The sequence below is a fragment of the Pseudomonas sp. CIP-10 genome, from assembly GCF_020911845.1.
Classification (GTDB): Bacteria; Pseudomonadota; Gammaproteobacteria; order Pseudomonadales; family Pseudomonadaceae; genus Aquipseudomonas; species Aquipseudomonas alloputida.
Map to the genome: position 1 here is coordinate 4,627,054 of NZ_CP087160.1, position 453,649 is coordinate 5,080,702.

The window sequence follows — 453,649 nt, forward strand, 5'->3', positions numbered from 1 at the left end:
CGCGGTCATACGCGCGTTGGCGCTCTTCGCCAAATACCCGCACCTCGAAGCGCTGCAGGGCGCCGCGACTGACCAGTTGTTCGACGCAATGGTGGCCGACCATGCCGTTGCCGACGATGACCAGTCGCTCTCGTTGCCCGCTGCTCGCTGTTGCCTTCATAAGCCGATCCTCGATCAAAAAAAAAGCGCCTGGAGCCGAAGCTCCAGGCGCCTTTGCCTGCATCACGGTAGGGGGCCCGGTTGATCGCCGTTGATCAGTGGGCTTTGTTGTATCCAAGGTTAAGCAGGGAGCGTGCCAATTGGGTTGCGTGGGTTGCCTGGGTTGCCTGGGTCGGCCTCTTCGCGGGTAAACCCGCTCCTACACTTGCGCTGGGCACGCCCAGCCAATGCACATTCAAGGTGCACAACACCCCATCTTGGCGCACTTCAGTACACATCGCGCCGATAACGCCTGGCCTTGCTCAAGCCTTCGACATAAGCCGCCGCCGCCGCCGCATCCATCCGGCCATGCTCGGCGACGATTACCCGCAACGCCGCATCCACATCCCTGGCCATACGCTGCGCATCGCCACACACATAGAAATACGCCCCCGCCTCCAGCCACTGCCACAACAGCGCACCCTGCTCAAGCATGCGCTGCTGCACATAGATCTTCTCGGCCTGGTCCCGCGAGAACGCCGTGTTCAGCCGCAGGTGCCCCGCCGCCTGCCAGGCCTGCAACTGCTCCTGGTAATAGAAATCGGTCGCTGCGTACTGCTCACCGAAGAACAGCCAATTGTCGCCTTTTGCCCCCCGTGCCTCTCGCTCCTCGAGGAACGCACGGAACGGTGCAATGCCAGTACCAGGGCCCACCATGATCACCGGCACGCTGTCGTCCTCGGGCAAGCGGAAGTGCTTCGACACCTGCGGGAAGATCGCCACTTTCTGTACCTGCGCACGGTCGGCAAGGAAGCTTGAGCACACGCCTTTACGTTCGCCATAACGCACCGTCGACACCGTCAGATGCACCTGGCCTGGGTGCGCCAGTGGGCTGGAGCTGATCGAATAGAGCCGCGGTTGCAATGGCTTGAGCAGTTCCAGCCAGCTGGCCAGCGGCAACTGCTGGGGGAAGGCGCGCAGCACATCGACCAACTGCCGGCCCCACAGCCAATCTTGCAGCTCGGCCTTGCATTCAGGCTGCAGCAACCGCTGCAGGTCAGGCGCATTGCTGGCAAATGCCTGCAGTTGTTGCGCAGTGACCTTGGCAATTTCCAGATGTGCTTGCAGGGCTTCGGCCAATGGCATGGCGCCATGACCTTTAAGCTCGACCATCGCCTGGCCGTCGAGCTGCATCAGCGTCAGCAGCTCTTCTACCAGGGCCGGGCAGTTGCGCGGCCATACGCCCAGGGCATCGCCGGCAGCGTAACTGAAGCCGCTGCCGCTCAGGTCGAAGACCAGCTGGCGGGTTTCCTTGCTGGCGCCGGGGCCATTGAGCAGGCGGTTTTCCAGTACGGTGGCCATCCAAGGTTGCTGCTTGCTGAAGGCCGATACGGGTGCAGGTTCACTCGCCGGAGGTGGCGCCGCGGCAGTGCCCAGTGCAGGTAATAACGCTTCGAGCCAACTGGCAAAGGCTTCGTCGAAGTCTGGCTCGCAGTCCACCCGTTGCAGCAGGCGCTGCCCTCCCAGCTCGGCCAGGCGCTGGTCGAGCTTGCGGCCAAAACCGCAGAACTGGTCGTAACTGGAGTCGCCCAAGGCCAGTACGGCATAGGGCAGCCCGGCGCAGTGGGCGCCCTCCTCGCCCTGCAAGGCCTGCCAGAATGCCGCGCCGCTGTCGGGCGCGTCGCCATCGCCAAAAGTGCTGGCGATCAACACCACACTGGCAACACCCTGCAGCTGGCTTGGGCTGACCGCCTCCAGGCAGCTGAGTTGCACGCTCAGACCAGCATCGCGCAGGCGCGCGGCACAGCGTTCGGCCAGTTGCTCACCATTGCCGGTCTGCGAGGCCCACAGCACCTGATGCCATGGCGCGGCCTGTGCCGCGATGGGCGCAGTTGCAGGCTGGGCGAACAGCCCGGCCAGCAAACCGTCGACAAACAAACGACGGCTGGCAGCCAGCGGCGCACTGGCCGGCAGGCGGGGTACGCCCTCGGCGCGGGCCTGGTCCAGGCCCAGCAGGAAACCTTGCAGGTAATGACGCTCTTCTTCGGCCAGCACCGGAACCGGCAGGGTGTGCAGGCCAAGCAGACGGGACAGGGTGGCGGTCGGCATGCGGACAGGCTCTACAGTGGCAGTGTTCAGATCAAGGGCGTCGATGCGCTCGCCTGCGACCCGCTCCAGGGCTACGGCGCAGTGTTTGAAGGCAGGCTGCAGCGACAGCGGGTCGACCGCATCGCAGGTCGCGGCATTGATCGCCAATTGCTCGCCGATCAGGTCATTCCAGTGAAACGGCGCAAAGCAGTTGCCCGGCATGACCCGGTCACGGATGCGCGCCGGCAACACGGCGTGCCCCCGGCGTGAGCGAACGGCCACCTGGTCCTTTTCAGCGACACCCAGCCGGGCGGCATCCTCGGGGTGAATCTCAAGGTAGGGGCCGGGCTCCAGCTTGTTCAGTGCCGGCACCTTGCCGGTCTTGGTCAACGTGTGCCACTGGTGCTGCACACGGCCAGTGTTAAGCACCATGGGGTAGTCATCGTCCGGCAATTCCGCTGCCGGCAACCAGGGCCGCGCAAAGAAGCGCGCCTTGCCGCTGGCGGTGGGAAAGGCCAGTGCCGGCCGCCTACCCCGGGCATCGAGCAGGAGCGACTGGCTGCTGCCGTCGTTGAGGTAGCGCAGCGGGCTACGATGCTGCTCGCTGCCCGGTGGACAAGGCCACTGGCGCGGCTGTGTCCGCAATTCGGCATAGCCGATACCGCGCAGGTCATAACCGGTTGAGGGGTTGTGGAAGCGGCGTATTTCCTCATACACCGCTTCGGCATTGGGGTAGTCGAAGGCGTCGGCATAGCCCATGGCACACGCCACGCGGGCAATGATCTGCCAGTCCGGCAAGCTTTGCCCGGGGGGCTCGACAGCGCGTGGCATCAGGGTCAGGTTGCGCTCGCTGTTGATCATCACACCCTCACCTTCGGCCCACAGCGCGGCCGGCAGCAGGATGTCGGCGTAGCGGTTGGTTTCGGTGTCGAGGAAGGCGTCCTGGGTAATGACCAGTTCGGCCTTGCGCAGGCCGTCGATCACTTGCTGGCGGTTGGCGACACTGGCTACCGGGTTGCTGCAGATGACCCAGCAGGCTTTCACTTCACCGGTTTTCATCTGCCCGAACAGCGCCACCGTACCCTCGCCACCTTCGCTGCGCAGGCTGCCGGGTGGCAGTTGCCACTGTCGTTCGACGAACGCGCGGTCGTCGTCCACCAACGCTGAGCGCTGGCCTGGCAAGCCGGGGCCCATGTAGCCCATGTCGCGGCCGCCCATGGCATTGGGCTGGCCGGTCAGCGAGAACGGGCCGCTACCGGGGCGGCAGATGGCACCCGTGGCCAAATGCAGGTTACAGATGGCGTTGCTGTGCCAGGTACCGTGAATGCTCTGGTTCAAGCCCATGGTCCAGCAGCTCATCCAGTTGTTGGCGCTGCCGATCCATTCGGCGGCCTTGATGATATCGGCCTCGGCCAGCCCGGTGATGGCGGCGACGCGCTCGGGGGGGTAGTCGTCGAGGAAGGCCGGCAGTTCGTCCCAGCCTTCGGTGTGGCGGGCGATGAAGTCGGGGTGGGTGCGGCCATTGCGATGCAGCAGGTGCAAAAGGCCATTGAGCAAGGCCATGTCGCTGCCGGGGCGCACCTGCAGAAACAGGTCGGCCTTGTCGGCGGTGGCGCTGCGACGTGGGTCGACGACGATCAGCTTCGCACCGGCCTTGACCCGATCAAGCAGGCGCAGGAACAGGATCGGGTGGCAGTCGGCCATGTTGGCGCCGATCACCAAAAATACGTCGGCGTGCTCGAAGTCCTGGTAACTGCCAGGTGGGCCATCGGCGCCAAGCGACAGCTTGTAGCCACTGCTGGCGCTGGCCATGCACAGGCGCGAGTTGGACTCGATGTGGCGCGTACGGATAAAGCCCTTGGCCAACTTGTTGGCCAGGTACTGGGCCTCCAGCGACATTTGCCCGGACACGTAAAGCGCCACGGCATCCGGGCCGTGCTGGTCGATGATGCTGCGCAGACGCTCGGCGGTGGCAGCGATGGCCTGGTCCATGCTGGTGCGCACTGGCGGCTGGCTGCGTTGCTGGCGCACATAGGCGTCGGCCATGCGCCCGCTGGCACTCAGTGGCAGGTGTGCGGTGAGGCCTTTGGTGCATAGGCGGCCAAAGTTGCTCGGGTGCAGCTTGTCGCCGCTGATCTTGCCGACCTTGCCATCGGCAACGCTCATGACGATGCCGCAGCCCACGCCGCAGTAGGGGCAGACGCTGCGTACTTCGCTGTTGGCCATGGGCGGGCTCCTGAGGAAAACGCAAAAAGGCGCCGGCTGCCCCGGCATGCTGATGCAAGCGGGGCAACACGGCGCCTTTGTCGTGAGGTTTTGCGGGCTGTCGACGTTGATAGCCCTGGTGAGGAGGCTTCAGCAAATAGTGGGCCAGGTGCACTGAACGGCTTTTGTGGGAGCGGCCTTGTGTCGCGAAAGGGCCGCAAGGCGGCCCCCGAATTTCAGCTTTTATCCCTGTATTGCCGGGGCTGCTTTGCAGCCCTTTCGCGACACAAGGCCGCTCCCACAGGGATCGCGCCCGCTTTTAGAAATTGAGCAAGACAGTTGCTCCCACAAAGACAGTGCTGCGGCGAGCCTTGCGCACCATGCGGTGGCAACCTCACGCTCCCAGGCGCTATGCTGGGGCAATTTCCAGCATGAGCAACTGCCCTCCTCCCATGTCCCAGGTGATCCTCAAGACCCCCGCCCAACTCGACCTGATGCGCCGCGCCGGCCAGCTACTGGCCCAGGTGTTCACCGAACTCGACAGCTTCATCCGCCCCGGCGTGACCACGATGCAGATCAACGACCGCGCCGAGGCGTTCATCGTCGATACGCTCAAGGCACGGCCAGCAAGCAAAGGCCAGTACGGTTTCCCTTACTCGCTCAATACGTCGGTGGACCACGTGGTATGCCACGGCATCCCCAAGGTCGATGAGGTGCTCAAGGAAGGCTCGATCATCAACGTCGACATCACGCTGGAACAGGGCGGCTACATTGCCGATTCGTCGAAGATGTATTGCATCGGCAAGATCAGCGAAGAAGCCCGGCGCCTGGTCGACACCACCTATGACGCGTTGTGGAAAGGCATCGAGCAGGTGCGCCCTGGGGCAACGCTGGGCGATATCGGCCATGCCGTGCAGGCCCATGCCGAGGCGGCGGGTTACAGCGTGGTGCGCGAGTATTGCGGCCACGGTATTGGCCAGCAGATGCATGAAGGGCCAGAGGTGCTGCACATTGGCCAGCGCGGCATGGGCATGAAGCTGAAACCGGGGATGGTGTTTACCATCGAGCCGATGATCAACCAGGGTGGCCGCGGCACGCGCGAGTTGAAGGATGGCTGGACGGTGATCACCCGGGACCACAGCTTGTCGGCGCAGTGGGAGCATACCGTGGCGGTGACTGAAGGTGGGTATGAGGTGCTGACATTGCGGGAGGAGGAACGGCGTGGCTGAAGCTGCGGCAAACGCGTGCAGGTAGGGGTACAAAATTCAGGCACAAAAAAAAGCGACCCTAGGGTCGCTTTCTTTGTTACTTCCGGGTGTTCAGTGGGCCCTGGAAGTGGAATATGGCGCAGCGGACGGGACTCGAACCCGCGACCCCCGGCGTGACAGGCCGGTATTCTAACCGACTGAACTACCGCTGCGCTATACATCGAGTGGTGGGTGATGACGGGATCGAACCGCCGACCCTCTGCTTGTAAGGCAGATGCTCTCCCGGCTGAGCTAATCACCCATGTCTCTCGGTGTGGCGCGCATTCTACGGGCGACTTGGCGCTCTGGCAAGCACTTATCGAAGTTTTTTCACACTTCGGTCAAACACCAAAAATCAGGCACAAAAAAAGCGACCCTAAGGTCGCTTTCTTTGTTACTTCCGGGTGTTCAGTGGGCCCTGGAAGTGGAATATGGCGCAGCGGACGGGACTCGAACCCGCGACCCCCGGCGTGACAGGCCGGTATTCTAACCGACTGAACTACCGCTGCGCTATACATCGAGTGGTGGGTGATGACGGGATCGAACCGCCGACCCTCTGCTTGTAAGGCAGATGCTCTCCCGGCTGAGCTAATCACCCTTCGTCTCGGTGTGGCGCGCATTCTACGGAGCGCCCCGCACCCTGGCAAGCACTTTTTAAACTTTTTGCAAAAAAAACCTCAGGCCTTTCAAAGACCTAGCGTTGTCGGGCGATTCTTTCGTGCATAAGGCACTGCTGGCCCTCTGACAGGGCTGGCCTCAATTCACCGCTCGGAGAATAATGCCCGCCTTATGCATTAAGGAGAGATTGCCCCTCATGTGGTTCAAGAACCTGCTGACCTACCGCCTGACCCAGGAAGTTCCGTTCGAGCCTGAAGCGCTGGAAGCCGCCCTGGCCAGCAAGCCGGCCCGCCCCTGCGCCAGCCAGGAGCTGACCACTTATGGTTTCGTCGCGCCGTTCGGCAAAGGCGAAGACGCTCCCCTGGTGCATGTCAGCGGCGAGTACCTGCTGATTGCCGCGCGCAAGGAAGAACGCATCCTGCCGAGCAGCGTGGTCAACGACGCGGTCAAGGAAAAGGTCGAAGAGATCGAGACCGAGCAAATGCGCAAGGTCTATAAAAAGGAACGCGACCAGATCAAGGACGAAATCATCCAGGCGTTCCTGCCGCGTGCGTTCATCCGCCGCTCGATGATCTTCGCTGCCATTGCCCCGCGCCTGGGCGTGATCCTGGTCAACTCGGCCAGCGCCAAGCGCGCCGAAGACCTGCTGTCGACCCTGCGTGAAGTGATGGGTTCGCTGCCCGTGCGCCCGGCCACGGTGAAGATTGCGCCGGTGGCCACCATGACCGACTGGGTCAAGTCGCAGCAAGCCGCCGAAGGCTTCTATGTGCTGGACGAGTGCGAACTGCGCGACACCGCCGAAGATGGCGGTATCGTGCGCTGCAAGCGCCAGGACCTGACTGGCGAAGAGATCCAGCTGCACCTGAGCACTGGCAAAGTGGTGACCCAGCTGGCCCTGGCCTGGCAAGACAAGCTGTCGTTCATTCTCGACGACAAGATGGTCATCAAGCGCCTGAAGTTCGAAGAGCTGCTGCAGGAGCAGGCCGAGCAGGACGGTGGCGATGAGGCTGCGCAACAGTTCGACGCCAGCTTCCAGCTGATGATGATGACCTTTGCCGAATTCCTGCCGGTGCTGTTCGAGGCGCTGGGTGGTGAAGAGATTCCGCAAGGGGTCTGACGGGTATGAGAGGCGGTGCTGGCCTGTTTTCTGCCAGCACCGGCCTCTTCGCGGGTAAACCCGCGCCTACGACGGCCTGCGCCCAATCACCAATGTGTGCCCACCACCAATTGTGTAGGAGCGGGTTTACCCGCGAATACGGTAGCGGCCGCAACGGTGAACGACGGGTGGAAATTGGCCAGCAGGCCCGGCCTTGCCCGGAAGGCCGCAGACAGGCACCATGATGCCCACTGTGAGGACGACCTCACGACGCACCGCGTGACCATTCCGGGGACGGCCCCATCATTCAAACGATGGAGACACACTCATGTCCTGGATCATCCTGTTTTTCGCCGGCCTGTTCGAGGTTGGCTGGGCCGTCGGCCTCAAATACACCGACGGTTTCACTCGACCACTACCCACTGTCCTTACCGTCGGCGCCATGGTCATCAGCCTGGGCCTGCTGGGCCTGGCCATGAAGGAGTTGCCGCTGGGCACCGCCTATGCCATCTGGACCGGCGTAGGCGCAGTCGGTACGGTCATCGCCGGGATCATGCTGTTCGGCGAATCCATGGCCCTGGTGCGGCTGGTCAGTGTGGCGCTGATCGTCTGCGGCCTCGTCGGCCTGAAAGTCAGCGCCAGCTAACCCTCTATCGCAGATGGCCACGCAGGCGGCTGACCTGTTCGCGCAACACTTCAGGCTGCGCCGCCTCCACCGGGACGGCGGCGCCTGCCACGATGGTCACCCGCGACCACAGGCGCTTGAAGAAGCCCTTGGCCGGGTCGCGGCTGAAGAAACTACCCCACAACCCCTGCAGGGCCAGCGGAATCACCGGTACCGGCGTTTCTTCGAGGATGCGGCTGACCCCACCCTTGAAGACATCGATTTCGCCATCGCCCGTCAGCTTGCCTTCTGGGAAGATGCAAACCAATTCGCCATCAGCCAGGTACTCGGCAATCCGCGCGAAGGCCCGCTCGTACGTCGCCTGGTCTTCGTTACGCCCGGCAATCGGGATGGCACCGGCAGTGCGAAACACAAAATTGAGCACCGGCAGGTTGTAGATCTTGTAGTACATGACAAAGCGGATCGGCCGGCGTATAGCCCCGCCCAGCAGCAACGCATCGACGAACGACACGTGGTTGCACACCAGCAACGCTGCACCTTCGTCGGGGATGCGCTCGAGGTCTCGGTGCTGCACGCGGTACATCGAATGGCTGAGCAGCCAGATCAGGAAGCGCATGGTGAACTCGGGCACGATCCTGAAGATATAGGTGTTGACCGCGATATTGAGCAGCGACACCACCAGGAAAAGCTGCGGGATGCTCAGCTTGGCCACGCCTAGCAGGATGATGGTGAGCACCGCCGACACCACCATGAACAAAGCATTGAGGATGTTGTTGGCCGCGATCACCCTGGCGCGCTCGTCCTCGGCCGTGCGGGCCTGGATCAACGCATATAACGGCACGATGTAGAAGCCGCCGAACACACCCAGGCCAATGATCGACAGCAAGATCCACCAGGCCTGGCTCATGCCCAGCAGTGCCAGCCAGTCGTGCGGCGCTGCTGCAGCCGGTACATCACCGGAGTGCCACCACCACAGCAGGCCGAACAGGGTCAGGCCGAACGAACCGAACGGCACCAGGCCGATTTCCACCTTGCGTCCACTGAGCCGCTCACACAGCAGCGAGCCCAGGGCAATGCCCACCGAGAACAGGGTCAGTACCAGGGTCACCACGGTGCCGTCACCGTGCAGCCAATCCTTGGCATAGGCCGGGATCTGCGTGAGGTAGATAGCGCCAACAAACCAGAACCACGAGTTGCCGACGATCGAGCGCGACACCGCCGGCGGCTGGCCCAGGCCCATGCGCAAGATCACCCACGACTGCTTGAAGATGTTCCAGTCCAGCGGCATTTGCGGCGAGGCGGCAGCCGCCCGAGGGATCCAGCGGCTGGCGAGGTAGCCGAGTACCGCCGTGCCGACCACGCCACCGGCCACCACTGTTGCGTAGCTGTCGGCCGACATCATCACCCCCGCGCCGATGGTGCCGGCGAGGATGGCGAGGAAGGTGCCGGTTTCCACCAGCCCGTTACCGCCCACCAACTCTTCCTCGCGCAGGGCCTGCGGCAGGATCGAATACTTCACCGGGCCGAACAGCGCCGAGTGCGTCCCCATACCGAACAGCGCCACCAGCATCAGCCACAGATGGTTGGTGACAAAGCCCAGCGCACCAATCGCCATGATCACGATTTCGGCCAGTTTGATTGCACGGATCAGCGCATCCTTGGCGAACTTCTCGCCAAACTGCCCGCCCAGCGCCGAAAACAGGAAAAACGGCAGGATGAACAGCAAGGCACACAAGTTGACCCAGATCGATCGGTCACCATCGCCCAGGCTGAGCTTGAACAAAATCGCCAGGATCAGCGACTGCTTGAACAGGTTGTCGTTGAAGGCACCCAGCGACTGAGTGATGAAAAACGGCAGGAAACGCCGCTTGCCGAGCAAGGTGAATTGCGAAGATTGACTCATCGTCCTTGGTCCTGAGGGCTTTTCAATTGGAGGCTCGCCAAGCGCGCCGGGCCACAAATCTGCATGGGAAATGCGCTGACTGGCAAGCACCGGCTCAGGCATGACCAAGCGAGATTGCGTTCAAGGACCTGCCAGCAGTTGCAGCACTGGCGCTACGTCACTCGAAGCCAAACAACGCCCGCGCGGTATCCACCATCAGTGCCTGGCGCAGCTGCGCTGAACACCCTAAGGCCTCGAACTGTTCGACAGCGGTACCGAAACTGACCTCCGACTCATGCTGGGTATGCGGCCAGTCACTGCCCCACATCAACCGCTCTGCGCCGTAATGGGCTTCCAGCGCGCACAGCGCCTGACGGGCGAATGCCAGGTTCTCTTCCGGCGAGCCCTGCAGCCTGTAGATGCCGGACACCTTCACCCACACCTTGCCCCGACCGCTCAGGGTCAGCAGTTCGGCAAACCCCGGCTGGCCCAGGCCAAGGCGGGCATCCGGGCGGCCGAAATGGTCAATCACGATGTCCAGCCCATAGGGCTGCAATGCCCGCACCAGCACTGGGATGTCCGCCACCTGACGGTGCAGTTCCACGTGCCAACCCTGCTCGCCGATGCGCTCCAGCAGGGGCCGCCACTGCGCGCCGGTCAGGTCAGGCATGTCTTGCCCCATGAGGTTGAGGCGTACCCCCCTGACTCCCAACCGGGCCATTTCCGCCAAGGTCGCCCGCTCGACCTCCCGCTCCAGCATCACCACCCCGCGCAGTTGCCCTGGCGCGGTCTGCAAGGCGCTGAGCAGGTAGCGGTTGTCAGTACCCAGGAAGCTGGGCTGGACCAGTACGCCATGGCTGCAACCATGGGCCCGCAGTTGGCCCAGGTAGTCGCCCAGCGGCGCATCGTAACTGGGCGCATAACGCCGCTGGCGGGCCAGGTTCAGCCCACGGCTGAACACGTGGGCGTGGCTGTCGATGGCAGTCAGGTGCAAAGCGGGTGCGTCGGGCATGGTTCTCATACAAACAGGTTCAGGTTACTTGGCGACGGCACCGGCCGTTTCCGGCGCAGGTGCAGATTCAAGGTTGCGGCCACGGGTTTCGGGCAGGCACAGGGCTGCGATCACCGCAACGCCATAGGCGATGCCGGCATCGATGCCGATGGCACTGCCCAGCGACATCGACTCGCTCATGTGCCCGACCAGGAACGGGAACACGGCCGACAGCACGCGACCGAAGTTGTAGCAAAAGCCCACCCCGGCGCCGCGCACGTCAGCCGGGTACAGTTCATTGAAAAACGCACCCAGGCTGGCCGGGATGCCGGCGGCGAAAAAGCCCAGCGGGAAGCCGAGGAACAGCATCTGGGTATTGGTCAGCGGGAAGAACACGTAGGCCTGCACGGTCAGTACACAGCACAGGGCGAACAGCAGGATGTTCTTGCGCCTGCCAATACGGTCGATCAGCAGGCCACTGACCACGCAGCCGCACCAGAAGGCCAGGATGATCACCGCCAGGTAACCGCCCGAGTTCAGCACCGAAAGGTTGCGCTCTGTCTTGAGGAAGGTCGGCAACCAGGTCATCACCGCGTGGTAGCCACCGTGGGCACCCAGGCCGAGCAAGCCGCCCAGCAGGGTCACACGCAGCAGTTCCGGGCGGAAGATGCCAGCCATCGACTGCAAGAAGCTGGAAGGGATGGCCTTTTCCTTTTGCAGGCGCTGGAAGCTGTCCGGCTCAGGCACGTTGCGGCGTACCCAAATGATCAGCAGCGATGGCAGCAGACCGACGAAGAACATCACCCGCCAGGCAAACTCCTGCGGTACCAGTGAGTAAATCAGCGTAAACAGTGCCACCGCCAGCCCCCACCCCACAGCCCAGGCACTCTGCACCGTGCCCATGACCTTGCCGCGATACTTGGGGTTGATGGTTTCGGCCATCAGCACAGCGCCGGCTGCCCATTCGCCACCGATGCCAAAGCCTTGCATGGCCTTGACGAACAGCAACGGGTAGAAGCCGGTGACGAACGCCGAAAGAAAGGTGAAGAACGAGAACCAGAGAATCATCCATTGCAGGGTACGCACGCGACCATAGCGGTCGGACAGTGTGCCACCCAGCCAGCCGCCGACTGCCGAGGTCACCAGGGTCAGGCCACTGATCAGGCCGGCATCGCCCTTGGTCAGGGAGAATGCGGCGATCAGCGCGGGGATGGCCAGGCCGAACATCTGCACTTCCAGCGCATCGAGCGACCAGCCGCCGAAACAGGCCCAGAATGTCTTGCGTTCCCGTGAGGTGATCTCGCGATACCAGCTGAACATGATTGTTATCCTTCTAGTCGTGGTGTGACGGGCAGGCGAAGCCACTGCGCCATGGCAGCACGGCGCAGACAGGTAAAAGGGTGAAGCGACCGGTTTAGCGAATGTCGATGCGGTAGCGGAAGTGCTGCGCATGGCCGCGCGAGCGGCGCCATTCCAGAGGTTTGCCGGCATAGTCGCGGGCCAGGCGCTCGATCACGACCACCGGGCTGTCGGCCGGCAGTTGCAGCAAGCGGCCATGCACCGCGTCGACCGCTTCGGCGGTCAGGGTTTCTTCGGCGTAGGCGACCACCTGACCGCACAGCGCTTCGTAGATGGGGTACAGCAGTGGGCCCTTGCTGTTTAAATCCACGTCCAGCAGCGGCTGGAAGGTTTGGCGCGGCAGCCAGATGTCTTCGGCCAGCACCGGCTGGGCGCCAAGCAGACGTGTGCGAACGATGCGGATCACTTCTGCCTCCCCTGCCAGGCCCAATGCCTCGGCCACTGCCGAAGGCGCCGGAAGCGACTCGATGGAAAGAATGCGGCTTTCCGGCACTATGCGCTCGCCATTGGCGGCCTCGAAACGGAAGAAGCGGAACAGCGACGACTGGAACTGTGGGCGGCGAATGAAGGTGCCTCGGCCCTGCTGGCGCTCCAGCACGCCTTCGGCCACCAGGACATCGACGGCCTTGCGCACGGTACCGATCGACAGGTCGAACTCGGTGGCCAAGGCTGCTTCGGTCGGGATCGCTTCCCCCGGGCGCCAGCGGTTGTTGGCAATTTGCGTGACCATGTGATCGCGCAGTTGTTGATAGCGGGGCAGTCGAGCATCACCGGTCAATGGGTGCATGGGTCTCGCTCTCGTCTTGTTATATAAACATATATATGAATTTTTCGAGAGTATTCCCCGAGCCTGACAGACTGTCAATCCTCCGCCTGTCGCCCTTTGTCCGTGAAGCGGCCTTGTGTCGCGACGGGCTGTGAGCCAGCCGGAGCATTGCCATCTTCTCTTGAACGTTGCCGGTGCTGCTGCAAGGACCGCATGTGGCTTATGCTTGTGCTCGGCAAACCCGCACAACAAGGACGTGGCAATGCTCGCCGCCATAAAACGCTACCCGCACACCGTTCGCCTGCTGCTCACCACCACCTTCGCGCTTACCGTCGCCCGCGCCCTCACCCTGCCCTACCTGGTGGTTTACCTGGCCGACAATTTCCAGCTGCCGATCAGCCAGATCGGCCTGCTGATCGGTGGCGCGCTGATCGTCGCCTCGCTATTGAGTCTGTACGGTGGCCATCTGGTCGACACCTTGAGCAACCACACGCTGGTCAGCGCCAGTACCCTGCTGTTCGCCCTGGCCTTCGTCGGCGCGGTCGCCAGCCGTTCGGCACTGCCGTTCTTCTTTTGTCTGGTGTTGATCAACCTGGCCCTGGCAGTGGTCGACATTGCTGCCAAGGCGGGCTTCTGCGCGTTACTGCCGGTGGATGAGCGGGCCGAGGTATTCGCCATCAAGTACACCCTCAGCAACGTCGGCTACGCCACCGGCCCGTTGCTGGGCGTGGCCATGCTTGAACTGAACGACCATGTGCCGTTCCTCGCCTCTGCCCTGCTTGGCCTGGCCATGTGCCTGGCTTACTGGCGCCTGGGTGATCGCAGCCTGCAGGCCAGCGCGCCGGACAAACCTGTGGCCGGCTTCGGCCAGGTGGCGCTGGGGCTGGCGCGGGATCGTCGGCTGGTGTGCTTTACCGTGGGTGGGGTGCTGAGCGCGGTGGTGTTCGGCCAGTTCACCGCCTACCTGTCCCAGTACCTGGTGGTCACCAGCAACCCGGCCGAAGCGGCACGGCTGATCGGCTATCTGGTCACCACCAACGCCGTGACGGTCATTGCCTTGCAGTACCTGATTGGCCGGCGCATCAGCCGCCAGCGCCTGATGCCGTGGCTATTGGCCGGCATGGGCCTGTTCATCGCCGGCTTGCTGGGTTTTGCGCTGGCGGGCTCGGTACTGGCCTGGTGCCTGGCGATGCTGGTGTTCACGCTGGGCGAAATCATCGTGATCCCGGCCGAGTACATGTTTATCGACCTGATCGCACCGGAGCACTTGCGCGGGGTGTATTACGGCGCGCAGAACCTGTCCAACCTGGGGGCGGCGCTGGGGCCGGTGATGGTGGGGTTTGCACTGGTACACCTGTGGCCGGGGGCAGTCTTCTACCTGCTGGTGTTGTCGGTGATACTGGCAGGGGTGTTCTATGGGTTGGGTACCCGCAGGGGTTGATGTTGCCTGTTCCGGCCTCTTCGCGGGTGAACCCGCTCCTACAACCATCGTCTGCGCTGACGAAGCGGCACTTGCGTGCCAGACTGATTGATCGGGACCGCGTTACCTTTTTGCTTCGGAGTCTTCATGTCGTTGTCCAGCGGGCTGATCGCCGTGGTCGCCCTGGCCTATATGGCCATCATGTTCGCCATCGCCTTCTATGGCGACCGCCGCAGCACGCCATTGCCGCCAAAGCTGCGTGCCTGGGTGTACAGCCTGTCGCTGGCCGTGTACTGCACCAGCTGGACCTTTTTCGGCGCGGTCGGCCAGGCCGCCGAACAGCTTTGGGCATTCCTGCCCATCTACCTGGGCCCGGTACTGCTGCTGATCTTCGCGCCGTGGGTGCTGCAGAAGATGGTGTTGATCAGCAAGCAGCAGAACATCACCTCGATCGCCGACTTCATTGCCGCACGCTACGGCAAGTCGCAGACCCTGGCAGTGGTGGTGGCGCTGATCTGCCTGGTCGGCGTGCTGCCGTATATCGCCCTGCAGCTCAAGGGCATCGTACTGGGCGTGAACCTGTTGATCGGCGCCAACGCCGACGCCACCGGCACCCGCGTGCAGGACACCGCGCTGGTGATATCGCTGGTACTGGCGCTGTTCGCCATCGTCTTCGGTACCCGCAGCCTGGATGTGACCGAGCACCACCGCGGCATGGTCCTGGCGATCGCCTTCGAATCGCTGATCAAGCTGCTGGCGTTTCTTGCCGTGGGCATCTTCATCGTTTTCAACCTGTATGACGGCTTCGACGACCTGTTCAGCCAGGCCCGCCAGTCGATCCACTTGCAGGACTATTGGAAAGAAACCATCAATTGGCCGTCCATGGTGGTGCAAACCGCCGTGGCGATGATGGCAATCATCTGCCTGCCCCGGCAGTTCCACGTTACCGTGGTCGAGAACATCGAACCGCAGGACTTGCGCCTGGCGCGCTGGGTATTCCCCATGTACCTGGCACTGGCCGCGCTGTTCGTGGTGCCGATTGCCCTGGCCGGGCAGATGATGCTGCCCGGCACGGTGATCTCCGACTCGTTTGTCATCAGCCTGCCGCTGGCCGAGGCGCACCCGAGCCTTGCCCTGCTGGCGTTCATCGGCGGCGCCTCGGCGGCTACCGGCATGGTGATCGTCGAGGCCGTGGCGCTGTCGACCATGGTGTCCAACGACATGCTGCTGCCCTGGCTGCTGCGCCGCAATAACGCCGAGCGGCCTTTCGAAGCGTTCCGCCACTGGATGCTTTCGGTACGCCGGGTAACCATCGTGGTGATCCTGCTGCTGGCCTATGTCAGCTACCGCCTGCTGGGTTCCACCGCCAGCCTGGCGACCATCGGCCAGATCGCCTTTGCCGCTGTGACCCAGCTCACCCCGGCCATGCTTGGCGCGCTGTACTGGAAGCAGGCAAACCGTCGCGGCGTGTTCGCCGGCCTGGCCGCTGGCATTTTCCTGTGGTTCTACACCTTGGTGCTGCCGATTGCCGCGCACAGCCTGGGCTGGTCGTTGCAGTTGTTCCCTGGCCTGGCGTGGCTGCACGGCAACCCGCTGAACCTGCCGATCAGTCCACTGACCCAAGGTGTGGTGCTGTCACTGGCGGGCAACTTCACCCTGTTCGCCTGGGTTTCGGTGCTGTCGCGCACACGGGTTTCCGAGCACTGGCAGGCCGGCCGGTTCATTGGCCAGCAGACCAGCGCGCGGCCCAGCAGCAAGCCGCTGCTGGCGGTGCAGATCGACGACCTATTGACCCTGGCCTCGCGCTTTGTCGGGGAAGAGCGCGCACGGCAGAGCTTCATCCGTTTTGCCTACCGCCAGGGCAAGGGCTTCAACCCTAACCAGAACGCCGATGGCGACTGGATCGAGCACACCGAGCGCCTGCTGGCCGGGGTACTCGGCACCTCGTCGACCCGCGCCGTGGTCAAAGCGGCCATCGAAGGCCGCGACATGCAGCTGGAAGACGTGGTGCGCATCGCTGACGAAGCCAGTGAGGTGCTGCAGTTCAACCGCGCCCTGCTGCAAGGCGCCATCGAGAACATCAACCAGGGCATCAGCGTGGTCGACCAGAACTTGCACCTGGTGGCCTGGAACCGCCGCTACCTGGAGCTGTTCAACTACCCGGACGGGCTGATCAGCGTAGGGCGACCGATTGCCGACATCATCCGCTACAACGCCGAGCGCGGCCTGTGCGGCCCCGGCGAAGCGCAAGTGCATGTGGCGCGGCGGCTGCACTGGATGCGTCAGGGCCGCGCGCACTCCTCCGAGCGGCTGTTCCCCAATGGCCGGGTGATCGAGCTGATCGGCAACCCGATGCCGGGCGGCGGCTTTGTCATGAGCTTCACCGACATCACCCCGTTCCGCGAGGCCGAGCAGGCCCTGCGCGATGCCAACGAACGCCTTGAACAACGCGTGGCGGAGCGCACCCACGAACTGTCGCAGTTGAACCAGGCGCTGTCCGAAGCCAAGAGCCAGGCCGAAGCGGTGAGCAAGTCCAAGACCCGCTTCCTGGCCGCCGTCAGCCATGACCTGATGCAACCGTTGAACGCCGCACGGCTTTTCTCTGCCGCCTTGTCGCAACAGGCCGAGGGCATGAACGAAGAGGCCCAGCAGTTGGTACAGCACATGGACAGCTCGCTGCGCTCGGCTGAAGAGCTGATCAGCGACCTGCTGGACATCTCGCGCCTGGAAAACGGCAAGATCACCCCGGATGCCAAACCCTTCGCCCTCAACGAGCTGTTCGACACCCTGGGCGCCGAGTTCAAGCTGCTGGCGGCCGAGAAAGGCCTGGAGTTCCGCCTGCGCGGCAGCCGCCTGCGGGTGGACAGCGACATGAAACTGCTACGCCGGGTGCTGCAGAACTTCCTCACCAATGCCCTGCGCTACGGCAAGAGCCCGATCCTGCTAGGCGCGCGCCGACAGGGCGAGCGCCTGTGGCTGGAGGTCTGGGACCGTGGCCCGGGCATTGCTGACGACAAGCTGCAAGTGATCTTTCAGGAGTTCAAGCGCCTGGACAGCCACCAGACCCGTGCCGAGAAGGGGCTAGGCTTGGGCCTGGCCATCGCAGACGGTCTGTGTCGGGTGCTGGGGCATCCGCTGGAGGTACGCTCATGGCCAGGCAAGGGCACGGTGTTCCGCGTCAGCGTACCGATTGCACGCCAGGCCGCCGCGGCGCCAAGCGCGCCCGTGGAACAACAGGGCGGCCAGCCACTGGCCGGGTTGCACGTGCTATGCGTGGACAACGAAGACAGCATCCTGATCGGCATGAACAGCCTGCTGAGCCGCTGGGGTTGCCAGGTATGGACCGCGCGCAACCAGGCCGAATGCGAAACCCTGCTGGCCAAAGGCATGCGCCCGCACCTGGCATTGGTGGACTATCACCTGGACGACGGCGAGACCGGCACCGGACTGATGGGCTGGCTTCGAGCACGGCTGGGTGAGCCGGTACCCGGTGTAGTGATCAGCGCCGACGGCAGCAAGGAAACCATCGCCCTGGTACATGCATCAGGGCTGGACTACCTGGCCAAACCGGTCAAGCCCGCGGCCTTGCGCGCCCTGCTCAATCGCCATCTGAGCCTGGCTCAGTAACCGCTACGTCGGGCAGCGCCTCGTCGGACAGCGCCCGCTCCAGCAGGTCTGCCGGCAAGCTCTTGCTGGCACGGGCGCCCAGTAGCTTAAGCTGCTCGCTGCGGCTGACCAGGTTGCCACGCCCTTCGCACAGCTTGTTGCGCGCGGCGGCATAAGCCTTGTCTACCTGCTGCAAGCGGCTGCCCAGCTCGTCCAGGTCCTGGATGAACAGCACGAACTTGTCGTAGAGCCAGCCGGCACGCTCGGCAATTTCGCGGGCGTTCTGCCCTTGACGCTCCTGCTTCCACAGGCTGTCGATCACCCGCAAGGTCGCCAGCAACGTGGTAGGGCTGACAATCACGATCTGCCGGTCGAAGGCCTCCTGGAACAGGTTCGGCTCGGCCTGCAGGGCCGCCGAAAAGGCCGCCTCGATGGGCACGAACAACAACACGAAATCCAGGCTGTGCAGGCCTTCAAGGCGGCTGTAGTCCTTGCTCGACAGGCCTTTGACGTGGCTGCGCAGCGACTGCACATGCTGCTTGAGCGCAGCTTCGTCGTTGCCGGCAACGAACTGCTGGTACGCAGTGAGGCTGACCTTGGCGTCCACCACCACCTGCTTGTCGCCGGGCAGCATGATCAGCACATCCGGCTGGAAACGCTCGCCATCGGCGCTTTTCAGGCTGACCTGGGTCTGGTATTCGCGGCCCTTTTCCAGGCCGGCATGCTCCAGCACGCGTTCGAGGATAAGCTCACCCCAGTTACCCTGGGTTTTCTGGCCCTTCAAGGCCTGGGTAAGGTTGGTGGCTTCGTCGGACAGGCGCAGGTTGAGCTGTTGCAGGCGCTCCAGCTCCTTGCCCAGCGAGAAGCGCTCGCGGGCCTCTTGTTGATAGCTTTCCTCCACGCGTTTTTCGAAGGCCTGGATGCGCTCCTTGAGCGGGTCGAGCAACTGGCCAAGGTGCTGCTGGCTGGTCTGGGCGAAGCGCTGCTCGCGCTCGTCGAAGATCTTGGTGGCCATGTCGGCGAACTGGGCGCGCAAAGTGTCACGGGCCTCCTGCAGGTCTTCCAGGCGTTGCTGGTGGCTTTCCTGCTGTTCACGCAGTTCTGCGTCCAGGCGCGCGGTTTGCGCTTCCAGGCGGCGCAGTTCGGCTTCGCGGTTGGCGCGCTCAAGGCTCCAGGCGTGGGCCGCATCACGGGCATTGTCGCGGTCGATCTGCAGCAGCTCCAGCTCACGGCCTTGGGCGGCCAGCTGGGCCTGTTTGACGGCGTTGGCCTCACTGAGGTCGCTGACCTCGTCGCGGCTGGCGTCCAGTTGCGCCTGCAGGCCAGCCTGGGCAAGTTGGGCAGCGTTGAGGCGCTCTTCGAGCAAGGCCTGCTCACCTTGCCGTGCGCCCTGGCGGCGCTGCACCTGCATGACCCACACCAGGCAGGGTATTACGCCTGCCACCAAGCCCAGCAGAATGCTGGCCAGATCCACTGTCATGCTTACCCCGAACGCTCTGATGCAAATTGAGTGCAGCTTATCAGCCTGACTGGCGTGTTGCCTGCATCGGCCTCATCGCGGGCCTGCCCGCTGCGCAAGCCTGAAGGCAAAGGTAATGCCTGCACGGTCGCCCGTAGGAGCGGGTTCACCCGCGAAGAGGCCGGCCCTGCTGGCCAATCTCCAACCCGCCGTTCACCGTTGCCGCCGCCACCGTATTCGCGGGTAAACCCGCTCCTACCACGGCGGTGGACACACATCGGTGATTGCTCGCGAAAGGGCCCGCGCAGGCAAAAAAGCTCAGACAGAAAACCACTGTCGCAACAAGCGCCGCGCTTCCTGCGACCCCTGCCCTGCCGCAAGCTCAAGCCAATAGCGCGCCTGCTCCGGCTCGTTGTGCTGACACAGCCGAGCGTACTCCAGCTGCGCCCGCCGATCCCCTGCGCGGGCAGCCTGACGCAGCAGCTCATGGCCTATACGCCGGTCACGGGCGTTGCCACAATCGCGGCACAGCATCTGCCCCAGGCGGCTCTGCGCCACAACCACACCTTGGCGCGCAGGCTGCTTCAGCAAGCGCCCGGCCAGGTGCTTGACCTGAGGGTTGTCGCCCAGGCGCGGGCTGTCGAGCAACCACAAGGCCACTTTCAGGGAAAAGCGTTTGGCAGGAGGTGCAGGTGTCGATGCAGAGGGGCTGGAAAGGTGTTTACCGCGAAACTTCATGAGCAACAGGTTTGGTAACTCGAAAGGCGCGCCACTCTACTCTTTTTTTCTCGCCCTGGCCTGTCGATTTCTGGAGGATTGAAAAAAATTTCAATGATCTTTTCTTGACGTTTCCAGGTGGATGACCAACCGGTCTGTTGGAGCATGGCGATTGTCGGACAGTTCATCCCATTGCTGGCACGCCCGTGCTAGAGCAAGCGCTCGGGACAATCCACAGTTCCTGTGGATAACTCGGTGGACAACCCCCTCTCACACCCCTCAAACCCCCGTGAATTGGGGGCTTTGGTCAAACTGACGATTTTTTCACCAGCTAAAAATAGTGTTTTTTTTCATTGACTTAACCACGCAGTCAAGGCATTGGCGAGGCTGCTGGGTGGTGTTGCCAAGCCGTTACAAGCGCTGCCCCGAATGTGAACAAGTGCACCATAAACCTCCATTTGGGTGCACGAAAAGGGCACATCGGACGGCATTCGGGCCATTTACCCCCTCTTCCCAGCAGCGAAAATTCGCGCCATACTGCGCGGCTCACCTGAACAAACGTAGTGCTTGCCAAACATCTTCGCTTCCGGTAAGGTGCCCCTTGTTAGTACCAAGCTGAAAGTCAATTCTGGCCGCAAGCGTCCTTGCAGACTCGCTCCCCCCAAGAGCGTCCCTGCTGAAACAAGGACCGGCCCATTCAATGATTCCCTCGCCAGCCTTACGCTGCGCAAGCACGAATCACATGACAGATTGATCAGGATCCCACCTCGACGGCCTAGAACCTTGGCCCCGGCGTGCTGCCTGCCTTCCGAAGTACCTACCAGTCAGCCCAAGCGCCCACATTTGATTGCGCCCCCTCTGGCTGCCCTGTTCCAGTCAGGTTCGTTCGTCCCTTAATAAAGGCGTCACTGGAACGTTTCTATCATGCACGGATCATATCTCCCGTGTTTAAAGCAGGAACCTCCAACAATATGCAAACTCATCATCAGATTCAGGCTGCCATTGGCACCCTCTCCCAGGCCTTCTCGCCGTTGAAGTGCCTTATCGTTGCCCCACGCAAGGGCAGCTTCAGCTTTACCTTGGTAGACGAACACGGCGTTGCCTGCCACACCGAACGCCTGTACCACGACCAGTACAGCCGCCATGAACCGCTGCAGGCGGTGATCGCCCGGACGCGTCAGTCGCTCACCGCGTGACCGGCGAATACCGGGGTATTCAAGCGCTGAATCATCCAATCGCAAGACTGCCTGAACGCTTTTGGCGTAATTGCCTTAGGGCATATAGCCCGGAGCATCAGGCAGTAATCGATTTAAAAACAGCTCTTTACACCACGATTATCACACTACACTTCAACTCGAGCGGTGCTTTCCGCTCCCGGCGGGCCTGATCATTCACCAGCTGCCAAGCTCCAGCGCCCGTCCGGCCCTTACCTGCTCGAGGGCATCATGGGTATTGCGGCGAATGAATTGTGTCAGTATGTGATCCGACCCACCCTGGTCTACCTGAACCGTCACTGTGCCAGCGCCGAAGCCTTGCTACTGGGGATCGCCGCCAGCCAGTCAGCACTCGGCTCAGCCCTGCACGACCGACGTGGGCACGGCCTTTACCGCATCGGCGAACATCGTCACCAGGCGCTCTGGGACGAATACCTGGCCCGTGACCCCGACCTGGCCAGCCTGGTCCGCGGCCTGGCCAGCCAGCACGCCTTCCTGGGTGGCCCGCACCTGGAGCTCACCGTCAACCTGCGCTATTCCACTGCCATTGCCTGGATGCTCATCGAAGAGCAGGCCACCCCATTGCCTGCGGCGGACGATCTACTGGCACTGGCGCGAATCTGGCGGCAGATTTTCAACCCCCAGGGTCGTCTGCGCGACTTCACCCACGCCTGGCATGCCTGCATAGATCAGAAATTGCCACAGGCATCTTGAGACGCGTCCTACAAGTAAACCGGAAAAAAGGGAATTTTGGTCGGATTGTCCTACAAAACCGCACTAACTCCTGCGATTGAGCCTATAGCGCGGCGCGTGATTTGTTGGTAGCTTTTCGCCCCGGAGACCCAAGGAGTTTTCTAATAATGAAAAAAGTAATGCTCAAAACCTCCCTCGGCGTAGCTGTTGCGCTTGCTTCCAGCCAACTGCTCGCCGCCGGGTTCGCGCTGAACGAACAAAGTATCAGCGGCATGGGAACCGGTTTTGCGGGGCGCTCGTCCTCTGCCGAAGATGCCAGCACTGTGTATGGCAACCCGGCCGGCATGTCCCGCCTCAAGCGCGAACAATTCACCGTGGGCGGCGCTGCCGTCATCGCCAAGACCGACATATCGGGCCCAGGCAGCAACTTCGGGGGGGAAACCGATGGTGACATGGTGCCTCTCGTTGGCGTACCCATGGGCTATTACGTCAAGCCGATTGATGATCACTGGAGCGTTGGCTTCGGCGTTTACGTGCCATATGGCCTGATCACCGACTACGGCAGCGATGACGCTGCACGCTACTGGGGCAAGAAGAGCAAGGTCGAGGTTGTCACCTTCCAGCCAACCGTCAGCTACGCCTTCAACGACAAAGTGTCGATCGGTTTTGGCCCGACTATCAACCGTATCAAGGGTGAACTGGGTTCGAACCTGAGCAGCAAGGCCCTCCTGGGGCCCAATGGCCCTGATGGCGAGACCAAGATCAAGGGCGACGACACTGCGATCGGTTACAACATCGGCGTTATGGTACAAGCTACGGACCGTACCCGTCTGGGCCTGACCTATCACTCGATGGTCGACTACAAGCTTGAAGGCAATACCCGCGTTTCCTACCCGATTCCACAGCTTGGCCTGAACGGCAAGTTCGACGCCAGCCTGAAAATCAAGACACCAGAGTCAGTGGACTTCTCGGTCACTCATGAACTGGATGACCATTGGACACTGTATGCGGGTAGCACCTGGACGCGCTGGAGCCGCCTGGAAAGCATCGTCGTCGAGAACGAAGCGCCGGCAGGCTACCCGTTGAAGACCATCACCGAAGAGCAGAACTGGCACGACACCTGGGCCCACGCCATTGGTGCGTCCTACAAGGTGAACAAGGAGTGGACCCTGCGCGCAGGCTTCTCCGTCGACCAGTCGCCCACCAACAACCATGATCGCTCGCCACGCATTCCGACTGGCGATCGTAAAGCGGTCAGCTTTGGTGCCGGCTGGAGCCCGAACGATGACATGACCATCGACGTTGCCTATTCGTATCTGTGGGAAGAGGATACCAAGGTCAACAACCTGCCAAGCTCGCAACAACAAGGGCTGTTGAAAGGCAGCTACCAGGCCAAGTACGAGAACAGCGCTCACGGTATCGGTGCATCCCTTACCTACCGCTTCTGATTCCTGTGCGTTACATGAAAACCGCCCTCGTGGCGGTTTTTTTCATGCCTGCACTTGCCAGCTGTCGCCCAGGCATTCGCGCAGATAGTCCATGAATGCGCGCACCTTGGTGGTCATGGCAAAGCGATCGGCCAGGCACAGGTAGATGTCCATGGGCTCGGTCTGGGCGTAAGCCTGGCTGCTGTCGCAGTATTCGAACAGCGGCACCAAGGCCCCCGAGGCCAGGTGCGGCCGCACGATGAACTCGGCCAGACGGGTGATGCCACCATCGTGCAAGGCCATCTGGGTCAGGGCATCGATATCGTCGCTGATCAATACAGTGCCGAATTCCGCTTCGAAGCGCAGGCCGTCCCGCATGAAGCCCCAGCGCAAGAAGCGGCCATCCACCGGATAGCGAAACACCAGGCAACGGTGCCCGCGCAAGGCCTCGGGCGTGGCAGGTACGCCAGCACTTTGCAGGTATCCGGGTGAGGCACAACAAATGAACGGGATGCGGGCGATGCGCCGGGCCAACAGCTGGTCTTCGAGCTGCGGGGCAATGCGCAGGCTCACGTCAACGTCTTCACGGGCATGGTTGACCCGACGATCAGTCGTTACCAACTCTATCGAAAGTAAAGGGTAGCGGGCACTGAAAGCAGGAATCAATGGCGCCAGCACATGGCGGCCGAAGGCAGAGGTCGAGGCAATGCACAGCCGCCCCTGAGGCTCGCTGTCGGGTGTTGTAACCGCCTGTTCGGCCAGGGCCAAATCACGCTCGATATGCTTTACACGCTCGTAATACTGGGCGCCAGAGGGCGTCACGGCCATGCTGCGGGTGGTTCGACTGAGCAGGCGAACTTGCAGGTGGCTTTCCAGCCGCGCCAGGTTCTGGCTGACGGCTGCCGGACTAAGGCCGAGGATACGGGCACCAGCGGCGATGCTACCGGCTTCGACCACTTTGATGAAGCAGCGAATGGCGTTGAGCAGGTCCATGGGGAGCGCCTGGATTCGTAAGAATTTCTTTATAAAGAACTCAATGCCGCGGGTCTACAGCTGCAGACGTGCAGGTTGCTAATCTGCGCTTCCACTCAGTTTTCAGGAGTTCGCATGAGCAACCTGCCCCGATCGCGCAGTCGACGTAAATTGCACCCGGTCGCTACCCCCTACGTTTTCGCGTTCTACATGTCGTCGATCATGGCGCTGTTGATGTGCTTCGTGATCACGGCGGCCAATGCCGGGTTTACCCCGGAGTATCTGGGCAATGTGCTCAAGGCCTATCAGCTGGCGATGCCGGTGGCATTTGTGTGTGTGCTGGTGGTCCGGCCGGTGGTGGTGCGGTTGGTGGCGATTACCGTGCATGCCCGGTGAAGTCACCCGCAGCCAGCCACTTCCTGTTTTTGATCTTGATCTTCGCGACTTCACGAGGCCTGCGCTCGGCCTCCTGAAGTCGCAATCTGCGTCGCCTGAACTACCGCGCGCTTAGACGCAAAAGCCGCAGCAAGCACAGCCTGGTTACTGCTGTGAGGCGATGGCCTTTTCGATAGCGGCGCGGAACGCAGGATCATCCGGTTTGGTCAGGCTGGAGAAGTTACCGATCACCTTGCCCTTGCGATCGACAACATACTTGTAGAAATTCCACTTCGGCGCACTGCTCTGGCTGGCCAGCTCCGCAAACAGCGGTATCGCATCCTTGCCCCGCACCGCCTGCGTCTTGGTCATGGTGAAGGTGACACCGTAGTTGGCATAGCAAACCTTGGCAGTCTTCTCACTGTCGGCGTCTTCCTGCTTGAAGTCATTGGACGGCACGCCGAGCATTTCCAGGCCTTGCTCGTGATATTCCTTGTACGTCGCCTCAAGCCCCTCGAACTGCGGGGCAAAACCGCAATAACTGGCAGTATTCACCACCACGAGCGGCTTGCCGGCAAAGCGCTCGCAGAGGTCGACCTGCCCCTTACCGCGCAATTCCGGCAGGCTGCCCTGCAACAACGCCGGGCAATCTGCAGCCCAGCTTGATGTACTGGCAAGCAGGGCCAGCACCGGCACCGTCAACCAATGTGCACGCATGACTCGTCTCTCCTGCATCGCTACCTTTGAACTTGCAGGGTAGCGCCTAACAAACACCCATGCCCAGTTGCATCAACGCCATCCCTCCCTGATGCCAGCCCCACCACACCAGTGCCAGCACCAGCAGCACGGCAATAGCCAACAGCCCGCGGACCAGGTAACGGTTCATGCAGCCTGTGCCTGCAGGCGTGAAACCGGGCGTTCGCGCACCGGCCAGTTAAGGGCAGCGGCCAACAAGCTGAGCAGGATGGAAATCTGCCAGACCACGTCGTAGCTACCGGTGCGGTCATACACCACCCCACCCAGCCAGCCCCCCAGGAACGCACCCAACTGATGGAACAGGAACACGATACCGCCCAGCATGGACAGGTTGCGCACCCCGAACACCGTGGCCACGGTGCCATTGGTCAACGGAACCGTGGACAACCACAGCAGCCCCATGGCAATGCCGAACAGGTAAGCACTGAACTCGCTCACCGGCGCCCACAGGAACAGCACGATCACCACCGCACGCAGCAGGTACAACCCGGTCAGCAGGCGCGGCTTGGACATGCGCCCGCCCAACCAGCCAGCAGTGAAGGTACCGACGATGTTGAACAGGCCGACCAGCGCCAGCACTGTCGTACCGGTGGCCGCAGCCAGGTGCTGGTCAACCAGGTAGGCCGGCAGGTGAACGCCAATGAATACGACCTGGAAGCCACAGACAAAAAAGCCCAGCGCCAGCAACCAGAAGCCAGAGTGCGTGCACGCCTCGCGCAGCGCCTGGCCCAGGGTCTGCTCGGCACCGTGACTGGGTAACGGGCGATCGCGCAGCAGGCCGACGAAAGGCACGATGAACGCCACCAAAAGGCCCAGTACCAGCAACGCTGCCGACCAGCCCAGCCACTGAATCAGGCCTTGGGTGCCCGGCAACATGGCGAACTGGCCGAATGACCCGGCGGCGCTGGCGATCCCCATGGCCATGCTGCGCTTTTCGGCCGGCACGGCACGCCCGACCACACCGAGAATGACCGAGAACGACGTGCCGGACAGGCCGATGCCGATCAGCAAGCCCGCACTCAGCGACAACGACCAGGGCGAATCAGCCAAGCCCATCAAGATCAAACCGACGGCATAGAGAATACCGCCGATGATGACCACCCGCGCCGCGCCAAGCCGGTCGGCCAAGGCGCCGGCGAACGGCTGCGCCAGGCCCCAGATCAGGTTCTGCAGGGCAATGGCGAAGGCAAACACCCCACGGCCCCAGCCGAAATCAGCACTCATCGGCCCCAGAAACAGGCCAAAGCCGTGCCGTACGCCCAGAGACAGCGCCAGTATCAAGGCCGCCCCCACCAACACCCATCCGCTGGTTCGCCACACCGAAGTCATTGTCGTTATCTCCAGCACATCGCAAGGTTTTGCGGGTATATACCCGCTTATAGTCGTTTCACTTCAGGCCAGTTGTTCCAGCAGTCGCACCAGTTCATCCCGCTGCCCCACCCCAAGCCGTTCAACCAGTTCTTTCTGGGCCTGCTCCCAGGCTGGGTGGGCAACGTGCAGCAGTTGCTTGCCCGCCTCGGTCAACAGCACCACGCGGTTACGCTGGTCGTCGCCCTCGCCCAGTGCTACCAGCCCATCCGCCTCCAGCACACGCAGGTTGCGGCCCAGGGTACTGCGCTCGAGCCCCATGGCTTCGGCCAGGGCTGTGATGCTGGGTCGGTCGAGCCGCTGCAGGTGCCGCAGCAGGGAAAACTGGGCGACATTGACCCCGAAGCCGGCAAGGGCTTCGTCGTAATGCCGGCTCACGCCGCGGGCGGCGCGACGCAGGTGGGTACAGATGCATTCACTGGTCAGCATGGATACGTGTATATACCCGCGTACTGAGTGTTGCAAGAAGTTTCACGAAAGAGTGAGAAGCGTCAGTCCGGGTTCAAGCGCCTGCGGATCGGTTCGAACTCAACCGTGGCCTTGCGCGCCAAGGGGTCTGGCGCGCCCTGCTCGACCGCCTGCCAGTAGCGCCACGGCACCTTCGCCGTGCCCAGCTCGTAGTCCATGCCATCCCAGTTGTCTTCACGAAAGCTATAGAACGCCCAGTGCAACCGGTTACGATCCAGCACGACGAGTACATCTTCAAGGTACTGCCGGCAACCCGGCAGCCTGCGCATGCAGCCAAACTCACCCACCACCAGGCGAGAAAGCGGCAGCCCCATGGCCTCGGCCCATGCCAGCGGCTGGCGCAAGTAGCCTTCAACTCGCCGCCCATCCCACAGCTGTGTCTGCCCGGCAAAAGATACGGGGCCTGGATAGGCGATGGGCTGTTTGCGCGCCATATTCGGCGCACTGGTTGCGGCATAGGGCTCGTACATGTGCACGCTGTACAGCACTCGCGGGTCCTCCAGCGGCGCCGGCCAGTAGCCGAACGCGTCTGCGCCTGCATACCAGCCGGCATCGACCATGATCGGCGTGTCAGTGTCTTCTTCGCGTATGGCCGCTATCAGTTGCCGGTACAGCAAGGGCAGATCGCGCGCACCGTCCTGCGCTTGCGCATACCACTGCTGCATCTGCCCGAGTTCGGCATGTTCAGCAAGGCCGCCCTGTTTCTCCGGTGCTGGCTCATTGATCAGGTTGTAGGCCGCGATGGCCGGATGACTTTTCAGTTCGCGCGCCATATCTCGCCAGAACGCCGCAGCCTGGGACCAGTAGCGTTTGTCTTGCCACAGACGATCATCGAACTGGCCCTGGTTGTTTTGCGACCAGCGCATACCCGGTAGCGAGAGTGGCGCGATGACCACCTTGAGCCCCGCCTGGTGCGCCCGGTCGAGGGTGGCACGCAGCACAGCCAGGTCGGCGTCGGGCAGGCCTTCATAGGTATCGGCGCTGCCGAGGAGGAAATCACGTTTCACGGGTTGCCATTTGTCGTACGACAGCCGCACCCATGTGGCGCCGTACCCCCTCAGGGCATCGAAGTAGGCTTGATCGGGTGGCAGCCGGTTGAAGCTGTTGCCGCCGTGGCGTGGGGTGTCCCAGAACGCCATGAGGTCTGCAGCAGAGGCTGGGAGGGTGGACAGGACCAATAGACTGGCAAAGATCCAGTGACGCACGGGAAGCCTACCTGGTTGCTTGGGGGGAGGCTGAAGATACGCCGACAAGGAAGAGGCAGGCGCTTCCGGACCGTTTCTGGAAGTTACTGCCCCTCCACACCTATGGCGTGCTGCGAAAGCACCGCAAAGCAGCCGCTAAAGGGCCGTCCAGATCAAGCGCTCAAAGCCCCAGCGCCAACCCGAGCACGACGGCCAGCTCCAGCAGCTCCAGCAACGCACCGGCGGTATCACCGGTGGTCCCGCCCAGGCGCCGGCACATCAGATGCCGCAACCAGGCAAACACCGCCAGCGCCAGCAGCACGCTCCATCCGCCCAAGAAGAGGCAGAACAGCACACAAACCAGCAACACCCACCCCGCCGCGCGCCGGGGCAAATGTTCGGCCAACGCCTGGCCCAACCCGCCAGGTCGCACATAAGGTGTGCCAAGGAACAGGCCCAACATCGCCGCCCGCCCGATCAACGGCGCCAGCAGTAATTGCGCGCCGATGCCCTGCCCGACCAGCACCCACAATGCGCAAAACTTCAGCAACAACACCAAGACCAGGGTGACCACGGCAATCGGCCCACTGCGCGGGTCTTTCATGATCCGCAAGGTGCGCTCACGGTCGCCGAAACCACCTAGCCAGGCGTCGGCACTGTCCGCCAGGCCATCCAGGTGCAAGGCACCACTGAGCAGTACCCACAGTGTCAGCAGCAAAGCCGCGTGCAGCGGCGACGGCGTGCCCTGAAGCAGATGACTGGCCAACCACAGCAGCAAGCCGAACAGCAACCCGACCAGCGGGTAGTACAGCAGCGAACGCCCTACCTCACGCGGTGCCGGCATGCCCGGCAGGCTCACCGGCAGGCTGCTGAGAAATTGCAGGGCGATCCAGAACGGCAACATCTCAAGGCGCCTCGACCAGTTGCCCATCGCCACCTGGCACCAGCCGCATCAACGCGCCATGGCCCACCTCGACCTGCAGCAACTGCTCCCTGGGCAAGCCACGAGCACGGGCCAGTAACAGCCGCATGACGCCGCCATGGGTGACCAGCAGCACGCGCTTGCCGGCATGTTGAAGGCGCAAACGCTCGACAGCCGCCAGCACCCGTTCGGCAAACGCCTCGACCGGCTCGCCATTGGGCGGTGTGAAGGCGTAAGGGTCGGCCCAGAAACGGCCCAGTGCATCAGCCTGGTGCTCCATGATCTGCGCGGCACTTTGGCCCTCCCAATCACCGAAGTGCAGTTCCTGCAGGGCGGGCTCACGCTGCACAGGCAGGTTCAACTGCGCACCCAGCTCATCGGCAAAACGCCCACAACGTTGCAGCGGCGAGCTGACCAGCACCTGCCATGAGCCGCCGTCGGCCACCGCGCGGCGCATCTGTGCCCAGCCCTTGTCGGTCAAGGCATCATCAAGGCTGCCACGCAGGCCGCCTTGTTCCGTTTCACCATGGCGCAGCAAGTCGAGGATCATGCCGGGCGGTCCGCCACCGCGGCCTCGGCAAAGGTCGCCATCTGCCCATGCAGCGCACAGGCCAGGCGCAACAGCGGCACCGCCAAGGCAGCGCCACTGCCCTCACCCAGGCGCAAGCCCAAGGCCAGCAGGGGCTCGGCCTGCAGTGCAGCAAGCAAGGCCTTGTGCCCGGGCTCAGCGCCCTGATGAGCGAACAACAGCCAGGCCCGACACTGCGGGTTGAGGCGCACTGCCACGAGCGCAGCGACACTGCAGATAAAGCCATCCACCAGCACCGCGACCCCCGCCTGCGCACAACCTATGTAGGCACCGACCAACGCCGCGATCTCGAAACCGCCAACACAGCCCAGTACCTGCAACGGGTCTTCAGCACGCAGGCCATGCAGGCGCAGCGCCCTCTCGATGACTTCAGCCTTGTGCTGTACCCCGGCGTTGTCCAGGCCAGTGCCAGGGCCGCTCAGCTCCGACGCCGGACACCCCAGCAGAACACTGGCCAAGGCTGCGGCGGCTGTGGTGTTACCAATGCCCATCTCGCCACCGATGAACAGCTGTGCGCCCTGTTCGGCGCCGCGCTGGGCACTGTCGCGACCGGCCTGCAAGGCCGCTTGCAGCTGGTTTTCGGTCATCGCGGGTTGACGGGCAAAGTTGGCAGTACCAGTGCCCAGGCGCAGATGGCGCACGCCGGGCAGTTCCAGCTGCGCGTCAATGGTGCCCAGGTCGACCACGTCCAGGCTGGCCTGCAGTTGCCGCGCCAGCACACTGATCGCCGCGCCCCCACCGACGAAGTTACATAGCATCTGCCCGGTTACCGCCTGCGGATAGGCCGAGATGCCCTCTTCGACCACGCCGTGGTCGCCGGCAAAAATGGTGATGGCAACCTGATCCAGCGTAGGTCGTTCAAGCCCCTGAAGGCCAGCCAGCTGAATCGCCAGCGCTTCAAGTTGGCCGAGCGAGCCTGCAGGTTTGGTCAGTTGCTGCTGACGGGCGCGGGCCTGGTCCATGGCGGCGTTGTCGAGGGGTTGGCAGGCGTCACGCCACCAGGCTTGGGTCATAGTGCAGGTCCTTTGAGGATTAAGGGCAGGCCGGCCACGGTCAGCACGACACGCTGACAGCGTTCGGCCACCGCCTGGTGCAGCCAGCCGGCCAGGTCGACATAGCGCCGGGTCAGCTCGCCCATGGGCACGACGCCCAGGCCGGTTTCGTTACTGACCAGGATAAGGGTGCCAGGTAACTGTTCCAGGCACGCCAGCAGGGCATCACGCTCCTCGGCCAGGCGCTGGTCATCTTCCAGCATCAACAAATTGGTCAGCCACAGGGTCAGGCAATCCACCAGCAGGCAGCGCCCTTCGGCCGCTTCGGCGCGCAGTACTGCGGCCAGGGCCAAGGGCTCTTCGATCAACCCCCAGTCATCCGGCCGGCGCTGACGATGCAGCAACACGCGTTCGTTCATTTCGCCATCCAGCGGCTGGCTGGTGGCGATGTAGGTCACCGGCAAGCCGCTGGCACTGGCCAGTTGTTCGGCCAGGCGGCTTTTGCCAGACCGGGCGCCACCGAGAATCAGGTTACGCATGTCAGGCTACCCCACACAGCTGGCGCAACTGCGCGGTGTCTAGGTGCTTCTCCACCAGATCAGCCAGGCGCTCGATGTCGTGTTCGCGCAACGCTTCGTAGTCGATAACCTGCACATCCTCCAGCCCGGCCCAGCGCAATAGCGCGGCACACGACTGGCTGCCTTCGAACAGGCCATGCAGGTAGGTGGCGAGGATCTGGCCATCGGCACTGACAGCGCCATCATGGCGGCCATCAGCCAGTTGGACCGCGGGTTGCGCCAGCGCAGGCCCCGTCGTAACGCCAGCATGAATTTCATAACCGGTTACCGTTGCCGCTTCAAGGCTCAGCGTGCCGGCCACATTGCGCAGTTGCTTCTCGGCTTCGAGCACCGTGGCATAGTCGAGCAGGCCGAGCCCCTGGCTTGAGCCTGCGGCCCCCTCCAGCCCCAGCGGGTCATGCACTTCCCGCCCCAGCATCTGCAGGCCACCGCAGATACCAATCAGCTTGCCGCCATAGCGCAGGTGCCGCTCGATGGCCGTGTCCCAACCGCGCTCGCGCAGTTGTGCCAGGTCGCCCCGCACGCTCTTGGAGCCTGGCAGGATGATGAGGTCGGCAGCCGGAATCGGCTGGCCCGGGCCAATGAACTGCAAGTCCACCTGCGGGTGCAGGCGCAGCGGGTCGAAGTCGGTGTGGTTACTGATGCGCGGCAGCACTGGCACGATCACCTTTAGCACTCGCTCGTGCTTGACGCCTTGACGCACATCGATACCGTCTTCGGCTTCCAAGTGCAGGTCGGTAACGTAAGGCAGGACGCCCAGTACCGGTTTGCCGGTGCGTTGTTCCAGCCAGTCCAGCCCTGGCTGCAGCAGGGCAATGTCGCCACGGAAGCGGTTGATGACAAAACCTTTGACCCGCGCCTGCTCACTGGTCGACAGCAATTCCAGCGTGCCCACCAAGTGGGCGAACACACCACCGCGGTTGATGTCGGCCACCAGGATCACCGGGCAGTCCACCGCTTCGGCAAAGCCCATGTTGGCGATATCGCCGGCACGCAGGTTGATCTCTGCCGGCGACCCCGCACCCTCGACCATGACCACCGGGTACGCGGCACTCAGGCGTTGGTGAGACGCCAGCACCGCTTGCATGGCCGTGGTTTTATAGTCGTGGTAGGCCACTGCATTCATGCTGGTGACCGCCCGACCGTGGATGATGACCTGGGCGCCGGTATCGCTGTTGGGCTTGAGCAGCACCGGGTTCATGTCGGTGTGCGGTTGTAGCCGGCAGGCCTGGGCCTGCACCGCCTGGGCACGGCCGATTTCCCCGCCATCAGCCGTCACCGCGCTGTTCAGCGCCATGTTCTGTGGCTTGAAGGGCACCACAGCGACGCCCTGGCGCAACAGCCAGCGGCACAATGCGGTCACCAGTGTGCTCTTGCCTGCGTCGGAGGTGGTGCCTTGCACCATGAGGGTCGTCATGCCGTTTCCTTCTGATAAGCCGCCAGGGCCTGGGCCAGGCGCTGTTCGTCCGCCGTGCAGGCAGGCAACCCCAGGCGCACGGCTGCTGGCTGTTCGAACAGCCGTACCAGGATGCCGCGCCGGGCGAGAAATTCATGCAGGCGTGCAGCGTGCTCGCTACGCACGTACTGGAACAGGTCGCAGCCACCACTGGGCGCCAGGCCGGCACTGCGCAACACATGCGCAAGCCGCTGGCCGGCAGCAGCACAGCGTTCGGCCTGCGCGCGCTGGGCAGTTTGATCGGTCAGGCTGGCCTGGGCCAGCACCCGGGTCGGGCCGTTGACGGTCCAGGGGCCGAGCAGCTCGGCCAGGCGCAGCAGCAAGCTGTGTTCGGCGGCAACGAAGCCCAGGCGCACGCCAGCCAAGCCGAAGAACTTGCCAAACGAGCGCAGCACGATCAGCCCCGGGCGTTCGGCGCAGTCCACCACGCTGTCCGCCGGGGTGTTGTCCATGAATGCTTCGTCGACCAGCAGCCAGCCACCGCGGGCCGCCAGGCGAGCATGCCAAGCCAGCAGACGTTCGCGCGACACCCGTTGGCCGGTCGGGTTGTTGGGGTTCACCAGCACCAGCACATCGAGGCCGTCGAGCGCAACCTCAACTTGCGCCTCATCCAGCGCCAGCAGTTGGTGCCCCGCCCGTTGCCAGGCATAAGGGTGTTCGGCATAGCACGGCGTCAGCACGCCAACCCGGGCCGTTGTACGCAGCAGCGGCAAGGCCTGGATAGCGGCCTGGGAGCCGGCTACCGGCAGCAACTGGCGGGCGCCGTAATACGCGCGCGCGGCGTCCTCCAGGCCGTCCTCGGTTTCCGGCAGGCGGGCCCAGGCGTCGACGGGAATCGGCGGGACAGGAAATGGCCAGGGCGCAATGCCGCTGGACAGGTCGAGCCACTGCTCACGGGGGATACCGTATTGCTGCACCGCGCGTAACAGGCGGCCACCATGTTCAAGCATTGATATAGGCCCCCAGGCAGATCATCAGCAGCCACAGCCACACGCCGCGCTGCACCAGCTGCCAGCCGCGCTCGATGGCATCGGCATCGGCCACTGGCCCCTCGCCCAGACGCGGCCGCTCATGCAGTTCGCCGTGGTACACCGCCGGGCCACCAAGCTCGACGCCCAGCGCGCCGGCGCCGGCAGCCATCACCGGCCCGGCGTTGGGGCTGTCCCACAGCGGGCCCTGCTTGCGCCAGCAGGCCAGGGCCAGACGGGTCTTGCCCAACAGGGCATAAGTCAGGGCCACCAGCCTTGCAGGTATATAGTTGAGCACATCGTCGATGCGCGCCGCGCACCAGCCAAAGCGCTCGAAACGTTCGTTACGGTAGCCCCACATGGCATCCAGCGTGTTGCTCAGGCGGTACAGCACCACACCTGGCGCGCCGGCCACCACAAACCAGAACAACGCGGCGAACACTGCGTCGCTGCCGTTCTCCAGCACCGACTCGGTCGCCGCTCGGGCCACTGCTGGCTCGTCCAGTTCGCGCGTTTCGCGGCTGACCAGGTAGCCAACGCGGTGCCGCGCCTCCGCCAGGTCGCCCTGGCGCAAGGCGTTGGCCACCGGCAGCACATGCTCGCCCAGGCTGCGCAGCCCCACGGCGCAGTAAAGCGCCAGCACATCAACCAGCCAGCCAATATACGGCAGCCACGAAAGGACCAGCGCCACCAGGGTCAGCGGCACCACCGCCAGAAACCACGCGCTCACGCCGTGGCTGCGCCAGCCGCGCCCGCCCGCATTCAGGCGGCGCTCCAGGGTGCCGGCCATGTTGCCGAACGCCACCAAGGGGTGGCGCCGCTGTGGTTCGCCCAGCAAAGCGTCCAGGGCCACCCCGGCCACAGTCAGCAAGGCCACGCTCATTGACGCTCTCCCCATTGGTTTTCGTAAAGCATTTCACTCAGGGGCCGCTCTTCGGCCCAGCTTTCCTGCACCAACATCGGCACCGGATAGAACGCGGCGACCGGCCCAAGGCACAGTACCGCCACCGGCTTGGCCCCGGCGGGCATGCCCAGCAGCGCGGCCAACGCCTGCGGGTCGAACAGCGACACCCAGCCCATGCCCAGCCCTTCGCCACGCGCGGCCAGCCACAGGTTCTGGATGGCACAGGCCAGCGAGGCCAGGTCCATCTCCGGCAGGGTGCGGCGGCCGAAGATGTGAGGCTCGCGGTTGTCCATCAAGGCCGCCACCAGCAGCTCGGCACAATCGTTTATGCCCTCCACCTTCAATTTCATGAAGGCATCGGATCGCTCGCCCAGCGCCTCGGCCGTGCGTACCCGCTCCGCCTCCACCAAGGCCTGGATGCGCCCGCGCAGGTCACGCTGGGTGATGCGGATAAAGCGCCACGGCTGCATAAGCCCGACACTGGGCGCCTGATGCGCGGCCGCCAGCAAGCGGCCAAGCAGTTCGGGTGCCACCTGGCCACCCGCAAAATGGCGCATGTCGCGGCGCTCGCCGATGGCCCGGTAAATGGCGGCGCGCTCGGCGTCGCTATAGGCGTGATCATTCATGGTCGCAACAGTGCCGCCGCCGCATCCGGGCAGGAAGGGAAATAGAAGTGCACGTAAGAGGCCGTGAGCCGGCCCAGACGATAAACCGCCTCGTTGCCACGCCCGCCGTTGGGGCTCAGACCTCGGGCAATCGGTTCCAGCGCAGTGCTGGTCAGCGAATGGTGATAGGTGTGACCGCGCAAGGTCCCCTCCGGCAGCTCCACCGCCTGCAGCGCCAGGGCGGCCAGGCGCTTCTGCATGGTCGCCTCACCCGGCAGCAGGCCGAGCAGTTCGGCACGTTCACCGGCCACGTCAGTCAGGGCATCGAGCAGGTAAAGCATGCCGCCGCACTCGGCCAGCAATGGCTTGCCCTGCGCGTGGTGGGCGCGGATCGCCTCGCACATCGGTGCGTTGGCGGCCAGCGCATGGTGATGCAGCTCAGGATAACCACCCGGCAGATACAGGCTGTCTACCGCCGGCAGTTCGTGGTCGTGCAGCGGCGAGAAGAACACCAGCTGGGCACCCTGGTTGCGCAACAGGTCGAGGTTAGCGCCATACGTGAAGGCGAACGCCTCGTCCCGCGCCACGCCAATGCGCACACCGGCCAGCGAGGCCACGCAGGCTTGCGGTTCAGGCTCGGCAAAGCTGACTGGCGGCGGCAACGCCGCATCGCAACTGGCGCCCAACGCTTCGGCGGCAGCGTCCAGGCGGGTGTCCAAGTCATTCAGCTCGCTGGCCTGCACCAGGCCCAGGTGGCGGCTGGGCAGTTCGATGCCGCGTTCGCGGGACAAGCCGCCATACCAGCGCAAGCCCTCGGTCAGGCTGCCTTCGAGCAGTTGCGCATGACGCAGGCTGCCTACCCGATTGGCCAGCACGCCGGCGAACGGCAGATCGGCCTGGTACCGCGCCAGGCCCAGGGCCAGGGCACCGAAGGTCTGGGCCATGGCTGTGCCGTCGATCACCGCCAGCACCGGCACGCCAAAGTGGCGCGCCAGGTCAGCGCTTGACGGGGTGCCGTCGAACAGCCCCATCACCCCTTCGATGAGGATCAGGTCAGCCTCGCCAGCAGCTTCCCACAGCAGCCGACGGCTTTCCTCGGCACCGATCATCCACAGGTCCAGCTGATACACCGGCGCGCCACTGGCCCGTTCGAGAATCATCGGGTCAAGAAAGTCGGGCCCGCATTTGAACACCCGCACCTTGCGCCCGAGGTTGCGGTGCAGGCGGGCCAGCGCAGCAGTGACGGTAGTCTTGCCCTGGCCTGAGGCGGGTGCCGCGATCAACACGGCGGGGCAGTGGCGCGATCGACTCACAGTTCGACGCCCTTCTGTGCGCGGATACCGGCCTGGAAGGCGTGCTTGAGCATGCCCATTTCGGTCACGGTGTCGGCCAGTTCGATCATCTCAGGCTTCGCAGCGCGGCCAGTGACAATCACATGCTGCATGGGCGGGCGGGCCTGAATGTCGGACAGTACCTGGTCCAGGTCGAGGTAGCCATGTTTGAGGGCGATGTTGAGCTCGTCCAGCACCACGAACTGTACACCTGGGTCCTGCAGCAACTGGCGCGACACCGCCCAGGCGGCTTGCGCAGCGGCGATGTCACGCTGGCGGTCCTGGGTTTCCCAGGTAAAGCCCTCGCCCATCACGTGGTAGCGCACCTGTTCGGGGAAGCGACGGAAGAACAGCTCCTCGCCGGTGCTGTTGCGGCCCTTGATGAACTGCACCACACCGCATTGCATGCCGTGGCCCAAGGCGCGCGCGAGCATGCCGAAGGCCGAACTGCTCTTGCCCTTGCCATTGCCGGTCAGCACCAGCAGCAGGCCACATTCGTTAGGGGAATTGGCGATGCGTTCGTCGATGACCGCCTTCTTGCGCTGCATGCGCGCCAGGTGGCGTTCGTCGCGTTCGGTGGAATCGCTCATCAGGGTTCTCCGCTGGCTGGCACCACGGCAATGCGCGGCGACAGGTAATAGGCAGGCAAACGGAGAACGCGCAGAGGCCATGGCTGGGCGCCACGGTGCACCGCGCATCACCCTCCGTGATGCCGTTGGCAGTATCAGGCCGGTCTCCGGGCTTGTGAGTGGGCCTTGGCCCTGGCCTGCGCGCCTTCCCGGATGCTGGCATCCAGTGGCCCTGCGCGGCCTTTTACTCATCCACCGTTGCGGGGGCAGCGCCGGAATCGCGCCATGCTGGCGCCCACCGGCTTCCCAGTTTCACCCTGCCCAGTCGGGGCTGGCAGGGCACCTGAAACACGCCGCGAAGGTTAGAGGGTTGCACCGGGAGCGTCAATCGAAGCGGGTGATGCCGCCAAAGTATGCGCGACTTCAATGAGGCCGGCGCGAGGCCAACTGAAGCCGGCCAAGGCGGGATACCGGTGGCCGACGATGGCGGCAATGTGATTTTGGCGGGTGGGCGTAGCCCCCTGAATCTCGGCAGCCTGTAGCGGCCCCAAGCTCAACGGGACCGCTTACAGGCATGGATATCAAGGGTTCTGTGCCAGATGCCCTTGCGGTATCACCCGTTTGGCCTGCAGGTAGGCCTTGGCCCAGTAGCTGTTCGACAGGTAGTCCAGGCGCACGGTGCCACCGGTGGAAGGTGCATGCACGAAGCGCCCGTCCCCGACATAGATGCCGGCATGGCTGACCTGCGAGCCGCCACTGGTGGCGAAGAACACCAGGTCACCAGACTGCAGCGAACTGACATCCACCGTCGGTGCGCGCATGACAATCATCTCTCGCGTCGAGCGCGGCAGGCTGATGCCAGCAGCATCACGGTACACATACTTGATCAGGCCGCTGCAGTCGAAGCCGGAGTCCGGCGTATTGCCCCCCCAACGATAGGGCGTGCCAACCAGACCAATGGCGCGGATCAGTACGTCATCGGCAATCGGTGAAGGACTGGGCTGGCTATAGGTCACCTGCGGCTGTACCACAGGGGCCGGCGCAGGCGCACGGCTGGAGCATGCAGCCAGCAAGGCTGCCAAGGAGAAAAATGCGAAGCGCGCCATCTTTACCATGGCCAGAACATCCTGTCTGAGACCGCTGCGCTGCAGCCGAAAAGAGTTGAGAATTTAGATTAGACGCTTTCTGTAAATGCGCACGGCGGCGAGCTTTTTTAAAGCATCACCGCCGCGGCAGGGTACATCATTTTGATATCAGTTGCGCGCGATGTTGGTCGGCGCCATGGCCAAGGCTCGCTTGGCTTCAATGAAGGTCTTGCTCCAGTAACGATCACCGAGGCTGTCGATGCGCACACCACCACTGCGGCGGCTGCTGGAGTGGATGAACTGGTTGTCACCCAGGTAGATCCCGGCATGGCTTACCCGGCCACGGCCATTGGTGCTGAAGAACAGCAGGTCACCTGGCTTGAGCTTGTTGCGGGCCACTTTCGGGGCATCGACGTTGATCATTTCACGCGTGGAGCGCGGCAGCGTCATGCCCGCCTCTTCGCGGAACAGGTAACCGATGAAGCCACTACAGTCGAAGCCGGACTTTTCCGAGGTACCACCGAAGCGGTAGCGGGTGCCGATCAACGACATGCCGCGCTCGAGAATGCTGTCAGCCAGAACCGGCAATTGGTAAGGCTTGCTGCCGGAGAAAGACGCCAGGTCATCTTCGGTGGCCAGCTCTTCCGGCTCGCCGAACACCGACGAAGAAGAGGCTTTGGCGTTGATTGCCGATTGTGCAGTGATCGGCGTGTGATCCTGGGGCTGGGATACCGGGCCTTGGGCCGCGCAGCCAAAAAGCAGGGTCACGAGTGCGAGTGGCACGAGGGGTGCGAAGCGCTTCAGCATGGGCACGACCGTGTCTGTAATCCTTTAGAAGGGTGAAACTATGCCCTCTATCATGGCCATTTGCAAATTTTATCGAAAAAGATGTGACTTTTTTGTTTTACCGCTCTGGCCCAAGGTTTTCAGGGGGTTACCAGCCGAGGGTTTCCTTGAGAAACGGAATGGTGAGCTTGCGTTGTGCCTGCAGCGACGCCTGATCGAGGCGCTCGAGCAAGTCGAACAACGCGCTCATGCTCCGCGCGCCGCGGGTGAGGATGAAATGGCCGACTTCGTCGGTCAGGTGCAGGCCACGGCGCGAAGCTCGCAGCTGCAAGGCGCGCAGCTTGTCTTCGTCGGACAGGCCGCGCATCTGGAACACCAGGGCCAGGGTCAACCGCGACTTCAGGTCCGGCAGCTTGATCGGCAGCTCACGCGGTGATGCCGAGGCAGCCAGCAGCAAGCGTCGGCCGCTGTCGCGCAGGCGGTTGAACAGGTGGAACATGGCCTCTTCCCAATCAGCCTTGCCGGCGATCACATGCAGATCGTCGATGCACACCAGTTCGTACTGGGCCAGGTAGTCGAGCAGTTCGACGCCACGATCGAGCAATTGCGCCAGCGGCAGGTACACAGCAGGCTCGCCACGTTGCTGGAAGCGATGGGTGGCGGCCTGCAGCAGGTGGGAACGGCCAACACCCTGCTTGCCCCACAGGTAGATAAGGCTCTCGGTCCAGCCGGCGTCGGCTTCGCATAGCCGCTCGACGTAACCCAATGCCGCAGCATTGGCGCCCGGATAGTAGTTGATGAAGGTGGCGTCATCGCGCAGGCGCACACCCAGGGGCAACTGGATCGGTGGTTTCATGCTCGCGGGCGGTCGACGGGACCGCTGGGGGCCTTTGGTGAACAATCTGCAAAGTCTATACCCGCAACGCGGGGCGCACAATCTCGACTGCAGATAGGGCAAGCAAAATCAACAAGTTGCGCTGCACAAGCGAACGACGGATGCAGGACAAACCGTGCTCAGCGCCCGCGAGATCGGGCGCCGCGAGGCGGCGCTCAATTTCGCGGGCGCGAAACAGCTCAAGACGAAACACGGGGTGTTCAAAGCTCCGGGTCGATGTTCCCGGCGTACATATCCGATTCCTTGTACAGGGCATGCACATGCCGCAGCAGCACCATGATCACCGCCGCCACCGGCAGCGCCAGCAGCACACCGGTGAAGCCGAACAGTTCACCCCCGGCGAGGATGGCAAAGATCACCGCAACCGGGTGCAGGCCGATGCGATCGCCCACCAGCAGAGGGGTCAGCACCATACCCTCCAGCGCCTGCCCGACCATGAACACCGCAACGATGCCCAGCATCGGATACAGGTCGCCACCGAACTGGAACAGGCCGGCCACCAGCGCGGCACCAATGCCAATGATGAAGCCCATGTAAGGCACGATGGCCGCAAGGCCTGCAAGCATGCCGATCAGCAGACCGAGTTCGAGCCCCACCAGCATCAGGCCGGCTGAATAGATGACGCCCAGGGCCAGCATCACCATCAGTTGCCCGCGCACGAATGCCCCCAGCACTTCATGGCATTCACCTGCCAGGCCCATCACTTGTGGCTCGCGCTGGCGCGGCAGCAGGCCGCGCAGCTTGCCCATCATCAAGTCCCAATCGCGCAGCAGATAGAAGCCCACTACCGGAATCAGCACCATGTTGGCCAACCAGCCCACCAACGCCAGGCTTGAGGCGGTGGCCTGGGACAGCAGCATGCCGACGATATCGGTGGTCTGCCCCATGTGCGCGCCGATGGCGGCCTTGATCTTGTCGAACTTCCAGAAACCATCGGCCAGGCCAAGGCGGCCCTGTACCCACGGCAGCGCGACATGCTCAAGCCAGTCGAGCATCTGCGGCGCCAACTCGTACAGGCGCACCAACTGCTTGGCCAGCATCGGCACAAGCACCAGCAACAACGCCAACAGCAACAGGGTGAACAGGCCGAACACCACCACCACACCCCAGGTACGCGAAAGCCCCAGGCGCTCGAGACGATCGACCAGCGGGTCGGCCAGGTAGGCCAGCATGATGCCGACCAGGAACGGCGTAAGAATATTGTGCAGGCTATAAAGCAGCACAGCGATCAGCAGTGCAGCGCCCAGCCAGATCCAGCGACGCATGTCAGTCACGGTAAGCGCCCCTTACCAGCGGAAACGCAAGCCGTCGAACGGCTTGGGTGCTGGCTGCGCAGGCGCGGGCTGCCCGGCTGCGGCGTCCACTGCCGGTGCTGGCATGGCCGGCACCGCCGGTGCCTGCTCGACCGGCACTTCCTGCAGCTTGGCCAGGCCAAGCTGGGCACGCAGCTGTTCACGATTGCCCGTAACCCCGTAGGTCAGGGTAGTGCCTTCAGCCGCCTGCAAGCGTGGGCCATAGGGCTCCAGCACGCGAGCCAGTTCGGCATAGCGCTGCAGGTTCATGCCCTGCACTTGCACCTGCAACTGGCTGCTGGCACCCGGCCGGGTAACGTAGCGCGGCGCCAGGCGGCTGCTTACCGCCATCATCACCGCGTCAGCCAAGGCGGCCTGGTCGGCGCCCTCGGCAGTGCCCTGCTCACGCTGGTCGCCCAGCCACAGCTGCCACTTGCCCTGCCACTTGCCGTCGGCTTCCTGGGCATGTACCGCCAGCAAAGCATCGGCGCCGTAGCGCTCGGAAGCTTCGCGCAGCGGTGCCGGATCGTTGCCTTCGACCTGCTTGGCATTGGCGACCAGCTGCTCCTGCAAGTCGGCCAGCGGCAAGCGCAACGGCAGACCACGGTGCTGGGCGGCGCGGCGCAGGGGTTGGGCACTGGCCTGGCCATCACCGACCAGGTTGCTGCCCTCAACGGTGTCGTTCAACCACCACCCCAGTATCGAGGGCCGGTTACTGCCCCACAAAGCCAGGCCAGCCTTGCGCAAAGCCCGCTCGGTGCTACCGGGGTCGAACTCGACCACGACCGACTCAGGCGGGCCGGCTTCACTGCCCACCTGGTTGATGATCTGCTGTGGGTCCTTGCGCAGCTCGGCCAATGCAGGGCTCTGCACGGCCTTTGGGTCACCGGTCAGACGCTGCACCAACGTGTCCAGGGCTTTGACTGTGGCCGCGGTACGGGCTTCGGCGCCCGGCCCGGTGACCGGCTCGCGCACCTGATAAAGGCCGGAGACATTTTCAGCCAGGGCCGTGGCCGAGATCAGGGCCAGGCAACCGGCTGCCATAATATTGAACAAACGCATGGAGGATTCCTGTCCAGTCGAGCTTCAAGCCGTAAGCTTCAAGCTGCAAGAAAAAGCAGGCCGAGCGCCAGGCTGCATTGTCGTGCAGCCGCAAGCTCGTTGCTTGCAGCTTATACACATGCAACCGCATCAACCACCCTCCCGCTTTTTTCAACAATTACCGCCCTGCCCGTCGGCCTGAGGATGGCCGCTGCCCGGCAACCCTGATAAAATCGCGCGCCTTCACAGACCACTGACGTTTCAGACCGCCGCCGCTTATCAGCCGGCCTTGGCCGTCATGGTCGTTTTTAAGAATCCCTCCCTCCTAAAGGCCTGGATCAATGAGCAAGCAACCCTCCCTGAGCTACAAGGACGCCGGTGTAGACATCGACGCCGGCGAAGCACTGGTCGAACGCATCAAGGGCGTGGCAAAACGCACCGCACGCCCTGAAGTCATGGGTGGCCTGGGCGGCTTCGGCGCCCTCTGCGAGATCCCGGCCGGCTACAAACAGCCGGTGCTGGTCTCCGGCACCGACGGCGTCGGCACCAAGCTGCGCCTGGCGCTGAACCTGAACAAGCACGACAGCATCGGCCAGGATCTGGTCGCCATGTGCGTCAACGACCTGGTCGTCTGCGGCGCCGAGCCGCTGTTCTTCCTCGACTACTACGCCACTGGCAAGCTGAACGTTGACGTGGCCGCCACCGTGGTCACCGGCATCGGCGCCGGTTGCGAACTGGCCGGCTGCTCGCTGGTCGGGGGTGAAACCGCCGAAATGCCTGGCATGTACGAAGGCGAAGACTACGACCTGGCCGGTTTCTGCGTAGGCGTGGTGGAAAAGGCCGAAATCATCGACGGCTCCAAGGTTGCCACCGGTGATGCGCTGATCGCCCTGCCGTCCTCGGGCCCGCACTCCAACGGCTACTCGCTGATCCGCAAGATCCTCGAAGTGTCGGCTACCGACATCGAGAACACCCAGCTGGACGGCAAGCCGCTGACCGACCTGCTGATGGCGCCGACCCGCATCTACGTCAAACCGCTGCTGCAGCTGATCAAGAACACCGGCGCAGTCAAGGCCATGGCCCACATCACCGGCGGCGGCCTGCTGGACAACATCCCGCGCGTACTGCCGAAAAACGCCCAGGCCGTGGTTGACGTGGCCAGCTGGCAGCGCCCGGCGGTGTTCGACTTCCTGCAGGAAAAGGGCAACGTCGACGAGCACGAAATGCACCGCGTACTGAACTGCGGCGTGGGCATGGTCATCTGCGTGGCCCAGGACCAGGTCGAAGCCGCCCTGAACGAACTGCGCGCCGCCGGTGAGCAACCGTGGGTAATCGGCCACATCGCCGAAGCCGCCGAAGGCGCTGCCCAGGTCGAGCTGCAGAACCTCAAGGCACACTGATGCCGAGCAAGACCTGCAATGTAGTGGTACTGCTGTCGGGCTCCGGCAGCAACCTGCAAGCCCTGATCGACAGCTGCCAAGGGCAGGACAGCCCGGTGCGTATCCGCGCGGTGGTTTCCAACCGCGCCGATGCCTACGGCCTGCAACGCGCCGCAGCGGCCGGCATCGACAGCGTCGTGCTCGACCACACCCAGTTCGACGGCCGTGAAGCCTTCGATGCCGCGCTGATGGCGCGCATCGACGGCTTTGCCCCGGACCTGGTGGTGCTGGCCGGTTTCATGCGCATCCTCAGTGGCGACTTCGTGCGCCACTATCAGGGCCGCCTGCTCAACATCCACCCGTCGCTGCTGCCCAAGTACAAGGGCCTGCATACGCATCGCCGGGCATTGGAAGCTGGCGACGCCGAGCATGGCTGCAGCGTACACTTCGTGACTGAGGAACTCGATGGCGGCCCACTGGTCGTACAGGCTGTGGTACCGGTGGCGTCTGATGACACCGTCGAAAGCCTGGCACAGCGGGTACACCATCAGGAACACCTGATCTACCCACTGGCGGTGCGCTGGTTCGCTGAAGGGCGCTTGCGTCTCGGCGAACACGGTGCATTACTGGACGGCCAGCCACTGGCGGCCAGCGGTCACTTGATTCGATCCTAGGAGAATTTATGCGTCGCGCCCTGCTCTTGGCTCTCGCCGTGCTCGCCCTGCCCCTCCAGGCAGCTGAACTGAAGCCCTTCTCGGCCAGCTACACCGCCGACTGGAAGCAGCTGCCCATGAGCGGCACCGCCGAGCGCAGCCTGGTCAAAAATGCCAACGGTACCTGGGACCTTAACTTCAAGGCTTCCATGATGATCGCCAGCCTGACCGAGCAAAGCACCCTGCGCCTGGACAACGACACCCTGCTGCCACAGAAGTACCACTTCGAGCGTGGCGGCCTGGGCAAGGCCAAGAAGGTCGACCTGAACTTCGACTGGAGCACCAAGAAGATCACCGGCAGCGACCGTGGCGATGCCGTCAACCTGACACTGAACCGCGGCGTACTGGACAAGTCCTCCTACCAGTTGGCCCTGCAGCACGACGTGGCCGCAGGCAAGAAGAGCATGACCTACCAGGTGGTGGACGGCGACGAGATCGACACCTACGACTTCCGCGTACTGGGCACCGAAAAGGTCACCACCAAGACCGGCCAGGTCGATGCCGTGAAGGTCGAGCGCGTGCGCGATCCCAGCCAGAGCAAGCGCATCACCGAGCTGTGGTTCGCCAAGAACTGGGACTACCTGCTGGTGCAACTGCGCCAGGTAGAGACCGATGGCAAGGAGTACGTGATCGTGCTGCAGGATGGCACGGTCGATGGCAAGCCGGTGAAGGGCAACTGATCGCACACTGCCTGCAACACCTGAAGCCCCGCCCAGTGCGGGGCTTTTCTTTGCTGCGAAAAAGCCCACCCAGGCAGCATCCCTTTGAGCTTCATGAAACTTGTTTCATGCCTGTTTTACTTACTTAGTCTGCTAACAAACTCTATAAAGAAGACGTGCGACACACTGTCGCAGCCATCTTGAAGAAGTGGAGTTTACCGATGACTGTCCAAGTAACCGAACGCGACGAATCGAGAATGTCCCACGAAGGCCTGGCCGCTGGCGTGCGGATCTGGGATGTGTACCAACAAGGTCAACTGGTGGGCATGTTCCATAACGAACACGAAGCACACCAATACCGCGTAGAGCTTGAAGACCTGGAAAACCAGCGCACCACGCAATGACCCAGCCCATTGCGGCGCCCCCCTCACTCACCAGGGCTGAGTGAGCAACCCCACAATACTGCGGCATTACCGGAGCATTGTGGGGTTGCCATGTCAGGGCCTACACCGCCCCGAAACGCACCTCTACCGACAGGCTGCCCAGGTTATCGCTCAGGCCAGCCCCGTAACGCCCGTCCAGGTCGTCATTGATGCACAGCTGCAACTCACCTTGCTGGCCACGCGGCAATTGCACCTGGTTGCCGACCAGGAACGGCGCACCGCCGTTGCCGATACGCCCGATCAACGCCCCTTCCGGTTGACCAGGCAAGGCATAGCCGGGCTTGGCGATCAACCTTGGGTTGCCCGCCGCGCCAACCATGCCGGTGGCCGGGTTCGCTGTCCACTGCCCGCCCGTGCATACCGCCAACTGCCAGCTCTGCCCATTGACCTGCATGCCCGTGCCCTGCCATGCCTGGTTGGCCTGCACCTGCACAGTGCGCTTGAGCAGGTCGCTGGCCACCACGTCGGCGGCCTGGAACGTCAACGCGGTGATGGTCAAGGTCGGGTTGGCGGTGCCGGTAGTGGGGAACACGCCGTCGCCGACCAGGAACAGGTTGGGGTGGTCCCAGCTGCGCTGGTCCTTGTCCACCACCGACGTGGTGCGGTCCGAGCCCATGCGGTAGGTGCCCATCAGGTGGCCAGCGCCGTAGAACGGGTAGTTCTGGCCGTCGTACTCAAACACCGTTTGCGAGCCGGGCTCAAGCTTAGGGTTCAGGTCGGTCAGCTCGGTAGCGCCCATCAGTTCGGTGATGATGTGCGTGGCGGCCAGGCGCGCCTGCTTGAAACCCTCCTTGGTGTAGTCGGACAGTTCGTAGGTGATCTGCGGCCGAGGCAGGCCCAAGCCGTCGGCGAACTCCGTACTCCTCTCCACCCGGCACAGCGCATTATCGGGGTCTTTCTCCACCTGCTCGATCAAGAAGCCCAGACGGAACTGGCGGGTCAGCACGCTGTTGAGCTGCTGAACCAGCGCCTGGCCGGACAACGCCAGCTTGCTGGGGTTAGCGCCGCCGTGGTTGGTGCCGTCGATGAAATCGCAGACCGAGGTGTAGGGGTCATTCACCGACCAGTTCCAGCCCTCGTTGCCGATTTCGATACGCCAGGCGGCACGCTGGCTGCGGAACGGGCCATCGCGCATGTCCTCAATCCCCGAGGTGGACAACGGCCCACGGAATGGGAACAGCGGCTTGCCTTCGGGCATAAGCCCCCAGGCCAGGTACACCGGGTGGTCAGCCAACGCCTGGCCGACCTGGCCGCTGCTGTTGGCGACCCCTTTAGGGCTGTTCGGGCCGATGGAGTTGAGCAGCAACTTCGGCGTTTCGATCGCGTGGGCGGCGATTACGTAGCGTTTGCCCTGGGCCGTGCCGTTCTGGCGCATACCATTGTTCTGGTACTGGATGAAATCGATGCCCGTGACCCCATTGGCATCGACCTGCACCTGGCTCGCCACGGTCTGGTAAAGGATGCGCACGTTGCCGGTATCCAGTGCCTTGGCCATGGTCACGGTGGCGTCGTACTTGGCCTGGATCGGGCAGATCGGCGTGCAGCTGGTATTGCCAGCGCACACCCGACGGCCGTTATCATTCTGCGAGTTGCGCCCGGCCGGCGTCTGCCGGACGTTGAGGGTGACACCTGGGTACGGCTTGCCGTCAGGCCCCTTCTCCGGGCTCTGGTACACGGTGCCCGTGACGTGCTTGCCCAGGCCCTGGTCAACCAGCGACGGCGGGATGCCATGCATGCTGTATTTGTAGCCCTGCGGGAAGGTCACGCCCAGGTAAGTCTGCGAGGCGACATCCGCGGACACGCCCATCTCTTCCTCGGCGCGGCAGTAGGCAGTCTGCAGGTCGTCGTAACTGAGCGGCCAGTCGACCCCGACGTTGTACGCAGTGCGCATGCGAAAGTCGTTGGGCAACAGGCGCAGGGCCGTGCCCATCCAGTGCCACATGGTGCCGCCGCCTACCCGCTCGTAGGTGCTGGCGAACAGGTGCGGCCCCTTCTGCACCAGGTAGCTTTTCTGCGCCTTGTTCGGGTCTTGGCTACCCGCGGTGATCAGGTCCTGGATGGTCGCCCGTGGCGCGAACTGCGTGGCCGGGGTCTGCTCGCTCTGCTCAGGTGGGTACGGCGACTCGGGCGCTTTGAGCACCGCGGTGTAGAAGCGCTCCAGGTACTCGCTGCGATTGGGCGGAATGGCCGGGCCCGATTCGAGCACCAGCACTTTCAACCCGGCCAGGCCCAACTGGTAGGCCATGACACTGCCGGCCATGCCGGCGCCCACCACGATCACATCGGCAGTTTCGATGTTCTGGGTTTGTACATTGCTCATGGCTGCTGCCCTTCCTTGGCGTCGACACCGGTGAATTGCTTGAGGGTCGGTGGCTGCTCACCCCAATATCCGAAGTGGAACTGGCTGTAGCCCATGGGGTGAGATTGGGCGATCTTCCACGCCCAGCTCTCCTTGTAGGCCTGGTCGGAGACCACACGCGTGTCACCCGTGCGGGCGTTGCCCAGGTCGTAGGGTTGGTACCAACTGCCGAGCAGCCACAGCTTCATGATCGAGCGGGCGCCCTGGGCGATTTGCGGGTTCGCGTTAGCGAGCACGGCACTGGCGATTTGCGCGGGCGGCTGGCTCTGGATGCTGGCGTACAGCTCCAGCAGGCTGCTGAACGCCTCAAGGCCCATGCCTTGCTGGGCGGTGGCGAAGAACACCGGCGGCAGGTTGATCGGGTCGACGGAAGGCGCCAGCAGCTTGGCCGACAGGCCAGTGAGTACGGCGGACAAGCCGATGAAGTTTTGCAGGTTCTGGTCGCTCATGGCATCACTCCTTGGCGCCGGTGGATTGGGCACGTTCAAGCAGGAAAGTGAAATCGGCGAAGCTGGTGCGTGGCGACTGGGTCACGCGGGTGGTCGCGTTGTTGTGGCACTCCATGCAGCTGGACGAGGCCTGCGGGGTGGTGCCCTGGTTGTAGGTCTCCAGGGTGGCGTTAGCCAGGAAGTTCGGCGCAGGCGTACCTAGCGGGTTGGTCGGCGACGGCACCTGGCAGTCATCGGCCGGGTCGGTGGGCCACTGGGTGCTGATCAGGTGGTAGTTGGCCCACACCGTGCCCTTGAGCGCGCCTTGCCACTGCGCGTTGAGCTGTTGGGTGGCGGCGGTGATGGGAATGTCACGCACGATCTGCGAGGGGATGGCCTTCTTCGACGGGTCCCACGGTTGCGCGGGCGGCTCGTTCACCGGGCGGTTGCTGGCCTGGGCGTCGTAGAACAGGTAGGGCCCTTTGCGCTCGTTCATTGGCGTGGTCTTTTCCGGCACGTTGCGCACGTGCTCGAACGTCGACCATACCCACTGCGGTGCGCCCTCGGTCTTGTGCACGATGTGCAGGCCTACCAGCCCAACCTTCTGCGCATTGCACGATTCGGGGATCACCGCCCCCTTGTTCGGGTCGGCGTTGCCGGGCGTGTATACCAGCGCGTCGACGGCGTGGAACTCCTGCGGGTTGTCGCTGCCACCGAGCACTTTCCAGGCCGACTTGACCATGATCGCGCCGACCTGCTGGGCCTTCTGCGAACCGCAGGCGAAAGCGATGCGGTTGTCGGCCTTGCTCAGGAACGCTTGCTGGCCTTCCTTGCTGTACAGGCCATTGTTGACGATGTCATCGAACATTGGCTGGTTGACCATGATCGCGTTGCGCGTGTAGGTGCCGCTTTGGTCGACCAGCGGGCCGGTCTTGAACGGCTGGATGAACTCATCGAGTACCCCGGCGACCTTGCCCATCTGTTGCAGCACCGGCAAGTCACCCTTGCCTTGGCAGGCCGCGGGCACGGGCGCCTGCTGGTCCCAGGCGACGGGTTTCTGACCCTTGGGCAGAAAAATCTCGTAGCTTTCTTTCCACGACTCCCACACGGTCTTGCCGGGCGCGCCGATCTTCGCCGAGGTGTTGGCACTGCCGTCGGCGTTGGCGGGCCAGTTCAGGGCGACGAAGGTTTGCCACGACAGCACGTCGAAATCGTGTTGCAGGTTGTCCAGGGTGAAGGGGGGATTGGCGGTGACATCGAAGGGAATCGCAGGTGACAGCACCGGCGGGCTGGCCGCATCGGCCATGGCGAACGCACTGGTGAAGCTCGCACCCAGGCACGCCAACCGTTTCAGGGTTATTTTCATTGTCGTCTCCTCAGCAGATAAAGCGTCGGGACGACGAGGCGTACTGGCCCTTCCTGGACCGAATGTTCAGCGCTATCCCTGACGCTAAGCTGGAGGCTAGCCGTTGTGCCGGAACCCTAAGAAATGTCCGACGAACGGAGGGAACCAAGACGATAGTACAAGTGACTAACCGCGCCGGTTCGGTGAGCGGCGAACCCTTTCGCGACGCAAGGCCAGCGTCTTCTTGAGAACGCGCGTGTCGCGAAAGGGCCGCAGAGCGGCCCTGCGATCTTGAATGAACCGCATTAACGCCAAGGCGGGATTTTCGTGTTTACCACATCAGATCATCAGGGATCTTGTAAGCCGCGTACGGGTCGTCTTCGTCCGTTTCCTCGACATGGCTGTTGAGCAGCAGAATACGGCCAGGGTCGCGCTCCTGGATCTTCAAGGCGGCCTCACGGGGGATAACCTCGTAACCACCGGCATGGGCTACCACGGCCAGCGCGCCGTTGCTCAGCTTGGTGCGCATCAGGGCGTTGACGGCAATGCGCTTGACCTTCTTGTCGTCGACGAAGTTGTAGTAATCCTCGGTGCTCAGTTTGGGCAGGCGAGTGGCCTCGATCAGTTGCTTGACCTGCGCGGCACGGGCCTTCTGCTCGGCCTTTTCCTGCTGCTGGCGGTTCAGTTCCTGGTCACGCTGGGCTTTTTCAGCCATGGCTTCCTTGGCCATGCGCTGCTGGCTGTCGTCGACTTCGACCTGGCCTTTGTGCTCCATACGCTTCTGTTTCTTTTCAGCTTTGTTGGTCTGCGAGACCTGTTTCTGGTTGACCAGACCGGCTTTGAGCAATTGGTCGCGAAGGGAAAGGCTCATGAATATTCACTCACTTATGCAACAGCTCAGCCGCAGCTGGGCAGGTTCTTTTCCTGACGTTTGGCTTCCCCCCAAAGGGCATCCAGCTCGTCAAGGTCACAATCTTCAATGGGGCGGCCACTGTCGCGCAATGCCTGTTCGATAAAACGGAAACGTCGCTCGAACTTGCGATTGGCGCGGCGCAGCGCATGCTCTGGGTCTTGCTTGAGGTGGCGGGCCAGGTTGACCGCAGCAAACAGCAAGTCGCCGACTTCATCTTCCAGCGCATCGGCGTCGCCGTCGGCCATGGCCTGCAGCACTTCATCCAGCTCTTCGCGGACCTTGTCCAGCACCGGCAACGCCGCCGGCCAGTCGAAACCGACCGTGGCCGCACGTTTTTGCAGTTTGGCTGCACGCGACAGCGCCGGCAAGGTTGCCGGCACGTCATCAAGCAGCGACAGCTGTTCGGGCTGGCTCTTCTCCGCGCGCTCTTCGGCCTTGATTTCTTCCCAGCGCGACTTGACCTGGGCTTCGCTCAGGCTGGGCGTGTCCACCGGCGCGTACAGCTCGCCAGTCGGAAAAACGTGCGGGTGGCGGCGGATGAGCTTGCGGGTGATGCTGTCGACCACACCATCGAACTCGAAACGCCCTTCTTCGCGGGCCAGCTGGCTGTAGTAGACCACCTGGAACAGCAAATCGCCCAGCTCGCCTTGCAAGTGCTCGAAATCGCCGCGCTCAATGGTATCAGCGACCTCGTAGGCCTCTTCGATAGTGTGTGGAACGATGCTGGCGTAGTTCTGCTTCAGGTCCCACGGGCAGCCGTACTGCGGGTCGCGCAGGCGGGCCATGAGATGCAGCAGGTCGTCAAGGGTGTAGGTCATTCAATCAGGTCCTTTCAGTGGCGCCTTCTTCGCGGGTAAACCCGCTCCCACAGGATGGGTGCAGCTTTCGAAATCTGCACCTTACCTGTAGGAGCGGGTTTACCCGCGAAGCAGACGCCCCGGTCTCAAGGGGTACGATTACGCCGCGTCTCGATGATGTTCGGCAACTGCGAGATCCGCCCCAGCAGGCGCCCCAGCGCGTCCAGGCCTGGAATCTCGATGGTCAGCGACATCAGCGCGGTGTTGTCTTCCTTGTTCGAACGGGTATTCACCGCCAGCACGTTGATCTTCTCGTTCAGCAGCACCTGCGACACATCGCGCAGCAGGCCCGGGCGGTCATAGGCACGGATGACGATGTCGACCGGGTAGGTCTGCACCGGGATCGGCCCCCAGCTCACCTGGATCATGCGCTCTGGCTCCTTGCCCGCCAGCTGCAGTACCGAGGCGCAGTCCTGGCGATGAATGCTCACGCCACGGCCCTGGGTGATGTAACCAACAATGGCATCGCCCGGTAGCGGCTGGCAGCAGCCGGCCATCTGTGTCAGCAGGTTGCCGACACCCTGGATCTGAATGTCGCCACGCTTGCCGGTACGCGGCCCGGTAGGCTTGCGCGGCACCAGCTCGATCTGCTCGATACGCTCAGGCTCCAGCAACTGCTGGGCAGCATTGACCAGATGAGCCAGGCGCAGGTCGCCAGCACCGAGCGAGGCAAACATGTCCTCGGCGGTCTTGACGTTGGTCTTCTCGGCCAGGCGCTCGAAATCAACCTGCGGCAGGCCCAGACGACTGAGCTCGCGCTCAAGCAAGGTCTTGCCGGCAGCAACGTTCTGGTCGCGGGCCTGCAATTTGAACCAGTGGACGATCTTGGCCCGCGCCCGTGAGGTGGTCACGTAGCCCAGGTTGGAGTTCAACCAGTCACGGCTAGGGTTGCCGTGCTTGCTGGTGATGATCTCCACCTGTTCGCCAGTCTGCAGGCTGTAGTTCAGCGGCACGATACGGCCGTTGATCTTCGCGCCGCGGCAGTTGTGGCCGATCTCGGTGTGCACGCGGTAGGCAAAGTCCAATGGCGTGGCGCCTTTGGGCAGGTCGATGGCGTGGCCGTCGGGGGTGAACACATAAACCCGGTCAGGCTCGATGTCGACCCGCAACTGCTCGGCCAGGCCACCGATGTCGCCCAGCTCTTCGTGCCATTCCAGCACCTGGCGCAACCAGGAAATCTTTTCTTCGTAGTGGTTGGAGCTGGGCTTGACGTCGGTGCCCTTGTAGCGCCAGTGGGCGCATACCCCAAGTTCGGCCTCTTCGTGCATGCCGTGGGTGCGGATCTGCACCTCCAGCACCTTGCCCTCGGGGCCGATTACCGCAGTGTGCAACGAGCGGTAGCCGTTCTCCTTGGGGTTGGCGATGTAGTCGTCGAATTCCTTGGGAATATGCCGCCACAAGGTGTGCACGATGCCCAGCGCGGTGTAGCAGTCGCGAATTTCCGGCACCAGCACGCGCACCGCACGCACGTCATAGATCTGGCTGAATTCCAGGCCTTTGCGCTGCATCTTGCGCCAGATCGAATAGATATGTTTCGCCCGACCGCTGATGTCGGCATTTACGCCAGTGGCGAGCAACTCGTTCTGCAACTGGTTCATCACGTCGCTGATGAAGCGCTCGCGGTCCAGTCGCCGCTCATGCAACAGCTTGGCGATCTGCTTGTACTGGTCGGGCTCCAGGTAGCGGAAGGACAGGTCTTCCAGCTCCCACTTGATGTGACCGATACCCAGGCGGTGCGCGAGCGGCGCGTAGATGTCGAACACTTCACGCGCGACACGCAGGCGTTTCTCGTCATCGGCGGACTTGACCGCCCGAATTGCGCACGTGCGTTCGGCCAGCTTGATCAGCGCCACGCGCACGTCGTCGACCATGGCCACCAGCATCTTGCGCAGGTTCTCGACCTGCGCCTGCGAGCCCAGCACCAGCGACTGTCGTGGGCTGAGGCTGGCACTGATGGCGGCCATGCGCAGCACGCCGTCGATCAGCTTGGACACCACCGGGCCAAAACGCTGGCTGACCTCGGCGAGGGTGACCTTGCCCTCGCGCACCGAGCGGTAGATGACCGCAGCCACCAGAGAGTCCTGGTCGAGCTTGAGGTCAGCAAGAATTTCGGCGATTTCCAGGCCTGCCTGGAAGCTGGACGTACCATCCGCCCAGGAATGCTTGGCCGGGTTGCCCTTTTTCTCTACCTCAAGAGCAAACTCGCAGGCTTCTTTCAGCGCTGCGCGATCCAGTGCCGAATCGACGCTTACCACATGGTCCAACCATGCTTCGAGATTGATACTGCCGTCGGTGTTGACCGGCTGGTGCACTCTCACCTGTACCATCTTTGTTTTACCTTTCCATGCAGCACACCATACGGGTGTGCTGGCGATCACCGTGCGGCCGCCATTCCGTGGCAACCGCACCAAGGGGCCAGTCAGCTAGCCCGCTTCGAATAACGCCATGGCCTCGACATGCGCCGTCTGAGGAAACATGTCGAGAATCCCGGCCCTTTTTAACCGGTACCCCTGGCCGACCAGCACTTGGGCGTCTCTCGCCAGCGTGGCCGGGTTGCACGATACGTAGACCAGCCTTCTGGCCTTGAGGCGGGCGATGCCTTGCACCACCTCGAAAGCACCGTCGCGCGGTGGATCCAAGAGTACCGCAGAAAAGCCCTCGGCGGCCCATCCGGTGCCTGCCAAAGGCTGCGATAAATCGGCCTGAAAAAACCGTGCGTTATGCACATTGTTGTTCCGGGCATTGGCCGCGGCCCGATCGACCATGGCCTGTACACCTTCCACTGCCACCACCTCACGCGCCTGGCGGGCCAGCGGCAGGGCAAAGTTGCCCAGACCGCAGAACAAGTCCAGCACACGCTCGTCGGCTTGTGGCGCGAGCCAGGCCAGGGCCTGCTCGATCATCGCCGTATTGACCTGGGCATTCACCTGCACGAAATCGCCCGGGCGCCAGGCCAGCTCCAGCTGCCAAGGTGCCAGGGCAAACCCCAACTGCGCCGCTGGGTCCACGGGCGCCGGCTCACCTTCGCCTTGCAGCCATAGCTGGGCGTTGGCCTGCTCGCAGAACGCTTGCAGCCTGGCCTGGTCCTCGGCCGGCAACGGCGCGACGTGGCGCACCAGAACCGCCTCGGCGGTGCCACTGAACAGCTCTACATGGCCCAGCGCCTGCGGCTTGCTCAACGAACGCAGCACCGTCGGCAAGTGGCGCAAAATGGACTGCAAGGGTTGTACCAGCACTGCACAATCGTCGATGGCAATGATGTCCTGGCTGGCTTCGGCGCGGAAACCCACCTCCAGCTGACGCGCCTTGACGTCCCAACGCACGGCCACACGGGCGCGGCGCCGGTAGCCGAATTCCGGCCCGCTCAGGGGGGCAGCCCACGCCTCGGGTTGCACGCCGGCCACCCGCTGCAACTGCTCGGCGAGGGTGCGCTGCTTCAGCGCCAGTTGCGCGTCGTGCGGCAGGTGCTGCAGGTTGCAGCCACCGCAGCGGTCGTAGTAGCGACATGGCGCCTCACGGCGCTCGGGCGCGGCCTGCAGCAACCGCTCCAGGCGTGCCTCGACCACTTTGCCACGGGCGTTGAGCACCCGCGCCTCCACGGCCTCACCGGCCAAGGCGCCGCTGACGAACCAGGTACGCCCGTCGAGGAAGGCAATGCCACGGCCGTCACCGGCCAGGCGCTCGATGTCCAGGCGCTGCTTCTTGCCCACTGGGACCTGGGGGGTGCGATTGCCGCCGGCCGGCTGGAAGCGCAGGCCGCTGTTGCTTTTTTTCTTGGACATTTAGCGTGGATCAAACAGGCCGGTGGACAGATAACGGTCGCCGCGGTCGCAAATGATCGCAACCATGACCGCATTTTCCACTTCGCGGGACAGGCGCAACATGGCCGCGACCGCACCACCAGAAGACACGCCGCAGAAAATGCCCTCTTCACGCGCAAGGCGACGGGTGGTGTCTTCGGCTTCCTGCTGCGACATGTCGACCACGCGGTCGACGCGGGTGGCATCGAAGATTTTCGGCAGGTATTCCTCGGGCCAGCGGCGAATGCCCGGAATAGCCGAGCCCTCCATCGGTTGCAGGCCGATGATCTGCACCGCGGGGTTCTGTTCCTTGAGGTACTGCGAGCAGCCCATGATGGTACCGGTGGTCCCCATGGAGCTGACGAAATGGGTAATGGTGCCCTGGGTCTGCTGCCAGATCTCCGGGCCGGTGCTGTTGTAGTGGGCGATCGGGTTGTCGCCGTTGGCGAACTGGTCGAGCACCAGGCCACGGCCTTCGGCCTGCAGCTTCTCGGCCAGGTCACGGGCGCCTTCCATCCCCTCCTCCTTGGTCACCAGGATCAGCTCGGCGCCATAGGCCGTCATGGCGGCCTTGCGCTCGGCGGTGGAGTTGTCGGGCATGATCAGGATCATCTTGTAGCCCTTGATCGCCGCCGCCATCGCCAGGGCGATGCCGGTGTTGCCGGAGGTGGCTTCGATCAGGGTATCGCCTGGCTTGATCTGGCCGCGCAGTTCGGCGCGAGCGATCATCGACAGTGCCGGGCGGTCTTTCACCGAGCCGGCAGGATTGTTACCTTCGAGCTTGAGCAGGAGGGTATTGCTGGTTTCGCCAGCGATGCGCTGCAGGCGAACCAGTGGCGTATTGCCGACGCAATCGGCGATGGTTGGGTACTGCACGGTCATGGCGTATTTCGCAATCCGGACGGCGGGGGTGCCTATCATACCGGCAAACCCTTCGCGGCCATATCACGCAATCTGTAGTGCATATAGCTACAAGCTATAACGGTGTGACATGTGCTGGCCTCTTCGCGGGTAAACCCGCTCCTACGGGGATTCGCTAGCGTGCAGGAGCGGGTTTACCCGCGAAGCGGCCGGCACATGCAACGGCAACCTCATCCACAAGCGCAACCCGCGTTTGCCATTCTGCGCCCACAAGGTGCCGCCCTGGCGCTGGATGGCACTGCGGGCGATGCTCAGCCCCAGGCCGAAGCCACCATCCCCGGGCCGCGAACCGTCCAACCGCGAGAACGGCGCGAAGATCCGCTCCAAGTCCTCTTCAGCGACCCCGCCACCCTCATCCTCAAGCCACAACCACCAATAGCTGCCCTCACGCTGCCCACCCAACCGCACCACACCCTCGGCCGGCGAGTGGCGAATGGCATTGCGCAAGATGTTCTCCAGCGCCTGAGCCAGGTGGTTGAGGTTGCCCTGCACCCAGCAGTCGGCCGGTACTTCGCAGCGCAGTTGCGCAGGCGACCAGCCGCTCTCGTAGCAGGCATTTTCGGCCAGCAACTCCCACAAGGCGTGGACCTCGATCGGCTCAAGGTTCATCGGCGCACGCTCGGCGTCCTGCCAGGCCAGTTGCAGGGTGTCTTCGACCAGTTGCTGCATGCAGTCCACTTCACGGATCAGGCGGTCACGCAAACGCTGCAGGTCGGTTTCACCATCGCAGGCCACCCGCAGCCGGCTCAGCGGCGTGCGCATTTCGTGGGACAGGTCGCGCAGCAACTGCTGCTGCATAGCCACCGTGCCTTGCAGCCGCTCGGCCATCTGGTCAAAGGCACGCGCCAGTTCGCCCAATTCGTCATGCCGGGCGATGGTGCGCGAGTCCAGGCGGGCCGACAGCTGATCGGCCCGCCAGGCATTGGCCTGCTCGCGAAGTTGATTCAGCGGCACGATCAACATGCGGTACAGGCCCACACACAACAGCAAGGTGAACAGCCCCGGAATGATGCCGTTGGTGACAATGCGCCACAGCAAGCGGTGCTGGCCCGGATTGAAGCGCTGCGGCAGTTCGATCACCAGCATGCCCTGCTCCGGCGCCCCCGGGAACGGTATGCGCACCCACGGCTGGTCGACACTGCGCCGACTCATCGGCCAATCGACACCGCGCAGGCGTGTCAGACGCTGCATAATCTGTGGGTTGAGTGTGGCGCTGTCGAGCGGGCGCAGGTTGATGTCGAGCACGCCGACCCAGCCCCGTTCGCGCTGATGCATGGCCGCCACCCACTGGTCCAGCCCTTCCCGCCCGCCGCTACGCCAGGCCTGCTCAGCTTCGGCGGCATAACCCCGCAGGGTCTGCCGTGCCGACTCCGAGAGGAAGGCATTCTGGGTTTCCATGTGCCGGCCCCAGGTATAACTGAGGCCGATCATCAGCAGGCAAAAGCCCACCAGCAAGATGGCCAGCTTCCAGAACAGCGAATGGCGGTCGAGCATGGCTCACTCCGCCTCGCTGGCACTGAGCACGTAACCCTTGCCCCACACGGTGCGGATCTGTCGTTCGTGATAACCGATGCCCTTGAGCTTGCGACGGATCTGGCTGACGTGCATGTCCAGGCTGCGGTCATGCCGTGAATAGCCGCGCTGCAACACATGCTGGTACAGGAACGGCTTGCTGAGGACTTCGTCGAGGTTGCGGTAGAGGATGTCCAGCAGGCGGTATTCGCTGGGGGTCAGGCCCGCCAGGCGGCTATTCAGGCGCACGTCACACAGCCCCTCATCGAACTGCAGCTCGCCGCAGCCGGCTTGCTCCAGCGGGCCCTGATGCCGCCGCTCCAGGGCCACGCGGCGCAAAATCGCCTCGATGCGCACCTGCAACTCGGCCATGCTGAATGGCTTGGGCAGGTAATCGTCGGCGCCGCGCTGAAAGCCGCTGATACGATCCGCCTCGGCCCCCAGCGCCGACATCATGATTACCGGGGTGGCGCTGTGCCTGCGCAACTGCGCCAAGGCGTCCAGCCCATCAAGCCCGGGCAGCAGGATGTCCATGAGCACCACATCGAAAGCCTGGCGGCCAGCCGTTTCCAGGCCCTCCAGGCCATTGCGGCACCAGGTGACCTGGCAGCCGCCACGCTGCAGCTCTTCCTGCAGATAGGCGCCAAGCACCGGGTCGTCCTCGATGGCAAGGATGTGGGTGTTGTAAATAGATACAGGATTCATTGGCAACTGCCATGCATTCTCAATTACGTGATTATTGAGCATTCGCCACCTGCCAGGCAACCGCACTGCGACCAATGCCCCGGCAACGGCGCATAACACGTACTAAAGAGATGCAATGGTGCGGCAGGCGGAGTAACTTCGCGGCTTGGCCGTTACCACTTGACGGCATCCAGGCACATCAGAGGAGGCGAGTGTGCTCGATCGCTTGGGAATCCGCAGCCGGGTACTGCTGCTGGCACTGCTACCGGCCGGCTTGATGGCCCTGGTGCTGGGTAGCTATTTCACCTGGCTGCAACAGAACGACCTGCGCACCCAGCTGCTGCAGCGCGGCAAGATGATCGCCGAACAACTGGCGCCCCTGGCCGCACCGGCCATGGCCCGGCTCGCGCCTGCGCAACTGGAGCGAATTGCCGCACAAACCCTGGAGCAGGCCGATGTGCGCGCAGTGGCGTTTCTGGCCCCGGACCGCACGCGCCTGGCCCACGCCGGCCCGAGCATGCTCAACCTGCCGCCCAGCGGCGGTACCGGCACCCAACTCCTGCAGCGCAGTGGCAACGACGCCACCCGCTACCTGATGCCCGTGTTCGGCCACCACCGCGACCTGGCCACCGACGCCGTGCCGGCCGAAGCCGAGCGCCTGCTGGGCTGGGTAGAGATCGAGCTGTCGCACGACGGCACGCTGCTGCGCGGCTACCGCAACCTGTTCACCAGCCTGTTGCTGATCCTCGCCTGCCTGGCACTCAGCGGCCTGTTGGCGCTGCGCATGAGCCGCACCATCAACGACCCCATCGAACGCATCAAGCACGCGGTCAATCAGCTCAAGGACGGCCACCTCGAAGAACGCCTGCCGACCATGGGCAGCCATGAGCTGGACGAACTGGCCCACGGCATCAACCGCATGGCCGAAACCCTGCAAAACGCCCACGAAGAACTGCAACACAGCATCGACCAGGCCACCGAAGACGTGCGCCAGAACCTGGAAACCATCGAAATCCAGAACATCGAGCTGGACATGGCGCGCAAAGAGGCCCTTGAGGCCAGCCGTATCAAGTCGGAGTTCCTGGCCAACATGAGCCACGAAATCCGCACCCCGCTCAATGGCATCCTCGGCTTTACCCACCTGCTGCAAAAAAGCGAGATGACACCGCGCCAGCTCGACTACCTGAACACCATCGAGAAGTCTGCTGACAACCTGCTGGGAATCATCAACGAGATCCTCGATTTCTCCAAGATCGAAGCCGGCAAGCTGGTGCTCGACAGCATACCGTTCAACCTGCGGGACCTGATCCAGGACACCCTGACCATCCTCGCTCCGGCCGCCCACGCCAAGCAGCTGGAATTGCTGAGCCTGATCTACCGCGACACGCCTGCTTCGCTGGTGGGCGACCCGTTGCGGCTCAAGCAGATCCTCACCAACCTGGTCAGCAACGCCATCAAGTTCACCCGCGAAGGCACCATCGTCGTGCGCGCCATGCTGGAAGACGAGCACGAAGACTGCGCGCAGTTGCGCATCAGCGTACAGGACACCGGCATCGGCCTGTCACCACAGGATGTGCGCACACTGTTCCAGGCCTTCAGCCAGGCTGACAACTCACTGGCTCGCCAGCCCGGTGGCACCGGTCTGGGGCTGGTGATTTCCAAGCGCCTGATCGAACAGATGGGCGGCGAGATCGGTGTCGACAGTACCCCGGGCGAAGGTTCGCAGTTCTGGATCAGCCTCAACCTGCCCAAGGCTCATGACGATGCCGAAGCGCTGCCACCGCAGCCATTGCTGGGCCGCCGTGCCGCCATTGTCGATGGCCACGAACTGGCGCGCCAGGCACTGGAGCACCAGCTGGAAGACTGCGGCCTCAGCGTGAGCCTGTTCGCCTCCTACGACCAGTTGCTGCAGGGGGTGCAGGCCGCCAGCCAGGCCGGCCTGCCCTTCGAGTTCGCGGTGCTCGGGGCCAACCTGGGTAACCTGTCGCCCGAGCAACTGGGCCATTATCATCAGCAGCTCGAGCGTTACCACTGCCAATGCGTGGTGCTGTGCCCGACCACCGAGCAGGCGCTGTACCACCCGTACCTGCCCAACGGCCATGGCCAGTTGCTGTCCAAGCCGACCTGCACCCGCAAGCTGCGTCGCCTCTTGCTGGAGCTGGTACAACCTCGCCGTCCGCTGGCCGAAGGGAGCAACGCCAACGGCCAGCGACGCCCGAAAATACTCTGCGTCGACGACAATGCCGCCAACCTGCTGCTGGTAAAAACCCTGCTCGAAGACTTGGGTGCCGAGGTACTGGCCGTCAACAATGGTTATGCGGCGGTACAGGCCGTGCAGGAGGAGTTGTTCGACCTGGTGCTGATGGATGTGCAGATGCCCGGCATGGACGGCCGCGCCTGTACTGAACAGATCCGCCTGTGGGAAAACACCCAGAGCGGCAACCCGCTGCCAATCGTCGCCCTCACTGCCCATGCCATGGCCAATGAAAAGCGGGCGTTATTGCACAGCGGCATGGACGACTACCTGACCAAACCCATCAGCGAACGGCAACTGGCCCAGGTGGTGATGAAGTGGACCGGCCTGAGCCTGGGCACACCGCAGCAGGCGCAGGCCGAGCTACTGACCAATGGCGACGAACTGAAGGTACTCGACCCCGAAGAGGGCCTGCGCCTGGCCGCTGGCAAGGCAGATCTGGCCGCTGACATGCTGAGCATGCTGCTGGCCTCCCTGGATACGGACCGCGAAGCCATACGCGCCGCCCGCGAAGCCGACGACCGCAATGGCCTGATCGAGCAGGTACACCGTCTGAACGGGGCCTCACGCTATTGTGGCGTACCGCAGTTACGGGCAGCGTGCCAACGCAGCGAGACCTTGCTGAAGCAGGACAATCCGCAGGCGCAGCAGGCCCTGGATGAACTGGACAGCGCGATCAGCCGGCTGTCGGCACAGGCCAGATTGAGCGCTTGAGTGGCTCTGGGCCACGCTGGGTATGCCTTGACAGGCAGCGACCCAACCAAGACATGCATTGCAAAGGAGTTCCACCATGCGCGCCCTGTTGTTCAGCAGCCAGCACTACGATCAGGAAAGCTTCACCAAGGCTGTCAGCGGCACCACCCTGGAGCTGCATTTCCAGCCGGCCCGCCTGACCCTCGACACCGCCGCCCTGGCAGAGGGCTTTGAGGTGGTCTGCGCCTTCATCAATGACGAACTCGACGCGCCGGTGCTGCAGCGCCTGGCCGCTGCGGGCACGCGGTTGATCGCCCTGCGCTCGGCCGGCTACAACCACGTCGACCTGGCCGCCGCCCAGCGCTTGGGCCTGGCCGTGGTGCGGGTGCCGGCCTACTCGCCACACGCCGTTGCCGAGCACGCCGTGGCGCTCATCCTGGCACTCAACCGGCGCCTGCATCGGGCCTACAACCGCACCCGCGAAGGTGACTTCACCCTGCACGGGCTGACCGGCTTCGACCTGCACGGCAAAACCGTCGGGGTGGTCGGTACCGGCCAGATCGGGGCCGCCTTCGCTCGCATCATGGCCGGTTTCGGCTGCCAGCTGCTGGCGTACGACCCCTACCCCAACCCGGAGCTGCTGGCCCTTGGCGCCCGCTACATGCCCCTGCCCGAGCTGTTGCGCGAAGCCCGCATCATCAGCCTGCACTGCCCGCTGACCGAGCACACTCGCCACCTGGTCAACGCGCAAAGCCTGGCCCAGTTGCAGCCCGGCGCCATGCTGATCAACACCGGTCGCGGTGCGCTGGTCGACACCCCGGCGCTGATCGACGCACTGAAAAGCGGCCAGCTTGGCTACCTGGGCCTGGACGTCTACGAGGAAGAAGCCCAACTGTTCTTCGAAGACCGCTCCGACCTGCCCTTGCAAGACGATGTGCTGGCTCGGCTGCTGACCTTCCCCAACGTGATCATCACCGCTCACCAGGCTTTCCTCACCCGCGAGGCGCTGGATGCCATTGCCGCGACCACACTGGACAACATCAACCGCTGGGCGGCAGGCAATCCACAGAACCTGGTGATGGGTTAATGCTAGGATACGCGGCATTTCTGGAGGACCCATGGTCGAACACGATTTTCGCTACACCCTTTTCAACCCGCAACACACCCTGATCGAGTGCCGCGCTTTGGTGCCGGGCCGCTACCAGGTCACGGGCAACGGCGGTTCGATGCAAAAAGGCGACAGCCTGCTGGTCACGCTCAAGGGCAGCAAGGATTTGTCCATGCGCCTGACCGTGGAAAGCGTGCGCCACCTGATCAACCCACGCGGCCAGTGGGTTGCCGTGGCGAGTGGCCCGGTATTCAACGAGCTGGAAATCCTCACCTGGCAGGTCGAATGCGATCGCTGCGATGCGGTGCTGAGCTTCGAGTTCGCAGTAGACGCCAAGCTCGGCAAGGCAGCTCGTCAACCGGCTGCCAGCGCCCGTATCGCAGCGCTGGGCTGGGCCAGCCGTGGCGAAAAACACCTGTGCCCGCGTTGCCAGGAGAGCGCCGAGTGAAGAATCTGCTGACCGGCGTGCTGATTGCAACCGGCCTGCTCGGCTGCGCCACGGAACCTTCCCGGCTGCAGCAGGAACGCAGCTACGTGCTGGAGTGGATTGGCGAACGACCACTGATCGACTACAGCCACCTGACCTTGACCCTGGCCAGCGACGGCCGTGCCTATGGCAACGGCGGCTGCAACCACTGGTTTGCGCCTTACACGCTCGATGGCGAGCACCTGAGCTTCGGCAAGGTCGGCAAGACCCGCAAGCTGTGTGCACCCGCGCTGATGGAACAGGAAAAACGCTTCCTGCAGGCGCTGGAAACGGTAGAGCGTTGGGATGTGTCACCGGTGGAGCAGATGCGCTTCTGGCCGGCCGAAGGCAAGCCGCTGCGCTTCTGGCCTGAAGAAGGCTGAGGATTGCCGGGGCCGCTTTGCGGCCCTTCGCGGGCGCGCCCGCTCCCACAGCTTGGACTGCCCCCCAAAAGTTGGACAGTTTTAAGCTGCAGCCTGAGCCCTGTACTCCACAGGGCTCAGGCCATTGAGCCTCAGCTTGATGCGATCATGGTTGTAGTAGTGAATGTACTCATCCAGACCCACTCTCAGCTCATCAATGCTCTCGAAACGCTTCAGGTAGAAAAACTCGGATTTGAGCGTGCCAAAGAAGCTTTCCATGGCCGCGTTGTCCAGGCAATTGCCTTTTCGAGACATGCTCTGCTTTACCCCACATTCGCTTAGCTTACGGCGGTATTGCGCCTGCTGGTAATGCCATCCCTGATCCGAATGCAGCACGAGCTTCGGTTTCTCTCCCAGGCAATCGAGCGCTTTGCCAAGCATGTTCCCAACCAGGCTATAGCACGGGCGGCTGGCCATTTCGTAGGCCACGATTTCGCCGTTGTACAAATCCATCACGGGCGACAGATAGAGCTTCTGTTGAGCTACTTTGAACTCGGTTACGTCAGTCACCCACTTCTGGTTTGGGCGTTGAGCGACGAAATTTCGCTCCAGTACATTCGCTGCCACTTTGCCGACGGTACCTCGATAGGAGCGATATTTCTTGGGGCGCACTACTGATTTCAATCCCTGCTCAGCCATCAGACGTTCAATGACCTTCTTGTTCACCCGCTTTTCCTTCCTGATTACGAGTGCGATACGGCGATAACCATAAAGCCGTTTCTGCTCGTGATAGACGCGATGCACCAATGCCTTGAGCTCAGCATGCCGGTCTGGCTTCTGCTGAGCTTTGAGCTGGTAGTAGAAGGTGCTGCGCGCCAGCTCGACCAACTGAAGGAGGTCAGGCAAAGGAAACCTGCGCTTGAGTTTGGAAACGATCAGGGCTTTTTCCCGCGTGTTCGTTCCTTTTCCTCGCGCAGAGCCTTGAGCTCCTTTAGGACAGCATTCTCCATGCGCAGGTACTCAAGTTCAGCCATCAGCTGATCTCGAGACTTCTGATCATCATTGGTATCGGTGGGTTTGGCAGGCTTGATCTTCTTCGACACGTCGATTGGCTTTCTTGGCTTGATGGCAGTAGAGGGTGCAGGACTGCCACTGTAGTACTGCCGCTGCCAAATGCCTATCTGAGAGGACTGCCCAAGACCAAAGTGGGCAGCGGTCTGGCGCAGCGAAAGCCGATGCTCGTGCATATAGCTAAGCACCTGCTGTTTGAAATCACTGGTATAGCGCCGCCCATGCGAGCCTGTACCAATGCCATTATTGGCCTGATAACTGGCCACCCAGCGTCGAAGCAGGCTGAAATCGATACCTAAGTGTTGAGCCACCTTTCGGAAACCGTTGCTGCCATCCAGGTAGGCTGTGATCGCTGTGAGCTTGAATTGCTCGGTGTACTTACCCATAGATCCCCCAAGGGTTGGATTGGTGTCCAACTTCTTGGGGGCAGTCCAGTTTGTCGCGTCCCCCCTGTGGGAGTGGGCCTGCCCGCGAAGGGCCGCGAAAGCGGCCCCGAATGCATCAGGCGCCTTTCAGGACCTTGATCTTGGCCTGCAACCCTTCAAGGGTCTGCTCGCCCATCAACTGCTCACGCACCTTGCCCTTGTCGTCGATGATGTAGGTCACCGGCAAGGCCTCGCTACGCGGCAGGTCATAGCGCTCGGCCGGGTCCTGGGCGAGCACGGTGAAACCGATACCCAGGGTTTCGGCAGCCTGCTTCAGGTCCTGCCCCTGCAAACCGTCGAAGTTCACCCCCACCACCTTGATGCCCTCAGCCGCCCATTGCTTGGCCGCCGCATTCAGTTCCGGGATTTCGGTACGGCACGGTCCGCACCATTCAGCCCAGTAGTTGAGCACCAGCCAGTGCCCTTCGATCTGTTCGGCCTTAACCGTATTACCGTGTTGGTCCACGCCGTAATCGGCACCGCAACCACCGAGCAACAGGCTCGCGGTGATGGCCAGTACTGCTGCCAGACGCCTTGCCATGGGTCAATCCTTCTCGAGTTTTAAAGCAAATTGGTCAGTCGCTGCGGTTAGAATAGCCGCCACACCCAGCTGGATGCGACCCGACATGACTGATCTCACGCTCTATCATAACCCGCGCTGCTCGAAATCCCGCGGCGCCCTGGAACTGCTCGAAGCCCGCGGCTTGGCCCCGACCATCGTGCGCTACCTGGAAACCCCGCCCGACGTGGTCACCCTCAAGGCCCTGCTCGGCAAGCTGGGCATCGCCCCGCGTCAATTGCTGCGCAGCGGCGAGGACGAATACAAAACGCTGAACCTGGCCGACCCGGCACTGACCGACGCGCAACTGATCGAGGCCATGGCCCAGCACCCCAAACTGATCGAGCGGCCGATCCTGGTTGCCGGTGACAAGGCCGTGGTCGGTCGCCCGCCGGAAAAGGTGCTGGAGATCCTGCCGTGAGCGCGCCCTACATCCTGGTGCTGTATTACAGCCGCCATGGCGCGACCAGCGAAATGGCCCGGCACATCGCCCGCGGTATCGAGCTGGCCGGCATGGAGGCACGCCTGCGTACGGTGCCAGCGATTTCCACCGAATGCGAAGCGGTGGCCCCGGATATTCCGGCCAGTGGCGCGCTGTACGCCACCCTTGACGACCTGCGCCACTGCGCTGGCCTGGTACTGGGCAGCCCGACCCGGTTCGGCAACATGGCAGCGCCACTCAAGTACTTCCTCGATGGCACCAGCAGCCTTTGGCTAGGCGGTGAGCTGGTCGGCAAACCGGCTGGCGTGTTCACCTCCACCGCCAGCCTGCACGGCGGCCAGGAAACCACCCTGCTGTCGATGATGCTGCCGCTGATGCACCACGGCATGCTGATGATGGGCCTGCCCTACAGCGAGTCGGCACTGCTCGAGACCCGTGGCGGCGGCACGCCTTATGGCGCCAGCCACCACGCAGGCGCCGATGGCAAGCGCGAACTCGACCCGCACGAAATCGCCCTGTGCCGTGCCCTGGGCCAACGCCTGGCGACCACGGCCAAGGCCCTGGAGGCGGCGCGTGGCTAGAAAGCCCAAGGCATTGCCGCCGGTCCAATGGCTGGTACCCCGCCTGCGCCTGACGCGGGCATTGAGCCTGGCATGCTTCTTCGGCCTGATCGCCCTGCTGGTGGTGAACAACCTGTGGTTCGCCAACCTGCATGGGGCCCGGGTCGAGGTGATCCTGGCGATCGAACTGGTGCCGTTGCTGTTGCTGTTGCCCGGCATGCTGAAAGGCAGCGCCCGGGCGCATGCCTGGACCTGCTTCGTGGTGAATATCTATTTCATCAAGGGCGTGCTGGCAGCGTTCGACCCGTCGCGGGCGGTATTCGGCTGGCTTGAAGTGCTGGTGAGCCTGGGGCTGTTCATTGCCGGGCTACTGTACGTGCGCTGGAAGTTCCAGCATGAACGGCGCATGGCAGGCGAAGGCAGTTAGATTTTTCGCGGGCACGCCCGCTCCCACAGGTACTGCACAGGCCTTAAGTGCGGTGCGATTCCTGTGGGAGCGGGCGTGCCCGCGAATGGGAGCAACACAAGACTCAATGGTTGACGGTATGCGCCAGCATCACCGACAACTGGCACAGCGGCCGCCCGCTCTCTGCATGCCACTGGTTGAACGCCTGCTGCACCAGAGCCAGGTCGCGCTGGCTGGTCGGCTGCTTGTCGATCACCTTCTGCGCAATCAACGCCGCTGCCATGTCATCGGTCGGGATGAACGTGTCCTTGCCGACCATGCGCAAGAACCGTGGTGCCGACAACCCGCCCAACTGGTTGCCGTGCTTGGCCAGGTACTTCCACAAGCCGACAATGTCGGTCACTGGCCAGTCGGCGATGAATGTACCAAAACTGCCATGCGCCTTGGCGATGTCCAGCACCATTTGCGCATTGCGCGGCACGCTCTTGAGCTTGCCCAGGTGGCGGATAATGCGCTCATCCTGCATCAACCGTTCCAGATGCTCGGCGCCCATCAGCACCACTTTCTCCGGGTCGAAGCCGAAGAACACCTGCTCGAACGCCGGCCACTTGGCATCCACCAGGCTGTGCTTGAGCCCCGCGCGGAACACGCGCAGGGCCAGTGTCGACAGGTAGCGGTCGTCACTGATGTTGCGCAGTTGCGCCGGCGTGCGCGGCTGCGGCAGGAAAGCCTCCAGCGCCTGGGCCGAACCAAAGCGGTTCAGGCAATACTCATGCAACCACGGGTAATCACGCATGGGCTCAGATGTTCAGCACGTCGAGGAAGCGCGGGGTAGCGCTTTCGTCAATCTTCAGGCTGGTGAAGTCAAACAGGTTCCGGTCGGCCAGCTGCGACGGTGCCACGTTCTGCAGGGCACGGAAGATGCTCTCGGTACGGCCCGGGTGCTTGCGTTCCCACTCCACCAGCATGTCCTTGACCACCTGGCGCTGCAGGTTTTCCTGCGAGCCGCACAGGTTGCACGGGATGATCGGGAATGCCTTCATGTCCGAGTAGGCCTGGATGTCCTTCTCGCTGCAGTAGGCCAGCGGGCGGATCACCACGTTGCGGCCATCGTCGGCGCGCAGCTTCGGCGGCATGCCCTTGAGCGCGCCGTTGAAGAACATGTTGAGGAAGAAGGTTTCGACGATGTCGTCGCGGTGGTGCCCCAGCGCCATCTTGGTAGCGCCGATTTCGTCGGCAAAGGTGTACAGGGTACCGCGGCGCAGACGCGAACACAGCGAGCAGGTGGTCTTGCCTTCGGGTACCAGTTCCTTTACCACCGAGTAGGTATCCTTCTCGACGATGTGGTACTCGACCCCCAGTTCCTTGAGGTAAGCCGGTAATACGTGCTCAGGGAAGCCCGGCTGTTTCTGGTCCATGTTCACCGCAACGATCTCGAACGTGATCGGTGCCACCTTCTGCAGGTGCAACAGAACGTCGAGCATGGTGTAGCTGTCCTTGCCGCCGGACAGGCAGACCATGACCTTGTCGCCATCCTCGATCATGTTGTAGTCGGTGATGGCTTCGCCAGCGAGACGACGCAGGCGTTTTTGCAGTTTGTTCTGGTTGACCGAGAGGGTGCCCATAGCGCTTGGATCCGCGAGGTGTGACAAAAGCCGGCTATTTTACGCACAAACGCGACGCCGCTGTAGGCATTCCGATAAAGACTTCAATGTAATCAACAGCACGGCTTACAGCGCAATTTGCTCTAAAAAGCGCGGTTTATGTGGGTAACGGCTTCCTATACTGCGACATAAGGCCACATTACCGCTTGCATCGGTGTTAGGGCCTCGGGCCGCTTGCGCTCCATATTGGGGGGCGTTTGGCAACATTGAGAGGAGTGATCGGCATGATTCATCACGTTGTGGGGCTGTTTACCCATCCCGATCAGGAATGGCGGGAGATTCGTGGCGAAGAAGAAACCATCAGCCACATGTACCTGACACACACCCTGATCCTCGCGGCGATTCCTGCCGTTTCGGCGTTTATTGGCACTACCCAGGTGGGCTGGGTGATCGGTGACCGGCCAGCAGTGATGCTGACCATGGAAAGCGCAATCTGGATGAGCATCATGTCCTACCTGGCCATGCTCGCCGGGGTGGCGGTAATGGGCGCATTCATCCACTGGATGGCCCGCACCTACGATGCCAACCCGTCCATGGCGCAATGCATCGCTTTTGCCACCTACACCGCCACCCCCTTGTTCATCGGTGGCCTGGCGGCGCTTTACCCGCACCTGTGGCTGGGCATGCTGATCGGCACTGCCGCCATCTGCTACACGGTGTACCTGCTGTATGTCGGCTTGCCGACGTTCATGAACATACCGTCGGATGAAGGCTTCCTGTTCTCCAGCTCGGTGCTGGCAGTGGGCTTGGTGGTACTGGTGGCAATCATGGCCGCTACCGTGATTATCTGGGGACTGGGCGTGGGGCCCGTCTACACCAACTAGAACAGACCGAACCAACACTGGGGCATCAACCAGAGGCCGCCGCAAGGCGGCCTCTGGCTGTGCACTGACCGGTGACTCGGCAAGCCATCTGCGCTTGCGGCATAATGCCTGGTCAGGAGAACCGCCCCGCCATGCCCGAGCAGCTCAAACAACGCGTCGAAACCTGTTACCAGCAAGCCGAAGCCTTTTTCAAACGCCGCTTCCCGCGCCCCGAAGTCAGCTTCAAACTGCGCGGGCAAAAAGCCGGCGTCGCCCACCTGCACGAGAATCTGCTGCGCTTCAACCTGCAGCTCTACCGCGAAAACCAGGAAGACTTCCTGCGCCAGACCGTGGCCCATGAAGTGGCACACCTGGTTGCCCACCAGCTGTTTGGCGACCGCATCCAGGCCCATGGTGAAGAGTGGCAGTTGATCATGCGCGGGGTGTATGAACTGCCGCCCAATCGTTGCCACAACTATGACGTGCAACGGCGCGCAGTGACCCGCTACATCTACCGCTGCCCGTGCCCGCAAAGCGACTTCCCGTTTACCGCGCAGCGGCACAAGCTGGTGCACCAAGGGCGGCGATACCTGTGCAAGCGGTGCAGGGAAATCTTGGTGTACAGCGGCGAGACGCGGGTCGAATAGATCGGGGGTCGCTTGCACCGGTCCTTTCGCGGGCAAGCCCGCTCCTACGGGGTTTGTGCAATTCCCGGGACGTGCGCTGCACCCGTAGGAGCGGGTTTACCCGCGAAAGGGCCGGAACAGGCAATGCACACATCCCAGGCATAAGAAAGGCGACCCGAGAGTCGCCTTCCTGTACCCGCCTGCGCCTTACTTCTCGACGAAGGCACGCTCGATCAGGTAGTCACCCGGCTCGCGCATGCGCGGGGAGATCTTCAGGCCGAAGCTGTCCAGCACTTCGCTGGTCTCGTCGAGCATGCTCGGGCTGCCACAGATCATCGCGCGGTCGTCTTGCGGGTTGATCGGCGGCAGGCCGATGTCACTGAACAGCTTGCCGCTGCGCATCAGGTCGGTCAGACGGCCCTGGTTTTCGAACGGCTCGCGGGTCACGGTCGGGTAGTAGATCAGCTTGTCGCGAACCGACTCACCGAAGAACTCGTTCTGCGGCAGGTGCTCGGTGATGAACTCGCGGTAGGCCACTTCGTTCACGTAGCGCACGCCGTGCACCAGGATCACTTTTTCAAAGCGCTCGTAGGTTTCCGGGTCCTGGATGACGCTCATGAACGGCGCCAGGCCAGTACCGGTGCTCAGCAGGTACAGGTGCTTGCCAGGATTCAGGTCGTCGAGCACCAGGGTGCCGGTAGGCTTCTTGCTGATGATGATCTCATCGCCTTCCTTCAGGTGCTGCAGCTGCGAGGTCAGCGGGCCATCCGGCACCTTGATGCTGAAGAATTCGAGGTGCTCTTCCCAGTTTGGCGAAGCGATGGAGTAGGCACGCATGAGCGGACGGCCGTTGTCCTGCTGCAGGCCGATCATCACGAACTGACCGTTCTCGAAGCGCAGGCCCGGGTCGCGGGTGCACTTGAAGCTGAACAGGGTGTCGTTCCAGTGGTGCACACTGAGGACACGTTCGTGGTTCATGTTGCTCATCGATGGGGCTCCTGAAGAAAAACGCGCGCGCAAAGCGCACAGTTGCGCAATAGTTTAGGGGCAGCGACAATATCTGTTAACTGGATTATCAAGATATGTGTTATCGGTTATATCGATATGCGATTCACACTCCGTCAAATGCAAGTCTTCGTCGCCGTCGCCCAGCACCAAAGCGTCTCTCGGGCCGCCAGCCTGTTGGCGCTGTCGCAGTCGGCCGCCAGTACCTCTATCACGGAACTGGAGCGGCAATCGAGCTGCCAGCTGTTCGACCGTGCCGGCAAACGCCTGGCCCTCAATGCCCTGGGACATCAATTGCTGCCACAAGCAGTAGCCCTGCTTGACCAGGCCAAGGAAATCGAAGACCTGCTCAACGGCAAATCCGGTTTCGGCTCACTGGCGGTCGGCGCCACCCTCACCATCGGCAACTACCTGGCCACCCTGCTGATCGGCAACTACATGCAGACACACCCGGAAAGCCAGGTAAAACTGCATGTTCAAAATACTGCGCATATCGTGCAACAGGTCGCGCACTACGAAATTGATCTGGGTCTAATCGAAGGTGACTGCAATCACCCCGACCTGGAAGTTCAGCCGTGGGTCGAGGACGAACTGGTGGTGTTCTGTGCGCCACAGCACCCACTGGCGAAACTGGGCCGCGCCGATATCGAAAGCCTTTCGCAGGAGGCGTGGATCCTGCGCGAACAAGGCTCAGGCACGCGCCTGACCTTCGACCAGGCCATGCGCCATCACCGCGCCAACCTTAATATTCGCCTGGAGCTGGAGCACACCGAAGCGATCAAGCGCGCGGTGGAGTCGGGCCTGGGCATCGGTTGCATTTCACGTCTGGCCCTGCGCGACGCCTTCCGCCGTGGCAGCCTGGTACCTGTGGAAACACCAGAGCTGGACCTGCTGCGCCAGTTCTACTTCATCTGGCACAAACAGAAGTACCAGACCTCGGCCATGCGTGAGTTTCTGGAGCTATGCCGCAGCTTCACTGCGGGCTTTACCCGCAGTGACGAGATCGTGCTGCCGCCGATCGCTTAAAGCAGGATCACTCCCCACACCAGCGCCACCATGGTCATTGCCACCAACTGTGCGGCGCTGCCCATGTCCTTGGCATTTTTCGACAGCGGGTGGCGCTCCAGCGAAATGCGATCAATGGCCGCCTCCACCGCCGAGTTGAACAGCTCGACGATCAGCCCCAACAGGCAAACGGCGATCATGATTGCCCGCTCGGCGCGGCTGACCGGCAGCCAGAAGGCGATCGGGATCAGCACCACGTTGAGCAGCACCAGCTGGCGGAATGCGGCTTCGCCCTTGAAGGCGGCACGCAGACCGTCCAGCGAGTAACCAGCGGCGTTGAAGATGCGTTTGAGGCCGGTCTGGCCCTTGAATGGCGATGTCATGTGAGTCACTTCACAGCAGAAAGGCCAGCAGACTAGACCGGCTCGGGTCAAAAAAGCGTGAAGCCATGCGCAGTCAGTTGCTGGCAACCGATTCAAGTTGTTGCAGCAGCAATGCAGCCTGGGTCCGGGTACGCACGCCCAGCTTGCGGAAGATCGCGGTCACGTGGGCCTTGATGGTCGCTTCCGACACGCTCAGCTCATAGGCGATCTGCTTGTTCAGCAAGCCTTCGCAGACCATGGTCAGTACGCGGAACTGCTGCGGCGTGAGGCTGGCCAAGCCTTCGCTGGCGGCCTTGGCCTCGGCCGAAACATCGACCTTTTCGAACGCCTGCGGCGGCCACCAGACCTCACCATCAAGCACCTTGCGCACCGCATCCTGGATCACTTCCAGGGTGCTGGACTTGGGAATGAAACCACTGGCGCCAAACTCGCGGGACTTGACCACCACGGCGGCCTCTTCCTGTGCCGAAACCATCACCACGGGGATCTGCGGGTACTGCCCGCGGAGCAGCACCAGACCGGAAAAACCGTAGGCACCCGGCATGTTCAAGTCCAGCAGCACCAGGTCCCAGTCGGCTTTTTCGCTCAGGCGGGTTTCCAGTTCGGCAATGCTCGCGACTTCGACCAGACGCACATCGGGGCCAAGCCCGAGGGTAACGGCCTGGCGCAGGGCGCCACGGAACAGTGGGTGGTCATCGGCAATCAGGATTTCGTATGTGGCCATCGATCTAAGGATCCTGTTCTGTGCCAGGCACTCGAGTGGAAGGGAAGCGCCCGGCGGGGAATCGGCGCCAAGGATGCCGAGCACGGTCAAGGGAGATCAAGCCAATCGCCCTGCCGTCTCGCCCACCCTAGCTGCCAGCTCCGTCATTATGAACCAAAGCAGGGGTTGTGCCCCTTGGACTATAGGAAGGTATGCAAACGCTGGTGGGTGTCGTCCTGCTCGTCAAGCGGTAGCCGCCGTTTGCCGCTCAGGTAATGCAGGCTGAACACATCAAGGTAAGCATCCAGCGCCTGCGAAGCCTGGCTATCGCCAGCAAGGTCCAGGCACATGGCCGCAACTTCTGCCGTACAGAAATGATCATCGCGCTTGGAGCGCCGCAGGCGGTAGCGCGACATCTGCTCGGCTTGCAGGCTCAACACCGGGAAGCGGTCCAGGTACGGGCTTTTGCGGAACATCTTGCGCGCTTCGGTCCAGGTGGCATCCAGCAGGATGAACAGTGGACGCTTGCCCGGCTCGCGCACCACCTCGCTGACCACCCGCTCCTGGGCAACGAACTCGCCCGGAAAAACGATATAGGGCTGCCAGCGCGGGTCATCGAGCAAGGCCAGCAGGCGCTCGTCAACCGCGGTGCGCAACCAGCCGAAGGCCCAGGTGTCTTCAATCAGGTCGGCAATCAACCAGCCGGTGTTGGTGGGTTTCAGCGGCTCGGTGTCGTGCATCAGCAGGCACACACCTGCGTCAGCCTGCACCCTAGGCTTCCAGGCACACAGGCAATGGGTGGCGATGACCCGGCAATCCGGGCAACGCTCGGCACGCGAGCCACGGGCGATGAAAGGCTTGTTGCTGCGGGCCAGGCGTTCGGCGCGCAGACGCGCTACCGCATGGCTCATGCCGGCAGGCCTCTGGACAGATTGAAAATGGGCACAAGGATGACTCGGAGAAAACAAGGCGGCCAGTCTACCAGAACAGGTGGCAATTGCTGTGCAGCCGGCATTGCGCTCCTTATAATCGGGTTTCTACCGTGCCGGTCCTCGCCACGCGTAATTCTACGGAACGCCGTTGACCCGCGCATGTCAAAGCGCCAGTCATCGAACCAGGAGAGATTCATGCTGCGCCTTATCGCCCCCGCCCTGAGCCTGCTGCTGGCCCTGCCTCTGGCAGCCCAGGCGGCATCCAAGCAGGATTACGACCTGAACACCCTGCTGCAGAAGGTCGCCAAAGAGAGCAGCGTCGGCACCCCACGCGCAATCAACGAGGACATCCTCGATCAGGGTTACACCGTTGAAGGCAAGGCGCTGGTCAACCACCTGAGCGTACGCCAGAGCCACGCAGCACGCATGCAGGCCAACCCTGAGCAGGTGCGCAGCCAGCTCGGCGACAGCGTGTGCCGCAACAACGGCTTCCGCAACCTGATGTCCAAGGGCGCCGTCATGGTCTACCGCTTTACGGTCTACAAGACCAACCAGCCAGTCATGGACCAGGCCTTCGACAACGCCAGCTGCGTGGCCGGCAACAAGAAGAAGTAAGCACAGCGTTAACGCTACACCTTCTCGTCCTCATGAGCGCGCCAGCGCCCTTCAACGGCATCGGCGCGCATCTCCGCCAACAGCGCCTGCAAGTATCGCGACCGACACTCCAGCCCCGACAGCCTGCGGCGGCACTCGGCTTCAAGGCTCAGGTGATGCACCTGGGCCGCGTTCTCCAGCTGCTGGTAGAGCTGCCAGTCCACTTCGATGACCAAGCGATGCATACCGCCACCTCCTGCATCGACACGTTTGACTCTACCAGTTAACCAAACCCGTGCTGCCGATGGCCGCAGGCCGACAGGCGGCTGCGCCGAACACCTCGGCACGATCGGGCGCAAGGGTCTAGATTGAGGTCAGAGGTATTGGTGCAGAAGGAGACGTCGCATGCCTTACCATTCGAATGAACTGCTGTTCAGCCATTTCCGCGACAACAATATCGACCTGAGCAATATCGAAGCACAACTGCAACTGGTTGCCCCCAACAGCCCTAACCTGCCGCTCTACCGCGACATGATGCTGACCATCCTGCGCATGGCCCATGACGACAGCGACCGCTGGAGCGCCAAGATCACCCTGCAGGCCCTGCGCGAACTGGACCAGTCGTTCCGCACCCTGCAGCGCTACAAGGGCCGACGCAAAGTGACCGTGTTCGGCTCGGCACGCACCCCGCTCGAGCATCCGATGTACGCGCTGGCCCGCGAGCTAGGTGCCACTCTGGCGCGCTCCGACCTGATGGTTATCACCGGCGCCGGCGGCGGCATCATGGCGGCCGCCCACGAAGGCGCCGGCAGCGAGCACAGCCTGGGTTTCAACATCACCTTACCCTTCGAACAACATGCCAACCCGACGGTGAACGGTACCGACAAACTACTGCCGTTCCACTTTTTCTTCATCCGCAAGCTGTTCTTCGTCAAGGAGGCCGATGGCCTGGTGCTGTGCCCTGGCGGCTTCGGCACCCTGGATGAAGCGCTGGAAGTGCTGACCCTGATCCAGACCGGCAAAAGCCCACTGGTGCCGGTGGTGCTGCTGGACTCACCGGGCGGCAGCTTCTGGCGTGACTGCCTGGACTTCATCAGCCGCCAGTTGGAAGAAAACCGCTACATCCTCCCCAGCGACCTGAAGCTGGTGCGCCTGGTACACAGCGCTGACGAAGCGGTTGAGGAAATCAACCAGTTCTACAGCAACTACCACTCCAGCCGCTGGCTGAAGAGCCAGTTCGTGATCCGCATGCACCATGCGCTCAGCGAAGCGGCGTTGTATGACATTCAGGAAGGGTTTGCCGATTTGCGCCTGAGTGGCAAATATCACCAGCAAGCGGATAGCAGTGCCGAGCACGAAGTTGGCAATTACAGCCATCTGACCCGCCTTTCATTCGCCTTCAACGGCCGAGATCAGGGCCGCTTGCGTGAGCTGGTGGATTTCATCAACCTGCCGGAGAACTGGGCCAAGCCGCAACCCATGCATACCACGCAGAGGGCCAGGCAGGCGCTGAAAGTGAGTTGATGCTTTTCTGTATCAGCTCGCGTGATACCTGCAGGAGCATCCTTAGGCTGTTTGCTCCTGCACCTGATCGGTTGTTGGGCGCAGACCGTCGTAGGAGCGGGTTTACCCGCGAAAGGGCCGGACCTGCTGCCCAATCTCCCCGGCCATTCACCGATGCAGCCGCCACCGTATTCGCGGGTGAACCCGCGCCTACAATGGAATGGAGACAGCCTGGGGCATTTGGCGAAACAGATTATCCACGACGTGCACGTGCCACTGTGGTTTCGAGCGTCAATAATCGTCGAGATCACGCCCGCTGAGCAAACGGCCGATCATGTCCATGGGGAACCCACGGTAAGCCAGGAACCGGGTCTGCTGGGCGCGGCTGCGCGGATCTTGCGGGCGCTGCCCGGCAAACTTGCGCTGCCACACATCTCGCATACGCTCGCCCCAATTCACCTCGCTTTCACGCAGGGCCTGGTCGATATCTGCACGCGCCAAACCACGCTGACACAGCTCTTCGCGAATACGCGCAGGGCCATAGCCAGAGCCGGAACGATAACGAATGAAACTCTCGAGGTAGCGGGCTTCACTAAGCAGCCCTTCTTCGGCGAGCCGATCGAGTTCAGGCTCGATCAACTCGTCCGAAGCGCCGCGCTGACGCAACTTGCGCGTCAGCTCGACTCGACCGTGCTCACGTCGTGCAAGCAGGTCCATGGCTGTCCGCCGGATGGCGACGGGGGTGTCGAGTACGGCAGACATATTCGGCTATCTACTGCGCAATCAATAACCGGCGTCAGCGTCGGCCATGTCATCGGCATCAGCTTCGGCAGCAGCAGCTTTGCCGGCTTCAGCAGCAGCACCCGCTTTCAGCAACTTCTCACGAATCTGCTTCTCGATCTCGGCACCAATAGCCGGGTTCTCAGCCAGGTACTTGGCAGCGTTGGCTTTGCCTTGACCGATCTTGTTGCCCTGGTAGGCGTACCAGGCACCGGACTTCTCGACCAAGCCCTGAGATACCCCCAGATCAATGATCTCGCCGTTACGGTAGATACCTTTCCCGTAAAGAATCTGGAACTCAGCCTGACGGAACGGAGGCGAGACCTTGTTCTTGACGATCTTGACGCGGGTTTCGCTGCCGACCACCTCGTCGCCTTCCTTGACCGCGCCGGTACGACGGATGTCCAGACGGACCGAAGCATAGAACTTCAGGGCGTTACCACCGGTAGTGGTTTCCGGGCTGCCGAACATCACACCGATCTTCATACGGATCTGGTTGATGAAGATGACCAGGCAGTTCGCGTTCTTGATGTTACCGGTGATCTTGCGCAGCGCCTGGGACATCAGGCGGGCCTGCAGGCCCACATGCATGTCACCCATCTCGCCTTCGATCTCAGCCTTCGGTACCAGCGCGGCAACGGAGTCGACAATGATCACGTCGACCGCATTGGAACGCACCAGCATGTCGGTGATTTCAAGGGCCTGCTCACCGGTGTCCGGCTGCGAAACCAGCAGGTCATCGACGTTGACGCCCAGCTTGCCGGCGTACTCAGGGTCAAGGGCATGTTCAGCGTCGACGAAGGCGCAGGTAGCACCGTTCTTCTGCGCTTCAGCGATGACAGACAGGGTCAGCGTGGTCTTACCCGACGATTCCGGGCCGTAGATCTCGACGATACGGCCTTTTGGCAGACCGCCGATGCCCAGGGCGATATCCAGGCCCAGCGAGCCGGTGGAGATGGCCGGAATGCCTTGACGCTCATGGTCACCCATGCGCATGACCGCGCCTTTACCGAATTGGCGTTCGATCTGACCCAGGGCCGCAGCCAAGGCGCGCTTCTTGTTGTCGTCCATTGAAATCCTCACGTGTTCGACTTGGCCCTGACGGCCGGAATACCTGTATAAGTAGCCAGTATTATTCCACAGGCAGACGCCCGCGCAAACCCCTGTCGTCGATTTACTCGGCACCAAGCTGTAACAAGCCGTCTAACGCGGCGATCACCGTCTGTCGGCGCACCGCCTCGCGGTCACCGTCGAACTGCCGACGCTCGCTGAACACCCGGCTACCGTCACCCCAGGCCAGCCACACAGTGCCCACTGGTTTGGCTGGCGAGCCGCCGTCCGGCCCGGCCACACCACTCACCGCCACGGCAAACCGTGCGCCACTGGCAGCCTGAGCCCCACGGACCATGGCTTCAACCACTTCCTGGCTGACTGCCCCCACCTGACCGAACAACGCTTCAGGCACCCCCAACTGGCGGGTTTTCTGGGCATTGGAATAGGTGACGTAACCGGCTTCGAACCAGGCCGAGCTGCCAGGTATGCGGGTGATGGCTTCGGCAATGCCACCACCGGTGCATGATTCGGCGGTAGTTACCTGCGCATTGAATCGGCGCAGGTGCTCACCCAGGCGGGTGGCGAGCGTGGTGATCGGGTCCATGCAGGGTGCTCCTTGAGGGCGGCTCTCTACCCTACCACCCTGCTTCGGGCTCTGGCTCAGGAAACTTTCAGGCTGGCCCGGGCGATTTCGCTGAACGCCAGTTCGTCACGCTGCCCCAGCCGCGGCAGCCCGTCAGGCCACTCCCGGCTCCAGTCAAAGCCGCCCAGCGTGCGCATGTCCTCGATTGCCGAACGCCACCAGACCACCTTGCACGCACGCTGGTAGTCATCACCACTCATCACACTGCCGTAGAGCAACTTGCGGCCGATGCCACGCAGTTCCCGGGGTACATGCTTGAGGCTCCATTTCACCGAGAGCCGAGCCAACCACGAGGGCACCGGGCGATGTGCCGGCACCTTCAGGGCCAGACCTGGCATCTTCGAATGAAAATGCTCGCCATGCCGGGCAAAGAAGATTTCTAGAATGGCATGCACGTACTGCTTCATCGCAAAGTAATGGCTGATCACGCCGCGCGCCTCGTTGATCGGCGCGCTATGCAATTCGAAGGAAAAGGCGATCTGCTCGATCGTATGCAAGTCACTGGCATACGGCGTCCAGTCGTCAATCCGGACGATGGCGCGCTCGGCGATGCCAACGTTGTCGCGGGTAAAGCCCATGACACCGCTGTTACACAGCCGCAAGTCATCGACCGGTGCTTCGCCCGACTCCGCAAGCCCCTCGACGAAGCTGCGGTAATAGCTGCTGCGCGAGGCCTCGGCCCAGCTCATTTCCACCTCGTCGACCAAGAATTGCCCGGTATCGACCTGGCTGAACAGCTTTTGCGGCGACTGCAGAAATACCGTATCGGTATCGATGAACACGGTCTTGTCCGCCCACTGCCCGGCCTGGGCAATGGCGCAGGCCTTGCGCCGATGGGTGTAGCCGCCGTCGCCGGCCCAGGCCTGCAAGGTCTGCTCGTCCAGTGTGATCACTTCCACCGGCCAGCCGGCAAAGGCCTGTGGCTGGTCGGTAAGCACGCGGATCACCGGCAACTCAGCCGGCTTGCAACGAGCCAGGGCGGTAAGGATGCTAAGTTTTGCCTCCAGCTGATAGATCCGGCACTTGCCATAAAGGAGGTAGATCAGCTGTTGCGTTACATAAGGGACAGGGCTGGACACATTCATCTTGCAGATCAGGGCTAGGGGCATTCGTCGAGGGGCGCACATTCTAGAGGGTTACGCGGTGCAGCTCCACCACTGCCCGCCAGACTGCGCACATGCCCCAAAGCACGTGCCTGCATCGCAACGAAAAAGCCTGTACCATTACGGGTTTACCATCGCCAACCAGATCCCCCCTGTAAGGCCCTGAATGTCAGATCTTTCCGCACACACACCGATGATGCAGCAGTACTGGAAGCTGAAAAACCAGCACCCGGACCAGCTGATGTTCTACCGCATGGGCGACTTCTACGAGATCTTCTACGAAGATGCGAAAAAGGCCGCGAAACTGCTGGATATCACCCTGACCGCCCGCGGTCAGTCGGCCGGCCAGTCCATCCCCATGTGCGGGATTCCGTTCCATTCGCTGGAGGGCTACCTGGCCAAGCTGGTCAAGCTCGGCGAGTCGGTGGTGATCTGTGAGCAGATCGGCGACCCCGCCACCAGCAAGGGCCCGGTGGAGCGCCAGGTGGTGCGCATCATCACCCCCGGCACGGTCAGCGACGAGGCACTGCTCGACGAGCGCCGCGACAACCTGATTGCCGCACTGCTCGGTGACGAGCGCCTGTTCGGCCTGGCGGTACTGGACATCACCAGCGGCAATTTCAGCGTGCAAGAAATCAAGGGCTGGGAAAACCTGCTGGCCGAACTCGAGCGCCTGAACCCGGTCGAGCTGTTGATCCCCGACGACTGGCCACGGGACCTGCCTGCGGAAAAACGCCCAGGCGCCCGCCGCCGCGCCCCCTGGGACTTCGACCGCGACTCGGCACGCAAGGCCCTGTGCCAACAGTTCGCGACCAAGGACCTCAAGGGCTTCGGCTGTGACAAGCTGACCCTGGCCATCGGTGCCGCCGGCTGCCTGCTGACCTACGCCAAGGAAACCCAGCGCACCGCGCTGCCGCACCTGCGCAGCCTGCGCCACGAGCGCCTGGACGATACGGTCATCCTCGATGGGGCCAGCCGCCGCAACCTGGAGCTGGACATCAACCTGGCCGGCGGGCGCGACAACACCCTGCAATCGGTGATCGACCGCTGCCAGACCGCCATGGCCAGCCGCCTGCTGAGCCGCTGGCTGAACCGCCCACTGCGCGACCTCAAGGTGCTGCAAGCACGCCAGGACTCGATCCGCTGCCTGCTCGACAGCTACCGCTTCGAGAAGCTGCAGCCGCAGCTGAAGGAGATTGGCGATATCGAGCGGATCCTCGCCCGTATTGGCCTGCGCAATGCCCGCCCGCGCGACCTGGCACGCCTGCGCGATGCGCTGGGCGCGTTGCCAGAGCTGCAGAACGCCATGACCGAGCTCGAAGCGCCGCACCTGGCGCGTCTGGCGGCCATTACCGGTACCTATCCGGAACTGGCCAGCCTGTTGGAGCGGGCGATCATCGATAACCCGCCGGCGGTGATCCGCGACGGCGGTGTACTGAAAGCCGGCTATGACAACGAACTGGACGAGCTGCTGGCAATCAGCGAGAACGCCGGTCAGTTCCTGATCGACCTGGAAACCCGGGAAAAGGCCCGCACCGGCCTTGCCAACCTCAAGGTCGGCTACAACCGCGTGCACGGCTACTTCATCGAACTGCCGACCAAGCAGGCCGAGCAGGCCCCGGGCGACTACATCCGCCGCCAGACCCTCAAAGGCGCCGAGCGCTTCATCACCCCGGAGCTGAAGGCGTTCGAGGACAAGGCATTGTCGGCCAAGAGCCGCGCCCTGGCCCGCGAGAAGATGCTCTACGACGCGCTGCTGGAAACCCTGATCAGCCACCTGGCACCGCTGCAGGACAGCGCCGCCGCCCTGGCCGAACTGGATGTGCTCAGCAACTTGGCCGAGCGCGCACTGAACCTCGACCTGAGCTGCCCACGCTTTGTCGACGAGCCTTGCCTGCGCATCGAGCAGGGCCGCCACCCGGTGGTGGAACAGGTACTGACCACGCCGTTCGTGGCCAACGACCTGAGCCTGGACAACAGTACGCGCATGCTGATCATCACCGGCCCTAACATGGGCGGTAAATCGACCTACATGCGCCAGACTGCGCTTATCGTGCTCCTGGCCCACATCGGTAGCTTCGTGCCGGCAGCCAGCTGCGAGCTGTCGCTGGTCGACCGCATCTTCACCCGCATCGGCTCCAGTGACGACCTGGCCGGCGGGCGCTCGACCTTCATGGTGGAGATGAGCGAGACCGCCAACATCCTGCACAACGCCACCGACCGCAGCCTGGTGCTGATGGACGAAGTGGGCCGCGGTACCAGCACCTTCGATGGCCTGTCGCTGGCCTGGGCCGCCGCCGAGCGCCTGGCCCAGCTGCGTGCCTACACACTGTTCGCCACCCACTACTTCGAACTGACCGTGCTGCCGGAGAGCGAGCCGCTGGTGGCCAACGTGCACCTGAACGCCACCGAGCACAATGAACGCATCGTGTTCCTGCACCACGTGCTACCCGGCCCTGCCAGCCAAAGCTACGGCCTGGCCGTTGCACAGCTGGCCGGCGTACCGACGGCAGTGATCCAGCGTGCTCGCGAACACCTTGGCCGGCTGGAAACCACCAGCCTGCCCCATGAGCAGCCTGCGGCCCACAAGGCCAAGGACGCGCCACAAGTGCCACACCAGAGCGACTTGTTTGCCAGCCTCCCTCATCCAGCCATCGAGAAGCTGGGCAAGCTGCAGCTGGACGACATGACCCCGCGTCAAGCTATCGAAATGCTATATCAACTAAAGAACCTGTTATAACGGCGCCCATTACAAGCTGGTAGAATCCGCCGCGGTTTGCTGGTGCTGCAGGTTATTAGCCTGGCCTGCAGCCACATACCCGTAAACCGCGCGGCCCTGAGAGGAAGGGCCGCCGCCGTCGCCTGAGGAGAGAATTAGAAATGACCTTCGTCGTCACCGACAACTGCATCAAATGCAAATACACCGACTGCGTGGAAGTCTGTCCGGTGGACTGCTTCTACGAAGGCCCGAACTTCCTGGTCATCCACCCGGACGAGTGCATCGACTGCGCCTTGTGCGAGCCGGAGTGCCCAGCGCAAGCCATCTTCTCGGAAGACGAAGTGCCTTCTGGCATGGAAAACTTCATCGAGCTGAACGCCGAGCTGGCGGAAATCTGGCCGAATATCACCGAGCGTAAGGACGCCCTGCCGGACGCTGAAGAATGGGATGGCAAGCCTGGCAAGATTGCCGACCTGGAGCGCTGATAGCGCCCAGACGCGAAAAAGGCCCTTCGGGGCCTTTTTTGTTTTCCTACGGGCAAAAAAAGGGGCGGTTTGACCCGCCCACATTTTTTTCCGTAGTCCCTGCTTGTCCCAAACATCATCCTGATGAAATCGCTTCTTGCGATGTCCCTGGCCTTCATCCTGAAAGCCTGTGCATGTCCCTGTGCACAGTTCGAATACTAGCGGGTTCAGCCAGGCGAGCAAGCGATGGAGCTTGCAAGGTATTTCCGCGGACACATTTACTCACCGGTGAATAAACCATGCTTTTCAATGGGTTGTAAAAATTCAGCCTTTGGAAACGACTTTGATTTACTGAAGGTTGCATGGAAAGCTTACACAACGAGTAAGTAAAGGCTTACACGCGATGTTACTGGGGTAGCGCGGTACACATTTGATAGGTGTCTTGCCAGGTAGCGTCTGGGCGCCATGCGCCCCGGCAATCTGAAAGGGAACCTCGCTTTTCGCCACAAACAAAAACGCCCCGAGATCATCGGGGCGTTTTTGTTACAGCGCTAGCTACTGGAACAATGACTCGCTGGACAGACCATTCTTTTCAAGGATCTCACGCAAACGCTTCAGCCCTTCTACCTGAATCTGCCGCACCCGTTCCCGGGTCAGGCCAATCTCCAGGCCAACATCTTCGAGGGTACTGCTTTCATGCCCTCGCAGGCCGAAGCGACGCACCACCACCTCGCGCTGCTTGTCGGTCAACTCACCCAGCCACTGGTCTATGCTCTGCGACAGGTCGTCATCCTGCAGCAGTTCGCACGGGTCCGTCGGGCGGTCGTCGGTCAGGGTATCGAGCAGCGTCTTGTCCGAATCCGGGCCAAGCGACACGTCTACCGAAGACACCCGTTCGTTCAGGCCGAGCATACGCTTGACCTCGGCGACCGGCTTTTCCAGCAAGGTGGCGATTTCTTCCGGCGAGGGCTCGTGGTCGAGTTTCTGCGTCAGCTCGCGCGCGGCGCGCAGGTAGACGTTCAGTTCCTTGACCACATGGATCGGCAGGCGAATGGTGCGAGTCTGGTTCATGATCGCCCGTTCGATGGTCTGGCGAATCCACCAGGTCGCGTAGGTCGAAAAACGGAAACCACGCTCCGGGTCGAACTTTTCGACCGCACGGATCAGCCCCAGGTTGCCCTCTTCGATCAGGTCGAGCAGCGACAGGCCACGGTTCACGTAACGACGGGCAATTTTGACAACCAGGCGCAGGTTGCTTTCGATCATGCGCTTGCGGCCGGCAGGGTCACCCTTTTGCGACAAGCGCGCAAAATGCACTTCTTCTTCCGGCGAAAGCAGCGGCGAGAAACCAATCTCGTTGAGATACAGCTGGGTGGCATCGAGCGCCCTGCTGTAATCGATGTACTTGTGTTGCTTGAGCGAAGAGCCCGATTTGGCCCTCGTCCGAACCGAAGATACAGCAGGTTCGTCTGACACCACATCCGTTTCCAAAACGATACCCGTCTCCATCAGGAGGACGTCATCGTCGATGTCAAACTCCGGCACTTCTTTACTGAGAGCCATTGTTATAATCCTTTGCTGAGTTCGAACTCAGACTCGAGCGGCACCTTTCTCCCTGGCAGCGCTTGAGCCTGTCCCCTCTACATCACAGGAACAGGCCGGGTACAACGGTCAACGACGTGGCAGGAACTGGAGTGGATCGACGGGTTTGCCCTGGCGGCGAATCTCGAAATGCAGCTTCACCCGATCTGTGCCCGTAGACCCCATTTCAGCAATCGACTGCCCTGCCTTGACCTGCTGCCCCTCCCGAACCAACAGCCTGCGGTTATGACCGTAGGCACTGACGTAGGTGTCGCTGTGCTTGATGATGATCAGCTCGCCGTAGCCCCTCAAACCACTCCCGGCATAAACCACCGCACCATCAGACGCAGCAAAAACAGGCTGTCCCAAATCACCGGCGATATCAATGCCTTTATTCAAACTACCGTTTGAAGCAAATTTTCCAATCAGCACGCCATTGGCAGGCCAGGTCCAACCACCTACCGCGCGCTCTGCGGCTGGTACGGTAGCGACCACAGGGGCAGGGGCGGAAGGCGCCGACGTGGCCGGTTTGCTGGTGCTGGCAGGCGCCGTGGCAGTGCTGCCCACAGGCCGCCGCGTGACCGTGGTGCGGCTTGACGAGGACGGGCTGGACACCACCGTGGTGCGGCTGCTGGAACCGCTGCTGAAACGAATCGCTTGGCCCGGGCGGATGGTATAAGGCGCCTGAATGCCGTTGCGTGCAGCCAGCTCCTTGTAGTCCCAGCCATAACGGAAGGCGATGGAGAACAGGGTGTCGCCTGGCTTGACGATGTATTGCCCAGAAGTCACCGCCGGGCGCTTGGGCACGGTGTTGTTGCGGTCGACCACCCGCGCGCTGTTGCTGCTGGTGCTTGAGCAACCCACCAGAAGCGTGCCCATGGCCAATGCAATCACCAGAAGCTTGAAACCCGACCCGTCCTTGCGCTGCCGAATGACTGTGTGACCCACCCGCGCTCCCCTCATGGTGCCGAAAATCGATATGAAGACAAGAAATGCAATATTGTTGCAATTATAACCAAGCCAGCCGGTAATGGCAGACGGGTTCAAAAGACGGGCATAAAACCCCGGTGCACGCTGTGCGTTAGCGCTTCGCACCGCCTGATAGACAGGGCGAAGCGACAAGAATTCGCCACCGGCACAAAAATACACCGCGCCTCATGCCTGCACAGCTCAGATCAACAGGCCTCAGGCCAGAGGCCCATTGAGCAGCGGCACGAAGCGCACAGCCCCCAGTACGCGACGGGAGAATCCATGCTCCTCGCGCACGATCAGCATCAGTTGCTGCGTTTCGCCGGCCGGCCCTACCGGAATGACCATGCGTCCACCGGGTGCCAGTTGGTCGAGCAGTGCCTGTGGCACTTCCGGCGCCACGGCGGTGACGATGATGCCGTTGTACGGCGCAAGCGCCGGCCACCCCTCACAACCGTCACCCCAGCGGAATACCACGTTGCGCAGGTTAAGCTCCACCAGGCGCTCTTTGGCCCGGTCCTGCAGCACCTTGATGCGCTCTACCGAAAACACCCGCTCGACCAGCTGAGCCAGGATCGCCGTCTGGTAGCCCGAACCGGTGCCAATCTCCAGCACCTTGTCCAGCGGCCCGGCCTCGAGCAACAGCTCGCTCATGTGAGCAACCATGAACGGCTGGGAGATGGTCTGGTTGTGGCCGATCGGCAGCGCGGTGTCTTCGTATGCTCGATGCGCCAGCGCCTCGTCGACGAACAGGTGGCGCGGCGTACGACGGATCACGTCGAGCACCTTGGTGTTCGAAACCCCCTCTTCGCACAAGCGCTGTATCAGCCGCTCCCGGGTACGCTGAGAGGTCATGCCGATGCCACGCCGCAGCATATCGTCCTCGCGCATCAGAGCAGGCCCTCCAGCCATCCATCGAGCTGCTCGAAGGCATCATTGAAGGTGCGGTCGAGCTGCAATGGGGTAATCGATACGTAGCCTTGCATCACCGCGTGGAAGTCGGTGCCCGGGCCGCCGTCCTCGGCATCACCGGCCACGGCAATCCAGTAGCCTTCCTTGCCACGCGGGTTGACCACCTTGGTGGGCGCCGCCGCCCGCGCGCGGTGACCGAGACGGGTGAGCTGGATGCCACGGATGTGCTCCAGTGGCAAGTTGGGAATATTGACGTTGAGTACAGTGCGTGGCGGCAACACCAGGCGCGACTGTGCCTCGACCAGACGACGGGCGATATAGGCCGCAGTCGGCAGGTTGTCCGGCTGGCGCGACAACAGCGAGAACGCCAGCGAGGTACCGCCGAGGAAGCGGCCTTCGAGCGCCGCAGCGACCGTTCCCGAATACAGCACGTCATCGCCCAGGTTGGCACCGAGGTTGATCCCCGACACGACCATGTCCGGCGTCTGTGGCAACAGCCCATTGAGCCCCAGGTGCACGCAGTCGGTCGGCGTGCCGTTGAGGCTGATGAAGCCATTGGCCAGGGTCTGCGGATGCAGTGGCCGGTCCAGCGTCAGCGAACTGCTGGCGCCGCTCTTGTCTTGATCCGGGGCGATCACCGCGCACTCGGCATAATCCACCAGCGCAGCGTGCAGCGCGGCGATGCCAGGTGCGGTAACACCGTCGTCATTCGAAATCAGAATACGCATGGGCTGTCCGTCTGCCCTGCCGACACCAGATCCACGACTTCACGCACCACCACGGTGGCGAAGCATCCGGCCGGCAGGACGAATTCCAGTTGCAGGATATCAGGCTCGGGATAATGCCACGTCAGGCCGCCAATAGGGAGCCGCAGAATTCGCCGTTCGTGATCCATGCCCGCCTGGGCCAGCCACTGGCAAAGTGCCGGCTGACGTGCGCCGATAGCGTTTTCCAGCTGGGCAGGCGCACCGCCAGCAGGTGAAGCGCCCTCCCCCCACATCGGGCCGGTTGGATGCAGGTCGAGAATCGCCAGCCGCGGGTCGGCACATTCCGCCTCACCCGCCGGGAAGAAACTGCGGCTGTCGGTGAACGCCAGCAGGTCCCCGACCTGGGCTCGGGCCCAGCTACCGTCAGCGACACGCGCAGCCAGCAACTGATTGAACAGGTAGCTGCGCCCGGCCGAAAGCAGCCGCGAACGCACGTTGCGCTGTTCAGGCAAAGCCTTGCGCGCGGCCCAATCGAGGGCGTCGTGGACGTTGCCACCCCCGTGCCCAAAGCGCTGGGTGCCGAAGTAGTTGGGCACACCTTGCTGCCTGAGCTGCTCCAGGCGCGCATCCACCGCCTGGTGATCGGCAGCCAGGGCGGTCAGGCGCAAGGTGAACCCGTTGGCCGAATGCGCGCCGCGCTGCAGTTTGCGCTGGTGACGCACCTGTTTGAGCACACGCAGGCTGGCATCCTCGGCACGCGACAGATCCGGGTCGGCCTTGCCCGGCAGGTGCAGGCTGAACCACTGGCGGGTCAGCGCCTGGCGGTCCTTCAGGCCGGCGTAGCTGATGCTGCGCACCGGCACGCCAGCGGCGCGGGCAAGGCGCCGGGCGGCTTCTTCAGTGTTCAGGTCACGCTTCTCGACCCACAGCCACAGGTGCTCGCCTTGGCCGGAGAGCGGTATATCCAGAACTTCGTCAACCTGAAAGTCTTCGGCAACCGCTTTGAGGACGGCGGTGCCCAGGGGTTCGCCCGATGCGCGCGGGCCCAGCAATTCCAGTTCGGTCATGCTGGCAGCAGCAGGGCGACCGAATGCACGGCAATGCCCTCCTCGCGGCCGGTAAAACCAAGCTTCTCTGTGGTGGTGGCCTTGACATTGACCTGGTCGAGCTCGACCTGCAGGTCTTCGGCGATCAGCTGGCGCATGGTTTCGATGTGTGGGGCCATTTTCGGTGCCTGGGCGACGATGGTGGCGTCAACGTTGCCGACCTTCCAGCCCTTGGCCTTGACGATGCCGACCACATGGCGCAGCAGCGCGCGGCTGTCAGCACCCTTGAACTGCGGGTCAGTGTCAGGGAAGTGCTTGCCGATGTCGCCCAGCGCCGCAGCGCCAAGCAAGGCATCGCTCAGGGCGTGCAACAGCACATCACCGTCAGAATGGGCCAACAGGCCGTATTTGTGGGGGATACGCACCCCGCCCAGGGTAATGAAATCACCGTCGCAGAAACGGTGCACATCGTAGCCGTGGCCAATACGCATAAAAAAAACGCCCTGAATGAGTCAGGGCGTGATTCTACCTGCTTTGCTGCGGGTTTGGCGGCTTTTGGACCAGGGTGTTACACCCGCCCCAGTGCCACCGCATGATGGCGCAGGTGCTCCTCGATGAAGCTGGCAATGAAGTAGTAGCTATGGTCATAACCCGGCTGCATACGCAGGGTCATTGCATGGCCACCTTTGCGTGCCGCCTGCTCCAGCGCTTCAGGCTTGAGTTGCTTCTCGAGGAAGTCGTCACGGTCGCCCTGATCCACCAGCAACGGCGGGCATTGGCCTGCCGGGGTTTCGGCCAGCAGCACGCTGGCATCCCACTCACGCCAGCGCCCACGGTCTTCACCCAGGTAGCGGCTGAAGGCTTTCTCGCCCCACGGACAATCCATCGGATTGCTGATTGGCGAGAATGCCGACACCGAGCGGTAGCGCCCCGGATTGCGCAAGGCGCACACCAACGCGCCATGCCCACCCATGGAGTGGCCGCTGATGCTGCGCTCGCCCGACGCCGGGAAGTGGGCCTCGATCAGGGCTGGCAACTCCTCCACCACATAGTCGTGCATGCGGTAGTGCTGGGCCCAGGGTTGCTGGGTGGCGTTGAGGTAGAAGCCAGCACCCAGGCCGAAGTCCCAGGCGCCGTCCGGATCGCCCGGCACCTGCTCGCCACGCGGGCTGGTATCGGGGGCAACGATGATCAGCCCCAGCTCGGCGGCCAGACGCTGGGCGCCGGCCTTCTGCATGAAGTTCTCGTCGGTGCAGGTGAGGCCGCTGAGCCAGTAAAGCACCGGCAGCTTTTCGCCCTGCTCGGCCTGCGGTGGCAGGTACACGGCGAACACCATATCGCAACCCAGCACCTTGGAATGATGCCGGTAACGCTTGTGCCAGCCGCCGAAGCTCTTCTGGCAGGAGATGTTATCCAGGCTCATGGCAGACCTCAGAAGTGGATCACGCTACGGATGCTCTTGCCTTCATGCATCAGGTCGAAGGCCTTGTTGATGTCTTCCAGCCCCATCGTGTGGGTGATGAAGGTGTCCAGCGGGATCTCGCCTTTCTCGGACATTTCCACGTAGCTCGGCAGTTCGCTGCGGCCACGCACCCCGCCGAACGCCGAACCACGCCAGACCCGACCGGTAACCAGCTGGAACGGACGCGTGGAAATTTCCTGGCCGGCACCGGCCACACCGATGATCACCGACTCACCCCAGCCCTTGTGGCAGCATTCCAGGGCGGCGCGCATCAGCTGAACGTTGCCGATGCACTCGAAGGAGAAGTCCACGCCACCATCGGTGAGGTCGACGATCACTTCCTGGATCGGGCGATCGTAGTCTTTCGGGTTGATGCAATCAGTGGCACCCAGTTGGCGGGCGATTTCGAACTTGGCCGGGTTGATGTCGATGGCGATGATACGCGAGGCCTTGGCCTTGACCGCACCGATCACGGCCGACAGGCCGATGCCACCGAGGCCGAAGATGGCCACGGTATCACCTGGCTTGACCTTGGCAGTGTTGAGTACCGCGCCGATACCGGTGGTGACGCCGCAGCCCAGCAGGCAGACCTTTTCCAGTGGTGCTTCTTTCTGGATCTTGGCCACGGAAATTTCCGGCAGCACGGTGTATTCGGAGAACGTCGAGGTGCCCATGTAGTGGAACAGTTGCTGGCCCTTGTACGAGAAGCGCGTGGTGCCGTCCGGCATCAGGCCCTTGCCCTGGGTGGCGCGGATGGCCTGGCACAGGTTGGTCTTGCCCGAGAGGCAGAACTTGCACTTGCCGCATTCTGGGGTGTACAGCGGGATGACGTGGTCACCCACGGCGACCGAGGTCACCCCCTCGCCCACCGCTTCGACGATGGCACCGCCTTCGTGGCCGAGGATCGATGGGAAGATCCCTTCCGGGTCAGCACCGGACAGGGTATAGGCATCGGTGTGGCAGACACCGCTGGCGACCACGCGCAGCAGCACTTCACCGGCTTTTGGCATGGCCACGTCGACTTCGACGATTTCCAGGGGTTTCTTGGCTTCGAAGGCAACGGCAGCACGGGACTTGATCATCAAAGGTCTCCAGACAGTGGATCGATTCAGTCTTGCAGTGTAATTCAGCGCCATTTGATTAATAATCAGGCCAAAGACAAAACATTATTGCCATACAGGGATAATCGATGAGCAGCCGATGGGAAGGCATCGACGAATTTGTCGCCGTGGCCGAATCGGGCCAGTTCACTGCCGCCGCCGAACGCCTGGGGGTTTCCTCATCGCACATCAGCCGGCAGATCGCCCGGCTGGAGGACCGCCTGCAAACGCGCCTGCTGTATCGCAGTACCCGCCGGGTAACCCTCAGCGAAGCCGGGCAGACCTTCCTGCAGCATTGCCAACGCTTGCAGGATGGCCGCGAGGAAGCGCTGCGCGCCATGGGCGACCTGGCCAGCGAACCCAAGGGCTTGTTGCGCATGACGTGCGCCGTGGCCTACGGCGAGCGCTTCATCGTGCCGTTGGTGACGCGATTCATGGCGCTGTACCCGCAGCTGCGCGTGGATGTGGAGCTGAGCAACCACACCCTCGACCTGCTGCATGAAGGCATGGACCTGGCCATCCGCCTGGGCCGCCTGGCCGACTCTCGCTTGGTGGCTACCCGCCTGGCGCCAAGGCGCATGTACCTGTGCGCCTCGCCGGCCTATCTTGAGCGCTATGGCCGGCCACACAGCCTGTCGGAGCTGGCGCGGCACAATTGTCTGGTGGGGAGTTCGGACTTGTGGGCGCTACAGCAGGATGGCCGTGAGATCAGCCAGCGGGTACAGGGTAACTGGCGCTGCAACAGTGGCCAGGCAGTGCTGGATGCGGCGCTGCAAGGGATCGGGTTGTGCCAGTTGCCGGATTACTACGTGCTGGAACACCTGAACAGTGGTGCGCTGGTGTCGCTGCTGGAGGCGCACCAACCGCCGAATACGGCGGTGTGGGCGCTGTATCCGCAGCAGAGGCACCTGTCGCCGAAGGTACGGCGGCTGGTGGATTACCTGAAGGAGGGGTTGGCGGGGTTGCCGGAGTATCGTTTCGGCTGACGGGATGTGCTGCATGTACTGGCATCTTCGCGGGTGAACCCGCGCCTACGACGGCCTGTGCCCAACCACCGATGCGTATGTAGGAGCGGGTTTACCCGCGAATACGGCGGCGGCGCCAACGGTGAACGGCGAGTGGAAATTGGCCCGCAGGCCCGGCCCTTTCGCGGGTGAACCCGCTCCTACGGCGGCCTGTGCCCAACCACCGATGCGTATGTAGGAGCGGGTTTACCCGCGAATACGGTGGCGGCGTCAACGGTGAACGGCGGGTGAAGATTGGCCAGCAGGCCCGGCCCTTTCGCGGGCAACCCCGCGCCTACGACGGCCTGTGCCCAACCACCGATGCGTATGTAGGAGCGGGTTTACCCGCGAATACGGCGGCGGCGCCAACGGTGAACGCCGGGTGGAAATTGGCCGCCCCAGTAGAACGCTCAGCGTTTACCCGCCCAGCGCTGGCGCAACCATTCGAGATCTTCGGGCCGGGTTACCTTTATGTTGTCACTGCGCCCTTCCACCAGCCGCGGCGCCTGACCGGACCATTCGATGGCCGAGGCTTCATCGGTCACCACCACATCCGACACCAGGCACTCAGCCAGCGCCCGGTGCAACGCTCCCAGGCGGAACATCTGCGGTGTGTACGCCTGCCAGATCGTGCTGCGGTCCACGGTAGCACTCACCCGGCCATGGCTGTCGGCACGCTTGAGGGTATCGCGCGCCGGCACCGCCAGCAGGCCACCCACCGGGTCGTCCGCCAGCTCCGACAACAGCTTGTCCAGGTCGCTGCGTGCCAGGTTCGGCCGCGCAGCATCGTGCACCAGCACCCAGTCGCTGTCCCCCGCCCCCTGGGCATGCAGCGCCAACAAGGCGTTAAGCACCGAGTCAGCGCGTTCACGCCCGCCCGCCGCGCACTGGATGCGTGGGTCGCTGGCGTAGCGCAGGCCAGGCCAGTACGGGTCATCTTCGGCAATGCTGACCACCACGCCCTTAAGCGCCGGGTGGCCAAGAAAACAGTCGAGGCTGTGCTCGAGAAGGGTCTGCCCAGCCAGCTCCAGGTATTGCTTGGGGCGGTCGGCAGCCATGCGGGCACCTACACCCGCCGCAGGAATCACGGCCCAGAAGGCCGGCAAGGTATCGATCATTTCTGTGGCAACTGGAAGAGGGTTTCGCCCTCTTTGACCATCCCCAATTCGTGGCGGGCCCGTTCTTCAACGGTCTCCATGCCTTTTTTCAGCTCTAGCACTTCAGCATCGAGCACACGATTACGCTCGAGCAAGCGCTCGTTTTCGGCATGCTGATCGGCAATCTGCTGCTTCAGTTCGGTCACTTGCGCCAGGCTGCCGTTACCCACCCACAGGCGGTACTGCAGGCCACCCAACAGCAAGAGCAGAACGAGGAACAACCAATAGGGACTGCGCATCACGTTATCCAGGTTAAAAAGGCTGCCGCGTTTTTACTTCGGGGCCTCCAATAGCACGAAGCCTGGCCGAGGCCAGGCTTCGTCGACAGAAACCCGTTAGTACGTAGGAAAGTTCAGTACGAACGTTCCTACAACTTCGACTGCTGCCTTTTTACCATCTCTTGCTTAGCCGCGAAACTCGGCACGACCGCGGTAAACCGCTTTGGCGCCCAGTTGCTCTTCGATGCGCAGCAGCTGGTTGTACTTGGAAACGCGGTCGGAACGGCACAGCGAGCCGGTCTTGATCTGGCCAGCAGCAGTACCCACAGCCAGGTCGGCAATGGTCGAGTCTTCGGTTTCACCGGAACGGTGCGAGATCACTGCAGTGTAACCAGCAGCCTTGGCCATCTGGATGGCTTCCAGGGTTTCGGTCAGCGAGCCGATCTGGTTGAACTTGATCAGGATCGAGTTACCGATGCCTTTCTCGATGCCTTCCTTGAGGATCTTGGTGTTGGTCACGAACAGGTCGTCACCGACCAGCTGGACTTTTTCACCGATCTTGTCAGTGAGGATTTTCCAGCCAGCCCAGTCGGACTCGTCCAGGCCGTCTTCGATCGAAATGATCGGGAAACGCTCGGTCAGGCCTTTCAGGTAGTCGGCGAAGCCTTCGGCGTCGAACGACTTGCCTTCGCCGGACAGGTTGTACTTGCCGTCTTCGTAGAATTCAGAAGCCGCGCAGTCCAGAGCCAGGGTCACGTCGGTGCCCAGCTTGTAGCCGGCTTTTTCGACAGCTTCAGCGATGGCGCCCAGGGCGTCTTCGTTGGATGCCAGGTTCGGGGCGAAACCACCTTCATCACCTACGGCGGTGTTCAGGCCACGGGCCTTCAGGACGGCCTTGAGGTGGTGGAAGATTTCGGTACCCATGCGCAGGCCGTCAGAGAAGGTCTTGGCGCCAACCGGCTGAACCATGAACTCCTGGATGTCGACGTTGTTGTCGGCGTGCTCGCCACCGTTGATGATGTTCATCATCGGAACCGGCATCGAGTACTGGCCCGGGGTGCCGTTCAGGTTGGCGATGTGCGCGTACAGCGGCAGGTCCTGGTCCTGGGCAGCAGCTTTGGCGGCAGCCAGGGAAACAGCCAGGATGGCGTTGGCGCCCAGCTTGGCCTTGTTCTCGGTACCGTCCAGTTCAATCATGGCGCGGTCCAGCGCCTTCTGGTCGGAAGGATCCTTGCCCAGCAGCAGGTCACGGATCGGGCCGTTGATGTTGGCGACGGCCTTCAGCACGCCCTTGCCCAGGTAACGGCTCTTGTCGCCATCACGCAGCTCCAGCGCTTCGCGCGAGCCGGTAGAAGCACCGGACGGCGCGCAAGCGCTGCCGATGATGCCGTTGTCGAGCAGTACATCGGCTTCCACAGTGGGGTTGCCACGCGAATCGAGAACTTCACGACCTTTGATGTCGACGATTTTTGCCATTGTTGTAAGCACTCCAGAATTTGACGAAAACAACTTAGCTTAGGAAATTCTTGCCGTTCACCAGGCGAACTTGCTTTGGGCAGGCCTGATGAAGGGAGCCCCTGACCGACTGGTCAGGGGTGGATCGGGCGGTACTTTACCCGAGAAATGAGCTTTACGCGGTTTCTACCGTCGGAAAACTTTTCACCAGGTCGTCCAATTGCTTGAGCTGGACCAGGAACGGCTCCAGTTTATCCAGGCGCAAGGCGCATGGGCCATCGCACTTGGCGTTGTCCGGATCGGGGTGGGCTTCGAGGAAAAGCCCGGCCAGGCCCTGGCTCATGCCGGCCTTGGCCAGGTCAGTGACCTGGGCACGACGGCCGCCGGCGGAATCGGCGCGGCCACCCGGCATCTGCAGGGCGTGGGTCACGTCGAAGAACACCGGGTAGTCGAACTGCTTCATGATGCCGAAGCCCAGCATGTCGACCACCAGGTTGTTGTAGCCGAAGCTCGAACCACGCTCGCAGAGTATCAACTGGTCGTTACCGGCTTCTTCGCACTTGGCCAGGATGTGTTTCATTTCCTGAGGTGCGAGGAACTGAGCCTTCTTGATGTTGATCACCACGCCGGTCTTGGCCATGGCCACCACCAGGTCAGTCTGCCGCGACAGGAAAGCCGGCAACTGGATGATGTCGCATACCTTGGCGACGGGCTCGGCCTGGTAAGGCTCGTGCACGTCGGTGATCACTGGCACGTTGAAGGTGCGCTTGATCTCTTCGAAGATCTTCAGCCCCTCTTCCATGCCAGGGCCACGGTAGGACGTTACCGACGAACGGTTGGCCTTGTCGAAGCTGGCCTTGAACACATACGGGATACCGAGCTTCTCGGTAACCCGCACGTACTCTTCGCAGACCTTCATCGCCAGGTCACGGGACTCCAGAACATTCATGCCGCCGAACAGGACGAAAGGCTTGTCGTTGGCGATTTCGATGTTACCGACGCGGATGATCTTCTGGGTCATCGATCAGGCCTTGTTCTTCTGAGCCAGGGCTGCCTTGACGAAGCCGCTGAACAGCGGGTGGCCGTCACGCGGCGTCGAAGTGAACTCCGGGTGGAACTGGCAAGCGACGAACCATGGGTGGTCCTTGGACTCGACCACTTCCACCAGCGCGCCGTCTTCGGAACGGCCGGAAACCACCAGACCAGCTTCCACCAGTTGTGGCAGCAGGTTGTTGTTCACTTCGTAGCGGTGACGGTGACGCTCGGTGATCACGTCCTTGCCGTAGCAGTCGTGCACCTTGGAACCGGCAGCCAGCTGGCAGTCCTGTGCGCCCAGGCGCATGGTGCCGCCCAGGTCGGAAGCCTCGTCGCGGGTCTCGACGGCACCGGTGGCATCGGCCCACTCGGTGATCAGGCCGACCACTGGGTGGCCGCTGTTACGGTCGAACTCGGTGGAGTTGGCGTCTTTCCAGCCCATCACGTTACGGGCGAATTCGATGACGGCCACCTGCATGCCCAGGCAGATACCCAGGTACGGCACCTTGTTCTCACGGGCGTATTGCACCGCGGTGATCTTGCCTTCCACACCGCGCAGGCCGAAACCGCCCGGTACCAGGATGGCATCGGCGCCTTCGAGCAGGCTGGTGCCCTGGTTCTCGATGTCTTCCGAATCGATGTAGCGCAGGTTGACCTTGGTCCGGTTGGTGATGCCGGCGTGGCTCATCGCTTCGATCAGCGACTTGTACGCATCCAGCAGCTCCATGTACTTGCCGACCATGGCGATGGTCACTTCGTGCTCCGGGTTGAGCTTGGCATCAACCACCTTGTCCCACTCGGACAGGTCGGCACCATTGCACTGCAGGCCGAAGCGCTCGACGACGAAGTCGTCCAGGCCCTGAGCATGCAGTACGCCCGGGATCTTGTAGATGGTGTCGACGTCTTCCAGCGAAATCACCGCACGCTCTTCAACGTTGGTGAACAGCGCGATCTTGCGACGCGACGAAGCATCCACCGGGTGGTCGGAGCGGCAGATCAGCACGTCAGGCTGCAGGCCGATGGAGCGCAGCTCCTTGACCGAGTGCTGGGTCGGCTTGGTCTTGGTTTCGCCAGCGGTGGCGATGTACGGGACCAGGGTCAGGTGCATCAGCATGGCACGCTTGGAGCCCACTTCGACACGCAGCTGGCGAATCGCCTCGAGGAACGGCTGCGACTCGATATCACCCACGGTACCGCCGATTTCCACCAGGGCCACGTCGGCATCGCCGGCACCCTTGATGATGCGACGCTTGATTTCGTCGGTGATGTGCGGGATGACCTGGATGGTCGCGCCCAGGTAATCACCACGACGCTCTTTACGCAGCACGTGCTCGTAGATACGGCCAGTGGTGAAGTTGTTGTTCTGGGTCATGGTGGTGCGGATGAACCGCTCGTAGTGACCCAGGTCGAGGTCGGTCTCGGCGCCATCGTGGGTGACAAAAACTTCACCGTGCTGGAACGGGCTCATGGTGCCCGGGTCGACGTTGATGTACGGATCCAGCTTGAGCATGGTGACCTTCAGGCCCCGCGCTTCCAGGATGGCCGCCAGGGAAGCCGAGGCAATGCCTTTCCCCAATGAAGAAACAACACCGCCCGTGACGAATATGTAGCGCGTCATGAAAAACCCTAGAAGTCTGCGTTAAGGCGGCCAGCGCCGCCGGAGAAAGCGAAGGAAGGCCGAAGCCCCCGATCACCTGCGTCAATCACAGTGCATCTCGAAAAACTGCCGCGTCTGTACAGCCAGGGTATACCCGGCATGGCGTTCGCTCGTCATTTCCAGAATCAGCTCGGCAAAAAACTGCTTGGTAATCGGCAACTCCTGTGTTTTCGCGGAACCCACAGAAGTTGTATCAAGAAGGGAGGGTAGTCTACCGGAATGTACCCTTCAGCTCAAACCTTGCGCGTTCGTCGGTAACTGCCAGTGCAGTTGGCAATCCGCCTGCACCAGCCCGGGCAGGTTGGCCACCGCCAGCAGGCATTCGCCGTGATACAGCAACGGCAGGCGCGAGCGCAGGAAATGCGGCACCTGCTGTTCGTTGAGCAGGCGCTTGAGGTCCCGCCGACCACGGCCGGGAACCTCCAGCATTTCCCCCCCCTGACGGTAGGCAATGCGCAACCCGCTCGGCACGGCTGCGCCAACAAGACGCACGCAACCATTGCCCGGCAACCGCAACAGCCCATCAGGGTCGGGCCAGGCCAGCGAGCCAGCCGGTTGCTGTAGCCAATCACCGCTCAACCACCAGATGCGCCCGTGGCTACGCACCAACCGTCCATCGGCAAGCCGCCAGACTGGCCGGGCATCGGCACCGGCATCGCGCAGGTCTGCCCAGCCGGCCCAGTGCCGGGTATCGGGCAAACGGGTGCGCTGGCTAAGCCAGTACTGCAAGGCATTGCGCTGACGGGCCGGCGATAACGCCAGCAGGGCGGCCAGGTCGAGGGAATCCAGCCCCGGCCAGGCGAGAGGCGCCCCTTTGCCCGCAAGCGCCAGATCCTCCTGGGCCAGTTCGTCCAGCAAACCCAGCGCCTCGCCCAGATGCTCTGCTGCCCGGGCGAAGTTCTGGCTGGCCTGTGGCCAACGTTGCTGCAACTGCGGCATCACTTCGCCGCGCAGGTAGTTGCGGGCGAATTGTATGTCGACGTTTGACGGGTCTTCGATCCAGGTCAGCCCTTGGGCTTGGGCATAATCCTGCAAATGTTGCCGGGAACAGGTCAGTAACGGCCTGACCAGGCTGCCCTGCCCCAGCGCCCGCTGCCCCGGCATTGCCGCCAGGCCACGCAGGCCGGCGCCGCGCAACAGGCGGAACAGCAGGGTCTCGGCCTGGTCGTCGCGGTGCTGGCCGGTGAACAGGATATCGCCCGGGCCGAGCACTTGCCTGAAGGCGGCATAGCGGGCATCTCGGGCCGCCTGTTCCAGGCTGGCGCCAGGGGAGACCTGGACGTGGATGACCTGGAGTTCAACGTCGAAATTGTCGCAGATGGCTTGGCAGTGGGTGGGCCAGGCGTCGGCAGCGGCTTGCAGGCCGTGGTGGATATGGATGGCGCGCAGCGGGGGGGAGGCGTGGGTGCGGGCGTATTCGGCCAGCAGGTGCAGGAGGACGGTGGAATCGAGGCCGCCGGAGAAGGCGACGTGCCAGGTGGGGGCGTTGAGCCAAGGAGTGAGGTTGATCATCTAGCCCTCGCTCGATTCAAGAAAGCATTCGCGGGCATGCCCGCGCCCACATGTACGGCGCAAGCCTCAAGGGCAGCGCAACCTGTAGGAGCGGGTTTACCCGCGAACACCGGCGAAGCCGGTGCCATCAATCACAAGGGCCGCAAAACGGCCCCAGGGCTAATCAGAATCAGAGGCCGTAGCTCATCAGGCGCTCGTAACGACGGGCCAACAGCGCATCGTTGTCGAACTTGCCGAGCATGTCCAGCTGCTGCACCAGATCGGCACGGATGCTTTCGGACATCTTGGCCGGGTCACGGTGGGCGCCGCCCAGCGGCTCCTGGATGACCTTGTCGACAATGTTCAGGCTCTTCAGACGCTCGGCGGTGATGCCCATGGCCTCGGCCGCGTCTGCTGCTTTATCGGCCGTTTTCCACAGAATCGAAGCACAGCCTTCCGGCGAGATGACCGAGTAGGTGGAGTACTGCAGCATGTTCAGTTGGTCGCACACGCCAATGGCCAGTGCCCCACCGGAACCACCCTCACCGATCACGGTAGCGATGATCGGGGTTTTCAGGCGTGCCATGACCCGCAGGTTCCAGGCGATGGCTTCACTCTGGTTGCGCTCTTCGGCGTCGATGCCCGGGTAGGCGCCCGGCGTGTCGATGAAGGTCAGGATCGGCATCTTGAAGCGTTCGGCCATTTCCATCAGGCGACAGGCCTTGCGGTAACCTTCCGGGCGCGGCATGCCGAAGTTGCGACGCACTTTCTCGCGCACTTCACGGCCCTTCTGGTGGCCAATGACCATGACCGGCTTGCCGTCCAGACGCGCAGTACCACCCACGATGGCGGCGTCATCAGAGAAGTGACGGTCCCCGTGCAGCTCTTCGAACTCGGTGAAGATGTGCTCCAGGTAGTCCAGGGTGTATGGACGACGCGGGTGACGGGCCAGGCGGGCGATCTGCCAGCTGGTCAGGTTGCCGAAGATGCTTTCGGTCAGGGTGTTGCTCTTGTCTTGCAGACGGGCAATTTCATCGCTGATGTTCAGCGAGTTGTCGTTGCCCACCAGGCGCAGGCCTTCGATCTTGGCTTGCAGGTCGGCAATCGGCTGTTCGAAGTCGAGGAAATTCGGGTTCATAGTCATCCGTCTTGGGTCTACGGCCAGGCGGCCGGCCGGTTGATCCGTTTGGCGCCATACCTTAAGGGATCAGGCGCATTCAGGTCGAGATTAAATTTTTGTCGGTTCAACGATATTGCAGGAAGACGTTCTCACGCCCGAACTGGTCACGCAGCGCCTGAATCAGCCCATCGGCCGGATCGATCGCCCACTGCTCGCCAAACTGCAGCATGGCCTTGGCGTCGCTGCCGGTGTACTCCAGCGTGATCGGGCAGGCACCGCGATGGCGGGTGATCAGCTCGCCCAGCCACTTCAGCCGGTCGCCCTTCAGTGCGTCGTGCGCCACCTTCAGGCGCAGGCTCTCGGCCAGCTTGGTGCGTGCGTCTTCCATGGTCATCACTTGCTTCACCCGCAGGCGCAAGCCCCCGGAGAAGTCGTCATTGCTGACCTCGCCTTCCACCACCACCATCGCGTCGGTCTGCAGCAAGGACTGTGCCGCCATGAAGGCATCGGCAAACAGCGATGCCTCGATCCGCCCGGAACGGTCATCCAGGGTGACGAAGCCCATCTTGTCGCCCTTCTTGTTCTTCATCACCCGCAGCGCAATGATCATGCCCGCGATGGTCTGGGTTTCGCGCGACGGCTTGAGGTCGACGATGCGCTGGCGGGCGAAGCGGCGGATCTCGGTCTCGTACTCGTCGATCGGGTGGCCGGTGAGGTACAGGCCAAGGGTGTCTTTCTCCCCCTTCAGACGCTCCTTGAGGGTGAGCTCGCGCACCTTGCGGTGGTTGGCATACACATCGACATCTGCCGCGTCGAACATGCTGCCGAACAGGTCGACATGACCACTGTCAGCGGTGTGTGCGGCCTGCTCGGCCGCCTTGATGGCCTCGCCCAGCGCCGACAGCAAGGTTGCCCGGTTGATGTCGATGTTGGCGTGGTAGGCCTTGATCTCGTCATGGAAGTGCGGGCCAAGGCGGTCCAGCGCGCCACTGCGCACCAGCGCATCAAGGGTACGTTTGTTGACCCGTTTGAGGTCGATGCGTTCACAGAAATCGAACAGGTCCTTGAAGGGACCGCCTTGGGCACGGGCCTCGACAATCGCCTCCACCGGGCCTTCGCCGACACCCTTGATGGCACCAAGGCCGTAGACGATACGGCCGTCGTTGTTGACGGTGAACTTGAAGTCCGAGAAGTTCACGTCCGGCGCGTCGAGGCGCAGCTTCATGCTGCGCACCTCCTCCACCAGCACCACCACCTTGTCGGTGTTGTGCATATCCGCCGACAGGACCGCGGCCATGAATGGCGCCGGGTAGTGGGTTTTCAGCCAGGCGGTCTGGTACGACACCAGGCCATAGGCGGCGGAGTGGGATTTGTTGAAGCCGTAGCCCGCGAACTTCTCTACCAGGTCGAAGATGTTACCGGCGAGGTCCGCATCGATATTGTTGGCTACGCAACCTTCGATGAAACCACCGCGCTGCTTGGCCATTTCCTCGGGCTTTTTCTTACCCATGGCCCGGCGCAGCATGTCGGCGCCGCCCAGGGTATAACCTGCCATCACCTGGGCGATCTGCATCACCTGTTCCTGGTACAGGATGATGCCGTAGGTTGGCGCCAGTACCGGCTTGAGGCCTTCGTACTGGTAGTCGGAGTGCGGGTAGGCCAGCTCGGCGCGGCCGTGCTTGCGGTTGATGAAGTCGTCCACCATGCCCGATTGCAGCGGGCCCGGGCGGAACAACGCAACCAGTGCGATCAGGTCTTCCAGGCAGTCGGGCTTGAGCTTCTTGATCAGCTCCTTCATGCCGCGCGATTCCAGCTGGAACACCGCCGTGGTTTCGGCCTTCTGCAGCAGCTCGTAGGTCTTGCGGTCGTCCAGCGGGATGAAGTCGATGTTGAGGTCGGGCAGGTTCTTCTTGGCCTGCTCGCGGTTGATGATCTCCATCGCCCACTTGATGATGGTCAAGGTACGCAGGCCGAGGAAGTCGAACTTCACCAGGCCGGCGGCCTCGACGTCATCCTTGTCGAACTGGGTTACCAGGCCACCACCCTCTTCATCACAGGCGATCGGCGAAAAGTCGGTGAGCTTGGTCGGTGCGATAACCACACCACCGGCGTGCTTGCCGGTACCCCGGGTCACACCCTCCAGCTTCAGGGCCATGTCCCAGATTTCACGGGCGTCTTCGTCGCCCTTGAGGAAGTCACGCAGGATTTCTTCCTGCTCGTAGGCCTTCTCCAGGGTCATGCCCACTTCGAAGGGGATCATCTTCGACAGGCGGTCGGCCAGGCCATAGGATTTGCCCTGCACCCGCGCCACGTCACGCACCACCGCCTTGGCGGCCATGGTACCGAAGGTGATGATCTGGCTCACCGCATTACGGCCGTAGGCCTCGGCCACGTAGTCGATCACCCGGTCACGGCCGTCCATGCAGAAGTCGACGTCGAAGTCGGGCATGGAAATACGTTCAGGGTTGAGGAAGCGCTCGAACAGCAGGTCGTAGGCCAGCGGGTCGAGATCGGTGATCTTCAGTACATAGGCCACCAGCGAGCCAGCACCCGAACCGCGGCCCGGGCCAACCGGTACGTCGTTGTTCTTGGCCCACTTGATGAAGTCCATAACAATCAGGAAGTAACCGGGGAAGCCCATCTGGATGATGATGTCCAGCTCGAACTTCAGGCGGTCCAGGTAAACCTGACGCTTTTCTTCATAATTGGGCGTGGTCTCTTTCGGCCACAGCACGGCCAGGCGCTCTTCCAGGCCTTCGTGGGACACATGCCGCAGGTAGTCGTCGATGCCCATGCCGTTGGGCGTGGGGAAGTCAGGCAGGAAGTACTTGCCCAGCTGTACCTGGATGTTGCACCGCTTGGCAATTTCGACGGTGTTGGCGATGGCGTCGGGCAGGTCGCTGAAGAGCTCGGCCATTTCCTCGGCCGACTTCAGGTACTGCTGGTCGCTGTAGCAACGCGGACGGCGGGGGTCATCGAGGGTCCAGCCCTCACCGATACAGACGCGGGTTTCGTGGGCGTCAAAGTCCGTCTGCTTGATGAAACGTACGTCGTTGGTAGCCACCAGCGGGGCGCCAAGCTTGTCGGCCAATGCCACCGCCGCGTGCACGTATTCTTCGTCGCGTGCGCGATTGGTGCGCTGCACTTCAACGTAGAAGCGCTCGGGGAACATGCCCATCCAGTCTTGAAGAAGCACTTCGGCTTCGTCTTGCCGACCCGCCAGCAGCGCCATGCCAATGTCGCCTTCCTTGCCCGCGGACAGGGCAATCAGGCCCTCGCTGGCCGGGGCGATCCATTCACGCTGGAGGATGACCAGGCCGTTGCGCTGGCCATCGGTCCAGCCGCGCGAGATCAGTTCGGTGAGGTTGCGATAGCCCTTGGGGTCCATGGCCAGGAAGCAGATGCGCGACAGCGGGGCTTCCGGGTCGGCACCGGCCAGCCACAGGTCGGCACCGCAGATCGGTTTGATGCCGGCGCCCATGGCCGTCTTGTAGAACTTCACCAGCGAGCACATGTTGCTCTGATCGGTGATCGCGACCGCCGGCATGTTCATCCCGGTCAGCGCCTTGGCCAGCGGTTTGATCCGCACCAGGCCGTCGACCAGCGAGAATTCGGAATGGACGCGCAGGTGAACGAAGGGAACCGACATGGAAGATCCTGTAGCAGAGCTTAACGACAAGGGCGGGATTGTAGCCTAACTGGGGGCTTTTTTTGGGGCTGCTTTGCAGCCCTTCGCGGGCACGCCCGCCCCCACAGGTACGCCACCGCTGCTCAGACCGATGAATCCTGTTGGAGCGGGCGTGATCGCGAAGGGCCGCAAAGCGGCCCCAACAGGTCAGATCAGGGAATCGGTGACGCCTTCGCGCGCTTCCCAAGCCGCCCGCACAGGGGCGAAGGAACGCCGGTGGATGGGCGTAGGCCCAAGGCGCGCCAGCGCCTCGAGGTGCACCGGCGTTGGATAACCCTTGTGACCGCCAATGCCATAACCCGGGTAGATCAGTTCGAATGCACTCATCTCCCGATCACGGGTCACCTTGGCCAGGATCGATGCCGCCGCAATGGCCGGCACCTGGCTATCCCCCTTGACCACCGGTGCTGCCGGCACCGCCAGTTTCGGGCAGCGATTGCCGTCGATCAGGGCCAGCTTTGGCGTAATGTGCAAGCCCTCCACTGCCCGCTGCATGGCCAGCATGGTGGCCTGCAGGATGTTCAGGCTGTCAATTTCCTCGACTTCGGCACGGGCGATGCAGAAGCTCAAGGCCTTTTCGCAGATCTCGTCGAACAGCGCCTCACGCCTGGCTTCGGTGAGTTTCTTCGAATCGTTCAGACCGAGAATCGGCCGCGCGGGATCAAGAATCACGGCCGCCGTTACCACCGCGCCGCACAACGGGCCGCGGCCCACTTCGTCAACGCCGGCGACCAGGTCTTCTACCAGGTTGAAGTCCAGTCCAATTTGCATGTCAGCGGTCCTTGAGCAGGGCCAGTACCGCCTCGGCCGCCTGATTGGAGGCGTCACGGCGCAGGGTGCGGTGAATTTCGTCGAAACGTTCGGTCTGCTGGCTTCCATCGCGCACCAGCGGCGCCAGGGTGTTGGCCAGCGCTTCACTGGTAGCGTCGTCCTGCAGCAACTCGGGCACCAGCTCTCGCTGGGCCAGCAGGTTCGGCAATGACACGTAAGGGCTTTTCACCAGACGCTTGAGAATCCAGAAGGTCAAGGGCGCCAGGCGGTACGCCACCACCATCGGCCGCTTGTACAGCAGCGCCTCGAGGGTGGCGGTACCCGAGGCGATCAGCACCGCGTCACAGGCTGCCAGGGCTTGGTGCGACTGGCCATCGAGCAGGGTCAGCGGCAGTTGGCGCCCTTCAAGCATCTGTTCGATCTGGGTGCGCCGCGTGGCGTTGGCGCAGGGCAACACGAAGCGCACACCCGGCACTTGTTGGCAAAGGCGCTCGGCGGCGTCGAGGAACAACGCGCCCAGGCGCCCTACTTCGCCCCCCCGACTGCCCGGCATCAACGCCACCACCGGCCCCTCGCCCAGGCCCAGCGCGGCGCGCGCGGCCGGGCGGTCGGCTTCAAGCGGGATGGTGTCTGCCAGCGGGTGGCCAACAAAACGCACTGGCACACCCTGCTCTTCGTAGAACCGCGCCTCGAACGGCAGCAGCGTCAGCATCAGGTCGCAGCCTTCGCGGATCTTCAGCACCCGCTTTTGCCGCCAGGCCCACACTGACGGGCTGACATAGTGCACGGTCTTGATCCCGGCCTGGCGCAGCTTCAGCTCGATGTTGAGGGTGAAGTCAGGGGCGTCGATGCCGATGAATACGTCGGGTTTTTCTTCGATCAGGGTCTGGATCAGCAGCTTGCGGCGCTTGAGCAGCTCGCGCAGACGCCCCAGTACCTCGACCAGCCCCATGACGGCCAGGCGCTCCATGGGGAAATAGGATTGCAGGCCCTCGGCCTCCATCAAAGGGCCGCCAACCCCGATGAACCGCACGTCGGGGTGGCGTGCCTTGAGGGCACGCATCAAGCCTGAACCAAGAATATCGCCACTGGCCTCACCCGCGACCAGCGCTACGCAAAGCTGGGCCATATCAGCGCGTGATGCCGCGAGCGGAGCTCAGGATCGACTGACGGAACAGCTCGACCTCAGGGTGTTGCGTGGCCGGTTCGGCCAGCTCCTTGAGCGCGTCTTCGACGGTCAGGCCCTGACGGTAGACAATCTTGTAGCAACGACGCAGCACATGGATCACCTCGTCGCTGAAACCGCGGCGGCGCATGCCCTCGAAGTTCATGCTGCGGGCTTCGGCCGGGCTGCCGAACACGGTAACGAAGGCCGGAACGTCCTTGCCAATGGCCGTGCCCATGCCGGAAAACGCGTGGGCGCCAATATGGCAGTACTGGTGAACCAGGGTGTAACCGGACAGGATCGCCCAGTCACCCACATGTACATGACCTGCCAACGCCGTGTTGTTGACCAGGATGCAGTGGTTGCCGATGACACTGTCGTGGCCAATGTGGGCATAGGCCATGATCAGGTTATGGTCACCCACGGTGGTTTCCGAGCGATCCTGAACAGTACCGCGGTGGATGGTCACCCCTTCGCGAATCACATTGTGATCGCCGATCACCAGGCGCGTCGGCTCACCCTTGTACTTAAGGTCCGGGGTGTCTTCACCGATCGAGGAAAACTGAAAGATACGGTTGTGCTTGCCGATGCGGGTCGGGCCTTTGAGCACAACATGCGGGCCGATAACGGTGCCCTCCCCGATTTCGACATCAGGGCCAACGATCGACCAAGGGCCGACCTCGACGCCGTCGGCCAGCTTGGCCGACGGATCGATAATGGCCCGAGGATCAATCGAATTCATAGGGAGCGTTCCGCGCAGGTGATTTCTGCCGAGCAGACCGGCTTGCCATCGACAAGGGCGCGGCACTCGAACTTCCAGATCATGCTTTTACGGCTGAGGAACTTCGCCTCCAGCACAAGCTGGTCGCCCGGGAGAACCGGCTGACGGAAACGCAGTTTGTCGGAACCGACGAAGTAGTACAGGGTGCCATCGGCCGGCTTGGCATCGAGCATCTTGAAACCAAGGATGCCGGCCGCCTGGGCCATGGCTTCGATGATCAGGACACCCGGCATGATCGGGTGTGCCGGGAAGTGGCCATTGAAAAACGGCTCGTTGATGCTGACATTCTTGTAGGCACGAATGCTCTGGGCCTCGAAGTCCAGATCCGTCACACGGTCTACCAGCAGGAACGGGTAGCGGTGAGGCAGGTATTCGCGAATCTCGTTGATGTCCATCATTTCGGTGGGGAAGCCTGTAATAAGAATAGGGAGCGCAGGTGCTGACCACACGCTCCTTTTGCAATCCAAAGAGGAGCCAGCTAGCGACTGTTCACTCTTGCTCAGGGAATGGTATCAGCCTTCTGATGTCGGCAGGCCACCTGAGGTCACGGTATCGACGCGTTTTTCCAGCTGCTGGAGACGCTTGGCCATGTCGTCCAGGTGGCGGATACGCGCGGCGCTCTTGCGCCAGTCAGCCAGCGGCTGCATGGCAGTGCCGGAAGAATAGGAACCCGGTTCAGTGATCGAACGGGTAACCATGGTCATTCCGGAAACGAAAACGTTATCGCAAATATCGATGTGCCCAACCAGCCCCACACCACCGGCCAGCATGCAGTGCTTGCCGATGCGCGTGCTGCCGGAGATTCCGACGCAAGCGGCCATGGCAGTGTGATCACCGATCTGCACGTTGTGAGCGATCTGGATCTGGTTATCCAGCTTGACCCCGTCGCCGATCCGGGTATCGGACAGCGCGCCACGGTCGACAGCCGTATTGACACCGATCTCAACGTCATCACCAATGGTGACGCCGCCGATCTGTGCAATCTTGCGCCAGATACCCTTCTCGTTGGCAAAGCCGAAGCCCTCACCGCCGATCACGGCACCCGACTGGATGACCACACGCTTACCGATGGTCACGTCGTGATACAGCGTGACCCGCGGTGCCAGCCAACCACCTTCACCGACCACACAGCGGGCACCGATGAAGCAGTGTGCGCCGATGCTGACGTTGGCGCCGATGCGCGCACCACTTTCGATGACTGCGAACGGCCCGATGCTGGCGCTGGCGTCCACCTGGGCATCTTCCGCCACCACGGCGCTGGGATGTATTCCCGCCTCAGCCTTGGGTTTGGGATCGAACAGGTGGGAAATCCGCGCGTAAGCCAGGTACGGGTCCGCCACGACCAGGGTATTGCCGGCAAAGCTTTCGGCATCCGCAGCCTTGAGCAGCACCGCGCCGGCCTGGCTGTTGTCCAGGTACTTGCGGTACTGCGGGTTGGCGAGGAAGCTCAACTGCGTCGGGCCAGCCTCTTGCAAGGTGGCCAACCCGGTAATCTGCAGCGCCTCGGGCCCCTTGAGGGTAGCTCCGAGTACCTCGGCCAGCTGGCCTAGCGTCATGGTCACACTCATATCAACGGGCTTGGTTCATGCGCTCGATGACTTGGCGGGTGATGTCGTACTGAGGTTTGACATCGATGACCGCACCACGCTCGAGGACCAGGTCGTAGCCGCCCTTCTTGATCACTTCCTCGACAGCACCATCCAGCTTCGGCTTCAGTTGCTTGAGCATGTCGCGATCAGCAACGGCCTTGGCTTCGTTCAGTTCCTTGGACTGGAACTGGAAATCGCGGGCCTTTTGCTTGAACTCGAGCTCCAGGCGCTCACGCTCCTGCTGCTGCATCTTGTCGCCGCCCTTGATCAGGCGGTCCTGGATGCCCTTGGCACTGCTTTCCAGGCTTTTCAGCTTGGTCAGTTGCGGACCGAATTTCTTCTCGGCATCAACCGCATACTTCTTGGCGGCATCCGACTCGAGCAGGGCCATCTGGTAGTTCAGGACGGCAACCTTCATTTCGGCGAAAGCCGGGGTGGCGACCAGCGCCGCGGCCACTACGGCCAATTGAGCCAATTTACGCACGATGCACTCCTGGATAAACCGTTGTCATTAAGCAAGGGCCGACCTTAGAAGGTCTGGCCCAGAGAGAATTGGAACACCTGGGTATCGGCATCGTCCGGCTTCTTGACCGGCATTGCCAGGCTGAAGCTCAACGGGCCCAGTGCGGTAATCCAGGTCACGCCCAGGCCGACCGAACTGGCCATGCCCGAGAACCCGACCTTCTCGCAATCAGGTTTGTTGCCGCAATTGGTGTCGAACACGTTACCCACGTCCCAGAACACGGAAGTGCGCAGTGAACGCTGGTCCTTGACGAACGGCAGCGGGAACAGCAACTCGGCACCACCTTGCACCAGCACGTTACCACCAAACGGCAACGGATCCTGATCCGGGTCGGCGATGGTGCCTGGCTTGCCACCTGCGGCCTCGCCGATGCTCGGGGTACTGCGCGGGCCCAGGCTGCTGTCCTTGAAGCCACGGACGGAGTTGAAACCACCCGCGAAATAGTTCTCGTAGAACGGCAGGCCGGAGGTGCTGCCGTACCCATCACCATAGCCCAGCTCGGTATGCAGGCGCAGGGTGTAGTCGCTGGTGATCGGCTTGAACAGCTGGCCACGGTAGTCAAGCTTGAAGAACGACAGGTCGCTGCCCGGAACGGTGGACTCCAGGGTCAGGCTTTGCGAGTGACCACGGGTGGCCAGTACGCCTTTGTTCAGGGTCGACTCGGACCAGCCGATCGAGGCCTTGAAGTTCAGGAAGTTGTCACCTTCCTGCTCGAGGAAGTCGAAGATCTCGTCAACGGTGTACTTGCCGGTCTTGATCTTGTCCTGCTGCACGCTCAGGCCGTAGGTCAGGCGCGAGGTTTCGCTGATCGGGTAGCCCAGGCTGACGCCGGCACCGTAGCTGTCCACCGCGTAGCTGGCAACATCGACGTCGAGGTCGTCGTAATCGGTGCTGCGGTAGAAGGCGTTGTAGCCCAGGCTGACGCCATCGGCAGTGAAGTAGGGATCAACGAAGCCGAAGTTGTAACGGGTCTGGTATTCCGAACGGGTCAGGCCGATGGACACCTTGTTACCGGTACCGAGGAAGTTGCTCTGGCTGATCGAACCACCCAGGATCAGGCCGGCGCTCTGGGCGAAACCGACGCTGGCGGTGATCGAGCCGGAGGCCTGCTCTTCGACGCTGTAGTTGACGTCGACCTGGTCGTCGGTGCCAGGCACCTGCGGGGTCTCGACGTTGACTTCCTTGAAGAAGCCCAGGCGCTCAAGACGGGTCTTGGACTGGTCGATCAGGTAGGTCGACGCCCAGCCACCTTCCATCTGGCGCATTTCGCGACGCAGCACTTCGTCTTCGGTCTTGGTGTTGCCGCGGTAGTTGATGCGGTTGACGTAGGCACGCTTGCCCGGGTCGACCACGAACATGATGTCGACGGTGTGGTCCTGGTCGTTTGGTTGCGGCACGCCGTTGACGTTGGCGAAGGTGTAGCCTTCGTTACCCAGGCGGCGGGTGATCAGCTCGGACGTGGTGGTCATCACCTTGCGCGAGAACACCTGGCCCGGCTGCACCAGCAGCAACGACTTGACCTGGTCTTCCGGCACCTTGAGGTCACCGGACAGCTTCACGTCGCGAACGGTGTATTTCTCGCCTTCGTTGATGTTGACGGTGATGTAGACGTGCTTCTTGTCCGGCGTGATGGACACCTGGGTGGAGGCGATGTCCATGTTGATGTAGCCGCGGTCCAGGTAGTAGGAACGCAGGCGCTCCAGGTCACCGGAGAGTTTTTCACGGGCGTACTTGTCGTCGTTCTTGAAGAACGACAGCCAGTTGGTGGTCTTCAGCTCGAACAGCTGCCCCAGGGTCTCATCATCGAATACGTTGTTGCCCACGATGTTGATGTGCTGGATGGCGGCGACGGTGCCTTCGTTGATCTTGATCTTCAGCGCCACACGGTTGCGCGGCTGCGGCACCACCTCGGCGTCGACTTCGGCCGAGTAGCGGCCTTGGGCCACGTACTGGCGCTGCAGCTCGTTACGCACACCTTCGAGGGTGGCACGCTGGAAGATCTCGCCTTCGGCCAGGCCCGATTGTTTCAGGCCCTTCATCAGGTCTTCGGTGCTGATCGCCTTGTTGCCTTCAATCTCGATGCTCGACACCGACGGGCGCTCGACCACGTTGATGATCAGCACATTGCCATCGCGGCTCAACTGGATGTCCTGGAAGAACCCGGTCTTGAACAAGGAACGAGTCGAGTCCACCAGGCGGCGGTCGTCGGCCTGGTCGCCAACGTTCAGCGGCAAGGCACCGAACACACTGCCAGCGGAAACCCGCTGCAGGCCGTTGACGCGAATATCGGAGATGGTGAAGGACTCGGCGTGAACTTCAGCGATCATCAGTGCGGACATGACCGCAGTTAGCAGCAGACGTTTCATGAAGTCCTTTTATTCCAACTGGCAATAAACAACCTGCCGTCACAAAACGGCAGGTTCGCAATTGAGCGAAGCTTTATAGTCGACCCAGATCGTTGATCAGGGCGAGCAACATCACCCCTATGACCAAACTGATACCGATCTGAACCCCCCAACCTTGCACCCGATCCGACAGCGGACGACCGCGCGCCCACTCGACCAGGTAAAACAGCAAATGCCCCCCGTCCAGTACTGGAATGGGCAGCAGGTTAAGAACCCCCAGGCTTATGCTCAGGTAGGCCAGGAAATTCAGGAAATCCCCCACGCCGGACTGGGCTGAAGCGCCCGCCACTTTAGCAATGGTTATCGGTCCACTCAAGTTTTTTACCGAGAGCTCCCCGAACAGCATTTTCTTCAGCGATTCAAGGGTCAGGACGCTCATGTTCCAGGTACGCGACAAGCTCTCACCCACCGCATCCAGCGGGCCGTAGCTGATTTCGCGGAGCATGTTGGCAGGCCATTCGCCACCTTTGACGCCAGCGCCAAGATAGCCACCGACGGCCTTGCCCTCCCCCTTGCGGGCCAAGGTCACCGGCAGCTCCAGGGCAGCGCCATCGCGCTCCACTCGCACCACGACCTTGGCATCCGGGCGGGCGCGCACGCGGTCGACAACCTGCTGCCATTCAGTCACTGCCACATCGTCCAGAGCCAGCAGCTTGTCACCGGTTTTCAGGCCCGCAGCGGCAGCCGGCCCCTTCGGATCGATCTCGGCCAGCACAGGTGTGATCGCCGGTCGCCAAGGGCGCAGCCCCAGGGATTGAATCGGGTCCGGCTCGTCGGCGCCCTTGAGCCAACTGTCCAGCTTGACCTGCAACTGGCGCTCGGCGCTGGCGCCCTCATCGCGCACACCAATCTGCAAGGTACCGCTCTCGCCCAGACGACGAACCAACTGCAAATTGACCGCCGACCAACCGTTGGTCGGCTTGCCATCTACAGAAACGATTTCCTGACCTGCGGTCAGCCCTGCCGATGCTGCCAGGCTGCCACTGTCGACCGCGCCGATAACCGGGCGGACTTGCTGGGTACCCAGCATCGCCAGCACCCAGAAAAACAGGATAGCCAGCAGAAAATTGGCGATCGGGCCTGCCGCGACAATCGCAATACGCTGGCGCACCGACTTGCGGTTGAACGACTGCCCGGCCAGCGCTGGCGGCACATCGCCTTCGCGCTCGTCGAGCATCTTGACGTAGCCACCCAGAGGAATGGCCGCAACAACGAACTCGGTGCCGTGGCGGTCATGCCATCGCAGCAGCGGCGTGCCGAAACCCACCGAGAAACGCAGCACCTTGACGCCGCAGCGGCGCGCCACCCAGAAGTGCCCGAATTCGTGGAAAGTGACCAGCACACCCAACGCCACGAGGGTGCCGATAATCATGTAGAGCGCTGTCATGTCCATCTCCGAATGATGTTCAGCGGGCGGGCATTCCTGCCCAGCCCCCTCACGAACCTTGGCGGGGCTGCATCAGCGGCCGTGACGCCTCAACCACTCACGGGAAAGCTCCCGGGCACGCTGATCGGCGGCAAATACCGCATCCAGCGACGGCAGCGGCACGACCGGTTCCTGGTCGAGTACCTGTTCGATCATACCCGCGATCTCCGGGAAGCGGATGCGCCGTTCAAGAAATGCCTCGACCGCAACCTCGTTGGCCGCATTGAGCACGGCAGGTGCGCTGTTGCCGGCCTCGGCAGCCTGCCGCGCAAGGCGCAGGCAAGGGAAGCGTTGTTCGTCGGGCGCCTGGAAATCCAGACGGGCGATGGCGAACAGGTCCAGAGGGGCAACCCCGGAATCGATCCGTTCCGGCCAGGCCAACGCGCTGGCGATCGGCGTACGCATGTCCGGGTTGCCCAACTGCGCGAGTACCGAACCGTCCACGTAGTCGACCAGCGAGTGGATTACGCTCTGCGGGTGCACCACCACCTCAACCTTGGATGGCACGGCATCGAACAACCAGCAGGCTTCGATCAACTCGAGGCCTTTGTTCATCATGCTGGCCGAATCCACGGAAATCTTGCGCCCCATGGACCAGTTAGGGTGCGCACAGGCTTGCTCCGGGGTCACGTCCAGCAGCGCCTCGACCGGCGTTTCGCGGAACGGCCCGCCGGACGCGGTAAGCAGGATCCGGCGCACACCGACGGCACTCAGACCACGGGCGTAGTCGCCTGGCATGCACTGGAAGATAGCGTTGTGTTCGCTGTCGATCGGCAGCAGCACGGCCCCTTTTTGCCGCACCGCCTCCATGAACAGTGCGCCCGACATCACCAGTGCTTCCTTGTTGGCCAGCAACACCTTCTTGCCGGCCTCGACCGCTGCCAGCGTGGGCCGCAGGCCGGCAGCACCGACAATGGCTGCCATCACTGCATCCACTTCAGCGGCCGACGCCACCTGACAAAGCCCGGCCTCACCTTCCAGCACCTCGGTGGTGCAGCCGGCCGCAGCCAGACCCGCACGCAACCTCACCGCCGCCTCAGTGCTCGGCACCACAGCGAATGCCGGGCGATGACGCACACATAAGGCCAACAGCTCGTCGATGCGCGAATAGCCAGTGAGGGCAAACGCTTGATAACGGTCAGGATGACGCGCAATCACATCCAGCGTGCTCAGGCCAATGGAGCCGGTGGCCCCGAGTACGGTAATACGCTGCGGGCGACTCACATCACACCCCATTCGGCAGCCCACAACAGGACGGCGAAGATCGGGATTGCCGCCGTCAGGCTGTCAATGCGATCGAGCACACCCCCATGCCCGGGCAACAGATTGCTGCTGTCCTTGATACCGGAGCGACGCTTGAACATGCTCTCGGTCAGGTCACCGACCACCGAGGACATCACCAGCAACGCAGCGCCCAACAGGCCCAGCAGGATCTGACCAAAGCCCCAGTCGCGGCTGATGCCGACACCCAGGGTAATCAACAGGCTGACCGCCAGGCCACCGTACACGCCTTCCCAGCTCTTGCCCGGACTGACCTGCGGAGCCAGCTTGCGCTTGCCGAATGCCCGGCCAGAGAAGTACGCACCGATGTCGGCGGCCCACACCAGCACCATGACGGACAGGATCAGCCAGTTGCCCAGGGGCCAGTGCTTGAGCAGCACCAACCCTTGCCAGGCCGGCAGCAACACCAGCAGGCCGATCAGCAACCGACAGGCAGCACTGGCCCACAGGTCGCTGCTGCGCGGGTAGGTAAGCACCAGCCAGGTGGCCAGCCCCCACCAGATCACCGCAGCGCCCAGTACCCAGGGCGCCAGTTCCGGAAGGATGTACAGCAGCATCAGCGCCCCCGCGACCACCGCTGCATAGGCAATGCGCAGCGGCTGGGCCATCAGCCCGGCCAGGCGCGCCCACTCCCAGGCACCGAGGGTCACTACGAAGCCGATGAACAGGGCGAAATCCCCGCCATTGAGCAGGAAGAAACCACCCAGCGCGACCGGCAGCAGGATCAGCGCAGTAATGATGCGTTGTTTAAGCATTAAGCACGAGCTCCAGCCTCGACCTGCTCGCTGGTCTTACCGAAGCGGCGCTGGCGCGAAGCGAAATCGGCCAGGGCATTGCGCATGGCCTCGTGTTTGAAGTCCGGCCAGTAGAGGTCGGAGAAGTACAACTCGGCATAGGCCAGCTGCCACAACAGGAAATTGCTGATGCGGTGCTCGCCACCGGTGCGAATACACAGGTCTGGTAACGGCAGCTCGCCGGTTGCCAGACAGGTCTGCAGCAGGCCCGGCGTGATGTCTTCCGGGCGCAGGTGCCCGGCTTGCACTTCCCGCGCCAGCCGCTGGGCAGCCTGGGCGATGTCCCACTGGCCACCGTAGTTGGCTGCTATCTGCAGAATGAAGCGGTTGTTGCCAGCGGTCACTGCCTCGGCCTCGCGCATGGCGGCCTGCAGCTCAGGATGGAAACGCGAACGGTCGCCGATGATGCGCAGGCTGATATTGTTCTCGTCAAGGCGCTTGGCCTCACGGCGCAGCGCCGAGAAGAACAGCTCCATCAGCGCACCGACCTCTTCGGCAGGGCGCTGCCAGTTCTCGCTGGAGAAGGCGAACAGGGTCAGTACCTCGACCCCGGACTTGGCACAGACTTCGATGACCGCGCGAACGGCGTCCACACCCGCCTTGTGCCCGGCCACGCCGGGCAGCAGGCGCTTTTTCGCCCAGCGGTTGTTGCCATCCATGATGATCGCGACATGACGCGGCACCGAGGACGGCGCCGCTGGCTTGGTCTTTTCCATTAAAAAACCCCGGCCTTAGACGGCCATCAGGTCCTTTTCCTTGGCTTTGAAGGCAGCATCGACTTCGGCGACGAACTTGTCAGTCAGCTTCTGGATCTCGTCCGCGGCGCGACGCTCTTCGTCTTCGCTGATTTCCTTGTCCTTGGTCAGCTTTTTCAGGTCAGCCAGGGCGTCGCGGCGCACGTTGCGCACGGCTACCTTGGCATCCTCGGCAACACCGCTGGCCTGCTTGGTGTAGCCCTTGCGGGTTTCCTCGGTCAGGGCCGGCATCGGGACACGGATGGTGGTACCGGCGCTGGACGGGTTAAGGCCCAGATCGGAGGTGAGGATGGCCTTTTCGATGGCAGCGCTGAGGTTCTTGTCGTGAGCGACGATCTTCAGGGTGCGGGCATCTTCGACGGTGATCGCGGCGACCTGGTTCAACGGCATTTCGCTGCCCCAGGCGGTAACCTTGACGCTGTCCAGGATGCTTGGGTGAGCGCGACCGGTGCGGATTGCAGCCAGGTTGCGGGACAGGGCTTCGATGGACTTGCCCATGCGCTCCTGCGCGTCTTTCTTGATGTCGTTGATCATGCTTGGCCTTCCTCGATCAGTGTGCCTTCAGCGCCACCCACCACGATGTTCAGCAGGGCGCCAGGCTTGTTCATGTTGAATACCCGCAATGGCATCTTGTGGTCACGGCACAGGCAGATTGCGGTCAGGTCCATCACACCCAGCTTGCGATCCAGAACCTCATCGTAGGTCAGGTGATCGAATTTCTCGGCATGCGGGTCCTTGAATGGATCGGCAGTGTACACGCCATCGACCTTGGTCGCCTTCAGCACCACGTCAGCATCGATTTCGATGGCGCGCAGGCAGGCCGCGGAGTCGGTGGTGAAGAACGGGTTGCCGGTACCGGCGGAGAAAATTACCACATCCCCGGAGTTGAGGTGACGAATAGCTTTGCGGCGATCGTAATGATCGGTGACACCCACCATGGAAATGGCCGACATGACCAGGGCCGGGATGTTCGAGCGCTCCAGCGCATCGCGCATGGCCAGGCCGTTCATCACGGTAGCCAGCATCCCCATGTGGTCACCCGTGACGCGGTCCATGCCGGCTGCGCTGAGCGCGGCGCCGCGGAACAGGTTGCCACCACCGATCACCAGGCCGACCTGGACGCCGATCCCTACCAACTGGCCAACTTCAAGCGCCATGCGATCCAGCACTTTCGGGTCGATCCCGAAGTCTTCCGAGCCCATCAGGGCCTCGCCGCTAAGTTTGAGCAAAATGCGTTTATAGCGAGGTTGGCGACCACTCACCTGCTGAGCCATTGCGAGTCTCTCCTGCGGCGTACTTTTAGAAAATTCGTGCGGGCTGTTTGCAGCCTGCTAACTGTAGCGTGGCACCGCTTCGGTGCCAGCGAAGAGGGAGTCGTATAAACCCCTCTCCGTTTTGACAAAGAGGCTGCGCGCGTGAGCGGGCAGCCTCTTTGGGGCGACAGACGGGGCTGTCTTACTGCTTGGCAGCAGCTACCTGAGCGGCAACTTCAGCAGCGAAGTCGTCGACTGGCTTCTCGATGCCTTCGCCTACTTTGAAGTAGGTGAAGGAAACGATTTCAGCACCGGCTTTCTTGGCCAGCTCGCCAACCTTGACTTCCGGGTTCATGACGAAGGCTTGCTCTTTCAGCGAGGCTTCGGCTTTGAACTTGGTGATACGACCGTTGATCATGTTCTCAACGATGTTTTCCGGCTTGCCGGCGATCTTGTCGGCGTTCAGCTGCAGGAAGACATTCTTCTCGCGCTCGATGGCCTCGGCGGAGATTTCCGACGAATCCAGGAACTCAGGGTTCGAAGCCGCAACGTGCATGGCGATGTTCTTCGCCAGCTCCACGTCACCGCCTTTCAGAACGACGACAGCGCCGATCTTGTTGCCGTGCAGGTAGGCACCGACAACGTCACCCTCAACGCGCACCAGGCGACGGATGTTGACGTTCTCGCCGCACTTGGCAACCAGGGCTTCACGAGCAGCTTCACGCGAGGCGATCAGCGGAGCGGCGTCGGTCAGCTTCTGGGCGAAGGCTTCTTCGAGGCTTTCGGCCACGAAGTTCTTGAAGTCGTCTTGCAGGGCCAGGAAGTCGGTCTGCGAGTTCACTTCCAGCAGGACGGCGGATGTACCGTCGGTCTTGACGGCGATAGCGCCTTCAGCAGCGACGTTGCCAGCCTTTTTGGCGGCCTTGATGGCGCCCGAGGCACGCATGTCGTCAATGGCTTTCTCGATGTCGCCGCCGGCCTTTTCCAGGGCCTTTTTGCAATCCATCATGCCTTCGCCGGTACGCTCGCGCAGTTCTTTTACCAGCGCTGCAGTAATTGCTGCCATTTCAAAATCCTCTTGGAAAGTTTTTCAACCATTCCACCCGTCAATCACGGGCGTTCAATTCTGCAAATCCGCTGTTTTCATTTCAGCAGGCCCATGATGCGGGGCCGATGCTGACAGCAGGATTTCAAGGTGGCAAAAAGGGGGCAAAGCCCCCTTTTTGCGTGCCAAGTAGACGCTAGCGCCTATTACTCAGCAGCAGGTGCAGCCGCTTCTTCAGCGTAAACTTCGGTGCCGCCGGCAACGTTGTTGCGGCCGCGGATGACTGCGTCAGCCATCGAAGTCATGTACAGCTCGATAGCGCGAATGGCGTCATCGTTACCTGGGATGATGTAGTCAACACCTTCCGGGCTGCTGTTGGTATCGACAACGCCGATAACCGGGATACCCAGCTTGTTGGCTTCGGTGATCGCGATGCGCTCGTGATCAACGTCGATAACGAACAGAGCGTCTGGCAGACCGCCCATGTCCTTGATGCCGCCCAGGCTGCGATCCAGTTTTTCCAGGTCGCGGGAGCGCATCAGGGCTTCTTTCTTGGTCAGCTTGGCGAAAGTGCCATCTTCGGCCTGGGTTTCCAGGTCGCGCAGACGCTTGATCGAAGCGCGGATGGTCTTGTAGTTGGTCAGCATGCCGCCCAACCAACGGTGGTCAACGTACGGCGAACCGCAACGAGCTGCTTGCTCGGCGACGATCTTGCCGGCGGAACGCTTGGTGCCGACGAACAGGATCTTGTTCTTGCCCTGGGCCAGGCGTTCTACGAACGACAGAGCGTCGTTGAACATTGGCAGGGTTTTTTCCAGGTTGACGATGTGGATCTTGTTACGCGCGCCGAAAATGTACTTGCCCATTTTCGGGTTCCAGTAACGGGTCTGGTGGCCGAAGTGCACACCGGCCTTCAGCATATCGCGCATGTTGACTTGGGACATGATAGTTCCTTGATAAGTCGGGTTGGGCCTCCACGTATCCCAATGACCAACCCGCGAATTCTGCAACTCGGGGCACCCAGGTCATCGTGTCGACACGTGTGTGGGTTAAGTGCTGACGGGGTCGTCCCCGAAAGCGGCGCATTTTATACCACAGACCGCGAGCGAACGGAACCCGGATACTGTTGCGTCTGTCAGCACTTTTTGCAGCACCCCGGCTTTCGCGCCAGAATGCCAGCTGTAGACAACAGCATGGCCGCCTTTATCCCGACCGATCGGCGCCCTGCTCTGCTAGAATCCGGCCTTTCCCGTTTGTTCGCGCCGTGCACGGCGCCGTAGAGAGCCTGTAATGACCGTCACCATCAAGACCGCAGAAGACATCGAGAAGATGCGCATCGCTGGCCGCCTGGCCGCCGAAGTGCTGGAAATGATCGAAGAACACGTCAAGCCCGGTGTCACCACCGAAGAGCTCGACCGCCTGTGCCACGATTATATCGTCAACGTTCAGCAGGCCATCCCGGCACCGCTCAACTACAAGGGCTACCCGAAGTCGATCTGCACCTCGATCAACCATGTGGTCTGCCACGGCATCCCCAACGACAAGCCGCTCAAGGACGGTGACACGCTCAATATCGACGTCACCGTGATCAAGGACGGCTACCACGGCGACACCAGCCGCATGTTCCACGTCGGTAACGTGCCGGTCTGGGCCGAGCGCCTGTCCAAGGTCACCCAGGAATGCATGTACAAGGCCATCGAGCTGGTCAAGCCGGGCTGCCGCCTGGGCGACATCGGTGAAGTGATCCAGAAGCACGCGGAAAAGAACGGCTTCTCGGTGGTGCGCGAGTTCTGCGGTCATGGCATCGGCAAGGTGTTCCATGAAGAGCCGCAGATCCTCCACTACGGCCGCGCGGGCACGGGCATGGAGCTGAAGGAAGGCATGACCTTCACCATCGAGCCGATGATCAACCAAGGCAAGGCCGACACCAAGGTGCTGGGCGACGGCTGGACCGCCATCACCAAGGACCGCAAGCTCTCGGCCCAGTGGGAACACACTTTGGTGGTGACTGCGACTGGCTACGAGATCTTCACCCTGCGCAAGGACGACACCATCCCGCGCACTTCGGCCTGACCGCACTCCGACAGGCCACCCCACGACAGGAACGTGACGCGATGCCCCAGGTGGACCCCGAGCTGTTCGACCGTGGCCAGTTCCAGGCGGAACTGGCCCTCAAGGCGAGCCCCATCGCCGCCTTCAAGAAAGCCATCCGCCTGGCCGGCGAGGTGCTCGACAAACGTTTTAGCGCCGGCAGCGACATCCGCCCGCTGATCGAGGCCCGCGCCTGGCTCGTCGACAATATCCTGCAACAGGCGTGGAACCAGTTCGACTGGGGCGACCAGAGCGGCATCGCCCTGGTTGCGGTGGGCGGCTACGGGCGCGGTGAACTGCACCCGCACTCGGACATCGACCTGCTGATTCTGCTGGGCGCTGCCGAGCACGAGCAGTACCGCGACGCCATCGAGCGCTTTCTGACCTTGCTGTGGGACATTGGCCTGGAAGTCGGCCAGAGCGTGCGCACCGTCGACGAGTGCGCCGAACAGGCCCGCGCCGACCTGACGGTGATCACCAACCTGATGGAAAGCCGCACCATCGCCGGCCCCGAGGCCTTGCGCCAGCGCATGCTGGAAGTCACCAGCACCGCGCACATGTGGCCGAGCAAGGAGTTCTTCCTGGCCAAGCGCGCCGAACTCAAGGCCCGCCACCACAAGTACAACGACACGGAGTACAACCTCGAACCCAACGTCAAGGGTTCGCCAGGTGGCCTGCGTGACATCCAGACGGTCCTTTGGGTGGCCCGCCGCCAGTACGGGACGCTCAACCTGCATGCACTGGCCGGCGAAGGCTTCTTGCTGGAAAGCGAGAATGAACTGCTGGCTTCGTCCCAGGACTTCCTCTGGAAAGTCCGTTATGCCCTGCACATGCTGGCCGGACGCGCCGAAGACCGCCTGCTGTTCGACCACCAGCGCAGCATCGCCACGCTGCTGGGCTACAGCGATGAAAACCCCAAGCGGGCGATCGAACAGTTCATGCAGCAGTACTACCGGGTGGTGATGAGCATCAGCCAGCTGTGCGACCTGATCATCCAGCACTTCGAAGAGGTTATCCTCGCCGATGAGGAAAGTGGCAGCACCCAGCCGCTGAACGCGCGGTTCCGCCTGCATGACGGCTACATCGAGGCCGCCCATCCGAACGTGTTCAAGCGCACGCCATTCGCCATGCTGGAAATCTTCGTGCTGATGGCCCAACACCCCGAGATCAAGGGCGTGCGTGCCGATACCGTGCGCCTGCTGCGCGAACACCGCCACCTGATCGACGACACGTTCCGCACCGACATCCGCAATACCAGCCTGTTCATCGAGCTGTTCAAGTGCGAAATCGGCATCCACCGCAACCTGCGCCGGATGAACCGCTACGGCATTCTCGGCCGTTACCTGCCAGAATTCGGCCTGATCGTCGGGCAGATGCAGCATGACCTGTTCCACATCTATACGGTCGACGCGCATACCCTCAACCTCATCAAGCACCTGCGCAAGCTGCAATACACGCCGGTGTCCGAGAAATTCCCGCTGGCCAGCAAGCTCATGGGGCGCCTGCCCAAACCCGAGCTGATCTACCTGGCCGGCCTGTACCACGACATCGGCAAGGGTCGCCAGGGCGACCACTCGGAAATCGGTGCAGTGGACGCGCAGAAGTTCTGCGAACGGCACCAGTTGCCGGCCTGGGACAGCCGCCTGATCGTCTGGCTGGTGCAGAACCACCTGGTGATGTCGACCACCGCTCAGCGCAAGGACTTGTCCGACCCGCAGGTGATCAACGACTTTGCCCTGCACGTGGGCGACGAGACGCGCCTTGACTACCTGTACGTACTGACCGTGGCCGACATCAACGCCACCAACCCCAGCCTGTGGAACTCGTGGCGGGCCAGCCTGCTGCGCCAGCTGTACACCGAAACCAAGCGCGCCCTGCGCCGCGGCCTGGAAAACCCGCTGGACCGTGAAGAGCAGATTCGCCAGACCCAGTCTTCAGCGCTGGATATCCTGGTGCGCGAGGGCACCGACCCGGATGACGTCGAGCAGCTATGGGCGCAACTGGGCGATGACTATTTCCTCAAGCACACGGCCGCCGACGTGGCTTGGCACACGGATGCGATCCTGCAGCAACCGGCCGATGGCGGGCCGCTGGTGCTGATCAAGGAAACCACCCAGCGCGAGTTCGAAGGCGGCACGCAGATCTTCATCTATGCCCCCGACCAGCACGATTTCTTCGCCGTGACGGTGGCGGCCATGTCGCAGTTGAACCTGAACATCCACGACGCACGAATCATCACGTCGAGCAGCCAGTTCACCCTCGACACCTATATTGTGCTGGACAACGACGGCGGCTCGATCGGCGACAACCCGCAGCGGGTCAAGCAGATTCGCGACGGCCTGACAGAAGCGCTGCGCAACCCCGAGGACTACCCGACCATTATCCAGCGCCGGGTGCCGCGGCAGCTCAAGCACTTCGACTTCCCGCCGCAAGTGACCATCCTCAACGATGCCCAGCGGCCGGTGACCATCCTCGAAATCACCGCGCCAGACCGCCCAGGCCTGCTGGCCCGGCTGGGGCGGATCTTCCTGGAGTTCGACCTGTCACTGCAAAACGCCAAGATCGCCACCCTCGGCGAACGGGTAGAAGACGTGTTCTTCATTACCGATGCCGACAACCAGCCGCTGTCAGACCCGCAGCTGTGCAGCCGCCTGCAGGAAGCCATCGTGCAGCAACTGCAGGCCGGCCAAGGTAGCGACACCAGCCAGACCCGCGTGACCTTTTAACGATTAGACGATTGACGAGACCTTGCGCCGATGAACCATGCCTTGACCCAGCTTCAGCCCTATCCGTTCGAAAAGCTTCGCGCCCTGCTGGGCAGCGTGAAGCCTGCGGCGGACAAACGCGCCATCGCCCTGTCGATCGGTGAGCCGAAGCACGAATCGCCGGCGTTCGTTGCCCAGGCCATGGCCGACAACCTCGACAAGCTGGCGGTTTACCCCAGCACCCTTGGTTTGCCAGCCCTGCGCCAGGCCATCGGCCAGTGGTGCGAACGACGCTTTGGCGTGCCCGCCGGCTGGCTGGACGCCGACCGCCACATCCTCCCGGTCAACGGCACCCGTGAAGCGCTGTTCGCTTTCACCCAGGCCGTGGTCAACCGCGCCGATGACGGCCTGGTGATCAGCCCCAACCCGTTCTACCAGATCTACGAAGGCGCAGCGCTGCTGGCCGGTGCCACCCCGCACTACCTGCCGTGCCTGGAAAACAACGGTTTCAACCCGGACTTCGACGCCGTACCGGCCGAGGTGTGGAAGCGTTGCCAGATCCTGTTCCTGTGCTCGCCGGGCAACCCTACCGGTGCGCTGGTGCCAATGAACACCCTGAAGAAGCTGATTGCCCTGGCTGACGAACACGACTTCGTGATCGCCGCCGACGAGTGCTACAGCGAGCTGTACTTCGACGAGGACGCGCCACCGCCAGGCCTGCTGTCGGCATGCGCCGAGCTTGGCCGCAGCGATTTTGCGCGCTGCGTGGTGTTCCACAGCCTGTCCAAGCGCTCCAACCTGCCTGGGCTGCGCTCGGGCTTCGTCGCGGGCGATGCCCAGATCATCAAGCCGTTTTTGCTGTACCGCACCTACCACGGCTGCGCGATGCCGGTGCAAACCCAGCTGGCCAGCATCGCTGCCTGGCAGGACGAGGCGCATGTGCGCGCGAACCGCGACCAATACCGAGCCAAGTACGATGCCGTGCTGGATATTCTGCAGCCGGTACTGGACGTGCAACGCCCGGACGGCAGTTTCTACCTGTGGGCCAAGGTACCGGGCGACGATGCCGAGTTCACCCGTGACCTGTTCGGTGCCCAGCATGTGACCGTGGTACCGGGGTCGTACCTGTCGCGTGAAGTGAATGGCGTGAACCCGGGTGCCGGGCGCGTGCGCATGGCACTGGTTGCACCGCTGGCCGAATGCATCGAGGCGGCCGAGCGGATTCGCACCTTCCTGCAAAACCGCTGATCTGGCAGGGGCCTGTGGGAGCGGGTTACCAGCGCGGCACGGCCGGTGCCATTTACCGCGCTGGATTCTCGCGGGTAAACCCGCTCCTACAGGGGCTGCAACGCAGCCCTCTTGGGATCTACTTGACTGAACCCAGGTTCGCCTCACTCATATCCAGCTCACCCAGTACTTGCCGCACCACCTCATCCCCCACCAGGTGCTGGCGATGCAGGTTATACAATTCCAGCCGCTGCGCCCTCAGGGCACGCAAGCGTAAACGCCGCTCCAGCAAGTCCATCTGTGCGGCCAGGGCCTTGGCTTCAGCACTGTCGTCGTAGCTTTCCAGCTCATCCCGGTACTCAGCCATCAAGCGCGCCTTCAACTCGGTCGCCAACGTTGCCTGCGCAGCATCCTGCGGTGCGTTGCTGTCGATCACCTCTTCTGCCTCCAAGGCATGAATCGCCGCCTCGGCTGTGCGCCGCCAGGCTTCCTGCACCTCTTGGTGCAAGCGCTCGTCAGGGCTCTTGGTCACCCCGCGCAGTAATATCGGCAGCGCGATGCAGGCGCTGATCAACGACAGCAGGATTACCCCCGCAGCAATGAAGATAAGCAGGTCACGCTCCGGGAACGCTGTACCAGCCCCTATCAGCAACGGGATCGACATGACACCCGCCAGGGTGACAGCGCCGCGCACCCCCCCCAAGGTCAGCAACCAGCAGGAACGCGCCGTAGGCATCAGCACCAGTGCCGGCTTGCCGCGCCAGCGACGGACCACACCGATCGAGCGCCAGATACTCTGGACCCAGATGAACCGCAACAGAATCAGTGCGGCAAAGATCGCCACCACGTCCAGGCAGCGGTAGGCCAATGTCGGCCAGAGGGTCGCTTCGTGGCTGACCACAGCCTTGATGATGTCTGGCAACTGCAAGCCCAACAACAGGAAGATCAGGCCATTGAAGGCAAACTCCAGCAACGACCAGACACTGCGGTTGAGCAGGCGGGTACTGGTCTGACGCGGCAGCAGGTCGAGCCAGCTCTGCATCATGCCGGCCGCCACCGCCGAGAGAATACCCGAAACGCCCAGGCGCTCGGCCAGCACGTAGGCTGCGAACGGCAGCAGCAACATGAACACCACATGGGTAGCCGGATCGTCCCAGCCCCGGGTGATCATCCACATGCGCAGGCGACCGATCAACCAGCTCAGTACCACGCCCACCGCAAGGCCGCCCAGTGCGACCAACACGAAGCTGAAGCTGGCGTCAGCCAACGAAAACACCCCGGTGATCGCCGCCGCCAAGGCGAACTTGAAGGTTACCAGGCCCGACGCGTCGTTCATCAGCGCCTCGCCCTGCAGCATGTGCATCAGGGGAGTGGGCAGGCGGTCCTGGGCAATGGCCGAAACGGCCACGGCGTCGGTCGGCGAAAGCACGGCGGCCAGGGCGAAGGCCACCGGCAACGGGATGCTCGGCAGCAACCAGTGGATGAAGTAACCGGCGCCGACCACGGTGAACAACACCAGCCCCACGGCCAGCGCCACTACCGGGCCACGAATGCGCCATAACTCACGCTTGGGGATGCGCCAGCCGTCGGCGAACAGCAGCGGAGGCAGAAACAGGAATAGGAACAATTCGGGGTCAAGGGCTACATGCAGGCCCAGCGTCGGCCACGCCAGCAAGGCACCGGCGGCAATTTGTACCAGCGGCAATGGCAGCGGGATCACACGGCCGACCAGCTTCGACAGGCTGACCAGGGTCAGCAGGATGAGGACGGTGTAGGCGGACTGCATCCGGTAAGGCTTCCTTTGAGAACCAGAAACGATAGCAAGGCGAAACATCGCCATTGGAACAATATGTTAGCGGCGACCGACGGTTCGGGGCCGCTGCACGATAGTCGCAGGTGACGGGGGAATATGTAACATGATGATACCCAGCAGATGTGCCCGGAGCTTGCGAGTCGCGCGCCCGTTATTGAAGACTTGAACTACAGCGATCCCGTCGTATAATCGAAATTAACGAATAACGTTAAGCATTCAGCTCATGATTCAAAGCTTTAGCTGTGCCGACACGGAAGCGCTCTTCACAACGGGAAAGACACGGCGCTGGTCAGATATCAAGTCAGTCGCGGAGCGCAAACTGGCCACGCTCGATGCCGCAACAGAGTTGCGAGACCTTAGGTCGCCACCTGGCAATCGCCTCGAGTCACTGAGCGGCAACCGCGCCGGCCAACACAGTATCCGTGTAAATGACCAATGGCGGTTGTGCTTCTCCTGGACAGAGCACGGGCCAGTTAACGTTGAAATTGTCGATTACCACTGAGGTGCATCATGCTCAAGAACGGTATGCGTCCAATCCATCCGGGTGAAATCCTGCGGGAGGACTTCCAAAAGGAAATGGGCTTCAGCGCCGCGGCTCTGGCCAGGGCGTTGGGTGTAGCAACGCCAACCGTCAACAACATCCTGCGCGAACGGGGCGGTGTTTCCGCCGACATGGCACTGCGTCTGTCCATCTGCTTGGACACCACCCCTGAGTTCTGGCTCAACCTGCAGACGGCCTTCGATCTGCGCACAGCCGAACAGCAACACGGCGATGAGATCATCGGGTCGGTCCAGCGCCTGGTCGCTTGAACACATCCTGATCAATAAACAGGGGCGCCAAGGGCGTGGCGCCGCGAGGATCGTTCCCGCATAATCCCGCGACTGACATCGAAAAACGGAGAGATTGGGGCAACCTGTATCCCCAATGTACACAATGACCTACACGCTCTACGGCATCAAAGCCTGTGACACCATGAAAAAGGCGCGTACCTGGCTCGAAGACAAAGCCATCGCCTACGAATTCCATGATTACAAAACCCAAGGCATCGACCGTGACAGCCTGAACCGCTGGTGCGACGAACACGGCTGGGAAGTCATCCTCAACCGTGCTGGCACCACCTTCCGCAAGCTGGACGACGCCAGCAAGGCAGACCTCGACCAGGCCAAGGCCGTCGAGCTGATGCTGGCCCAGCCGTCGATGATCAAACGCCCGGTGCTCGACCTTGGCGCGCGTACCCTGGTTGGCTTCAAGCCCGACCTGTACGCCGCTGCCCTGGCCTGAGCCCCCACCCTATTTCGCACGAGGTAATCACATGTCCAATACCCTGTTCAGCCTGGCCTTCGGTGTCGGCTCCCAGAACCGCCAGGGCGCCTGGCTGGAAGTGTTCTACGCACAACCGCTGCTCAACCCGAGCGCCGAACTGGTTGCTGCAGTAGCCCCTGTTCTCGGTTACGAAGGTGGCAACCAGGCCATCGCCTTCAGCAACGCCCAGGCCGCACAACTGGCCGAAGCCCTGAAGGGCGTGGACGCTGCCCAGGCCGCCCTGCTGACCCGCCTGGCAGAGAGCCACAAACCGCTGGTCGCCACCCTGCTGGCCGAAGACGCTGCCCTGAGCTCGACCCCAGAGGCCTACCTCAAGCTGCACCTGCTGTCGCACCGCCTGGTCAAGCCGCATGGCGTAAGCCTGGCCGGTATCTTCCCGCTGCTACCGAACGTGGCCTGGACCAACCAGGGCGCGGTCGACCTGGGCGAACTGGCCGAGCTGCAACTGGAAGCACGCCTGAAGGGCGAGCTGCTGGAAGTGTTCTCGGTGGACAAGTTCCCGAAAATGACCGACTACGTGGTCCCGGCCGGCGTGCGTATCGCCGACACCGCCCGTGTGCGCCTGGGCGCCTACATTGGCGAAGGCACCACCATCATGCACGAAGGCTTCGTCAACTTTAACGCGGGTACCGATGGCCCGGGCATGATCGAAGGCCGCGTTTCCGCTGGCGTATTCGTCGGCAAGGGCTCGGACCTGGGCGGCGGCTGCTCGACCATGGGCACCCTGTCCGGTGGCGGCAACATCGTCATCAAAGTCGGCGAGGGCTGCCTGATCGGCGCCAACGCCGGTATCGGTATTCCGTTGGGCGACCGCAACACCGTCGAAGCCGGCCTGTACATCACCGCGGGCACCAAGGTGAACCTGCTGGACGAGAACAACGAACTGGTCAAAGTGGTCAAGGCCCGCGACCTGGCCGGCCAGACCGACCTGCTGTTCCGCCGCAACTCGCTGAACGGCGCGGTAGAGTGCAAGACCCACAAGTCGGCCATCGAGCTGAACGAAGCGCTGCACGCTCACAACTGAGAACCCTGCCGGGTTTGAGGTGTTAAGATCGGGTCTGGCGCCAATGCACCAGACCCGATTTTCATTCCAGGCCTCGCAAACATGTTCCAGCCCTCTCCCTGGCGTGCCGACTTCCCCGCCATCGCCGCCCTGCAACGGCAGCACCAGACCTATCTGGACAGCGCCGCCACCACCCAGAAGCCGCAAGCCCTGCTCGATGCCCTGGGCCATTACTACGGCCATGGCGCAGCCAACGTGCACCGTGCCCAGCATTTGCCGGGTGCGCTGGCGACCCAGGCCTTCGAAACCAGCCGCGACAAGGTCGCCGCCTGGCTCAATGCCGCAGACTCGCGGCAGATCGTGTTCACCCACGGCGCCACCTCGGCACTGAACCTGCTGGCCTATGGCCTGGAGCACCGCCTCGAAGCCGGTGACGAAATTGCCGTCAGTGCCCTGGAGCACCATGCCAACCTGCTGCCCTGGCAACAGCTGGCACACCGGCGCAACCTGCGCCTGGTGGTGCTGCCACTGGACGCCCAGGGTCGTATCGACCAGGACCAGGCACTGCAACTGATCGGCCCGCGCACCCGAGTGCTCGCCGTCAGCCAGCTGTCCAACGTGCTGGGTACCTGGCAACCGCTGCCAGCGCTGCTGGCCCATGCCCGCGCCCAGGGCGCGCTGACGGTGGTCGATGGGGCCCAGGGCGTGGTGCATGGTCGCCAGGACATGCAGCAACTGGGCTGCGACTTCTATGTGTTTTCCAGCCACAAGCTGTACGGTCCGGACGGCGTCGGCGTGCTCTATGGCCGCGCCCAGGCCCTGGAGCTGTTGCGCCACTGGCAGTTCGGTGGCGAGATGGTGCAGCTGGCGGAGTACCACAGCGCCAGCTTCCGTCCCGCGCCCCTGGGCTTCGAAGCAGGTACGCCGCCGATTGCCGGGGTGATCGGCCTGGGTGCAACGCTGGACTACCTGGCCAGCCTCGATGCCCATGCGGTCGCAGCGCATGAAGCCAGCCTGCACCAGCACCTGCTGCGTGGCTTGGGCGACCGCGAGGGCGTGCGGGTGTTGGGCGCACCGCAGACGGCCCTGGCCAGTTTCGTCATCGAGGGCGTGCACAACGCCGATATCGCTCATCTGCTGACTGAACAGGGCATTGCCGTGCGTGCCGGTCACCACTGTGCCATGCCACTGCTGAAGGGGCTGGGGCTGGAGGGCGCGATACGGGTATCGCTGGGTTTGTACAACGACAGCGATGACGTGCAGCGTTTCTTCGACGCGCTGGACCAAGGCCTGGAGCTGTTGCGATGAGCCTGCCGGAACAGGCGCACCAAGCGCTGGAAGCGTTTCAACAGGGCAAAGGCTGGGAACAGCGTGCGCGGCTGTTGATGCAGTGGGGTGACCGCCTGGAGCCGCTGGCAGACGCCGAAAAGACCGAGGCCAACCGGGTGCATGGCTGCGAGAGCCTGGTGTGGCTGGTGGCCGAGCAGATCGAGGGCGTGTGGCGGTTCAAGGCCAGCAGCGATGCCCGCTTGTTGCGTGGGCTGCTGGCGCTGTTGCTGGTGCGGGTGCAGGGACTGGCCAGTGAGGAGCTGGCCGGGATTGATCTGCGCGAGTGGTTTACCCAGCTCGGGCTGGAGCGCCAATTGTCGCCGTCGCGCAGCAATGGGCTGCATGCGGTGTTGCAGCGGATGGCGGAGTTGGCGTCCAACCGCTGAATCGGCGCTGGTTGCTTCGCGGGCCTGCCCGCTCCCACAGGTACGGCATCATGCTTGGAAGAGATGCAATACCTGTAGCGGGCGGGCCCGCGAAGACGCCCACGCGGTCTATTCAGGCTTGACCCGTTCCGACGGCCGGCGCGCTCCAGCCACCAGTTTTTCTATCGCCTTGCTCGCCGCTACCATGCCAAAGGTCGCAGTCACCATCATCACCGCGCCAAAGCCACCCGAGCAGTCCAGCCGCACGCCTTCACCGACAAAGCTTTTCTGCAGGCAAACACTGCCATCACCCTTGGGGTAACGCAGCTGTTCACTGGAGAACACGCACGGCACGCCATAGTTACGGCTGACATTACGCGAGAAGTTGTAGTCGCGGCGCAGGGTGGAACGCACCCGTGAAGCCAACGGGTCGTTGAAGGTCTTGTTCAGGTCGGCGATCTGGATCTGCGTCGGGTCGATCTGCCCACCCGCGCCACCGGTAGTGACAATGGCAATCTTGCGCCGCCGACACCCGGCGATCAGCGCCGCCTTGGCCATGACGCTGTCGATGCAGTCGATCACGCAGTCAAGGTGCTCGGTGATGTACTCGGCCATGGTCTCGCGGGTGACGAAGTCGGCCACCGCATGCACCGTACACCCTGGGTTGATCGCCCGCAGGCGCTCGGCCATGACCTCGACCTTGGGCCGCCCCACCTGCCCTTCCAGCGCATGGGCCTGGCGGTTGGTGTTGCTGACGCAGACATCGTCCAGGTCGAACAGGGTAATCTCGCCCACGCCGCTGCGTGCCAGGGCTTCGGCTACCCACGAGCCCACCCCGCCAATACCGACCACAGCCACATGGGCCTGGCCCAGACGTTGCAGCCCCTGGTCGCCATACAGCCGGGCAACGCCGGCAAAGCGTGGATCTTCTGTGCTCATGTTCATACCCCAAAAAACCGGCGCGCATTATATGCCAGTGAACCCTTGGCCTGCATCGTTAGGAAAGAGACTGCCAACCCTGCTTTAATGTCCTATCACTTCCACATGAATGGACGACGATGTCTTCACGTAAATTCGGCCTGAACCTGGTAGTGGTGCTGGCCATCGCCGCACTGTTCACCGGGTTCTGGGCACTGATCAACCGCCCGGTCTCCGCCCCCGCCTGGCCAGAACAGATCTCTGGCTTTTCGTATTCGCCGTTCCGCCTGGGCGAAAGCCCACAGAAGGGTCAGTACCCCACCGACGACGAAATGCGCCAGGACCTGGAGCAACTGAGCAAACTGACCGACAGCATCCGTATCTATACCGTGGAAGGCACCCAGGCTGACATACCGCGCCTGGCCGAGGAGTTCGGCCTGCGGGTGACGCTGGGGATATGGATCAGCCCGGACCTGGAGCGCAACGAGCGCGAAATTGCCACGGCCATCCAGCTGGCCAACACGTCGCGCAGCGTGGTGCGGGTGGTGGTCGGCAACGAGGCGCTGTTCCGTGAAGAAGTCACACCGGAAAACCTGATCAAATACCTGGACCGGGTACGCGCAGCCGTGAAGGTGCCTGTGACCACCAGTGAACAATGGCACATCTGGAAGGAACATCCTGAGCTGGCCAGGCACGTCGACCTGATTGCCGCGCACATCCTGCCCTACTGGGAGTTCGTGCCGATGAAGGATTCGGTCGAGTTCGTCCTCGACCGCGCCCGTGAACTGAAGCACCAGTTCCCGCGCAAACCCCTGCTGCTGTCGGAGGTCGGCTGGCCGAGCAACGGCCGCATGCGCGGTGGTGCCGATGCCACACAGGCCGACCAGGCCATCTACTTGCGCACCCTGGTCAATACCCTCAACCGCCGTGGCTACAACTACTTTGTCATTGAAGCCTATGACCAACCCTGGAAGGCCAGCGACGAAGGGTCGGTAGGCGCCTACTGGGGCGTCTACAACGCCGAGCGCCAGCAGAAGTTCAACTTCGACGGCCCCGTGGTGGCGATCCCGCAGTGGCGGGCCCTGGCAGTGGCGTCGGTGGTGTTGGCAATGATCGCCCTGATGGTGCTGTTCATCGATGGCTCGGCCCTGCGCCAGCGTGGCCGTACCTTCCTGACGTTCATCACCTTCCTGTGCGGGTCGGTACTGGTGTGGATCGCCTATGACTACAGCCAGCAATACAGCACCTGGTTCAGCCTGACCGTGGGCGTGCTGCTGGCCCTCGGCGCGCTGGGCGTGTTCATCGTGTTGCTCACCGAGGCCCACGAACTGGCCGAGGCGGTCTGGATACACAAGCGCCGCCGCGAATTCCTGCCCGTGCAGGCCGACAGTGCCTACCGGCCCAAGGTGTCGGTGCATGTGCCGTGCTACAACGAACCACCTGAGATGGTAAAACAGACCCTAGACGCCCTGGCCGCCCTGGACTACCCCGACTACGAAGTGCTGGTGATCGACAACAACACCAAGGACCCGGCCGTGTGGGAGCCGCTCAAGGCCCACTGCGAAAAGCTTGGCGAGCGCTTCAAGTTCTTCCACGTCGCGCCGCTGGCCGGCTTCAAGGGTGGCGCGCTGAATTACCTGATCCCGCACACGGCAAAGGACGCCGAAGTGATCGCGGTGATCGACTCGGACTACTGCGTCGACCGCAACTGGCTCAAGCACATGGTGCCGCACTTCGCCGACCCGAAAATTGCCGTGGTGCAGTCACCGCAGGATTACCGTGACCAGCACGAAAGCGCCTTCAAGAAGCTGTGCTACAGCGAATACAAAGGCTTCTTCCACATCGGTATGGTTACCCGCAACGACCGTGACGCGATCATCCAGCACGGCACCATGACCATGACCCGGCGCAGTGTGCTGGAAGAACTGGGCTGGGCCGAGTGGTGCATCTGCGAGGACGCCGAACTGGGCCTACGTGTGTTCGAGAAAGGCCTGTCCGCCGCCTACGCCCACAACAGCTACGGCAAGGGCCTGATGCCCGACACCTTCATCGACTTCAAGAAGCAACGCTTCCGCTGGGCCTACGGCGCCATCCAGATCATCAAGCACCACGCCGGCGCGCTGCTGCGCGGCAAAGGCAGCCAGCTGACCCGCGGCCAGCGCTACCACTTCCTGGCCGGCTGGCTACCGTGGATCGCCGATGGCATGAACATCTTCTTCACCATCGGCGCGCTGTTGTGGTCGGCGGCGATGATCATCGTGCCGCATCGGGTCGATCCGCCCCTGATGATCTTCGCCATCCCGCCGCTGGCGCTGTTCTTCTTCAAGGTCGGCAAGATCATCTTCCTGTACCGCCGAGCGGTGGGGGTGAACCTCAAGGATGCCTTCGCAGCTGCGCTGGCCGGGCTGGCGCTGTCGCACACCATCGCCAAGGCGGTACTGTATGGTTTCTTCACCAGCAGCATGCCGTTCTTCCGCACGCCGAAGAACGCTGACAGCCATGGGTTGCTGGTGGCGATTTCCGAAGCGCGGGAAGAGCTGTTCATCATGTTGCTGCTGTGGGGCGCGGCGTTGGGTATCTACCTGGTGCAGGGGCTGCCGAGTTCGGACATGCGCTTCTGGGTGGCGATGTTGCTGGTGCAGTCGTTGCCTTATGTAGCAGCGCTGGTGATGGCGTTCCTGTCGTCGCTGCCCAAGCCCGCAGAAAAGGCTGCCGAAGCGCAGCAGGCTTGAAGTTGCCTGGGCTGACCTGTGCAGCCCATTCGCGGGCATGCCCGCGAATGGGCCGTGCTGCCCGAAACCATTTGATATAAGATAACGCCCCTCAGATTTCCCCGCCTTGCCTTGCCCCGGAGTCCCCCATGACGGCCCCTGCCGAGCTCTCGCCTACCCTTCAACTGGCCTGCGACCTGATCCGTCGCCCCTCGGTCACCCCCGTCGACGCCGATTGCCAGGCGCAGATGATGAACCGTCTGGGCGCCGTCGGTTTCCAGCTGGAGCCGATGCGCATTGAAGACGTCGACAACTTCTGGGCCACCCACGGCAGCCAGGACGGCCCGGTACTGTGTTTTGCCGGCCACACCGACGTGGTGCCTACCGGCCCGGTCCAGCAATGGCAGCATGAACCCTTCGAGGCACTGATCGACGCCGACGGCATGCTCTGTGGCCGTGGCGCCGCCGACATGAAAGGCAGCCTGGCGTCCATGGTCATCGCCAGCGAGCGCTTCGTGCAGGACTACCCGAACCACCGCGGCAAGGTCGCGTTTCTGATCACCAGCGACGAGGAAGGCCCGGCTCACCACGGCACCAAGGCGGTGGTCGAGCGCCTGAAAGCGCGCAACGAGCGTCTGGACTGGTGCATCGTCGGCGAACCGTCCAGCACCACCTTGCTGGGTGACGTGGTCAAGAACGGTCGCCGTGGTTCGCTGGGCGCCAAGCTGACCATACGCGGCAAACAGGGCCATGTGGCCTACCCGCATCTGGCGCGCAACCCGATCCACCTGGCCGCCCCGGCCCTGGCGGAGCTGGCTGCCGAGCATTGGGACGAAGGCAATGCGTTCTTCCCACCCACCAGCTTCCAGATCTCCAACCTCAATTCCGGCACCGGCGCCACCAACGTGGTCCCGGGCGAGCTGACCGCGCTGTTCAACTTCCGCTTTTCCACCGAGTCCACCGTTGAAGGCTTGCAGGCGCGGGTGTCGGCGATTCTCGACAAGCATGAACTGGACTGGTCGGTCGACTGGGCATTGTCTGGCCTGCCGTTCCTGACCGAACCAGGCGAGCTGCTCGACGCCGTGGCGGCCAGCATCAAGGGCGTCACCGGTCGCGATACCCAGCCCTCCACCAGCGGCGGCACCTCCGATGGTCGCTTCATCGCAACCATGGGCACCCAGGTGGTCGAACTCGGCCCGGTCAACGCCACCATCCACCAGGTTGACGAGCGGATCCTGGCCAGCGACCTCGATCTGCTGACCGAAATCTACTACCAGACCCTGGTCCGGTTGCTCGCCTGATGCTTGCCTGCCCGCTTTGCCAGGCGCCGCTGAGCCGGCTCGACAATGGTGTGGTGTGCCCGGCCGGCCACCGCTTCGACCGGGCCCGCCAGGGTTACCTGAACCTGCTGCCGGTGCAGCACAAGAACAGCCGCGACCCCGGTGACAACCAGGCCATGGTCGAGGCACGCCGCGACTTTCTCGACGCCGGCCATTACGCGCCAGTCGCCCGCCGCCTGGCCGAGCTGGCCGCCGAGCGCCAGCCTGGGGCCTGGCTGGACATCGGCTGCGGCGAGGGTTACTACACCGCACAGATCGCCCAGGCCTTGCCGGCCGCCGACGGCTATGCGCTGGACATCTCCCGCGAAGCGGTCAAGCGCGCCTGCCGCCGAGCACCGGTGGTCACCTGGATGGTCGCCAGCATGGCCCGCGTGCCGCTGACCGACGCCAGTTGCCAGTTCATCGCCAGCGTTTTCAGCCCGCTGGACTGGGCCGAGGCCAAGCGTTTGCTCAGCCCCGGCGGCGGCCTGATGCGGGTCGGCCCGACCAGCGGCCACCTGATGGAACTGCGTGAAGTGCTCTACGATGAAGTACGCCCTTACGCCGACGACAAGCACCTGGCCCTGGTCCCTGAAGGCATGGCCCATGCACACAGCGAAACCCTCGAGTTCCGCCTGAGCCTGGCCGCGCCCAAGGCCCGTGCCGACCTGCTGGCCATGACCCCACACGGCTGGCGTGCCAGCGCCGAAAAACGTGCCCGGGTGATCGACCAGCCCGAGCCGTTCGAGGTCACGGTTTCCATGCGTTATGACTATTTCGTGCGCCAAGACTGAGCACACCCGGAGCCCTTATGCGTCAACCTGATATCGAGATCTACCTGAAGGACGCCGACGTCGACCACAAGCAGATTGCCGAGTGGCTCGCCCAGGCAATCGGCCCGTGCACCGAGTGGAAGCAGAAAGGCCAAACCTTCAAATGCCAGGCCGGTAACATTCCGGTCACTTGGTTACCCAAGGCTGTAGGGAAATGGAACAGCCTGTACCTGGAAAGCGACCAGACGCCGTGGGCCGACGACGTTGCCTGCGCCCGCGCCGCATTTGCCGCGCTGGGTGTGGAAGTGCGCTGCGCGCCGGGTGGCTGGGTCGAGGAAGACGGGGAAGAAGATGCCGACCGCTGGGTCCGCATCAGCGCCGACGGTGAAGAGGAAATTACCTGGCGTACATCATGAAACGGCAGTCTTGCTCGTTTCTGTAGGAGCGGGTTTACCCGCGAACACGGGCTATGCCCGTGGCAGCCACCGTGGTGGCTGCTTCGCGGGCAAGCCCGCTCCTACGGCTTGAAACCAGAGGCTCAGAGGCCCACTACGTCTTCGGCTTGCAGGCCTTTCTGGCCTTGCACGCAGGCGTACTCCACCCGCTGCCCTTCGACCAGGGTACGATGCCCCTCACCGCGAATCGCCCGATAGTGGACGAAGACATCCGCACCACCTTCGCGCTGAATGAAGCCATAACCCTTGGCATCGTTGAACCACTTTACATTCCCAGTCTCACGAGACGACATCTGAACTACTCCGGATTTTTATTGTGAAGATCGCCTTGCAGGCATGAGGTCACCTGCCCCGTGCCAACGCCGCTTGCCGAAATATCCTGCAAGTGGCAGGCCGAGTATATGACACAGAACAAAAAAAATTGATGACGGCGCCGCCGTTGGCCGAATTTTGCTGAACTTACGCCGATACGGCAGACTAAATAGCAGAATACCCACCTGAACATCACACCCAGGGCACACACCCCATGACCCGTTCCCCCCTGCACCGCCTGATCTTCGGCGGCCTGCGTCGCCTGTTGTACCTGTGGGTGCGCTCCGAGACCATCAACCAGTCTTCCATGACCCTCAACCTCGACCGCAGCCGGCCGGTGTTCTATGCGCTGCCCTCACCCGCGCTCACCGACCTGGCCGTGCTCGACCACGAGTGCACCAAGGCGGGGCTACCGCGCCCGGTGCTGCCGGTAGCTGTCGGCCCACTGCAGGAACCCGCCGCGTTCTTCTACCTGACCCCCGACCCGGACTGGCTCGGCCGTCAGGACAAAAGCGGCGCCCCGCCCACCCTCGAGCGCCTGGTGGCTGCCGTCAGCCAGCATGCCGAAGAAGATGCGCAGATCATTCCTGTCAGCGTGTTCTGGGGCCAGACCCCGGCCAGCGAGTCCAGCCCCTGGAAGCTGCTGTTCGCCGACAGCTGGGCGGTAACCGGGCGCCTGCGCCGGCTGCTGACCGTACTGATCCTGGGGCGCAAGACCCGGGTACAGTTCTCCGCGCCAATCCATCTGCGCGAGCTGGTGCAGCACAACAAAGGCCACGAGCGCACCGTGCGCATGGCCCAGCGCCTGATGCGCGTGCACTTTCGCAACCTCAAGACGGCCGTCATCGGCCCGGACATCTCGCACCGACGCACCCTGGTCAAAGGCCTGGTCCATGCCCCGCAAGTGCGCCAGGCGATTGCCGACGAAGCGCAGCGCGAGAACCTTCCGCTGGCCAAAGCCGAGGCCCAGGCACTGCGCTATGGCAACGAGATAGCCTCGGACTACACCTATACCGCCATCCGCTTCCTCGAAGTGGTGCTCAGCTGGTTCTGGAACAAGATCTACGACGGCATCAAGGTCAACCACATCGAACAGGTGCAGGGTATCGCCCCTGGCCATGAAGTGATCTACGTGCCGTGCCACCGCAGCCACATCGACTACCTGCTGCTGTCGTACCTGCTGTTCCGCAACGGCCTCACTCCGCCGCACGTGGCTGCTGGCATCAACCTCAACATGCCGGTGGTGGGTAACCTGTTACGCCGTGGTGGCGCCTTCTTCATGCGCCGCACGTTCAAGGGCAACCCGCTTTACACGGCGGTGTTCAATGAGTACCTGCATACCCTGTACACCAAGGGCTTCCCGGTCGAGTACTTCGTCGAAGGCGGCCGCTCGCGCACCGGGCGCATGTTGCAGCCGCGCACCGGGATGCTGGCCATTACCCTGCGCAGCTTCCTGCGTTCGTCGCGTACGCCAATCGTGTTCGTGCCGGTGTACATCGGCTACGAGCGCGTGCTTGAAGGCCGTACCTACCTGGGCGAACTGCGCGGCGCCAGCAAGAAGAAGGAGTCGGTGCTGGACATCTTCAAGGTGTTCGGCGCACTCAAGCAGCGCTTTGGCCAGGTCTACGTCAACTTCGGCGAACCCATCCGCCTGGCTGGCTTCCTCGACCAGCAGCAGCCCGGCTGGCGTGAACAGGATCACGGTCCGCAGTACCGGCCGGACTGGCTCAACGCCGCCACCGCCCGCCTGGGAGAAACCGTGGCCCGCCACCTCAACGAGGCGGCGGCCATCAACCCGGTCAACCTGGTGGCCCTGGCACTGCTGTCCACCAGCCGCCTTGCCCTGGACGAGCGCGCCCTGACCCGCGTTCTCGACCTGTACCTGGCGCTGCTGCGCCAAGTGCCCTACTCGCCGCACACCACCCTGCCCGAGGGCGACGGCCAGGCACTGATCGAACATGTGCGCAGCATGAACCTGGTGGCCGAGCAGAAGGACGCCCTGGGCCGCATCCTCTACCTGGATGAAGGCAACGCGGTGCTGATGACCTACTACCGCAACAACGTGCTGCACATCTTCGCCCTGCCGGCGCTGCTGGCCAGCTTCTTCCTCAGCAGTTCACGCATGAGCCGTGAACTGCTGGGCCAGTATGTGCACGCGCTTTACCCCTACCTACAGGCCGAACTGTTCCTGCGCTGGACGCCAGAACAGCTGGACGAGGTCATCGACCAATGGCTGGTCGCGCTGGTGGAACAGGGCCTGCTGCGCCAGGACAACGACCTGTACGTGCGCCCGGCGCCCAGCTCGCGGCAGTTCGTGTTGCTGACCCTGCTCGCCCGCACCATCACCCAGACCCTGCAGCGCTTCTACATGGCCACCTCGCTGCTGATCAACAGCGGGCAGAACAGCCTGAGCGCCGAAGCGCTGGAAGACCTGTGCGTGATGATGGCCCAACGCCTGTCGATCCTGCATGGCCTGAACGCACCGGAGTTCTTCGACAAGACGCTGTTCCGCCACTTCATCCAGACCCTGCTCCAGCAAGGGGTGCTGCACGCCGATGCGCAAGGCAAGCTGGGTTATCACGACAAACTCGGCGAGCTGGCCGAGGGCGTGGCCAAGCGAGTGCTGTCGGCCGAGCTGCGCCTGTCGATCCGCCAAGTGGCCCTGCACCGTGACGACGGGTTGGAAACTTCGACCCTCTAACGGTTCATCGGTCGGCAAAATCCGCTAAAGTCCGTGGGGTTGGCCACAAGCCAGCTCCAAGGACACCGGAGATTCCATGAAAAAGCTCTTTATGCTGTGTTGCGCATCCCTGCTTGCAGCCTGCTCCAGCCAAACCCCACCCAACCAGGCCAGCCTGGACGGTGAAGTCTTCTACCTGCAGCGCATTGCCCTGCCGCCTGCCGCCACCCTGAGCGTGGAACTGCAGGATGTGTCGCTGATGGACGCCCCTGCCGTGACCCTGGCGCGCCAGGCCGGCCCGGTCAAAGGCAACGTGCCGCTGCCGTTCCATCTCACCTATGACCCCGCGCAGGTCAAGCCTGGCCACCGCTATGCGGTGAGCGCGCGCATCGAGCTGAATGGCAAGTTGCTGTTCATCAATACCGAACACCACGGTGTCGCGCTTGATGGCAGTGACCCGCAATCGGTACGCATCAAGGTAGATCAGGTTCGCTGATACCCGCACTCATCCGTTTACAAGGAAAGCTTCATGATCCGCACTTCCCTGCGCTTCACCACCCTGTGCGCCGGCCTGCTGCTGTCGGCCAGTGCCCTGGCCCTGTCGCTGGGCGACCTCAGCCAGAAAGACGCCACCGGCGGCCTGAAAGATGCCCTGACCCAAGGTGCGCAGCTGGCCGTCAAGCAACTGAGCACCCCAGGCGGCTTCAGCAACAACCCGGACGTGCGCATCGAGCTGCCAGGCAACCTGGGCAAAGCCGCCAAGGCGATGAAAATGTTCGGCAAGGGTGAACAGGTCGAAGCCCTGGAAACCAGCATGAACAAGGCCGCCGAGGCCGCCGTGCCGCAGGCACAGGCGATTCTGGTGGATGCCGTCAAGAACATGAGCGTGACCGATGCCAAAGGCATCCTCAGCGGCGGTGACGACTCGGCCACCCAGTACCTGAACAAAAGCAGCCGCGAGCAGATCCGCGCCAAGTTCCTGCCAATCGTCAAGCAGGCCACCGACAAGGTTGGCGTGGCCCAGCAGTACAATGCCTTCGCCGCCCAGGCCAAAGGCCTGGGGCTGGTCAAGGATGACGCCAATATCGAGAACTACGTGACCGAGAAGGCGCTGGATGGCTTGTTCGAGATGATCGGCAAACAGGAGCAGAGCATTCGCCAGAACCCGGCAGCTGCGGCTACCAGCCTGGCCAAGAAGGTCTTCGGCGCGCTGTAGGAGCGGGTTCACCCGCGAAAGGGCCGGGCCTGCTGGCCAATTTTCACCAGCCGTTCACCGTTGCTGCCGCTACCGTATTCGCGGGTAAACCCGCTCCTACACTGATCGAAAAGCCTGCGCGGTCCTCTGTAGGAGCGGGTTCACCCGCGAAAGGGCCGGGCCTGCTGGCCAATTTTCACCAGCCGCTCACCGTTGCTGCCGCCACCGTATTCGCGGGTAAACCCGCTCCTACACGGCGGCGGGGTTGGACAAAGGCCGTCGTAGGAGCGGGTTCACCCGCGAAGGGAGGGCCAAGCCCTCCCCCAGCGGTCTTCAGCCCTTCTTCACCCTGAACCAAGCCGCATACAACGCCGGCAGGAACAGCAGTGTTAGCACCGTGGCCACGATCAACCCACCCATGATCGCCACCGCCATCGGTCCATAGAACACACTACGCGACAACGGGATCATGGCCAGCACCGCCGCCAGCGCGGTCAGCACGATCGGCCGGAAGCGCCGCACCGTAGCCTCGATGATCGCCTGCCAGCGCTCCATCCCCGCTGCGATGTCCTGCTCGATCTGATCCACCAGGATCACCGAGTTGCGCATGATCATCCCCGCCAGGGCAATGGTGCCGAGCATGGCGACAAAGCCGAACGGCTGGCGGAACACCAGCAGGAACAGGGTCACACCGATCAGCCCCAGCGGCGCGGTGAGGAACACCATCACCGTGCGCGAGAAACTGCGCAGCTGGATCATCAGCAAGCTCAGGACTACCACGATGAACAGTGGCATGCCGGCATTCACCGATTTCTGCCCCCGTTCGGAGTCCTCCACCGTGCCGCCCACCTCCAGCAGGTAGCCATCGGGCAGCTTGGCGCGGATGTCCTGCAGGGTCGGCAGAATCTGCTTCACCAGCGTCGCCGGCTGCTCCTGGTCGTAGATATCGGCACGCACGGTCACCGTCGGCAAGCGGTTGCGGTGCCAGATAATGCCTTCTTCAAAGCCGTACTCCAGGGTTGCCACCTGCGACAACGCCACGCTCTGGCCATTGTCGGTGGGCAACGCCAGGCTACCCAGGTTGCCCAGCTCGCTGCGTTCCTGCCGGGTGCCGCGCAGCAGGATCTCGATCAGTTCGTTGTCCTCGCGGTACTGGCTGACCGTGGTACCGATCAGCGAGCTTTGCAGGAAGCTCGCCAGGTGCGAAGTGCTCACGCCCAGCGCACGGGCGCGGTCCTGGTCGATTTCGAGGAACACCGCCTTGCTGGGTTCCTCCCAGTCCAGGTGCACGTTCACCACATGCGGGTTCTCGCGCACCTTGTCCGCCACTTCACGGGCCAGTGCACGGGCCTTCTCGATATGCTCGCCAGTGACCCGGAACTGCACCGGGTAGCCCACGGGTGGGCCGTTTTCCAGGCGCGTGACCCGGGCGCGCAGGTCGGGGAACTGCTGGTCCACCGTGCTGATCAGCCAACTGCGCAGGCGTTCGCGGTCTTCCATCGACTTGGCCAGCACCACGAACTGGGCAAAGCTGGCTGCCGGCAGTTGCTGGTCCAGCGGCAGGTAGAAGCGCGGCGAGCCGGTGCCCACATAGGCCACGTAGTTGTCGATACCGTCCTGCTGCTTGAGCAGCGCCTCCAGCTGCTTGACCCGCTCGGCGGTATTGGCCAGCGAGGCGCCTTCGGCTAGCTTCAGGTCAACCATCAGCTCCGGGCGCCCGGAAGCCGGGAAGAACTGCTGGGGCACGAAGCGGAACAGCAGGAGGCTGCCGACAAAAGCGGCAACGGTCAGCAGGATTACCGTCTTGCGCCGCCGTACGCACCACTCCACCAGCCGTCGCACGCGCTGGTAGAACGGGGTGGCGTAGGGGTCGGGCGCATGGCCGTCCTTGCCATGGCGCGCGGCATGCAGCTTGGCCAGGTCGGGTAGCAGGCGCTCGCCCAGGTAAGGCACAAACACCACGGCCGCCACCCAAGAGGTCAGCAAAGCGATGGTGACCACCTGGAAGATCGACCGGGTATATTCGCCGGTGCTGGAGGCCGCGGTGGCAATCGGCAGAAAGCCTGCTGCCGTGATCAGCGTCCCGGTGAGCATCGGGAAGGCCGTACTCGTCCAGGCATAGCTGGCTGCCTTGAGGCGGTCATAGCCCTGCTCCATCTTGATCGCCATCATCTCCACGGCAATGATCGCGTCGTCCACCAGCAAGCCCAAGGCCAGCACCAGCGCGCCAAGGGAAATCTTGTGCAGGCCGATGCCGAAGTAGTGCATGGCGGCAAAGGTCATGGCCAACACCAGCGGAATGGCCAGCGCCACCACCAGGCCAGTGCGCAGGCCCAGCGAGAAGAAGCTCACCAGCAGCACAATGACCAACGCCTCGACCAGCACCTGCACGAATTCGCCCACGCCGGCCTTGACCGCCGCCGGTTGATCCGAAACCTTGCGCAGCGCCATGCCGGCAGGCAGGTTATGCGCCAGGCGCTCGAACTCGCCTTCCAAGGCCTTGCCCAGTACCAGGATGTCGCCACCGTCTTTCATCGACACCGCCAGGCCAATGGCATCCTCGCCCATGAAGCGCATGCGCGGTGCAGGTGGGTCGTTGAAGCCACGGTGCACCTCGGCGACATCACCAATCCGGAAGGTGCGATCCCCCACGCGAATGGGGAACTGGCGGATCTGCTCGACACTGTCGAAACGCCCGCTCACGCGCAGTTGCAAGCGCTCGCTGGGCGTCTCGAAGAAACCGGCGGTGCTCACCGCGTTCTGTTCTTGCAACGCCTTCTGCACGGCTTCCAGGGGCACGCCGAGGGTGGCCAGCTTGAGGTTGGACAGCTCAATCCAGACTTTCTCGTCCTGCAGGCCGATCAGCTCGACCTTGCCCACATCCTTGACCCGCTGCAGCTGGATCTGGATACGGTCGGCGTAGTCCTTGAGCACCCCATAGTCAAAGCCTTCGCCAGTCAGCGCATAGATATTGCCGAAGGTGGTGCCGAACTCGTCGTTGAAGAACGGGCCCTGGATCTCCGGCGGCAAGGTGTGGCGAATGTCCGCAACCTTCTTGCGGATCTGGTACCACAACGCGGGGATGTCCTTGGAGTGCAGCGAGTCACGGGCCATGAAAGTAACCTGCGATTCGCCGGGGCGAGAGAACGAGACGATTCTCTCGTACTCACCGGTTTCCATCAGCTTCTTTTCGATGCGCTCGGTCACCTGTCGCGACACTTCTTCAGCGCTGGCGCCTGGCCACAGGGTGCGGATGACCATGGCCTTGAAGGTGAATGGCGGATCCTCGCTCTGGCCAAGCTTGGTGTACGACATGGCGCCAATGACGGCCAGCAGGATCATCAGGAACAGGACGATCTGGCGGTTGCGCAGCGCCCAGGCAGAAAGGTTGAAACCCATCGGGACTTACTCCTTGGCCGTCAGGTTCACTACACGGTTGCTGCGGTCCACGGGGCGTACCTCCTGGCCCTCGCGCAGTACATGGCCACCAGCGGCAACCACCCAGTCACCCGGGTCCAGGCCTTCGAGCACCGGCACGCTGTCGCTGCCATAAGCCCCCAGGCGCACGGTCGCCCGCTCCAGGCGGCTTTCCTTGTTCACCCGCCAGACATAGGCCTGACCGTTTTCCGCAGTCACGGCCGACAGCGGTACCGCCAGCGGGATCAGCCCGTCCTTGGCGATGAACACCCGGGCGCTCTGGCCCAGCTCGGCCGGTACGGCGGCCGTGGTAAAGGCGATGCGCGCCGCGAACGTGCGCGAGCGCGGGTCGGCGGCCGGTGACAGCTCGCGAATGCGCCCCTGAAAACGCGCCTGCGGGTTAGACCACAGCTCCACGCTCACCGGTTGGCCCACAGCGAAGCGGGCGAACTGCTGCTCCGGCAGGCCGATGGCCACTTCTCGCTCGCCATCGGCGGCAAGGGTAAACACGGTCTGCCCGGCGGCGACCACCTGGCCCACTTCAACCTGGCGCTTGGCAATCACCCCGGCCTGCGGCGCACGCAATACGGCATATTCGGCCTGGTTGCCCGCCACCTCGAACTCGGCCTTGGCCTGCTTCAGACGGGCAAGGCCGGCGCGGTAGAGGTTTTCGGCGTTGTCGAACTGGGAGTGGCTGACCATCTGCCGTTCCAGCAGCTTCTGGTAGCGGTCGCGCTCGGCGCGCACCAATGCCAGGTTGGCCTCGGCAGCCGCCAGCTGGGCGCGATTGGCTTCAAGTTGCAGGCGCACGTCCTGCGGGTCCAGCTCGGCCAGCGGCTGGTCGGCCTTGACCCGCTGCCCCTCCTCCACCAGTCGCTTGCTGACCTTGCCGCCAATGCGGAAGGCCAGCTCCGGCTCGAAGCGCGCGCGCACTTCGCCGGGGTAACTGTCGGCAGCGGCTTCGGCAGGCTGTGGCTGCACCACCAGCGCCGGGCGCGGCGCGGCGGGTGGGGCGGCTTCCTGACCACACGCCGCCAGAAGCAGGGCAGCGGCGGCGGGCAGAGCGATGGACAAGGCATGGCGCAACATGATGAATCCTTTCGCGGAGTGCACATTTAATATTTGTACTGGCTGGTATATTAAATCAGCGCAACGATGCCGGGAAGGGTATGCGCGGGTTTTTCGAGGGTGCGGTTTGAGCCCATTACCCCCCGCGTTTCGCGCCTGGGTGCGCAGTGGGTGGTCAACGGCACCTTCGCAACGACATTCTTGTCAATCAACTGTCCACTGGCAGACAGCAGATAATGCAGCCTGGCTTTAGCCGGATGGCGCGTGACCCGTTAAGATGGTGAACCTTCAACCAGATGCAGACCACAATGTCCAACGACGCACCCATCGGCCCGGGCCGGCCCAAGGACCTGGCCAAGCGCGAGGCGATTCTCGAAGCGGCCAAGGCGCTGTTCCTCAGCCTTGGCTACGCCAACACCAGCATGGATGCGGTCGCTGCGGCGGCAGGTGTTTCAAAGCTTACCGTGTACAGCCACTTCACCGACAAGCAGACCCTGTTCTGCTCGGCGGTCATGGCCACCTGCCAGATCCAGTTGCCTGACCTGCTGTTCGAGTATCCCGAGGGGGTGCCGGTGGAAGACGTGCTGCTGACCATTGCCCGCAACTTCCAGGCGCTTATCAGCAGTGACGAAGCGGTCAAGCTCAGCCGCCTGATCATGGCCCAGGGCAGCCTGGACCCGAGTTTTGGCGAGTACTTCTACGAAGCCGGGCCCAAGCGCGTGCTCGCAGGCATGGAAGCGCTACTGCGCGGGGCACATGAGCGCGGACTGCTGCGCATCGACAACCCGCTGCGCGCTGCGGAGCACTTCTTCTGCCTGGTCAAAGGGGCACCGGATTACCGGTTGCTGCTGGGTTGCGCGGGGCCGCTGGAAGGCAATGAAGCCGAGGCGCATGTGCGCGAGGTGGTGGGGGTGTTCTTGAGGGCATTCAAACCCTGATATCTGGATGTCTTTGCAGGCCTCTTCGCGGGCTTACCCGCGAAGAGGCCTGGGCAGATACAGACGTCAGGCTTTCAACGCCTTCTTCGGATAGATGTCATACCGGCTCGACTTGCCTTCCAGGCTATGACTGGGCTTCGGCCCATCGATGATCGGTGCCTTGCGCGGGCGCTTCACCACCACACGGTGGCTGGCCAGCGCCAGGGCGGCTTCGAGCAGGGCCGGGGCATCCAGGTCATCGCCCACCAAGGGCCGGAACACGCGCATTTCCTTTTTCACCAGGGCGCTCTTGTCCCGGTGCGGGAACATCGGGTCGAGGTAGATCACCTGCGGCGCCTCCCCTTCCCAGGCGCGCATGCGCTCGATGGCGTTGCCGGTCAGCAGGCGCATGCGCCCGACAATCGGGCCCACCTCTTCATCCGCCCGCGCCCGCGCCAGGCCGTCCTCCAGCAGCGCGGCAATCAGCGGCTGGCGCTCGATCAGGGTCATCTGGCAGCCAAGGCTGGCCAGCACGAACGCGTCCTTGCCCAGCCCCGCCGTGGCATCCAGCACCTGCGGCCGGATACCTTGGGCAATGCCCACAGCCTTGGCGATCATCTGCCCGTTGCCACCGCCAAACTGGCGGCGATGCGCAGCCTGGCCTTCGACGAAGTCCACACGCACCGGCCCAGGCGCCTGCGGGCCCAGTTGCTGAATCTGCAAGCCGTCGGCGCCCACCTGCACCGCGAAGGCGGCGGTATCGTCCTGCAGCGGCAGGCCCAGGCGTTCAGCCCACGCCCTGGCCTGTTGCGCATACTCAGCTGCCATTGCCTCGACCCTGATACCCGTGCCTTGCTCTTCCATCGTTCACACCCGAAAAATCAAACCAAGCCCTTAATGAATCGGCAGCCACGGCCGATACAGGCAATATCCCGCTATTCTGCCAGAGCACAGCGCGCACGACTGCCATGTCAGATACTCTTCCCATCGGCTTGACCTATTTGTCGCCTGTCGGCAACTACAGTCAGCACAACACCCAGGCACTCGGGGGCGTCAGCCACCTGTGGCAGGATTTCTTTGCCCGGGCGATGGCCGAGCAGCAGGAAGAGCCCGTAGACGGCGTCAGCCAGTCGTTCGTGCAGTACGACCAGGACAGCGGTGAACCCATCGGCGGCGCCCGTGCACTGGCCTTGATCGACGCCCAACGCGCCTGCCCGGTGCACGACACCATCGTGGCGCCGCCCGAACCGTTGTTTCTGCCCAAGGCCGAACTTGAAGCCAAGCTGCTGCCGCCCGCCCCCGAGCCGTTCAGCGCCATGGAACTGATCGAGCAACAGCGCCAGCTCGACATCAACAACAGCTGGCTGCGCCCGGTGGTGATGAGCCAGGGTCAGCCGATCGCCGAACCCGGCCCTGGCCCCACGCCGCGGTCGCTGTTCCTGCCCATCGCCGAGCTGGAACGCAACCTGCTGGACCCGGCCCCGGAACCGTTCGACGACCCCACACTGGCCAAGCAGCAGAATGACCTGGCGTTCGACATCCACTGGGCGCGCCCTGTGGTGCTGAACAACGTGCGCGCTCACGCCTGAGGCTAGCGGCACACCTGCCAGCGCCCCATGTCCAGGTGAAAGTGATTGTGGTGAGCCGCGTTGTAGTCCGGCCCCAACACCGTGCTGAAGCTCTCGCAAGCCGCCCGCTGCACCCGACGCAGGAATTCGGCCTTCTGCCCACCCGCCTGCCAGTCACGCGCCAGCACGATCCGCTGGCCGTCCTGAAGGCGGAAACCGCTGATGTCCAGGGCATTGGCCGTAGCGTGCTGGCTCAAACGGCCCTGCTTGCGGTGGTAGACGTTGCGGCAGGCAAAGCTACCCAGGTGATCGACCTGCGTCACCGGTTGCCCAAACACTTCCTGCGCCGCCGGCTGCAAGCCATGGTTTTCGAACAGTGCATAGGCCACCGCCATTGGGCAACTGGCTAGAAAGCTGCTGCTCAGCCGCGCCTGGCCCCCCTCGATGCGCCATACGTTCTGCAGCGGGCAGTTGGCCGACGCCGGGCTGTCGGCTTGTGCCCGGTAACGCAGGTGGCTGGTTTCCAGCGCCTGCTGGCACAGCGCTGGGTCATCGCGCAGGCGCGACAGTTTGTAGGGGGTCAGCAGGTTGGGCGGCTGGCGTACGTCCAGCGGCGCCCAGGGGTTCCATGTGAGAGGCAGGCGCCAGCCGAAGTGCCAGGCCAGGCCGGCCACCGTCAGCAGGCTGGCCAGTAGCGCCAGCAATGCCCTCATCAGCGGCGGAACAGGTCGTTCAGTTGGGCAAACGGCATGGCCTGCTCACCGTAGCCGAACGTGCCCTCACCGCGAATTTCCTGCGCGGCCCGGTAGAAGGCCCCGAGCGCAGCACGGGCCAGCGACGAACCAACGCTGACGCGGCGCACGCCCAGGTCCTGCAACTGGTTGACGCTCAGCGGCACGCCCGCCATGCCCATCAGCACATTCACAGGGCGCGGTGCGACTGCCTGCACCACGGCACGGATTTCCTCCACGGTGCGCAGCCCGGGGGCGTAGAGCACGTCGGCACCGGCTTCGGCATAGGCTTGCAGGCGCAGGATGGTGTCGTCGAGGTCCATGCGCCCGTGCAGCAGGTTTTCTGCACGGGCGCACAAGGTGAACGGGAATGGCAGGCTTCGCGCAGCCTGTACGGCAGCGCGCACGCGCTCCACAGCCAGCCCGAAGTCATAGATGGGCGCATCACTGCGGCCACTGGCATCTTCGATGGAACCGCCCACCAGGCCAATTTCGGCGGCACGCAGAATGGTCTGGGCACAGTCTTCGGGCAAGTCGCCAAAGCCGTTTTCCAGATCGGCGGCCACCGGTAGCGCGGTGGCATCGACGATCTCGCCGGCATTGTCCAGCGTATCGTCCAGGCTCAAGGCGCCTTCGGCGTCCGGCCGGCCAAGGCTGAAGGCCAGGCCTGCACTGGTGGTAGCCAGCGCCTCGAAACCCAGGCTGGCGAGCAACTTGGCGGAGCCGGCATCCCACGGGTTGGGGATGACGAACGCGCCGTCGCGCGCGTGTAACGCCTTGAAGGCCTCAGCTCGCAGGGTTTGCACATCCATGGTTCAACCTCCGGCAGTCAGGGAAAGGTCAGAGTAGCCCCAATTGTTCGACCTCAGGGGCGCGCGGCAATTCCGGCAAAGGTGCCAGGCCCGGCAGGCGTGCCATCAGGCGCTGATGGAAACGCTGGGCCAGCGCCGCAGCCAGGCGATTGTCCGAGGTGTGCAGGAAGATATAGGGATTGCGGCCTTCTTCGATCCAGGCGGCGACTTTTTCTACCCAAGGGCTGAGGAAGGTGTGGTTGGCCTCCAGTTCCGGATGGCCGATGAAGCGAACCTGAGGGTGCTGGCTGAAGGCTGCCGGACGCGGTGGCACCCTGGGCTTCTTCGACTGCGCATGCAGCACGGCAGGGTCGCGCGAGGTGCAACTGAACAGCGCGCGCGGGTCGAGGCAGATACGCTCCACACCGCGTTCGTGCAGCAGGCGGTTGAGCAGGCGTTCTTCCTCACCCTTGGCAAAAAAGGCCTGGTTGCGCACTTCCACAGCCACGGGCACGGCAATCTGATCGAGGAAGTGACAAAGCTCACCCAGCCGCGCCGGGCCGAACTGGGCCGGCAACTGCAGCCAGTAGGGTGATACGCGCTGGCCCAGCGGGGCCATCAGCCGGGTGAAATCGAAGGCAGGCTCAAGCTGGTCACGCAGGTCGCCCTCATGGCTGACATCCCGCGGAAACTTGGCAGTGAAGCGAAAGTGCTCTGGCATGACCTGCGCCCAGCGGGCAATGGTGCCGGGAGCGGGACGTGCGTAGAACGTGGTGTTGCCTTCGACGGCGTTGAATACCTGGCTGTAGAAGCCAAGCATTTGATTACTGTTGGCGTCAGCGGGGTACAGGTAGTCGCGCCAGGCGTTTTCGCTCCACGACGGGCAACCGAGAAAGTAAGGCAGTGGTAGGGGATTCATCCATCAAATGTACAGGTCGAGCCCCATTACTTCCATGTCCCAGTCAGTAAAGCCTGCAGTGCTCAGGTAGCTGGCCAGTGCGGTGGCGGTGCGGCGGTCACGGGCGCGAGGGAAAACCATGTCCTGCTGGCGGGCTGGCAGGCCACCACCAGGGCGGCGGGCGGTGGCTTCCTGCGGGGCGGCTTCTGCCTCCTCGATCACCTCGGCGTCGTCGATGGCCTCGTCACGCACCGCTGCTTTGCGCGAGAGGCGCTTGAGCGGGTAGGACTGCGATGAGAAACCGTCGATACGCATGGCATGAGCACTCAGGACCAATGATGGCAATTTAGCAGCATCAGAGTTCCGTCGCTAATGCTTGAGTGATAACTGGACCACAGATCGCGCAAAAGGTTTTAGCGTGTTCGGCGATAATCGACGAACAGCACTCAGTGCTTCTTGGGCGTGGCTACATTATCGCGCAGATAAACCGGTTGCGCCTGCTCGGCGACGATTGCCTCGCCACGGGCCCAGGCAAAGGTGGCCAGGCTGAGGACGTCCAGGGCGTTGGGCAAGGCACCCGGGTTGCTAGCCGCCACCTGTACCGCCAGGCGCTCGGCATAGCCCCATCCGGTACCGGCACCGAACCACTCGCCATTGCTGCCTGCCGGTAGCGCCACCTGCTCGGGCGGCAACACGGCTTCACGGCCGACCAGGCGCATTTCGCCCGCCGTGGCCTGGTAGCAGCCCCAGTACACTTCATCCATGCGCGCATCGATGGCAGCTGCCACCTGCTGCACGCCATGCTCGCGCAATGCACCCTGGGCCAAAGCGGCCAGGTTGGACACCGGCAGCACTGGGCGTTCGAGGGCGAAGGCTAGGCCTTGCACAACACCGATAGCAATACGCACGCCGGTGAACGCGCCCGGGCCACGGCCAAAGGCAATGGCATCCAGCGCATTCAGTGCCACGCCAGCGTCGGCCAGCAGTTGCTTGATCATCGGCAGCAGCTTCTGGGCATGCATGCGCGGGATCACCTCGTAATGGCTGGTTACCTTGCCGTCATGCAGCAGCGCGACGGAACAGGCTTCGGTGGCGGTATCCAGGGCCAGCAGGGTGGTCATCGAACGGGTATCCAGATGCGAATGAAAAAGAGCGGCAGTATAGAGCAGCAGCGGCGTTGTGTCCCGAGGGGGCCGCTGTGCGGCCCATCACGCTGATTTCAAAGCCTGCACTGGCCCTGGAGGAGCGACCTTGCGTCGCGAAAAGGGCCGCAAAGCGGCCCCAGGGTTTCAGCGGTATCACACCATTATCTGGGGCTGCTCTGCAGCCCTTTCGCGACACAAGGCCGCTCCCACAGAAGCGGGCCGTTGTCGAGGTGCGTCAGGCGCCGGATCAGCTCAGGGCTGCCAGGACCTTGGCGGTGATGGCTTCAACCGAGCCGACACCTTCGATGTGGCTGTACTTCGGCTTGCCACCATTGGCAGCCGACAGCTTCTGGTAGAAATCCACCAGCGGCTTGGTCTGGCTGTGGTAGACCGACAGGCGATGGCGAACGGTTTCTTCCTTGTCGTCGTCACGCTGGATCAGGTCTTCACCGGTCTCGTCGTCCTTGCCTTCCACTTTCGGCGGGTTGTACTGAATGTGGTAGGTACGGCCCGAGGCCAGGTGCACGCGGCGGCCAGCCATGCGGCCGACGATTTCTTCGTCGTCCACGGCAATTTCGACCACGGCATCGATGTCGACACCGGCAGCGACCATGGCTTCGGCCTGTGGGATGGTGCGTGGGAAGCCGTCGAACAGGCAGCCGTTGGCGCAATCAGGCTGAGCGATGCGCTCCTTCACCAGGCTGATGATCAACTCGTCGGAGACCAGCTGACCGGCATCCATGACTTTCTTCAGCTCCAGGCCCAGCGGGGTGCCGGCCTTGACGGCGGCACGCAGCATGTCACCGGTGGAGATCTGTGGAATACCGAACTTTTCGGTGATGAACTTTGCCTGAGTACCTTTACCGGCCCCGGGAGCTCCCAGCAGAATTACGCGCATCTTGTGCTCCTCAAATTTTTTTATGAAATTCAATGGATTCGGCGACCAGGGCCAAGTCCGGATAATCGGGTATGACCATAAATCGGTCAGAAGGCTGCTCAAGATACACAGCGCCCGGCAGCCAGACAAGCGTCCCAAAGTTGCAGGAATGCGCCACTTGCGGCTGACCGGGCAGGCGGTTGCGCCTGGCGCAACCGCCCTCCCCGTCATTGTGCCGGACCTGTATGGCCGTCACCAGACATGACCCGGGCTCGCCCTTAGCCGGTGTTGCGCAGCCCGGCGGCAATACCCGCCACGGTCACCAGCAAGGCCTGCTCCAACGGGCTGTCCAGAGCGGCTTCGCGGCTGCGCGAGCGGGCCAGCAACTCTGCCTGCAGGCGGTGCAACGGGTCCAGATAGGTATTGCGCAGGCTAATGAATTCCAGTGTCTCGGGGCTGTGCGCCAGTAGCACCGGCTGCCCGGTCAGACCCAGCACGACCTGGCATGACTGCGACAATAGGTCGCGCAGGTGCGCACCTAAAGGACGCAAGTGCGGTTGCACCAGACGTTCGTCGTAGGCCTCGGCAATTTGCGCATCCGCTTTGGCCAGTACCATTTCCAGCATGTCGATGCGGGTGCGGAAGAACGGCCATTGCTCGCGCATTTGCGCCAGCAACTCCCCCTGACCACGGGCCAAGGCATTGGTCAGCGCCGTTTCCCAGCCCAGCCAGGCCGGCAGCATCAGCCGGGTCTGGGTCCAGCCGAAGATCCACGGGATGGCCCGCAGGCTTTCGATGCCCCCGGCACGACGCTTGGCCGGGCGGCTGCCCAACGGCAGGCGCCCCAGCTCCTGTTCTGGCGTCGACTGGCGGAAGTACTCGACGAAATCGGGATTCTCCCGTACCACGCTGCGGTAGGCCTGGACACCATCGGCGGCCAACTGGTCCATCACCTCACGCCAGGCCGGCTGCGGGGGCGGTGGTGGCAACAGCGTGGCTTCAAGCACGGCAGCCAGGTACAGGTTGAGGTTTTGCTCGGCGATGCCCGGCAAACCGAACTTGAAGCGAATCATTTCACCCTGCTCGGTGGTGCGGAAACGCCCCGCCACCGAACCCGGCGGCTGCGACAGGATCGCGGCATGGGCCGGGCCGCCGCCTCGCCCGACCGTACCGCCACGGCCGTGGAACAGCAGCAGCTCGACCTGATGCTCGGCACAGATACGCACCAGGTTTTCCTGAGCCCGGTACTGCGCCCAGGCAGCAGCCGTGGTGCCGGCGTCCTTGGCCGAATCGGAGTAGCCGATCATCACTTCCTGCGGGCCGCGCAGGCCCGCGCGGTAGCCCGGCAGGCCAAGCAGGCGCTGCATGACCGGGCCGGCGTTGTCGAGGTCGGCCAAGGTCTCGAACAGTGGCACCACACGCATGGGGCGGGTCAGGCCGGCTTCCTTGAGCAACAGTTGCACCGCCAATACATCCGAGGCGGCACCGGCCATGGAGATGACGTAAGACCCCAGCGAGGCGGCCGGCGCAGCGGCCACTTCCCGGCAGGTCGCCAGCACTTCGGCGGTGTCCGCCTGCGGCTTGAAATGCGCAGGTAACAGGGGCCGGCGGTTTTTCAGCTCGGCCTGGAGGAACGCGATGCGCTGCTCCTCATCCCAGTCGGCGTAACGCCCCAGGCCCAGGTAATCGGTAATCTCGGTCAGCGCATCACGGTGGCGGGCAGCGTCCTGGCGTACGTCCAGGCGGCCCAGGAACAGGCCGAAGGTCACCGCACGACGCAGGCAGTCAAGCAGCGGCCCCTCGGCGATCACGCCCATGCCGCATTCGTGCAGTGACTGGTAGCACAGCTCCAGCGGCGCGATCAGCTCGCGGTTGTCCACCAGCACGTCGGCACCGGCCGGTTGCTTGCTGGTCAAGGCCGAATGCGCCCATGCGCGTGTCGCACGCAGGCGGTCGCGCAGTTGCTTGAGCACAGCGCGGTAGGGTTCGGCACTGTCGCCAACCTGTTTGCGCAGGGCGTCGTTGGCCTGCTGCATGGACAACTCGGCGGCCAGTGCATCGATGTCGCGCAGGAACAGGTCGGCGGCCATCCAGCGCGCCAGCAGGAGTACTTCGCGGGTGACGGCAGCCGTTACATTGGGGTTGCCATCCCGGTCCCCACCCATCCACGAGGCAAAGCGAATCGGCGCGGCCTCCAGCGGCAGGCGCAGGCCAGTGGCCTCCAGCAGGGCCTTGTCGACCTTGCGCAGGTGGCTGGGGATGGCATGCCACAGTGAATGCTCGATCACTGCGAAACCCCACTTGGCCTCGTCTACCGGCGTAGGCCGAGTACGGCGGATTTCCTCGGTGTGCCAGGCCTCGGCGATCAGCCGGCGCAGGCGTTCACGCACTTGCTGGCGTTCTGCCGAGGTCAGGTCACGATGGTCCTGCGCGGCCAGTTGGCCGGCGATCGCGTCGTACTTCTGGATCAGCGTGCGACGGGCCACTTCGGTGGGGTGTGCGGTGAGCACCAACTGGATATCGAGCTTGGCCAGTTGCCGGGCCAGGGCATCGTTGCTGTGGCCGGCCTGCTTCAAGCGCCCCAGCAGCTCGGGCAGTACCTGCGCTTCGAACGGCTCGGGCTGGTCAGCGTCGCGGCGGCGGATCAACTGGTACTGCTCGGCCATGTTGGCCAGGTTGAGGAACTGGTTGAAGGCCCTCGCTACGGGCAGCAGGTCTTCTTCGGCCAGGTCCGCCAAGGTTGAGCTCAGCTGCTCACCCGGGCCACGGCGGTCGGCCTTGGCACTGTGGCGGATATCCTCGATTTTCTGCAGGAACGCATCGCCGTGCTGTTGGCGAATGGTTTCGCCAAGCAGCTCCCCCAACACATGGACATCTTCACGCAAACGCACATCGATATCGGTCACTGGCGCTCTCTCCGTTGCATCCCTCTCAGCCTTGGCGCGCCCTGTGCCAGAGCGGGGTAACCCGTGAAGAGCCCAATGCGGTGTCTGGCACCGGCGTTGCCGGTGTTCGCGGGTAAACCCGCTCCTACAGGGGGGCGGTATCCCCCAAGAGTGCCCACAGCCGGGCGACGATGGCAAGCCGTGATCGGCCAAACCAAACTAAAGTGAAAGCACAGCACTCCCATGCAGTGCAGCCTTTCCAGGCGTCAACAGAGGTCATCATGAAAATCCGTGAACTCGCCCAGCATTGGGAACAGAATGCCGCCGGCACCCTCAGCCGTACCGGTCATGTCCTGCACCTGGACCTGGAGTCCGAAGCGCGCCTGGCCGCGCTGATCGACATGTACCCCAAGCGCACCGCCGAAGAACTGCTCGGCGAACTGGTCGCAGCCGCCCTTGAAGAACTGGAGGCCAGCTTCCCCTATGTGCAGGGCCGCCAGGTCATCGCCACCGACGAAGAAGGCGACCCGTTGTACGAAGACGTTGGTCCTACACCGCGCTTTCTCTCCCTTTCCCGCCAGCACCTGCACAACTTGAGCAACGCGACAGTCGACACCGACAAATAATCTTGCGCTCCAGCATTCCGGGCCTGCTCAAGGCCCGGAATACCGCTCCAGCCTGGGAAAGTTCCAGGCAAATCGCACTGACCGATCAGTCAGAAATAGTTATTCGATTACAGCGCTTTTTTCTGAACTATTCGAAAAACGTTCGAGTCGGAGCCAATAGCCATCACGCTAAAACCCTGCACACTGCCCTCGTGCACCGTTGAGCTGAAGCGCGCGGTTTTGTCAGGGATTGAGCGATGGACTGCTACGGACATCGTCGTTATCAGGAGTGATCCAATGGAGCTGACCACCATGAAGACCCGCACTAGCCAACTGTCATCCACTCATGTGCGCGGGTTCAAGCTGGCCGCGCTGGCGCTGGGCAGTAGCCTGGTCCTGGCCGGCTGTGCGGGCAATCCGCCCACCGAGCAGTATGCCGTTACCCAGTCCGCCGTGAACTCCGCCGTCAGCGCTGGCGGTACCGAGTTCGCCGCCGTGGAAATGAAAGCGGCTCAGGACAAGTTCAAGCAAGCCGAAATCGCCATGCATGACAAGAAGTACGACGAGGCCAAGCGCCTGGCCCAACAGGCCGAGTGGGATGCACGCCTCGCCGAACGCAAGGCCCAGGCAGCCAAAGCCCAGAAGGCCGTGCAGGATGCCCGCCAGGGCGTTCAGGACGTACGTGAGGAAGGCCTGCGCAGCGCTCAATAAGCCCTGCCCCGCCAACCTTAGCCTTCGCACACGATCAAAGGATGAACACTATGCGCAAACACGTCATGATTCCCGCCCTGCTGGCCCTGAGCGTCGGTCTTGCTGCCTGCTCGCACGATCCGAATGCCAACCTGGAATCGGCCCGCACCAACTTCTCTTCGCTGCAGAGCGACCCGCAAGCGAGCAAAGTCGCGGCACTGGAGACCAAGGACGCTCAGGACTGGCTGAACAAGGCCGACAAGGCCTACATGGACCGTGAAGACGAGAAGAAAGTCGACCAATTGGCCTACCTGACCAACCAGCGCGTCGAAGTGGCCAAGCAGACCATTGCCCTGCGCACCGCCGAAGCTGAACTGAAGAATGCCTCGGCGCAGCGCGCCCAGGCCAAGCTGGATGCCCGCGACGCGCAGATCGCCAAGCTGCAGGACAGCCTCAACGCCAAGCAGACCGACCGCGGAACGCTGGTGACCTTCGGCGACGTGCTGTTCGACTTCAACAAGGCCGAACTCAAGAGCAGCGCTTACCCGAACATCACCAAGCTGGCCCAGTTCCTTCAGGAAAACCCGGAACGCAAGGTGATCGTCGAGGGCTACACCGACAGCGTCGGCTCGGCCAACTACAACCAGACCCTGTCCGAGCGCCGTGCCAACAGCGTGCGCATGGCACTGGTGCGTGCCGGGGTAGATCCGGCGCGTATCGTTTCCCAGGGCTATGGCAAGGAGTACCCGGTAGCGGACAACTCGAGCAACTCGGGACGTGCGCAGAACCGTCGGGTGGAGGTGACCATCTCCAACGACAACCAGCCGGTGGCACCACGCTCGGTGAGCCAGGTTCAGCGCTAAGGCTGGCTAGCTGAAAGGACAAGCCCCGCGATCGACGCGGGGCTTTCTTTTGCCTGTTCTGGCCTCTTCGCGGGTGAACCCGCTCCTACAGGGGGGCGGTGTAGTCGTCGCAGGCGCGGGCTTGCCCGCGAAAGGGCCGGCTCACTGCACCTGCTGCGGTGTTTCCTCGCCCATGCAGCGCACCGCGCGCTTGCGGTTGTCCACCAGCACGCCGGTCAGGCCTTTCTGCTGGGTGTCGAACAGCACCAGCACGCCGTCGACGCACTGGGCCACTTGCGGCGCCGGGTCCAGCGATACCTTGTAGTCCTCGCCGGGGATGGTCTTGAGCATGGTGAAATCCTGCAGCAGCAGGGCATCTTCGGGCTTGGCGAAATGCAGGTAACCGTAATACCACAAGGCCCCCACCGTCACGATGATGCTGCCGACGCCGGTCAGGATCAGCGGGATGGCGTTGCGTTCTTCACTCATTGCTTGTTCTTCTCGTCAGGGAAATTGGGCACTTCGGCAAGCCGCCGCAGGCCGTTGAAATGGCTGGGGTCATCGAGGAACCGCAGCATCACCTGGCGCCAGGTAGGGTCGGCGAAGGTCTGCACGTGCCCCCCTCGGGTCAGTTGCAGCACCCGCGGTGGTGGCGCGTGCTGATACAGGCGGATGCCGTTGACCATCGGCACCAGGTTGTCGTCGATGCTGTGGAAAAACAACTTGGGCGGGCTGCTCAATCGCTCGATCGAGTGGATCGCGCTGTCGCCGTCCGGCACTAGCCACGACAGCGGAACCTGCAATGGCCAGGTCATCCAGGAGGTGCTGAGCGCAAAGCGCCCCACCGCGCGGTAACTGGCCGGCACGCCATCGAACACCAGGGCGCTGAAGCGCTGACGCTGCTCGGGGTGGGCCGCCAGGTAATGAATGGCCATGGCACCGCCCAGGCTCTGCCCCAGCAGTACCAGCGGCTTGCCCTTGACCTCGGGCGCCTGCTGCAGCCAGGCCATGGCTGCAGCAATGTCCTGGTACACCTCTGGCAGGCTCGGCTGGCCCTGAGACAAGCCATAGCCGCGGTAATCGATCATGAACACCTGGTAGCCCTGCTCCGGCAACCAGTAGCTACCCCCCAGGTGCCCTGGCAGGTTACCGCCGTTGCCGTGCAGGTGCAGCACCGTGCCCTTGACTTCGACCCCGGCCTTGGCTGGCAGCCACCAACCGTGAAGGCGGATGCCATCAGCAGTGGTCAGCGTGACATCGCGGTATTCCAGCTTGGCACGCTCAGGGGTGAAGGCCTGACCACGCTCGGGGTAGAACAACAGGCTGCTGCAGCCGCCAAGGCTCACCAGGACCAGGCCGAGGACGAGCAGGCGGCAGTGCTCAGAGAATGTTCGCGTAGTCGGCTTCAATGCGATCCAGGCTCAGGTGGTTGAGGAAGTTGGAGAAGCACATCCAGGCCGACAACGCACTCAGGTCGCGGAACTGTTCAGGCAGGTACTTGGGCGGCTCGACCAACCCTTCCTCGACAAGTTGGCGCAGGGTGCGCATGTCTTCCAGCGTGGTCTTGCCACAGAACAGCAACGGGATCTGTTCCAGTTTGCCCTTCTTCACGGCCAACTGAATGTAGTTGTAAACCATGATGAAGCCCTTGAGATAGGACAAGTCCTTGGTGAATGGCAGGCCGTTGGGTACCGACCCGCGGAACACCCGGCTGGCGTTGCTGTAGCTCTGCGCCATCTCAAAGCCCTGCTCGCGGAAGAAACCGTAGACCTGCATGAAGTCTGCACCCTCCTCGACCATGTGGATGGCACGGGTGCGGTTGGTGAGCTTGCGCAGGCGGCTGGGGTAGGAGGCAAAGGCGATCACCTCCATGAGAATCGCCAGGCCCTCCTGGGTTACCGTCGATGAGGGCGGGCCTTTGGCCAGGAAGGTGCAGATCGGCTGGTTCAGGCCATTGAGCGTGGTGCCGACATGCACCAACCCTTCATGCACCTCCAGGGCGCGCACATCGCGGGCGTTGAACATGGCATCGGCACGCACCTTGATGTAGTCGGCACCGGCTGCGGCATCGGCGACGATACCGTCGGACTCGAACACGCGAATGGTCCCTTCAGCCTCGCCGAACACGTTGTTCAGCCGGTGCTGGAGGATCTCCACCGCCTCCTTGGCGGTGAGATTCTTTGGCTCATCCTTGAGGTCACCACGGCCATCGATGTTGTTCAGGTAGTCCGACAGCATCAGGCCAAGGTCGGCCAGGGTCGGATCACCGGCGTGGAAAGCATCCGAGGCGGCGCCGTACAGCTCCTGGGAGATCAGGCCGAAGTCCTCGGTACCGCGCGCTTCAAGCATGCGCACCACCATGCGGTATTCGCGGCACATGCGCTTCATGATCTGCCCGACCGGGTTGAACTGGCCCAACTGGCGAATGATGTCGCGCTCGATGCCCTGGAACTCGGCCTTGACCGCGCTGGAGTCGAACGACAGCGGACGCGATTGGTAGTAGGCACGATCAACCGCCGGCGGCTCCTTGCCCTTGGCCTTGAGAAAGCCCTGGCGGATGTTGTCGTCCCACTTCACCGCGTCCAGGACCCGGATAGGCGTCTGTGCCGCGACGATGCGGTCGGACAGGGCGCGGATGGTTTGCTGGTATTCGTCCACCGGGGACTCCTTTCTAGTACACGAAACCTGTACCGGCCTCTTCGCGGGCAAGCCCGCTCCTACAGGGATATCACGGAGCCCAGGCTTGGTAAGGCCCCTGTAGGAGCGGGCCTGCCCGCAAAGAGGCCGGTACAGGCCACTACTTGCCGGAACGCTGGAACCGCGCCACTTCGACGAACAGGTCGGAGTTGGCCGGGTCGTCCAGGTAGGCCAGCACCCGCGCCGCCGGGCTATCGATCAGCACGCCATCGCCGTTGTCGTCCGGCACTTCGGTACTGCGACCGGTCAGTTCCTTGTTGTCCACCGCCTGCTGTACCTGCTCGACATCCAGGTTGTAGACCACCAGCTCCTTGCCGTCGACGATATCGAAGCCGCCAATCAGGAAATTGCCACCCAGGCGCTTGGGCACGCCAGCCGACAAGTACCAGCGGTTGCCGTGGCGTGACACGGTGAACACGTACTCTTCAGGCGCCTTGCCCTTGGCCGTGGCCACTGCCTTGTAGGCGTCGCCACCGCTACGGCTGATCACCAGTTTCAACGGCTCTCCCCAGGCGTCCTTGCTGCTCCACTTGCCGAGCAATGCCTTGGGCGCTGCCTGGTTGCTGGGCAAAGGCTCATGGAAGGTCACCAGACAACCGCCCAGCAGCAGGAATGACAAAGTCAACAACACCACACGCCAGGCTCTCATCAGGTTCTCCTTGAAAAGGTCGTTCTCGGCTCAGGCCGATGCCAGCACCAGCTGCAGGTATCGGGTAAGCATAGCGAGCATCTGCCCATCGGCTTGCGCATTCGCTTGCTTGAGCAGGCCTTGATATTCCAACTGCTCGATAATCGCCGTCAACATCTGTGCATCCTGCTCCGGCTGCCGCGAGCCCACGACCTGCAGCAATTGCCGGGTGCCGTGCAACAGGATCTGCTCATGAGCGCACACCAGCTCAGCCAGTCGCGGGCACAGCAATGCTTCCTGGCGGAAAGCCTGCTCGGCCATCAGGAAGTCACGGCGGTTCAGCAGTTGCCGCTGAACGTAGTCGGCGGTCATGCGCGCCACCTCGTCAGCCAGCCGCGCCCGGGCCTGCGGGCTGCCATCGCCCTGTGCCAGCAACTGGCGCAACACCACCTCGGTGTTGGCCCACAGCTTGGCCATGTAAGCCGCACTGCGCTCGACGTACTGGGCAAAGGTATCGGTGAGCAGGTCCTCGATGTCCTTGAAGTAGTAGGTGGTGGCCGACAATGGCACGCCGGCCTCGGCGGCCACTGCCCGGTGGCGCACACCGCGCACGCCATCGCGCACGACAATGCGCATGGCGGCATCGAGAATCAACTGGCGACGCTGTTCGCTGCCTTGGCGGGCAGTCTTGCGGCCTTGGTATTGCACGCTTTCGGCGACGGCGGTGGCGATGCCGGCGGCGCCTTGGTCAGGCATGGCGGGTGTCACGGGGGATACCTCATGGGCGGTGTTTCGTCAGTGCTGGCCCCTTCGCGGGTAAACCCGCTCCTACAAGGCCTTTGTAGGAGCGGGTTTACCCGCGAAGAGGCCGGTACTGACAACATAAAGCTTCAGGCAAGAAAAAGCCGCCTCGAAAGGCGGCTCGTTCAGCTCACTCAAGCCTGCGGACGCATGTGCGGGAACAGGATGACGTCGCGGATCGACGGCGAGTTGGTCAGCAGCATCACCAGGCGGTCGATGCCGATACCTTCACCGGCGGTCGGCGGCATGCCGTACTCCAGCGCACGAACGAAGTCGGCGTCATAGTGCATGGCTTCATCGTCACCCGCGTCCTTCTCGGCCACCTGGGCCAGGAAGCGCTCGGCCTGATCTTCGGCATCGTTGAGCTCGGAGTAGGCGTTGGCGATCTCGCGGCCACCGATGAACAGCTCGAAACGGTCGGTAACGGCCGGGTTGTCGTCGTTGCGACGGGCCAGCGGCGACACTTCGAACGGGTACTCGGTAATGAAGTGCGGCTGTTCCAGCTTGTGCTCGACCAGCTCTTCGAAAATCATCACCTGCAGCTTGCCCAGGCCTTCATGGCCCAGCACCTTGGCGCCGGCCTTCTTGGCAATCTCACGGGCGCGGTCGACGTCCTGCAGGTCGGCAGCGGTCAGCTCCGGGTTGTACTTGAGGATCGAGTCGAACACCGACAGGCGTACGAACGGCTCGCCGAAGTGGAAGACCTTGTCGCCGTACGGTACGTCGGTAGAGCCCAGTACCAGTTGCGCCAGCTCGCGGAACAGTTCCTCGGTGAGGTCCATGTTGTCGCGGTAGTCGGCGTAGGCCTGGTAGAACTCGAGCATGGTGAACTCAGGGTTGTGACGAGTCGAAACGCCTTCGTTGCGGAAGTTACGGTTGATCTCGAACACTTTTTCGAAGCCACCCACGACCAGGCGCTTGAGGTACAGCTCCGGCGCGATACGCAGGAACATGGCCATGTCCAGGGCGTTGTGGTGGGTTTCGAACGGCTTGGCTGCCGCACCGCCCGGGATGGTCTGCAGCATCGGCGTTTCGACTTCAAGGAAGTCGCGCTCGATGAGGAACTTGCGGATGTGCGAGATCACCTGCGAACGCACACGGAAGGTGTGGCGGGTTTCTTCGTTGACCATCAGGTCGACGTAGCGCTGGCGGTAGCGCTGCTCGGTGTCGGTCAGGCCGTGGTGCTTGTCGGGCAGCGGGCGCAGCGACTTGGTCAGCAGCCGTACGTTGGTCATTTCGACGTACAGGTCGCCCTTGCCGGAACGGGCCAGGGTGCCTTCGGCGCTGATGATGTCGCCCAGGTCCCAGGTCTTGACCGCGGCCAGGGTTTCTTCCGGCAGGGTCTTGCGGTTGACGTAGACCTGAATACGGCCAGTCATGTCCTGGATAACCATGAACGAGCCACGGTTGAGCATGATGCGGCCGGCTACCTTGACCGGGATCGCGGCTGCTTCCAGCTCTTCCTTGGTCTTGTCCGCGTACTGCTTCTGCAGGTCGTTGCAGTAGCTGTCGCGACGGAAGTCGTTGGGGAAGGCATTGCCCTTGGCACGCTCGGCGGCAAGTTTTTCCTTGCGCAGGGCGATCAGGGCGTTTTCTTCCTGTTGCAGGTCTTGCGATTCGGTCTTCAGGTCGCTCATGTCGTCATTCTTTCCATCAGGTATTCGTTGCCCGTTCCGGGCAGGGCACGCGCTACCGGCGGCTGGCCAGGTAGCGCGGCATGGGTGTGCGGCTTACAGGCCCTGCTTGAGGCTCGCTTCCAGGTACTGGTCAAGGTCGCCATCGAGGACCTTCTGGCAGTCGCTGCGTTCGACGCCGGTACGCAGGTCCTTGATGCGCGAGTCATCCAGCACGTAGGAGCGAATCTGGTGGCCCCAGCCGATGTCCGACTTGCTGTCTTCCAGCGCCTGCGAAGCGGCGTTGCGCTTCTGCATTTCCAGCTCGTACAACTTGGCCCGCAGCATTTTCATGGCGGTGTCCTTGTTGGCGTGCTGGGAGCGTTCGTTCTGGCAGGCCACCACGGTGTTGGTAGGCACGTGGGTGATACGCACCGCAGAGTCGGTGGTGTTCACGTGCTGACCACCGGCACCCGAGGAGCGGTAGGTGTCGATACGCAGGTCGGACGGGTTGATGTCGATCTCGACCTTGTCGTCGATCTCGGGCGATACGAACACCGCCGAGAACGACGTGTGGCGACGGGCACCGGAGTCGAACGGGCTTTTGCGCACAAGGCGGTGCACGCCGATCTCGGTGCGCAGCCAGCCGAAGGCGTACTCGCCCTTGATGTGCACGGTGGCGCCCTTGATACCGGCGACCTCGCCTTCGGAAAGCTCGATGATGGTGGCGTCGAAACCACGCTTGTCGGCCCAGCGCAGGTACATGCGCAGCAGGATGTTGGCCCAGTCCTGCGCCTCAGTACCACCGGAGCCGGCCTGGATGTCCAGGTAGGCGTTGTTCATGTCCATCTCGCCGCTGAACATGCGACGGAACTCAAGCTGGGCCAGGTTTTCTTCCAGGCCTTCCAGCTCGGTCACGACGTCGCCGACGGCGCTTTCGTCATTTTCCTCGACGGCCATGTCGAGCAGGTCCTGGCAGTCACCCAGGCCGTTGGACAGCTTGTCCAGGGTCTCGACGACCTGGGCCAGCATGGCACGCTCGCGGCCCAGTGCCTGGGCGTACTCAGGCTTGTTCCAGACGTTGGGGTCTTCCAGCTCGCGGTTGACTTCGATCAGGCGGTCATGCTTGTGATCGTAGTCAAAGATACCCCCGAATTGACTGGGAACGCTCGGTGAGGTCCTTGATGGTGTTCAGGATCGGTTGGATTTCCATGGGCGGGCTACTCGTGCGAATTCGGTGAAAAGCCCGCGAGTATAACCGAGTCCGCAGCATGGCGGCAGACCCGCCGGGCGGTCGTATGTAGATAGGGCAACCTGCGCTCCCACACAGGCCGCGCCGTCTCCAGGAGCTCAGGCGATGCCGACTTGGTTACGCCCACCGTTCTTGGCCAGGTAAAGACCTTTATCGGCCGCCGAAATCAGCTGCCGGCAATGGCTGCCGATAGCCGGAGTCTGGGTGGCCAGGCCGATGCTCACGGTCAAGAACGTATCAGCCGTCGGCGCAGTATGGGGGATGCCAAGGCCCAGCACGGTCTGGCGCAGTTTTTCAGCCACCAGCCGCGCCCCGCCTGGCGAGGTATTGGGCAGCACCAGGGCGAACTCTTCGCCGCCATAGCGCGCCGGCAGGTCGGTCGGCCGCGAGCACGAGCTACGGATGGCTTCGGCGACCTGGCGCAAGGCCTCATCACCGGCCAGATGGCCAAAGCTGTCGTTGTAGACTTTGAAGTAATCCACGTCGATCATCAGCAACGACAACTGCTGCTGTTCACGCATGGCCCGGCGCCACTCCAGCTCCAGGTATTCGTCGAAGTGCCGGCGGTTGGACAGCCCGGTCAGGCCATCGGAGTTCATCAGCCGCTGCAGCATCAGGTTGGAATCAAGCAACTGCTGCTGGCTGACGCGCAGGGCACGGTAGGCCTCGTCGCGCTGCAGCAGGGTCAGGTAGGAACGCGAGTGGTAGCGGATGCGGGCCACCAGTTCGATGGTGTCAGGCAGCTTGACCAGGTAGTCGTTGGCCCCGGCGGCAAATGCCGCACTCTTGACCAGCGGGTCTTCCTTGGTCGACAGGACGATGATCGGGATGTCCTGGGTCACCGGGTTGTTGCGGTACTCGCGCACCAGGGTCAAGCCGTCCAGGCCAGGCATGATCAGGTCTTGAAGAATGACCGTGGGCTTGATGCGCATGGCCTGGGCCACCGCCTGGTGCGGGTCGGCACAGAAGTGGAAGTCGATATTGTCCTCATCGGCCAAGCCACGCCGCACCGCTTCGCCGATCATGGCCTGATCGTCGACCAGCAGCACCATCGCCGAGTTCTCATTGGTGGTCGCGAAACCTTCGATCGGTAAATCATTCATCATTGTTCACCCGATCACTACCGGCCTGGCGGCGTGATTCAATACATTTCGTCATTTTGCGAAAAATTCAGTCAAGCGCCCGGCTATGCGTTCCAGCGGGCGAATTTCCACCGCGGCATCAATAGCCGCAGCAGCCTTGGGCATGCCGTACACCGCGCTGCTGGCCTGGTCCTGGGCAATGGTCAGAAAGCCCTGCTGACGCATCAGCTTCAGGCCTTGGGCACCGTCGCGGCCCATGCCGGTGAGCAGCACGCCCACCGCATCACCATTCCAGTAACGTGCCACGCTCTCAAAGAACACATCGATCGAGGGCCGGTAGATTTCATTCACAGGTTCGGCAGTGTAGGCCAGTTGGCCGCCCTGTAGCAGGCGAATGTGGTGGTTGGTACCGGCCAGGAGTACCTGCCCTGGCTGCGGCGGTTCGCCTTGACGGGCCAGGCGCACCGGCAGGCCTGCCGCGCTGCTGAGCCACTCGGCCATGCCTGCGGCAAACACCTGGTCCACATGCTGGACCAGCACGATGGCCGCCGGAAACGCTGCCGGCAAGCCCTTGAGCAATACTTCGAGTGCTGCAGGGCCACCTGCCGAAGACCCGATTGCCACCAACCCGCGGCGCTGGGAAGCCTCGCGCAGCGGCGCAGCGACCGACCTTGCGGCAGGTGCCCGCTGCTGGCCGACCAGCCAGCCAATATTGAGGATCTTGCGCAGCAATGGCGCCGCTGCTTCGCGGGCATCGCCAGCGCCGAGCGCAGGCGTGTCGACCACATCGAGAGCGCCATGGCCCATGGCCTCGAATACCCGGTGTACGTTCTGTTTACGGTCGACCGTCACGATGACGATGGCGCACGGGGTTTCGGCCATGATCCGCCGGGTCGCCTCGACACCGTCCATCACCGGCATGATCAGGTCCATGAGGATCAGGTCCGGTAACTGCTCGGTGCAGCGCTGCACCGCCTCGGCACCGTTGCTGGCGACCCACACAACCTGGTGTGCGGGCTCCAGGGCGACCGCCCGGCGCAACGCTTCGACGGCCAGGGGCATGTCATTGACGATGGCGATCTTCATCCCTGAGCACCTCCGATCAGCTCCACCACAGCATCCAGCAACGCATCGTCGTGGAAACTGGCCTTTGCCAAATAGTAGTCGGCGCCAGCGTCCAGCCCGCGCCGTCGGTCTTCCTCACGGTCTTTATAGGACACCACCATCACCGGCAACGACTGCAGGCGCTGGTCGCGACGCACCAGGGTAACCAGCTCGATACCGTCCATGCGCGGCATGTCGATGTCGGTGATCAGCAGGTCGAAGTCCTCACTGCGCAGGGCGTTCCAGCCGTCCATGCCATCCACCGCCACCGCCACGTCGTAGCCACGGTTGCCCAGCAGCTTGCGCTGCAGTTCGCGCACGGTCAGCGAGTCGTCGACCACCAGGATGCGTTTGCGGACAGCGCCACGGGCTCCGCTGCTGCCGCGCTCGATGCGCTCCAGGCTGCCGGTGCTGAGCAGTTTTTCCACCGAGCGTAGCAAGTCTTCGACATCGACAATCAGGACCACCGAGCCATCATCGAGCAAGGCGCCGGAGGAAATGTCCTGCACCTTCCCCAGGCGTGGGTCGAGCGGCATCACGACCAGCACCCGCTCCCCCACCAACCGCTCCACGGCCACCCCGTACAGCTGCTCGCGCTCACGAATCACCACTACCCGCAAGCTGGCTTCGTCGCTTTGCCCCGCCGGGCGATTGAGCAACTGGCTGGCCGCCACCAGGCCAATATGCCGGCCTTCGTGCCAGAAGTGCTGGCGCCCTTCGATCTGCACGATCTGTTCGGCGGTCACTTCCAGCGTGCGTTCGATATGCGCCAGCGGGAAGGCATAAGCCTCCCCGCCCACCTCGACCACCAGGCTGCGAACGACCGACAGGGTCAGCGGTACCTGAAGATGGAAGCGACAGCCCTGCCCTGCCACCTGGGTCAATTCGATCGAGCCACGCAGCTCGCGGATCAAGTGCTGCACCGCATCCAGCCCCACACCGCGCCCGGACACTTCGGTAACCTTGTCACGCAGGCTGAAACCGGGCAGGAACAGGAACGTCAGCAGCTCCGCCTCACTCATCCGCGTCACCGTGTCAGCGGGCGACAGGGCGCGCTCGACGATGCTGCTGCGCAGGCGCTCCAGGTCGATACCGGCGCCATCGTCGACCAGCTCCAGGCTGAGCATGCCCGCCTGGTGCGAAGCCCGCAGGCGGATCACCCCCTCGTCCGGCTTGCCCGCCAGCAGGCGCCGCTCGGGCAACTCGATGCCGTGGTCGACGGCATTGCGCAACAGGTGGGTCAGCGGTGCTTCGAGCTTTTCCAGCACATCGCGGTCGACCTGGGTCTTCTCCCCTTCCACCACCAGCCGCACCGGCTTGCCCAGCGAACGGCCCAGGTCGCGGACCATGCGGCTTTGCCCGGTCAGCACGTCGGCAAACGGCCGCATCCGACAGGCCAGGGCGGTGTCATACAACAACTGCGCACGCTGACTGGCCTGCCAGCCGAACTCATCCAGGTCGGCTGCCTGCTGCTGCAGAATCTGCTGGGTCTCTGCCAGCAGGCGCTGGGTCTGTGCCAAGGCTTCGAGCACCTCACTGCCCTGCCCCGTGCCTTCCAGTTGCATGCGCAAGCCGTCAAGCGCCTGCATACCTTGGCCGTGCATGCGCTTGAGGCGCTGAAGGGTAGCCAGGTATGGCTTGAGCCGCTGGGTTTCCACCAGCGACTTGCTGGACAGGTCAAGCAGGCTATTAAGGCGGTCAGCTGTGACACGCAGTACCCGCTCAGCACCTTCGCCAGCGCGCTTGCCAGCCTTGCGCCGCAGGGCGGGTTCGGGCTCTGGTTCCCGCGGTTCGGCTGGCATTACCCTAGGTGCAGGCGGCAGGGTTGCCAGCGGCGGCTCCGGCGGCACGGATGCAGCCAGCGGCACCACAGGCATGGCAGAGGCGCCCGGGTCGAGCAGGCTGGCCATTTGCGCAAGAAACACCGGCAAGGTCGCCTGCGCACCGGCATCGCCGGGCGTGGCAATACGCATCAACAGGTCGGTACCTTGCAACAGCGCGTCAATATGCTCGGCGGTCAGCCGCAGTCGGCCTTCCTGGGCCGCCACCAGACAGTCTTCCATGACGTGGGCGACACTGACGCCAGCATCCACCCCGACAATGCGCGCTGCCCCCTTGAGCGAGTGGGCAGCGCGCATGCAGGCCTCGAGCTGGTCGGCCTGAGTAGGGTTGCGTTCCAGTGCCATCAGGCCGGCACTGAGCACTTGGGTCTGCGCCTCGGCCTCCAGGCTGAACAGTTCGAGCAACGATGCGTCGCGCATTTGCTCTGGGGTCATGACAGGCTCCGCTGCACGGCAGACAGTAAATGTTGATCGTCCAGAACCCGCACGCTGCGGCCGCGCCACTGCAAGACTGCGGCGGTGAAGCGTGTGGCGTCCCGGCCACTGCCCAGCAACTGCGGGTCGAGCCGGTGAATACCGTCGATTTCCTCGACAGCCATCACCACCGGCCCGCCTTCGGCGGCCAGAATCAGCATACGGGGCATCGCCCGTGCGCTGCGTTGCTCGGTGGAGCCGGCCTGCACCCCCAGCAAATCAGCCAGTGACAGGCACGGCACCAACGCACCGCGCACATTGGCAACCCCATGCAGCAGCCGCGAGCGCTGGTGCGGCAATGAATGCACCGCCTGCAGCGGGGCGATTTCGGCCAGGCAGGCGGTAGCCAGCGCCAGCCACTCTTCGCCCAGACGGAACAGCAGCATGGAGCGACCGGTGTTTTCCGCGTCCGGCTGCACCGCCGCAGCCTGGTGCTCCTGCACCAGCGCATAGCGGTCGAGCAAACGCGTGGCCGCAGCGGCATACACCTCGCAATTGCGGCAATGGACATGCCGCTCCAGCAGTGGGCACTGCTTGTCCCCGCGCACGCCAATGCGGTTCCAGCAGTCGTCAATGTGCGCGTCATCCTCGGCGAGCAACTGCATCGCGGATTCACTGTTCATCGTTCAGACTCCCGGCCAGCCCGCGCCGCGCGCGCCTGAAGGCGCCGAGCGCCGGCAAGGTCACCCTGGGCCGCCAGCAAGGCGGCCAGGTGCACCAGCGCCTCGGGGTGCTGTGGTTCCAGGTACAGGGCCTTGCGATAGTGGCTCAGCGCCTGCTGCGCATCGCCTTCGGTATCACTGAGCAAACCCAGCCAGTAGTACACCTGTGCCGACGGCGGGTACTGGCTCAGGTAGCGTTGGCATTCGCTACGGGCCTGCTCGCTGGCACCGGCATTGGCCAACCGGGCAATGTCGGCCAGCAATTCGCTGGCCCCCTCGTGCCTGTGCTCGCGGGCTGGCGCTGGCCTGGCCACCACGGGCAGCACACGCAGCGGACGCGGCAACGGCACACTGGGCTGCGGATAAACCGGTGCGGGCAACGCCGTGAACGCACGCTTGGCGGGTTGGGCGGGTGCCGCTGCCAAGGGGGCGCTGTCGCCTTCATGACGCACATAGGCAAACGACTGGGCGATCCCCAATGGACGCATGCCCATGCGTGCCAACAAGCTGCCTTCGGCCGGGCCGATGAACAGCACACCCTGCGGATGCAGCAAGCGCTTGAGCACTTCGAACACACGCTGTTGGGTCGGTACGTCGAAATAGATCAATAGATTGCGACAGAACACGAAGTCATACAGGCCGTCGCGGCTGGCCAGCGCCGGGTCAAGCACATTGCCCACCCGCAGGCTGACTTGCTGGCGTACCCGCTCATGCAGGCGGTGGCCTTCGTCCAGTGCATCGAAGTAGCGCTCGCGAAAACCCAGTTCGCTACCCCGGAACGCATTGCGCCCATACACCGCCTGCACGGCCTTGGCTACTGAACTTGGGCTGATGTCCATTCCATCGACAAGGAATGCCCCAGGCGCCATGCCGGCGTCAAACAAGGCCATGGCCAGCGAATAGGGCTCCTCGCCAGTAGAACACGGCAGGCTGAGTAATCGCAGCGGGCGCGCGCCAGCCAGTTTAGCCAGGCGTTTATGGGCCAGGCTGGCCAGCGCAGTGAAGGATTCGGGGTAACGGAAAAACCAGGTTTCCGGGACGATCACCGCTTCGATCAGCGCCTGTTGCTCATCTGCCGACTGCTGCAGGCGCAGCCAGTAATCGTCCAGGTCCATCGCGCCCGCAGCCACGCAACGTTGGCGCAGCGCGCGTTCGACCATGGGCGCGCCCACCGACTCCACGTCCAGGCCAATACGCTCGCGCAAGAAGCGGAAGAAACGCTGTTCGTTCATGTTGGCATCCCTGTCGGGTCTTGCGTGTACAGCAATGCGTGCACGGTGTCGGGCAGCAGGTCATTGACTTCGATGCGCTGCAGCAGCCCCTGGGCATCCTGGCGCACCGGGCCCAGATAAGGCGCTTCACCGGTGTCCACCCCATAGGGCTGGAACTCATCCGGTTGGCAACGCAGGGTTTCGGTGGCCTGCTCCAGGATCAGGCCAAGCTGCAGGCCGCCTCGGTAGTGCACCAGTACCAGGCGGGTGCTGGTGCGTTGCACCGCCGGCTGGCCAAAGCTCAAGGCGGCAAGGTCGATGACCGGAACCAACTGGCCACGATGGGCGAGGATGCCCGCGACCCAGGCAGGTGCCTGGGCGATCGGCTTGAGCGGCTGACGCGGCAACACTTCGATCACCTCGTGCACGCTCAGGGCAAAACGCTGCGCTCTGATGCGAAACTGCAGGTACAACGCCCCCCCGGTGTTCGCCGCCCGCGCGGTGCGCAGTTGCAAGTCGTTCATCGCGGTCAGACTTTGAAGCGCGACACGCCGCCACGCAGGCCCGCGGCCACCTGGCTCAGCTCATCGATGGCATAGCTGGCCTGACGCAGCGACTCGACAGTCTGGGTGCTGGCATCGCTGAGCTGCGCCAGTGCCTGGTTGATCTGCTCGGCACCGGTGGCCTGGGCCTGCATGCCTTCGTTGACCATCAATACGCGCGGCGCCAACGCCTGCACCTGGTGAATGATCTGGCTGAGTTGCTCGCCCACCTGTTGCACCTCGAACATGCCGCGGCGCACTTCTTCGGAGAACTTGTCCATCCCCATGACACCGGCCGACACTGCTGACTGGATCTCGCGCACCATTTGCTCGATGTCGTAGGTGGCCACGGCGGTCTGGTCGGCCAGGCGGCGCACTTCGGTCGCGACCACGGCAAAGCCGCGGCCATATTCACCGGCCTTTTCCGCTTCGATGGCGGCATTGAGCGACAGCAGATTGGTCTGGTCGGCAACCTTGACGATGGTTACCACCATCTGGGTGATGTTGCTGGCTTTCTCGTTGAGGATACCGAGCTTGGCATTGACCAGGTCGGCAGCGCCCATCACCTGGTGCATGGTCTCTTCCATGCGTGCCAGGCCCTGTTGCCCGGAGCCTGCCAGACTGGATGCCTGATCAGCAGCCGTCGTCACTTCGGTCATGGTGCGCACCAGGTCCCGCGAAGTCGCGGCGATTTCCCGCGAGGTGGCGCCAATTTCGGTGGTGGTGGCGGCCGTCTCGGTGGCGGTGGCCTGCTGTTGCTTGGACGTGGCGGCAATTTCGGTGACCGAAGTGGTCACCTGCACCGACGAGCGTTGGGCCTGGGCCACCAGGTTGGCCAGTGCCTCGGCCATTTCGTTGAAGCCGCTTTCGATGGCACCGAATTCGTCCTTGCGATCCAGGCTCAGGCGCATGCTCAGGTCACCGGAACGCAGCTTGTCGAGGGCATGCACGATACGCTGCATGGGCGCTGTGATAGCGCGCAGCAGCAACAGGCCGCAGATGCCGGCAGCGACGATTGCCAGCAGCAGTGAGACCACCATGCTGCCCTTGGCCGTGTTGACTGCGTTGACGATATCGTTGGTGGCGGCATCGGCAGAGGCCCGATTATTCTCGATCACTTCATTCAGGTGCTCGCGCCCATCCTTCCAGGCCGGAGTGAGGACCTCGGTGATCAGCCGCTGGGCCTCGTCGTAGTTGCGCTGACCGTACGCATCCAGCACCTGGTTGACGATTTTGAGGTAGCTTTCTTCCAGTTGCACGAAGCTGTCGAAGCGGACCTGGTCGTCTTTGTCCTGGATGGTGGCCTGGTAGCTGGCCATGTATTGCTTCAGCCGGTTATCGAAGCTTCTGAACAGTTCCAGGTCGGCCGAAGTGATTTCACGATGGTTGGACAGGCCCACCAGTTGCTGGCTGGTGACGTAGCTGTCGACCCAGGCGCTGCGAATCATCGAGCTGTAGTAGACGCCAGGAATGCTGTCGGTCCCCACTGCCTCTTCGGCGGTTTCGATAGCCACCAACCGCGAGTAGGCGGCCACAATCATCAGCAGCATGATGGCGATGATCACGGCGAAACTTGCCAGGATCCGTTGGCGCAAGGTCCAGTTCTTCACATTCAGCCCTCAGGAATTCACAACGAGCGGGAAAAATCGCCGAAGTATAGCCCAGAGGTCTTACGGTTTTGATGTGATTGTCGTTAGGAATTTAGCGCCTGTGAGACCGAGCGCCGCGCGGGAGGCGCTCGATCTCACAGGCGCTGAATAGGCCGTGGCAAGCACCGCCACTACACTGCAGCCAACCGCACCTGGCTTTCCAGCTCCTGGCGCAAGCCCGGGTCCAGCCGCAGCTGACGTGCCAGCTCGTCCAGGTAGGCACGCTCCATAAAGTTTTCCTGATCGACCATCATCACGCTGGCCAGGTACATCTCGGCAGCCATCTCCGGTGTTTGCGCAGCACGGGCCACTTCGGCAGGGTCCAGCGGTTTGTTCAGCTCGGCATGCAGCCAGTGCTGCAATTCGCGGTCGCTGTCCAGGCGCGTGAATTCGCCCTCGATCAACGCCCGCTCGCGCTCGTCGATATGCCCATCGGACTTGGCCGCCGCCACCAGGGCGCGCAGTACCGCCTGGCTGTGCTGCTCGGCCTGGGCCGGCGGCAGGCGGTCGAGGGTTTGAGGCTCGGCTGCGGCCCCCCGCTGGTTTGCCTGCCAATTGCCGTAAGCTTTATAGGCCAGCACCCCCAGCGCGGCGAGGCCGCCGTATGTCAGGGCTTTGCCACCGTACTTGCGGGCCTTCTTGCTACCCAGCAACAGGCCCAGAGCGCCCCCACCCAGCAGGCCGCCCCCTGCTCCGGACAACAACCCGCCCAACCCGCCTGAAGGGTTGCCAGGCTTGGTGGCGCCCCCCTGCTTCTCGAGCAGTTGCTGGCCGGATTTGAGGAGTTGATCAAGCAAGCCCCGGGTATTCATTCGCGTGTCTCCACGTAAGAAGATTCAAACGCCAGAGTAAGGCTTGGCCGAGCACACGCCATGCAGGGATTTGCTTCAGGATGTTGCGTTAGCTGGCAAAAAGCCAACTAGACTCGATATCGCCAATACCTCGCACTCACGCACTACGCTTATAACAATTGCTTCACTGCTTGCCTCATGACTGCCCGAACAAGATCGCCAAGAAGAGGGAACACCATGTCAGTGCACAAGACCGCATTGCTCGGCGCCACCACCTGCGCCATGCTGGCCAGCGCCAGCCTGCAGGCCGCCGAAGCGCCCAAGGCCCTGGGGGCCGGCGAGGGGCGCCTGGACATCGTCGCCTGGCCCGGCTACATCGAACGCGGTGAAAGCGACAAGGCCTACGACTGGGTGACCGGTTTCGAAAAGGAAACCGGCTGCAAGGTCAGCGTGAAAACGGCCGCCACCTCGGACGAGATGGTCAGCCTGATGACCAAGGGCGGCTATGACCTGGTCACCGCCTCGGGCGATGCATCGCTGCGGCTGATTGCAGGCAAGCGCGTACAGCCGATCAACACCGCCTTGATCCCCAACTGGAAAACCATCGACCCGCGCCTGCAGAACGGTGGCTGGTATGTGGTCGACAAGCAGGTGTACGGCACGCCGTACCAGTGGGGGCCAAACGTGCTGCTGTACAACACCAACACCTTCAAGCAGGCACCCACCAGCTGGAGCGTGGTGTTCGAGCCGCAGAACCTGCCCGACGGCAAGCCGAACAAGGGCCGCGTGCAAGCCTACGACGGGCCGATCTACATCGCCGATGCAGCGCTGTACCTGAAGTCGGCCAGGCCCGAACTGGGCATCAAGGACCCGTACGAACTGAACGAGGCACAATACAAGGCCGTGCTGGATCTGCTGCGCCAGCAGCAACCGCTGATCCACCGCTATTGGCATGACGCCACGGTCCAGATGAGCGATGTGAAAAACGAAGGCGTGGTTGCCTCCAGCTCCTGGGGCTACATGGTCAATGGCCTCAAGGCCGAGAACCAGCCAGTGGCCTCGACCATTCCCAAGGAGGGCGCGACCGGCTGGGCCGACACCACCATGCTGCACGCCGAGGCCAAGCACCCCAATTGCGCCTACAAGTGGATGGACTGGTCGCTGCAACCTAAGGTGCAAGGCGATGTGGCGGCGTGGTTCGGCTCGTTGCCGGCTGTGCCGGCGGCGTGCACCGGCAGCGAGCTGCTGGGGGCCGAGGGCTGCAAGACCAACGGCTTTGACAACTTCGACAAGATTGCCTTCTGGAAAACACCGCAGGCCCAAGGCGGCAAGTTCGTGCCTTACAGCCGCTGGACCCAGGACTACATTGCGATCATGGGTGGTCGCTGAGGTTGTCTGAATGCCTGTACCGGCCTTTTCGCGGGCAAGCCCGCGCCCACAGGTTCTTCACCGCCTGCAAGGGTGGCGCTCCACCTGTAGGAGCGGGCTTGCCCGCGAAGAGGCCGGCACAGGAGACATATTCATACCTGGAGTCCACGCATGCCCCTAGCCGTCCAGTTCACCCAGGTTTCCCGCACCTTCGGCGAGGTCAAGGCCGTCGACCAGGTCAGCATCGACATCATCGATGGCGAGTTCTTTTCCATGCTCGGCCCTTCCGGCTCGGGCAAGACCACCTGCCTGCGCCTGATCGCAGGCTTCGAGCAACCCTCCAGCGGTTCGATCCGCATCCAAGGGGTCGAGGCCGCTGGCCTGCCGCCCTACCAACGTGACGTCAACACAGTGTTCCAGGACTATGCGCTGTTCCCGCACATGAACGTGCTGGACAACATCGCCTATGGCCTGAAGGTAAAAGGCGTGGGCAAGGCCGAACGCTACAGCCGCGCCGAAGAAGCCCTGGCCATGGTGGCCTTGGCCGGCTATGGCGCGCGCAAGCCGGCACAGCTGTCTGGCGGCCAGCGTCAGCGCGTGGCCCTGGCCCGGGCGTTGGTCAACCGCCCGCGGGTGCTGCTGCTCGATGAGCCACTGGGCGCGCTGGACCTGAAATTGCGCGAGCAGATGCAAGGTGAGCTGAAAAAGCTGCAACGCCAACTGGGCATCACCTTCATCTTCGTCACCCACGACCAAACCGAAGCACTGTCGATGTCCGACCGGGTCGCGGTGTTCAACCGCGGCCGTATCGAACAGGTCGACACCCCGCGCAACCTGTACATGAAGCCCAGCACAACCTTCGTCGCTGAATTCGTCGGCACGTCCAACGTGGTGCGTGGCGAGCTGGCCATGCAGCTCAACGGCAGCCCTGCGCCCTTCTCCATCCGTCCCGAACACATTCGCCTGGGCGACCCGGTAGTGACCAGCCATGAGGTACAGGTCAGCGGCGTGCTGCGTGATGTCCAGTACCAAGGCAGCGCCACACGCTACGAACTGCAGCTGGAAAACGGTCAACTGCTGGCAGTCAGCCAGGCCAATGACCGCTGGCAAAAGCAGGTGCAGGCCTGGCAGCCCGGGCAACGCCTGCAGGCGCACTGGCCCCGCGAAGCCATGACGGTACTGCAGGAAACCGAGGGCCGCTGAGATGAGCACACTGCGCGCCCTGTCCAACCTGCTGTACCGGCGCCCCAACCTGTACCTGGCACTGCTGTTGATCCCGCCGCTGACCTGGTTCGGCGCGATTTACCTGGGTTCGCTGCTGAACCTGCTGTGGCAGGGCTTCTATACCTTCGACGACTTCACCATGGCGGTGACCCCGGACCTGACCCTGGGCAACTTCGCCGCGCTGTTCAACCCGTCGAACTTCGACATCATCCTGCGCACCCTGGGGATGGCGGTGGCGGTGTCGCTGGCCAGCGCGGTACTGGCCTTCCCCATCGCCTATTACATGGCGCGTTACACCAGCGGCAAGACCAAGGCGTTTTTCTACATCGCGGTGATGATGCCGATGTGGGCCAGCTACATCGTCAAGACCTATGCCTGGACCCTGCTATTGGCCAAGGGCGGTGTGGCCCAATGGTTCGTCCAGCAGTTGCACCTGGACGGCCTGCTGCAGGCGGTGCTGGCCGTGCCGGGCGTGGGCGGCAGCACGCTGTCGACTTCGCACCTGGGGCGCTTCCTGGTGTTCGTGTACATCTGGCTGCCATTCATGATCCTGCCGATCCAGGCCTCGCTGGAGCGCTTGCCACCGTCGCTGCTGCAGGCTTCGGCCGACCTGGGCGCACGGCCGGGGCAAACCTTCGTGCAGGTGATCCTGCCGCTGTCGATCCCCGGCATCGCCGCCGGCTCGATCTTCACCTTCTCGCTCACCCTGGGCGACTTCATCGTGCCGCAGCTGGTCGGGCCGCCCGGCTACTTCATCGGCAGCATGGTCTATGCCCAGCAAGGGGCGATCGGCAACATGCCGATGGCCGCCGCGTTCACCTTGGTGCCCATTGTGCTGATCGCGGTATACCTGGCCATCGTCAAGCGTCTGGGGGCCTTCGATGCACTCTGAAAAAGCGTCGGCAGGGCTGCGCCTGGCGGCCTGGGGCGGGTTGTTGTTCCTGCACTTCCCGATCCTGATCATCTTCCTGTACGCCTTCAACACCGAAGACGCGGCGTTCAGCTTTCCGCCCAAGGGCTTTACCCTGAAGTGGATCGACGTGGCCTTTGCCCGGCCCGATGTGCTCGAGGCAATCAAGCTGTCGCTGCAGGTGGCTTGCCTGGCCACTTTGATCGCACTGGTGCTCGGTACGCTGGCCTCGGCGGCGCTCTATCGGCGCAGCTTCTTCGGCAAGGAGAGCATTTCGCTGGTGCTGATCCTGCCCATTGCCCTGCCAGGCATCATCACCGGCATCGCCCTGCTCTCGGCGTTCAAGACGCTGGGGATAGAGCCCGGGGTGTTCACCATCGTAGTCGGCCACGCCACGTTCTGCGTGGTGATCGTCTACAACAACGTGATCGCCCGCCTGCGGCGTACCTCGCAAAGCCTGATCGAAGCCTCGATGGACCTTGGTGCCGACGGTTGGCAGACCTTCCGTTACATCGTCCTGCCCAACCTCGGCTCGGCGCTGCTGGCGGGCGGCATGCTGGCCTTTGCCTTGTCGTTCGATGAAATCATCGTCACCACGTTCACCGCCGGCCATGAGCGCACCCTGCCGATCTGGCTGCTCAACCAGCTCAGCCGCCCACGCGACGTGCCCGTGACCAACGTTGTCGCCATGCTGGTGATGCTGGTGACCATGCTGCCGATTCTTGGCGCCTATTACCTGACCCGTGGCGGAGACAGCGTCGCGGGCGGTGGAAAATGACCCTGGAGGAGTCCCCGATGCAAACGCAGATGCTGATCAATGGCCAGCTGATCGCTGGCCAAGGCCCGGCCTGGACCGTGCTCAACCCGGCGCTGGGCACTGCCCTGGCGCAGATCAACGAAGCCACCGAGGCACAGGTAGACAGCGCTGTGCGCGCTGCCGACCAAGCCTTCGACAGCTGGTCGCAAACCAGTCCTAAAGAACGTTCGCAGGCCTTGCTGGCGCTGGCCGACGCCATCGAAGCCCATGGCGATGAACTGGCCCGGCTGGAATCGCAGAACTGCGGCAAGCCCCTGAGCGCTGCACTGAATGACGAGATCCCGGCGATTGCCGACGTGTTCCGTTACTTTGCCGGTGCTGCACGCTGCCTGGGCGGCTCGGCGGCAGGCGAGTACCTGCCGGGCCACACCTCGATGATCCGCCGCGACCCGTTGGGCGTGGTGGCGTCCATCGCGCCGTGGAACTACCCGCTGATGATGCTGGCCTGGAAGATCGCCCCGGCCCTGGCTGCCGGCAACACCGTGGTGATAAAGCCATCCGAACTGACGCCACTGACGGCCCTGCGCCTGGGCGAGCTGGCCCAGGACTTGCTACCGCCGGGGGTGCTGAACATTCTCTTCGGCCGCGGCCAGACGGTCGGCAACCCGTTGATAACCCATCCCAAGGTGCGCATGGTGTCGCTGACCGGCTCGATCCCCACCGGCGCGCACATCATCAGTGCCACCGCCGACAGCGTGAAACGCATGCACATGGAATTGGGCGGCAAAGCGCCGGTGCTGGTGTTCGATGACGCAGACATCGATGCCGCCATCGACGGCATCCGCACCTTCGGCTTCTACAACGCTGGCCAGGACTGCACCGCAGCCTGCCGCCTGTACGTCCAGGACGGGATTTACGAGCGCTTCGTCGAACGCCTGGGTAAAGCCGTAGCCAGCCTCAAGCCGGGCTTGCAGGAGTCTGAAGAAACCGAACTGGGGCCGCTGATCAGTGCCCAGCACCGCGACAAGGTCGCCGGGTTGGTGCAGCGGGCCATCGCCCAGCCGCACATTCGTCTGGTAACCGGTGGCAAGCCGATAGCGGGCGATGGCTTTTTCTTCGAGCCTACCGTGCTGGCCGACGCCCTGCAGGACGACGAGATCGTGTGCAACGAAGTGTTCGGCCCGGTGGTTTCGGTCACCCGCTTCACCGATGAAGCGCAGGCACTGGAATGGGCCAACGACTCCAACTACGGCCTGGCTTCGTCGGTATGGACCCGCGACACCGGCCGCGCCCACCGCCTGGCGGCGCGCTTGCAGTATGGCTGCACCTGGGTGAACACCCACTTCATGCTGGTCAGCGAAATGCCCCATGGCGGGCAGAAGCATTCGGGGTATGGCAAGGACATGTCGATGTATGGGCTGGAGGACTACACCTGTGTGCGGCATGTGATGATCAAGCATTGAGGAGGCACAGGGGTACGTCGGTAGATTTGTAACGCCAACGAGATCGAGCGCCGCCCGCGCGGCGCTCGATCTCAGCCCCAAACAAAATCCTCGCCAACCCCCAGCAAACTCGACGCCCCTAGTCCCGCAAATCAGACTCGTGAATCGGGTTGGCCCTGCTCGTGGCGCGTTGGTACTGCGCAGGCCAGGTGGCCTTGTTGCCGCCCAGATCGTCATCGGCATGCAGCGGCCAGTACGGGTCGCGCAGCAGTTCGCGGGCCAGGAAGATGATATCGGCCTGCCCGGTGCGCAGGATGTGCTCGGCCTGGGCCGGTTCGGTGATCATGCCCACAGTGCCAGTGGCGATTTCCGATTCCTTGCGCACGCGCTCGGCGAAACGGGTCTGATAGCCGGGGCCGGTGGGGATTTCGGCGTTTACCGAGGTGCCGCCAGAGGACACATCGATCAGGTCCACACCCAAGCCCCGCAGGCGCCGGGCCAGTTCGACGGTTTCATCCGGGTTCCAACCATCTTCCACCCAGTCGGTTGCCGAAACCCGCACGAACAGTGGCAACTCCGGGGGCCAAACCTTGCGCACTGCCTCGACCACCTGCAAGGTCAGGCGGATGCGGTTTTCAAAGCTGCTACCGTACTCATCGCGGCGCTGGTTGCTCAAGGGTGATAGGAACTGGTGCAGCAGATAGCCGTGCGCGGCGTGGATCTCAACCACCTTGAAACCGGCCTTCAAGGCGCGCTCGGTCGAGGCGACGAAGGCGCCAATCACATCCTCAATCTCGTCCTGGCTCAACTCGCGCGGCGCGGTGTGTTGCGGGTCGAAGGCGATTTTCGAGGGCCCCACCGGCTGCCAGCCGCCCTCTTCCAGTTTGACGCTACCTGGTTTGCCCAGCCATGGGCGATAGGTGCTGGCCTTGCGCCCGGCGTGGGCCAGCTGGATGCCAGCCACGGCGCCCTGGGCGGTGATGAAGCGGGTGATGCGTTGTAACGGGGCGATCTGCGCGTCGTCCCACAGGCCAAGGTCTTCGGCGGTGATGCGGCCATCGGCGGTCACCGCCACGGCTTCAGTGATTACCAGGCCGGCGCCACCGACGGCGCGGCTGCCTAAATGGACGAGATGCCAGTCGTTGGCCAAGCCATCGACGGCTGAATACTGGCACATTGGTGACACGGCGATGCGGTTGGGCAAGGTCAGCTGACGCAGGGTGTAAGGCTCGAGCAGCAGGCTCATGAGGGCACCTCCCAAGGACTCCAATGGTGATCCGGCCCGGACACTCAATTGCACGTCCCTGGCCCAGGTCCGGTCATAACTTCAGACTAGACCAGAATGGGTGGGGGGGAGGTTCCATGGGATTTTGGGTGGGGTGTGGGGTGCGGGTGTCAGGCTCTAAGGTGATGTCGCCGGTGAGATCGAGCGCCGCCCGCGCGGCGCATCGCGACGCAAGGCCGCTTGTGTCTTGATGGGGGATTAGAATCTGGAGTGAGAGCGGTGAATGGCAAGCTGAATGCCGTAGGTGCCTTGAGCACGTGTGGGAGCACAAGCTGCCATTCACCGTTCCACTTTGGCGAGAGCCCGAACAGTTGGATGCGGCTCTGATCTCGAATCACAAGCGTGGGCCAAGCCAAAGTCCTCTCACTGTGTTGAGTTTAGGAGGTTTTGGTGATGGCTTCCTTCTTGGGTATCGATGTTTCCAGTCTCTCCCTTGATGCTGCGGTGCGGCCACAGGGCATCAAAATGCATTTAAGCAATGATCCCACAGGCTTTGAGGCGCTACTGGAGAGCCTTCGCAAGCTCAGTATCAAGCGCGTCCTGTTAGAGGCGACGGGTGGCTACGAGCGAGATGTCATGCGTTTTCTACAGGACGCTGGCTACAAGGTCATACGCGTTAATCCCAGGCGAGCCAGGTCATTCGCTGACTCTCTAGGCATCAAGGCCAAGACTGACGCCATCGACGCCGAGGTTCTGGCGCACTATGCCGAAGTCATTCCAGATCAACCCTCCCTGCGAATCAGCCCCGAACGAGCGCTTCTGCGAGAGTTGCTTCAGCAACGTGATCGGTTGGTTCAACAGCGAGATGACGACCTGCGGCGCCTGAAGCAGGTGCAATCGACTGCAGTTGCTAACTACCTGAATGCCAACCTGAAACACTTCAAAGCGCAGATCAAACTGGTTGAGCGTGAGATCGAACAGCAAACCGCGATGCTGAACGACGAACGGGTTACCCAACTGATTAAAGTGAAAGGCATTGGGATGGTGACAGCGGGCAAGCTAGTAGCGCTGCTGCCGGAGCTGGGTCGGGTTGAATCCAGAGAAATTGCCTCCCTGGTCGGAGTGGCGCCCTTCAACCACGACAGCGGGAAATTCATGGGCAAGCGCTCTATCTCTGGCGGACGATTTGCGGTCAGGCGATCGCTGTACATGGCATGCCTTGTGGCGATGAGATACAACCCAGCACTCAAGGCTCGTTATCAGTCACTGCGGGAGCGCGGAAAACTTCCCAAAGTCGCTATCGTGGCCTGCATGAGAACGTTCATCGTGCGGTTAAATGCCATGCTCAGAACGGGTACATCATGGCTCGATCTAGTGCTACCGCAGCCTGAAAGTACAACGTAAATCCAGAACGCAGCGTGAGCCGCGTGGAAGCGGGCTTGCCCGCGAAGCCAACACCGTGGTGGATTGCACGGGCTTCGCCCGTGTTCGCGGGCAAGCCCGCTCCCACAGGGAAGGCGCCAGCTTTTAGAAATTGAGCAAGACAGTTGCTCCCACATTTGTTGCAACGTGGCCATGTCTGTGAGGCCATGGTTGTCAGCCTTGGCGCATGACTGAAGGCTGGTGGGGCGATAACAGCGACAACGCACAGGCATCGTCAGACCGACAAGGCGCGCAACCAGGGCCTTGCAGGTTTGGCACGTTGCAACAAATGTGGGAGCAACTGTCTTGCTCAATTTCTAAAAGCTGGCGCCTTCCCTGGACTGCCCCCAAGAAGTTGGACACCAATCCAACCCTTGGGGGATCTATGGGTAAGTACACCGAGCAATTCAAGCTCACAGCGATCACAGCCTACCTGGATGGCAGCAACGGTTTCCGAAAGGTGGCTCAACACTTAGGTATCGATTTCAGCCTGCTTCGACGCTGGGTGGCCAGTTATCAGGCCAATAATGGCATTGGTACAGGCTCGCATGGGCGGCGCTATACCAGTGATTTCAAACAGCAGGTGCTTAGCTATATGCACGAGCATCGGCTTTCGCTGCGCCAGACCGCTGCCCACTTTGGTCTTGGGCAGTCCTCTCAGATAGGCATTTGGCAGCGGCAGTACTACAGTGGCAGTCCTGCACCCTCTACTGCCATCAAGCCAAGAAAGCCAATCGACGTGTCGAAGAAGATCAAGCCTGCCAAACCCACCGATACCAATGATGATCAGAAGTCTCGAGATCAGCTGATGGCTGAACTTGAGTACCTGCGCATGGAGAATGCTGTCCTAAAGGAGCTCAAGGCTCTGCGCGAGGAAAAGGAACGAACACGCGGGAAAAAGCCCTGATCGTTTCCAAACTCAAGCGCAGGTTTCCTTTGCCTGACCTCCTTCAGTTGGTCGAGCTGGCGCGCAGCACCTTCTACTACCAGCTCAAAGCTCAGCAGAAGCCAGACCGGCATGCTGAGCTCAAGGCATTGGTGCATCGCGTCTATCACGAGCAGAAACGGCTTTATGGTTATCGCCGTATCGCACTCGTAATCAGGAAGGAAAAGCGGGTGAACAAGAAGGTCATTGAACGGCTGATGGCTGAGCAGGGATTGAAATCAGTAGTGCGCCCCAAGAAATATCGCTCCTATCGAGGTACCGTCGGCAAAGTGGCAGCGAATGTACTGGAGCGAAATTTTATCGCTCAACGCCCAAACCAGAAGTGGGTGACTGACGTAACCGAGTTCAAAGTAGCTCAGCAGAAGCTCTATCTGTCGCCCGTGATGGATTTGTACAACGGCGAAATCGTGGCCTACGAAATGGCCAGCCGCCCGTGCTATAGCCTGGTTGGGAACATGCTTGGCAAAGCGCTCGATTGCCTGGGAGAGAAACCGAAGCTCGTGCTGCATTCGGATCAGGGATGGCATTACCAGCAGGCGCAATACCGCCGTAAGCTAAGCGAATGTGGGGTAAAGCAGAGCATGTCTCGAAAAGGCAATTGCCTGGACAACGCGGCCATGGAAAGCTTCTTCGGCACGCTCAAATCTGAGTTTTTCTACCTGAAGCGTTTCGAGAGCATTGATGAGCTGAGAGCGGGTCTGGATGAGTACATTCACTACTACAACCATGATCGCATCAAGCTGAGGCTCAATGGCCTGAGCCCTGTGGAGTACAGGGCTCAGGCTGCAGCTTAAAACTGTCCAACTTTTGGGGGGCAGTCCACCTTGTGGGAGCAACTGTCTTGCTCAATTTCTAAAAGCTGGCGCCTTCCCTGTGGGAGCGGGCTTGCCCGCGAACACGGGCGAAGCCCGTGCAATCCACCACGGTGTTGGCTTCGCGGGCAAGCCCGCTTCCACGCGGCTCACGCTGCGTTCTGGATTTACGTTGTACTTTCAGGCTGCGGTAGCACTAGATCGAGCCATGATGTACCCGTTCTGAGCATGGCATTTAACCGCACGATGAACGTTCTCATGCAGGCCACGATAGCGACTTTGGGAAGTTTTCCGCGCTCCCGCAGTGACTGATAACGAGCCTTGAGTGCTGGGTTGTATCTCATCGCCACAAGGCATGCCATGTACAGCGATCGCCTGACCGCAAATCGTCCGCCAGAGATAGAGCGCTTGCCCATGAATTTCCCGCTGTCGTGGTTGAAGGGCGCCACTCCGACCAGGGAGGCAATTTCTCTGGATTCAACCCGACCCAGCTCCGGCAGCAGCGCTACTAGCTTGCCCGCTGTCACCATCCCAATGCCTTTCACTTTAATCAGTTGGGTAACCCGTTCGTCGTTCAGCATCGCGGTTTGCTGTTCGATCTCACGCTCAACCAGTTTGATCTGCGCTTTGAAGTGTTTCAGGTTGGCATTCAGGTAGTTAGCAACTGCAGTCGATTGCACCTGCTTCAGGCGCCGCAGGTCGTCATCTCGCTGTTGAACCAACCGATCACGTTGCTGAAGCAACTCTCGCAGAAGCGCTCGTTCGGGGCTGATTCGCAGGGAGGGTTGATCTGGAATGACTTCGGCATAGTGCGCCAGAACCTCGGCGTCGATGGCGTCAGTCTTGGCCTTGATGCCTAGAGAGTCAGCGAATGACCTGGCTCGCCTGGGATTAACGCGTATGACCTTGTAGCCAGCGTCCTGTAGAAAACGCATGACATCTCGCTCGTAGCCACCCGTCGCCTCTAACAGGACGCGCTTGATACTGAGCTTGCGAAGGCTCTCCAGTAGCGCCTCAAAGCCTGTGGGATCATTGCTTAAATGCATTTTGATGCCCTGTGGCCGCACCGCAGCATCAAGGGAGAGACTGGAAACATCGATACCCAAGAAGGAAGCCATCACCAAAACCTCCTAAACTCAACACAGTGAGAGGACTTTGGCTTGGCCCACGCTTGTGATTCGAGATCAGAGCCGCATCCAACTGTTCGGGCTCTCGCCAAAGTGGAACGGTGAATGGCAGCTTGTGCTCCCACACGTGCTCAAGGCACCTACGGCATTCAGCTTGCCATTCACCGCTCTCACTCCAGATTCTAATCCCCCATCAAGACACAAGCGGCCTTGCGTCGCGATGCGCCGCGCGGGCGGCGCTGGATTTCCGCTACACCACAAGAATCAAGGCAAGCCCCGCAAAACCGTCAGCGCGGCTCCATGTGGGCAATCATCAACTGCACACTTTCATTGCCGCGAAACTCGTTCACATCCAGTTTGTAAGCCAACTCGACCCAACGCACGGTCGGGTTCGGCCACACTTCGCGGTCGACGCCGAAGGCAATGCCATCCAGCCGTACCGAACCACACTCGCTCTTGAGCACCACCTTCAGGTGCCGCTCGCCAACCACGCGCTGCTCCACCAACTGGAACACGCCATGGAACAGCGGCTCTGGGAAGTGCTGGCCCCATGGGCCGGCATGGCGCAGGGCCTTGGCCAGGTCGAGGTGGAACTCCTCTACCGCCAGGCTGCCGTCGGACAACAGCCGGCCGGTCAGGTCTTCTTCACGCAGTTGACGCCGCACTTCTTCGTCGAAGGCCTCGGCGAATGCCGGGAAGTTGCCTTCTGGCAACGACAAACCGGCAGCCATGGCGTGGCCGCCGAACTTGCTGATCAGCTGCGGGTGGCGCGCGGCCACGGCATCCAGCGCATCGCGAATATGGAAGCCCGGCACCGAGCGCGCCGAACCTTTGAGCATGCCGTCGCCAGCATCAGCGAACGCAATGGTCGGCCGGTGGTAACGTTCCTTCAGACGCGAAGCCAGAATACCGATCACCCCTTGGTGCCAATCGGCATCGAACAGGCACAAGCCGTAGGGCATGGACTCGACCGGCAGGTCCTTGAGCTGGGCCAGGGCCTCGCGCTGCATGCCCTGCTCGATGGACTTGCGGTCCTGGTTCAGGTCGTCCAGCTGCTGGGCCATGTCCTGGGCCAGGGTCGCGTCCTCACACAGCAGGCATTCGATACCCAGGCTCATGTCGTCCAGCCGCCCTGCGGCGTTCAACCGCGGGCCGAGGATGAAACCGAGGTCGGTCGAGGTGATGCGCCGGTGATCACGGCGGGCCACTTCGAGAATGGCCTTCAGCCCTGGTCGGGCTCGGCCGGCGCGGATGCGCTCGAGGCCTTGGTGCACCAGGATGCGGTTGTTGGCATCCAGCGGCACCACGTCAGCAACACTGCCCAGCGCCACCAGATCGAGCAGTTCGCCAATGTTCGGCTGTGGCTGCGCCTCGTACCGCCCAAGGCTGCGCAAGCGAGCGCGCAGGGCCATCAACACATAGAAGATCACCCCTACCCCGGCCAGTGACTTGCTCGGAAAGCTGCAGCCCGGCTGGTTGGGGTTGATGATGGCATCAGCGTCGGGCAACTGCTCGCCCGGCAGGTGGTGGTCGGTGACCAGCACCTTGAGCCCGGCGGCCTTGGCGGCCGCCACCCCGTCGACACTGGAAATGCCGTTGTCCACGGTAATCAGCAACTGCGGCTGGCGCTGCAGCGCCACCTCGACGATTTCCGGGGTCAGGCCGTAGCCATACTCGAAGCGGTTGGGCACCAGGTAATCGACATGGGCTGCCCCCAGCAGGCGCAGGCCCAGCACCCCGACGGTGCTGGCAGTGGCACCGTCGGCATCGAAGTCGCCGACGATGAGGATGCGCTGGCGCTGGTCGATGGCTTCGACCAGCAGGTCCACACCGGCCTCGATGCCCTTGAGCTGCTGGTACGGCAGCAGGCGTGCCAGGCTTTTGTCCAGCTCGGCCTCGCTCTGCACGCCGCGCGCGGCGTAAAGGCGGGTCAGCAAGGGTGGCAGGTTACCCAGAAATGGCAGGGTCGGCGGCAGCGGACGAGGTTCGATACGCATGGGTTGCTTCAACCACGCTCACCGAGCAGCCACTGCAGTTGTACTTCATGCTGGCCACGGTCGTCAGTCACGAATACCGTACCTTCACTGATCATCACGTCCCACTTGATGCTACGCGGCATGTCGGTCGCCAGGGTTTCCAGCACCTCTTGCGGCACAGCGGCAATGCTCAGGTTTTTCAGGTTCTTGACCGCGCTCACCACTTTGCCTTCCCACACTCGCAGGCTGCCGTAAGCCAGCAAGCTGGTGCGTTCGGTACGACGCGAGCACCAGGTCAGACGATCGGCATCAGGCTGGCCAACTTCAATCCAGTGCAGCACGCGATCGTCCAGGCTCTTTTCCCACAGCGCTGGCTCATCGACATCCGACAGGCCGCGGCCAAACGACAAGTTCTCGTTGTACCAGAGCGCGTACGCCAACAAACGAACTGCCATGCGCTCTTCGGTTTCCGAAGGGTGCCGAGCGATCGTCTGTTTGACGCTTTCGTAGACGTTGCGATCAAGGTCAGTGAGATTCAATTCGAACTTGTAGGTGGTGGACGGCTGGGCCATGGTCGACGGGCTTCGTGCAAAAGAAAGTGGCACAGTCTACCCCATCCGCACCTTCCATGCCCCGCAGCAGTACCCGGCGTAACCGACGTGTGATAAAACCACGGCTCTGCCCAACTGCCACGGACACCCCATGTCGACGCCCAGCAAACCCCTCGCCGGCCTTAAAGTTGTCGAACTCGGTACCCTGATCGCCGGGCCGTTCGCCTCGCGTATCTGTGCCGAATTCGGCGCCGAAGTGGTCAAGGTCGAATCGCCCGATGGCGGCGACCCGCTGCGCAAGTGGCGCAAGCTGTACGAGGGCACCTCGCTGTGGTGGTTCGTGCAGGCCCGCAACAAGCAGTCGCTCACCCTCAACCTCAAGCACCCCGAGGGCCGCGATATCCTCAAGCGCCTGCTGGCCGAGGCCGACATCCTGATCGAAAACTTTCGCCCGGGCGTGCTGGAAAAACTTGGTTTGGGGTGGGATGTGCTGCATGCGCTGAACCCGCGCCTGGTGATGGTGCGCCTGTCGGGCTTTGGCCAGACCGGGCCGATGAAAGACCAGCCAGGCTTCGGTGCCGTAGGCGAGTCAATGGGCGGCCTGCGCTACATCACGGGTTTCGATGACCGCCCGCCGGTGCGAACCGGGATTTCCATCGGGGACTCGATTGCCGCCCTGTGGGGGGTGATCGGCGCGCTGATGGCGCTGCGCCACCGGGAAGTCAATGGCGGCCAGGGCCAGGTGGTGGACGTGGCCCTGTACGAGGCGATCTTTGCCATGATGGAGAGCATGGTCCCGGAATTCGATGTGTTCGGCTTCATCCGCGAACGCACCGGCAACATCATGCCAGGCATCACGCCCTCCTCCATCCACACAAGCGCCGACGGCAAGCATGTGCAGATCGGCGCCAACGGTGATGCGATCTTCAAGCGCTTCATGCAGGCCATCGGTCGCGATGACCTCGCCGACGACCCGACCCTGGCCAGCAACGACGGCCGCGACCTGCGTCGTGACGAGCTGTATGGGGTAATCGACCGCTGGGCCAACAGCCTCCCACTGGAGCAACTGATGCAGGTGCTGACCACTGCCGAAGTGCCGGCCAGCCGTATCTATTCGGCCGAAGACATGTTCAACGACCCCCAGTACCTGGCACGCGAGATGTTCCTGCAGGCCAAGTTGCCGGATGGCAAGCCATTCCACATGCCCGGCATCGTGCCCAAGCTGTCGGAGACTCCCGGCTCTAGCGAATGGGTCGGCCCGGCCTTGGGCGAGCATACCGAGGCGCTGCTCGGCAGCCTGGGCTACGACGCAGCGGCCATCGCCAGCCTGCGCGCAGCGGGCACGGTCTGATCCTGGCGCTGATCGGTTCCATGTGCGCGCCCCGCTGCCTACGCCACCTGGTCCTGCTCTGCGGGCTGCTACCTGCGTTGCTGTTGCAGCCCGCACATGCCAAGGAGCACCTCTTCTGGCTGGTACGCGACCTGCCACCGTTCACCATTTTTGATGGCCCGGAAGAAGGCCGGGGGGTCATCGACCAGTTGTTACCGCTGCTGATAAGGCAGATGCCCGAGTACGAACACAGCATCGTGCGGGTCAACCGCGCCCGCAGCCTGCAGATGCTGCAAGACCGTGACACCTTCACCTGCGACCCAACCCTGCTGTGGACACCGGAACGGGCCAAATATGTGCATTTTTCTGTTCCATCGCTGGGCGTGCTCAGCGGCGGCCTGGTGTTGCGCAAGGAAAACCAGGCGCTGGTGGCACCCTACCTCGACGGCCAGCAGGTGGACCTGCATGGCCTGCTGAGCAAGGCCCCGCTAAAGCTTGGGATTGTCGCGGAACGCAGCTACGGCACGCAGATTGACAGCATCTTGCGCCAGTTACCCGACAGCGCGCTCAGCCGCCACTACGGCAACGAGGCCACCGCCAACCTGCTGCAGATGCAGCAGTTGGGGCGCCTGCGCCTGGTGCTCGGCTACTGGCCTGAAGTTCGCTACCTGATCCAACAACAAGGCGGGTCACTGACTGACTACCAGTTTCATACTGTGCAGGGCGTGGATCGCTACCAGTTTCTGCATGTGGGCTGTTCAGACAGCGAATTGGGGCGTGCGGCAGTTGCCCACATCGACCAGTTGCTGCCCACCCTGCGCCGGGATGTGTTGCCAGGGTTGTATGCCCGCTGGCTGGACCTGGCATTGCGGGAGGACTATCTGGAGGAAAGCCGGCGTTTCTTTGAGGACAAATAAGCCCAACCGGTCTGCACCGTCGTTGCAGGAGCAGCCGAGGGATACATGCCTGCCCAGAAAAAGAAACCCCAGGCGCTGGGGAAGACGCCCGGGGCCAAGCGAAAGCCCTTGAGGACTTCCCGTGGCAGCCTTGCCAGCGCCGGAGCAAAGCACTGGCTGGCTGCCCCTACACTGTCTGATGGACGACTCAGGCAAAGGTTCCCTGCGGTTGTTGGCGATGCTGCAATGCCGCGATCACACAAGGCTGCAACCGCCCCTCAGCTATCTGCAAGTCTCGGTGCAAGCCGTCCACGAGGTCGATCAGCAGGCGTTGCTCCTGCAATTGGCGCTCGCTGACCGAGCGCCGCAAGGTAATACCTGAGAGGGGGTCGTGAACGGTCAGTTGACGATTACCGCTGGGATCGGCGATGCCGAGGTGGGTCTGATAGGGCGTCAGGGCTTCGTTGAGCAGGCTGCAGATTCTTTCCATCCGGATCACTCGCTGCGTGGTGGGACCTAAAGTAACTGACCAACAGGCGCCGCAGAAAGTTCGTCAAACCGCGCCCGCTTCAGTGAGCATGCGGGGCTGGCATGACAGTTTGAATACGCGACCCTGGGCGCACCTGCAGTGTTTGCAAGGCGTGCTGCAGGCGTGGCATCGACAGCGGCCAGGGCAACTCGTCGAGCACCCACATGCCACATTTTCTGGCCTCCTGGGCAAGGTTTTGACGCGTTGGGGCAGGCTGGCCGACGAACAGCAATGCGCGCACTCGTCGCTGCTGGGCGAGCAAAGCAAGGCCGGCCCGGGCTGGCATGGCGTGGTCAAGGATCAGCAAGTCAGGGCGACGCTCAGCGCAGAGGCAGGCGTCGAGGTCAGCGACGCTTTCGCTGATGCGCACGTTGAAGACGCCTTGGCCATTGAGGGCCTGGTGCAAGAGGATCTGGTGGGATGGGCGAGCCTGGTGAATCAACACATAGGGCTGGTGCATGAGCCGCTCCTGATGGGAGGACCGGCTAATTTATGCTTGGCGCCCGGCAGGCTGAATAGGATGTTTCTGATAGACCGGAGGGAAAAGGCTGAGACGTTGGGGCTGCGCTGCAGCCCCAAACGCCATGCAATTACAGCGGCTTGCCGCGGTTGCCGTGCTGGCTGACAAAGCCCTGTACAGCCTTCAGGTCATTGGCCAGGACCGTGCAACGCTCTTCACGGCTGAACAGGTCGCTGAGGTGCGCGGGTAGCTCCAACGCCTTGCCCACACCGGCCTTCTCCACCGCGTCCGGGAACTTGACCGGGTGCGCGGTACCCAGCACCACCATTGGCGTGTCCAGGCTGCGGCGGCACTCGCGGGCAGCCTTCACGCCGATTGCGGTATGCGGGTCGAGCACTTCACCGGTGGCGGCGAACACTTCTGCGATGGTCTCGCAGGTTTGCTCGTCGCTGACAGCCAGCGAGTCGAACAGTTTGCGGGCTTCGGTCCAGCGGTCTTGCTCGACGCTGAAGCCGCCACCTTGCTTGAAGTTGGCCATCAGCTCGGCAATCGCACCGCCGTTGCGACCATGCAGGTCGAACAGCAGGCGCTCGAAGTTGGACGAGACCATGATGTCCATCGACGGCGACAGGGTCGCGTGCAGGGTTTCCTTGACGTACTGGTTGCCGCTCATGAAGCGGTGCAGGATGTCGTTACGGTTGGTGGCGACGATCAATTGGCTGACCGGCAGGCCCATGTTGCGCGCCAGGTAGCCGGCGAAGATGTCGCCGAAGTTGCCGGTCGGTACCGAGAACGCCACCGAGCGCGCCGGGCCGCCCAGCTGCAGGGCTGCATGGAAGTAGTAGACGATCTGGGCCATGATCCGCGCCCAGTTGATCGAGTTGACGGCGACCAGGCGGGTGCCCTTGAGGAACGACTGGTCGGCGAAACTGGCCTTGACCATTTCCTGACAGTCGTCGAAGTTGCCTTCGATGGCGATGTTGTGGATGTTGTCGCCAAAGATGGTAGTCATCTGACGGCGCTGCACTTCCGATACACGCTGGTGCGGGTGCAGGATGAAGATGTCGACGTTGTCGCAACGGCGGCAGCCTTCGATTGCAGCGGAACCGGTATCACCGCTGGTGGCACCGATGATGACCACGCGCTCGTTGCGCTTGGCCAGCACATGGTCAAGCAGGCGACCGAGCAACTGCAGGGCAAAGTCCTTGAACGCCAGGGTCGGGCCGTGGAACAGCTCCAGCACCCACTCGTTGCTGTTCAGCTGACGCAACGGGGCGACCGCAGCGTGGGCGAACTCGCCGTAGGTTTCTTCGAGTATCTTCTTGAAGTCGGCGTCGGCGATGCTGCCCTCGACGAACGGACGCATCACGCGGAAGGCCAGCTCGTGGTAGGGCAAGCCGGCCCACGAGGCGATTTCTTCCTGGGTGAAGCGTGGCAGGTTTTCCGGCACGTAGAGGCCGCCGTCGCTGGCCAGGCCAGCCAGCAGCACGTCTTCGAAATTCAGGGCCGGTGCCTGGCCGCGGGTACTGATATAGCGCATGGGTGCAAACCTTCGATGCTGGGGCCGGGGCCGCGCGGGCGGCCCATCGGCAATATTTGTTAGTTGAGCTGCTCGACGCGAATGCGCACAACCTTGCCGACCACGTCCTGCAGGGCTTCCAGGGCGACGATGGCGTCATTGATACGCTGCTCGACCACGCCATGGGTCACCAGGATCATTGGCACCAGGCCATCCTGTTCCTCGGCTTCCTTCTGCATGATCGACTCGATGTTGATACCGCGCTCCGAGAGGATGCTGGCGACCTGGGCCAGAACGCCCGGGTGATCCTTGGCCTGGATACGCAGGTAGTAGGCGCTTTCGCAGGCTTCGATCGGCAGGATCGGGTGGGCCGACAGCGAGTCTGGCTGGAAGGCCAGGTGCGGCACACGGTTTTCCGGGTCGGAGGTCATGGCACGGACCACGTCGACCAGGTCGCCGACCACTGACGAAGCGGTAGGCTCCATACCCGCGCCGGCACCGTAGTACAGGGTGGAGCCGGCAGCATCACCGTTGACCATGACAGCGTTCATCACGCCGTTGACGTTGGCGATCAGACGGTCGGCCGGGATCAGCGTCGGGTGCACGCGCAGCTCGATACCTTCGGCGGTGCGGCGCGCCACGCCCAGGTGCTTGATGCGGTAGCCCAACGCCTCGGCGTAGTTCACGTCTGCCGTTGTCAGCTGGGTGATACCTTCGGTGTAGGCCTTGTCGAACTGCAGCGGGATACCGAACGCGATGGACGCCAGGATCGTCAGCTTGTGCGCAGCGTCAATGCCTTCTACGTCAAAGGTCGGGTCGGCTTCGGCGTAGCCCAGCGCCTGAGCTTCGGCCAGCACGTCCGGGAAGGCACGGCCCTTCTCACGCATTTCGGTGAGGATGAAGTTACCGGTGCCGTTGATGATGCCAGCCAGCCAGTTGATGCGGTTGGCCGACAGGCCTTCGCGGATGGCCTTGATCACCGGGATTCCACCGGCTACGGCCGCCTCGAAAGCGACAATCACGCCCTTCTCGCGAGCTTTGGCGAAGATTTCGTTGCCGTGCACGGCAATCAGCGCCTTGTTGGCAGTGACCACGTGCTTGCCGTTTTCGATGGCCTTCAGCACTAGGTCGCGGGCGATGGTATAGCCACCGATCAGCTCGATGACAATGTCGATCTCCGGGTTGCTTGCAACTTCGAACACGTCAGCGGTAATGGGGGTACCGGTAATCTGGCAGTTCGGGTTCTGCGAGCGCATGGCGATCTGTGCCACTTCAATACCGCGCCCGGCACGGCGGGCAATCTCCTCGGCGTTGCGCTGAAGTACATTGAAGGTTCCGCCACCGACGGTCCCCAACCCACAGATGCCTACTTTGACCGGTTTCACTGTGAACTCCCCATTGAACGGCCGACACGTTTGCCGACCGTGAAACTTGCCGTCACCCCATGACGACGGCGTACTGAACTGGATTACTTGGCAAGTGCCAGCTTGGCGACCTGCGGTGCCGGCTGGTAGCCCGGAATGACCTGGCCGCTTTCAAGAACAATGGCCGGCGTGCCGTTGACACCGATCGACTGACCCAGCTGGAACTGCTTGCTGACCGGGTTGGTGCACTTGGCGGCCTTGATTTCTTCACCTTCGACCATTTTGTCCATCGCCCCACGGCGGTCGCTGGAGCACCACACCGCCTGCAACTGCTGGTCACCCGCCGAACCGAGGCCCTGACGCGGGAAGGCGACATAGCGCACTTCGATACCGCGACGGTTCAACTCAGGCACTTCGGCGTGCAGTTTGTGGCAGTACGGGCAGGTAGTGTCGGTGAACACGGTGATGTGCGACTTGGTCTCGCCTTTGGCAGGATAAACCACCATCTCGGCGGCTGGAATGCCGTTGATGAGCTTGGCGATACCTTGGCGTTCGGTTTTTTCGGTGAGGTTGACCGGCTTGCCGTCCTGGATCTGGAACAGGTAGCCCTGCATCACGAACTGGCCGTCAGCGCTGGCGTACAGCACGCGGCCGCCCTGCAGCTTGACTTCATACAGGCCGTTGAGCGGGCTGCTGGCCACGCTTTCCACGGGCACTTCCAACTCGAGGTTCTGCAACGATTTACGGATGGCCTGCTCGGCACCGGCGTTGCTATCGGTTGCCGCGGCAACGGCAAAGGTACTGGCCAGCGCCAACGCGGCGGCGGCGAAAAACTGGGTCACGCGCATGGGAACTCCTGAAGGCGGACAGGGGCCGGAGGGCGCCACCTGCGGAAAATACGCGGTGACCGTGCGGCCCTTGGTGCAAACCGCTCAAGCCTACCACATCACGCTGCCCGTGAAGGGGGTCGCAAGGACCGGTCGGCGGAACATGAAAAACATTCATCCACGCGGGTGGTGCTGGGCGTGCAACTGCTGCAGGCGGGCCTTGGCGACGTGGGTATAGATCTGCGTGGTCGACAGGTCACTGTGGCCCAGCAGCATCTGCACCACCCGCAAGTCGGCACCGTGGTTGAGCAGGTGGGTGGCGAAGGCATGCCGCAAGGTGTGCGGCGACAGCGGCTTGTCGATGCCGGCAACCCGTGCGTGGTGTTTGATACGGTGCCAGAAGGTCTGGCGCGTCATCTGCTCGCCGCGCTGACTGGGGAACAGCACGTCGCTGGGACGGCCATTGAGCAGTTCGGCGCGACCATCGCGCTGGTAGCGCTCCAACCACACCACCGCCTCTTCACCCATGGGCACCAGGCGTTCCTTGCTGCCCTTGCCCATCACCCGCAGCACACCCTGGCGCAGGTTGACCTGGTCGAGGGTCAGGCTGACCAGTTCGGTAACCCGAAGGCCGCACGCGTAGAGCACTTCGAGCATGGCACGGTCGCGTTGGCCAATGGCTTCGCCCAGGTCCGGAGCCTGCAACAGGGCTTCGACGTCGGCTTCGGACAGCGACTTGGGTAGCGGCTTGCCCAATTGCGGCATGTCGACCTGCAGGGTCGGGTCGATGGCCACCAGCTTTTCCCGCAGCAGGTAACGGAAAAAGCCGCGCAGACCGGAGAGGAAACGCGCCGTGGAACGTGGCTTGTAGCCCTGATCCAGGCGCCAGGCCAGGTGATCGAGGATCAGGTCGCGGCCGGCGTCTGGCAGCGATACCGAATGCTCCTGCAGCCAGCCATTGAACAGGGCCAGGTCGCTGCGGTAGGACACGCGGGTGTTGTCGGACAGGCCTTTTTCCAGCCATAGGGCGTCAAGGAACTGGTCGATCAGGGGGTGGTCGAGGGCGGGCATGAAATCTCGGTGGCAAACGACGAAATGGCGCTTAGTCTTTCATAACAACGTCGGCATAGGGAGCCCGCATGAGCGAACAGCAGATCCTTCTGAGTGTGGGCGGCATCGGCGCAGCAGCGCTCGCCTGCCAGTGGCTGGCCTGGCGCCTGAAGCTGCCGGCAATTCTGTTTCTGTTGTTGGCCGGGATCCTTGCCGGTCCAGCGCTGGGATGGCTCGATCCCGAGGCGCTGTTCGGCCCATTGCTGATGCCGCTGGTGTCGCTGGCGGTGGCGCTGATCCTGTTCGAAGGCAGCCTGACCCTGCACCTGTCGCAGTGGCGCGAGATCGGCAGCGTGGTGCATCGCCTGGTCACGGTGGGTGCACTGGTCACCTGGCTGGTGATTGCACTGGCAACCCACTGGCTGCTCGGGTTCGACTGGCCGCTGGCGATTCTTTTCGGCACCCTGACGCTGGTGACCGGCCCCACGGTGATCGTGCCGATGCTGCGCGTGGTGCGGCCAAAGTCTGCGATCGCGAACATCCTGCGCTGGGAAGGGATCATGATCGACCCCATCGGCGCGCTGCTCGCCGTGGTGGTATACAGCTTCATCATCGCCAGCGCCGAGGGTAACGGCCTGAGCCAGAGCCTTATCACTTTTGCCGGTGTGATCTTCTGCGGTACCGCCCTGGGCGCGGCAGGGGGCTGGGTACTGGGGCAAATCATGCGCGAACAGTGGCTACCAGAATATCTGCACAATCTCGCGTCTTTGGCGGCGGTACTGGGCATTTTCATCGCCGCCAACCAGATCGTGCACGAGTCCGGGCTGCTGGCGGTGACCGTGATGGGCATGTGGCTGGCCAACATGCGCGGGGTTGATGTGCGGCAAATCCTGCACTTCAAGGAAAACCTCAGTGTGCTGCTGATATCCGGCCTGTTCATCCTGCTGGCTGCACGCATTGACCTGCATGCCCTGCTGGGCCTTGGCCCTGCTGTGCTGGCATTGTTGCTGGTGATCCAGCTGCTGGCACGTCCGCTCAACGTTTGGCTGGCCACACTGGGCTCGACACTCAACTGGCGGGAGCGCGCGCTGCTGGCCTGGATTGCGCCACGCGGCATCGTTGCTGCGGCCGTTTCCGCTATTTTTGCCATCCGCCTGCACCAGGCCGGCCACCAGGATGCCTTGCTGCTGGTCCCGTTGACCTTCGCGGTAATCATTGGCACGGTGGTACTGCAAAGCGCCACGGCCAGGCCGCTGGCACGCTTGCTCAAGGTCGCCGAACCGGCACCCAGCGGGTTTCTCATCGTCGGTGCCAACGAGCCGGCCCGGGCCATCGCCAAAGCCCTTCAACAATTGGGCTGCCGGGTTTTGCTGACGGACTCCAGCTGGGAAAACATCCGCGCCGCACGCATGGACGGGCTCACGACCTACTTTGGCAACCCGGCCTCGCAGCATGCCGACGCCCATCTGGACCTGGTCGGCCTCGGGCACTTGCTGGGCCTCTCTCCCGCCGGCGAAATCAATGCCCTGGCCTGCGCCAGGTTCCGTCATGATTTCGGCCAGAGCCGGCTGTTCGTGCTAGCCAGTGGCCTGGAGAAACAACGTAGCGACAAGCATCGGGCGGCCGAAGAACACCGCGGGCATCTATTGGGGGCCAAGCCGATGACCTACCTGCAACTGGCCAACCGTCTGCATCAAGGCGCCGAGCTGTATAGCACCAACCTGACCGAAGGCTTTGGCTGGGATGCCTACCAGGCACTGCATGGCGAACGGGCAAACTTGCTGTTCGCGCGCGATGGCCATGGCTGGGTCCATGTAGCCAGCCCTGATAACCCGTTGCAGCCACAACCGGGCTGGACCTTGGTGGCATTGATCGAGCCAGCAGCGCAACCGTAATGCTCAGGTGCCTGGCAGCACGGGCACCGGGCGCTTGTCCTCGTCAATGGCGACGAAGCTGAACACCCCATGGATTGCCCGATCACGGCCATCCAGGTACATGTTCTCGACAAACACATCCACCTGCACCTGCAAGCTGGTATTGCCGACCTTGATCACCGTACCCACCAGTTCGACGATCGAGCCCGCCGGAATCGGGTGCTTGAAATCGATACGGTCGGTAGACACGGTCACCAGCGGCAGGCGGCAGAAACGCGTGGCAGCGATGAACGACACTTCGTCCATCCAGGCCAGGGCGGTGCCGCCGAACAGGGTGTTGTGGTGGTTGGTGGTATTGGGGAACACCGCCTTGGTCACGCGGGTAACCGACAGTTCGGTGCGGCGCTGGATTTCCTGGTCTCGGGTCGTCATGGCAATCACATTCTTGGGGTTTCAAAACGCAAAAAAGCAGCCCGAAGGCTGCTTTTTTCTCGCTAGGCGGCCTCGGCCACCGGGCAAACTGCACTCAGGACAGTTTTTCCTTGATGCGAGCGGCTTTGCCGGACAGGTCGCGCAGGTAGTACAGCTTGGCTTTACGCACGTCACCACGACGTTTCACGGCCAGGCTGTCGATTTGCGGGCTGTAGGTCTGGAAGGTACGCTCTACGCCAACGCCGCTGGAGATCTTGCGCACGGTGAAGGCGCTGTTCAGACCGCGGTTACGCTTGGCGATAACGACGCCTTCGAACGCCTGCAGACGGGAACGCTCACCTTCCTTCACTTTAACCTGAACGACAACGGTGTCGCCTGGTGCGAAGGTTGGGATTTCCTTGCTCATCTGCTCGGCTTCGAGCTGCTGGATGATCTTGTTGGTCATGCTGTGCTCCTAAGATGGATACGCGATCCACCATCGATACGTTTAACTATCGTCCCGCTCGCGGAGATATTCCTCGAGCAGCTTCTTCTCTTCTCCAGAAAGCGAGCGACTTTCCAGAAGATCGGCGCGTCGTTCGAAGGTCCTACCAAGGGACTGCTTCATCCTCCAACGCCGGATATGTGCATGGTTGCCACTTAGCAACACGTCGGGAACACGCTGATCCGCATACACCTCAGGCCGGGTGTAGTGCGGGCAATCGAGCAGACCGTCGGTGAAGGAATCTTCTTCCGCCGAGTCCACATGCCCTAAAGCTCCGGGCAGCAGTCGCGTAACCGCATCGATCAGTACCATGGCCGGCAGCTCGCCACCGGAAAGCACATAGTCGCCAATCGACCACTCCTCATCGACATGAGCCTCGATAAAGCGCTCGTCGATGCCTTCATAACGACCGGCGATCAGGATCAACGATTCCTGTTCGGCCAGGCCTTTGACCGCCTGCTGAGTCAGCTTGCGGCCTTGTGGCGAAAGGTAGATCACCTTCGCCGCTGCTCCGGTCGCCTGCCTGGCGCTAACCAAGGCGTCTTCCAGAGGCTTGATTTTCATCACCATGCCCGGACCACCGCCAAACGGCCGATCATCTACCGTGTGGTGACGATCTGTGGTGTAGTCCCGCGGGTTCCAGCAAGTCACCTGAAGCAACCCTTGTTTCACCGCGCGGCTGGTAATGCCGTACTCCGTGATGGCCGAGAACATCTCGGGGAACAACGTGATGACGTCTACGCGAAGGTTACCCATCGTTTAGAAGTCCGCGTCCCATTCGACCCGCATCACGCCTGCTTCGAGGTCGATTGCCAGCACACATTGCTCCGTATAGGGCAACAGACGCTCGCGATCATCCAGGCTGCCTGCGCAGGGCTTGACCACCATTACATCGTTCGCACCGGTCTCCAACAGGTGATCGACCTTGCCGAACAGTTGTTCGTCCTGGTTGATGACCTTCAGACCTACCAACTGGTACCAGTAGTACTCGTCGGCAGCCAGGTTGGGCAAAAGGCTCCGCGGGATGCAGATTTCGTAACCGCTCAGAAGACGGGCTTCATCGCGATCGTCGAGACCTTTCAGCTTCACGACCAGGCCCTTTTGGGAGCCACGACCGCTGACCAGCTCGACCTGCTTTACCTTGCCTTCGTGCCGAAGCGTCCAGCGTGGATAATCCAACAGGTTTTCAATCGGATCGGTAAAGGAATACACCTTCACCTCGCCGCGAACGCCGTGAACCGAAAAAATCTTGCCAACGACGATGAGGTCGTCAGCCTTTTCTGGCGTCGCGTTCATACTATTCAGGCAGCGGCCTTGGCAGCTTCCTTCAGCAGCTGAGCAACACGCTCAGACGGCTGTGCACCCTGGCTCAGCCAGTAGGTGACGCGCTCTTGGTTGACCGACAGCTTAACTTCGGCGCCAGCAGCGATTGGGTTGAAGAAACCTACGCGCTCAACGAAACGGCCGTCACGGGCGTTACGCGAGTTGGTCACGGTCAGGTGGTAGAATGGGCGCTTTTTCGAGCCGCCACGGGCCAGACGAATGGTTACCATGTGAACATCGTTCCTATAGTCGGTGCTGCAGTTGATACAGCAGCTGGTACTGCAAATCTGAATGCCAAATAGGCACACGGGTGCCCAAAAGGCCGCATATTCTCGGGGAATACACGGACATTTGCAAATGACTTTTTCGGCAAGGCCTCGCCCTGCCGTCCAGATTTGCCGGTTGCGCCGCGAAATTCGCGGCTGTTGCCCCGCTACAGCGGGGGTTCTGGGCGCTTGCCCGACAAAAGGCAGGCACCCGAATCAGGGGTTACAGCTTTGGCATACCGCCACCTGGCAGCATCCCACCGAGGCCGCGCATCATCTTGGCCATGCCGCCTTTGGCAGAAAACTTCTTCATCATCTTCTGCATCTGCTTGTGCTGCTTGATCAGCCGGCCGATGTCCTGCACCTGGGTACCGGACCCCAACGCAATACGGCGCTTGCGCGAACCGCTGATCAGGTCAGGGTCGCGGCGCTCGGCCGGGGTCATGGAGTTGATGATCGCTTCCATTTGCTTGAACTGCTTTTCGGCCGCGCCCTGGGCGTTGCCCATTTGTGACAGGTTGACCCCGCCGATGCTTGGCAGCTTGTCCATCAGGCCGCCGAGGCCGCCCATGTTCTTCATTTGCTGCAGCTGGTCACGGAAGTCTTCGAGGTCGAAGCCCTTGCCCTTCTTCAGCTTCTTGGCCAGCTTGTCGGCCTTGGCCTTGTCGATGGTCTGCTCAGCCTGCTCGATCAGACTGAGCACGTCGCCCATGCCGAGGATGCGCGAAGCGACGCGGTCGGGGTGGAACGGCTCGAGGGCCTCGGTCTTCTCACCCATACCGATGAACTTGATCGGTTTGCCGGTGATTGCACGTACCGACAGCGCAGCACCGCCACGGGCGTCACCGTCGACCTTGGTCAGCACCACACCGGTCAGCGGCAGCGCCTCGCCAAAGGCCTTGGCGGTGTTGGCAGCGTCCTGGCCGGTCATGGCGTCGACCACGAACAGCGTCTCGATCGGTTTGACGGCAGCGTGCAGCGCCTTGATCTCGTCCATCATGTCGGCGTCGATGTGCAGACGGCCGGCGGTGTCGACGATGACCACGTCGATGAACTTCAGCTTGGCTTCACGGATGGCGGCTTCGGCGATGGCCACCGGCTTCTGGCTGATATCGGACGGGAAGAAGGTGACGCCGATATCGTTGGCCAGTGTTTCCAACTGCTTGATTGCCGCCGGACGATAGACGTCGGCAGACACCACCATCACGCTCTTTTTCTTGCGCTCTTTAAGAAAGCGCGCCAGCTTGCCGGCGGTGGTGGTCTTACCGGCGCCCTGCAGGCCCGCCATCAGCACGACAGCAGGCGGGGCGGCGTTCAGTGCGAGGTCTTCGTTGGCCGCGCCCATCAGGCTTTCCAGCTCGGCCTGGACGATCTTCACGAAGGCCTGGCCCGGGGTCAGGCTGCGCGACACCTCGGTACCGACCGCACGATCCTTGACGCTGTTGACGAAATCCTTGACGACCGGCAGGGCAACGTCGGCCTCGAGCAGCGCCATGCGCACTTCGCGCAGCGTGTCCTTGATGTTGTCTTCGGTCAGCTTGGCCTTGCCGGTGACATGGCGCAGCGTCTGTGACAGGCGGTCGGTCAGGTTTTCGAACATGGTGATCCTTTCAGGCCCAGTAAAGCCGAGGTTTGTCAGGTGCCAGGGGGGAAATACACACCCGCCGGGCACAGCAAGGCGGCGATTATAGCGAAGTGCAGCGGCGACGCACACCTTGGTAGATATTCGGTGGCTGTGCTGGCCTCTTCGCGGGCGCGCTCGCTCCCGCAGGATCTTCACGGCTTGCAGGCCTGGGCCGTACCTGTGGGAGCGGGCGTGCCCGCGAATGCCCTGACACAACCCTTCAGTCTTCCTAGAGCGGCAGAATCTATGCCAAACTCCGTCTCTTTAAAGGCTCGCCAACCAGGACTTATGGTCTCCTCTCCCAGCCTCATTCCCAACCTGATCGCCGCCGGCCTATATATAGCAGCGGCCATCTACCAGGGCTCTCACCTGGCCCAGGGCCGCAAGGCCGACAAGCGCCTGCTTGGCCTGCTGGGTGCCTTCGCGGTGCTGGCCCAGGCCGGCGCACTGTTCTTCCAGCTGATCACCCCGCTGGGGCTGAGCCTGGACTTCTTCAGCGCCGCCAGCCTAATCGCCGTGGCAGTCATTACCCTGACATTGCTGGCCTGCCTGCGCATACCGGTAGAAAACCTGCTGGTGCTGCTGTTCCCGCTGGGCGCGGTAACGGCACTGCTGGCGCAGTTCGCGCCCCCCGGTACGGTGCCGCTGATCAATGAAGAACCGGGCATCCTTGCGCATATCCTGTTGTCGATCCTGGCCTACGGGCTGTTCACCATCGCGGTGTTCCAGTCGCTGCTGTTGCTGCTGCAGGACCGCCAGCTGAAGAACAAGCACCCGTCCGGGCTGATCCGCAACTTCCCGCCACTGCAAACCATGGAAAGCCTGCTGTTCGGCTTCCTCTGGGCCGGTTGGTGCCTGTTGTCGCTGTCGCTGATCTCCGGCTGGCTGTTCCTCGACAACCTGTTTGCCCAGCACCTGGCGCACAAGACCTTGCTGGCCTGTGTCGCCTGGGTGGTGTTCAGCGTGCTGCTGTGGGGCCGCACCCGCCTGGGTTGGCGGGGCCACATGGCCATCCGCTGGACGCTGGCCGGTTTCTGCCTGCTGATGCTGGCCTATTTCGGCAGCAAGCTGGTTCGCGAATTCATCTTGCATATCTGACGGCCGCCCATGGACACCCTGCCGTACGCACCGCTATTCGGCACTCTGGCACTGGCCCTTTTGTGGTCAGCACTGTTCACCGCCGTGGATGCAGCCCGCCTGCAGCTCAATGGCGCACTGCGCGCCGGCGAAGACGGCCATCCCGTGCTGCCGGCCCACGCCCTGGTGCTGTGCGCCAGCCTGGGCAAGCTACTGGTGCTGGGGCTGGCCTGCCTGATGGGCCAGCGCCAGAGCGGCGAGCACGGCTTCTGGCTGGCGGGCCTGGCCGCGACCCTCGCCTTGCTGGTGTTTGCCGAATACCTGCCGCGGCGCCTGGCCCGACGTAACCCGCAGGCGTTCGTGAGCCTTGGCGCCAGCCTGCTGAAAGTGCCTCTCGCACTGCTGCAGCCACTGGCCTGTCTGCTGGACGGCGCCGCCAAGCTCATGCTGCGCCCGTTCCGTGCACAGCCCACCGCTGTGGCCCTGCACACGCAGGATACCGACGACTTCGATGAGGATGAACAGCACGAAGCACCTCGCCATGGCCTGCTCGACGGCCTGCAGTCGTTGGACAAGATCACCGTCAACGACATCCTGGTGCCGCGCAACGAAGTGGATGGCATCAACCTGGACGAGCCGATCGAACGCATCATCGAGCAGTTGATCGTCAGCCGCCACACCCGCCTGCCGGTCTACCACAACGACATCAACCAGGTCGAAGCGATCCTCAACACCAAGCTGATCAGCCACCTGCTGCCCAAGGCCGAGCTGACCCTGGAAGCGCTGCACAGCGCCTGCTACGAACCTTATTTCGTACCGGAAAGCACGCCCCTGCAAATGCAGTTGTTGAACTTCCACAAGCAGCAACGCCGCTTGGGCGTGGTGGTGGACGAGTACGGCGAAGTACTGGGTATCGTCACCCTGGAAGACATTCTCGAAGAGATCGTCGGCGAGTTCGAGGACGAGCAAAGCCTGGAAAACCCGCATGTGCATCCGCAACCCGATGGCACCTTCGTCATCGATGGCACCGCTTCGTTACGCGAAATCAACCGTACCCTGAGCTGGCACCTGCCCTGCGACGGCGGGCCGAAAACCCTCAACGGGCTGGTCACCGAAGCGCTGGAAAGCATCCCGGAAAGCGCTGTTTGCCTGAAGATAGGCCGCTATCGCCTGGAAATCCTTGAAACAGAGGACAATTGCGCCAGCAAGGTACTGGTGTGGACCGTGACCCGATAGCTATACTCGGGTCACGCTTACCCAGCCCCGCCGTCACGCCTGCTACCCGCACCCGGCGCTCCACGGCCAGTCCGCTCCACTGATACGCCCTGCGGTCCTGCGTCAACACCCCGAACAGTACCCGCCCCGCCCCTACCCCCCTTGGGCCATCGTCAGTCGGGCGCACACAACAAAACGCTCCGGCGTCCGCGTCACCGTGCCTTCTACAGGGCACGCCACTGCGGGCCAAGCCCATGGAGCCGGACCAGACTGTCAGGGACCTATTCAATGACAAGCAGCACTTACGCCCAAGCGCCTGCCACACCCGTCAACTCGCCTGCGCGGGTCGCCACTGCCAGCTTCATCGGCACCGCCATCGAGTTCTATGATTTCTACGTCTACGCCACCGCCGCAGCCTTGGTGATCGGCCCGGTGTTCTTCCCGTCCGGGTCGGGCACCGCGCAAATGCTGGCCGCCTTCCTCACCTTCGGTATCGCCTTCCTCGCCCGGCCAATGGGCTCGGCGTTGTTCGGCCACTTCGGCGACCGCATTGGCCGCAAGTCGACGCTGGTCGCCTCGCTGCTGCTGATGGGCGTATCCACCACCGCCATTGGCGTGCTGCCGGGCTATGACAGCATTGGCGTGTGGGCGCCGATCATTCTCTGCCTGCTGCGTTTTGGCCAAGGCCTGGGCCTGGGCGGCGAATGGGGTGGCGCGGCCCTGCTGGCTACCGAAAACGCGCCGGAAGGCAAACGGGCCTGGTTCGGCATGTTCCCGCAGCTGGGCCCGTCAATCGGCTTCCTGGCGGCCAACGGCCTGTTCCTGACCCTGGCCCTGGTGCTCAGCGACGAGCAGTTCCGCGAGTGGGGCTGGCGCATTCCGTTCCTGCTCAGCGCCGCACTGGTACTGGTAGGCCTGTACGTGCGCCTGAAGCTCGAGGAGAGCCCGGTGTTCGCCAAGGCCGTTGCCCGCCACGAGCGGGTGAAAATGCCGGTGGTCGACCTGTTCTCGAAATACTGGCTGCCAACCCTGCTGGGCGCTGCGGCCATGGTGGTGTGCTATGCACTGTTCTACATTTCCACGGTATTCTCGCTGAGCTACGGCGTGACCACACTGGGCTACAGCCGCGAAACGTTCCTTGGCCTGCTGTGCTTCGCGGTGGTGTTCATGGCACTGGCCACACCGTTGTCGGCCTGGCTCAGTGACCGTTACGGGCGCAAGCCGGTACTGATCGTCGGCGGCCTGCTGGCGATAGCTTCGGGCTTTACCATGGAACCGCTGCTGACCTCGGGATCGACTGCGGGGGTGGCGCTGTTCCTGGCCATCGAGCTGTTCCTGATGGGCGTCACCTTTGCGCCGATGGGGGCACTGTTGCCAGAGCTGTTCCCGACCCACGTGCGTTATACCGGTGCCTCGGCGGCGTATAACCTGGGCGGCATCGTTGGCGCCTCGGCGGCACCGTTCTTTGCCCAGAAGCTGGTGAGCATGGGGGGGTTGAGCTGGGTGGGGGGTTATGTGTCGGTAGCGGCGGTGATCAGCCTGATTGCCGTGCTGTGCCTGAAAGAGACGCGCAATACCACGCTGTAAGCCAGTGGGGCCGATTTGCGGCCCTATCGCGACACAAGGCCGCTCCCACAGGGATCGCGCAGCTTCCAGGCTTACGCGATCCCTGTGGGAGCGGCCTTGTGTCGCGACAGGGCTGCGAAGCAGCCCCAGCACTCTCGGATCAGAACTCGACCTTGACCGCCTGCGAAGCACGGGTCGCCTTGGCCCGCGCCAGTTCGACCGACTCGTCACGCGCCAGGCACACGCCCATGCGGCGGGTACCGTTGATTTCCGGCTTGCCGAACAGGCGAATGGCGGTATCCGGCTCGCTCAGCGCTGCGCCCAGGTTGGCGAAGCTGGTCTGTTGGGACTGGCCTTCGGGCAAGATCACTGCCGAGGCCGACGGGCCGAACTGACGCACCACCGGAATCGGCAGGCCGAGAATGGCGCGGGCATGCAGGGCGAATTGCGACAGGTCCTGGGAAATCAGGGTAACCAGACCGGTGTCATGCGGGCGCGGCGACACTTCGCTGAACCACACCTGGTCGCCCTTCACGAACAGCTCCACACCAAACAGGCCGCGACCGCCGAGGGCATCGGTGACCGCCTTGGCCACGCGCTGCGATTCGGCCAGCGCCTTCGGGCTCATGGCCTGTGGCTGCCAGGACTCTTGGTAATCGCCCTTCTCCTGACGGTGCCCGACAGGTTCAAGGAAGGTGGTACCGCCCACGTGGCGCACGGTCAGCAGGGTGATTTCATATTCGAAGTCGATGAAACCTTCGACAATCACCCGGCCCTTGCCAGCGCGGCCGCCTTCCTGGGCATAGTCCCACGACGCCTGCAGGTCAGCATCGCTGCGCAGCAAGCTCTGGCCCTTGCCCGACGAGCTCATCACCGGTTTGACCACGCACGGGTAACCCAGGTCGGCTACGGCCTTGGCGTAGTCTTCATAGGTGTCGGCGAAGTGGTACGGCGAGGTTGGCAGGTCCAGCTCTTCGGCAGCCAGGCGGCGGATGCCTTCGCGATTCATGGTCAACTGGGTGGCGCGGGCGGTGGGCACCACGGTGAAGCCTTCGTTTTCCAGCTCGACCAGGGTGGCGGTGGCGATGGCTTCGATTTCCGGAACGATGTAGTGCGGCTTCTCGGCTTCGATCACCGCGCGCAGGGCAACGCCATCGAGCATGTTGACCACATGGCTGCGGTGCGCCACCTGCATAGCCGGAGCATTGGCGTAACGGTCGACGGCGATTACTTCGACGCCCAGGCGCTGCAGCTCGATTACCACTTCCTTGCCCAGCTCGCCACAGCCGCAGAGCAGTACACGGGTCGCGGTGGGCGACAATGGGGTTCCGATACGGGTCATTTCAGGTCCTCGAAGGCATCCGGGGCCGCGCCAGGCTAGGCGCCACCCGCTGAAAAAGGACCGCTATTCTACACCATCAACCGGCCACGGCGGCCCGCCGGGCGCGAAATGCCATGGCCAGCCACACCGCCGTTACACCGGCGAACTTCGAGGCCATCGCGGTGCCGATGACTGCCGGGGTCAAAGCGCCGATCATGCCGAAGAAAATGAAGGTATCCACCGGGATGCTCAGCGCCGAACTGAGCCACAGGCGGTCGCGCAGCGGCCGACGGGTGATGCTGAACACCAGCCAGTCGATCAGCTCGGAAATGAAGAACGCAGTGGCGCTGGCCAAGGCGATGGCCGGCTCCGAGGTGACATAGGACAACACCAGCGCCGCCAGCATGGCCACCAGCGCGCCGTGACCGAAGCGGGTTTGCACCATGTCGCGCAGGATGAACACCAGGCCGCCCCAGGCGGACCAGATGATGTCCAGATGCGGGGCACTGGAGAAGGCGTAGTTGATCAGCACTACGCTGCTGATATAGGCAATCAGATAGAACATGGCGGGCTGTCTGTGGGCAAGCCGTACAGATTACCGCTGGGCCGTTCGCGGGTAAACCCACTCCGACAGGGTTCGCGTCAGGCCTGCAAGATGAGGCCGGCTTCTACTGCCCGTTCATGGCAACGCTTGAGCACCGCCCGGCGCTCGTGGTTGTCCATCCGCCCCCAGCGGCCAATCTCGGCCACGGTACGCTGGCAGCCGGTGCAGATATCCTGCTCGTCCAGCGCGCAAATGCTCACGCACGGCGATGCCACCGGCCGCTCTGCTACATCACTCATCATCAACCACCAACGCTTGCGCATAACGCTGGGCATTATGCACGTAATGTGCGGCACTCGCTTCCAGCATGCGTTTCTGCTGCTCGGTCAGCTCGCGTATCACCTTGCCCGGCGAGCCCATTACCAGCGAACCGTCCGGGATTTCCTTGCCCTCGGCAATCAGTGCGTTGGCGCCGATGATGCAGTGCTTGCCGATGCGTGCGCCATTGAGGATCACTGCGTTGATACCGACCAGGCTGAAGTCGCCCACCGTACAGCCATGCAGCATGGCATTGTGGCCCACGGTCACGCCCTTGCCCAACGTCAATGGCGAGCCCATGTCAGTGTGCATCACCGTGCCATCCTGCACGTTGCTGCCTTCGCCAATGTCGATCAGCTCGTTATCACCGCGCAACACCGCGCCAAACCACACACTGGCATTGGCTTGCAGGCGCACGTTGCCAATGAGCGTGGCGTTGGGGGCGGCCCAACTGGTGGGGTGGCTCTCGACCCGCAGGTCGCCCAGGCGATATTTCATGCTTGTTCCTCAGGCTGCGACGCAGACGGCGGGGTAGGCCCCGCTCAATTTTCGATGTAACGCTCCGGGGGTTGATGCAGGCTGATACCGGCATCGAACAGCAGGTTGACCAGCTCGACGATCATGATCGCCGACAACCCCCAGATCTTGTATTCACCATAGCGGTAACTTGGCACATACCAGCTACGCCCCTGGTAATCGATACGGTGGGTATGGTCACGCGGGTCCTGGCGGAAGAATTCCAGCGGCACGGTGAATACTGCCGCGATCTCGGCATCATTGGCGCGATACTCGACGAAGTCCGGGATAAGCCCGACGAATGGCGTCACTTTCAGGCCATGTAGCGAAATCAGCGGGCTGAGCGGGCCAATCACCTCCACCAGGCCAGGGGGCAGGCCGATTTCTTCTTCAGCCTCGCGCAGGGCAGTAAAGACCAGGTCCGGGTCTTCCGGGTCGCGGCGGCCACCGGGAAAGGCGACTTCACCACCGTGGGTAGACAGGCCCTTGGCGCGCAGGGTCAAAACCAGTTCGGGCGCTTCGCTGCGGGTAATGGGCAAGAGGACCGCCGCTTCGGGGAACCGCCTGTCGGTTTCCAATGACGCGGGTTGGTGGTTGCTCATTCGGCGAAGTAGCTCGTCCAGCATTGCGCACGCTCGTATCCAGGTCCTGTGTTGCATCATGCACCAAAGCCGCGAAGCACCCAAGCCCCAGCGCTTGCGGCGGCACGGTGGCCGCGCCAAGATAGCCTTGAACATAAGGAACCACACATGAAATTCTGCAGCGCGTGCGGCCAACCGGTCACTCAGCAGATCCCCGAGGGCGACAGCCGCCTGCGGTACGTCTGCGGCTCTTGCCAGACCATCCACTACCAGAACCCCAACATCGTGGCCGGCGTGCTACCGACCTGGGGCAGCCAGGTGTTGCTGTGTCGCCGCGCCATCGAACCGCGCCGGGGTTTCTGGACCCTGCCCGCCGGTTTCATGGAAAACGGCGAAACCCTCGACCAGGCCGCGCGTCGCGAAACCGTAGAGGAAGCCTGCGCCCGGGTCGGGCCAACGTCCCTGTACCAGCTGTTCGATCTGCCGCACATCAACCAGGTGCATGTGTTCTTCCGCGCCGAGTTGGCGGACCTGGACTTTGCCGTGGGTGCCGAAAGCCTGGAGGTGCGCCTGTTCGAAGAACATGAGATACCGTGGAACGCGCTGGCTTTCCGCACCGTCACTCGCACACTAGAATGCTACTATCGCGACCGCATCGGCCAGCACTACCCCATAGGCCATGAATACCTGCCGCCGATGAACGTTTCGCCACACACCTAAACGCCTTCAGGGATACTGTTACATGCGCTGGTTGCTTGCCCTCTTCTGCCTTTGCGTTACCTCGGTGTCCCAGGCGGCCTTCACCGAAACCATCATCCGCAAGCCTGCACCGGCAGCGCAAACCCCATCGCCTTCGCAGCAAGCCATGCAACCGTTGATCGACAAGGTACTGGTGATCAAGTCCGAGCGCCGCCTGCAGTTGATCAGCCGTGGCGAGCCGCTGAAAACCTACCGCATCTCGCTGGGCAAGCAGCCCAAGGGCGCCAAGGAACGCGAAGGCGACAAGAAAACCCCTGAGGGCTTGTACTGGCTGGACTGGCGCAAGCAGAGCGACCGCTTCAACCTGGCCATGCACATCAACTACCCGAACATCAGCGATGCCGCCCGCGCGACCCGGGCAGGGGTGAGTGCCGGCAGCATGATCATGATTCACGGCACGCCGATCAACGATGAATACCCGGAATGGTACTTCCATACCCTGGACTGGACGGATGGTTGCATTGCCATGCGCAACCGCGACATGCAGGAAGTGTGGGACTTGGTACGGGATGGAACGCTGATCGAGATCAGGCCTTGATATAGGGCCTTTCAGTACAGGTTGTAGGAACCTTCTCACCACTTTGCGAGAACTTGCCTGACAGTTGCTTAGGCAGGGTACTGCATCCAGACGAGTGACTTAATTTTTAGCATCCACGCAGACGAGTACGAAAACCGTACATCATTTGCGGGGTGCTTCAATGCCGTGCCTGATTCACCGCATCGCCCATTGGCTGTCGGCCAGTTGCCTGTCAGGCGTGCTGTCCATTCCCCACGTGCTGGCCGACGACCCTGCCAGCCAGCAGTTGCGCGATCAACAGCATGGGCTGCGGCAACTGGAGCAACAGCAGCGGCTGGAGCGCTGGCGGCGCATCTCCGCCCCGACTGAACCGACCAACAGCACTTCCCAGCGACCGCACGATGATCGCTGCTGGGCAGTCGATGGCGTGCGCGTGGCGGGCATGCACCGGCTTTCGAGCTCGGCACTGGCGCCCACCCTCCGTGCGCTCACGCCTGCCTGCATGGGCATCGCCGACATCAATCGGCTGCTCAAAGCCATCACCCAACGTTATGTACAAGCCGGCTACCCAACCAGCCGACCCTACCTGCGACAGCCCCCAGAACAGGGCATGCCGTTGGACATCGTCATTGTCGAAGGCTTTGTCGAAACCATCGAACTGGCAGGGCCCGACCTGCCCCTGTCCCTCTCCAGTGCCTTCCCAGGCCTGCTCGGGCAGCCACTGTACCTGCCCGACCTTGAGCAAGGCCTGGACCAGCTCAACCGCCTACGCGCCTTTGAACTGGGCGCCACCTTGCTGCCCGGCGAACTGCAAGGCGGCACCCGCGTGGTCGTGCAGCCGGGCAAGGTTGCTTCACGCTGGCACCTGGACAGCCGCTTCGACAACCGGGGCAGCGAGCTGACCGGCCGCCACCGCGTCAACCTCGGCATTGGCCTGGACAGCCCGCTTGGCCTCAATGATGAGCTGCGCCTGTCGTGGACCCGCACGGTGCTCGATACGCCCGGCCAAAGCCAAGGGATATCGTTGTACTACAGCATCCCCTACGGCGCCTGGACCTTTGCCCTCAGCGCCAGCCAGCTAAGCTATCAAGCCCCACTCCCCTACAGCGACAAGGCTGCCGACGGCAGCAGCAGCTATCAGGGCCTGAGTGTCGAGCGGGTGTTGTGGCGCAACCAGCAAGGCATGCTCAGCGCCAGCGCCCGGCTGGACCGCAAGCAGCTGATCAACCGCAGCGCTGGCGCAGTTATCGTCCAGCAGAGCCCGACGCTGGCCACGGTAGAGGCCGGCCTCAACCTGCTGTGGCTCGAAAATGGCTTGTGGAACGGCTACTTCGGCGTTGCCCAAGGCATTGACGCATTGGGTGCCGACCGCGCGCCCCTGGGGGCTCAACGCCTGCGCCCGGACTTTCGCAAATACCGCGCCAACCTGCTGCACCTGCGTCAGGGCCCGGCACCCAACCCTTGGCGCTGGCAGAGCGAGCTGGCCCTGCAGTACAGCCGCGACCTGTTGCCTGCCGTCGAACAACTGCTGGTCAGCGACGATTCGGCTGTCCGCGGCTTTCGTCTGCACACTTACTCCGGTGCCAGCAGCGCCGTCTGGCGCAATACGTTCAGCCAAGCGCTGCCACTGACCTGGGCCCACCCCTTCGAGATACGCCCCTACATCGGCCTGGACCAGGGCTGGGTTCGCACCGCCGAAGGCAAACCGTCACAGCGCCTGGCCGGGGCCGCCGCAGGGTTGGAGCTGAGCCTGCCCGGCAGCCGCCTGCGCCTGGACTACCAACGCGCCTTGTACACCAGTGACCTGCCCCGCCCGCTGCTGGAGCCCGGCTTCTGGGTGCTGGACTGGACCCTGAACATCTGATTCACCCACAACAAAGAGAACGAGAAAATGCAAACACTCTCGCAGTTACCGCCTGTTCGCCCGGATACCTTGCGCTGGGCAATCTTCCTCGCCGTGCTCGGGCCCAGCGCCGCACTGGCTCAGACAGGACTGGAAGCAGCCAGCGGCCCCGGGGGGACCCCGGTCATCCACAATGGCCACGGGGTGCCGGTGATCGACATCGTGCCGCCCAACGCCAAGGGGCTGTCACACAACCAGTTCATCGACTACAACGTGGCCACCCCTGGCCTGGTGCTGAACAACGCCACCGCAGCCGGGCAGTCGCAACTGGCCGGTGCCCTGGCGGCCAACCCGCAGTTCCAGGGCCAGGCCGCCTCGACCATTCTTAACGAAGTGGTCAGCCGCAACGCCTCGCTGATCGAGGGGCCGCAGGAAATCTTCGGGCGCCCGGCCGACTACATACTGGCCAACCCCAATGGCATCACCCTCAATGGCGGCAGTTTCATCAACACCACCCGCGCAGGCTTCGTGGTGGGCGCCCCGCAATTCGAGGAACAACAGCTCAGGTATCTCGATACGCTCACGGCCAGTGGCACCCTGCAGGTACTGGAGCATGGCCAGGGCAATGCCGGTGGCGCACTCGAACTGATCGCACCACGCGTGGACAGCAAAGGCCTGCTCATGGCCAGCGAAACGCTCGACATCACCGTCGGTCGCAACCGTATCGACAGCCGCAGCGGCGAGGTGGTCGAACACCTGCCCAGCCCCTCGTCGAGCATTGATGCCAGCCTGTTCGGCGCCATGCGCGCCGGGCGTATCCGTGTGGTAAGTACCGCCGAAGGCGCGGGTGTGCGTGTGGGGGCCTCGCAGATTCTGGGCGCCGAGGGGGTCGACATCAGCTCGGCCGGGGGCCTGCATGTCAGTGGCAGTGGCGACCGCCCGACCGAGCTGCGCAGCGAGCGCGGCGTGCTGAAACTCACCGCTGCCGATGACCTGATGCTTGAAACGGTCGACGGCCAGGCCCCGCGAATCGAAGCAAGGGCGGGCAAGAAACTCACACTGGACGCCAAGACAATCGAGCACATCAAGCACGACAGTGACAGCTGGAACAAGAAGTTCTGGTTCGTCACCCGCGAAACCTACAACAGCAAAACCACCACCACCCACCAGCAGCAACAGGGCAGTCAATTGCTGGGCACTGACAGCGTGCTGTTGCAGTCCGGCGACGACATGCGCATGACCGCAGCGAAGGTGGACGCCGGTAGCGAGCTGACGGTCGACAGCGGTGCCGGCCTGGACATCCTCGCCGGCATCGACAGCAAACGCACCGAACAGCAGGTGCGTCATCGCAAGGATTTATGGCGCGGTGACAGCGATAGCGACCAGCTCAAGGAAACCGCAAAGGGCAGTACCCTGAGCGCCGGGCACCTGTCGATAAAGGCAAGCGACAACCTTAACGTGCAGGGCAGCAGCCTGCACAGCCGCGGCGATCTGGCTATCCAGGCAAAACAGGCCGACATCGGCACCACCACGTTGCAGGAACACGGTACCCAACGCGATTACCGAGGCGACCTGGTATCCGGTACATTCTTTGGCGATCGAAAAGGTAACGACACCGAGGGCCAGGTCGTCGCGGGCAGCACCATAACCAGCGATGGCGAGCTCACAGTCAGAGCCGACCAGGTCGCCATCAAAGGCAGTACCGTGTTCGGTAAAAAGGACGCGGTGCTCTACAGCGAGAACGGCTCGCTGGCCATCGAGGCGGACCATGGCAGCACGACCTCCACCCAGCGCACCAGTGACAGTAAGCTGTTCGGCCTGATCGGCAGCACGCACGAAAGCACGGACCGCAAACAGCAGGTACTGGTCAGCGACGTCAGCTCGATCAGCAACCTGCGCCTGGCCAGCGCCGAAGAGATGCGCATCCAGGGCGCCAGGGTCGAAGCGGGCAAGCATCTGCAAGTCGAAGCCAAAGGCGACCTGCTGATTGGCAGTGCGCAATCGGTCGATGAACGCGAAACCCGCGACCAACAACGCGGTTTCACGGCCAGCGCCAGACAGACCCAGGAAGCCGAGGATGGCAAGCCCGAGTCTCGCCAATACGCGGCTGGCGTGGCGTATGAGGTCGTGACCACCACCAGCAAGCAGCGCACGACCAACCAGGTTGCCAGTGAGCTCAAGGGTGCCTCGGTGGGCATGAGCAGCAGCGCGCACCTGCAGGTCAACGGCAGCAAGGTCCAGGCCACTGCCGGCGACCTCGATGTGCAGGCGCGGGAAGTGACACTGGGGGCGACCCGCAACGACCGTGACGTAGTCACCAGCACCACCGAAAGTGGTGGCGGGCTGACGGTAACCGGTGGCATCGACCGCCTGGGCAGTTTGTTCGAAGGCCATCACAACCGCGAGGTGCAAGCCGAACGCGAAAGCAAGGTGCAGCGCAGCGAGTTGCAGGCCAGCGGCGATCTGAAATTGCGCAGTGATGCACTGCTCACCGAGGCCGCGCACGTCGAGGCCGGCAACACCCTGCAGGTGACCGCCAAACGCATCGACAACCGTGCAGTGCAGGATACCCATGAACATGAACAAAGCCGTGACGACTGGTCGGGTAGCCTGGGCGCCAGTATCGAATACCGCGACCTGACCCGCCCTATCGAACGCCTGGTGCTGGGTGAGGAAGCCGCGCGCTTCCAGCAAGCCTCGCCCGAAGACGCCATGGCACCGCCCAGCGTGGGTGCCGACATGACGGTTGAACACCTCAAGCGCCTGGAAAACCAGCGCCGTGGCATTGCTCAGGTCAGCGAGTTGTCCGCAGCAAAGGTCGAGGTCAAGGCTGACACACTGGCCGACCAGGGCACAGCCTGGCGGGCCAATGCCGGCTCGCTGAAAATCGAGGCGCAGCAGCACCAGGTGAGCCCCGCCGAAAATACCCAGGAAACCACCGTTCAACGCCTGGCCTATGGTGGCGACGCGCGCCTGGACACCAGCACCGGCGAGGACTTGAATGTACGCGCCGCCGGCAAAGGAGGGTCGCTGGATAAAAAGGATATCGCCAGCACCGCCGTGCCCGGCAGCCTTTACGGGCAACAGGGTATCCAGGTACAGCTGGGCAGCGATGGCCGCTACGAAGGGGCCCGCATCGATGGCGGTGAAGGCAGCGTGATCATGCACAGTGCAGGGTCGTTGGCCCTACCCCAGGCGACCGACCAGGCCGAACAGCAGTCACGCCAGCTCGATGGCAATGCCTGGGCCAAAGTCGGCAACCGCCCGGGCAGCACCGGCGTCGATGGCCGGGGCTATCTGGACCATGGCCAGAAGCTGAGCACGCAGAGCAAGGCACAAGTGGCACAAATCGACGCCAAGGGCGAAGTTCAACTGACCAGCGCCGGCGACCTGTTGCTCGAAGGCACCCGCATTGGCAACCGCGAGGCCAAGGCCGGCGACATACGGGTGCAAAGCGGCGGCCAGTTGCAGGTCAAGGCGGCCAGCAACACCCAGCAGGCCACAGGTGCCAACCTGGGTGGCGGCATGGAGCTGGCGGCCAAGGCTGGCCAGACCCAGGGGGGAGCCATAGGCGGCCACTTCAGCCACGGCAAGCAGGACGAACATGCACGTCAGGCGGTCGATGCCCAGTTTGCCAGCAACGGCACACTGACCCTGGCCAGCAGCGCCCGCGAGGACATCGCCCTGCACCTGCAAGGCCTGCAGGCCTCGGCCGAACAGATCACCCTCGACGCCTCGAATGGCGGCATGCTGGTTGAAGCCTCTTCCAGCCAGGAGCGACGCGACAACCTCGACATCTCGGCCGGCGCCGGTTTCAACATGGCCAAGGGCGCGTTGGACACCCGCGGCCTGCATGGCCGGCTCAAGGTAGAGCTCGACAAGCGCGACAACCTCACCTGGAATACCAGTGACCTGCGCGCCGAGCGCATCGACCTGCAAAGCCGCGGCGATACCCGCATCGAGAGTGCCACCCTGGATGCAAAGCATATTGGCGGCACAATCGACGGTGACCTGCGCATCGCCAGCCTCAAGGACAACGTCAACACCCTGAGCGTGAAGGGCGATGTCAGGCTGAGCCAGGAGAAAAACCCGCAGGGCTATGTCAACGCGGCCAAATCGGTGGCAGGCCCGCTGGGAGGCAAGGTCGAGAAAACGGCAGGTTCTGCCCTGAGCAAGGCAGACCCAGGGTTCTCGCCGACCGTCAGCCTCGACGTGTCGCATGCACAGCGCGACAACGTGACGCGTCAGACCACGCTTAAAAGCAGCGACGGCATCGACCTGCAGGTCGGTGGCAACGCTCATCTGGTAGGGGCACGCTTGCAGTCGGCCAAAGGCGACGTGAGGCTCGACGCCAACTCGGTCACCCAGGAAACGCTAAGCGGCAATGACTATCGCCGAGACCTGTCGCTCGATGCGTCCAACTCACCGGTGGATCTGGGCACGGCAATCGCCGAGATAGCCAAAAGCAAAATGGCGGCGGATGGGGAAAATGCGCTGGACCTGGGTGTGTTGAGAACCAGTGGGCATAGTCGCAGCGAGCAATGGGCTTCGAGCATGCAAGGGAAGAAGCACTAAGACGCAATCGCGGCCCTGGCAATTTGGGGGCATCAGAAATCTTGTGCCCTGCTGCTGATACCCAGGCACCGCGTGTCCCCCGCTTCCACAGCGAATACCACAGCCCCCTGGGCGTGTGATTGCTCTGTGGGAGCGGGCTTGCCCGCGAAGAGGCCGGTACAGGTCAAGCCAACCTGTGCAGCCCCCGCCACCGATCCAGCCCAAGCAACACCAGCCCTATCCCCCAGAAACCCGCCAGCACCCCAAGGGCGTTGAGCATCACCTGCCCATACCCCAGACTGGCCACATCAATGAACGGATAGGCATACACGCCAATCTCGCTCCCCCGCCACAACGCATAACCAAAGTAGACCGCCGGGTACACCGCCCACACCAGCAAATGCCATAGCCGCAACCTGCCCTTGGGCACCTCGCACCACCAGTACAGGGCATACAGCACCGGCATCACGTCGTGCAGCAACTCGTCCGCCAGCCATTGCCAACCCTCTGGTTGCCACAAATGACGCAGCAGCACGCTGTAGGCCAGCGCCACCAGCACGATACTGGCGGCCACTGCAGAGCTTACCGAGGGCGACAGGAAAAAGCGTTTGCCACGGCCTTCCCGGCCGAACGCGGCATAGCTGAGCACCGTCGCCACCAGGGTATTGGTCAGCACGGTGAAATAGCCAAACACATTGATCAGGCCGCCAATCAGGCTGGCCTGTTCCTGCCAACGCGCCAGCAGTACCAGGTTCACCTGCACGGCCAGGCCGAACCAGCCAAGCACAGCCATGCCGGTCAGCCAAGGGCGACGCGACATGTCAGGCCTGACGCTGCAGCTTCACGTACAACTGCTCGACCTTTTCCCGCGCCCATGGCGTTTTGCGCAGAAAAGTCAGGCTCGACTTGATGGTCGGGTTGCTCTTGAAACAGCGCACGTCTATGCGCTCGGCCAGGCCCTGCCATTGGTAGTGCGCCACCAGCTCGGTGAGGATCTGTTCAAGGGTCTTGCCGTGCAGCGCGTTGTGTTGGGCCGTGCTCATGCTGTGCTCCGTAGGAAAGATGCGCACCTTACACGAGTGTAGTGGCGGGTGGGATCAGTCATGGCGACAGAAAAATCGCTGGCCATGGGCAAAACCTATGTGCTGAAATAGTTATGTTATGTTGTAACACTATAAAAGCCTCTGCCAAGGAACGCCCCATCCCCATGCTGTACTCACCGCTTCGCCTCTCTCCTCTCGCCGTTGCGCTCTGGCTGGCCTCATCGCCCAGCCAGGCCGTAGAGCTCGAACCCCAGGTCATCACCGCCAACCCGCTGGGCAACCGCCAACTGGCGGCTCCCAGCACCGTGCTCGAAGGCGACAACCTGCTGCAACAGCAGCACGGCAGCCTCGGTGAAACCCTGAACAAGCAGCCCGGTGTCGCCTCTACCTGGTTCGGCCCTGGCGCCAGCCGACCGGTCATTCGCGGCCTGGACGGCGACCGCATCCGCATTCTGCGCAACGGCGTCGGCGCCCTGGATGCCTCGTCGCTGTCCTATGACCACGCCGTGCCCCTGGACCCGGTGACGGTCGACCGCGTCGAAATCGTCCGCGGCCCGGCCGCCTTGCTGTATGGCGGTAACGCCATCGGCGGCGTGGTCAACACCTTCGACAACCGCATCCCGGACTCGCCGATCGAGGGCATCCACGGTGCCGGTGAACTGCGTTACGGCGGCGCGGACACCACCCGCAGCAGCGCCGGCAAGCTGGAGGCCGGCGACGGCGCCTTCGCCCTGCACCTGGACGCCAACAGCCGCCAGTTCAACGACCTGCGCATCCCGGGCTACGCACGCAGCGCCAAGGTGCGCGATGCCGACGAGCCCGGCAGCAAACACCGCCTGGAAAACAGCGACGGTCGCCAGGACGGCGGCGCAATCGGTGGTGCCTACCACTGGGACCACGGCTACGCCGGCCTGTCGTACAGCCGCTACGACAGCAACTACGGCTCGGTGGCCGAGTCCGGCGTGCGCCTGGACATGAAACAGGATCACTACGCCTTCGCCTCCGAACTGCGCGACCTCGACGGCCCGTTCAGCTCGGTCAAGGTAGATGCCGGCTACACCGACTACGAACACAGCGAAATCGAGGAAGGCGAGGTCCATACCACCTTCAAGAACAAGGGCTACGAAGCCCGCATCGAAGCCCGTCACCAGCCGCTCGGACCGGTGGAAGGGATGATCGGTGCCCAGGTCAGCCGCAACGAATTCTCCGCCCTGGGCGAGGAAGCCTTCGTCCCGCACACCGATACCGACAGCCTGGCGCTGTTCATGCTGGAGCAGTGGCAAGCCACCGAACGCTTGAACCTGAGCCTGGGCGCGCGCATGGAACACACCCGCGTAGACCCGGACGCCAAAGGCAACGAGAACTTCGTCGACGCCGACAGCGCCAGCAGCTTCAACGCCTTCAGCCTGTCGTCGGGGGCTGTGTACCGGCTCGACCCGGTCTGGTCGCTGGCCGCCAACCTCGGCTACACCGAGCGCGCCCCTACCTTTTACGAGCTGTACGCCAATGGCGCGCACGTAGCCACCGGCGCGTTTGAAGTCGGTGACGCCAGCCTGAACAAGGAAAAGGCGATTTCCGCCGACCTGGCGCTGCGCTTCGACAACGGCACCCACAAGGGCAGTGTTGGGGTGTTCTACAGCCACTTTCGCAACTACATCGGCCTGATCGGCACCGGCAACCTGCGTGAGGGCGGGCATGATCACGACCATGACGAGGATGACCACGACCACGATCATGACGACGGCTTCCCGGAATACCAGTACCAAGGCGTGCGGGCGCGCTTCTACGGCATCGAGGCCCAGGACCGCTGGCAGTTGGCCGAGAACCGTTACGGCAGCTTTGCGCTGGAGTTGTCCGGTGACTATACCCGGGCCAAGAACCTGGACAGCGGCGAGCCACTGCCCCGCATCGCCCCGCTGCGCCTGAACAGCGGTCTGGTCTGGGAACTGGACCGCTGGCAGGCGCGAGTAGACGTGCAGCACGCTGCGTCGCAGCACCGCAAACCCGCCAACGAAACTGGCACCGATGGCTACACCACTTTAGGGGCGAGCGTTGGCTACCGCTTCGACATTGGCCAGAGCCAGTGGCTGGCGTTTGTACGCGGCGAAAACCTCACCGACCAGACCGTGCGCTACGCCAGTTCGATCCTGCGCGATATCGCACCGGCGCCGGGGCGCAGTGTGGAAGTCGGGTTGCGTACCACCTTCTGAACCACAAGCGACGAAGATCGGTGTAGGAACGGGTTCACCCGCGAAGACGATGGTAGGTCAACCGGCCCATTCGCGGGTGAACCCGCTCCTACACCTGCCTCGATTAATGACGACTGTTGCCCGTTCAACAACAATCCTCTGCGACAATTTGTCTTTTTTTCTTACAACTTCCCCTATATCCTCCCCGCCGCAAGCTGAAACGCTTCATCGAACAACCTTGTCGCCATATCCATTGAGGGGCTCGCCCTTCGATGCGCTTGCCGTTTTTTCAATAATCAAAAGATAGCGCTATCTCATGTTCCAACTGCCTAAAACCTGTTACATCGGCCTCGCCCTCAGTGCCTTGGCAACCCCCGCCAGCGCCAGCGAAATGTTCGCCAGCGACTCCCCGTGGATGCTCGGCGACTGGGGTGGAACCCGCAGCGAACTGCTGGAAAAGGGCTACGACTTTACCCTTGGCTACACCGGCGAGATGGGCAGCAACCTGCACGGCGGCTACGACCACGACCGCACCGCGCGCTACAGCGACCAGTTCACCTTTGGCAGCCACCTGGACCTGGACAAGATCCTCGGCTGGCACGACACCGAACTCCAACTGACCGTCACCGAGCGTCACGGCGACAACATCAGCAACGACCGCATCAACGACCCGCGTGTCGGCGGCTTCACCTCCGCCCAGGAAGTCTGGGGCCGCGGCGAAACCTGGCGGCTGACGCAAATGTGGATCAAGCAGAAGTACTTCGACGGTGCGCTGGATGTGAAATTCGGCCGCTTCGGTGAAGGCGAGGACTTCAACAGCTTCCCTTGCGACTTCCAGAACCTGGCCTTCTGCGGCTCGCAGGTGGGCAACTGGGTGGGTGGCATCTGGTACAACTGGCCAGTCAGCCAGTGGGCCCTGCGCGTGCGCTACAACCTTACCCCTGAGCTGTACGCACAGGTCGGCGTCTTCGAGCAGAACCCTTCCAACCTTGAATCTGGCAATGGTTTCAAGCTCAGCGGCAGCGGCACCCAAGGTGCGGTAATGCCGTTCGAACTGGTATGGACCCCACGTATCCAAGGCTTGAAAGGGGAATATCGTGCCGGCTACTACTACAGTAATGCCAAGGCACAAGATGTTCTCAAGGACAGCAACGGTCAGCCGGCCGCCATCAGCGGCGCCGCCTACCGCAGCAGCTCGAGCAAGCACGGCTTGTGGATTGGCGCCCAGCAGCAGGTCACCTCGCTGGCGTCCGACCAGTCACGCGGCTTGAGCGTGTTCACCAACGCCACCGTGCATGACAAGAAGACCAATGCCATCGACAACTATGTGCAGGCAGGACTGGTATTCAAAGGGCCCTTCGATGCCCGCGCCAAGGACGACATCGGTTTCGCCCTGGCCCGCGTGCACGTCAACCCTGCCTATCGCAAGAACGCCCGCCTGGCCAACCAGGCCGCCGGCCTCTACGACTACGACAACCCAGGCTTCCTGCCCGTGCAGGACACCGAGTACAGCGCCGAGCTGTACTACGGCATCCATTTGGCCGACTGGCTCACGGTACGCCCCAACCTGCAGTACATCCGCCACCCGGGCGGAGTGTCGCAGGTGGATGGCGCCCTGATCGGCGGCCTGAAGATCCAGAGCAGTTTCTAACCCCTTTTTTGACCTGACGGAGAACCTACGATGAGCACTGAAGGTGCGAACCAAGGAAGCCGCTGGCTACCGCGCCTGATTGGCGCGCTGCTGTTGCTGATGGGCCTGGCCCTGCTGGCCGGCGGTATCAAGCTGAGCCAGCTGGGCGGATCGCTGTACTACCTGATCGCCGGTATCGGCTTTGCCCTTTCGGGCATCCTGCTGCTGGCCCAACGCCAGATCGCCCTGGGCCTGTATGGCCTGGTGCTGCTGGGCAGCACCGTTTGGGCCCTGCTCGAAGTGGGCCTGGACTGGTGGCAACTGGTGCCCCGTCTGGCCATCTGGTTCGCCATCGGCGTGGTGCTGCTGCTTCCGTGGGCACGTCGCCCGCTGATCGGCCCGGCCAACAAAGCCAATACTGCACTGCTCGGCCTGGCAGTGGTCGCTTCGGGCGCTTGCGCGCTGGGCAGCCAGTTCACCCATCCCGGTGAAGTGTTCGGCGAACTGGGCCGCGACAGCAGCGAAATGGCCAGTGCCGCACCGGCCATGCCCGACGGCGAATGGCAGGCTTACGGCCGTACCGAGCATGGTGACCGCTACTCGCCGCTGCACCAGATCACCCCGCAGAACGCCTACCGCCTGGAAGAGGCCTGGCGCATTCGCACCGGTGATCTGCCGACCGAAAACGACCCGGTGGAGCTGACCAACCAGAACACCCCGCTGAAGGTCAACGGCATGCTGTACGCCTGCACCGCGCACAGCCGCCTGCTGGCGCTGGACCCGGACACTGGCGCGGAAATCTGGCGCTACGACCCGCAGGTCAAGAGCCCGACCGGCACCTTCAAAGGCTTTGCCCACATGACGTGCCGTGGCGTCTCGTACTATGACGAAAACCGCTACGTCAGCCGCGACGGCAGCCCGGCACCGAAAATTACCGACGCAGGCCAGGCGGTGGCCCAAGCCTGCCCGCGTCGTCTCTACCTGCCGACTGCAGATGCCCGCCTGATCGCCATCAACGCCGACAACGGCAAGGTCTGCGAAGGTTTCGCCAACCAGGGCGTGATCGACCTCACCACCGGCATTGGCCCGTTCACCGCCGGCGGCTATTACTCCACCTCGCCTGCTGCCATTACCCGTGACCTGGTGATCATCGGTGGCCACGTCACCGACAACGAGTCGACCAATGAGCCGTCCGGGGTGATCCGCGCCTACGACGTGCACGACGGCCACCTGGTGTGGAACTGGGACAGCAACAACCCGGACGACACCAAGCCATTGGCTGCCGGCAAAATGTATAGCCGCAACTCGGCCAACATGTGGTCAATCGCCAGCGTCGACGAAGACCTTGGCATGATCTACCTGCCGCTGGGCAACCAGACCCCGGACCAGTGGGGCGCCGACCGCACCCCAGGCGCCGAGAAGTACAGTGCCGGTGTGGTCGCCCTTGACCTGGCCACCGGCAAGGCACGCTGGAACTATCAGTTCACCCATCACGACCTGTGGGACATGGACGTCGGCAGCCAGCCGACCCTGGTACACCTGAAAACCGACGATGGCGTGAAACCGGCGATCATCGTACCGACCAAGCAAGGCAGCCTGTACGTGCTCGACCGCCGCGACGGTACGCCAATCGTGCCGATCCGCGAGATCCCCACCCCACAAGGCGCAGTGGAAGGCGACCACACCTCGCCAACCCAGGCTCGTTCCGACCTCAACCTGCTCGGCCCAGAGCTGACCGAACAGGCCATGTGGGGCGCCACGCCTTTCGACCAGATGCTGTGCCGCATCCAGTTCCGCGAGCTGCGCTACGAAGGCCAGTACACCCCGCCATCCGAACAAGGTTCGTTGGTCTACCCCGGCAACGTAGGTGTATTCAACTGGGGCAGCGTGTCGGTCGACCCGGTGCGCCAGTTGCTGTTCACTTCGCCCAACTACATGGCGTTCGTGTCGAAGATGGTCCCGCGTGAGCAGGTTGCCGAAGGCAGCAAGCGCGAAAGTGAGACCAGCGGCGTGCAGCCGAACACCGGTGCACCGTATGCAGTGACCATGCACCCGTTCATGTCGCCGCTCGGCGTACCGTGCCAGGCACCCGCCTGGGGCTACGTCGCCGCCATCGACCTGTTCACCAACAAGGTGGTGTGGAAACACAAGAACGGCACCACCCGGGACAGCACTCCGGTGCCGATCGGCCTGCCGGTTGGCGTGCCAAGCATGGGTGGCTCGATCGTCACCGCCGGTGGCGTCGGTTTCCTCAGCGGCACGCTCGACCAGTACCTGCGCGCCTATGACGTGAACAACGGCAAGGAATTGTGGAAGGCACGCCTGCCAGCGGGTGGCCAGGCTACGCCGATGAGCTACACCGGCAAGGACGGCAAGCAGTACGTGCTGGTGACTGCCGGCGGCCATGGCTCGCTGGGCACCAAGATGGGCGATTACATCATCGCTTACAAATTAGCTGAGTAAGCGACACCGCTCCCGCAGGCTCAACCCTGTGGGAGCAACTGTCTTGCTCAATTTCTGAAAGCTGGCGCGATCCGTGTGGGAGCGGCCTTGCGTCGCGAAAGGGCTGCACAGCAGCCCCGGGGTTTCAGCGTCGATGCAAATAATGCCGGGGCCGCTTCGCGGCCCTTTCGCGACACAAGGCCGCTCCCACAGGCCGGTGTTCAGCCTCAGCCCAGCGCAGTGTCGAGAAACATCATCACCGCAAACCCGCCCATCAACCCTGGGTAATGGAGCTGGGTGCAGCGCTGGGCATCAAGGTCGAGCCGGCGCTGGAAGCGTTGAAAGTCGCCGTCCACATCTAAAGCCTGGCGCAGTCCTTGTGGAGCCTTGTGTCGCGATTGGCTCGCGTAGCGGCCCCAACGCTCTAGAATGCTGGATGGATGCTGGGGCTGCTGCGCAGCCCAATCGCGACACAAGGCCACTCCCATACCATTGAAACCCATCCCCTCCCGCCCCATCTAAGCACCATAGTCATTCACGCAGGTGCCCCATGAGCGACCAGCAGGATTTCCCGGAACACCCGGACGAACACAGCGAAGTCGAACACACCCTCCAGGCCGAAACCGGCCACGCCCTCGCCCTGCCCGGCCAGCAGCTGCCGGACAAGGTCTACGTCATCCCGATCCACAACCGCCCGTTCTTCCCGGCACAGGTACTGCCGGTCATCGTCAATGAAGAACCCTGGGCCGAAACGCTCGATCTGGTGGCCAAGTCACCGGACCACTGCCTGGCGCTGTTCTTCATGGACACCCCGCCAGAAGACCACCGCCACTTCGACACCTCGGCACTGCCGCAGTACGGCACGCTGGTCAAGGTGCACCATGCCAGCCGCGAAAACGGCAAATTGCAGTTTGTCGCCCAGGGCCTGTCCCGGGTGCGCATCCGCAACTGGCTCAAGCACCACCGCCCGCCCTACCTGGTCGAAGTCGAATATCCGCGCCAGCCCGCCGAGCCGACCGACGAGGTCAAAGCCTACGGTATGGCACTGATCAACGCGATCAAGGAGCTGCTGCCGCTCAACCCGCTGTACAGCGAAGAGCTGAAGAACTACCTCAACCGCTTCAGCCCCAACGACCCCTCGCCGCTCACCGACTTCGCCGCCGCGCTCACCTCGGCCACCGGCAACCAGTTGCAGGAAGTGCTCGACTGCGTGCCCATGCTCAAACGCATGGAAAAGGTACTGCCAATGCTGCGCAAAGAGGTGGAAGTCGCACGCTTGCAGAACGAAATTTCGGCCGAGGTCAACCGGCAGATCGGCGAGCACCAGCGCGAGTTCTTCCTCAAGGAACAACTCAAGGTCATCCAGCAGGAGCTGGGGCTGACCAAGGACGACCGCAGCGCCGACCTCGAACAGTTCGAACAGCGCCTGGAAGGCAAGACCCTGCCGCCCCAGGCACGCAAGCGCATCGATGAAGAGATGGGCAAACTGGCCATCCTGGAAACCGGCTCGCCCGAATACGCCGTCACCCGCAACTATCTGGAATGGGCCACCGCCCTGCCGTGGGGCGTTTACGGCAAAGACAAGCTCGACCTCAAACATGCGCGCAAAGTCCTCGACCAGTACCACGCCGGCCTCGACGACATCAAGGAGCGCATCCTCGAGTTCCTCGCCGTGGGCGCCTGGAAAGGCGAGATCAGCGGCTCGATCGTGCTGTTGGTGGGCCCGCCCGGGGTGGGCAAGACCAGCATCGGCAAGTCCATCGCCGAATCGCTCGGCCGGCCATTCTATCGCTTCAGCGTCGGCGGCATGCGTGACGAAGCCGAGATCAAGGGCCACCGCCGCACCTACATCGGTGCCCAGCCCGGCAAGCTGGTGCAGGCCCTGAAAGACGTCGAAGTGATGAACCCGGTGATCATGCTCGACGAAATCGACAAGATGGGCCAGAGCTATCAGGGTGACCCGGCATCAGCGTTGCTGGAAACCCTCGACCCCGAGCAGAACGTCGACTTCCTCGACCACTACCTCGACCTGCGCCTGGACTTGTCCAAGGTGCTGTTCGTGTGCACTGCCAACACCCTCGATTCGATACCCGGGCCGTTGCTCGACCGCATGGAAGTGATCCGCCTGTCCGGCTATATCACCGAAGAAAAAATGACCATCGCCAAGCGCCACCTGTGGCCCAAGCAGCTGGAAAAGGCCGGCGTTTCCAAGACCAGCCTCAGCATCAGCGACAGCGCCCTGCGCCTGGTGATCGACGGTTATGCCCGCGAGGCCGGTGTGCGCCAGCTGGAGAAGCAACTGGGCAAACTGGTGCGCAAGGCTGTGGTCAAGCTGCTGGAAAACCCCGACGCCAAACTTAAGATCGGCACCAAAGACCTGGAGACCTCACTCGGCATACCGGTGTTCCGCAGCGAGCAGGTACTGGCTGGCAAAGGCGTTATCACCGGCCTGGCCTGGACCAGCATGGGCGGCGCCACGCTGCCGATCGAGGCGACCCGCATCCACACCCACAACCGCGGCTTCAAGCTGACGGGCAAACTGGGTGACGTGATGAAGGAGTCTGCCGAAATTGCCTACAGCTACATCAGCTCCAACCTCAAGCAATTTGGCGGGGATCCAGGTTTCTTCAACGAAGCGTTCATCCACCTGCACGTACCCGAAGGCGCCACGCCCAAAGACGGCCCCAGTGCCGGCATCACAATGGCCAGCGCGTTGCTTTCACTGGCCCGCGACCAGCCTGCCAAAAAGGGTGTCGCCATGACGGGCGAGCTGACCCTCACCGGTCAGGTACTGCCGATTGGCGGCGTGCGCGAGAAGGTGATTGCGGCGCGGCGGCAGAAGATTTTCGAACTGATCCTGCCGGAGCCCAACCGCGGCGACTTCGAAGAACTGCCGGACTACCTGCGCGAAGGCCTGACAGTGCATTTCGCCAAGCGCTTTGCCGACGTGGCGAAAGTGCTGTTCTAGCCTGTTCCGGCCTCTTCGCGGGCAAGCCCGCGCCTGCACGGGTACGCTATCCCTGCAGGCGCGGGCTTACTCGCGAAAGGGCCGGCACAGGCAACACAAATGTCCTCGATCATCGGTTATCCTCAGGCCATCGCCAGCCTTCGGAGCCACCATGACCTCTCCTCGTCTGCTCGTTCCCCTGAGCTTCGCCCTGCTTTCTGCCTGCGCTCAAACACCCTCACAGCCTGTTGACCTGGACGCCGAAAGCGAATGCCCAAAGCGCCTGCAGGTCGGTCAGGTCCTCACGCTTACCCTGCCCAGCAACCCCACCACCGGCTACCGCTGGCTGTTACAGAACCCGGCGCCCAACGTATTGCAAAGCCTTGGCCCCGAGGTTTACAGCGCGCCTGAAGACACCGGTATCGTCGGCAGCTCAGGCATGTCGACCTGGCGCTTCCAGGCCCGCGCTGCCGGCGAAGGGAACCTGGTATTGGTCTACCAGCAACCCTGGGCCCCGGAAGTGCGCCCGGTGCAGACCTTCGATTGCGCCATTCGGGTCAATTGAACGCACAGCGCTGGTCAGCCAACCATGCATCCCGGCTGCGGTTTGGCTAGAATGCGCCCCCTGCCTATCACCAGCCGCCTGGATTCGCCGTGAGCAAACAACCCGACCGCCTTTTCTCCCAACCCCTGGAGCAGGTGCCCGACTTCGTCTTCAACGAAGACGTCGTACGTGTGTTCCCGGACATGATCAAGCGCTCGGTGCCCGGTTACCCAACCATTGTCGAGAACCTCGGGGTTCTGGCCGCCCGGTTCGCCCAGCCAGGCACCGCACTGTACGATCTGGGCGCATCGCTGGGCGCCGTTACCCAGTCGCTGCGTCGCCATGTGCGCAGCGACGGCTGCAGGGTAATCGCGGTGGATAACTCCGCTGCCATGGTCGAGCGCTGCCGGCAGTACCTCACTGCACAAGATTCGATGTTCCAGGAGTTGCTGCCGGTGCACGTGCTGGAGGCCGATATCCTTGCCCTGCCCTTCGAGCCGGCCTCGGTAGTGGCGATGAACTTCACCCTGCAGTTCATTGCCCCTGACCAGCGCCTTGAACTGCTCGGGCGAATCCGCCAGGCGCTGCTGCCCAGCGGCGCGCTGATTCTGTCGGAGAAGCTGCGCTTCGCCGATGAGCAAGCGCAGGACCTGCTCAATGAACTGCACCTGGATTTCAAACGGGCCAATGGCTACAGCGAACTGGAGATCGCCCAGAAGCGCAGTGCCATCGAAAACGTGATGAAGCCCGATACACTCGAAACCCACCAGGAACGCCTGCGCGCAGCCGGCTTCTCGAAAGTGGTGCCTTGGTTCCAATGCCTTAACTTCGCCTCGTTGATAGCCCTGCCATGATCGATCTGTCTCCCCTCGTCCGCCGCCTGGCGGGCACGCCCCTGGCTTCCTGGTCGCAAGGCCTGCAAGCGCAACTCGACGCCAAGCTGGAAAAGGGTCACGGTGACCTCGACCGCTGGCGCGGGGCGCTGGAAGCCCTGCCCGCCCTGCAACCCAGTGAAGTCGACCTGGTCAACGGGTTGCGTCTGGATTGCGACTGCGACGACGCCACCCGCGCGCAGATGCGCCAGGCACTGATGGGCCTGTCGCCCTGGCGCAAGGGGCCATTCGACCTGTTTGGCGTGCACGTTGACACCGAATGGCGTTCGGACTGGAAGTGGTCGCGGGTCGGCCCGCACCTGGACCTCAAAGGCAAACGCGTACTCGACGTGGGCTGTGGCAATGGCTACTACCAATGGCGCATGCTCGGCGCCGGCGCCGACATGGTGGTTGGGGTCGACCCCAACTGGCTGTTCTTCTGCCAGTTCCAGGCCGTGCAGCAATACCTGCCGGAGTTACCGGCCTGGCACCTGCCGTTCGCCCTGGAAGACCTGCCCGCCAACCTTGAAGGTTTCGATACCGTGTTTTCCATGGGCGTGTTCTATCACCGCCGCTCGCCCATCGAGCACCTGCTGGCGCTCAAGGACTGCCTGGTCAAAGGTGGCGAGCTGGTGCTGGAAACGCTGGTTATCGAGGGCGACGAAAACCAGGTGCTGGTGCCTGAGGACCGCTACGCACAAATGCGCAACGTCTGGTACCTGCCGTCGGTACCGGCGTTGGCCCGCTGGTTGCGCCGTGCCGGCTTCAGCGATGTGCGCTGCGTCGACGTGAGCGTGACCAGCGTCGAGGAGCAGCGCAGCACCGATTGGATGCGCTACCAGTCGCTGAGCGACTTCCTCGACCCGAACGACCACAGCAAGACCGTCGAAGGCCTGCCTGCCCCACGCCGCGCCACCCTGCTGGCGCGCAAATAAAAAAGGCGCCCGCAGGGGCGCCTGAATACACCTGCGGCGAGGAGCCGTCGCGGCGCAGGTGTCGTTACCTCAATCCTTGGCCACCTCACGCGCCTTCTCTTGCGCCTTGCGCTCGCGCTCGGCAACAGCCTGTTGCTTGTCGCCATGCAGACGCTGCTGGTCTTCGCGGAAGGCTTGCCAGAACTGCTTCGAGCGCTCCGCACCGCCCTCGGCATAAACACTGGCGCTGCCCAGGGCAAGGGTGGCCAACAGCAGGTATTTGGTCAGGTTCATCGTGTTTGCCTCGTAATAACCGATCAGACACGGCCATCCTAGCGAGGGCTGGCTAACGGCAAGGTGAGGCGGGGATTACAGTCCTGCAATGTGGCCTTGTGTGGACTGTTCGAACCTCTTCGCGGTTAAACCCGTTCCTACAGGCGCGGGTTTACCCGCGAAGAGGCCCGAACAGACAGCCAGATAACAGCAGAATTACAAATCCGTTATCTGCACCGCAGGCCTTTTTTCATGCCGTAACATTGGAGCGCTTGACCCTGATGTCACTACAGGGTCAAGAATCGCCCCCTTTCAACACACCGAGCCCCCCATGCGCCTACTGATCATCGAGGACGAGCTGCGTACCGCCGACTACCTGCAACAGGGCCTTCGCGAGAACGGTTACGTGGTCGACTGCGCCCACACAGGCACCGACGGCCTGCACCTGGCACGCCAACAGGCCTATGACCTGGTCATCCTCGATGTCAACCTGCCCGAAATCGATGGCTGGACCGTGCTGCAGCGGCTACGTGCCGAATCGGCCACGCGTATCATGATGCTGACCGCCCACGGTCGCTTGGCCGACCGGGTAAAAGGCCTGGACCTGGGCGCGGATGACTACCTGCTCAAGCCCTTTGAGTTCCCTGAGCTACTGGCGCGCATCCGCAGCCTGCTACGCCGCAACGACCAGCAACTGCAGCCCAGCACCCTGCGCGTCGCTGACCTGGAACTGGACCCCGGCCGCCACCGCGCCTACCGCGCCGGGCAGCGCATCGACCTGACCGCCAAGGAGTTCGCCCTGCTGCACCTGCTAATGCGCCAGACTGGCGAAGTGTTGTCGCGCACGCAGATCATCTCGCTGGTGTGGGACATGAACTTCGACTGCGACACCAACGTGGTCGAGGTCTCGATCCGGCGCCTGCGGGCGAAGATCGACGACCCGTTCGACAACAAGCTGATCCATACCCTGCGTGGTGTGGGCTACGTACTTGAGGCTCGCCTTTGAAAAATGCCAGCCTGTCGTTACGCCTGGGCCTGAGCGTGACATTGATGGGCGCCGCACTGGTGCTGCTGCTGGCCTGCCTGGCCGTGTTTGCCCTGGATCACGAACTGGACAGCCGCGCGCGCAAGGATTTGGCGCGCAAGATGCTTCAGGTCGAGCACAACCTGCGTGTCGACCTGCGCAGCGAGGACCTGGGCAGCCGCGCCCATCCACTGCTGGACCTGGTGATGGGGCATGACAACCTAAGCCTCAGTGTGCTGGCTCTCGACGGCCGTCACCCCCACCTGCTCAGCCTCGGCCCGGCCCTGGAATCGCGGGTCGGTGAACTGCACACCGATGCGCGTCTGGCCTTTCACGCCTGGCGTGACAGCGGCGGTAACCAGATCCTCACCGTTACCCGGCTGATGCGCCTGCGCGACAACACCCCTGTCAAGGTGATGATGTCGCTCAACCGCGCCGACGACAACGCCCTGCTGCAAGCCTACCTGCACTCGACGTTGCTCGCCTTGCCACTGCTACTGGTTTTGATTGGTGCGGGGGCATGGTGGCTGATGCAGCGCGGCCTGAAACCATTGCGGCACTTCCGGCGCATTGCCGGGCAGGTGTCGGCCCAGGACCTGCAGCATCGCCTGCCCGCTACCGCCCTGCCGCAGGAACTGGCAGACCTGGCCGGCAGTATCAACGTGATGCTCGATCGACTCGACCAAGGTGTCAGGCAGCTGTCGCAGTTCTCTGACGACCTGGCCCATGAACTGCGCACACCGTTGAGCAACCTCATGGGCAAGGCGCAGGTGACACTGGCCCGTGAGCGGGACAACGCCAACTATCGGGAAGTGCTTGAAGACAGCATCGAAGAGCTGACCCGGCTCAACCGCATCATCAACGACATGCTGTTTCTTGCCCAGGTCAGCCAGCCGCATACGCAGGTTGCGTTGAAACCCTTGGCGCTGTCCGACGAGGCAGCGCGGGTTGTCGAGCTGTTTGCCTACAGTGCCGAGCTGAAAGAAATTGAGCTACGTGTTCAGGGCTGGGGGACAGCGCTGGGAGACCGGCTGATGTTTCAGCGGGCACTGTCGAACCTGTTGAGCAACGCCATACGGCACAGTCCCGAGAGTAAACCCGTGGCTCTGCGCATCGAACGCTCGGGCAGCGAAGTCAGGCTATCCGTAGAGAACCAGGGGCCGGGTGTGCCTGCAGAGCACCAGTCGCGCTTGTTCGAGCGGTTTTACCGGGTAGGTTCGGGGCGTTCGCGGCTGGAGGGCGGGACCGGGTTGGGGTTGGCGATCGTGAAGTCGATCATGCAGTTGCATGGCGGGCGGGTCGAGGTCAGCAGCTGCCCCCTGGGGCCTACCCGGTTTACCCTGGTGTTTCCTGCCGAGTGATCGGCCGCCTGTACCAGCCTCTTCGCGGGCTTGCCCGCTCCCACAGGGGCTGCACAGCCTCAAGGCCTGCGGGGGTACCTGTGGGAGCGGGCAAGCCCGCGAAGAGGCCGGTACAGGCGGCCAACAATCAGCGCGAAGCCGCCACGATCAGCGCCTTCATCTCGGCCACAGCAGCCTTGAAGCCGACAAACAAGGCATGCGCCACCAGCGCATGGCCAATGTTCAGCTCATTGATACCCTTGATCGCCGCCACCGCCTCGACGTTGTGGTAGTGCAGCCCGTGACCCGCATTGACGATCAGCCCATGCCCCACGCCAAACGCCACACCCTCGACGATCCGCTGGAGCTCTTCAGCCACTTCGGTGGGGGTTTCGGCATCGGCATAACGGCCGGTGTGAAGCTCGATGGCCGGTGCGCCAACCCGACGCGAGGCCTCGATCTGCCGTTCGTCGGCGTCGATGAACAGCGACACCTCGGCACCGGTACGCGCCAGCCGTTCGACTGCAGCCTTGATCCGCGCTTCCTGCCCTGCCACATCCAGGCCACCTTCAGTGGTCAGTTCCTGACGGGTTTCGGGTACCAGGCAGATGTGCGCCGGGCGAATTTTCTCGGCAAAGGCCATCATCTCTTCGGTGACGCCCATCTCGAAGTTCATGCGGGTCTGCAGCACATCCTTGAGCAGCACAACGTCACGCTCCTGGATGTGCCGGCGGTCTTCACGCAGGTGCACGGTGATGCCATCGGCGCCTGCTTCCTCGGCGTCCAGGGCAGCCTTGACCGGGTCAGGGTAGCGCGTGCCACGGGCCTGGCGCAGGGTCGCCACGTGGTCGATGTTGACGCCAAGAAGCATGCGGTTGCTGTGAGTCACGAAAGGCTCTCCTGAAGATTGAGCCCAACAGCATACGTCCTGATCAGCGCTTGCGAAACAGTTCCCGGCTGACCAGCGGTTTTGCCCCCAGGTGAACTGCCAGTGCCTGGCGCATCAGCCGCTTTGCAGCGAGCAAGGCGCCGGGTGCGTCCCAGTCGGCTTCAGCCAGGGCCAGCAACTCGATCCCACGAAACAGGCCGGGCTGCAACAGCTCGACCCGCTCCAGGCCGGCATCCACGCGCAGGCGATACAGGCCGTCGGCGGCGATCGGCTGGTCGTTGACGTCTTGGCGCAATGAAAACGCATACCCGAGCTCATCAAGCAGCCGCCATTCGAACGAACGCAGCAGAGGTTCCAGCGGGCGGCCTTCAGCCAGGGCCTGCAAGGTCAGGGTGTAGTGCTCGAAAATGGCCGGAAACGGTGCTTCGGCGGGCAGCAGCCGCATCAGCAACTCATTCAGGTACAACCCGCTGAACAGCGCATCGCCATGCAGCCAGGCGGCGATGCCGTTGCTGTCCATGCGGCCGACATTCTTCAGCTCGCCGCGCCCCCGCAGCTCTAGCTCCAGGAGGACGAACGGCCGCACCAGGCTACCGCCCTTACCCCGCGCGCGACGCAGCACGGCGCGCATGCGGCCCTGCGGGGTGAAAAAGTCCACCAGCGCGCTGGTTTCCTTATAGGCACGGCTGTGCAGCACGTAGGCTGGCTGGCCGACAGGTTGTTCCATTAAAAATCACTCGCGCCGAGGGTTGCGCTGGCCCTTGTGGGAGCGGCCTTGTGTCGCGAAAAGGGCCGCAAAGCGGCCCCAGATTTTTAGCTTCGCAGCATAAGTCGCCGGGGCTGCTGCGCAGCCCTATCGCGACAAAAGGCCGCCCCTACAGGGACCAGCGCGCGGCTTACAGGTCGCCGTAGCCCAGCGAACGCAGGGCGCGCTCGTCGTCGGACCAGCCGCCCTTTACCTTGACCCACAGGTTGAGCATGACCTTGGAATCGAACAGCACTTCCATGTCCTTGCGCGCCTCGGAACCGATGCGCTTGATGCGCTCACCCTTGTCACCAATGATGATTTTTTTCTGGCCATCGCGTTCAACCAGGATCAACGCGTGAATGTGCAGCACATGGCCCTGCTGCTTGAACTCTTCGATCTCCACGGTGATCTGGTACGGCAACTCCGCACCCAACTGGCGCATGATCTTCTCGCGCACCAGTTCGGCGGCCAGGAAGCGGCTGCTACGGTCGGTGATCTGGTCTTCGGGGAAGAAATGATCGTTCTCGGGCAGGTGCTTGGCGATCTGTGCTTCCAGCGCCTCGAGATTGTGCCCCTGCTGTGCGGAAATCGGCATCACCTCGGCGTTCGGCAGCTGCTCTTGCAGCCACTGCAGGTGCGGGATCAGCTCGGCTTTCTCTTCCATACGGTCGGTCTTGTTGACCGCGATGATCAGCGGGCCGGTGACATACTGCACGCGCTCCAGCACCAGTTGGTCCTCGTCGGTCCACTTGGTACGGTCGACCACGAAGATCACCACGTCGACGTCCTTGAGGGCCGCCGAGGCATTGCGGTTCATGTAACGGTTCAGGGCCTTGTCGTTGGCCTTGTGCATCCCCGGCGTATCGACATAGATCGCCTGCACATCACCTTCGGTCTTGATGCCGAGCATGTTGTGGCGGGTGGTCTGCGGCTTTCGCGAAGTAATCGCCAGCTTCTGGCCCAGGATGTGGTTGAGCAGGGTCGACTTGCCGACGTTGGGACGGCCAACAATGGCTACGTAGCCGCAGCGGGTCGGGTTGCTATCAGTCATTGCCATTCTCCACGCCCAGGGCGATCAGTGCAGACGCGGCGGCGACTTGCTCGGCAATACGCCGGCTAACGCCTTGACCACGGCTCTTGTTGTTCAGCAGTACCACTTCGCATTCGACGAAGAAGGTCCGGCAGTGTGGTTCACCCTGGATATCCACGACTTCGTAACGCGGCAGCTCACAGCTGCGCGACTGCAGGAACTCTTGCAGGCGGGTTTTCGGATCTTTATTGGTGTCGACCAGTGTCAGGCCTTCAAACTCATCGGCCAGCCAGGCCAGAATGCGCTCCCGGGCGGTGTCCATGTCAGCGTCCAGGTAGATGGCACCAATCAGTGCCTCCAGGGCGTCGGCCAGGATCGACTCGCGGCGAAAGCCGCCGCTCTTGAGTTCTCCGGAACCCAGGCGCAGGTAATCGCCCAGATCAAAACCACGGGCCAGACGGGCCAGGGTCTCCCCCTTGACCAACCGCGCACGCAGCCGCGACAACTGGCCTTCGCGAGCCTGCGGAAAACGCTCGAACAGCGCTTCGCCGGCAACGAAGTTGAGAATGGCGTCACCGAGGAACTCCAGGCGCTCATTGTTGCGCCCGGCGTAACTGCGATGGGTCAGTGCCAGGAGCATCTGGTCCTGGTTCTTGAAGGTGTAACCGAGCTTTCGCTCCAGACCGGCAAGGGAAGCACTCATGCGGCCACCCGATCGTTGTTCAACGCGTTGTTCAAATCAACATCCTGAAAGACTGTTTGGCTGTGGTCCGCCGATTGATGTGTGGCGAATCTCCCGATCCCTGAGAACACAGCCTATGTCAGAAATGCATTCGGCGCTGTCTGCTGGACAGCGCCGATGGGTATCAATGGATCAGGCCAACCCGCGACAGGTTGGGCAAGTGGCTGAGTTTGGGCTCTGGCCAGCTCATCCACACCGCGAAGGCCTTGCCGACAATGTTCCGGTCCGGAACCATGCCGTGCAGTTCCTTGGGAATGTTCGGGTCATCCCAGAAACGGCTATCGTTGGAGTTGTCGCGGTTGTCGCCCATCATGAAGTAATGGCCCGCAGGCACGGTCCACTGCTGGTCCGGCGGCATGCGATAACGGCTCATTTCCTTGCGGATCAGGTGTTCGGCCGCGCCGAGCTTTTCCTTGTACAGCTGAGCACTGCCCAGGGTACCCGGCTCGCTGCCCACCAGTTGTTCGGCAACGGGCTGGCCGTTGACGAACAGCCGCTTGTCGTTGGTGTAGCGGACTACGTCGCCCGGCAGGCCAACCACACGCTTGATGTAGTTGACATTCGGGTCACTCGGGTAGCGGAACACCATCACATCCCCGCGTTGCGGGTCACCGACCTCGATGACCTTCTTGTCGATCACCGGCAGGCGAATGCCGTACGAGAACTTGTTCACCAGGATGAAGTCGCCCACTTCCAGGGTCGGTTTCATCGATCCCGAAGGGATCTGGAACGGCTCGACCAGGAACGAACGCAGCACCAGCACGATGAACAGCACCGGGAAGAACGACTTGCCGTACTCGACCAGCAACGGCTCCTTGTTCAGCCGTTCGACCACCGCCATCTCAGGCTGGCTGACGCTGCCCTGATAGTTGGCGATTGCCGCACGCCGGCGCGGGGCCAGGAACAGCAGGTCGATCAAGCCCAGCAGACCGCAGATGAAGACGGCGATGACTAGCAACAGCGGGAAATTTAGCGACATAGGACCTAGCTATCCAACCTGAGCACGGCGAGGAAGGCTTCTTGTGGAATTTCCACATTGCCCACCTGTTTCATGCGTTTCTTACCGGCCTTCTGCTTCTCCAGCAGCTTCTTCTTACGGCTGACGTCACCGCCGTAGCACTTGGCCAGTACGTTCTTTCTGAGCGCCTTGACGGTTGTCCGCGCAATGATCTGGCCGCCAATGGCTGCCTGGATCGCTACGTCGAACATCTGCCGAGGGATCAGTTCCTTCATCTTCTCGGTCAACGCACGGCCTTTGTAGGCCGCGTTGTCGCGGTGCACGATCAATGCCAGGGCATCGACCTTGTCGCCATTGATCAGTACGTCCAGCTTGACCAGGTTGGCCGACTGGTAGCGATCGAAATGATAATCCAGCGAAGCATAGCCGCGGCTGGTGGATTTGAGGCGGTCGAAGAAATCGAGCACCACTTCGTTCATCGGCATGTCGTAACGCACCTGCACCTGGCTGCCGAGGAACTGCATGTCGCGCTGTACGCCACGCTTCTCGATGCACAGGGTGATGACGTTGCCCAGGTGCTCCTGCGGAACCAGGATGGTCGCGGTGACGATCGGCTCGCGGAAGTCGGCTACAGCCGAGACGTCCGGCAGCTTGGACGGGTTGTCGACGACGATGGTTTCGCCGGTTTTCAACTCCAGCTCATAGATCACGCTGGGTGCGGTGGTGATCAGGTCCAGGTCGTATTCGCGCTCCAGGCGCTCCTGGATGATCTCCATGTGCAACATGCCCAGGAAACCGCAACGGAAGCCAAAGCCCAGCGCGTCGGAGCTTTCCGGCATGTACTGCAGCGAGGAGTCGTTCAGGGTCAGCTTCTGCAGAGCGTCGCGGAAATCCTCGAAGTCGTCGGAGCTGACCGGGAACAGGCCAGCGTAGACCTGCGGCTGAATCTTCTTGAAGCCTGGCAACACCTCGACCTCAGGGGTCGAGGACAGGGTCAGGGTGTCGCCAACCGGGGCACCGTGGATGTCCTTGATGCTGGCGATGATGAAGCCTACTTCGCCGGCTTTCAGATCAGCGGTCTGGGTGTGCTTCGGGGTGAAGACACCGACGCTGTCGACCAGGTGCACCTTGCCGGTGGACTTGACCAGGATCTTGTCGCCTTTCTTGACGCGGCCCTGGCGCACACGCACCAGCGAGACCACACCCAGGTAATTGTCGAACCAGGAGTCAATGATCAGCGCTTGCAGCGGTGCATCGATCTCACCTTCTGGCGCGGGGATGGTGTGCACCAGGCGCTCGAGCACCTCGTCAACGCCCATACCGCTCTTGGCGCTGCAGGCCACGGCGTCGGTGGCATCGATACCGATGATCTTCTCGATCTCGTCCTTGACGCGGTCCGGGTCGGCCTGGGGCAGGTCCATCTTGTTCAGGACCGGCATGACCTCCAGGCCCTGCTCGATGGCGGTGTAGCAGTTGGCTACGGACTGGGCTTCCACGCCCTGACCGGCGTCAACCACCAGCAGTGCCCCTTCACAGGCCGCCAGCGAACGCGAAACTTCGTAGGTGAAGTCGACGTGGCCGGGGGTATCGATGAAGTTCAGCTGGTAGGTCTTGCCGTCCTGCGCCTTGTAGTGAAGGGTGACGCTGTGGGCCTTGATGGTGATACCGCGCTCACGCTCCAGGTCCATGGAATCGAGCACCTGGGCTTCCATCTCGCGCGCCGACAGGCCACCGCACATCTGGATGAAACGGTCAGCCAGCGTCGACTTGCCATGGTCGATGTGGGCGATGATGGAGAAATTGCGGATATGACTCAAATCACTCACGGGTCAACACTCGAAAAGGCTGCGAGCCGGACGCCCGCCGAAAAATAGCCGGGAATTGTACCTTAAGCTGCTGGGTTATGGGAGATTCCTCTGTCCGACTGTACACAGCAATCATTCCGGCAATTGTGAAGATTCATGAAAAAGGGCAGCCGAAGCTGCCCTTTCGCCTAGCGAAACCGCTTATTCAGCAAGCTTGAAGGTGATGAAGCTGGCGCGGCCCTGACGCAGCACGCGCATCGACACAGAACGGTTCTTCGGCAGTTCCTTGGCGATTTCGGTGAATTCCTTCGCCGAACCGATAGCCTGGTTGTTCAGATGGCTGATGACATCACCCGGGCGCAAGCCGATCATGGCTGCCGGGCCATCCTGCACTTCCTTGATGACCACGCCACCTTTGAGCTCCAGGGACTTTTTCTGCTCGGCGGTCAGGTCGGCGACCGATACACCCAGGCGGTTGCTGCTGCGCTCGGCGCCGCCTTCGGTGCCAGCGCCAATCTCAACGTCGTCATCCGGCAGTGCGCCGACGCTGATGTCCAGGTTCTGGCGCTTGCCGTTGCGGATGATTTCCAGCCTGGCCTTCTCGCCATCCTTGAGGCTGCCAACCAGGTGCGGCAGATCGGCCGACATGACGATTGGCTGGCCGTTCATGCTGAGGATCACGTCGCCCACCTGCAGGCCGCCTTTGGCTGCCGGGCCGTTTTCCAGCACCTGGGCCACCAGGGCGCCCGCCGGTTTGTCCAGACCGAACGATTCAGCCAGGTCCTTGTTGACCTCCTGAATCACTACGCCCAGCCAGCCGCGGCTGACCTTGCCGTCTTTCTTCAGCTGGTTGGAGACATCAATCGCCACGTCAATCGGGATGGCGAACGACAGCCCCATGAAACCGCCAGAACGGGTGAAGATCTGCGAGTTGATCCCCACCACTTCGCCTTTCATGTTGAACAGGGGGCCGCCGGAGTTACCCGGGTTGATGGCCACGTCGGTCTGGATGAACGGTACGTAGGTGTCATTGGGCAGGGTCCGGCCCTTGGCGCTGACGATACCTTTGGTCACCGAATGGTCGAAGCCGAACGGCGAACCGATGGCCAGTACCCACTCGCCCACCTTGAGCTTCTCGGAGTCACCCAATTTCACCGTTGGCAAATTCTTGCCATCGACCTTCAGCAGCGCCACGTCAGTACGCGGGTCGGTACCCACCAGCTTGGCCTGGAGCTCGCTACGGTCCGACAGGCGGACGATGATCTCGTCGGCATCGGCCACCACATGGTTATTGGTGAGCACGTAGCCATCACTGGAGATGATGAAACCCGAGCCCAGCGACTGCGCCTCGCGCTGGCGGTCGCCGCGCGGCGAGCGCGGCTGCTGGGGCATGTTGCGCTCGAAGAACTCGCGGAACATCGGCGGCAGGCCTTCCAGGTCCGGCATCTGGCCTGCGGCGATTCGGCGGTCAGGCAGCTTCTGCTTGGTACTGATGTTGACCACCGCCGGCGAAGCCTGCTCCACCAGGGTGGTGAAGTCCGGCAGGGCTTCCTCGGCCTGGGCGGTGAGGACTTGGCCGAGCATCAGCACAGCAGCGAACATCATTAGGTAGGATTTCAAGCGTGGTATTGACATACGACTCCCGTCACAACGAGCGGTAGTTTGGAAAGACCCCTGCACAACGCAGAAAGGCCAGGCTCTTCAAAGCCTGACCTATAGAAAATTTGCCGATGGATTGCAAATGACAATGCTTTAATTTCATTTCAGCCGTATACCCGCCCACCTTGGCTCGGCACGCAAAAGCGCGCCATTACTGGCGCGCCTGGGCATCCTGGGGGCGCATCGACAGGGCAACGCGCTCTGCCGTACCCAGCGGAATTTCGCCAACCACGGTCACCATCACCTTGCCCTTGGGTGTGTTCAGGCGACGCGAGACTGCCGAGGTCGGGCCTAACTGGGTGCGCATGTCGGTGCCGCCATCATCGCTCACTTGCTCGATGAACACCGAAAAACGCGCCAGGCCGTCGTCATACATCAAGCTGCTGACCGAACTGTTGCGCTTGGGATCACGGCGTACCGAGCTGTTGACCAGCTCGAAACCGGGTGGCAGCCAGTCCGAACGCCAACCCGCGACGGTATCATTGCTGCCGGCGGCCACATGTTGCACCGGCTTGCAGCCAGCACCTGGGCGCAGGTCTGCGTCGCTGGGGACATCATCGGTATCGAGACGGGTCATCTGGAAGCGTTCCAGCAACTGCCCCTTGTCGTTGAGCATCAACGAACGCAGCGGCAAACCCGAGTGACGGTCCAGATGCAATTCGAATGCATAGCGATGCTGGTCGCGTGGCGAGAGCGCAATGATCACGGCATCGCGCCCGGCGACCCGTGACTTGCCTGCAACACTCAAATCGTACCAGCCCATCAGTTTCAGCGGATCAAGCACACGCGGTGCGGTATCCGGCGGCGCCGTGACACCGCTGGCCAAAGCCCCGCTGACGCACTCCACCTTGCCATCCACGCGCACGATTTCCTGGGCGGCGCCATCAAGCTGCAACAGCCGCTCGCTGACCTTGCCGTCGTCGACCCTGTGCCAGATGTCGTGGGAGGAGAAACTGCCGTTGCGTTCGTAGACGAACGACCCTTGATAGCTCTGTTTTTGCTCGGCCTGTGCCAGCTTGTTCAGCCACTCACTCGCCTCAGGCGAAGAATTGGCCGCCAATGCTGGCACCGTCATGCAGCTGCCAATCAGCAGCGACAGGAGAGGTAGCGCGCGCATGATCCTCCTTACTTAACGGTTTTCCAGGCTGGCGGCGCGGGCGTACGGCAATGCGGTTTCAGTGCCCTTGAGCGCAGATTCCTGGGCATGCTGGCGCAGGTAGCCTGGCAGACGCTGATCCCAGCCGGCCTGGTTCTGCAGCACGCCATTGGCCATCGGCCCGGTCGGTTGCTCACTGCTCTCACTATAGCCTGCCAAAACGGCCGGGCCTTGCGCTTGTGGCACACTCAGGCCCTGCTGGACAGGCTGCTGGGCAGCAAGCTCTGCACCCGTGATCTCGTCCTGGTTGTACATACGCACACCGGCCAGTACCGCGACGGTAACCGAGGCGGCTACCGCCAGGCGGCCAATGCTGCGCCAAGGGCCTTTCTTGACCTTGGCTGGCACGGCTTCGTCGGCCAGCGCCGCGGACACCGCCGAGGCGATATCCAGGTTAGGCAGCAGCAGCTCCTTGTGCATGGCTGCACGGGCAACCTGGTAACGCGACCAGGTGGCACGGGTTTCGGCGTCGTCGACGGCGTTCAACACCCGACGCAGTTCCAGTTCATCCGCTTCGTTATCCATCACCGCGGACAGCGATTCCTGCAAAGCTTCACGACTCATGGCGGTTCCTCTCTTGGCGCTGTCGCCGCTGTCTCAGGTTTCCTGCAACAACGGCTGCAGGGCTTTATCTATGGCCTCCCGAGCGCGGAAGATTCGAGAGCGCACGGTACCCACCGGACATTGCATGACACTGGCAATGTCTTCGTAACTCAGCCCGTCGAACTCGCGTAGCGTCAATGCCGTACGCAGGTCTTCGGGCAGTTGCTGGATGGTGCGATGGACAGTGCCTTCGATTTCATCCCGCAACAACGAGCGCTCTGGGGACTCGAGATCCTTGAGACCATGATCGCCGTCGTAAAACTCCGCATCCTCGGAGCTCACATCACTGTCTGGCGGCCGTCTTCCACGGGACACCAGGTAATTCTTCGCCGTGTTGATGGCGATGCGGTACAGCCACGTATAAAACGCACTGTCGCCGCGGAAGTTGCCAAGCGCACGGTAGGCCTTGATGAAGGCTTCCTGTGCTACATCCTGGGCCTCGTGGGTATCGTGGACAAACCGCACGATCAACCCGAGAATCTTGTGCTGATACTTCAACACCAACAGATCGAAAGCTCGCCTGTCGCCGCGCTGAACGCGCTCGACAAGCTGCTGATCCTCTTCCTGGGTTAGCATGAACACTCCTCAGTGAACTCGAAGGAGCGTTGCATCAGCCATCGCTCAGGCTTGCAAACATAGACTCGGGCTTTGCGCAAAAGTTCTCCCCTCCAAGCAAGTTTCCTGCAGCCCTTGGTCGGCTTGCACGGAAGACGCGGCGCGGTCACGGCCGGCTACGTCGATAATCAGGTTTCAAATACGCAGGGGTAAAGCCCGGAAAGGCCTGCCGCCCTGCGTCGCCGCGGCAAATTGTGGCGTACGGGCAGCCTTCATAGGATTTCCGGCCATGTCGGAAAGTTCCCACAAAGGTCGTCGCAACCTGGCAGGTGGCATGGAAATTGGCCACCCGGGGCTGCTATAAAGGCATCCCGGCCACGTTTAACGATAGTTTCACAATGCCATCCGCGCGTGACCATTGTGCCGTGCCCCTCCCAAAGATTACTAGTGTCCCGACATGAGCCAACAATTCCAACATGATGTCCTGGTGATCGGCAGCGGTGCCGCCGGTCTCAGCCTGGCACTTAACCTCCCCAGCCACCTTCGCGTTGCCGTATTGAGCAAGGGCGACCTGTCCAACGGCTCGACCTTCTGGGCCCAGGGCGGCGTCGCTGCAGTGCTGGACAACACCGATACTGTGCAGTCGCATGTCGAGGACACCCTCAATGCCGGCGGCGGGCTGTGCCATGAAGACGCCGTGCGCTTTACCGTCGAGCACAGCCGCGAAGCGATCCAGTGGCTGATCGAGCAAGGCGTGCCCTTCACCCGCGATGAGCACTACAGCGTCGACGATGGCGGTTTCGAGTTCCACCTCACCCGTGAAGGGGGCCATAGCCACCGGCGCATCATCCATGCCGCCGACGCTACCGGCGCGGCAATTTTCACCACGCTGCTGGAACAGGCTCGCCAGCGCCCGAACATCCAGCTGCTAGAACAGCGGGTGGCAGTCGACCTGATCACTGAACGCCGCCTGGGCCTGCCCGGCGAACGCTGCCTGGGCGCCTACGTGCTCGACCGCAACACCGGCGAGGTGGACACTTTCGGCGCGCGCTTCACCGTGCTGGCCACGGGCGGTGCGGCCAAGGTCTACCTCTATACCAGCAACCCCGATGGTGCCTGCGGCGACGGTATCGCCATGGCTTGGCGGGCCGGCTGCCGAGTGGCGAACCTGGAATTCAACCAGTTCCACCCGACCTGCCTGTATCACCCGCAGGCCAAGAGTTTCCTGATCACCGAAGCCCTGCGCGGCGAGGGCGCCCTGCTGCGCCTGCCCAACGGCGAACGTTTCATGCCACGCTTCGACCCACGCGAAGAGCTGGCCCCACGGGACATCGTGGCCCGCGCCATCGACCACGAGATGAAGCGCCTGGGCGTGGACTGCGTATATCTGGACATCACTCACAAGCCAGCAGATTTCATCAAGAGCCACTTCCCCACCGTGTACGAGCGCTGCCTGGCCTTTGGCATCGATATCACCCGTCAGCCGATCCCGGTGGTGCCTGCGGCGCATTACACCTGCGGCGGGGTGATGGTCGACGACTGCGGCCACACCGATGTGCCTGGCTTGTATGCCATCGGCGAAACCAGTTTCACCGGCCTGCACGGCGCCAACCGCATGGCCAGCAACTCGCTGCTGGAATGTTTCGTATACGGTCGCGCCGCCGCTGCCGACATCCAGGCGCACCTGGGGCAAGTGGCCATGCCCAAGGCCCTGCCCGGCTGGGACGCCAGCCAGGTGACCGACTCGGACGAGGACGTGATCATTGCGCACAACTGGGACGAACTGCGGCGCTTCATGTGGGACTACGTCGGCATCGTGCGCACCAGCAAGCGCCTGCAGCGGGCCCAGCACCGCATTCGCCTGCTGCTGGATGAAATCGACGAGTTCTACAGCAACTACAAGGTCAGCCGAGACCTGATCGAGCTGCGCAACCTGGCGCAAGTGGCCGAGCTGATGATCCTGTCCGCCATGCAGCGCAAGGAAAGCCGTGGGTTGCATTACACACTGGATTACCCAGGGATGCTGGACGAGGCCAAGGACACCATCCTTAGCCCGCTCTGATAGCGGCGTCGCGGCCTTCGCGGGCTCGACCGCTCCCACAGGGGTTTAACTGCCTTGCAGTTTTGCGCAGTACCTGTGAGAGCGGGCGAGCCTGCGAAGAAACTGACCCGGTGCTGATCTATGCCCGGCTCACCGCGGCCCAGCGCCGCCGGCTGAACTTCAATCGCACGCGCAATCGCCGATGCTCATCCGGCCCCAGCGCATCCCCCGGTACGCACTGGCTCTGCCCCAACCACCGCCCCGCCCGCTCAAAGCGCAACACCACCAGCCCAGGCAACGCCACGCTGTCCCGGCACAAGCGCACTGACTGCCACCCACAGGCACGGCTGAACACCTGCCAACCCCGCACATCACGGCGCAGGCCGACAACCGCATGCTCATGGGTCAACAGAATACGTCGGGGAATGGCCCAGCCAGCGTGGGCCGTGCAGGTGGCGACAACCAAAAAGGCCAACCACCCGGGCAGCGGGCTCGCCCACACGGCAAGCCACGCCAGTACCTGACAAGCCAGGTAGGCCGTCAGCAGCAGGCGCGAGCCTTGCCAACGGCACTCGAAACACTCACTTGGGCTGGACACGGTCCAGAATGATGCGGACCATACGCTGCAGTTCCGGGTCTTCGGACTCGGTGCGCTCCATGAACCAGCCGAACATGTCCTGATCCTCGCAGCTCAAGAGACGCACGTACAGTTCACGGTCGGTCTCATTGAGGGTGGGGTAGACTTCCTGGGTGAAAGGCACCAGCAGTACGTCCAGTTCCAGCATGCCGCGGCGGCTGTGCCAGAAAAGCCGGTTGAGTTCAGTTTGTTCGACCATGGGGCCCTCCTCGAATGGGCCGCCAGTATACAGCCCGGCGCGCGAAGCGACACCGGGCGTTGGTCTAGTCACCTACCTATTTTGTTACCGGCGTTCTATGATGGCCGCCAGTCTTTAGCCACCGCGATGACCCATGGCCGATTCCGCTTTCTTCTGCCCCCTGTCCCACGAGGGCATCCTCGCCGTCCGCGGCTCCGATGCAGGCAAGTTCCTGCAAGGCCAGCTGACCTGCAACATCAACTACCTCAGCCAGGAACACGCCAGCCTCGGCGCCCGCTGCATGGTCAAGGGGCGCATGCAGTCGAGCTTCCGCATAGTGCCCGAGGGCAACGGCTACTTGCTGGCCATGGCCAGCGAACTGCTCGACGCGCAACTGGCCGACCTGAAAAAGTACGCCGTATTCTCCAAGGCCACGCTGACCGACGAAAGCACCGCATGGGCACGCTTCGGCCTGCAAGATGGCGACACCGCGCTGCAGGCGCTGGGGCTTGTCGTGCCCGCAGCCGCCGGTAGTACCGTGCGCCATGACGGGCTGATCGCGATCACCGTGTCCGCCGGCCGGGTTGAGCTGTGGGTGCCGGCGGCTGACGCCGAGCCTGTACGCCAGGCCCTCGCCGCAGCGCTGCCCGAAGGCACGCTCAACGACTGGCTGCTGGGCCAGATTCGCGCAGGTATCGGCCAAGTCATGGGCCCGACCCGTGAACTGTTCATCCCGCAGATGATCAACCTGCAGGCCGTCGACGGCGTCAGTTTCAAGAAAGGCTGCTACACCGGCCAGGAAATCGTCGCCCGCATGCAGTACCTGGGCAAACTCAAGCGCCGCCAGTACCGCCTGGCCCTGGACCAGCAGGCCATTCCGGCCCCGGGCGCCGAGATCTTCTCGCCCACCCATGGGTCGTCGGTCGGTGAAGTGGTCATTGCTGCCGGCAACGGCGCCGGCTGCGAACTGCTCGCAGTGCTGAGCGCCGAGGCGGTGGAAGACGGCAACCTGCACCTGGGCAGCCTCGAAGGCCCGCGCCTGCAGGTGCTGACCCTGCCTTACGAACTGGACCGCGACCGGGAAATCCAGCGCTGACCAGCCTGCCCCACCCCTGTGGCGGGGCCGCACCACCACTGCGGTAGACATGCCCATGAACAAGCTGGCCGAGTTGGTTCAAGCACAATTGCTCGACGCCATCGAAAAGGATGACCTGGTCCTGCCAACCCTGCCCGAGGTTGCCTTGAGCATCCGCGAAGCAGCGGAAGACAACGAGATCAGCGTAGCGGCCCTGAGCAAGGTGATCGGCCGCGACGCGGCCCTTTCAGCGCGCCTGATCAAGGTCGTCAACAGCCCACTGCTGCGTGCTGCGGTCGAGGTGACCGACCTGCATACCGCCATCACGCGGCTAGGCATCAACTACAGCTGCAACCTGGCCATCGGCCTGGTGATCGAGCAGATTTTCCATGCCCGCTCGCCGGCAGTCGAGCAGAAACTGCGCGATATCTGGGCCAGTAGCCTGGAAGTGGCGGGCATCAGCTACGAAATCTGCCGTCGCTTTACACCTCTGAAGCCTGACCAGGCCACCTTGGGTGGGCTGGTCAACCAGATTGGCGCGCTGCCGGTACTCATCTATGCCGAAGAGCACAACGAACTGTTGTCCGACCCGGTTTGCCTGCATTACGTGATCGAGCAACTCCAGCCGGTGCTGGGGGACAAGATCCTCAAGGCCTGGGAGTTTCCGGAGCAGTTGGTCAACCTGCCGAGCCAGGTTCATGACCTGGACCGCCAGACTGACAAGATTGATTACATCGACATCGTGCAGATCGCCCGCTGCATCAGTCAGCGCGGGCGCCACCGGCCATTGGCTGCGCTGCCGGCTTACCGCCATCTGGGGCTGCCGTTTGGCACCGAGCTGGAGGTCGATGAACTGCTAGAGGCGCGGAGCATGTTGCGCTGAGCTGTAACAGCCTGCCAGGGCCCTTTCGCAGGTGAGCCCGCGAAAGGGCCGACACAGGCAAACCCTCAATCCGCAATAAAACTCACCCGCACCCGCAACCCGCCCTTCTCGCCATCATGCAGGCTCACCTGCGCCAGGTGCGCCCGACAGATCTCGCCAACGATCGCCAGCCCTAATCCACTGCCCTGCGCACTTCGCCGGTAGAACCGCTCGAACACCCGTTCGCGCTCGGCCTCGGGAATACCTGGCCCATCGTCTTCCACTTCCAGCACCGCCGGCGCCATTACCCGCAAAATCACATTGCCACCCGCTGGTGTATGCGCCAAGGCATTGTCCACCAGGTTGCTCAACAACTCATTGAGCAACGTCGGCTCCCCCTTCAGCCATACCGGCGCCTCGGCCTCCAGCGCCAGCGACACCCCGCGCTTGTGCGCCAATGGCGCCATGGCCATGCCCAGTTCACGGGCCAGCTGGCTCAAATCCAGACGCTGCGCACCGCCCTCGGCAATGGCCCGTGCGCCATTCTCGACCCGCGCCAACGACAGTAGCTGGTTGGCCAGGTGGGTCAGCCTGTCGGTGCCCTGGGCTGCAGACTCCAAGGTCTGCCGCCACTCCTGTGGCTCGGCCGAGCGCAAGCCCAGCTCGACACGTGCCTTCAACGCCGCCAGCGGCGTTCGCAGTTCGTGGGCCGCGTCGGCAATGAACTGCGCCTGGCGCTCGAACTGGCCGCGCAAGCGCTCGGTAAAGTGGTTCAAGGCGCGCACCAGCGGGCCCAGCTCGCGCTGTACCTGTACCACCGGCAACGCTCGCAAGTCGTCCGGCTGACGTTCCTCCACCGCTGTGCGCAGGCGCTCCAACGGCCGCAACGCGGCACTCACGGCAAACCACACCATCACCAACGCCCCCAGTGCCAGCATGCCCAGGCGCAGCAGGGTATCGGCCATCAACCCTCGGGCCATACGCACCCGCGCTTCCTCGGTTTCGGCTACGCGGATTTCTGCCATGCCGTTCATGTTCGGCTCGCTGACCGGCTTCAGCAGGCTGACCACACGAACGTCCTGGCCCAGGTAAGTGGCATTGTAGAACCGTGCCAATGCCGGATAGTCGTCGGTGCGCGGCGTGCCAGGCGGCGGTGGCGGCAGGTTCTCGTAGCCAGAAATCAGCCTTTGCTGGATATCCAGCACCTGATAGTAAATGCGCCCCGCACTGTCATAGGCGAACGTGTCCAGCGCCACGTAAGGCACATCCGCGCTCAACGAACCATCGCGCTGCGACAGGCCCGCGGCGATGGTTCTCGCCGAAGCCAGCAGGGTGCGGTCGTAGGCGGTGTCGGCGGCCTCGCGGCCGTTCCAGTAGGCGCTAAGGCCGCTGGCCAGCATCAGCACCACCAGCAACAGCGCCAAATTACCCAGCAAGCGCCCGCGCAGGCTGCCGTTGTCACGCATCGCGGTGCTCAAGCAAATAACCCAGACCACGGAACGTGACGATGGCTACGGAGTGCCCGTCGAGCTTCTTGCGCAGGCGGTGAATGTAGATTTCGATGGCGTCAGGGCTGGCTTCTTCGTCCAGGCCAAACACCTGGGCAGCCAGCTGCTCCTTGCTCATCACCCGGCCCGGGCGAGCGATCAGCGCTTCCAGCACACTCTGCTCGCGGGAGGTCAGCGTCAAGTTGTCATCACCGAGGGTGAAGCGCCGGGTGTCCAGGTCATACACCAACGGCCCACAGCGTTGCTGTCGCTCGCCACCGAGCACACTGCGGCGCAGCAAGGCCTTGACCCGCGCTTCCAGCTCGGTCAGCTCAAACGGCTTGGCCAGATAATCGTCGGCGCCCAGGTTCAGGCCATGGACCCGGTCCTTGACGTCGCTGCGCGCAGTCAGCATCAGCACTGGCAAGGTTTTGCCACGGCCTCGCAAGCGCGCCAGTACCTCAAAGCCGTCCATGCGCGGCAGGCCGACATCCAGCACGGCCACGGCGTATTCCTCACTGGCCAGCGCCAAGTCGGCAGCCACGCCGTCATGCAGCACATCTACGGTCAGGCCATGGCTTTTCAAGGCCAGGGCCACGCTTTCGGCCAGTTGCAGGTGGTCTTCGACCAGTAGCACACGCATCGGATTCTCCCGGCTCGGGTGGGGCGGTGGCGCGGAGTGTACCGCTGTCACCACGCCTGTGAAGCCCCTCGTGACAAACCTTTCACGCTGAAAGGTTAGCGAAAGGTTCGTTGCCTAGCATCGCACCACGGTCGCCCTTCGCGCCGAAAAAAGCACCAGCAAGGTGCAACGAATAAGAACAATAAACGGAGTCATCGACGATGCTGTCATTGCAGCCGCAGGCGTTCGCGCCTACCCGTTCCTTTGCCGCACGCCCCTCAGCCATCGCCAGCGCCCTCGCGCTTGCCGGTGTCGCCCCGATGAGCCAGGCCGCCTTCTTCGAAGACAGCACGGCCACCTTCGAAACCCGCAACATGTACTTCAACCGCGACTTCCGCGACGGCACCAGCGCGCAGCAATCCAAGCGCGATGAATGGGCCCAGGGCTTCATCCTCAATTTCGAGTCTGGCTACACCGATGGCACCGTGGGCTTTGGCCTGGACGCGTTGGGCATGCTCGGCATCAAGCTCGACTCCAGCCCCGACCGTACCGACAGCGGCCTGCTGCCGACCCACGATGACGGCAAGGCTGCCGACGAATACTCCAAGCTCGGCCTGACCGGCAAGGTGAAGATCTCCCAGACTGAACTCAAGATCGGCACCCTGATCCCCGAACTGCCGACCCTGCAGCCCAACGACGGGCGTATCCTGCCGCAAACTTTCGAGGGCGGCCTGCTCACCTCCAAAGAGATCAAGGGCCTGACCTTCACCGGTGGCCGCCTGGACAAGGCCAAGGACCGCAACGACACCAACTGGGAAGACCTGGCGCTGAACAACAAGAACGGCCGCTTCGGTGGCAGCTTCAGCGCTGACAACCTGGCCCTGGGCGGGCTCGACTACCAGTTCACCGACCGCATCACCGGCAGCTACCACTTCGCCCAGCTCGACGATATTTACCGCCAGCACTTCATCGGCATGGTCGCCACCCAGCCATGGGGCCCGGGCACCTTGGGTGCCGACCTGCGCCTTGCCATCAGCGACGACGCCGGTGCAGCCAAGGCCGGCAACATCGACAACACCACCGTCAACGGCATGCTCAGCTATGCCCTGGGCGGGCACAAGGTCAGCGCCGCCTGGCAGCAGCTGTCTGGCGAAAGTGCCTTCCCGTATGTGGATGGCGCCGACCCGTACCTGGTCAACTTCGTCCAGATCAACGACTTCGCCGGTGCCGACGAACGCTCCTGGCAGGCGCGCTACGACTACAACTTCGCCGCGCTCGGCGTACCGGGCCTGACCTTCATGACCCGTTACATCAGCGGTGACAACGTCAGCCGTGCTGCCGGTGGCGAAGGCAAAGAGTGGGAACGCAACACCGAACTGAAGTACGTGGTACAAAGCGGCCCGTTGAAGAACGTCGCCGTGCGCCTGCGCAACGCCACCTTCCGCTCCAACTTTGCCCGTGACGCGGATGAAGTGAGGCTGTTGGTCAGCTACAGCGTGGCGCTGTGGTAACCCCATAGCGGTAATCCAATAACAACAACGCTCACGGAGATCGACGATGACCTTTTCACTGCGCCGCCTCGTCCTCGCTACCGGCTGCCTGCTGTTGGCCGGCAACGCCCTCGCTGCAGAACCGAAACGCCCCGAATGCATCGCACCCGCCTCCCCTGGCGGTGGCTTCGACCTGACCTGCAAGCTGGTGCAAAGCGCACTGGTACAAGAAAAAATCCTCAGCAAGCCGATGCGCGTCACCTACATGCCCGGCGGTGTCGGCGCGGTCGCGTACAACGCCGTGGTCGCCCAGCGCCCGGCAGACGCCGGCACGCTGGTGGCCTGGTCCAGCGGCTCACTGCTTAATCTGGCTCAGGGCAAATTCGGCCGTTTCGACGAAAACGCAGTGAAATGGCTGGCTGCCGTCGGCACCAGCTACGGTGCCATCGCGGTGAAGAGCGACTCGCCCTACAAGACCCTTGATGACCTGGTCGCAGCGCTGAAGAAAGACCCGAGCAAGGTCGTGATCGGTTCCGGCGGTACCGTCGGCAGCCAGGACTGGATGCAGACCGCGTTGATCGCCAAGGCCGCAGGCATAAACCCGCGCGACCTGCGCTACGTGGCCCTGGAGGGCGGCGGCGAAATCGCCACGGCATTGCTGGGCGGCCATATCCAGGTCGGCTCTACCGACATTTCCGACTCCATGCCGCACATCCAGAGCGGCAACATGCGCATCCTCGCGGTGTTCTCTGAAAACCGCCTGGACGAGCCGGAAATGAAAGACATCCCTACTGCCAAGGAGCAGGGCTACGACATCGTCTGGCCGGTGGTGCGCGGTTTCTACCTGGGGCCAAAAGTGAGCGACGAGGACTACGCCTGGTGGAAGGCCTCGTTCGACAAGATGCTGGCCTCCGAGGACTTCGCCAAGCTGCGAGACCAGCGCGAGCTGTTCCCGTTCGCCATGACCGGCGAAGAGCTGGACGGCTATGTGAAGAAGCAAGTGGCTGACTACAAGGCACTGGCCAAGGAATTCGGCCTGATCCAGTAAGCCTGTCGAACTCACCACCACCCCTGTGGGAGCGGCCTTGTGTCGCGATCGGGCGCGAAGCGGCCCCTGACACAGCCGATACGATGCTTCGGACAGATCGCATCGGCAGGTTTAGCGGCCGCTTCGCGCCCGATCGCGACGCAAGGCCGCTCCCACAGGATGTGCATCTCACTTGAGCAATCCCAACGAGGATTCCCCAATGATCCTTCAACGCATTTTCGCCCTGGCTCTGCTAGTGGTGTGTGCCGCCCTGGCCGTGATGGCCTGGCCCTATCAGGCTGCATTTTCCTATGAACCGGTGGGCCCGCGCGCTTACCCGTTGTTAGTGCTAGGCCTGATGGGGCTGGGCCTGCTGTACCTGTTGTTCCGTCCGACGCCCATCGTGCGCAAGGATGACGAACCGGAACTGGACCGCGAGACCCTGATCAAGATCACCGCCTGTGTCGGCCTGCTGATCGTCTTCGCCGCCACTTTTGAAGCGCTCGGCTTCATCCTCAGCGCCATCCTGGTCGGCCTGCCCATGGCTCGGCTGTACGGTGGCCGCTGGCTGCAAAGCGCCATTGTGGTGGCCGGCATGAGCATTTTCCTCTACTGGGTGTTCGACCGTGTGATGGACGTGCCACTGCCCCTTGGCCTGCTGAGCGTACTGGAGAACTGACATGGATACCTTGAGCTACCTGGGCCAGGGCTTCGGCATTGCCCTGTCCCCTTACAACCTGGTCACCGCCCTCTCCGGCACCTTGATCGGCACCGTGGTCGGTCTGCTGCCGGGCCTGGGCCCGATCAATGGCGTGGCCCTGCTGATCCCCATCGCCTTTGCCCTCGGCCTGCCGCCGGAATCGGCGCTGATCCTGCTGGCGGCGGTGTACCTGGGCTGCGAATATGGCGGGCGTATCAGCTCGATCCTGCTGAACATCCCGGGCGAAGCCTCGACCGTGATGACAACCCTGGACGGCTACCCGATGGCTCGCCAAGGACTGGCAGGCGTCGCGCTGTCGCTGTCGGCCTGGAGTTCGTTCATCGGCGCCTTCATTGCCACCTGCGGCATGGTGCTGTTCGCCCCGCTGCTGGCGAAATGGGCCATCGCCTTCGGCCCGGCGGAGTACTTTGTGCTGATGGTGTTCGCCATCGTCGCGCTGGGTGGCATGGCCGGTGACAAACCACTGAAAACCTTCATTGCCGCTCTCATCGGCCTGTTCCTGTCGGCGGTCGGCATCGACGCCAACAGCGGCGTGTACCGCTTCACCGGTGACAGCGTGCACCTGGCCGACGGCATTCAGTTCGTGGTGCTCGTGCTGGGCCTGTTCTCCATCAGCGAAATCCTCCTGCTGCTGGAAAAGACCCACCATGGCCACCAGGCGGTCAAGGCTACCGGCCGCATGCTGTTCAACTTCAAGGAAGCGGCCTCGGTGTTCCTGGTCAACATCCGTTGCGGCCTGCTCGGTTTCATCATGGGTGTTCTACCCGGCGCCGGCGCAACGCTGGCCAGCGCCGTGGCCTACATGACCGAGAAACGCATGGCCGGGGAAAGCGGCAAGTTCGGCAAAGGCGATGCCCGCGGCCTGGCAGCGCCGGAAACGGCCATTGGTGCGTCCTGCTGTGGCGCCCTGGTCCCGATGCTGACCCTGGGCGTACCGGGCTCTGGCACCACAGCTGTGATGATCGGCGCCCTGACCCTGTACAACATCACCCCTGGCCCACTGCTGTTCGAACAGCAGCCAGATATTGTCTGGGGCCTGATCGCCTCGCTGTTCGTCGCCAACATCATGCTGGTGATCCTCAACATCCCGATGATCCGCATCTTCACCCGCATCCTCGCCGTGCCAAACTGGGCGCTGGTGCCGGTGATCGCCATCATCACCGCGATCGGTGTGTACGCCGTGCATGCCACTACCTTCGACCTGTTCCTCATGGTCGGTATCGGCATCATGGGCTACATCCTGCGCAAGCTGGACTTCCCTCTGTCGCCGATTCTGCTGGGCTTCATCCTCGGCGGGCTGATGGAGCAAAACCTGCGTCGGGCGCTGTCGATCTCCAACGGTGAACTGGGCATCCTCTGGTCCAGCCCGATCAGCATGGGCGTCTGGGCGCTGGTAGTGCTGATGCTCGCCCTGCCGCTGCTGCGCATCTGGCGCAAACGAAGCCTGCAGCGCCGGGCCCTGGCCGATGCCTGATCGGTCGTTGCCATTGTTCGTCGCGACCGGGCTGGTCGGCCTTGCTGGCGGTTTTGCCGCCAGCAAGGTCGGCTGGCCTTTGCCATGGATGGTCGGTTCATTGCTGGCGATCATCCTGGTGCGCTGCCTGACGCGTTGGCAGCTGTCGGAAATCCCCAACGGCCGCAAGTGTGGGCAGTGGATCATCGGCATCGGTATTGGCCTGCACTTCACCCCCGCGGTGATCGAGCAAGTGGCCAGCCATTTCGCGCTGATCTGCTTCGGTGCGTTGTTCACCACCCTGTCCAGCGTGATCAGCGTATGGCTGCTGCGGCGAACCGGCGAAGACCGCGCCACCGCGTTCTTCGCCAGCATGCCTGGCGGTTCGGGCGAGATGGTCAACCTTGGGGCGCGCAATGGCGCGGTGCTCAGCCAGGTGGCGGCAGCGCAAAGCTTGCGTGTGCTGGCAGTGGTGCTGTGCGTGCCGGCGCTGTTCAAGTTTCTGCTGGGTGACGGGGTACCACTGAACCACACCGGTAGCGTGAGCTGGGGCTGGCTGGCGTTGATTGCGCCCTTGGGCGTTGCCGTTGCCTTGCTCTGGCAGCGCTTGCGCCAGCCCAACCCATGGCTGTTCGGGCCATTGCTGGTCGCGGCTACGGTCAGCCTGGCCGGCAACCTGCAGATCGCCCTGCCCAACGGCGCCAGCCAGATCGGCCAGTGGCTCATCGGCAGCGGCCTGGCCTGCCACTTCAACCGCGCGTTCTTCCGCCGCGCACCGTCGTTCCTGGGACGCACCTTGATGGCCACGGCGTTGTGCATGGCGATTGCAGCCAGTGCCGCGTGGGTGCTGAGCATGATGACTGCACTGGACTTGCGTTCGCTGACACTGGGGATGATGCCTGGCGGGATCGCCGAAATGAGCCTCACGGCCGAAACGTTGCAATTGTCAGTGCCGCTGGTAACCGCGCTGCAGGTGATGCGCCTGATCTTGGTGTTGTTTCTTGCAGAACCGCTTTTCCGGTGGTGGGACAACAGGTATTCAAGCGGCAAGCCCCCTGAAGATAGATAGTTACCACTTGCCCAATGCCCGGATGAATAGAGTCGGATTGCTGCCCTGATCGCCAGCAAACCCACACTTCCCGGCATTCAAGAGGTAATGATGAAAGTCCGTCTTTCTTGCAACTATCGCTCGGCTATTGCCTGGGCATGCCTTGCCATCAGCGCAGGCAGCCTTGCCGCAGAGCCACCTGCCCCCGTCCAGATCAACGTCGTGGCTATCAATGATCTTCACGGCTACCTGGAACCCAACCCCCAGGACTACGCCGGCGCGCAAGGCGCTACCCGCCTGACCTACGGCGGCATCGCCACACTCGGCGCCATGCTCGATGAGCTGCGAACGCAGGACCCCGATCTGCTGTTCATCGGGGCTGGCGACTTGATAGGGGGCAGCCCCGCCATTTCTGCGCTGTGGGCTGACGAGCCTGTGCTTGAGGCCTTGAACGCGATGGGCATGATTGTCAGCGCATCCGGGAACCACGAACTGGATGCAGGCGAGGCCGAGTTTCTTCGTCAGATCCACGGAGGATGCGAGTCAACGCGCCCTGAAAAGGCCTGCACGTTTCGCGGCGATTATCCAGGAAGTGGCTTCCCTTACATAGCGTCCAACCTGATCGATACCACCACGGGCGAGCGCTTGCTACCGGCCTATCACATTCAAGAGGTGAAAGGGGTCAAGATAGCGTTCGTCGGTGCCGTGCCACGCAACATGGAAAAAGTGGTCTCGGCCAGCGCATTCGCAGGGCTCAAAGCCACAGATGAAGCGCAAGCCATCAATGACGTGATTCCGGAGCTCAAGGCCAAAGGCGTCAATGCAATCATTGCGGTCATGCACCAAGGAGGGGATACCGTCGAGCCGTTCGACACGCAGGATTGCAGCCAGCTGAGTGGCGCGGTCGTCGACGTGGCGAAGCGGCTGGATCCTGCGGTAGATGCTGTCATCAGCGGTCACTCGCATGCCAGCTATCAATGCAAGGTGGGTGACCTGAGCATCACTCAGGCTGGCAAATACGGCCACTTCCTGACTCAGTTGAAGTTGCAGGTAACGCCAGGCACCCATCACGTCACGAACATCACCGCCCGCAATATTCCTGCTGACCCACAGAACTACCTGCCGAATGCCAAGTTGACGAGTTTGCTGGAGGAAGTGCGTCAGCGGTCCGGGGAAAAATTGCTCGAACCCATAGGACGCATCTCGACGGCAGAACTTGACCGCAAAGAAAATGCCTCCGGTGAAACAACCTTGGGGAACCTGGTCACGGATGCCCAATTGGCCATGACCCAAGCGTTTCAGACACAAGTTGCCTTTCTCAACCTGGGTGGGCTGCGCAGTGATCTTATCCAGCCTGCCGATAGCGACCTGACCTACGAACAATTATTCGCCGTACAACCGTTCAATAACCCACTGGTGGTTCAGGAACTGACAGGCAAGCAGATTACCGAACTGCTCAACCTTCAATGGAACAGGGGCAGTTTCAATCCGCTGCAAGTATCGAAGGGTTTTCATTATGAGTGGGATGGTTCACGGCCTGTCGGCAGCCGTGTCGTCGAGGGCAGTGTGCGTCTTCACGGCAAACCCGTTGAGCCGTTGACCCATTATCGCGTCGTCAGCAACCTGTTCCTGGCCGATGGTGGCGGTGGCTTGGCCACTTTCAAAGAAGGAAGGCGACGCCAGGACACCGGCATCTCCGACCTGGAAGCCTTGGTGGCGTATGTACGCCAGAACCATGAGCGGGGTATTGCAATTGGCCAGCGCAGCGAGCCGCGCATCAGCATGACGCCCTGAGCGATTGCGTACCCCACCCCGGTTTCTCACAGCGGGGGCAGTGCCCAGTCGATGGGCCCGAGCCCCCGCTGCTCGAGGAAGCTGTTGGTACGGCTGAAATGCCCGCAACCGATGAACCCGCGATACGCCGACAGCGGCGAAGGATGGACCGACTTCAGTACCAGGTGCTTGGTACCGTCGATCAGCTTCTGCTTGCTCTGTGCATGCGCCCCCCATAGCAGGAATACCACGTTCGGGCATTGCTCACTGACCACTTGAATGATCCGGTCGGTAAACAATTCCCAGCCTTTCTTGGCATGCGACGCGGCATTGGCGCGCTCGACGGTCATGGTCGTGTTGAGCAACAGAACGCCTTGTTCTGCCCAGCTCTGGAGGTAGCCGTGGCTGGGGATCGGGATGTTCAGGTCGCGCTGCAGCTCCTTGTAGATATTGACCAGCGACGGCGGCGTGGCCACGCCCGGTTGCACCGAGAAGCACAAGCCATGGGCCTGCCCCGGCCCGTGATACGGGTCCTGCCCGAGGATGACCACCTTCACCTGGTCCAGCGGTGTCGAATTGAGCGCATTGAAGATCAGCGGCCCTGGCGGGTAGATTTCCTTGCCGGCAGCGTACTCACCACGCAGAAATTCGCGCAGCTGGTGCATGTAAGGCTGGTCGAATTCACCGCGCAATGCGGCCTTCCAGCTGGGTTCGAGTTTGATGCGATCGTCGTCAGTCATGGGGCCTTCCATAAACAATGGCGCGACACTAGGTAAGCCCTTCGCGCTTGTCAAACGATCCGACCGACGACCGGCATGATTGGCCAGGCAAGCCATACTTGAGCGATGACTTGCGAGAGGTAGTCCATGACCATTCACTGCGAGGTACTCACCGGCGTCGATGGCGCCCGCATCGGCATCGCCACCCTGGATGCGCCCAAGGCGCTCAATGCCCTGACCCTGCCGATGATCGAAGTGCTGGGCGAACAACTGCATGCCTGGGCCCGCGACCCGGGTATCGTCAGCGTGCTGCTGCGCGGCAACGGGGCAAAAGCCTTTTGCGCAGGCGGCGATGTCCGTGCGCTGGTGCAAGCCTGCCGCGACCACCCCGGCAGTGTCCCACCGCTGGCGGCCTCTTTCTTCGCCGCCGAATACCGCCTGGACTTTGCCCTGCACACCTACCCCAAACCGTTACTCTGCTGGGGCCATGGGCATGTGCTGGGTGGCGGCATGGGGCTGCTGCAAGGCGCCAATGTGCGTATCGTCACACCCAGCAGCCGGCTGGCCATGCCGGAAATCAGCATCGGCCTGTACCCTGACGTAGGCGCTAGTTGGTTCCTGGCCCGGCTGCCGGGCAAGCTGGGTTTGTTCTTCGGCGTGACCGGCGCGCCGATCAACGCCCGCGATGCCCTTGACCTGGGCCTGGCTGACCGTTTTCTGGGCGAGCACCAGCAAGAGGCCTTGATCGAGGAGTTGCTGCAACTCAACTGGCAGGAGCAGACCGCCGTACAACTGAACAGCTTGCTCAAGGCCGAGCAGCATCGTGCCTGCGCCGAGCTGCCTGATGCCCAGTGGCTGCCACGACGGCATGTGATCGATCAGTTACTCGACGTGGCCGATGCGGCTTCAGCCTGGCGCGCGCTGGAAAGGCTCAAGCAGCATGACGACCCATTGCTGGCAGATGCCGGCCAACGCCTGCATGAGGGTTGCCCGCTGACCGCGCATCTGGTCTGGGAGCAGATCCGCCGGGCGCGGTATCTGTCGTTGGCGCAAGTGTTCCAGATGGAATACAGCATGAGCCTGAACTGTTGCCGCCACCCTGAGTTCAGCGAAGGCGTGCGTGCTCGCCTGCTGGACAAAGACAACCAGCCGCGCTGGCACTGGCCTGATGTGGCGCAAGTGCCGGCGGCGGTAGTCGAGGCGCATTTTGCCAAGGCGTGGGAGGGACGCCACCCATTGGCGGATGTGGGTTAGCTTCGTGAACCTGGGGCTGCTTTACAGCCCCACCTCCACTCACCTAGCGCTGCCAGTTTCCTCCTTGCCCCTGCCCGCGCCGACCCTCCCAGCGCCCGCGGTCATTACCCTGCCCATTGGAGTGCCAGTCGCCATGCCGGTAACGCTGGCTGTCATTGCGATAGTCATGGCGATCCCGGTCCTGCCTGTAGTCTTGTCGCTGGCGATTGCCATAGTCATAGCGCGGGTTGCCATGCCACTGGTTCATCCCTGGCTGCGAATATGGCCGGTAATAGGGCGCAGGGGCCGCCCCATGGTAGTAACGGGGGGCAGGCTGATAGTAATAGCGCGGGGCTGGCGCCACATAGTACCGGTCATAGCGGTAATACCCCGGCGCCACATAGCGGTCGGTGGAGTAGTAGTCCGAACGGTAATAGCCCCCGCGCTCGTAGTACGGGGCGCAGGCCGAAGTCATCAGCCCCAGCAGGGTGATCAACAGGATTCGATAGGACATGGCGGCCTCCTGGACCGCGGGAGTGCCCGAACAGCGGCGCTGGCGAGCGTCGAGACGAGATGCGTCAATCGACACTGAATAAGACAGTGGCGCGCAGGTTCAGTGCCATTTCTGCAATAACTTGATACAGGTGAAATAACCCTGAAAAACTTGCAGTCATTTGCTGGCCATCTCACTAGAATAAGCGGCTCGGCACACATCACGGGAAGATCATGCCCTTACGTTCCGCTCTGTTCTCGCAACGCTCGCTGATCGTTACCCTGCTCGTGTTATTGGCCTGCGGCTTCCTGGCCACTTCGCTGCTCAGCTACTTCTCCTCGCGAAGCGCCATCCGCGACGGCATCATCAATACCGAATTGCCGCTGACCTCCGACACTGTCTACTCGGAAATCCAGAAAGACCTGATCCGCCCGGTGCTGATCGCCTCGATGATGGCCCAGGACACCTTCCTGCGCGACTGGGTGCTGTCCGGCGAGCAGGATACCGAACGCATGACCCGCTACCTGGGCGAGGTCATGGGCAAGCAGGATATCTTCACGTCCTTTTTCGTGTCCGATCGCACGCGGACCTACTACCAGGCCAAAGGCGTGCTCAAGCACGTCGAACCGGGCACCTGGCGTGATGCCTGGTATTTCCGTCTGCGTGAGCTCAAGGCCCCTTATGAGATCAACGTCGATCTGGACATGGCCAACCAAGACAGCCTGACCGTGTTCATCAATTACCAGGTGCACGACTACCAGCAGCGCTTCATCGGCGCGGCAGGCGTAGGGCTGAGCGTATCGTCGGTGGTCAAGCTGATCGATCAGTACCAACGCCGCTACCAGCGTGCGGTGCTCTTCACCGATGCCAAAGGCAAGGTGCTGTTGACCGGCTCCGAGGGTGGCCCGCATGGTTTGCAAGTTGGCCAGTCACTCAGCGACAACCCTGATCTGAAAGCCATGCTGGCCGAGCAACGGGTGCCGGGCGAAGGCAGCCACGAGTACCATGACAGCGAAAACCACAGCCACTTTCTCAACGTTCGCCACCTGCCCGAACTGGACTGGTACCTGTTGGTGGACAAACGCGAAACCGGCGTCCTCGACCGCATTCGCCACGCGCTGTACCTGAACCTGGCGATCTGTACGATGATCACACTGGTGGTGCTGGCACTGGTGCATGCCATGGTCCGCCGCCACCAGGCCAGCACCGAAGCCTTGGCCACGCTCGACAGCCTCACCGGCTTGCACAACCGGCGCAGCTTCGACCTGCTCGCCGCCCAGGCGCTGCGAGAAGCCCGGCGCGACAATAGCCCTCTGGTGGCCTTGCTGATTGATCTGGACCACTTCAAGGCACTGAACGACAACCACGGCCACCTGGCAGGTGACGAAGTGCTACGCCAATTCGCCAATGTGCTGCAAGGCAGCCTGCGTCAGTCAGATATACTGTGCCGCTGGGGCGGTGAGGAATTCATCGTGCTGCTGCGCGAAGCTGAAGGCGACCAGGCCATCGAGGTGGCGGAAAAGATCCGGCGACGCACCGAACAGCTGACCTTCAGTTACGACAACCAGCCGCTGCGACTGACCACCAGCATCGGCCTGAGCAGCCTGCAACCGGGGGATACCCTGCACGCCCTGCTGACCCGCGCCGACCGCGCGCTTTATCGTGCCAAGCAGGCTGGCCGCAACCGCGTCTGCAGTGATACCCGCCATGAATGACAAGCAACACTGCCCCGCTTGCGGTGCCCTCAACCAGTGCAGCCTGGCCGACCCACGCCGTGCCACCCAGGCGTGTTGGTGCTACAGCGTGACCATCGACCCGGCCGTGCTTCAGGCCCTGCCCGATGAACTGCGTAACAAGGCCTGTCTGTGCCCGCGCTGCGCCGCCGTTGAAGAACAGCTCCGTCCATCCGCTGCCCACTGATCGTTGCCATGCGCCTTGACCGTTTCCTCGCCAACCTGCCCAGCTACAACCGCCAGCAAGTTCGCCTGATGCTGGCGCAACGCCGCGTGCGGGTGGACGGCAAGGTCGCCAGTGACCCGCTGACCGACGTGCGTGAATTCAGCCGCGTAGAGCTGGATGAGCAACTGCTGCAGGCCGGCCGGCCGGCCCGCTACCTGATGCTGTACAAGCCCACTGGCTGCGTAAGCGCCACCCACGATCCGCAACACCGTACCGTTCTCGACCTGCTGCCCACGGCGTTGCGAGATGACCTGCACATAGCCGGGCGCCTGGATTTCAACACCACCGGCCTGATGATCCTGACCAACGATGGCCAGTGGTCACGGCGCCTGACCCAGCCTGCCACAAAGCTGCCCAAGCATTATCTGGTGGACACCGAGGACGAGATTGGCGAGCACTATGTGGCCAAGTTTCGCGAGGGTTTCTATTTTGCCTTCGAAGACCTCACCACCCAACCAGCCCAGCTGGAGATCCTCGGCCCCCACCGAGCCCGGCTGGCAATCGTCGAGGGGCGGTACCACCAGGTCAAGCGCATGTTCGGGCACTTCAACAACAAGGTGGTGGGGCTGCATCGGGAGAGCATGGGAGCGATCCGGCTGGATCCGGGGTTGGCGCCGGGGGAGTATCGTGAACTGACGGCCAATGAGATAGCCACTGTCCAGGCGTGACAGACAGCCGGTGTCGTCACACGACCGCTCAGCGACAAAAGTCACATTACTTACCGAACGGCACTTGCGCGATCCCCAACCCACTGCTTGAATCCAAATCGTCAGTCTGCATGTGACTACCAAGTCACACCTGCAGCCAGTGACACTTTTTGCCGGCCACCCAAAGCCTAGATGCCTTGGGGCACGGCAAATTGCCCGCCAAAAACAATACCGTCGACGCAAGTGCCAAGGATCGACACAGGGCCCCCGGATTATCTTCAGGCAAATGCCTACCTGTCATAAAGAACGTGCACCCTAGGTGACGCGAATACCCTTTTTGCGCCAGGAGTCGATGACATGAGGCCAGAAATCGCTGTACTTGATATCCAAGGTCAGTATCGGGTTTACACGGAGTTCTATCGCGCGGATGCGGCCGAAAACACGATCATCCTGATCAACGGCTCGCTGGCCACCACGGCCTCGTTCGCCCAGACGGTACGTAACCTGCACCCACAGTTCAACGTGGTTCTGTTCGACCAGCCGTATTCAGGCAAGTCCAAGCCGCACAACCGTCAGGAACGGCTGATCAGCAAGGAGACCGAGGCGCATATCCTCCTTGAGCTGATCGAGCACTTCCAGGCAGACCACGTGATGTCTTTTTCGTGGGGTGGCGCAAGCACGCTGCTGGCGCTGGCGCACCAGCCGCGGTACGTGAAGAAGGCAGTGGTGAGTTCGTTCTCGCCAGTGATCAACGAGCCAATGCGCGACTATCTGGACCGTGGCTGCCAGTACCTGGCCGCCTGCGACCGTTATCAGGTCGGCAACCTGGTCAATGACACCATCGGCAAGCACTTGCCGTCGCTGTTCAAACGCTTCAACTACCGCCATGTGAGCAGCCTGGACAGCCACGAGTACGCACAGATGCACTTCCACATCAACCAAGTGCTGGAGCACGACCTGGAGCGTGCGCTGCAAGGCGCGCGCAATATCAACATCCCGGTGTTGTTCATCAACGGCGAACGCGACGAGTACACCACGGTCGAAGATGCGCGGCAGTTCAGCAAGCATGTGGGCAGAAGCCAGTTCAGCGTGATCCGCGATGCGGGCCACTTCCTGGACATGGAGAACAAGACCGCCTGCGAGAACACCCGCAGTGTCATGCTGGGGTTCCTCAAGCCAACCGTGCGTGAACCCCGCCAACGTTACCAACCCGTGCAACAGGGGCAGCATGCATTTGCCATCTGAGCGGCTCGGCGCCTTGTAGCCAATACCCGCAGGTCACAGGGCGCCGACAAGCTTTTTTATAACTTGGGCTTCTAATTCGCTGAAGGTTCTGGTAAAAAGTCGAGCTCAGATGCGGGTATAGTTTAGTGGCAAAACGAAAGCTTCCCAAGCTTTAGTTGAGGGTTCGATTCCCTCTACCCGCTCCACATCGCATTCCCGCATGGCGTTCCAGCAACGTCATCGCAGTCAAAAGGAGCCAAGGCTCCTTTTTTCGTTTTTCACCCTGCCTTGACCTGGCCCATGGCCATTTACCCACCGATCCGCTTCAATGCGCATCGGGCCTTTGCGTGCGCAAGCGAAACGGCTTGTGGCGGATAGGCTCAATGGATTCGTGAAACCATTCGAAAGGACAACGCATGTTTCCCTCCCGCTGGCTACCAGGCCTTGCCAACCTGCTGCACTACCGCCGTGAATGGTTCCACGCCGATCTGCAAGCGGGCCTGTCGGTAGCCGCGATCCAGATTCCCATTGCCATTGCCTATGCGCAGATCGTCGGGCTGCCGCCGCAATATGGCCTGTACGCCTGTGTGCTACCGATGATGGTCTATGCGCTGATCGGTAGCTCGCGCCAGCTGATGGTCGGCCCCGACGCCGCCACCTGCGCGATGATCGCCGGTGCCGTGGCACCGCTGGCCCTGGGTGACCCGCAGCGCATCGTCGAACTGTCGGTGATCGTCACCGTGCTGGTCGGCGTGATGCTGATTGCCGCGGGCCTGGCGCGCGCCGGGTTCATCGCCAGCTTCTTCTCGCGGCCGATCCTGATCGGCTACCTCAACGGTATCGGCCTGAGCCTGATCGCCGGGCAGCTGTCCAAGGTGGTGGGCTTCCAGATCGAGGGCGACGGTTTCATCCTCAGCCTGATCAACTTCTTCCAGCGCCTGGGGGAAATTCACTGGGTCACATTGATCATAGGCCTGGCCGCCCTGGGCCTGCTCATCTGGCTGCCACGGCGCTACCCGCGCCTGCCCGCAGCCCTCACGGTAGTGGCGCTGTTCATGCTGCTGGTTGGCCTGTTCGGCCTCGACCGCTTCGGCGTTGCTGTCCTTGGGCCGGTACCTGCAGGCATCCCGCAACTGGCCTGGCCACACAGCAACCTGGCGGAAATGAAGAGCCTGCTACGCGACGCCCTGGGTATCGCCACCGTCAGCTTCTGCAGCGCCATGCTTACCGCACGCAGCTTTGCCGCCCGGCATGGCTATGCGATCAACGCCAACCACGAATTCGTCGCCCTGGGCGTGAGCAACCTGGCGGCCGGGATTTCCCAGGGCTTTGCCATCAGCGGTGCCGACTCGCGCACTGCAGTCAACGACATGGTCGGTGGCAAAAGCCAGCTGGTAGGCATCATCGCGGCACTGGTGATTGCCCTGATCCTGCTGTTCTTCACCGCGCCCATGGCCTGGATCCCGCAGGCTGCGCTGGGCGCCGTGCTGCTGATGGCTGGCTGGGGGCTGATCGACATCAAATCGCTGGGGCATATCCGGCGTCTAAGCCGCTTCGAGTTCTGGCTGTGCCTGCTGACCACGGCGGGCGTACTGAGCCTGGGCGTGCTGCCCGGCATCGTGTTTGCCGTGACCCTGGCGATCCTGCGCCTGCTTTACAGCATCTACCAGCCCACCGATGCCGTACTGGGCTGGCTGCCGGGCACCGAAGGCCAAGTGGACATCCGCAAGTTCAAAGACGCCCGCACCGTACCTGGCCTGGTGGTGTACCGCTTCGACGACGCCATCCTGTTCTTCAATGCCGACTACTTCAAGATGCGCTTGCTAGAAGCCGTGCAAAGCCAGGACCAGCCTAAAGCCGTGCTGTTCGATGCCGAAGCGGTAACCAGCATTGATGTCAGCGGCATCGCCGCCCTGCGCGAAGTGCGTGACACCCTGGCGGCTCAAGGCATCCTCTTCGCCATCGCCCGCGCCCGTGGCACTTTCCTGCGCATGCTGGTGCGCTCGGGGATGGCGCGGGACATGGAAGAAAAACTGCTATTCGGCTCGGTACGCGCGGGGATTCGTGCGTACCGTGTGTGGCGCAACCGAAACCGCAGTGTGCAAGTGACCGAACAGGGTTAGCGGCTTTCATCCTGTTCAACGTGCTGCGCCTGTGCTGGCCCTTTCGCGGGTAAACCCGCTCCTACATGGACTTGTAGGTGCGGGTTCACGCGCGAAAGGGCCAGCACAGGCAACACAAAACCTCGCCTTGACACCAACCCTCGCATACCTCGCATGACATGCTAAAGTCGCCCCGTTCCCCGCACCACCCAACGGATCCAGCATGCCCGCACTTGATGCCACCCTTACCCCCTGGCCAGAACTCGCCGCCCGCCACCCCTGCGACGCCCTGCTGCTGGGCAATGGCGCAAGCCGCGCAGTATGGAAGCCGTTCGGCTACTTCTCGCTGTTCGAGCAAGCGCAACGCGCAGGCCGCAAGAAAGGCCTGGCGGTCAGTGACCAGGCACTGTTCAAGTCCTTGGGCACGGAACTGTTCGAGCCGGTGCTCAGCGCCCTCAACACCACCGTGCGTACCAATGCCGCACTGGCCATCAACTCCACCGCGCCGCTGAACCGCTACTACTCGATCAAGGAAGCGTTGATTCACGCCGTGCGCACGGTGCATCTGCCCTGGCCGCTGATGCCGCCGGCCACCCTGGCAACCCTCAATCAGGCCCTGCGCGCCTATCGAAGCGTCTACACCAGCAACTACGACCTGGTGCTGCCATGGGCCGTGCAGCACGCCCCGAATGGCTTCGCCGAACTGTTCGACGAACAAGGCTATTTCGACGTGCGACGCACCGGCAGCGAAGGTACCCGGGTGCTGCACCTGCATGGCGGCCTGCACCTGCTCAAGCTGCCCGACGGCACCACCCGCCAGCGCAGCGCTGAAAGCGCCGAACTGCTCGATGGGTTTGCCGTGAATATCCCGGGTGAAGTACCGCTGTTCGTCAACGAAGACCGCAGCGACGAGAAACTGCGCGCTATCCGCAACTCGGACTATCTGAGCTGGTGCCTGGGGCAGCTGGCGCAGGAAAACCAAGGGATATGCCTGTTCGGGCAGCATCTGGACAGCAGTGACCGGCACCTGCTCGACGCTGTGCGCCAAGCCCGTCCGCAACAGCTATCCATTGCCATTCGGCCGCTGGGCGAGGCGTCGGTGATCAATCAGAAGCAGCATTTTGCAGATCGTTTCGGGGATTTGCCGGGGACGGTGCTGCATTTCTTTGATGCCAGCACCCATCCGTTGGGGCAGGCAGCATTGGCTATCGAAGTGCCCTCTGCTCAGCGCTGACAAGGTGCCCGGCAGGCGTACCGGTGGGTGGCGTCAGAGCAACCCATCCGCGCGCAACAACGTTTCCAGGCAATGCTCCTGCACCCCATAGAACGCCTTGAGCTGGGCAATCTTCTCCAGCAACGCCCCGTTATCCCCCGCCTGCCGCCGTTTCACCGCAAGAATCATCTTGTTCTTGTTGGTGTGTTCCAGCGAGATGAACTCGAACACCTTGGTTTCATAGCCACAGGCTTCCAGGTACAGCGCGCGCAGGCTGTCGGTCAGCATTTCGGCCTGCTGGCCCAGGTGCAGGCCATACTGCAGCATGGGTTGCAGCAACCCTGGGCTGTGCAATTGCGGGCGGATCTGCTTGTGGCAGCACGGCGAGCACATGATGATCGCGGCGTTGCAGCGGATACCGGTGTGGATGGCGTAGTCAGTGGCGATGTCACAGGCATGCAAGGCAATCATCACCTCGATGGCCTCAGGCACCACGCTGCGTACATCACCACACTGGAACTCCAGGCCCGGATGGTCGAGGCGTGCGGCCGCGGCGTTGCACAGGTCGACCATGTCCTGGCGCAGCTCCACGCCGGTCACCTGTGCGTCACGGCCCAGACTGTTGCGCAGGTAGTCATGCATGGCAAAGGTCAGGTAGCCCTTGCCCGAACCGAAGTCGGCCACCCGCAGCGCCTGTTCCGTCGACACCGGTGCATTGGCCAGGGCGTGATCGAAGACCTCGATGAATTTGTTGATCTGCTTCCACTTGCGTGACATGGACGGGATCAGTGCGCCTTGTGCGTCGGTCACACCGAGGTCGCGCAGAAACGGCCGCGACAGCTCCAGATAACGCTTCTTCTCGCGGTCATGCCCGCTGCCCGCATCGGCCACGCGCGGTGCCTGGGCACCGTGGCGCTGGAGCATCGGTTTGCCCTTCTTGCTGAAGGTCAACTGCACTTCGCCGTCAGCATCGAACAGGTGGGCATTGCGGAAGCTGTCCGGCAGCAGTTCGGCAACCAGCACCTGGGCCTGATCCAGCGGCAGGTTGCGGGTGATGTCGCGGGTCTGGTGGCGGTAGACCAGCGACAGGCACGGCTGGCCCTTGACCTGCAGCGGCTTGGCAATGATCCGTTGCAAGGTCTGGTCGGCACCGACATGGCGCGCCAGCACCAGCTTGACCAGGGTTTCGCCGTACAGGGCGGCGTTCAGCAGGTCGAGAAACTGAGCGCGCGCATCCGGCGCGCAAGAGGCAGAAGTACTGGCGGACATGAAAAGGGGGCCTTGGGTAGCGGAACGCCTATTCTAACGTGCCGCAGGCACCCTGTGGGAGCAGGCTTGCCCGCGAACACCGGCAAAGCCGGTGGCAGACACCGCGTCGCCTGACTCGCGGGCAAGCCCGCTCCTACAGGGAATCCAGCAAGGCTGGGCGCACCTTCAGTCGAGAATCACCAAGCGGTTGGGCAATTCGTTGCGTGCATGGGTTGGCGGCACGTGCTGGCTAAGCAGCTCGCCACACGCTTCGATGCACTCGACAAAGCCCTGCAAGGTGCGGCCCTGGCGCACCTGCTCGGCCAAGCGGGCACCGATGGCCGCGCGGGCTTCGGCATCCAGGCAGTGTTCGATACCCCGATCGACCAGGATCTCCACATGCCGCTCCGCCTCGCTGACGAAAATCAGCACGCCCGTGGCGCCTGCTGTGCGCTGCAGGTTCTGCTCGCGAAACTGCTGGCGGGCCAGGCGCGCGGCACGCCAGCGGCGCAAGGCACGGGGGATCAGCCAGTCGGCCAGGCGCGGGTTGCGCAGCAGCAGGCACAAAACGACGAACAGCAGCACGTTGCCCATCAGCACGCCACGCACGCTGGGCCAAGCCAGCAGCCAGTGCAACAGACCGGGCACGGTCAGTGCCAGCACGGCGGCCCACAACAACGGCCAATACGCATAATCGTCGGCACGACGGGCAAGCACCGTCACCAGTTCGGCATCGGTACGCCGTTCGGCACGGGCAATGGCTTCGGCAATCTGCCGTTGATGGTATTCGTCGAAGGGGGTCATGCCGTCGGTCTCTTGAGCATTCTTATAGTTGTTATCCCAGCATTCGGGGCTTCATCCGCAGGCGACATATTCAGGCATAATCCGCCGCTGGAAGAATTGCCTGCAAATCGTACAACAATAGCCGCCTGAAAACTTCGGTCGCGCACGTATCACCGTGGATACGGCAGAGGCCCCAAAACGGAATTGATGATGAAACTGTCTTTGCTGGGCCTGGCCATGGGCCTTGCCAGTCAGGCGGCCCTCGCCGCCCCCACCGCCCCGCCCCTGCAGGACAAGCAGGCATTCATCGAGCATCTGATCAGCCAGATGACCGAAGCCGAGAAAATCGGCCAGTTGCGCCTGATCAGCATCGGCCCGGAAATGCCCCGCGACAAGATCCGCGAGGAAATCGCCGCCGGCCGTATCGGTGGCACCTTCAACTCCCGCACGGCCCCCGAAAACCGGCCGATGCAGGACGCGGCCATGCGCAGCCGCCTGAAGATCCCGATGTTCTTCGCCTACGACACCGTCCACGGCGAGCGCACCATCTTCCCGATCGGCCTGGGCATGGCCGCTACCTGGGACATGGAGGCCGTCGCCAAGGTCGGCCGCACCGCCGCGATCGAAGCCTCGGCCGACGCCCTGGACATGACGTTCGCGCCAATGGTGGATATCGCCCGTGACCCGCGCTGGGGCCGCACCAGTGAAGGCTTCGGCGAAGACACCTACCTGACCTCGAGAATCGGCCAGGTAATGGTGCGCTCGTTCCAGGGCAGCAGCCCGGCCAACCCCGACAGCATCATGGCCATCGTCAAACATTTCGCCTTGTATGGCGCCGTGGAAGGCGGGCGCGACTACAACACGGTCGATATGAGCCTGCCGAAAATGTACAACGACTACCTGCCACCCTATCGCGCCGCGCTCGATGCGGGTGCCGGTGGCGTGATGGTGGCGCTGAACTCGATCAACGGCGTACCGGCCACCTCCAACACCTGGCTGATGAACGACCTGCTGCGCAAGGAGTGGGGCTTCAAGGGCGTGACCATCAGCGACCACGGTGCCATCCAGGAGCTGATTCGCCACGGCGTCGCCCGTGATGGCCGTGAAGCCGCCAAGCTGGCGATCAAGGCCGGCATCGACATGAGCATGAACGATACCCTGTACGGCGAAGAGCTGCCGGGCCTGCTGAAGTCCGGTGAGGTGACCCAGCGCGAGCTGGACCAGGCGGTGCGTGAAGTGCTGGGTGCCAAGTACGACATGGGCCTGTTCAAAGACCCGTACGTGCGCATCGGCAAGGCCGAAACCGACCTGAAGGACTACTACGGCAACGACCGCCTGCACCGCGAAGCTGCGCGTGACGTGGCACGCCGCAGCCTGGTGCTGCTGGAAAACCGCAACCAGACCCTGCCACTGAAAAAGGCCGGCACCATTGCCTTGGTCGGCCCGCTGGCCGATGCCCCGATCGACATGATGGGCAGCTGGGCCGCCGACGGTAAACCCGTCCACTCGGTGACCGTGCGCGAAGGCTTGCGCCGCGCCGTGGAAGGCAAGGCCAAGCTGGTCTACGCCAAAGGCTCCAACGTCACGGGTGACAAGGCGATACTCGACTACCTGAACTTCCTCAACTTCGATGCCCCGGAAATCGTCGACGACCCACGCCCGCCTGCCGTGCTGATCGATGAAGCAGTCAAAGCGGCGAAGCAATCCGACGTCGTGGTCGCCGTGGTCGGCGAGTCCCGTGGCATGTCCCACGAGTCGTCGAGCCGCACCACCCTGGAGATCCCGGCCAGCCAGCGCGAGCTGATCAAGGCGCTCAAGGCCACCGGCAAACCGCTGGTGCTGGTGTTGATGAACGGCCGGCCGCTGTCGATCAGTTGGGAGCGCGAGCAGGCCGACGCCATCCTCGAAACCTGGTTCGCCGGCACCGAAGGCGGCAATGCCATCGCCGACGTGCTGTTTGGCGACTACAACCCCTCCGGCAAGCTGGCCATTACCTTCCCACGGTCGGTGGGGCAGATCCCGATGTACTACAACCACACCCGCATCGGCCGGCCGTTCACGCCGGGCAAGCCGGGCAACTACACCTCGCAATACTTCGAAGAACCCAACGGGCCGCTTTACCCGTTCGGCTATGGCTTAAGCTACAGCAGCTTCGAGCTGTCGGGCCTGAACCTGTCGAGCAAGGATCTCAAGCGCGGCGATACGCTGGAAGCCAAGGTAACGGTCAAGAACACCGGCAAGGTTGCAGGCGAGACGGTGGTGCAGCTGTACCTGCAGGATGTGTCGGCATCGATGAGTCGCCCAATGAAAGAGCTGAAAAACTTCCAGAAGCTGATGCTTGAACCGGGTGAAACCCGCACGTTGACCTTCCGCATCAGCGAAGACGACCTGAAGTTCTACAATGGCCAGTTGCAGCGGGTTGCCGAACCAGGGGAGTTCAATGTCCAGGTAGGGCTGGACTCCCAGGCGGTGCAGCAGCAGAGCTTTGAATTGCTTTGACTGAAAAAGGCCGCCTGTTCCGGCCTCTTCTCGGGTAAACCCGCGAAGAGGCCGGCCCCGATATCCCGCCACCGGATCCGCCCCCGATGCCCTTTTCCTTTCGCGCCCTGCGTCTGGGGCTGATCACCCTGCTGATCGTGCTGGGTACCGCACTCAGCGCCGGCTGGGCCATGCACCAGGCCAAGCGCCAGGCCATGGAAGACGACGCCAAGCGTGCCAGCCAGCAACTGGGCCTGTACGCCAACGCACTGCACACCCTGATCGATCGCTACCGTGCCCTCCCCGCCGTGCTGGCGCTGGACCCGGAGCTGATCGCAGCCTTGCGCGGCCCGGTCGACGAAAAGGTTCAGAACGCCCTGAACCTCAAGCTCGAACGCATCAATGGCGCCGCCAATTCCTCCACCCTCGAGCTGCTCGACCGCACCGGGCTGGCCATTGCCGCCAGCAACTGGCGGCTGCCCAGCAGCTACGTCGGCTCCAACTACGGTTTCCGCCCCTACTTCAAGCAAACCCGCAGCCAGGGCAGTGGCCGCTTCTATGCCGTGGGCGTGACCAGTGGCGTGCCGGGCTACTTCCTCGCCAGCGCGGTGAACGACGAGCATGGCCGATTCCTTGGCGCCATGGTGGTCAAGCTGGAGTTCCCCGAGCTGGAGCGCGAATGGCGACAGGGCAACGATATCCTGTTGGTCAGCGACGCCCGCGGCATCACTTTCATCGCAAACCAGGATGGCTGGCGCTACCGCGAGCTTCAGCCGCTCAGTGGCGCCGACCGTGCCGAGCTGGCCGAAACCCGCCAGTACGACAAGCAACCGCTGGTGCCGCTACACCATCAGGTGCTGACGCGGTTTGCCCCCTACAGCACCCTTAGCCGCGTGCAAGGCCCCGAGGGTAGTACCGAGTACCTGTGGGAAAGCCTGCCGCTGGAAGGCGAAAACTGGACCTTGCACCTGCTGCGCAAACCGCAGGTTGCTGCCGACGGCCGTAATGCCGCGCTTGGCGCCGCCGCCGTCTGGCTGAGCCTGGTGTTCGCCGCCCTTTTCGTCAGCCAACGCCTGCGCCTGGCACGCCTGCGCCAGCGCAGCCGGCAAGAACTCGAACGCCAGGTCGAAGAACGCACCCGCGAGCTGCGCACTGCCCAGGAAGGCCTGGTGCAATCAGCCAAGCTCGCCGCTCTCGGGCAGATGTCGGCGGCCATGGCCCACGAAATCAACCAGCCGCTGACCACCCAGCGTATGCAGCTGGAAACCCTGCGCCTGCTGCTTGACCATGGTCGCCATGACGAAGCGCGGCAAGCGCTGGAGCCACTGGAACAGATGCTCACGCGCATGGCAGCACTTACCAGCCACCTGAAAACCTTTGCCCGCAACAGCCCGATGGGCCTGCGTGAACGCCTTGACCTGGCAACCGTGGTCGACCAGGCCTTGCACCTGCTGGAAGCGCGCCTTCGCAACGAAGAAGTGGAAGTGGCGCTGTACCTGGCACGCCCGGCCTGGGTACGCGGCGATGCCATCCGCCTGGAGCAGGTGCTGATAAACCTCCTGCACAATGCACTCGACGCCATGCTCGACAAGCGTTACAAACGCCTGGAGATCCGCATCGAACCCGACGGGGCACTATGGCGCCTGAGTGTGCTCGACTCGGGTGGTGGCATTGCCGAAGCCGACCTGGCCAAGGTCTTCGACCCGTTCTTCACCACCAAACCGGTGGGGGAAGGGCTAGGGCTGGGCCTGGCCATTTCTTACGGCATCGTCCACGAGGCCGGCGGCCAGCTGCGGGCCGAAAACCTGCCTGGCGGCGCGCGCCTGAGCCTTACCCTGCCCCGTGACCTGGAGCCTGTATGTTGAATTCGGTGATCGTCGTCGATGATGAAGCCAGTATCCGCACTGCTGTCGAGCAATGGCTGAGTCTGTCTGGCTTCAGCGTGCAGTTGTTCGCTCACGCCGAAGCGTGCCTGGCACACCTGCCGCAGCACTTCCCTGGGGTGATCATCAGCGATGTGCGCATGCCGGGCATGGATGGCCTGCAATTGCTCGAACGCCTGCAGGCGAACGACCCCGACCTGCCCGTGATTCTGCTGACCGGTCACGGTGATGTACCGATGGCGGTAGAAGCCATGCGCATGGGGGCCTATGACTTCCTGGAAAAACCCTTCACGCCGCAAGACTTGCTGGGCAGCCTGCGCCGCGCCCTGGAAAAGCGCCAGCTGGTACTTGAGAACCGCCGGCTCCACGAGCAGGCCGACCTCAAGTCACGCCTGGAAGTCACGCTACTGGGCATGTCCCAGGGCCTGCAACAGCTGCGCCGGCAAGTGCTGGACCTGGCCGGACTGCCGGTGAACGTGCTGATTCGCGGTGAAACCGGCAGTGGCAAGGAGCGGGTGGCCCGCTGCCTGCACGACTTTGGCCCCCGTGCCGCCAAGCCCTTTGTAGCCCTTAACTGCGCAGCCATCCCCGAGTCGTTGTTCGAGGCCGAACTGTTCGGCCATGAGAGCGGCGCCTTCACGGGCGCCCAGGGTAAACGGATCGGCAAGCTGGAATATGCCAACGGTGGCACCGTGTTCCTCGACGAAATCGAGAGCATGCCACTGGCCCAACAGGCCAAGCTGTTGCGGGTGATACAGGAGCAGAAGCTGGAGCGCCTGGGGGCCAACCAGAGCATCAGCGTGGACCTGCGCATCATTGCTGCGACCAAGCCCGACCTGCTCGAGGAGGCTCGTGCCGGGCGCTTCCGCGAAGACCTGGCCTACCGCCTGAACGTGGCCGAATTGCGCCTGGCACCGCTGCGCGAGCGGCGGGAGGACATTCCGCTGCTGTTCGAACACTTTGCCCGTGCTGCAGGTGAAAAGCTGGGTCGCACCGCCCCGCCGCTATCGGCTGCACAGCTGGCGCAGCTGCTGTCACATGATTGGCCTGGCAACGTGCGTGAGCTGGCCAATGCGGCGGAGCGGCATGCGCTGGGGCTAGGTTCGCCAAACATCGAGGTGGCACCTGCCGGGCAGTCGCTGGGCGAGCAGATGGAAGCATTCGAGGCGCAATGCCTGCGCGCGGCCTTGCGTCAGCATGGGGGCGAGATCAAGTCGGTGATGGAGGCGTTGCAACTGCCGCGGCGCACCCTTAACGAGAAGATGCAACGGCATGGGCTGGTGCGCGAGGACTTTGTTGGGCAGGAATGAGCGGAAATCCGCTTATGACCTGCACCTGGTAGGCAAAAAACCGCTTATCACCTCGAGATTCCGGGCTGCTTTGCAGCCCTTCGCAGGCAAGCCCGCTCCCGCAAAGGGCAGCGCAAACCCCACTACTGTGCCGGTTTTGGGGTATTGGATGCCCTGAAATGAATCAGCCCGCCCCCATTTGGCACACCTTCTGCAATTGCCTTGGCAAGCTGCGCCACGGCGCGCTCCACAAAAACAACGAGAAGGTATCCCTGATGGATAACGCCACCTCCCTGCCCGCCGGGGCGGCCACCGCGCCTGCCGCAGAAAAAACCACCGCCAGCCGCCTGAAGTCGATTTTCAGCGGGTCCATCGGCAACATGGTCGAATGGTACGACTGGTACGTCTACGCCGCATTCTCGCTGTACTTCGCCAAGGCCTTCTTCCCCGCCGGCGACTCCACCGCACAACTGCTAAATACCGCTGCGATCTTCGCCGTGGGCTTCCTCATGCGCCCGATCGGTGGCTGGCTGATGGGCCTGTACGCCGACCGCAAGGGCCGCAAGGCCGCGCTGATGGCGTCGGTACTGCTCATGTGCGCAGGCTCGCTGGTCATCGCCCTGACCCCAGGTTATGAAACCATCGGCGTCGCCGCACCTGTCCTGCTGGTCATCGCGCGCCTGCTGCAGGGCCTGTCGGTGGGTGGTGAATACGGCACCTCGGCCACCTACCTCAGCGAAATGGCCAGCAAGGAGCGCCGTGGTTTCTTCTCCAGCTTCCAGTACGTGACCCTGATCTCTGGCCAGCTCATCGCCCTGGCGGTACTGATCATCCTGCAACAGACCCTGACCACCGAGCAGTTGTACGCCTGGGGCTGGCGCGTGCCGTTCGTGATCGGTGCGCTGTGCGCCGTGGTGGCCCTGTACCTGCGTCGTGGCATGGAAGAAACCGCCTCGTTCACCAAGAAGGAAAAGGCCAAGGAAAGCCTGATGCGCACCCTGCTGCGTCACCCCAAGGAGCTGATGACCGTCGTTGGCCTGACCATGGGCGGCACCCTGGCCTTCTACACCTACACCACCTACATGCAGAAATACCTGGTCAACACCGTGGGCATGAGCATCAGTGACTCAACCACCATCTCGGCCGCCACGCTGTTCCTGTTCATGTGCCTGCAGCCAGTGATCGGTGGTCTGTCCGACAAGATCGGCCGCCGTCCGATCCTGATCGCCTTCGGTGTGCTCGGCACCCTGTTCACCGTCCCCATCCTCAGCACCCTGCACACCATCCAGACCTGGTGGGGTGCGTTCTTCCTGATCATGGCCGCACTGATCATCGTAAGCGGCTATACCTCGATCAACGCCGTGGTCAAAGCCGAGCTGTTCCCTACCGAGATTCGCGCCCTGGGCGTGGGCCTGCCGTATGCCCTGACCGTGTCGATCTTCGGTGGCACCGCCGAATACGTGGCCCTGTGGTTCAAAAGCGCTGGGATGGAGAGCGGCTTTTACTGGTATGTCACCGCCTGTATCGCCTGCTCGCTGCTGGTTTACGCGACCATGAAAGACACCAAGCAGCACTCGCGGATTACCACTGAGTGAATGCGAAGCCGAAATGAAAAGGGCGCACCGTTTCAGGTGCGCCCTTTTCATTTGTTCGATCAGCACTTATGTCGCTGTGAGCCGACTAAACATTCTATTCGGCTCACTCGTACCTGAAAGCCGGTTCAGGACATCTCAAGCGCCTGTCGCGGGTCACGACGCTGGTACCAGTTGGCCATCAGCACCAGCACCAGCAACACCCCGCCCAGCACAGCCGAAGAGCCGACCGTGCCGAAGTCCAGGCCGCCCTTTTCATGGGGTTTGGTGAGGAAGTCGCCCAAGGTGGCGCCAAACGGCCGGGTGAGCACGAACGCGACCCAGAACAACACCACGCCGGGAATACGCGTCCAGTAGCGGGCGACCACCACCAGTGCAATGGTACTGCCAATCAACAGCGCACCGCCGGCAAAGCCCAGCCCCGAGTCATCGGCCAGGTAGTCGCCCAGCGCTGTGCCAAGGGTGTTGGAAAACAGGATTGCCACCCAGTAGAACAGCTCGCCCGTTCGGTTCTTGATGCGGTTGACATCCAGCGGGTTGCCGCTAAGGCGCCAGGCCAGGAAGGTAAGCAGCAGGATGCCGATGAGGAGGGCCGACCCCGTGGCATAACCCAGGCCCAGGGTGCGGTCCATGAAGTCGGAGATGGTGGTGCCAGCGGTACTGGTGGAGAGAATCACCAGCCAATACAACATCGGGTGGTAGCGGCGTGAGTAAAGCTGGCCGACCAAGGTCAGCAGGAACACGCTGATCAGCATCAACGAGCTGAGTGCATAGCCGATGTTCAACGTCATCGACAGCAAGTCGCCTGCCGTTTCGCCAAGGGTAGTTGCGCAGATCTTCATGACCCAGAAGGCCAAGGTGATTTGCGGGAGTTTGTTCATTGTTGTGCCGCTCCAGTCTAAGGTGCGGCGATGGTGCTGAGGTGCATCTGAAAAAACGGTTGGTGACGCATGAAAAAAGCGTTGATAGAACTTTGAAACAAGATATTTCGTTCTTAACGCCCCATTAATTCCCGCTCTTCAAGCTGCAATGGCTGAGAAAACGACGACGCGAGTGCTTGCAGCGAGTGGATGACCCCGCTGCCTGACTCACGCGCAGCGCACACAGACACATCTATTTATTCGATTTTTATGCGCTATTTTTTGCGCTTTTTAATCAAATTTATAGGCGTAGGATTAAACCCATAGAAACAAACAACCTCTCGCACCCTCGGAGCAGCAACCATGAAAAACAAACTGATCCTTGCCCTGGCCCTCTCGGTTTTCGCAGCTGGCGCCTTCGCCGAAGATGGCTTCGACCGGACCGACGCTCACACCTTTGCCGCGGTTCAAACCCAGCAAGCCAGCTACGCTGAAGACGGCTTCGACCGCACCGGTGGCCAACGCTTCGCCGAAGACGGCTTCGACCGCACCGGTGGCCAGCGCTTCGCTGAAGACGGCTTCGACCGCACCGGCGGCCAGCGCTTCGCTGAAGACGGCTTCGACCGCACCGGCGGCCAGCGCTTCGCTGAAGACGGCTTCGACCGCACCGGTGGCCAACGCTTCGCTGAAGACGGCTTCGACCGCACCAACGCGCACCGCATCAGCTGATACCTGATTGCGAGCACCCAGCCCGGCTTCGGCCGGGCTTGATCATTTGCACACGAGCTCAGGCTTGGCACACTAGGCACCTTGTCCACCAGGAGGTAGGGCCAACAAGCCCAGCACAGATGTATTACTACGAACCCGCCAAAGGCCACGGCCTGCCGCACGACCCGTTCAATGCCATCGTCGGTCCCCGCCCTATCGGCTGGATCTCCTCTCAGGACCGCGAAGGCCGCCTGAATCTGGCGCCTTACAGCTTCTTCAATGCGTTCAACTACATCCCGCCGATCATCGGTTTCTGCAGCGTCGGGCGCAAAGACAGCCTGAACAACATCGAGCAGACCGGTGAGTTCGTCTGGAACCTGGCCACCCGCCCACTGGCCGAGCAAATGAACCTGAGCTGCGCACCGGTTGCTGCCGAAGTGAGCGAATTCGAATTGAGCGGCCTCACTGCCGCACCGTCTAGCATCGTCAAGGTGCCGCGCGTGGGTGAAACGCCGGTAGCCTTCGAGTGCAAGGTCAGCCAGATCGTCCAGCTCAAGCGCGCCGACCAGCAAGAGGTACCCAGCTGGCTGATCCTTGGGGAAGTGGTGGCGGTGCACATTGCCGAGCACCTGTTGAACAACGGCATCTACGATACCGCTGCCGCCGAGCCGATCCTGCGTGGGGGTGGCCCGGCGGATTATTTCGAGCTGGGCAACCTGTTCAAGATGGCCCGGCCGCCGGCCTGATCACCAGACCAGCTCACCCTCTTCGCTGACGCCCTGCAGGCGTTGCAGCTCGGCGGTGGCCGCTTCGTCGGCGGCCACAGCGCCCTTGAACACCTGCCCGTCGAGAACCTTGTGAAAACGCGGCGCACCGCCCATGCCCAAGGCTTTGACTGCGATGGCCGCGTTGTAGCCGCCACCTTCCACCGGCACCATCGCCGATACCGCTTCGAAATGAGTGAATTCCCTACGTGCCATGTTGCTGTCCGCGTGATTGAACAAGGGCGTCACTTTACCTCATCCACGCTCAATCGAAGGTATGCAAGTCCAGGCTGCTGACCACCTGAGCCTGCACCAGCTCACCGAACACCTCCAGTGTCGGTGAAGCAAAGTAGCCACTCATCGCCTGCTGGTCCTGCCAGCTTCCGCTGAGCAACCACAGGTCAGCATCAGCCTGAGAACGCTGCACGGTGAAACTCAGGCATCCCGGTGCACGCAGCGAGGGCTCGAGCAGGTCACGCAGGCGCGCGCCCAGCTCTGCCGAGCGCCCGCTGCTGGCACGGATGAAAGCAAGGTGGGTGACCGGTTGTTTAAGGGTCATTGCACAATCTCCTTGAAGCAGGCGGACGGAAAAGCCAGGCTGCCAAGGTTAGGCGCTCACCCGCGCGACGCGTTAGGCCATTACTGCATGTCGATTGCCTGATCCTGCAGCGCGGCAGGATCAGGCAATCGACATGCAGCTTTCGACTAGCGCCCGTCTTTGCCCAAACCTATGCTGCGTCGGTCAGCAGAGGAAAGCCATCATGACCACCGCCACGTCCACCGAACCGACCCTGGAACTGCAGCGCCTGGAGCTGGCCGAGCTGATCAACCGCCACGCGGGCGAGCCCTACGGCCCAGCATCGGCCATCGATGACCTGTACCTGGTGCGTTACACCGAAAATGTGCGTTCTGTACCCACCCTGGCGCAGCCTGCCCTGTGCATCCTTGCCCAGGGCAGCAAAAGCCTGTTCCTGGGTGACGAGCAATACGCCTACGACCCACTGCATTACATGGTCGTTTCGGTAACCTTGCCACTCAGTGCCGTGAGGCTGGATGCCAGCCCCGAGAACCCAAGCCTGGGCCTGCGCATGGACCTGGACCCGGCCGAGATCAGCCAGCTGATCGCCGAGAGCGGACCGATGCTGGTACCCAATCGACCTTCCGGCCGTGGTTTGTATGTGGAAAGGACTGATGCCGCGTTACTCGATGCCCTGCTGCGGTTGCTGCGGCTGCTGGACACCCCGCGCGACATCGCAATGCTGGCGCCGCTGTTCCGCCGCGAGATTCTCTACCGCCTGCTGCGTGGGCCGCAGGGCTACCGGCTGTATGAAATTGCCTTGGCCAACAGCCAGACCCACCGGGTTTGCCAGGCCATCACTTGGCTCAACAACAACTTCCAACAGCCGCTGCGTATCGAGGACCTGGCGCGTGAGGTCAACCTCAGCACCTCGACCTTGCACCACCGCTTCAAGGCCGTGACCTCGATGAGCCCGCTTCAGTACCAGAAGCAACTGCGCCTGCAAGAGGCGCGGCGGCTGATGTTGAACGACGGGCTGGAGGCGGCGGTGGCGGCTTATCGGGTGGGTTATGAAAGCCCGTCGCAATTCAGCCGTGAATACAGCCGGCTTTACGGCGCGCCGCCAATTCGCGATGTGGCTCGGTTGCGGGCTACTGCGGTCTGAAGCTCGACACTCGCCTGCCCCGGCGCTTTCGCGGGTAAACCCGCACCTGCAGGTTTTTGCACAGATGCGAAAATTGCGCGCTGCCTGCAGGCACGAGAGGCCGATACAGGCAATCGCAATGCTTCAACCCAACACCGCGGCCTGCCACTGATTCTGGTCCACCTGAATCAAGGTCGGCCCCTTGCGCTCCACCGCTTGCCCGAGCGCCGCCTGCAATTGGGCAATATCGGCCACGTTCTCTGCTGCCGCGCCCAACGCTCGCGCCACGCCGATGAAATCCGGGGTATGGATATCCACACCGACCGGCTCGATCGCCCGATTGACCATGTATTTCTTGATTTCCTCGTACCCCTGGTTATTCCACAGCAGCACGATCAGCGGTACCTGTGCCTCCACTGCACTGGCCAGTTCCGGCAGGGTGAACTGCAAACCACCATCACCAATCAGGCACACCGCCGGAGCGCGTTCGACGGCCTGCTCGGCACTGCCCAACCAGGCGCCCATGGCTGCTGGCAACGCGTAACCCAAGGTGCCGTAACCGGTCGAGGCGTTGAACCAGCGGCGTGGCTGCTCCATGTCGAGTGTCAGGTTGCCGGTGTACACAGGTTGGGTCGAGTCGCCCACCAGAATCGCATCAGGCAGGCGCTCCAGTATGGCCCTCAGCAAACGTGTCTGGCTCAGGGTTGGCTGGTCCCAGTCTGCCGCCAGGACCTTGCGCAGGTCGGCCACGCGGGCCACGCCCCAAGTGCTTTCGTGCACTGGCTGCGGCTGGGCTTGCAGGGCACCGAGCAGCGCTTCGGCTGCCAGCTCGGCATCGGCTACCAGCGCCAGCTCCGGCAGATAATTGCGCACGGTCTGGTCCGGGTCGATGTCAATGCGCAGCAGCCTGCCCGGGATCTCGAAGCCTCCCTTGAAGGTCACGTCATAATCGGTTTCAGCCAGTTCGGTACCGATCGCCAGCACCACGTCGGCCTCGGCCACCAGCGCCCGTGTGGCGGGTAACGACTGGGTCGAGCCGATCTGCAATGGGTGGCTGGCTGGCAGCAAGCCTTTGGCATTGATGGTCAACGCCACCGGGGCCTGAAGGTGTTCGGCCAGGCGTGCCAACGCAGCGCCCGCAGCCAACGCCCCGCCACCGGCCAGAATCAGCGGCCGACGTGCACTGGCCAGTCGCTCAGCCATCTGCGCCACGGCCTGCGGTGCAGCCCCTGCCCGACTGCCCCGTACAGGGCGGCCCGGCAGCAGGAAGTCGGCCGGTTCAACCAGCACATCGAGCGGGATTTCGATATGCACCGGGCGTGGCCGGGCACTGTCGAACACGGCAAATGCCCTGGCCAGCACCTGCGGCAAGTCGGCTGCACTCATCAAGGTGTGGGAAAACGCCGCCACACCCGATACCAGCGCGGCTTGGTTGGGCAGTTCGTGCAGCTTGCCACGGCCACCGCCCAGCTGGTCACGGGACTGCACGCTGGAAATCACCAGCATCGGGATCGAGTCGGCATAGGCCTGGCCCATGGCAGTGGTGATATTGGTCATGCCCGGGCCGGTGATAATGAAGCACACCCCGGGTTTGCCGCGGGTGCGCGCATAGCCGTCAGCCATGAACCCGGCACCTTGCTCATGACGTGGGGTGATGTGGCGAATGGAAGAGCCCGCCAGGCCACGATAGAGCTCCACGGTATGTACACCGGGGATGCCGAAGACATGATCGACGCCATAGCCTTCAAGGAGTTTGACCAGTACTTCGCCGCAGGTTGCCATCAGGGGTCACCATGAATCGTGTTGGGGTATGCCCTTATTGGACCCAAGCCACGGCTATCGCCACAATGTAAAAAAACACATACTAGCCATGTCCTGTGATCATGGCTTACTGCAATGAAACGCCTCCCGCCCCTGCCTGCCCTGCACACGTTTCTGGTCACCGCCCAGCACTGCAACTTCACCCGTGCCGGGCAGCAGTTGCACATCACCCAGGGCGCTGTCAGCCGCCAGATTGCAGCCCTCGAAGAACACCTCGGTTATGCCCTGTTCAAGCGCGAGGCGCGTGGGTTGAGCCTGACCCGTGAAGGCCTGGACTGGCTGCCACGGGTGCAGCAGGTGTTCGCCCTGATCGAACAAGGGGTGCGCGAGGTGGGTGAGCACAGCACTACCTTGCAGCTGAAGGCACCAACCTGCGTAATGCGCTGGCTGCTGCCGCGTCTGATGGAGTGGCAGGCACTGCGCCCGGATGTGCCGGTTGAGCTGACCACGACCGTGCAGCACGGGGTGGATTTCCGTCGCGAGGGCTTCGATGCGGCAGTGGTCTACGGCGATGCGCCGAACCACGGGCTGCAGGTGCGCAAGCTGTTCGATGAGCAGCTGACCCCAGTGTGCGCACCGTCACTGCGTGAAGGGCCAGTGCCGTTGCAGCAGGTGGAAGACCTGGCCCGACATATGTTGCTGCATCCCTCGCGGGATGAACACGACTGGCGGTTGTGGTTGCAGGCGGCTGGAGTGACGCTCGCCACGCATGGGCCTAAACAACATTTCGAGACACTGGACATGGCGATGGCCATGGCCTCGCAGGGGACCGGGGTGGCAATCGGTGACTGGTCGCTGATTGGCGATGACCTGCGCGGTGGGCGGTTGTGCATGCCGTTTGCGCTGAAGGTGCTGACAGGCAAGGGGTATTACCTGGTGAGCCAGGCCAGGAGCGTACCGCCGGGGCTGCTGGAATTGCTGGACTGGCTGGAGGGCCAGGCCAGCCTGTGACGGCCCTTTCGCAGGCTCGCCCGCTCCCACAGGTTTGCACAGGCCTTGGTAGCTGTACGGTACCCATGGGAGCGGGCATGCCCGCAACGCAGGCGACTCAATAGCCGACTGTGAACCGTTGCCGCGAGTGCTGCGGCTTCTCCAGCTCATCCAGCATGGCAATCGCATAGTCGGCAAACGTGATCCAGCTCTTGCCGTCCGCACCGATCAACAGATGATCCTTGCCCAGCGTATAGTGACCTCTGCGCTCACCCTCAACGAACTCAGCCGAAGGCGAAAGGAAGGTCCAGTCCAGGTTCGGCTCGCGCCGCAGCGCCTCCAGAAAACGCACGCCGGCACTGGCCTCGGCTTTATACGCCTCCGGGAAATCCGGGCTGTCGATCACCCGGTGCCCTGACGGCAGCAACAAGCTACCGGCGCCACCCACCACCAGCAGGCGCTTGACCCCGGCGCGCTTCACCGGCTCGATGATGGCGTGCGGCTCCATTGTCGAGAAATGCGCGGCACTCAACACAGCGTCCATACCTGCGACCGCTGCCTGCAGGGCCGCGCTGTCCGTGGCATCCAGCGACTTGACGGTCACACCCTCACGCCCTTCAAGCGTGGAAGGGTCGCGGGCTATGGCCAGTACACGGTGACCACGGCGCAGGGCCTCTTCCAGTAACTGGCTGCCAGCCCGGCCGGTGGCACCGATGATTGCGATCTTGCTCATGAAATACTCTCCATCAGTTGAACGGAATGACCGCCCTTGGTGACCTTCGCCGCCAGCGCCAAGGCTCTCGTCTGCCGGCTTCGGGTAACGCCTTCTACCAAACAATGCGCATAGCTTAGTTACCCGATTCGTCACAAAAAATGCGATGCTCAGACATAGTTTGTTTCTGAAATCGGGCAAATCATGGACCGTCTCAACGCCATGCGTGTATTCGTCACAGTCATCGACCTGGGCAGCCAGTCGGCGGCGGCGGATTATCTGCAATTATCGCGGCCGGTCGTGTCGCGCTACCTGGCAGAGTTGGAAGACTGGGTTGGCACGCGGCTGATGCAGCGAACCACGCGCAAGCTCAGCCTCACGGCAGCCGGCCAGGAAACCCTGCCTCGCTGCCGGCAACTGCTGGAACTGGCCGGCGACCTGCAGGCCGCCGTGCAGCAGCCGGAAGACGCACCAAGGGGGGCACTGCGTATCAGCGTCAGTACCTCATTCGGCCAGGCACAGCTGGTGGATGCAGTGGCCGCCTATGTGCGGCGCTTTCCTGACGTGAAGGTAGAACTGCAGATGCTCGACTGCACCGTCAACCTGGTGGACGAGCGCATCGACCTGGCCATTCGCACCAGCAATGACGTGGACCCCAGCCTCATCGCCCGGCGCCTGAGTGTGTGCCGCTCGGTCGTGTGCGCGGCACCCGCCTACCTGAATGAGCGAGGCACGCCGCAACGGGTTGAGGAACTGAGCCTGCACAACTGCCTGACCCATGCCTACTTCGGACACAGCTTGTGGCATTTCACGGTAGCCGGCCAGCAGGTCGCCGTGCCCGTATCCGGAAACATCAGTGCCAACGAGGTGATGACCCTGCAAAGGGCTGCGCTGGCTGGCGCAGGTATCACCATGCTGCCAACCTACCAGGCCGCAGACGCCATACGCCGGGGTGAACTGGTGCGTCTGCTGCCCGAGGCCAAACCGCGTGAACTGAACCTGAATGCGGTGTATACGTCGCGCAAACACATGCCGGCGACCTTGCGCAGCATGCTGGATTTCCTGGTGCAGCGTTTCAAGGACGAACCGGCGTGGGATCGGGATCTATACTAGTGGCGTACACCCCTATCGCTGTCACGGGAGGTGAGCACCATGGGCATCAAATCCAGAAGAGTCGCCCTTGTCATGGCCCTTACCGCTGCCGCAGGGCTGTATGGCTCAGCCTGCTGGCGCGCCGAACTGCTACGCAGCCAGCCCAGCGTCGCCAATAGTTGCGAGCAGGCACATTGCGTGCCTCACAGTGCAACCTTGAGCGCCGTCCGTTGAATGGACGGCGCCCTGCTGATCACTCTTCGACGCTCATGTATTCCTTGGCCCAGCGAATGTAGTCTTCAGGCTGGGTGTAGGTGTGCGAGAGTTCGGTGGCACTGAGGTTTTCCGACTTGTTCTGCCGACCACGCTGCAGCCGCAGGCAGTCGTAAGTGGCCTTGATCGCGGCAAAGTAAGCCGCATGGCCATCGACCACGATGCGCACGCCCAGACGCGCCAGGCGCTCGTCATCGCGCAGGTTCGGGTTGCCATAGGTAACCAGCATCAGCGGCACAGTCAGGTGCTCGGCAATCTGCTCGAGCTGCTCGAAGTCTTTGACCCCGACCATGCAGATGCCATCAGCGCCCGCCTTCTGGTAGCTCTGGGTACGCACGATGATTTCTTCGGTGCTGAGTACGCCCGCGTTGGTACGGGCAATGATCGACAGGGACGAATCGACTCGTGCCTCCAGCGCCGCGCGGATCTTGCCAACGCCCTCCTCGACCGGGATCAGGTCAGTGGACTTGCGCCCGAACTGGGCAGGCAGCAGGGTGTCCTCGATGGTCAGTGCGGCCACACCGGCGCGCTCCAGTTCGATCACCGTGCGCATCACGTTCAGTGCGTTGCCATAGCCATGGTCGGCGTCGGCCAGTACCGGCAGTTGCGCGACCCGACCAATGCGGGTGGCCTGCTCGACGAACTCGCTGAGGGTGATCAGAGCGAAGTCTGGAGCAGCCAGTACCTGCAACGAAGCGACCGAACCGCCGAGGATACCGACTTCGAAGCCCAGGTCTGCGGCAATGCGTGCCGACATCGGGTCGAACACCGAGGCAGTGTGGAAACACGAACCCGAAGCGAGCAGCTCGCGGAAGGCAAAACGCAGATCTTGGTGGGAAGCCTTGGGCATGATCACTCCGCAAAAAAGTTGAAATTTGAACGGTAACTACCGACCCCTGTAATCGGGTCTACCTGACCTGTTCCAACCGTCGCCATCTGGGCGGTCATGCTCGACATGCAGGCAGAGGAATAAAAGGTGTGGGAGACAGCGGACTGAAAAACCTGAGTCAATATGCTGCACCAACCTGGTGCAAGCCCCGGATTTCAGCCTCTGTGGCATACCAACGATATCACGCAGCCATGCAGCACTGGATGAATGCGCCAATGCCGATCTTGCATAGGGGATGCAGATAGTACATAGGAAGCTACCTAACTCAGGTTACAATCCGAGGGCTTCTGTGAGAGCAGGCTTGCCCGTGAAGGGGCCGCCATAGACAAACAAGGTATTCCCGTGACCGCCGCCCTGCCCCCCACCGCCCTGCGCAACGTGCTCACCGCCCTGATGCTGGCCATCTTCCTCGGCGCACTGGACCAGACCATCGTCGCCGTCTCGCTGCCCGCCATCTCGGCGCAGTTCAGCGATGTCGGCCTGCTGGCCTGGGTCATCTCCGGTTATATGGTGGCCATGACCGTGGCCGTGCCGATCTACGGCAAACTGGGCGACCTTTACGGCCGGCGCCGGATGATCCTCACCGGCATCAGCCTGTTCACCCTGGCCTCCATTGCCTGCGCCATGGCCCAGGACATGCCGCAACTGGTGCTGGCCCGGGTACTGCAGGGTATCGGCGCAGGCGGGATGGTCTCGGTGAGCCAGGCAATCATTGGCGACTTCGTGCCCCCACGCGAACGCGGCCGCTACCAGGGCTACTTCAGCAGCATGTACGCTGCGGCCAGCGTGGCCGGGCCAGTGCTGGGCGGCTGGTTGACCGAGTACCTGTCGTGGCGCTGGGTGTTCTGGATCAACCTGCCGCTGGGGCTGGTCGCCTTGTGGGCCATTCGCCGTGCGCTCGCTGACATGCCGGTGCAGCGTCGCGAGGCACAGGTGGACTACCTTGGCGCCATGCTGTTGATTCTCGGCCTTGGCAGCCTGCTGCTGGGCATCACCTTGGTGGGCCAGGGCCACGCCTGGGCCGACCCGGCCGTGCTGGCGCTGTTCGGCTGCGCCCTACTGGGCCTGGCGCTTTTCATCGCACACGAACGCCGCTGCCCAGAGCCGCTGCTGCCGCTCAGCCTGTTTGGCAACCGTGTGGCAGTGCTGTGCTGGGCGGTGATCTTCTTCGCCAGCTTCCAGTCCATTTCCCTGACCATGCTCATGCCCTTGCGTTACCAGAGCATTACCGGCGCCGGTGCCGACAGCGCCGCCCTGCATCTGCTGCCGCTGGCCATGGGGCTGCCCATGGGCGCCTTCACAGGTGGCCGCATGACCAGCCGGACCGGGCGCTACAAGCCACAGATCCTGGCCGGTGCACTGCTGATGCCAGTGGCCATTTTCGCGATGGCACTGACTCCGCCGCAATCAGCGTTGCTCAGTGCGCTGTGCATGCTGCTGACCGGTATAGCCTGCGGGCTGCAATTCCCGACCTCACTGGTGGGCACACAAAGCGCGGTGGCCAGCAAGGACATCGGCGTGGCCACCAGCACCACCAACCTGTTCCGCTCGCTGGGCGGAGCCATGGGCGTAGCGTGCATGTCCAGCCTTTTGCTGGCACTGCTGCATCAAGGTGGTTTCGACTTGATGGGTAACCCGTTGCTGGGGAGTTTGAAGGCCGCAGAGGTGGATCTGGTGACTCAAGGGCGGTTGCTGGAGACGTTCAGGCAACTGCTGATGGGGAGTGCGCTTGTCGCGGTGCTGGGACTGTTCGCGGCATTTGCTTTGCCTGACCGGCAATTGCGCGGCCGCTGAAGGTTGCACACGGGCTGCCGCCTTGTGGTGTGAACAGCTGCAAGGCGGCGGCGACCTTAATCTCCCCTTAACACAAAGGGGAAACACTCCCTCACAATCCTTAACAAAGTGTCATTTGCGCAGAGCCGGGCTCAAGCGCAGCATATCCAGCCCGGTGTCGACCCATTTTTCTACATCACCCAACAGATCGACACTGTCAGGCAGCAACAGCCAGCGCCCGATCAGGCCATCGACATAGGCAAACATGGCCACCGCCGCGCGCTCGGCATCCAGCTCGCCAGGCAACTGGCCCCGGCGTACGGCATTGGCCAGCGCCAGGGTGATGCCCTTGTGGCAATCCAGCACCGCACTCTGGCGCTGCTGGCGAATTTCACACATGTCATCGGTGAACTCGCACTTGTGATGCAGGATTTCATTGATACGACGGGTTCGGGCATCGAGCACCAGCTCGTTGAACACTTGCAACAGCAGCTTGCGCATGCAGCCAAGCGGGTCGACTTCATCCTCGCTTTCGCTCGCCCGCGCCAAATGGTCATGGGTCTCGTGCAGGCTGTCGAGCAACGCCTGCACCAGCTCGGCCTTGTTGTTGAAGTGCCAGTAGATCGCCCCCCGCGTCACACCCGCCAGTTCGGCGATGTCGGCCAGGGTGGTTCGCGCGACCCCACGCTTGTAGAAGGCCCTTTCCGCCGCCTCGATGATCTGGGCACGGGTTTCCTGGGCTTCTTCTTTGGTTCGACGGACCATGGCAGTACAACCTCATCTGGCCCGAACGCGCAGCGCGTGCGGGGAACGCTCCGGGGGCACCTCTGCCGGGGCCTCTCGGATAAGCTAATCAAGCGCTGAGGCTGTACCTGAGTACCACCCAGCAGTATTTACAAACAACCATGAATGTAAGTATATTCCTTAGCAAGCTATTTATCCACCGGATAGCATTTTTTCCAGATCAAGATCTCTTCCATTACTCTTGAGCGTCTCCCTGCTCCAGCGACCCGAGGATCCTCATGCAATTCAAGCCAGCCGTTACCGCTCTGGTTTCCGCCGTCGCCCTGGCAACCCTGCTCAGTGGCTGTAAGAAAGAAGAAGCAGCGCCAGCGGCGCAGGCTCCTCAGGTCGGCGTCGTGACCATCCAGCCGCAAGCCTTCACCCTCACCTCGGAATTGCCGGGGCGAACCAGTGCCTACCGCGTCGCCGAAGTGCGCCCGCAGGTCAACGGCATCATCCTCAAGCGCCTGTTCAAGGAAGGCAGTGAGGTCAAGGAAGGCCAGCAGTTGTATCAGATCGACCCTGCCGTGTACGAAGCCACCCTGGCCAATGCCAAGGCCAACCTGCTGGCTACACGCTCACTGGCCGAACGTTACAAGCAACTGATTGACGAACAGGCCGTCTCCAAACAGGAATACGACGACGCCAATGCCAAACGATTGCAGGCTGAGGCTTCGCTCAAGAGCGCACAGATCGACCTGCGCTACACCAAGGTTCTGGCGCCAATCAGCGGCCGTATCGGTCGCTCTTCGTTCACCGAGGGTGCACTGGTGAGCAATGGCCAGACCGACGCCATGGCCACCATCCAGCAGCTCGATCCTATTTATGTCGACGTTACCCAGTCCACCGCCGAGCTGCTCAAGCTGCGCCGTGACCTGGAAAGCGGCCAGCTGAAGAAGGCCGGCGACAACGCCGCCTCGGTTCAGCTGGTACTGGAAGACGGCAGCCTGTTCAAGCAGGAAGGCCGCCTGGAGTTCTCCGAAGTCGCGGTGGACGAGACCACCGGCTCGGTGACCCTGCGCGCGCTGTTCCCCAACCCCGATCACACCCTGCTGCCAGGCATGTTCGTGCATGCGCGGCTCAAGGCCGGGGTCAACGCCAACGCCATCCTGGCACCGCAACAAGGCGTGACCCGCGACCTCAAAGGCGCACCCACCGCCCTGGTGGTCAACCAGGAGAACAAGGTCGAACTGCGCCAGCTCAAGGCCAGCCGTACCTTGGGTAGCGACTGGCTGATCGAGGAAGGCCTCAACCCGGGTGACCGCCTGATCACCGAAGGGCTGCAGTACGTGCGCCCAGGCGTCGAGGTGAAGGTCAGCGATGCCACCAACGTCAAGAAGCCGGCCGGCCCTGATCAGGCCAACGCGGCGAAAGCAGACGCCAAAGCGGAGTAAACCATGTCGAAGTTCTTTATCGATCGCCCGATCTTCGCCTGGGTGATCGCCTTGGTGATCATGCTGGTCGGGGCCTTGTCTATCCTGAAGCTGCCGATCAACCAGTACCCCAGTATCGCGCCGCCGGCCATCGCCATCGCCGTGACCTACCCGGGCGCCTCGGCGCAAACCGTGCAGGACACCGTGGTGCAGGTGATCGAGCAGCAGCTCAACGGTATCGACAACCTGCGTTATGTGTCGTCGGAAAGTAACTCCGACGGCAGCATGACCATTACCGCCACCTTCGAACAGGGTACCAACCCCGACACCGCGCAGGTACAGGTACAGAACAAGCTGAACCTTGCCACCCCGCTGCTGCCGCAGGAAGTGCAGCAGCAAGGTATCCGCGTCACCAAAGCAGTGAAGAACTTCCTGCTGGTGATTGGTCTGGTCTCCGAAGACGGCAGCATGACCAAGGACGACCTGGCCAACTACATCGTCTCGAACATGCAGGACCCGATCTCGCGTACCGCGGGTGTAGGTGACTTCCAGGTGTTCGGTGCGCAGTACGCCATGCGTATCTGGCTCGATCCGGCCAAGCTGAACAAGTTCCAGCTGACCCCGGTCGACGTCAAGACCGCTGTGGCCGCACAGAACGTGCAGGTGTCTTCCGGCCAGCTCGGCGGCCTGCCAGCCCTGCCGGGCACACAGCTGAACGCCACCATCATCGGCAAGACCCGCCTGCAAACCGCCGAGCAGTTCGAGAACATTCTGCTCAAGGTCAACAAAGACGGTTCACAGGTGCGGCTGGGTGACGTCGCCCAAGTGGGCCTGGGGGGTGAAAACTACGCCGTCAGCGCCCAGTTCAACGGCAAGCCGGCGTCCGGCCTGGCGGTAAAACTGGCAACCGGCGCCAACGCCCTGGACACCGCCAAGGCACTGCGCGAGACCATCAAAGGCCTGGAACCGTTCTTCCCGCCGGGGGTCAAGGCGGTATTCCCGTATGACACCACCCCCGTGGTCACCGAATCGATCAGCGGCGTGATCCACACCCTGATCGAAGCCGTGGTGCTGGTGTTCCTGGTGATGTACCTGTTCCTGCAGAACTTCCGCGCCACCATCATCACCACCATGACCGTACCGGTCGTATTGCTGGGTACCTTCGGTATCCTTGCCGCCGCGGGCTTCAGCATCAACACCCTGACCATGTTCGCCATGGTCCTGGCCATCGGCTTGCTGGTGGACGACGCCATCGTCGTGGTGGAGAACGTCGAGCGGGTCATGTCCGAAGAAGGCTTGCCGCCCAAGGAAGCGACCAAGCGCTCGATGGAACAGATCCAGGGCGCCCTGGTGGGTATCGCCCTGGTGCTCTCGGCCGTACTGCTGCCCATGGCGTTCTTTGGCGGCTCCACGGGTGTGATTTACCGGCAGTTCTCCATCACCATCGTCTCGGCCATGGGCCTGTCGGTGCTGGTTGCGCTTATCTTCACCCCGGCGCTCTGCGCAACCATGCTCAAACCGCTGAAGAAGGGCGAGCACCACACTGCCAAAGGCGGCTTCTTTGGCTGGTTCAACCGCAACTTCGACCGCAGCGTCAACGGCTACGAGCGTAGCGTAGGCACCATCCTGCGCAACAAGGTGCCATTCCTGCTGGCCTATGCGCTGATCGTGGTCGGCATGATCTGGCTGTTCGCCCGCATCCCTACCGCGTTCCTGCCAGAAGAAGACCAGGGCGTACTGTTCGCTCAGGTGCAGACCCCGGCCGGTTCCAGTGCCGAGCGCACGCAGGTCGTGGTCGACCAGATGCGTGAATACCTGCTCAAGGACGAAGCCGATACCGTATCGTCGGTGTTCACGGTCAACGGTTTCAACTTCGCAGGCCGCGGCCAGAGCTCAGGCATGGCCTTCATCATGCTCAAACCCTGGGATGAACGCTCGAAGGAGAACAGCGTGTTCGCCCTGGCCCAGCGCGCCCAGCAGCACTTCTTCACCTTCCGTGATGCGATGGTGTTCGCCTTCGCCCCGCCAGCGGTGCTTGAACTGGGTAATGCCACCGGCTTCGACGTGTTCCTTCAGGACCGCGGCGGTGTCGGCCACGCGAAGTTGATGGAGGCGCGCAACCAGTTCCTGGCCAAAGCTGCGCAGAGCAAGATCCTCAGCGCCGTGCGCCCGAACGGCCTGAACGATGAACCGCAGTACCAACTGACCATTGATGACGAACGTGCCAGCGCCTTGGGCGTGACCATTGCCGACATCAACAACACCCTGTCGATTGCCTTGGGTGCCAGCTACGTCAACGACTTCATCGACCGTGGCCGGGTCAAGAAGGTGTACATCCAGGGCGAACCAAGCGCGCGGATGAGCCCGGAAGACCTGCAAAAATGGTACGTGCGCAACGGCGCAGGCGAGATGGTGCCGTTCTCCTCCTTCGCCAAAGGCGAATGGACCTACGGTTCGCCGAAGCTGTCGCGTTACAACGGTGTCGAAGCGATGGAAATCCTCGGTGCACCGGCGCCTGGTTACAGTACCGGTGAAGCCATGGCCGAGGTCGAGCGCATTGCAGGCGAGCTGCCGAGCGGTATCGGCTTCTCCTGGACCGGCATGTCCTACGAGGAAAAACTCTCCGGCTCGCAGATGCCGGCGCTGTTCGCCCTCTCGGTGCTGTTCGTGTTCCTGTGCCTGGCGGCCCTGTACGAAAGCTGGTCGATCCCGATCGCTGTGGTGCTGGTGGTACCGCTGGGCATCATCGGTGCACTGATCGCCACCAGCCTGCGCGGCCTGTCCAACGACGTGTACTTCCTGGTTGGCCTGTTGACCACCATCGGTCTTGCGGCGAAAAACGCCATTTTGATCGTGGAATTCGCCAAGGAGCTGCACGAACAAGGCCGTAGCCTGTACGACGCAGCGATCGAAGCGTGCCGCATGCGTCTGCGCCCGATCATCATGACCTCGCTGGCGTTCATCCTGGGCGTGGTACCGTTGACGATCGCCAGCGGCGCCGGCGCCGGCAGCCAGCACGCCATCGGTACTGGCGTGATCGGCGGTATGATCAGTGCGACCGTGCTGGCTATCTTCTGGGTACCACTGTTCTTCGTCGCAGTGTCGTCGCTGTTCGGCAGCAAAGAGCCGGAAAAAGACGTCACCCCTGAAAATCCACGTTATGAGGCTGGGCAATGACCAAGTCTTTGTTGTCCCTGGCGGTAACCGCTTTCATTCTTGGCGGCTGCTCGCTGATCCCTGACTACCAGACCCCAGAGGCGCCGGTGGCTGCACAGTGGCCGCAAGGCCCTGCATACTCGCCGACGCAATCGGCGGATGTTGCCGCTGCTGAACAGGGCTGGCGCCAGTTCTTCCACGACCCGGCGCTGCAACAGCTGATCCAGACCTCGCTGGTCAATAACCGCGACCTGCGCGTCGCGGCGTTGAACCTCGACGCCTACCGTGCGCAATACCGCATTCAGCGCGCCGACCTGTTCCCGGCGGTTTCGGCCACCGGCAGCGGCAGCCGCCAGCGTGTCCCGGCGAACATGTCGCAAACAGGCGAATCTGGCATCACCAGCCAGTACTCGGCCACCTTGGGCGTCAGCGCCTACGAGCTGGACCTGTTCGGCCGCGTGCGCAGCCTGACCGAGCAGGCCCTGGAAACCTACCTCTCCAGCGAGCAGGCGCGTCGTTCCACGCAAATCGCCCTGGTCGCCAGCGTGGCCAACGCCTACTACACCTGGCAGGCCGACCAGGCCCTGTTCAAGCTGACCGAAGAAACGCTGAAGACCTACGAGGAAAGCTACAACCTCACCCGTCGCAGCAACGAGGTCGGCGTGGCCTCGGCCCTGGACGTCAGCCAGGCGCGTACCGCCGTGGAAGGCGCCAGGGTCAAGTACTCGCAGTACCAGCGCCTGGTCGCCCAGGACGTCAACAGCCTGACCGTGCTGCTGGGCACCGGCATTCCTGCCGACCTGGCCAAGCCGCTGGAGCTTGATGCCGACCAACTGGCCGAAGTACCGGCCGGCCTGCCATCGGATATCCTTCAGCGTCGCCCGGACATTCAGGAAGCCGAGCACCTGCTCAAGGCTGCCAACGCCAACATTGGTGCAGCCCGCGCAGCGTTCTTCCCGAGCATCAGCCTGACCGCGAACGCCGGCAGCCTGAGCCCCGACATGGGCCACCTGTTCGCGGGCGGCCAGGGCACCTGGCTGTTCCAGCCGCAGATCAACCTGCCGATCTTCAACGCCGGTAGCCTGAAAGCCAGCCTGGACTACTCGAAAATCCAGAAGGACATCAACGTCGCCAAGTACGAAAAAACCATCCAGACGGCCTTCCAGGAAGTCTCCGATGGCCTGGCGGCACGCAAGACCTTCGAAGAGCAGTTGCAGGCCCAGCGCGACCTGGTGCAGGCGAACCAGGACTACTACCGCTTGGCCGAACGCCGTTACCGCATCGGGATTGACAGCAACCTGACCTTCCTCGATGCCCAACGCAACCTGTTCAGTGCCCAGCAAGCGCTGATCGGCGACCGCCTGTCGCAGCTGACCAGCGAGGTCAACCTGTACAAGGCGCTTGGCGGTGGCTGGTACGAGCAGACCGGGCAGGCCAACCAGCAGGCATCGGTGGAAACACCGAAAGGCTGATCGGCCTTGTTACAAAAGTAGAAAGCCCACCCTTAGCGGTGGGCTTTGCTTTTTTACTGCCTGTGCCGGCCTTTTTGCGGACGAGCCCGCGCAAGGGCCGGGCCGGCTGGCCAGTATCCCCTGGCGATTCACCGTCGCAGCCACCACCGTATTCGCGGGTGAACCCGCTCCTACACGGATCGTGTGGTGGACACATATCGGTGGTTGGGCGCAAGCCGTTGTAGGAGCGGGTTTACCCGCGAAGAGGCCAGCACAGGAGAGTTATTAACCAACCGGAACATTCCGTTCGATTATCGCCCCGTTCCGTTTGCGGCGAATTGCCTCACCCCCGCACTACCCCGCACCATCCCCCCACGCAACGTCACTCAAGTTCATCAAAAACACCCGCACCTGCAGGCCCGATCCCGCAGTGCACCGGCTCGACCATAAAAACAAGAGATCCACGACAGATGAGCATTTCGCTACCCGCACGTCAGCTGCTGCCTGGCCTGTTGGCCATGTCCTGCGCCCTCCCCGCATTCGCCGCCAACGAAGGTGGTTTCATCGAGGACGCCAAGGCCACCCTCAACCTGCGCAACTTCTACATCAACCGCAACTTCGTCGACCCGGCCCACCCACAGGGCAAGGCCGAGGAATGGACACAAAGCTTCATCCTCGATGCCCGTTCCGGTTTCACCCAGGGCACGGTCGGTTTCGGCGTGGACGTACTGGGCCTGTACTCGGTCAAACTCGACGGCGGCAAAGGCACCACCAACACTCACCTGCTGCCCGTGCATGGCGACGGCCGCCCGGCCGATGACTTTGGTCGGCTGGGTGTGGCGCTGAAGGCCAAGCTGTCCGAAACCGAGCTGAAGGTCGGTGAATGGATGCCGGTACTGCCAATCCTGCGTTCGGACGATGGCCGCTCACTGCCGCAAACCTTCCGCGGTGGCCAGCTGACCTCCAAGGAAATCGCCGGCCTGACCCTGTACGCTGGCCAGTTCCGCGGCAACAGCCCGCGCAACGATGCCAGCATGGAAGACATGTCGCTCAACGGCAAAGCCGCCTTCACCTCCGACCGTTTCAACTTCGGCGGCGGTGAGTACACCTTCAACGACAAGCGCACCATGATCGGGCTGTGGGATGCCCAGCTCAAGGACATCTACCGCCAGCAATACCTCAACCTGACGCACAGCCAGCCGCTGGGCGACTGGACGCTGGGCGCCAACCTGGGCTATTTCATCGGCAAGGAAGATGGCGCCGAACGGGCCGGCAAGCTGGACAACCGCACCGCCTCCGCCTTGCTTTCGGCGCGCTACCAAGGCCACACCTTTTACGTTGGCCTGCAGAAGGTCAGCGGCGACGATGCCTGGATGCGGGTCAATGGCACCAGTGGCGGTACCCTGGCCAACGACAGCTACAATTCAAGCTTCGACAATGCCAAGGAGCGTTCCTGGCAGGTTCGCCATGACTTCAACTTCGCCACCGTCGGCGTACCCGGCCTGACCCTGATGAACCGCTATATCAAGGGTGACAACGTCACCGTGGGCAGCGTGGACGATGGCAAGGAATGGGCGCGGGAAACAGAGCTGGCCTATGTCGTGCAGTCGGGCAGCTTCAAGGACCTGTCGGTGAAATGGCGCAACTCGACCATGCGTCGCGACTTCAGCACCAACGCGTTCGATGAGAACCGCTTGATCGTGAGTTATCCGCTGAATCTTCTGTGAATCAAATGGCCTCTTCGCGGATAAACCCGCGAGGAGGCCAGACGCCTCCTCAAATGACCTGAAGCCATAAAAATCCATGCCCCTTTTTTGAAGGCATGATTTGCAACAGCTTGATGAAATCCCTGCCATGAATTTGCCAGTGTACGCTGCCGCCATTCGCTGAGCTGATGATGGTGGTGACTGCAGGCTATCCTGATCACTATCAGGTACAGGTGAAGCAAAGCAGAACAGGGAGGCACAACAATGAAAACCCTCGTCGACCACCTGAGCCAATACGCCAACTACCACCGCGATCCGCGCAATATCGCCACCCACTTCGTCGGCATCCCCATGATCGTGCTGGCAGTCACCATCCTGCTTTCACGCCCAGGCTGGGAGATAGCTGGCATGTGGCTGTCCCCTGCCCTGGTGGCAGCGGCGGCGTCTGTGTGGTTCTACTTGCGCCTGGACCTGCGCTTCGGGCTGGTGATGGGGCTGTTGCTGGGCCTGTGCCTGTGGGTCGGTGAGGCGCTGGCAGTACAGTCGACAACGCTATGGCTCGGCGCCGGGCTGGGAGCGTTCGTGGTGGGCTGGATCATCCAGTTCATCGGCCATTACTACGAAGGCCGCAAACCGGCATTTATTGACGACGTGAGTGGCCTGATCATCGGGCCGCTGTTCGTGGTGGCGGAAGCTGCGTTCATGCTGGGCCTGTGCCCGACCCTGAAGCGCGCCGTGGAAACCAATGCCGGCCCGATTGCCATGCGGCAAAAAAAGGCATCGGTGTAAAGGCCATTCGCGGGCAAGCGCCCTGTTGCAGGGGGCTTGCCCGCGAACACGATTTACTGGCGCGATTCTACGCCAAGTTCATCCCACACCGACTCAGCCATGTGGAACGTGGCATTGGCCGCCGGAATGCCGCAGTAGATCGCGCTCTGCATCAGCACTTCCTTGATCTCGTCACGGGTCACACCATTGTTGGCCGCCGCACGCAGGTGCAGCTTCAGCTCGTCGTTGCGGTTCATGCCAATCAGCATGGCGATGGTGATCAGGCTGCGGGTATGGCGCGGCAGCCCCGGGCGGGTCCAGATGTCACCCCAGGCGTGGCGGGTGATCATTTCCTGGAACTCGCCATTGAAGTCGTTGAGCTTCTCCAGGCTGCGGTCCACGTGGGCATCACCCAGCACTGCGCGGCGCACTTGCATGCCAGCGTCGTAACGTTGTTTCTCGTCCATGGCGTTGTCCTCAGTGAGCCAGCAGGAAATCGAGCACGCGGCGGCTGAAGGCCTCGCCAATCTCGACATTGGACAGGTGCGCCGCCGGGAAGTCGACGTACTCGGCACCTTGGATACCGGCCTGCATGAAGCGGCCATGCTCAGGGGTGGTAACCACGTCTTCCGTACCGGCAACGATCAGCGCGGGCACCTGGATGCGGCCCAGTTGCTCACGATAATCAGCGTCACGTACTGCTGCACAGTTGCCTGCGTAGCCTTGCGGGCTGGTTTGCGCCAGCATCTGGCAGATACGCTGGGCCTGCTCCGCCTGTGCCTGGGCAAAGCCCGGGGTGAACCAGCGGGCGATAGAGGCATCGCGCAGGTCGACCATGGCCTGCTGGCCGCCTTTGAGTACCGTGTCGATACGGGTGTTCCACACCTCGTCATTGGCGATCTTGGCGGCCGTGTTGCACAGGGTCAGGCTGTGCAGGCGCTCACCTGCATGGATACCCAGCCACTGGCCGATCAGGCCTCCCATCGACAGGCCGACGAAGTGAGCCTTTTGAATGTCCAGGCCATCGAGCAGGGCCAGCACGTCGCGGCCCAGCTGTTCGATGCTGTAAGGGCCCTCAGTGACCAGCGATGCGCCGTGACCACGGGTGTCATAGCGCAGCACCCGGAAGTGCTGGCTCCAGAGCGGAATCTGGGTGTCCCACATGCCCAGGTCGGTACCCAGCGAGTTGGACAGGACCAGCACCGGGGCGTCATCCGGGCCATCGATCTGGTAATTCAAAACGCCATCGGCCAGTTGCAAGTGCGCCACAGCGGTCTCCTTCAGGCAGTAAAACGTTGATGTTCGGACACGGCGCGCGCCACCCAGACGCGGGCCTGGCCCAGGTAATGGGCAGGGTCGAGCAGGCGATCGAGTTCTTCGCCAGACAGCTCGGCGCTGACCTGCGGCTCGTCACCCAGCACGGCACGCAGGTGCCGCTGTTCGGCCACCGCGCGCTGGCAGCATTGTTCCAGCAGGTGGTGGGCACGATCGCGACCCAGACGCTGGGCGAGGACGATGCTCACCGCTTCTGCCAGCACCAGGCCTTGTGTCAGGTCGAGGTTACGGCGCATGCGCGCGGCATCCACCTCCATGCCCTCGGCAATCACTTGAGCCTGGCGCAGGGCACCAGAGACCAGGCAGCAGATATCCGGCAGGGTTTCCCACTCGGCATGCCATAGGCCCAGGCTGCGTTCGTGCTCCTGAGGCATGGCTGCAAACAGCGTCGACAGCAAGCCCGGCACGCGGGTTGCGGCACCGATCAACACGGCGGCACCCACCGGGTTGCGCTTGTGTGGCATGGTCGAAGAACCACCCTTGCCCGGCGCAGACGGCTCAAATACCTCCCCCGCCTCGGTTTGCATCAGCAAGCTGATATCACGGCCGAACTTGCCCAGGCTGCCGGCAACCAGGCCCAGCACCGAGGCAAACTCCACCAGGCGGTCGCGTTGGGTGTGCCAGGGCTGCTCGGGCAGGGACAGCTTGAGCTGTTCGGCCAGCGCTTCGGCCACTGGCATTGCCTTGCTGCCCAGGGCCGCCAGGCTGCCCGAAGCACCGCCGAACTGCAGGACCAGCAGGCGCGGGCGCAGTTCCTGCAGGCGCTGACGGTGGCGGGTCAAAGCCCCCAGTACACCGGCCAGTTTCATGCCCAGGGTCACCGGGGTGGCGTGTTGCAACCAGGTACGACCCACCAAGGGCGTATCGGCGTGCTTCAAGGCCTGCTGCGACAGGGTATCGGCCAGCTTGCCGAGGTCGGCCTCGATCAAATCGAGGGCATCGCGCAGCTGCAGAACCAGACCCGTGTCCATCGCATCCTGGCTGGTGGCGCCAAGGTGCACATAGCGCTCAGCCTCAGGTACGCCAGTGGCGATCACCTTGCCCAACGCTTTCACCAGCGGAATGGCCGAGTTGCCGGCGGTGGCGATGGCATTGGCCAACGCACCAACGTCATAGCGCTCGGCCTGGCATGCCGCCTCGATGGCTGCTACCGCGCTGTGCGGGACCAAACCGGCAGAGGCTTCGGCACGGGCAAGCGCTGCTTCGAAATCCAGCATGCCCTGCAGGCGGCCACGGTCGGAGAAAATCTCGCGCATGGCCGGCGCGGTGAAATAGGCGTCGAACAGTTGGTTGCTCATGCAGCGTCCTTAGTCATCATGGTGCAGGTACGCCGCCTGCTTCGGCAGGCGCAGGCTGAACAGGAAGGCAATCGCCATCATCGCCGTGACGTACCAATAGAAAGTGTTTTCCATCCCCAGGGTCTTCAGGCCCAGGGCCACATACTCGGCCGAACCGCCGAATGCTGCGTTCGCCACCGCATAGGCCAGGCCAACACCCAGTGCACGCACCTGCGGCGGGAACATCTCAGCCTTCACCAGACCGCTGATCGAGGTGTAGAAACTGACGATACACAGGGCCAGGCTGATCAGCACGAAGGCCATGAACGGGCTGGTCACAGTTTTCAGTGCCATCAGCAGCGGCACGGTGCACAGGGTACCGAGGCCGCCGAACAGCAGCATCGAATTGCGCCGACCGATACGGTCGGACAGCATGCCGAAGAACGGCTGCAACACCATGAACAGGAACAACGCCCCGGTCATCACGTAGCTGGCGTTCTTGGCTGTCATGCCCGCGGTGTTGACCAGGTACTTCTGCATGTAGGTGGTGAAGGTATAGAAAATCAGCGAGCCACCCGCGGTGTAGCCCAGTACCGTGATGAACGCCGCTGCGTGATTGCGGAACAGGCCTGCGATAGAACCTGCATCCTTGTCATTGCGGGCTTCGGCGCTACTGGTCTCGTGCAGCGAACGGCGCAACATCAGCGAGATCAGGGCGGCGATGGCCCCCACCACGAAGGGAATGCGCCAGCCCCAGGCCCGCAGTTCATCTTCAGTCAGCAGCTGTTGCAGGATCACCACGACCAGGACCGCCAGCAACTGGCCGCCGATCAGGGTGACGTACTGGAACGAAGCAAAGAAGCCGCGCTGCCCACGCAGTGCCACTTCACTCATGTAGGTGGCCGTGGTGCCGTATTCGCCCCCTACCGACAGCCCCTGGATCAGGCGGGCCAGCAATAGCAGCGCCGGGGCCCAGGTGCCGATGCTGGCATAGGTGGGCAGGCAGGCGATCATCAGGGAGCCGAAGCACATCATCAGCACCGAGATCATCAGGGAGTTCTTGCGACCATGGCGGTCGGCGAGGCGGCCGAAGATCCAGCCACCAATGGGGCGCATCAGGAAGCCTGCGGCGAATACACCTGCCGTGTTCAGCAACTGCACGGTGGGGTCGTCGGAGGGGAAGAAGGCCGGGGCAAAGTAGATCGCGCAGAAGGCGTAGACGTAGAAGTCGAACCATTCCACCAGGTTGCCTGACGAGGCACCGACAATAGCGAAGATGCGCTTGCTGCGTTCTTCGCCGGTGTAATAGGTTGAGGTCATGAGGGTTTCACTCCTGGAGGGTCCTAGGTAAGTCTAGACATACCTAGTAACACACTCGTTCCGCTATCTGGCTGGCAATTGGCCTTGTGTCTCACAGGACAGACCTCTTCGCGGGCAAGCCCGCCCCCACAGGTGATTGCGTGGATCCCTGTAAGAGCGGGCTTGCCCGCGAAGCGGCCGGTACAGGTCAAACCCGCTCGATGGCCAGTGCCAGACCTTGGCCAACGCCCACACACATGGTCGCCAGGCCTTTACGCCCACCACTCTTCTCCAGTTGGTGCAGCGCAGTCAGCACCAGGCGTGCACCGCTCATGCCCAGCGGATGGCCCAGGGCAATGGCGCCACCATTAGGGTTTACCTGTGGTGCATCGTCAGCGACACCCAGCTCACGCAGCACCGCCAGGCCTTGACTGGCAAACGCTTCGTTAAGCTCGATCACGTCGAAATCGCTTACCGCAACCCCCAGACGCTCGGTCAGCTTGCGCACCGCCGGCACCGGGCCAATGCCCATGACACGTGGAGCGACGCCGCCGCTGGCCATGCCCAGAACGCGGGCACGCGGGGTCAGGCCGTGTTTCTTCACCGCTGCGGCCGAGGCCAGGATCATCGCTGCAGCACCGTCGTTAACGCCCGAGGCGTTGCCGGCGGTGACCGTCTTGTCCGGGCCGTTGACCGGTTTGAGCTTGGTCAGCGCCTCCAGCGTGGTTTCCGGGCGCAGGTGTTCGTCACGTTCGACGATGATTTCGCCCTTCTTGTGAGCGATACGCACCGGCACAATTTCTTCGGCAAAGAAGCCGGCAGCCTGTGCAGCGGCAGCCTTCTGCTGGCTGCGCAGGGCGAAAGCGTCCTGGTCGGCACGCGAAACCTGATAGTCGTCAGCCACGTTGTCGGCGGTTTCCGGCATGGAATCCACACCGTACTGGCTCTTCATCAGCGGGTTGATGAAACGCCAGCCAATGGTGGTGTCTTCCAGCTTCATGTTGCGCGAATAGGCGCTTTCAGCCTTGCCCATGACGAACGGGGCGCGCGACATCGACTCGACGCCACCGGCAATCACCAGTTCCATCTCGCCGCTGGCGATGGCGCGGAACGCGGTGCCGATGGCATCCATACCCGACGCGCACAGGCGGTTCAAGGTGACGCCCGGGATGCTTTCCGGCAGGCCGGCCAGCAGCAGTGCCATACGGGCCACGTTGCGGTTGTCTTCACCGGCCTGGTTGGCGCAGCCGAAGAACACTTCGTCTACCTGGTCCCACTGCACGCCAGGGTTGCGCTCGATCAGCGCCTTCAGCGGCACGGCTGCCAGGTCGTCGGCCCGCACGCTGGCCAGGGCGCCGCCAAAGCGGCCGATCGGGGTACGGATGGCGTCACAGATGAATACGTCGTGCATCAGGCTTCTCCTGCCAGCTGGCCATGGTCAGCGGCGGTACGGGCGTCGAGGTCACGCATGGCGGACGGCTCGATTGGGGTGGGTGTGGAAATGGTCTGCGCGTGGCATTTGGAGGCTCCTGGTCAGGGTGCTTCGATGAACCCAGATTAAGGAGACTGGTGGGCACCTTACAATCCGATAATCGACTATTTGTGCGATTAACGAACCATTTGTTGCGCAACTGCCCACGCCCACCACAGGGCAGCTGTGCGCCCTGATCGCAGCACAATGCCGCACCAGTCGGCGCGGCGTTGTGCTGCGAATGGGCCGTAACGCGGCCCTCGCCCTCAGGTTGCGTCGGCGTGGCTGACCAGCCCCTTGACGACCACACCCACAGTCGCCAGCGCTGCCGGCACCAGCAACGCCGTCAGCACCTGCTCGAAAGTCCAGCCCAGGCCCAGCAGCGTTGCACCACTCCAGGCCCCAAGAATCGCACCAAAGCGGCCAATACCCAGCATCCACGATACACCTGTGGCACGGCCCTGAGTGGGATAGAAGCGCGCCGCCAGCGATGGCATTGCCGACTGCGCACCGTTCACACACATACCGGCAACGAGCACCAGCGTAGCTAGCACGGTGATGTTGCCCAGGCTCTGCCCCACCGCGTAGGCGAACACCCCGGCCAGCAGATAGAAAATGCCAATCACCTTGTGCGGGTTGAAACGGTCCATGGCCCAACCCACGCCGACTGCACTTAGCACTCCGCCAAACTGGAACAGCGCGCCGATGAACGCCGCCTGCTCCATGCTCGCGCCGCTGTCACGCATCAGGGTTGGCAGCCAACTGGTCAGAAGGTAGACGATCACCAGGCCCATGAAATAGGTCAGCCACAGCAACACGGTGCCCAAGCCATAGGTGCCAGAGAAGATCACCGCGAACACGTTGCGCGCAGCCACCGCCTTTTGCTCAGGCACACTGAAACTGCCTGCCTCGGCCACCACTTGCGGGGCGATTGGCGACAAGGTCTTGCGCACCTTGTCGGTGCCGCGGTTGCGCACCACCAGGAACCGCGCCGACTCCGGCAGCCAGACCATCAGCACCAGCGCCAGCAGCAACGGCAGCACGCCACCGATGACCAGCAGGCTGTGCCAGCCGTAGGCCGGGATCATCTTGGCGGAAATGAAGCCACCACCCGCCATGCCCAGGTTGAAGCCACAGAACATGCTGGTCACCAGCAGCGACTTGAGGCGCTCCGGGGTGTATTCGGACAACAGCGTGGTAGCGTTGGGCATGCCTGCACCCAGGCCCAGGCCAGTCAGGAAGCGCAGTACCATCAACTGGTCAACGTTGGTGGCATAGGCCGAGGCCAGGCTGAAACCACCAAATACCAGCACCGCCCCCACCAGCACGCCTTTGCGGCCGAAACGGTCAGCCAGCGGCCCGGAGCCCAGGGCGCCGAACACCATGCCGATCAACGCGGCACTCATGACCGGCCCAAGGCTGGCGCGGTCGATTCCCCACTCTTGCGACAGTGCCGGGGCGATGAAACCCATGGCAGCAGTGTCCAGGCCATCGAGGAAGACGATCAGAAAGCACAGCAGCACGACTCGCCACTGATAGCGGGACAGCGGCTGCTGATTGATGAACGACTGAACGTCGAGGCTTTTGCCGACGTTGGTTTGCGCTTGATTCATTATTGTTATCCAGAATGTGGGGCACAGTCAGGCCATTGCACGCGGATAACCGGTACAAAGGCGATGATTGGGGTATATGGCCTGGGTCAGCCTGGATACAACGGTACTGCATGCGGGTGCGGCCGCAGCAGCGAGGTGACAGTATTCATGCGTAAGTGCCTCTTATGTTTTTCTTGTTCGGTCGGCTAGCCGACCGTTGCGAGAGACATTAATCAGCGGGCCGGGGTGAAGCAATTCACCCGGCACGACACTGTGCGTTTATCGCACAAGAAACGGTTTTGCCTGTTCTGATCCGGGGCCGCAACGTGCTCCCTGCGGTCTCAACCAAACAACTGATGGCAAAGGTCTCGACTGGCTGCCAGTAAAATCGGCAAGAACCGCTGCTCCAATTCACTGCGGGTCACCCGCCCAACATGGGTACTTACGTTCAAGGCAGCCAACACCTGCCCCGAAGCGTCATACACCGGCACTGCAATCGATCGCAGCCCCTGTTCCAGTTCCTGGTCCACCACGCACCAGCCCTGGGCGCGCACCTGCTGGATGCAGGCGAACAACGATTCGGGATCATTCAGGGTGCGGCTGGTGCGCGCTTTGAGATCAGCACGTTCCAGATACTCACGCAGGCTGGTGTCGTCCATGGCCGCCAGCAGAATACGCCCCATCGACGTGCAGTAGGCCGGCAGGCGTCCGCCCACCGAGAGATCGACCGAAATCAGCCGCTCGACCGTGGCCGAACGGGCTATATAAAGGATGTCGTCGCCTTCGAGGGTGGCCATGTTGGCCGCCTCATGCAACTGGTCGCTGATGCGATCCAGGTACGGCTGGGCAGAAATTGCCAGTGGCGTCGACGACAGGTAAGCATGCCCCAGGGTCAGCACTTTGGGCAGCAGCGAATAGGTACGCCCGTCGGTGGTGGCGTAACCCAGCTTGATCAACGTGTGCAGGCAACGGCGCACCGCTGCGCGAGGGATTTCAGTACGGTGGCTGATCTGGGCGATGGTCAGGTGGCGCTTGCGCTCCTGGAATGCCTGGATCACGGCCAGGCCACGTGCCAGCGAGGTCATGAAGTCCGGGTCACCGGTAAAGGCCTGGATGCGCTTGGCCGGGGAAGCCACGATCGGCGGCGCCATGGCAGCCGAAGCAGGTCGCGCCACCTCTGCATTGCCGGAATCGTTGCCCAGGGTTTCGTCACTCATCGCACACCTCAAAAAAAACACCGGTTCGTGCGATTATCGAACAAACGGCCGATAATCGCAATTGACCGCCGACACTTTTGCTTATACCTTTCTCATGCCACTTGTGGCTTCTTTGGAGAGACTGGTCAGGTACCCACCGTAGAAGTCCCCAGGCAACGGCCTCGCCTTTCGGCGAGGCCGTTTTTCATTACGGCCCGCCCTGACATTGCAACGAACTTCTATCCGTCATTCCTTTCTAACTTGTACGAAAGGTCCAAACTGTTCGCGGGCACATCCTGCTATTTACGCCAGATGATGTCAGGGCTGAGTAAATTAACGATGATCGGCGAATTATCGGTTGCTATAATCGATTGCGCAGGCCCTCCGCTTACCGTGGTCATGGAACCTTCCGCTTTATCAAGCCGTTGCGGCCAGCAAGGCAAAATGCATGTTGCACAATGCATAACAACAGTCATTACACTTATTTCAGGTACTGCACGTGACGAAAGATGAACTGCGCGCGGAACTCGAGCGCCAGGCTGAACGTTACAAGGATGTTTATGGTGGCGAAGTCACCACTTACGCCGCACAACCGGATCCGGAACGCAAACCCTGGCGCAAGCGTGCCAGCGTTCGTGACCAGGCCTTCAGCCAGGAACTGGAACGCATCGAAAAAGAATTGCGCAGCGACAACCCCTGAGCCTCGAGGGCGCCCTCTGCGTGTCGTCGCCCGGTGTACCCGGGCGAGGTCGATCTTTACGGTCTGGCCGATGATGAAATGGAATCACACAAATTTCATACGGCCGTTTGAATTCTAGAGAAATGGCCATTTCTCCACATTTCGGCCTTATTTCGCCATATTTTGTGATTTTTTACCGCCATTTACCGCCTTGATCGCCCCCCTCCGCACGACACGGCTGCACCATGAAGGCGGTCATCTGTCTGTTGCAGGTGCATCGATTGCCAAGGTTTTCTGGCATAATCCCGCCCCCCTATGACCCGCCAGACAACCTTCATGATCGATTTATTCAGCGGACTGGATGCCTGGGTGTTGGTGAGCCTGCTGCTCGCCTTGACCTTCGTACTCGCCTTCGAGTTCATCAATGGCTTTCATGACACCGCCAACGCGGTAGCTACCGTCATCTATACCAAAGCCATGCCGCCACACCTCGCCGTGTTCTTCTCCGGCGTGTTCAACTTCCTTGGCGTTCTGCTCGGCGGTGTAGGGGTGGCCTATGCCATCGTGCACCTGTTGCCGGTAGAGCTGCTGATCAATGTGAACACCGGACACGGCCTGGCCATGGTCTTCTCGTTGCTGGCCGCGGCCATCACCTGGAACCTGGGCACTTGGTACTTTGGCATCCCTGCCTCCAGTTCGCACACGCTGATCGGCTCCATTCTCGGTGTCGGCCTGGCCAACGCCCTGATCAACGACATTCCGCTAGGCGACGGCGTCAACTGGCAGAAAGCGATCGATATCGCCATGTCGCTGGTGGTCTCGCCAATGGCCGGTTTCGCCGTTGCTGCCCTGGTGCTGATCGGCCTGAAATGGTGGCGCCCGCTGTCGAAGATGCACAAAACCCCGGAACAGCGCCGCAAGCTCGATGACAAGAAGCACCCACCCTTCTGGAACCGTCTGGTCCTGGTTGTTTCCGCCATGGGCGTGAGCTTCGTGCACGGCTCCAACGACGGCCAGAAAGGCATCGGCCTGATCATGCTGGTGCTGATCGGTATTGTGCCGGCCAAGTTCGTACTCGACCTGAACAGCACCACCTACCAGATCGAACGTACTCGCGACGCTACCCTGCACATGAGCCAGTTCTACCAGCGTAACGCCGCCACCCTGGGCGAGTTCCTGGCACTGGGCAAGGCCAAGGCCAGCGATCTGCCGGAGCAGTTCAGTTGCAACCCGCAGCAGACCGAGCCGACCATTGCTGCGCTGCAGACCTCGCTGAAAGGCGTGACGGACTACCACAGCCTCGATGCCGAGAAGCGCGTTGAAGTGCGCCGTTATTTGTTGTGCCTGGATGACACGGCAAAGAAGGTTGGCAAGCTGCCAGGCCTGGACGCCCGTGAAAAGTCCGACCTTGAAAAACTGCGCAAAGACCTCACCGCCACCACCGAGTACGCCCCGTTCTGGGTGATCGTGGCCGTCGCCCTGGCCCTTGGCCTGGGCACCATGGTTGGCTGGAAGCGCGTGGTGTTGACGGTGGGCGAGAAGATCGGCAAACAAGGCATGACCTACGCCCAAGGCATGTCGGCACAGATCACCGCAGCCTGCGCCATCGGTATGGCCAACGTATTCGCCCTGCCGGTGTCGACCACCCACGTGCTGTCGTCCGGCGTGGCCGGCACCATGGTCGCCAACAAAAGTGGCCTGCAAGGCGGCACTGTGAAAACCATCCTGCTGGCATGGGTCCTGACCCTGCCTGCCTCGATGGGCCTGGCGGCCGGCCTGTTCTGGCTGGCGTCCAAAGCCATTGGCTGAGTGACACCGTGTCTAGTCCTGAAATAGGTTTACACCTGTTCAGGTAGGCCGACAGGCCTCAAAACGCCCGATGCACCGCATCGGGCGTTTTGTTTTTCAGGGCCATATGAGGCCGTTCTGTATTGTAAATCTGCACTGCCTCGTCAACCATCTGCCTCGCTTGTTCCAGATCTTCAGGGCTACTCAACAGCAGCTCCATCTTGAGGATTCCGTTGATTCGCTCGGCCAGCGCGTTCTGGTAGCAGTCATACCCATCAGTCATGGAGCACTGAACGCCGTGCCGTTGATGTAGTGACTGGTATAGCGCCGAGCAATATTGGATTCCTCGATCCGAATGGTGGACTAATGGCTGGCGACGACGGCGCTTTCGTAATGCCTGCTTGAAGGCTTGCGCCACTGACTCGGCATGCAGGCTTTCATGGACGTGGTGGCCAACAATCTTCCTGGAGTACGCATCCGTTACCAGGCTCAGGTACAGCGGGCCCTTGCGTGCGGGCAGGTAAGTAATGTCGGCAACCCAGACGTGCTCCGGCCTTGTCGGAACGATCTGACTTGGGCCGGGTTTGAGTAAATTGGGATGGCGGTAGAAGCGATGAAAGCTTTGTGTTGTCTTGTGATAGGCCCGCTTAGGCAGCACTAGCAAACGGCGCTCTCCCAAGACCTGGAACAGCCTATCTCGGCCGACCTGGAATCGTCTGTCAGGTTGGCAATGCAGCAGATAGTGCAGCTTGCGTGTGCCCAGACGAGGCTGGCGTATCCGGATCTGCTGTACAAACTCAACCACCCGGTCTGCCTGGCGTTCTTTGCCATCAGCAACTCGATTGCGTTTGTAGTAAGCCTGTCGACTGATGCCTAGAAACTGACAAGCCCTGGCAATGCTCAGTCCTGCGACTTGACCTTGCGTGAGGACTTGCCGGATCGCTTTTTTACGACCGAGACACCATAGTCATTTTTCAGAACATCAACGACCGTCTCAAAGAATTGGGCCTTCTGGCTCATCAGCTCAAGCTGCTGCTCAAGCTCTTTGATCCGCTGCTCTGGAGTGAGCGTTTTGGGGTCAGACATCGCGCAGCTCCTCTCGTCGCGGATCGAGGCCCCCTGGCTCCAATCCTGCCGACCGTGCTTACGCAACCATACCAGAACCGTCGAGCGACCCTGGATGCCATACCGCATCTGGGCCTGCTTGTAGGTCAGTTCGCCTTTTTCTATCTGATCAACCACCGCCAATTTAAAAGACAGTGAGTAATCACGCTGTGTGCGCTTTACACCTTGCTCCATCAGACTCTCCGGAAATTCGGGATGGGAGGTGTAAACCTTATTCAGGACGGGACACCGCAATGAATGAAGGCGCCCTCAGGCGCCTTTTTCATAGCCGTTATGCCTGCCGAAGCAGCATTGTGCTACCAAGGGTATGGGCGCAGCGCAGGAAGACTACCTTTTCTTGCCCCCTAACAACGACCCCATCAACCCGCGCACCAACTGCCGCCCCAACTGGTTAGCGGCCTGGCGCACTGCTGACTTGATCGCCTGCCCCGCTGCACTCTGCAAGAACTCACCCGCCTTGTCGGCAAAACTCTCTTCATCCGCCTTCGGTTGCGGCGCCGGTTCCGCCGGCTCGCCCTTACGCTGGCTCAGCATTTCATAGGCTGACTCACGGTCCACCGGTTTGTCATAGCGCCCCGCCAATGGCGACGCCGCAATCAGCGCACTGCGCTCAGCCGCACTCAGTGGCCCGATACGCGACTGCGGCGGTGCAACCAGCACCCTCTGCACGATGGCCGGTGTGCCCTTTTCTTCCAACGTACCCACCAGCGCTTCGCCAATACCCAGTTCGGTCAGCACCGCCAGGGTGTCGAACGTCGGGTTGGGACGGAAACCATCGGCTACCGCCCGCAGCGACTTCTGCTCCTTGGCCGTGAACGCCCGCAAGCCGTGCTGAATGCGCAAGCCCAACTGGGCCAGTACCGCGTCAGGCAAGTCACCCGGCGACTGGGTAACGAAATAGACCCCCACCCCCTTGGAGCGGATCAGCCGGACCACTTGCTCAAGACGGTCCTGCAGCGCCTTGGGCGTGCCGTTGAACAGCAAGTGTGCTTCATCGAAGAACAGCGCCAGCACCGGCTTGTCGGCATCACCGCGCTCGGGCAACTGCTCGAACAGTTCGGCCAGCAACCACAACAGGAACGTCGCGTACACCTTGGGTGCCTCGTGCACCAATCGGCTGGCATCGAGCAGGTGGATACGTCCACGGCCATCCGGATCAGGGCGCAGCAGGTCCTCCAGTTGCAATCCCGGCTCGCCGAACAGTGCCTCGGCGCCCTGCTGCTCCAAGGTAGCGAGCCGGCGCAACAAAGCCTGGGTGGAGGCCGTGGTCATCAGCGCGCTGTCTTCGCCAAGCAGATGCGGGTTGTCCTTCAGATGCGCCAGCAGGGCCTTGAGGTCTTTGAGGTCCAGCAGCAGCAGGCCTTCGCGGTCGGCCACCTTGAATGCTGCATACAGCGCCGCCTGCTGGCTGTCGGTCAGTTCCAGCAAGTTGCCCAGCAGCAGCGGCCCCATTTCACTGAGGGTGGTGCGCAGCGGGTGGCCCGACAGCCCGGCGATATCCCACAAGCTCACCGGGTAGGCCTTGGGCGTATGCCCCAGCCACGGCATGCCGGCGATGCGCTCAGCCACCTTGCCTTGTGGCGCACCAGCAGCCCCCAAGCCACAGAGGTCGCCTTTGACATCGGCGGCGAACACCGCTACCCCCGCGTCGCTGAACACCTCCGCCAGGTGCTGCAGGGTGACGGTCTTGCCAGTACCGGTTGCGCCAGCCACCAGACCGTGGCGGTTGGCCAGGCGCATTGCTTGCCCGACTGGCTGGCCATCCGGGCCCGCGCCTACAACGATGGTCGAAAATTCCGACATCTCTTTAATCCTCTGCTCAAGCTTTAGCTTAATTCGGCCGATACCTGTGGGTGTTATTCGCCTTAATTAGAGAGGAACAGCCGAAAAGGCACTTTTCGGGATGTTGCACAACCTACGGCTCCACTCGTGCGAACGCCTGATATAAAACCTTAGCGGAACCGATTACGCCATGAACAAAAGCCTTCGTTTCAGCCACAAGATTCTTTTGGCGGCATCACTGATCGTGATACTCGCCTTCAGCCTTTTCACCCTCTACAACGATTACCTCCAGCGTAATGCGATCCGCGAGGACCTGGAAAACTATCTGGCTGAAATGGGCACCTCCACGTCGACCAACATTCGCAACCTGTTCGAGGGCCGGATAAAACTGGTGGAGAACCTGGCGCAGAACATTGCCCAGGACCCAGCCAACGCCGAAACCCTGATGGGTCAGAATGCGCTGATATCCAGCTTCCTCACGGTCTACCTGGGCAAAGTCGACGGCGGTTTCAGCGTACGCCCGGACGCGAAGATGCCCGACGGCTACGACCCGCGCACCCGCCCTTGGTACAAGGACGGCATGAACGCCAGCGGCGCGACGCTGACCGAACCCTACATCGACATGACCACCAACAAGATGGTCATTGGTATCCTCAGCAAGGTCTCCAGCAGCGTGGGCGTGGTCGGCGGCGACCTGGCCCTGGACGGCCTGGTGCAGATCATCAACTCGCTGAACTTCGGCGGCATGGGATACGCCTTCCTGGTCAACGACCAGGGCAAGATCCTGGTACACCCGGATAAGGATCTGGTCATGAAATCGCTGTCGGACCTGTTCCCGCAGCGCACGCCGAAACTGACCGGTGAGCTGACCGAAGTGCAAAGCGAGGGCCAGACCCGCCTGCTGACCTTCAGCCCGATTACCGGCCTGCCGTCGGCAAACTGGTACATCGGCCTGTCGGTGGACAAGGACAAGGCCTTCTCGATGCTCAGCACCTTCCGCACCTCGGCGGTGATCGCCACGGTGGTGGCAGTGGTGATCATCATCGGCCTGCTCGGCTTGCTGATCCGCGTGTTGATGCAGCCGCTGCACACCATGACCCGCGCCATGGAAGACATTGCCGAAGGTGAAGGCGACCTGACCAAGCGCCTGCACATCCACAACCACGACGAATTCGGTGTCCTCGGCAACGCCTTCAACCGCTTCGTCGAGCGCATTCACAGCAGCATTCGCGAAGTGTCCTCGGCCACCGAGCAGGTCAACGAAGTAGCCCTGCGGGTGATCAGCGCTTCGAACTCGTCGATGACCAACTCCGACGAGCAGTCCAACCGCACCAACAGTGTCGCCGCCGCCATCAATGAATTGGGCGCTGCGGCTCAGGAAATCGCCGGCAACGCCGCCCAGGCTTCGCAGCACGCAAGCTCCGCGCGCCTGTTGGCCGAAGAAGGCCAGCAAGTGGTCGAGCGCAACATTGCCGCGATGAACCGCCTGTCCGACCTGATCGTCACCTCCAGCGCGCACATCGAGACACTGAACAGCAAGACCGTGAATATCGGCCAGATCCTGGAAGTGATCACCAGCATTTCCCAGCAGACCAACCTGCTGGCGCTGAACGCCGCCATCGAAGCGGCCCGCGCCGGTGAGGCCGGGCGTGGCTTTGCCGTGGTCGCCGATGAGGTGCGCAATCTGGCGCACCGCACCCAGGAGTCGGCGCAGCAAGTGCAGACCATGATCGAAGAGCTGCAGGTCGGTGCCCGCGAGTCGGTCGACACCATGGACCAGAGCCAGCGCCACAGCCAGGACAGCATGCAGATCGCCAACCAGGCGGGTGAGCGACTGGACAGCGTTACCGTGCGCATTGGCGAGATCGACGGCATGAACCAGTCGGTGGCCACTGCCACCGAAGAGCAGACCGCTGTGGTCGAGGCGATCAACATGGACATCAACGAGATCAACATGCTCAACCAGGAAGGCGTGGAGAACCTGCAAGCGACCCTGCGCGCCTGCTCCGACCTCGAGCAGCAGGCTGGCCGCCTGAAGCACCTGGTGGGCAGCTTCCGTATCTGATAAAGGCTACACCTTCACCTGGAGCAGCCTTGTGCTGCTCCAGGCATTGCGCACTCCCCCTCTCAAACTGATCGAACAAACTATCCTTCTGATAGGTCCACCTTTAGGCGTTTCATCGCCGGCCATTCAACGCCGGATGACAGACCCGAAGACGATCCCGGAGGGATGCTGATCGTGCATATCGCCGACATCACCATGTTCTACGCCCCGGCCAGCGGTGGCGTACGTACCTATCTTGATGCCAAACATCACCGTCTCGACGCCATTCACGGCGTACGCCACAGCCTGTTGATTCCCGGTGCAAGCGCCCAACACGGCGATGGCATCTATCAGGTACCTGCGCCGCCCTTGCCGTTTGGCAAGGGCTACCGCTTTCCGGTACGCCTGGCCCCCTGGTGCAATACACTGCGCACGCTCAAACCCGACCTGATTGAAGTTGGCGACCCCTACCTGACCGCCTGGGCGGCGCTGGAAGCGCGGCGCCAGCTCGACGTGCCCGTGATCGGTTTCTACCATTCCGACCTGCCGTTACTGGTCAGCAACCGCATGGGCAACTGGTTCGCACCCAATGTCGAGGCCTACGTCAGCAAGCTATACGGCAATTTTGATCGGGTACTGGCCCCCAGCCAGGTGATGGCCGACAAATTACGCCGCTTGGGCGTGCGTGATGTCCATGTGCAGCCGCTGGGCGTTGACCTTGCCACATTCCACCCCTCCCGGCGCGACCCACATGTGCGTGCCGAACTGGGCATTCCCGACACCAGCCGCCTGTTGATCTTTGCCGGCCGCGGCTCGCGGGAAAAGAACCTGCCGGTGCTGCTTGACTGCATGCAGCAACTCGGCGCCCCCTACCACCTGTTACTGGTAGGCTCGAACATGCCGGCCAGCGTGCCGTCCAACGTCAGCGTCATCGATCACTTCTGCCCGTCTGCGGAGGTGGCCCGGCTGATCGCCAGCGCCGACTTGCTGGTGCATGCTGGCGACCAGGAAACATTCGGCCTGGTCATTCTCGAAGCGATGGCCAGCGCCACCCCCGTGGTAGCCGTGCGCGCCGGTGCGTTCCCTGAAATCATCAACGAACAGAGTGGCCGCCTGTGCACGCCCAACGATGGTCGGGCCATGGCGTGCGCCGTGCGCGAGGCGTTCGAGGCGGGTACCCGCGAGCTCGGCCTGCAGGCCCGCCACCATGTAGAGCAACATTATTCATGGGATAACGTGGTAGCTGGCCTGCTCCAGCACTACCAGGCCGTGCTCGGCCACCAGCCGCAGGTGCGCGCCCATGCTTGAGCCCTCCGCCAGCCAGCGCAGCCTCATGCTGGTGTTGCACGATATTGCCCCGGAAACCTGGCCGGACTATGAACCGTTCGTAAGGGCTGTGGACGCGCTGGGCCACGTGCCAATGACATGGCTGGTGGTCCCGGACTTCCATCGACGCAATCCGCTTCACCAGGCACCTTCGTTCTGCCGCCTCCTGGACGAACGCCTTGCCAAAGGCGACGAACTGGCGCTTCACGGCTACGCCCATGCTGACGAAGGCCCCGCCCCCCGCAGCCCCATCGACTACTTCATGCGGCGTATATATACCCATGAAGGCGAGTTCTACGGCCTTGATGAGAACGAAGCGCTTACCCGTCTACAGGAGGGCCTGGCACTGTTCGAAGACCAAGGGTGGCCTGTGGCAGGGTTTGTCGCACCGGCCTGGCTCATGAGCCAGGGCACACGGCAAGCGCTGTGCCGCCTGCCACTGAAATACACCAGTACACCGCAGCATCTGTACCGCTTGCCGGACTTTACGGCCATTGATGCGCCAGGCCTGGTCTGGAGCGCACGGAGCGCATGGCGTCGCACGTTGTCCCGCACGCTGTGCGACTGGCAATGCCGGCGCTGGCGGGGCGCGAGCACATTGCGCTTGGGGCTGCACCCTGTAGACATGCGTCATCGCTCATCCCGAGACTATTGGTTGCGAACGCTGGAAACACTGGTGAAGGATGGCCGCGAACCGCTGACCAAATCTGCCTGGCTGGAGCGCCAGGGGGCAGCATGAAGCGCTGGGCCTGGCTGGCGCTGGCATTGCTGGGGGCAGCGCTGGTGCCAGCGTTGCTGGGTGGTAGCGAGCTGCTGCCGAGGCTGAGCCGGTTCGACCCGCACCTGCTGCTCATGCTGCTAGGCATGATTCTGTTGTGCTGGGTCATCAATGCGCTGCGCCTGCGCCTGTTGCTGGGTGAACAGGCAAAACAGTTGAGCCATGCTCGCAGCCTCGGCGTGGTCATGGCCACCGAGTTTGCCATCTGCACCACCCCTGGCGGCAGTGGTGGGCCGCTGACCCTGATGGCCCTGCTGGCGCGAGACCGCATCCGCCCGGCGCGCAGCGGCGCCGTTTTTGCCATGGACCAGTTGAACGACCTGGTGTTCTTCTTCTGCGCAATGCTGGCGATTGCCGGCTACGCGCTGTTCCACAGCCTGGGCCGCAGCCAGGAAAGCATGTTGCTTGGCAGTGCGTTAATGCTGTGCACAGCGTTGGCCGGGGTGATCGGGCTGTTGCGCTACCGGCGCCCGATAATGCGCATGAACGGCAGGCTGTTGCAGCGCATGGGGATGGGCCAGCCGCGCAAACGTCGCTGGGCGCGCAAACTGCTGCACTTCGTTGCAGCACTGGCGCAGACCTGGCGCCTGCCCAAGCGCAGGCTGAGCCTGGTGTTCACCCTGACGTGCATCCACTGGGGGCTGCGCTACAGCGTGCTGTACCTGGTGTTGCGGGGCTTGGGGGTAGACCTGCAGTGGATTCCCAGCTTCCTGGTGCAGATGCTGTCGCTCAGCGCCGGCCAATTCAGTCTGCTGCCTGGCGGGGCCGGGGCCGCCGAGCTGACGTCGGCCAGCCTGTTGACACCCTTGGTGGGCAGTTCGACCGCAGCTGCGGCAATCCTGATATGGCGGGCGGTTACTTACTACTTTTATCTGCTGGCTGGGGGGCCGGTGTTTGTGTGCCTGCTGGGACGTCCGTTGCTGGAGCGCTGGCGGCGTCAGGCGGGTTGAGCTGTTGCCAGAGTTCGGCGGCGCCGGGGAAGTCGGTGCCATCCGTGTCATCCAGGGCTTCAGGGTCGTAGCGGGCCAGGCAGCCTTCGCCAAGGATCGGTGGAGGTGAGGCCACGGGGTTGTTGCGTTGCTTGGTCATTGCCGTTTCACCCAAGATTGCCGGGGCGCTCTGCGCCCCTGTCGCGACAGGGCTGCGCAGCAGCCCAGCACCTCACAGCAAGCCGGACGGTGTCAGTCGAACACCACAGTCTTGTTACCATGCACCAGCACACGGTCTTCCAGGTGATAACGCAGGCCACGGGCCAGCACCATCTTCTCCACATCACGGCCAAAGCGGACCATGTCATCGATGCTGTCGGCATGGCTGACACGCACCACATCCTGCTCGATGATCGGGCCGGCATCCAACTCTTCAGTGACGTAGTGGCACGTCGCGCCAATCAGCTTCACCCCACGCAGGGCAGCCTGGTGGTAAGGCTTGGCGCCGACGAACGACGGCAGGAAGCTGTGATGGATGTTGATCACCTTCTCGGCATAGTCCCGGCACAGTTGTGGTGGCAGGATTTGCATGTAGCGGGCCAGCACCACGACGTCGGCGGCATGCTCCTGCACCAGGCGCGACACTTCGGCAAAGGCCGGGGCCTTGTCTTTGGGGTCGACCGGAACATGGAAGAACGGAATACCGTGCCACTCGACCATGCTGCGCAGGTCGTTGTGGTTGGAGATGACGCAAGGGATCTCGCAGTCCAGCTCATCGGTGTGCCAGCGGTGCAGCAAGTCTGCCAGGCAGTGCGACTCACGGCTGGCCATCAATACCACGCGTTTTTTCTGAGCCGAGTCGGTAATGCGCCAGGTCATGGAGAACTCTTCGGCGATCGGCGCAAACGCCTCACGGAAGGCTTCGATACCGAACGGCAGCGATTCAGCGCGGATTTCATGACGCATGAAGAACCAACCGCTCTGCTCATCGGAGTGGTGGCTGGCTTCGTTGATCCAGCCATTGTACAAGGCCAGGAAATTACTGACTTTCGCCACGATGCCTACACGGTCGGGGCAGGCGATCACCAGACGATAGGTGCGCATGAATGAGACTCCAGAACTTCGCAAAGGCGCCTATTCTAGCGGCCCGCCAGAAAAAACGCAGTATTGATCGCTGCCGCGATTGCATATGCAGGCCCGAAAACGCCACACGGGCGCTGCCTGACAGACAAGAGGAAACGCACGGGGCATATGTAAAAATTTGTTCACGTAGAGAAATGCTGTCACAGCTTAATTAACAGTTAATTGCCCAATCTTATGTTTACTTGCGAGTAGGGGCTGTCTATTATTGCCCCACACATTTCTGAACACGCATTAAGGAACACTCCATGTCCCTGATCAACGAGTACCGCGCTACCGAAGAAGCCATCAAGGAACTTCAGGCCCGCCTGGCCAATCTGTCGCAGGATGACAAGCTGAAGAAAGAACTGGAGTTCGAAGGCAAACTGCGCACACTGATGGGCGAGTACTCCAAGTCGCTGCGCGACGTGATTGCCCTGCTCGATCCAGAATCGAAACTGAGCAAGGCACCTCGTGGTTCGGTCAAGACTACCGCCACCAAGCGCGCACGCAAGGTCAAGCAATACAAGAACCCGCACAACGGTGAAGTGATCGAAACCAAAGGCGGCAACCACAAGACCCTGAAAGAGTGGAAAGCCACTTGGGGCGGCGATGTGGTTGAAAGCTGGGCAACCCTGCTGGACTGATTATCCGCATACGCCTCTTGCTTCGCACAACAAAAACGCCGGCACACTGCCGGCGTTTTTGTTTACCGGCCATCAGCCGATTGAATAGTGCTCCTGCAATTGTCGAGCATGCAATTGCCAGGCCTCCAACACTCGCCTGCCCGCCTCGTCGGCGCCCTCCCAGGCTTGCTGGCGTGCCTGTTCGAAGTCGCCCAAGGTATTCGGCGCGCCCCACTGCGGGTCGCTCAGGCGTTGCTGGCAGAAGCCATACCAACGTTGCCGCTCTTCGGGGGTCAAGGTTTCAGGGAAGTTACGTGCCCGGTAGCGGAACAACAGCTCCGGCAAACGCGGATCATCGAACATCCAGTGGCCATGGCTCAACTGCGCCGGTTCCAGCGCACGAACTTGCTCGCATAAGCGCCGGTCGCGGTCACCTATAAAACCCTCATACAACTGCTGTTCCGGGTCCTCGCTCGGGGCGAACTCGTCCTTGCCATAGATGTGCTCCAGCTTTTCTTGCCATTGCGCCTGTTGATTGGCCAATTGTTCGCCGCGCGATTGTAACAACGTCAAGTCCAGGCCCAATCGTTGTTGATCGACCGGGCGCAATACCGACAGCGGCGCCACTACCGGGCAACGATTGATCTGCACCAATTTGAGCGGTACCGGTAATTCACCTTCGGCCAATTCATCATGCCGGGTGTACAAGCGCTGACGCAAAACTTCAGCACTTTCCCGCAGTAACGGTAGGGTCTCCTGATGCAGGTCGCAGACAATCAGTGCATTGCGATTACGCGGGTGCCAGGCCAGTGGCAATACGACCCCCAGGTAATTGCGCGCCGCCGAAAAACGCCCGGATATATGCACCAGTGGCTGCAACAGACGGATCTGCTCCATCACTTTATGCTTGCTGCGCAGTTGAAACAGCCAGTCATACAACTTGGGTTGTTTCTGCCGAATCAGGCGAGCCAAGGCAATGGTTGCCCGCACGTCGGAAAGCGCTTCGTGGGCATGACCGTGGTCAATGCCATTGGCCTTGCTCAGCAGCTCCAGACGCAGGCTGGTGCGCCCGTCCTGCTGCGGCCATTCAATGCCTTCCGGGCGCAGGGCATAGGCGGTGCGCACAATGTCGATCAGGTCCCAGCGGCTATTGCCTCCCTGCCATTCACGGGCATAGGGGTCGAAAAAGTTGCGGTAAAGGCTGTAGCGGGTCACTTCATCGTCAAAGCGCAGGGTGTTGTAGCCGGCACCACAGGTACCCGGTTGCGCCAGCTGGGCGTGCACGCGAGTCATGAACTCGGCTTCGCACAGGCCCTGCTCCGCCAACAGTTGTGGCGTGATGCCTGTCACCAGGCAGGCCGCCGGGTGCGGCAGGATGTCGTCCGACGGTCGGCAATAAAGGCTGATTGGCTCGTCGATTTCATTGAGGTCGAAGTCAGTGCGCACGCCGGCCACCTGCAGCGGCCGATCGCAGCGCGGGTTGATGCCGGTGGTTTCATAGTCGTGCCAGAAAATGCTGGAGGTCACGGGGTCGTCCTGTATCGAGGTCGACCCGATTCTAGCGCGATTCTGAAAAATGAACGTTCAGACGGGAGCGTTCGCGGGGCGGAAACTGAAATAGTCGCGCAACGAACGTACGAAATCATCGTACTCGCGTGGAGACTGCAGCAGCATGAAGCCCGAATCGTAGTGCCCAGGCGTCTCGTCCTCGCGGCACCACAGGCAACTGGCCGTGAGGTTGACGAACTGGTGCCCGCCGCCAGGCAGGGGCATACGCAGTTGCAGCTCGTAATCAGGCCCGACCAACACGGGCAGCTGGCTGATGACCATCAACCCATTTTCAGAGGCATTGCCTAGCTGACCGATCTCTTGATCGGTAAAGCGGTTGAACACCTTGAGGACACAAGGTAGCTGATGACGTTCGATGTGGCGCTTGTTAAACATGATCGCGAGTGTATTCCGTACCTGATGCCAGGAATACTAGGTACTGGCGGTTGCTGTAACAGCTGAGTTACAGATTAGCGCAGCACGCGCAGCAAATCCCGTGAAATAAACCACACCTTTGTGTTAGCGCCAAGGTACGGTCGTCACCGGGTTGGCCACGGCCGTTTCTGCGCCGCGCAAATGGCCAAGTTTTTCCAAGGTCTGCAGGCGCGCTCGGGCGCGATAGGCATATTCGTTGCCCGGGTACTGCTGGATCAGGTACTGATAAGTCTGCGCCGCGTCCACGTACAACGCCTGGCGCTCCAGGCACTGGCCGCGCAGCAGTGATACTTCGGGGTGGATGAACGGCCGGGCACGGCTGGTGCGATCAACCTGCGACAGTTCGAGCATGACCCGTGCGCAATCGCCGCGGTCGTAGGCGCGGTAGGCATTGTTCAGGTGGTGGTCCATGGACCAGCGGGTACAGCCGACGGCGCTGGCGGCCAAGGCTAAAACGATCAGGGCTCGCATGGGGATCTCCTTTGATGCCAGTGTATCGGCGTTTGCCTGCAAATCTTCACACCCTTTTGCAAGGATACCCTGCCCCGTTCAAATGCCACCCTGCCTTGGTCGCAGGTAGTGCAACGGAACAATGACTACAGCGAGATTCAGGAGTAGCCTTTCGCTGCGCTTCACTATAGGAGTCTGTGCATGAGCATCCGCCGCACCAAAATCGTCGCCACCCTTGGCCCCGCCAGCAACTCGCCGGAAGTGATCGAACAACTGATCCTCGCCGGCCTGGACGTGGCACGTCTGAACTTCTCCCACGGCACGCCGGACGAGCACAAGGCCCGCGCGCGCCTGATCCGTGACATCGCCGCCAAGAACGGCCGCCATGTTGCACTGCTGGGCGACCTGCAGGGTCCGAAAATCCGCATCGCCAAGTTCGCCAACAAGCGCATCGAACTGAAGATCGGTGACAAGTTCACCTTCTCCACCGCCCACCCGCTGACCGAAGGCAACCAGGACATCGTCGGTATCGACTACCCCGACCTGGTCAAGGACTGCGGCGTTGGTGACGAACTGCTGCTCGACGATGGCCGCGTGGTCATGCGCGTCGAAACCGCCACTGCAGACGCCCTGCACTGCGTGGTGATCATCGGTGGCCCGCTGTCGGACCACAAAGGCATCAACCGTAAAGGTGGTGGCCTGACCGCACCGGCCCTGACCGAAAAAGACAAGGCCGACATCAAACTGGCTGCGGAAATGGACCTGGACTACCTGGCCGTTTCCTTCCCGCGTGACGCCAGCGACATGGAATACGCGCGCAAGCTGCGTGACGAAGCTGGCGGCAGCGCCTGGCTGGTGGCCAAGATCGAACGCGCCGAAGCAGTTGCCGATGACGAGACCCTCGACAAGCTGATCGCCGCCTCCGACGCTGTGATGGTTGCCCGTGGTGACCTGGGCGTGGAAATCGGCGACGCCGAGCTGATCGCTATCCAGAAGAAGATCATCCAGCACGCCCGCCGCAACAACAAGGCCGTGATCGTGGCGACTCAGATGATGGAGTCGATGATCCAGAACCCGATGCCGACCCGTGCGGAAGTGTCCGACGTGGCCAACGCCGTGCTGGACAACACCGATGCGGTGATGCTGTCGGCCGAAAGCGCCGCCGGTTCCTACCCGATCGAAGCTGTCCAGGCCATGGCACGCATCTGCCTGGGTGCCGAAAAGCACCCGACCAGCCAGAAGTCCAGCCATCGCCTGCACACCACCTTCCAGCGCTGCGACGAAAGCATCGCCTTGGCGGCCATGTACACTGCCAACCACTTCCCGGGCGTAAAGGCGATCATCGCCCTGACCGAAAGCGGCTACACCCCGCTGATCATGTCGCGCCTGCGTTCGCATGTACCGATCTTCGCCCTGTCGCCGCACCGCGCCACCCAGGCACGCGCCTCGATGTTCCGTGGCGTGTACCCGATTGCCTTCGACCCGGCCGCGCTGCCGGCCGACAAGGTGAGCCAGGCAGCGGTCGACGAACTGCTCAAACGTGGCCTGGTGGAGCAAGGTGACTGGGTGATCCTGACCAAGGGTGACAGCTACCACACTATCGGTGGGACCAACGGCATGAAGATCCTGCACGTGGGTGATCCGCTGGTCGGTTGATCCACGCTTTTCACAGCACAAGGCTCAAGCGCAGCCTTGTGCTGTGAAGATGGCCCGACAGGAATAACAAAAAGCCCCGGTTCTCGCGAACCGGGGCTTTTTAATGGTGCAGGGGGTAAGGCTGGCTTACATCATGCCGCCCATGCCACCCATGCCGCCCATATCAGGCATGCCAGCAGCTGGCTTGTCTTCCGGCAGGTCGGCAACCATGGCTTCGGTGGTGATCATCAGACCGCCGATCGAAGCAGCAGCTTGCAGCGCCGAGCGAGTAACCTTGGCTGGGTCCAGGATACCCATCTCGATCATGTCGCCGTATTCACCGGTAGCGGCGTTGTAGCCGAAGTTGCCCGAACCTTGCTTGACCTTGTCAGCAACCACGCTTGGCTCATCACCGGCGTTGGCAGTGATCTGGCGCAGCGGGGATTCAACAGCGCGACGCAGCAGCGCGATACCGACGTTCTGGTCTTCGTTGTCGCCTTTCAGGTCGACGATGGCCGCCAGGGCGCGAACCAGGGCAACACCACCGCCAGGCACCACGCCTTCTTCAACGGCTGCACGGGTAGCGTGCAGGGCGTCTTCAACGCGGGCTTTCTTCTCTTTCATTTCAACTTCAGTGCCGGCACCCACCTTGATCACGGCAACACCGCCAGCCAGCTTGGCCAGACGCTCTTGCAGCTTCTCACGGTCGTAGTCCGAGGAAGTTTCTTCGATCTGGGCACGGATCTGCTTGACGCGTGCTTCGATCTCGGTGTCAGCGCCAGCACCGTCGATGATGGTGGTGTTTTCCTTGGACAGGATGACGCGCTTGGCGTTACCCAGGTGCTCCAGGGTAGCGGTTTCCAGGGACAGGCCGATTTCTTCGGAGATGACCTGGCCGCCAGTCAGGACGGCGATGTCCTGCAGCATGGCCTTGCGGCGATCGCCGAAGCCTGGAGCCTTGACTGCAGCAACCTTGACGATGCCGCGCATGTTGTTGACTACCAGAGTAGCCAGCGCTTCACCTTCAACGTCTTCGGCAACGATCAGCAGTGGGCGGCCGGCCTTGGCAACGGCTTCCAGAACTGGCAGCAGCTCACGGATGTTGGAGATTTTCTTGTCGACCAGCAGCAGCAGCGGGCCTTCCAGCTCGGCAACCATGGTGTCTGGCTTGTTGACGAAGTACGGCGACAGGTAGCCGCGGTCGAACTGCATGCCTTCTACGACGGACAGTTCGTTTTCCAGGCCCGAGCCTTCTTCAACGGTGATCACGCCTTCTTTACCGACTTTTTCCATGGCTTCGGCGATGATTTCACCGATGGAGTTGTCGGAGTTGGCAGAGATGGTACCTACCTGGGCGATGGCCTTGGAGTCGGCGCATGGCTTGGACAGGTTCTTCAGCTCGGCAACAACGGCAGCAGTGGCCTTGTCGATACCGCGCTTCAGGTCCATCGGGTTCATGCCGGCAGCGACGGCTTTCAGGCCTTCGTTGACGATGGCCTGAGCCAGAACGGTAGCGGTGGTGGTGCCGTCACCGGCAGCGTCGTTGGCCTTGGAAGCAACTTCCTTGACCAGCTGGGCGCCCATGTTTTCGAAAGCGTCTTTCAGCTCGATTTCTTTGGCGACGGAAACGCCGTCCTTGGTGATGGTCGGCGCGCCGAAGCTCTTGGCCAGTACCACGTTACGGCCTTTCGGGCCCAGGGTCGCTTTTACCGCGTCAGCCAGAACGTTGACACCAACCAGCATTTTCTTACGGGCGGAATCACCAAATTTTACGTCTTTAGCAGCCATGATCGTTTAATCCTTGAAAAACTTTGGAGTAACGGGAAGTCGGGGGGAAATCAGCCTTCAACAACGGCGAGGATTTCGTTCTCGGCCATGACCAGCAGGTCTTCGCCATCGACTTTCACGGTGTTGCTGCCCGAGTACGGGCCGAAAACCACTTTGTCACCCACTTTCACGGCCAGCGCGCGAACTTCGCCGTTGTCCAGGACGCGACCGGTGCCGACGGCTACAACTTCGCCGCGGTTTGGTTTTTCAGCGGCCGAACCCGGCAGGACGATACCGCCAGCGGTTTTCGATTCTTCTTCGCTGCGACGGATGACTACGCGGTCATGCAGAGGACGAAGTTTCATTGTCGATCTCTCCCAAATTGTGGTTTTCATCGGCCGGTTCGACACCGGCGGTTTTGATGCTGTCCGGCGTTGCCGGGGGCGGCCCGCTGTGAGCGAACCACCTGTGTAATGTCTGGTGTTGCCACCAGAAACCTTGCGGTGACCACATACATGAGGCCGCCACATCCAATTACAAGGCTCGAGATAGAAAAATTTTCATCAGGCCAAAAAAAACCGGGGCCGCTTGTGCGGCCCCGGTCCTTTTTACTTGTCGCGGCGCTCGTACTCGCCTTCGATCACGTTCGGGCGGTGGCCGCCATCACGCGGCTGCGCCTGGAAGGGGTCATCCTGGAATGCACGCTGGCGCATGGCCTGGGCCTCGGCACGCTCGCGCATCTTGCGCGCCGCCAGGCGGCGGGTGAATGGCAGCAGGCACAGCACACCCAGCACGTCGCTGATGAAGCCGGGCAGCAACAACAGGCCACCACCCACGGCCAGCATCATGCCCTGGAACATGTCCTCGGCGGGCAATTCACCGCGCTGCAGGCTTTCACGGGCGCGCAATGCAGTCGCCAGGCCGGCCACCCGCATGACCAGTACGCCCAAGGCGGAGCCGGCGATGATCAGCAGCAACGCCGGAAAGAAACCGATTGCCGCGCTGACCTTCACGAAGACGAACAGCTCCAGCACAGGAAAAATCAGAAACAGCAGTAGAAAAGCACGCATCAAGGGTTCCTCGACGGAAGATAACCTTCCAATAAGACCTCACATGGATGCCTGCGCTCCGGATTTCAACCCTCGGCTTGCATCACAAGCGGCCAATGGTCGGCGCGAGCCAGCAAAACCAAGGCCTCGCGGACTTGTGTCGGCGTGTTGCAAGTAGTGGGGAAAGGCAACCAGTGCACGGCCTGGCCGATGCGCAGGTGCATGCCTTCACTGTCTACCCCAACCATCTGCGCCGGTACGTGCCGTGGCAACCCGGTCAACTCGACGTAGTGGGCAATGGCACTGGCGTGATCGCTGTTCATGTGTTCGATCATGCTCCCCTCGGCCTTGCCCGCGAACGGGTTGGCCAAGGTGACATGGTCAAGCCAGTGGATCGCACCGAAGCCGCCGATGTAACGGTGACGCACCGGTTGCAGCACCCAGAAATCGAAGTCGTGGGCCTTGTGGTAGTTGGCCGCATCCGGGAAATAGCGGTAATAGCGCTCGGCGGCGGCCTCGATGACGGCCTCGTCGACCAGCTTGTGCGCTTCGGCCATCACCGTCAGGCGCCCTACCGCCTGCACATCCTCGGCCTCGCGCTCACCCACCAACAGCGAACACTTGGGGTCCTTCTGCAGGTTATGGGTGTGCTGGGCAATGCGGCTGATCAGGATCAGCGGGTTGCCCTGGTCGTCCAGACAGTACGGCACGACCGAACCGAAGGGGTAGCCAGGCATCGACCTGGAATGTGTCGAAAGCACGCCGCGGTATTCCTTGAGCAGCAGTTCCCGGGCGGGGCGGATGGCGTTGGTACTCACTTGAGGGCGGCTCCTGGCGGACGGGTTGGGGACAAGATAAGCATTATCAGCTGCCTGTGCCACTGACCTGCATCCAGACGCCTTACCAGGTAACGCCGAAGCCCGCGGTATAGCGTGTCTTGTCCAGGTCACTTTCACGCGTGCCGGTGATGATGTCCTTCTCCGCCTTGAGGTTCAGCGAGGCCCACTCGGTGACCTTGTAACGCAGGCCAACCTCGGCATCCAGCGAGTAGTCGGCCACGCCACCCAGCGGCTTGGCGAACTCGCCGTTGGTGAACAGCTGCACGTTCTTGCCGATCAGGTAGCGGGTGTAATCCCACTTCACGGCCGCAGAATAGAAATTATCCTTGCCACCATCCTGATACTCGAAGTCAGTACGGTTGATCAGTGAGCCCAGCGAGAACGCGCCCAGCTCATCGTCCCAGAACTGGTAACCCGGGCCGGTACCCACGGTGCGCTGGCGGGCCAGGTCTTCGATGCGATCACGTTTGTATTCCGCACGCCCCTGCCAGAACCACTTCTCGGTAATGAAGCGGTCCAGCGCGTACTCGGCGCTCCAGTTGTCGGTGGTGGTGACTTCGTCCTTGGTCTCGCGGTTGTACTCACCCTCGGCGTTGTGCCGCCAACGGCCATGACGCGCGGTGGTCTTGAAGCCCACGTCGTAATCGTCGGTGTCGTTCTCGGCGCGCTTGTAGTCCAGTGCCACGTCGACATTGCCTTTCCACACGAAATCCTCGACCAGCGGCTTGGGCTTCATGATCTGCTCGATACTGGCCAGCTCCACCGTCTTCGGTGCCTCGCCATTGGCCAAGGTCACCTTGCCTGGCTCTGCCGCCTTGAGCGACTTGGCTTTCTCTCCGCTGTAGGCGTCCTGCTTGACCAGCATCTCCTGGTCGCTTTCCAGCGTCTGGACCTGTTTCCAGTCCAGGGCGATGGACCCACCATAAGGGGTTTCCAGCAGCAGCTTGCCGCCATCGAATACCTTGATCTTGCCACTTAGCCGGTCACCGTTCTTCATCCACACAGTGTCGGCGAACACCGGAGAGGCACACAGGGAAACAGCAAGAAGGCACAACAAGGATCTAGAATTCATAAACGGGCTTTGTTTGCGGACTATGGGTTCGATTTGACGAAAAAGCCGGGCATTATCCAGATACCCAAGACCAGAGCAAGGACAGACCGGGAGTATGCCGTTGAGTTCAACTCTCATTTACCAGACCACCGGTCCGGTTTCATCTGCAGCCCAAGGCGGGCGAGATGTCTGATGGATATGAGCACGCCCTCGATTCGGCCGAGGGCCGACGAACGGCGCTGTATTCAGTACTGGGCCAAGTGCCACCCGGCAAGGTCGTGAGCTATGGCCAACTGGCCGAACTGGCTGGGCTTGGCCGTGCGGCGCGCTGGGTTGGGCGCACCCTGGGGCAGTTGCCTGTAGACACACGCCTGCCTTGGCACCGGGTGCTCGCTGCGGGTGGCCGGCTGAGCCTGGCGCTGGGCACCCCGTCGGGCGATGAACAACGGGCGCGGTTACGCGCAGAAGGTGTGAATGTAAGCAACAATCGTGTGGATATGACGCGCCATGGCTGGCGCCCAATGGAGCACAGCGGTTAGAGTGCGCGCTTTGTTTTCGAAAACTTGAGGCAGATGTTGGCCCATGCCCCGTAAAACCTGGCGCGCTGCGCTTGCTGCCTATGCCAGCCCGTCAACATTGGTACTTTTGCTACTCGGTTTCGCCGCCGGCCTACCCTACATGCTGGTGTTCTCGACCCTGTCGGTATGGTTGCGCGAAGCCGGCGTTGCCCGTGAAACCATCGGTTATGCAAGCCTGATTGGCTTGGCCTACGCCTTCAAGTGGGTCTGGTCACCGCTGCTCGACCAATGGCGCTTGCCGCTGCTTGGCGGCCTCGGGCGCCGGCGCTCGTGGCTGCTGTTGTCGCAAGCGCTGGTGGTGATCGGGCTGGTCGGCATGAGCCTGTGCGACCCGCAACAGCATCTCTCCTGGCTGATTGCCATGGCCGTACTGGTGGCTTTCGCCTCGGCTACCCAGGACATTGCAGTCGACGCCTACCGCCTGGAAATCGCTGACGACCAGCGCCAGGCCGCGCTCGCTGCCAGCTACATGGCCGGCTACCGGGTGGCTGCCTTGCTCGCCACGGCCGGTGCCCTGTTCTTCGCCGAGTGGTTCGGCTCTACCGGCTTCAGCTACCTGCACAAGGCTTGGGCCGGCACTTACGTGATGTTCGGGGTGATGATGCTGCCCGCCCTGTTCACCACGTTGGTCATGCGCGAACCGCCAGTGCCCATGCGCACCCAACTGTCGGCAGCGCGCTACGGGCTGGTGCACCAGATGGCTTCGGTGTTCGTGCTGATCATCCTGCTGGTCTCGGTACCGGCCAGCTTCACCCAGATGTTCAATACCGGCTGGTCCAGCGTGGTCTCCGGTGATGCCACGCCGCTGGACCTGCTGCTGGAAGACCGCGCCTTCCTGCGCCTGATCCTCTACGTGCTGCTGACCTGGGCCTGCCTGTCGAGCCTCGGCCGCCGCGGCCTGGCTCCCGTGCTGACCCCGATCAACGACTTCATCACCCGCTACCGCTGGCAGGCTCTGCTGCTGCTCGGCCTGATCGCCACCTATCGCATGTCGGACACGGTGATGGGGGTGATGGCCAACGTGTTCTATATCGACATGGGCTTCACCAAGGACCAGATTGCCAGCGTCAGCAAGATCTTCGGCCTGATCATGACCCTGGTCGGCGCCGGGGTTGGCGGCCTGCTGATCGTACGCTTCGGCATCATGCCCATCCTGTTCATTGGCGGCGCAGCCTCTGCCGGCACCAACATCCTGTTCCTGATGTTGGCTGACATGGGGCCGAACCTGGAAATGCTGGTGGTGACCATCTCGCTGGACAACTTCAGCTCCGGCATGGCTACCTCGGCCTTTGTCGCCTACCTGTCCAGCCTGACCAACCTGAAGTTCTCGGCGACCCAGTACGCGCTGCTCAGTTCGATCATGTTGCTGTTGCCGCGGCTGATCGGCGGGTATTCGGGCGTTATTGTGGAGAAGTTCGGCTACCACGACTTCTTCCTGATCACGGCGCTGCTGGGGGTGCCTACGCTGATCCTGATCGCCCTGCAGTGGCATCAGGAAGCCGGGCGGGGAACGCCGGTGGCGGACGACCACTCGGTGGCTGAGCGGCCCTGAAACTTTGTATTGCCTGTGCTGGCCTCTTCGCGGGTAAACCCGCTCCTACAAGGCGGCGCGGCCCTGTGTAGGAGCGGGTTTACCCGCGAAGAGGCCGGCACAGGCAATACCACTTATCCAGCTACAGCCCCTTCCCCAGGCCGCCCCCCCACCACAAACCACAGCGGCCACAGCGCCAACGCCCCCGCCACCCCCGCCGCCAGGGCAAAATGCAGCAAGCTGGCACCGGCGCCAATCATCGCCAGCAGCGCACCGCCGAGCCCCAGCAAGGCAATGGTGATCATCCCCAGCATGGCCGAAACCAGCCCCTTGCTCTGCTCACTGGAGAACAGCGTCATGCGGTACAGCACCGCATTGGCCACGCCCAACCCCAGCGCATACAGCGACATGCCAGCCACCACACTGGTCACACTCGGCCAGTACCAGGTCGCCAGCACCATCAGGCACAGGCCCGCCAGGTATGGCCAGAGCGCACCACGCACCAGGGCTGGCAGCGGGTAGCGATCGGCAATGCGGTTGATGATCAGGTTACCGAGGATCAGCCCGCCAAAGACCGGCAACTGCCACAAGGCATACTCCAGGGTACTCAATCCCTCATCGTGAATCAGCAGCACCGGCGACAGGCCAATCCAGCCAATCAGCGGCAAGCCGACCAACCCAAGGGCGGCGCTGCCTGCAACGAAGCGGCGGTTGCCCAGCAGTTGGCCATAGCCCGCCAACAGTGGCAGCAGGTGAATCGGCGTGAACGCCAGCCGCGAGCCGTCACGGCGCTCCACGCCCAGGGTTTCCGGCATCAGCCGGTACAACAGCAGCCAGGCCAGCACCGCGCCGATGGCGAACGCCACGAACAGCCAGCGCCAATCCAGCCATTGCAGCAGCAAGGTGCCCACCAGCGGCCCGAGCAGGGGCGACAGCAAGGCGATGTTGGCCAGCAGGGCCATCATGCGTACAGCATCAGCTTCGCTGAAAGCCTCGTTCAGGGCCGGGTAGCTGACCGTGACCACAAAGCCCAGGCCAATGCCCTGCAACAGGCGCAACAGGTTGAACAGGCCGATGTCCTGGACCCAGAAGGTGGCCAGGCAGGCCAGGCCAAAGAATGCGCAACCGACCAGCAGCAGCGGGCGCCGTCCATAACGGTCGGCCAACGGGCCGATCAGCCATTGCAGTACTACGCCGCCCAGCAGGTACAGGTTGAGGGCATGGGGTATGTATTCGGGGCTGGCATCGAGGTCACTGACCACGACCGGCATGGCCGGCATGACCGCGTCGCTGGCCAGGTAGGTCAGCAGTTCGAACAGGGCCAAGGTCAGGCCGAACAGCAAGGCACGCAGAGGGGTGACATACAGCAGTGGTTTCATGATGGCGTATCGGGTGTGGCAGGCGGGGTCAGGCTATATGCCAGAAATTGTTGGAAATTGCTGTGAGCAAGTGTAATCAGGGTAGGAAAAAGCTGGGGCCGCTTTGCGCCCCTTCGCGGGCAAGCCCGCCCCTACGAGGACATGCGTGTCCTGTGTAGGAGCGGGCTTGCCCGCGAAGGGGCGCAAAGCGGCCCCGGCTTCAACGCGGAATTACTGCGTTGCAGTCTCCTGCACCACGCGAATAACCCGCTGCGGAAACGGAATATCGATCCCTTCGGCCTTCAACCGGTCACGCGCATACTCGTTGAGCATGAACATCACGTCCCAGTAATCGGAGGTCTTGGTCCACAAGCGCAGCGATACGGTGATCGAGCTGTCGCCCAGCGTCGACACGACCGCCTGCGGTGCCGGGTCTTGCAGAACACGCGGGTCCTTTGCCAGCTCCAGCAACACATTGCGGGCCTTCTGCAGGTCGGCCTCGTAGTCAACGCCCACATCGAACACCACCTTGCGCGTCGGCTGGCGGTTGGTGTTGGTAATGATGCCGTTGGACAGGCTGCCATTGGGCATGATGACCGTCTTGTTGTCACCGGTGCGCAGCACGGTGTGGAAGATCTGGATACTGTCGACGGTGCCGGCAACGCCCTGCGCCTCGATCCAGTCACCGATACGGAACGGGCGGAACATCAGGATCAGCACACCACCGGCGAAGTTCGCCAGGCTGCCCTGCAAGGCAAGGCCGATGGCCAGGCCTGCGGCACCGATGGCGGCGACGAACGAGGTGGTCTCGATGCCGATCATCGAGGCCACGCTGACCAACAGCAGCACCTTCAGCACGATGTTCGCCAGGGTGCTGATGAAGCCCTGCAGCGCCAGGTCGGCGTTGCGCAGGCCAACCAGCTTGCCGAGGCGGGCGCTGACCTTGTTGATGATCCACCAGCCAACCGCCAAGGTCAGCAGTGCCAGCAGCACACGGCTGCCGTATTCCATGATCAAAGGGATCCACGTCTGGGATTGGCGGACGAGCTGGTCGACCTCAGCGTTCAAATCCATATTCATCTCCTGATGCCGAGCGGCAAGTACACGGTAGAACAGGCCGCGCGTGTTATTACGCAACCCCGGCCCCCATGGACATCATTTGGCCATCGGGGTTCCGGGCCACCCCCACATCAGTCGCGGAAGTTGTTGAACTGCAGCGGCATGTCGAATTCCTTGGTGCGCAGCAGGGCAATGGCTTCCTGCAGATCGTCACGTTTCTTGCCGGTTACCCGTACCTGCTCACCCTGGATGGCGGCCTGTACTTTCAGCTTGCCATCCTTGATGGTGGCAACGATCTTTTTTGCCAGGTCCTTGTCGATGCCTTCGCGGAACTTGGCTTCCTGTTTCTTTTCCTTGCCTGAGGCGTAGGGGTCCTTGGTTTCCAGGCACTTCACGTCGATCTTGCGCTTGACCAGTGCAAGGCGCAGGATCTCCAGCATCGCCTCGAGCTGGAACTCTTCCTCAGCAGTGAGCATCACGGTCTGCTCTTTGTCCTTGAACTCGAAGGTGCCTTTGCCCTTGAGGTCGTAGCGGCGGTCCAGTTCCTTGATGGCGTTGTCGACCGCGTTCTGCACTTCGTGCTTGTCCAGTTCCGATACCACGTCGAACGAAGGCATGGTTGTTCTCCCAAAATAAAAGCGCGCTCAGGCTGAAGATGGAGCGCGCTGGGTTTGAAGGTTAAAATGCGGGCTCATTATAACGGGTTGCGAAACGCATATGAGCAGCACCTGGCATATTCTCGGCGCCGGTAGCCTTGGCAGTCTGTGGGCCTGCCGGCTGGCACGCGCCGGCAAGGCTGTGCGCCTGATCCTGCGTGACGGGCAACGGCTGCAGGCCTATCAGCAGGCCGGTGGCCTGACCCTGGTCGAGCAGGACCAAACCCGGCGCTACGCCATACCGGCCGAAACGGCGCAAGCGCAAGGCCCGATTCACCGGCTGCTGGTGGCCTGCAAGGCCTATGACGCTGCCCCGGCGATTGCCGGTCTAGCACCTCGGCTGGCCGAGAGCGCCGAAGTGCTGCTGTTGCAGAATGGCCTGGGCAGCCAGGATGAAGTCGCCGACCTGGTGCCGCACGCTCGCTGCATCTTCGCCTCCAGCACCGAAGGCGCCTTCCGCGAGGGGGACTGGCAAGTGCGTTTTGCCGGCCATGGCTTCAACTGGCTAGGCGACCCACGAAGCCCCCTGCTCCCCGCCTGGTTCGATGACCTGCACGAGGCCGGTATCCCCGCTGAGTGGACAGTAGACATACTGACCCGCCTGTGGCGCAAGTTGGCGCTCAATTGCGCCATCAACCCGCTGACCGTACTTCACGATTGCCAGAATGGCGGGCTGCTGGGGCACCTGGGTGAAGTGCAAGCCCTGTGCGTCGAACTGGCCCGACTGCTGCGCCGTTGCGGCCAGCCGCAAGCAGCCGAGGGGCTGGACGAAGAAGTTCAGCGGGTAATCCTCGCCACCGCAGCCAACTACTCTTCCATGTACCAGGACGTGCATGCAGGACGACGCACCGAGTTGCACTACCTGCTCGGCCATGCTTGCCGCGCTGCGGGCCGTCATGGCCTGCAACTGCCGCAGCTGGAACACCTGCTGCAGCGCTTGGTCGAAAACCTGCGCGCGCGTGGTTTGCCCTGCGACTGACGCGGCCCTTCAACCGGATACGGACATTGCCTTGCCCATGACCTTGCGCCAACGCCTGGAAAACCTCCCGGTCGGGCAGAAGCTGCTGGCGGCCCTGCTGGTATTGCTGGTGACCATCTTGCTGATGGCCAACCTCACCTTCATCAGCGCCGCCTACTGGATCACCCAGGAAAGCATGGCGCCCCAGGCCATGCACACCATCGGCCGGCTGGTGGCCAATCCACAGCTTGCAGCCCGCGCCGGCGACACCCCGGACACGGCCCGTGCCCTGCTCAAGGAACTGGACAGTTACACACCGCTGCGCGCCGCCGCCATCTACGGTGGCGATGGCCGAATGCTGGCGCAGTTGCAGCATGGCGAGCCGCTGGCCCTGCCCAAGCGTTTTCGCAACATCGACGGCTGGCGCCTGATGGAGTTTCGCAGCACTCAGTTGATCCGCATCCCCCGCGATGCCAACCCACCGGCACATTTGCTGTTGGTAGCCAGCAGCGAACTGCCCACGGCCTTCTACACCGGCACACTCAGTGCCAGCCTGGGCATCCTGGTGTTCAGTGTCCTGCTATGGATCGTCATCGCCCGGCAGATCAAACGCCTGATCACCCAACCGATCAACCAGCTTGAGGAGCTCAGCCGCCAGGTTACCCGCGAAGAGAGCTACGCCTTGCGCGCCCAACGCGGCAATGATGATGAAATCGGCAGCCTGGCCGAGGCCTTCAACACCATGCTGTCGCGCATCGAGGCCCGCGAGCAGCAGCTCAAGAGCGCCCGCGACGAGTTCCAGAGTGCCTACGACCAGGCTCAGGGCCTTGCCGAAGAAACCCGCCACACTAACCGCAAGCTGGAACTGGAAGTACAGGTACGCAGCAAGATCGAGAAAAAGCTCACCGGTTTCCAGAACTACCTCAACAGCATCATCGACTCGATGCCCTCGGCACTGATTGCCCTCGACGAACAGCTCTACGTGACCCAATGGAACCACGAAGCCACGGTGCTTTCCGGCACGCCACTGGACGAGGCACTTAACCAGCCGGTGTTCATTGCGTTCGAGCCGCTGAAGCCGTTCCTCCCGCAACTGAAGGAAACCGTGGAAAAACATCGAGTGGCGAAGATCGAGCGGGTAACCTGGCCCAAGGGCGACGACCTGCGCCACTACGCCCTGACCTTCTACCCACTGACCGGCGGCGGCGGGCGCGGCGTGGTCATTCGTATCGACGACATCACCCAGCGTCTGTCATTGGAAGAAATGATGGTGCAATCGGAGAAAATGCTCTCGGTCGGGGGTCTGGCTGCCGGCATGGCGCACGAAATCAACAACCCGCTGGGCGCTATCCTGCACAACGTGCAGAACATTCGCCGGCGCCTGTCGTCCGACCTGCCGCGCAACCAGGAACAGGCCGAAGAGCTGGGCATCGACCTGGCCACGATCAACCGCTACCTGGACAGCCGCGAGGTGCCGCAACTGCTCGACGGCATTCAGCAGGCCGGTGCCCGGGCGGCGAAGATCGTCACCCACATGCTCAGCTTCAGCCGCCGCAGCAACCGCCAGCTGGTGCCATGCGAGCTGCCGGCACTGATCGATCAGGCGCTTGAAATTGCCGGCAATGACTTCGATCTGGCCATCGGCTTCGACTTCAAGGGGCAAGCCATCGTGCGCCAGTTCGACCCCGACCTGGGGCCGGTGCCATGCACCGCCAACGAGCTGGAACAAGTACTGCTCAACTTGCTGAAGAACGCAGCCCAGGCCATCCACCAACGCCCGCAACCCAGCGAGCCCGGACGCATCACACTGCGCACCCGGCTAAACCCGCCATGGGCGGAAATCCAGGTCGAAGACAACGGCGTCGGCATGCCCGAGGCAGTGCGCAAGCGCACCTTCGAGCCGTTTTTCACCACCAAGGAAATCGGCCAGGGTACCGGGCTGGGCCTGTCGGTCTCGTACTTCATCATCACCAACAACCACAAGGGGCAGATGGAAGTGCAATCCACGCCAGGCCAAGGCACCTGCTTTACCCTACGCCTGCCCCTCACCCAGCCGGCAGCGGCGGTGCCGGCCAGAACGGAGCAATGACATGGGCTACCGCCTTTCGAAGATCTATACCCGCACCGGCGACAAAGGCGAAACCGGCCTGGGCGACGGCCGTCGGGTGCCCAAGGACCACCCGCGGATCGAAGCGATTGGCGAGGTGGACAGCCTGAACAGCCAGTTGGGGTTGCTGCTGGCGGGGCTCGCCGAGCACGGGCTGAATGAAGTGACCACGGTGCTGGCGCCGTGTCAGCACCGCTTGTTCGACCTGGGTGGCGAGCTGGCGATGCCCAGTTACCAGGCATTGACCCTGGCGGAAGTGGAACGCCTGGAGGCGGCCATCGATGTGTGGAACGAAGAGCTGGGGCCGCTGAAAAACTTCATTCTGCCCAGTGGTTCGGCGCTGGTGGCGCAGGCGCACGTGTGCCGCAGTCTGGCGCGCAGTGCAGAGCGCCGGTGCCAGCAGTTGAACGCCATGGAGCCGCTCGAAGGCGTTGGTTTGGCGTATATCAACCGGCTTTCCGACCTGCTCTTTGTGGCAGCACGGATCATCGGGCGGCGGCAAGGCATTGCAGAAGTGTTGTGGCAGCCCGCCCCCAAACCTGAAGGCTGATACTAAAGGGGGCTGCTTTGCAGCCCCTTGACTCAAACCTCGGGCCAGAACGCCCGGATCCCGGCTACACCCTGTGCCCCGGCTTCCCAGGCCTGCTCGCGCTCACCCGGCCCTACCCCACCCAGCAGGTAAACCGGCTTGTTGAACCCGGCAATCAACCGCTGCGCCTCATCCCATCCCAACGGCACCGCCTCTGGGTGAGTCTGGGTCGCCTGCACTGGCGACAGGGTGACAAAGTCCACGCCCATCTGCTCAGCCAGCGCCAGCTCTTCGGCACTGTGGCAGGATGCCGCCAACCAGCGCTCCTTGGGGAACGGCCGGCCCCTGGCGGCGTACTTGCGCAGCTGCGCGGCCGTCAGGTGCCAACCGGCCGCCGGGAAATCACCCAGCCACTCCAGTGGCCCTTTAAGCATCAACTGCGCCTTGCCCGCACACAGCCCGACCGCATCCACCGCCACGTCGCGGTACTTGGGGTCGTACATGTCCGGGGCACGCAACTGGATCAGGCGAATACCACTGGCCACCGCCTTCTGGATGCCCTTGAGCATTTGCGGCACTTCCAGGCCGTCCGGGGTGATCAGGTACTGGTCCGGCAGGCGCGCAGCGGCGACGATCGGCTTGTTGGCCTCGGGGAATTCGTACTGCGGCAAATCGCGCGGGGCAACCCACTCCAGCGGCTGGCCTTCGGCACCATGGGGTTCGCCAGTGAACGCTTCGACCTCGCGCACGTCCAGCAGCACCTGCTTGTCCGGGTAGTCATGGCTGACCTTGATCAGCGCACGCGAATGGCTTACCTCGATGCCCAGCTCCTCGCGCAACTCGCGGGCAAGCGCCGCTTCGACGCTTTCGCCTTCTTCCACCTTGCCACCGGGGAACTCCCACAAGCCGCCCTGGTGCTGGGTATCGGCACGACGTGCGATCAGAATACGGCCATCAGCGCCGCGAATCACGGCAGCAACTACATGAATCCGTTTCACGCTTCACGCTCCTCCAGGCCTGCCTGTTGCCATGCCTGGAAGGCTGGCCATTGATAAATGGTCTCGATGTAGGCTGCCGCCTCGGCGGGGACTTCTATGCGGTAGGTGCGCAGGCGCACGGCCACCGGGGCAAAGAAGGCATCGGCCAGGCTTGCCTTGCCGAACAGGAACGGGCCGCTGTCCTTGGCCACCAGACGGCATTCGGACCACAGCGCAACGATACGGTCGATGTCGATTTGCACGTCCAGCGGCACGCTGTCCAGCGCCTGGTCGCGCGACAAGTCGAACGGCATGGCGCCGCGCAGGGCAAAGAAGCCGCTATGCATCTGCGCACAGGCCGAACGGGCCTGGGCACGCGCCGCCACATCGGCAGGCCACAGCTGGGCTTCGGGGTGGCGTTCGTTGAGGTATTCGGCAATGGCCAGCGAGTCAGCGATCACACCGTGCTCGCTCTTGAGCAGCGGCACCTTGCCGGTAGAGGAGAAAGCAAGGATGCGCTGGCGGGTATCAGGCTGGTTCAGCTTGATCAGGGTTTCTTCGTAGGGCACGCCAGCCAGCTCGAGGGCCAGGGCGCCACGCAGCGACCAGGAGGAGTACAGCTTGTCGCCGATGATCAGGTGATAGCTCATGGTTCGGCTCCATCAGGTTTGTCTTGCAAAACCCGCAGGCCGCTGCGCGGCCTTTCGCGGGCAAGCCCGCTCCCACAGGGACCGCACCGCTCCTGCAGGCATTGCAACACCTGTGGGAGCGGGCGTGCCCGCGAAGAGGCCTTCGGATCAGTAGATCAGGTACGGTACTCGGCGTTGATCTTCACGTACTCGTGGGACAGGTCGGTCGTCCAGATGGTTTCGCTGCACTGGCCACGGCCCAGTTCGATTCGGATGGTGATCTCTTCCTGGGCCATCACTGCCGAACCCTGCGCTTCGGTATAGCTCGGGCTGCGGCCGCCTTTGCTCGCAATGCAAACGCTGTCCAGGTAAACATCGATCAGGCTCACATCCAGCTCCGGTACACCGGCACGGCCTACGGCAGCGAGGATACGGCCCCAGTTCGGGTCGGAAGCGAACAGCGCGGTCTTGATCAGCGGCGAGTGGGCCACGGCGTAGCCGACGTCCAGACACTCCTGGTGGTTACCACCACCGTTGACTTGCACGGTCACGAACTTGGTCGCGCCTTCGCCGTCACGGACGATGGCCTGGGCCACTTCCATGCACACTTCGAACACGGCCTTTTTCAGCGCTTCGAAGAGCGCGCCGCTGGCTTCAGTCACTTCCGGCAGGTCGGCCTTGCCGGTAGCGATCAACATGCAGCAATCGTTGGTCGAAGTATCACCATCGATCGTGATGCGGTTGAACGACTTGTTGGCGCCGTCCAGCATCAGGTCCTTGAGGACGCTTGGCGCCACCTTGGCGTCGGTGGCGATGTAGCCCAGCATGGTCGCCATGTTCGGGCGGATCATGCCTGCACCCTTGCTGATACCGGTGACGGTAACGGTCACGCCATCGTGCTGGAACTGGCGGCTGGCCCCTTTGGGCAGGGTGTCGGTGGTCATGATGCCGGTAGCGGCCTCAGCCCAGTTGTTCTCCGACAGGTTGTCGAGGGCGGCCTGCAGCGCGCCTTCGATCTTTTCGACCGGCAGCGGCTCGCCAATCACGCCGGTGGAGAACGGCAGTACCGACTCGGCCGGTACGCCAGCCAGTTCGGCCAGCTTGGCGCAGGTGCGCTCGGCGGCGGCCAGGCCTGGCGCGCCGGTGCCAGCATTGGCGTTACCCGTGTTGGTCAGCAGGTAGCGTACGGTGCCCTGTACACGCTGCTTGGACAGGATCACCGGCGCTGCGCAGAAGGCGTTGAGGGTGAACACGCCAGCCACGCTGGAGCCTTCGGCACAGCGCATGACCACCACATCCTTGCGCCCCGGGCGCTTGATACCGGCAGAAGCGATACCGAGTTCAAAACCCGGAACCGGGTGCAGGGTGGGCAAAGGACCAAGACCAACAGCCATTAGAGCGCTCCTAGAAAAAACGATGATGTCGAAAAAGGGGCCGCTTCGCGCCCCATCGCGACACAAGGCCGCCCCCACAAGGATCGCGCCCGTTCATGGACGAGCGCGGTACCTGTGGGAGCGGCCTTGTGTCGCGAAAGGGCCGCAAAGCGGCCCCAGGCTTGTACAACGTAAGGTTCAGATCACTCGATCTGACCATGGCAATGCTTGAACTTCTTGCCCGAACCACACCAGCACGGCTCGTTGCGGCCCAGCTTCTGGTCATTGCGTACTGGCGCCGAGGCTACCGCTACTTCGGCACCCTCCTCGCTCAGTTGCTCACTTTCCAGGCCCGGTGCAGCGGCGTGCTGGAATTGCATGCGACTCGCCAGCTCTTCGGCTTCGCGGCGCAGGCGGGCTTCTTCTTCGGCCGGGTCTTCGCGGCGAACCTGTACGTGCGACAGCACGCGGATGGTGTCGCGCTTGATCGACTCCAACAGCTCCTGGAACAGGCTGAACGACTCGCGCTTGTACTCCTGCTTCGGGTTCTTCTGCGCATAACCACGCAGGTGAATACCGTGACGCAGGTGGTCCATGGTCGACAGGTGGTCTTTCCACAGGTCGTCCAGTACACGCAGCAGAATCTGCTTCTCGAAGGTTCGCAGGGCGTCGAGACCGGCCTGGTCTTCCTTCTCGGTGTAGGCAGTGGTGATCTCGTTCAGCAGCTTCTCGCGCAAGGTCTCTTCGTAGAGGTGATCGTCCTCGTCGAGCCATTGCTGAATCGGCAACTTGATGGCGAAATCGCTGGCCAGCGAAGCCTCCAGGCCGGCTACGTCCCACTGCTCTGGCAGCGACTGCGGCGGAATGTGCTGGCTGATGGTAGCGTCCAGTACTTCCTTGCGGAATTCGACGATGGTGTCGCCAATGTTCTCGGCGGCCAGCAGGCTGTTGCGCATGTGGTAGATCACCTTGCGCTGCTCGTTGGCGACGTCGTCATATTCGAGCAATTGCTTACGAATGTCGAAGTTGCGGCCTTCGACCTTGCGCTGGGCTTTCTCGATAGCGTTGGTGACCATGCGGTGCTCGATGGCCTCGCCCGACTGCATGCCCAGTGCCTTCATGAAGTTCTTCACCCGGTCAGAGGCGAAGATGCGCATCAGGCTGTCTTCCAGCGACAGGTAGAAGCGGCTGGAACCTGGGTCGCCCTGACGACCGGAGCGGCCACGCAGCTGGTTGTCGATACGGCGCGATTCGTGACGCTCGGAAGCGATTACATGCAGGCCACCCGTCTCGATCACTTGCTGGTGACGCTTCTGCCAGTCGGCCTTGATCTGGGCGATCTGCTCGGCTGTCGGGTTTTCCAGGGCAGCCACTTCGGCTTCCCAGTTACCGCCCAGCAGGATGTCGGTACCACGGCCAGCCATGTTGGTGGCGATGGTCAGTGCACCTGGCGCGCCTGCTTGCGCGATGATCTCGGCTTCCTTCTCGTGATACTTGGCATTGAGCACCTTGTGGTCGATCCCTTCCTTTTTCAGGAGGTTGGACATGTGCTCGGAAGTTTCAATGGTCGCGGTACCTACCAGCACCGGGCGGCCCAGCTTCATGCTTTCCTTGATGTCGGCGATGATCGCGGCGTATTTCTCGTCAGCGGTCAGGTACACCAGGTCGTTGTAGTCCTTACGCGCCAGTGGCTTGTTCGGCGGAATGACCATCACGTTCAGGCCGTAGATCGACTGGAACTCGAATGCTTCGGTGTCGGCGGTACCGGTCATGCCGGACAGCTTGGTGTACAGGCGGAAGTAGTTCTGGAAGGTGGTCGAAGCCAGGGTCTGGCTCTCGGCCTGGATGTTCAGGTTCTCTTTGGCCTCGATGGCCTGGTGCAGGCCCTCGGACAGGCGACGGCCCGGCATGGTACGGCCGGTGTGTTCGTCGATCAGCAGAACCTGACCGTCCTGGACGATGTACTCGACGTTGCGGTGGAACAGCTTGTGTGCACGAAGACCGGCGTAGACGTGTGTCAGCAAGCCCAGGTTGTGCGCGGAGTACAGGCTCTCGCCCTCAGCCAGCAGGCCCGCCTGGGCCAGCATCTCTTCGATGAACTGGTGACCGGCTTCGTTCAGCTCCACCTGGCGACTCTTCTCGTCGATGGTGAAGTGGCCTTCCTGGGTGACCTGGCCTTCGACCTCTTCGATGTGCTGGGTGAGGCGCGGGATCAGGCGGTTGATCTCGATGTACAGCTTGGAGCTGTCCTCGGCCTGACCGGAAATGATCAGCGGGGTACGCGCTTCGTCGATGAGGATGGAGTCGACTTCGTCGATCACGGCGAAGTTCAGTTCACGCTGGAACTTCTCGTCCTGGCTGAACGCCATGTTGTCGCGCAGGTAGTCGAACCCGAATTCGTTGTTGGTGCCGTAGGTGATGTCGGCTGCATAGGCGGCGCGCTTTTCTTCCGGCGGCTGGAAGGCCGAGACGATACCGACCGACAGACCGAGGAATTCGTACAGCGGGCGCATCCAGTTGGCGTCACGGCGCGCCAGGTAGTCGTTGACGGTGACCACATGCACGCCCTTGCCGGACAATGCGTTGAGGTAGACGGCCAGGGTACCGACCAAGGTCTTGCCTTCACCGGTGCGCATTTCTGCGATCATACCCTCGTGCAGGGTCATGCCGCCGATCAACTGCACATCGAAATGGCGCATGCCCATTACACGCTTGCCGGCCTCGCGGGCCACGGCGAAGGCTTCGGGCAGCAATTGGTCCAGTGTCTCGCCTTTGGCCAGGCGTTCCTTGAACTCTGCAGTCTTGCCCCGCAGTTGCTCGTCGGAGAGGGCCACCATCTTCTCTTCGAAGGCATTGACGATACTCACCGTCTTGAGCATGCGTTTGACTTCACGCTCGTTCTTGCTTCCAAAAAGTTTTTTTAACAAAGGCGCAAACATATCGGCAGGATCTTCCACACGTAGGGATGGAGGGCGGCCCCATGAGTCGCCCGTGCAGCCCATAGGCCGCATGCGAACGAGCATTCTACCCGGAAACGATGGTGAGGAAAGTGGTGGATTTCCACGATGCTGATACAGCGTTTTGGCAGGGGCCTGTTTTAGATAGGGGCATTTTCACTGAGTTCAAGGCTTGGCAACATGAAAGCTATCGAGAACCAGTCTTGTCTTTGGCTACCTGTGCCGGCCTCTTCGCGGGTGAACCCGCTCCTACAAGATACCGATAACCCAGGCAGGAGCGGGTTCACCCGCGAAGAGGCCGGCACAGGCAACGGAGATGTTAGACTGTGCCCACGTCACCTCACGCGTACCCCCATGGCCTACAAACCCTCCCCCGCCCAGCCACCTTCAGCCCTGCTGCGCCAGGTGCGCCCGCTGCGCCTGCTGCTGAACCAGGCCGAGCGCCTGGAGCACTTGCAGCGCCTGCTGGAAAGCCAGTTGCAACCGGCTGCCCGCGAGCACTGCCATGTGGCGTCCTGGCGCGATGGTACTTTGTTGCTGGTGGTTACCGACGGCCATTGGGCAACCCGCCTGCGCTACCAGCAGAAGCGCTTGTTGGCGGCCCTGCAGGCCATGGAAGCATTCGGCAACCTCAGGCGCATCCTGTACAAGGTACAGCCGCCGCTGGTACCGGCCAAGCGTGGCGGGCATGCGGCCGAGCTTTCGAACAGCGCGGCCGAGAGCCTGCGCGACACCGCCGAGGGCATTACCGACCCCAAACTGCGCGCCGCACTGGAACGGTTGGCTGCCCACGCCCAGGGCAAGCCATAAAAAAGGCCACCCGAAGGTGGCCTTAATGAACTAGAGAGTGTTCGAACTTACACGGCCGCAACAGGGCGCATGTACGAGATCGGTGCCGTGCTGGCATCTTCGAAAGTGACCACTTCCCAGGCATCGGTTTCAGCAATCAGCTTGCGCAACAGCTGGTTGTTCAGCGCGTGGCCGGACTTGAAGCCCTTGAACTCGCCGATCAGGCTGTTGCCCAGCAGGTACAGATCGCCGATGGCGTCGAGGATCTTGTGCTTGACGAATTCGTCTTCGTAACGAAGGCCGTCTTCGTTGAGCACGCCGTCCTCATCGACCACGATGGCGTTCTCGACACTGCCACCCAACGCAAGGTTGTGCTTGCGCAGGTACTCGATGTCACGCATGAAGCCAAAAGTACGCGCGCGGCTGACTTCCTTCACGAACGACGTGCTGGAAAAGTCGACGCTGGCGCTCTGGGTCCGGTTGCGAAGCACCGGGTGATCGAAATCGATCTCGAAGCTCACCTTGAAACCTTCGAAAGGCAGGAACGTGGCGCGCTTGTCGCCCTCTTCCACGGTTACCTCACGCAGGATGCGGATGAACTTCTTGGCTGCGTCCTGTTCTTCCAGGCCGGCAGACTGAATCAGGAATACAAAAGGACCGGCGCTGCCATCCATGATCGGCACTTCCGAGGCGGAGAGCTCGACGTAGGCGTTATCGATGCCCAGGCCCGCCATGGCGGAGAGCAGGTGCTCGACCGTATCGACCTTGACGTCACCGTTGACCAACGTCGTCGACATGGTTGTCTCGCCGACGTTGGCCGCACGCGCAGGGATCTCGACCACAGGGTCGAGGTCGGCGCGGCGGAAGACGATGCCGGTGTCAACAGGTGCAGGCTTGAGGGTCAGGTAAACCTTCTCCCCGGAGTGCAGACCGACACCTGTGGCACGGATGGTATTCTTCAGGGTGCGTTGTTTAATCATGGCATTGGCCGCTTCAGCGCAAATTGCGAACAGGTATCAACAAAGGCTGGGGATGATAACAGACCCAACCTTTGATGAATACCAATCACCTTTATACCCCTGATAAATTCCATTAATCAGCCTGACGACGCAGGAATGCCGGGATATCGAGGTAGTCCAGGTCATCCTGAGGGTTCAGTTTAGCGGCTGCGGCAGCACCTGCATGCGCCTGGTTGCGCATGACGGTCGGGCGCTCCAGGTCACGGTAGTTGACCGCTGGCTGCTCCTGGCGCACCGGCGCAGGATTGGACGCTTCGTACGCCTGCTGGGCAGTCTGCAGGGTATTGTCGACCACCTTCACAGGCTTCTCGATGCGTGCGCCCAGACCAGTGGCCACCACGGTCACGTGCAGTTCGTCACGCATGTCCGGGTCAATCACGGTGCCGACCTTGACCATCGCGTGGTCGGAGGCGAAGGCTTCGATGATGCTACCCACGTCGGAGTACTCACCCAGCGACAGGTCCGGGCCTGCGGTGATGTTCACCAGGATACCGCGGGCGCCCTGCAGGTTGACGTCTTCCAGCAGCGGGTTACGGATAGCTGCCTCGGTGGCTTCACGTGCACGGTTCGGGCCGCTGGCGCAGCCAGTACCCATCATGGCCATGCCCATTTCACCCATCACGGTGCGCACGTCGGCGAAGTCGACGTTGATCATGCCTGGGCGCTTGATGATGTCGGAGATACCGCGTACGGCACCGGCCAGTACATCGTCAGCCTTGGCGAAGGCAGACAGCAGGCTGGCATCCTTGCCCAGGATGGTCAGCAGCTTCTCGTTGGGGATGGTGATCAACGAGTCGACGCTTTCAGCCAGCATGCGGATGCCTTCATCGGCGATCTGCATGCGCTTGCGGCCTTCGAACGGGAACGGACGGGTCACCACTGCAACGGTGAGGATACCCATTTCCTTGGCCACTTCGGCAATGATTGGCGCTGCACCGGTACCGGTACCGCCACCCATGCCGGTGGTGATGAACACCATGTTGGTGCCCTGCAGCACTTCAGCGATGCGCTCACGGTCTTCCAGCGCGGCCTGACGGCCGACTTCCGGATTGGCACCGGCACCCAGGCCCTTGGTCACACCCGTGCCCAATTGCAGGATGGTGCGCGCGCCAATGTTTTTCAGCGCCTGGGCATCGGTGTTGGCGCAGATGAATTCCACGCCTTCGATGCTGCTCTTGACCATGTGATTGACGGCGTTGCCGCCACCACCACCAACGCCGATCACTTTGATGACCGGACTTTGCGGGACGTTGTCTACGAGCTCGAACATTTTCCCTCTCCTTACAGTTCTCTAGTTGTTGCGCCTACCACTACTGCTTTGAAACTTAGAAGTTGCCCTGGACCCACTTCTTGAAGCGTTCAAGCACTGGGGCCTTCGGTTCATCGCCATAGCTGTTGCTGCTGCTGTTGCTGTTACCGGTCAGGGCCAAATCCTCGGACTGCTTCAGCAGGCCGTAGGTGAGCAAGCCCACACCGGTGGAATAGATCGGGTTGCGCACCACGTCGCTCAGCCCCCGAACGCTGTGCGGCACGCCCAGGCGTACCGGCATGTGGAAGATTTCCTCGGCCAGTTCCACGGCGCCTTCCATCTTCGCGGTGCCGCCAGTGAGGACGATGCCGGCGGGCACCAGGTCTTCGTAGCCGCTGCGGCGCAGTTCGGCCTGGATCAGGGTAAAGAGCTCGTCGTAACGTGGCTCCACCACCTCGGCCAGGGCCTGGCGCGACAGCTCGCGCGGTGGGCGATCGCCCACGCTCGGCACCTTGATGGTCTCGCCAGCGCCAGCCAGTTTGGCCAAGGCACAGGCGTAGCGGATCTTGATTTCTTCGGCGTACTGGGTCGGGGTCCGCAGGGCCATGGCGATGTCGTTGGTCACTTGGTCGCCAGCAATCGGGATGACCGCCGTGTGGCGGATGGCGCCCTCGGTGAAGATGGCGATGTCGGTGGTGCCGCCACCGATGTCCACCAGGCACACGCCCAGTTCTTTTTCATCATCGGTCAGCACCGAGTAGGCCGAAGCCAGCTGTTCGAGGATGATGTCGTCGATTTCCAGGCCGCAGCGGCGCACACACTTCTCGATGTTCTGGGCGGCGTTGACGGCGCAAGTGACCACGTGAACCTTGGCTTCCAGACGCACGCCAGACATGCCCAGCGGCTCGCGCACGCCTTCCTGGTTGTCGATCACATAGTCCTGCGGCAAGGTGTGCAGCACGCGCTGGTCGGCCGGAATCGCCACGGCCTGGGCAGCGTCGAGTACGCGCTCCAGGTCGGCCAGGCTGACCTCGCGGTCACGGATGGCAACGATGCCGTGGGAGTTCAGGCTGCGGATGTGATTACCGGCCACACCGACGAACGCCGAGTGGATACGGCAGCCGGCCATCAGCTGCGCCTCTTCCACGGCGCGCTGGATCGACTGCACGGTGGACTCGATGTTCACCACCACGCCTTTTTTCAGGCCACGGGACGGATGGGTGCCGATCCCGACGATTTCCAGGGTGCCGTCTTCGCCCACTTCGCCCACCAGCGCCACCACCTTGGAGGTGCCAATGTCCAGCCCGACGATCATTTTGCCGCTATGCGCGTTTGCCATGGTCCTGCCTCTCTCTAATTCTTCGCAACGGCGGGTTGGGCCGTCGTCGGTGCAATCGGTTCCCGCCAACCAACGGCAAGTCCGTTGGAATAACGCAGATCAATGCGGGCGATAGTGGTGATCTGGTCTTTGAGTGTCTTGTCGTAAATGGCAATGAAACGGCGCATCTTCTCCACCAGATGATCGCGCCCCAGCAGCAACTCGATGCCTGGCCCGGCACTGCTCGCACCGGTGGTCAGGAACCAGCTGCCTCGCTCGCGCAGCTCCAGGCGAGCGATGGAAAAGCCCAAGGGGCGCAGCATCTGGCTCAATACCTGATACTGCTGCATGACTTGTTGCTGAGCACGCTGCGGCCCGGCCAGCTGCGGCAGGTGCTCATAGTTGGCCAGCTCGCGCGGGGTGAAAGCCTGACCCTGGTTGTTGAGCAGGGCTGCGTCCCCCCAGCGTGCCACCGGCAGCTGCTCTTCAAGGCGGATCACCACCTCGTCGGGCCACACCCGGCGCACTTCGGCGTGGGCGATCCACGGCATCTGCTCGAGCTCGGCCCGCATCGCCGGCAGGTCGACGCTGAAGAAGCTCGCCGCCACGTAGGGCGCGATACGCTGCTGCACCGACTGCTGGCTGATGTAGCTGAGGTCGCCCTGCACATCGATCTTGGTGATCGGGCGGTCGGCGTACGGCATCAGGCGAATGGCGCCCTCGTAGGCACCAAAGCCGGCCGCCACCAGCAACACCGGCCACAGCAAGCGCTTGAGGCCGCCCAGGCTTGGCCGGGGCAGGCGCGCCGATACGGGCTCGTCGGCCACCAGCCGGCTGGCACCACGCGGCACCGGCTTGCTACGGCCGGTAACGGGTTGCTGCTGACGTATCATCGCGCCTTGCATGGTTATTAACCTCGCGTCGCCACGCTTTCGGCCAGGATTGCCAGCACCAGTTGCTGGAAGTCCAGGCCAGCCGCGCGGGCCGCCATGGGCACCAGGCTATGATCTGTCATGCCTGGTGCGGTGTTGACTTCGAGCAGCCAGAACTGGCCCTGCTCGTCCTGCATCACGTCCAACCGCCCCCAGCCTTCGATGCCAATGGCATCGCAGGCGCGCGCGGTCAGGTCGATCAGTTCCTGTTCCTTGACGCTATCCAGCCCGCACGGGATGCGGTACTGGGTATCGTTGGCGATGTACTTGGCGTCGTAGTCGTAGAACACGTGCGGCGTACCCAGGGCGATCGGCGGCAGCACCTGGCCGCGCAGTACCGCGATGGTGAACTCCGGACCGTGGATCCACTGCTCCACCAGTACCTGGGAATCGTATTTGGCGGCGTCCTGCCAGGCGGCGACCAGTTCCTGGGCGCTGTTCACCTTGGCCATGCCGATGCTAGAGCCTTCATGGGCGGGTTTGACGATAAGCGGGAAGCCCAGTTCCGTACTGGCCTGCAAACAATCGCTTTCGCTCGCCAGCACCGCGTGGCGTGGCGTGGGAATGCCCAGGCTCTGCCACACCTGCTTGGTGCGCAGCTTGTCCATCGCCAGCGCCGAAGCCAGGATGCCGCTGCCGGTGTAGGGGATGCCCAGGCACTCCAGCAAACCTTGCATGCTCCCGTCTTCACCGCCACGGCCGTGGAGGATGATGAAGGCGCGGTCAATCTTCTCGCTCTGCAGGCGTGCGAGCAGGTCGTCACCGACGTCGATGCCAACCACGTCGACGCCGGCAGTGCTCAGCGCATCGATCACTGCGGCGCCAGATTTCAGCGACACCTCACGCTCGGCGCTCTTGCCACCGTACAGCACGGCGACGCGGCCGAACGCCTTGACGTCCAGGGTCGACTGCAGCTTGTCGTAGGCGCTGGTCATTTCGACTTCTCCTGCTTGGCGCCTGCGAACAGCGGGCTTTTCATCAACTGCGGGGCCAGGCCGCCGACATCACCGGCACCCTGACAGATCAAAATGTCGCCAGCGCGCAGCAGTGGCTTGACCAGCGGTGCCAGCTCGACGCCGCGCTCGATGTAGATCGGGTCCAGCTTGCCGCGCTGGCGGATGCTGTGGCACAGCTGACGGCTGTCGGCACCGGGGATCGGCTCTTCGCCGGCCGGGTAGACCTCCATCAGCAGCAGCACGTTGGCATCGCCCAGCACCTGGACGAAATCGTCGTACAGGTCGCGGGTGCGGCTGTAGCGGTGCGGCTGGTAGACGATCACCAGGCGGCGGCTTGGCCAGCCACCGCGCACAGCCTTGATCACCGCCGCCACTTCGGTGGGGTGATGACCGTAGTCGTCGACCAGCATCACACTGCCGCCTTCGACCGGCAGCTCGCCGTATACCTGGAAGCGACGACCGACACCCTGGAAGCCGGACAGGCCCTGGACGATGGCCTCGTCAGTAATGCCTTCGTCAGTGGCGATGGCGATGGTCGCCAGGGCGTTGAGCACGTTGTGGTTGCCGGGCATGTTCACCGAAACCTCCAACGGCTCGCGATCACGGCGCAGCACGGTGAAGTGGGTCTGCATGCCCTGCTGACGCACATTGATGGCGCGGATGTCGGCCTCTTCGCTGAAGCCGTAGGTCACGGTAGGACGCTTGACCTGCGGCAGGATCTCGCGAACCACCGGGTCGTCCAGGCACATCACCGCCAGCCCATAGAACGGCAGGTTGTGCAGGAACTCGACGAAGGTTTTCTTCAGCTTGTTGAAGTCACCTTCGTAGGTCGCCATGTGGTCGGCGTCGATGTTGGTGACAACCGCGACCATCGGCTGCAGGTGCAGGAAGCTGGCATCGCTTTCGTCTGCTTCAGCGATCAGGTAGCGGCTGGTGCCCAGCTGCGCATTGGTACCGGCAGCGGTAAGACGGCCACCGATAACGAAGGTTGGGTCCAGGCCACCGGCGGCGAACACTGAAGCCAGCAGGCTGGTCGTGGTGGTCTTGCCGTGAGTACCGGCAACGGCCACGCCATGGCGGTAACGCATCAGCTCGGCGAGCATCTCGGCACGCGGCACCACCGGAATGCGCCGCTCCAGTGCGGTGGCAACTTCCGGGTTGGCCGGGTTGATGGCGCTGGACACCACCAACACATCGGCGGTGGCAGCGTTCTCGGCGCGGTGGCCGACGAAGATCTCAGCGCCAAAGGACTCCAGGCGCTCGGTCACCGGCGAGGCTTTAAGGTCCGAACCGGACACTTCATAGCCCAGGTTCAGCAACACTTCGGCAATACCGCACATGCCCACGCCGCCGATGCCGACGAAGTGAATGCGGCGAATACGGCCCATCTTCGGCTGGGGCATGGCTTTCTGGCTCTCAACCATGGGCCACCTCCAGGCAGATATCGACCACGGTGCTGGTTGCAGCAGGTTTGGCCAGGCGCCGTGCGGTGCCAGCCATGACGTTGAGTTTCTCGGGTTGCATCAGCACCTCGTTCAGGCGTTCAGCGAGTTGCGCTGCGCCAGTTGTCGCTTGTGGCATCAGGAAGGCAGCGCCTTCGCGGGCCAGATATTGGGCGTTGTGGGTCTGGTGATCGTCGATCGCGTGGGGCAAAGGCACCAGCATCGAAGGCAGGCCTGCTGCCGCCAGTTCGCTGACAGTCAGGGCACCGGCCCGGCACACCACCAGGTCGGCCCAGCCATAAGCCTGGGCCATGTCGTTGATGAAGGGCTCTACCTGAGCCTCGACGCCCACCTCGTGATAACGCTCGGCGGTGATCGGTGCGTGCTGCTTGCCTGCCTGGTGGAACACCTCTGGCCGCAGCGCCGCGGGCACTTCAGACAGGGCCTTAGGCAACAATTTGTTCAATGGTTCCGCACCCAGGCTGCCACCGAGCACCAACAGGCGTGCGCGGCGCTCGCCCAAGGGCACGCGTTGCGCGTCCATGAAGAGTTCCGGGCGCACCGGGTTGCCGGTGGTGCGACGCTTGTCGCTGGCCTCGAAGGTGTTCGGGAAAGCTTCGCAGACCCGCGCCGAGAGTGGCACCAGCAACCGATTGGCGGTACCGGCCCTGGCGTTCTGCTCATGGATCACCAGTGGCACGCCGCACAGCCGCGCGGCCACGCCGCCGGGGCCGGTCACATAGCCGCCAAAGCCCAAGACACATACGGGCTTGAGCTGGCGAATGATGCGCCGTGCCTGCAGCACGGCCTTGACCAACGTGAAAGGCGCCTTGAGCAACGACAGCTTGCCCTTGCCGCGCAAGCCGCTGACCTGAATCAGATGCAATGGCAAACCCGCCTGTGGCACCAACTCGTTCTCGATGCCACGCGGGGTGCCCAACCAGTGCACGCTGTAACCGCGCTTCTGGAACTCACGGGCGCAGGCCAGCGCCGGGAATACGTGCCCCCCGGTGCCGCCGGCCATGATCAATACATTTTTGCCTTCAGCGGCCATGACTGGTCTCCTCGGCAAAATCGCTTTCGCTGAATTCGTGCTCCTCACTGCCCAGATGCGTGCGGCTCTCCCACTCGATGCGCAGCAACAGGCCTACGCAGGCGCAGCAGATCACCAGCGAGCTCCCCCCGTAACTGAGAAACGGCAGGGTCAGGCCCTTGGTCGGCAGCAGGCCGACGTTCACACCGATGTTGATCAGGAACTGGCCAATCCACAGGAAAGCCAGGCCGAACGCCATGTAGGCGGCAAAGAACTGTTTGGCCTTCTCGGCCCACAGGCCGATGTACAGGGCGCGCACGGTGACGAACACGAACAGCGCGACGGTCAGCAGCGAGCCGACCACGCCCAGTTCTTCCGCCAGGACCGAGAACACGAAGTCGGTGTGCGCTTCAGGCAGGTAGAACTGCTTCTGCACGCTGTTGCCCAGGCCAACGCCCAGCCACTCGCCACGGCCGAAGGCGATCAGTGCCTGGGTCAGCTGGTAGCCGGAGCCGAACTGATCGGCCCAGGGGTCGGTGAACGTAATAAGGCGCGCCATCCGGTAGGGCTGCGCCTGGACCAGGACAAATACCGCCAGCACCGCCAGCACCACCATCAGGCTGAAGCGGAACAGCCCCACCCCACCCAGAAACAACATGGCCGCCGCCGCGCCCATCATGACCACGGTGGCGCCAAAGTCCGGTTCCATCAGCAGCAAGGCGGCCATGGGCAGCAGTACGATGAACGGCTTGAAGAAGCCCATCCAGGTTTCGCGCACCTCGGTCTGTCGGCGTACCAGGTAGCCAGCCAGGTAGATGACCACGAACACCTTGGCGATTTCCGAAGGCTGCACGTTGAAGAAGCTGAAACCGATCCAGCGCATGGAGCCGTTAACCTCACGGCCGATACCCGGCACCAGGACCAGGACCAGCAGGCCGAAGGCGCCAAGCAGCATCATGAAGCCCATGCGCTGCCAGGTGGCGATCGGCACCAGCATGGTTGCACCGCAGGCCACCAGGCCGAGGAACACGTACACCAGGTGGCGGAACATGTGATACAGCGGGTTGCCGGACTGTACAGCAGCCACTTCCGAGGAGGCCGAAGTGATCATCACCAGGCCCAGGCCCAGCAAGGCCAGGCAACCGGCGAGCATCGGGAAGTCCAGGTCGACGCCACGGCCGCTGATCAGCGGCGACGGGTAGGGTTTGAAGATGCCGAAGATCATGCGAGACCTCCCGCTGCCTGGGCGAACAGACGCCCCCGTTCCTCGAAGTTCTTGAACATGTCGAGGCTGGCGCATGCTGGCGACAGCAGCACGGCATCGCCGGCCTGGGCCAGTTCGGCACACTGCTGTACGGCATCGTCAAGCGTCTTGACCCGAACCAGTGGCACGGCATCGCCCAAGGCCTCGGCCAGGCGCTCGGCATCACGGCCGAGCAATACCACGGCGCGGCAGAAACGCTTGACCGGCTCGCGCAGCGCAGTGAATTCAGCACCTTTGCCGTCACCACCGGCGATCAGCACCAACTTGCCTTCGATATCGGCGCCCAGGCCTTCGATGGCGGCCAGGGCAGCACCGACGTTGGTGGCCTTGGAATCGTCGTACCAGTTCACGCCATTACGCTCGCGTACCCACTGGCACCGGTGGGCCAGGCCACCGAACTCGCGCAGGGCCGCGAGCATGGGCTCGAACGGCAGGCCGGCAGCATGCCCCAGGGCCAGCGCCGCCAGGGCGTTGCTCTGGTTGTGAGCACCGCGAACCTTCAGTTCACGCGCCGGCATCAGCGTCTGGAACTCGAACGCCAGGTATTTTTCACCGTCCACTTCACGCAGGCCAAACGCTTTGAAGTCGGGCGAGTTGAGGCCGAAGGTCCAGCATGGTCGGCCTTCCACCGGCAGCGGCCGGCTCAGGGCGTCCTGGCGGTTGACCACCACCTGGCGGGCACCGCGGAAAATCCGGTGCTTGGCCAGGTGGTAGGCCGGAAGGCCGCTATAGCGGTCCATGTGGTCTTCGCTGATGTTCAGAACAGTCGCCACTTCGGCGTTGAGCTGGTCAGTGGTTTCCAGCTGGAAGCTGGAAAGCTCCAGCACGTACAGCTCGATGTCATCGGCCAGCAGGTCGAGCGCCGGGGTACCGAGGTTACCGCCCACGGCCACGCGTTTGCCGGCCTTGGCGGCCATTTCACCGACCAGCGTCGTGACGGTGCTCTTGGCGTTGGAACCGCTGATGGCAATGATCGGCGCCTTGGCATGGCGAGCAAACAGCTCTATGTCGCCAGACAGCTTCACGCCACGCGCGGCCGCCTGCTGCAAGGCCGGCGTGGCCAAGGCCAGACCGGGGCTCACGTACAACTCGTTGGCGCGGCACAGGAAGTCCACGTCCAGTTCACCACAGCGCACTTCCACCTGCGGGTAATCACGGCGCAGGGTTTCCAGTTCCGGCGGTTGCTCGCGGGTATCGGCGACCGCAAAGGCAATGCCCCGGCTCGCCAGGAAGCGAACCAGGGACATGCCGCTCTTGCCGAGGCCGACAACGATGCGGAATTGGTCGGAAGCGATCAAAGACACGCTCATCTACCTCAGTTTCAGGGTTGCAAGGCCAATCAGTACCAGGATCACGGTGATGATCCAGAATCGGACGATCACCCGGGGCTCTGGCCAGCCCTTGAGTTCAAAGTGGTGGTGGATCGGCGCCATGCGGAACACGCGCTTGCCGGTCAGCTTGAAGGAAGCGACCTGGATGACCACCGACAGGGTTTCCACCACGAAGATGCCGCCCATGATGAACAGCACGATTTCCTGGCGCACGATGACGGCGATGGTGCCCAGCGCGGCGCCCAGCGCCAGCGCGCCGACGTCACCCATGAACACTTGCGCCGGGTATGTGTTGAACCACAGGAAGCCCAGGCCGGCACCGATCAGCGCGCCGCAGAACACGATCAGCTCGCCCGAGCCCGGCACGTAGGGGATCAACAGGTACTCGGCAAACTTCACGTTACCCGACAGGTAGCAGAAGATGCCCAGCGCGCCGCCGACCATCACCGTCGGCATGATTGCCAGGCCGTCAAGGCCATCGGTGAGGTTGACCGCGTTGCTCGAGCCGACAATGACGAAGTAGGTCAGTACGACGAAGCCGACGCCCAGTGGAATGGTGACATCCTTGATGAACGGCAGGATCAGCGTGGTCTCGACGCTGGTTGGCGCCGTCTTGTACAGGAACACTGCCGCCGCCAGGCCGAACACCGACTGCCAGAAGTACTTCCAGCGGCTTGGAAGGCCACGGGAGTTCTTTTCGATCACCTTGCGGTAGTCATCGACCCAGCCAATGGCACCGAACGCCAGGGTGACGATCAGCACAACCCAAACATAGCGGTTGCTCAGGTCGGCCCACAGCAAGGTGCTGACGGCGATGGCCGACAGGATCAGCGCACCACCCATGGTCGGGGTGCCGGACTTGGACAGGTGCGATTGCGGGCCGTCGTTACGCACGGCCTGGCCGATCTGGCGAATTTGCAGGGTACGGATCATCCAGGGGCCCAGCCACAGCGCCAGGGACAATGCGGTCAGTACCCCAAGAATCCCGCGCAGGGACAGGTACTGAAAGACCGCAAAGCCTTTGTGGAACTGTTGCAGATACTCGGCCAACAGCAGCAGCATTAATGTTTCTCCCCGCTGGCACCGCACAATGCCGCTACGACGTTTTCCATCGCAGCGCTGCGCGAGCCCTTGATCAAGATAGTGGTGTCACTGGCATTCTCGGCGCTAACCGCATCGATCAGCTCAGCTTGAGTAGCGAAATGGCGGCCATTGGCGCCGAACGCCTTGACCGCATGTGTCATGTTGGAACCCACTGCGTACAGGGCGTCGACCTTGCCACGCGCGTAGTCACCCACCTGACGGTGGCCTTCTTCCGCCCATTGCCCCAATTCGCCGATATCCCCAAGCACCAGAACGGTGCGTCCGGAAAAGCCGGCGAGTATATCAATGGCTGCGCACATAGAGGTGGGATTTGCGTTGTAACTGTCGTCGATTACCCGTACCCCGTTCGGCGCGATCTGCGCCACGGTACGCCCCTTGACCGGTTGCACCGCAGCCAGGCCGGCGGCGATGCCGCTCAGGCTCAGACCAACGGCATGTGCAGCGGCGGCGGCGGCCAAGGCATTGCTGACGTTGTGTTCACCCAGCACATTGAGTTGCACGGCTACCGTTTCACCGGCGCCATGCAGGGTGAAGGACGGGCAGCCACGGGCATCGCGACCAATGTCTGACGCGTGGAAATCGGCCTTCGGGTTGCTGCGTGCGAAACTGACAACCTTGTGCGCACCGGCACGCGCCTTCCAGATATCAAAGGCTTTGTCGTCCAGGTTGAGAATGGCAATACCGCCTTCGCCCAGGCCTTCGAGAATCTCGCCCTTGGCTTCGACGATCTTTTCCGGGCCGCCGAATTCACCAACGTGGGCAGTACCGGCATTGTTGATAATGACCACCTGCGGTTGCGTCAGGCCCACGGTGTAGCGGATTTCGCCAATGCGCGAGGCGCCCAGCTCGATCACTGCTGCGCTGTGCTCCGGTGCAATCTCCAGCAGTGTCAGCGGTGCACCGAGGTCATTGTTCAAGTTGCCGCGGGTAGCGTGCACCAGGCCACGGGTACGCAGGATGCTGGCGAGCATTTCCTTGACCGTGGTCTTGCCGCTGGAACCGGTAATGGCCACTACAGGCTTGTCGAAAGCCGCGCGGTTCAGGGCGCCGAGCTGACCCAGTGCTACCCGGCAATCCTTGACCAGCAGCTGCGGCAGGTCGACACCGGCCACTTCACGCTCGACCAGGGCAGCCACTGCGCCTTTGGCTTTCACATCCGCCAGGTAGTCATGGCCATCGAAACGCGGGCCGGCCAGGGCGACGAACAGCTGCCCGGCGCTGACACTGCGGCTATCGATGCTGACGCCGGTGAACGTGGCGTCGCCACCGATGTGTTGACCCTTCAGTGCTGTGGTCAGCTGGCTGAGTGACAACGGCTTAAGCATGTGGAGCCTCCCAGGCTGCAAGTGCCTTTTCGGCTTCGGTCAAATCGGAGAAATCATGGCGCTCGCCATTGATCTCCTGGTAATCCTCGTGCCCCTTGCCGGCCAGCACGATCACATCGTTGGCAGCGGCGGTGGCAATCAGGTGCGCAATGGCTTCGCCACGCCCGGCGACGAACTCGACGTCGTCAGGCCTGGTGAAACCGGGGCGAATGTCATCGAAGATGCGCGACGGATCTTCAGTACGCGGGTTGTCGTCGGTGACCAGTACGCGGTCGGCCAGGCGCTCGGCCACTTCGGCCATCAGCGGGCGCTTGCCGCGATCACGGTCACCGCCGCAGCCGAACAGGCACAACAGTTTGCCATGAGCGTGCGGGCGCAGGGCCTCGAGTACTTTTTCAAGTGCATCCGGCGTGTGCGCATAGTCGACCACCACCAGCGGCTTGTCGCCGCCACCCAGGCGCTGCATGCGGCCTACCGGCCCCTGCAGTTGCGGCGTGACCTTGAGGATCTCGTCCAGCGCATAGTCCAGCGCCAGCAGGGTCGCGACAGCGGCCAGCATGTTGCTCAGGTTGAAGCGACCCAGCAGTTGGCTGCGCAAGATACGCTCACCTTGGGCGGTGACGAGGGTGGCGCGCACGCCATCGTCACTGAATACGGCTTCGCGGCAGAACAGCGAGGCTTCAGGGTTTTCCAGGCTGTAGCTCAGCAGCCGGGTTTCGATATGGTCGACACTCGGGCGACGCGCAAAGTCGGCCGCCAGACGACGACCAAAGTCGTCATCCAGGTTGACCACCTGGCAACGCAGGCTCGGCCAGGCGAACAGCTTGGCCTTGGCGGCCTCATAGGCTTCCATGCTGCCGTGATAGTCGAGGTGGTCGCGGGACAGGTTGGTCATCACCGCGATGTCGAATTCCAGTGCGGCAACCCGGCCTTGCTCCAGGGCATGGGAAGACACTTCCATGGCCACGGCCTTGGCGCCGCCTTTCTTGAGGTCGTTGAGGGTCGATTGCACGGCAATCGGGTCGGGCGTGGTCAGACGGCCGCTCTGCAACTCGCCGTAGAAACCGGTCCCCAGGGTGCCAATCAGGCCGCAGCGCTGGCCAAGCAGGTCGAGTGCCTGGGCTACCAGTTGGGTCACGCTTGTCTTGCCGTTGGTACCGGTCACGCCGACCAGATTCAACTGGCGGCTCGGTTCACCGTAGAAGCGCCCGGCGATGTCTGACAGCTGAGCGATCAGGCCTTTGACCGGAATCAGCGGCGCATCGGTCAGCGGCAGCACGCTGGCACCCTGCTCTTCATAGGCCACGGCGGCAGCGCCACGGGCCAGGGCATCGGCGATATGCTCGCGGCCATCGACCTTGGCACCCGGCACCGCCAGGAACAAGTCACCCGGGCGCACATTACGGCTGTCCAGGGTCAGCTCACGAATCAATGGATCACGGCTGGCGTGGGCGAAAAGTTTGCTTAGTGGCATTGTCATCATCCACGCCCTCCCTTGGCGGCTGCTGCATTGACTTGCGATTGCACGGCGGGTGCAGGTGCAGGTGGCGGCAGGTTGTCTGGCGGCACGTTCATCAGGCGCAGGGTGCCGGACATGACCTTGCTGAATACAGGCGCCGATACCAGACCACCGAAGTAGCCGCCCTTGCCCGGCTCGTCGATGACCACAACGATGGCGTAGCGCGGGTCGCTCATTGGCCCGAAGCCGGCGAACAGCGAGCGGTAGGCGTTTTCGGTGTATCCCTTGGCACCCACGGTGGCCTTACGCGCGGTGCCGGACTTGCCGGCCACGTGATAGAACGGCACCTGGGCACGGAAGACGCCGCGCGGCGCTTCGATCACCTGCTGCAGCATGCCTTGAACGGTTTCGGCGACATCCTTCGGAATGGCCTGCACAGCTTCCGGCGCCTTGTCGACCTTGATGATCGACAGCGGCACCATCTTGCCGTCGTTGGCCAGCGCCGCGTAGGCATGCACCAGCTGCAGGGCAGTCACCGATACGCCGTAGCCATAGGACAGGGTTGCGGTCTCGGCCTTGCGCCACTCACGGTGGTTGGGCAGGTTGCCGACACGCTCACCCGGGAAGCCAAGACCGGTGTACTGGCCCAGGCCGACCTGGGACATGACCCGGTAGATGGCCTCGCCGCCGATGTCGAAGGCGATCTTGCTCATGCCAACGTTACTGGAGTTGATCAGGATGCCGGTCAAATCAAGAATCGGGCCCTCGCTGCGCGACACGTCCTTGATGGTGTAGCGACCGATCTGCAGGCTGCCAGGGTACACCTCGACCTTGTCGGTAGTCTTCCAGCGGCCGCTCTGCAACGCCGCACTCATGGAGATCGGCTTGACCGTGGAGCCAGGCTCGAACACGTCGATGATCGCCCGGTTGCGCATGGCCGCCGGGAACATGCTACGGCGGTTGTTGGGGTTGTAGGTCGGCTGGTTGACCATGGCCAGGACCTCACCGGTCTTGACGTCCATGATCACCAGGCTGCCGGCCTTGGCGTCCTGTTCGGCAATGGCATTGCGCAGCTCGCGGGTAGCCAGGTACTGCAGGCGCAGGTCTATCGACAACGCCAAGGTCTTCCCGGCCTTGGCGTTCTTGGTTACCTGAATGTCCTTGATCAGCCGGCCGCGCCGGTCCTTGATCACCTGGCGCTTGCCGGGCACACCGGCTAGCCACTCGTCATAGGCCAGCTCCACCCCTTCACGACCGTGGTCGTCGAGGTCGGTAAAGCCGACCATGTGTGCAGTCACATCGCCGGCCGGATAGAAGCGGCGGAATTCTTCCAGGCCGTACACACCAGGCACTTTAAGGTCGAGCACGTGCTGGCCCTGCTCGGGGGTCAGCCCCCGGACCAGGTAGATGAACTCTTTGTTGGCCTGCTGGGTCAGGCGCTCGATCAACTGCTGCGGGTTTTGCCCCAGCGCAGCGGCCAATTGCGGCCAGCGCTCCCTGGAGGCCTGCATCTCTTTGGGGTTGGCCCACAAGGTGGTGACCGGGGTACTCACGGCCAACGGCTCACCGTTGCGGTCGGTAATCAAGCCGCGGTGCGCCGGGATGGGGATGTGACGCAGGCTGCGTGCATCGCCCTGGCCCTTGAGGAAGTCACGGTCAACTACCTGGAGGTCGATGATGCGCCAGCAAATGGCGCCGACCATGATCGCCAGCAAGCCGATCACTACGCGGAAGCGCCACGGGTAGAGTGCACCTTCGAGCTTCATCATGGCGCCACCATCCGGACTTCGTCAGCTGATGGCACGCGCATCTTCAACTGCTCGGAGGCCAGGCTCTCGATGCGGCTGGCAGCAGTCCAGGTACTCTGCTCAAGAATCAGCCGACCCCATTCGGCCTGAGCCTTGTCGCGCTCGTTCAATTCACCGTACAGGGTGTTGAGCAGTTGACGGTTCCAGTGCGCACTGTAGGACACGGCAATGGCCGAAACCAGCACGCCGACAAACAGCAGAAGCATCAGGAAGCTTCCGCCTGGCAAGGGTTTGGCAAGTAGCCTGCTCACCGCAGCTTCTCCGCCACGCGCATCACGGCGCTACGCGACCGCGGGTTGGCCTTGAGCTCGGCCTCGGAGGCGAACTGAGCCTTGCCGATGAGCTTGATTTTCGGCTCGAAGACCTTGTGCTGAACCGGCAGGTTGCGCGGCAGATTGTCAGCCTCACCCTTCACCAGCTTGCGCATGAACAGTTTGACGATACGATCTTCCAGCGAGTGGAAACTGATGACCGCCAGGCGACCACCGACTTCGAGCGCATCGAGCGCAGCCTCAAGGCCAGCCTCCAGGTCGCCCAGTTCGTTGTTGACGTGAATGCGAAGGCCCTGGAAGGCACGGGTAGCCGGGTTCTTGCCCTTTTCCCATGCCGGGTTGGCCACTTTGAGCACCTCCGCCAGGTCGGCGGTACGGGTGAAGGGCTGTTTTTCACGGCGCTCGACCACGGCACGCGCCATGCGCCCGGCAAAGCGTTCTTCGCCGTACTCCTTGAAGACGCGGGCGATTTCTTCCACGGGCGCAGTGGCGATGAACTCGGCGGCACTGATGCCCTGGTCCGGGTTCATGCGCATGTCCAGCGGGCCATCATTGAGGAAGCTGAAGCCACGCTCTGGGTCATCCAGCTGCGGCGAGGACACGCCCAGGTCCAGCAACACACCACTGACCTTGCCGTGCAGGCCGCGCGCTGCGACTTCCGCACCAAGCTCGGCAAAACTGCGCTGCACAATGACAAAGCGGCCGTCTTCGGCCGCCAGCGCTTGCCCCGTGGCAATCGCCTGTGGATCTTTGTCGAAGCCCAAGAGCCGCCCTTGCGGCCCGAGCTTGCTGAGAATCAGACGGCTGTGTCCGCCACGGCCGAAAGTGCCGTCCAGATAGCAACCGTCGGCGCGCAGGGCCAATGCCTCGACAGCTTCGTCGAGCAGGACGGTAATGTGGTTGAAGCCGCTATCTATGGTCACAGGATCAGGTCACGCAATTCGTCGGGCATGGCGCCCGGTTGTTGAATAGCTGCAAGGTCAGCTGCCGAAACCGCGTTCCAGGCATCTTCATCCCACAGCTGGAATTTGTTCAGTTGCCCCACCAGCATCGCCTTCTTGTCGAGCTTGGCGTACTCACGCAGGCGAGGCGGCACCAGGAAACGCCCGCTGCCATCGAGCTCCAGGTCAACCGCATTACCGATCAGCAAACGCTGCAGGCGGCGGTTTTCCTCACGCAACGATGGCAAGGCACGCAACTTGGCTTCTATCTGTTCCCACTCATCGAGGGGATAAACACACAAGCAGGGGTCTACGGCGTCAATGGTCACGATCAGTTGACCATTGCAACGTGAGTCGAGCTCGTCACGGTACCGGCTCGGCATGGCGAGACGGCCCTTTGCATCGAGGCTGACGGCGTTGGCTCCGCGGAACACGGCTGTGATTCCCCACAATGTTAGCTTTTTTGTGTCAGAAAACCCACTTCATCCCACTTTCTGCCACTTGCGCACACTATAGGAATCCGCCCGCAGCACCGTCAAGGCACGTTCATAAGGAAAAGCCTTACAGGACCGAGATTTAGCGCAACAACGGAATGTGGAAGGACTACCAGAGAGAGAAAAACACGAGAAAAATCAAACCCACGCAAACGAATGGAGTTCGAAGTTAAAGTAATTTATTAAGAGTAAGATTTTTTCGGTATTACCAGAGAGGATCTGCTATCGATTCAAGCAGGGAAAGAAAGGTGGAGAGTCGATCTGTAAGCCGGGTTTTGTCGAGGACAGTCATTCCTCTACGACGGCCATCACTGGACGCCTCTAGCAACCTACCCGGTTCCGACGCGGGCCACGCCTGATGGAACCCTATTTGGTCTTGCTCCGAGTGGGGTTTACCTAGCCACGAACTGTTGCCAGCCGTGCGGTGCGCTCTTACCGCACCTTTTCACCCTTACCGGCACCGAAGTGCTTAGGCGGTTATTTTCTGTGGCACTTTCCGTAGGCTCACGCCTCCCAGGCGTTACCTGGCACTCTGCCCTATGGAGCCCGGACTTTCCTCCCCCTGCTGCTCACACAACAAAAAGTTGCGGAACAAAAACAGGCAGCGACTGTCCGATCGACTCTCCGCCGCCAAGGTTACCGGCACGCGCGCGCAAGAACAAGCGCCACCGACATTTATATCAAAATGCCACTACTCGGCTTTCTGCTTTTCCAGGGCAAGTTGATACAAGAGGTTCTTGCGCACCCCGGTAATTTCCGCTGCAAGCGCCGCCGCCCGCTTCAGTGGCAACTCAGCCAACAGCAGGTCGAGCACGCGCTGTGCTTCGGCACTGATGGCCTGCTCGCCCTCCGGCGCACTCCATCCGCCGACCAGCACCACGCACTCACCGCGCTGCTGATTGCTGTCGCCGGCTACGAACGCACGCAACTCAGCCAGCGGCAAACCCTTGAGGGTCTCGAAGGTCTTGGTCAGTTCGCGCGCCAGCAACGCCGGACGATCGCCACCAAATACCGCCTCCATGTCTTCAAGACACTCCAGGATGCGATGCGGGGCTTCATAGAAGATCAACGTGCGCGGTTCTTCCCTCACCTGCTCCAGGCGCGCCCGGCGCCCTGCCTGCTTGGCCGGCAGGAAGCCTTCGAAGATGAAGCGGTCCGATGGCAGGCCTGCCGCCGATAGCGCGGCGATCAAGGCACAGGCGCCCGGCACCGGCACCACGCTCACCCCCGCGGCCCGCGCCTGACGCACCAAGTGGTAGCCCGGGTCGGAAATCAGAGGCGTGCCGGCATCAGAGACGAGCGCCACATTTTCACCCGCCAGCAGCTTGGAGAGAAAACGCCCGCCCTCGTCACGCTCGTTGTGCTCATGACAAGCGGCCAACGGCGTATCAATGCCAAAGTGTTGCAGCAGACGGATCGAATGACGGGTGTCTTCGGCGGCGATCAGCGCCACGTCCGCCAGTACCTTCAGCGCCCGGGCGCTCATGTCGTCGAGGTTGCCGATGGGGGTTGCCACCACATACAGCGTCCCCACCGCGGATTTCGAAGCCCCTGCCACATCAGTCACTGCGCACACCTGTCATTCGGATCAAAGGCGCCATTGTAGCCCGAGCGCCTGCAACAGGGCGCAAAGAAACTCGCCGGCGATCAGGAACACGCCGCCTATAGTGAAGGATCGACACAGCAACATCGCGCCCCGGCCAGTGCTTGGGTACAATTGCCGGCCAACTTGATCGAGTAACAGGACCTTTACATGATCGCTTGCCTGCGGCTGCTCACAGCCCTCTGCCTCGCCGCCCTGCTGGCAGCCTGCGCCAGCTCGCCCTCATCCAGCCTGGGCGAACTGCCACGCACCCCGGATGCCAGCATCGAGCAACTGCTCGAAAAGGCCGCTTCCAGCAAGTCTGCCGAAGACGCCGCCCTGCTGCGCCTGAGCGCGGCCGACCTGGCCTACAAGCAGAAGGACTTCCCACGCGCCGCACGCATTCTCGAGCAGGTCCCGCTGGACACGCTCAAGCCGGCCCAGCAAGTGTTCGCCAGCACCCTCGCGGCGGAACTGGCCATGAGCCGCAACCAGCCCAAAGCAGCGCTGACCGCCCTGGCCCACCCGAGCCTGCAGCGCCTTGCCGAGCTGCCGACAGAACAGCAAGTGCGCACGTACAGCGTGCACGCCGCCGCGCTCGAAGCCGACGGCCAGGCCCTGGCTGCCGCACAGCAGCGCACTCTCCTGGCCCCGCTGCTTGGCGGCCAGGCCGCCAGCACCAACAATGACGCCATCTGGGCCTTGGTTGCATCGCTTCCGGCAGAGCAACTGCAGCAGCCAACCAACGATCAGACCCTGGCTGGCTGGACCAGCCTGGCCTTCGCCGTGAAAAGCGCTGGCACCCTGGAGCAGCAGCAAGCGGCCATCGAAGCCTGGGTCAAACAGCACCCGGACCACCCTGCCGCCCAGCAACTGCCGCTGGCCCTGACCAAACTCAAGGAACTGGCCAGCCAGCCGCTGACCAAGATCGCCCTGCTGCTGCCTCAGGAAGGCCCACTGGCCGGTGTAGCCCGCGCCCTGCGCGATGGCTTCATGGCCGCCCACTTCCAGGCCCAGCAAAGCGGCCAGCCAGCGCCTGCGGTGCAGGTGTTCGACAGCTCGCGTATCGGCTCGCTGGACGACTTCTATCGCCAGGCGCAAGCCGCCGGCGTGCAACTGGTCATCGGCCCGCTTGAAAAACCATTGGTCAAACAACTGGCCGCCAAACCACAGCTGCCGATCACCACGCTGGCCCTGAACTACGCCGACGCTGGCCAGAAGGCGCCGCCACAATTGTTCCAGTTCGGCCTGGCAGCCGAAGACGAAGCCCGTGAAGTGGCCCGCCGCGCCCGCGCCGATGGCATGGTCCGCGCCGTAGCCCTGGTGCCGAGCGGCGAATGGGGTGACCGTGTCCTGGCTGCCTTCCGCCAGGACTGGGAAGGCAATGGCGGAACCCTGCTCGCCGCCCAGCGCATCGCCCAACCGGTCGCCCTGGCCCAGCAGATTGCCGACCTGTTCCAGCTGCGCCAGAGCGAAGGCCGCGCCAAGAGCCTGCAAAGCACGGTGGGCGGCAGCATCGCTGCACAACCGTCGCGCCGCCAGGACATCGACTTCATCTTCCTCGCCTCGACCCCACAACAGGCGCAGCAAATCAAGCCGACCCTGAACTTCCAGTACGCCGGTGATGTGCCGGTCTATGCCACCTCGAACCTGTACAGCGCCAGCGGTGACATCAACCAGTACAATGACATGAACGGCATCCGCTTCTGCGAAACACCGTGGCTGCTCGACACCAGCAACAGCCTGCGTCAACAGGTTGTACAGCAGTGGCCGCAAGCCGCTGGCAGCCTCGGTCGCCTGTATGCCATGGGCGTTGACGCCTACAGCCTGGCGCCGCGCCTGGGCCAACTGAAAGCGCTACCGGACAACCGCGTCCTTGGCCTTTCGGGCAGCCTGAGCATCAATGCCAACCAGCGCGTCGAACGCCAGCTGCCTTGGGCCGAGTTTAGCGGCGGCCAGGTCAAGCGCCTGCCTGATACCGCGCGCTGATGGCCGCAGCATCGCCTACCCGTGCCGGGCAAGCGGCAGAAACCCAAGCCCTTGAGTACCTTCAGGGGCAAGGGCTGCAGTTGCTGGCGCGCAACTGGCGATGCAAAGGCGGCGAGCTTGATCTGGTCATGCTCGACGCCGATACAGTAGTATTCGTCGAAGTCCGCTACCGGTTGCACGCGGGCTTCGGAGGCGCCCTCGACAGTATCGACGGGCGCAAGCAGAAACGGTTGGTGCTTGCCGCCAGCCTGTTCCTGCAGAAGGAGGCCCACTGGGGCAACCACCCCTGCCGCTTCGACGTAGTCGCCCTGCAGGGTAGCCACCATGCAGGCAGACCGCTTCAATGGCTGAAAAACGCCTTCGAATGCTGAACCCACTTCGTTTTTTTTGCTCTATGTATCGCGGGCTGGTCGTTGTTGCGCGTAGCAAAGGCCACCGCCCCATTTAAGGTCACCAGATGGACATGCAATCCCGAATTCGCCGGCTGTTCGAGGCCAGCATCGAAACCAAGCAACAGGCAATGGACATCCTGGCACCGCACATCGAGCAGGCCAGCCTGGTCATGGTCAATGCGTTGCTCAACGAGGGCAAGATGCTCGCCTGCGGCAACGGCGGCTCGGCCGGCGATGCCCAGCACTTTTCATCGGAGCTGCTCAACCGCTTCGAGCGCGAGCGTCCCAGCCTGCCAGCCATCGCGCTGACCACCGATAGCTCGACCCTGACCTCGATCGCCAACGACTACAGCTACAACGAAGTCTTTTCCAAGCAGATCCGCGCCCTGGGCCAGCCCGGTGACGTTCTGCTGGCGATCTCCACCAGCGGCAATTCGGCCAACGTAATCCAGGCAATCCAGGCCGCACATGACCGTGAAATGATTGTCGTAGCATTGACGGGTCGCGATGGCGGCGGCATGGCTTCGCTGCTGCTGCCCGAAGACGTGGAAATCCGCGTGCCTTCGACAGTTACCGCGCGTATCCAGGAAGTCCACCTGCTGGCGATCCACTGCCTGTGCGATCTGATCGACAGCCAACTGTTCGGGAGTGAAGAATGACCCCTATGCGCCTCGGCCTGATGGCCCTGACCCTGTGCCTGAGCGTCACTGGTTGCAGCTCGGTACTCACCTCTACCCGCAATTCGCCGATTGAGGACGATCGCGGCACGCGCACCATCGGTAGCAAGATCGACGACTCGCTGATCGAGACCAAGGCTGCCGTGAACATTTCCAAAGCCAACCCAGACCTGGACAAGGGCTCGCACATCGTTGTCAGCAGCTACAACGGTATCGTCCTGCTGGCCGGGCAGACCCCACGCGCCGACCTCAAGAGCCTCGCGGAGCAAACGGCCAGCCAGGTCCAACGGGTCAAGAAAGTACACAACGAGCTGCAAGTGATGCAGCCCTCCTCCATTCTGGCGCGCAACAACGACGCCTGGCTGACCACCAAGATCAAGACCCAGATGCTGACCGACAACGCCGTGCCCAGCTCGCGCATCAAGGTGATTACCGAAAACGGCATCGTCTACCTGCTGGGTCTGGTCACCCGTCAAGAAGCCAACTCGGCCACCGCCGTGGTGCAGGGCGTGTCGGGCGTGCAGAAGATCGTCAAGCTGTTCGAGTACATCGATTGACTCAGTGATTGCCTGGACAGGCCAAACAAAAAAGGCGATCCATCTGGATCGCCTTTTTTGTTACTTGACCACTTTCAGGCTTGGCCGGCCAGTCGGACGCGGCGGCTGCCCTCCATCGTCTGGCGGGCCATCGCCATCCGGCTGCACATCATCGTCTTCCAGCTCGTCGCCATCCATCGAAGACGGCTCCAGCTCGAAGACCATACCCTGGCCATTTTCGCGGGCGTAGATACCCAGGATTGCACCAACCGGCACGAACAGCGAGTGAGCCACACCACTGAAGCGGCCCTCGAAGCTGACTGCGTCATTGTCCATGTGCAGGCTACGCACGGCACTTGGCGAGATATTCAAGACGATCTGGCCATCACTGGCGAAACCATCCGGCACCTGAACTTTCGGGAATTCGGCATTGACCAGCATATGGGGCGTGCAATCGTTGTCGACGATCCACTCGTACAGTGCTCGAACCAGATAGGGGCGACTGGAGTTCATCAACGGCTCCTTAAAGCTTGCGCATTTCACGTTCTACGGAGGACAGGCTCGCCTGAAAAGGCTCGCGGGCGAACTGGCGCTCCATGTAATCCAGCAGCGGCTTGGCTTGCCGCGGCAATTCGATACCCAACACAGGCAAACGCCAGAGTATGGGCAATAGACAGCAATCGACCAGGCTTTGCTCATCACTCATGAAGCAGGCGAACTCGCCAAACAACGGCGAGACCCCGGTCAGGCTTTCGCGCAAGGCCTTGCGCGCTTCGGTTCGGGCAGCTTCACTGCTACGCGGGTCAAGCACGGTATCGGCCAAGGCACACCAGTCGCGCTGGATGCGGTGCATCAGCAGACGGCTGTTGCCACGCGCAACCGGGTATACCGGCATCAGCGGCGGGTGCGGGTAACGCTCCTCGAGGTATTCCATCACCACGGTCGATTCATACAACGCCAGGTCACGGTCGACCAAGGTCGGCACGCTGCCATAAGGGTTGACCTCGGCCAGCTTCGGCGGCAGGCGGGCGGGATCGACATCGATCAACTGCACGCTGACGCCCTTCTCGGCCAGAACCAGGCGCACCCGATGAGAATAGTGATCAGCGGGATCGGAATAGCAGGCTAACCTGTTGGTTGCGCCCATGTAGCGGCTCCTCGCACGGATGCTTGTGCAACTTTAAATGAAAACGCGCCCGGGGTGGCCTGGCAATACTGCTAGGCCACCCCGGGCGCGTTCAACAACCAGAAACTACTGCGTGATCAGTGCACGTCCTTCCAGTATTCACGCTTGAGCAAGTAGGCGAATACGAAGAAGAAAGCCAGGTACAGCAACACATAGGTGCCGATGCGCTGGCTTTCCAGTTTGACTGGGTTGGCCGAATAGGCCAGGAAGGTCACAAGGTTCTTGACCTTCTCGTCGAACTGCTCGGTCGTCAGGGTACCGGAATTCGGCGTAATGGTCAGCTGATCGCAAGCTTCATGGGTCAACGGGCTGCCGGTCAACGGGTCGAATTGCTTCTTGCCATCGACCACCGTCTGCACCTGCTTGCAACCCACCACCTGGTTACCTTGCATACCCACCAGCACGTTAGGCATGCCGACGTTCGGGAACACCTTGTTGTTCACCCCGTATGGGCGCGATGGGTCCTCATAGAAGCTGCGCAGGTAGGTGTAAAGCCAATCGGTACCGCGCACGCGGGCGACCAAGGTCAGGTCGGGCGGCGCGGCACCAAACCAGGTCTTGGCGTCGCTGGGCTTCATGCCGATCTGCATGTGGTCACCAATCTTGGCGCCCGTGAACACCAGCTTCTCGAGCATCAATTCATGCGGGATACCCAGGTCATCAGCCACCCGCTCGTAACGCTGGAACTTGGCACTGTGACACCCCATGCAATAGTTGGCGAAGGTACGCGCACCGTCCTGCATGGCGGCCTTGTCAGTCAGATCGATATCGACCTTGTCCAGCTCCAGGCCAGTTTCGGCAGCGAAGGAAAAGGCAGGCATCACTGCCAGCAAAAATACTGCAATCAACTTTTTCATCAGCCAGTCACCCTTTCCGGAACCGGTTTGGTCTTCTCAAGCCTTGTGTAGAACGGCATCAGCAGGAAGTAGGCGAAGTACAGCACCGTGCATACCTGCGACAACAAGGTACGCCCAGGTGTCGGTGCCAGTACGCCCAGCACGCCGAGGATGACGAAGGCCACGCAGAACACCAGCAGGAAGACCTTGCTGATCCAGCCCTTGTAACGCATGGAACGCACTGGGCTGCGGTCGAGCCAGGGCAGTACGAACAGCACGGCGATGGCCGCCCCCATGGCAATGACGCCCATCAGCTTGTCAGGCACCGCACGCAGGATTGCGTAGAACGGTGTGAAGTACCACACCGGCGCGATGTGCTCTGGGGTCTTGAAGGCGTTGGCCTGCTCGAAGTTAGGTTTCTCGAGGAAGTAACCGCCCATTTCAGGGAAGAAGAACACCACAGCGCAGAACACGAACAGGAACACCACCACGCCGACAATGTCTTTGACGGTGTAGTACGGGTGGAACGGAATACCATCCAGCGGAATACCGTTTTCGTCCTTTTTCTTCTTGATGTCGACGCCATCAGGGTTGTTCGAACCCACTTCGTGCAAGGCGAGGATGTGCAGTACCACCAGGCCAAGAATCACGATTGGCAGGGCAACCACATGCAGGGCGAAGAAGCGGTTCAGGGTGATGCCCGAGATCAGGTAGTCACCACGGATCCACTGGGTAAGGTCATCACCGATCACCGGGATGGCACCGAACAGCGAGATGATCACCTGGGCGCCCCAGTACGACATCTGCCCCCATGGCAGCAGGTAGCCCATGAACGCTTCAGCCATCAGCGCCAGATAGATCAGCATGCCGAACAGCCAGACCAGCTCGCGTGGCTTCTGATAGGAGCCATAGAGCAGGCCGCGGAACATGTGCAGGTAGACCACGATGAAGAACGCTGACGCCCCCGTGGAGTGCAGGTAGCGCAGAATCCAGCCGTATTCCACGTCGCGCATGATGTACTCGACCGAGGCGAACGCCTCTTCCGCCGAGGGCGTGAAGCTCATGGTCAGCCACACGCCGGTCACGATCTGGTTGACCAGCACCAGCAATGCCAGGGAGCCGAAGAAGTACAGGAAGTTGAAGTTCTTGGGTGCGTAATACTTGCTGAGGTGGTCTTCCCACATCTTGGTGGCGGGGAAGCGAGCATCAATCCAGTCCATGAACTTGCTCATCATGCGTTCTCCTGGTCGACGCCAATGACGATGATCTCGTCCGACTCATAAGAGTGCGGTGGCACGGGCAGGTTGAGAGGCGCTGGCTGGGACTTGTAGACACGGCCAGCCAGGTCATAGTGAGAGCCGTGGCATGGGCAGAAGTAACCACCTACCCACTTCGGCCCAAGGTCGGCGGGCGCCACCTCTGGTCGGAAGGTGGGCGAGCAGCCCAGGTGCGTGCACAGGCCGACGAGAATAAGAATTTCCGGCTTGATCGAGCGAACCTCAGGGTCGACGTACGCTGGCTGTACCGAGGCCTTGGACTCGGGGTCGGACAGGTCACCCGTGATTTTTTTCAGATTGCCAAGGATTTCCTCCGTTCGCCGCACGATGAATACGGGCTGGCCACGCCACTCGGCCACCATCTGCTGCCCCGCCTCGACCTTGGCGATGTTGACCTTCACCGGTGCACCCGCGGCTTTCGCCTTGGCACTGGGAAACCATGACCCCACGAACGGTACCGCAGCCCCCACTGCCCCCGCCGCCCCGACCACGGATGTCGCGGCTACGAGGAAGCGGCGCCGGCCTGCGTTGACGCCGTCATTGCTCATTCAGTCCTCTCCCATCAGCTTGCTTGGCCAGTTGGACCTGGCCTGTACTTAGGTTGTGTCAATGGCACTAAAAATTGGCCGCCATGGTAAGAAACAAATCCACACACTGACAAGGTGATTACCCCGGCAAGGGCGACAACCCACGCTTTGCTTGATCTACGTCTATGCGACAAGCGGCCACTGACTGCTGACAGGTTAGTTCAAGGCTAAAAAAAAAGCCCGGTTCCAAGGAACCGGGCTTTTTTCGACTGCCGAAGCGGTATTAACGCTTGGAGTACTGAGGACGCTTACGCGCTTTACGCAGACCCACTTTCTTACGCTCAACTTCACGAGCGTCGCGGGTGACGTAGCCAGCACGACGCAGAGCGCCACGCAGGGTTTCGTCGTATTCCATCAGAGCGCGGGTGATACCGTGACGGATCGCACCGGCCTGACCGCTGACACCACCACCGGAAACGGTGACGTAGATGTCGAATTTCTCAACGGATTCAGTCAGCTCGAGCGGCTGGCGAACAACCATGCGAGCGGTTTCGCGACCGAAGAACACGTCCAGAGAACGGTTGTTGATGGAAATGTTACCAGTACCCGGACGCAGGAATACGCGAGCGGTTGCGGTCTTGCGACGGCCAGTGCCGTAATTTTGAGTCGCCGACATAATGAACTATCCCGTTAGATCTTCAGTTCTTGAGGCTGCTGAGCAGTGTGTGGGTGAGCAGCACCCGCGTACACTTTCAGCTTGCGGTACATGTCGCGACCCAGCGGGTTCTTAGGCAGCATGCCTTTGACCGCAGTTTCGATAACACGCTCAGGGGCCTTGGCGATCAACTTCTCGAAGTTGATTTCCTTGATACCGCCTGGGAAACCGGAGTGGGAGTAGTACATTTTGTCGGAAGACTTGGCACCAGTCACACGAACCTGCTCGGCGTTGATAACGACGATGTAGTCGCCGGTGTCAACGTGAGGGGTGTATTCTGGTTTGTGTTTGCCACGCAGACGGGTAGCGATTTCGGTAGCCAGACGACCCAGGGTCTGGCCAGCGGCGTCGACTACGAACCACTCGCGCTTTACTGTTTCCGGTTTAGCAGTAAAAGTTTTCATTCTCTAAAGCCTCAGAGGCCGCCCAGCGAAAAATAGACGGCGAATCTTACTGGATAGTGCACAGCTTGCCAAGGGCAAGCGCGCAGCCGAACACAGACGCTTTTGGGGGCTCGGGTCGGGCACGCCAATGTTCGACGGGGTTCTTCCTGCGTGATGGTGCATCACTTCCGCCACGCGGAGAGGGGCTGAATTATCCAGATTGCGCGAAAAATTTCAACCTGCTTTGATTGGCTTCTATTGCCAAGGAGTGACTAACCGATGGAATACCGCCAGCTCGGCCGTACCGACCTCAACGTCAGCGCCCTGTGCCTGGGCACCATGACCTGGGGCGAGCAGAACATCCAGGCCGAGGCCTACGAGCAAATTGCCCGGGCCAAGGCCGCCGGGGTCAACTTCATCGACACCGCCGAGATGTACCCGGTCCCTCCCCGCCCGGAGACCTACGCGGCCACCGAGCGCATCATCGGCAACTGGTTCCGTGACCATGGCGACCGCGACGCGTGGATCCTGGCCAGCAAGGTTGCAGGCCCGGGCAACGGCATCAGCCATATCCGCGACGGGCAGCTCAAGCACAACCGTCAGCACATCGTCGCGGCGCTGGACGAAAGCCTCAAGCGCCTGCAGACCGACCGCATCGACCTGTACCAGTTGCACTGGCCAGAGCGCAGCACCAACTTCTTCGGCAAGCTGGGCTACCAGCACCTGCCGCAGGATCACTTCACCCCACTGGAAGAAACCCTCGAAGTGCTCGACGAGCAGGTGCGTGCGGGCAAGATCCGCCACATCGGCCTGTCCAACGAAACGCCGTGGGGCACCATGAAGTTCCTGCAACTGGCCGAGAGCCGTGGCTGGCCGCGGGCGGTATCGATCCAGAACCCGTACAACCTGCTCAACCGCAGCTTCGAGGTGGGCCTGGCAGAAGTGGCCATACGCGAGCAGTGTGGCCTGCTGGCCTATTCGCCGCTTGCCTTCGGCATGCTCTCGGGCAAGTACGAGAACGGCGCACGGCCGGACAATGCACGCCTGACCCTGTTCAGCCGCTTTGCCCGTTACTCCAACCCACAGACCGTGGCGGCCTGCAGCCGCTACGTGCAGCTGGCCCGCGAGCACGGCCTGGACCCGGCGCAAATGGCCCTGGCGTTCGTCACCCGACAGCCGTTCGTGACCAGCAACATCATAGGTGCCACCAGCCTGCAGCAGCTGGACAGCAACCTGGCCAGCCTTGAACTGAACCTGAGCGCCGATCTGCTGACAGCGATCGAAGCCATTCATCAGGAGCAGCCCAACCCGGCGCCTTGAGCCAAACACTGCGCCCCGCTTCGCGCCGCTGTTACATGGGGTAGACACAATCGCCAAAAAATAAGACGATCCAGCCGGTGATTGACCACTCTACCCTATAAGAACAATGACAATGATGTTTACCCAACCCTCAGCGTCGCTGCGGCGCGTCAGCATCCTGGCCATTGACAAGGTGTTCGCTTCGACCTTGATGCAGGCCAAGGACTTCTTCCACCTCGCCAGCCTGCGCTATAGCAAGCAGCTGGGCCTGGGCTTGCAGCCCATGTTCGACATCCGCCTGGTGAGCCCCGACAGCCAGCCCGTGGACAGCTTCAGCAATGTGCAGTTACCGGTTGACGGCGGCCTGGACGATGCCGATGTGATCATCCTCCCGGCCTACTGGGATGATTTCGACAACTTGCTGCAGCGTTACCCACAGGTGCTGCCGTGGCTGCGTGAACAGCACGCGCGTGGCGCGGTGCTGTGCGCCGAGGCCAGTGGTGTGTTCTGGCTGGCCGAATCCGGCCTGCTCGATGGCAAGGAAGCGACCACTTACTGGCGCTTCTTCAACAGCTTTGCCGAACGCTTCCCGAAGATTCGCCTGAACCAGGACAAGCACCTGACCGATGCCGACAATATCTATTGCGCCGGCGGTGCAACCTCGGCCTGCGACCTGTACATCTACCTGATCGAACGCTTCTGCGGTGCCAACGTGGCCCGTGCAGTGTCCCGCGATATCCTCTACGAAGTGCAACGCAACTACACCCCGGGGCGCATGGGCTTTGGCGGGCAGAAACTGCACCAGGACCTGATCATCCTGCAGATCCAGCACTGGCTGGAGGAACACTTCGCCGACAAGTTCCGCTTCGAGGATGTGGCCCGCAACCACGGCATGAGCATCCGCAACTTCATGCGTCGCTTCCAGGGCGCAACGGGTGACAAGCCGCTACATTACCTGCAGCGGTTACGCATCGAGACAGCCAAGGGGTTGTTGTCGAGTACGCGCAAGAGCATCAAGACCATCAGTTACGAGGTGGGGTATGACGATGCCAGTTTCTTTGCGCGGCTGTTCCGCCAACACACCGAGTTGTCGCCGAACCAGTATCGGCAGCAGTTCATGCAGGAAGCCTGAAAGGCTTCCAGAGCGGCAGGTTTCGAGCTTGAAGCGACAAGGAAAAACCAGAGCGGATCGCGCATTGCCCTGAACTTTCCTTGTCGCCTGACGCTTGCCGCTGCCGTCAGGGCTTGTGCGCGCGCGCCAGGAACTCGTGCGATTGCATCTCCAGCAACCGGCTCAGGGTACGCTGGAACTCGAAGCTCAGACGCCCACCGGTATACAGGTCCTTCAACTCCACCTCGGCCGAGATGATCAGCTTGACGTTGCGATCGTAGAACTCGTCCACCATGTTGATGAAACGACGGGCGATGTCGTCGGTGGTGACGCCCATCTGCTCCACGTTGCTCAGCAATACGGCGTGGAAGATCTTGCCCAGCTCAATGTAGTCGTTCTGGCTACGCGGCCCGTCGCACAGGGCGCGGAAGTCAAACCAGGCGACGTCGTCGCAAGTACGCAGGGCATTGATCGGGCGGTTCTCGATCATCAGCACGTCGTTTTCGATCGCCTGGGTGCACTCAGGGGTGAGCGCCTTGAAGCTGGCGCGCATGCTCTGGTGCGCCGCGTCATCGAGTGGGAAGTGGAACAGTTCAGCCTGCTCCAGGTGACGCAGACGGTAGTCGACCCCGCTATCGACGTTCACCACGTCGGTGTACTGCTTGATCATGGCGATAGCCGGCAGGAAGCGTGCACGCTGCAGGCCGTCCTTGTAGAGGCCGTCCGGCACGATGTTGGAGGTGGCCACCAGCGACACGCCATTCTTGAACAGCTCTTCCATCAAGGTGCCGAGGATCATGGCGTCGGTAATGTCCGACACGAAGAATTCGTCGAAGCAGATCACCTTGGCTTCTTCGCTGAAGCGCTTGGCAATGAGGGTCAGCGGGTTCTTCTCGCCCTTGAGGGTTTTCATCTCCTCGTGCACACGCTTCATGAAGCGGTGGAAGTGCGTACGCATCTTCTGCTTGAACGGCAGCGCTTCGTAGAAGGTATCAACCAGGTAGGTCTTGCCTCGCCCCACCCCACCCCAGAAGTACAGGCCCTTGACCGGGGTCTGCTCCTTCTTGCCGAACAGCTTGCCGAACACGCCCGGCTTGTTGTTCTGCGCGTGCACCAGGTCGTCGTACAGGCGCTGGAGGTGACGCACCGCAGTTTCCTGCGCCGCGTCATGGAAGAAGTCGGGACGTTTCAGATCTGCTTGATAGCGTTCTAAGGGAGTCATGATTCGTTAGCGAGGCAACAAAAAACGGGCCGTCACTGTAGCGACAGGCCCGCTTAATGGCAATCAGACTTGCGTCAATATGCCTCATCCAGCATAGCTTATGCGCTGGATGGCACCGGCCTTGCCGGTGTTCGCGAGTAAACTCGCTCCTACAATGGCTGAAGCGCTACACGCAGACCTTCGATGGCAGCATCACGGGCTTCGGCGCTGTCGAACTGCGGCCCGTCGGCAACCTGCTCGCCATTGAGCCACAGGCCGAAGCTCAGGCCTTCGATGCGGACATCGGCCTCGCCACCCTGCTGCAACTGCTTGCTCACGGCGCCCGCACTCTTGCCGTCGGCGAAGCTGCGCGACAGCAGCAGTTGCTCACCGTCGGCGGCCAGCAGGCGGAAACGGAAGCTGCCGTCTTCGTCACGGAAGCTGACGAAGCGTGCGCTCTTGGCAGCCTTCTTCTTCACCTCGGTGCTGGCCTGCACGCTGCTGCGGAACGAACGCAGGCCAACGGCCTCGCGCAGCTGCTCGAGGAACGGCGTGGCGATCTTGCGGGCCTTGGCAGCGCCGGCCAGCAGGATGTCTTCCAGGTCCGCCGGCCGGGCGATCAGCTGGTGATAGTACTCGCGCTTCTCGGCCAGTTGGCCGTCCAGCAGCTGGAACAGGCGCTGTTTGGCATCGCCCCAGCCCAGGCCCTGCAGCAGCTCTTCGCGGAAACCGGCGCACTGCTCAGGCGTCGAGAAGGCCTGGTACAGGGTGAACAGGTGCGCGTTGTCCGGGTCTTTCGCCTCACCCGGCGCGCGCGAATCGGTGACGATGCGCGAGATGGCGTCTTTCATGTCCTTGGCGCTGGTGAACAACGGGATAGTGTTGTCATAGCTCTTGGACATCTTGCGCCCGTCCAGGCCCGGCAGGGTCGCCACGCTTTCTTCGATCACAGCCTCCGGCAAGGCGAAGAAGTCCTTGCCTTGACCGAACAGATGGTTGAAGCGCTGACCGATATCGCGGGCCATTTCCACGTGCTGGATCTGGTCACGACCGACCGGCACCTTGTTGGCGTTGAACATCAGGATATCGGCGGCCATCAGCACCGGGTAGCTGAACAGGCCCATGGTCACGCCGGCGTCCGGGTCTTCGCCGTTCTCGACGTTCTTGTCCACCGAGGCCTTGTAGGCATGCGCACGGTTCAGCAGGCCTTTGGCAGCAACGCAGGTCAGCAGCCAGGTCAGTTCGGGGATTTCCGGGATGTCGGACTGGCGATAGAAGGTCACCTTGTCCGGGTCCAGGCCACCGGCCAGCCAAGTGGCGGCGATTTCAAGGCGCGAGCGCTGGATGCGCAGCGGGTCGTCGCACTTGATCAGGGCGTGGTAGTCGGCCAGGAAGTAGAACGAGTCGACACCGGGCTGCTGGCTGGCACGGATCGCCGGGCGGATGGCGCCGGCGTAGTTGCCCAGGTGCGGAGTGCCGGTGGTGGTGATACCGGTAAGAATGCGCGTGGTCATGGGTGTTCGCTTATTCAGGCTTGGCTCAGTTCGAAAGGCGCGGCAGCAGCAGATCCTTCAGATCGGTCAGCTTGCCATGGAAGAAGTGTCCGCATTCTGCCACTTTCAGCAGCTCATGGGGACGCGACAGGCTGTCGGACCATTCGTAAACCAGCTGCGGCGCGACGACTTCATCGGCGTCCGGCTGCACCACGGTGAGCGGACAGCGCTGCGGCAGCGGGAATTCGGCGGTCAGGCGCATGACCGCCGGGGCGATCATGAACAGGTGCTGCAACTCGACGCCTGCCGTTTCAAGGCGCCCGGCCAGGCTGGTGGCAACGAAACCACCGAACGAAAAGCCCATCAGCACCAGCGGTAGCCCGGGGTGCCTGGCACGCAGCCATGCTGCAGCGGCCTCGGCATCGGCCACTTCGCCAGCGCCCATGTCGTGGCTGCCGGCGCTCTGGCCGACGCCACGGTAGTTGAAACGCAGGGTCACATAACCGGCATCACGTGCAGTGCGCTGCAGGGTCGAGACCACCTTGTTGAGCATGGTGCCGCCCTGGACCGGGTTAGGGTGGCAGATCAGCACCGCGCCACGGGCTTGCGCCACGTCCAGGTACAACGCTTCCAGCTGGCCGCTGGGGCCATCGATGAACAAGGGGGTTTCGCGGACAAGCAAGGCACTACTCCGTGACCTCGAGAAGGGTCGATTCGTCTAGGTGTGAAATTCTGTTCTGATTTGCGATCGCTCGCGGTATACAGCGCAGGTCTGAGCCGTTAACGTAAAGCAAAGCCGTTTATAGAGGAAGGACTCGTGGAACTCTCGCTCCTTGTTTGGTTGTTGCCAACCCTGGCCCTGGTCATCGGTGTGGCAGTCGGTTTCATTGTTGCCCGCCTGCTGCCCAATGCGGCCCCGAGCAACACCCAGCGTCAACTGGATGACATCCAGAAGCGCTTCGACAGCTACCAGAACGAAGTGGTCACCCACTTCAACAGCACCGCCATGCTGGTCAAGAAACTGACCCAGAGCTATCAGGACGTACAGGATCACCTGGCTGAAGGCGCCAACAGCCTGGCCCTCGATGACGTCACCCGCCAACGCCTGCTGGCTGCGCTGCACTCCGATGCACCGCAAGGCCCGCGTGACCGCCTGACCCCACCTAAAGACACCGCCGAAGTGCCGCGCGACTATGCGCCGAAAGTGCCTAACTCGCCGGGCATGCTGGATGAGAGCTACGGGCTCAAGCGTTGATCTGCTGAACATGCAAAAGGCCTCGCAAGAGGCCTTTTTTGTGGATGCTGCCTATGCCGGTCTCTTCGCGGGTGAACCCGCGCCTACAGGGGCCGCGCGGGCTTCAGAGCGTGCGCTGACCCTGTGCGGGCGTGCCCGCGAAGGGGCCAGTGCAGGCAACCTAACAGCAGGCCTGCAATGCCTGTTCGACATCTGCCAGCAGGTCCTCCACATCCTCCAGCCCCACCGACAGACGCACCAACCCCTCCGATATCCCGTGATGCGCCCGCTCCTGCGGCGTATAGCTGGAATGCGTCATGCTCGCCGGATGCTGCGCCAGCGACTCGGCATCCCCCAGGCTCACCGCCCGGGCAAAGAGCTGCAGCGCATTCATGAAGCGCCGCCCCGCCTCAATGCCACCCTTGAGCTCAAACGCAATCATCCCGCCAGGCAAACGCATCTGTCGCTTGGCCAACGCGTGCTGGGCAAAAGACGGTAGCCCCGGGTAATGAATCAATTCCACCTGCGACTGCCGAGCGAGAAACTCGGCCACCTGCTGGGCATTGGCGCAATGCCGGTCCATGCGCAGGGCCAGGGTCTTGATACCGCGCATCAGCAACGCCGCGTCATGCGGTGACAGCACCGCGCCGGTCATATCCTTCAGCCCTTCCAGGCGGATACGGTCTACCAACGCCTTGCACCCCACCACCAACCCGGCAGTGATATCGCCATGCCCACTGAGGTACTTGGTTGCCGAGTGCACCACCAGGTCCGCCCCCAGCTCCAGTGGCCGCTGCAGGTACGGCGTACAGTAGGTGTTATCGACCACCACATGCACATCATGCCCCCGCACTGCCTCCACAACCGCCGCAATATCCACAAGCTGCATGTTGGGGTTGGCCGGTGTTTCGAAGTAGATCATCCGTGTTTTGCTGCTGATCGCCGCTTTCAGGGCCTTGGCATCGTTGAGATCGACATGGCGAACTTTCACCCCGAACTCACCAATACCGTGGTGCAGAAAAGCGAAGGTACAGCCATACAAGGTGCGCCCGACAATCAGCTCATCCCCAGGCCTTAGCAGGGTCCAGAGGGTTGAGGTAATGGCGCCCATCCCCGATGCCAACGCCAACCCCGCTTCACCGCCCTCCAGCGAAGCCATGCGCTGCTCCAGCAAGGCCAGCGTGGGGTTGGAAATGCGGCTGTAGAAATGCCCAGGCTCCTCCCCGGCGAAGCAGGCAGCACCGTACTCGACAGTGGGAAAGGCATAGGTAGCCGTCTGGTACACCGGTGGCACCAGGGCGCCACCATGGGAAAGCGGGTCATAGCCATGATGAATGGCCCGCGTGGAAAAACCGGTGTTGTGGTGGGAGTCGCGCATGGCAACAGCCTCTTGTGGTTTGCTATAAGCTTATGCCACCGAGCTGCCCGATTTTTTCCAAAATAGCCTACGTATACACGTGCTTGCTGGAACAAAAACAATAATCAACGGACCAGGAGGGCAAAAAATGCCTTCAAGCCTCGACCGCACCGACCGCGCCCTGCTCGCCGCCTTGCAGGACAATGCCCGTCTCACCGTTGCCGAACTCGCCGACCAGGTGGCACTGACCACCTCGCCCTGCTGGCGACGGGTCAAGTTACTGGAGGAAAACGGCTACATCACCGGCTACCAGGCCATCCTCTCGCCCAAGTCGCTGGGGTTTGGCGTGACCGCGTTCGTCAGCATCATGATGGACTCGCACACCAAGGACATGGCGCTGGCGTTCGAACAGCGCCTGATGGAAATCCCCGAGATCGTCGCCTGCCACAACATCTCCGGCCGCTATGACTTTCTGCTGGAGATCCTGGCACGGGACCTGGAGTCGTTTGGCGAATTTACCCGGGAAGTGCTGCAGCGGTTGCCGGGGGTGAAGGAGATCTATTCGAGTTTTTCGTACAAAGCGGTGAAGGAAAGACGGGTGATACCGGTGTCGGAGAAACATATCTGAGACGGATCTTTCCGAGTATTGAGATGGATCCTGAACGCGAGACAAAAAACCCCGCCGAAGCGGGGTTTTCCTTGCAGGCTAGCGCTTAGATCGCGCCACGCTGACGCAGCACGTCCAGCACCTGTTTCACGCCCTCGTCCACGCTGGTGGCCTGGGTGTCGATCACAAGATCAGCATCCAGCGGCACATCGAACGGGAAGCTCTCACCCGGGATGTTGTCGCCACCGGCAGCGTACAGGCCTTGCGGGTCACGCTCGCGGCAAACCAGCGGCGAGGCCTGGACGTAAACGGTCACCAGGCGTTCCTTGCCGATCAGCGCCTTGGCCTGTTCGCGGCCTTCGGCATCCGGGGCCACGAACGCAGCCAGGGTGAGCATGCCGGCTTCGTTGAACTGGCGCGCCACATGGGCGGCGCGGCGCCAGTTCTCGGTACGGCCAGCGCGGTCCTGTGGCAGGCCCTTGTTCAGGTCGTGACGCAGGTTCTGGCCATCGAGCACGTACACCGCACGGCCCATGTCGAACAGCTTGCGCTCCACGGCATAGGCCAAGGTGCTCTTGCCAGCACCCGACAGGCCGCTGAACAGCACGGTGGCTGGCTGCTGGCCGAAGCGCAGGGCGCGCTCTTCGGTGGACACGTGGGCCTGCTTGCCATGATGGCCGGTGCTGCCGTGTGGCAACACGGGCGGGGCGATGATCATGCCGGCGCCAACGGTGCCGTTGGTCAGGCGGTCGATGACGATGAACGCACCGGTGGTGCGGTTGCTGTCGTAACCGTCGAGGGCGATCGAGGTGTCCAGGGCTACCTTGACGCGGCCGATCTCGTTCAGTTGCAGCGCGCTGGCAGCGCCCTCCTCCAGGGTGTTCACATCGACCTTGTGGGTGATGCTGGCAATCGAACCTGGCACGTAGCTGGTGGCACGCTTGATGTCGTATTTCTTGCCCGGGAGCATCGGCTCCTCGGCCATCCACACCAGCATGGCGTCGAACTGGTCGGTGACCGGCGGGACGTTGTCGGCATGTACCAGCAGGTCGCCACGGGAGATGTCGATCTCGTCTTCCATGGTCAGGGTCACGGCCTGGCCTGGGCCAGCGTTTTCCAGTTCACCTTCGTAGGTGACGATGGACTTGACCCGGCTGCTCTTGCCCGACGGCAGCACGACAATCTCGTCACCTTTGTGCACCACGCCACTGGCGATGGTGCCCGCGAAGCCGCGGAAGTTCAGGTTGGGACGGTTGACGTACTGCACCGGGAAACGCAGGTCGGTGAAGTTGCGGTCGGCCGAAACCTCGACGGTTTCGAGGATTTCCATCAGCGTCGGGCCGGCGTACCACGGCGATTGCTCGCTGTGGTTGACCACGTTGTCACCCTTGAGCGCCGACATCGGCACGAAGTGCAGGCTGCTCGGGGCCAGGTTGATGGCTTCGGCGAACTTCAGGTAGTCGGCCTTGATCGACTCGAAGACGCCTTCATCGAAGCCCTTCAGGTCCATCTTGTTGACCGCGACCACGATGTGCTTGATACCCAGCAACGACGCGATGTAGCTGTGGCGGCGGGTCTGGGTCTGCACGCCGTAGCGAGCATCGACCAGGATGATCGCCAGGTCGCAGGTGGACGCACCGGTGGCCATGTTGCGGGTGTACTGCTCATGGCCCGGGGTGTCGGCGATGATGAACTTGCGCTTGGCGGTGGAGAAGTAGCGGTAGGCGACATCGATGGTGATGCCCTGCTCGCGCTCGGCCTGCAGGCCATCTACCAGCAGCGCCAGGTCGACTTCTTCGCCGGTGGTGCCGACTTTCTTCGAATCACGGGTGATGGCCTCGAGGTGGTCCTCGTAGATCATCTTGGAGTCGTGCAGCAGGCGCCCGATCAGGGTGCTCTTGCCGTCATCCACGTTGCCGCAGGTGAGGAAACGCAGCAGTTCTTTACGCTCGTGCTGAGCCAGATAAGCGAGGATATCTTCGCTGATCAAATCGGATTGGTGCGACATGGAGTAACCCTGAAAATTAGAAGTAGCCCTGACGTTTTTTGTCTTCCATGGAACCGGCGCCATCGTGGTCGATGACCCGGCCCTGGCGCTCGGAAGTGCGCGTCAGGAGCATTTCCTGAATGATGTCGGTGAGCGTCTCGGCTTCCGACTCGACAGCGCCCGTCAGCGGGTAGCAGCCGAGGGTACGGAAACGCACCTTCTTCTTGACGATGCGGGCTTTCTCTTCCTCGGAGAGGTGCTCGAGGATGCGTTCGTCGTCGATCATGATCAGGGTGCCGTTCTTCTCGATGACTTCACGCTCGGCGGCGAAGTACAGCGGCACGATCGGGATGCCTTCAAGGTAGATGTACTGCCAGATGTCCAGTTCGGTCCAGTTCGACAGCGGGAAGACGCGGATCGACTCGCCCTTGTTGACCTTGCCGTTGTACACGTTCCACAGCTCGGGGCGCTGGTTCTTCGGGTCCCAGCGGTGCTTGCTGTCACGGAACGAATACACACGCTCCTTGGCCCGCGACTTCTCTTCGTCGCGGCGCGCACCACCGAAGGCAGCGTCGAAACCATGCTTGTCCAGCGCCTGCTTCAGGCCCTGGGTCTTCATGATGTCGGTGTGCTTGGAACTGCCATGGGTGAACGGGTTGATGCCTTGCGCCACACCCTCAGGGTTGACGTGGGTGATCAGCTCCAGGCCCATTTCCTCGACCATCTTGTCGCGGAAGCTGTACATCTCCTGGAATTTCCACTGGGTGTCGACGTGCATCACCGGGAACGGCAGCTTGCCCGGGAAGAAGGCCTTGCGCGCCAGGTGCAGCATCACGGCGGAGTCCTTGCCGATCGAGTACAGCATCACCGGGTTGTCGAACTCGGCGGCCACCTCGCGGATGATGTGGATGCTCTCCGCCTCCAGCTGTTTCAAGTGCGTCAGTTTGTCGACCATGGCTACTCACGAAAAACGATCTTATGGACGGCCTGCGGGCCGTGTTCGAGCGAGCCACTTTATCACAGCGGCTGCTTCTATTTAGGAGGCTGGCTAGATCGAAAAAGTCTAACGATATGACTGGGGGTTTGGGCTGGCAGGACCGGCCTCTTCGCAGGTGAACCCGCTCCTACGAGGCCCGCGCGTAGGAGCGGGTTCACCCGCGAAGAGGCCGGCCCTGCCATCAGATAGGATTCGGGCAATCGATGAACAGGTGCTCCACGGCAAACCGTCGTGCCAGGTAATCGCCCAGCGCCTGCACCCCGTAGCGCTCAGTGGCATGGTGCCCGGCAGCAATGAAGCTGACGCCATTCTCGCGCGCACTGTGGTAGGTCTGCTCGGACGCCTCGCCGGTCAGGTACAGGTCGACCCCGGCGGCAATCGCCGTGTCGATATAACCCTGCCCGCCGCCGGTGCACCAGCCCACCCGGCGGATCACTTCGTTGCCTTCGACCAGCAACGGCTCACGCCCCAGCACCTCTTGCACCCGCCGGGCAAAATCGCGCGCAGTCATGGATTCGGCCAGCGAACCGACCAGGCCGACCACCTTGGGGTTTTCTGGATCAAGCGGCCCTTCGACAGTGATCTCCAGTTGCCGCGCCAGCTGCACGTTGTTGCCCACTTCCGGGTGCACGTCCAAGGGCAGGTGGAACGCCAACAGGCTGATGTCGTTATTCAGCAGGGTCTTCAGGCGACGCTGGCGAATGCCTGTGATGCACGGGTTCTCGCCCTTCCAGAAATAACCATGGTGCACCAGCACCAGATCGGCCTCGGCCTCGACCGCGGCATCCAGCAATTCCTGGCTGGCGGTAACACCACTGACAATACGGCTGACCTGCGGCCGGCCTTCGACCTGCAGGCCATTTGGGCAATAATCCTGGATCTTCGCGCTGCCCAGGTAACGCTCGGCTTCCTCGACCAGGGTGGTTAGAGCGACGGCCATGAAAATCTCCTCGAAAACTGCGCTTTTCTCGGGCGCAACGCCTGACGAACGCCCGTATAATGCCGGCCATTATGGGCCGTCGCTGTCACTGGGGGAACCGGTGTATGATCGCGCGCGCTCATGCCCTACTGCCAGGCCGCTGGCCCCTGCTCTTTTCAGGATTCGTTCATGTTCAAGGCTTTGCGTTACTTCGGCTGGCCCCTGCTTACCGGCATACTGATCGCCATGCTGATCATCCAGCGTTTTCCGCAATGGGTCGGGCTGCCCAGCCAGGACGTCAACCTGCAGCAAGCGCCACAGACCACGCGGATCATGCAAGGCCCGGTGTCGTACGCCGACGCCGTGACCCTGGCCGCCCCGGCGGTGGCCAACCTGTACACCACCAAGGTGGTGAACAAAAGCGCCCACCCGCTGTTCGAAGACCCGCAGTTCCGCCGCTTCTTCGGCGATAACCTGCCCAAACAGCGCCGCTGGGAATCAAGCCTGGGTTCGGCGGTAATCATGAGCCCAGAGGGCTACCTGCTGACCAACAACCACGTTACCAGCGGCGCCGACCAGATCGTCGTAGCGCTGAAGGATGGCCGCGAAACCCTGGCCCGCGTGATCGGCAGCGACCCGGAAACCGACCTGGCGGTGCTGAAGATCGACTTGAAGAACCTGCCGGCGATCACCATCGGCCGTTCCGACACCATTCACATCGGCGACGTGTCGCTGGCCATCGGCAACCCGTTCGGCGTCGGCCAGACGGTGACCATGGGCATCATCAGCGCCACTGGCCGCAACCAGCTGGGGCTGAACAACTACGAAGACTTCATCCAGACCGACGCGGCGATCAACCCGGGCAACTCCGGTGGCGCGCTGGTGGATGCCAATGGCAACCTGATCGGCATCAATACCGCGATCTTTTCCAAGTCCGGTGGCTCGCAGGGCATCGGCTTCGCCATCCCGGTAAAACTGGCACTGGAGGTGATGAAGTCGATCGTCGAACACGGCCAGGTGATCCGTGGATGGCTGGGTATCGAAGTACAGCCACTGAGCCAGGAGCTGGCAGAATCGTTCGGCATGAAGGACCGCCCAGGCATCGTGGTGGCGGGTATCTTCCGCGAGGGGCCAGCGGCCAAGGCCGGGCTGCAACTGGGTGACGTGATCCTGAGCATCAATGGCGAGCCGGCCGGCGACGGGCGCAAGTCGATGAACCAGGTTGCGCGGATCAAACCCAACGAGAAGATCACCATCGAGGTGATGCGCAACGGTCAGCAATTGAAGCTGATCGCCGAGGTGGGGCTGCGGCCGCCGCCGGCGCCGGCTGTAACGCAAGAAGAAAAGTAAGGTGAGGCCTTAAGCCGTTCCGCAACCCTGTGGGAGCGGCCTTGCGTCGCGATGGGCCGCCTAGCGGCCCCAAAATTTCAGCTTCGCAGGGCATATGCCCGGGGCCGCTTTGCGGCCCATCGCGACACAAGGCCGCTCCCACGGTTGGCCGAGTCTGCTGCCGCTACTGCATCAATGCAGGATCTGGCTGAGGAACAACTTGGTCCGGTCACTGCGCGGCCGGTCGAAGAAGTCATCCGGCGCGGCCTGCTCCACAATCTCGCCCTTGTCCATGAAGATAACCCGGTTCGCCACGGTACGGGCAAAGCCCATTTCGTGGGTCACGCAGAGCATGGTCATGCCATCCTCGGCCAGGCCCACCATGGTATCGAGCACTTCCTTGACCATTTCCGGGTCCAGTGCCGAGGTCGGTTCGTCGAACAGCATGATCTTGGGCTTCATGCACAACGCGCGGGCAATGGCCACACGCTGCTGCTGGCCGCCAGACAACTGACCAGGGTACTTGTGTGCCTGCTCCGGAATCCGCACACGCTCCAGGTAGTGCATGGCAATTTCCTCGGCCTTGCGCCGTGGCATCTTGCGCACCCACATCGGCGCCAGGGTGCAGTTCTCCAGGATGCTCAGGTGCGGGAACAGGTTGAAGTGCTGGAACACCATGCCCACCTCGCGGCGGATGGCCTCGATCTGCTTGAGGTCGTTGGTCAGCTCCACGCCATCGACCACGATGCGCCCTTGCTGGTGCTCTTCCAGGCGGTTAAGGCAGCGGATGGTGGTGGACTTGCCCGAGCCGGACGGCCCGCACAGCACGATACGCTCGCCCTGGCGCACGTTCAGGTTGATGTCCTTGAGCACATGGAACTGGCCGTACCACTTGTTCACACCCTGCATCTGGATGATGCCTTCGGGGCCAGCAGGCTGCTTGATCGCTTCACTCATTTCGAAACTCCTAACGCTTGTGGCCAGTGTCCAGCTTGCGCTCCAGATGCATGGAGTAGCGGGACATACCGAAACAGAAAATCCAGAACACCAGGGCGGCGAACACGTAGCCCTCGGTGGCCATGCCCAACCAGGCAGGGTCTGCGGCTGCTTGCTTGACGCTGTTGAGCAGGTCGAACAGGCCGATGATGATCACCAGGCTGGTGTCCTTGAACAGGGCAATGAAGGTGTTGACGATGCCGGGGATCACAAGCTTCAGCGCCTGCGGCAAGATCACCAGCCCCATCGAGCGCCAGTAGCCAAGGCCCATGGCCGCGGCGGCTTCGTACTGGCCCTTGGGGATGGCCTGCAGGCCGCCGCGCACCACCTCGGCGATGTACGCCGACTGGAACAGGATCACACCGATCATCGCCCGCAGCAGCTTGTCGAAGCTCATGCCTTCTGGCAGGAACAACGGCAGCATCACCGACGACATGAACAGCACGGTGATCAGCGGTACGCCTCGCCAGAACTCGATGAAGGTCACGCACACCACTTTCACGGCCGGCATCCTCGAACGCCGGCCCAGTGCCAGCAGGATGCCCAGCGGCAAGGCGCCGACGATGCCCACGGTGGCGATCACCAGGGTCAGCATCAACCCGCCCCACTGGCTGGTCGGTACGCTTTCCAGGCCCAGGTACCCACCGTGCAGCAGGGTATAGGCCAGTACCGGGTACAGCACCAGGAAGCCCAGGCCATAGAAGGCTTTGCGCGGGAAACGCTTGATGAACAACGGCGCGGCGCCGAGCACGGCAAGCCACACGGTCAGGTCCACACGCCAGCGCAGCTCAGTCGGGTAATAGCCGTACATGAACTGGCCAAAGCGCTGCTGCACGAACACCCAGCAGGCGCCGTCCTTGGTGCAATCGGCGCGCGTGGTGCCGACCCAGTTGGCATCGATCAACGCCCACTGCAGCAACGGCGGTACGATCAGCCACACCAGGTAGAGGGCGAACAGGGTCAACAGCGTGTTGAGCCAGCTGGAGAACAGATTGGCACGCATCCATGCGAGCACGCCGACGGTTTTCACCGGTGGCGGCATATCGGGTTTGAAAACATGGGCATTCACGGGCGTATCCTCACCGCTCGATCAGCGCAATGCGCTTGTTGTACCAGTTCATCAGCAGCGAAATGCTGATGCTGATGGCGAGATAGACACTCATGGTGATGGCGATCACCTCGATGGCCTGGCCGGTCTGATTGAGCACGGTGCCGGCGAACAGCGAGACCATCTCCGGGTAGCCGATGCCGGCCGCCAGCGAAGAGTTCTTCGCCAGGTTCAGGTATTGGCTGGTCAGCGGCGGAATGATCACCCGCAGTGCCTGGGGAATGATCACCTTGCGCAGGGTCGGGCCCTCGCGCAGGCCCAGCGAGCGCGCGGCTTCGGTCTGGCCATGGCTGACCGAACGGATGCCGGAACGCACGATCTCGGCGATGAAGGCTGCCGTATAGATAGTCAGCGCCAGGGTCAGCGCCAGCAACTCGGGGATCAGCACCCAGCCACCGACAAAGTTGAAGCCTTTGAGCTGCGGCACCTCCCAGCTGACCGGGCTGCCGAACAGCAACACGCTCAGCCCTGGGATGGCGATGAACAGCGCCAGGCCCACCCAGAACTTGTGGAATGGCACGCCGGTCTCGTCGAAGCGCTTGTTGGCAAAGCGCACCATCAGCACGATCGCGACAATCGCTACTGCCAGGGCCACCACGAATGGCCAGAAACCGTCGGCCATCGACGCACCCGGCATGTTCAGGCCGCGGTTGCTGATGAAGAACATGTCGTCGATGTTGATGCTGCCCCGCGGTCCCGGCAGGGTCAGGAACACGGCGAAGTACCAGAACAGAATCTGCAGCAACGGCGGAATGTTGCGGAAGGTTTCCACATACACGGTTGCCAGTTTGCTGATCATCCAGTTCGGTGACAGGCGCGCTACACCGATGATGAAGCCCAGTATCGTCGCTAGAATGACGCCGATGAAGGTCACCAACAGCGTATTGAGCAGGCCGATGACGAACACCCGCGCATAACTGTCGGATTCCACATAGGGGATCAGGTGCTGGGCGATGCCGAAGCCGGCACTGCGGTCGAGGAAGTCGAAGCCCGAGGTAATGCCCCGGTGTTGCAGGTTGGTTTGCGTGTTGTGAAACAGGTACCAGCCCAGGCCGACCACGAAGACGATCGTGAGGATCTGGAACAGCCACGCGCGCACACGCGGATCGTTAAGGGACAAGCCCTTGGGTGCGCCGATTTGATTTTGCATGAAGTGCCCCGGACAGTAGGGATTCGAACAGCCTGCGGCGGCGGGATGCCGCCGCAGGATGCAGCCATCAGCGCACTGGAGGCGCGTACTGGATGCCGCCGTTGTTCCACAGGGCGTTCATGCCACGGTCGATCTTCAAGTCAGTGCTCTGGCCCAGGTTCTTCTCGAACACTTCGCCATAGTTACCCACTTGCTTGACGATCTGCACTACCCAGTCTTTGGGCAGCTTGAGGTCCTTGCCATACTCGCCATCCGCACCCAGCAGTCGGGCGACATCCGGGTTCTTGGTGGCCTTGGCCTCGGCCTCGACGTTCTTGGAAGTGATGCCCGCTTCTTCGGCATTGAGCATGGCGAACAGGGTCCACTTGACGATGCTGAACCACTCCTCGTCGCCTTTACGCACTACCGGGCCCAGTGGCTCCTTGGAGATGGTTTCCGGCAACACCACGTAGTCGGTCGGCGCAGCCAGCTTGGAGCGCTGGGCGAACAGCTGCGATTTGTCCGAAGTCAGCACGTCGCAACGGCCAGACTCCAGCGATTTGGCGCTCTCGTCAGAGGTGTCGAAGGTAATCGGGGTGTACTTCAGGCCATTGGCACGGAAGAAGTCCGACACGTTCAGCTCGGTGGTGGTACCGGCCTGGATGCAGATGGTCGCGCCATCGAGCTCTTTGGCGCTGGAAACGCCAAGCTTCTTGTTGACCAGGAAGCCGACGCCGTCATAGTAGGTGACACCCGCGAACACCAGGCCCATGCCGGCATCGCGCGAGCTGGTCCAGGTGGTGTTACGCGACAGTACGTCGACCTCGCCCGACTGCAGGGCAGTGAAGCGTTCCTTGGCGTTGAGCTGGCTGAACTTGACCTTGGTGGCATCACCGAACACGGCGGCGGCCACGGCGCGGCAGACATCGGCATCGATGCCGACGATCTTGCCCTGCGCATCAGGTACCGAGAAGCCTGGAAGACCGTCGCTCACGCCACACTGGACGAAGCCCTTCTTCTTGACCGCATCATAGGTGGCGCCGGCCTGGGCAGTGCTCACTGCGCCCAGCGCGGCGGCAGCGGTCAGGACTGCCAGGGTGGTTTTCAACATCTTCATTCACAACCTCCAAATCGCTCTTGTTGTATCGAGCCGGAATTGCACCGCACCCTTTTGAGGCGTATCCGACCCGTATTGGCTTGTTATTGGGTCAATTGGCGCAATGGACTGTTCTGTGACAGCCTTCGCGTGCAGAGGGTGTTACCGTCACGGCCTGCCCTTTGCATCACAGGTTGAGTTGCAAACCGCGTACCAAATTTTCTGGCTGTAGCGTTTAAGCGCTCGTCAAGTAGGAAAAGTTGTATCGTTGCGACATTCTTTTTCCGACAATCATTTCCGGTGCTTTCTTTTCACGCACGCCATAACAAGACCCGCACACTTTCGGAGCAGTCATGACCAACCCGCTGATTCTCGAACCACAGAAAACCGCTGACGCCTGTGTGATCTGGTTGCACGGTCTGGGGGCCGACCGTTACGACTTCCTACCTGTGGCCGAATTCATGCAGGAGCGCTTGCTCAGCACTCGCTTCATCATGCCCCAGGCACCGACCCGCCCCGTGACCATCAACGGCGGCTATGCCATGCCCAGCTGGTATGACATCAAGGCCATGACCCCGGCCCGTGCCATCGACGAAGCGCAGCTGGAAGCGTCTGCCGAGCAGGTGGTTGCGCTGATCAAGGCCGAGCAGGCCAAAGGCATCAACCTGTCGCGGATCTTCCTGGCCGGCTTCTCCCAGGGCGGCGCGGTGGTGCTGCACACTGCCTATATAAAGTGGCAGGAAGCACTGGGCGGGGTGATCGCCCTGTCCACCTATGCCCCCACCTTCAATGACCAGCACCAGTTGAGTGCCTGCCAGCAACGCACCCCGGCCCTGTGCCTGCATGGCGTGCATGACTCGGTGGTCATCCCGTCCATGGGCCGTACCGCCTTCGAGTACCTGAACACCTGGGGCGTCGCTGCCCGCTGGTACGAATACCCGATGGAACACGAAGTGGTGGTCGAAGAACTGAACGATATCCACGACTGGCTGAGCAAGCAGCTGCAATAGGCAGCCTCGCTTGTAGTTGTGGGCGTATTCCGCTACGCCGCGCCCGGATCTTGCATTACACTGCCCGGCGTACATTCCTTAATCAGTTGATGAGACGATCGTGCTCAAAGCACTCAGAAAAATATTCGGCAAGGGAGAGGCCGCGCCACAAGCCGCCGCTCCTGCTGCCAGCGTGACGCCGGAAGCCCGGCCCGCGGCAAAACCGGCCGCACCCCATGCCAACCCCGCCCCCAAGGCTGAGCAACCTGCCGCCGCGACGCCACCTGCCGAACAACCGGCCAAGGAAAAACCGCGCCGCGAACGCAAGCCCAAGCCGCAGGCCAGCCTGTGGAAGCCCGAAGACTTCGTGGTCGAGCCGCAGGAAGGCAAAACCCGCTTCCACGACTTCAAGCTGTCCAACGAGCTGATGCACGCCATCCACGACCTGGGCTTCCCGTACTGCACGCCAATCCAGGCGCAGGTCCTGGGTTACACCCTGCGTGGCCAGGACGCTATCGGCCGGGCCCAGACGGGCACCGGCAAGACGGCCGCCTTCCTGATCTCGATCATTTCCCAGTTGCAGCAGACGCCACCGCCTAAAGAGCGCTACATGGGCGAGCCGCGCGCGCTGATCATCGCCCCCACCCGCGAGCTGGTGGTGCAGATCGCCAAGGACGCCGCTGCCCTGACCAAGTACACCGGCCTGAACGTGATGAGCTTCGTCGGTGGCATGGACTTCGACAAGCAGCTCAAAGCCCTGGAAGCGCGCCACTGCGATATCCTGGTGGCCACCCCGGGCCGCCTGCTGGACTTCAACCAGCGTGGCGAAGTGCACCTGGACATGGTTGAGGTGATGGTGCTTGACGAAGCCGACCGCATGCTCGACATGGGCTTCATCCCCCAGGTCCGCCAAATCATTCGTCAGACACCGCCGAAAAGCGAGCGCCAGACCCTGCTGTTCTCCGCCACCTTCACCGACGATGTGATGAACCTGGCCAAGCAGTGGACCACCAACCCGGCCATTGTCGAGATCGAGCCGGAGAACGTGGCCAGCGAAACGGTGGAGCAGCACGTGTATGCGGTGGCCGGCAGCGACAAGTACAAGCTGCTGTACAACCTGGTAACCCAGAACAAGTGGGAACGGGTGATGGTGTTCGCCAACCGCAAGGACGAAGTGCGGCGCATCGAGGAAAAGCTGGTACGCGACGGTATCAATGCCGCCCAGCTGTCGGGCGACGTGCCGCAGCACAAGCGCATCCGAACCCTGGAGAGCTTCCGCGAAGGGCGCATCACCGTGCTGGTGGCCACCGACGTGGCCGGGCGCGGGATCCATATCGATGGCATCAGCCACGTGATCAACTTCACCCTGCCGGAAGACCCTGACGACTACGTGCACCGCATTGGCCGTACCGGCCGTGCCGGCACCAGTGGTGTGTCGATCAGCTTTGCCGGTGAAGATGACTCGTATCAGCTGCCGGCGATCGAAGCGCTGCTGGGGCGCAAGATCAAGTGCGAGATGCCGCCGGATGAACTGCTCAAGCCGGTGCCGCGCAAGCATCACTGACTTCAGCAGGCTACATGCGCCCTGTGGCGGCGGCCTTGTGTCGCGATTGGGCCGCGCAGCGGCCCCGGGATTTCGGCTTTGATGCGGAGATTGTCGGGGGCCGCTCCGCGGCCCTTTCGCGACACAGGGTGCCCCCTGTAGGAGCGGGTTTACCCGCGAATACGGTAGTGGCGGCAACGGTGAACGGCGGGTGGAGATTGGCCAGCAGGGCCGGCCCTTTCGCGGGTAAACCCGCTCCTACAGGCGACCGGTGGCGCCTTGATTACCAGCGCCCCGCCGCATCCTGGTCACTCTGCTTCCCCTCCACCCACTTTGGCCCTTCCTGGGTATTCTCCTTCTTCCAGAACGGCGCCCGGGTCTTCAGGTAGTCCATGATGAAGTTGCAGGCATCGAACGCCGCCTGCCGATGGGCACTGGCCACCCCCACGAACACAATCGGTTCGCCCGGTTCCAGCGCACCGATGCGGTGCAGCACCTCCACTTTCAAGAGCGGCCAACGCTGCTCGGCCTCGACCACGATCTTGGCCAGGGCCTTTTCGGTCATGCCCGGATAGTGTTCGAGGAACATCCCCGCCACTTCGCGGCCATCGTTGAAATCCCGCACATAGCCGACAAAACCGACCACCGCGCCCACGCCCACATTGGCTGCATGCATGGCATTGGTCTCAGCCCCCGGGTCGAACGCGCCTTCCTGCACTCGTACAGCCATGTTCAGCCTCCGGTCACCGGTGGGAAGAACGCCACTTCATCCCCCTCTTCCAGCGGTTCATCGAGCTTGCACAGCTCTTCGTTGCGCGCGCACATCAGGTTCTGCTCGGCCAGCACTTCATACTGCCCGCCCTTGGCTACCAAGGCCTGGCGCACATCATCGAGCACCTTGAACGCCCCCTCCACCCGCTCGGTATCCACGCCCAACAGTTCGCGGTAACGGGCGAAGTACATCACCTTGACCTTCATCACGCCTCCACCTTGTAATGGCCACTCTTGCCACCGAGTTTTTCCAGCAGGCGCACCTGCTCGATGACCATACCTTTATCCACAGCCTTGCACATGTCATAGATCGTCAGCGCGGCCACGCTGGCGGCGGTCAGCGCCTCCATCTCCACACCGGTCTGCCCGGCCAGCTTGCAGCGGGCGACGATGCGCACGGCGTCCTGCCCCTCGGCGCTGAGCTCGACCTTGACGCTGGTGAGCATCAGCGGGTGGCACAGCGGAATCAGGTCGCTGGTTTTTTTCGCCGCCTGTATCCCGGCAATGCGCGCCACGGCGAACACGTCACCCTTGGGGTGTTCACCGTCGACGATCATCTGCAAGGTCTGCGGCAACATGCGCACCCGCGCCTCGGCGGTAGCCTCGCGCTCGGTCACGGCCTTTTCAGTGACGTCGACCATGTTGGCCCGCCCCTGGGAATCAAGATGTGTCAGCACTGCTCTGCTCCTGTGAAGGGATTTCGCAGTGTAAACCTGTGGGTCAGGTTTGAGCAGAGGTATGTGTCGGCAGGTTTGGCCTCTTCGCGGGCACGCCCGCTCCCACAGGAGCTCCATGGCCTCGAATCAAGTGGAGATCCTGTGAACGGGCGTGTCCACGAAGAGGCCGGGCAGTAATCTGCCCGGCTACAGGGTTTACAAATGAGACTCGGCGTACTCGGCCAGCACCGAGCGAGGCACGCCCTGCAGGGTGATGTGCACGCCGTGGGGGAAGTCCTTGAAGCGCTCGGTCAGGTAGGTCAGGCCCGAGCTGGTCGCGGACAGGTAGGGGGTGTCGATCTGCGCCAGGTTGCCCAGGCAGACCACCTTGGACCCGGAGCCGGCACGGGTGATGATGGTTTTCATCTGGTGCGGCGTCAGGTTCTGGCACTCGTCAATCAGGATCAGGCTCTGCTGGAAGCTGCGGCCACGGATGTAGTTCAGCGACTTGAACTGCAGCGGCACGCGCTCAAGGATGTATTCGACGCTGCCATGGGTGCTTTCGTCATCCATGTGCAAAGCTTCGAGGTTGTCAGTGATGGCGCCCAGCCACGGCTCCATCTTCTCTGCTTCGGTACCCGGCAGGAAGCCAATCTCCTGGTCCAGCCCCTGCACGCTGCGGGTGGCGATGATGCGCCGGTAGCGCTTGCTGACCATGGTCTGCTCGATGGCCGCAGCCAGTGCCAGGATGGTTTTACCGGAGCCGGCGGCGCCGGTCAGGTTCACCAGGTGGATATCCGGGTCCAGCAGGGCGAACAACGCCAGGCTTTGGTGAATGTCGCGTGGTTTCAGGCCCCAGGCTTCCTGGTGCAGCAACGGCTCCTGGTGCAGGTCGAGCAGCAGCAGTTCGTCGTCACGAATGCCCTTGATCCACCCGACGAAGCCCTGCTCATCGATGATGAACTCATTGACGTGCACAGCTGGCAGGTTGTCGATCATCTGCACCCGATGCCAGGTGCGGCCGCGCTCCTGGCGGGTATCGACCTTGCTCACGCGGTCCCAGAACGAGCCGGTGACCGAATGGTAGCCCTTGGACAGCAAGGACACGTCATCGACCAGTTGGTCGGTGCTGTAGTCCTCAGCCGCTATACCGCAAGCGCGCGCCTTCAGGCGCATGTTGATGTCTTTGGTGACCAGCACGACGTCCAGGTCGGTGCGCCGGGCCCGGACTTCGAGCAACTGGTTGATGATGATGTTGTCGTTGAGGTTTTCCGGCAGCAGCTTGTTCGGCTCGTTGCGCGGGGTCATCAGGATGGACAGGAACCCCTTGGGGCCGCTCTTGTTGCGCTGGATCGGTACGCCCTGCTCGACATCGCTGGGCGAAGCGTCACCGAGGGTCTGGTCTATCAGGCGGATGGCTTGCCGGCATTCGGCGGCGATGCTTTGTTTGCCGGTCTTGAGCTTGTCGAGTTCCTCCAGCACCGTCATCGGGATGGCGACATGGTGCTCCTCGAAGTTCAGTAACGCGTTAGGGTCGTGAATCAGGACGTTGGTATCGAGCACATACAGGATTGGCTTGCTGGAGGAAGGGTTGCGTCCTTGGTCATCCATACTCGGTCACCTTATGTCGAAGCCACACGGCGTGGTCTGTTACGCCGCAGAGTGACTGCCGCTGTTCCCGTATCCGCGTTGTTACGGGCGGGAAGCGAACCTGGCTAGGTGGGCCTGGATGACGCCACCTGTGCTGCAGGAATCGGCTGTCTGGTTTCTTCATACCGCAAAAACCATGACCGAAAAAAGCATTTTTACGCATTTTTGAAGTTTATTTTTCCGATTGACGAAGAGGCCTTGGCGCCAGCGTCAGAGGGGACTACGCTCAAAAGTCATACCCTCTATTCGCGGTATCCATATTCCCGGCAATCCTCCCAGCCGATGCCGCTTTGCGCGGTATTGCGCAGCAACCATTCCACCGCCGGCTGCGCCTTGGGAAGGCTGTCATGAAACTGGATCACGCCCTTGCGCCACAACAGCATCAGGGTCAATACGCGCTGTGCGGAGGCCTCTGCGCTCAATGCACCGTCATCCTGGGCATCGATGTCCCACAACGATACCCGCAACTGCTGGCGGGCCATGAACGCTTCGCCGTCAGCCCGGCGCTGGCCATAAGGAGGGCGGAACAGCGGCACATACTGCTCGGGCAGATCAGCCTGCACCCGCGCCTGGCTGCGCCGCAGCGAATCCTGCCAGTCGGTCCACTGCGCATGGGAGCGGTATTCCCACCCCTGGATACCCACGCACTGCCCGCCATAGAGCTGGCGCAAGGCATTAGCCGCCGCGCCATCACGGCGTTGCTGCAAGCGGTTACCGAGCGTGAAGAACGTGCCTTCGAGCTTTTGCCGGCGCAGGTAATCGGTGAGTAGATCCGTACTGCCCCCCTCGGGCCCAGGCCCGCCGACAAAGGTCAGCAGGAACATGCGGTCGTTCAGTTCGTCACCCTTGCGCTCACGCGAAGACAACCGCTCGATTTCGCTGCTGGTCTGCGGCAGCAACGCCGCCTTGCGCAGTTGCTCGTCCAGGTAGCGGATATGGAACTGGTGGCTCGGTTCGATCCAGCCGGTATAGAACGCACCGACATCGGCAGCGAACGTCGCCGCTTGTGTACGCAACTCCGCCATGGACGTAACCGGGTAGCAGAATGATGCATCCTGCTCACAACTGCGCTGCGCCTGTTGATAACCCTCCCACAACCGCTGCCACATGCGCGCCCGAACCTGGCGCACCTTCTGCAGGTTGATCTGCCGCAGCCCCAGCCGGGCCGCCAGGCTTGCGTCATCCAGCAACTCGCTTTCGTGCAGCACTTGGGCGAACGATAGGATTTCTGCCCGAGAAGCCACATCGAACAGCGCTGGGCTGTCCAGCTGTTCGGGCCACAGGCTGCGGTCCAGGCTGACCTGAGGTGAAGGGGCGGCTTGCACGGCCAGGCTCAGCAGGCCGGCCAGCAAGGCAGAAGCAATGCGCACAGTGGAAGGCTCCGCAACGGCAAAACGCGAACTATAGCGCCTGCACCGACCATGGGCTGTGACTATCGTCGCCATAGTTTGGACTTGTACCGCCCACCCCGTAGAATCCTCGGCCAACGATGCCAGGAGCCGACCCGATGCTGACGGTGATTTCCCCCGCCAAGACCCTCGACTACGACACCCCGCCAGTGACCGAGCGTTTCACCCTGCCCCAGTACCTGGATGAATCCCAGGCCCTGATCCAGCAACTGCGCGAACTGTCGCCGGCGCAGATCAGCGAGCTGATGCACCTGTCCGACAAGCTCGCCGGCCTGAATGCGGCGCGCTTTGGCAGCTGGACCCCAGACTTCACCCCGGCCAATGCCAAGCAGGCGTTGCTGGCGTTCAAGGGTGACGTGTACACCGGCCTCGATGCCGAGAGCCTGAGTGACGACGACTTCAGCTACGCTCAGGACCACCTGCGCATGCTCTCGGGCCTATATGGCCTGCTGCGTCCGCTCGATCTGATGCAGCCCTACCGCCTGGAGATGGGCACCAAGCTGGCCAACGCCCGCGGCAAGGACCTGTACGCCTTCTGGGGCATGCGCATCAGCGAATGGCTGAACCAGGCCCTGGCCGACCAAGGCGATGACGTGCTGTTGAACCTGGCCAGTAACGAGTATTTCAGTGCAGTGAAACGCAGTGCACTGAAGGCCCGGGTGATCAACGTCGACTTCAAGGACCAGAAAAACGGCCAGTACAAGATCATCAGCTTCTACGCCAAGAAAGCCCGCGGCATGATGAGCCGCTTCGTCATCCAGCAGCGCATCAGCACCCCGGAACAGCTCAAGCAGTTTGATGCTCAGGGGTACTACTACAGTGCCGAGCAGTCCAAGCCGGACCATTTGGTGTTCCTGCGCGATCACCCCTCGGAGTGACCCTGTAACGCCCCTTCACGGCCAAACCCGCTCTTACAGGTAATGCGCTACCCGTAGGAGCGGGTTCACCCGCGAAGGGGCCAGCAGCCCACACCCCCTCTCCGCCCTGCAACAGGGCACGCTGCAAACCGCCATAACGCCATTAATCCGACGCCAAAAATCCAGCACGCCCACCTTTATCGCCAAACGACATAAGACCGTTCATACCTTTTTTGACGAATTCTGAAAAAAATTTTCAGATGCTGGCATAAAAATATCTCGCAACAGTTACGTCCTTCATACACGGGGGTGAAACACCTGCGTGCTATCAATTTGAAACTGTCCACAATTGAATAAATATTTAGAAATCTTTCATTCGAGCGAAACCGGCTCAGGAACTTCTACCAAAGGCAATCGCTCATAGTGCCGTAACGATTATCCTGCCTACGGGCTGTGAGAGATGACTTACAGATGACAGCGGCGGGTATCCACTGCCCGCCATAAGAAATTCGACAGGTATCACGGAACCCCCCGAAGACCTTGTCCATGCAGGAGAGACGCGTCCCTTACAAATCGTCCTAGTGGTTGATTTCAAAGGATTTATTCACTTGAAAAAACAAGCACAGCAACGCGCCAAGTAGCGCATTGCAATAAAGACGGCTGCATTTCAGGGCACGTTTTTTAATGAATGGCTATTGAGTGCCAACTTTGAGCGCATAACTTTTTGCGTTCCGGATTTATTTTGCCTGCGCTCGGCGAAGTGTGCATTCGCCATGGATCCGTGCGCCCGAAAACTGTTGTTAATCAACCCAGCCCGGCTCTCTGCGGAGGCGTCGGCGTGATAAACACATGAGGTGATAGCGATGCGTATCAGCATCTTTGGTTTGGGTTATGTGGGTGCAGTCTGTGCAGGCTGCCTGACGGCGCGTGGCCATGAAGTGATCGGTGTGGACGTGTCCAGCACCAAGATCGACCTGATCAACCAGGGCAAGTCGCCCATCGTCGAACCTGGCCTGGAAGCACTGCTGCAACAGGGCATCGCCAATGGCCGCCTGCGCGGCACTACCGACTTCGCCGAAGCCATCCGTGCCAGCGATGTGTCGATGATCTGCGTGGGCACCCCCAGCAAGAAAAACGGCGACCTGGGCCTGGAGTACATCGAGTCCGTGTGCCGCGAAATCGGCTACGTGCTGCGTGACACCACGCGCCGTCACACCATCGTGGTGCGCAGCACCGTACTGCCTGGCACCGTCAAGAACGTGGTCATCCCGATCCTCGAAGACTGCTCGGGCAAGAAGGCCGGCGTCGACTTCGGTGTGGCGGTCAACCCGGAATTCCTGCGGGAAAGCACCGCCATCAAGGACTACGACCAGCCACCGATGACAGTGATCGGCGAACTGGACAGCGCCAGCGGTGACATCCTCCAGGCCCTGTACGAAGAGCTCGACGCCCCGATCATCCGCAAGCCGATCGAAGTGGCCGAGATGATCAAGTACACCTGCAACGTATGGCACGCCACCAAGGTCACCTTCGCCAACGAAATCGGCAACATCGCCAAGGCCGTGGGCGTCGATGGCCGCGAAGTGATGGACGTGGTCTGCCAGGACAAGGTCCTCAACCTGTCCCAGTACTACATGCGCCCTGGCTTTGCCTTCGGCGGCTCTTGCCTGCCCAAGGACGTACGCGCCCTCACCTACCGCGCCGCCAGCCTTGATGTCCGTGCACCGCTGCTCGACTCGCTGATGCGCAGCAACGAATCGCAGGTGCAGAACGCCTTCGAGCTGATCGAAGCCCACGACAAGCGCAAGGTCGCCCTGCTGGGGCTGAGCTTCAAGGCCGGCACCGACGACCTGCGCGAAAGCCCGCTGGTGGAACTGGCCGAGCGCCTGATCGGCAAGGGCTACCAGCTGGACATCTACGACGAGAACGTCCAGTACGCCCGTGTTCACGGCGCCAACAAGGATTACATCGAGTCGAAGATCCCGCACGTGTCGTCGCTGCTCAACGCCAACTTGCAGCAGGTGATCGACAACGCCGACATCATCGTCCTCGGCAACCGTGACGAGCAGTTCCGTGCGCTGGCCCTGCAAGCGCCAGCCGGCAAGCAGGTGATCGACCTGGTCGGCTTCATGAACAAACCGACCAGCACCACCGCCCGTACCGAAGGCATCTGCTGGTAAGTGCCCGGCCGGGCAGCGACGAGGCACTCGACAAGAGCCGCCTCCTCGCTGCCCACCCTTTCCCGAATTCTCGACGGATGCTGAACATGCAAAGGCTCCAGACAGTGCTGTTGCAGTGCGCCGGGTGGCTGCTCTACATGAGCCTGCTCATGCTGATCGCCCTGGCCCTGCCAGCTGATATCTTCGACTCGCAGTCGAAGCACTTCATCTTCCTGGTCGGCGCAGTCGGCATCTGGCGCTACTCCATGGGCGCCACCCATTTCATCCGCGGCATGATCTTCCTCTACGGCGTGTACCCGTACCTGCGCCGCAAGGTGCAGAAAATGGGTAATGCCACCGACCCGTCGCATGTCTACCTGATGGTCACAAGCTTCCGTATCGAAGCGCTGACCACCGCCCAGGTGTACAGCTCGGTGATCCGCGAGGCGATCAACTGCGGCTTCCCCACCACCGTGGTCTGCTCGCTGGTGGAAATGTCCGATGAACTGCTGGTCAAGAGCCTGTGGGCCAAGTACAACCCGCCGGCCCACGTGAAGCTGGACATCGTGCGTATTGCCGGTACCGGCAAGCGCGATGGCCTGGCCTACGGCTTCCGCGCCATCTCGCGCATGCTGCCGGACGAGAACGCCGTGGTGGCGGTAATCGACGGTGACACCGTGCTGGCCGACGGCGTGGTACGCAAGACCGTGCCGTGGTTCAAGCTGTTCCCCAATGTGGGCGGCCTGACCACCAATGAATTCTGCGAAGTGCGTGGCGGCTACATCATGAGCGAGTGGCACAAGCTGCGCTTCGCCCAGCGCCACATCAACATGTGCTCGATGGCCCTGTCCAAGCGCGTGCTTACCATGACCGGGCGCATGTCGATGTTCCGCGCCAGTGTGGTGACCAACCCCGAGTTCATCGCCGACGTCGAAAGCGACTCGCTGATGCACTGGCGCCTGGGCCGCTTCAAGTTCCTTACCGGGGACGACAAGTCCAGCTGGTTCAGCCTGATGCGGCTGGGCTACGACACCTTCTACGTGCCGGACGCCGCCATCAACACGGTCGAGCATCCGCCGGAAAAAAGCTTCCTCAAGGCCAGCCGCAAGCTGATGTACCGCTGGTACGGCAACAACCTGCGGCAAAACTCACGGGCACTGGGCCTTGGCCTGCGTCGCCTGGGGCTGTTCACCAGCATCGTGTTGTTCGACCAGCGCGTGTCGATGTGGACCAGCCTGCTGGGCCTGACCGTGGCGGTGATCGCCAGCCTCAAGTTCGGCATGGCCTTCTTGCTGGTGTACCTGCTGTGGATCGGCATTACGCGCCTGATCCTCACCATCATGCTGCTGTGCTCAGGCCACAACGTAGGCCCAGCCTACCCGCTGATTCTCTATTACAACCAGATCATCGGCGCGCTGATGAAGATCTACGTGTTCTTCCGCCTCGACAAGCAGTCGTGGACGCGTCAGCCCACTGCCCTCAAGCGTGACCTCGCCAGCTTTCAACAATGGTTCAACACCTGGTCCTCGCGGACCATGACCTTCTCGGCTGCCAGCATCTTCGTTGCTGTGCTGTTCATGGTCGTGTGAGCCCAACCCGGATCGGATCTAACAGGAACAAACCACCATGAATACCGCCGTGAACGTCAATGTCGTGCATGAGTCCGAAGCCCAGCGCCAACACGCCCGGGTACGCATTCCCGCCAAGCTGCGGTTCCTGGACGCCCAGCGCCAGGTCCACGAGGTCAAGGTCGAAGACCTTTCTGCCGGCGGCCTGAGCTTCCACGCCAAGCAACCGCAGTCGGTGGGCGATGTGCTGCGCGGGCGCCTGCAGTTCGTGGTCGACAACCTGGGCCTGTCGATGGACATCGAGTTCCAGGTGCGCTCGTACAACCCGGACAATGGCCGTATCGGTGCGCAGTTCCAGAACCTTGAACCTCGCGACATCGCCACGTTGCGGCACATCATCACCAGCCACCTGTCGGGTGAGCTGATCAGCATCGGCGACGTACTCAGCACCCTGCAACGTGACAACTTCACCAAGGCGCGCAAGCAGAAGGACGGTGGGTCGGGCCTGAGCGCCTTCGGCCGCTTCAAGGCAGTCACCGTCACACTGGGCGTGTTCGTGGTCGGCGTTGCGGCCTTTGGCTTCGTCGCCAAATCGTTGTATGGCATGTATTTCGTCAGCCACGCCGAAGCCGGTGTGGTCGCAGTGCCGACCACCAACGTCACCATGCCGCGCGACGGTACCGTGAGCAGCCTGGTCGAAAGCGGTGGGCAGATCGCCAAGGGCGCGCCACTGGCCAGCTTCACCACCAGCATGCTGGACATGCTCAAGGGCAACCTTGAAGACGCACAGCTGGAGCCGGCGAAGATCGAGGAGCTGTTTGGCAAGCAACTGTCCGGCACCCTCACCAGCCCCTGCGATTGCGTGGTCGCGCGCCAGTTGGTGGACGACGGCCAGTACGCCGCCAAGGGCCAGCCGATCTTCCAGTTGATCCCACGCACCACCAACCCGATGGTCGAGGCGCGCTTCAGCTACCGCCAGTTCGACGAGGTCAAGCCGGGTACCCGGGTCAACTTCCAGGTGGCCGGCGAAGACGAAGTGCGCACCGGCCAGATCGTCAGCAGCGCCAGCCTCAACAGCGAAGACCTGTCCTCCGACATCCGCGTGCAGATCAAGCCAGACAGCGGCCTGCCCGCCGAACTGGCCGGCCGCCCGGCCTCGGTCAACAGCGACCGTGGCCCCTCGCTGAACTGGCTGATCGACAAAGCCGTGGCCCGTGGCCTGTGAGGGACGGACAATGATCTCTGATACCTACAAGGTCCGCGTGAACCTGGGATTGTGTGCACTGGCCGCCGCCATCACCCTGGCCGGCTGTGCCGGCCTGCCCGACCAGCGCCTGGCCAACGAGGCCATGAAGCGCGGTGACACGGCATTGGCCGAGCGCAACTACAAGGCGCTGGCCGACTTGGGCTACAGCGAAGCGCAAGTCGGCCTTGCGGACATCAAGGTGGCCACCCGCGACCCCTCGCAAATCAAGGAAGCCGAAGCCACCTATCGCGCTGCAGCCGCCACGTCGCCACGCGCCCAGGCGCGCCTTGGCCGCCTGCTGGTGGCCAAGCCGGACAGCACCCAGGCCGAGCGCGAAGAAGCAGAGACCCTGCTCAAGCAAGCGGCCAGTCAAGGCGAAAGCAACACCTTGATCCCACTGGCGATGCTCTACCTCAGCTACCCGCAGAGCTTCCCCAAGGTCAACGCGCAGCAGCAGATTGACCAGTGGCGCGCCGCCGGCAACCCGGAAGCGGGCCTGGCCCAGGTGCTGCTGTACCGCACCCAGGGCACCTATGACCAGCACCTGGGCGAAGTGGAAAAGATCTGCAAGGCGGCGCTCAACAGCACCGACACCTGCTACGTCGAACTGGCCACCGTGTACCAGAAACGCGGCCAGGCCGACCAGCAAGCCGCCCTGCTCGGCCAGCTGAAGGCCGCGTACGCCCGTGGCGCAGTGCCGGCCACCCGTGTTGACAGCGTGGCCCGCGTGCTGGCCGACCGTAGCCTTGGCCAGACCGACGAAAAAACCGCCAAGGACCTGCTCGAGCAAGTAGCCCCGGCCAACCCGGCGTCCTGGGTCAGCCTGGCACAGCTGGTATACGACTTCCCCGAACTGGGCGACACCGACCAGTTGATGGCCTACATCGACAAAGGCCGCGAAGCTGAACAGCCACGCGCCGAACTGCTGCTGGGCCGTCTGTACTACGAAGGCAAAACCCTGCCAGCCGACGCTCAAAAAGCCGAGCAGCACCTGCAAGCCGCTGCCGAAGCCGGTGAGATCAGCGCCCATTACTACCTGGGCCAGCTTTACCGCCGCGGCTACCTGGGCAATGTCGAGCCGCAGAAAGCCGTCGACCACCTGCTGGCCGCCGCCCGTGGCGGGCAGAACAGCGCCGACTATGCCTTGGCTCAGCTGTTCAGCGAGGGCCACGGCATCCGCCCGCAACCGGGCAACGCCTGGGTGTTCGCCCAGCTGTCGCAGGCCAACCCGACGCCGCAATCAGCCGAACTGCTGCAGCAGCTCGACCAGCAACTGACACCTGACCAGCGCAACCAGGCCCAGCAACTGCTGGACCAGGAAAAGCGTGCACGCGGCAGCCTGGCGCAGGGCGCGAATAGCACCCTGGCCCTCGAAGCCCTGCAAGACGACGAAAAAGAAGTAGACGGTGAGGACTCGCTATGACGCTCAATCCCTTCGTGAAAGCCGGCATCGGCCTGAGCTTCGCCCTGCTGTGGTCCTGCCCGACCCTGGCAGAAATGACCGCTGAAAAAAACTTCGGCCTGGACGTGAAAATCACCGGCCAGTCGGAAGACGACCGTGACCTGGGCACCCGCTCTGGCGGCGACGTCAACGGCCTGGGCCTGGATCTGCGCCCGTGGGTGTACGGCGAGCGCGGTAACTGGAGTGCCTACGCCATGGGCCAGGCGGTCGCTGCGACCGACACCATCGAAACCGACACCTTGCGCCAGAACGACGACGGCACCAGCACCGACACCGGCGACGACAGCCGTCAACCAGACAAAAGCTACCTGGCCATGCGCGAGTTCTGGGTCGGCTACAGCGGCCTTACCGCCTACCCAGGCGAGCAACTGCGCTTCGGTCGCCAGCGCCTGCGCAGCGACGATGGCATGTGGCGCGATACCAACATCGAAGCGCTGAACTGGACCTTCGATACCACCTTGCTCAAGGCCGACCTGGGCGTCGCCCAGCGCTTCAGCGAATACCGCACCGATCTCACCGAACTGGCGCCGGAAGACAAGGATCGCACCCACATCTACGGCAACGTCGCCACGCAGTGGACCCCTGGCCACTGGGTTGGCCTGCGCGCTCACCACACACATGACAGCGGCAGCCTGAAGAACCCCGGCGAAACGGTCGACGCGCTGGACAAGACCCGCACTGGCGACCTTACCTGGCTGGGCCTGGAGGCCAACAGCGACGCCTACAACTGGCGCAACGACCACACCGTGAATTACTGGGGCAGCGTCACCTGGCTGACCGGTGACCGTGACAAGCTGAGCACCCAGCAGGTGGGTGACGACCAAGTCGCCACCGGCAAGCAGAGCGGTGACGTCAACGCCTGGGCAACCGACCTCGGTATCCGCCTGCGTCTGGACCCGCAATGGCAGGTCGGCGCTGCGTACGCCCGCGGTAGCGGCGGCGGCGGCGATGACGGCTCGAACAACTTCGAGCAGACCGGCCTGGAGAGCAACCGCTCCAACTTCACCGGCACCCGCTCGCGTGTGCACCGCTTCGGCGAAGCGTTCCGCGGCGAGCTGGGCAACCTGCAGGCCGCCACCCTGTTCGCTTCGTGGCAGCTGCGTGACGACTATGACGCGAGTCTGATCTACCACAAATTCTGGCGGGTCGATGGCAACCAGAACATCGGTTCCAGTGGCATCAACGCGGTGGTCAACGACAACGGCGTGAATCGCCCGCTGGTCGATGGCGAAAAAGACCTCGGCCAGGAAATGGACGTGGTCGTGACCAAGTACTTCAAGCAAGGCCTGCTGCCGGCTTCGATGAGCCAGGCCATCGACGAGCCGTCAGCCCTGGTGCGCCTGCGTGCCGGTGTATTCAAGCCGGGCGACGCCTACGGCAAGGAAGCGGACTCGTACATGCACCGCGCCTTCGTCGACGTCATCTGGCGCTTCTGAGGCTGGTAGGGGACTGACCGTGATGAACCTTCACCCGCACTTACGTCACAGCCTGTTGGCCAGTGCCTTGCTGCTGGCAAGCGGCCTGGCCACTGCCGCAGAGCCCCAGGTGATCGCCAAGGAGCTGCAGCAGGCCAAGACCTATACGGTGGCCAGCGCACCGATCGAGCCGCTGCAGATGGACCCGCCAAAGCTGCCCGACCTGACCGGTTTCACGGCCGAGGCGGTGCAGAAGAAAATCGACCGCCGCCACAAGGGCAAGGTCAGCCTGCGCCGTATGTTCCAGGAGGACACCCTCAAGGAGTTCGTCGGCGGCGACAACAAGGCCGCCGAGTGGGTGCAGCGCCAGCACGGCATCCCACAGGCGATCTTCGTCGAAGACGGCCATGTCGACCTGACCGAGTTGAGCAAGAAGGTACCCAAACAGTACTTCAGCGAAGTCGAGCCTGGGGTTTACCTGGCACGCCTGCCGATCGTGGTCGGGCAAAAGGGCATCCTCGAGATCGACGGCAAGGTCAAACAGCTGCGCCTGTCCCAGGAGGGCGGCGCATTTCTGGTCAATGACGGCAAGCTGTTCGTAACCGATACCCAGGTGACCGGCTGGCGGGAAAAGGACAACGGCCCGGCGACCTTCCGCTCGCCCAAGGAATTCCGCCCGTTTCTGCTGTCGTGGGGCGGTACCGAGACCTATATCGTCAATACGAAGATGGCCAGCTTCGGCTACGCCAAGTCCAAGTCGTATGGCGTGAGCATCTCGCAGTACACGCCGAACATGGCCAAGCGCATGGGCCGCCCGGAGCCCACCGGCTGGATCATCGGTTCGGAGTTCAGCGACATGTGGTACGGCTTCTACTGCTACGAAACCCAGGACTTCGTGATCAAGGACAGCACCTACCGCGACAACATCGTCTACGGCATCGACCCGCACGACCGTTCGCATCGCCTGATCATCGCCGGCAACACGGTGTACGGCACCAAGAAGAAGCACGGCATCATCGTTTCGCGTGAGGTCAACGACAGCTGGATCATCAACAACAAGAGCTACGACAACAAGCTCTCGGGCGTGGTGATCGACCGTAACAGCGTCAACAACCTGGTGGCCTACAACGAGATCTACCGCAACCACACCGACGGCATCACCCTGTACGAAAGCGGCGACAACCTGATCTGGGGCAACAAGCTGGTCAACAACCGCCGCCACGGCATCCGCGTGCGTAACAGCGTGAACATCCGCCTGTACGAAAACGTCGCCATGGCCAACGGCCTGGTCGGCGTATACGGCCACATCAAGGACCTGTCCGACACCGACCGCGACATCGCCCTCGACCCGTTCGACACCAAGGTGTCGCTGATCGTGGTGGGTGGCGAGCTGTCGGCCAACGGCTCCGGCCCGCTGTCGATCGACTCGCCGCTGTCGGTCGAGCTGTACAAGGTGTCCATGCTCGCCCCGCGCAAGGCCAGCGGCATCAGCCTCAATGGCGTGCTGGGCGAGCGCCAGGACGAAATCCTCGACCTGCTGGTACGCCAGCAGAAGGCTGTGCTGATCGACCCGGTCGAACGCCAGACCGAAATGATCGATTAAGGAAGCCCAGACCATGACTCCACACCTGATGAAACTGCTGGGCCTGTCCGCCGCCCTTCTGGCAATCAGCCAGGGCGTGCGCGCCGAAGACGTCAAGGCCCCGACCTTCAACGCCGAGCCCTGCTGCCAGTTGTGCCCTGAAGCGCACGATGCCAGCCGCTACACCACCCGCTATCAGCAAAACTTCACCACGCTGGTGCAGGCCCAGGGCGACTGGCTGTTCCGCACCCGTGAAGACCTGCGCACCGAGTTCAACACCACCCCGGCCGGCTACAAACGCCTGCAGCAAGTGCACGACGCGTTCAAGAAACGTGGCGTGGAACTGGTGGTGGTGTACCAGCCGACCCGCGGCCTGGTGAACCGCAACATGCTCAACCCGGCCGAAAAAGCCGCGTTCGACTACCAGAAGGCCCTGGGCAACTACCAGGCCATGCTCAAGCGCTTCGCCAGCATGGGCTACAACGTGCCCGACCTGTCACCGCTGACCAACGAGCAACTGGCCGCCGCTGACCAGGGCAAGGACTTCTACTTCCGTGGCGACCAGCACTGGACGCCGTACGGTGCCGAGCGCGCGGCGAAGATCGTGGCCGACACCGTGCACAAGATGCCGGCCTTCGAAGGCATCCCGCGCAAGGCATTCGAGACGAAGAAATCCGGGCGCATGGGCAAGACCGGCACCCTGCACAACGTTGCCGGCCAACTGTGCGGCACCAGCTACGCCGTCCAGTACATGGACCAGTTCGCCACCGAGCCGAAAGGCTCGAGCGGTGGCGACGACCTGTTCGGTGACAGCGGCAATGCGCAGATCACCCTGGTCGGTACCAGCCACAGCGGCAAAAACTACAACTTCTCGGGCTTCCTCGAGCAATACATCGGCGCCGACGTGCTCAACGTCGCCTTCCCAGGCGGCGGCCTGGAAGGGTCGATGATCCAGTACCTGGGCAGCGAGGAATTCCAGAAGAACCCGCCGAAGATCCTGATCTGGGAATTCTCCCCGCTGTACCGCCTGGACCAGGAAACCATCTGGCGGCAAATCCTTGGCCTGCTCGATGACGGCTGCGATGACCGCCCAGCCCTGATGAGCGCCAGCGCCACCCTCAAGCCTGGCAAGAACGAGCTGATGGTCAACGGCAAGGGCGGCGTGATCAAAGACCTGATCAACCGCAACCTGCAGATGGACGTCAAGTTCGAAGACCCCTCGGTGAAGGTGTTGCAGGCCACCCTCTGGTACCTCAACGGCCGCCATGAGGACATCAAGCTGGAAAAACCGGAAACCTCCGACACCGACGGCCGCTTCGTCTTCCAGATGCGCGAAGACGAGGACTGGGCCAGCCAGAGCCTGCTGGCGTTCGAGGTACAAGGGCCGGAAAGCGGCACCCAGAAGGTCGAAGCCAAGCTCTGCAAACGCAACAACTTCGCCGTGCCTGCGCAGACCGCGCAGGCTGGCCAGTGAGGCGACCCATGACCATTTTCAAGCGAATTTCCAGCCCCGCCCTGCTCGCGTTGGCCTTGTTTGGCGGTGCCGCGCACGCCGCGCTGGTACCGCCGCAGGGTTACTACCAGGGGATCGAAAAGCTCAAGACCGGTGAGGGTAACTTCCGCTGCGAAGCGGCGCCCAAGCCATACACCGGCCCGCTGCAGTTTCGCAGCAAGTACGAAGGCTCGGACAAGGCACGGGCAACGCTCAACGCAGCCTCGGAAAAAGCCTTCCGCACGTCGACCGAAGACATCACCACGCTGGAGAAAGGCGTGAGCAAGATGGTCGGCCAGTACATGCGCGACGGCCGCCCGGCGCAACTCGACTGCACCCTGACGTGGCTGGGTACCTGGGCACGCGCCGGTGCATTGCTGTCCACCGACTACAACCATACCGGCAAGTCGATGCGCAAATGGGCGCTGGGCAGCATGAGCGGTTCATGGTTGCGGCTGAAATTCTCCAACTCGCAGCCGCTGGCGGCACACCAGGCCGAGGCCGACCTGATCGAAAAATGGCTCAACCGCCTGGCCGAGCAGACTGTGCGTGACTGGAGCGACCTGCCGCTGGAGAAGATCAACAACCACAGCTACTGGGCGGCCTGGTCGGTCATGGCTACCGCCGTCGCCACCGACCGTCGCGACCTGTTCGACTGGGCCGTGAAGGAATACAAGGTGGGCGCCAACCAGGTGGATGACCAAGGCTTCCTGCCCAACGAGATCAAGCGCAAGCAGCGCGCGCTGGCCTATCACAACTACGCCTTGCCGCCGCTGGCGATGATTGCCAGCTTCGCCCAGGCCAATGGCGTCGACCTGCGCGCCGAGAACAACTTCGCCTTGCAGCGCCTGGGTGAAGGCGTGCTGGCCGGCGCCCGCGATCCCAGCCACTTCAAGGCGCGCGCGGGCAAGAAACAGGACATGACCGACCTCAAGGTCGACAGCAAGTACTCCTGGCTCGAGCCCTGGTGTGCGCTGTACCACTGCGTCGGCGACACGCTTGAGCGCAAGCACGACATGCAGCCGTTCAACAGCTTCCGGCTGGGGGGCGATGTGACCCGGGTCTATGACCCGAGTGCAGAGCGTAAAAAGTAACACCATCCCTGTAGGCGCGGGTTTACCCGCGAAGAGGCCGGGCCTGCCATCTGCGGTGCCTTGTGCCGGCCTCATTCGCGGGTAAACCCGCTCCTACGGGGGACTAGGTATCTCCCACCATTTCGTGGGGGGTTTGGGGGGCGCTTTGCCCTGGATGCTGTGAACAAATTAGGAGAACCGGGATGGTCTTCTCGTCCAACGTGTTCCTGTTCCTGTTCTTGCCGATCTTCCTCGGCCTGTACTACTTGAGCGGGCAACGTTATCGCAACCTGCTGCTGCTGGTCGCCAGCTACATCTTCTACGCCTGGTGGCGGGTGGACTTCCTGGCACTGTTCGCCGGCGTCACCCTGTGGAACTACTGGATCGGCCTGAAAGTCGGTGCCGCCGGTGTGCGCACCAAGCCGGCGCAGCGCTGGCTCCTGCTCGGCGTGGGTGTCGACCTGGCGATCCTCGGCTACTTCAAGTACGCCAACTTCGGCGTCGACAGCCTGAACGCGATCATGACGTCGTTTGGCCTGGAGCCATTCATTCTGACCCACGTGCTGCTGCCGATCGGTATCTCGTTCTACATCTTCGAGTCAATCAGCTACATCATCGACGTATACCGCGGTGACACCCCGGCTACCCGCAACCTGATCGACTTCGCAGCGTTCGTGGCGATTTTCCCGCACCTGATCGCAGGCCCCGTGCTGCGCTTCAAGGACCTGGTCGACCAGTTCAACAACCGTACCCACACCCTGGACAAGTTCTCCGAAGGCTGCACCCGCTTCATGCAGGGCTTCATCAAGAAAGTGTTCATCGCCGACACCCTGGCCGTGGTCGCCGACCACTGCTTCGCCCTGCAAAACCCCACCACGGGCGATGCCTGGCTCGGCGCCCTGGCCTACACCGCACAGCTGTACTTCGACTTCAGCGGCTACAGCGACATGGCCATCGGCCTGGGCCTGATGATGGGCTTCCGCTTCATGGAAAACTTCAAGCAGCCCTATATCAGCCAGTCGATCACCGAGTTCTGGCGGCGCTGGCATATCAGCCTGTCGACCTGGCTGCGCGACTACCTGTACATCACCTTGGGCGGTAACCGTAAAGGCACCTTCAATACCTACCGCAACCTGTTCCTGACCATGCTGCTGGGCGGCCTGTGGCACGGTGCAAACTTCACCTACATCATCTGGGGCGCCTGGCACGGCATGTGGCTGGCCATCGAGCGCGCGCTGGGCCTCGACACCAACCCGCAGCGCTTCAACCCGGTGAAGTGGGCCTTCACCTTCCTGCTGGTGGTAGTCGGCTGGGTGATCTTCCGCGCCGAAAACCTGCAGGTGGCCGCCCGTATGTACGGCGCCATGTTCAGCTTCGGCGACTGGCAGCTGTCGGAGCTCAACCGCGCCCAGCTCACCGGTCTGCAGGTGGCCACCCTGGTTATCGCCTACCTCACCCTGGCGTTCTTCGGCTTGCGCGACTTCTACCGCAATGCCAGGCCGACGCCCAAGGCGACCCCGGTGCAGGTCAACGCTGACGGCTCGATCGGCCTGGACTGGACCCGGGTGATGACCCGCGCACTGATCCTGCTGCTGTTCGTCGCCTCGATCCTCAAGCTTTCGGCGCAAAGCTACTCGCCGTTCCTTTACTTCCAGTTCTGAGGTTGATGACCATGACCCGGACATTACGCATCACCTATTCCCTGTCGTTCCTCGGCCTGCTGGTCGGCATGGGCGCCTGGTCCACCGGTGGCCTGCAGAGTTTCCAGCGCACCGAGCAGATGACCCTGCTCAACGGCAAACTGGCCAAGGCCGCCGAGACCCACTACGACGCCGAGTTCCCGATCAAGCGCCTGGGCACCAACCTGTGGGCGGCCATGGACTTCAAACTGTTCAACGAAGGCCGCCCAGGTGTGGTACTGGGCCGCGACCAGTGGTTGTTCAGCGACGAAGAGTTCAAGCCCACTGCCGGTGCCGAGCAATTGATGCAGGAAAACCTGGCACTGATCCGTGGCGTACGCGACACCCTGCAGCAACACGGTAGCCAGCTGGTGCTGGCGATCGTGCCGGCCAAGGCGCGGGTCTACGCCGAGTACCTGGGCAAAGAGCGGCCTGCCAGCCTGCATGACGACCTGTACAACCAGTTCCATGCCCAGGCACGCCAGGCCAACGTGTTCGCACCGGACCTGATGGCACCGATGGAGCAGGCCAAGGCCCGCGGCCAGGTATTCCTGCGTACCGATACCCACTGGACGCCCATGGGTGCCGAAGTGGCGGCGCAGGCGCTGGCCGAAGCGGTCAGCCGCCAGAGCCTGCTCAATGGCGACCCACAAGCCTTCATCACCGAAGCGGGCAACACCGCCCCCTACAAGGGCGACCTGACCAACTTCCTGCCACTGGACCCCTTGTTCAGCAACCTGCTGCCGGCCCCGGACAACCTGCAGAAACGCACCACCCGGCCGGTCGATGCCGAGGGTGACGCCGGCGACGCGTTGTTCGCCGACAAGCAGATCCCGGTTGCACTGGTAGGCACCAGCTACAGCGCCAACCCGCACTGGAACTTCCTCGGCGCGCTGCAGCAGGCCCTGCGCAGTGACGTCGCCAACTACGCCGAAGACGGCCATGGCCCGCTACTGCCGATGCTCAAGTACCTGCAAAGCGATGCCTTTAAAAACGCCGCACCACAAGTGGTGGTGTGGGAATTCCCAGAACGTTATCTGCCAATGAAAAACGACCTCAGCAGCTTCGATCCGCAGTGGATCGCGCAGCTGAAAAACGCCCGTAAATCCGAAGAAAACCTGGCCTTGTCGTCCACCCGGACAGACCACTGACTGATAGAGAGGAAACGCACATGACTACCAAGACTTCCATTGCCAAAGCCCTCACCCTCGCGGCCGGCCTTTCCCTTGCTTCGATGCAGGCCTTCGCCGGTGCCGACGCCGCACTGTATGGCCCAAGTGCGCCGAAAGGCTCGACCTTCGTACGCCTGTACAACGCGACCAGCGCACCCGCCGCCGCGTCGGTCGGCAACACCCAGATCAAACAGGTTGGCGCACAGGCCAGCAGCGATTTCAGCTTCCTGCCAGGCGGCGACTACACCGCCCAGGTCGGCGGCAAGAGCGTGCCGGTCAAGCTGGCCTCGGACAAGTACTACACCCTGGTCAACAGCAACAGCGGCAGCCCGAAGCTGATCGAAGAACCACCGTTCAAGAACAAGCAGAAAGCCCTGGTGCGCGTGCAGAACCTGAGCGACCAGCAACTGACCCTGAAAACCGCCGACGGCAAGACCGAAGTGGTCAAGCCGGTGGCCGCCAACGGCCGTGGCGAACGCGAAATCAACCCGGTCAAGGTCAACCTGGCGCTGTACCAAGGAGACAAGAAAGTGGGTGACGTGAAACCCGTCGCCCTGGAGCGCGGCGAAGCCGCAGTGCTGTACGTAACGGGTTCCGGCAACGCCTTGTCGCCGGTGTGGGTAACTCGCCCCGTGGCTAGCAACTGATTCCCCTGCCTCTCAACGACTATTGGAGAAACATGATGATCCCGGTAATTCTTTCTGGTGGTAGCGGTTCCCGTCTGTGGCCTCTGTCGCGCAAGCAGTTCCCCAAACAGTTCCTGGCCCTGACCGGTGAGCACACGCTGTTCCAGCAAACCATCGAGCGCCTTGTATTCGAGGGCATGGACACCCCGATCGTGGTCTGTAACAAGGACCACAAGTTCATCGTCCAGGAGCAACTGGCCGCACTGAAGCTGGAAACCCAAGGCATCCTCATGGAACCGTTCGGCCGCAACACCGCGCCGGCCGTGGCCATGGCTGCCATGAAGCTGGTCAACGAAGGCCGCGACGAGCTGATGCTGGTGCTGCCTGCCGATCATGTGATCGATGACCAGAAAGCCCTGCAACGTGCCTTGGCCTTGGCCACCGTGGCCGCCGAGCGTGGCGAGATGGTGCTGTTCGGCGTGCCGGCGACCAAGCCGGAAACCGGCTACGGCTACATCCGTTCCAGCCAGGATGCGCTGCTGCCCGAAGGCGTGGCGCGGGTTGCGCAGTTCGTCGAGAAGCCCGACGAAAAACGCGCGGCCGAGTTCGTCCAGGCCGGTGGTTACTTCTGGAACAGCGGTATGTTCCTGTTCCGCGCCAGCCGCTTCCTCGAAGAGCTGAAAAAGCACGACGGCGACATCTACGATACCTGCGTACTGGCCCTGGAGCGCAGCCAGGAAGACGGCGATGTGCTGAGCATCGACGAAGCCACCTTCGCCTGCTGCCCGGACAACTCCATTGACTATGCGGTGATGGAGAAAACCCAGCGTGCCTGCGTGGTGCCGATGTCGGCCGGCTGGAGCGATGTAGGCTGCTGGTCGTCGCTGTGGGAAGTGCACGAGAAAGACGACAACGGCAACGTCACCAAGGGCGACGTGGTGGTTCAAGACAGCCGCAACTGCATGATCCACGGCAACGGCAAACTGGTGTCGGTGATCGGCCTGGAGAACATCGTGGTGGTCGAGACCAAGGATGCCATGATGATTGCCCACAAGGACAAGGTCCAGGGCGTCAAGCAGATGGTCAAGACCCTCGACGAACAGGGCCGCACGGAAACCCAGAACCACCTGGAAGTGTATCGCCCGTGGGGCTCGTACGACTCGGTGGACATGGGCGGCCGCTTCCAGGTCAAGCACATCACCGTCAAGCCGGGCGCCAGCCTGTCGCTGCAGATGCACCATCACCGCGCCGAGCACTGGATCGTGGTATCCGGTACCGCCGAGGTGACCTGCGACGAGAACGTGTTCCTGCTGACCGAAAACCAGTCGACCTATATCCCCATCGCTTCGGTGCACCGTTTGCGCAACCCGGGCAAGATCCCGCTGGAGATCATCGAAGTGCAGTCCGGCAGCTACCTGGGCGAGGATGACATCGAGCGCTTCGAGGATGTGTATGGGCGCACGTCCACACCCATCGAGCGCGGCGTTTCGGTGAAGACCATCGCGCAGTAAATGCTGGCTCGCCCCTGGGCTGACCAGGGGCGAGCTGCTCATTCAAGGGTCGGGGCTATGACGGAGATGTCGAATGGGCCACCCACCACCCTGAAAGGTCGCTGCAAATCATCCTCCCCTTCAAATTCGAAGGATTCAGCCCTGATGCTTGTGGCGGTCATCTCGAGTTTCCGGATACGTCCGGATTTCGCATAGCCGCCATAGGTTGTGCCGCGCTTGTGAACAAGCGCCCGGTTCGCCTCCCCCCCGATAACGACATCCCGCACGCCCGCCTGTAACTGCAGGTCGAAGTCAATGTAGACGTCCGCATCATCGGCCTGCCCCTTGTACGCATACAACCACGCGTTTTGTTCAGTGGTCCCGAAATCCACGCCCTGCGAAACGAAATCCTCTCTTTGACCCGCAAGGCTGATGACAGCCGTAACAGTGCCCTTGGCAGGCGCTTTTTTCATTTCTTGTACAGGTTTTTGCTCAACCGATGTGTCACTCATGGCCATGCTCCTTTTGATTAGGCATGGCGGAATCTAGAATGGATGTACCCTTTCCACTACTCGCAGTATTGCCAGGTCTGGCCTCTGGCATAGTTGCTCACCGGTTACCTGACCGCTGGGTTTTAGATAGGCTGTAGCCATCCCTGCGCGCGAATGAGGCGATTACGCGATGCTGATCGGTGCCCTGCTGATCCTCACCTGGCTGGTGTTGTTGTTGCGTTACCCAGCCAAGGCTCTTCCCATCTCCCTGGCGGCCGTGTTTGGCCTGGGTCTGGTGGCCTTGTTCGTGGTCTGGCAAGACAGCCGCGAAAGCAGTCGACTGGCACGCCTGGACCTGCGCCTGACCTACGCCCCCGAACACTGTCCCGCCGACCGTGCCCTGCAGGTACGCATGAAGAACGGCAACGACGTGCCGCTGACCGAACTGCGCTGGCGCGTGGCAGCGTACGCACCGGGCGATACCGTGAACCTGGCCGAGAACACCTACAATGCACCGCGATACCGAGGGCCAGGTGAATTGCAGCCGGGGGCCGAGTGGCAAGACTGCCTGCCATTGCCGCCGCTGCGTTCCGGCTATCGGCCGCAGACCCTGGAATTCCGGGTAGAGCACCTGCAAGGTACATTTGCCAATTGATGTGTTGCCTATGCCGGCTTCTTTGCGGGTCAACCCGCTCCTGCAGGGTGTAGGGGCGGGTTGACCCGCAAAGAGGCCGGCACAGGCAACAACCAATCCTCCATGACAACAGGCCCCTACCATGCCCACCGTCCTGATCACCGGTTGTTCCAGCGGCATCGGCCGCGCCCTGGCCGACGCCTTCCGCGATGCGGGCCACCATGTCTGGGCCACCGCCCGCAAGCCTGAGGATGTCGAGCAACTGAGTGCCGCCGGCTACACGGCCCGGCAGCTGGATGTAAACGACGGCGAGGCACTGGCCCGCCTGGCAGAGGAACTGCAAACCCTCGATATCCTGATCAACAACGCGGGTTACGGTGCCATGGGCCCACTGCTCGATGGTGGCGTCGACGCCCTGCGCCAGCAGTTCGAAACCAACGTCTTCGCCGTGGTCGGCGTTACCCGGGCGCTGTTCCCGCTGCTACGCCGCTCACGCGGCCTGGTGGTGAATATCGGCAGTGTATCGGGCGTGCTGGTCACGCCATTCGCCGGCGCGTACTGCGCCTCGAAGGCGGCTGTGCATGCCCTGAGCGATGCCTTGCGCCTGGAGTTGGCGCCGTTCGGTGTGCAGGTGATGGAAGTACAGCCGGGTGCAATTGCCTCGCAGTTCGCCAGCAATGCCCAGCGCCAGGCTGAGCAGGTGCTGGCGGTCGACTCGGCGTGGTGGCCTTTGCGTGAGCATGTGCAGGCGCGGGCGCGGGCATCGCAGGACAAGCCAACGTCGGCGGCGGTATTTGCCCAAGGCGTGCTGGCAGCAGTCGGCAAGTCGCCGGCGCCCGCAGTGGTACGTTTGGGGAATGGCAGTACAGCCTTGCCGCTGATGGCACGGTTGCTGCCGCGGCGGTTGCTGGACTGGGCGCTGCGCAAGCGCTTTGGCCTGCTGCGCCCGCTCTGAGTGATCGCCTGCCTGTACCCGCGAAAGGGCCGGGCCTGCAGGACAATTTTCACCCGCCGTTCACCGTTGACGCTGCTACCGTATTCGCGGGTAAACCCGCTCCTACACAGATTGGTGGTGGACACACATCGGTGGTTGGACACAGACCGCCGTGTAGGAGCGGGTTCACCCGCGAAGAGGCCGGCCCTGCTGGCCAATCTCCACCCGCCGTTCACCGTTGCTGCCGCCACCGTATTCGCGGGTAAACCCGCTCCTACACAGATTGGTGGTGGACACACATCGGTGGTTGGACACAGACCGCCGTGTAGGAGCGGGTTCACCCGCGAAGAGGCCGGTGCAGCCTGCAAAGAATAAAGCCATGGACCGCAATCCACCCCTTCAGACTCTGTGCTTCCTCCCTAGCTGTGAGCATTCGGCAGCTGCTCGTCAAACGCCTGCCAGCCACCGCCCAGTGCCTTGTAAAGCCCCACCAGCGCCTGCGACACCGCCGCCGAGCTGTCGATCCATTGCTCCTCGCTGGCCAGCAGCGCGCCTTGCACCGTCAGCACATTGAGAAAGTCCACCGCCCCTTCCACATACTGGCGCTGGGCGGTTTCCAGGGCGATACGGTTTTGCCGCACGGCCTCGGCAAGGTGATCACGGCGCAACTGACTGGCGTTGTACAGGCGTAGCACATCGTCGATTTCATGCCAGGCCCCCAGCACCACCTTGCGATAGTTCAGCGCAGCTTCCTGCTGTTGCGCCTCGCGCAGCTCCAAGGTGCCCTTGAGCCGGCCGCCCTCGAAAATTGGCAGCGACATCTGTGGACCGAAGGCGAACCGGCGCGAATCCCAGCCACCGAAATCCGACAGCTGCATCGCCTGGAAGCCGACACTGCCCGACAGGCGGATACTCGGGTAGAAATCCGCCTTGGCCACGCCAATGCTGGCAGTGGCGGCATGCAGGCGGGCCTCGGCCTGGCGGATGTCCGGGCGGCGCTCGGCCAGTTCGGACGGCAAGCCAATGGCAAACTTCTGCTGCGGCGCAGGCAGCTCGCCGCCTGGCAGCAATTCGGCCTGGAGGCTGCGCGGCGGCTCGGCAGCGAGCAGGCTGAGGGCATTGATCAGGTCATCACGCCGCGCTTCCAGGCTTGGCAGACGCGCTTCGATAGAAGCGACCTGGGCGCTGGCCTGGGCCACATCCAGGCGCGTGGCAACGCCTTCGGCCTGGCGGTCCTGGGACAGCTTCAGGCTGTGCCGGGCGACCCTGAGGTTATCCTGCGTCACATCGAGGGTGTGCTGCACGGCACGCAGCTGGATGTAATTGCCGGCGGTTTCCGAAAGCAGTGCCAACAGCACACCGCGGCGGTCATTCTCGGCCACTTCGACCGTGGCATCGGCAGCCTCGACCTGACGCCGCACACGGCCCCACAGGTCCAGTTCCCAACCGGCCACCAGGTCGCCCTGCCAGAGGTTGAAGGCTTCTTTCCCGGCTTTGCCGGACGGATCGCTCAAGCCATCGGCGCTGTTACGAGCGCGGCTGTAACCGGCGTTCACGTCCACCGACGGTACTTCGTCGGCAGCCAAGGTACTGCGCAGGGCACGGCTTTGCAGCAGCCGCGCGCTGGCCATCTGCAGGTCGAGGTTGCGTTCGGCAACGCGCTGGATCAACGCGCTCAGGCGGGCATCGTGGAACGTTTCCCACCAGCGCAGTTCAAGCGGTTCGGCCTGCGGCTGGCTGGCCGCTGCCTCGCCTTGCAGCGGCGCCCACTGCTGCGGGGCCTGGCTATCTGGGCGCAGGAAATCCGGGCCCAGGGTGCAACCGGTCAGCAGCACAGCCAGCAGCAAAGGGCTCAAGCGTAATCCCGGTTTCATCGCGCGCTTACCTCTTTGCCGTCCAGCTTGTCGCCACGCGTGTCGATGGTGGCTTCGACCGACATGCCCACACGCAGGCGGGTGAGCAGTGGCTGGCCATCATCGAGAACGATCTTGACCGGAATGCGCTGCACCACCTTGGTGAAGTTGCCGGTGGCGTTGTCTGGCTTGACTGCGGCGAAGGTTACGCCGGTAGCCGGGGCAATGCTTTGCACATGGCCTTGCAGGGTTTCGCCGGAGAAGGTGTCGACGCTGATGCGCACCGGCTGGCCCGGCTGTACGTGGGTCAGCTGGGTTTCCTGGAAGTTGCCGACCACATAGGCCTGCTGCAACGGCACCACCGACAGCAGGCGAGCGCCCGGGTTGACGTAGGCCCCCACGCGCAGGGCGCGTTCGCCGACCATACCGTCCACCGGCGCTGTGATGCGGGTGTAGGACAGATCGAGCTGGGCCTTTTCCAGGCCTGCTTCGGCACGCTTGAGCTGGCCATCGGCGCTGGCCACTTGAGCCGTGAGGATGTCTACCTGCTTGCGCGCCGCCACCCGCGCAGCTTGAGCGTTGGCCAGGCGAGCACGGGCTTGATCGACCGCGCTGCGCGCCTGCTGGGCGTTCTGCACGGTACCCGCGCCCTGCTCGGCAAGGCGGCTGTAGCGGTTGACTTCATGGTCGGCGAACGCCGCTTCAGCCTGGGCCGCCTTCACTGCCGCTTCGGCCTGGGCAATCAGCGCGTCCTGGCGTTCAAGCGTGGCGCGGGCATCGGCGCTTTGTGCCTGGGCTACCAGCAACTGCGCCTGCGCAGCATCCAGCGCGGCCTGGTAGTCACGCGCGTCGATGGTCGCCAGCAACTGGCCAGCCGTGACCTGCTGATTGTCTTCCACCAGCACTTGCTTGATGAAACCGGCGACTTTGGGCGCGACCACGGTGTAGTCGGCGGTCACATAGGCGTCATTGGTGCTCTGGCGGTGATCGCTGCCAAACATCCAGGGGCCGACGATGCCGGCCAGGACGGCCACGGCCAGCACCGAGCCGATGAAAAGGGTTTTGCGGTTGTTGGTCATTTCAATGGTTCTCGAAATCATCCAGGGCTCAAGCCACCGCACGCGGCGGATAGACCCGGGTAGGCACGAAAGGAATCAGGCAGATCAGGGCCACGGCGATACAGGCCAGCACCAGATAGAGGTCAGCTGAGGTCAATACCTGCGCCTGGTCGTGAATGCGCTTGGCCAGGCCGGCGGCGTTGCCGTCGACCAGCGGGGCGTTGCCCAGGCTGTCCACCAGGTGATTGGAATGGAAGTGCCGGCGCAGGGTGCCAAGAACATCCAGCAGGCCACCGGCGATGACGGCGGCCAGGCCCTTGACGGTGTTGAACCAGCTGGAGGCGAACGGGCCCTCCTGCGGGGTCATGCCATTGGTGGACAGCATCAGCAACGGCAGCACTGCCATCGGCTGGCCGAACACCTGCAGCAGGTAGAACGGGTAGAAGTCGCCACGGATCCACTCGCTGGTCAGCAGGCTGCTGCCAACACAGGACACCGCCAGCATCGCCAGGCCAATGCCCAGCACCCAGCGGCAGTCCACTGCGCGGATGTTGCACAGCGCCGCCGTCAGCGGCAGGGCGATCAGTTGCGGCATGGCCACCAGCATCATCAACGGGCTGGTCTGCGCTGGGCGGTAGCCCTGGATCTGCGCAAGGTAGGCCGACGGGATGCTGCCCACACCCGAGAGCACGATCAGCACACCGGCCAGGGTCACCAAGGCGAAACTCAAGTTGCGCCGCTGCAACAAGCGCAACTGGAAAAACGGCAACGGCTCGGACCACTCGTTGTACATGAACAACACCAGCAACAGCAGGCCACCGCCCAGCAGCCAGCAGATCAGCGGCGAGTCGAACCAACCCCAGCGGTCGCCCAGCGACAGGCCCAGCACAGTGCAACTGATGGCGGGCAGGCCCAGCAGTACGCCCCGCCAGTCGAACTGTTTGAAACGCTCCAGGCGCAGCGGGTCCTGCGGCAGCCCCCAGCCTACGCAGACCATGGCCAGCAGCGAGGGCAGGATGATCTGCCAGAATGCCCATTGCCAACCGACGTATTCGGTCCACAGCCCCGCCAGTGGCGTGCCGAGGTTGGGGCCGAAGGTGGCGGTCAGGGCGTAGCAGGCCAAGCCATAGACCTTGATACCTGGCGGCAAAAAGCGCAGGGCCACGCTCATCAACATCGGCGGCAACGCGCCAGCGGCAAAGCCCTGCAGTACACGCAGCAACATCAGGCTGTGCAGGTTGGGGGCGAACGGTTGCAGCAGGCCAAGCACGGCGAACAGACCAATAGCGCTCATGGTGAAGCGGCGCAGCGAGAAGGTCGTCGCCAGCCACGGCGCAAAGGCCATGGCCGAGACCGAAGCGGCGCTGTACACCGCCAGCAACCAGGCACCTTCGTCGGCACCGATGCCCAGGGCGCCGCGGATATCGGCCAGGGAAATCTTGGTTACCGACTCGTTGAGGCCGGCGCACAGCACAGCCAGCAATACACCGAACAACCCGACCACTACCTGCAGGCCGAACGCCGCCTGCACGGGCGCAGCCGGCGCGGGGGCGGCGGCAATGGCGGCAGACGGGGCGGACAGGGAACTCATGGGCAGACATCTCCGGCAACAAATTTGCGACCGGAGCAAGTCTAAAAAGGTCGAATGCTTACGAAAACTGACTTGTTGGCAGTTTTATATTGCGTCAAACGCAATCGGGCAACGGATGCGCACGTGCCGCCCGCCTCAAGGGTCCATCCTGCCGCACGCCTTCAACGTCTGCCGCAGCCAGCGATGGGCCGGGTCGTTATCGAACCGCGGGTGCCATGCCTGCATGACATTGACCTTTTCCAGTGGCACGGGGATCTCGAAGGACCTCAATGGCAGTTTCAGCCTGTTCACACTGTTCAGGATATTGGCGGGTATCGGCAAGATCAGGTCCGAGTCCGGCAGCGAAAACATCGCGGAGTGAAAACTCGTCGTGATCAGCGCTACCCGGCGCTCCACCTTGTAATTGGCCAGTGCCACGTCGATAGGCCCATTGGCACGGCCACGGCGTGACACGCTGATGTGCGGGTAGGCGGCGAAGCGTTCAGGGGTGATCTCGTCATCGAAAACCGGGTGCCCTTCACGCGCCAAGCCCACGAAGTAGGTGTTGAACAGGCTCTGAACCTTGATTTCGGGGCCCAGTTCAATGGCTGAACTGATGATCAAGTCGATTTGCCCATTGCGCAACACCGCATCATCGTCGCCGCTGCCCTCCGGCACGAAACGCAGCACCGTATGCGGTGCCTGGGCCAGCATCATGCGCAACAGCTGAGCGCCATACAGGGCGATGAACAGGTCATTGGTGCGGATGTTGAAGGCACGGTCCAGGTTCACCAGGTCGACATCGTCGCGACTGCGAAATACCTGCCCGGCCTGCTCCACCAGGCCATGCACCTGCTCGCGCAAGGCCAGCGCACGCGGCGTCGGCACCAGGCCACGGCCGGCGCGCACCAGGATCGGGTCACCCAGCGCTTCGCGGATACGCCCCAGGGTCCGGCTCATGGCGGCCGGGCTCAGGTTCATGCGTTGCGCCGCACCAACCACGCTGCCCTCGTCGAGCAAGGCATCGAGGGCGACAAGCAGGTTCATGTCCGGAAGTTGCATGGCCGTTTTCCGTTACAGCTGTGGGAAATGTGATGGTATCAGGTTGATGGATTGCACCGGACGCAATGCGCTTGTGCGTGGTGGGCCATTTATTCAGGGAAAGGATTGGGTCAAGAATGATGCATGGCAGGTTCGGCCCTTTCGCGGGTAAACCCGCGCCTGCGTTGGTCTACGCGAAGAGGCCGCCCCAGCCCCCCAAATACATCAAGGATCCCGCATGCCCAGCCCCGTCCTGATCGCCATCGACGCCTCCCCCGCATCTGCCGCCCTGCTTGCCCTCGCCCGCCGCTACTGCCGCCCGGGCGAGCACGAACTGCACGTGCTGCTGGCCATCGATTCGACCTTCGCGGTGCACGAGCAACCCGCGCCCTACACCGCCGAGGAACGGGAAGAATACCCCGCCGCCTGCGAGGAACAGCAGCATGCCGACCACGCCGTAGCCGAGGCCGTGCGCGAACTGCAGCAAGCCGGCTTCGCCAGCCAGGGCTGCATGGTGGCCGGGCTGCCAGTTGAAGCGATTGTCGCCAAGGCGCAGGCGCTGCGTTGCGAGCTGATCATCATGGGCCACCGTCACCTGACGCGGCTGGGGCGGTTGCTCGACCCGTCGATCAGCGCGAAGGTGATTGATCGGGTCGAAGTGCCGGTGTTGGTGGGGGCGGCGAGTGCCTGAGTTGCGCGAGGTGTCGCCAAGCGGATCGGGCAGCGCGCGGGGTGCGCTCGATCGGCCTGGCGACGTATACCTCAAGGCGAACTCGGCTTCACCACCACCGTACAGGTCGTCCCCGCCGCCAGCAAAAACCCTTCCGGCACTTCATCGATGTGAATGCGCACCGGCACCCGCTGTGCCAGCCGCACCCAGTTGAAGGTCGGATTCACGTCGGCGATCAGCTCGCGGCTCTGTGGGTTGTCACGGTCGTAGATGCCGCGGGCAATGCTCTCCACATGCCCCTTGAGGCGCTCGCCGCTCATCATCTGCAGTTCGGCCTGGTCACCCACCTTCACATGCGGCAGCTTGGTCTCCTCGAAGAAGCCGTAAACCCAGAACGAGTGCTCGTCGACCACCGCCATCACTGCTTCGCCGGTACGCGCATAGTCGCCCTTGTGGATATTCAGGTTGGTCACGTAGCCGTCCACCGTGGCCACGATGTGGGTGCGCTTGAGGTTCAGTTCGGCAGCAGCCAGTTCGGCCAGGGCCTGCTGGTAGTCAGCCTGGGCGGAATTGGCGATGTTGCTGGCGTCGTCGCGGTTTTCCTTGGAGATCACCAGGTTGTCCATGTCGGCACGGCGCTTGGCATTGACCTTGCGCATTTCCCAGGTGGCCTTGCGCGAGGCGACCAGCGCCTTGGCCTGGTCGACGGCCAACTGGTAGTGCTCAGGGTCGATCTGGATCAGCAGGTCGCCCTTCTTCACCCGCTGGTTGTCCTTGACCGGTACATCCACCACGTAGCCGGGCACGTCGGCAGCGACGTTGATGATGTCGGCACGCACACGGCCATCACGGGTCCATGGCGTGGTCATGTAGTGCAGCCACAACTGGCGACCGATGGCCACGGCAGCGACCAGCACCAGCAGGGTGGCGATCAGGCTGAAGAACTTTTTCATCGAAGGATTCTCACCAGTAGACAGACAGCGCCATGGCGCCGAACAAGCAGACGAACAGGCTCAGGCGCAGCAGCGCCGGGTGCCAGAAGAAGCGGTAGCCATCATGGCTGGCAATGAACCGGTCCAGGCCCCAGGCCAGGCCCAGGGCAAACAGGAACATCAAGGTCATGGTGGGCATGTACACGCCATGGAAGGCGATCTCACGGGGCATGGTGCAATCCTTTCGCCGGTGCCAGTGGCGACTGTGGGTCCAGCAGGGAAGTACGGATGAAGTGCAGGTAGCTTTGCACGCGGCGCAGCACCGAGGTGTCGAAGTGCCGGGCGAATGGCTCGTCGGTGGCCTGCACGCGGGCGATGGCGTGGTCCACTGCCACCAGTGCGCGCTCGTGGTTGCTGGCGCTGGGCTGCAGGAACAGCCGGGTCAGCGCACGGCCCATGACACGGATTGCCTGGCGCCAGGGCTGCGACTCGGCATAGGCCGGGTGCACCGGGGCGCGGGCTTGCTCCTTGCGCAGCTCGATGACGGCGTGGCCGATCTCCAGCACGGTGAACATCCAGCCCATCAGCTGGCTTTGCACCTGCGGCTTGCCGGCCGCCAGGCCATAGGCCTGGTGCAGCAGGTCGCGGGTGCGGCTTTCGAAGGCCGAGCCCAGCCCGCGCAGGCGGCCGCTGATGGCGAACAGCACCTGCTCGCGCAACGCCTGCTCCAGGCGGCTCCACAACCAGCGGCTGTTGGGCGGCAGGATGATCGCCCCGGCGGCGGCACAGACGAACATGCCGATCACCATGCCGATGTAGTCGTTGATGAAGGTGTACGGGTCATAAACGGTGAGGTTGTTCGGCACCGAGCCAATCGCGAAGAACACCAGCAGGCCGATACCATAACCGGCGTAGGCAGGGCGCGACGAAAGAAACGCGCCCAGCACGAACACAGGCGCCAGCACCATGCACAGCAGCGGGAAACCGTCGATCCAGGGGAACACGAAGAAGGTTTCGAAGAAGCCGACAAAAGCGCCGATGGCCGTGCCGCAAGCCATCTGGAACGACATGCGCTTGGGGTTGGGTGACGCTGCAGAAAGGCATACGGTGACCGTGGCGATCAGGGTCATCATGGCGCCACTGGGCCAATCGCTGAGCAGCCAGTAACTGCCCAGCAGCAACAGCACTGCCGAGGCGCGCACACCGGCCGCCAGCGATACCAACCAGCTGGTCTGCGCCACGTAGGGCTCGTCCCACTGCTCGCGCTCGTGCTTGTGCGCGGCCAGCGAGGCATGGGTTTCGGCGTAGCTCAACATCTCGTCGACGAAGCGGTACAGCAGCTCGAACGCGGTGTGGAAATCGAGCAGGTCGGATTCGCTGGGGTCCGTTGCCAGGTACTCAGCCCGCAGCCCCCGCACCTGGGCCTGCAGGCCTTCCTTGTAGGCGGCCAGCTCCAGGGTCAGGCGCAGCGCATCGGCGTCAGTCAACGCCCGGCCCACATAGGGCTGCAGCAACTCCACCAAGGTGTTCAGGCCCGGTTCGATGGCACTGACGATCTGCAGCGGGCCACGGGCACGCAGGCGCTCCAGCAAGCGGTGCAAGGCATTGAAGCGGGTGGTGATGGCCATGAACTCGCTGTTCATGCGCACCAGCCGGCCACTGCGACGGCGCATGTGCGGGTCTTCGAAAGCGGTGACGTTGCGCAGGCTCTCAAGGCCCACGGCCTCTGCCACGAAGCGCACGTTGCTGCTCTCGAAGCGGTCCTTTTGACTGTCGCCACGCAGGGCCTCGACCACCACCCCGGCAAACACGCCAAAGCGCTGGTACAGGGCGTTGCGCATTGCGGCACTGGCCGACTGCGGCAGGATCGCGGCACTGACGAAGGTCGACACCAGAATACCCAGGGCGATTTCCAGCGCCCGCCATACCGCTGCCATGAACGCCTGGTCGGGGTGTTGCAGCACCGGCAGGCCGATCATCGCTGCGGTGTAGCCAGCCAGCACGAAACCATAGGCGCGGAAGGTGCGGTAGCGCATGGCACCGGCTGAGCACAGGCCCACCCACAGGGCCAGGCTGGGCAGAAACAGCTCGGTGTTCTGCGGGAAGATGGCGATCAGCGCCACCATCATCGCCGAGCCGGCCAGGGTGCCCAGCACCCGATAGAAGCTCTTGGCGAACACATGCCCGCTTTGCGGCTGCATGACGATGAACACGGTGATCATGGCCGTGCGCGGTTGCGGCAGCTCCAGGCGCATGGCCAACCACAAGGTGATGAACGCGGCGGCCAGCACCTTGAAGATGTACACCCAGGTCACGCCGTCGGTGCGCGCCCAGGCAAAGAAGCCCCGGCGCCATTCCAGGCTTTGCAGCCAGCGCACGGGCAAACTGGAAGTGCTCATTCGGCGTTATCCGGCTTCTTGTCGAAAATGGCCAGGGTGGCCGGGGTCTTCGGTGCTGCCTGGCGTTCCTCTTTCGGCGCATCCTGACCGGCCTGCAGGCCACCACCCAGGGCGGTGACCAGCTCGGCATGGGCAATCAGGCGGGCGGCCTGCACCTGCTGCTGCACCTGCTGCTGGCGGAACAGCAAGGTCTGCGCGTTGAGTACGTTCAGGTAGTCGGTAAGGCCGCGCTGGAACGCGACCATGGCGATGTCGTAGGTTTTCTGCGCGGCAGCAACCGATTCGGCGGCGAAGTGCGACTGTTCTTTCATCGACTCGCGGCGGATCAACTGGTCGGAGATGTTCTTCAGTGCACCAACCACGGTCTGGTTGTAGCGGGCCACCGCCACGTCATACCCCGCCGAGGCCACGCCCAGTTCTGAGCGCAGGCGCCCACCGTCAAAGATCGGCAAGCTGATGGCCGGGCCGACGTTGTAGTTGAACTTGCGCCCGGTCAGGAATTCCAGCGGGCCACCGCCGGTGGCCATGAAGCCCAGGCTGCCGACCAGGTCGACGTTGGGGAAGAAGCCGGCGTGAGCGACGTCGATGCCACGCGCCTGGGCAGCCACCTGCCAGCGGCTGGCAACCACATCAGGCCGCTGGCCAACCAGTTCGGCGGGCAGGTTCGAAGGCAGTTTCAGCGGCGCGGCCAAGGCCAGGGCCGGGCGCTGCAACTGCGCGCCTTCCCCCGGGCCCTTGCCGGCCAGTGCGGCCAGCTGGTTGCGGGTCAGGGCAATTTCTTCGTCGAGGCTGTCGAGCTGACGGTGGGTTTCCGGCAGCGGCGCTTCGGCCTGGCTGACTTCGAAATGGGTGCCGATACCGGCATCCAGGCGACGCTTGGCCAGGGCCAGGATCTGCTCCTGCTGTTCCAGTTCGGCCTTGACGATATCGCGCTGGGCAAAATGCAGGCTCAGCTGGATGTAGGCACGCACCACATTGTTCTGCAGTTCCAGCTGCGCCTGACGGGCTTCGGCCACGCTCATGTGCGCCTGGTCCACGGCCTGCTCGCTGGCATTGCGCTCGCGCCCCCACAGGTCAAGGGCGTAGCTGAAACCGATGGCGGCGTTGTTGTCCCAGGTGTTGGCACCCGACAATGCGCCGGGGCCATAAAACTGGTCTTCAGGCCAGTTGTGGCGCTTGAGCGTTGCCTGGCCGTTGGCCTGGAGCTTTTCCGCCGACTCGACCACACCGGCCATGGCCTTGGCTTCGCGCACCCGCGCCGCGGCCATGGCCAGGCTTGGGCTACCGGCCACGGCCAGGGTAACCCAGCGGTCCAGCTGTGGGTCACCATAGGCGTGCCACCACTGCTGGTCGGGCCAGTGAGCGTCGGTCGCGGCTTCGCGAATGGCCGCGTCGGTGGTCAAGGTATTGGCTTGCAGCGTCTTGCTTTGCGGGGCAATGCCCCAGGTTCCGATACAGCCGCTCAAGGTGAGGGCAAGGGCACAGGCACTGAACGCCTTGAGCGTTCTGATGATGCGACGCGGCACAGCTGCGATTTCCCGAGGAAGAGGTGAAGGGGCCGGGCAATTCTAGGGGGCAGCAGCACTGGCGATAAGCACAGATTCCTGCGAATCTTTGTTACCAAAACAGCGATAATCCGCCTTTGGTCGAAGGCAACTTTTTCTCTTTTCTAAGTTACTTCGTGACACAATTTTGTCCTCTACCTCGAGAGTGACCCATGGACACCCTGCAAAACATGCGTGCTTTCAGTTGCGTAGCCCAACTCGGCAGCTTCACTGCCGCTGCGGCGCAACTGGATACGACCACCGCGAACGTGTCGCGGGCGGTCTCCAATCTGGAAGCCCATCTGCAAACAAGGCTGCTCAACCGTACCACCCGCCGCATTGCGCTGACCGAAGCCGGCAAGCGCTACCTGATGCGTTGCGAACAGATTCTTACCTACGTCGAAGAAGCCGAGGCCGAAGCCAGCGACGCCCATGCGCGCCCGGCCGGGCAGTTGAAGGTGCATTCGATGACTGGGGTCGGCCAGCACTTCGTGGTCGATGCCATCGCCCGCTACCGCGAAACGCACCCGGACGTGACCTTCGATTTGACCATGGCCAACCGCGTGCCCGATCTGCTCGACGAGGGTTATGACGTCTCCATCGTGCTGGCCACCGAACTGCCCGACTCAGGGTTCGTTTCGCAGCGCCTGGGCATCACCTACAGCATTGTCTGTGCCTCGCCCGCCTACATCGCCCAGCATGGCGTGGCGCACAAGCCTGCCGACCTGCTCAAGCACGCCTGCCTGCGCATGGTCAGCCCGGTCATACCGCTGGAGAAATGGCTGTTCGATGGCCCGGAAGGCCAAGAGATGGTCAACATCACCAGTTCGCCGTTCATGGTGAATACCGCCGATGCCATGAAGACTGCGATCCGCAGTGGCATGGGCGTAGGCGTGCTGCCGATCTATTCGGCTATCGAGGGCCTGCGGGACGGAAGCCTGGTACGGGTGCTGCCCGAATATCGCCTGCAGGAGCTGAACCTGTATGCCATCTATCCATCGCGGCAGTATCTGGATGCCAAGATCAAGACCTGGGTCGAGTACCTGCGCAACTCGCTGCCAGAGATTCTTGCCGCGCATGAGGCAGACCTGAAAACCCACCAGGTGCTGATCGCCAACTAAAAAGCTGCTGCATTGCGGGGGCTGACAATGGTAGGTTGCTAATCATTGATTTCGCCTGTTCCGCCCCTTTCGCGGGCAAGCCCGTTCCTGCAAGGCACCGCGCCCCTGTAGGCGCGGGCTTGCCCGCGAAGAGGCCGGCACAGCCCCACCCCGCCTAGCAGAGAAGTTGCCCGATGAAAAAGACCGTCCTGGCCTTCAGCCGTATCACCCCGGCCATGGCCGAGCGCCTGCAGCAAGACTTCAACGTGATTCTGCCCAACCCCAAGCTCGGCGACATCAACGCCCAGTTCAACGAAGCCCTGCCTGAAGCCCATGGTCTGATCGGCGTTGGCCGCAAGCTCGGCAGGGCGCAGCTTGAAGGCGCGGCCAGGCTGGAGGTGGTGTCCAGCGTGTCGGTCGGCTATGACAACTACGACCTCGACTACTTCAACGAGCGCGGCATCGCCCTGACCAACACCCCCGACGTGCTGACCGAAAGCACCGCCGACCTGGGCTTCTCGCTGATCATGGGCTGCGCCCGGCGCACCGCCGAGCTGGATGCCTGGACCAAGGCCGGCAACTGGCAGGCTACCGTGGGCCCGGCCCACTTCGGCAGTGATGTACATGGCAAGACCCTGGGTATCGTCGGCATGGGCAACATTGGTGCAGCAGTGGCACGCCGTGGCCGCTTCGGCTTCAACATGCCGATCCTGTACAGCGGCAACAGCCGCAAGACTGCGCTGGAGCAGGAGCTGGGCGCGCAGTTCCGCAGCCTGGATCAGTTGCTGGCCGAAGCCGACTTCGTGGTGATCGTGGTGCCGCTGTCTGATGCCACCCGCAAGCTGATTAGCAGCCGCGAGCTGAAGCTGATGAAGCCGAGTGCGTTCCTGATCAACATTGCCCGTGGGCCGGTGGTGGATGAGGCGGCGCTGATCGAGGCGCTGCAGGCGGGCACCATTCGCGGCGCAGGCCTGGATGTGTACGAGAAAGAGCCGCTGAGCGACTCGCCGCTGTTCAAGCTACCCAATGCGCTGACCCTGCCGCACATTGGTTCGGCTACTGCCGAAACCCGTGAGGCCATGGCCAACCGGGCGATCGACAACCTGCGTGCGGCGCTGCTGGGCGAGCGGCCGCGGGACCTGGTGAACCCGCAGGTGTGGAAGGGTTGACCGTTTTGGAGTGCCTGGGCCGGCCTCTTCGCGGGTAAACCCGTGCCTACAAAGGGTGTGCACTGCCCTGTAGGAGCGGGTTTACCCGCGAAAGGGCCGGCCCAGGCAACCCATCACCTATTTGGCTACCACAACACCCCCAGCCACCCTGGCCCGGGGCTTGCGAAACACCAGCACATTCCCCGCCATCACCGCCACCAAGCCGAGCAAGGCCGGCGCCGTCCATTGGTAACCCTCAGCCACCGCCGACACATTCAACGCCACCAACGGGAACAGTACCGTGCAGTAAGCTGCCCGCTCCGGGCCCATGCGCCCGACCAACGTCAGGTAGGCAGTGAAGGCAATCACCGACCCCGGCACCACCAGGTACAGCAGCGAACCGATATAGCGCGCATTCCACTCCATGCTGAACGGCACGCCGCTGACCACACAGAACACCGCCAGCATCACCGCCCCATAGACCATGCCCCAGGCATTGGTGGTCATCGGCTTGAGGCCGGCCTTCTGCTGCATGCTCGACAGCAGGTTGCCGGCCGAGAAGCACAGCGTGCCGAACAGGGCTAAACCAAGGCCGTACAGGGTTTCGCGGCTGGCTGCGTGATGCGACAGCTCCGGCCAGAACAGCAGGCCCAGGCCAAGCAAGCCCAAGGCACCACCGCCAAGCACATTGCTGGCGATTTTCTGGCCGAAGAAAAGGCGAGCGTTAAGCGCGTTCCACAGTGTCGCGGTGGAGAACACCACCGCGATCAGGCCGCTGGCGATCCACTGGCTGGCGCTGAGGAAGCAGATGAAGTTGACGCAGAACAGGCACAGGCCCTGGGCCAGGCAAATCTGGTGGCCACGGCGGTTCATGGGTTGCAGCCGGCGCGTAAGCAACAGGAAAGCAAACAGGATCAGCCCGGCCAGGGCGAAGCGGTAGACGATCGACACCGGGATCGCGACCACGCCCAACTGGAGTTTCAGGGCGATCCAGGTGGTGCCCCAGATCAGGACGGTGAGCAGGTAGAGTGACAGGTTCATGGTGGCGGTTCCTTGGGCCTTTGGAAATCGGTGCCCGGCGCTTCGCGGGTAAACCCGCTCCTTCAGGGATCACCAGTGTTCTTTCGATCGGCCTCTGTCTGCTTGCACGAACTTGCGCTTTTCTTGCGCCGGTAGCTGTCACTCGATCCAGGGCGCAGTAGGATGGCAGGCAAGAGGACCCGCCAATGACGCCACTCACCCAGTTGCAAGTGTTCAACGCCATGCATGCCTCGCCCAACGCCAGGCTGGAGCTGAGCGCGCACCTGGGCGACGGACTGGCGGCGGCGTTGTGGAGCAACCGTGACGATGCGCGCGACTACCAGGCCCCTAGCCATCACACCCTGTCGTGCTACATCGCCGACGGCACCGGCACCTTCCGCCGCCAGCGCCCGGCCGACAAAGGCGCCCCCGACAAGCTGTGCGTGATGCCGGCCGGGCAGGAATCGAACTGGGTCGTCAATGGCGCGATCCGCCTGGCACACCTGTATGTCAGCGAGGCGCAGTTCGCCCTGGGCTGTGTACGCCTGCTCGACCGGGAACCGCGCGAGTTGCAACTGCAGGAAGCGACCTTTCTGGACGACCCGCAGCAGGCTGCCCGCTTTCGTCAATTGATCCAGCTGGACTGGGACGAGCCCGGCGAGCGCCTGCTGGCCAGCAGCCTGGCGCACGAGATCGTTGACCATGCGCTGCTCAGCCAGGTCGGGTTGCGCCAAGGCCTGCGCCTGAAAGGCGGGCTGGCGCCAAACCTGCGCCGACAGCTGGTCGACTACCTCGAGGCACACCTGGACCAGCCCATCACCCTGGAAGAGCTGGCGCTGCGCTGCAATTTGTCCGAATACCACTTTGCGCGCATGTTCCGCGCCAGTTTCGGGCTCCCGCCGCACCAGTATCTGCTGGCCCGGCGGCTGCACCGGGCGTGCCAGTTGTTGCGGCTGGGAGTAATGCCGCTGGGGGAGATTGCCTTGTTGTGCGGGTTTGCCAGTGCCAGCCATTTCAGCAACCGGTTTCGCCAAGCCCTGGGGGCCACACCTGGCGAATACCGCAAGGCCTTTTTCATCTGAAACCGGGGCCGCTCTGCGGCCCCATTTGCCTAGAACTCGAAGGTGCTCGACAAACTGACCTGCCGCGCATCGCCAATCGCCACAAAGTACTGGTTCACCGCCGAGCTGTAATACACCTTGTCGAACAGGTTCTTCACGTTCAGTTGCAGACGCACGTTGTGTTCGTCGAGTTTGGTTTCATAAGTGGCAAACGCATCGGCAACGGTATAGCTCGGCAGGTCGAAGGTATTGGTCGCGTTACCCGAACGCTCGCCCACATAACGGGCGCCGGCACCGAAGCGCAGCCGGTCACCCCCGAACAGGCTGCCAAAGTCATACACCGCCGACAGCGAGCCGCTGTGCCGGGCCACGTTCTGCAGGCGATTGCCCTCAAGATCAGGGTCCTTGGTGACCTTGGCATCGGTCAGTGCATAGCTGCCGATCAGGCTCCAGCGCTCGCTGATCTGGCCGGTCACGTCGAGTTCCACTCCGCGTGAACTGACCTCACCCGCATTGCTGTAGACCGTCTCGCTTGTGACGGCGTCAAAGTTCGAGACCAGTACATTGCGCTTGGTGATATCGAACAATGCCAGGGTGCCTGTGATGCGGCCTGGCATGTCGAGCTTGGCGCCCAGCTCCCACGCCTTGCCCTCCTCAGGTGCCACCGAGGAATCGAGCACGACATTGCCGGTCAGCGGCGCGATGGTCGAGTTGGGCTTGAACGACTCGCTGTAGCTGCCATAAAACGAGAGCTGGTCGTCGACTTTGTAAACGATACCGGCGTGGGGCACCCAAGCCTGGCCACTGATGTCGGTATTGGCCTTGAACGGGCGACCGCGGCCAGCGTACTGGTCGTACTGCTGGAAACGCGCACCTGCTACAAGGATCCAGTGCTCATCGAGGTGCAGCGCGTCCTGCACGAACAGCGCATCGGTGCGCAGCTTGTCGGTCTGGTCGCTGTCGCTGGCTCGCACGTTGGTGCCCTCCACTTCCTGTCCGTAGACCGGGTCCAGATAACTGAACGTGGACTGTGGTGTCTGGCGAATCAGGTCACCGCGAAAGATCTTGCGGTCTTCATGGTCGATGCCGAACAGCAGGTCATGCTGCATCCCCGCCAGCTCGACATTGCCATTGAGGCTCAGGGTCACGAACTGGTCACGGCTCATGGCGTTGTGGGTGCCGTCGATGCTGCGTGTCAGCGTGCCTTGGGTTTCGTTGACGCCGGTCACACGAACCTGGCTGGCATCGTAGGTCTCACGATTGAAGCTGTAGCCGAAGTGCAGCTTCCAGTCATCGGCCAGCTGATGGTCGACTTCCAGGCGATACAGGTCGGAGCGCCCTTCCATGTCGTTGAACGGCTCGTCCAGGCGGCGCGTGGCAGGGATGTTCAGCGGGTGGCCGTTGTTGCCGAACGCGGTGCCACGGTCGAAGGGATAGAGAAACTCACGGTGCTCGTAGGCCAGCACCACCTGGGTGTCTTCGCCCAGCCAAGCCAGCGACGGTGCCACCAGCGATTCGCGGTGCACACCGTAGTTGCGCCAGTAGTCCTCGTCTTCGTGGTCGACGACCAGGCGGTAGGCGAAGTTGCTGTCACCCAGTGCGCCCGTGCTGTCGAGCCCGCCACCGCTGCCGTTCTTGCCGCTGCCATAGGTCGAGCCGCGCACCGACAGGGCGTTGTACTGCTGCAACTGCGGACGCTTGCTGACCACGTTGATGACCCCACCCGGGTCCTGGATACCGTACAGCAACGAGGCAGGCCCCTTGAGCACTTCAACCCGCTCGGTGCTGGCGTTGAGGTTGCGACCCTGCACCACGGGCATGCCATCGCGCATGATCGAGCCGTCGCGGTTGTCGCCAAAGCCACGTTTCATCACCGTGTCGGACGTGCCGCCGAAGTTGTTGCCCTGGGTAATGCCGCTGACGTTGGCCAGGGCATCATCGAGGTTGCGCGGGGCCTGGTCGCGGATGACCTGGGCCGGTACCACGTTGATTGCCTGGGGGATGTCCTGGTTCGGGCCCTGCCCGCGCATGATCGAAGCGCTGGCCGGGGGCTGGTAGCTGTAGTCGTCCAGTTGCGAGGTCACGGTGGTGGCCTGCAGGTTGAGGGCACCGGAGGTGTCTGCAGGTTCGAGGGTCAGGGTACGTGCGTCGACGCGGCGCCAGGCCAGCCCAGCGTTGCCCAGCAGTTGTTGCAGCGCCTGCTCGGCGCTGAACCGACCCTTCAGCGCTGGCGCTTGCACGCCCGGCAGCTCGAGGGTGTAGACCACGCTCTGGCCAGTGGTGCGGCTGAAGGCGTTCAGGGCCTGGGCCAAGGGTTGGGCCGGCTGGGCGAAGGCATAGGCCTGCAGCTGCTCGGCCGCGGTTGCCAGGGGGGCCACAGCGAAGGCCGGGAGCGCAGCAAGGCCGAACCAGAGAGGGACGCAACGCGGGGAGAACTTCATGGACGCTGACCTGTGAGGGGGTGATTATTGCGAATCAATCGCACTTTCACTCATTACACGGATGCCACGTGCTGTTACCTCACCTGTGCCTGGAAATATTTTTTGCTGTGCCGGCCTCTTCGCGGGTAAACCCGCTCCTACGGGGGGGTTACCCGTGAAGAGGCTGGCACAGGCAACTACCGAATCAGGGTCAAACGCCCCAACACGGTCTGCCGTGAAAAACCCATCACCTTGCCCAGCGAATCCAGCGCCAGCAGCGGCTCGGCCACCGGGAAGCTGCCGCTGACCTTGCGCTGCCCCAGGTCACCATCGAGCAACAGGATACGCCCCGGGTAATATCGCCCAAGGTCTTCGATCACCTGCGCCAGCGGCACCTGGTAATAGTTCAGCCACCCCTGGCGCCAGGCCAGGCGGTTGTCACTGTCCACCGCCAGGGTGTCGCCTACCCTGCCTGCGCGGTAGGTCAGCTGCTGGTTGGCAGTCAGTTCTCGCGCCACAGTGCCCTGCGCGGGGCTGACGCCCACACGCCCACTGCGCACCGTCACCTGGGCACCCTCGCCTTGCTCACGCACCTCGAACTGGGTGCCAAGTACCCGCACTTCGCCGCCGGCAGCTTCCACCAGGAACGGCTCACCGGTATGGGTAACCTCGAAGAACGCCGCGCCATGCAGCAACCGCACACGGCGCTCACCCTGGGCGAAATCGACCGCAATGGCGCTACCGGCATCAAGCGTCACCTGTGACTGGTCGGCCAAGGTCACCTGGCGAATCTGCCCGGCACTGCGGTAGTCCGCCTGCAGGTCCTGCAACCAGTACCCCGGGTGCCAACCACCAGCGACGCCCACGGCCAGCACCAGGCAGGCTGCCAACGCCAGGCCTGCCACCCGCCGCCAGCCGCCACGCGCCGGTGGTCTGGCCATGGCATCGAGGTAGCGCTGCAGGGCGTCCTGCTCTTCGTCCGCCAGCCGCGCCGCCGGGGCGGCGCTTTTCTGCCAAAGCACCTGGGCCTGGTCGTAGGCTGCGCGGTGTGCGGGGTCGGCCAGCAACCAGCGCTTGAATGCCGCCCCTTCGGCTTGCCCGGGTTGCTCGTTGATCCGGTTGAACCATTGCAGGGCAGCCTGAAACTGCGCTTCGGTGATCGGCGGTAAACGGCTCATCGACGGGCGCTCCCTGGCCGGCGTGGGGTGGACGCGGGCTCGGCAACACTCGCCTTGCACGCTTCGAGGGCGCGCATCATATGCTTTTCCACGGCGCTCTGTGACAGCTGCATGGCTTTGGCGATCTCGCTGTACTTGCAGCCGTGAATGCGGTTGAGCAGGAAGATCTGCCGGGTGCGCTCGGGCAAGGCACGCAAGGTGGCCTCGATACGCTGCAAGTCGTGGTCGACCTCCACGGCCTGCTCAGGGGCCTGGGCCAGGCTCGCCTCGCTCACCGGCACAGCGGCTTCGGCCACGCGTTCGCGGCTACTTTCGCTGCGCAGGTGGTCTATGGCCAGGTTGCCCGCGCAACGCAGCAGGTAAGTGTCCAGCGCCTCGACCTTGACCTCGGGGCGACGCCAGAAACGCAGGAACAACTCCTGGACCAGGTCCGAAGCGGTGGCGCGGCAGCCGACCCGACGGCTTACCAACGCCTCCATACGCGCACGCTGGGCCTGGAACACCTGGACGAAACGTGCACGTGCGCCTGCGCTGTCAGCGTCAGGTTCGATGATATCCCTCGGCTCGCTCACAGGGATCACGCAGCAGATACGGCCAGCATGGGGCCCAGCACCACGCTGACGGCAGCCAGGCCCAGCAGCAGACGAGGCTGGTACGGCAGGCCGAACACCCACAGTGTTACCCCGGCCATCATCACTGCGGTCCACTCCACCAGGCCGAGGGCCCAGCCACGCAGGTACACGCTGAGCACCAGCGACAGCATCAGCAGCAGCCAACCTGCAACACGTAACAGGAGCAAGTGCCTGGGGCTTGGCTTGCGCCCGAGCAAGTCGCTGAAGTGCTTTTCCATCGCCAGGCACAGGGCAACGAAGCCCGCAAAGGCAATCAGTGCGTTACCCAGCATCAGCTCACCTCCACCGTTTCAATGCTCGACTTTTTTGTCGCACGCGCCGCGCGCTTGGCTACGGGGGTTGGGCTGGCCAGCATCTTGTGGGCCAGCCAGGCCAGAAACAGGCCAGTCCCCAAGGCTGTCAGATCGAAGCCGGCCATGGCCCAGTCACCCTCCAGTACCGAATGGTTCAAGCCCCGGTCAGTCGTCAGGCCATTGAGCAACGGCAGCAGCGCGAAGGCCAGCGCGCCTAGCACCAGTTGCTCGCCCCAGGCCTTGCGCCCGCTACGCAGCACGGCGTGCACCAGCGACAGGCCCCAGGCGATGAAGAAAGCATTGACCTCCCAGTCGGCCCGGCCTTCGACAGCCATGGGCACCAGGCGGTTGGCCCAGAAGAAGCTCGCCACCGCCAGCAACAAGCCACTCATGCTGGCCATATTGAGCACTTCGACCAGGCGCAGCTCCCCTGGCACAGCTCCGCTCTTGGCGTGCTTGAGCTGGCGCTTGCCCAACCACATCACCAACCCGGTACCAATCACCGCCGTACCGGCCACACCAAAGAAGAAATACAGCCAGCGCAGCCAAGGCCCGGCAAAGTTACCCATGTGCAGGCCGGCGAAACTGAAGGCGGTCATCATTAAACCGCTCTCCGGCTTGCCCTGGCTCAACAGCGCACCACTGGCCCCATCGAATGTCCAGTTGGCGCTACGCCGATAAGCTACGTGGTCGGCTGCCGATTGGGTGAAGGTGACGCGGGCATTGCTGTCGCCCGGGTTTTGCACCTGGATGCTGCCAACACGCGCCCCCGGCTGCAGCGCCTGCACCTTGGCGTACAGGCTCGGCAACGCTACCAGCGGCGTGGCCACTTGGGCCGCCTTGGCCGCATCGTTGCGGCCAAACAGGTCATTGAAGTACTTGTCGGTGTCATTGCCGTAGCTGGCCATGATGCCCGCCGGCATCACCATGTACATGAACAGCACCAGGCTGCTGTAGCTGATCATCAGGTGGAACGGCAGCACCAGCACGCCGATGGCATTGTGCCCGTCCAGCCAGGAACGCTGCCCCTTGCCAGGGCGGAAGGTGAAGAACTCCTTGAAGATCTTCTTGTGGGTAATGATGCCGGTGACCAACCCCAGCAGCATGATGAAAGCGCAGAACGTCGAGAGCCAACGGCCAACCGGGTAAGGCATCTGAAGCTGGAAGTGGAAGCGGTAGAAGAACTCACCACCGCGGCTGTCACGTGCGTCCACCGGCTGGCCGGTCTGGGTATCGAGGGTTTTCCTGACAAAGCCACGCGGGCCGCCACTGGGGTCGCGGTAGCCCACACTCAAGGCGGCCTCCCGTTCGTTCGGCATGCGAATGAACCAGGTACTCGAATGCCCTGCATTGTCCTGCAGGTAACGTTGAGCTACCGCCAGGCTATTGATCGGGTCCAGGGCATGGCTGCGCACTTCAGGCTGCGACCAATGAGTGATTTCTTCCTTGAAGTACGACAGCGTGCCGGTAAGGAAGATGGCGAACAACAGCCAGCCGAAGATCAGGCCGGTCCAGGTGTGCAGCCAGGCCATGGCCTGGCGGAAGCCTTCTTTCATGCGTTTTTCATCCAGTAGGCAACGCCGCTGATCACGCCCAGCAGCAGGCTTGGCGCCAATACGCCCAACCAGGCACGCCAGGCGCTGCGGCAGGCGAAACACCAGATGAACGCCAGCAGGTAGAAGACGAACGACAGCAGCAGGCCGGTGAGCGTGGCATCGACCTTGGGCAGTGGCGCCAGCAAGGCAATACAGACGCTCGCGAGGGACGCCAGCAGATAGCCGCCCAGCAGCGCGGCCAGGCTACGGGATGTCACGGCCAGGCGATAGCTGAGCGGGAGGCCGGCGGTTTTGCGCGTCATGGCGAGGTCCGGGCGTTCTTGGGGCTGCAATAATAATGATTTCAATTCTCATAAGCAAAGCCCAGCCCCCGCTACCCATTTGGCCGTACGAGCCACGCGTCACGGTAAGCCCATTTGCAACAAGAAATTTATTTTCAAAAAGGGCTTGAATTCATTCCGCAGTTGCCTGACCTTAGAGTCAAGAGGCGCAGAAATTCCAAGGGTCTCAAGGGCCTAGGCGCGTCTCCATGCGAGCAAGCTGAATAAGGATTGAATCATGCAAATCCAGGTCAACAGCAGCAACGATTTCGACGGTAACGCCCGGCTCGACCAGTGGGTCCGCAGCACACTGCAGAACTCGCTGGAACGTTACGAAGAAGACCTCACCCGCATCGAGGTTCACCTGCGCGACGAGAACGGCGTCAAGCCCGGACCGCATGACAAACGCTGCCAGATGGAGGCTCGCCCGAAAGGCCACCAACCGATTTCCGTGACCCACACCGCCAGTTCGCTGGACCAGGCAGTCGACGGTGCCGCCACCAAGCTCAATCACGCGCTGGAGCACTTCTACGGCAAGCTGCGCAGCAAGCGCGGCGTCTTGGAACTGAGTGACCCGGACGCCTGATCGGCAATGCAAAACGCCCGGCCTTGAGCCGGGCGTTTTCGTTTGTGCCGATCAATGGCGCTGAACCAACGTGCGAACGTCCCGGTCAACCTCTGCATTCACTCACCGCAGAAGCAAGACCATGAACAACCCATTCGAACGAATCAGTGCTGCATTCGCCCCCGAATACCGGGTGAACCTGAGCATTGCAAACCTCGACGGCAGCATCATGCTGACCCTGTCCGACGACGCCGGCGTGGTCGCCAAGCGCCTCATCACCCCGGCCCAACGCAACGACCCGGTGCGCCTGCAACGGGTGATCGACAGCATCCGCCTGGGCCTTGCGATCGAACTCAGCCAGAACCCCCTGCAAGTGCTGGCCGCGCTGACCCGTGACGCCCGCCACGAGCCGCGCCATTTCATTGCCAACTGAGGGCTACTTGCCCTCCTCCACTGCCTTGCCGTTGGCGTCCAGCACCTTGGTCGAGGGGTAGCGGTACGAAGCGTAGCGCACCACCAGGATCGAGAACGCCAGCAGCAGGATGCCGCCGCACAGGTACAACAGCCCTTCATCGGGTGCCTTGTGGTGCGAAACATCGCCGATCAGCAGGCGAGTGAGCGCGGTGATTGCCACGTACAGCAGGAAGCGGATCGGCATGTGGTTGGTCTTGAAGTAGATCCCCACCATCGCCCCCAGCTCCAGGTAGATGAACAACAGCAGGATGTCATCGACACTGATCCCGCCCTTGCCCAGCATGTCCAGGAACGTCACCACCGCCGCGTAGGCGGTGATCGCGCCAATGCCGAACAGCGCCAGGTAATGGAACGCCTCGACGCACAGGTTGCCCAGCGAGTCGGCCGAGCCGTGCAGGCCCTTGCGCAGTTTTTCTGCCCATTTGATGTTCACGATGTTCCATTCCCCGATACGTCTTAAGGATGATGCGTCGCTGATGTGACGCTTGTGCCATGCAGTTAAAGGGCCAAGCCCCTGTCTTGGAAGGCGACCGATTGCCGCAAGACACCTTGAGGCGTGGCGCATTGCAAAAAAGCACGCCGTGCTTGGGGAAAAATCAGATTTAACCCCTTCCTTGTAGGGCATTTCCCAAAGATACTCCCTGCCATTGTGGCGTTCGGGCATGCGCACTAGTCTGGGGTCGTCGCTGCCAATCAGCGACCGGCTTTGACAGGCCGCCCTGAACTAACCACATGGCTTTGCCTTTATGGCAGCTGTCATGGGGCACCTCGTGTGCGCCGGCTTTTGGTTCTGTTCACCGGTCTGTCAACCCATGTACAGCTGCCGCCTCATTGTTTGACAGCAGGAGGTGGTGGCCCCAACTTTGAACAGGCCTTCACCATGCTGAAAGTAGTTCCCGATCCACCCCATAACCCCCATTCCCTCGAAGACACCCTGATCCAGGCCACCGACTACGCGTTGTGCGCAGCCACCGTGGTGCATCAGGCGTTGCTGCTTCAGCCCAAGTCACCGGTTTCGATCCTGATGATGACCTCGATGCATGAGCTGGAGGCGCTGCGGGCTCTGCTTGAGTCGGCACTGGTTCAGGTGCAGATGCACGCTGAGCCCAGGACTTCGCACTAAGGCTGGTTAATGTGCCGGGAGGGCCGGCCTCTTCGCGGGCTCGCCCGTGAAACGGGCGGCCAGGCACTCGAGAAACTTCAGGGGATTGAACAATGACAACAGAAGACACCCAATTCACCGTCGGCAAGACCACTTTCTATCAAGGCGAAAACAGCACCCATCCACTGTTCCGCATCGAGCCCGGCATCCCCTGCAGGGACGCCCGCGAGCAGTCGTCGGAATTGATGGGCTATGTGCGTGAATTGACCATCACTGGCCTGATGGAGGAGAAGCCCATGATGATATGGGCCGCCCATTATCTGAGTGCCATGGCCAAGGCGCTGATGGATGATGCCGAGTTGGGCATGAAGCAATGAGGATTTCGCTTCAGGTTGGATGAAGGCCTCTATGTGTTTGCCGCAGCAGTTTCAGCGCCTGTGAGATCGAGCCCCGCCCGCGCGGCGCACCATTGTAGGAGCGGGTTTACCCGCGAATAAGCCGGACCTGCCGGCCAATATCTCCCGGTCATTCACCGTCGCAGCCGCCACCGCATTCGCGGGCAAGCCCGCTCCTACATCTGTTTGGCCAATTGTTCCTGGCAAAGGTGCGCGCGCAGCGCTCGGTCTGTGCCACGCTACAATTTCTGCTTGCGAACCAACCAGCATTGCCATTACTGTATATAGATACAGTAAACCGCAACACAACCAGCAAAAAGGCATAGAGGTGATGAATGGCCGTCGAAGTGGTGTACCGCAGCAGCCGCGACCCGGAGCGCTTGTTCATGGATAAGGCCGAAGCAGACCGTCACGACAAAATGCTCGAACTGGCCGAGCGCCTGGCCGAAGTGCTGCACAAGGCGGTGCCGTCGCTGACCGAGCAGCAGGTCGAGGAAGCCGGTATCTACATGGCGAAGAACCGCGATGTGTTCGCTCGGGCGTTCAAAAGCCAGCCGGATGCGTTGGCCGAATTGCTTGAGGGTACTGCTGCCGAGTGATATCGCCCGAGGTGTGCGGGTTTACCGGCGAAGTGGGCAACAACGCCATCAGCAACCTTCAGCCATACAACAACCGCTCCGCCAACATCTGCGCCACCCTTGCCGGCGAACGCTTCTCCGCCTGCGCATGGCCAAACACTTCGGTCAGCCGTGAAGGAATCCGCGCCAGGTGCGCAGTAATGGTGCCTTGGTCTTCGCCACGGTGGGTGAGTGCCACATAGATCAGCCCACCGGCATTGATCACGTAGTCAGGTGCATACAATATGCCGCGCGACTCCAGCTGGTCTGCCACCTGCAAGGTCGTCAGCTGGTTGTTGGCCGCCCCCGCCACTGCCGCACAACGCAGTTGCATCACGCTCTGCCCGTTCAGTACCGGGCCCACGCCGCAGGGTGCAAAGATATCGCAAGGGGTACTGATCAACGCATCGTTGGTCACCGGTTTGGCATCGAACTGCTCCATCGCCAGCCGCACCCGCCCCGGGTCCAGGTCGCTGACCAGCAGCTCCGCGCCCACCGCATGCAATTGCTCCGCCAGTGCATAACCGACATTGCCCAACCCCTGCACCGCTACCCGCAAGCCTCTCAGGTCATCGCTGCCCAGCCGGAACGAGGTTGTGGCACGTATGCCCGCGAACACTCCCATCGCCGCATGTGGCGATGGGTCGCCCGACGCAGTGGTGCTGGTCACGTAGGGCGTGCTGTGGGCAATGCAGTCCATGTCCAAGGTCGAGGTGCCACTGTCCACGGCGATGATGAAGCGCCCATGCAAGGTATCGATGAAGCGGCCAAAGGCCTCGAACAGCGCGGCGCGGTTTTCCACATGCGGGTTGCGCATGATCACCGCTTTGCCCCCCCCCATCGGTAAGCCGGCCAGTGCTGCCTTGTAGCTCATGCCCTGGGCCAGGCGAATCGCGTCGGTCATGGCGCTTTCGTCATCGGCGTAAGGCAGGTAGCGGCACCCCCCCATGGCCGGGCCCAAATGCTCACTGTGGATTGCCACAACGGCTTTCAGGCCCGTAGGCGGGTCATTGAACAGGTGCAGTGACTGGGTACGGGTGCTTTGCATCAGCGCGAACATCGACCGGCTCCCCTACGAGGTGCTCCTTCCAGTATAGGCACGGCCTCAGCCTTGACGCCGCCGCCGGACCACTGGACGAAACCACGCGCCACGGCTAATACTCAAACGTGTGTGGAGATGCCCCATGAAGCCACGTCAAGCCTGCCTGGCCTGCCTGGAACGCGAGCCTGTCGACCTGCTGGAAGCCGCATTGTGGATTGCTGCCGAGCACGACCCGGGTGTCGAGCCCGCGGCCAGCCTTGCTGCGCTGCACGACCTGCAGCGCGAGATAAGCGCCAACCTGCCGATGCTTCCACTATGCGAACTGGCCCAGCCACTGCTGCGCCAGCTCAATGCGCTGGGCTTTCAGCAGGATGAATATCACCCCTTGCGCCCCCATGCGGCGATGATGGACAAGGTACTGCAGCGCCGCCGCGGCCAACCACTGACCCTGGCCATCCTCGCGTTGGAACTGGCCAGGCGCCTGTCCATACCGCTGGAGGGTGTGGGCTTCCCTGGCCATTTCCTGCTGCGCGTGCCGGGTGCCGACCACCTGCTCGATCCCTGCGGCGGCCGGCGCCTGTACCCCAGCGACTGCCGCGAATTGCTGGCGCGCCAGTTCGGCCCGCACCTGGCGCTGACCGCCGAGCACCTGCGCAGCGCCAGCCCGCTGCAGATGCTGCAACGCCTGTCACGCAACCTGCGCCAACTGCACATCAGTAACGACAACCACCTGGCGGCGTTGATCGACGCAGAGCGCATCATGCAGTTGGGCCCGGTGCAGGTGAGCGACTACATGACCCGCGCCTCGCTCTACCATCATCTGGATTGCCCACAGGCCGAGCGCTTCGACCTGGAGCATGCGTTACTGCTGACGGAAGACCCGGTCCAGCGCCTGAAGCTGTCCGAGCGAATCGGCAAGCTTCCGGCGACGAACCGTTCACTTCACTGAGCCGGGCTGTCCGGCTGCTGGGCGGGGTGGGCCTTGGCGAACGCCGGGTGCGCGGCCGCCAGTGCGGCAACCCGCAGGATGCGCGGGAAGCTGTCGAGGTCGATGTTGAAGCGTTCGGCCGCGTACAACTGCGGGATCAGGTACACATCCGCCAGCCCTGGCGTGTCGCCAAAGCAGAAACCGTGATCGCCAATCAGTTGCTCCACTGCCGCGAGCCCTTGGCTGATCCAGTGGCCGATCCACTGGTTGACCTGCCCCTCATCCTGACCGGCCTGGCGCAGCCGGTTGAGCACACTGACGTTGTGCAGCGGATGAATGTCGCAACCAATGATGGCCGCCACCCCACGTACCTTGGCCCGTGCCTCGGCGGTGGCTGGCAGCAACGCAGGCTGTGGATAAACCTCTTCCAGGTACTCGATGATCGCCGGCGACTGCACCAGCACCTCACCACCGTCGGTGCGCAAGGCCGGTACGCGGCCCTGCGGGTTGACGGCTACATAGCCCTCGCCGCGCTGCTCACCCTGCAGCAGGTTGACCGGCAGGGACTGGTAAGCCAGCCCCTTCAGTGCAAGGGCAATGCGCACCCGGTAGGACGAGGTGGAACGGTAATAGGTGTACAGCTCCATACCCCTGCCTCCTCAGTTGGCTGCGATGACCGTGCCGCGGCATTCACCGAAACCGATGCTGGCTACGCCGTCACGTGTGCAGCGGGCACGCAGGATGATTTCGTCGCCGTCTTCGAGGAATTTGCGCACCTCGCCGCTGGCCAGCTCGACCGGCAGTTTGCCGCCTTCGGTGATCTCCAGCAGGCTACCGAACGATCCCGGCGTGGCGCCCGACAGCGTGCCCGAACCGAACAGGTCACCCGGCTGCAGCTGGCAGCCGTTGACGCTGTGATGCGCCACCAGTTGCGCCACGGTCCAGTACATGCTGCGGGTGTTGCTCAGGGTCAGGCGGTGCGGGGCAATGCCCTGCTCACGCATGCGCTCAGTCAGCAACAGCACTTCGAGTTCGATATCAAATGCACCACTGGCCTGGTCGCGCTTGTCCAGCAGGTACGACAGCGGCTGCGGGTCACCTTCGGGGCGTGCCGGCTGAGCACAGCGGAACGGCTCCAACGCTTCGGCGGTGACCACCCAAGGCGAAATGGTGGTGATGAAGCTCTTGGACAAGAACGGCCCCAGTGGCTGGTATTCCCAAGCCTGGATATCGCGCGCCGACCAATCGTTGAGCAGGCACAGGCCGGCTACGTGCTCGGCGGCATCGCCTACTTGAATTGCCTGGCCCATGTCATTGCCCTGGCCAATCCAGATACCCAGTTCCAGTTCGTAGTCCAGACGAGCGCAAGGGCCGAAGCTCGGCTCGGTATGCCCGGCCGGCAGGGTTTGGCCCTTGGGCCGGCGCACGTCGGTGCCGGACGGCCGGATGGTGGAGGCGCGGCCGTGATAACCGATCGGCACGTACTTGTAGTTGGGCAGCAGTGGGTTGTCGGGGCGGAACAGTTTGCCCACATTCTTCGCATGCTCGATGCCTACGTAGAAATCGGTGTAGTCACCGATCTGCGCCGGCACGTGCAGCTGGCAGTCACTGGCCGGGAACAACGCCGGCTTCAAGGCCGCCTGGTGTTCGCTGTGCTCATCGAGCAGCACCTGCAAACGCTCGCGCAGGGCTACGCGGGCATTGCGGCCCAAAGCGAAGAAGGCGTTCAAAGCCCCGCCGCGGGTGGCTTCAACGGCGGCCTTGGCCGCCCCGTCGAACAGGCCGGCGGCCAGCACCGCCTCCAGGTCGAGGATCGCGTCGCCGATCGCCACGCCACAGCGCCTGGCTTCACCCGGCCGGCTGAAGATGCCCAAGGGCAGGTTCTGCAGCGGGAAGTCGCTGTGCCCGTTGGCGTGCTCGACCCAACTACGGGCATTGGCAGTGTGGTTCATGGGTTATCTCCGGTTCGGGTTGAAGGTGCTCGGCAAGGTCGCCCAGCAACTATCGTAGTCGGCCTGCAATTGCGGGCATTCAAGGGCTTGCAGGCTCGGGCGCAACACCTGGCTGGTCTCGAACATGAAGGCCATGGTGTTGTCGATCTTGTGCGGTGCCAGGTCAGCGGCAATGGCCTTTTCACAGGTTTCAGCGTCGGGGCCATGGGCACTCATCACCCCGTGCAACGAGGCACCACCCGGCAGGAAGCCCTCGGCCTTGGCGTCGTAGGCGCCATTGATCAGGCCCATGAACTCGTTCATCAGGTTGCGGTGGAACCATGGCGGACGGAAGGTGTTCTCGGCCACCATCCAGCGTGGCGGGAAAATCACGAAGTCCATGTTGGCCATGCCATGCACGCTGGTTGGCGAGGTGAGCACGGTGAAAATCGAGGGGTCCGGGTGGTCGAAGCTGACGGTGCCGATGGTGTTGAAGCGGCGCAGGTCATACTTGTACGGCACGTTGCTGCCATGCCAGGCCACAACGTCCAGTGGCGAGTGCTGCAGCTCGCAAGCCCAGTGTTCACCCAGGAACTTCTGTACCAGTTGCACCGGGCCTTCGGCTTCTTCGTAGTGGGCCACGGGCGTGAGGAAGTCACGGGGGTTGGCCAGGCCGTTGCTGCCGATCGGGCCCAGGTCCGGCAGGCGCAGCGGCGCACCGTGGTTTTCCGCGATATAGCCACGGGCCTGGCCGTCGAGCAGTTCGACGCGGAACTTCATGCCACGTGGGATCACCGCAATTTCCAGCGGTTCGACCTCCATCACGCCCAGTTCGGTGGCGATGCGCAGGCGGCCCTGTTCCGGCACCAGCAGTAGCTCACCGTCCGCGTTGAAGAACACCCGTTCCATGGAACGGTTGGCGCAGTAGATGTAGATGCTCACGCCAGCCGGTTTTTCCGCTGCGGCGTTGGCAGCCATGGGCAGCCAACCTTCGATGAAATCGGTCGGTTCAGCAGGAATCGGCTGCGGGCTCCAGCGCAGGCGGTTGGGGTTGATGCCACCCAGTGGCCCGCCGAGCGGCTGGCGCGCCAGGCGCTCGAAGCGTGGGTGCAAGGCAGAGGGACGAATGCGGTACAGCCAGGTACGGCGCAACTCGCTACGGGCCATGGTGAACGCCGTGCCCGACAGCAGCTCGGCATACAGGCCATACGGGGCCTTCTGCGGGGAGTTCTGCCCGACAGGCAGCGCCCCGGGCAATGCTTCGCTGGCGAATTCGTTGCCGAAGCCGCTCAGGTAGTGAAGGTCGGGCGACGTGTCGCGGTTCATCGATGCCTCCGGATTTTGTTTTTATCGTAATCAGATTACGAATAACGTAATTTGCTCCGCTCAAGGCGTCAAGCTATAAAGGCGACACGATAAATCCGGAACCTCCCCTCCCATGGCCAAAGCCAGCTCCCCCACCGACACCGGCAAGCAGAAGGTCCGCTCGGCGGAAGTCGGCACCGACATCCTCAAGGCCCTCGCCGAACTCTCACCCTCGACTTCACTATCACGCCTGGCCGAGCACGTGCAGATGCCTGCAAGCAAAGTGCATCGCTACCTGCAGGCGCTGATTGCGAGTGGTTTTGCCGAACAGGATGCGGCCACCAACCATTACGGGCTGGGGCGCGAGGCATTGCGGGTGGGGCTGGCGGCGCTGGGCAGCATCGATGTGCTGAAGGTGGCGGCAATGCCGTTGTCGCAGTTGCGAGATGAGCTCAACGAAAGCTGCTTCATCGCTGTGTGGGGCAACCAGGGGGCCACGGTGGTAAGCATCGAACCTGCCGTGCGCGCAGTCACCGTGGTGACCCAGATCGGTTCGGTGCTGCCGTTGCTCAGCTCGTCCACCGGGCTGGTATTCGCCGCCTACCTGCCCGAGCGAGAAACCCAGGAGCTGCGCGACAGGGAACTGGCCGCTTTGCAACAAACCGCCAGTGACTACGACACACTGCTGGCCGGCATTCGCGAACAGGGCCTGCACCATGTGCATGGCCTGCTGATGCCGGGGGTGGATGCGCTGTCAGCGCCAGTATTCAACGCCCTGGGGCAGATTGCGGCGGTGATGACTGTGGTCGGGCCGACGTCGATCTTCCATGCCGATGAACATGGGCCGGCGGCGCAGCGCCTGCTCACGGCCGCACGAACCGTGAGCTGGCGCATGGGTTACGCGGGCAACCCACACTGCGCTTCGACGTCTTGTGTTTCCTCCTCGACGAGCCAGAGCAGTTCCTGAGAGAAGCCGTCATAAAGGGCGGGTGCCACCTCGCTCACCAAATCGCCGTAGTCATCGCATAGCCGCCCGATCACACGCGAGAAGGCCGTGGGCTGCGACACCTCTGCACGAGAAAGTACGGTGATGTATTTCTGCGCGGCACCGAACAGCCGCGCCAAAACCCCCGTGGAAGCCACCGTTCCTGCAACCCCCGCCGCGAACGACAGCAAGGCGGCGGAACGGTCGCCATCGCTCCACGCGATGGCCCCGGTGACAAAGGACCTGGCCGCACAGAACAGCCCGACGGCCATAGCCGCCGGCGGAAACGGCACGGTGAGGATGCCGGCCAGTACGATCCCCCACTCCACCACCACGGCCGAAATACGCTCGGCAGCGTCGGCGCTGTCTTCAGCGGCTTCGTTGATCATCCGCCTGATACGTTTCTCCAGGTCCTGGACAGGATCGCCGATACGCCCGGTCTCCCCTATCGGCGGCCGCACGCCCCTGCCTCGGGCAACGGCGTCCAGCACCAGCTCAATGCCATCCCCGGCGCGCAGTTGCTCTTCGATCCATGCGTTCAAGCGCGACTGGTTCGATAACGGCACGCGGTCTTGGCAATAACCTGCCAAGTCGTGCTCACGCCAAGTCCTTGCCAGCTCGCTGAGGGTCCGCAGCGTGGGGCCTTGCTCGATTTCTGGCAGATAGACCAAGGGCTCAAGCTCGCGGTCACGAGCATGCTTCAGCAGGTAGGCACCTTGAACAGGGCAATCGTCTATCCACAACGGATAAAGGTTGCACGTCGCGTCGATCGAGGTCCCCGAAAAAGTGTCGATCACCGATTCCAGCCACTGCGCATGGCGGCCCGACAAGCTTCCCTGAAGTTTCTCGCTGAGCACGGCACGCCTGATCTTCAAAGCAAAGAGCGTGCGATAACACTGCCTGAGCCTTTCATATTCCGGCCTGGAGCGGTCGAGTAACTGCGCTTTCACTTCTTCGATGTACTTGGTGCCCAGGTCGGCAGCACGAATGTAGCTCCCCAGCAGCGCCGGGCTCAGGTGCGAGATATCCTGACCGGTAGCCGAGGTGATGCGGGCAAAGTCGGAGAAATTGTAATACGTGGGATAACCTTTGATGACAGTCTGTGTCAGTGTGCGAATGGCATCCTCTTCCAGCGTTATCAATACCTGATCCGGGTTGATTGGGCCGCCGCGATTGCCCGGGTATGAGTTGATTTTTTCCGTCACCTGTCGATGGGCGAAGGTGCGAAAACTCGGCATCTTCATCAGCGACTGGTACCTGGCCTGCGCCAGCTTGAGCAGTTGATCGATATCAACCAGTGCCTGCTGCTCGGCACGACTGGCGTTGATGAACCAGCTTGGCGTGGTGGCCTGCTGGTCCTCGATCAGGGCAGTGATCTTGCGCCTGGCCAGGGCATTGAGCACATCCAGCCACTGCTGCGACTTGATCGGCGCGAGCGTCACGCTGTGCATGGACCAGTCGGTGGGCAGCATCTCGACCTTGCGCAAATGGCGTTTGAGCGAATCATGCTGGGCCCGCGAGCATTGCCCCAGCAGGTACTCACTGCCTACCGGCCACAAGGTCCAACTACCGATTTCGAGCGCCATTTCCTGGAGTGAATCGAAAAGATGAAAATCGCCTCCTGGTGCACCAGGGGCGTAGAGCAAGTACTGATCGCCCTGCACCAGACACAGCAGATCCTTCAAGGGCGTTTGCGCACCATTGAGGCAAACCAGGCCGGCGCTGATGGCATTGGCCTGCATGTTCCCCTGGCGTGCGTGGTGCAGCAGATCGAACCCAGCCGGGTGAAACCCTTGATGACGAGCGGCCTGATTGGCCAGCGCCAGCCGCGCATCAAGCACCTCGCACAGTGCGGCCATGGTCAAAGCGTCGTCATAGAGCGTACGGATCTGTTTGACGTAGTTCACGCGCAAATCCAGTTCTTCGATCACGCTCTGGATAGAAGTGCTTCCCAACAATGAACGGTGCCGCTCCCCCAGGACTTCGACCTTGAGCTGGCCCCCGCTGTAGCCACCACTCAACGCCCAATCGAGCAGGGTGTGTTTCATCACCTGCTCAGGTTCATCGACGTGACTGACACACACGCGTACCTGCTCGGGGTCGATATCCAGGCCAAGGGCTTGCCTGACTTGAATCTTGGCGAAGCTGCGCAGGTCGCGCCATTGCGCCAGACGCTCGGTGCAACGCTGCTCCTTCACCTGCAGGTCATCTTCCAGTTGTCGATAGGCTCGCAGTTCCTCACCCTGCATGAACCGCCGCCATTCGGGCAGCAGGCTGGTGCGGTACGCTCGCACATGCCGCGTCGCACGTTTCTGCAGCGCAGCCACCAGAGGCTCAAGCCGAGCCGCACTGTCGAGCTGGGCCAGACGCCGCGCGTCATCGACCTTGATCCGCAGGCTGCGCTGGGTGGCCTTAAGCTGGATAGCCCGCAGATCACGGATGAAATACCTGTGAAGTGGCACTTGCAGCGGCACGAAATCGAGTGTCAAACCCTCCGTAGACAACGCCGCCCGCTCTTGCGAAGACAACAGCCAACGCAACGGGCTGCCTTCAGCAAAGGCAGGGGCGAGTGCGCTGGCTGCGCGCGCGCGTTCAGTGTCGAACCAGCAACCGCTGGCCAAGCTGTAAATCAGAAAATCCGCAGGTGCGTCCGGGTTCTGTTCGAGGTCATGACGGCTGGCAACGACACCCGGCAAGCGAAAGCGCAAATCTCCGGCAACCAGATACACCTCATGCTTGTTTATGTCCCCGTCCTGCTCAAGGGCCTCGATACCGGCTTCCCAGGCCTTGAACGTAAGAGCCTTGAGGCGCGTTTCAGCAAACATCAGCTGGATCAAATGGGACGCCAGGGTAAGTGGTTTCAAACTTAATCTGGACTGTTGCTCCCACCACTGGTCAAGAACCGCCTGCCTTTGCGGCACAAGCGACTCGACAACCGCCAACGGCAAACGCTTCTGCTCGGTGAACTGTTGTCGATGCGCCTCCGGTATCAGGCTGCCCAATTGCGCAACCGCAGCCATCAGCTGTTGCAGCTCCTGGGCGTGGGCCATCATGGCCTTCACCTGTTCTTTCACAGAGCGTGCACCTGGGCACCCTTCACCGAAATCGGGGCTGCCGAGATTGAAATCGAAAGACATGAACTGCGCTCCAAAATACAAGGAGGCAGCAGAGTGAACGGATGATAAAGGCAGTAGCGCAGGGAAGCTTACCCCGCACTTGGCACTGTTGCCTGAAACGTAAAGGTGAATGTCGACAGACGCTATTTTTCCTAACGGATCAAGCGCTTATTCTTGACTCACTGGCCGGCTTGAAGGGCTCTCCCCCCGCCTTTCAAGCCTGCGAGGTTCACCGACGTAGATTTTGAAGCTCCTTGATCTGACGTCTCGATTGGCCGCTGTGGCTTGCAGCGGCCTTTTTTTTTGAAATCTGAAAATGCATCCTGGCGGTCAGGTGACCGTCAAGACTTTCAGCGCCGTTGAGATCGGGCGCCGCCCGGATGGCGCCCGACCTCATCGGCGCTGAAACCTCGTCATGACCACGCCACTTTCGGCGGGTAGAAGCTCAGCGGCTGCTCACGAAAGGCCAGGTAGTGGCGCAGCACCTGCACTGGCGCTTCGGTATGCGGGTAATGGCCAATGCCCAGTAACTGCACGGTGTCCGGCTCCGGTATCAGTTGCCGGTAGCGCTCAAGCATGTGCGCGCCGGAAAGCGGGTCGACCACGCCATTGATCAAGCGCAGCGGCACGCCTTTACGTTGCATCGCCCCGACCCAGCGTTCGCGGTGCAACCTGCGCTCCGGCATGTAGCCCACCAGCTTGTGCAGGATGCGCGTGCCCCGGTTGGCAGCGATCAGGCTCCAGAAATCATCCAGCGCGCTTTCACTGGGATGGGTGCAGGGGCCGTAGACCTGAATCACGTTACGCACCAGATCGTCACGCCCGAACGAGCGCCCGACCAGCCAGCCAAACCGGCTGAGCAGCAGCTTCTGGATCAGTAGCATGCGGCAGCTTTCGGGGAACAGCCCGCTGTTGAGGAACACGCAACTGGCAATGTCGGCACGCTGCTCATGGTGTCGCGCCAGCAGTTCCTGAGCCACGCTGCCGCCGTAGTCGTGGGCCAACAGGTGCACGGGCTGCGCGACCTGCAGATGGGCAAGCAATGCCTGCTGCAGGTCTGCTTGCTCCATCAGGCTGTAAGTGTGATCGACGGGCTTGTCCGAATCACCAAAGCCAAGCATGTCGCAAGCGATCACCCGGAAACGTTGGCTCAGAGGGCCCCACAGGTAGTGCCAGTCCCAACTGGCGGTGGGGAAACCGTGTAACAGAAGCAGAGGCTCTCCTTGCCCTGCGGTCCAGTAGCGGATGCTCTGGCCCCGGAACATGAAACGCTGTGACCGGGTACGCCAGACGCACAATGGAATCTCGGCCATAGGCATCAGATGGGTCCCGGTGTAGTGGTGTTGGCGGAATAGGGCAAGGCTGCGTTCATTGCATGTCACCTCGGCACTTACATGTGCTCTCTATGTCGAGGCAAAGTCTAGCCAGCAGCCCATTGGCTGGAACTTGCGTTGCCAGCCAGCTTGATGACTGAGCGAGTCAGTGGCACGAACGGTCAGAGCAGCAAGGCCAACAACGGCGCCGCGAACAGGTTGAGCAGCCCGGTCAGGACCATCACCAGGCCGGCCACCGAGCCTTCCTCACGGCCCACTTCCTGCGCCCGGCTGACCCCGGCACCATGCGCGCCAACACCGAACAGGGCCCCCCGTGCCAACGGCGTGCGCAGCGGCAACCAACGCAACAGCACACCGCCGAACATGGCACCGAGCACGCCGGTGAACATCACGAACACCGCTGTCAGTTCTGGCACCCCACCCAAGTCATGGGCCAGCGGCATGGCAAAGGGCGTGGTGATCGAGCGCGGCACCAGCGACAGGCTGGTTGCGCTGTCCAGCGCCAACAGGTGCGCCAGCCCCCAGGAGCTGGCGATCGAGGCACTGCTGCCGGCTACCATGCCCACCATCAGGGCCGGCCAATGGCGCGCCAGCATGGCCCGCTGCTGCCAGATCGGCACTGCGAAGGCTACGGTCACCGGGCCGAGCACGCCCATCAACCAGTGGGTGTTGCGCGCATACTCGGCATAGGCCGTATGCAGCGGCACGGCCACAGCCAGCAGCAACACCGGTACCAGGATCAACGGCGACAGCAGGTAGCGCTTGCTACGCCGGTACAACCAACGGCTACCCAGGTAAGCCAGCAAGGTCAAGGCCAACCAGAACAGCGGCATGGGTTCAAGGCTCACGGCGCAGCCTCCAGCGGCACACCATCTCCACGGTCATGGCGGTCACTACCATCACCATCAGCGTGCTCACGGCAATCACCAGCAAGATGCGCCAGCCCTCTTCACGGATCAATGCGCCATAGTCGAGCAGGCTCATCAGCGCCGGGATGAAGAACAACAGCATCTCAGCCATCAACCAGCCGGCCCCCAATTGCAGCGTGGCCGGTTTGAGCACACCCGAAGCGAACAGTATCAACAGCAGTGCCAGGCCCATCACACCGCCGGGGATCGGCCAGCCCAGCCAACTGGCAATCTGGCCACCGAGCAGGAACAGGGTACAGAGAACCGCCAGCTCGACGAGCAGGCGCAGGGCTTTTTTCAATGATGCAGGTTTCATGGCGGGGTTCCTCGACAGGCCCTTATTTTAAGATTTGGCTGCCTAGGCCAGAAGCGAATTGTTAGACTGCCTGCCATTCCAGAATGGAATCGAAGCAATGGAATTCAAACAACTGCGCAGCTTTATCGAAGTGGTCCACCGCGGCGGTTTTACCCAGGCGGCACAGACCCTGCACATCAGCCAGTCGGCCGTGAGCAAGCAGGTGGCCCAGCTTGAGCAAGATGTGGGCCAGCCGCTGCTGGAGCGCCAGGCGTCGCACCTGCACCTGACCGCTGCCGGGCGCATCGTGCTGGAGCGTGGCGAAGCCCTGCTGCGCCAGCGCCAGGCGCTGCTCAACGAGCTGGACGACCTCAGCCAGATGGAGCGTGGCGAACTACGCCTGGGCTTGCCGATGCTTGGCAGCGACACGTTGTTCGCCGGCTTGTTCGCCGAGTACCGGCGGCGCCATCCGAACATCGCCATCCAGCTGCTTGAAGGCGGCAGCCGCAACGTCGAACAGGCCGTCAGAAGTGGCGAACTGGAACTGGGCGGCTGCTTGACGCCCACCGACGAGGCATTCGACTACCAGCCCTTCTGCAACGAACCGCTGGATGCCTTGCTGCCGGCTGGCCATGCCCTGGCGGGCCTGGACGCCGTGGGCCTGAGGCAACTGGCCGATACACCGTTCCTGCTCTACCAGCGCAGTTTCGTGCTCAACGACCGGCTGCTGAAGGCGTGCCAGCAGCAGGGCTTCACCCCCAAGGAAGGCGGGCGCAGCGGCCAGGCGGATTTTTTGGCGGCGCTGGTGGCAGCGGGCCAGGGCGTGGTGATGCTGCCCCGGGTGGTGGCAAAAGCGCTGGAGCGCCCCGGGGTGGTGCGTGTGCCGTTGAATGCGCAGGAGGATTTGCGTTGGGATATCGCGTTTATCTGGCGACGCGGCGCCTACCTGTCACGGGCGGCGCAGGGGTGGTTGGCCTTGTTGCGCGAGCCCCATGGCTAACACGCCTGCGCAGATGCCAGGTCAGGCGTTCAGTGCGCTCGCCAACTCAGCCAGCCAAGGCTCGGCATCCGCCTCCGGGGTCACGGTCTCGCTCGCATCCAGGCGCAGCATTGGCTGCACCTCGCGCACGCCCAGCTCGGCGAACAGCTCACGCATCTGCTCGCCACCCCCGCAATAGGTATCGCCATAACTGGAGTCGCCCAGCGCGATCACCGCACCAGGCAGGCCGCGCCAGGCCGCGGGCAGTGTGTCACGAAGTGTGCTGTACAGCGGCATGAGGTTGTCCGGCAACTCACCCATACCGGTGGTCGAGGTCACGGCCAACAAGGCGTCGGGGGCAAAACCCTGAAGATCCTGAAGGGTGGCACGCGCAGCATGCCAGGCCTCGAAACCCGCCGCCTTGAGTAGCGATTCAGCGTGACGGGCGACTTCTTCGGCGGTGCCATAGACCGAGCCGGAAATAATGGCGACTTTCATCGGGTAGAGGATTCCGAAACTGAGTGAAAACGTAGGATACTAGCATTCAACGCTGGCAAAAGGCCGCCGTTACCAAAGTCGCCATCTTCCGTTTTCCTTCACCTATGGCCCGGACATGATCAACGCGCAATTGCTGCAATCGATGGTCGATGCGTCCAATGACGGCATCGTGGTTGCCGAAAAGGAAGGCGACGACACTATCCTGATCTACGTGAACGCCGCTTTCGAATGCCTCACTGGCTACAGCCGTGACGAGATTCTCTATCAGGATTGCCGGTTCCTGCAGGCTGACGACCGTGACCAGCTCGGCCGCGCACGCATCCGCAAGGCCATGGCCGAAGGCCGCCCCTGCCGCGAAGTGCTGCGCAACTATCGCAAGGATGGCAGCGCCTTCTGGAACGAGCTGTCGATCACGCCGGTGAAGAGCGACTTCGACCAGCGCACCTACTTCATCGGCATCCAGAAGGACGTCAGCCGCCAGGTCGAACTGGAACGGGAGCTGGCGGAACTGCGCGCTCGTCCGAAACCCGACGAACGCGCCTGAACCAAGTCCGCCACGCACGGTCAATTCCGTTGAAGAAATCGCCACCACCGAGTTCGATCATGCAAGCAGACGCGCTCCTGACCCAGGACGAGCTGGATTTCATACAGAACATGCAGCATTCGCCACAACTGAACCTGGCTGACACCATGTCGAGCCTGCTGGTCAATGGCGACCGCCGCATTCAAAGCTTGCTTACGCGGTTGGTGGCTAACGAGCAGGTGACCTTGCAGGCCCAGTTCAACAACCAGCAGATCAGTTTCCCGCTGCAGCTGGTAGAAGACGAGTTCCACGCCCTGCACCTGCAGCTGGGTTCACCGGAAATCTACGAAGACGGCCCCATGCTGCGCCCATGGCGCTTGTCGCTGGACCAGCCGAGCGTTCTGCTCGACGCCCATGACAAGGCAAGCGGCCTGTGGGTACGCGAGATTTCCTTCAAAGGCGTGCTGCTGGAAGTCCGTGATTTGCCAACAGCACCCGCCCGCTTCGAGCTGCGCTTCGCCCCGGGCGGCATCACCCCGATCGAACTGCATGGTGTGTTGGGCCGGCGCATCGGCACGGACCTGGCTGCCTACGACCTCGGCCAAAGCCCAGCCGAAGAAATCGAACGCCTGCGCGACTACATCCTCCAGGCCCACCGCCACGCCCACCCCGAGCTGCACACTCAAGTATCGAGCTGACGGGCCAGAAACTGCCGCAAGCGCTGGCGCATCACACTGCCCTGCGCGCCCAGGCAGGCTACAGGGCTGCCAGCCAGGCTGTCCTGTACCGCTTCCGCCGCCTCACCTGCCAGTAACAACGGGCATTCCAGCATCGACGCCAGGCGCTTGAGGTGCCGGGTGAGTTCTACTGTGGGCGACGGATGGGAAAACAGCACCAAGGCGTCCGGCTTCAGCCGTTCGCAGACGAGCGCAAGCTCTTGCAGCGGCTGCCCGTTCGCCAGCGGGATCACGCGTATTTCATCGCTACCCAGGATCAGACTGGTTACCAGTAACTCAAGCTCATGGCACTGCCCCGGCAATGGCGCCACCAGCACGGTGCGGCTACTCGGCACACGGGCCAGCTGCAAGCGGGCGAAAACCCGACCGCGCAGGAACTGATCATAGAACAGCCATTCGCTGGCCTGCCCATAGCCGCCTTGCCGGACTACCATGTCATGCCACACCGGCATGAACACATTGGCGAAAACCTGGTCCAGGGTGCTGGCCGCGAACACCTCGTCATAAAGGCGATCCAGGCCCGCCACGTCGAAGTGCTGTACCGCCAGGCGAATCTGGTTTTGCCAGCGCAAGCAGGGGTCCACCGCGCCGCCAGCCTGCCCGGAGAGGGCATGGCCGCGAGCGAGAATGCTGCCCACCTTGCTGACCGCCACGCCACGCTCCAGCCACCCGAGGATACGGCGGATTTCATCGATATCAGCCTGGGAATACAGGCGGTGACCACTGTCGGTACGGATGGGCTGGATCAGCCCATAACGGCGTTCCCAGGCACGAAGGGTCACGGCGTTGACACCGGTCAAGCGTGACACTTCACGAATCGGAAACAGCTCCTGCTGCTCGAAACTCGCATCGATCACCGGTTTACGTCCCTGTTCGTTCATGTGCACGAAGTACCCTGAGTGCGAAGAAACTGAGCACATAGCTTACTACGACTGTGTCGGTCTGTTGGTGCCACCGTTTGCCAGCTGAGCGTTGCCGAAGATCGCAACTGCGCGATAATGCGTGCCCGATTCTTGCATGCACGACTGCGTCGCCCACCACCCCGGGCCACACAGCCAAAGGGGCCAGCTACCCGCCAGCCCCGTTGCCAGGAGATACACAATGTCTACCCCACCCGTCACCCTCATGGTGTCGCGCCGCGCCGCCCATGGCCGCTACCAGGACCTGCTGGCCTGGCTGCACGAAGGCGAACAGCTGGCCACCGACTTCCCTGGCTACCTCGGCTCGGGCATCCTCGCCCCGCCCCGGGATGGCGACGAATTTCAGATCATCTTCCGCTTCAGCGACGAGCCGACCCTGCATGCCTGGGAGCACTCCGCCTCGCGTCGCGCATGGTTACAACGCGGCAACGGTCTGTTCGAGCGCCCCAAAGAGGCGCGCGTTAGCGGTATCGACGACTGGTTCGGCACCAACAGGGTGCAAAAACCGCCACGCTGGAAGCAGGCCGTGGCCATCTGGCTGGCGTTTTTCCCAGTCTCGCTGGCCTTCAACCTGGTGTTCGGCCACTGGTTGACGGCACTCGACCTTGTGCCCCGGGTACTGCTCAGCACCCTGGCCCTGACGCCGGTGATGGTGTACCTGTTCATCCCGCTGTCCACCCGCCTGCTGGCCAGTTGGCTACAGGCCTCCCCGCCCGCTGCTGGCGCCTTGCGCAGCCGCTGAGGCCAGGCCATACAACAGGTAAACAGTTCGGGTATGCTGGGTGGCAATCAAAGGACAGACAAGTTGACCACCCCGAACATGAACAGCCCCATTCTCGTTACCGGAGCCAGCCAGCGTGTCGGGCTGGCCCTGGCCCTCGAACTGGCACAGGCCGGCCATACGGTGGTCAGTGCCAGCCGCAGCATCCAGCCGCAGGCAGCCCACCCCAACATCGTGCAGTTTCAGGCCGACCTGTGCCAGGCGGGCGACCGCCAGGCGCTGATCGATCACCTGCACGATCGTTACGACGGACTGCGCGCCATCATCCACAATGCTTCGCTATGGCTCGACGACGGCCTCGACAACCTCGAGACCATGTTCCGCCTGCACGTCGAAGCGCCCTACCACCTCAACCTGGCCCTGGGCGACCTGCTGGCCAAGGTGGAAAAGGCCGACATCATTCACATCTGCGACGAAACCTCCTCGCGCGGCAGTAAAAGCCACATCGGCTACGCCGCCACCAAGGCCGCACTGCAGAACATGGTGCTGTCATTCGCCGAAAAATATGCGCCCAAGGTGCGTGTGAACGGTATCCTGCCCGGGCTGCTGATCCTCAAGGAAGGGGGTGACGAAGCCTACCGCCAGCAAACCCTGAAAAAGGCCCTGCTGGAATTCGAACCCGGCGCCGGCCCGCTGATCGAGAC

Annotated in this window: 414 protein-coding genes, 5 tRNA genes, 1 other RNA gene, 2 pseudogenes and 1 riboswitch (2 of these 423 running past the window's edge); of the genes and pseudogenes, 164 read left to right on the forward strand and 258 right to left on the reverse strand. The window is 62.5% G+C overall.

Going from position 1 to position 453,649, the window contains the following annotated elements:
• Both nirB and LMH93_RS20850 read right to left on the reverse strand, forming a co-directional pair.
• Positions 1 to 160: the start of a nitrite reductase large subunit NirB gene (gene nirB, locus LMH93_RS20845; protein WP_230064558.1), read on the reverse strand. The gene continues 2,393 nt to the left of window position 1, outside the view; the window shows 160 of its 2,553 coding nt (coding positions 1–160); its start codon is at positions 158 to 160; the stop codon falls past the left edge of the window.
• 266 nt (positions 161 to 426) lie between these two features.
• Complete coding sequence (locus tag LMH93_RS20850; protein ID WP_230064559.1) at positions 427 to 4,452, reverse strand: bifunctional nitrate reductase/sulfite reductase flavoprotein subunit alpha; 4,026 nt, start codon at positions 4,450 to 4,452, stop codon at positions 427 to 429.
• 410 nt (positions 4,453 to 4,862) lie between these two features.
• Between LMH93_RS20850 and map (LMH93_RS20855) the strand changes: the two genes are divergently transcribed.
• Positions 4,863 to 5,660: a type I methionyl aminopeptidase gene (map, locus tag LMH93_RS20855; RefSeq protein ID WP_012053431.1), complete on the forward strand. Its 798-nt coding sequence runs from the start codon at positions 4,863 to 4,865 to the stop codon at positions 5,658 to 5,660.
• Positions 5,661 to 5,774: 114 nt separating this feature from the next.
• Here the strand turns inward: map (LMH93_RS20855) and LMH93_RS20860 are convergent.
• From LMH93_RS20860 to LMH93_RS20875, 4 genes are all read right to left on the reverse strand, one after another.
• Positions 5,775 to 5,851: transfer RNA gene (locus LMH93_RS20860), tRNA-Asp, on the reverse strand.
• A gap of 13 nt (positions 5,852 to 5,864) precedes the next feature.
• A tRNA-Val gene (locus LMH93_RS20865) sits at positions 5,865 to 5,940 on the reverse strand.
• Between the two features lie 170 nt (positions 5,941 to 6,110).
• Positions 6,111 to 6,187: transfer RNA gene (locus LMH93_RS20870), tRNA-Asp, on the reverse strand.
• Between the two features lie 13 nt (positions 6,188 to 6,200).
• A tRNA-Val gene (locus LMH93_RS20875) sits at positions 6,201 to 6,276 on the reverse strand.
• 216 nt (positions 6,277 to 6,492) lie between these two features.
• Here LMH93_RS20875 and rdgC point away from each other — a divergent pair.
• The gene (gene rdgC, locus LMH93_RS20880; RefSeq protein WP_003252510.1) at positions 6,493 to 7,413 is read left to right on the forward strand and encodes a recombination-associated protein RdgC; all 921 of its coding nucleotides are present in this window, start codon (positions 6,493 to 6,495) and stop codon (positions 7,411 to 7,413) included.
• A 307-nt stretch (positions 7,414 to 7,720) separates the two neighbouring features.
• Complete coding sequence (sugE, locus tag LMH93_RS20885; RefSeq protein ID WP_003252507.1) at positions 7,721 to 8,038, forward strand: quaternary ammonium compound efflux SMR transporter SugE; 318 nt, start codon at positions 7,721 to 7,723, stop codon at positions 8,036 to 8,038.
• A gap of 4 nt (positions 8,039 to 8,042) precedes the next feature.
• Here sugE and LMH93_RS20890 read toward each other — a convergent pair whose 3' ends face one another.
• The 4 genes from LMH93_RS20890 to LMH93_RS20905 form a co-directional block, all read right to left on the reverse strand.
• The gene (locus LMH93_RS20890; RefSeq protein WP_230064560.1) at positions 8,043 to 9,920 is read right to left on the reverse strand and encodes an MFS transporter; all 1,878 of its coding nucleotides are present in this window, start codon (positions 9,918 to 9,920) and stop codon (positions 8,043 to 8,045) included.
• A 157-nt stretch (positions 9,921 to 10,077) separates the two neighbouring features.
• Positions 10,078 to 10,911: an amidohydrolase family protein gene (locus tag LMH93_RS20895; RefSeq protein ID WP_003252504.1), complete on the reverse strand. Its 834-nt coding sequence runs from the start codon at positions 10,909 to 10,911 to the stop codon at positions 10,078 to 10,080.
• 24 nt (positions 10,912 to 10,935) lie between these two features.
• Complete coding sequence (locus LMH93_RS20900) at positions 10,936 to 12,210, reverse strand: MFS transporter (protein WP_185280061.1); 1,275 nt, start codon at positions 12,208 to 12,210, stop codon at positions 10,936 to 10,938.
• A gap of 94 nt (positions 12,211 to 12,304) precedes the next feature.
• Positions 12,305 to 13,036, reverse strand: a complete 732-nt coding sequence (locus LMH93_RS20905; protein WP_070096270.1) for a GntR family transcriptional regulator — start codon at positions 13,034 to 13,036, stop codon at positions 12,305 to 12,307.
• Between the two features lie 241 nt (positions 13,037 to 13,277).
• Between LMH93_RS20905 and LMH93_RS20910 the strand changes: the two genes are divergently transcribed.
• Positions 13,278 to 14,456: an MFS transporter gene (locus LMH93_RS20910; RefSeq protein WP_003252497.1), complete on the forward strand. Its 1,179-nt coding sequence runs from the start codon at positions 13,278 to 13,280 to the stop codon at positions 14,454 to 14,456.
• A 126-nt stretch (positions 14,457 to 14,582) separates the two neighbouring features.
• A complete protein-coding gene (locus LMH93_RS20915; RefSeq protein ID WP_230064561.1) occupies positions 14,583 to 18,062 on the forward strand; it encodes a hybrid sensor histidine kinase/response regulator in 3,480 nt (1,159 codons plus the stop codon).
• On the opposite strand, the gene rmuC is transcribed toward LMH93_RS20915, so the two are convergent.
• Both rmuC and LMH93_RS20925 read right to left on the reverse strand, forming a co-directional pair.
• Positions 18,034 to 19,407: a DNA recombination protein RmuC gene (rmuC, locus tag LMH93_RS20920; RefSeq protein WP_161774447.1), complete on the reverse strand. Its 1,374-nt coding sequence runs from the start codon at positions 19,405 to 19,407 to the stop codon at positions 18,034 to 18,036. The two genes, LMH93_RS20915 and rmuC, sit on opposite strands and share 29 nt — an antisense overlap.
• A 411-nt stretch (positions 19,408 to 19,818) precedes the next feature.
• Positions 19,819 to 20,238, reverse strand: coding sequence for a tetratricopeptide repeat protein (locus LMH93_RS20925; RefSeq protein ID WP_230064562.1), 420 nt, complete (start codon positions 20,236 to 20,238; stop codon positions 19,819 to 19,821).
• A gap of 950 nt (positions 20,239 to 21,188) precedes the next feature.
• On the opposite strand from LMH93_RS20925, the gene LMH93_RS20930 reads away from it, so the two are divergent.
• From LMH93_RS20930 to LMH93_RS20940, 3 genes are all read left to right on the forward strand, one after another.
• Entirely contained in the window at positions 21,189 to 21,413 is a 225-nt protein-coding gene (locus tag LMH93_RS20930) for a hypothetical protein (protein WP_004575320.1), read from the forward strand.
• A 249-nt stretch (positions 21,414 to 21,662) separates the two neighbouring features.
• Positions 21,663 to 22,145 carry a hypothetical protein gene (locus LMH93_RS20935; protein WP_003252489.1) on the forward strand — a complete coding sequence of 161 codons (483 nt, stop codon included), beginning with the start codon at positions 21,663 to 21,665 and terminating at the stop codon, positions 22,143 to 22,145.
• Between the two features lie 146 nt (positions 22,146 to 22,291).
• Positions 22,292 to 23,572 (forward strand): OmpP1/FadL family transporter, encoded by a 1,281-nt coding sequence (locus tag LMH93_RS20940; protein WP_003252486.1) that lies wholly within the window; start codon positions 22,292 to 22,294, stop codon positions 23,570 to 23,572.
• Positions 23,573 to 23,614: 42 nt separating this feature from the next.
• Here the strand turns inward: LMH93_RS20940 and LMH93_RS20945 are convergent, their stop codons facing one another.
• Positions 23,615 to 24,544, reverse strand: coding sequence for a LysR family transcriptional regulator (locus LMH93_RS20945; protein WP_003252484.1), 930 nt, complete (start codon positions 24,542 to 24,544; stop codon positions 23,615 to 23,617).
• 114 nt (positions 24,545 to 24,658) lie between these two features.
• Between LMH93_RS20945 and LMH93_RS20950 the strand changes: the two genes are divergently transcribed.
• Positions 24,659 to 24,919, forward strand: a complete 261-nt coding sequence (locus LMH93_RS20950; protein ID WP_003252481.1) for a DUF2798 domain-containing protein — start codon at positions 24,659 to 24,661, stop codon at positions 24,917 to 24,919.
• Positions 24,920 to 25,063: 144 nt separating this feature from the next.
• Here the strand turns inward: LMH93_RS20950 and LMH93_RS20955 are convergent, their stop codons facing one another.
• The 20 genes from LMH93_RS20955 to LMH93_RS21045 all read right to left on the reverse strand — a co-directional run bounded on the left by LMH93_RS20955 (position 25,064) and on the right by LMH93_RS21045 (position 42,708).
• Positions 25,064 to 25,615: a glutathione peroxidase gene (locus LMH93_RS20955; RefSeq protein ID WP_003252479.1), complete on the reverse strand. Its 552-nt coding sequence runs from the start codon at positions 25,613 to 25,615 to the stop codon at positions 25,064 to 25,066.
• Between the two features lie 46 nt (positions 25,616 to 25,661).
• Positions 25,662 to 25,784, reverse strand: coding sequence for a hypothetical protein (locus tag LMH93_RS29675; RefSeq protein ID WP_003252477.1), 123 nt, complete (start codon positions 25,782 to 25,784; stop codon positions 25,662 to 25,664).
• On the reverse strand, positions 25,781 to 26,983 hold the full coding sequence (locus tag LMH93_RS20960; protein ID WP_060538689.1) for an MFS transporter: 1,203 nt from the start codon (positions 26,981 to 26,983) through the stop codon (positions 25,781 to 25,783). Before LMH93_RS20960 ends, LMH93_RS29675 begins: the two co-directional genes overlap by 4 nt.
• Positions 26,984 to 27,046: 63 nt before the next feature.
• The gene (locus LMH93_RS20965) at positions 27,047 to 27,451 is read right to left on the reverse strand and encodes a MarR family winged helix-turn-helix transcriptional regulator (RefSeq protein WP_004575323.1); all 405 of its coding nucleotides are present in this window, start codon (positions 27,449 to 27,451) and stop codon (positions 27,047 to 27,049) included.
• 62 nt (positions 27,452 to 27,513) lie between these two features.
• A complete protein-coding gene (locus LMH93_RS20970) occupies positions 27,514 to 28,629 on the reverse strand; it encodes a glycoside hydrolase family 5 protein (RefSeq protein WP_185280360.1) in 1,116 nt (371 codons plus the stop codon).
• A gap of 226 nt (positions 28,630 to 28,855) precedes the next feature.
• Positions 28,856 to 29,578 carry an adenosylcobinamide-GDP ribazoletransferase gene (locus LMH93_RS20975; RefSeq protein ID WP_004575325.1) on the reverse strand — a complete coding sequence of 241 codons (723 nt, stop codon included), beginning with the start codon at positions 29,576 to 29,578 and terminating at the stop codon, positions 28,856 to 28,858.
• A gap of 1 nt (position 29,579) precedes the next feature.
• On the reverse strand, positions 29,580 to 30,146 hold the full coding sequence (locus LMH93_RS20980) for a histidine phosphatase family protein (protein ID WP_230064563.1): 567 nt from the start codon (positions 30,144 to 30,146) through the stop codon (positions 29,580 to 29,582).
• Entirely contained in the window at positions 30,143 to 31,198 is a 1,056-nt protein-coding gene (gene cobT, locus LMH93_RS20985; RefSeq protein WP_003252465.1) for a nicotinate-nucleotide--dimethylbenzimidazole phosphoribosyltransferase, read from the reverse strand. Before cobT ends, LMH93_RS20980 begins: the two co-directional genes overlap by 4 nt.
• Positions 31,195 to 31,716, reverse strand: coding sequence for a bifunctional adenosylcobinamide kinase/adenosylcobinamide-phosphate guanylyltransferase (gene cobU / locus LMH93_RS20990; protein ID WP_003252463.1), 522 nt, complete (start codon positions 31,714 to 31,716; stop codon positions 31,195 to 31,197). The genes cobT and cobU overlap by 4 nt, the downstream gene beginning before the upstream one ends.
• A gap of 1 nt (position 31,717) precedes the next feature.
• Entirely contained in the window at positions 31,718 to 33,172 is a 1,455-nt protein-coding gene (locus LMH93_RS20995; protein WP_064491174.1) for a cobyric acid synthase, read from the reverse strand.
• Complete coding sequence (gene cobD, locus LMH93_RS21000; protein WP_230064564.1) at positions 33,169 to 34,161, reverse strand: threonine-phosphate decarboxylase CobD; 993 nt, start codon at positions 34,159 to 34,161, stop codon at positions 33,169 to 33,171. The genes LMH93_RS20995 and cobD overlap by 4 nt, the downstream gene beginning before the upstream one ends.
• Positions 34,154 to 35,062 (reverse strand): adenosylcobinamide-phosphate synthase CbiB, encoded by a 909-nt coding sequence (gene cbiB / locus LMH93_RS21005; RefSeq protein WP_003252455.1) that lies wholly within the window; start codon positions 35,060 to 35,062, stop codon positions 34,154 to 34,156. The genes cobD and cbiB overlap by 8 nt, the downstream gene beginning before the upstream one ends.
• Positions 35,059 to 35,709, reverse strand: a complete 651-nt coding sequence (gene bluB, locus LMH93_RS21010; protein WP_003252453.1) for a 5,6-dimethylbenzimidazole synthase — start codon at positions 35,707 to 35,709, stop codon at positions 35,059 to 35,061. The genes cbiB and bluB overlap by 4 nt, the downstream gene beginning before the upstream one ends.
• Positions 35,706 to 37,001, reverse strand: a complete 1,296-nt coding sequence (locus tag LMH93_RS21015) for a cobyrinate a,c-diamide synthase (RefSeq protein ID WP_012053452.1) — start codon at positions 36,999 to 37,001, stop codon at positions 35,706 to 35,708. The genes bluB and LMH93_RS21015 overlap by 4 nt, the downstream gene beginning before the upstream one ends.
• Positions 36,998 to 37,609 (reverse strand): cob(I)yrinic acid a,c-diamide adenosyltransferase, encoded by a 612-nt coding sequence (cobO, locus tag LMH93_RS21020; protein ID WP_003252448.1) that lies wholly within the window; start codon positions 37,607 to 37,609, stop codon positions 36,998 to 37,000. Before cobO ends, LMH93_RS21015 begins: the two co-directional genes overlap by 4 nt.
• 120 nt (positions 37,610 to 37,729) lie before the next feature.
• Positions 37,730 to 37,950: riboswitch (cobalamin riboswitch) on the reverse strand.
• A 219-nt stretch (positions 37,951 to 38,169) separates the two neighbouring features.
• Positions 38,170 to 38,703 (reverse strand): C40 family peptidase, encoded by a 534-nt coding sequence (locus LMH93_RS21025; protein ID WP_003252446.1) that lies wholly within the window; start codon positions 38,701 to 38,703, stop codon positions 38,170 to 38,172.
• Between the two features lie 138 nt (positions 38,704 to 38,841).
• Positions 38,842 to 39,480 carry a C40 family peptidase gene (locus LMH93_RS21030; RefSeq protein ID WP_003252444.1) on the reverse strand — a complete coding sequence of 213 codons (639 nt, stop codon included), beginning with the start codon at positions 39,478 to 39,480 and terminating at the stop codon, positions 38,842 to 38,844.
• A gap of 127 nt (positions 39,481 to 39,607) precedes the next feature.
• Positions 39,608 to 40,315: a DnaA regulatory inactivator Hda gene (gene hda / locus LMH93_RS21035; RefSeq protein ID WP_003252443.1), complete on the reverse strand. Its 708-nt coding sequence runs from the start codon at positions 40,313 to 40,315 to the stop codon at positions 39,608 to 39,610.
• 239 nt (positions 40,316 to 40,554) lie between these two features.
• Positions 40,555 to 41,628: an AI-2E family transporter gene (locus LMH93_RS21040; protein WP_003252442.1), complete on the reverse strand. Its 1,074-nt coding sequence runs from the start codon at positions 41,626 to 41,628 to the stop codon at positions 40,555 to 40,557.
• A gap of 12 nt (positions 41,629 to 41,640) precedes the next feature.
• Entirely contained in the window at positions 41,641 to 42,708 is a 1,068-nt protein-coding gene (locus LMH93_RS21045) for a DUF2066 domain-containing protein (RefSeq protein ID WP_004575331.1), read from the reverse strand.
• A 320-nt stretch (positions 42,709 to 43,028) separates the two neighbouring features.
• Here LMH93_RS21045 and purM point away from each other — a divergent pair, with 320 nt between their 5' ends.
• The 4 genes from purM (at position 43,029) to LMH93_RS21065 (ending at position 45,842) form a co-directional block, all read left to right on the forward strand.
• Positions 43,029 to 44,087: a phosphoribosylformylglycinamidine cyclo-ligase gene (gene purM / locus LMH93_RS21050; protein ID WP_003252437.1), complete on the forward strand. Its 1,059-nt coding sequence runs from the start codon at positions 43,029 to 43,031 to the stop codon at positions 44,085 to 44,087.
• On the forward strand, positions 44,087 to 44,740 hold the full coding sequence (gene purN / locus LMH93_RS21055) for a phosphoribosylglycinamide formyltransferase (protein WP_003252434.1): 654 nt from the start codon (positions 44,087 to 44,089) through the stop codon (positions 44,738 to 44,740). Before purM ends, purN begins: the two co-directional genes overlap by 1 nt.
• Before the next feature lie 8 nt (positions 44,741 to 44,748).
• Complete coding sequence (locus LMH93_RS21060; RefSeq protein ID WP_070096280.1) at positions 44,749 to 45,459, forward strand: DUF3108 domain-containing protein; 711 nt, start codon at positions 44,749 to 44,751, stop codon at positions 45,457 to 45,459.
• A 200-nt stretch (positions 45,460 to 45,659) separates the two neighbouring features.
• Positions 45,660 to 45,842, forward strand: a complete 183-nt coding sequence (locus LMH93_RS21065; protein ID WP_012053456.1) for a hypothetical protein — start codon at positions 45,660 to 45,662, stop codon at positions 45,840 to 45,842.
• A gap of 100 nt (positions 45,843 to 45,942) precedes the next feature.
• On the opposite strand, the gene LMH93_RS21070 is transcribed toward LMH93_RS21065, so the two are convergent.
• The 10 genes from LMH93_RS21070 to LMH93_RS21115 form a co-directional block, all read right to left on the reverse strand.
• Positions 45,943 to 48,201: a GMC oxidoreductase gene (locus LMH93_RS21070; protein ID WP_230064565.1), complete on the reverse strand. Its 2,259-nt coding sequence runs from the start codon at positions 48,199 to 48,201 to the stop codon at positions 45,943 to 45,945.
• A complete protein-coding gene (locus tag LMH93_RS21075; RefSeq protein WP_003252427.1) occupies positions 48,198 to 48,689 on the reverse strand; it encodes a hypothetical protein in 492 nt (163 codons plus the stop codon). Before LMH93_RS21075 ends, LMH93_RS21070 begins: the two co-directional genes overlap by 4 nt.
• Positions 48,690 to 48,693: 4 nt before the next feature.
• Positions 48,694 to 50,034: a hypothetical protein gene (locus tag LMH93_RS21080; RefSeq protein ID WP_060538692.1), complete on the reverse strand. Its 1,341-nt coding sequence runs from the start codon at positions 50,032 to 50,034 to the stop codon at positions 48,694 to 48,696.
• A gap of 310 nt (positions 50,035 to 50,344) precedes the next feature.
• Positions 50,345 to 50,884, reverse strand: a complete 540-nt coding sequence (locus LMH93_RS21085; protein ID WP_230064566.1) for a DUF2058 domain-containing protein — start codon at positions 50,882 to 50,884, stop codon at positions 50,345 to 50,347.
• A gap of 26 nt (positions 50,885 to 50,910) precedes the next feature.
• Positions 50,911 to 51,744 carry a nucleoside triphosphate pyrophosphohydrolase gene (gene mazG / locus LMH93_RS21090; protein WP_003252422.1) on the reverse strand — a complete coding sequence of 278 codons (834 nt, stop codon included), beginning with the start codon at positions 51,742 to 51,744 and terminating at the stop codon, positions 50,911 to 50,913.
• Between the two features lie 125 nt (positions 51,745 to 51,869).
• On the reverse strand, positions 51,870 to 54,110 hold the full coding sequence (relA, locus tag LMH93_RS21095; RefSeq protein WP_003252420.1) for a GTP diphosphokinase: 2,241 nt from the start codon (positions 54,108 to 54,110) through the stop codon (positions 51,870 to 51,872).
• 96 nt (positions 54,111 to 54,206) lie between these two features.
• Positions 54,207 to 55,565 (reverse strand): 23S rRNA (uracil(1939)-C(5))-methyltransferase RlmD, encoded by a 1,359-nt coding sequence (gene rlmD / locus LMH93_RS21100; protein WP_003252418.1) that lies wholly within the window; start codon positions 55,563 to 55,565, stop codon positions 54,207 to 54,209.
• Positions 55,566 to 56,465, reverse strand: coding sequence for a cysteine synthase CysM (gene cysM / locus LMH93_RS21105; protein WP_003252416.1), 900 nt, complete (start codon positions 56,463 to 56,465; stop codon positions 55,566 to 55,568).
• Positions 56,466 to 56,606: 141 nt separating this feature from the next.
• The gene (locus LMH93_RS21110) at positions 56,607 to 57,998 is read right to left on the reverse strand and encodes a sensor histidine kinase (protein ID WP_230064567.1); all 1,392 of its coding nucleotides are present in this window, start codon (positions 57,996 to 57,998) and stop codon (positions 56,607 to 56,609) included.
• 3 nt (positions 57,999 to 58,001) lie between these two features.
• Positions 58,002 to 58,721 carry a response regulator transcription factor gene (locus LMH93_RS21115; RefSeq protein WP_185280055.1) on the reverse strand — a complete coding sequence of 240 codons (720 nt, stop codon included), beginning with the start codon at positions 58,719 to 58,721 and terminating at the stop codon, positions 58,002 to 58,004.
• Between the two features lie 193 nt (positions 58,722 to 58,914).
• On the opposite strand from LMH93_RS21115, the gene LMH93_RS21120 reads away from it, so the two are divergent.
• From LMH93_RS21120 to LMH93_RS21135, 4 genes are all read left to right on the forward strand, one after another.
• The gene (locus tag LMH93_RS21120) at positions 58,915 to 61,668 is read left to right on the forward strand and encodes a response regulator (protein WP_004575337.1); all 2,754 of its coding nucleotides are present in this window, start codon (positions 58,915 to 58,917) and stop codon (positions 61,666 to 61,668) included.
• 76 nt (positions 61,669 to 61,744) lie between these two features.
• Positions 61,745 to 62,734, forward strand: coding sequence for a 2-hydroxyacid dehydrogenase (locus LMH93_RS21125; RefSeq protein ID WP_004575338.1), 990 nt, complete (start codon positions 61,745 to 61,747; stop codon positions 62,732 to 62,734).
• 31 nt (positions 62,735 to 62,765) lie between these two features.
• On the forward strand, positions 62,766 to 63,203 hold the full coding sequence (locus LMH93_RS21130; protein ID WP_004575339.1) for a hypothetical protein: 438 nt from the start codon (positions 62,766 to 62,768) through the stop codon (positions 63,201 to 63,203).
• Positions 63,200 to 63,604: an META domain-containing protein gene (locus tag LMH93_RS21135; protein WP_003252405.1), complete on the forward strand. Its 405-nt coding sequence runs from the start codon at positions 63,200 to 63,202 to the stop codon at positions 63,602 to 63,604. The genes LMH93_RS21130 and LMH93_RS21135 overlap by 4 nt, the downstream gene beginning before the upstream one ends.
• A gap of 81 nt (positions 63,605 to 63,685) precedes the next feature.
• Here LMH93_RS21135 and LMH93_RS21140 read toward each other — a convergent pair.
• Together LMH93_RS21140 and LMH93_RS21145 are read right to left on the reverse strand one after the other, a co-directional pair.
• Positions 63,686 to 65,040, reverse strand: a protein-coding gene (locus tag LMH93_RS21140) for an IS3 family transposase (RefSeq protein ID WP_230064568.1) whose coding sequence is annotated in 2 segments (ribosomal slippage) — positions 63,686 to 64,564 and positions 64,567 to 65,040 — 1,353 coding nt in all. Because the reading frame shifts where the segments join, the coding sequence is not laid out codon by codon here.
• Between the two features lie 115 nt (positions 65,041 to 65,155).
• A complete protein-coding gene (locus LMH93_RS21145) occupies positions 65,156 to 65,620 on the reverse strand; it encodes a peroxiredoxin family protein (protein ID WP_230064569.1) in 465 nt (154 codons plus the stop codon).
• Positions 65,621 to 65,705: 85 nt separating this feature from the next.
• Here LMH93_RS21145 and arsC point away from each other — a divergent pair, with 85 nt between their 5' ends.
• The 3 genes from arsC to LMH93_RS21160 are packed head-to-tail and all read left to right on the forward strand — an operon-like array spanning position 65,706 to position 67,067.
• Complete coding sequence (arsC, locus tag LMH93_RS21150) at positions 65,706 to 66,059, forward strand: arsenate reductase (glutaredoxin) (RefSeq protein WP_003252402.1); 354 nt, start codon at positions 65,706 to 65,708, stop codon at positions 66,057 to 66,059.
• Positions 66,056 to 66,661, forward strand: a complete 606-nt coding sequence (gene wrbA / locus LMH93_RS21155) for an NAD(P)H:quinone oxidoreductase (protein WP_230064570.1) — start codon at positions 66,056 to 66,058, stop codon at positions 66,659 to 66,661. Before arsC ends, wrbA begins: the two co-directional genes overlap by 4 nt.
• The gene (locus LMH93_RS21160; RefSeq protein ID WP_003252389.1) at positions 66,654 to 67,067 is read left to right on the forward strand and encodes a DUF2069 domain-containing protein; all 414 of its coding nucleotides are present in this window, start codon (positions 66,654 to 66,656) and stop codon (positions 67,065 to 67,067) included. Before wrbA ends, LMH93_RS21160 begins: the two co-directional genes overlap by 8 nt.
• Before the next feature lie 103 nt (positions 67,068 to 67,170).
• On the opposite strand, the gene LMH93_RS21165 is transcribed toward LMH93_RS21160, so the two are convergent.
• Together LMH93_RS21165 and ttcA are read right to left on the reverse strand one after the other, a co-directional pair.
• The gene (locus LMH93_RS21165) at positions 67,171 to 67,842 is read right to left on the reverse strand and encodes a DNA-3-methyladenine glycosylase I (protein WP_003252388.1); all 672 of its coding nucleotides are present in this window, start codon (positions 67,840 to 67,842) and stop codon (positions 67,171 to 67,173) included.
• A gap of 4 nt (positions 67,843 to 67,846) precedes the next feature.
• Positions 67,847 to 68,671 (reverse strand): tRNA 2-thiocytidine(32) synthetase TtcA, encoded by an 825-nt coding sequence (gene ttcA / locus LMH93_RS21170; RefSeq protein WP_003252387.1) that lies wholly within the window; start codon positions 68,669 to 68,671, stop codon positions 67,847 to 67,849.
• 263 nt (positions 68,672 to 68,934) lie between these two features.
• Between ttcA and LMH93_RS21175 the strand changes: the two genes are divergently transcribed.
• On the forward strand, positions 68,935 to 69,534 hold the full coding sequence (locus tag LMH93_RS21175; protein WP_003252385.1) for a Yip1 family protein: 600 nt from the start codon (positions 68,935 to 68,937) through the stop codon (positions 69,532 to 69,534).
• A 131-nt stretch (positions 69,535 to 69,665) separates the two neighbouring features.
• Positions 69,666 to 70,160, forward strand: a complete 495-nt coding sequence (locus LMH93_RS21180; RefSeq protein ID WP_003252383.1) for a SprT family zinc-dependent metalloprotease — start codon at positions 69,666 to 69,668, stop codon at positions 70,158 to 70,160.
• A gap of 186 nt (positions 70,161 to 70,346) precedes the next feature.
• On the opposite strand, the gene fpr is transcribed toward LMH93_RS21180, so the two are convergent.
• Positions 70,347 to 71,126 (reverse strand): ferredoxin-NADP reductase, encoded by a 780-nt coding sequence (fpr, locus tag LMH93_RS21185; protein ID WP_003252381.1) that lies wholly within the window; start codon positions 71,124 to 71,126, stop codon positions 70,347 to 70,349.
• 117 nt (positions 71,127 to 71,243) lie between these two features.
• Between fpr and finR the strand changes: the two genes are divergently transcribed.
• Complete coding sequence (finR, locus tag LMH93_RS21190; RefSeq protein ID WP_004574844.1) at positions 71,244 to 72,170, forward strand: LysR family transcriptional regulator FinR; 927 nt, start codon at positions 71,244 to 71,246, stop codon at positions 72,168 to 72,170.
• Here finR and LMH93_RS21195 read toward each other — a convergent pair.
• The 3 genes from LMH93_RS21195 to LMH93_RS21205 form a co-directional block, all read right to left on the reverse strand.
• A complete protein-coding gene (locus tag LMH93_RS21195) occupies positions 72,167 to 72,532 on the reverse strand; it encodes a diacylglycerol kinase (protein ID WP_004574843.1) in 366 nt (121 codons plus the stop codon). The two genes, finR and LMH93_RS21195, sit on opposite strands and share 4 nt — an antisense overlap.
• Before the next feature lie 73 nt (positions 72,533 to 72,605).
• Complete coding sequence (gene erdR / locus LMH93_RS21200; protein ID WP_003252375.1) at positions 72,606 to 73,256, reverse strand: response regulator transcription factor ErdR; 651 nt, start codon at positions 73,254 to 73,256, stop codon at positions 72,606 to 72,608.
• 179 nt (positions 73,257 to 73,435) lie between these two features.
• A complete protein-coding gene (locus LMH93_RS21205; protein ID WP_004574842.1) occupies positions 73,436 to 74,146 on the reverse strand; it encodes a tRNA-uridine aminocarboxypropyltransferase in 711 nt (236 codons plus the stop codon).
• A 216-nt stretch (positions 74,147 to 74,362) separates the two neighbouring features.
• On the opposite strand from LMH93_RS21205, the gene LMH93_RS21210 reads away from it, so the two are divergent.
• A complete protein-coding gene (locus tag LMH93_RS21210; protein ID WP_003252372.1) occupies positions 74,363 to 74,782 on the forward strand; it encodes a quorum-sensing-regulated virulence factor family protein in 420 nt (139 codons plus the stop codon).
• Positions 74,783 to 74,796: 14 nt separating this feature from the next.
• On the opposite strand, the gene LMH93_RS21215 is transcribed toward LMH93_RS21210, so the two are convergent.
• On the reverse strand, positions 74,797 to 75,006 hold the full coding sequence (locus LMH93_RS21215) for a hypothetical protein (RefSeq protein ID WP_003252370.1): 210 nt from the start codon (positions 75,004 to 75,006) through the stop codon (positions 74,797 to 74,799).
• A gap of 160 nt (positions 75,007 to 75,166) precedes the next feature.
• Here LMH93_RS21215 and LMH93_RS21220 point away from each other — a divergent pair, with 160 nt between their 5' ends.
• Entirely contained in the window at positions 75,167 to 76,285 is a 1,119-nt protein-coding gene (locus tag LMH93_RS21220) for an LOG family protein (protein ID WP_003252368.1), read from the forward strand.
• 270 nt (positions 76,286 to 76,555) lie between these two features.
• Here LMH93_RS21220 and recX read toward each other — a convergent pair whose 3' ends face one another.
• The 4 genes from recX to LMH93_RS21240 form a co-directional block, all read right to left on the reverse strand.
• Complete coding sequence (gene recX / locus LMH93_RS21225) at positions 76,556 to 77,026, reverse strand: recombination regulator RecX (protein WP_003252366.1); 471 nt, start codon at positions 77,024 to 77,026, stop codon at positions 76,556 to 76,558.
• A gap of 21 nt (positions 77,027 to 77,047) precedes the next feature.
• Positions 77,048 to 78,115, reverse strand: coding sequence for a recombinase RecA (gene recA, locus LMH93_RS21230; protein WP_003252365.1), 1,068 nt, complete (start codon positions 78,113 to 78,115; stop codon positions 77,048 to 77,050).
• Between the two features lie 103 nt (positions 78,116 to 78,218).
• Complete coding sequence (locus LMH93_RS21235) at positions 78,219 to 78,701, reverse strand: CinA family protein (RefSeq protein ID WP_003252362.1); 483 nt, start codon at positions 78,699 to 78,701, stop codon at positions 78,219 to 78,221.
• Between the two features lie 56 nt (positions 78,702 to 78,757).
• Positions 78,758 to 79,825, reverse strand: a complete 1,068-nt coding sequence (locus tag LMH93_RS21240) for a hypothetical protein (protein WP_102886221.1) — start codon at positions 79,823 to 79,825, stop codon at positions 78,758 to 78,760.
• A 184-nt stretch (positions 79,826 to 80,009) separates the two neighbouring features.
• Here LMH93_RS21240 and mutS point away from each other — a divergent pair, with 184 nt between their 5' ends.
• Together mutS and fdxA are read left to right on the forward strand one after the other, a co-directional pair.
• Positions 80,010 to 82,583 carry a DNA mismatch repair protein MutS gene (gene mutS / locus LMH93_RS21245; protein ID WP_004574840.1) on the forward strand — a complete coding sequence of 858 codons (2,574 nt, stop codon included), beginning with the start codon at positions 80,010 to 80,012 and terminating at the stop codon, positions 82,581 to 82,583.
• Between the two features lie 140 nt (positions 82,584 to 82,723).
• Positions 82,724 to 83,047: a ferredoxin FdxA gene (gene fdxA, locus LMH93_RS21250; protein WP_003252355.1), complete on the forward strand. Its 324-nt coding sequence runs from the start codon at positions 82,724 to 82,726 to the stop codon at positions 83,045 to 83,047.
• Between the two features lie 534 nt (positions 83,048 to 83,581).
• On the opposite strand, the gene rpoS is transcribed toward fdxA, so the two are convergent.
• The 8 genes from rpoS to LMH93_RS21290 form a co-directional block, all read right to left on the reverse strand.
• Complete coding sequence (gene rpoS / locus LMH93_RS21255) at positions 83,582 to 84,589, reverse strand: RNA polymerase sigma factor RpoS (RefSeq protein WP_003252351.1); 1,008 nt, start codon at positions 84,587 to 84,589, stop codon at positions 83,582 to 83,584.
• Between the two features lie 108 nt (positions 84,590 to 84,697).
• Positions 84,698 to 85,555, reverse strand: coding sequence for a peptidoglycan DD-metalloendopeptidase family protein (locus tag LMH93_RS21260; RefSeq protein ID WP_003252350.1), 858 nt, complete (start codon positions 85,553 to 85,555; stop codon positions 84,698 to 84,700).
• 237 nt (positions 85,556 to 85,792) lie between these two features.
• A complete protein-coding gene (locus LMH93_RS21265; RefSeq protein WP_015269209.1) occupies positions 85,793 to 86,431 on the reverse strand; it encodes a protein-L-isoaspartate(D-aspartate) O-methyltransferase in 639 nt (212 codons plus the stop codon).
• A 35-nt stretch (positions 86,432 to 86,466) separates the two neighbouring features.
• Positions 86,467 to 87,216, reverse strand: a complete 750-nt coding sequence (gene surE / locus LMH93_RS21270; RefSeq protein WP_003252346.1) for a 5'/3'-nucleotidase SurE — start codon at positions 87,214 to 87,216, stop codon at positions 86,467 to 86,469.
• Positions 87,204 to 88,262, reverse strand: a complete 1,059-nt coding sequence (gene truD / locus LMH93_RS21275; RefSeq protein WP_004574838.1) for a tRNA pseudouridine(13) synthase TruD — start codon at positions 88,260 to 88,262, stop codon at positions 87,204 to 87,206. Before truD ends, surE begins: the two co-directional genes overlap by 13 nt.
• Positions 88,259 to 88,732: a 2-C-methyl-D-erythritol 2,4-cyclodiphosphate synthase gene (gene ispF, locus LMH93_RS21280; protein WP_003252342.1), complete on the reverse strand. Its 474-nt coding sequence runs from the start codon at positions 88,730 to 88,732 to the stop codon at positions 88,259 to 88,261. The genes truD and ispF overlap by 4 nt, the downstream gene beginning before the upstream one ends.
• Before the next feature lie 77 nt (positions 88,733 to 88,809).
• Positions 88,810 to 89,664 carry an S-formylglutathione hydrolase gene (gene fghA, locus LMH93_RS21285; protein WP_003252340.1) on the reverse strand — a complete coding sequence of 285 codons (855 nt, stop codon included), beginning with the start codon at positions 89,662 to 89,664 and terminating at the stop codon, positions 88,810 to 88,812.
• An 8-nt stretch (positions 89,665 to 89,672) separates the two neighbouring features.
• Positions 89,673 to 90,785 carry an S-(hydroxymethyl)glutathione dehydrogenase/class III alcohol dehydrogenase gene (locus LMH93_RS21290; protein WP_003252338.1) on the reverse strand — a complete coding sequence of 371 codons (1,113 nt, stop codon included), beginning with the start codon at positions 90,783 to 90,785 and terminating at the stop codon, positions 89,673 to 89,675.
• Positions 90,786 to 90,892: 107 nt separating this feature from the next.
• On the opposite strand from LMH93_RS21290, the gene LMH93_RS21295 reads away from it, so the two are divergent.
• Positions 90,893 to 91,789 (forward strand): LysR substrate-binding domain-containing protein, encoded by an 897-nt coding sequence (locus LMH93_RS21295; RefSeq protein WP_003252336.1) that lies wholly within the window; start codon positions 90,893 to 90,895, stop codon positions 91,787 to 91,789.
• Between the two features lie 428 nt (positions 91,790 to 92,217).
• On the opposite strand, the gene ispD is transcribed toward LMH93_RS21295, so the two are convergent.
• The 23 genes from ispD to rpsB all read right to left on the reverse strand — a co-directional run bounded on the left by ispD (position 92,218) and on the right by rpsB (position 118,360).
• Positions 92,218 to 92,925 carry a 2-C-methyl-D-erythritol 4-phosphate cytidylyltransferase gene (ispD, locus tag LMH93_RS21300; RefSeq protein ID WP_004576850.1) on the reverse strand — a complete coding sequence of 236 codons (708 nt, stop codon included), beginning with the start codon at positions 92,923 to 92,925 and terminating at the stop codon, positions 92,218 to 92,220.
• Positions 92,922 to 93,203: a cell division protein FtsB gene (gene ftsB, locus LMH93_RS21305; protein WP_004576849.1), complete on the reverse strand. Its 282-nt coding sequence runs from the start codon at positions 93,201 to 93,203 to the stop codon at positions 92,922 to 92,924. Before ftsB ends, ispD begins: the two co-directional genes overlap by 4 nt.
• 165 nt (positions 93,204 to 93,368) lie before the next feature.
• Positions 93,369 to 94,658: a phosphopyruvate hydratase gene (gene eno / locus LMH93_RS21310; protein ID WP_003252333.1), complete on the reverse strand. Its 1,290-nt coding sequence runs from the start codon at positions 94,656 to 94,658 to the stop codon at positions 93,369 to 93,371.
• Positions 94,659 to 94,812: 154 nt separating this feature from the next.
• Positions 94,813 to 95,658, reverse strand: a complete 846-nt coding sequence (gene kdsA / locus LMH93_RS21315; protein ID WP_003252332.1) for a 3-deoxy-8-phosphooctulonate synthase — start codon at positions 95,656 to 95,658, stop codon at positions 94,813 to 94,815.
• Between the two features lie 3 nt (positions 95,659 to 95,661).
• Positions 95,662 to 97,290, reverse strand: a complete 1,629-nt coding sequence (locus tag LMH93_RS21320; RefSeq protein ID WP_003252329.1) for a CTP synthase — start codon at positions 97,288 to 97,290, stop codon at positions 95,662 to 95,664.
• Between the two features lie 267 nt (positions 97,291 to 97,557).
• Entirely contained in the window at positions 97,558 to 98,841 is a 1,284-nt protein-coding gene (gene tilS / locus LMH93_RS21325; RefSeq protein WP_230064571.1) for a tRNA lysidine(34) synthetase TilS, read from the reverse strand.
• Positions 98,842 to 99,010: 169 nt separating this feature from the next.
• Positions 99,011 to 99,958 (reverse strand): acetyl-CoA carboxylase carboxyltransferase subunit alpha, encoded by a 948-nt coding sequence (locus LMH93_RS21330; RefSeq protein ID WP_003252323.1) that lies wholly within the window; start codon positions 99,956 to 99,958, stop codon positions 99,011 to 99,013.
• Positions 99,959 to 100,064: 106 nt separating this feature from the next.
• Positions 100,065 to 103,589, reverse strand: coding sequence for a DNA polymerase III subunit alpha (gene dnaE, locus LMH93_RS21335; protein WP_054888937.1), 3,525 nt, complete (start codon positions 103,587 to 103,589; stop codon positions 100,065 to 100,067).
• A 186-nt stretch (positions 103,590 to 103,775) separates the two neighbouring features.
• Complete coding sequence (rnhB, locus tag LMH93_RS21340) at positions 103,776 to 104,399, reverse strand: ribonuclease HII (RefSeq protein ID WP_003252319.1); 624 nt, start codon at positions 104,397 to 104,399, stop codon at positions 103,776 to 103,778.
• Position 104,400: 1 nt separating this feature from the next.
• A complete protein-coding gene (gene lpxB, locus LMH93_RS21345) occupies positions 104,401 to 105,528 on the reverse strand; it encodes a lipid-A-disaccharide synthase (protein ID WP_003252318.1) in 1,128 nt (375 codons plus the stop codon).
• A gap of 1 nt (position 105,529) precedes the next feature.
• Complete coding sequence (lpxA, locus tag LMH93_RS21350) at positions 105,530 to 106,306, reverse strand: acyl-ACP--UDP-N-acetylglucosamine O-acyltransferase (RefSeq protein WP_003252316.1); 777 nt, start codon at positions 106,304 to 106,306, stop codon at positions 105,530 to 105,532.
• Positions 106,303 to 106,743 (reverse strand): 3-hydroxyacyl-ACP dehydratase FabZ, encoded by a 441-nt coding sequence (gene fabZ, locus LMH93_RS21355; protein ID WP_003252314.1) that lies wholly within the window; start codon positions 106,741 to 106,743, stop codon positions 106,303 to 106,305. Before fabZ ends, lpxA begins: the two co-directional genes overlap by 4 nt.
• A 114-nt stretch (positions 106,744 to 106,857) precedes the next feature.
• Positions 106,858 to 107,913, reverse strand: a complete 1,056-nt coding sequence (gene lpxD, locus LMH93_RS21360; RefSeq protein WP_003252312.1) for a UDP-3-O-(3-hydroxymyristoyl)glucosamine N-acyltransferase — start codon at positions 107,911 to 107,913, stop codon at positions 106,858 to 106,860.
• 1 nt (position 107,914) lies between these two features.
• The gene (locus LMH93_RS21365) at positions 107,915 to 108,418 is read right to left on the reverse strand and encodes an OmpH family outer membrane protein (protein ID WP_003252311.1); all 504 of its coding nucleotides are present in this window, start codon (positions 108,416 to 108,418) and stop codon (positions 107,915 to 107,917) included.
• A gap of 44 nt (positions 108,419 to 108,462) precedes the next feature.
• Positions 108,463 to 110,823, reverse strand: a complete 2,361-nt coding sequence (gene bamA, locus LMH93_RS21370) for an outer membrane protein assembly factor BamA (protein WP_003252308.1) — start codon at positions 110,821 to 110,823, stop codon at positions 108,463 to 108,465.
• 73 nt (positions 110,824 to 110,896) lie between these two features.
• Positions 110,897 to 112,249, reverse strand: a complete 1,353-nt coding sequence (gene rseP / locus LMH93_RS21375) for an RIP metalloprotease RseP (RefSeq protein WP_004574728.1) — start codon at positions 112,247 to 112,249, stop codon at positions 110,897 to 110,899.
• Positions 112,250 to 112,321: 72 nt separating this feature from the next.
• The gene (gene ispC, locus LMH93_RS21380) at positions 112,322 to 113,512 is read right to left on the reverse strand and encodes a 1-deoxy-D-xylulose-5-phosphate reductoisomerase (protein ID WP_004574729.1); all 1,191 of its coding nucleotides are present in this window, start codon (positions 113,510 to 113,512) and stop codon (positions 112,322 to 112,324) included.
• Positions 113,509 to 114,324: a phosphatidate cytidylyltransferase gene (locus LMH93_RS21385; protein ID WP_003252301.1), complete on the reverse strand. Its 816-nt coding sequence runs from the start codon at positions 114,322 to 114,324 to the stop codon at positions 113,509 to 113,511. Before LMH93_RS21385 ends, ispC begins: the two co-directional genes overlap by 4 nt.
• Positions 114,324 to 115,079: a polyprenyl diphosphate synthase gene (uppS, locus tag LMH93_RS21390; protein WP_003252299.1), complete on the reverse strand. Its 756-nt coding sequence runs from the start codon at positions 115,077 to 115,079 to the stop codon at positions 114,324 to 114,326. Before uppS ends, LMH93_RS21385 begins: the two co-directional genes overlap by 1 nt.
• 15 nt (positions 115,080 to 115,094) lie before the next feature.
• Positions 115,095 to 115,652: a ribosome recycling factor gene (gene frr, locus LMH93_RS21395; RefSeq protein WP_003252296.1), complete on the reverse strand. Its 558-nt coding sequence runs from the start codon at positions 115,650 to 115,652 to the stop codon at positions 115,095 to 115,097.
• On the reverse strand, positions 115,649 to 116,392 hold the full coding sequence (pyrH, locus tag LMH93_RS21400; protein ID WP_003252294.1) for a UMP kinase: 744 nt from the start codon (positions 116,390 to 116,392) through the stop codon (positions 115,649 to 115,651). The genes frr and pyrH overlap by 4 nt, the downstream gene beginning before the upstream one ends.
• 181 nt (positions 116,393 to 116,573) lie before the next feature.
• On the reverse strand, positions 116,574 to 117,437 hold the full coding sequence (tsf, locus tag LMH93_RS21405) for a translation elongation factor Ts (protein WP_003252290.1): 864 nt from the start codon (positions 117,435 to 117,437) through the stop codon (positions 116,574 to 116,576).
• A 185-nt stretch (positions 117,438 to 117,622) separates the two neighbouring features.
• Positions 117,623 to 118,360, reverse strand: coding sequence for a 30S ribosomal protein S2 (gene rpsB, locus LMH93_RS21410; protein ID WP_003252287.1), 738 nt, complete (start codon positions 118,358 to 118,360; stop codon positions 117,623 to 117,625).
• Between the two features lie 346 nt (positions 118,361 to 118,706).
• Between rpsB and map (LMH93_RS21415) the strand changes: the two genes are divergently transcribed.
• The 3 genes from map (LMH93_RS21415) to dapC are packed head-to-tail and all read left to right on the forward strand — an operon-like array spanning position 118,707 to position 123,460.
• Positions 118,707 to 119,489 (forward strand): type I methionyl aminopeptidase, encoded by a 783-nt coding sequence (gene map / locus LMH93_RS21415; protein WP_003252286.1) that lies wholly within the window; start codon positions 118,707 to 118,709, stop codon positions 119,487 to 119,489.
• 41 nt (positions 119,490 to 119,530) lie between these two features.
• A complete protein-coding gene (locus LMH93_RS21420) occupies positions 119,531 to 122,233 on the forward strand; it encodes a [protein-PII] uridylyltransferase (protein WP_003252283.1) in 2,703 nt (900 codons plus the stop codon).
• A gap of 30 nt (positions 122,234 to 122,263) precedes the next feature.
• Positions 122,264 to 123,460 (forward strand): succinyldiaminopimelate transaminase, encoded by a 1,197-nt coding sequence (gene dapC, locus LMH93_RS21425; RefSeq protein WP_230064572.1) that lies wholly within the window; start codon positions 122,264 to 122,266, stop codon positions 123,458 to 123,460.
• 118 nt (positions 123,461 to 123,578) lie between these two features.
• Here dapC and LMH93_RS21430 read toward each other — a convergent pair whose 3' ends face one another.
• Positions 123,579 to 125,225 (reverse strand): Na+/H+ antiporter, encoded by a 1,647-nt coding sequence (locus LMH93_RS21430; RefSeq protein ID WP_060546238.1) that lies wholly within the window; start codon positions 125,223 to 125,225, stop codon positions 123,579 to 123,581.
• A gap of 250 nt (positions 125,226 to 125,475) precedes the next feature.
• On the opposite strand from LMH93_RS21430, the gene graT reads away from it, so the two are divergent.
• The 6 genes from graT to LMH93_RS21460 all read left to right on the forward strand — a co-directional run bounded on the left by graT (position 125,476) and on the right by LMH93_RS21460 (position 129,294).
• On the forward strand, positions 125,476 to 125,754 hold the full coding sequence (gene graT, locus LMH93_RS21435) for a type II toxin-antitoxin system toxin GraT (protein ID WP_003252277.1): 279 nt from the start codon (positions 125,476 to 125,478) through the stop codon (positions 125,752 to 125,754).
• Between the two features lie 8 nt (positions 125,755 to 125,762).
• A complete protein-coding gene (gene graA / locus LMH93_RS21440) occupies positions 125,763 to 126,062 on the forward strand; it encodes a type II toxin-antitoxin system antitoxin GraA (RefSeq protein WP_003252274.1) in 300 nt (99 codons plus the stop codon).
• Positions 126,063 to 126,186: 124 nt separating this feature from the next.
• Positions 126,187 to 126,534 carry an ArsC family reductase gene (locus LMH93_RS21445; RefSeq protein WP_003252272.1) on the forward strand — a complete coding sequence of 116 codons (348 nt, stop codon included), beginning with the start codon at positions 126,187 to 126,189 and terminating at the stop codon, positions 126,532 to 126,534.
• A 31-nt stretch (positions 126,535 to 126,565) separates the two neighbouring features.
• Positions 126,566 to 127,600 (forward strand): 2,3,4,5-tetrahydropyridine-2,6-dicarboxylate N-succinyltransferase, encoded by a 1,035-nt coding sequence (gene dapD, locus LMH93_RS21450; protein WP_003252270.1) that lies wholly within the window; start codon positions 126,566 to 126,568, stop codon positions 127,598 to 127,600.
• A gap of 81 nt (positions 127,601 to 127,681) precedes the next feature.
• On the forward strand, positions 127,682 to 128,887 hold the full coding sequence (locus LMH93_RS21455) for a cysteine desulfurase (protein ID WP_003252268.1): 1,206 nt from the start codon (positions 127,682 to 127,684) through the stop codon (positions 128,885 to 128,887).
• Positions 128,884 to 129,294 carry a SufE family protein gene (locus tag LMH93_RS21460; protein ID WP_003252266.1) on the forward strand — a complete coding sequence of 137 codons (411 nt, stop codon included), beginning with the start codon at positions 128,884 to 128,886 and terminating at the stop codon, positions 129,292 to 129,294. Before LMH93_RS21455 ends, LMH93_RS21460 begins: the two co-directional genes overlap by 4 nt.
• A gap of 108 nt (positions 129,295 to 129,402) precedes the next feature.
• Here the strand turns inward: LMH93_RS21460 and tcdA are convergent, their stop codons facing one another.
• Positions 129,403 to 130,212: a tRNA cyclic N6-threonylcarbamoyladenosine(37) synthase TcdA gene (gene tcdA, locus LMH93_RS21465; protein WP_230064573.1), complete on the reverse strand. Its 810-nt coding sequence runs from the start codon at positions 130,210 to 130,212 to the stop codon at positions 129,403 to 129,405.
• A gap of 119 nt (positions 130,213 to 130,331) precedes the next feature.
• Here tcdA and LMH93_RS21470 point away from each other — a divergent pair, with 119 nt between their 5' ends.
• From LMH93_RS21470 to LMH93_RS21485, 4 genes are all read left to right on the forward strand, one after another.
• Positions 130,332 to 132,923: a glycosyltransferase gene (locus tag LMH93_RS21470; protein WP_003252262.1), complete on the forward strand. Its 2,592-nt coding sequence runs from the start codon at positions 130,332 to 130,334 to the stop codon at positions 132,921 to 132,923.
• A 128-nt stretch (positions 132,924 to 133,051) separates the two neighbouring features.
• The gene (dapE, locus tag LMH93_RS21475; RefSeq protein ID WP_004574734.1) at positions 133,052 to 134,203 is read left to right on the forward strand and encodes a succinyl-diaminopimelate desuccinylase; all 1,152 of its coding nucleotides are present in this window, start codon (positions 133,052 to 133,054) and stop codon (positions 134,201 to 134,203) included.
• The gene (locus tag LMH93_RS21480) at positions 134,203 to 135,015 is read left to right on the forward strand and encodes a putative RNA methyltransferase (protein WP_185280028.1); all 813 of its coding nucleotides are present in this window, start codon (positions 134,203 to 134,205) and stop codon (positions 135,013 to 135,015) included. The genes dapE and LMH93_RS21480 overlap by 1 nt, the downstream gene beginning before the upstream one ends.
• 17 nt (positions 135,016 to 135,032) lie before the next feature.
• Entirely contained in the window at positions 135,033 to 135,410 is a 378-nt protein-coding gene (locus LMH93_RS21485) for a hypothetical protein (protein WP_003252257.1), read from the forward strand.
• 122 nt (positions 135,411 to 135,532) lie between these two features.
• On the opposite strand, the gene LMH93_RS21490 is transcribed toward LMH93_RS21485, so the two are convergent.
• Positions 135,533 to 135,742: a cold-shock protein gene (locus LMH93_RS21490; protein ID WP_003252255.1), complete on the reverse strand. Its 210-nt coding sequence runs from the start codon at positions 135,740 to 135,742 to the stop codon at positions 135,533 to 135,535.
• 233 nt (positions 135,743 to 135,975) lie between these two features.
• On the opposite strand from LMH93_RS21490, the gene plsB reads away from it, so the two are divergent.
• From plsB to LMH93_RS21505, 3 genes are all read left to right on the forward strand, one after another.
• Positions 135,976 to 138,462 carry a glycerol-3-phosphate 1-O-acyltransferase PlsB gene (gene plsB, locus LMH93_RS21495; RefSeq protein ID WP_004574735.1) on the forward strand — a complete coding sequence of 829 codons (2,487 nt, stop codon included), beginning with the start codon at positions 135,976 to 135,978 and terminating at the stop codon, positions 138,460 to 138,462.
• Between the two features lie 76 nt (positions 138,463 to 138,538).
• Positions 138,539 to 138,937 carry a YbaY family lipoprotein gene (locus tag LMH93_RS21500; protein ID WP_003252249.1) on the forward strand — a complete coding sequence of 133 codons (399 nt, stop codon included), beginning with the start codon at positions 138,539 to 138,541 and terminating at the stop codon, positions 138,935 to 138,937.
• 33 nt (positions 138,938 to 138,970) lie between these two features.
• Entirely contained in the window at positions 138,971 to 139,657 is a 687-nt protein-coding gene (locus LMH93_RS21505) for a DUF4197 domain-containing protein (protein WP_003252248.1), read from the forward strand.
• A 312-nt stretch (positions 139,658 to 139,969) separates the two neighbouring features.
• Here LMH93_RS21505 and LMH93_RS21510 read toward each other — a convergent pair whose 3' ends face one another.
• Both LMH93_RS21510 and LMH93_RS21515 read right to left on the reverse strand, forming a co-directional pair.
• Complete coding sequence (locus tag LMH93_RS21510; RefSeq protein ID WP_230064574.1) at positions 139,970 to 143,035, reverse strand: efflux RND transporter permease subunit; 3,066 nt, start codon at positions 143,033 to 143,035, stop codon at positions 139,970 to 139,972.
• Between the two features lie 6 nt (positions 143,036 to 143,041).
• Positions 143,042 to 144,142 carry an efflux RND transporter periplasmic adaptor subunit gene (locus LMH93_RS21515; protein ID WP_003252243.1) on the reverse strand — a complete coding sequence of 367 codons (1,101 nt, stop codon included), beginning with the start codon at positions 144,140 to 144,142 and terminating at the stop codon, positions 143,042 to 143,044.
• Positions 144,143 to 144,417: 275 nt separating this feature from the next.
• On the opposite strand from LMH93_RS21515, the gene LMH93_RS21520 reads away from it, so the two are divergent.
• A complete protein-coding gene (locus tag LMH93_RS21520) occupies positions 144,418 to 145,059 on the forward strand; it encodes a TetR/AcrR family transcriptional regulator (protein ID WP_102885964.1) in 642 nt (213 codons plus the stop codon).
• 66 nt (positions 145,060 to 145,125) lie between these two features.
• Here the strand turns inward: LMH93_RS21520 and LMH93_RS21525 are convergent, their stop codons facing one another.
• Positions 145,126 to 145,902 carry a class I SAM-dependent methyltransferase gene (locus tag LMH93_RS21525; RefSeq protein ID WP_014592156.1) on the reverse strand — a complete coding sequence of 259 codons (777 nt, stop codon included), beginning with the start codon at positions 145,900 to 145,902 and terminating at the stop codon, positions 145,126 to 145,128.
• A 104-nt stretch (positions 145,903 to 146,006) separates the two neighbouring features.
• Between LMH93_RS21525 and LMH93_RS21530 the strand changes: the two genes are divergently transcribed.
• A complete protein-coding gene (locus LMH93_RS21530; protein WP_033725782.1) occupies positions 146,007 to 146,627 on the forward strand; it encodes a hypothetical protein in 621 nt (206 codons plus the stop codon).
• Between the two features lie 2 nt (positions 146,628 to 146,629).
• On the opposite strand, the gene LMH93_RS21535 is transcribed toward LMH93_RS21530, so the two are convergent.
• The 7 genes from LMH93_RS21535 to ppc all read right to left on the reverse strand — a co-directional run bounded on the left by LMH93_RS21535 (position 146,630) and on the right by ppc (position 153,954).
• Complete coding sequence (locus LMH93_RS21535; RefSeq protein ID WP_185280025.1) at positions 146,630 to 147,319, reverse strand: extensin-like domain-containing protein; 690 nt, start codon at positions 147,317 to 147,319, stop codon at positions 146,630 to 146,632.
• Entirely contained in the window at positions 147,319 to 148,149 is an 831-nt protein-coding gene (locus tag LMH93_RS21540) for an isocitrate lyase/PEP mutase family protein (protein WP_003252237.1), read from the reverse strand. The genes LMH93_RS21535 and LMH93_RS21540 overlap by 1 nt, the downstream gene beginning before the upstream one ends.
• A 28-nt stretch (positions 148,150 to 148,177) precedes the next feature.
• Entirely contained in the window at positions 148,178 to 149,047 is an 870-nt protein-coding gene (locus LMH93_RS21545; RefSeq protein WP_003252235.1) for a DUF72 domain-containing protein, read from the reverse strand.
• Between the two features lie 3 nt (positions 149,048 to 149,050).
• Complete coding sequence (locus tag LMH93_RS21550; RefSeq protein ID WP_230064575.1) at positions 149,051 to 149,341, reverse strand: hypothetical protein; 291 nt, start codon at positions 149,339 to 149,341, stop codon at positions 149,051 to 149,053.
• Between the two features lie 131 nt (positions 149,342 to 149,472).
• A complete protein-coding gene (gene tsaB / locus LMH93_RS21555; protein WP_003252230.1) occupies positions 149,473 to 150,147 on the reverse strand; it encodes a tRNA (adenosine(37)-N6)-threonylcarbamoyltransferase complex dimerization subunit type 1 TsaB in 675 nt (224 codons plus the stop codon).
• Between the two features lie 271 nt (positions 150,148 to 150,418).
• Positions 150,419 to 151,069: an adenylate kinase gene (gene adk, locus LMH93_RS21560; RefSeq protein WP_004575467.1), complete on the reverse strand. Its 651-nt coding sequence runs from the start codon at positions 151,067 to 151,069 to the stop codon at positions 150,419 to 150,421.
• A 257-nt stretch (positions 151,070 to 151,326) separates the two neighbouring features.
• Positions 151,327 to 153,954, reverse strand: coding sequence for a phosphoenolpyruvate carboxylase (ppc, locus tag LMH93_RS21565; RefSeq protein WP_003252227.1), 2,628 nt, complete (start codon positions 153,952 to 153,954; stop codon positions 151,327 to 151,329).
• 260 nt (positions 153,955 to 154,214) lie between these two features.
• Here ppc and LMH93_RS21570 point away from each other — a divergent pair, with 260 nt between their 5' ends.
• From LMH93_RS21570 to LMH93_RS21580, 3 genes are all read left to right on the forward strand, one after another.
• The gene (locus LMH93_RS21570; RefSeq protein WP_003252225.1) at positions 154,215 to 154,559 is read left to right on the forward strand and encodes a hypothetical protein; all 345 of its coding nucleotides are present in this window, start codon (positions 154,215 to 154,217) and stop codon (positions 154,557 to 154,559) included.
• Positions 154,560 to 154,835: 276 nt separating this feature from the next.
• Entirely contained in the window at positions 154,836 to 155,249 is a 414-nt protein-coding gene (locus LMH93_RS21575; RefSeq protein ID WP_003252223.1) for a DUF4398 domain-containing protein, read from the forward strand.
• A gap of 50 nt (positions 155,250 to 155,299) precedes the next feature.
• Entirely contained in the window at positions 155,300 to 156,091 is a 792-nt protein-coding gene (locus LMH93_RS21580) for an OmpA family protein (protein ID WP_003252221.1), read from the forward strand.
• Between the two features lie 141 nt (positions 156,092 to 156,232).
• Here LMH93_RS21580 and LMH93_RS21585 read toward each other — a convergent pair whose 3' ends face one another.
• The 15 genes from LMH93_RS21585 to LMH93_RS21655 form a co-directional block, all read right to left on the reverse strand.
• Entirely contained in the window at positions 156,233 to 156,559 is a 327-nt protein-coding gene (locus LMH93_RS21585; protein ID WP_003252219.1) for a hypothetical protein, read from the reverse strand.
• Complete coding sequence (locus LMH93_RS21590; RefSeq protein ID WP_230064576.1) at positions 156,556 to 157,479, reverse strand: alpha/beta hydrolase; 924 nt, start codon at positions 157,477 to 157,479, stop codon at positions 156,556 to 156,558. Before LMH93_RS21590 ends, LMH93_RS21585 begins: the two co-directional genes overlap by 4 nt.
• On the reverse strand, positions 157,451 to 158,728 hold the full coding sequence (locus LMH93_RS21595; protein WP_003252215.1) for a flavohemoglobin expression-modulating QEGLA motif protein: 1,278 nt from the start codon (positions 158,726 to 158,728) through the stop codon (positions 157,451 to 157,453). The genes LMH93_RS21590 and LMH93_RS21595 overlap by 29 nt, the downstream gene beginning before the upstream one ends.
• Positions 158,729 to 158,867: 139 nt before the next feature.
• Positions 158,868 to 159,416, reverse strand: coding sequence for a hypothetical protein (locus LMH93_RS21600; protein WP_003252213.1), 549 nt, complete (start codon positions 159,414 to 159,416; stop codon positions 158,868 to 158,870).
• Positions 159,417 to 159,446: 30 nt separating this feature from the next.
• Complete coding sequence (locus LMH93_RS21605) at positions 159,447 to 160,151, reverse strand: TetR/AcrR family transcriptional regulator (protein ID WP_003252210.1); 705 nt, start codon at positions 160,149 to 160,151, stop codon at positions 159,447 to 159,449.
• A gap of 179 nt (positions 160,152 to 160,330) precedes the next feature.
• Entirely contained in the window at positions 160,331 to 161,833 is a 1,503-nt protein-coding gene (gene lysS, locus LMH93_RS21610) for a lysine--tRNA ligase (RefSeq protein WP_003252208.1), read from the reverse strand.
• A 93-nt stretch (positions 161,834 to 161,926) separates the two neighbouring features.
• Positions 161,927 to 163,022, reverse strand: a protein-coding gene (gene prfB, locus LMH93_RS21615; RefSeq protein ID WP_098089306.1) for a peptide chain release factor 2 whose coding sequence is annotated in 2 segments (ribosomal slippage) — positions 161,927 to 162,949 and positions 162,951 to 163,022 — 1,095 coding nt in all. Because the reading frame shifts where the segments join, the coding sequence is not laid out codon by codon here.
• Positions 163,023 to 163,159: 137 nt separating this feature from the next.
• Positions 163,160 to 164,164, reverse strand: coding sequence for a Wsp signal transduction system regulator diguanylate cyclase WspR (gene wspR, locus LMH93_RS21620; RefSeq protein WP_004575465.1), 1,005 nt, complete (start codon positions 164,162 to 164,164; stop codon positions 163,160 to 163,162).
• Between the two features lie 51 nt (positions 164,165 to 164,215).
• Complete coding sequence (wspF, locus tag LMH93_RS21625; protein ID WP_003252202.1) at positions 164,216 to 165,229, reverse strand: Wsp signal transduction system protein-glutamate methylesterase WspF; 1,014 nt, start codon at positions 165,227 to 165,229, stop codon at positions 164,216 to 164,218.
• Positions 165,226 to 167,523: a hybrid sensor histidine kinase/response regulator gene (locus LMH93_RS21630; protein ID WP_003252200.1), complete on the reverse strand. Its 2,298-nt coding sequence runs from the start codon at positions 167,521 to 167,523 to the stop codon at positions 165,226 to 165,228. Before LMH93_RS21630 ends, wspF begins: the two co-directional genes overlap by 4 nt.
• Positions 167,520 to 168,185, reverse strand: coding sequence for a chemotaxis protein CheW (locus tag LMH93_RS21635; RefSeq protein ID WP_003252198.1), 666 nt, complete (start codon positions 168,183 to 168,185; stop codon positions 167,520 to 167,522). Before LMH93_RS21635 ends, LMH93_RS21630 begins: the two co-directional genes overlap by 4 nt.
• Positions 168,182 to 169,456: a CheR family methyltransferase gene (locus tag LMH93_RS21640; RefSeq protein ID WP_060537750.1), complete on the reverse strand. Its 1,275-nt coding sequence runs from the start codon at positions 169,454 to 169,456 to the stop codon at positions 168,182 to 168,184. Before LMH93_RS21640 ends, LMH93_RS21635 begins: the two co-directional genes overlap by 4 nt.
• The gene (locus LMH93_RS21645) at positions 169,453 to 169,959 is read right to left on the reverse strand and encodes a chemotaxis protein CheW (protein WP_004575463.1); all 507 of its coding nucleotides are present in this window, start codon (positions 169,957 to 169,959) and stop codon (positions 169,453 to 169,455) included. The genes LMH93_RS21640 and LMH93_RS21645 overlap by 4 nt, the downstream gene beginning before the upstream one ends.
• 5 nt (positions 169,960 to 169,964) lie before the next feature.
• The gene (locus tag LMH93_RS21650) at positions 169,965 to 171,587 is read right to left on the reverse strand and encodes a methyl-accepting chemotaxis protein (RefSeq protein WP_017147930.1); all 1,623 of its coding nucleotides are present in this window, start codon (positions 171,585 to 171,587) and stop codon (positions 169,965 to 169,967) included.
• A 170-nt stretch (positions 171,588 to 171,757) separates the two neighbouring features.
• Positions 171,758 to 172,438, reverse strand: a complete 681-nt coding sequence (locus LMH93_RS21655) for a tellurite resistance TerB family protein (RefSeq protein WP_003252187.1) — start codon at positions 172,436 to 172,438, stop codon at positions 171,758 to 171,760.
• Between the two features lie 216 nt (positions 172,439 to 172,654).
• Between LMH93_RS21655 and ydcS the strand changes: the two genes are divergently transcribed.
• From ydcS to LMH93_RS21680, 5 genes are all read left to right on the forward strand, one after another.
• On the forward strand, positions 172,655 to 173,806 hold the full coding sequence (gene ydcS / locus LMH93_RS21660) for a putative ABC transporter substrate-binding protein YdcS (protein ID WP_108078180.1): 1,152 nt from the start codon (positions 172,655 to 172,657) through the stop codon (positions 173,804 to 173,806).
• A 150-nt stretch (positions 173,807 to 173,956) separates the two neighbouring features.
• Positions 173,957 to 174,988: an ABC transporter ATP-binding protein gene (locus LMH93_RS21665; RefSeq protein WP_014860534.1), complete on the forward strand. Its 1,032-nt coding sequence runs from the start codon at positions 173,957 to 173,959 to the stop codon at positions 174,986 to 174,988.
• Between the two features lies 1 nt (position 174,989).
• Positions 174,990 to 175,901 (forward strand): ABC transporter permease, encoded by a 912-nt coding sequence (locus LMH93_RS21670; protein WP_003252181.1) that lies wholly within the window; start codon positions 174,990 to 174,992, stop codon positions 175,899 to 175,901.
• The gene (locus LMH93_RS21675; protein ID WP_003252179.1) at positions 175,891 to 176,697 is read left to right on the forward strand and encodes an ABC transporter permease; all 807 of its coding nucleotides are present in this window, start codon (positions 175,891 to 175,893) and stop codon (positions 176,695 to 176,697) included. Before LMH93_RS21670 ends, LMH93_RS21675 begins: the two co-directional genes overlap by 11 nt.
• A 17-nt stretch (positions 176,698 to 176,714) precedes the next feature.
• On the forward strand, positions 176,715 to 178,139 hold the full coding sequence (locus LMH93_RS21680; RefSeq protein ID WP_185280019.1) for a gamma-aminobutyraldehyde dehydrogenase: 1,425 nt from the start codon (positions 176,715 to 176,717) through the stop codon (positions 178,137 to 178,139).
• A gap of 118 nt (positions 178,140 to 178,257) precedes the next feature.
• Here the strand turns inward: LMH93_RS21680 and LMH93_RS21685 are convergent, their stop codons facing one another.
• On the reverse strand, positions 178,258 to 179,364 hold the full coding sequence (locus tag LMH93_RS21685; RefSeq protein ID WP_100774325.1) for an NADH:flavin oxidoreductase/NADH oxidase: 1,107 nt from the start codon (positions 179,362 to 179,364) through the stop codon (positions 178,258 to 178,260).
• 432 nt (positions 179,365 to 179,796) lie between these two features.
• Between LMH93_RS21685 and LMH93_RS21690 the strand changes: the two genes are divergently transcribed.
• Together LMH93_RS21690 and LMH93_RS21695 are read left to right on the forward strand one after the other, a co-directional pair.
• Positions 179,797 to 180,747 carry an IS110 family transposase gene (locus LMH93_RS21690; protein WP_004577666.1) on the forward strand — a complete coding sequence of 317 codons (951 nt, stop codon included), beginning with the start codon at positions 179,797 to 179,799 and terminating at the stop codon, positions 180,745 to 180,747.
• Positions 180,748 to 181,150: 403 nt separating this feature from the next.
• A protein-coding gene (locus LMH93_RS21695; protein WP_230064577.1) for an IS3 family transposase occupies positions 181,151 to 182,505 on the forward strand; the annotation gives its coding sequence in 2 pieces (ribosomal slippage) (positions 181,151 to 181,624 and positions 181,627 to 182,505; 1,353 coding nt in all).
• A gap of 185 nt (positions 182,506 to 182,690) precedes the next feature.
• On the opposite strand, the gene LMH93_RS21700 is transcribed toward LMH93_RS21695, so the two are convergent.
• From LMH93_RS21700 to LMH93_RS21710, 3 genes are all read right to left on the reverse strand, one after another.
• Complete coding sequence (locus LMH93_RS21700) at positions 182,691 to 183,641, reverse strand: IS110 family transposase (protein ID WP_004577666.1); 951 nt, start codon at positions 183,639 to 183,641, stop codon at positions 182,691 to 182,693.
• 296 nt (positions 183,642 to 183,937) lie between these two features.
• Positions 183,938 to 185,647, reverse strand: coding sequence for a single-stranded-DNA-specific exonuclease RecJ (recJ, locus tag LMH93_RS21705; RefSeq protein WP_003252171.1), 1,710 nt, complete (start codon positions 185,645 to 185,647; stop codon positions 183,938 to 183,940).
• Positions 185,648 to 185,655: 8 nt separating this feature from the next.
• On the reverse strand, positions 185,656 to 186,198 hold the full coding sequence (locus LMH93_RS21710) for a YaeQ family protein (RefSeq protein ID WP_003252169.1): 543 nt from the start codon (positions 186,196 to 186,198) through the stop codon (positions 185,656 to 185,658).
• A gap of 130 nt (positions 186,199 to 186,328) precedes the next feature.
• Here LMH93_RS21710 and LMH93_RS21715 point away from each other — a divergent pair, with 130 nt between their 5' ends.
• Both LMH93_RS21715 and LMH93_RS21720 read left to right on the forward strand, forming a co-directional pair.
• On the forward strand, positions 186,329 to 187,528 hold the full coding sequence (locus LMH93_RS21715; protein ID WP_003252168.1) for a CaiB/BaiF CoA transferase family protein: 1,200 nt from the start codon (positions 186,329 to 186,331) through the stop codon (positions 187,526 to 187,528).
• Positions 187,529 to 187,548: 20 nt separating this feature from the next.
• A complete protein-coding gene (locus LMH93_RS21720) occupies positions 187,549 to 188,424 on the forward strand; it encodes a TIGR02285 family protein (protein WP_128573681.1) in 876 nt (291 codons plus the stop codon).
• A gap of 187 nt (positions 188,425 to 188,611) precedes the next feature.
• On the opposite strand, the gene LMH93_RS21725 is transcribed toward LMH93_RS21720, so the two are convergent.
• The 6 genes from LMH93_RS21725 to xerD form a co-directional block, all read right to left on the reverse strand.
• Positions 188,612 to 188,893, reverse strand: coding sequence for a DUF3509 domain-containing protein (locus LMH93_RS21725; protein ID WP_047604471.1), 282 nt, complete (start codon positions 188,891 to 188,893; stop codon positions 188,612 to 188,614).
• A 79-nt stretch (positions 188,894 to 188,972) separates the two neighbouring features.
• Entirely contained in the window at positions 188,973 to 189,392 is a 420-nt protein-coding gene (locus LMH93_RS21730) for a response regulator (protein ID WP_004575449.1), read from the reverse strand.
• Between the two features lie 130 nt (positions 189,393 to 189,522).
• Positions 189,523 to 190,932 carry a threonine synthase gene (gene thrC, locus LMH93_RS21735; RefSeq protein WP_003252159.1) on the reverse strand — a complete coding sequence of 470 codons (1,410 nt, stop codon included), beginning with the start codon at positions 190,930 to 190,932 and terminating at the stop codon, positions 189,523 to 189,525.
• Between the two features lie 59 nt (positions 190,933 to 190,991).
• A complete protein-coding gene (locus LMH93_RS21740; RefSeq protein WP_003252157.1) occupies positions 190,992 to 192,296 on the reverse strand; it encodes a homoserine dehydrogenase in 1,305 nt (434 codons plus the stop codon).
• Positions 192,297 to 192,379: 83 nt separating this feature from the next.
• Complete coding sequence (locus LMH93_RS21745; RefSeq protein ID WP_003252155.1) at positions 192,380 to 193,123, reverse strand: thioredoxin fold domain-containing protein; 744 nt, start codon at positions 193,121 to 193,123, stop codon at positions 192,380 to 192,382.
• A gap of 153 nt (positions 193,124 to 193,276) precedes the next feature.
• Entirely contained in the window at positions 193,277 to 194,173 is an 897-nt protein-coding gene (gene xerD / locus LMH93_RS21750) for a site-specific tyrosine recombinase XerD (RefSeq protein WP_003252154.1), read from the reverse strand.
• 68 nt (positions 194,174 to 194,241) lie between these two features.
• On the opposite strand from xerD, the gene LMH93_RS21755 reads away from it, so the two are divergent.
• Positions 194,242 to 196,047 carry a cation:proton antiporter gene (locus LMH93_RS21755; protein WP_108192183.1) on the forward strand — a complete coding sequence of 602 codons (1,806 nt, stop codon included), beginning with the start codon at positions 194,242 to 194,244 and terminating at the stop codon, positions 196,045 to 196,047.
• 3 nt (positions 196,048 to 196,050) lie between these two features.
• On the opposite strand, the gene LMH93_RS21760 is transcribed toward LMH93_RS21755, so the two are convergent.
• The 6 genes from LMH93_RS21760 to ffh form a co-directional block, all read right to left on the reverse strand.
• A complete protein-coding gene (locus LMH93_RS21760; protein ID WP_003252150.1) occupies positions 196,051 to 196,458 on the reverse strand; it encodes an acyl-CoA thioesterase in 408 nt (135 codons plus the stop codon).
• A gap of 94 nt (positions 196,459 to 196,552) precedes the next feature.
• Positions 196,553 to 196,903, reverse strand: coding sequence for a 50S ribosomal protein L19 (gene rplS / locus LMH93_RS21765; protein WP_003252148.1), 351 nt, complete (start codon positions 196,901 to 196,903; stop codon positions 196,553 to 196,555).
• Positions 196,904 to 196,945: 42 nt separating this feature from the next.
• Positions 196,946 to 197,698 carry a tRNA (guanosine(37)-N1)-methyltransferase TrmD gene (gene trmD, locus LMH93_RS21770; RefSeq protein ID WP_003252146.1) on the reverse strand — a complete coding sequence of 251 codons (753 nt, stop codon included), beginning with the start codon at positions 197,696 to 197,698 and terminating at the stop codon, positions 196,946 to 196,948.
• Between the two features lie 3 nt (positions 197,699 to 197,701).
• Complete coding sequence (rimM, locus tag LMH93_RS21775) at positions 197,702 to 198,238, reverse strand: ribosome maturation factor RimM (RefSeq protein ID WP_003252144.1); 537 nt, start codon at positions 198,236 to 198,238, stop codon at positions 197,702 to 197,704.
• A 5-nt stretch (positions 198,239 to 198,243) separates the two neighbouring features.
• The gene (gene rpsP / locus LMH93_RS21780) at positions 198,244 to 198,495 is read right to left on the reverse strand and encodes a 30S ribosomal protein S16 (RefSeq protein ID WP_003252142.1); all 252 of its coding nucleotides are present in this window, start codon (positions 198,493 to 198,495) and stop codon (positions 198,244 to 198,246) included.
• A 259-nt stretch (positions 198,496 to 198,754) separates the two neighbouring features.
• Entirely contained in the window at positions 198,755 to 200,131 is a 1,377-nt protein-coding gene (ffh, locus tag LMH93_RS21785) for a signal recognition particle protein (RefSeq protein ID WP_003252139.1), read from the reverse strand.
• A gap of 312 nt (positions 200,132 to 200,443) precedes the next feature.
• On the opposite strand from ffh, the gene LMH93_RS21790 reads away from it, so the two are divergent.
• The 3 genes from LMH93_RS21790 to LMH93_RS21800 all read left to right on the forward strand — a co-directional run bounded on the left by LMH93_RS21790 (position 200,444) and on the right by LMH93_RS21800 (position 204,034).
• On the forward strand, positions 200,444 to 201,253 hold the full coding sequence (locus LMH93_RS21790; RefSeq protein ID WP_003252138.1) for a cytochrome C assembly family protein: 810 nt from the start codon (positions 200,444 to 200,446) through the stop codon (positions 201,251 to 201,253).
• A gap of 9 nt (positions 201,254 to 201,262) precedes the next feature.
• Positions 201,263 to 202,468, forward strand: a complete 1,206-nt coding sequence (locus tag LMH93_RS21795; protein WP_230064578.1) for a transporter associated domain-containing protein — start codon at positions 201,263 to 201,265, stop codon at positions 202,466 to 202,468.
• 267 nt (positions 202,469 to 202,735) lie between these two features.
• A complete protein-coding gene (locus LMH93_RS21800) occupies positions 202,736 to 204,034 on the forward strand; it encodes an MFS transporter (RefSeq protein WP_230064579.1) in 1,299 nt (432 codons plus the stop codon).
• A 139-nt stretch (positions 204,035 to 204,173) separates the two neighbouring features.
• On the opposite strand, the gene purT is transcribed toward LMH93_RS21800, so the two are convergent.
• The 5 genes from purT to LMH93_RS21825 all read right to left on the reverse strand — a co-directional run bounded on the left by purT (position 204,174) and on the right by LMH93_RS21825 (position 207,338).
• The gene (purT, locus tag LMH93_RS21805; protein ID WP_012053590.1) at positions 204,174 to 205,355 is read right to left on the reverse strand and encodes a formate-dependent phosphoribosylglycinamide formyltransferase; all 1,182 of its coding nucleotides are present in this window, start codon (positions 205,353 to 205,355) and stop codon (positions 204,174 to 204,176) included.
• Between the two features lie 76 nt (positions 205,356 to 205,431).
• The gene (locus LMH93_RS21810; RefSeq protein WP_003252131.1) at positions 205,432 to 205,899 is read right to left on the reverse strand and encodes a VUT family protein; all 468 of its coding nucleotides are present in this window, start codon (positions 205,897 to 205,899) and stop codon (positions 205,432 to 205,434) included.
• A 77-nt stretch (positions 205,900 to 205,976) separates the two neighbouring features.
• The gene (locus tag LMH93_RS21815; RefSeq protein WP_033726433.1) at positions 205,977 to 206,180 is read right to left on the reverse strand and encodes a DUF1289 domain-containing protein; all 204 of its coding nucleotides are present in this window, start codon (positions 206,178 to 206,180) and stop codon (positions 205,977 to 205,979) included.
• Positions 206,170 to 206,694: a gamma carbonic anhydrase family protein gene (locus tag LMH93_RS21820; protein ID WP_004575443.1), complete on the reverse strand. Its 525-nt coding sequence runs from the start codon at positions 206,692 to 206,694 to the stop codon at positions 206,170 to 206,172. The genes LMH93_RS21815 and LMH93_RS21820 overlap by 11 nt, the downstream gene beginning before the upstream one ends.
• A 44-nt stretch (positions 206,695 to 206,738) precedes the next feature.
• Entirely contained in the window at positions 206,739 to 207,338 is a 600-nt protein-coding gene (locus tag LMH93_RS21825; protein ID WP_003252125.1) for a CoA pyrophosphatase, read from the reverse strand.
• A 123-nt stretch (positions 207,339 to 207,461) separates the two neighbouring features.
• Between LMH93_RS21825 and LMH93_RS21830 the strand changes: the two genes are divergently transcribed.
• From LMH93_RS21830 to LMH93_RS21845, 4 genes are all read left to right on the forward strand, one after another.
• On the forward strand, positions 207,462 to 208,013 hold the full coding sequence (locus tag LMH93_RS21830; RefSeq protein WP_003252122.1) for an NUDIX hydrolase: 552 nt from the start codon (positions 207,462 to 207,464) through the stop codon (positions 208,011 to 208,013).
• A gap of 22 nt (positions 208,014 to 208,035) precedes the next feature.
• Positions 208,036 to 208,590, forward strand: coding sequence for a L,D-transpeptidase family protein (locus LMH93_RS21835; RefSeq protein WP_003252119.1), 555 nt, complete (start codon positions 208,036 to 208,038; stop codon positions 208,588 to 208,590).
• 160 nt (positions 208,591 to 208,750) lie between these two features.
• Positions 208,751 to 210,433, forward strand: a complete 1,683-nt coding sequence (locus LMH93_RS21840; RefSeq protein WP_230064580.1) for a ShlB/FhaC/HecB family hemolysin secretion/activation protein — start codon at positions 208,751 to 208,753, stop codon at positions 210,431 to 210,433.
• Between the two features lie 27 nt (positions 210,434 to 210,460).
• On the forward strand, positions 210,461 to 214,987 hold the full coding sequence (locus LMH93_RS21845) for a hemagglutinin repeat-containing protein (protein ID WP_230064581.1): 4,527 nt from the start codon (positions 210,461 to 210,463) through the stop codon (positions 214,985 to 214,987).
• Between the two features lie 163 nt (positions 214,988 to 215,150).
• Here LMH93_RS21845 and LMH93_RS21850 read toward each other — a convergent pair whose 3' ends face one another.
• Both LMH93_RS21850 and LMH93_RS21855 read right to left on the reverse strand, forming a co-directional pair.
• Positions 215,151 to 215,786 (reverse strand): Pr6Pr family membrane protein, encoded by a 636-nt coding sequence (locus LMH93_RS21850; protein WP_230064582.1) that lies wholly within the window; start codon positions 215,784 to 215,786, stop codon positions 215,151 to 215,153.
• A 1-nt stretch (position 215,787) separates the two neighbouring features.
• Complete coding sequence (locus tag LMH93_RS21855) at positions 215,788 to 216,009, reverse strand: VF530 family DNA-binding protein (protein WP_003252112.1); 222 nt, start codon at positions 216,007 to 216,009, stop codon at positions 215,788 to 215,790.
• 164 nt (positions 216,010 to 216,173) lie between these two features.
• On the opposite strand from LMH93_RS21855, the gene LMH93_RS21860 reads away from it, so the two are divergent.
• From LMH93_RS21860 to LMH93_RS21870, 3 genes are all read left to right on the forward strand, one after another.
• Complete coding sequence (locus LMH93_RS21860; protein WP_230064583.1) at positions 216,174 to 218,219, forward strand: TonB-dependent receptor; 2,046 nt, start codon at positions 216,174 to 216,176, stop codon at positions 218,217 to 218,219.
• Positions 218,220 to 218,514: 295 nt separating this feature from the next.
• Positions 218,515 to 219,849, forward strand: a complete 1,335-nt coding sequence (locus LMH93_RS21865; RefSeq protein WP_003252108.1) for a carbohydrate porin — start codon at positions 218,515 to 218,517, stop codon at positions 219,847 to 219,849.
• 30 nt (positions 219,850 to 219,879) lie between these two features.
• Positions 219,880 to 222,291, forward strand: coding sequence for a glucose/quinate/shikimate family membrane-bound PQQ-dependent dehydrogenase (locus tag LMH93_RS21870; protein WP_221100909.1), 2,412 nt, complete (start codon positions 219,880 to 219,882; stop codon positions 222,289 to 222,291).
• A gap of 206 nt (positions 222,292 to 222,497) precedes the next feature.
• On the opposite strand, the gene LMH93_RS29680 is transcribed toward LMH93_RS21870, so the two are convergent.
• Complete coding sequence (locus LMH93_RS29680) at positions 222,498 to 222,626, reverse strand: hypothetical protein (RefSeq protein ID WP_256559617.1); 129 nt, start codon at positions 222,624 to 222,626, stop codon at positions 222,498 to 222,500.
• A gap of 194 nt (positions 222,627 to 222,820) precedes the next feature.
• On the opposite strand from LMH93_RS29680, the gene lon reads away from it, so the two are divergent.
• From lon to cmoB, 4 genes are all read left to right on the forward strand, one after another.
• Positions 222,821 to 225,238 carry an endopeptidase La gene (lon, locus tag LMH93_RS21875; RefSeq protein ID WP_100774331.1) on the forward strand — a complete coding sequence of 806 codons (2,418 nt, stop codon included), beginning with the start codon at positions 222,821 to 222,823 and terminating at the stop codon, positions 225,236 to 225,238.
• A gap of 151 nt (positions 225,239 to 225,389) precedes the next feature.
• Positions 225,390 to 225,782, forward strand: a complete 393-nt coding sequence (locus LMH93_RS21880; RefSeq protein ID WP_047604460.1) for a protease inhibitor I42 family protein — start codon at positions 225,390 to 225,392, stop codon at positions 225,780 to 225,782.
• An 89-nt stretch (positions 225,783 to 225,871) separates the two neighbouring features.
• On the forward strand, positions 225,872 to 226,615 hold the full coding sequence (cmoA, locus tag LMH93_RS21885; RefSeq protein WP_100774455.1) for a carboxy-S-adenosyl-L-methionine synthase CmoA: 744 nt from the start codon (positions 225,872 to 225,874) through the stop codon (positions 226,613 to 226,615).
• Positions 226,612 to 227,568, forward strand: coding sequence for a tRNA 5-methoxyuridine(34)/uridine 5-oxyacetic acid(34) synthase CmoB (gene cmoB / locus LMH93_RS21890; RefSeq protein WP_004575433.1), 957 nt, complete (start codon positions 226,612 to 226,614; stop codon positions 227,566 to 227,568). Before cmoA ends, cmoB begins: the two co-directional genes overlap by 4 nt.
• Positions 227,569 to 227,637: 69 nt before the next feature.
• Here cmoB and LMH93_RS21895 read toward each other — a convergent pair whose 3' ends face one another.
• A complete protein-coding gene (locus tag LMH93_RS21895; RefSeq protein WP_003252072.1) occupies positions 227,638 to 227,841 on the reverse strand; it encodes a hypothetical protein in 204 nt (67 codons plus the stop codon).
• A 310-nt stretch (positions 227,842 to 228,151) separates the two neighbouring features.
• Here LMH93_RS21895 and LMH93_RS21900 point away from each other — a divergent pair, with 310 nt between their 5' ends.
• Positions 228,152 to 228,826, forward strand: a complete 675-nt coding sequence (locus LMH93_RS21900; RefSeq protein WP_003252070.1) for a heavy metal response regulator transcription factor — start codon at positions 228,152 to 228,154, stop codon at positions 228,824 to 228,826.
• Positions 228,823 to 230,205, forward strand: a complete 1,383-nt coding sequence (locus LMH93_RS21905; protein ID WP_088513344.1) for a heavy metal sensor histidine kinase — start codon at positions 228,823 to 228,825, stop codon at positions 230,203 to 230,205. Before LMH93_RS21900 ends, LMH93_RS21905 begins: the two co-directional genes overlap by 4 nt.
• A 127-nt stretch (positions 230,206 to 230,332) precedes the next feature.
• Here LMH93_RS21905 and pdxJ read toward each other — a convergent pair whose 3' ends face one another.
• From pdxJ to rpoE, 10 genes are all read right to left on the reverse strand, one after another.
• Positions 230,333 to 231,055: a pyridoxine 5'-phosphate synthase gene (gene pdxJ, locus LMH93_RS21910; protein ID WP_012053601.1), complete on the reverse strand. Its 723-nt coding sequence runs from the start codon at positions 231,053 to 231,055 to the stop codon at positions 230,333 to 230,335.
• Between the two features lie 61 nt (positions 231,056 to 231,116).
• The gene (gene recO, locus LMH93_RS21915; RefSeq protein WP_019752453.1) at positions 231,117 to 231,800 is read right to left on the reverse strand and encodes a DNA repair protein RecO; all 684 of its coding nucleotides are present in this window, start codon (positions 231,798 to 231,800) and stop codon (positions 231,117 to 231,119) included.
• Positions 231,801 to 231,969: 169 nt separating this feature from the next.
• Positions 231,970 to 232,872 (reverse strand): GTPase Era, encoded by a 903-nt coding sequence (gene era, locus LMH93_RS21920; protein WP_003252061.1) that lies wholly within the window; start codon positions 232,870 to 232,872, stop codon positions 231,970 to 231,972.
• A complete protein-coding gene (gene rnc / locus LMH93_RS21925; RefSeq protein WP_003252059.1) occupies positions 232,865 to 233,554 on the reverse strand; it encodes a ribonuclease III in 690 nt (229 codons plus the stop codon). Before rnc ends, era begins: the two co-directional genes overlap by 8 nt.
• Before the next feature lie 163 nt (positions 233,555 to 233,717).
• Positions 233,718 to 234,572 (reverse strand): signal peptidase I, encoded by an 855-nt coding sequence (lepB, locus tag LMH93_RS21930; protein WP_003252057.1) that lies wholly within the window; start codon positions 234,570 to 234,572, stop codon positions 233,718 to 233,720.
• Between the two features lie 5 nt (positions 234,573 to 234,577).
• Positions 234,578 to 236,377, reverse strand: a complete 1,800-nt coding sequence (gene lepA / locus LMH93_RS21935) for a translation elongation factor 4 (RefSeq protein WP_010952535.1) — start codon at positions 236,375 to 236,377, stop codon at positions 234,578 to 234,580.
• 180 nt (positions 236,378 to 236,557) lie between these two features.
• Positions 236,558 to 237,961 (reverse strand): DegQ family serine endoprotease, encoded by a 1,404-nt coding sequence (locus LMH93_RS21940; RefSeq protein ID WP_003252054.1) that lies wholly within the window; start codon positions 237,959 to 237,961, stop codon positions 236,558 to 236,560.
• 205 nt (positions 237,962 to 238,166) lie between these two features.
• A complete protein-coding gene (locus tag LMH93_RS21945; RefSeq protein WP_064613926.1) occupies positions 238,167 to 239,132 on the reverse strand; it encodes a MucB/RseB C-terminal domain-containing protein in 966 nt (321 codons plus the stop codon).
• A gap of 12 nt (positions 239,133 to 239,144) precedes the next feature.
• Positions 239,145 to 239,735: a sigma-E factor negative regulatory protein gene (locus tag LMH93_RS21950; RefSeq protein WP_003252050.1), complete on the reverse strand. Its 591-nt coding sequence runs from the start codon at positions 239,733 to 239,735 to the stop codon at positions 239,145 to 239,147.
• A 33-nt stretch (positions 239,736 to 239,768) separates the two neighbouring features.
• Positions 239,769 to 240,350 (reverse strand): RNA polymerase sigma factor RpoE, encoded by a 582-nt coding sequence (gene rpoE, locus LMH93_RS21955; RefSeq protein WP_003252049.1) that lies wholly within the window; start codon positions 240,348 to 240,350, stop codon positions 239,769 to 239,771.
• Positions 240,351 to 240,786: 436 nt separating this feature from the next.
• Here rpoE and nadB point away from each other — a divergent pair, with 436 nt between their 5' ends.
• On the forward strand, positions 240,787 to 242,391 hold the full coding sequence (nadB, locus tag LMH93_RS21960; RefSeq protein WP_004575167.1) for an L-aspartate oxidase: 1,605 nt from the start codon (positions 240,787 to 240,789) through the stop codon (positions 242,389 to 242,391).
• 118 nt (positions 242,392 to 242,509) lie between these two features.
• On the opposite strand, the gene LMH93_RS21965 is transcribed toward nadB, so the two are convergent.
• Complete coding sequence (locus tag LMH93_RS21965; protein ID WP_102885972.1) at positions 242,510 to 242,968, reverse strand: protein YgfX; 459 nt, start codon at positions 242,966 to 242,968, stop codon at positions 242,510 to 242,512.
• Entirely contained in the window at positions 242,952 to 243,206 is a 255-nt protein-coding gene (locus LMH93_RS21970; protein WP_003252043.1) for an FAD assembly factor SdhE, read from the reverse strand. The genes LMH93_RS21965 and LMH93_RS21970 overlap by 17 nt, the downstream gene beginning before the upstream one ends.
• Positions 243,207 to 243,339: 133 nt before the next feature.
• On the opposite strand from LMH93_RS21970, the gene ygfZ reads away from it, so the two are divergent.
• Both ygfZ and LMH93_RS21980 read left to right on the forward strand, forming a co-directional pair.
• A complete protein-coding gene (ygfZ, locus tag LMH93_RS21975) occupies positions 243,340 to 244,281 on the forward strand; it encodes a CAF17-like 4Fe-4S cluster assembly/insertion protein YgfZ (RefSeq protein WP_230064584.1) in 942 nt (313 codons plus the stop codon).
• A gap of 55 nt (positions 244,282 to 244,336) precedes the next feature.
• Positions 244,337 to 245,143, forward strand: a complete 807-nt coding sequence (locus LMH93_RS21980) for an HDOD domain-containing protein (RefSeq protein WP_004575165.1) — start codon at positions 244,337 to 244,339, stop codon at positions 245,141 to 245,143.
• A gap of 65 nt (positions 245,144 to 245,208) precedes the next feature.
• Here the strand turns inward: LMH93_RS21980 and LMH93_RS21985 are convergent, their stop codons facing one another.
• Together LMH93_RS21985 and LMH93_RS21990 are read right to left on the reverse strand one after the other, a co-directional pair.
• Positions 245,209 to 246,588, reverse strand: a complete 1,380-nt coding sequence (locus LMH93_RS21985) for a sensor histidine kinase (protein WP_003252031.1) — start codon at positions 246,586 to 246,588, stop codon at positions 245,209 to 245,211.
• Positions 246,581 to 247,252: a response regulator gene (locus LMH93_RS21990; RefSeq protein ID WP_180689325.1), complete on the reverse strand. Its 672-nt coding sequence runs from the start codon at positions 247,250 to 247,252 to the stop codon at positions 246,581 to 246,583. The genes LMH93_RS21985 and LMH93_RS21990 overlap by 8 nt, the downstream gene beginning before the upstream one ends.
• Before the next feature lie 200 nt (positions 247,253 to 247,452).
• On the opposite strand from LMH93_RS21990, the gene LMH93_RS21995 reads away from it, so the two are divergent.
• The 6 genes from LMH93_RS21995 to LMH93_RS22020 all read left to right on the forward strand — a co-directional run bounded on the left by LMH93_RS21995 (position 247,453) and on the right by LMH93_RS22020 (position 254,764).
• The gene (locus LMH93_RS21995) at positions 247,453 to 248,742 is read left to right on the forward strand and encodes an OprD family porin (protein WP_003252026.1); all 1,290 of its coding nucleotides are present in this window, start codon (positions 247,453 to 247,455) and stop codon (positions 248,740 to 248,742) included.
• Between the two features lie 46 nt (positions 248,743 to 248,788).
• Complete coding sequence (locus LMH93_RS22000; protein WP_003252023.1) at positions 248,789 to 249,769, forward strand: Bug family tripartite tricarboxylate transporter substrate binding protein; 981 nt, start codon at positions 248,789 to 248,791, stop codon at positions 249,767 to 249,769.
• Between the two features lie 199 nt (positions 249,770 to 249,968).
• Complete coding sequence (locus tag LMH93_RS22005; RefSeq protein WP_230064585.1) at positions 249,969 to 250,427, forward strand: tripartite tricarboxylate transporter TctB family protein; 459 nt, start codon at positions 249,969 to 249,971, stop codon at positions 250,425 to 250,427.
• 1 nt (position 250,428) lies between these two features.
• Positions 250,429 to 251,943 carry a tripartite tricarboxylate transporter permease gene (locus LMH93_RS22010; protein WP_003252019.1) on the forward strand — a complete coding sequence of 505 codons (1,515 nt, stop codon included), beginning with the start codon at positions 250,429 to 250,431 and terminating at the stop codon, positions 251,941 to 251,943.
• On the forward strand, positions 251,936 to 252,991 hold the full coding sequence (locus LMH93_RS22015) for an AbrB family transcriptional regulator (protein WP_004575162.1): 1,056 nt from the start codon (positions 251,936 to 251,938) through the stop codon (positions 252,989 to 252,991). Before LMH93_RS22010 ends, LMH93_RS22015 begins: the two co-directional genes overlap by 8 nt.
• Positions 252,992 to 253,081: 90 nt before the next feature.
• The gene (locus LMH93_RS22020; RefSeq protein ID WP_230064586.1) at positions 253,082 to 254,764 is read left to right on the forward strand and encodes a bifunctional metallophosphatase/5'-nucleotidase; all 1,683 of its coding nucleotides are present in this window, start codon (positions 253,082 to 253,084) and stop codon (positions 254,762 to 254,764) included.
• A 26-nt stretch (positions 254,765 to 254,790) separates the two neighbouring features.
• On the opposite strand, the gene ung is transcribed toward LMH93_RS22020, so the two are convergent.
• Positions 254,791 to 255,483: a uracil-DNA glycosylase gene (ung, locus tag LMH93_RS22025; RefSeq protein ID WP_003252014.1), complete on the reverse strand. Its 693-nt coding sequence runs from the start codon at positions 255,481 to 255,483 to the stop codon at positions 254,791 to 254,793.
• Positions 255,484 to 255,609: 126 nt separating this feature from the next.
• Between ung and LMH93_RS22030 the strand changes: the two genes are divergently transcribed.
• Entirely contained in the window at positions 255,610 to 256,716 is a 1,107-nt protein-coding gene (locus LMH93_RS22030) for an enoyl-CoA hydratase/isomerase family protein (protein WP_230064587.1), read from the forward strand.
• Positions 256,717 to 256,759: 43 nt separating this feature from the next.
• Here the strand turns inward: LMH93_RS22030 and LMH93_RS22035 are convergent, their stop codons facing one another.
• On the reverse strand, positions 256,760 to 257,209 hold the full coding sequence (locus LMH93_RS22035; RefSeq protein WP_004575159.1) for a hypothetical protein: 450 nt from the start codon (positions 257,207 to 257,209) through the stop codon (positions 256,760 to 256,762).
• A gap of 212 nt (positions 257,210 to 257,421) precedes the next feature.
• Between LMH93_RS22035 and LMH93_RS22040 the strand changes: the two genes are divergently transcribed.
• The 7 genes from LMH93_RS22040 to LMH93_RS22070 all read left to right on the forward strand — a co-directional run bounded on the left by LMH93_RS22040 (position 257,422) and on the right by LMH93_RS22070 (position 264,354).
• Entirely contained in the window at positions 257,422 to 258,903 is a 1,482-nt protein-coding gene (locus tag LMH93_RS22040; RefSeq protein ID WP_004575158.1) for a sensor domain-containing diguanylate cyclase, read from the forward strand.
• Entirely contained in the window at positions 258,896 to 259,108 is a 213-nt protein-coding gene (locus tag LMH93_RS22045; protein WP_003252007.1) for a cysteine-rich CWC family protein, read from the forward strand. Before LMH93_RS22040 ends, LMH93_RS22045 begins: the two co-directional genes overlap by 8 nt.
• Before the next feature lie 8 nt (positions 259,109 to 259,116).
• Entirely contained in the window at positions 259,117 to 259,815 is a 699-nt protein-coding gene (locus LMH93_RS22050; protein ID WP_014859152.1) for a pseudouridine synthase, read from the forward strand.
• Between the two features lie 336 nt (positions 259,816 to 260,151).
• Positions 260,152 to 261,039 (forward strand): (R)-3-hydroxydecanoyl-ACP:CoA transacylase, encoded by an 888-nt coding sequence (gene phaG / locus LMH93_RS22055; RefSeq protein ID WP_003252003.1) that lies wholly within the window; start codon positions 260,152 to 260,154, stop codon positions 261,037 to 261,039.
• 111 nt (positions 261,040 to 261,150) lie between these two features.
• A tRNA-Gly gene (locus tag LMH93_RS22060) sits at positions 261,151 to 261,224 on the forward strand.
• A 210-nt stretch (positions 261,225 to 261,434) separates the two neighbouring features.
• Positions 261,435 to 263,141, forward strand: a complete 1,707-nt coding sequence (locus LMH93_RS22065; protein ID WP_230064588.1) for a SulP family inorganic anion transporter — start codon at positions 261,435 to 261,437, stop codon at positions 263,139 to 263,141.
• 202 nt (positions 263,142 to 263,343) lie between these two features.
• A complete protein-coding gene (locus tag LMH93_RS22070; RefSeq protein WP_003251999.1) occupies positions 263,344 to 264,354 on the forward strand; it encodes a DUF4917 family protein in 1,011 nt (336 codons plus the stop codon).
• 33 nt (positions 264,355 to 264,387) lie between these two features.
• Here the strand turns inward: LMH93_RS22070 and LMH93_RS22075 are convergent, their stop codons facing one another.
• Together LMH93_RS22075 and LMH93_RS22080 are read right to left on the reverse strand one after the other, a co-directional pair.
• Positions 264,388 to 265,602: a class I SAM-dependent methyltransferase gene (locus LMH93_RS22075; protein ID WP_004575154.1), complete on the reverse strand. Its 1,215-nt coding sequence runs from the start codon at positions 265,600 to 265,602 to the stop codon at positions 264,388 to 264,390.
• A gap of 165 nt (positions 265,603 to 265,767) precedes the next feature.
• On the reverse strand, positions 265,768 to 266,385 hold the full coding sequence (locus tag LMH93_RS22080) for a TPM domain-containing protein (RefSeq protein ID WP_003251995.1): 618 nt from the start codon (positions 266,383 to 266,385) through the stop codon (positions 265,768 to 265,770).
• Positions 266,386 to 266,571: 186 nt separating this feature from the next.
• On the opposite strand from LMH93_RS22080, the gene bglX reads away from it, so the two are divergent.
• From bglX to LMH93_RS22100, 4 genes are all read left to right on the forward strand, one after another.
• Complete coding sequence (bglX, locus tag LMH93_RS22085) at positions 266,572 to 268,863, forward strand: beta-glucosidase BglX (RefSeq protein WP_019752464.1); 2,292 nt, start codon at positions 266,572 to 266,574, stop codon at positions 268,861 to 268,863.
• 86 nt (positions 268,864 to 268,949) lie between these two features.
• On the forward strand, positions 268,950 to 270,707 hold the full coding sequence (locus tag LMH93_RS22090) for an ATP-binding protein (RefSeq protein WP_014859146.1): 1,758 nt from the start codon (positions 268,950 to 268,952) through the stop codon (positions 270,705 to 270,707).
• Positions 270,701 to 272,035, forward strand: a complete 1,335-nt coding sequence (locus LMH93_RS22095; RefSeq protein ID WP_003251989.1) for a sigma-54-dependent transcriptional regulator — start codon at positions 270,701 to 270,703, stop codon at positions 272,033 to 272,035. Before LMH93_RS22090 ends, LMH93_RS22095 begins: the two co-directional genes overlap by 7 nt.
• Positions 272,036 to 272,289: 254 nt before the next feature.
• A complete protein-coding gene (locus LMH93_RS22100) occupies positions 272,290 to 273,609 on the forward strand; it encodes an MFS transporter (protein WP_108191247.1) in 1,320 nt (439 codons plus the stop codon).
• Positions 273,610 to 273,734: 125 nt separating this feature from the next.
• On the opposite strand, the gene LMH93_RS22105 is transcribed toward LMH93_RS22100, so the two are convergent.
• Positions 273,735 to 274,487: a COG4705 family protein gene (locus LMH93_RS22105; RefSeq protein WP_003251984.1), complete on the reverse strand. Its 753-nt coding sequence runs from the start codon at positions 274,485 to 274,487 to the stop codon at positions 273,735 to 273,737.
• Positions 274,488 to 274,829: 342 nt separating this feature from the next.
• On the opposite strand from LMH93_RS22105, the gene LMH93_RS22110 reads away from it, so the two are divergent.
• Positions 274,830 to 275,195, forward strand: a complete 366-nt coding sequence (locus LMH93_RS22110) for a heme utilization protein (protein ID WP_230064589.1) — start codon at positions 274,830 to 274,832, stop codon at positions 275,193 to 275,195.
• 119 nt (positions 275,196 to 275,314) lie between these two features.
• The gene (locus tag LMH93_RS22115) at positions 275,315 to 275,920 is read left to right on the forward strand and encodes a flavin reductase family protein (RefSeq protein ID WP_019752466.1); all 606 of its coding nucleotides are present in this window, start codon (positions 275,315 to 275,317) and stop codon (positions 275,918 to 275,920) included.
• On the opposite strand, the gene LMH93_RS22120 is transcribed toward LMH93_RS22115, so the two are convergent.
• Positions 275,921 to 276,187: a hypothetical protein gene (locus tag LMH93_RS22120; protein WP_014859143.1), complete on the reverse strand. Its 267-nt coding sequence runs from the start codon at positions 276,185 to 276,187 to the stop codon at positions 275,921 to 275,923.
• A 16-nt stretch (positions 276,188 to 276,203) separates the two neighbouring features.
• Positions 276,204 to 276,497 carry a putative quinol monooxygenase gene (locus LMH93_RS22125; RefSeq protein WP_003251976.1) on the reverse strand — a complete coding sequence of 98 codons (294 nt, stop codon included), beginning with the start codon at positions 276,495 to 276,497 and terminating at the stop codon, positions 276,204 to 276,206.
• 202 nt (positions 276,498 to 276,699) lie between these two features.
• Here LMH93_RS22125 and LMH93_RS22130 point away from each other — a divergent pair, with 202 nt between their 5' ends.
• Positions 276,700 to 277,620 carry an AraC family transcriptional regulator gene (locus LMH93_RS22130; RefSeq protein ID WP_003251974.1) on the forward strand — a complete coding sequence of 307 codons (921 nt, stop codon included), beginning with the start codon at positions 276,700 to 276,702 and terminating at the stop codon, positions 277,618 to 277,620.
• Between the two features lie 123 nt (positions 277,621 to 277,743).
• Here LMH93_RS22130 and LMH93_RS22135 read toward each other — a convergent pair whose 3' ends face one another.
• Positions 277,744 to 279,381, reverse strand: a complete 1,638-nt coding sequence (locus tag LMH93_RS22135) for a 5-guanidino-2-oxopentanoate decarboxylase (RefSeq protein WP_185280000.1) — start codon at positions 279,379 to 279,381, stop codon at positions 277,744 to 277,746.
• Positions 279,382 to 279,495: 114 nt separating this feature from the next.
• Between LMH93_RS22135 and LMH93_RS22140 the strand changes: the two genes are divergently transcribed.
• On the forward strand, positions 279,496 to 280,371 hold the full coding sequence (locus LMH93_RS22140) for a LysR substrate-binding domain-containing protein (protein WP_108191226.1): 876 nt from the start codon (positions 279,496 to 279,498) through the stop codon (positions 280,369 to 280,371).
• Between the two features lie 97 nt (positions 280,372 to 280,468).
• Here LMH93_RS22140 and LMH93_RS22145 read toward each other — a convergent pair whose 3' ends face one another.
• Positions 280,469 to 281,083 (reverse strand): NAD(P)-dependent oxidoreductase, encoded by a 615-nt coding sequence (locus LMH93_RS22145; RefSeq protein ID WP_003251968.1) that lies wholly within the window; start codon positions 281,081 to 281,083, stop codon positions 280,469 to 280,471.
• Between the two features lie 183 nt (positions 281,084 to 281,266).
• On the opposite strand from LMH93_RS22145, the gene LMH93_RS22150 reads away from it, so the two are divergent.
• Complete coding sequence (locus LMH93_RS22150; protein WP_185279998.1) at positions 281,267 to 282,175, forward strand: LysR family transcriptional regulator; 909 nt, start codon at positions 281,267 to 281,269, stop codon at positions 282,173 to 282,175.
• A gap of 232 nt (positions 282,176 to 282,407) precedes the next feature.
• On the opposite strand, the gene LMH93_RS22155 is transcribed toward LMH93_RS22150, so the two are convergent.
• The gene (locus tag LMH93_RS22155; protein WP_003251963.1) at positions 282,408 to 283,277 is read right to left on the reverse strand and encodes an isocitrate lyase/PEP mutase family protein; all 870 of its coding nucleotides are present in this window, start codon (positions 283,275 to 283,277) and stop codon (positions 282,408 to 282,410) included.
• Between the two features lie 381 nt (positions 283,278 to 283,658).
• On the opposite strand from LMH93_RS22155, the gene LMH93_RS22160 reads away from it, so the two are divergent.
• Positions 283,659 to 285,110 (forward strand): MDR family MFS transporter, encoded by a 1,452-nt coding sequence (locus LMH93_RS22160; protein ID WP_185279997.1) that lies wholly within the window; start codon positions 283,659 to 283,661, stop codon positions 285,108 to 285,110.
• Positions 285,111 to 285,221: 111 nt separating this feature from the next.
• Here LMH93_RS22160 and ttgR read toward each other — a convergent pair whose 3' ends face one another.
• On the reverse strand, positions 285,222 to 285,854 hold the full coding sequence (ttgR, locus tag LMH93_RS22165) for an efflux transport transcriptional regulator TtgR (protein WP_004575141.1): 633 nt from the start codon (positions 285,852 to 285,854) through the stop codon (positions 285,222 to 285,224).
• 257 nt (positions 285,855 to 286,111) lie between these two features.
• Between ttgR and ttgA the strand changes: the two genes are divergently transcribed.
• The 5 genes from ttgA (at position 286,112) to LMH93_RS22190 (ending at position 294,347) form a co-directional block, all read left to right on the forward strand.
• Complete coding sequence (ttgA, locus tag LMH93_RS22170) at positions 286,112 to 287,266, forward strand: toluene efflux RND transporter periplasmic adaptor subunit TtgA (protein ID WP_003251957.1); 1,155 nt, start codon at positions 286,112 to 286,114, stop codon at positions 287,264 to 287,266.
• Positions 287,267 to 287,269: 3 nt separating this feature from the next.
• Positions 287,270 to 290,422 carry a multidrug efflux RND transporter permease subunit TtgB gene (ttgB, locus tag LMH93_RS22175; RefSeq protein ID WP_230064590.1) on the forward strand — a complete coding sequence of 1,051 codons (3,153 nt, stop codon included), beginning with the start codon at positions 287,270 to 287,272 and terminating at the stop codon, positions 290,420 to 290,422.
• Positions 290,419 to 291,873, forward strand: a complete 1,455-nt coding sequence (locus tag LMH93_RS22180) for an AdeC/AdeK/OprM family multidrug efflux complex outer membrane factor (RefSeq protein ID WP_003251955.1) — start codon at positions 290,419 to 290,421, stop codon at positions 291,871 to 291,873. The genes ttgB and LMH93_RS22180 overlap by 4 nt, the downstream gene beginning before the upstream one ends.
• A 449-nt stretch (positions 291,874 to 292,322) precedes the next feature.
• Positions 292,323 to 293,579, forward strand: coding sequence for an OprD family porin (locus LMH93_RS22185; protein ID WP_014754361.1), 1,257 nt, complete (start codon positions 292,323 to 292,325; stop codon positions 293,577 to 293,579).
• Positions 293,580 to 293,822: 243 nt separating this feature from the next.
• Positions 293,823 to 294,347: an Mpo1 family 2-hydroxy fatty acid dioxygenase gene (locus LMH93_RS22190; protein ID WP_012053631.1), complete on the forward strand. Its 525-nt coding sequence runs from the start codon at positions 293,823 to 293,825 to the stop codon at positions 294,345 to 294,347.
• 53 nt (positions 294,348 to 294,400) lie between these two features.
• Here LMH93_RS22190 and pcaC read toward each other — a convergent pair whose 3' ends face one another.
• From pcaC to pcaR, 7 genes are all read right to left on the reverse strand, one after another.
• Complete coding sequence (gene pcaC, locus LMH93_RS22195) at positions 294,401 to 294,793, reverse strand: 4-carboxymuconolactone decarboxylase (RefSeq protein ID WP_003251949.1); 393 nt, start codon at positions 294,791 to 294,793, stop codon at positions 294,401 to 294,403.
• A gap of 10 nt (positions 294,794 to 294,803) precedes the next feature.
• The gene (gene pcaD, locus LMH93_RS22200; RefSeq protein ID WP_014754363.1) at positions 294,804 to 295,595 is read right to left on the reverse strand and encodes a 3-oxoadipate enol-lactonase; all 792 of its coding nucleotides are present in this window, start codon (positions 295,593 to 295,595) and stop codon (positions 294,804 to 294,806) included.
• Positions 295,596 to 295,606: 11 nt separating this feature from the next.
• On the reverse strand, positions 295,607 to 296,959 hold the full coding sequence (locus LMH93_RS22205) for a 3-carboxy-cis,cis-muconate cycloisomerase (RefSeq protein ID WP_003251947.1): 1,353 nt from the start codon (positions 296,957 to 296,959) through the stop codon (positions 295,607 to 295,609).
• A 9-nt stretch (positions 296,960 to 296,968) separates the two neighbouring features.
• Complete coding sequence (locus tag LMH93_RS22210) at positions 296,969 to 298,258, reverse strand: MFS family transporter (RefSeq protein WP_003251946.1); 1,290 nt, start codon at positions 298,256 to 298,258, stop codon at positions 296,969 to 296,971.
• 187 nt (positions 298,259 to 298,445) lie between these two features.
• On the reverse strand, positions 298,446 to 299,651 hold the full coding sequence (gene pcaF, locus LMH93_RS22215; protein WP_172830960.1) for a 3-oxoadipyl-CoA thiolase: 1,206 nt from the start codon (positions 299,649 to 299,651) through the stop codon (positions 298,446 to 298,448).
• Positions 299,652 to 299,974: 323 nt separating this feature from the next.
• Complete coding sequence (locus LMH93_RS22225; protein ID WP_230064591.1) at positions 299,975 to 301,321, reverse strand: MFS transporter; 1,347 nt, start codon at positions 301,319 to 301,321, stop codon at positions 299,975 to 299,977.
• A gap of 320 nt (positions 301,322 to 301,641) precedes the next feature.
• Entirely contained in the window at positions 301,642 to 302,517 is an 876-nt protein-coding gene (pcaR, locus tag LMH93_RS22230) for a pca regulon transcriptional regulator PcaR (RefSeq protein WP_003251938.1), read from the reverse strand.
• A 478-nt stretch (positions 302,518 to 302,995) separates the two neighbouring features.
• Here pcaR and LMH93_RS22235 point away from each other — a divergent pair, with 478 nt between their 5' ends.
• Positions 302,996 to 303,196 (forward strand): hypothetical protein, encoded by a 201-nt coding sequence (locus tag LMH93_RS22235; protein ID WP_003251937.1) that lies wholly within the window; start codon positions 302,996 to 302,998, stop codon positions 303,194 to 303,196.
• A gap of 315 nt (positions 303,197 to 303,511) precedes the next feature.
• Entirely contained in the window at positions 303,512 to 304,984 is a 1,473-nt protein-coding gene (locus LMH93_RS22240; RefSeq protein ID WP_003251935.1) for an inorganic phosphate transporter, read from the forward strand.
• Between the two features lie 58 nt (positions 304,985 to 305,042).
• Here LMH93_RS22240 and LMH93_RS22245 read toward each other — a convergent pair.
• Positions 305,043 to 306,262, reverse strand: a protein-coding gene (locus LMH93_RS22245) for an IS3 family transposase (protein ID WP_156747497.1) whose coding sequence is annotated in 2 segments (ribosomal slippage) — positions 305,043 to 305,914 and positions 305,914 to 306,262 — 1,221 coding nt in all. Because the reading frame shifts where the segments join, the coding sequence is not laid out codon by codon here.
• Between the two features lie 153 nt (positions 306,263 to 306,415).
• Positions 306,416 to 307,891, reverse strand: a complete 1,476-nt coding sequence (locus LMH93_RS22250; RefSeq protein ID WP_230064592.1) for a helicase HerA-like domain-containing protein — start codon at positions 307,889 to 307,891, stop codon at positions 306,416 to 306,418.
• A 169-nt stretch (positions 307,892 to 308,060) separates the two neighbouring features.
• Here LMH93_RS22250 and LMH93_RS29995 point away from each other — a divergent pair.
• The 5 genes and pseudogenes from LMH93_RS29995 to LMH93_RS22270 form a co-directional block, all read left to right on the forward strand.
• Positions 308,061 to 309,077, forward strand: a pseudogene (locus tag LMH93_RS29995) (cache domain-containing protein); the annotation flags it as partial.
• Between the two features lie 261 nt (positions 309,078 to 309,338).
• A pseudogene (locus LMH93_RS30000) lies at positions 309,339 to 309,935 on the forward strand (methyl-accepting chemotaxis protein); the annotation flags it as partial.
• 165 nt (positions 309,936 to 310,100) lie between these two features.
• The gene (locus tag LMH93_RS22260; RefSeq protein WP_003251928.1) at positions 310,101 to 311,222 is read left to right on the forward strand and encodes a glycosyltransferase family 4 protein; all 1,122 of its coding nucleotides are present in this window, start codon (positions 310,101 to 310,103) and stop codon (positions 311,220 to 311,222) included.
• Entirely contained in the window at positions 311,215 to 311,979 is a 765-nt protein-coding gene (locus LMH93_RS22265) for a DUF2334 domain-containing protein (protein ID WP_185279994.1), read from the forward strand. Before LMH93_RS22260 ends, LMH93_RS22265 begins: the two co-directional genes overlap by 8 nt.
• A complete protein-coding gene (locus LMH93_RS22270; RefSeq protein ID WP_014859133.1) occupies positions 311,976 to 312,968 on the forward strand; it encodes a lysylphosphatidylglycerol synthase transmembrane domain-containing protein in 993 nt (330 codons plus the stop codon). The genes LMH93_RS22265 and LMH93_RS22270 overlap by 4 nt, the downstream gene beginning before the upstream one ends.
• Positions 312,969 to 313,199: 231 nt before the next feature.
• On the opposite strand, the gene purU is transcribed toward LMH93_RS22270, so the two are convergent.
• Complete coding sequence (gene purU / locus LMH93_RS22280) at positions 313,200 to 314,051, reverse strand: formyltetrahydrofolate deformylase (protein ID WP_088513329.1); 852 nt, start codon at positions 314,049 to 314,051, stop codon at positions 313,200 to 313,202.
• 284 nt (positions 314,052 to 314,335) lie between these two features.
• Here purU and mvaT point away from each other — a divergent pair, with 284 nt between their 5' ends.
• The gene (gene mvaT / locus LMH93_RS22285) at positions 314,336 to 314,713 is read left to right on the forward strand and encodes a histone-like nucleoid-structuring protein MvaT (RefSeq protein WP_003251920.1); all 378 of its coding nucleotides are present in this window, start codon (positions 314,336 to 314,338) and stop codon (positions 314,711 to 314,713) included.
• A gap of 72 nt (positions 314,714 to 314,785) precedes the next feature.
• Here the strand turns inward: mvaT and sbcB are convergent, their stop codons facing one another.
• The 3 genes from sbcB to LMH93_RS22300 form a co-directional block, all read right to left on the reverse strand.
• Positions 314,786 to 316,219 carry an exodeoxyribonuclease I gene (sbcB, locus tag LMH93_RS22290; protein ID WP_003251919.1) on the reverse strand — a complete coding sequence of 478 codons (1,434 nt, stop codon included), beginning with the start codon at positions 316,217 to 316,219 and terminating at the stop codon, positions 314,786 to 314,788.
• Between the two features lie 57 nt (positions 316,220 to 316,276).
• Positions 316,277 to 316,636, reverse strand: a complete 360-nt coding sequence (locus LMH93_RS22295) for a PilZ domain-containing protein (RefSeq protein WP_003251916.1) — start codon at positions 316,634 to 316,636, stop codon at positions 316,277 to 316,279.
• Between the two features lie 123 nt (positions 316,637 to 316,759).
• A complete protein-coding gene (locus LMH93_RS22300; protein ID WP_003251914.1) occupies positions 316,760 to 317,146 on the reverse strand; it encodes a hypothetical protein in 387 nt (128 codons plus the stop codon).
• A gap of 180 nt (positions 317,147 to 317,326) precedes the next feature.
• Between LMH93_RS22300 and pyk the strand changes: the two genes are divergently transcribed.
• A complete protein-coding gene (pyk, locus tag LMH93_RS22305; protein WP_003251912.1) occupies positions 317,327 to 318,781 on the forward strand; it encodes a pyruvate kinase in 1,455 nt (484 codons plus the stop codon).
• A 126-nt stretch (positions 318,782 to 318,907) separates the two neighbouring features.
• On the opposite strand, the gene groL is transcribed toward pyk, so the two are convergent.
• From groL to LMH93_RS22330, 5 genes are all read right to left on the reverse strand, one after another.
• Positions 318,908 to 320,548, reverse strand: coding sequence for a chaperonin GroEL (gene groL, locus LMH93_RS22310; RefSeq protein WP_003251907.1), 1,641 nt, complete (start codon positions 320,546 to 320,548; stop codon positions 318,908 to 318,910).
• 50 nt (positions 320,549 to 320,598) lie between these two features.
• Entirely contained in the window at positions 320,599 to 320,892 is a 294-nt protein-coding gene (locus tag LMH93_RS22315) for a co-chaperone GroES (RefSeq protein ID WP_003251905.1), read from the reverse strand.
• 243 nt (positions 320,893 to 321,135) lie between these two features.
• Positions 321,136 to 321,597, reverse strand: coding sequence for an FxsA family protein (locus LMH93_RS22320; protein WP_003251903.1), 462 nt, complete (start codon positions 321,595 to 321,597; stop codon positions 321,136 to 321,138).
• A 65-nt stretch (positions 321,598 to 321,662) separates the two neighbouring features.
• A complete protein-coding gene (locus tag LMH93_RS22325; protein ID WP_003251901.1) occupies positions 321,663 to 322,394 on the reverse strand; it encodes a HugZ family pyridoxamine 5'-phosphate oxidase in 732 nt (243 codons plus the stop codon).
• 82 nt (positions 322,395 to 322,476) lie between these two features.
• A complete protein-coding gene (locus tag LMH93_RS22330) occupies positions 322,477 to 323,487 on the reverse strand; it encodes a DUF481 domain-containing protein (protein ID WP_185279991.1) in 1,011 nt (336 codons plus the stop codon).
• Between the two features lie 164 nt (positions 323,488 to 323,651).
• On the opposite strand from LMH93_RS22330, the gene LMH93_RS22335 reads away from it, so the two are divergent.
• On the forward strand, positions 323,652 to 324,005 hold the full coding sequence (locus LMH93_RS22335) for an MGMT family protein (RefSeq protein WP_230064593.1): 354 nt from the start codon (positions 323,652 to 323,654) through the stop codon (positions 324,003 to 324,005).
• A gap of 43 nt (positions 324,006 to 324,048) precedes the next feature.
• Positions 324,049 to 325,596: an AmpG family muropeptide MFS transporter gene (locus LMH93_RS22340; RefSeq protein ID WP_003251896.1), complete on the forward strand. Its 1,548-nt coding sequence runs from the start codon at positions 324,049 to 324,051 to the stop codon at positions 325,594 to 325,596.
• Between the two features lie 113 nt (positions 325,597 to 325,709).
• Here the strand turns inward: LMH93_RS22340 and LMH93_RS22345 are convergent, their stop codons facing one another.
• From LMH93_RS22345 to LMH93_RS22355, 3 genes are all read right to left on the reverse strand, one after another.
• Positions 325,710 to 326,954, reverse strand: coding sequence for an MFS transporter (locus LMH93_RS22345; protein WP_004575129.1), 1,245 nt, complete (start codon positions 326,952 to 326,954; stop codon positions 325,710 to 325,712).
• 210 nt (positions 326,955 to 327,164) lie between these two features.
• Positions 327,165 to 328,007, reverse strand: a complete 843-nt coding sequence (locus LMH93_RS22350) for a mechanosensitive ion channel family protein (protein WP_003251892.1) — start codon at positions 328,005 to 328,007, stop codon at positions 327,165 to 327,167.
• Positions 328,008 to 328,123: 116 nt separating this feature from the next.
• Complete coding sequence (locus LMH93_RS22355; RefSeq protein WP_003251890.1) at positions 328,124 to 328,609, reverse strand: YajQ family cyclic di-GMP-binding protein; 486 nt, start codon at positions 328,607 to 328,609, stop codon at positions 328,124 to 328,126.
• Between the two features lie 100 nt (positions 328,610 to 328,709).
• Between LMH93_RS22355 and LMH93_RS22360 the strand changes: the two genes are divergently transcribed.
• From LMH93_RS22360 to LMH93_RS22370, 3 genes are read left to right on the forward strand one after another with little or no spacing between them, the layout of a single operon-like run.
• On the forward strand, positions 328,710 to 329,627 hold the full coding sequence (locus LMH93_RS22360) for a putative 2-dehydropantoate 2-reductase (RefSeq protein ID WP_054888620.1): 918 nt from the start codon (positions 328,710 to 328,712) through the stop codon (positions 329,625 to 329,627).
• Between the two features lie 37 nt (positions 329,628 to 329,664).
• Positions 329,665 to 331,695, forward strand: a complete 2,031-nt coding sequence (locus tag LMH93_RS22365) for a sensor histidine kinase (protein ID WP_012053647.1) — start codon at positions 329,665 to 329,667, stop codon at positions 331,693 to 331,695.
• A 1-nt stretch (position 331,696) separates the two neighbouring features.
• Positions 331,697 to 332,263 (forward strand): cob(I)yrinic acid a,c-diamide adenosyltransferase, encoded by a 567-nt coding sequence (locus LMH93_RS22370; protein WP_060538702.1) that lies wholly within the window; start codon positions 331,697 to 331,699, stop codon positions 332,261 to 332,263.
• A gap of 32 nt (positions 332,264 to 332,295) precedes the next feature.
• Here the strand turns inward: LMH93_RS22370 and LMH93_RS22375 are convergent, their stop codons facing one another.
• The 4 genes from LMH93_RS22375 to secA all read right to left on the reverse strand — a co-directional run bounded on the left by LMH93_RS22375 (position 332,296) and on the right by secA (position 338,160).
• Positions 332,296 to 333,240 (reverse strand): Nudix family hydrolase, encoded by a 945-nt coding sequence (locus LMH93_RS22375; protein ID WP_230064594.1) that lies wholly within the window; start codon positions 333,238 to 333,240, stop codon positions 332,296 to 332,298.
• Complete coding sequence (locus tag LMH93_RS22380) at positions 333,237 to 333,869, reverse strand: glutathione S-transferase family protein (RefSeq protein ID WP_087535442.1); 633 nt, start codon at positions 333,867 to 333,869, stop codon at positions 333,237 to 333,239. Before LMH93_RS22380 ends, LMH93_RS22375 begins: the two co-directional genes overlap by 4 nt.
• Positions 333,870 to 334,024: 155 nt before the next feature.
• On the reverse strand, positions 334,025 to 335,242 hold the full coding sequence (argJ, locus tag LMH93_RS22385; RefSeq protein WP_003251879.1) for a bifunctional glutamate N-acetyltransferase/amino-acid acetyltransferase ArgJ: 1,218 nt from the start codon (positions 335,240 to 335,242) through the stop codon (positions 334,025 to 334,027).
• 182 nt (positions 335,243 to 335,424) lie between these two features.
• Positions 335,425 to 338,160 (reverse strand): preprotein translocase subunit SecA, encoded by a 2,736-nt coding sequence (gene secA, locus LMH93_RS22390; protein WP_003251877.1) that lies wholly within the window; start codon positions 338,158 to 338,160, stop codon positions 335,425 to 335,427.
• A gap of 372 nt (positions 338,161 to 338,532) precedes the next feature.
• Here secA and LMH93_RS22395 point away from each other — a divergent pair, with 372 nt between their 5' ends.
• Positions 338,533 to 338,988, forward strand: coding sequence for a DUF721 domain-containing protein (locus LMH93_RS22395; RefSeq protein ID WP_003251875.1), 456 nt, complete (start codon positions 338,533 to 338,535; stop codon positions 338,986 to 338,988).
• Between the two features lie 47 nt (positions 338,989 to 339,035).
• On the opposite strand, the gene lpxC is transcribed toward LMH93_RS22395, so the two are convergent.
• The 18 genes from lpxC to rsmI all read right to left on the reverse strand — a co-directional run bounded on the left by lpxC (position 339,036) and on the right by rsmI (position 358,481).
• The gene (gene lpxC, locus LMH93_RS22400; RefSeq protein WP_003251873.1) at positions 339,036 to 339,947 is read right to left on the reverse strand and encodes a UDP-3-O-acyl-N-acetylglucosamine deacetylase; all 912 of its coding nucleotides are present in this window, start codon (positions 339,945 to 339,947) and stop codon (positions 339,036 to 339,038) included.
• A 112-nt stretch (positions 339,948 to 340,059) separates the two neighbouring features.
• Entirely contained in the window at positions 340,060 to 341,256 is a 1,197-nt protein-coding gene (gene ftsZ, locus LMH93_RS22405) for a cell division protein FtsZ (protein ID WP_003251871.1), read from the reverse strand.
• Positions 341,257 to 341,311: 55 nt separating this feature from the next.
• Positions 341,312 to 342,574, reverse strand: a complete 1,263-nt coding sequence (gene ftsA / locus LMH93_RS22410; protein ID WP_003251867.1) for a cell division protein FtsA — start codon at positions 342,572 to 342,574, stop codon at positions 341,312 to 341,314.
• 14 nt (positions 342,575 to 342,588) lie between these two features.
• Complete coding sequence (locus LMH93_RS22415) at positions 342,589 to 343,458, reverse strand: cell division protein FtsQ/DivIB (RefSeq protein WP_003251865.1); 870 nt, start codon at positions 343,456 to 343,458, stop codon at positions 342,589 to 342,591.
• A gap of 5 nt (positions 343,459 to 343,463) precedes the next feature.
• Positions 343,464 to 344,420, reverse strand: a complete 957-nt coding sequence (locus LMH93_RS22420) for a D-alanine--D-alanine ligase (RefSeq protein ID WP_003251863.1) — start codon at positions 344,418 to 344,420, stop codon at positions 343,464 to 343,466.
• Positions 344,417 to 345,865, reverse strand: coding sequence for a UDP-N-acetylmuramate--L-alanine ligase (gene murC / locus LMH93_RS22425; RefSeq protein WP_003251860.1), 1,449 nt, complete (start codon positions 345,863 to 345,865; stop codon positions 344,417 to 344,419). Before murC ends, LMH93_RS22420 begins: the two co-directional genes overlap by 4 nt.
• Positions 345,858 to 346,937, reverse strand: a complete 1,080-nt coding sequence (gene murG / locus LMH93_RS22430; RefSeq protein WP_003251858.1) for an undecaprenyldiphospho-muramoylpentapeptide beta-N-acetylglucosaminyltransferase — start codon at positions 346,935 to 346,937, stop codon at positions 345,858 to 345,860. The genes murC and murG overlap by 8 nt, the downstream gene beginning before the upstream one ends.
• The gene (gene ftsW, locus LMH93_RS22435) at positions 346,927 to 348,141 is read right to left on the reverse strand and encodes a putative lipid II flippase FtsW (protein ID WP_003251856.1); all 1,215 of its coding nucleotides are present in this window, start codon (positions 348,139 to 348,141) and stop codon (positions 346,927 to 346,929) included. The genes murG and ftsW overlap by 11 nt, the downstream gene beginning before the upstream one ends.
• Positions 348,138 to 349,484, reverse strand: a complete 1,347-nt coding sequence (gene murD, locus LMH93_RS22440) for a UDP-N-acetylmuramoyl-L-alanine--D-glutamate ligase (RefSeq protein WP_003251854.1) — start codon at positions 349,482 to 349,484, stop codon at positions 348,138 to 348,140. Before murD ends, ftsW begins: the two co-directional genes overlap by 4 nt.
• A 6-nt stretch (positions 349,485 to 349,490) precedes the next feature.
• A complete protein-coding gene (gene mraY, locus LMH93_RS22445) occupies positions 349,491 to 350,573 on the reverse strand; it encodes a phospho-N-acetylmuramoyl-pentapeptide-transferase (RefSeq protein WP_003251852.1) in 1,083 nt (360 codons plus the stop codon).
• Entirely contained in the window at positions 350,573 to 351,940 is a 1,368-nt protein-coding gene (locus tag LMH93_RS22450; protein WP_108190982.1) for a UDP-N-acetylmuramoyl-tripeptide--D-alanyl-D-alanine ligase, read from the reverse strand. The genes mraY and LMH93_RS22450 overlap by 1 nt, the downstream gene beginning before the upstream one ends.
• Positions 351,933 to 353,420 carry a UDP-N-acetylmuramoyl-L-alanyl-D-glutamate--2,6-diaminopimelate ligase gene (locus LMH93_RS22455; protein WP_041167361.1) on the reverse strand — a complete coding sequence of 496 codons (1,488 nt, stop codon included), beginning with the start codon at positions 353,418 to 353,420 and terminating at the stop codon, positions 351,933 to 351,935. The genes LMH93_RS22450 and LMH93_RS22455 overlap by 8 nt, the downstream gene beginning before the upstream one ends.
• A complete protein-coding gene (locus tag LMH93_RS22460; protein WP_167398619.1) occupies positions 353,420 to 355,165 on the reverse strand; it encodes a peptidoglycan D,D-transpeptidase FtsI family protein in 1,746 nt (581 codons plus the stop codon). Before LMH93_RS22460 ends, LMH93_RS22455 begins: the two co-directional genes overlap by 1 nt.
• On the reverse strand, positions 355,165 to 355,458 hold the full coding sequence (gene ftsL, locus LMH93_RS22465; protein WP_003251845.1) for a cell division protein FtsL: 294 nt from the start codon (positions 355,456 to 355,458) through the stop codon (positions 355,165 to 355,167). The genes LMH93_RS22460 and ftsL overlap by 1 nt, the downstream gene beginning before the upstream one ends.
• On the reverse strand, positions 355,455 to 356,402 hold the full coding sequence (gene rsmH, locus LMH93_RS22470) for a 16S rRNA (cytosine(1402)-N(4))-methyltransferase RsmH (protein WP_003251843.1): 948 nt from the start codon (positions 356,400 to 356,402) through the stop codon (positions 355,455 to 355,457). The genes ftsL and rsmH overlap by 4 nt, the downstream gene beginning before the upstream one ends.
• Positions 356,399 to 356,854: a division/cell wall cluster transcriptional repressor MraZ gene (gene mraZ, locus LMH93_RS22475; protein ID WP_004575120.1), complete on the reverse strand. Its 456-nt coding sequence runs from the start codon at positions 356,852 to 356,854 to the stop codon at positions 356,399 to 356,401. Before mraZ ends, rsmH begins: the two co-directional genes overlap by 4 nt.
• A gap of 308 nt (positions 356,855 to 357,162) precedes the next feature.
• Positions 357,163 to 357,538, reverse strand: an RNA gene (gene rnpB / locus LMH93_RS22480) — RNase P RNA component class A.
• Positions 357,539 to 357,605: 67 nt separating this feature from the next.
• Positions 357,606 to 358,481: a 16S rRNA (cytidine(1402)-2'-O)-methyltransferase gene (gene rsmI / locus LMH93_RS22485; RefSeq protein WP_003251840.1), complete on the reverse strand. Its 876-nt coding sequence runs from the start codon at positions 358,479 to 358,481 to the stop codon at positions 357,606 to 357,608.
• A 186-nt stretch (positions 358,482 to 358,667) separates the two neighbouring features.
• On the opposite strand from rsmI, the gene LMH93_RS22490 reads away from it, so the two are divergent.
• From LMH93_RS22490 to LMH93_RS22505, 4 genes are all read left to right on the forward strand, one after another.
• Positions 358,668 to 360,485: a penicillin-binding protein activator gene (locus LMH93_RS22490; RefSeq protein ID WP_230064595.1), complete on the forward strand. Its 1,818-nt coding sequence runs from the start codon at positions 358,668 to 358,670 to the stop codon at positions 360,483 to 360,485.
• Positions 360,485 to 360,856, forward strand: a complete 372-nt coding sequence (locus LMH93_RS22495; protein ID WP_012053656.1) for a YraN family protein — start codon at positions 360,485 to 360,487, stop codon at positions 360,854 to 360,856. The genes LMH93_RS22490 and LMH93_RS22495 overlap by 1 nt, the downstream gene beginning before the upstream one ends.
• Positions 360,857 to 360,942: 86 nt before the next feature.
• Positions 360,943 to 361,536: a phosphoheptose isomerase gene (locus LMH93_RS22500; protein ID WP_012053657.1), complete on the forward strand. Its 594-nt coding sequence runs from the start codon at positions 360,943 to 360,945 to the stop codon at positions 361,534 to 361,536.
• Positions 361,533 to 362,111, forward strand: a complete 579-nt coding sequence (locus LMH93_RS22505; RefSeq protein WP_003251832.1) for a BON domain-containing protein — start codon at positions 361,533 to 361,535, stop codon at positions 362,109 to 362,111. Before LMH93_RS22500 ends, LMH93_RS22505 begins: the two co-directional genes overlap by 4 nt.
• Before the next feature lie 60 nt (positions 362,112 to 362,171).
• Here LMH93_RS22505 and LMH93_RS22510 read toward each other — a convergent pair whose 3' ends face one another.
• The 7 genes from LMH93_RS22510 to rplM form a co-directional block, all read right to left on the reverse strand.
• Positions 362,172 to 362,603 carry a ClpXP protease specificity-enhancing factor gene (locus LMH93_RS22510; RefSeq protein WP_108190985.1) on the reverse strand — a complete coding sequence of 144 codons (432 nt, stop codon included), beginning with the start codon at positions 362,601 to 362,603 and terminating at the stop codon, positions 362,172 to 362,174.
• Positions 362,604 to 362,613: 10 nt separating this feature from the next.
• Entirely contained in the window at positions 362,614 to 363,237 is a 624-nt protein-coding gene (locus tag LMH93_RS22515) for a glutathione S-transferase N-terminal domain-containing protein (RefSeq protein WP_003251828.1), read from the reverse strand.
• A gap of 116 nt (positions 363,238 to 363,353) precedes the next feature.
• Positions 363,354 to 364,133: a cytochrome c1 gene (locus LMH93_RS22520; RefSeq protein WP_230064596.1), complete on the reverse strand. Its 780-nt coding sequence runs from the start codon at positions 364,131 to 364,133 to the stop codon at positions 363,354 to 363,356.
• The gene (locus tag LMH93_RS22525; protein ID WP_003251825.1) at positions 364,133 to 365,344 is read right to left on the reverse strand and encodes a cytochrome b; all 1,212 of its coding nucleotides are present in this window, start codon (positions 365,342 to 365,344) and stop codon (positions 364,133 to 364,135) included. Before LMH93_RS22525 ends, LMH93_RS22520 begins: the two co-directional genes overlap by 1 nt.
• On the reverse strand, positions 365,344 to 365,937 hold the full coding sequence (gene petA / locus LMH93_RS22530) for a ubiquinol-cytochrome c reductase iron-sulfur subunit (protein ID WP_003251823.1): 594 nt from the start codon (positions 365,935 to 365,937) through the stop codon (positions 365,344 to 365,346). The genes LMH93_RS22525 and petA overlap by 1 nt, the downstream gene beginning before the upstream one ends.
• Positions 365,938 to 366,199: 262 nt before the next feature.
• On the reverse strand, positions 366,200 to 366,592 hold the full coding sequence (gene rpsI, locus LMH93_RS22535) for a 30S ribosomal protein S9 (protein WP_003251821.1): 393 nt from the start codon (positions 366,590 to 366,592) through the stop codon (positions 366,200 to 366,202).
• A gap of 14 nt (positions 366,593 to 366,606) precedes the next feature.
• Complete coding sequence (rplM, locus tag LMH93_RS22540; protein WP_003251819.1) at positions 366,607 to 367,035, reverse strand: 50S ribosomal protein L13; 429 nt, start codon at positions 367,033 to 367,035, stop codon at positions 366,607 to 366,609.
• Positions 367,036 to 367,293: 258 nt separating this feature from the next.
• Between rplM and LMH93_RS22545 the strand changes: the two genes are divergently transcribed.
• Positions 367,294 to 368,334 (forward strand): NADP(H)-dependent aldo-keto reductase, encoded by a 1,041-nt coding sequence (locus LMH93_RS22545; protein WP_003251817.1) that lies wholly within the window; start codon positions 367,294 to 367,296, stop codon positions 368,332 to 368,334.
• 190 nt (positions 368,335 to 368,524) lie between these two features.
• On the forward strand, positions 368,525 to 369,445 hold the full coding sequence (locus LMH93_RS22550) for a GlxA family transcriptional regulator (RefSeq protein ID WP_173881439.1): 921 nt from the start codon (positions 368,525 to 368,527) through the stop codon (positions 369,443 to 369,445).
• Between the two features lie 106 nt (positions 369,446 to 369,551).
• On the opposite strand, the gene zapE is transcribed toward LMH93_RS22550, so the two are convergent.
• The 3 genes from zapE to LMH93_RS22565 form a co-directional block, all read right to left on the reverse strand.
• Positions 369,552 to 370,646 (reverse strand): cell division protein ZapE, encoded by a 1,095-nt coding sequence (gene zapE, locus LMH93_RS22555; protein ID WP_003251813.1) that lies wholly within the window; start codon positions 370,644 to 370,646, stop codon positions 369,552 to 369,554.
• A gap of 149 nt (positions 370,647 to 370,795) precedes the next feature.
• Positions 370,796 to 372,139: a tryptophan--tRNA ligase gene (locus LMH93_RS22560; RefSeq protein ID WP_004575117.1), complete on the reverse strand. Its 1,344-nt coding sequence runs from the start codon at positions 372,137 to 372,139 to the stop codon at positions 370,796 to 370,798.
• A 25-nt stretch (positions 372,140 to 372,164) separates the two neighbouring features.
• On the reverse strand, positions 372,165 to 372,800 hold the full coding sequence (locus LMH93_RS22565; RefSeq protein ID WP_004575116.1) for an alpha/beta hydrolase: 636 nt from the start codon (positions 372,798 to 372,800) through the stop codon (positions 372,165 to 372,167).
• 135 nt (positions 372,801 to 372,935) lie between these two features.
• On the opposite strand from LMH93_RS22565, the gene LMH93_RS22570 reads away from it, so the two are divergent.
• Positions 372,936 to 373,373, forward strand: a complete 438-nt coding sequence (locus tag LMH93_RS22570) for a YhcB family protein (protein ID WP_003251807.1) — start codon at positions 372,936 to 372,938, stop codon at positions 373,371 to 373,373.
• 160 nt (positions 373,374 to 373,533) lie between these two features.
• On the opposite strand, the gene LMH93_RS22575 is transcribed toward LMH93_RS22570, so the two are convergent.
• Positions 373,534 to 374,730: a methionine gamma-lyase gene (locus tag LMH93_RS22575; RefSeq protein ID WP_230064597.1), complete on the reverse strand. Its 1,197-nt coding sequence runs from the start codon at positions 374,728 to 374,730 to the stop codon at positions 373,534 to 373,536.
• Positions 374,731 to 374,857: 127 nt separating this feature from the next.
• Between LMH93_RS22575 and LMH93_RS22580 the strand changes: the two genes are divergently transcribed.
• Positions 374,858 to 375,337, forward strand: a complete 480-nt coding sequence (locus LMH93_RS22580; RefSeq protein ID WP_003251803.1) for an Lrp/AsnC family transcriptional regulator — start codon at positions 374,858 to 374,860, stop codon at positions 375,335 to 375,337.
• A gap of 85 nt (positions 375,338 to 375,422) precedes the next feature.
• Here LMH93_RS22580 and cysN read toward each other — a convergent pair whose 3' ends face one another.
• The 3 genes from cysN to LMH93_RS22595 form a co-directional block, all read right to left on the reverse strand.
• A complete protein-coding gene (gene cysN / locus LMH93_RS22585; RefSeq protein ID WP_185279985.1) occupies positions 375,423 to 377,324 on the reverse strand; it encodes a sulfate adenylyltransferase subunit CysN in 1,902 nt (633 codons plus the stop codon).
• A 16-nt stretch (positions 377,325 to 377,340) separates the two neighbouring features.
• Positions 377,341 to 378,258: a sulfate adenylyltransferase subunit CysD gene (gene cysD, locus LMH93_RS22590; RefSeq protein WP_003251799.1), complete on the reverse strand. Its 918-nt coding sequence runs from the start codon at positions 378,256 to 378,258 to the stop codon at positions 377,341 to 377,343.
• 223 nt (positions 378,259 to 378,481) lie between these two features.
• Complete coding sequence (locus LMH93_RS22595; protein ID WP_070095545.1) at positions 378,482 to 379,240, reverse strand: Nif3-like dinuclear metal center hexameric protein; 759 nt, start codon at positions 379,238 to 379,240, stop codon at positions 378,482 to 378,484.
• A gap of 168 nt (positions 379,241 to 379,408) precedes the next feature.
• Between LMH93_RS22595 and algW the strand changes: the two genes are divergently transcribed.
• Positions 379,409 to 380,569 (forward strand): Do family serine endopeptidase AlgW, encoded by a 1,161-nt coding sequence (algW, locus tag LMH93_RS22600; protein WP_003251794.1) that lies wholly within the window; start codon positions 379,409 to 379,411, stop codon positions 380,567 to 380,569.
• A 171-nt stretch (positions 380,570 to 380,740) separates the two neighbouring features.
• Here algW and LMH93_RS22605 read toward each other — a convergent pair whose 3' ends face one another.
• The 4 genes from LMH93_RS22605 to LMH93_RS22620 all read right to left on the reverse strand — a co-directional run bounded on the left by LMH93_RS22605 (position 380,741) and on the right by LMH93_RS22620 (position 384,898).
• Complete coding sequence (locus LMH93_RS22605) at positions 380,741 to 381,505, reverse strand: amino acid ABC transporter ATP-binding protein (RefSeq protein WP_003251792.1); 765 nt, start codon at positions 381,503 to 381,505, stop codon at positions 380,741 to 380,743.
• Between the two features lie 10 nt (positions 381,506 to 381,515).
• Positions 381,516 to 382,613 (reverse strand): amino acid ABC transporter permease, encoded by a 1,098-nt coding sequence (locus tag LMH93_RS22610; protein WP_003251789.1) that lies wholly within the window; start codon positions 382,611 to 382,613, stop codon positions 381,516 to 381,518.
• 10 nt (positions 382,614 to 382,623) lie between these two features.
• On the reverse strand, positions 382,624 to 383,802 hold the full coding sequence (locus tag LMH93_RS22615) for an amino acid ABC transporter permease (RefSeq protein WP_003251788.1): 1,179 nt from the start codon (positions 383,800 to 383,802) through the stop codon (positions 382,624 to 382,626).
• Positions 383,803 to 383,869: 67 nt separating this feature from the next.
• Positions 383,870 to 384,898 carry an amino acid ABC transporter substrate-binding protein gene (locus tag LMH93_RS22620; protein ID WP_014859324.1) on the reverse strand — a complete coding sequence of 343 codons (1,029 nt, stop codon included), beginning with the start codon at positions 384,896 to 384,898 and terminating at the stop codon, positions 383,870 to 383,872.
• Between the two features lie 332 nt (positions 384,899 to 385,230).
• On the opposite strand from LMH93_RS22620, the gene LMH93_RS22625 reads away from it, so the two are divergent.
• Positions 385,231 to 385,887 (forward strand): alpha/beta hydrolase, encoded by a 657-nt coding sequence (locus LMH93_RS22625; protein ID WP_014754396.1) that lies wholly within the window; start codon positions 385,231 to 385,233, stop codon positions 385,885 to 385,887.
• 100 nt (positions 385,888 to 385,987) lie between these two features.
• Complete coding sequence (rhlB, locus tag LMH93_RS22630; RefSeq protein ID WP_004575111.1) at positions 385,988 to 387,430, forward strand: ATP-dependent RNA helicase RhlB; 1,443 nt, start codon at positions 385,988 to 385,990, stop codon at positions 387,428 to 387,430.
• Between the two features lie 262 nt (positions 387,431 to 387,692).
• Here the strand turns inward: rhlB and moaE are convergent, their stop codons facing one another.
• The 5 genes from moaE to LMH93_RS22655 form a co-directional block, all read right to left on the reverse strand.
• Complete coding sequence (gene moaE / locus LMH93_RS22635) at positions 387,693 to 388,139, reverse strand: molybdopterin synthase catalytic subunit MoaE (protein ID WP_003251778.1); 447 nt, start codon at positions 388,137 to 388,139, stop codon at positions 387,693 to 387,695.
• Positions 388,140 to 388,141: 2 nt separating this feature from the next.
• Positions 388,142 to 388,387, reverse strand: a complete 246-nt coding sequence (gene moaD / locus LMH93_RS22640; protein ID WP_054889249.1) for a molybdopterin converting factor subunit 1 — start codon at positions 388,385 to 388,387, stop codon at positions 388,142 to 388,144.
• Positions 388,387 to 388,857 (reverse strand): cyclic pyranopterin monophosphate synthase MoaC, encoded by a 471-nt coding sequence (moaC, locus tag LMH93_RS22645; RefSeq protein WP_003251775.1) that lies wholly within the window; start codon positions 388,855 to 388,857, stop codon positions 388,387 to 388,389. Before moaC ends, moaD begins: the two co-directional genes overlap by 1 nt.
• 195 nt (positions 388,858 to 389,052) lie before the next feature.
• Positions 389,053 to 390,447: a PhoH family protein gene (locus LMH93_RS22650; protein WP_003251772.1), complete on the reverse strand. Its 1,395-nt coding sequence runs from the start codon at positions 390,445 to 390,447 to the stop codon at positions 389,053 to 389,055.
• A gap of 281 nt (positions 390,448 to 390,728) precedes the next feature.
• Positions 390,729 to 391,856 carry a polysaccharide deacetylase family protein gene (locus tag LMH93_RS22655; RefSeq protein ID WP_230064598.1) on the reverse strand — a complete coding sequence of 376 codons (1,128 nt, stop codon included), beginning with the start codon at positions 391,854 to 391,856 and terminating at the stop codon, positions 390,729 to 390,731.
• A gap of 137 nt (positions 391,857 to 391,993) precedes the next feature.
• Here LMH93_RS22655 and yaaA point away from each other — a divergent pair, with 137 nt between their 5' ends.
• The 13 genes from yaaA to LMH93_RS22720 all read left to right on the forward strand — a co-directional run bounded on the left by yaaA (position 391,994) and on the right by LMH93_RS22720 (position 409,737).
• A complete protein-coding gene (yaaA, locus tag LMH93_RS22660; RefSeq protein WP_230064599.1) occupies positions 391,994 to 392,773 on the forward strand; it encodes a peroxide stress protein YaaA in 780 nt (259 codons plus the stop codon).
• Positions 392,774 to 393,615: 842 nt separating this feature from the next.
• Entirely contained in the window at positions 393,616 to 394,932 is a 1,317-nt protein-coding gene (locus tag LMH93_RS22665; RefSeq protein WP_010952417.1) for a nucleotide sugar dehydrogenase, read from the forward strand.
• An 86-nt stretch (positions 394,933 to 395,018) separates the two neighbouring features.
• On the forward strand, positions 395,019 to 396,500 hold the full coding sequence (locus tag LMH93_RS22670; protein WP_003251762.1) for a glycosyltransferase family 2 protein: 1,482 nt from the start codon (positions 395,019 to 395,021) through the stop codon (positions 396,498 to 396,500).
• Positions 396,501 to 396,537: 37 nt separating this feature from the next.
• Positions 396,538 to 397,704, forward strand: a complete 1,167-nt coding sequence (locus LMH93_RS22675; RefSeq protein WP_003251760.1) for a PilZ domain-containing protein — start codon at positions 396,538 to 396,540, stop codon at positions 397,702 to 397,704.
• A gap of 10 nt (positions 397,705 to 397,714) precedes the next feature.
• Positions 397,715 to 399,148 (forward strand): alginate biosynthesis TPR repeat lipoprotein AlgK, encoded by a 1,434-nt coding sequence (gene algK / locus LMH93_RS22680; RefSeq protein WP_230064602.1) that lies wholly within the window; start codon positions 397,715 to 397,717, stop codon positions 399,146 to 399,148.
• The gene (locus LMH93_RS22685; RefSeq protein WP_003251756.1) at positions 399,145 to 400,623 is read left to right on the forward strand and encodes an alginate export family protein; all 1,479 of its coding nucleotides are present in this window, start codon (positions 399,145 to 399,147) and stop codon (positions 400,621 to 400,623) included. The genes algK and LMH93_RS22685 overlap by 4 nt, the downstream gene beginning before the upstream one ends.
• 22 nt (positions 400,624 to 400,645) lie before the next feature.
• A complete protein-coding gene (gene algG, locus LMH93_RS22690) occupies positions 400,646 to 402,205 on the forward strand; it encodes a mannuronan 5-epimerase AlgG (RefSeq protein WP_230064604.1) in 1,560 nt (519 codons plus the stop codon).
• A gap of 13 nt (positions 402,206 to 402,218) precedes the next feature.
• A complete protein-coding gene (locus LMH93_RS22695) occupies positions 402,219 to 403,658 on the forward strand; it encodes an alginate O-acetyltransferase (RefSeq protein WP_003251752.1) in 1,440 nt (479 codons plus the stop codon).
• 8 nt (positions 403,659 to 403,666) lie between these two features.
• A complete protein-coding gene (locus tag LMH93_RS22700; RefSeq protein ID WP_004577144.1) occupies positions 403,667 to 404,770 on the forward strand; it encodes a mannuronate-specific alginate lyase in 1,104 nt (367 codons plus the stop codon).
• Positions 404,771 to 404,952: 182 nt separating this feature from the next.
• A complete protein-coding gene (locus tag LMH93_RS22705; RefSeq protein WP_014592311.1) occupies positions 404,953 to 406,410 on the forward strand; it encodes an MBOAT family O-acyltransferase in 1,458 nt (485 codons plus the stop codon).
• A gap of 11 nt (positions 406,411 to 406,421) precedes the next feature.
• Positions 406,422 to 407,579, forward strand: a complete 1,158-nt coding sequence (locus tag LMH93_RS22710) for an alginate O-acetyltransferase (RefSeq protein ID WP_185279982.1) — start codon at positions 406,422 to 406,424, stop codon at positions 407,577 to 407,579.
• A 20-nt stretch (positions 407,580 to 407,599) separates the two neighbouring features.
• Entirely contained in the window at positions 407,600 to 408,247 is a 648-nt protein-coding gene (locus LMH93_RS22715) for an alginate O-acetyltransferase AlgF (protein WP_003251744.1), read from the forward strand.
• Between the two features lie 35 nt (positions 408,248 to 408,282).
• Positions 408,283 to 409,737 (forward strand): mannose-1-phosphate guanylyltransferase/mannose-6-phosphate isomerase, encoded by a 1,455-nt coding sequence (locus LMH93_RS22720; protein WP_003251742.1) that lies wholly within the window; start codon positions 408,283 to 408,285, stop codon positions 409,735 to 409,737.
• Positions 409,738 to 409,775: 38 nt separating this feature from the next.
• Here LMH93_RS22720 and LMH93_RS22725 read toward each other — a convergent pair whose 3' ends face one another.
• Positions 409,776 to 410,228 (reverse strand): hypothetical protein, encoded by a 453-nt coding sequence (locus tag LMH93_RS22725; RefSeq protein WP_019752512.1) that lies wholly within the window; start codon positions 410,226 to 410,228, stop codon positions 409,776 to 409,778.
• A gap of 169 nt (positions 410,229 to 410,397) precedes the next feature.
• Here LMH93_RS22725 and LMH93_RS22730 point away from each other — a divergent pair, with 169 nt between their 5' ends.
• Together LMH93_RS22730 and LMH93_RS22735 are read left to right on the forward strand one after the other, a co-directional pair.
• Complete coding sequence (locus LMH93_RS22730; RefSeq protein WP_003251738.1) at positions 410,398 to 410,862, forward strand: hypothetical protein; 465 nt, start codon at positions 410,398 to 410,400, stop codon at positions 410,860 to 410,862.
• A 121-nt stretch (positions 410,863 to 410,983) separates the two neighbouring features.
• On the forward strand, positions 410,984 to 411,796 hold the full coding sequence (locus LMH93_RS22735) for an SDR family oxidoreductase (protein WP_003251736.1): 813 nt from the start codon (positions 410,984 to 410,986) through the stop codon (positions 411,794 to 411,796).
• A 398-nt stretch (positions 411,797 to 412,194) separates the two neighbouring features.
• On the opposite strand, the gene LMH93_RS22740 is transcribed toward LMH93_RS22735, so the two are convergent.
• The 4 genes from LMH93_RS22740 to LMH93_RS22755 form a co-directional block, all read right to left on the reverse strand.
• Entirely contained in the window at positions 412,195 to 413,649 is a 1,455-nt protein-coding gene (locus tag LMH93_RS22740) for an efflux transporter outer membrane subunit (RefSeq protein ID WP_003251734.1), read from the reverse strand.
• On the reverse strand, positions 413,646 to 414,707 hold the full coding sequence (locus LMH93_RS22745; protein WP_003251732.1) for an HlyD family secretion protein: 1,062 nt from the start codon (positions 414,705 to 414,707) through the stop codon (positions 413,646 to 413,648). Before LMH93_RS22745 ends, LMH93_RS22740 begins: the two co-directional genes overlap by 4 nt.
• Positions 414,708 to 414,735: 28 nt before the next feature.
• Entirely contained in the window at positions 414,736 to 416,277 is a 1,542-nt protein-coding gene (locus LMH93_RS22750; RefSeq protein WP_003251730.1) for an MFS transporter, read from the reverse strand.
• Positions 416,278 to 416,412: 135 nt separating this feature from the next.
• Positions 416,413 to 417,318, reverse strand: a complete 906-nt coding sequence (locus LMH93_RS22755) for a LysR family transcriptional regulator (RefSeq protein WP_003251728.1) — start codon at positions 417,316 to 417,318, stop codon at positions 416,413 to 416,415.
• A gap of 217 nt (positions 417,319 to 417,535) precedes the next feature.
• Here LMH93_RS22755 and LMH93_RS22760 point away from each other — a divergent pair, with 217 nt between their 5' ends.
• Positions 417,536 to 417,988: a universal stress protein gene (locus LMH93_RS22760; protein WP_230064605.1), complete on the forward strand. Its 453-nt coding sequence runs from the start codon at positions 417,536 to 417,538 to the stop codon at positions 417,986 to 417,988.
• Between the two features lie 71 nt (positions 417,989 to 418,059).
• Here the strand turns inward: LMH93_RS22760 and LMH93_RS22765 are convergent, their stop codons facing one another.
• The 4 genes from LMH93_RS22765 to LMH93_RS22780 are packed head-to-tail and all read right to left on the reverse strand — an operon-like array spanning position 418,060 to position 422,824.
• Entirely contained in the window at positions 418,060 to 418,920 is an 861-nt protein-coding gene (locus LMH93_RS22765; protein WP_004575355.1) for an efflux RND transporter periplasmic adaptor subunit, read from the reverse strand.
• Positions 418,921 to 418,930: 10 nt separating this feature from the next.
• A complete protein-coding gene (locus LMH93_RS22770; RefSeq protein WP_003251718.1) occupies positions 418,931 to 419,131 on the reverse strand; it encodes a DUF1656 domain-containing protein in 201 nt (66 codons plus the stop codon).
• A complete protein-coding gene (locus tag LMH93_RS22775; RefSeq protein ID WP_003251716.1) occupies positions 419,121 to 421,298 on the reverse strand; it encodes an FUSC family protein in 2,178 nt (725 codons plus the stop codon). The genes LMH93_RS22770 and LMH93_RS22775 overlap by 11 nt, the downstream gene beginning before the upstream one ends.
• Positions 421,295 to 422,824 (reverse strand): efflux transporter outer membrane subunit, encoded by a 1,530-nt coding sequence (locus tag LMH93_RS22780; protein ID WP_014859913.1) that lies wholly within the window; start codon positions 422,822 to 422,824, stop codon positions 421,295 to 421,297. Before LMH93_RS22780 ends, LMH93_RS22775 begins: the two co-directional genes overlap by 4 nt.
• Positions 422,825 to 423,015: 191 nt before the next feature.
• On the opposite strand from LMH93_RS22780, the gene LMH93_RS22785 reads away from it, so the two are divergent.
• Positions 423,016 to 423,963 carry a LysR family transcriptional regulator gene (locus tag LMH93_RS22785; protein WP_003251712.1) on the forward strand — a complete coding sequence of 316 codons (948 nt, stop codon included), beginning with the start codon at positions 423,016 to 423,018 and terminating at the stop codon, positions 423,961 to 423,963.
• Between the two features lie 173 nt (positions 423,964 to 424,136).
• Positions 424,137 to 425,111: a 2-hydroxyacid dehydrogenase gene (locus LMH93_RS22790; RefSeq protein WP_003251708.1), complete on the forward strand. Its 975-nt coding sequence runs from the start codon at positions 424,137 to 424,139 to the stop codon at positions 425,109 to 425,111.
• 117 nt (positions 425,112 to 425,228) lie between these two features.
• Here the strand turns inward: LMH93_RS22790 and LMH93_RS22795 are convergent, their stop codons facing one another.
• Positions 425,229 to 426,131: a DMT family transporter gene (locus tag LMH93_RS22795; protein WP_012053685.1), complete on the reverse strand. Its 903-nt coding sequence runs from the start codon at positions 426,129 to 426,131 to the stop codon at positions 425,229 to 425,231.
• A 185-nt stretch (positions 426,132 to 426,316) separates the two neighbouring features.
• On the opposite strand from LMH93_RS22795, the gene LMH93_RS22800 reads away from it, so the two are divergent.
• Complete coding sequence (locus LMH93_RS22800) at positions 426,317 to 427,192, forward strand: helix-turn-helix domain-containing protein (RefSeq protein ID WP_088513314.1); 876 nt, start codon at positions 426,317 to 426,319, stop codon at positions 427,190 to 427,192.
• A gap of 29 nt (positions 427,193 to 427,221) precedes the next feature.
• On the opposite strand, the gene LMH93_RS22805 is transcribed toward LMH93_RS22800, so the two are convergent.
• The 6 genes from LMH93_RS22805 to LMH93_RS22830 form a co-directional block, all read right to left on the reverse strand.
• Positions 427,222 to 429,612, reverse strand: coding sequence for a TonB-dependent siderophore receptor (locus LMH93_RS22805; RefSeq protein ID WP_230064606.1), 2,391 nt, complete (start codon positions 429,610 to 429,612; stop codon positions 427,222 to 427,224).
• Positions 429,613 to 429,788: 176 nt separating this feature from the next.
• Positions 429,789 to 430,769, reverse strand: a complete 981-nt coding sequence (locus tag LMH93_RS22810; RefSeq protein ID WP_230064608.1) for a FecR family protein — start codon at positions 430,767 to 430,769, stop codon at positions 429,789 to 429,791.
• Complete coding sequence (locus tag LMH93_RS22815) at positions 430,766 to 431,341, reverse strand: RNA polymerase sigma factor (protein ID WP_014859905.1); 576 nt, start codon at positions 431,339 to 431,341, stop codon at positions 430,766 to 430,768. The genes LMH93_RS22810 and LMH93_RS22815 overlap by 4 nt, the downstream gene beginning before the upstream one ends.
• 5 nt (positions 431,342 to 431,346) lie before the next feature.
• Complete coding sequence (locus tag LMH93_RS22820) at positions 431,347 to 431,673, reverse strand: DUF3325 domain-containing protein (protein WP_004575362.1); 327 nt, start codon at positions 431,671 to 431,673, stop codon at positions 431,347 to 431,349.
• Entirely contained in the window at positions 431,673 to 433,250 is a 1,578-nt protein-coding gene (locus LMH93_RS22825) for a PepSY-associated TM helix domain-containing protein (RefSeq protein WP_102886052.1), read from the reverse strand. Before LMH93_RS22825 ends, LMH93_RS22820 begins: the two co-directional genes overlap by 1 nt.
• Positions 433,247 to 433,552 carry a DUF3649 domain-containing protein gene (locus tag LMH93_RS22830; protein WP_003251691.1) on the reverse strand — a complete coding sequence of 102 codons (306 nt, stop codon included), beginning with the start codon at positions 433,550 to 433,552 and terminating at the stop codon, positions 433,247 to 433,249. Before LMH93_RS22830 ends, LMH93_RS22825 begins: the two co-directional genes overlap by 4 nt.
• A gap of 256 nt (positions 433,553 to 433,808) precedes the next feature.
• Between LMH93_RS22830 and LMH93_RS22835 the strand changes: the two genes are divergently transcribed.
• Positions 433,809 to 434,156 carry an HPF/RaiA family ribosome-associated protein gene (locus LMH93_RS22835; RefSeq protein WP_003251689.1) on the forward strand — a complete coding sequence of 116 codons (348 nt, stop codon included), beginning with the start codon at positions 433,809 to 433,811 and terminating at the stop codon, positions 434,154 to 434,156.
• A 121-nt stretch (positions 434,157 to 434,277) separates the two neighbouring features.
• Entirely contained in the window at positions 434,278 to 434,568 is a 291-nt protein-coding gene (locus LMH93_RS22840) for a DUF3509 domain-containing protein (protein WP_003251688.1), read from the forward strand.
• 3 nt (positions 434,569 to 434,571) lie between these two features.
• Here LMH93_RS22840 and LMH93_RS22845 read toward each other — a convergent pair whose 3' ends face one another.
• Entirely contained in the window at positions 434,572 to 435,042 is a 471-nt protein-coding gene (locus LMH93_RS22845; protein WP_003251685.1) for a phosphate-starvation-inducible protein PsiE, read from the reverse strand.
• A 447-nt stretch (positions 435,043 to 435,489) separates the two neighbouring features.
• Between LMH93_RS22845 and LMH93_RS22850 the strand changes: the two genes are divergently transcribed.
• The 3 genes from LMH93_RS22850 to LMH93_RS22860 all read left to right on the forward strand — a co-directional run bounded on the left by LMH93_RS22850 (position 435,490) and on the right by LMH93_RS22860 (position 436,705).
• Positions 435,490 to 435,732, forward strand: coding sequence for a hypothetical protein (locus tag LMH93_RS22850; protein WP_003251683.1), 243 nt, complete (start codon positions 435,490 to 435,492; stop codon positions 435,730 to 435,732).
• Between the two features lie 92 nt (positions 435,733 to 435,824).
• A complete protein-coding gene (locus LMH93_RS22855) occupies positions 435,825 to 436,088 on the forward strand; it encodes a DUF3077 domain-containing protein (RefSeq protein WP_003251681.1) in 264 nt (87 codons plus the stop codon).
• Between the two features lie 353 nt (positions 436,089 to 436,441).
• Positions 436,442 to 436,705, forward strand: coding sequence for a YebG family protein (locus LMH93_RS22860; protein WP_003251679.1), 264 nt, complete (start codon positions 436,442 to 436,444; stop codon positions 436,703 to 436,705).
• A gap of 58 nt (positions 436,706 to 436,763) precedes the next feature.
• Here LMH93_RS22860 and LMH93_RS22865 read toward each other — a convergent pair whose 3' ends face one another.
• Positions 436,764 to 437,783 carry a Leu/Phe/Val dehydrogenase gene (locus tag LMH93_RS22865; RefSeq protein WP_003251677.1) on the reverse strand — a complete coding sequence of 340 codons (1,020 nt, stop codon included), beginning with the start codon at positions 437,781 to 437,783 and terminating at the stop codon, positions 436,764 to 436,766.
• 124 nt (positions 437,784 to 437,907) lie between these two features.
• Here LMH93_RS22865 and LMH93_RS22870 point away from each other — a divergent pair, with 124 nt between their 5' ends.
• Positions 437,908 to 438,714, forward strand: coding sequence for a SirB1 family protein (locus tag LMH93_RS22870; protein WP_004575364.1), 807 nt, complete (start codon positions 437,908 to 437,910; stop codon positions 438,712 to 438,714).
• Here LMH93_RS22870 and maiA read toward each other — a convergent pair.
• The 3 genes from maiA to hmgA are packed head-to-tail and all read right to left on the reverse strand — an operon-like array spanning position 438,708 to position 441,950.
• On the reverse strand, positions 438,708 to 439,340 hold the full coding sequence (gene maiA, locus LMH93_RS22875; protein ID WP_003251674.1) for a maleylacetoacetate isomerase: 633 nt from the start codon (positions 439,338 to 439,340) through the stop codon (positions 438,708 to 438,710). The two genes, LMH93_RS22870 and maiA, sit on opposite strands and share 7 nt — an antisense overlap.
• A 12-nt stretch (positions 439,341 to 439,352) precedes the next feature.
• Positions 439,353 to 440,645, reverse strand: coding sequence for a fumarylacetoacetase (gene fahA / locus LMH93_RS22880; RefSeq protein ID WP_230064609.1), 1,293 nt, complete (start codon positions 440,643 to 440,645; stop codon positions 439,353 to 439,355).
• Positions 440,646 to 440,648: 3 nt separating this feature from the next.
• Positions 440,649 to 441,950 carry a homogentisate 1,2-dioxygenase gene (gene hmgA / locus LMH93_RS22885; RefSeq protein ID WP_003251670.1) on the reverse strand — a complete coding sequence of 434 codons (1,302 nt, stop codon included), beginning with the start codon at positions 441,948 to 441,950 and terminating at the stop codon, positions 440,649 to 440,651.
• A 112-nt stretch (positions 441,951 to 442,062) separates the two neighbouring features.
• On the opposite strand from hmgA, the gene LMH93_RS22890 reads away from it, so the two are divergent.
• Entirely contained in the window at positions 442,063 to 442,896 is an 834-nt protein-coding gene (locus tag LMH93_RS22890) for an IclR family transcriptional regulator (protein WP_003251668.1), read from the forward strand.
• Here LMH93_RS22890 and LMH93_RS22895 read toward each other — a convergent pair.
• The 4 genes from LMH93_RS22895 to LMH93_RS22910 form a co-directional block, all read right to left on the reverse strand.
• Entirely contained in the window at positions 442,827 to 446,051 is a 3,225-nt protein-coding gene (locus LMH93_RS22895; protein WP_230064611.1) for a hypothetical protein, read from the reverse strand. The two genes, LMH93_RS22890 and LMH93_RS22895, sit on opposite strands and share 70 nt — an antisense overlap.
• Positions 446,052 to 446,443: 392 nt before the next feature.
• The gene (locus LMH93_RS22900; protein ID WP_070095554.1) at positions 446,444 to 447,349 is read right to left on the reverse strand and encodes an alpha/beta fold hydrolase; all 906 of its coding nucleotides are present in this window, start codon (positions 447,347 to 447,349) and stop codon (positions 446,444 to 446,446) included.
• A 176-nt stretch (positions 447,350 to 447,525) separates the two neighbouring features.
• Entirely contained in the window at positions 447,526 to 448,212 is a 687-nt protein-coding gene (locus LMH93_RS22905) for an LrgB family protein (protein WP_003251661.1), read from the reverse strand.
• Positions 448,202 to 448,588, reverse strand: a complete 387-nt coding sequence (locus tag LMH93_RS22910) for a CidA/LrgA family protein (RefSeq protein ID WP_070095556.1) — start codon at positions 448,586 to 448,588, stop codon at positions 448,202 to 448,204. Before LMH93_RS22910 ends, LMH93_RS22905 begins: the two co-directional genes overlap by 11 nt.
• Positions 448,589 to 448,685: 97 nt before the next feature.
• Here LMH93_RS22910 and LMH93_RS22915 point away from each other — a divergent pair, with 97 nt between their 5' ends.
• Positions 448,686 to 449,567: a LysR family transcriptional regulator gene (locus LMH93_RS22915; RefSeq protein ID WP_070095557.1), complete on the forward strand. Its 882-nt coding sequence runs from the start codon at positions 448,686 to 448,688 to the stop codon at positions 449,565 to 449,567.
• Positions 449,568 to 449,588: 21 nt separating this feature from the next.
• Here LMH93_RS22915 and LMH93_RS22920 read toward each other — a convergent pair whose 3' ends face one another.
• The gene (locus tag LMH93_RS22920) at positions 449,589 to 450,044 is read right to left on the reverse strand and encodes a flavodoxin (RefSeq protein WP_003251656.1); all 456 of its coding nucleotides are present in this window, start codon (positions 450,042 to 450,044) and stop codon (positions 449,589 to 449,591) included.
• 115 nt (positions 450,045 to 450,159) lie between these two features.
• Between LMH93_RS22920 and LMH93_RS22925 the strand changes: the two genes are divergently transcribed.
• Together LMH93_RS22925 and LMH93_RS22930 are read left to right on the forward strand one after the other, a co-directional pair.
• Positions 450,160 to 450,588, forward strand: coding sequence for a PAS sensor domain-containing protein (locus LMH93_RS22925; protein WP_003251655.1), 429 nt, complete (start codon positions 450,160 to 450,162; stop codon positions 450,586 to 450,588).
• Between the two features lie 59 nt (positions 450,589 to 450,647).
• The gene (locus LMH93_RS22930; RefSeq protein ID WP_019752533.1) at positions 450,648 to 451,265 is read left to right on the forward strand and encodes a hypothetical protein; all 618 of its coding nucleotides are present in this window, start codon (positions 450,648 to 450,650) and stop codon (positions 451,263 to 451,265) included.
• Here LMH93_RS22930 and LMH93_RS22935 read toward each other — a convergent pair.
• Positions 451,250 to 452,185 (reverse strand): MerR family transcriptional regulator, encoded by a 936-nt coding sequence (locus tag LMH93_RS22935; protein ID WP_003251652.1) that lies wholly within the window; start codon positions 452,183 to 452,185, stop codon positions 451,250 to 451,252. The two genes, LMH93_RS22930 and LMH93_RS22935, sit on opposite strands and share 16 nt — an antisense overlap.
• A gap of 220 nt (positions 452,186 to 452,405) precedes the next feature.
• On the opposite strand from LMH93_RS22935, the gene LMH93_RS22940 reads away from it, so the two are divergent.
• The gene (locus tag LMH93_RS22940; protein ID WP_003251651.1) at positions 452,406 to 452,966 is read left to right on the forward strand and encodes a hypothetical protein; all 561 of its coding nucleotides are present in this window, start codon (positions 452,406 to 452,408) and stop codon (positions 452,964 to 452,966) included.
• A gap of 33 nt (positions 452,967 to 452,999) precedes the next feature.
• A protein-coding gene (folM, locus tag LMH93_RS22945) for a dihydromonapterin reductase (protein WP_003251650.1) crosses the window boundary here: on the forward strand, positions 453,000 to 453,649 show its 5' portion. Its footprint extends 88 nt past the window's final position; 650 of the gene's 738 nt are visible here — the first part of the coding sequence; the start codon lies at positions 453,000 to 453,002; its stop codon lies beyond the right edge, outside the window.

What these genes read in the sequence shown, in the direction of transcription:
- petA (WP_003251823.1), bottom strand. Translation starts at nt 365,937, where the DNA reads ATGAGCAATGACGGCGTCAACGCAGGCCGGCGCCGCTTCCTCGTAGCC.
- LMH93_RS22650 (WP_003251772.1), bottom strand. Translation starts at nt 390,447, where the DNA reads ATGGATGACCAAGGACGCAACCCTTCCTCCAGCAAGCCAATCCTGTAT.
- LMH93_RS21895 (WP_003252072.1), bottom strand. Translation starts at nt 227,841, where the DNA reads ATGAACCTGACCAAATACCTGCTGTTGGCCACCCTTGCCCTGGGCAGC.
- ftsW (WP_003251856.1), bottom strand. Translation starts at nt 348,141, where the DNA reads ATGATCTTCGGCATCTTCAAACCCTACCCGTCGCCGCTGATCAGCGGC.
- argJ (WP_003251879.1), bottom strand. Translation starts at nt 335,242, where the DNA reads ATGGCTGTTGGTCTTGGTCCTTTGCCCACCCTGCACCCGGTTCCGGGT.
- LMH93_RS22510 (WP_108190985.1), bottom strand. Translation starts at nt 362,603, where the DNA reads ATGAACTCCAGTCGCCCCTATCTGGTTCGAGCACTGTACGAGTGGATC.
- LMH93_RS22315 (WP_003251905.1), bottom strand. Translation starts at nt 320,892, where the DNA reads ATGAAACTTCGTCCTCTGCATGACCGCGTAGTCATCCGTCGCAGCGAA.
- LMH93_RS20980 (WP_230064563.1), bottom strand. Translation starts at nt 30,146, where the DNA reads ATGATCCTCGACTTGCTGCGCCATGGTGAAACGGAACAAGGCGGCCTG.
- LMH93_RS21700 (WP_004577666.1), bottom strand. Translation starts at nt 183,641, where the DNA reads ATGGCTTCCTTCTTGGGTATCGATGTTTCCAGTCTCTCCCTTGATGCT.
- LMH93_RS21125 (WP_004575338.1), top strand. Translation starts at nt 61,745, where the DNA reads ATGCGCGCCCTGTTGTTCAGCAGCCAGCACTACGATCAGGAAAGCTTC.
- bglX (WP_019752464.1), top strand. Translation starts at nt 266,572, where the DNA reads ATGATGAAACTGTCTTTGCTGGGCCTGGCCATGGGCCTTGCCAGTCAG.
- secA (WP_003251877.1), bottom strand. Translation starts at nt 338,160, where the DNA reads ATGTTTGCGCCTTTGTTAAAAAAACTTTTTGGAAGCAAGAACGAGCGT.
- LMH93_RS21830 (WP_003252122.1), top strand. Translation starts at nt 207,462, where the DNA reads ATGAAATTCTGCAGCGCGTGCGGCCAACCGGTCACTCAGCAGATCCCC.
- LMH93_RS21835 (WP_003252119.1), top strand. Translation starts at nt 208,036, where the DNA reads ATGCGCTGGTTGCTTGCCCTCTTCTGCCTTTGCGTTACCTCGGTGTCC.
- LMH93_RS22740 (WP_003251734.1), bottom strand. Translation starts at nt 413,649, where the DNA reads ATGAAACCGGGATTACGCTTGAGCCCTTTGCTGCTGGCTGTGCTGCTG.
- LMH93_RS21515 (WP_003252243.1), bottom strand. Translation starts at nt 144,142, where the DNA reads ATGTTGCGCCATGCCTTGTCCATCGCTCTGCCCGCCGCCGCTGCCCTG.
- LMH93_RS22515 (WP_003251828.1), bottom strand. Translation starts at nt 363,237, where the DNA reads ATGGGCGCAACCAACAGGTTAGCCTGCTATTCCGATCCCGCTGATCAC.
- cysM (WP_003252416.1), bottom strand. Translation starts at nt 56,465, where the DNA reads ATGACCGTGCAGTACCCAACCATCGCCGATTGCGTCGGCAATACGCCA.
- LMH93_RS22180 (WP_003251955.1), top strand. Translation starts at nt 290,419, where the DNA reads ATGACCAAGTCTTTGTTGTCCCTGGCGGTAACCGCTTTCATTCTTGGC.
- LMH93_RS22915 (WP_070095557.1), top strand. Translation starts at nt 448,686, where the DNA reads ATGGAATTCAAACAACTGCGCAGCTTTATCGAAGTGGTCCACCGCGGC.
- LMH93_RS22330 (WP_185279991.1), bottom strand. Translation starts at nt 323,487, where the DNA reads ATGAATTCTAGATCCTTGTTGTGCCTTCTTGCTGTTTCCCTGTGTGCC.
- wspF (WP_003252202.1), bottom strand. Translation starts at nt 165,229, where the DNA reads ATGAAGATCGCCATCGTCAATGACATGCCCCTGGCCGTCGAAGCGTTG.
- LMH93_RS22825 (WP_102886052.1), bottom strand. Translation starts at nt 433,250, where the DNA reads ATGAAAGAAGGCTTCCGCCAGGCCATGGCCTGGCTGCACACCTGGACC.
- frr (WP_003252296.1), bottom strand. Translation starts at nt 115,652, where the DNA reads ATGATCAACGACATCAAGAAAGACGCGCAGGAGCGCATGGGCAAGTCC.
- plsB (WP_004574735.1), top strand. Translation starts at nt 135,976, where the DNA reads ATGACCCGTTCCCCCCTGCACCGCCTGATCTTCGGCGGCCTGCGTCGC.
- LMH93_RS21810 (WP_003252131.1), bottom strand. Translation starts at nt 205,899, where the DNA reads ATGTTCTATCTGATTGCCTATATCAGCAGCGTAGTGCTGATCAACTAC.
- ffh (WP_003252139.1), bottom strand. Translation starts at nt 200,131, where the DNA reads ATGTTCGAAAACCTGACCGACCGCCTGTCACAGACGCTGCGCCATGTC.
- algK (WP_230064602.1), top strand. Translation starts at nt 397,715, where the DNA reads ATGATCTCTGATACCTACAAGGTCCGCGTGAACCTGGGATTGTGTGCA.
- LMH93_RS21715 (WP_003252168.1), top strand. Translation starts at nt 186,329, where the DNA reads ATGTCGACGCCCAGCAAACCCCTCGCCGGCCTTAAAGTTGTCGAACTC.
- lysS (WP_003252208.1), bottom strand. Translation starts at nt 161,833, where the DNA reads ATGAGCGACCTGAAGACCGAATCGCAAGACCTGCAACAGGAAGAAAAC.
- LMH93_RS20905 (WP_070096270.1), bottom strand. Translation starts at nt 13,036, where the DNA reads ATGCACCCATTGACCGGTGATGCTCGACTGCCCCGCTATCAACAACTG.
- LMH93_RS22850 (WP_003251683.1), top strand. Translation starts at nt 435,490, where the DNA reads ATGCTGAAAGTAGTTCCCGATCCACCCCATAACCCCCATTCCCTCGAA.
- moaE (WP_003251778.1), bottom strand. Translation starts at nt 388,139, where the DNA reads ATGGCTGTACGAGTGCAGGAAGGCGCGTTCGACCCGGGGGCTGAGACC.
- LMH93_RS22420 (WP_003251863.1), bottom strand. Translation starts at nt 344,420, where the DNA reads ATGACCAGCGCCTACGACAAGCTGCAGTCGACCCTGGACGTCAAGGCG.
- pcaC (WP_003251949.1), bottom strand. Translation starts at nt 294,793, where the DNA reads ATGGACGAGAAACAACGTTACGACGCTGGCATGCAAGTGCGCCGCGCA.
- cobO (WP_003252448.1), bottom strand. Translation starts at nt 37,609, where the DNA reads ATGAGCGATTCCACCGAACGCGACGAACGCCACCTGGCGCGCATGCAG.
- lpxB (WP_003252318.1), bottom strand. Translation starts at nt 105,528, where the DNA reads ATGGCCCAGCTTTGCGTAGCGCTGGTCGCGGGTGAGGCCAGTGGCGAT.
- LMH93_RS21825 (WP_003252125.1), bottom strand. Translation starts at nt 207,338, where the DNA reads ATGCTGGACGAGCTACTTCGCCGAATGAGCAACCACCAACCCGCGTCA.
- LMH93_RS22765 (WP_004575355.1), bottom strand. Translation starts at nt 418,920, where the DNA reads ATGAAAAAGTTCTTCAGCCTGATCGCCACCCTGCTGGTGCTGGTCGCT.
- LMH93_RS22450 (WP_108190982.1), bottom strand. Translation starts at nt 351,940, where the DNA reads ATGCTTAAGCCGTTGTCACTCAGCCAGCTGACCACAGCACTGAAGGGT.
- rlmD (WP_003252418.1), bottom strand. Translation starts at nt 55,565, where the DNA reads ATGTCCAAGAAAAAAAGCAACAGCGGCCTGCGCTTCCAGCCGGCCGGC.
- nadB (WP_004575167.1), top strand. Translation starts at nt 240,787, where the DNA reads ATGAGCCAACAATTCCAACATGATGTCCTGGTGATCGGCAGCGGTGCC.
- LMH93_RS21205 (WP_004574842.1), bottom strand. Translation starts at nt 74,146, where the DNA reads ATGAGCCATGCGGTAGCGCGTCTGCGCGCCGAACGCCTGGCCCGCAGC.
- LMH93_RS21730 (WP_004575449.1), bottom strand. Translation starts at nt 189,392, where the DNA reads ATGCACCAGCCCTATGTGTTGATTCACCAGGCTCGCCCATCCCACCAG.
- LMH93_RS21070 (WP_230064565.1), bottom strand. Translation starts at nt 48,201, where the DNA reads ATGAGCAATGTACAAACCCAGAACATCGAAACTGCCGATGTGATCGTG.
- LMH93_RS22575 (WP_230064597.1), bottom strand. Translation starts at nt 374,730, where the DNA reads ATGCGCGACTCCCACCACAACACCGGTTTTTCCACGCGGGCCATTCAT.
- rseP (WP_004574728.1), bottom strand. Translation starts at nt 112,249, where the DNA reads ATGACAGCGCTCTACATGATTATCGGCACCCTCGTGGCGTTGGGTGTG.
- purT (WP_012053590.1), bottom strand. Translation starts at nt 205,355, where the DNA reads ATGACCCGTATCGGAACCCCATTGTCGCCCACCGCGACCCGTGTACTG.
- LMH93_RS20900 (WP_185280061.1), bottom strand. Translation starts at nt 12,210, where the DNA reads ATGTTCAGCTGGTATCGCGAGATCACCTCACGGGAACGCAAGACATTC.
- LMH93_RS21510 (WP_230064574.1), bottom strand. Translation starts at nt 143,035, where the DNA reads ATGGGTTTCAACCTTTCTGCCTGGGCGCTGCGCAACCGCCAGATCGTC.
- LMH93_RS20910 (WP_003252497.1), top strand. Translation starts at nt 13,278, where the DNA reads ATGCTCGCCGCCATAAAACGCTACCCGCACACCGTTCGCCTGCTGCTC.
- cobU (WP_003252463.1), bottom strand. Translation starts at nt 31,716, where the DNA reads ATGCGTAACCTGATTCTCGGTGGCGCCCGGTCTGGCAAAAGCCGCCTG.
- LMH93_RS21985 (WP_003252031.1), bottom strand. Translation starts at nt 246,588, where the DNA reads ATGCGTGACAACGGCAGCCTGCGCGGGCGCTTGCTGGGTAATTTGGCG.
- LMH93_RS22750 (WP_003251730.1), bottom strand. Translation starts at nt 416,277, where the DNA reads ATGAGTTCCCTGTCCGCCCCGTCTGCCGCCATTGCCGCCGCCCCCGCG.
- LMH93_RS21950 (WP_003252050.1), bottom strand. Translation starts at nt 239,735, where the DNA reads ATGAGTCGTGAAGCTTTGCAGGAATCGCTGTCCGCGGTGATGGATAAC.
- LMH93_RS21820 (WP_004575443.1), bottom strand. Translation starts at nt 206,694, where the DNA reads ATGAAATATCGCCTGGGCGACCTGCGGGTCGAGAGCCACCCCACCAGT.
- LMH93_RS22605 (WP_003251792.1), bottom strand. Translation starts at nt 381,505, where the DNA reads ATGAGTGAAGCGATCAAGCAGCCTGCTGGCCCCGAAGGCATCATCCAG.
- rpsB (WP_003252287.1), bottom strand. Translation starts at nt 118,360, where the DNA reads ATGTCCCAAGTCAACATGCGCGATATGCTGAAGGCCGGTGTGCACTTC.
- ttgB (WP_230064590.1), top strand. Translation starts at nt 287,270, where the DNA reads ATGTCGAAGTTCTTTATCGATCGCCCGATCTTCGCCTGGGTGATCGCC.
- pcaR (WP_003251938.1), bottom strand. Translation starts at nt 302,517, where the DNA reads ATGAGTGACGAAACCCTGGGCAACGATTCCGGCAATGCAGAGGTGGCG.
- LMH93_RS20945 (WP_003252484.1), bottom strand. Translation starts at nt 24,544, where the DNA reads ATGGACCTGCTCAACGCCATTCGCTGCTTCATCAAAGTGGTCGAAGCC.
- LMH93_RS21720 (WP_128573681.1), top strand. Translation starts at nt 187,549, where the DNA reads ATGTGCGCGCCCCGCTGCCTACGCCACCTGGTCCTGCTCTGCGGGCTG.
- LMH93_RS22190 (WP_012053631.1), top strand. Translation starts at nt 293,823, where the DNA reads ATGAAAACCCTCGTCGACCACCTGAGCCAATACGCCAACTACCACCGC.
- LMH93_RS21385 (WP_003252301.1), bottom strand. Translation starts at nt 114,324, where the DNA reads ATGCTTAAACAACGCATCATTACTGCGCTGATCCTGCTGCCGGTCGCG.
- LMH93_RS22505 (WP_003251832.1), top strand. Translation starts at nt 361,533, where the DNA reads ATGACCCCTATGCGCCTCGGCCTGATGGCCCTGACCCTGTGCCTGAGC.
- lon (WP_100774331.1), top strand. Translation starts at nt 222,821, where the DNA reads ATGAGCGACCAGCAGGATTTCCCGGAACACCCGGACGAACACAGCGAA.
- LMH93_RS22210 (WP_003251946.1), bottom strand. Translation starts at nt 298,258, where the DNA reads ATGACCTCAACCTATTACACCGGCGAAGAACGCAGCAAGCGCATCTTC.
- ygfZ (WP_230064584.1), top strand. Translation starts at nt 243,340, where the DNA reads ATGGCCGATTCCGCTTTCTTCTGCCCCCTGTCCCACGAGGGCATCCTC.
- LMH93_RS22395 (WP_003251875.1), top strand. Translation starts at nt 338,533, where the DNA reads ATGGCCTACAAACCCTCCCCCGCCCAGCCACCTTCAGCCCTGCTGCGC.
- LMH93_RS21060 (WP_070096280.1), top strand. Translation starts at nt 44,749, where the DNA reads ATGCGTCGCGCCCTGCTCTTGGCTCTCGCCGTGCTCGCCCTGCCCCTC.
- lpxD (WP_003252312.1), bottom strand. Translation starts at nt 107,913, where the DNA reads ATGAGTGTGACCATGACGCTAGGCCAGCTGGCCGAGGTACTCGGAGCT.
- fghA (WP_003252340.1), bottom strand. Translation starts at nt 89,664, where the DNA reads ATGAGCCTGGATAACATCTCCTGCCAGAAGAGCTTCGGCGGCTGGCAC.
- LMH93_RS22840 (WP_003251688.1), top strand. Translation starts at nt 434,278, where the DNA reads ATGAACAACCCATTCGAACGAATCAGTGCTGCATTCGCCCCCGAATAC.
- rimM (WP_003252144.1), bottom strand. Translation starts at nt 198,238, where the DNA reads ATGAACGCGACGCCAGAAAAGGCTGACGACCTCATCGTCGTTGGCAAG.
- map (WP_003252286.1), top strand. Translation starts at nt 118,707, where the DNA reads ATGACCGTCACCATCAAGACCGCAGAAGACATCGAGAAGATGCGCATC.
- LMH93_RS21995 (WP_003252026.1), top strand. Translation starts at nt 247,453, where the DNA reads ATGCTGTCATTGCAGCCGCAGGCGTTCGCGCCTACCCGTTCCTTTGCC.
- sugE (WP_003252507.1), top strand. Translation starts at nt 7,721, where the DNA reads ATGTCCTGGATCATCCTGTTTTTCGCCGGCCTGTTCGAGGTTGGCTGG.
- rpsI (WP_003251821.1), bottom strand. Translation starts at nt 366,592, where the DNA reads ATGTCGGCGACTCAAAATTACGGCACTGGCCGTCGCAAGACCGCAACC.
- era (WP_003252061.1), bottom strand. Translation starts at nt 232,872, where the DNA reads ATGACTGATAGCAACCCGACCCGCTGCGGCTACGTAGCCATTGTTGGC.
- LMH93_RS20850 (WP_230064559.1), bottom strand. Translation starts at nt 4,452, where the DNA reads ATGGCCAACAGCGAAGTACGCAGCGTCTGCCCCTACTGCGGCGTGGGC.
- LMH93_RS21755 (WP_108192183.1), top strand. Translation starts at nt 194,242, where the DNA reads ATGAGCGAACAGCAGATCCTTCTGAGTGTGGGCGGCATCGGCGCAGCA.
- LMH93_RS22455 (WP_041167361.1), bottom strand. Translation starts at nt 353,420, where the DNA reads ATGACAATGCCACTAAGCAAACTTTTCGCCCACGCCAGCCGTGATCCA.
- LMH93_RS22525 (WP_003251825.1), bottom strand. Translation starts at nt 365,344, where the DNA reads ATGAGCAAGTTCATGGACTGGATTGATGCTCGCTTCCCCGCCACCAAG.
- mutS (WP_004574840.1), top strand. Translation starts at nt 80,010, where the DNA reads ATGTCAGATCTTTCCGCACACACACCGATGATGCAGCAGTACTGGAAG.
- LMH93_RS22745 (WP_003251732.1), bottom strand. Translation starts at nt 414,707, where the DNA reads ATGACCAACAACCGCAAAACCCTTTTCATCGGCTCGGTGCTGGCCGTG.
- LMH93_RS22185 (WP_014754361.1), top strand. Translation starts at nt 292,323, where the DNA reads ATGAGCATTTCGCTACCCGCACGTCAGCTGCTGCCTGGCCTGTTGGCC.
- LMH93_RS21655 (WP_003252187.1), bottom strand. Translation starts at nt 172,438, where the DNA reads ATGAATACCCGGGGCTTGCTTGATCAACTCCTCAAATCCGGCCAGCAA.
- LMH93_RS21165 (WP_003252388.1), bottom strand. Translation starts at nt 67,842, where the DNA reads ATGCGTGATTACCCGTGGTTGCATGAGTATTGCCTGAACCGCTTTGGT.
- erdR (WP_003252375.1), bottom strand. Translation starts at nt 73,256, where the DNA reads ATGGCCACATACGAAATCCTGATTGCCGATGACCACCCACTGTTCCGT.
- LMH93_RS21520 (WP_102885964.1), top strand. Translation starts at nt 144,418, where the DNA reads ATGCAGACCACAATGTCCAACGACGCACCCATCGGCCCGGGCCGGCCC.
- LMH93_RS22495 (WP_012053656.1), top strand. Translation starts at nt 360,485, where the DNA reads ATGGCCGCAGCATCGCCTACCCGTGCCGGGCAAGCGGCAGAAACCCAA.
- rnc (WP_003252059.1), bottom strand. Translation starts at nt 233,554, where the DNA reads ATGAGTGCTTCCCTTGCCGGTCTGGAGCGAAAGCTCGGTTACACCTTC.
- rdgC (WP_003252510.1), top strand. Translation starts at nt 6,493, where the DNA reads ATGTGGTTCAAGAACCTGCTGACCTACCGCCTGACCCAGGAAGTTCCG.
- LMH93_RS21320 (WP_003252329.1), bottom strand. Translation starts at nt 97,290, where the DNA reads ATGACGCGCTACATATTCGTCACGGGCGGTGTTGTTTCTTCATTGGGG.
- LMH93_RS22125 (WP_003251976.1), bottom strand. Translation starts at nt 276,497, where the DNA reads ATGACCCTTAAACAACCGGTCACCCACCTTGCTTTCATCCGTGCCAGC.
- LMH93_RS22355 (WP_003251890.1), bottom strand. Translation starts at nt 328,609, where the DNA reads ATGCCTTCGTTCGACGTGGTATCGGAACTGGACAAGCACGAAGTGCAG.
- LMH93_RS21990 (WP_180689325.1), bottom strand. Translation starts at nt 247,252, where the DNA reads ATGCGTGTGCTACTGGTCGAAGACCACCTGCAACTGGCCGAAAGCGTG.
- LMH93_RS21030 (WP_003252444.1), bottom strand. Translation starts at nt 39,480, where the DNA reads ATGCTGAAGCGCTTCGCACCCCTCGTGCCACTCGCACTCGTGACCCTG.
- LMH93_RS22795 (WP_012053685.1), bottom strand. Translation starts at nt 426,131, where the DNA reads ATGAACCTGTCACTCTACCTGCTCACCGTCCTGATCTGGGGCACCACC.
- LMH93_RS20975 (WP_004575325.1), bottom strand. Translation starts at nt 29,578, where the DNA reads ATGTTGCCGTTCTGGATCGCCCTGCAATTTCTCAGCAGCCTGCCGGTG.
- rpoS (WP_003252351.1), bottom strand. Translation starts at nt 84,589, where the DNA reads ATGGCTCTCAGTAAAGAAGTGCCGGAGTTTGACATCGACGATGACGTC.
- LMH93_RS22615 (WP_003251788.1), bottom strand. Translation starts at nt 383,802, where the DNA reads ATGCAAAATCAAATCGGCGCACCCAAGGGCTTGTCCCTTAACGATCCG.
- LMH93_RS21065 (WP_012053456.1), top strand. Translation starts at nt 45,660, where the DNA reads ATGACTGTCCAAGTAACCGAACGCGACGAATCGAGAATGTCCCACGAA.
- LMH93_RS21630 (WP_003252200.1), bottom strand. Translation starts at nt 167,523, where the DNA reads ATGACCCCAGAGCAAATGCGCGACGCATCGTTGCTCGAACTGTTCAGC.
- purN (WP_003252434.1), top strand. Translation starts at nt 44,087, where the DNA reads ATGCCGAGCAAGACCTGCAATGTAGTGGTACTGCTGTCGGGCTCCGGC.
- LMH93_RS22010 (WP_003252019.1), top strand. Translation starts at nt 250,429, where the DNA reads ATGGATACCTTGAGCTACCTGGGCCAGGGCTTCGGCATTGCCCTGTCC.
- LMH93_RS21970 (WP_003252043.1), bottom strand. Translation starts at nt 243,206, where the DNA reads ATGGTCGAACAAACTGAACTCAACCGGCTTTTCTGGCACAGCCGCCGC.
- LMH93_RS21085 (WP_230064566.1), bottom strand. Translation starts at nt 50,884, where the DNA reads ATGAGCCTTTCCCTTCGCGACCAATTGCTCAAAGCCGGTCTGGTCAAC.
- cysD (WP_003251799.1), bottom strand. Translation starts at nt 378,258, where the DNA reads ATGGTCGACAAACTGACGCACTTGAAACAGCTGGAGGCGGAGAGCATC.
- LMH93_RS21745 (WP_003252155.1), bottom strand. Translation starts at nt 193,123, where the DNA reads ATGCGCGTGACCCAGTTTTTCGCCGCCGCCGCGTTGGCGCTGGCCAGT.
- LMH93_RS20925 (WP_230064562.1), bottom strand. Translation starts at nt 20,238, where the DNA reads ATGAAGTTTCGCGGTAAACACCTTTCCAGCCCCTCTGCATCGACACCT.
- mraY (WP_003251852.1), bottom strand. Translation starts at nt 350,573, where the DNA reads ATGCTGCTGCTGTTGGCCGAGTATCTGCAACAGTTCCACAAAGGCTTT.
- LMH93_RS22910 (WP_070095556.1), bottom strand. Translation starts at nt 448,588, where the DNA reads ATGAAACCTGCATCATTGAAAAAAGCCCTGCGCCTGCTCGTCGAGCTG.
- LMH93_RS21130 (WP_004575339.1), top strand. Translation starts at nt 62,766, where the DNA reads ATGGTCGAACACGATTTTCGCTACACCCTTTTCAACCCGCAACACACC.
- LMH93_RS21600 (WP_003252213.1), bottom strand. Translation starts at nt 159,416, where the DNA reads ATGAGAGCCTGGCGTGTGGTGTTGTTGACTTTGTCATTCCTGCTGCTG.
- LMH93_RS22545 (WP_003251817.1), top strand. Translation starts at nt 367,294, where the DNA reads ATGGAATACCGCCAGCTCGGCCGTACCGACCTCAACGTCAGCGCCCTG.
- LMH93_RS21110 (WP_230064567.1), bottom strand. Translation starts at nt 57,998, where the DNA reads ATGCTCGACCGCCATTCGCTGTTCTGGAAGCTGGCCATCTTGCTGGTG.
- LMH93_RS22830 (WP_003251691.1), bottom strand. Translation starts at nt 433,552, where the DNA reads ATGACGCGCAAAACCGCCGGCCTCCCGCTCAGCTATCGCCTGGCCGTG.
- finR (WP_004574844.1), top strand. Translation starts at nt 71,244, where the DNA reads ATGCGATTCACACTCCGTCAAATGCAAGTCTTCGTCGCCGTCGCCCAG.
- cysN (WP_185279985.1), bottom strand. Translation starts at nt 377,324, where the DNA reads ATGTCGCACCAATCCGATTTGATCAGCGAAGATATCCTCGCTTATCTG.
- recO (WP_019752453.1), bottom strand. Translation starts at nt 231,800, where the DNA reads ATGGAACAACCTGTCGGCCAGCCAGCCTACGTGCTGCACAGCCGTGCC.
- LMH93_RS21760 (WP_003252150.1), bottom strand. Translation starts at nt 196,458, where the DNA reads ATGACGACCCGAGACCAGGAAATCCAGCGCCGCACCGAACTGTCGGTT.
- LMH93_RS22835 (WP_003251689.1), top strand. Translation starts at nt 433,809, where the DNA reads ATGCAAATCCAGGTCAACAGCAGCAACGATTTCGACGGTAACGCCCGG.
- LMH93_RS22260 (WP_003251928.1), top strand. Translation starts at nt 310,101, where the DNA reads ATGCTGATCGTGCATATCGCCGACATCACCATGTTCTACGCCCCGGCC.
- LMH93_RS22675 (WP_003251760.1), top strand. Translation starts at nt 396,538, where the DNA reads ATGAATACCGCCGTGAACGTCAATGTCGTGCATGAGTCCGAAGCCCAG.
- LMH93_RS22620 (WP_014859324.1), bottom strand. Translation starts at nt 384,898, where the DNA reads ATGAAGATGTTGAAAACCACCCTGGCAGTCCTGACCGCTGCCGCCGCG.
- LMH93_RS21145 (WP_230064569.1), bottom strand. Translation starts at nt 65,620, where the DNA reads ATGGCAAGGCGTCTGGCAGCAGTACTGGCCATCACCGCGAGCCTGTTG.
- kdsA (WP_003252332.1), bottom strand. Translation starts at nt 95,658, where the DNA reads ATGACCCAGAAGATCATCCGCGTCGGTAACATCGAAATCGCCAACGAC.
- LMH93_RS22360 (WP_054888620.1), top strand. Translation starts at nt 328,710, where the DNA reads ATGAGCAGCACCTGGCATATTCTCGGCGCCGGTAGCCTTGGCAGTCTG.
- LMH93_RS22685 (WP_003251756.1), top strand. Translation starts at nt 399,145, where the DNA reads ATGACGCTCAATCCCTTCGTGAAAGCCGGCATCGGCCTGAGCTTCGCC.
- LMH93_RS21240 (WP_102886221.1), bottom strand. Translation starts at nt 79,825, where the DNA reads ATGAATGTGTCCAGCCCTGTCCCTTATGTAACGCAACAGCTGATCTAC.
- LMH93_RS22065 (WP_230064588.1), top strand. Translation starts at nt 261,435, where the DNA reads ATGTTTCCCTCCCGCTGGCTACCAGGCCTTGCCAACCTGCTGCACTAC.
- LMH93_RS22550 (WP_173881439.1), top strand. Translation starts at nt 368,525, where the DNA reads ATGCAGGCCAAGGACTTCTTCCACCTCGCCAGCCTGCGCTATAGCAAG.
- LMH93_RS21420 (WP_003252283.1), top strand. Translation starts at nt 119,531, where the DNA reads ATGCCCCAGGTGGACCCCGAGCTGTTCGACCGTGGCCAGTTCCAGGCG.
- LMH93_RS21635 (WP_003252198.1), bottom strand. Translation starts at nt 168,185, where the DNA reads ATGAACAGTGAATCCGCGATGCAGTTGCTCGCCGAGGATGACGCGCAC.
- LMH93_RS22035 (WP_004575159.1), bottom strand. Translation starts at nt 257,209, where the DNA reads ATGTCCTATCGAATCCTGTTGATCACCCTGCTGGGGCTGATGACTTCG.
- LMH93_RS22105 (WP_003251984.1), bottom strand. Translation starts at nt 274,487, where the DNA reads ATGAACAAACTCCCGCAAATCACCTTGGCCTTCTGGGTCATGAAGATC.
- LMH93_RS21430 (WP_060546238.1), bottom strand. Translation starts at nt 125,225, where the DNA reads ATGCAGTCCGCCTACACCGTCCTCATCCTGCTGACCCTGGTCAGCCTG.
- phaG (WP_003252003.1), top strand. Translation starts at nt 260,152, where the DNA reads ATGAGGCCAGAAATCGCTGTACTTGATATCCAAGGTCAGTATCGGGTT.
- cobT (WP_003252465.1), bottom strand. Translation starts at nt 31,198, where the DNA reads ATGACCCAAGCCTGGTGGCGTGACGCCTGCCAACCCCTCGACAACGCC.
- LMH93_RS22930 (WP_019752533.1), top strand. Translation starts at nt 450,648, where the DNA reads ATGCAAGCAGACGCGCTCCTGACCCAGGACGAGCTGGATTTCATACAG.
- adk (WP_004575467.1), bottom strand. Translation starts at nt 151,069, where the DNA reads ATGCGCGTAATTCTGCTGGGAGCTCCCGGGGCCGGTAAAGGTACTCAG.
- LMH93_RS22790 (WP_003251708.1), top strand. Translation starts at nt 424,137, where the DNA reads ATGAAAAAGACCGTCCTGGCCTTCAGCCGTATCACCCCGGCCATGGCC.
- fabZ (WP_003252314.1), bottom strand. Translation starts at nt 106,743, where the DNA reads ATGATGGACATCAACGAGATTCGCGAATACCTGCCTCACCGCTACCCG.
- LMH93_RS21870 (WP_221100909.1), top strand. Translation starts at nt 219,880, where the DNA reads ATGAGCACTGAAGGTGCGAACCAAGGAAGCCGCTGGCTACCGCGCCTG.
- LMH93_RS20895 (WP_003252504.1), bottom strand. Translation starts at nt 10,911, where the DNA reads ATGCCCGACGCACCCGCTTTGCACCTGACTGCCATCGACAGCCACGCC.
- murC (WP_003251860.1), bottom strand. Translation starts at nt 345,865, where the DNA reads ATGGTTGAGAGCCAGAAAGCCATGCCCCAGCCGAAGATGGGCCGTATT.
- LMH93_RS20935 (WP_003252489.1), top strand. Translation starts at nt 21,663, where the DNA reads ATGGGTATTGCGGCGAATGAATTGTGTCAGTATGTGATCCGACCCACC.
- LMH93_RS21855 (WP_003252112.1), bottom strand. Translation starts at nt 216,009, where the DNA reads ATGAGCACGGCCCAACACAACGCGCTGCACGGCAAGACCCTTGAACAG.
- LMH93_RS21850 (WP_230064582.1), bottom strand. Translation starts at nt 215,786, where the DNA reads ATGTCGCGTCGCCCTTGGCTGACCGGCATGGCTGTGCTTGGCTGGTTC.
- LMH93_RS21940 (WP_003252054.1), bottom strand. Translation starts at nt 237,961, where the DNA reads ATGATGTTCGCTGCTGTGCTGATGCTCGGCCAAGTCCTCACCGCCCAG.
- rnhB (WP_003252319.1), bottom strand. Translation starts at nt 104,399, where the DNA reads ATGCAAATTGGACTGGACTTCAACCTGGTAGAAGACCTGGTCGCCGGC.
- LMH93_RS22270 (WP_014859133.1), top strand. Translation starts at nt 311,976, where the DNA reads ATGAAGCGCTGGGCCTGGCTGGCGCTGGCATTGCTGGGGGCAGCGCTG.
- LMH93_RS21945 (WP_064613926.1), bottom strand. Translation starts at nt 239,132, where the DNA reads ATGCGCGCGCTACCTCTCCTGTCGCTGCTGATTGGCAGCTGCATGACG.
- recX (WP_003252366.1), bottom strand. Translation starts at nt 77,026, where the DNA reads ATGTCTGCCGTACTCGACACCCCCGTCGCCATCCGGCGGACAGCCATG.
- LMH93_RS21800 (WP_230064579.1), top strand. Translation starts at nt 202,736, where the DNA reads ATGACAAGCAGCACTTACGCCCAAGCGCCTGCCACACCCGTCAACTCG.
- LMH93_RS21525 (WP_014592156.1), bottom strand. Translation starts at nt 145,902, where the DNA reads ATGGAAGAGCAAGGCACGGGTATCAGGGTCGAGGCAATGGCAGCTGAG.
- LMH93_RS21455 (WP_003252268.1), top strand. Translation starts at nt 127,682, where the DNA reads ATGTTCCAGCCCTCTCCCTGGCGTGCCGACTTCCCCGCCATCGCCGCC.
- lpxA (WP_003252316.1), bottom strand. Translation starts at nt 106,306, where the DNA reads ATGAATTCGATTGATCCTCGGGCCATTATCGATCCGTCGGCCAAGCTG.
- LMH93_RS22755 (WP_003251728.1), bottom strand. Translation starts at nt 417,318, where the DNA reads ATGCAACTTCCGGACATGAACCTGCTTGTCGCCCTCGATGCCTTGCTC.
- LMH93_RS22090 (WP_014859146.1), top strand. Translation starts at nt 268,950, where the DNA reads ATGCCCTTTTCCTTTCGCGCCCTGCGTCTGGGGCTGATCACCCTGCTG.
- cmoB (WP_004575433.1), top strand. Translation starts at nt 226,612, where the DNA reads ATGATCGATCTGTCTCCCCTCGTCCGCCGCCTGGCGGGCACGCCCCTG.
- dapD (WP_003252270.1), top strand. Translation starts at nt 126,566, where the DNA reads ATGTCCAATACCCTGTTCAGCCTGGCCTTCGGTGTCGGCTCCCAGAAC.
- LMH93_RS22070 (WP_003251999.1), top strand. Translation starts at nt 263,344, where the DNA reads ATGCCCGCACTTGATGCCACCCTTACCCCCTGGCCAGAACTCGCCGCC.
- ydcS (WP_108078180.1), top strand. Translation starts at nt 172,655, where the DNA reads ATGTCAGTGCACAAGACCGCATTGCTCGGCGCCACCACCTGCGCCATG.
- ttgA (WP_003251957.1), top strand. Translation starts at nt 286,112, where the DNA reads ATGCAATTCAAGCCAGCCGTTACCGCTCTGGTTTCCGCCGTCGCCCTG.
- LMH93_RS22005 (WP_230064585.1), top strand. Translation starts at nt 249,969, where the DNA reads ATGATCCTTCAACGCATTTTCGCCCTGGCTCTGCTAGTGGTGTGTGCC.
- LMH93_RS21665 (WP_014860534.1), top strand. Translation starts at nt 173,957, where the DNA reads ATGCCCCTAGCCGTCCAGTTCACCCAGGTTTCCCGCACCTTCGGCGAG.
- LMH93_RS22145 (WP_003251968.1), bottom strand. Translation starts at nt 281,083, where the DNA reads ATGAGCAAGATCGCAATCATCGGTGCCACCGGCCGGGCTGGCAGCCAG.
- LMH93_RS22595 (WP_070095545.1), bottom strand. Translation starts at nt 379,240, where the DNA reads ATGGCCGTCGCTCTAACCACCCTGGTCGAGGAAGCCGAGCGTTACCTG.
- LMH93_RS22115 (WP_019752466.1), top strand. Translation starts at nt 275,315, where the DNA reads ATGTATTACTACGAACCCGCCAAAGGCCACGGCCTGCCGCACGACCCG.
- pyk (WP_003251912.1), top strand. Translation starts at nt 317,327, where the DNA reads ATGAGCATCCGCCGCACCAAAATCGTCGCCACCCTTGGCCCCGCCAGC.
- bluB (WP_003252453.1), bottom strand. Translation starts at nt 35,709, where the DNA reads ATGAATGATCACGCCTATAGCGACGCCGAGCGCGCCGCCATTTACCGG.
- LMH93_RS22140 (WP_108191226.1), top strand. Translation starts at nt 279,496, where the DNA reads ATGAAACGCCTCCCGCCCCTGCCTGCCCTGCACACGTTTCTGGTCACC.
- tcdA (WP_230064573.1), bottom strand. Translation starts at nt 130,212, where the DNA reads ATGAGCACAGAAGATCCACGCTTTGCCGGCGTTGCCCGGCTGTATGGC.
- LMH93_RS22725 (WP_019752512.1), bottom strand. Translation starts at nt 410,228, where the DNA reads ATGAGTGACACATCGGTTGAGCAAAAACCTGTACAAGAAATGAAAAAA.
- purU (WP_088513329.1), bottom strand. Translation starts at nt 314,051, where the DNA reads ATGCGCACCTATCGTCTGGTGATCGCCTGCCCCGACCGTGTAGGCATC.
- LMH93_RS22095 (WP_003251989.1), top strand. Translation starts at nt 270,701, where the DNA reads ATGTTGAATTCGGTGATCGTCGTCGATGATGAAGCCAGTATCCGCACT.
- LMH93_RS22340 (WP_003251896.1), top strand. Translation starts at nt 324,049, where the DNA reads ATGCCCCGTAAAACCTGGCGCGCTGCGCTTGCTGCCTATGCCAGCCCG.
- LMH93_RS22080 (WP_003251995.1), bottom strand. Translation starts at nt 266,385, where the DNA reads ATGACCCCCTTCGACGAATACCATCAACGGCAGATTGCCGAAGCCATT.
- LMH93_RS22050 (WP_014859152.1), top strand. Translation starts at nt 259,117, where the DNA reads ATGCGCCTTGACCGTTTCCTCGCCAACCTGCCCAGCTACAACCGCCAG.
- LMH93_RS21540 (WP_003252237.1), bottom strand. Translation starts at nt 148,149, where the DNA reads ATGGATGTGCAAACCCTGCGAGCTGAGGCCTTCAAGGCGTTACACGCG.
- LMH93_RS22890 (WP_003251668.1), top strand. Translation starts at nt 442,063, where the DNA reads ATGGCCAAAGCCAGCTCCCCCACCGACACCGGCAAGCAGAAGGTCCGC.
- LMH93_RS20955 (WP_003252479.1), bottom strand. Translation starts at nt 25,615, where the DNA reads ATGCGTGCACATTGGTTGACGGTGCCGGTGCTGGCCCTGCTTGCCAGT.
- LMH93_RS22700 (WP_004577144.1), top strand. Translation starts at nt 403,667, where the DNA reads ATGACCATTTTCAAGCGAATTTCCAGCCCCGCCCTGCTCGCGTTGGCC.
- LMH93_RS21725 (WP_047604471.1), bottom strand. Translation starts at nt 188,893, where the DNA reads ATGGAAAGAATCTGCAGCCTGCTCAACGAAGCCCTGACGCCCTATCAG.
- LMH93_RS21215 (WP_003252370.1), bottom strand. Translation starts at nt 75,006, where the DNA reads ATGCATCGCTTGGTCATCGAAGTGGACTGGCAGCTCTACCAGCAGCTG.
- LMH93_RS21210 (WP_003252372.1), top strand. Translation starts at nt 74,363, where the DNA reads ATGCTGCGCCTTATCGCCCCCGCCCTGAGCCTGCTGCTGGCCCTGCCT.
- LMH93_RS21845 (WP_230064581.1), top strand. Translation starts at nt 210,461, where the DNA reads ATGCAAACACTCTCGCAGTTACCGCCTGTTCGCCCGGATACCTTGCGC.
- LMH93_RS20960 (WP_060538689.1), bottom strand. Translation starts at nt 26,983, where the DNA reads ATGACTTCGGTGTGGCGAACCAGCGGATGGGTGTTGGTGGGGGCGGCC.
- LMH93_RS22860 (WP_003251679.1), top strand. Translation starts at nt 436,442, where the DNA reads ATGGCCGTCGAAGTGGTGTACCGCAGCAGCCGCGACCCGGAGCGCTTG.
- dapE (WP_004574734.1), top strand. Translation starts at nt 133,052, where the DNA reads ATGACGGCCCCTGCCGAGCTCTCGCCTACCCTTCAACTGGCCTGCGAC.
- LMH93_RS21460 (WP_003252266.1), top strand. Translation starts at nt 128,884, where the DNA reads ATGAGCCTGCCGGAACAGGCGCACCAAGCGCTGGAAGCGTTTCAACAG.
- ftsZ (WP_003251871.1), bottom strand. Translation starts at nt 341,256, where the DNA reads ATGTTCGAGCTCGTAGACAACGTCCCGCAAAGTCCGGTCATCAAAGTG.
- ttgR (WP_004575141.1), bottom strand. Translation starts at nt 285,854, where the DNA reads ATGGTCCGTCGAACCAAAGAAGAAGCCCAGGAAACCCGTGCCCAGATC.
- murG (WP_003251858.1), bottom strand. Translation starts at nt 346,937, where the DNA reads ATGGCCGCTGAAGGCAAAAATGTATTGATCATGGCCGGCGGCACCGGG.
- LMH93_RS20890 (WP_230064560.1), bottom strand. Translation starts at nt 9,920, where the DNA reads ATGAGTCAATCTTCGCAATTCACCTTGCTCGGCAAGCGGCGTTTCCTG.
- LMH93_RS21640 (WP_060537750.1), bottom strand. Translation starts at nt 169,456, where the DNA reads ATGAACGAACAGCGTTTCTTCCGCTTCTTGCGCGAGCGTATTGGCCTG.
- LMH93_RS21445 (WP_003252272.1), top strand. Translation starts at nt 126,187, where the DNA reads ATGACCTACACGCTCTACGGCATCAAAGCCTGTGACACCATGAAAAAG.
- LMH93_RS22865 (WP_003251677.1), bottom strand. Translation starts at nt 437,783, where the DNA reads ATGTTCGCGCTGATGCAAAGCACCCGTACCCAGTCACTGCACCTGTTC.
- dapC (WP_230064572.1), top strand. Translation starts at nt 122,264, where the DNA reads ATGAACCATGCCTTGACCCAGCTTCAGCCCTATCCGTTCGAAAAGCTT.
- LMH93_RS22045 (WP_003252007.1), top strand. Translation starts at nt 258,896, where the DNA reads ATGAATGACAAGCAACACTGCCCCGCTTGCGGTGCCCTCAACCAGTGC.
- LMH93_RS22935 (WP_003251652.1), bottom strand. Translation starts at nt 452,185, where the DNA reads ATGAACGAACAGGGACGTAAACCGGTGATCGATGCGAGTTTCGAGCAG.
- ung (WP_003252014.1), bottom strand. Translation starts at nt 255,483, where the DNA reads ATGACTGACGACGATCGCATCAAACTCGAACCCAGCTGGAAGGCCGCA.
- hmgA (WP_003251670.1), bottom strand. Translation starts at nt 441,950, where the DNA reads ATGAACCGCGACACGTCGCCCGACCTTCACTACCTGAGCGGCTTCGGC.
- LMH93_RS22810 (WP_230064608.1), bottom strand. Translation starts at nt 430,769, where the DNA reads ATGAGCCGTTTACCGCCGATCACCGAAGCGCAGTTTCAGGCTGCCCTG.
- hda (WP_003252443.1), bottom strand. Translation starts at nt 40,315, where the DNA reads ATGAAACCACCGATCCAGTTGCCCCTGGGTGTGCGCCTGCGCGATGAC.
- LMH93_RS21795 (WP_230064578.1), top strand. Translation starts at nt 201,263, where the DNA reads ATGGACACCCTGCCGTACGCACCGCTATTCGGCACTCTGGCACTGGCC.
- LMH93_RS21195 (WP_004574843.1), bottom strand. Translation starts at nt 72,532, where the DNA reads ATGACATCGCCATTCAAGGGCCAGACCGGCCTCAAACGCATCTTCAAC.
- LMH93_RS21180 (WP_003252383.1), top strand. Translation starts at nt 69,666, where the DNA reads ATGCCCGAGCAGCTCAAACAACGCGTCGAAACCTGTTACCAGCAAGCC.
- LMH93_RS21670 (WP_003252181.1), top strand. Translation starts at nt 174,990, where the DNA reads ATGAGCACACTGCGCGCCCTGTCCAACCTGCTGTACCGGCGCCCCAAC.
- yaaA (WP_230064599.1), top strand. Translation starts at nt 391,994, where the DNA reads ATGCTGACGGTGATTTCCCCCGCCAAGACCCTCGACTACGACACCCCG.
- LMH93_RS20950 (WP_003252481.1), top strand. Translation starts at nt 24,659, where the DNA reads ATGAGCAACCTGCCCCGATCGCGCAGTCGACGTAAATTGCACCCGGTC.
- LMH93_RS20940 (WP_003252486.1), top strand. Translation starts at nt 22,292, where the DNA reads ATGAAAAAAGTAATGCTCAAAACCTCCCTCGGCGTAGCTGTTGCGCTT.
- xerD (WP_003252154.1), bottom strand. Translation starts at nt 194,173, where the DNA reads ATGCCCGCCCTCGACCACCCCCTGATCGACCAGTTCCTTGACGCCCTA.
- LMH93_RS21290 (WP_003252338.1), bottom strand. Translation starts at nt 90,785, where the DNA reads ATGATCAAGTCCCGTGCTGCCGTTGCCTTCGAAGCCAAGAAACCCCTG.
- LMH93_RS22560 (WP_004575117.1), bottom strand. Translation starts at nt 372,139, where the DNA reads ATGACCACGCGCATTCTTACCGGTATCACCACCACCGGCACTCCGCAC.
- LMH93_RS20915 (WP_230064561.1), top strand. Translation starts at nt 14,583, where the DNA reads ATGTCGTTGTCCAGCGGGCTGATCGCCGTGGTCGCCCTGGCCTATATG.
- LMH93_RS22250 (WP_230064592.1), bottom strand. Translation starts at nt 307,891, where the DNA reads ATGTCGGAATTTTCGACCATCGTTGTAGGCGCGGGCCCGGATGGCCAG.
- ispF (WP_003252342.1), bottom strand. Translation starts at nt 88,732, where the DNA reads ATGCGTATTGGCCACGGCTACGATGTGCACCGTTTCTGCGACGGTGAT.
- algW (WP_003251794.1), top strand. Translation starts at nt 379,409, where the DNA reads ATGTTCAAGGCTTTGCGTTACTTCGGCTGGCCCCTGCTTACCGGCATA.
- fpr (WP_003252381.1), bottom strand. Translation starts at nt 71,126, where the DNA reads ATGAGCAACATGAACCACGAACGTGTCCTCAGTGTGCACCACTGGAAC.
- dnaE (WP_054888937.1), bottom strand. Translation starts at nt 103,589, where the DNA reads ATGTCGGTTCCCTTCGTTCACCTGCGCGTCCATTCCGAATTCTCGCTG.
- LMH93_RS22015 (WP_004575162.1), top strand. Translation starts at nt 251,936, where the DNA reads ATGCCTGATCGGTCGTTGCCATTGTTCGTCGCGACCGGGCTGGTCGGC.
- uppS (WP_003252299.1), bottom strand. Translation starts at nt 115,079, where the DNA reads ATGGAAAAGACCAAGCCAGCGGCGCCGTCCTCGGTGCCGCGTCATGTC.
- graA (WP_003252274.1), top strand. Translation starts at nt 125,763, where the DNA reads ATGCTCAAGAACGGTATGCGTCCAATCCATCCGGGTGAAATCCTGCGG.
- LMH93_RS22490 (WP_230064595.1), top strand. Translation starts at nt 358,668, where the DNA reads ATGATCGCTTGCCTGCGGCTGCTCACAGCCCTCTGCCTCGCCGCCCTG.
- graT (WP_003252277.1), top strand. Translation starts at nt 125,476, where the DNA reads ATGATTCAAAGCTTTAGCTGTGCCGACACGGAAGCGCTCTTCACAACG.
- mazG (WP_003252422.1), bottom strand. Translation starts at nt 51,744, where the DNA reads ATGACCTACACCCTTGACGACCTGCTGCATCTCATGGCCCGCCTGCGC.
- LMH93_RS21865 (WP_003252108.1), top strand. Translation starts at nt 218,515, where the DNA reads ATGTTCCAACTGCCTAAAACCTGTTACATCGGCCTCGCCCTCAGTGCC.
- LMH93_RS22380 (WP_087535442.1), bottom strand. Translation starts at nt 333,869, where the DNA reads ATGAGCTATCACCTGATCATCGGCGACAAGCTGTACTCCTCCTGGTCG.
- LMH93_RS22155 (WP_003251963.1), bottom strand. Translation starts at nt 283,277, where the DNA reads ATGCCCAAGGCTTCCCACCAAGATCTGCGTTTTGCCTTCCGCGAGCTG.
- tsf (WP_003252290.1), bottom strand. Translation starts at nt 117,437, where the DNA reads ATGGCAGCAATTACTGCAGCGCTGGTAAAAGAACTGCGCGAGCGTACC.
- recA (WP_003252365.1), bottom strand. Translation starts at nt 78,115, where the DNA reads ATGGACGACAACAAGAAGCGCGCCTTGGCTGCGGCCCTGGGTCAGATC.
- LMH93_RS21680 (WP_185280019.1), top strand. Translation starts at nt 176,715, where the DNA reads ATGCAAACGCAGATGCTGATCAATGGCCAGCTGATCGCTGGCCAAGGC.
- rpsP (WP_003252142.1), bottom strand. Translation starts at nt 198,495, where the DNA reads ATGGTAACCATTCGTCTGGCCCGTGGCGGCTCGAAAAAGCGCCCATTC.
- LMH93_RS22415 (WP_003251865.1), bottom strand. Translation starts at nt 343,458, where the DNA reads ATGCAAGGCGCGATGATACGTCAGCAGCAACCCGTTACCGGCCGTAGC.
- LMH93_RS21790 (WP_003252138.1), top strand. Translation starts at nt 200,444, where the DNA reads ATGGTCTCCTCTCCCAGCCTCATTCCCAACCTGATCGCCGCCGGCCTA.
- fahA (WP_230064609.1), bottom strand. Translation starts at nt 440,645, where the DNA reads ATGAACCACACTGCCAATGCCCGTAGTTGGGTCGAGCACGCCAACGGG.
- zapE (WP_003251813.1), bottom strand. Translation starts at nt 370,646, where the DNA reads ATGACTCCCTTAGAACGCTATCAAGCAGATCTGAAACGTCCCGACTTC.
- LMH93_RS22370 (WP_060538702.1), top strand. Translation starts at nt 331,697, where the DNA reads ATGGGCTACCGCCTTTCGAAGATCTATACCCGCACCGGCGACAAAGGC.
- LMH93_RS22695 (WP_003251752.1), top strand. Translation starts at nt 402,219, where the DNA reads ATGACTCCACACCTGATGAAACTGCTGGGCCTGTCCGCCGCCCTTCTG.
- purM (WP_003252437.1), top strand. Translation starts at nt 43,029, where the DNA reads ATGAGCAAGCAACCCTCCCTGAGCTACAAGGACGCCGGTGTAGACATC.
- LMH93_RS21570 (WP_003252225.1), top strand. Translation starts at nt 154,215, where the DNA reads ATGAAAATCCGTGAACTCGCCCAGCATTGGGAACAGAATGCCGCCGGC.
- LMH93_RS21585 (WP_003252219.1), bottom strand. Translation starts at nt 156,559, where the DNA reads ATGAGTGAAGAACGCAACGCCATCCCGCTGATCCTGACCGGCGTCGGC.
- LMH93_RS21675 (WP_003252179.1), top strand. Translation starts at nt 175,891, where the DNA reads ATGCACTCTGAAAAAGCGTCGGCAGGGCTGCGCCTGGCGGCCTGGGGC.
- LMH93_RS21500 (WP_003252249.1), top strand. Translation starts at nt 138,539, where the DNA reads ATGAAAAAGCTCTTTATGCTGTGTTGCGCATCCCTGCTTGCAGCCTGC.
- maiA (WP_003251674.1), bottom strand. Translation starts at nt 439,340, where the DNA reads ATGGAGCTGTACACCTATTACCGTTCCACCTCGTCCTACCGGGTGCGC.
- LMH93_RS22925 (WP_003251655.1), top strand. Translation starts at nt 450,160, where the DNA reads ATGATCAACGCGCAATTGCTGCAATCGATGGTCGATGCGTCCAATGAC.
- LMH93_RS21115 (WP_185280055.1), bottom strand. Translation starts at nt 58,721, where the DNA reads ATGAATCCTGTATCTATTTACAACACCCACATCCTTGCCATCGAGGAC.
- moaD (WP_054889249.1), bottom strand. Translation starts at nt 388,387, where the DNA reads ATGAAGGTCAAGGTGATGTACTTCGCCCGTTACCGCGAACTGTTGGGC.
- LMH93_RS22460 (WP_167398619.1), bottom strand. Translation starts at nt 355,165, where the DNA reads ATGAAGCTCGAAGGTGCACTCTACCCGTGGCGCTTCCGCGTAGTGATC.
- LMH93_RS22030 (WP_230064587.1), top strand. Translation starts at nt 255,610, where the DNA reads ATGACCATTCACTGCGAGGTACTCACCGGCGTCGATGGCGCCCGCATC.
- LMH93_RS22870 (WP_004575364.1), top strand. Translation starts at nt 437,908, where the DNA reads ATGAAGCCACGTCAAGCCTGCCTGGCCTGCCTGGAACGCGAGCCTGTC.
- rplM (WP_003251819.1), bottom strand. Translation starts at nt 367,035, where the DNA reads ATGAAAACTTTTACTGCTAAACCGGAAACAGTAAAGCGCGAGTGGTTC.
- LMH93_RS21080 (WP_060538692.1), bottom strand. Translation starts at nt 50,034, where the DNA reads ATGAAAATAACCCTGAAACGGTTGGCGTGCCTGGGTGCGAGCTTCACC.
- cobD (WP_230064564.1), bottom strand. Translation starts at nt 34,161, where the DNA reads ATGCTTGAACATGGTGGCCGCCTGTTACGCGCGGTGCAGCAATACGGT.
- ftsB (WP_004576849.1), bottom strand. Translation starts at nt 93,203, where the DNA reads ATGCGCAGTCCCTATTGGTTGTTCCTCGTTCTGCTCTTGCTGTTGGGT.
- LMH93_RS22300 (WP_003251914.1), bottom strand. Translation starts at nt 317,146, where the DNA reads ATGCGAGCCCTGATCGTTTTAGCCTTGGCCGCCAGCGCCGTCGGCTGT.
- LMH93_RS21710 (WP_003252169.1), bottom strand. Translation starts at nt 186,198, where the DNA reads ATGGCCCAGCCGTCCACCACCTACAAGTTCGAATTGAATCTCACTGAC.
- LMH93_RS22135 (WP_185280000.1), bottom strand. Translation starts at nt 279,381, where the DNA reads ATGGCAACCTGCGGCGAAGTACTGGTCAAACTCCTTGAAGGCTATGGC.
- LMH93_RS21860 (WP_230064583.1), top strand. Translation starts at nt 216,174, where the DNA reads ATGCTGTACTCACCGCTTCGCCTCTCTCCTCTCGCCGTTGCGCTCTGG.
- lepB (WP_003252057.1), bottom strand. Translation starts at nt 234,572, where the DNA reads ATGTCGCTAAATTTCCCGCTGTTGCTAGTCATCGCCGTCTTCATCTGC.
- eno (WP_003252333.1), bottom strand. Translation starts at nt 94,658, where the DNA reads ATGGCAAAAATCGTCGACATCAAAGGTCGTGAAGTTCTCGATTCGCGT.
- LMH93_RS22075 (WP_004575154.1), bottom strand. Translation starts at nt 265,602, where the DNA reads ATGTCCGCCAGTACTTCTGCCTCTTGCGCGCCGGATGCGCGCGCTCAG.
- ttcA (WP_003252387.1), bottom strand. Translation starts at nt 68,671, where the DNA reads ATGGGCACCCTCTCGGTCAACCAGAACAAACTGCAAAAACGCCTGCGT.
- LMH93_RS20995 (WP_064491174.1), bottom strand. Translation starts at nt 33,172, where the DNA reads ATGACGACCCTCATGGTGCAAGGCACCACCTCCGACGCAGGCAAGAGC.
- LMH93_RS22265 (WP_185279994.1), top strand. Translation starts at nt 311,215, where the DNA reads ATGCTTGAGCCCTCCGCCAGCCAGCGCAGCCTCATGCTGGTGTTGCAC.
- LMH93_RS22715 (WP_003251744.1), top strand. Translation starts at nt 407,600, where the DNA reads ATGACTACCAAGACTTCCATTGCCAAAGCCCTCACCCTCGCGGCCGGC.
- LMH93_RS20970 (WP_185280360.1), bottom strand. Translation starts at nt 28,629, where the DNA reads ATGGCGTTCTGGGACACCCCACGCCACGGCGGCAACAGCTTCAACCGG.
- LMH93_RS22895 (WP_230064611.1), bottom strand. Translation starts at nt 446,051, where the DNA reads ATGTCTTTCGATTTCAATCTCGGCAGCCCCGATTTCGGTGAAGGGTGC.
- LMH93_RS21045 (WP_004575331.1), bottom strand. Translation starts at nt 42,708, where the DNA reads ATGCGTTTGTTCAATATTATGGCAGCCGGTTGCCTGGCCCTGATCTCG.
- lpxC (WP_003251873.1), bottom strand. Translation starts at nt 339,947, where the DNA reads ATGATTAAACAACGCACCCTGAAGAATACCATCCGTGCCACAGGTGTC.
- LMH93_RS22805 (WP_230064606.1), bottom strand. Translation starts at nt 429,612, where the DNA reads ATGAAGTTCTCCCCGCGTTGCGTCCCTCTCTGGTTCGGCCTTGCTGCG.
- ispD (WP_004576850.1), bottom strand. Translation starts at nt 92,925, where the DNA reads ATGATCGATACCTTGCCGGCCTTCTGGGCCGTGATTCCTGCGGCGGGT.
- LMH93_RS22940 (WP_003251651.1), top strand. Translation starts at nt 452,406, where the DNA reads ATGTCTACCCCACCCGTCACCCTCATGGTGTCGCGCCGCGCCGCCCAT.
- ftsA (WP_003251867.1), bottom strand. Translation starts at nt 342,574, where the DNA reads ATGGCAAACGCGCATAGCGGCAAAATGATCGTCGGGCTGGACATTGGC.
- LMH93_RS21485 (WP_003252257.1), top strand. Translation starts at nt 135,033, where the DNA reads ATGCGTCAACCTGATATCGAGATCTACCTGAAGGACGCCGACGTCGAC.
- LMH93_RS22775 (WP_003251716.1), bottom strand. Translation starts at nt 421,298, where the DNA reads ATGAGCACTTCCAGTTTGCCCGTGCGCTGGCTGCAAAGCCTGGAATGG.
- LMH93_RS21505 (WP_003252248.1), top strand. Translation starts at nt 138,971, where the DNA reads ATGATCCGCACTTCCCTGCGCTTCACCACCCTGTGCGCCGGCCTGCTG.
- LMH93_RS21075 (WP_003252427.1), bottom strand. Translation starts at nt 48,689, where the DNA reads ATGAGCGACCAGAACCTGCAAAACTTCATCGGCTTGTCCGCCGTACTC.
- LMH93_RS22580 (WP_003251803.1), top strand. Translation starts at nt 374,858, where the DNA reads ATGCCTTCAAGCCTCGACCGCACCGACCGCGCCCTGCTCGCCGCCTTG.
- LMH93_RS21480 (WP_185280028.1), top strand. Translation starts at nt 134,203, where the DNA reads ATGCTTGCCTGCCCGCTTTGCCAGGCGCCGCTGAGCCGGCTCGACAAT.
- LMH93_RS22365 (WP_012053647.1), top strand. Translation starts at nt 329,665, where the DNA reads ATGACCTTGCGCCAACGCCTGGAAAACCTCCCGGTCGGGCAGAAGCTG.
- LMH93_RS22205 (WP_003251947.1), bottom strand. Translation starts at nt 296,959, where the DNA reads ATGAGCAACCAACTGTTCGACGCCTATTTCACCGCGCCGGCCATGCGC.
- map (WP_012053431.1), top strand. Translation starts at nt 4,863, where the DNA reads ATGAGCAACTGCCCTCCTCCCATGTCCCAGGTGATCCTCAAGACCCCC.
- recJ (WP_003252171.1), bottom strand. Translation starts at nt 185,647, where the DNA reads ATGCGTATCGAACCTCGTCCGCTGCCGCCGACCCTGCCATTTCTGGGT.
- LMH93_RS21530 (WP_033725782.1), top strand. Translation starts at nt 146,007, where the DNA reads ATGTCAGATACTCTTCCCATCGGCTTGACCTATTTGTCGCCTGTCGGC.
- relA (WP_003252420.1), bottom strand. Translation starts at nt 54,110, where the DNA reads ATGGTACAGGTGAGAGTGCACCAGCCGGTCAACACCGACGGCAGTATC.
- LMH93_RS21265 (WP_015269209.1), bottom strand. Translation starts at nt 86,431, where the DNA reads ATGACCTCTCAGCGTACCCGGGAGCGGCTGATACAGCGCTTGTGCGAA.
- LMH93_RS22920 (WP_003251656.1), bottom strand. Translation starts at nt 450,044, where the DNA reads ATGAAAGTCGCCATTATTTCCGGCTCGGTCTATGGCACCGCCGAAGAA.
- LMH93_RS22150 (WP_185279998.1), top strand. Translation starts at nt 281,267, where the DNA reads ATGGACCGTCTCAACGCCATGCGTGTATTCGTCACAGTCATCGACCTG.
- LMH93_RS22335 (WP_230064593.1), top strand. Translation starts at nt 323,652, where the DNA reads ATGTCTGATGGATATGAGCACGCCCTCGATTCGGCCGAGGGCCGACGA.
- wspR (WP_004575465.1), bottom strand. Translation starts at nt 164,164, where the DNA reads ATGAATGATTTACCGATCGAAGGTTTCGCGACCACCAATGAGAACTCG.
- LMH93_RS21470 (WP_003252262.1), top strand. Translation starts at nt 130,332, where the DNA reads ATGTCTTCACGTAAATTCGGCCTGAACCTGGTAGTGGTGCTGGCCATC.
- LMH93_RS22320 (WP_003251903.1), bottom strand. Translation starts at nt 321,597, where the DNA reads ATGCGTGCTTTTCTACTGCTGTTTCTGATTTTTCCTGTGCTGGAGCTG.
- LMH93_RS21235 (WP_003252362.1), bottom strand. Translation starts at nt 78,701, where the DNA reads ATGGACCCGATCACCACGCTCGCCACCCGCCTGGGTGAGCACCTGCGC.
- LMH93_RS21535 (WP_185280025.1), bottom strand. Translation starts at nt 147,319, where the DNA reads ATGAGGGCATTGCTGGCGCTACTGGCCAGCCTGCTGACGGTGGCCGGC.
- LMH93_RS21175 (WP_003252385.1), top strand. Translation starts at nt 68,935, where the DNA reads ATGATTCATCACGTTGTGGGGCTGTTTACCCATCCCGATCAGGAATGG.
- tsaB (WP_003252230.1), bottom strand. Translation starts at nt 150,147, where the DNA reads ATGACCACCCTGCTGGCCCTGGATACCGCCACCGAAGCCTGTTCCGTC.
- LMH93_RS20930 (WP_004575320.1), top strand. Translation starts at nt 21,189, where the DNA reads ATGCAAACTCATCATCAGATTCAGGCTGCCATTGGCACCCTCTCCCAG.
- LMH93_RS22900 (WP_070095554.1), bottom strand. Translation starts at nt 447,349, where the DNA reads ATGCCTATGGCCGAGATTCCATTGTGCGTCTGGCGTACCCGGTCACAG.
- rpoE (WP_003252049.1), bottom strand. Translation starts at nt 240,350, where the DNA reads ATGCTAACCCAGGAAGAGGATCAGCAGCTTGTCGAGCGCGTTCAGCGC.
- LMH93_RS22770 (WP_003251718.1), bottom strand. Translation starts at nt 419,131, where the DNA reads ATGCCCCGTGAGATCGCCTTCCATGGCGTGTACATGCCCACCATGACC.
- cbiB (WP_003252455.1), bottom strand. Translation starts at nt 35,062, where the DNA reads ATGAGCGTGGCCTTGCTGACTGTGGCCGGGGTGGCCCTGGACGCTTTG.
- LMH93_RS22345 (WP_004575129.1), bottom strand. Translation starts at nt 326,954, where the DNA reads ATGAAACCACTGCTGTATGTCACCCCTCTGCGTGCCTTGCTGTTCGGC.
- LMH93_RS22760 (WP_230064605.1), top strand. Translation starts at nt 417,536, where the DNA reads ATGCCCAGCCCCGTCCTGATCGCCATCGACGCCTCCCCCGCATCTGCC.
- LMH93_RS22350 (WP_003251892.1), bottom strand. Translation starts at nt 328,007, where the DNA reads ATGGATTTGAACGCTGAGGTCGACCAGCTCGTCCGCCAATCCCAGACG.
- LMH93_RS22110 (WP_230064589.1), top strand. Translation starts at nt 274,830, where the DNA reads ATGAAAAACAAACTGATCCTTGCCCTGGCCCTCTCGGTTTTCGCAGCT.
- LMH93_RS22225 (WP_230064591.1), bottom strand. Translation starts at nt 301,321, where the DNA reads ATGAATCAAGCGCAAACCAACGTCGGCAAAAGCCTCGACGTTCAGTCG.
- LMH93_RS21330 (WP_003252323.1), bottom strand. Translation starts at nt 99,958, where the DNA reads ATGAACCCGAATTTCCTCGACTTCGAACAGCCGATTGCCGACCTGCAA.
- LMH93_RS20965 (WP_004575323.1), bottom strand. Translation starts at nt 27,451, where the DNA reads ATGCTGACCAGTGAATGCATCTGTACCCACCTGCGTCGCGCCGCCCGC.
- LMH93_RS21575 (WP_003252223.1), top strand. Translation starts at nt 154,836, where the DNA reads ATGGAGCTGACCACCATGAAGACCCGCACTAGCCAACTGTCATCCACT.
- LMH93_RS22670 (WP_003251762.1), top strand. Translation starts at nt 395,019, where the DNA reads ATGCAAAGGCTCCAGACAGTGCTGTTGCAGTGCGCCGGGTGGCTGCTC.
- LMH93_RS21580 (WP_003252221.1), top strand. Translation starts at nt 155,300, where the DNA reads ATGCGCAAACACGTCATGATTCCCGCCCTGCTGGCCCTGAGCGTCGGT.
- LMH93_RS22855 (WP_003251681.1), top strand. Translation starts at nt 435,825, where the DNA reads ATGACAACAGAAGACACCCAATTCACCGTCGGCAAGACCACTTTCTAT.
- LMH93_RS22785 (WP_003251712.1), top strand. Translation starts at nt 423,016, where the DNA reads ATGGACACCCTGCAAAACATGCGTGCTTTCAGTTGCGTAGCCCAACTC.
- LMH93_RS22100 (WP_108191247.1), top strand. Translation starts at nt 272,290, where the DNA reads ATGGATAACGCCACCTCCCTGCCCGCCGGGGCGGCCACCGCGCCTGCC.
- pdxJ (WP_012053601.1), bottom strand. Translation starts at nt 231,055, where the DNA reads ATGCTTCTTGGCGTCAACATCGACCACGTGGCGACCCTGCGCCAGGCC.
- LMH93_RS22730 (WP_003251738.1), top strand. Translation starts at nt 410,398, where the DNA reads ATGCTGATCGGTGCCCTGCTGATCCTCACCTGGCTGGTGTTGTTGTTG.
- LMH93_RS21840 (WP_230064580.1), top strand. Translation starts at nt 208,751, where the DNA reads ATGCCGTGCCTGATTCACCGCATCGCCCATTGGCTGTCGGCCAGTTGC.
- truD (WP_004574838.1), bottom strand. Translation starts at nt 88,262, where the DNA reads ATGACCGAACTGGAATTGCTGGGCCCGCGCGCATCGGGCGAACCCCTG.
- LMH93_RS22130 (WP_003251974.1), top strand. Translation starts at nt 276,700, where the DNA reads ATGACCACCGCCACGTCCACCGAACCGACCCTGGAACTGCAGCGCCTG.
- LMH93_RS22500 (WP_012053657.1), top strand. Translation starts at nt 360,943, where the DNA reads ATGGACATGCAATCCCGAATTCGCCGGCTGTTCGAGGCCAGCATCGAA.
- LMH93_RS21605 (WP_003252210.1), bottom strand. Translation starts at nt 160,151, where the DNA reads ATGCCTGACCAAGGCGCCGCCGGCATCGCCACCGCCGTCGCCGAAAGC.
- LMH93_RS22720 (WP_003251742.1), top strand. Translation starts at nt 408,283, where the DNA reads ATGATCCCGGTAATTCTTTCTGGTGGTAGCGGTTCCCGTCTGTGGCCT.
- fdxA (WP_003252355.1), top strand. Translation starts at nt 82,724, where the DNA reads ATGACCTTCGTCGTCACCGACAACTGCATCAAATGCAAATACACCGAC.
- LMH93_RS21545 (WP_003252235.1), bottom strand. Translation starts at nt 149,047, where the DNA reads ATGAATCCCCTACCACTGCCTTACTTTCTCGGTTGCCCGTCGTGGAGC.
- LMH93_RS21685 (WP_100774325.1), bottom strand. Translation starts at nt 179,364, where the DNA reads ATGAGCCTGCTGCTCGAGCCTTACACCCTGCGTCAGCTGACCTTGCCC.
- algG (WP_230064604.1), top strand. Translation starts at nt 400,646, where the DNA reads ATGAACCTTCACCCGCACTTACGTCACAGCCTGTTGGCCAGTGCCTTG.
- LMH93_RS21980 (WP_004575165.1), top strand. Translation starts at nt 244,337, where the DNA reads ATGAACAAGCTGGCCGAGTTGGTTCAAGCACAATTGCTCGACGCCATC.
- LMH93_RS21490 (WP_003252255.1), bottom strand. Translation starts at nt 135,742, where the DNA reads ATGTCGTCTCGTGAGACTGGGAATGTAAAGTGGTTCAACGATGCCAAG.
- LMH93_RS21550 (WP_230064575.1), bottom strand. Translation starts at nt 149,341, where the DNA reads ATGCGTATCGACGGTTTCTCATCGCAGTCCTACCCGCTCAAGCGCCTC.
- LMH93_RS21690 (WP_004577666.1), top strand. Translation starts at nt 179,797, where the DNA reads ATGGCTTCCTTCTTGGGTATCGATGTTTCCAGTCTCTCCCTTGATGCT.
- LMH93_RS21880 (WP_047604460.1), top strand. Translation starts at nt 225,390, where the DNA reads ATGACCTCTCCTCGTCTGCTCGTTCCCCTGAGCTTCGCCCTGCTTTCT.
- LMH93_RS21295 (WP_003252336.1), top strand. Translation starts at nt 90,893, where the DNA reads ATGAGCAGCCGATGGGAAGGCATCGACGAATTTGTCGCCGTGGCCGAA.
- LMH93_RS22735 (WP_003251736.1), top strand. Translation starts at nt 410,984, where the DNA reads ATGCCCACCGTCCTGATCACCGGTTGTTCCAGCGGCATCGGCCGCGCC.
- LMH93_RS22020 (WP_230064586.1), top strand. Translation starts at nt 253,082, where the DNA reads ATGAAAGTCCGTCTTTCTTGCAACTATCGCTCGGCTATTGCCTGGGCA.
- LMH93_RS22705 (WP_014592311.1), top strand. Translation starts at nt 404,953, where the DNA reads ATGGTCTTCTCGTCCAACGTGTTCCTGTTCCTGTTCTTGCCGATCTTC.
- LMH93_RS21220 (WP_003252368.1), top strand. Translation starts at nt 75,167, where the DNA reads ATGCCTTACCATTCGAATGAACTGCTGTTCAGCCATTTCCGCGACAAC.
- LMH93_RS29675 (WP_003252477.1), bottom strand. Translation starts at nt 25,784, where the DNA reads ATGAACCGTTACCTGGTCCGCGGGCTGTTGGCTATTGCCGTGCTGCTG.
- LMH93_RS21815 (WP_033726433.1), bottom strand. Translation starts at nt 206,180, where the DNA reads ATGATGAGTGATGTAGCAGAGCGGCCGGTGGCATCGCCGTGCGTGAGC.
- LMH93_RS22820 (WP_004575362.1), bottom strand. Translation starts at nt 431,673, where the DNA reads ATGCTGGGTAACGCACTGATTGCCTTTGCGGGCTTCGTTGCCCTGTGC.
- trmD (WP_003252146.1), bottom strand. Translation starts at nt 197,698, where the DNA reads ATGGGTAACCTTCGCGTAGACGTCATCACGTTGTTCCCCGAGATGTTC.
- LMH93_RS22000 (WP_003252023.1), top strand. Translation starts at nt 248,789, where the DNA reads ATGACCTTTTCACTGCGCCGCCTCGTCCTCGCTACCGGCTGCCTGCTG.
- surE (WP_003252346.1), bottom strand. Translation starts at nt 87,216, where the DNA reads ATGCGTATTCTGATTTCGAATGACGACGGTGTTACCGCACCTGGCATC.
- LMH93_RS21025 (WP_003252446.1), bottom strand. Translation starts at nt 38,703, where the DNA reads ATGGTAAAGATGGCGCGCTTCGCATTTTTCTCCTTGGCAGCCTTGCTG.
- LMH93_RS22625 (WP_014754396.1), top strand. Translation starts at nt 385,231, where the DNA reads ATGACCAACCCGCTGATTCTCGAACCACAGAAAACCGCTGACGCCTGT.
- LMH93_RS22240 (WP_003251935.1), top strand. Translation starts at nt 303,512, where the DNA reads ATGATCGATTTATTCAGCGGACTGGATGCCTGGGTGTTGGTGAGCCTG.
- LMH93_RS22295 (WP_003251916.1), bottom strand. Translation starts at nt 316,636, where the DNA reads ATGTTTAACAAGCGCCACATCGAACGTCATCAGCTACCTTGTGTCCTC.
- LMH93_RS22710 (WP_185279982.1), top strand. Translation starts at nt 406,422, where the DNA reads ATGACCCGGACATTACGCATCACCTATTCCCTGTCGTTCCTCGGCCTG.
- thrC (WP_003252159.1), bottom strand. Translation starts at nt 190,932, where the DNA reads ATGCGCTATATCAGTACCCGCGGCCAGGCACCGGCCCTGAATTTCGAA.
- rplS (WP_003252148.1), bottom strand. Translation starts at nt 196,903, where the DNA reads ATGACCAACAAGATCATCCAGCAGCTCGAAGCCGAGCAGATGAGCAAG.
- groL (WP_003251907.1), bottom strand. Translation starts at nt 320,548, where the DNA reads ATGGCTGCTAAAGACGTAAAATTTGGTGATTCCGCCCGTAAGAAAATG.
- LMH93_RS21645 (WP_004575463.1), bottom strand. Translation starts at nt 169,959, where the DNA reads ATGAACGACTTGCAACTGCGCACCGCGCGGGCGGCGAACACCGGGGGG.
- arsC (WP_003252402.1), top strand. Translation starts at nt 65,706, where the DNA reads ATGACTGATCTCACGCTCTATCATAACCCGCGCTGCTCGAAATCCCGC.
- mvaT (WP_003251920.1), top strand. Translation starts at nt 314,336, where the DNA reads ATGTCCCTGATCAACGAGTACCGCGCTACCGAAGAAGCCATCAAGGAA.
- tilS (WP_230064571.1), bottom strand. Translation starts at nt 98,841, where the DNA reads ATGATCAACCTCACTCCTTGGCTCAACGCCCCCACCTGGCACGTCGCC.
- LMH93_RS21900 (WP_003252070.1), top strand. Translation starts at nt 228,152, where the DNA reads ATGCGCCTACTGATCATCGAGGACGAGCTGCGTACCGCCGACTACCTG.
- LMH93_RS22520 (WP_230064596.1), bottom strand. Translation starts at nt 364,133, where the DNA reads ATGAAAAAGTTGATTGCAGTATTTTTGCTGGCAGTGATGCCTGCCTTT.
- LMH93_RS22665 (WP_010952417.1), top strand. Translation starts at nt 393,616, where the DNA reads ATGCGTATCAGCATCTTTGGTTTGGGTTATGTGGGTGCAGTCTGTGCA.
- LMH93_RS22800 (WP_088513314.1), top strand. Translation starts at nt 426,317, where the DNA reads ATGACGCCACTCACCCAGTTGCAAGTGTTCAACGCCATGCATGCCTCG.
- bamA (WP_003252308.1), bottom strand. Translation starts at nt 110,823, where the DNA reads ATGAAACGTCTGCTGCTAACTGCGGTCATGTCCGCACTGATGATCGCT.
- pyrH (WP_003252294.1), bottom strand. Translation starts at nt 116,392, where the DNA reads ATGGCTCAGCAGGTGAGTGGTCGCCAACCTCGCTATAAACGCATTTTG.
- LMH93_RS22040 (WP_004575158.1), top strand. Translation starts at nt 257,422, where the DNA reads ATGCCCTTACGTTCCGCTCTGTTCTCGCAACGCTCGCTGATCGTTACC.